The sequence below is a fragment of the uncultured Algibacter sp. genome (assembly GCF_947495925.1).
GTDB lineage: Bacteria > Bacteroidota > Bacteroidia > Flavobacteriales > Flavobacteriaceae > Algibacter_E.
Genome location: NZ_CANMAU010000002.1, coordinates 230,687 through 686,689, shown reverse-complemented (window position 1 = coordinate 686,689; position 456,003 = coordinate 230,687). Strand labels below are relative to the sequence as shown.

Sequence of the window (456,003 nt, the reverse complement as noted above, 5' to 3'; positions counted from 1 at the left end):
CCAGTGGTTGTTCCTGGTACAACTACACTTAAATCTAAATAGTTCGGATCCGTAGAATCACTTAACTCCGCAACCAAAGTATGAATCGTATAATCACCTGCGCTTGTAACATCAAATGATGGACTTCCTCCTGTCTGCTCTATAATTAAGGTTGGCCCTGAAGTTAGTACATAGGCAACCTCATAATTCGTAGGTACTGTTGGCGCTGTATCTTCTGTTGCACTTATTGTTACGCTACCCCCGGCTAATTGAACCGGTGTAACATCTGCCGCTAAAGTACCTGCGGCCGCTGTACATGACTCCACAACTATAGGTGCCCCTGTTACATCAAGTGATGCACATACACCGCTTGTAGTAATAAGATTGAGAATATCAGCACCCGTAGTTGTTCCTGGAATTACACCACTTAAATCCAAAAAATTAGGATCCAAAGGGTCATTAATCTCAGCAACCATAGCATGTATTGTATAATCACCAGCAGTAGTTATCTCAAACGATGGTGTTAAGCTTGCATCTTGAATTATTAAGGTTGGTCCAGAAGTTAACACATAGCCTATTTCATAATCCCCCGGCACCGTAGGTGTAGCGTTTTCCGTTGCACTAATAATTACGCTACCTCCAGCCAGTTGTACCGGAGTAATATTGGCAGTCAAAGTACCCGCATCAGCCGTGCACTGAGCGTTCAAATCATTTATACCCACTAAACCTAGACACGTGAATATTACTAAGACTATGGTTAGATTCAAAAAGCCATAATTTCTAAAAAAATAATTTTGTTTCATGATTTAATGTTGTTTAATTTTTATTTCATAAAGTTAAACAAAATAACAATATGAATAGTTAAAAAAAATAAAAAATTACCTAAGCATAAAAATAAGGTTGGATAAGAGGAATTTTACATACAGTACACACCTCTATTTCCTTCACTTGAAATTACCATTAAGCGTTTCTGACGGCAGTTCTCCAAAAAACTTTTTATAGTCTTTATATAATTGCCCCATATGCCAAAACCCGCTATCTCTTGCAATACTAGCAATAGAAGCCTTACTTTTTTGTTCATGCAACCGGACATGTAAATGATTGAGTTTCAAAAATTTCATATACGCTTTAGGTCCCATTCCAAATCTATTTCTAAAGGCATAAAGCAACGTTCTTTCACTAACACCCAAGTATAAAGCCAATCTTGTTACAGTGACAGGCTCTGTAATATTCTTCAAAATATATGCCTCCGCTTTTTTTAATAAATTTAAGCGTTTAACGCTGCTCACTTCATCATTACTAATTCTAAAATGGGTAATTAATTCCAAAAGCTTTAAGGTAAAAACTTCCAGATACGCATCGTTAGACTTTTCTTCGAGTTTTATTGAACGACGATTAATTTCTAATAAAATAGACGCCCTTAGCTCCTGCCAAAGCGGGTGCTCACCACTTAATAAACTAATAGTTTTTAAAACACTATAGCGAGCCAGATGGTTTTCACGTTTTGCTATCTTAAACAAATAGGCATCCGGAATTGAGATGGTCATTACCTCAAAACCTGCATCACTTACCGCATTTATTTCTGAACCTGGAGCATAAATTATTACCGAATTGAGATATACCTTAAAATTCCTCCAATATAGATTTACGGCATTCACAAATGCAAACGTCCATATCCCCTTTGGTGAAAACCCTTCTTGTTTTACTTTTCTATTAAACTTTCCATAACCTAACTGAAAATCTTGAGAAATAAACTGTTTCAAATCTACACTAAACACCCCTGGTTCTAATTGTAAAAATTGCAAATCCCATTGCCTTACGATATTAACAAAATGAAACAGTGTAATATCTGAAAACGAAAAAACAATTGGTTTAGATTCTTTTATCATTTGATAAAATTGCGGTTTTTTGATATAATTAAAAATATTTCACTTTAAATTTGTGAGAATCACTAACAATTAATCCAATCCCTCGAATTCAATGGACAAAAGGATTTAAAGACGGAATAACAATACCCATAGGCCTTGGTTATAATACTCAAACAGTACTCCTGGGAAAAACACCTGTAAAAATGAGACTTGAACCTCAATACAGTATTGTAAGACCAGGTAACTAAGGTAATGTCTGGAATGTTAGGTTACAAATCGCTCCAATTATTAAGAGTCCTTTTTTAAACTAAAAACGCCATAAATTATAATGAGAATAAATCTTCATTTCACAATTACATTTACACTATTAGTAATTTATAATATAAGTTATGGTCAAGACCATCATGAAGATGAACATCACAATTTTAAACATTTTAGAATTGCCGCGCTTCTAGGCCACGCCTTTAGTCCAGAGGCCAAAACAGAAACTTCTAGTTTCCTGCTCATTCCAACTTTAGGCTTAGACATTCAATATTGGTTTAATCACAAATGGGGTTTAGCCCTTAAAAACGATATTGAATTTGCCGAGTATCTGGTTGAAAACAAATCTGAAAATAGCGGACCCTTGATAGAAAGAAGTTACCCCTTCATTTTGGCTCTTCCTGTTTTGTTCAGTCCTTGGGACCGAACACACTTCACCTTTATTTTAGGGCCAGGAATAGAGTTTTCGCCACAAAAAAACTTTGTTGTTTTTAGAGTTGGTGCAGGCTCTGAATTTGAATTAGGTAATCATTGGGATTTTTCACCAGAACTTATATATGATTTAAAAGATGGACACATAAATGTACTTACCTTTGCATTGGGTGTTGGTAAACGATTTTAACCTTTTAACAATTAACTTATGACAACAAAACTACTTACATTAAGCTTACTCATTTTAGGGTCTTCAATACTAATAGCTCAAGACGATAAAAATGCAGAGCTTTCAGAAGAAGCCAAACTCGCTAAGGCCACGCAAAACCCACTAGCGGCTATGTATAGCCTTCCTTTTCAAAACAATACCACGTTTAATGTAGGTCCTGATGAGCGTGCACACAACGTATTAAATATACAACCTGTTATTCCCATGAGCTTAACAGAAGGCATCAACTTAATAAACAGAGTCATTATTCCTGTAATTACTCAACCCTATGGTAATAATGGTACAAGCTCGTCAACTGGTTTGGGAGATGTAAACTATACAGCATGGTTATCGCCCACAAAAGCATCTAAAATAACTTGGGGTATAGGACCTGCATTTCAAATTCCTACGGCATCCAAAGATATTTACGGTAGTGGTGAATTTGGTGTTGGCCCATCGGCTGTTGCACTTACGACCAAAGGGCAGTGGGTAGCTGGTTTTGTCATCAATAATATTTGGACCTTTGGAGATATTAAAGAGAATAAATTTTTATTTCAGTATTTTGTAAACTACAATCTTCCTAAAGCTTGGTATGTGGTATCTGCACCAATTTTGACTGCTAATTGGAACGCGGCAAGTAGTCAGCAGTGGATTGTTCCGTTTGGTGCCGGGGCGGGAAAAGTTTTTAAACTTGGTAAGCAACCTATTAATATTAATGCCCAAATATACAATAACGTAGTAAGACCTGATGGATGGGGAGACTGGCAGGCTAGAATTCAAGTACAATTACTGTTTCCTAAAAAATAAGATTACTGCAGATTAAAGCGCTCTTTTTTATATATTTACTAAGGACAACATCATTAAAATTAAATCCTATGAAAAAATCAATATTAATACTATTTATTCTATCCATTTTTATTGTTGGATGTGATGATACTGAAAAAAACAGGGAAGCAAATCTTGATTTAATTGAAAAATATGTGCAATCTGTTGAAGACTTAAATTATGATGTTATGGAGTCTATTTTAGATGAAGCCTACATAGGTTATGGACCGTCTATCAACGATTCAATAAATAAGAAAAATGCCGTAGTTAATTGGAAAAATAATGTTGAAAACTTGTATGAAAGTATAGAATACAAAAAAACTAGAAACGCTACAGTAGTAATAGACTCTGGTGAGAACGAAGGTGAATGGGTTTCAAATTGGGCGGAGTTGAATATTATTTATAAGAGTGATAAAAGTAATGTGACTATTTGGGCAAATACGGTCTATCAAATAAAGGATGGGAAAATCACCAAAAGTTACTCCTTTTACAATGAAGCAGATGCTTTAGAACAATTAGGCTACTCATTTTTTTAATAACTAAAACATCATTAAATGAAAAAAATAAATTTAATAGTATTAATGGCTTTAGTATTTTGTTGTATCCAGCAAACCAAAGCACAAAGTATCGCTAAAAGTTTAGGCATGTATATTTTTCCTAGCAATGACCAAGACCAAGCTACTCAGGATGCCGACGAAGCTGCTTGCTACAAATGGGCCATTCAACAAACAGACTATGACCCTTTAAATCCACCAACTGTAACTGCTGCCGAAGTAGACACATCTCCAGACGGAGCTGCTATAAAAGGTGCTGCTGTTGGAGCTGCTGGTGGCGCGGCCATTGGAGCCATTGCAGGTGATGCCGGTGACGGCGCAGCCATAGGGGCTATTATAGGTGGTGTAAGAGGGCGACGAGCTAAAAAAGCTAAAGATGCTCAGCAACAGCAAGCCAACAATAACGCGGCTGCAAATAAATCTAAAGAATTGGAGGATGATTACAAAAAAGCTTTTTCCGTTTGTATGGAAGGTAAAGGATACACTATAAAGTAAAAAACATGCATAGAAACTTAATAAAAGTAATATTAATATTTACCGTTTTGTTTTCCACAAACTTTAATAGTTATGGACAAAGCTCAGACCATGAAATTAATTTAATTCAAGAATTATTCGGATTGGAAAAAACAGAAATGCTCATCAATCTTTTGGGGGATGTTAATGACGAATTCTGGCCAATCTACAAGGACTACGAAAGCAAGCGTATGACCTTAGGGAAAGTTAGACTACAACTAATTGAAGATTATGCCAAGTCCTATGACACCCTTACAGATGATAAAATCAATGAATTACTTAAAGATACACAAACACAATCAAAAAATATTGAAAAACTAATTAATAAGTATACTACAAAAGTAAAAAAAGCATCTGGACCAAAAGTTGCTGCCCAGTTTTACCAGCTTGAAACCTATTTATTAGCTGCAGTAAGAGTTAAAATAATGGAGAGCATACCTTTAATAGGTGAATTAGATCCTGAATATTAGTCCCTTATCTTGGCGAAAAGCAAAAAAGCAAAATGATTTTCAGTAATTAATAATATTGAAACAATCTGAAACCTTTGGAATACTTGAGTGTTAAACCTTAAGATTATCAACTACGATACCCTTTATTGTTTTATTAAGAGCTTTCATTGAATTAAAACTTGTATGCTCCAAAACAATAACAACCAAATCGTCATCCAAGTATTTCGTAAGCCCCGTGCTAAAACCATTCCATCTACCATGATGATATATACTTTTTTGTTTATTAGTATCAATTCTAAACCCGAAACCATATGGTATTTCCTTTCCGTAAATAGTTTCCCCTTTTGAATACATAAGATTTAATGATTCTTTAGTCAGTAATCTTCCAGTATTCAACCCAATGGTCCATTTAAACAAATCCTCAATGGTGGTATATACGTTTTTATCTCCCACAATAGCATCATTTACCGTACTACCGATTTTTAGATGCCTGCTTCCTCTATATAGCCTATACCCTACTAATTGATTTTCTTTTATACTGTCATTTTCAAAACTGTATACATATGAATCATTCATTTGAAGCGGCTCAAAAATGTTACTTCTTACAAAAGTTGCAAAAGTGGAACCCGTAACTTTTTCCACGATTGAAGCCAAAACAAAATAACCTGTATTGGAATAATCGAATTTCTGACCTGGTCTGTAAAACCGCTGCACATTACTTGATTCAAGCAATGCCATCATTTCACTATTTCTAGGTGCCCAACTCTGATGCCATTTATGCTCTGCAAGCCAAAAATACTTCGGTAATCCACCGGTATGATTTAAAAGGTTTTGTATAGTCACATTTTCGTAAGGGAAGTCGGGAAAATAAGTATTGATAGTATCTGATAGCCTAATTTTTTCCCTTTCATGTAATAACATAATAGCAGCTGCGGTAAATTGTTTGCTTACTGAAGCTAGCTGAAACACAGATTCTTTAGTTAACGGAATTTTCTTTTGAAAATCAGCTAAACCAACTTGGTTATGGTATAATACCTTTTCATTTTTCGCAACTAATAATGCCCCATGAAAATCATGTCTTTTATTAATACGCTTCAACAAGGAATCCAATTTAAGACGTACTTTCTTTGTACTCGCTTCGGGATACCTCTCGATTAAAATTGGTGATTCTTCTTTAAGTTGATTTACATTTAAAGTTTTAGAAACTACTTCCTTTTCCTTTATTACTAAAGAATTAGAAACAAAGAAAAAAGCACATAAAGCAATAGTAAGGACAACTAATATTTCTTTAAAATACTTTTTCAAATGATATAGGGCAGACATGTTTGGGCCAAGGTAATAATCATTCTAATATATTCAAAATACCGCTCTTCAATAATTACATTTCATTCAAACTTTATGATTTTATTAAGACATTTTTTGTTTGTAGTAAAAATTAAACCTGAAACCTTGAGTTTTAGCAATCTTAATTTTAAAACAAACTCCTATTGAGTATACTCCCGTTAAAAAGAAAAGGTTTCAATTGCTTGAAACCTTTTCTTAATTGAACGTTTATTACTCTAAAAGTTTTTAAAACTCATCAATAACTAAGATCTTTAGGTAAAAATGAATTCTATAAATATTAATCCCATGAAGAGAGACCAATAATCTCTCCATTAGGTCCTACAAAAAATGTATATTTATCACGGGCGTAATTCTCATTTTCTAATGCATACCCTTCTTCTTTTAGTTTATCTCCAATCGTTTTAATATCGTTCACTTTTAACATAAAATGGTTATGATTGGTATTTCCAACTGGCCCAATTGTATGCATAAATTCTGGAGCTGTAACAGAAAGACCAATAGTTAAATCATCTGTCTTTAATTTCATTACCAACATTCCTTCAAGTCCAGGCCCATGAAGAACCTCTGCTTCAGATAATTTAAAACCAAGAATCTCGCGATATAACTTCATACTCCTCTCAAGGTCAAGAACATGCACACACAAATACCTTAAACCGGTTACCTTTGCCTGTTGTTTACTTTCCTTGTTCGCAACTACTGCATCTTCGCTCTGGGCAAAACTACTGATTGTACCTGCCATTAGAAATACGGCAATGAAGCTGCATTTCAAAATAAAATTGAATTTTTTGTTCATTTCTTTTTTGGTCTTACTTGTTTTAGTTTTCATATAATAATGTTGTTTCCACGAATCTAAAATATTTTATGTTTACTAGCGGTTGAAAATTCCTCAATAAAAACTGAACACACATAATAAAACAATCCAACTCATTATAAATCAACCTACTACTACCTAAATAAAAACTAGACATTTTATTTAAGCTGCTTACAAAAGCCAATGAAAAATGTATTATTTTGTAATATTACTTGAAACCGATTTTTAATTAAGCATATTTTATTTTTTGCTTGACTTAATCACCTTCAGATACTAGAAAATTACTATTGAATTTAAATAAAAATTCAAAGAAACCCTTTTTAAAACCAAAACATATTAATTATGAAATTTTACAAGATTATTTTACCCCTAATTCTTTTAGTTCTAATTTCTTGTTCTCAAACTAAAAATGAGAAAACACAAAATAATGATGAAGTATATAACTGGGAGGAGTTAATCGATTCCGATTTAAGCAATTGGGACAACTACCTAAGTTATAAACACCAACCTGGTTATGACGGTTCTGCACCAAAAGATGAACAAGGAAAAGTAATCCCTCCAATTGGCTTAAACAATACCTCATATAACGTTTTTACAACTTTTCAAGAAAACGGCAATACCATAATTAAGAACACTGGAGAATATTACGGTTGCTTAATTACTAAAAAAGAATACTCAAATTATCATTTTCAGCTAAAATACAAGTGGGGAGATAAAAAATGGGCTTATAGAAAAGATTTACTGAAAGACTCAGGAATCCTATACCACTCTGTTGGACCTATGGCAGTAGAATATTGGAGATCTTGGATGCTTTCTCAAGAATTTCAAATTATGGAGGGGCACACTGGTGATTTTTGGAGTCAGGCAAATTCGGCAATAGACATACGGGCCTATAAACCAGAATCTGTTTTAGATCCTTTGGCACATGAATCTCAGGATTTTATTACTTTAAGTATGGATAGCCCATATAGAAATTACTGCTTACGAAGTGGTAACTATGAGAATGCAGAAGATGAATGGAATACACTTGACCTATACTGTTTTGAAGACAAAAGTCTGCATATAGTAAACGGAGAAGTTGTTATGATTTTAAGAAACTCGAGATATATTGATGAAAACGGTAAAGACATTCCTCTTACAAAAGGGAAAATTCAACTGCAAAGTGAAGCTGCCGAAATATTTTTCAAAGATATCAAAATTCGAGAAATAGATTCGCTTACTCAAGAACAGCAAAAATTGTTTTAAATCTTAAAAGTCATAAAAATATCATTTAAATATAGTAATAGATTTAGTTTAGTTTGTTGTTGTTGTTTGAGGCATGGTTGACTTACGACTATGCCTCTTACTTTATTTACTTTATTTTCCCTTACATTATAAGACTGTGAGCTTCTTCTAGTCATATACAACCCAATAAATATTAATAAACCACTGTTGTTTATAATTAAAAAACGGTTTTAAAAAAGAAAGAATAAGACCATTTTTGTTCTTCCTCTAATAAACGAAAACATCGATAATAAAAGAGAAACACCTCTTTAGTTACACCAACAATTCTACGTTTTGGCGAATACAAACCTTAAATGTAAATTCTATTTAAATGGAAGCACCCATTCATTAATCCAATCAAAATTTTGCTATAACATTAAATGTATCAGCATAAGTCATTAATTATAAAATCTAAAGAATACCAAAAGAGGCAGTACCCTATTTCAGACACTGCCTCTCTCTTCTATTAACCAATTCAATTTTTAAGTTATTCTCCTTTGGCTCGGTGCTCCACCTTTCTTTTCGAGGTATAACTCATTATACTCTGGTAGTTCCAACTATTGTATACATGAGATAATCCCCATCGCAAAATTTCAGTAGGATCTTTTTCGTTATCTGCATCTCTATTAAGGCCTATAGCATGAGCAGTCACTCCAGGAATTACAGACATGATTTCAAAGTTTATTCCATCTGGAGCCCATTGGATAGTGTTTTTTTCCGGACCATCAGTTGTAATAAGAGCAGCAATACCACCATTATATGGCCATACACAAATTTCATGTCCACTATTACTAATAGGATTATATTTTGACTTAACATAAGGGCCTTCCGGCTTATCTGCTATGGCAACACCATGACGTATTTGTCTACCCCCAAAAGTGATTTTCTCACCCATTTGTTCTCCTTTATAGTAAAGATAAAATTTACCTTTATATGGGATTATACAAGGATCATGAACCTTATGACTATCAAAATCACCTTTCTTTTCAACGGCAAACCTATCTTGTTTATCTCCCTTCCAAATACCATTGTCGGCAGGCTTAAGTATAGGTTCTTTACTCTTTATCCAAGGCCCATCTGGTGAATTAGACCAAGCTAATCCAATTTGATTCTTTACCCGTACCGTATAAGGTGACTTCACAGTCTGGTAGCACAAATAATATTTGTCATCGTATTTCATTATTTCAACTGTAAAAACAGATCTATCATCATACTCTCCTTTCTCTCCTCTTCCAACAGCTAAACCTTCCTCTTTCCATGTTTCACCATCTTCTGATGTGGCATACCAAATATCGCAACGATCCCATGGGAATACTTTTTCATTTTCTACATCACCACCAAAACCTTGACAAACTCCAGTACTTTTAGAATACCATACATAGTATTTACCATTTTCTTTTATCATAGCACTAGGATCTCTACGCACAACACCTTCTTCATAAGCTAAATCACCTTTTAATGGTTTTAGATTATCAAATTCAATAAACCAATCATTACCCAAATCTGTTGGCCACTTAAGAGCTCTTTTTGAAGCCGCACTAAGGTAGTTCACATCTGTTATACCTAAGTGATCTATTTGTTCTTGACTAATCTCCGGAGACTCCGAAGTTTCAACATTACTAGATGAACTAACTTTGGTGTCAGAATTACACGAAACCAGAAACGCTACTAAGCATAGTTGCAAGAATATTTTCATTTTTAAAACCATTTTAATTATTATTTTTAATTTTTAATTTTTAATGAGAAGCAAAATCAACAGAATTCAGCCCTTCATATTTATTTGTTTAGCTCTTTTGCATAAATCTATTACTCATTAATAATTCGACAACACATAATATTTAATTTGTATCATATCTTAATGAATATTTCTTGATGAGTTATTTACCATTATTCTTTTCAAAACTCACTTCTTTGTTTTTATCAAAAATATTAACAAACTCCTAATCTTTTTCTTTTTAAATAAAAAACAAAACTTAAATTACCATATTCCAAATTATAACATTAATATATTAGCAAATATGAATTATTAACCGCAAAATACCTGATTTTAAAAATGAATAAAAACTGAACATTTTGAAAATCTTCCTATATTTCAATAGATCAGAACTAATCAAATATAATTTTGGTAATGTTTTAAATACTTTGTAGCTTGTTCAGTATTAAAATGTACGATGTCTAGTACAAAAGCTATTTAAACAAAATTTATAGGAAATGAAGAAGAGTTTTATTTTGCAAAAACTGTTTGAATCTATTATTTTATTAATGTGCCTGAATACCAATGCACAAGAACCTTATAGTACCAACAAATATATTGACAAAGCAGAACTACTAACAGCTAAAAATTTAGATAGTGCTATTTATTATCTAAAGAAAGGAATTGATCATTATACCAAAGAAAAAGACACAATAAACCTTATTAATAGTTTATGCCATCTTTCGGCATTGTATGATAACGTGCTAGATTACGGAAAATCGTACGATGGATATTGGAATGCTTTAATTCTTGCTGATTTATCAAACGATGATGTTTCAAAAGCCAGAATCTACCAAGAGTTGGGGTGGTTATATAATTCTTATAGAAGAGAAGAAGAATCTTTAAATTATTTCAACAGGTCCCTTAAACTCAAGAAAAAATTAGTTGAGCAAAAGAAAATAGGCATGGGGTATTTAGTAAGTAACTATTTTGCTTTGGTCAATTGCTATCGCGTAAATAATGATTTAATAATGACAAAAGTCTACCTAGATAGTTGTCAGATTTCTCTAAATAAAATAAATTCAAATGAAAAATCATATTACGTAGAATCGGAGAAAGCCTATTACAATGCGGTTGTTGGTGGGAATTACGATAAAGCCCTGAACGAATTAAGCGAAGCCAAGACTTTTTTTCAGAGGGAAAACCCATCATACTTAACCGTAATCTACTTTCTAATTGCAGAGGTTTATAAATTAAAAGGTAATGTAGAAGAAAGTGCCAAGCATTATAAAGAATCTCTTAGATTTTCAAAAATGTACAATCAACATTTGGGATATACACAATTTAATTATGAAAAATTATATGAACTATATTTTAATAAAGGTGACTACCAAGAGGCTCTTCATTATAAAAACAAGGCTCAAGAATTAAATGAAAAAATATTTGGAAGAAGGAGCAAGAATAACAAACATCTTTTTGAAATAAAAGACCGATATAGACTACAGAAAGAAAAGGAAAAAGCACTACTCAAGGAAGCACAAATTGAGAAACTAGAAGATCAAAAAAGAATTGGTTTTTTACAGAACATTTTAATGGCTGTGGTTTTAGTTTTTCTATTAATGTATGGCATTCTTTTTTTTAGAAACTTAAGAAGAAAACATAGGTTGGAAAAAGAAAAGACGAATGAAGTCATGAAACTTAAAAACAGAGAACTCACAGCTTCTGCATTACAATTAATCGAAAAAGAAGAATTTATAGTTAAACTTAAAGAAAGTATTTCTAAAAGTGATGGTGTAGATGAACGGGCAATCCATAGTATGATTAGTGGTTTTCAAAATTCTCCTGGTGGCAATTGGGAAGAATTTGAAGCCAGATTTACCTCTGTAAATCAAAATTTTTATAATAAAATTAGAAAGAAATATCCCGATTTAGGCCAAACAGATTTAAAACTATGCGCACTGGTTAAACTAGGTTTTTCTAGTAAAGAAATGGCGTCATTACTCGGCATCACGATTGAAAGCACCCATACATCCCGCTACAGATTAAGAAAAAAACTAAAACTACAAAAAGGAATGAATCTTGTAGACTTTATGGCAACGATATAAAAGACATTATCCCTTATACTGGTTTGTTTCTCAGATAATCACTTTAAGACTGTAGCCCTAATTATTTGATGGCGCTCCATGGTTGACACCCAATATTCAGCACTCATCTTCGGCATCAAACTCGATATTAGTGTCTTGATGTTTTAACTTTCAGTTAGTATTCCAGACACCAATAAATTATGCAATTAAAAAGAAAAATTCAATAATCTCTACTTGACTTTTTCCTTGATCAAATTTGCTCGCATTAGGACGTATCATATTCTTAAATATAAAGACGAAAAAAAGAGTCTGCCATAAAATAAGACAGACCCTTTTCAAATTAAACTCAAACTATATTTTTAAGGTCTAAACGGAAGTTCCGTAAGAGAAAAATCGTCTATATAAAACTTTAGTGTATCTGGATTATGTTCATTAAAACCTCTAAAAAGTAGACTTACACTATCTGAAAAAGAGGCTTTAAATATTTTACTTTGATAAACCCATTGCCCAGTAGTTGTAGTTGGACTAAAAATAGTAGGCACAAGCTCAAAAGCAAAAGAAGAAGCATAAAGTCTAATATCAGAAGCTTTAGTACTACCTGGAACATTAGCTACACCTTCCACAACATACATCCAATAACCTAACTCATAGGTTTTTCCTTTTTCATAAGGAATAGTTATTGGAGTTCCTTCATCATCTCCACGCTCAACAATCATTCCTCCAAAGGGTTCAAACTCCACATAAAGACTATTATCTCCAGTACGACTTAAATCTCGACTGACCTTTCTATTAAATTTATCCCAAGGACTACCCCAACCCAGTGGGTTCCAACTTTCGTCGGCAGTGAAATCCTCCATACTAGGATCAAAATCAATAGTAGCAAATATATCAATAACACTTCTATAATCGATTGGACCTCCACCTGCGTCAGTAATTGCGGTCGCGTCAACTAAATCGGCAGTCCTAAGGTTACCTGGAGTGTAACTTACAAATACTTCATCATCATAATATAGTTTTTCATTATCTAACTCAAGTAATATAATATTACCTTCATCTGGATCCAATGTAGCTCCTAAAATTAATGGATTAATAATATTGCCATCATTTTCTATTCTTACAGAAAAATCATCTGCATTTACAGTAGACTCATCCATTTCTCTACTAAATTCCAAAGCAACTTTGCCATCATCCTTTTCAGAAACACGCTCTAAAACAACAGGCTCGGTAGAAGGAATAACCTTTATAAGTCTTTTAAATGAAAGTGTGTCTCCATCTTCAGGTCGAAATCTTGTTGCAAGAAAATCTAAATCCCAAGTTCCCAACTTATTGAATCTCATATCTACTTCATTTTCATCTTCCTTGGTCGGAATTCTATCAGGTTTACCTCCTTCTGAAGTCCAAATAGCACTTTCTGGTTCACCAGTTGCCGTATAGGTAAGCCTAAGTGTTTTACTAGCAGTAACCTCATTTTCTGCATTATCAGCAAGGACTAACTCCGCTCCAGTAGTACCATCATCATTTAAATGATATATTTTTAAAACAGATTTAATCGAATCCAGAACTGTTACAACAATGGTCGTATCTAATTCTCGACCATTAATTGGCATAGTACTATCATCATTAGGGTAAACATTATCACTAAACGTTTGATTTAAGGTTACATTATACACCCCAGGCTTATAAAAAAATCCTTTGATGACATCTTTTGATGATGTATTACCATCTTCTCCCTGAATACTAGTGCTATTTTCTGGTAAAGTCCAAGTTCTAGAAACAACACCACGAGAAATATCACCAAAATCAATGTGTCCTGCAATAGCTATGGTGTTTTCATAATCCATTTCAGAAGTCACTATTATCCTGTGATTAGTATCAACTGTATCAACCGTCCGATCTTCTCCACAGCCAACAAAAAGTAATGTCGCTATAAAGAACATAGTTATATATTTAAAATTTTTCATAATAGTAATTTTTAATCGTTAAAAATCTCATTTGACTGTATTTCCGCACTTGGTATTGGGAAATAATTGTGTTGAGCAGGATCATAAACTTTAGCTGCTACAGCAAAATCTGGTCTTGCAAATCCTGGTATAATAAAATCTTGATCAGGACCACTGATTGAGTCAAAATTCGCCCGACGCCAAATTTCATCCTCATTGAGCTCATCAAAAACTTCTTTTACAATATCCCAACGCACTAAATCTTTCCATCTATGACCTTCAAAACAAAGTTCCAAAGCTCTCTCAACACGTTGTATATGGGTTAAAACCGTTTCTGAACTTGGAATGACTAAAGGATGATCTCCATGTATTTGCTTGCTAATATGGAATTGTGGAAACTTGCCATCGTTCATATCCATGTATTGTTGTAAAGTATAAACTCCTGCACGGCTTCTTACCATATCAACATACTCCATAGCTGTCATATAATCTCCACGATCATTAATAATAGCTTCGGCATACATTAATAAAACATCTGCATAGCGAATATGTCTAAAATTAATACCACCACGTCCGTTTGCTGGCTCTGCAGAAAGATGGTACCAGTTAGAATGTTTCTTAACATAAGCACTTTGGCCACCTCCCCATCCAGGAACAGCACCATATGGTTCACCATACCATAATCCTTCACCGTCAATGGGAGCAATTGATCCAAACATTCTTTTGGACTGAAGATTATCATCATTAACTGAATTATCAGGATCCACCTCATCATACACCATCATTTCATGTAGATTATAGGTTGGAATAACAGTATTAAATCCTCCTACCCCTAAACGTCCAATTTCCGTAGAAAGCGTTGTAGATTCTGAGCCTGTTTGAAATGGAGTATCATCAACTGGAAACCCCGAGTTTCCGGGATTAAGATCAAAAGAATAGTTTACCTCCAGAATAGACTCTTCATTAAATTCATTTTCATGCCAAAAATTATCAGTAATATCTCTTGTAAGGGCATAAACATCAGAATCAATAACTTCTTTAAATAAAGATGCAGCTTGATTCCATTCTTTATTATATAAATATACCTTACCTAACATAGTTGTAGCTGCTCCCCAAGTAGCTCTACCAATATCATTACCATCCCATGTCTGTGGTAAATTATCTTTTGCAAATTCTAAGTCCGGTATAATCATCGTGTTACTGATTTCTTCAATACTAGAAAAAGGCTTATTAAAATCTTCTCTGGATACTGCCACATCAGTATGAATCATTCCTCCACCATATGTGTGTGCCAATTGAAAATAAAAGAATGCTCTTAAAAACCGTGCTTGTCCTTCCATCAAGGCTTTTGCTTCATCAGAAACAATATCTTCATCAATATCTTCAAGATTTGAAATAACCTGGTTGGCTCTAAAAATGCCCACATAGAGTTCTTCCCATTTATCTACCACATGAATGATTCCATCATTAAACGCTAAATTTCTAAAAGCATACGGTCTATACCAAGGTTCTGTACCACCAATATCACCTAAAACAAATTCTTGTACTAATTCTGCACCGCTAATTGATCGATACTGCAAAGCACCATATACGGTTGCCAATGCAGCTTCGAATTGGTTTTCGGTTTTCCAAAAAGTATCTGGTGTGATAAAATTTGGATTTTGCTCATCTAAAAGTACACTTTCGTTACAGCCTGTAAAAACAAGAGCAAAAAGCAGTGTAAGCTTAATTAAATTATTATTTATTGTTTTCATAACTTTTTTTTTAGAAACTTAATTGAAGTCCAAGTAAAAACTGACGTGATACTGGGTAATTACCATTATCTATTCCTCTTGTAAATAGGCCATCTCCTCCAACTTCGGGATCGTAACCTGTATATTTAGTAAATGTCACCGGGTTTAATGAAGATAAATATACTCTAAATTTCTCTATTCCAGTGTCTTGCAACCCAGGGATAGTGTAACCAATAGAAAGCGTTCTAATTCTAAGGTAGGTACCATCTTCTAAAAAGTAAGTCGACGCTCCCCTATTATTGGTGTGTCCTTCTGTTTGCCTAAATACCGGAATATTAGAATCCGGATTTTGCGGTGTCCACTGAAAAGTTTGATCTAAGTGACGCCCTCTATTATAGGCTATATTCTTAGCTCCATTATACACTTCTGCCCCACTAGAATAATAAAGTTGAGTTGCTAAATCCCAATTTTTATATTCTAAATTCACATTCAAACCAGCCTCATATTCTGGAATACCAGAACCTGCATAGATTCTATCCTCGTCGTCAATATCACCATCATTATCGGTATCTTTATAACGCATATCCCCCACTTGTGGTGCAGTTACTGCCCCACTTGAAAAATCTAGCATATTATACTCTGCTAATTCTTCTTCGCTCTTAATAACACCGTCATGTTGGTATAAGAAGAAGGCTCCGGCCTCACGCCCTATTGCAAGAAATGTGGTCGCTTCTCTACTCACAAAACCATTTGCAAAACCTCTAGTAATACCATCTAATTCTGTTACCTCATTGTCGTTAGTTGTAAACGTTCCAGAAAGGCTATATTTAAAATCTTTACCAATTTGATTTCTATAACTCAATGCTATTTCAATACCCTGATTAACCATATTTCCAGCATTAACAGGAATAGAATTATAGCTATTTTCTGCAAATGGCTGATAAGTTCCTGTAGAAGGGGCTAAACGCTGGTCAATTAACATATCTTCTTTATCGTTGCGATAAAAATCTGCAACTAAGTTTAATTTGTTATTAAAGAGACCTAACTCAAAACCAATATTTCTTGATATAGTTGTTTCCCACTGAATGTCTGCATTAGTATATCTTCTTTGCGTTTGACCAAAAATAACTGCTTCATCGGGACCAAAAGGATAATTCACACCTGTTTCAATAATGGGAATAAATCTATAATCCCCAATACCATTAAATCCAGTTTCAGCCCAACTTCCTCGAATTTTCAAATTGCTAATAGCATCGACATCAAACCAATTTTCGTCACTTACATTCCATCCCCCAGAGAAACCATAAAAATCTGCATACCTGTTAGTTTCAGGAAATCTTGAAGAAGCATCCCTTCTATAACTAGCTGTTACTAAATACTTACCATCATAATTATATTGAATTCTTCCTAATTTTCCAGCAATGGTATTATTTGTATTTAGTCCTACTGGTTTTATTCCATTTGCCCCTGCAGATAATACTTGAACATCATTTGAAGCTATTTCGTCATACTCTACAGCTGTGGTTACTCTACGGTTTTTAAATCTTTCGTATGATGCCACCGCCAAAAAGTCGAAATTATGTTTTCCAAATGACTTTTTATAGTTTAAAATATGCTCGATCGTTTCTCTCTGAGAGAAATTGTAATCTTCTTGTAAGCGTGCATTCAAAGCAGACGCTGACTCATTTAGATCACCATTCCTATCTAAAGCTAAGTATTGAGGCTGAAAAAACTTTCTAAAGTATGTAAACTGATTACGCCCTAAATTAAGTTTATATTTAAAACCGTCAAAAAGTTCATATTCTAAATTAAGCGCAAGTCCATAACTATTGTTTTCTCTCTCATCAACATTATCTAATTGTCTAGAAAGAAAGCTATAAAAAACTTCATTTTCAACATTCAATATTACCGTGTCACCATTTGTTTCTATAGCACTAAATGGTGGACTATGAGGTAGCTGACCTACGGCATAATCATAAAAGTTCCATGGTTCCTGTGTTCTATTCTCATTAGTCATGTTCATAGAAGCAAACGCCTTAAACTTACCTTTAGTAAATTGCCCTGTAAGTCGATTCGTTAATCGATCAAAACCAGAGTCAATTATTACACCATCCTGTTTAAAATAGTTAGTATTAAAGTTAAAAGTTAAGTTTTCTGCACCTCCAGCAATATTGAGGGTAACATTCTGAATTAAAGCATTGTTATTTGTCACTTCATCAATAAAATCAGTATCCCAATCCAAGGCATTCGCATCTAGAAAAAATGTAATTGGCTCAGCTCCAGCAGCTTCAGCAGTTGTTTCTCTATTATACAAATGTTCATTAGTGTTCATTAAAGGTGTTCCAGAAGTAATATTTTGAATTCCAGAATAGGTTGAAAAATCTACCTGCATTTTACCTGCTTTACCTCTTTTAGTAGTAATTAAAATTACACCACCAGCAGCTCTTACCCCATAGACAGATGCCGAGGCTCCATCCTTTAATATATCCAAAGATTCAATCTGTTCTGGAGCAATATTTGGGTTACCCTCCTGTGGAATATTATCTACAACATACAGTGGTTCCCCTCCATTTATAGATACTAATCCACGAATTTGTATGTTCGCAGCCTCACCAGGACGCCCACTACCAGCCTGAACATTAACACCCGCAACTTTTCCCTGAATTGCGGCTCCGATATCAGAAACGGGCGCTTCAATCAGATCCTCAGCAACCACCTTAGCTACAGCACCAGTTACTTCCTTTTTCTTTTGTGTTCCATAACCTACGAGCACCACTTCGTTTAAAGTTTCCGCATCTTCAACCATAAATAGGTTTATGGTTTTGTTATTCGCAGAAACAACACGTCTTACATCTTTGAAACCCAAATATGAGAATAATAAAGTTTCCCCTACATTCGCAGAAATGGAATAATTTCCATCAAAATCAGTCACCGCTCCATTCTTAGTGCCTTCAACAATAATAGATACCCCTGCTAAAGGCATTTTTTGTTCATCCGTGACCGCACCCGAAATAGTTTCTTGAGCACCCACCCAACTTATTCCTAAGGTTAGGAATAAAAGCAAGGTGCTTGCCTTAATCAATTTTAGTTTTTGTCTTTTCATAATAATGAATTAGATAGTTAGCATTTAGCATCAATGATAATTTGATACTAAAACAAGTTTAAAATTTAGTTTTTATTAATTAATCTGCTATAAAACTATCAAATTAGAAATCATGATAACAAAGGGTCCGCTCAATAAAAACTAAACAAACATTTCTCCATTTGGCTACCTGAGCGCAAATCATCAAAAATATGAACTCCTATGGGCTTATTTTATGAACAAGCTTTTCTAATAAATAACTTTTAATATTTCAGTTTTATTTACCATAATACAGTTAAAGTTAATTTCCCAATATCTGAGTGTTTTAAGGTAGTTTAAAAGAATAATAGATGCATGAATAGTGTAATTTTGTCCATTAGAATAAGGGGGATGTTTAGTTTTTGTTCAGTAAACTTATTTTTAAAACAAAAGCACATATTTATTTTTTTATAGCTTGTCTATAACAACACTAAAACTTAGTTTAAAAAGTAGATAATTACAATAATCATCTAAAAAATTAAGATTATAAAGGAGAATAAGTATGATTTAAACTTAGATATAGGTGTGCATTTAGCCCAAGAAAGGTATTAAAGAAATCGACTAACTTCATGGAATAATAACAATTCCTTTGCGAAATAAAAGCTAAAGAATTTAACCATACGAGATATAAAAAGGAGATACTATCGGGGTAGATTTAGACCTTTTTAAAAATGTAATTTGAAAAATAAACTATATGAAATCTAATAATATAGTAAGAACTAGTAACTCTCCATTAGATTGATTTTAGAACTGGAGAGAAAGAAAGGAGAAATTTCTAAAACATTAACCTTAAAAAAAAATAAAAGTATTGTATTTGTATTAATCATCTTGAATAAAAAAAAGGGTTTCAATTTCTTGAAACCCTTATCTTCCTTAGTAGCGGGAACTGGACTCGAACCAGTGACCTTCGGGTTATGAGCTTAAAGGTATCAAGACAATAAACACTTCATTATCTAGTAAAACCTATGTTATTCAGTACTTTACATTTTAAACGATAGTATTTAAACACAATTAAAATCAAATTATTCTGTACTTATTCTGTACTTACTATTTTAATATTGATTATCTTTATATTCAAAGTTAAGTGATTATGGCGATTATTAAAATAGTACTTCGGAAAAATATGATTCGTAAAGATAAAACTATCCCTCTTGCGATTCGTATTAGTGAAAATTACAAGACAAATTATAAATGGCTTGGACAATATGTGCTAGAAAAAGATTGGGACAAAGATGCAGGAAGAGTAAAAAAAACACACCCAAACGCCAAGAAACTTAATAACTATCTTCTAAAAAAACTTACTGAAGCAAATGACGTTTACTATGATTCTAAAGACAAAATCACACCAAAGCAGGTCAAGTTAAAATTAAAAGGTGCTGGTGGTTCTAAATCATTTTTCAATGTTGCCTCAGATAGAATTAAAAGCAAATATGAACGTGATGTATTTTCAGTTGCAAAATCTGAATTATCAATTTTATACAACTTAGAAGAATTTTTAAACCATAATAACTCACAAGAAAAAAATGTAGTTATTAACGAAATTAAAGAACGTAGAAAGACACGAGTTAGTAAAGGAAGAAAAGGTGAGCATACTTTTATGGATTCTGTTGAACACTTTAAAAAGAATAAGTCCCTAAAGTTTCAAGATATAAATGAATCTTTTTTGGATAGGTATAAAGATTTTTGTGCGGTCTATCTTGAACAAAAAACACGTACCATAACTAATCAACTCATATTTATCCGTACTCTTTTTAATAAGGCTATTAAAAATGGTATAGTAGATTCCAAATTTTATCCTTTCGGTGGTGAAAAAGAAAAAATTCGGATTGGCTCCAGTCATAAGATAGGTCTGATTGTAAATGAGGTAGAGCAGATTGAACTTTTAGAATTAGAACCTGACACCTCAATATGGCACACTCAAAACGTATGGCTATTTACTTTTTACTTTGCTGGAATAAGAATTTCGGATGCGATAAAATTGAAATGGTCAGACTTTAAAGATGGTCGTTTGTTCTACGTAATGAATAAGAATGAAAAACCACTAAGCCTTAAAGTGTCCGAAAAGGCAGAGGCTATATTAGAATATTATAAAAAAGAGAAAGAAGATAACAATGGATTTATCTTCCCATTTCTAAAAGATGTAAATGAATCTGATACTGAAGATGTGTTTAGAAAAACTAGAAACGCGACTAAACTGCTTAATAAATATTTAAAGCGAATTGGTGAAATCTGTGAAATAGACAAAAACCTTTCTAACCATATTGCTCGACATAGTTTTGGAAATATCGCTGGTAATAAGATTCATCCTAGAATGCTTCAAAAACTATACAGACATAGCGATTTAAAAACGACTTTAATCTATCAAGCTAACTTTATCCATGAAGAGGCTGATGATGCTTTAGAGGAAGTAATTAACTTTTAAGTTATTTTAAAAGTTCTTCAGAATAATAAAAATTTGCCGGTAAGCCACCTGTATGCCAAAAAAGAACATTAGAGTTTTTTTCTATCTTATTATTTTTAAGATGATCTATCATCCCGTAAAAAGCTCTACCAGAATAAACAGGATCTAACAATACACCTTCACTTTGAGCCAATTGCTTTATGGCTATCTTTTCATTTTGAGTAATTACTCCATAACCAGGTTTATCGTAATCTCTAATAAGTGTTGCATCTTTAATTGAGTACGTTTTTTGGATATTCAATTCTTTTTGACCTTGATGTAATATTTTTAAAACTGCTTCATCAAGAGTTCCATCCTCTAACCCAATTTTGTCAATACTAATTGCCATAAGTTTAATATCTAATCCGTACAAATCAATACCAAGTCTTAATCCTGCTTGTGTACCTCCAGAGCTTGATGCGAAAAAAATGTAATCTATTTTTAAGTTCTCTTTTAAAAGTTGTTTCTTTAATTCTTTAACTGCATCGACAAAACCATAAGCTCCTAACAAATTTGATCCACCATAAGGAATTTCATAAACATTCTTTGTCTGTGCTTCTAAATCTTGTTTTAATTTGATTATATCCTCTCCTTTTCTATTATCTCCAGTAAAATGAATTTTAGCTCCTAATAAATGGGAAAGCAACAAATTACCATTGTAATTTTTAGGCTTGTTACCCCCTAACAACAAATGACATTCCAATCCAGCTTTAGAACAAGCTGCTGCCGTTTGTCGGCAATGATTAGATTGTTGTGCTCCAGCAGTAACGACCGTATCACAACCTTTGCTTAAAGCTTCATAAATAAAAAACTGAAGCTTTCTTACTTTGTTTCCGCCAGATGCCAAACCTGAGTTATCATCTCTTTTTATATACAAATTATAGTTTGGATAGACTTTAGATAAGTTATCCATTTTCTCCAAGGGCGTAGGGAAAAAACCTAGTTTATACTTGTTATTCAGCATTTTACGGTTTATAATTTTTAATTCACACTAAGATAAGCTATATTTAGTACTCTAGTAATTTTAAGCTAAAGTATTGTTGTACATGCCCCTGTATGTTTTACTTAATTCAAAAATATCGATTTGTTCCAGAATACACCTACGCTTCTTCTATGCATTGGGTAGTGCTTTTCTTGTGCATAACAATTGGAATCATTATTGTTTTCCAACTCTTTAATATTGGATTAGGTAAGCGTCAAAACATTCAATCCAAGTATCGTTATCTAATTTTAGCTGTTATTTTCCTATTGTATAATGTTTTAAATGGTTTGCTTCCTTATGATGATTTTCCTGGTCCAAGAATAATTCAATATGTAATTACATACACAATTTCTATTATAATGTGTTTATATCTGGTTTGGTATTTATATAAAGAATTTGATATAAAAACACCAAATCCTTTTTTCAAAATAAAGAATTTAACTATTATTCTTTCTTCATGTTTTATATTACTTTTCATTGTACCATACTATTTTACAAACTCCTTGAATTTTGCAAGAAGCTTATTCCTGATATTTCCAACTATACTTTCCTTAGTTTTTATTGTGTATTTCTTTCTAGTGATTAAAAAGAAAACTAAAAGAGAGCGATATTTCAAAATCCAAACCAATTTAGGCTTAAGTTCAATATTCTCTTTAGTTATGCTTCCCGCATTAACTTATTTTGGTGATTTTCAACCTATAACCCATTCAATAATGACATCCTCTTTCCTTTTTGTAACCATTATGGAAGTAAATAGTTATTTATATCGATTAAAGAACACCTATAAATTGGATCAAGATATTGCAGACTTATATGGTCTTACAAACAGAGAAAATGAAATTGTATTACAGATAATAAAAGGCTTCAGTTATAAAAAAATAGCCGAAAACATGTTTATATCCTACGGTACAGTTAGAAAACACGCCTCCAACATCTTTAACAAATCAAACTGTTCGAGCAGACAAGAACTTATTGATAAAGTGAATTAATAAACTAATCTCAATAGGATTTATGAATTGTGTATAAAGTTCACATAGCAAATACGCAAAATTTACACAGTTTATTGTGCTTCATTCATGAATTTCTAACCATCTTTATTAAACTAACCCAAAATCTACCAAACACTATTAAAAGTCAATAGATAATCTATTGGATACCGCGTGTATAACTAAACTTTTGTGATGGATTTTAACTTACGCAATACTATTTACACAAATGAACTTGAAAAAATTGAACAAAGTTCCTTATCCATCCTTGACACGTCTAGTCAAATCATCATCCTATCGCGCAATACATTAAATGATTTTAAAAAAGCTATTATTAAAACGGGGTTTGTTTCAGTTCCAAAGGAAGTAGAATTCTTCAAACATCAAAAACAAACCTCTTTAATTCAACTAATCTATTACACCGAAATACGTTCTTTTGAACTTCAGTTTCCAAAATCAAATGTTCAAGACCAAGAAAAAGCCTTAAGGAAAAAACTTCGAAAGCTTAATCGGTTCTATTTATACAATATTGATTTCAACCAATATGTTGAAGCTAAACTCCATCACTTTGATAAGGAATATTACACAAGAGGTCATTTAGACAGCTTCTTAATCTCATCATCAAAATTTTATTTTCAAGATCCAGATTTTAGTACGCCTCGCGATATGCTCTTAGGTAAGATTAGAGCCTACAAGCTTTTTATAAATTACTTAAAATTTAGACTTGATAAAATAAAGAATGGAAAATCTACTGATGAAGTTAATAAAACAAACCTAAAATGGACATCTTCTAAATCTGCATTGACAGAACTAATCTATGCACTTTATTATAATCGTGTAATCAATAATGGCAACGTCGATATAAAAGAAATAGCAACAGCTCTGCAAAAAGTATTACAATTTGACCTTGGGGATTTCTATAAAATATTCTCTGAAATCAAATCTCGAAAAATAAGCAGAACCAAGTTTCTGGATGATTTATCCAATGGTTTACTTCTTAAAATGGATAGCGCTGACGAATAAAAATATTCATTTTTTTAACCACATACGGTTGACCTCCTGCTTACATGTTTTTATTCCAATTATCTACTTTTTCTAATCAATAATTCACTCATAACAACATCAAAACACACCAAATAGCATCAAATTTAATAATGTTAAAATTTGACCGTACTCTGGTCTTACTTGTGATTAAAATCCATCAATACTATTCAAATTTGTAGAACGAAAGTCAAATCAGGTCAAGGGCTATCATTTTAATTGAAAGCAAAATGGTAGTTCTTTTCTAAAAATAGTTCTACTATGCCAGCAACAATTATTACTACAGATGATCTTAGAGATTTCAAACTTGAACTGCTCGACGATATCAAAAAACTTTTAAGTAAACAAGCGCAAGGTAAACTGAAGAAATATCTAAAATCCTCAGAACTTATGGACTTACTGCAAATTAGTCCTGGCACTTTACAGAATCTTCGAATTAAAGGAACACTTCCTTATACAAAGGTAGGTGGTATCATTTTTTATGATTCCGAAGAAATTCAGAAGGTTATGGATAATAATCGAGTTCATCATAAAACTGAATAAATATGTATGAATTATATAAAACATCTCAATGCTGTATTTCAAAAATTCTATGCAGACAAAAGGTTAAATACAACTCATGTAAGCTTATATATGGCTTTGTTTCAGTTTTGGAATTTAAACCGATTTCGAGAAGAATTTTACATAGACAGACAAGAAGTTATGGAACTCTCAAAAATTGGTTCGACAGCAACTTATCATCGTTGTTTAAAACAGATGGATTCATGGGATTATCTAAAATATTTCCCTTCACATAATCCATATAAAGGCAGTAAAATCAAGTTGTTCAATTTCGGTACAACCTCTGAACAAGTTGTGAATGAGTTTGAAACAAGTACTGAACAAGCATTGATACGTAATACAAACATTAATAAACAAATAGAAAACATAAATAAAACTAAGCTACCAAAAAATGAATTTGAAGTCATTGATTTTTTTAAAAAGAAAAAATGGCCAGATAATGAAGCCAAGAAATTCTACAACCACTATCAAGGCATTGGTTGGAAAATTGGTGGCAAAATAAAAATAGAAGATTGGCATGCTACTGCAAGTAATTGGATGCTTAAAGCCAATGAATTTGAAACTGCAGATGCAGTTCCTCAAAAAAAGGACAACCTGAGAACCAGTAAAAACAAAGATTATGGTCAACCCTTGTAAAATAGTCGAAGAACACAAAACGTATGACATTGGCACGTTTGATGGCAAAGAAGTGACGTACGATTTTGAAAAAATCTTAATTTACCTCGATGTCAAAGGAAAAATGCTCTTTGGTAACGGTTTTAAAATCTACGAAGAAGACCATCCAATCATTTTAAAACTCTGTCATTATTTCATAAAAGACAAAGCAAACTGCGAGAAAAACAAGATAGATCCAGATAAAGGTATTTTACTTTCCGGACCTGTAGGCTGTGGCAAAACAAGCTTAATGATTTTGCTTAAAAATATCGTTCCGTTACAAAAACCATACATCCTGATTCCTTCCAGAAATATTGTATTTGGTTTCAATCACATTGGCTACAAAACGATTGAAGATTATGGTTGTAGGCAGTTTTTCTGTTTTGATGATTTAGGTGTAGAACCTATTGGAAGACACTACGGAAAGGACTGTAACGTGATGGGCGAAATCTTACTCTCACGTCACGAACTTTTTATAAATCATCACATAAAAACACACGGAACTACAAACCTAAATGCAGAAGAATTGGAAGATTTATATGGCAATAGAGTCCGAAGTAGGATGCGAGAATTATTCAATCTCATAGCATTCGATCAAGATACTAACGATAAACGAAAGTAAAAATTTAGAAATTATGAAAATAGCAACTTTTAATGTTCAGAACTTATTTCACAGAGACAGAAGTCTACTAGAAAAACTAACCAAAAATCTAACCGCCGATTGGACAATTGAGCTTGACGAACTCATGCTTGAACCCTCTAAATCATTGATCCAGCAAGATCGTATTAGAGAACTATCATTTTTAATTGGTTTTGAAAAATCAAGTCCTCGTCCTTATGCTGTTTTGAGACGAAAAGCAGGTTTTCTCTTTATGAAAGGTCTTATCCATTCTATTGATAACAAAGCTGGTAATCTCACAGATTGGAACGGATGGATAAAACTACAAACCGTTCCTATTCATCCTAAATCAACACAACATAAAGCACAAGTTATCGCCAACGTAAATCCAGATATTTTACTTCTACAAGAAATCGAGGATAGGGCATCATTTGAAGACTTTAACCAGCTCATTCTACCAGAATTTGACTGCAAACCTTTTAACAACTCTTTTGTGATTCAAGGCAATGATATGGATAGTTTAGAAATGGGAATAGCATTGCGACAAGGCTATAATCTTGAAGCTGTTAGAACTCATAATATCAATGCAGCAACTAACGATGATGGCAAAAATCTTATTGAATATGAAATTAGCACACCATCAAAAGAAACCATTTGGCTATTAAATGCTTATTTAAAAAAGCCCACAAAGGACAGTAAACAATCGGATAGCATTCGAAAAAAACAAGTTTGCAAGATTGCTGAAGTTTACAATAAACTTATAGCTCAAGGCAAAACCCATATCATCATAGCAGGTACATTTAACGCGCCATCTTATTGTAATTCCCTATCGCCTTTAATTCAAGATACAGACCTAAAAGACATCACGAAACACCTGTCTTTTGAAGTGGATATCGATAAGGGAAATGATGGTACATACTTCAGATTGGGCGCTTTCAGAATGGGTGTTAACATAAAACAGAAAGATTACATGCTCTTCTCGCCTGCTCTATTTAATAAAATGAAGGATAGTGGCTTAAACCGCAAAGCGATGTGGCCAGAAAAGCATCCGCAATGGTCTATTTACAAATCTGTTTCTAATAGAAATGTCGCTGCTAGTGAGCATCCTTTGGTTTGGGGAAAGATTGATTTATAGCTTAGAAAAAAATTGAACAGAAATGTAATCTTTCTGTTTAATATTTGCACAATACTTTATTGTGTCCAATTTGTTTTCTAGATTTTAAATAATTTACTTTCTTGAGATAGTTTTAATACTTCATAAATGGAAATATTCATATCTGACGGAAGTTTATCCCTAAGAACTGGTGCTATATACTGACAATTTATTTCATTTATAATAGTAGTCATCAAATTCAAAATTTGATTTCCATGTACTGTTTCTATCTGGTCATGAATAATGAAATGTAGGGATTCAATATCAAGCGAATCAGCAAATTGAATATATGCTAAATCAAAAGCAGCAATTTGCCCTTTCTTTTTTCCCGTTCCCAAATTTCCACTAAGGCTTGTTATATTTAATTCATAGCCTTTTTCTGATTTATCAGAACTCATAACAAATTGTTCTCCGTATAATTTATTAGAAATTGATGAAAAATACTTATTGAATTCGGATATTCTCTCTTGTATTAAACCGTCTTTATCAGTAATTGATTTATCGATTTCATCCAAATCATCAGAAATTTCATCCAATTTACCCATCGATTTCTCCCATAACCTTTTCAATTCTTCGAGACTACCTTTTTTTTCATAAGCTATATTAAGGCTTGTAATTATTTCTTGTAATTCTGAAACTGCACCTGACTTTTTTAGCTTTGTAGTAAATTTTTCTTCGTTAATTAATAATTCTTGAAGCTCTCTCCTCTTGGATATTATTGATTCATTTAGTGAAGGAAGTTCTTCAGTTATGAAATTAATTTTTTCTGAAAGCATTGAATTATGAAAATTCAATGTTTCTTCAAACGACTTTTGGATTGAAGGATTTAAAATCTTAGCTTCTTCATATAAAAATTGAATCTGTGAGGCATCAATATTAGAATATTCTTTTTCAAGTTCGGATTTACTTTCTTCAATGAGCTCTTTCCTTATTTCTGTTTTACTTATGTCAGTTGAAATTTTATTGATTTGAGATTTTATAGTATTCAATGACGATAAATCATTATCATAATTTTCATTTATATTGAAATTCTCCTTGGTAATTTCCAATTCTGAAATTGAACGATTAACAACAGTTAAAGATTGTTTAATCTGAGATAGATTACTCTCTTTACGTAATCTTTTTTGTAAGTTCTCTTCAATTTTCTTTTGTGAAAGTAATCGTTGCTTTTTGTCTCCATCATCCAAATCGATACCTAACCAAAAAAGATATAATGGTTCGTACTCATCAGCAGTAGTGTTAAAATGCAATACTTTTACTGCATTAACAAGTCTGTTTTTTTCATCTCGAATATTTTTGGCGATAAGTTGTCTGAAAGTTGGTTTTAGTTTCTCCGAATGAAAAATTAATTTCTTTAATTCTTTTTTGAAATTTTCATCATTGAATGGCTCTCCATCAATTTCTTGAATTTTCTCTTTTCTAGCTAAAAAATTTCTACGTATTGTAATTTCTCTTGATTTAGGAACATCTAAATCTTCTTTTAGAACTAAAGTAATTATAATGTTGTTTCCTTTAAGAAAGGTTTCAATTACATTGTTTCCTTTGCTTTTAAATTCTTGATCTTGATAAATGTTTTTTCCTTTGCCGCCAAGACAAAAATCGATAAGCCTTATAACAGTTGTTTTCCCTACATTATTACCAGATTCTTGTTCATTATCTGAGTTAGTTTCATCTACAATTAAATTTATTCCTTTATGAAAAGGAATATCTCTAATGATATTTTTATCATTTTCTATTTTTAAAAGCTTTAGAAACATTTTTCTATTTTTCCTTTTTTGATGTCTACAATTCCATTTAGAAACAACCAATCTAAACTGAGAGTAAATATATTCATTGTAATTGGATGATTATCTCGAATTCCTCGATATACTTCTAAGAAATCGGAATTTTTATCTTCAGACCTTATCAGTTCATTAATAATTAACGAACCTATAAAATATAGTGAATGTTCTGGATTTATGTCTTTATTTAAAATCATTTAGGCTCCTCCAAAATTTTACATCTAACAAATGCATCAACAATAATAATTTTCATACCAACATTTACAGCTTCAAAAGGAATATCTTCTTTAGCATTTGGGCTTTTTTCATATAATTCCCATAAATATTTTTCGACAAGTTCAATTAAATTATCTGCATTTTTTCGAATGTTTTCAATACTAGTATCTATTCCAAGTAATTCTCCTTTGGCTTTTAAATATAATTTATTGATATTTTGTAAAAGCAATTCTTTTTTAAAAGAACCTTGCTTTTCAATTTCAGAGTAAATTTTATTCAATTTTCCATGATAAACTTTATACTCTTCAAGAATTGGTTTATGAACCACAACTTCATTATAAGTGATTTTTTTATCAGGGCTATAAATATTAGTTGAAGTCAGCATATCGGCATTTTCTATGTCTATTGAACTGATGTGATTAATAATCAAAGCTAAAGATGAAGGATATTTATTTAAAATATCTGTCGCACCAATTTTTTTCAAAACTTCTTTCTCATGGTCTTGTTTCATCTTTTTTAATGATAAAACCGTGTGTTTTGAAACATCATTAGTTGTAAGATGATGGTTAGCGCATAGCAAAATTAAATTTTCATAACTAGCTCTTTCTTTATCAGTCATATTTGGATCATATCTTTCTCCTCCTTTTTCTGCACCTGCAATATGACATATATTTGAAAGATTTGTATCGTTCTCTGGGTTTGTAAAAGTTATAGGGCAACCTGGAAATGCACATTGGTTACCTGATAAACTGAAAAGTCTAGTTCTTGTTAGTTGACTATAATTTCTTGGTCCTTTTCCCATTAAACAAATGTAAGTAATTCTTTAATTTTAATTTAAAAAATAGTGTAATAGATTGTTAGCTAACTATTTTTTAAAGCATTTAACACTCATGAATATTTTAAAGAATAACTATATCTATAATCTTTCCCTAAAGCATTAATTCTAATTTCATTTTTGGAATAAAATATTAAAAAACACAACTAAAATTTCTTTTAAACTCTTCATTATTGCAACCCCTAACTCCCTCATAACTCTAAAAATTCAATAATAGACTTAAACACAACCAAAGCAACAGCATTTTGAGATTCTTCTTTAGTTAAGTAGATAGCTTCATCCGTTTGGGATAAAAAACCAAGTTCTAAAAGTATTGTTGCATTACTATAGTCGTTATCTCGTAACACCTGAAAATTACCATATTTTATACCTCTGTCTTTAATACCAAGTAAATCTGCCAATCCTTTTTGTATGGTAAATCCTAGATACGCAGATTCTTCAGCTTGAACTTCACTTTTAGGATGAATGAAAACTTCTGTTCCTGATGCTGTTCTGTTTATGGCTTGGTTACAATGTATCGAAATAAATATATCAGCTTTTAGTTTTTTGGCTAGTTGTGTTCTATCGCCTAGAGATATTAATGTATCTGTATATCTAGTGAGAAATAACATTAGAGGGTCTTTAAATAAGGTATTATTGAGTACCACTATTTTAGAAGCAATACCCAAAGCAATATCTTTTTCCTTTATACCATTTCTGGTCGTTGCACCAGCATCTTTTCCGCCATGTCCAGGATCTATTACTACAATAGGATTTATTGTTTTGTCTTTACCATTCTGCGCATAAGATAGATTTAGAAAAACTAGGCAGAATAGTAAGACTATAATTTGATTTAATGTGCTCATAATAATCGTTTTAGATTACACAATATTCAAGAAATCAATCACTTCCTTAATAATCTTCAAAAGTTTAACACCAATTATCGTTAAAATTTAGAGATTTTCTTCCTTTATCTTCATTTCGTAATAGATTTCACAAAATAAAATTAGAAACTGCCTCGAAAGGCTAAACCAAATAATTATGAAAAAATCAATTTTTATCTTACTCACATTCTTGATGACATCAGCGTCAAGCTTTGCACAAATTGGTGGTATTGAAGATTCTGTAAATGATGTTTCAGATACCATTAGAACCATTTTCCCAATCATTCTAGGTGTTATCTTTCTTGTTGGATTCCTGTTTAATGCTGGTCATTTCTTTGGCGAGAACGCAGACCTTAAAAAAGGTATTACTCGTGTTTTAGTATTTGTTCTCATTGCTGGTGCTGTGGTAGGCATATTCACTTACTTAATAACTATCGTAGTGTAATGAAACGATACGAGGTTTATAAAAACATTAGGAAACGGGCAGTAATTTTTGGACTGCCCATTTCCCTGTTTGCATTAATGATGGTTTCTATTCTTGCGTCATTATTAATCATCATTTTCTCTTTCAGCTTTGTGATGATAATTGGCATACTCATTTTCAATGCAGCCTTATATGTTGCCTTGACACGCATAACCAACGATCCACAACTTTTTCAGATGGCAAAAGCTTTTCCGCAAATCATTAGTAACAAAAGAAATTCAGGTTTCGATTATGAAGAAGATTAATATTTCAGCATATCAACCCATTGTAGATATTCAAGACCATATAGTATTTGCCAACAATGGCAATGTGGTCTTATGCTATGAAGGGAATCTTCCAGAAATCTATTCCTTGTCCGAAAAGGATTTTGAGGATATGCATGGCGCATGGTTTCAAGCTTTGAAATCGCTGCCAATTGGAACTGTGGTTCACAAACAGGACATTTACCTTAAAAAGTCTTATGATTCAGAACAACTTCCGAACACCACTTTTTTGGAAAAAGCTACCTACGAGCATTTTAAAGGTCGTGGACACATAGAACATAAATGTTATCTATTCTTCATCTTAACCAAGAACAAAGCACTTAACAACCCCAAATATGTCAATCCCTTCAGAAAAATTCCAAAGGGTATTGTACAAAAATTAGATGATAATATTAAGAGTTTCGCTAACTCTGTAAACGATTCGGTTTCTTTTATAAATAATAGTAGAAAAATAGAATTTCTTCCACTAAAGGCAGAAGATATTCAGCAATTAACGAGTAGTTATTTCAATGGATTCAACGAGGGATTTGACACCGATATTTTATTGGAAAAGAAAAGCGTTAATATTGGCGAACACCATTTTGATGCGCTTGCCATTAACAGCGAACTATGCTTTGGCGAAAGCGTACAGAGTAGTAAAACCAATGAGAAATTCACTTCAGACGATTTTGTGTTTCATCAAGGGTTTATTGATGGTCTAGGACTTACACTTAATGAAAACCATATTGTTAACCAGATTCTTTATTTGGATGACAAACAGAAATGGCGCAAGCTGTTGGATAAGAAAATAGAGGAACTCAACAAAAGTTCAAATTTTGGTTCACAGAACAAAGTGGTACTTGGTAAAATTCAGCACATTTTGGACCAGATAAATGCAGATGATAATTCACGCATTATTCGTGGTCATTTAAACATTGTGTATTGGTCGAAAGATGTTAAAGAGCTGGACAAAATAACTTCTAAAATTAAGACTGAATTTAAGGAATTAGACATTATCCCTTACTATCCAAGAGGCGAAGAACGCAAAAATTATATATTGAATAGTTACTGCTGTTTTTCTTCCAATTTCTCAAACAATGATTTATATGTTACCGATTTAAAACATGCCCTTTGCCTGTTCATTAATAATACCAACTATAAATCAGATAAAACAGGAATCATCTTTAATGATAGAGAACATAACATTCCGGTATTAAAAGATGTTTGGGATGAAAAAAAGAAACGAATCAAAGCTAGAAACTTTGCCATTTTCGCACCAACAGGCGAAGGCAAATCGTTTTTGGCGAATAACATTTTACGCCAATATTTTGAAAGTGGTGTTCGCTTAGTTATTATTGATTTGGGTGGTTCTTACACCAAATTTGCCAAACTCTATCCTGAAAAATATACCGTATTACGATATGAAAGCGGAAAAAACTTAGGTATCAATCCTTTTTACATCAGCAATAAAAATGATCTGACACCAGAACGACTTGAAGATTTATCGGTATTTCTTTTTGAATTGTTTGCTTCAGATTTGAAAGTAACTAAAGCGCAATCTGTTTCCGTTAAAAAGATTCTGCGTCACTATTACAATAGCTCTTCAGAAAATCATTCATTGGAAGGCTATTATAATTTTATAGAAAGGAATCAGAAAGATCTTCTTACTACCCTTAAAATCCATCCCGACTACTTTAATGTTACGAGTTTTTTACACGTCATGTCTGAGTATGTTGGCGATGGTCTATATAGTTTTCTATTTGAAGTTAGCGAAGATCAAACCTATAAAATTGAGGATAAACGATTGATTGTTTTTGAACTAGACGAAGTAAAAGACAATAAGGAAATTTTGTCCGTAATGTTGAAGCTCATTAAGTCTGCTATTCAAAGAACCATTTGGAAAAATCGAGCTGAAAAAGGCATCATCCTATTCGATGAGTTTGCCAAACAACTGAAGTTTGAAAACGTACTAGAAAGTGTGGAATTCTATTATCAAGCCATTAGAAAACAAAATGGCGCAATTGGTATTATTCTACAATCCATTAATCAGCTTCCAAATAATTCAACATCAGCAAGCATCCTAGAAAATACTCAGGTTATTTATAGCTTAAATAATGAAAAAGGTTATGACGAACTCGTTAAAAGACTCAACCTATCTAGCCACGACTTAAACCAATTAAAATCCATTAAAAACAATCTTTCTGGTCCAAGAAAATATACCGAAATGTTTATAAAAATCGGAAAGGAAAGTAACATTTTCAGGCTCGAAGTACCGAAGGAAGTCTATGCGGCTTATTTAACCGATGGACAAGAAAACGAAGACATTATGAAGCTCTACGAAGCCCATCATGATATGCAAAAAGCAATAATTCAATTCACATCTAAAACGTAAAACAATGAAAACAAAAATCTTATTACTCACAATGGTATTACTGTTTAGCTTAAATATTAAAGCTCAAGGAATGCCCACTTATGACAATACCAATTTTATCAGTTTGGTAAAACAACTTATAGAATCTGGTAAACAGACAGCTCAAATGATTAAGTCTGTGAAATTTTTAAAGGATGCAAAAGAAGCCATAGAAAAAGTATCTAGTGTAGTGCAACAACTTAGAGCGGTTGAGGAAATTGCACAAAACAATCAACGTCTTATTCAGGTTATGCAAAATGACTTACAAGACATTTTGAATTCGCCATATATAAAACCTGAAGAAGTTACACGAATTGCAGAATCATTCGATGCCATAGTTCAAAACTCATTGGACACCGTCGAATTTATGGGTGAAATTTTATCCAGCGATAATCTTAAAATGACAGACGCCGAACGTGCAGAAGTACTAAAAGAAAAAGAACTGGAATCGAAGGAAATGGTTTCAAATATCAAGACAAAAACGAAACGTTACAAGGATATTATCTCCTTCAGAAAAATGCAGGATAAAGTCAATAATCGCGAAACAAACTATTAGAAATGACCGCAACCATCATCTTAGGAATTGGGCTAGAATATATCGACACGGTGTTTCAAACCATACAGAACAGCAGTTTCTCTCAATATACCATTGCAGGAATGAAAACGCTTGCTGTTTTGTTTTTTCTAGTCAACATTCTTAAAAAGTACAATGAAGGGATTGCGGATAAAGATGGTTATTCTTGGGGATTGAGTCCTGGTGAACTAGCAAAGAATTTTGCCGTGGTGTTATTGGTTATTTTTTCAACGCAGGTGTTAGGGTTTTTCGATGGTATTTTAGTTGCCATTGAAGGACAATATCGAGGGACTGCACCTGCGTTGCTACCATTGCAATTACAGGATTTACCGCTTGAAGAAGAGGTAGGCTTATTGGATGCTGCAAGTATGGCAATGACTTTACTTTATGAAGCTTTGGTAACACCACTTTATGGATTCAAGATATTAGCGTTTATGTTGAGTACCATCTTATGGATTCTTGACCTGTTTATCTACCCTCTATTTTTAGCAGAACGTTTCTTTCTTTTAGGAATTATGCAAGCATTTTTTCCATTGGTTATAAGTCTGGCTGTATTCGAAAAGTTCCGTTCACTTGCATACACATTTTTCAAACTATATGCAGCTGTCTATATGCTAGTGCCAGCTTTCTTTCTAGTCAATGTATTTGTAAATGCCATATATACTGAAATAAACACCAACTTCTGGACCAACTTGTTTGGTACCGATTTTGGCCAAGGATTCTTTGCGCCTGTTGTACAATTAGGTTCGGTAGGTTTTATAGTATTCCTGAAATTCAAGTTATACAAACGCGCCACATCCTTTACACTTAGATTGTTTACCAGCTAATTCAACTCACAATGAAAACACCTTATAAAAATATCTATAACGTCCTAAAGCTGAATCGATTTATCGTTTTGGCAGTAGTCGTTTGTGCATTGCTATCTAGTACTTTTTCAGTTTGGATGGCATTTAATACGAATAAAAACGCAATGAATAGTGCTTTTGCCATTAATACAGATGGAAGCATAATTCCGCTGAAGCTCGTTAACCAAAAAGAAAATTTTAAAGTTGAAGCTTTGGCACATTTAGAACTTTTTCATAATTACTTCTATAATATCGATGCAAGTAACTATGAAAAGAATCTGAAAAAGGCACTTTGGTTAGGTAATAGTTCCTTGGATAATCTATATCGCCAGAAAAAAGCGGATGGTGTCTATAATCGATTATTACAATATTCCTTAGTACAAAAAGTACTGAGCATCGAGTCGCAGATAACAGAAAATAATGGCACGTATGGTTTTACTTCAATTACCATTTTTGAAATCAATAGAGGTTCTATAATCGATACCTATGAATTGGTTTCCACCGGAAACCTAATTATGGTTGACCGAAACTTTCCCAATAATCCACACGGACTTTTAATTACCAATTATTTCGAAAACACTTTAAAAAAAATTAACGATGAAAGTAGAAAAGAATAAAATAGTATTTATAGCAGTATTGGCTATTGTGTTCATATTCCTAATTTCCTATTCCGTGATGGTAATGGGCGATGATGAAAATGAAAATGACAACCTTGAACAGACTTTAATACCAGATTTGGAAGAAAACCAAAAAGAGTATGATTCAAAATTAGATGCCCTTAATGATCTAAAAGAAGTGCGTGAAAACAACGCACCTAGTATCTATGATGAGAAATTAATTGATTCTATGGGCTATTACGATCCAGATCTACCTGAACGTGAAAGGAAACGTATTGTAGATAGTATTTATGATGCAGGTAAAATTCAATATTCTGATAAAAAATATCAAAACTTAGCACAAAAGAAAGTCGAAAAGAAACAACCTGTAGAAATTGATTCCTCAGAAATAATCAGAGAACTTGAAATTCAAGCTAAAGAATTGGGTCTGGAACATCAATTGTTTTTTGCAGCTGCACCAAAACCCAATGAATTTTCAATTATTGGTAATACGGATGCAACTATATATGCGGTTGTTGATGGCGACCAAATTGTAAAAGTGAATACTAGATTGAGAATGCGACTTACCAAAGCTGCAACAATCAACGGTAAACAAATGCCCAAGAACACATTTTTATTCGGGTTTATAAGCTTTCAGCCTAATCGCGCACTAATTGAAATTGAGAATATCAATCATCATCCCACAAAACTAAAAGCTTTCGATTTACAGGATGGTAGTGAAGGCATTTATGTGGAAAATAACTTTAGAGCTGAAGCCACAAATGAAGTTTTGGACGATGTTATAGGCGATATCAACATCCCTACTGTTCCTCAAGTAGGTGGAATCACAAAAGTACTTAGACGTAGTAATCGAAATGTAAAGGTTACTGTACTGAACAATTATAAACTTATTTTAAAACCTAAATTATGAAACCGTTACTATTTATATTAGCTATATTGATTTCTACTTTCGTGGAAGCACAAACAAGAATACTTGATACCATTTATGCAAATGACACTAAAAATGTTGCGCTCTTTTTTCCTGAGCCTATACGTCAAGGCCTAACAGGCTCAGAAAATTTTGTATTCACTTACAATCGTGAAAAAGAACAATATTTTGGCTTACTGCAAGCCAAACAAGGAAAAGAAAGTAATCTACTGGTAATCAATAGAAATGGTTCAATTTTTTCGTATATTGTAAGGTATAAAGCGCAGCTTTCAAAACTTAATTATTTTATCCCAATGACAAGTAGTATTGGGAATGAAAAACCAAAAGTTAAAGACTCTATTCAGTCTGAAACTTTTGAAAAAAGTATTGATAACAGCACATATTATTATCAAAAATTCTGCTCTTATCTTCTTGATAAAAGACAATATCTTGGAAGATATACAAGGCGAAATGATGGTATTATCATAAGGCTTGAAAATATTGTTTTTGATAAAGAAGAGCTCTACTTCGTTATTCAAATTAGGAATAATTCTACTTTGGATTACGATTTGAATTTCTTGAATCTTTCCATCGAAACTCGACAAAAAGGAAAAAAGAAATCTTTACAACGTTTGTATCAAGAGCCTATTTTTAAACATCATCTGCCTTCTAAAATTGTGGTAAATGAAATGGTAAGATTTATCTATGTTATGCCAAAATTTTCATTATCCAATGACCGAAGGGTCGTTTTAGAATTAAACGAGAAAGATGGCGAACGAAATATTGAAATGAAAATATCGAATAAATATATCAATAACCCAAATTAATAATATTATGAAAAGAATAGCCATTTACTCACTCGTATTCTTATTTATCTCCTGCGCTGGAACAACGGATTCAACTCCTGCATCAGTAGCAGAAATCGTCGCAGAAAGCTTTTATCAAGGTAAAGAAACCATGCTTAAAAAGCATACAACACCAGAAGGATATGCCACATTTTCCAACCTCCAAAAAATGTTTGCTAAACCTAAAGGCTCAGAATCTAATTTTAAACTTATAGACGAAGTTACTGAAGGCGATGTCGCTTGGGTTAAATACTCGACCTCTTATGATAAAACACCAGGAATTTTTAAATTAGTAAAACAAGATGGCACATGGAAAGTTACTGTGAGAGATCCAAAGGAAAAAGCGCCTTTTTAGCATTTTAACTACTTCGTGATAATTTGTATTTATTTATAGCACTAAGATCTATTCTATTTACCACATCAGTCAGGTAATCTAATTTTTCGAATATTTTCTTAATAGCCATTTGGTGTTCGGAACCAATTCTAAATTCGCCTGTAAAAAACTGAAGAAACTTCTCATCCACTATGCCGTTTCGATGGGCGTATAAATGTCTAATCTGTAAGATTTTTTCAATTTTATCTTGCTCATCTTTATTCAAAACCTTCAAATCGCTAATTTGTTTGGTGTCTTTTATGAAGCCTCTTACACTCCCTTTTTGAAGTTTACTTATTTTCTGTTTTGCCCAAAATTTCACAAAGTCCTGTAAGTCAGAACAATTAAGCACTTCTTCAATTGTAACAGTTTGTTGAGACTTCAAGGTTTCAGGATAGGCTAGAAAAATTTCATATAATAAATCTGAAAGATAGGTCTCAAAGTTATCTACAACTGAAGAAAACAAAATCCTGCTAAGAATTTTACCTTCTTGATTGGTTGTTGGGTTTTCAGGATTTTCAGGATATAAAATATCTCCTAAATCATCCACAATCTTTAAAATACTTTGATAGTGCTCTATAAAACTGATTTTAGCATATGTAGCATCGCTCTTGAGCTCTTCTAAATGAGAATTGATGAGCTTTATTTTTTCGTAACCACCCACATTAAAATTAACAGTAATAGGGTCTTCAAGGTATGTTCTACTTTCTTTCCGGATGTAAACTTTGCCCTCAACTGAAATAATCGAATCAGATTTATCAACTTTTATAGCATATATTTTTTTGTCTTCGATGCTTACATATTGATATTCAATATTTGGTTTAGGGGTTAATAAATCTAAAGCTTTATGAGTAATTGTGTTGGCGTGAAAATCCTCGCTTAAACCATTAATCTTTGAATCATCCGTAACACCTAAAATTAGAAACCCACCTTCTGTGTTAGCAAAAGAACATAATATTTGCGCTACATTTCTAGAAGGCGGTAGTACTGCCTTGTATTCTAAGGTCTGGCTCTCCGGTTGACCGACTAATTTTTTTATCTCTTCTATCCAATCCATAATTAAACTGGGATTTTATTAATACCTGTTGTTTTAAGAATGGTACCCAAAGTTAAATGTCTTGGATTGTCCCTACCATTATCAATCCACAGCTCTGCATTTGCATAATCGAGGGTGTCTTTCTCTGAAGAATAAAAAACTATTACCTGTCCATTATCTGAGGGTCTCATTACAATATGAACATCAACACCATTCTTTTTTATACCGCCCAAGACTGTTGTTGCCAATTCATCAATGTCAGTACAATCATAATCTGGGTGGCTTTTCAAATGCTCAATAATATTTTGTTTTGATCGCTCTATCAATTGTTGGGCATATAAAAACATATTGGCATTTGGTCTAGAGGTATGATTAAATAAAGCTGCCAGATCCTTATCTTTAAGTGCTTCTTCCAGTTCGTCCATAGAAGTCACACCTAAACCAGCTAAATCTTCTTGTGTAATTTCTGCCTTTGGATGATGTGTATTAGAACTTTCTAAAACTATTTTTAATTCTTCTAGGCTATTTACATTATAATCTCTTAAAAGAGTTGATAGTTGTTCAGCTTGATTGAACGTTTGCAGTAAATTAGGGTCATCTTCCAATGCCTTAGCTACTTTGGACAATTGCTCTAAATTCGTTTTGCTTCGCATTACTTTATAAAGACTCTCTTTATCCGAGATTGTATTCATAAAAAGTTGCGCCTTTTTTCGATACAATTCTGGCATAATTTCTTTAGCCTCTTTGTGATTAGTTTCAAACCATCCCGATAATAAGCTAATAGCCGAAATCATATTTTCTTCCGTATGTGACGGATTTTTTAAATAATCAGAAATCTCACTTGCTATATCTTTCTTTTCTTTAACTTGATAACTACCAAAACCGACTTTGGGATGTAAAAGCAGATTTTCCCAATCATTACCCAAAAGTATTAAAATAGAAATTAGCTCATCATCTTTAATCTTATCAATAAATACATTCTTTTTTAGTTGAAAAATCCCTTTTCTATTGGGTAGCATTTTTTTATTTTGAAAGTAAATGATATTAGTTTCTACCTCAAGTATAAATTTACATACTTCATTATACCATACAAAAGTTTCCGTTTGATCCCTGTCTAGGGTTTCACTCAGTTTTTGAATACTCTCTTGCTTTTCGATATCCTTTGCTAGTTCTTCATAATCGATTTTATGCCAATCCGACCAATATACTTCTACCCAATCTTGTATATGGCTTTCTTTACAAACAGCTTCATCATATAAATCGTAGGTGTATTTCCACAAGTTTTTCTGCACTTCTTTAGAATAATTTCTTGAAGGAAACCATACATCTTTAGGAAGCTTTTTTACCTTAGAATTACTTTCGAGTTCTATGATTGGTTTTTGTAACAAAAAGGTTCTTAAAGGCTCTTGAATATTTTCTGAATACCAATGTTCATCAAAATATTTTTCGTTGGTTTCGGGCATTTTAGAGTTTGCCATATTAAAGAGGTGATAGAAATTCTGAGATGACACCTTATCCATTAATGTTTTATAAAGTTCTATAGCTTCCTCTAGTAATGACTTGTTTTCCATTACCTCTGGATCTTCGCTTCCTTTAAGCCAAATTCCATCTCTTTCTATTTGGGGATTGAAGTAAAAACTATTTACAATGACAGGAAAATGAAAAGACTCTGTGCCTATTAGTGGAAAGTCACAAAATAATTTGGGAACGTTCTTGTGGCTTTTTATAATGAAAGCATCGTCCTTTTTTTCAACTTCTGCAGCAATAGTTACCTTCTCATTTGAGAAATTTAAAATATAGATTTGAGATATTGTTCCGTTACAATCCTTTTCAATCGTAAAAACAGATTCATCATTAGTAGATTCTGGATTACTAAACGATAAGGTTTCGTTTTTGACATTATCGATAATCTCAACTTTTTCAATATTTGTAATAAAGGTTAGCACAAATGGAATCAGCAACATAAATTCTTCCGTTCCAGCTCGCGCAATCTTCTTTTGCTCTGGTGTATTTAAGTGATATTTGAATGATGTATTATAGCAATTCAGTTCGTAATTATCTTGAATTTGAGTAGTTGAATTGTGGAACTCTTGCCAAGCATTTTCAATTTTAGGAACTAATTGAGATATCGAACTTCCTTCCCTATCAAGAGGAAACTGAAAACGATACAGCTCAAAATCATTGGTTTCAACAATTCCTTCTATATCTATTACTTTAGATAATAAATGTGTGGTTAAAAACCCTGTGCCAAAACGACCAGTTCTCGTAGTCTCTTCGCCTTCCTCAACTTCTTTAGATGATATTTGATTGATTAGACCTCTAATATCTTTCTCAGTAAAATGAATACCATTATGTCTGAAGACAACTTGATCTTCATCGAGTTCTATTTGAACCGATATTTTTCTGTCGGGATAATCAGCGATGCTGTCTTTGGCATTTTGCAAGAGTTCCCAAGCCCATCTTCCCTGATTATTTTCTACTGTCTTGTCTAGATTGTGTAGCCTCTTTTTTATTTTGTCGGCAATAGACCGGTTACCGTCTTCTTTTCTGCCTTCTTCAATTGATTCTATCATATTTTTATCAGTTCAAGCCTAATGAAATTTAGTTTTTGTATATATATTTCATAACCTCTTTTTTAAAATTACGTGCAAGCACTCTCGATAGCCAATCGATTATTTCGGTAATTGTTTTCTTGTGCTCAGGAATTATAGTCTTTTCAAGTTTGGTTTTCCACATTTCGAGAGAATCCATTATTTTGCTAAAAACAACTAATCTACTTGCTTCTTCAGATACACCTGGTACGATACTAGTAAAATGTAGTCCCCAAAAAATATAGATGTTTTCGTCTCTGGTATTTTTTGAAATTTCTAGAGCTTTATGCAATGATAATAAAACTGTATTTTCAAAAATGTTATTATAAAAAACTTCAGCCGCTTGAGTAGCTATTGCATTATCAATATTCCAGAGTGTTCCTATATATCCTCTCGCCCCGACACCTATAAATGAATCTGCAACGTCAGACCAAGACCAGCAAGTATTATTGAAGATTATTGGCGAATGCATAGCAGCAAGATAATGGAACATTGCTTGATAAATTGAATCTACACATTTTATATGACAAGAACCCGTAACATTAACTATTCTTGAACTTTCCTGATTTTTGGTTTCGCCTAATGATTGAAACATATCTGAAAAAACATAATTAGGAAAAGAGGCCTCTGTAAATTCCTTACTCCCCCAAGTAAGACCATCGAATTTACGAGGCAATCGCTTTGTCGCAGCAGGATTTGAATCTTCTATAGGATTCAACCCAAAACTGAAAACTTCATCGTACTCTACAGTATGTTCATCTCCGCCACTATCGATAAATTTTTCTATAATTCTGGTTCCTTCTACTTCGCCACCGTGACTGCACAAATGCAAGAGACTAAAGGGATAATGTTGTATGTGGTTATCTAAATTAAAATAAGTGGCTTCTTTATCTACAAGTGGTTTTACAAGTAGATTGTTTTTTGACAGCTTTTCTATAACAAATTCAGTTTCTTCATTATCAAAAGCTTTTGGGGAAAAAACAACCGCTGAATACGTTTCAGAATAAGACTCATAATATAAGCTATTGAAAATGAAAAAATCTGGATTAATCCGCAAGTGGACGTGAGAAATCGGTAAAATATTTTTTAAAATTAAAGAGTATGGAACCCCATCGGTAAAGAAAGTTGCAAATTCCCTCTTATTAAATTCAATATGCTCTATGTATGGAAAGATAGCCGCACTTAGATTATTAAAAGCGTTCGGTTTATCGTTCTTCAAATTTTCTATTAAATCTTTAATCTGGTAAGTATTCAACCTCTCAGTTTCAACTAACTCAACGTCTGATCCAATAGAATGACCGTACAAAATTCCAAATACACTAGAAACTTTATTGTTTTGCTCAATTACAACTAAGCCCGAAGAATTGTGGAATGAATGTGGCACGGTTACTGCATCTTCATCAATAGACAGATATAGGTTTTGTTTAAGAGCATAGTGTAAATGTTTAATTAGTTCAGATTCCTTACAAAGCAAGAAACCTTCTTTTGGAACAATACCATTTAAAAGCACATCCACATTGTCTTTATCATCAATATAAATAGTGTTGTAATCATTTAAGAATGTCAAATAGCTCAACTGTTTATCCGTAAGACCTGCAATAATAAGATATTCGCATCCACCCAAGCGCCGAATAGCATTTCTGACTTTGATATTAAATTTTCTTGCTCTAGATCTACTAAGTTGGTGCTCATCACGAATTTCTTTATCCAGCTCGTTTTCAAAATCCTCTGACGAAACAAAAGGAAATTCAAATGTTGGTATATAACCCTCAGATTGGTCAATGTAGCTAAAAATAAGAGCAGCTAAAGTTGCTTCATCCCTATTGATAATGCAGAAAAATTTCGAAGCTATTTTTGGCGGATAAGATTTCATTTAAAGAAATCAATATCGTCAATTTCTTAACATTTAAAAAATCCTAAACAAACAAATTTTTCGCTTCATCATAAATCCTATCAAAATTTGCTTGCAAATCTGCATCTGAATAGTCTTGTTGTTTCGTTGGTAATCGTTTTTCAATTTTTGGAAGTTTAAATTGTACTTTACTGTCCTTTCCATCAGCGAACGTAATAAATTCGCCTTCTTTCAGTCTAAAAAACACATCAGCTCTAATTTTAGCGACTTCGCGTTCGCCTGTTGTAATTCGTGTATCAAAATTAAGGTTATGACCTCGATTGACGCTAGTGGTTTCTTTCTTTACGATTTCAAAAAAACGTTCGTAATATTTCGCTGTGTCTGGATCGTTTACCTTTCCGAAGAATTGATAGGATAAATTACTTAAAATTGCTTTGCTTGCCTTGTCTCCATACATCATATCGTTTTGAATCTTGTCTTGCATCACGTAAATCGTAGCAATATCATAACTACGTAATGTGGCAGGAATTCTATGCATATTCAATAATCGAATCGTTGGCGCTTCTTCCATCAACAAAAACGAAGCATTTGAATTTCTAACACTCATTTGTTTTGTAATCGTATGAATAATGGTTGCTATGATAGGCGAATAAGCAGTCTCATATTTCGGATTATTGACTACTGAAATCGCTAAAGGTTTCTCCTGGCTATTTATATCTAGCGGAACATCATCTGCGGATAAGGTCATAAAAATACGTTGGGTACTTATTTTTTTGAGCGCATTGGCCAAAGTGCTTTTTACACCAGCCGTTTGTCTGTCCGAATCCTTACCACTAATAAAAGCATCAGCCATCGCTCTCGATGTTGTATTCTTACTCAAAAAAGCAATCAAACTGTCTGTGTCCAGAAATTGATAAATCGCTATTAAATGTGGTAATGTACACAAATGCGGATATGAAGTTCTCAGCATCCAGATCAAACCACCAATTAAACCTTCAGCTGCATCATTGAAGAATTTTGTTGTTCCAATACTTCCGGACTCTCTTTGTTCTAAAAGGTTTTCAATAAGTACTCTCGCTACTTCATTTACACTTTCTTCATTGGTCATATATCTTGGCGCAATAGGATTTACTCGATCATGAATATTATCAAATGAAATCACTTTAAAATCAATCTCATTTTTTTCAAATAAAGGAAACGCCATTTCTGTAATTTCGAAGTTCTTATAATCGTGAATCACACCAGAAAATTTATGTTTACTAAAATGCTGAAGAAAATTAAAAACGACACTTTCTGTTTTTCCACTTCCTGCAGAACCAATTATTGAAGCGCCTCTTTTGATGTTGTTAATTTTGAAACTTCCACGTTTTATTTTAAAATGAACTTGGTGTTTATTATTAGAATCCAAAACTTCATTCTCCTTCTGAAGAAAAACATACAGAACCGTATTGATAAGTAAAAGCGGACAACCAATATAAAGTAACTGTATGACCCTTTGCATTAAATAAGGACTCAAATTGAAAAGTAGTCCTAAACAAATCACAGTCAAAATTAGGTTTATAAAAAAGGCATATCGTGTCATTCTGAAGAGACTAGAGAATACTAAGCTCATTCCAAATAATAACCCAATCGTAAATGTGATTCCTTGTATTTCCATGCTATATGCCTATTGAACCTGATTTAATTGCCACGTCTACACCACGTTTTAAATATCTTATGGTTTTAAGTGCTAACTGCACTTGATTAGTTGGAATACTCGCAATAGGTACTCCAGATTTTGCTAGCATTTTGAATGCAATCGCTTTCTCACTAGCTGGCAATCCTAATAATGTTGTGAAGTAGAGCTTTGGATTTTTAATAAAATCTTTCTTCGATTTATAGGATTCTGCATAGTTGCGTTTATAGCCAAAAGTTTTATCAAACGTGCTTTCGGCTTTTGTAAAAAATGCATCTCTGTCGAATCCACGTTTTACAATTTTACCATGCATCTCAACTTCAGAAGCTTTGTGTTTAGATCCTGGCGATAAACTCACAGAATTTGATGCATCTTTTCGGCTAACGATAATATGGATATGACTTTGATTACCCTCTTTTTTCATGCCTTGAATAATCCGTTTTCCATTTTGTTGGTGTGGTGCTTCGGCTTCGAGTTTGATTATTTGGGATTTCATTTTATTTATATTTCCATCTAATTGATGATTCTCTATTTTCCGAATATCTGATTTTAGCTGAAGTATTTTTGTGGCAAAAGGTTGGTTTTCTTTTACTTGTTTATCTGTGCCTTTATACGTTCGTTGATACTCAATTTTTGCAAAATATTTTATGTCGTCAACGGTTATCGGTTTACCATTAATTTCACGATTGAAGGACGTTGCATAATCGTTCATTATGGCTCTGGTATATTTCTTTAAATCTTCAGAATTATTCTGTAATTTTCTCAGTTCATATTTACTTGGACTAACTGTAATTGAATAAAACTTCGGCTCTTTCTTTTTGAGTTTAGCCGTATTGCTATCGATTTCTTTTACAACTTCTTTGGCTTCAATTTCATCGCCATATTGATTAAAAAAATGTTCCACATCCTCTTGCTCCAAACCCTGATTTTCCTTCTCCAGATACTCAGCAAAATCCGCAGAACTTTGTGAATAATCTCCTCCTAATTTTTGAGCTGTAATTGTGATGTACATGATTTTATAATTGATTATTTGAATCTTTTTTTTTGACAGACTGAACTTTTATTTCTTTTATTTCTTTCGCTAAAATGAGTTTCTTTGGTTTTGGTTCGAATCCCATAAATAAGGATTCCAACATCGCAGTTGTAGGTTTGTCATGGTTCTTTTCTATGTCTTTTATTATAGCTATTACTGCATTAATTCGTTTCTTAATTTCACTTTCTAAAGTTTGCATATTTGGTCCCAAAGTTTCATTTGGGGAAATGCCATTATCTTCAAAAAAATCAAGCATCAACAAAAGTGTCATAGATTTTGAAAGTGACATTTTTTTACAAAAGTCATTAAATTTTTTAGCCACCGAAGTTTTAATACTTAGGCTTTCAAACCGTTCTTTTTCATATCCTTTATCCATTTTTCCGTGAAAAATTTGTTGTTTTTATTGGGCTGACAGCATTTTTCCGTGAAAAACGACGCTTAAAATTCAAAAATCAAAACAATCAACTGCTCTAAACCGCTGATTTTACTAGTGTTTTACAAAAATTAAAAACCGAAACATCGCGCTAGCGTGTTACCCTCTTGCTATTCCTTTTCGTCCAGCTCGCTGGACAAAAAAAATACCATTACATCCAAAAATGTAATGGCTTTTGCTGTAATACGAATTGAAATTCGATTTTTTAAGAGTGTTATTTTTGAAGTTTAAAAGTATCTTTAATGTATAGCTGTTTTTGTTGCAGAATATGAAATAACAGAACAAAAAAAGACCTTTAAAAAACTTAAAGGTCTTGGGCTAAAAATTTGATTTTAAATATTAAAAACATAGTCATAAGAATACAAATTTCTTAGAGCTTCTTCTTCCAAAAGTGTATCATATTCAATATGATGTTCTTCTGCGTATCGTTTCAAATCATTTCCAAATTTCTGTTCAACATCTTTTTTGGAAACCGAAACTAAACGTTGTTGAGTTTCGTTATCGAGGTTTGTGTAATTAAGATATACCATGACCAAAAAATTTAATATTCACTTGGAAGCATCAGCGTATTATTCACAAAAAATAATCGCAATTCATCCAAAGGAAAATCGGTTACATTATATCTATGCGTTTCAAAAATTTCATCATTTCCATCACTATAATTAATGATGGCTTCGCATTGCTTTTCAAACTGTTCCTTTTCAGAAAGTCGCTTAAAATCGATGGTAATAAAAGAACTTCTATTTGATAAACTTTTTGCAATTACTGATGCATCTGTAATCAACCAAAAGCATTCCGCTTCGTTGGCTAAATATTTCAATCCGTCAGTAAAACGAGTTCCAATTAATGGAATCTTAAAGAACATTTCTGTACCACAAAAATGTTGCAAATCGGCTTTTATTTTGTTAACTTTATCATTCATTGTAATTCTATTTAATAAGATTAATAATGAAAAAGAGAGCGCCACTTTTCGACAGGAACGCTCTCTTTTAATTTTCAATTATTCAGTAGCGTTATCTTCGCCTTTAATTCCCAAAAGCAGAATTTCATCAATTACCACTTCGGTAACATATCTCTTTTCTCCCTCTTTGGTTTCATAAGAGCGTGAGGTCAATTTCCCCTCCAGTGCTACCTCTTTTCCTTTGCCTACATATTTCTCTACGATTTCGGCAATCTTTCCCCATGCTACAATATTGTGCCATTGGGTGTTTGTCACTTTTTCGCCCTTAGAATCCTTATAAGATTCATTAGTTGCGATTGAAAATTTTGCAACTTTCTTTCCACTTTCAAGGTTTGTGATTTCCGGCTCGTTTCCTACGTTGCCAATTAACTGTACTTTGTTTCTTAGAGTACTCATAATTAAAAAATTTAAAGATTAATATTGACCTATCTGAACTATTCAGAAAGGCTTTGTTATTGATTTACTTATTATATCCAGAGCGTTTTCCTTTTTTTGTTTTTTTAACTTTTGTTCCGCTTCCTTTTTATTGATTTTGTAAGATTTCATAAGATTCATTTTAGATTTACTTCCCATAGAGCCGACGCTGTTACCTTCTTTTTGTTGCTTAGTGCTTTCGATATTCAGCTTTGTTTAGACATATAAAAAGTGCGAGGCACGAGCCTGGTTATGCTGTCGTTCAAAGCTGAATGTTGTTATTTTGCTGTCAAAAAAAGGTATGACGGTGTTGGATTACGGAATTGATTCTAAAGTCTTTGTGAAATACCTAATCATATGAAGTGGAACAAAATGCAAATACATTTTTCCTTATCGGGCGGACTTGATTCACACTTTTTACTAGGAATGAAGTGTTCCTTTCCAGCATAGCGGAAAGGGTTAACGTAATGAAAAGTCAAAAATGTGGATTATGTCCAAGACTTTGTTAATGAAGCTCTTTTTCTGGAATGTAGTTTTTACGGAATGGAAGGAAATGTGCTGAATGACTCAGGCAAAAATATATTGTCAAATATTACAGTACTTTCTAGGTAAGAGTAATCTTTATTTTTAAATTAGGTGATTCACTTAAATTCAATTAATATCGAGTCCGAAATACTAGACATAAATCAATTGTACGACCATCTTGTTCTTACTAAGGAAGAAGGTATGGTAATCTATATTTTAGATTCGAGGATAAAGCTAGGTAAGATTTCTAAATACTTTACTTATCGTGATATTGAGAAGTGCATTAATGAAAGTGCTAAAATAGAAGTTGGCTCTATACCTCAAACAGAAAAAATTGTTAGAAACTTACTTCATTTTTATATTGAAAGACCACCAAATGAAGAATTAAAATTTGCGCTTACCAACTATGCGAAAAAATTTATCGATTTAATCCATAAAAAACTTCATAGTCCGCTTAAACATTTTCCACTTAAGAAAACGTTTCAAAAATACGCAGATTTTAAATCTTCGACAATTGAAACTATAGCTGATTTTGAATTATGGTATGATTTACAATTTCATAATAACAGTAAACAAACCATTATTGACCACCTTGAAGCCTTAAAGGATGTTGTTAATTCATCCATTAGCCGTCTTAATGATTTATTGAAAAATGAATCAGAAGACCTTTTGACGATTACAAAAGAATTTACATTAATCTTTGATGAAATTGGGCTAAAGTCAGAGGAAATAAAATATACACTTCGCTTAGGAAATACTCTAAATATTGAAATTGAAAAAGTCGTTGACCTATTCTATAAAGAAATAGATGAGTTTAAGCATCCTGAAAATAGTATAGAACAAGAGAAATTTGAAAAGCTAAACGATGACTATAAAAAAGCATTACATATAAAAACAGAAGTAACCGATTTTTTCTATGATGTAGATTATCGATTAAAGCAATTGATGGATAAGTCATTATACGCTAATGGCCAATTAACAAATCTTCAAAACAGCTTTAGAAACCAATCAAGGATAAGAATAAATTTAAAAAAATTATTAAAATTTACGTTAGAGCAAGCATCGTATTCCAACAAACACATTATCACTTTGCCTAAATCATTTCCAATAAAATCAATACCTGTTGAGAGATTTAAATTTATAGAAGTACCATATTACCACACGTATGGAATTCAGAGAAATGAAATATTACCAGCTCATTACGACAATGAATATGCAAGGTCTGAAAGAGAAAAGGTAGAAAAAGACCTTTTTAGACAAGAGAATGCTGCAAAATTACTTAGAGAGTATAAAAGTATTCTCGAAGAAGAAAAAGAACTGAATTTTACAGAACATTTCTATAAAATCCTAGAAAGCGAAAATGATAGTGAAATAGCATTAAGCGTTGGTTTTGACCTCTTTCAATTTGCAAACAGAAATCCTCGATATCAAATAGAAATTACAAAGGATTTGCCAGAGGCATATTCTAAACAAAAAATATTAGTATGGAACATGAAAATAAACCAAATTCCTTAGAACATCCTTTTAAGTTTTTAGAAAATAATGATGTTAAAGAAAAATTCGCAAATCTTAACATAGAGCTTTTAAGTGGCAGACACATTCAAAAGGACTCAAATTATTATCTCTATCAGTTATTAAAAAAATATTTTGAAGAACTAAAGTATTACTATACTAATTTCTATGGTTTAGAATTAGAAAGAGACTATAAGGACGATATCACATTTTATTATCTCGATTTTACAGAAGATTCTAAGGGTGCTCTAAGCTCAACGAGAAGACATAAAGAATTATCAAGCTTACAGACAGTAATGGGCATAATGCTATTAAATATGTATTATGATAGGTACTTCGAAAATATTAAGGAAATAACATTTCAAGATATTAAAAAGGAAATTTTATCTGGTGAAAACAGTAACCATTTCAAAAAACTATGGTTTAAAGACATAAGAGATGAATATTCGCCCAACGAATGGAAGCGTGTGATTATCAATATTAAAAATACTATACGTGATTTCGAAAAATTAGGATGGGTAGAATCTATGGCTAAAGATGAGGGTGAAGACATTCACTTTAAGTTAAAAGAACCTATTTATCGTTTTCAAAAACTATATGAAAAAGAAATTATCCACATTGATGAATTCATAGAAAACTACTTATTACAGACAAATGATTAAATACCCGCGAATATATTCTTTTTCTACAGTTGGAATTATAATGCATTTCAACCAAGATTATTTATTACATCCAATAAGAACGGATTTTACAGGCAAAAATGGAATAGGAAAATCACTTATTGCCGACCTCTTCCAAATTCTTTTTATTTCAGATAAGAAAAAGATAGCATTTGGAACTGAAAGCTTTAAGAACAATACTCGATTACTTCATACACTTCCTTACAAAACTTCGGACGCTTATATTTTTATAAATATTGAAGTAGAAAAAGATAACTTTATCACTTTAGGCGTAAATATTCCTAATAAAAAAAGTAGACCGCTCAAATCATTTTGGGTTCTCAATAAAGCTCATGGTATTAATGATAATGATGACTTAAAAGATTTAAGCATTGCTAAAAATAAGATTCCTTTTTTTAAGGATTTTATTTATGATAACAGCATACCACCAATAGAGAAACTCGCAATTAAATTAAGGGATGAAAAGCAAATATATCTTAGAAGTTTTTCAGATAAGAATCAAAAAAATGAACTCTACACTTTCTTATTTGAAAATAGACTATTGCCAATCGACCTTTCCATAGAATCTAATCTTGACGCTTTCGCAAAAGTCATACAGTCATTCTCAAAGGCAAAAACTTTAGATACGGATAGTGACGATAGCTTAAAAAACTTTCTTTTTGAGGATAAAACAGATAATATAAAATATGAATATGAAAAACACAAAGCAGACCTAGAAAAACTAATTAATGATTACAAAGACCTTGAAGAATTAATTGCAGACATAGAAAACAAACAAGAACGTCTTACCAATTTAAGCTCTTTAAACAAACTTTATCTTGATTCTTTTAAAGAGCATCTTTTAGTAGAGTCCACACACATTGAAAATGAAATTTTAAAAAATAATAAGTCATTAAAGGATATTAATACTCAACTATTAGAAGAAAATCAACAGATAAAATCTTTGAACACAAATAACCCAAAAGTTAAAAAAGCAGCTCTAAAGGCTAAAAAAGGTTATGATAATCTGGATAAAACGATAAAACATATAAAAGAATACAGCACTTTTTACAATAAAGCGGAAGAACTAAAGTCTCAAATAAATGAATTAGAAAGCATCAATTTACCGGCAATCGAAAACGAGAAACCTATTTCTATTGACGACGTTGAATCTTATGAAATTAGTGAGATAAAACGTAGAATATCTCATTTTGCAGAAGTTTTTGAAAATTATAATTCAATCGAGAACATAGAATTAGCAATTACATTACAAAAAGAGATACTTGATAACCGAAAAAGTTTACTTAAGTCAACAAAGACAGACATCCGAGAATTACTGAATCTCCTCTCTAAAAACAAGAAAAATTCTCTATTTGCTCAACTTTTATCTCAACAGAGAATATTAACTAAAAGCCAAGAAATCATTCTTTTTGGAATCCTAAAAGATGTTCATTGGCAGAAACCAAAAGAAGTCATTGCAGGTATTAGGTATGTTGAAAGTTTGGAATTTTTGAATAAAAAATTCATTGAAAACGATTCTGAAAATAATGGTTATTGGTTTGACATGGGTGGAATAAAAAAGTTTGTTCCTTCAACTAACGACAAACAATTATTTAAGGATAAGGATAAACTTCAAAACGTTCTTTCCAGTCAAACTTCTAAGCTAAATAACCAAATTAGTAATATTAACAAAGAACTTTCGCAAATTGAAGCCTTTTATCGAGGCGAAAAATTTCAACAAGAATTAATAAATATTGACCAAAAATTAGACCCAAGACTTAATGATTTTTCTAAACTAAATGATTTAAAGCTTTCATTAGGATTGATTCAAAACCTAGAAATTAAAAAACAAAGTTTAAGCGCTCAAATATCTAAAGAAGACAAGCTATTAAAAAAAGTAGAATTAAAAATTAGTATCCCAATCGAAAAAAAGAATCTTTCTAATCAAATAGAAAGACTTCAAGAAGAGTTAAAGTCTATTGATACTAAAGAACGTGAACTAACTGCCAAATATAATTCTGACAAAAGTAAATTGGAAGAAAAATTACGGTTTCTACCAACACTAAAAAATCGCCCTCTAGATTTAGAAAAATCACTTACAGATTTAGAAAATCAACGAAAAAAGATTGAAACAGACTTTTCTACATATTTTCCAGATTTAGACATCAAGAATATGGATAAAGCAGAATACATAGGTATTGAAAGAAACCCGTTATATACTGAATTTCAATCTAACAAAACTAATTATATAGGTGACTATAAAGCAATTATAAGTTCATTTGAACAAATAAAAAACGACCTTGAAATAAACGAACAAATTACACAAGTAACATATAACTTTGAAATACTAGAGCGTGTCCTTTTAGGTCCAAAAATAAAATACTCGGCTAATATCTCAGAAGAGCTAAAACAACTCAATAGTAGTAGATTTAGAATGTTTGGTGCCATCCACGAAACGATGCTAAACATTTTTAAGCAAACCAAAGGAAAATTTGATGCATACCATGAAACCATAAAGGCCTTGAATAAATTTTTTAAAGGAAAGAAAATTAGTGGTAAATATTATTTTCAATTGGAATTTAACAAGCCTGCAGACTTTGATATTAACTGGATTAATGATTTACAAGCCACATCCCAGCAAGTACATAGTGCAGGCGAACTTCCTCTAGGTGAATCTGTAGAAAGTTTTGTCGAGAATTTTTTTATAAAAACCACAAGTTTTAATCAAAAAATAAAATTTTCCAATTTGCTAGACCCAAAAACGTATTTTGAGTTAAGAACAAAATTTACGGATGAGTTTGATAATGAAAAATCTGGTGGTAGTACTGGGGAAAGTTATGCTGCAATTGTACTACTAGGTATCGGTAGATTATCTGTAGTTTTAAATGCAGATTTACCAGGACTTAGATTCCTTATTTTGGAAGAAGTCTCAAATTTAGATAACTTGAATTTTAGTACTTTTCCAAATATTGCTGAAGAATTCGGCTATCAAATACTTACAATGACACCACGACCATTTGGTTCAGATACCGAACAAGGTTGGTATTTACATCATTTAATAGAAGGTGCTGGCGATAAAAATATTAACTATCCTATTCCTAACAGTTATTTTAAAACCAATGAAGGCAGGGAAGATTTGGAAATCTATCTAAAAGCACAATCAAATTAAAAATGAATTGGACTGTATTAAAATCTCTGCATCAACTTTTTTTAGACCGAAAAACTAAAGTTAAGCACTCTCTAAAAGAAGATTCATCCTTTCAATTGTTGGTATCTAATAAAGAAATTATGGAAGTGGGTAAAAACTATTTGCCTGGACTTCTTTTTGATTCGTATTATAAAAAACATCATTTAAATCAGTTTCCAATTTATTTTGATTTTTTAGAAACTCATAATCTTTTAACCAAACGATTTGAAGAAGAGGATATAAAGACTCTAATTGAATTACAATCAAAGAAGCAAAATAGTAATCTAATACCTAGTAGAGAACAACTAATTGAAGCACAAGAAACCGTTAGAGGGTTCTCAACAATGTTTTTTAAAAATGACAAGTACTTAGATAAAAAAGACTCGTTAATAAGAGCCATTAATCAAATACTTGATATTACACTTGTAGAGAATAAAGACCAACAGTATCTCTATATACTTCAATGTAAAAAACCAGAATTAATTGTTCTTTGCGAAAATTTAGACTTTTTGAGAAAAGATAAAATGCCTCGCGAAAATAATTATGAACTTTGGTATGCAGGCGGAAAAAATGTACCTAAGCTAAACTATACCGATAGAAGAGGTCTTCCTATATTCTATTCCGCCGATTGGGATATGGATGGATTAGAAATCTATGAATTAGCAAAAGGTATTATTCCAGAACTTAAACTTTTATTTCCAACTGCAATATCAAAAAGCATTATAGATACAGAACATACTAGTCATTGGAAAAATCCTGATAATCCAGAGGCGCTTTCAGGTTTAAGTCATCATTTGTATTCAGATGATTATAAAGCAAAGATTAAAGAACTCATAAAGACGAATCATTGGATTATTGAGGAATCTAATGACTTAAAAACAATGGTTCAAAACAGTTTCTCTTGAATATCCAAAATGCCATCAGATTTTGAAATTTTATTCTTTTTCATAATATCTTTGAGTGCCTTTCTTCGTTCATCATAAATCCATACTCGTAGGTTTTTTAAGAGTTCTTTTTCATAATCTGAAAGCTCTTTTGGTGCTATTTCAATCATAGCTTCTAGTTGGTCTTTACTTTTGTTCTGCATTGCATATTGAAGTCCTAACCATGTGTAAATATTTGCCCATTCTCTTTGCATAGGTGCTTCATATGTTCTGGGCATTATGTAAGCTAAAGTCTCTGTAAGCGATGCCATTTTCTCTTTTGTCATCGAGCAAATGATTCTTGATAGTTTTATTCTACCAAGTATGTCTTTTGGTATGGTGTCTTGCCATGCGGATTTAAAAACTATGATTGGACTAGAAAGGCAATCCATAAAATCGAAAACGAAATCACTCTTGTCCTTTTTAGTTGGTTTTACTACTTTTTCTTTTGCTAATATCGGCTTACATTCAAAACCGAAATCAAACTGAACTACTTTTAAATTTTCCATGATATGAGATTTTAAATTAAACGCTATCTAATAGTACTTGATAATTCGCAGGATGCTTGTCTCTGTAATAAGCTAAATGACTTTCTCCACTATCGACATCGTATTTTTCACTACTTACTCGATAATGCTCTCCTACTTCTTGTAATGACATGTTGGGTTTTTCGGATACGTGTTTCATAATTCTAAGATTTTTTGATTAAACAATATTTGAGCAATACCTAAACGGAAGCTAAAATCACAGCTCAAAAGGAAACGGAATAAATAAGCGTTGGATGATGCGTAGGCTTTATGCCGTAGTCTTTTGATGGGTGTATTTTACGAGTTTACCTTTGCGCTGATATTGATTGAATACTTTCTACTTACCCATTTTCATGAATATTATATAAAAAAAATAAGAGCCAGCACGAATGCTGACCCTTACTTCCAACAACAAAAGCTAATCGTTTAATTCCTGAATTTTCTTTTCAAGATTTCCTATTCTCTCTTTCAAACGTTCTTCACGCTTGTTTCTCTCTTCTGCGTATTCCTTTTCAATATTGGCAATTTTGGTTTTGTAATAGCCTTGCATCGCATTGTAGAATGAAATGTTCGTCAAGTTATTAACGTGATTACTTTCGCCAAAATTCACTTGTTTGGTAAGGATATACCGAATCAACTTATAGAATTTTTCCTTTTTGAAATTCTTTTTGAAATTCTCGACAGTTTCCACATCAGACATCTTTGAGGTATTGCCCAATAATTTTGAAAAGTGCTTTTGTCGACCTACATAATCCACATTATTTTCAAATAAGGTTAATGAGAAAGCCACCATTTCATCTGTTGAAAGTGCTTTCTTCTTTTCAATATAATCGGTTTGGCGAATCATCTGAACCATATCCTCAAACTGCTTGTTATGCTCAATGTGTCTTTTACGAATTTCTCTTTCGTTGATTTTTACAATTTGTTCTTCAGGTGTACAATCCGCCATTTTTCTATTGGCCATTGGTTCAGAATATGTAGAATTTTCAGTTTTTGAATCTTCTTTTATCTTCACAAAAACTACTTTGTGTACATACGTTTTTGGATGAAACATGATGCCATTTACAAATCCATTTTCCTTTGCAGAATTGTATGTTTCCAACTCTTCCTTGTAATTCTCAATCGCTTCTTCAAGTTCAGTTTTCAGCTCATCTTCAGAATAGTCGTAATGTTGGTATTCAGTCCGAATTGATTCTATTGTAGGCTCAATCGGCTCTTCAATTATTTCAACATCATCCAGAAGATAGACTTTCAATCCTTTTTTTTCCAATTGTGATAAAATGAGCTGATTATTGTCATCATCAGCCCAATACTTGCGAATTTCAGGAATCAATAGCACATTCTCTTTCTTCGATTTCTCAATCAAGTTCAAGAACGACTTACTTTTTTTCGTTTCATAACAAGCTGATTTTGTACACACCATTTTACCATCGCCAAACAAATTACCTTGATTCATTGCGTTGAACGGACATGTTGTACAGGCACCAACTTTGGTAATCAATTTTTTATCGACTACATCAAAAGGTGCTTTCTCTAAATCATAGGTCTTGTTTTTAATCATCTGATTAATTTGATGGATGCTAAAATTTTCGCCCATTGTTTCCAGCATCATTTGCTGTTCTTCTGGCTCGAAAAGTGCAACACCTACTCCTAATGAAATAGTCATTTCGCCATTACGAACAAATGTTTTAAAACCTTCAATTAGACCTGCTAATTTTAAACGTTGCCTTACAAAGTTTTCAGTTCTTCCCAACCGTTTTGATATCTCTGTTGGTGCATATTTGTCGCTTAGGTACGCGATTGCTTCAGCTTCTTCGGTTGGCTCAACATCTTGTCTTTGCAGATTTTCGATAATTTGAATTTCCAGAACATCATTATTAGCATATTCCCTTACGATACTCGGAATTGTCTTCCTCTTTGCCAATTTGCTTGCGCGATACCTACGCTCGCCCATTACGATGATGTAATCTTTTCCAGATTTTCGGACTGTTATAGGTTGCAGAACACCATGCTCTTCGATGCTTTCAGACAATTGCTTAAGAGCTTCCTCGTTAAAGGACTTTCTTGGTTGCATCGAGTCTGGAATAATCCTGCCGATACTTAGCTCTTGAACTTGAAGTCCATTGGCGCTTTGTGTCAATTTCTTCTTGACTTCATTTTTAACGGTGGCTGTTGCCTCTCCGTTTTTGCTTACAGTACTTGCTTTTGTTGTCATAATACTTAAATTTTAGATTAAACAATATTTTTGCAGAACCCAAACGGAAGACAAAATTTCTGCTCAAAAGGAAACGGAATAAATGAGTTGTGGACGAGGCGTTGGCTTTATGCCGTAGTCTTTTGATGATAATATTTTGCGAGTTTATCTTTGTACCGATATTGATATAGATATCTCTCCCTCTTTTAAGCGGACGCTATTTCAAAATTTTATATTGGGAATGTAGTGTTCCTGCTCCCAAAGTTTTGGGATTAGGCAGGATTAAGCGAAGTGGAAATCTAAAACTTTGGAATTGTGTCCAAGATCTCTGTTAGTGAAGCTCTTTTCTTGGAATGTAGAGCAACGAAATGTAGGGAAATGTGCTGAATGGCTTGTTAACTTTTAAATGCAGTACCTAACTCGGCATCATCTTTTTTTAATGCTTCACATGTATTATCTAGCAAAGTTTCTAACTCCTCCCATAAAAACTTCCTTAGAGTTGGAATTTCATTTTCATTTAAATGCTTTTGAATAGCTAGATGCAATTGGTATAAACATTCATAATCATCAGGATAGAACATCTTAACATTAGTATGCTTATACCTTTCTTTAATTTCGTTTCTAAATAATGTTAAAAACTGATTTGTATTTTTATTTAAAGCTTGAAATAGTACCTGACCGTCTAAATATGCTATGAAATCTTTGTTGAATTTTTTATCTTTAAAAAGCTCGTCTAGTTTTTCGTATTCCTCCTTTGTAAGTACTTCAATAAGTTGATTACTTTCCTCTTTTACTAACTCTTTATTAAGTGCAGTATGAAGTTCTATAATCTTATCCCTTATAGGCTGTACAATTGGATTGCTTACTTCAAAATGAATCATATTATCGTAAAACCTACGGTCTATTTCATTTTTTTTTGAAGCAATTTGAATACCTGTGAATAGCTTTTTTTCTATTTCATCATTTGTATAGTCTATTAGACCTTTTTCTGCAAAGAAATGATAGAAGCCAGATAATTGCTCATAAGAATACATACTATAAGCACCTTCTTCTAAATACTTTAATACATCTGCGGTATAGGTTGCAAACTCATCGTCTGTAAATTTCCTAAAATTATAACTCATAAGATTACTAAAAGCCTCTTGTTCCTTTGTCGGTTGTTCTGGTTTTCTTTTTTCTAATTCTTTAGAAAGCTTATCAACATTTAAATAACCTGATAGCACGTAAGTGTAAGCACTCTCATAGAAATGATAATCTTCTAATCTGTTACTTACATACTTTAGATAAAATGTTTCGGCATAAGTTTTTTCCTTTTCAGGCTCTTCTTTCTTGCCTAGAATATTAACTCTTAGTCTATCTGATTCTACTTCTTGATACCAGAAATAAGTAGTGTTACCTAATCCTTTGTAGTCATGGGATTCATTGGATTTTAAAAAGCCTCTTTTAAATTCAATAGAAAGAATAGCAGTTAAGAACAGTAATTCTTTTTTTAATTCATCTTCAATATCAATAACACATTTTAAAACATTTTGAAGGCTATCTAGGAAGAATGAAATAATCCTTATATTATCTTCTTTCTGCTCATCAAATATTCGGAATATGTAGTTTTCATTCTTTTTCAAAAACGATAAAAAAGCTTTATCGTTTTCATACTTATTAAAAAGTTGCGGGATTACACTTTTAAGTTCTGGCTTATAATTTAAGACTCGTCCTATAACTTTTTCTTTAATGCTGTAGTAATTTGTTTTTTGATTTTCATCTGTCTCAAAAATCTTGTCCTCATCAGCTAGAATTAAGCACTTAAGATTTTTGTGTTCTACAAAACCATTTATAAAACCTAGCAATTCTTTCATTGGTATTCTACAGCGTTCTAAATCATCGAAACAGATAAATTTCTTTGAGAAATCAAAATTATCTACACCAATACCTTGAAACAAATCAGATGGGTCAACCTTTATAAAAGCTTTACTAGCCGATTTTATAAGATTACCACTAATTGTTGCTAATGCTTTTAATGTTTTGTTTTGAGCTTTATCAAAATACGGTATAAGCTTAAAGAAAAGTTGTTTTTGTAACGCATCTATGGTTTTTATTCCATTAAGAGATATGTAGATGGTATCAAGATTCTTTTGTTGAATTAATGGTAATAATGTGTCTTTCCAGAAAAATGTTTTTCCTGTTCCCCAACCACCGTTAAGAAGTAAGGCATATTGTGTGTTTTGCGTTTCTATATACTCTACAACTATTGAAGCTATATTTTCGGAATTCATTTAAAAAAGATATTAGCTCTACAAGTTAAACAATAGTATAAGATTAATTTATAAAAATTAATCTTATACTATTTATAGCTTCAATTCTTTTAATCAACCCATTTCATGCGCTGTAATCTAACCGCATTCAATATTGCTAACAATGCAACACCAACATCTGCAAATACTGCCTCCCACATTGTTGCTAAACCACCTGCGCCTAAAATTAGAACAATCACTTTAACACCGAATGCGAGTATGATATTTTGCCACACAATCTTTCGGGTTGAACGACTAATTTTAATGGCTTTTACCACTTTTGAAGGTTGGTCGGTTTGAATAATAACATCTGCTGTTTCAATGGCGACATCGCTTCCTAAACCACCCATTGCAATACCAACATCACTTGCTGCTAAAACTGGTGCATCATTAATACCATCGCCTATAAAAGCAATCTTATTTTTAGGGTCTTGTTTTAAAATTTCAACTTCATTTAATTTATCTTCTGGTAACAAACCGCCTTTAGCAATTTTTATATTTAATTCGGAAGCTACTTTTTGGGTAATGGAATCCTTATCTCCAGAAAGCATCATTATATTTTTGACACCTACTTTATGCAATGCTATAATCGTTTCTTTTGCATCTTCTTTTAATTCATCTGCAATAACCACATAACCTGCAAATTTGTCATCAATAGCAACCAAAACAATCGATTCTACAATGGTTTCGGTTTCCTCTAAAACATTAATTTCATTCGCTGTCATTAGGGCTTTATTACCAACTAAAACAGTCTTACCATTTACGATACCTTTTAAACCTTTTCCTGCTATTTCAGATACTTTGGAAGCCTCATAATCTGCACCTTCATCTTTATATTCTAAAATGGCTTTAGCGATTGGATGTGTAGATTGTTCTTCCATAGCCATAAGGTATTTCATAAACTCTTTTTCATCCCAATTTATGGCTTTAATCTCCTTGATTTTAAAGACACCTTTTGTTACCGTTCCTGTTTTATCCATTACCAATGTGTTTATCTTGGTCATGGCATCTAAAAACGAAGCTCCTTTAAACAAAATTCCATTTTTTGAAGCTGCTCCCAAACCACCGAAATAACCCAATGGAATGGATATAACCAAAGCACAAGGACAGGATATAACCAAAAATATTAAGGCACGATACAACCAATCTCTAAACACATAATCATCTACAAAAAGGTAAGGAATGAAAGTAACACCTATAGCCAAGAACACAACAATGGGTGTGTAAATTCGAGCAAATTGTCTGATGAATAATTCTGTTTTTGATTTTCGCGCTGTGGCATTCTGTACCATATCGAGAATTCGAGCAATTGAACTATCCTTAAACTCTTTTGTGGTTTCGATTTCTATAACACCATCCATATTAATACTCCCTGCAAATACTTTTTCGCCTTTTGCAATCGTATCAGGCTTGCTTTCGCCTGTCAATGCCGCTGTATTAAATGAACCCTTTTCGGAAAGTAGAATACCGTCTAAAGGAATTTTTTCTCCCACACGGACTTGAACTTTTTCTCCAATTTCAACCGTCTCTGGACTTACAGAAATGTAATCATTATTCCGATATACTAAAGCTTCATTAGGGCGTACATCGAGCAATGCTTTAATATTACTTTTTGCTCGATTGACTGCTGCACTCTGAAATAATTCTCCAACCGCATAAAAAAGCATTACTGCCACACCTTCGGGATATTCGCCAATAATGAATGCTCCTATGGTAGCAATAGACATTAAAAGGAATTCGGTAAAAAAATCGCCACTTTTAATGCTTTTCCAGCCTTCCTTTATAACAGGAAATCCAACTGGAATATAAGCTATAACATACCAAAGAATACGAATCCAACCAGAAAAATGTGGAAATACTTCAAAATAATCAACAGTAATTCCAACTATCAACATTACGAAACTGAAAATAGCTGGTAAATAGGTTTCAATATTTGAAACTTTTTTAGGACTGCTATGGTTATGACCATCATCGTGACTATGTTGTCCATCAGAACCTGGCTTTAAATCTCTTAGATTAACTTTCTTTTTTTTCATCAAGTTTTGTTTTAGCAACAACTTTTGTTTTGTTGAATTGGTGGACAAGGAACTGTACCATAAGAGCAATACACACAACAATCTCCTTCTTTTGGTTTCATTACCGTTTTGCAATTATCACATTCATAGAAGAATTGACAAGCATTTGTTGGCATATCTTCTTCTTTTTTATGACCACAGTTTGGGCAAGTGATTACTGATTTTAATATAATTTTCATTAGTTTTCTATTTTGTCAGTTATTTTGTAACCAGTTGAAATTATTGCTTTCTCAATTTCCCTCTTATTGGTTTTAGTTTTGTCAAATTCAATAATTGCATTACCCTTTTTGTATGAAGTATTTGAGTTAATAATTCCGTTGAGTTTATTTACTTCATGATTTACGTGTTCTTCGCAACTCGCACAGGTCATTCCATCTATTTTATATTCTGTAATTTTGATGTTTGATTTATCAACTACTAGGACTTGCTTTTCTGTGTTTGGATAAAAAATACTTGAGTAATATGGAAACGCCAACATTATAATTGCGAATACTGTAATAATCCCTAGAAAGGTTTTTGATTGAATAAATTTTGGTTTTTCATCTGTTTCACATTCACAATCGATTTCTTTTTCTGGTTTCAGTTTTTGATACCAAGCAAAGACAAGTACTAATATTGTAAGTCCTATTAAATAAGGTCTAAATGGTTCTATCCAAGAAAAAGTTGAAGCTACACCACTTGTTCCTGCAATTAAAGCCAAAACAGGTGTGATACAACACAATGAAGCCGTAATTGCCGTTAGTAAACTAGTGATGACTAATTTGTTTTTCATAATTACTTTAATTATTTAATATTTATATCCAACGCCTTACTTTATTTACATACTCTAAATAATCATTACCAAACTCTCGTTCTAAAAATGCTTCTTCTAATCTAATTTGGGTATTTATACTTATAGTTGATAATGAAATTATCAATAGTGTAAAAGCATTTGGAATAACCAAAAACAATCCCATATTCGCAATCATAATTCCGAGAAAGATTGGGTTACGGGAAAATGAAAATAATCCTTTAGTTACAAGTTTCGTCTTATTCTTTTCATCAATTCCAATTCTCCACGAATTAGCCATATGTGATTGAGCAATCCAAACTATGATTAGAGAAATAATTAAAAATCCCCAACCAATTATGGATAAAATTTCATTTTCTATATACCAAAAAGGAAGTAAATATTTATACCATTCAATCTTAAAAGCGTAGATTCCAACAACAACTAATTCCATAAAAGTTATTACGGTAAATACCTTTCCATTAAAACCGTGAGCATCATCAGTTTTATTAAAGGTCAATGGATTAATGCCTGTTTTATTTTTTAATAAAATTGACCTGATTACAAATACAAATAGAAAGTAAATTATAAAGAAAATGAATAAAAGCATTGATTCCTATATTAATTATGATGATACAAAAATGCTATAAAAACCAATGCAATGGAAGTGCAATTATTACCCACTACACTTATCACATATACCTTTTACAACCAAGTTTACATTTTCTGAAACAAAACCATCAGGTACTTTTATTTGAGGTATTTTATGGTCTGTTAAGCAAATGGTTTCATTACAATTATTACAATGAAAGTGTAAATGCAAATCAGTTTTTATATCGCAATTACAACCTTGTTCACATAACGCATATTTTGTAATCCCAGTACCATCATCTATTTGATGCACAATCGCTTTTTCCTCAAAAGTTTTTATAGTTCTGTATAATGTAGTTCTATCTGCTTTTACAAACGCATTTTCTATGTCACTTAAAGTAACAGCTACCTCTTTTTCTGCAAGAAACTTATAAATTAACATACGCATTGCTGTAACACGAATGTTTCTCGACTCTAATACTTGTTCTATTGTTTCCATAATTAATGTTCGTGTTCTGCTTCTCCCTTTTTCATTTCAGCAATTAAATAATATGCATTATTATAAGCAAATTTCATGGTTTTATCTTGCTCTTCAGTAAATTGAACAGCAATCCAATCGCCATCTTTTGCCCCTAAAAGCACTTCAATAGGTTTAAAACTCCAATCTTCATTTTCTCTTTCCGCGGAAAAAACATAAAACCTATCGCCCTCTTTTATAATAGCACTTTCTGGTAATGCCTTAGTTTCTTTATTCTCAACTTGAATTTTACCTCTTATATACATCCCTGGAATTAGATTCCCTTTTTTGTTTTCAATTTCAGCGTGTACGTGAAGCGCTTTAGGATTATCTTCAAAAGTCTTACTTACCGAATAGATTTCAGCTGTAAGATCTTCTTCTGTATTGGACTGTAAATTGAAAATCACTTTTTGACCTTTCTTTACTTTATAAACGTCTTTTTCGAACACCATTAAATCTGCGTGAACGTGATGCGTGTTTACAATTTCAAAAAGTTCGGTTTGTGGCTCAACATATTGTCCTGTTTTAACTTCAACTTTTTGGACAAAGCCTTCTATTGGACTTCTTAATGATATACTTTGAGCAATTGTTCCATTTCGTATTGATGACGTGTTTATGTTTAATAGTCTCAATTGGGCTTCCAATCCGTTTACCATCGCTTTAGAGGCATCATATTCTGCTTCGGCTTTTTGAAAATTTGCACCAGAGCCAACTCCTGCATCATTTAATTTTTGTTGACGCTCGTAGTTCTTCTTTAAAAAATTACTGTTGCTAAAAGCATTCAAATAATCAGTCTGCATTTTTATAATATTAGGATGTGATAGATATGCAACCACTTGACCTTTTTTAACTTTATCGCCTTCAATAACTTTTATAGATACCACATTAGCACCAACTACAGAAGTTATTGCAGCTTCGTTTTGTGGTGGCACTTCCAATGTGCCATTCGCTTCTACATAACCGCTCATATTGCGCAATACCAAGGTGTCAGTTTTCATTTTTAAGGCGTCAAACTGTTGCTGTGAAAGCATCACTTCTTCTTCATCACTATGGGCTTCTTCAGCTTCTGGCTTTGCATCTTCATTGTGTTCATGACCATCGCCTTCTTTATGACTTTCTTTATTTCCACATGCAACAACTAAAAGTGAAACTGCAAGTAATGTTAAGATTATATATCGTGTGTTTTTCATTTTCTTATTTATTAAAATATTGTAGTTGAAATGTACTTTCTAAATAATTTATTAATGCTTCTTGAGCTTGTAATTCAGATTGGATAGCTTCTTTTATGAGTTGTGTAAATCCTGTATAATCTACCTCGCCTTCTCTATAGGCAAATAAAGCACCCACTTTTTGTTCTTTTACAAGTGGTAAAACCTCATTTTTATAGAAAAGCCAAGAGGTCTTCCATTTTTGATAATTCTCTTTTGATTGTAGAAACTTGGATTGTACTTCTTGTTTTTTAAACTGAATGTTCGTTTCGGCAATTTCCTTATCTATTTTTGCAGTTTTAACTTTTGCTTTATTTGTACCAGACAAAAAAGGAATAGAAACACCTGCTTGATACGTATAAAAACCTGAATTTCCATTTACATTTTGTAAACCACCTTGAAGATTTAACTTGGGTAAGTTATCTGCTTTGGCAGCTTTATATGTTGCTTCTGCTTCTGACACTTGTAATTGTGCTAGACCATATAAGGGATGTTCTTCTATGCTAAAAGTATCAACATCAATTTCATTGGTTATTTCAAAATCATTTGGAACCGTATAGAACGTATCAGAAACCAGCCATAGGTTTAACTGTTGTAATGCAATATTGTATTCACTTTTTGATTGCATAAATTTATTTTGAATCTGTAAGGCTTGATTTTTAGCTGCTGAATATTCTAACATAGAAATAGCTTCAACTTCATAATTTAATGCTACTGCTTTTTCAAAATTGGTATATATAGAATCTAATTCTTTGTATAATTTATAATTCCTTTTACTCTGCAAGGCATTTGCCCACGCCTTTTTCACTTCCAATTCTAAATCTAATTCTGAAAGCTGAAACGCCTTTTGAGCTAATTGAATGCGTTGTTCTTGCAATCGCTTTTTTGCAGAAATACCGAACACATCAATGTTACTTTGACCAATTCCAATAGTCGTATAAATACCATTTCCGTTATTAATTTCCTCGCCTCCAGTAAAAATTTGAGATGTACCAAAATCGTAAGCTGTACTTTTTAACTGTTCTTGTTTGCTAATTTCTAATTGCTTTTGTTTTAAAAGCGGAAAATTTTCTTTTGATAATTTAACCGCTTCATTCATTGAAATAATTGGTAACGTATCATTAACTTCTTGGGCGTTTCCTGTTATTGGCAACAAAAACATAAAAGCTACCATTACAGTAACTGTAATTACTTTTTTATTTGCTCTAAACTTGAATGATTTGCTTTCTACCCAATGATATAATATCGGCAACACGAACAATGTTAATAATGTAGAGGTTAGTAAACCACCAATTACAACCGTCGCTAAAGGTCTTTGTACTTCTGCACCAGCTGATGCTGAAATTGCCATAGGTAAGAAGCCTAAAACATCTGTAAAAGCAGTTAACATTATAGGTCTAATTCTTCGTTTTGTTCCTTCTATGATTCTATCTTTAAGATTGGTAACGCCTTCTTCTTTCAACTCATTCAGCCCGCTTATCATTACCAGACCGTTAAGAACAGCGACGCCAAACAAAACAATAAAACCTACACCTGCTGAAATACTAAATGGCATATCCCTTAACCACAATGCTACTACACCACCAATGGTTGCCATAGGAATCGCGATGTAAATCATTAAGGTTTGTGGCAACGATTTTAAAGCAAAATAAATAAGTACAAAAATGAGTAATAACGCAATTGGAACTACAGTTTGCAATCTGTTACTTGCACGTTCTAAGTTTTCAAATGCACCACCATACCTAATAAAATAGCCAGTTGGTAATTCAAGTTTAGCATCTAACTTTGATTTAATCTCGGTTACTAAAGATTTTACATCACGTCCTCTTACATTAATACCAACATAGGTCCTTCTGTTTGTATTATCCCTGCTTATTTGCATTGGGCCTGCTTTGTAACTTATATCTGCAACTTCACGAAGTGGAATTTGAGTACCAGACGGTAAATTGATATATAAATTTTGAACATCTGAAATATCCTTTCGGTTTTGAGAATTTAATCTTACCACTAAATCGAATCGCTTTTCGCCTTCAAAAATAATTCCTGCTGTACCACCTGCAAAAGCCGATTGAACGATTTGATTTAAAGTATTTATTTGCAGTCCGTATTGTGCTAATTTATTTCTATTGTAGGTAATGGTCATTTGTGGTAAGCCTGTTGTGGCTTCGGCTTTCATATCTCCAATACCTTCTGTCCCTGCAATAATTTGAGATATTTCTTCTGCTTTTTGAGACAGTACATTTATATCTTCTCCATAAAGTTTTATAGCAATGTCCTCTCTAACACCTTCTAGTAATTCGTTGAAGCGCATTTCGATAGGTTGTGTAAATTCATAGTTAACACCTGGAACGATTTCAACCGCTTCTTTCATCTTCTCTATCAATTCATCTTTTGTAATGGGTGTTGTCCATTCGCTTTTTGGCTTCAGAATTACAAAAACATCAGCCAAATCCATTGGCATTGGGTCTGTTGGAATTTCAGCAACACCAATTCGACTTACAATTTTTTCAACTTCTGGAAACTTTGCCTTTACAATTTGTTCAATTTTTGTAGTCGTTTCAATAGTTTCTTTAAGGGAACTACCTGGTTTTAAAATGGCGTGAAACGCAATATCTCCTTCATCAAGTTGTGGTATAAATTCGCCTCCCATTCTCGTAAACATAAAGACTGCAATACCAAATAAAACAACAGAAACACCAATTATTAGTTTACCTTTCTTTAAGGCTTTTTCTAACAACGGTTGATATTTACGTTCTACCCAATGCACAAATTTATCGCCATATGATTTTTTGTCGTTTTTTGGTGCTCTTAAAATCAAGGCAGACATCATTGGCACATAGGTCAAACAAAGCACCATGGCGCCAATCATTGCGAAAATGAATGTCAATGCCATTGGTTTAAACATTTTCCCTTCAATACCTTGTAAAGCCAGAATTGGAAGAAAAACAATAAGGATAATAAGCTGACCGAAAAACGCAGCATTCATCATTTTTTTTGAAGCATTTGAAGCCACCTTATCTCTTTCTTTTGCTGTAAGGCTCTTCTTTTTAAGTACTCGGGATGTAATGAGAAATACAGTACTTTCAACTATTATTACTGCTCCATCTACAATGATTCCAAAATCAATCGCACCCAAGCTCATTAGGTTTGCCCACACATCAAATACATTCATCAATATAAAAGCAAACAACAACGATAATGGGATAGTGGATGCTACTATTAAACCACCTCGCCAGTTTCCTAATAAAAAAATGAGTACAAATATTACAATTAAGGCGCCTTCAATAAGGTTTGTTGCTACAGTTAATGTAGTTTCTGCTATTAATTTACTTCGGTCTAATAAAGGTTCAATAATTACACCTTCTGGTAAAGACTTTTCTATTTGAGCCATGCGCTCTTTTACATTCTCGATAACATCGTTTGAATTAGCCCCTTTAAGCATCATTACCAAACCACCTACAACTTCGCCTTCGCCATCTTGTGTTAATGCGCCGTAACGTATAGCAGAGCCAAATTGCACTTTGGCAATGTCTCCAATAGTTATAGGAATATTATTTATATTTTTTACTGTAATTTTTTTAATATCATCCAAACTACGCACTAAGCCTTCGCCACGAATAAAATTGGCTTGATGGTTCTTTTCGATATATGCACCACCTGTATTTTGATTGTTGTTTTCCAATGCTTCAAAGACATCGGTAATTGTTAATCCGATTGCTCGCAACTCATTTGGATCGACAGCGACTTCATATTGCTTAATTTTTCCGCCAATAGCATTAACTTCAACAACACCCTCAACCATTGCCATTTGACGCTGTACTATCCAATCTTGCATGGTGCGCAAATCAGTAACCGAATATTTGTCCTTATATTCTGCTTTGACTTTAAGTGTGTATTGATATATTTCTCCAAGACCAGATGAAATAGGCCCCATTGAAGGTTCTCCGAATCCCTCGGGAATTTGTCCTTTAATGTCGTTGAGTTTTTCAGCGACTAATTGACGCGGCAGATAAGTTCCCATATCATCGTCAAAAACTATGGTAACAACTGATAAGCCAAAACGAGAAATGGAACGAATTTCTTCGACATTAGGTAGATTGCTCATTGCTACCTCTACTGGATAGGTTATGATTTGCTCGATATCTTCTGTTCCTAAATTTGGTGCTTGTGTAATGACTTGTACTTGGTTGTTGGTAATATCTGGAACAGCATCGATTGGTACTTGGGTCATGCTCCAAATACCTGCTCCAACAATGGTAAGCGTAAGCAAACCAATAATGAATTTGTTATTGATTGAAAAATCAATGATTTTATTAATCATAGAAAATGTATTAATTCAGTTGAACTTCTCGATATAATTCTAAAATAAAAATTAGAATTACTTGAAATGAAAAGAGCCATAATAGGCTTGAAATTGGATATAGTTATCCTTAAAAAAAACTGAATTAAGCCCTAGGTGGCTGTAAAATTGAAGTAGTAAAATCTTTTTCTGTACCGTTTAAGTAAAGAAAATCTTGAGTAGATATATAAGGAAAATTAAATTTTAAATCTGCAAATTGAAAATATGTTGCATTTATATGGCAACATTGGCAAATACAAAAAGGCGAACATAAATCTGAATCTTGGTGCTGATGGTCATTGTCCATACCTTGTGAAATCTCAGTTTGCACCTCATTATCAAGCGTAGCATTATCTTCGCAAGGTGCTAAATTAAGCGCGAAAATATAAATTGATAATATGAAGGCTAAAAATTTCATCGTAGCAAAGATATACATTATTTAATGCAATGATGTTGCAAATAACGTAGACATGTAACTTTTATAATAGAAGAGCCTTTAATTAATAAGGCTCTTCTATATTTATTATTAATGGTCATGGTCTGAATGATCCTCTTCATTTTTATCTCCTGATTGATTCATTACCATATCATGTTCATATTTACAACATCCTGGCAGATTACTATATGCTTCTTCGCTTCCTGTTACTTTTTCAGTATCATAACCTGATGCTGCAATTGCGTTATGGATTGCCATTGCATCTGTTTTAGTATCGTCAAAAGACACGTCAATTTTCTTTTTATCGACATCCCAATTTGCACTAGCAACACCTTCAACTTTGTTTACAGCTTTTTCTATGGTTTTTTTACACATTCCGCAATTACCTCTAACACCAAAAGATATGTCTGCCATAGCCATGTCTTTAGATACTTCCGTTTTTGTTTCTGTTGTTTCTTGCTTGGTTTCGTTTTTACAACTTGTTAAACCTATAGCCATTACTACAGCTAAACTTAAAATTACTTTTTTCATTGTTTTAAAAATTAATTGTTATTATTCTATTACTTGTTTTACTTCTCCACAGGTTAGCATCGCACCACCAAAATATGGGTTGATTACTTTTTCTTCCCTGCTCAACCAGTATGCACCATTGTTATCGTCTACCATCGGACAAAACTCAACAAAGACTTTTTCATTGATACCAAAAGTTTGAATTGTACTAATTAAATGTGATGAGAGGTGCTTAAAATGATTTCGTTGTGATTCAATATTTGATGTATTTGAAATTGATCTTGCCGATGCTTTTATTTCTTTTTCTAATGACATCCAATGACCATGAGCCTCTTTATCTTTTAATAGCTTCATATCAACCTTAGATAAATTGCCCAATAGTCTTTTTGATTCTGTCATTACGTTATTAGTATCATCTTTAACCAAAACGTCTTTTAATTTGATATAATCATTAAAAACTACTTTAATTTGATTCTGAAAGTCCTTAGAAACTTTTATCCTCTCATTCATATTAGAATGATTCTCGTTATTTGCTGAAGGATTTTTTTCCATTCCCAAATGTCCTTCATGACCAGTCATAACTTTACCACCTTTTTTATTCATCATTGATTTTTTACCTTGTAATTGCGCTGCTCCATCAACAGTAAACGTTCCATTTGTTACTATCTCATCGTCAATACTCAAACCCTCTAACACCTCATAATTATCGCCAATTTGATTACCTAATGTAATAATTCGCATTTCAAAAACAGGTTGAGTAGGGTCTGTTTTTATATAGACAACTGAACGTTCTCCTGTCCATAAAACAGCTGTAGATGGAATGGTCAATACGTGTTCGTTACTTGAAGTCATTCCTTTAACTTTTCCTTCAACAAACATTCCTGGCTTAAAAACGTTCTGTTTATTATTAAGTACAGCTCTTAATTTCACAGTTCTTGTTTTTGTATCTAAAACAGGATCTATAAAATCTACTTTAGCTTTAAATTCTTTATTAGAATAAGTATTGGTAGTGACTGAAATCTCTTGTCCTTTTTTAAATAAATCGATTTGATTTTCATACACATCAAAATTTGCCCAAACCGTGTTTAGATTAGCTATTTTGAGTAAAGGTTGACCTTGTTTGATATAATCCCCTTGTTCTACTAACTTTTCAGAAACTGTACCTGAAACCGTTGCATAAACAGGAAAGTTTTCTTTGACCTTACCAGAAGTTTCAATTTGATTTATTTGATTTTCAGAAAGCTTCCATAATTTTAATTTGTTGCGCACAGCTTTGTATAATGCAGGTTGTGATTCTTTTAATGAAACTGCTGTAATGAGCTCTTGTTGCGCTGCATACAATTCTGGCGAATAAATAGTTGCTAATAACTGTCCTTTTCTAACTTCTTCGCCTGTAAAACTCACATTTAGGCGCTCTATTCTTCCAGAAAAATAACTGACTTGAACTGCATTAGCTTCTTCATTCTCTACAATTTTCCCTGATAATTTAACTGTATTATCTTCTGTTTTACCTTTACCAACAATTGACGTTTGAATATTTGCCAATGCCATAGCATTTTCTGAAAGCTTGAATTGGTCTGCTAATAATCCTTCAGAACTACTTTCCGCAGGAATTAAATCCATACCGCAAATTGGACAATCGCCAGCCTCTGGTTGCATAATTTGTGGATGCATCGAGCACGTCCACATCTGGTTATTTTCTGTTACTGCGTCATGATTGTGTTCTGTTTCTTTAGCCAATGAATTGCCAAAAAGAAGCCATCCTAACAAAAGTCCAACTGCTAATATTCCGAAGTAAATTATATATTTTTTCATTTTCTATATTTTAATATTTCTTAATCTTAATGCATTCACTATTACTGACACCGAACTAAAACTCATGGCTAATGCAGCAATCATTGGCGAGAGTAAAATTCCGAAAAATGGGAACAAAACACCTGCTGCAATCGGCACACCTAATGTGTTATAGATAAGTGCAAAAAATAGATTCTGTTTAATGTTTTTCATTACAGCATCGCTTAAATTTCTGGCTTTTACAATACCGTGCAAATCGCCTTTTACCAAGGTTATCATAGCACTTTCTATAGCTACATCTGTTCCTGTACCCATTGCGACACCTACATCACTTTTAGCAAGTGCTGGTGCGTCATTAATACCATCGCCTGCCATAGCAACAACTTTTCCTTTTTCTTGTAGTTTCTCTACTTCCTTGAGTTTATCCTCAGGCAACATACTTGCTTTAAAATCTGTAAGATTTAATTCTGTTGCTACTGCTTGTGCTGTGTCGTGATTATCGCCTGTTAACATGATGACTTCAATACCTTTGTCTTGAAGTTCCTTAATGGCTTTAGCGCTAGTTTCCTTAATTTTATCGCCTATTACTACATAACCAGTAACCTTTTTATCTATCGATAAATAAGAAACTGTTTTCCCTTGTTTCTGATATACTTTAGCTTCTTCTTCCATCTGCAAGGTTATCTCTGCATTGGCATAACCCATCATCTTAGGATTTCCTAATACCACCTTTTTATTTTTAATAGTAGCTTCTACTCCTTTACCTGTAACTGCACTAAATGCTTCTGATTTTAAAATTTCTGCTTTTTGTTCTTTTCCATATTTAACGGTTGCTTCTGCCAATGGATGTTCGCTGTTTTTGTTCAATGAAACAATATATTCCAGAATGTCACTTTCGCTAAAATCAGCATCAAAAGAACCTACTGTTTCAACGGTTGGTTTTCCTTCGGTAATTGTTCCTGTCTTATCTACAATTAGCGTAGTAACCTTATCCATTTTTTCAAGTGCTTCAGCATTTTTAATTAATACACCATTTTGAGCACCTTTACCAACACCAACCATTACAGACATAGGTGTTGCCAATCCTAACGCGCAAGGGCAAGCAATTATTAATACCGCAATAGCATTCACAAAGGCATAAACGTAAACTGGTTCTGGTCCCCAAATTGCCCAAACCGCAAAGGTTAGTAAAGAGATAATGACCACGACAGGCACGAAATAACCTGATACTTTATCGGCTAAATTTTGAATTGGTGCACGACTTCTACTGGCATTGTTAACCATGTGGATGATTTGAGAGAGTAACGTATCACTCCCCACTTTTTCAGCTTTCATTAAAAAAGATTGGTTGCCGTTTATTGTTCCGCTACTTACTTTATCATTTACTGTTTTATTAACAGGAATTGGCTCTCCAGTAATCATTGACTCATCAATAGTTGTATCTCCTTCTGTTATCGAGCCATCCACAGGAATTTTATCGCCTGGTTTTACTTTTAGAATATCATTTAATTCAATAGCATCGATGGTAACTTCAACATCTTCGCCATCTACTACTTTTATAGCTTTATTGGGTGCTAGCTTTAACAATTCTTTTACTGCTGAATTGGTTTTACTATGCGCACGAGCTTCTAAAAGTTGACCTAAAAGCACTAATGTTAGGATAACGGTTGCTGCTTCAAAATAAACGTGTACTGCTCCAGATTCCGTTTTGAACTGACTTGGAAAAATGTCTGGAAAAAACATACCAAAAACACTAAATAACCAAGCAACACCAGCACCTATTCCAATAAGTGTAAACATATTAAGATTCCACGTTTTTATACTTTTATAGGCACGTTCAAAGAACATCCAAGTGGCATAAAATACAACTGGAATGGATAATACGAACTGAATCCAATTCCAATATTTTTGTTCCATGATGTCATACAATGGATTATTGGTTAGCATTTCGCTCATTGCCATTAAGAAAATTGGCAATGTGAATATTACTGCAATCTTAAACTTCTTTAATAACTTTTTATAGGTTTTCTCTTCTGCTGAACTATCTGCTTCCATTGATACTAAATCCATTCCGCATTTAGGACAAGCACCTGCTTCATCTTTTATTATTTCTGGATGCATAGGACACGTCCATTGCTCTGATGAAGTTGTGGATAGATTTTGTTCTTCGACCAAATCCATTCCGCATACAGGACAATCGCCTGATTTGTCATAAGTTTTTTCGCCTTCGCAATGCATAGGACAATAAAACGTACCTGTGCCTTTTCCTTTTGGCTGTTTTTCCTTTTCTACTTTTGTATGATGGTGCTCTCCTAATTTATGAATACTATAGTTTCCGCCATCATTCTTTAAAGCTTCTTGAAACCTTTCTATTGGAATATGAGATTCCATTTCGATAGTTGCTTCTGCTTTTTCTAAATCAACAGAAGCCTTTGAAACACCTTTCACTTTTGAAAGTGTTTCTTCTACGTGACTTCGACAACCGTTGCAAGTCATTCCGTGTATGTGATATGTATGTTTCATTGTTTTTGTTTTTCGTGCATTCCTGTTGTTAAGTCATAATTCCCATTTAAAAGTGGCGTAATTTCAAAATAAAAAGCTGTGGGTGCTTTATAATTTCCATAAGTACGAATGCCTTGCATATCGCATTGCATATTGTACAATCTTAATTTTCCGTTATTTTCTACGACTGTATAAAAATCCTGAGAAAACCATTTTAAAGTTGAGGATATTTCAGCAGGAATATCATTCAATAAATGATCATTAATTGGGAACTCCGTCAATGTTATTGGATTTTGTGATAGGTTATTGTACCTACCAATAAATAAACTATTATTAGTTTTAGCAACCCCATACCAACTAATACTTCCAATTTTAACTGGAACTGTTAATAGCGAATTATATTCAATTCCTTGTGAAGTTAGAACTTCATCAAACTTTTGATTTACATAAGATTTGATTCCTAAAGTTAATAACAGGTATAGAGAGCTAATAGCTAGCCCAAGCTTACTATATAGGGTTCTTGAGTCTTTATTCCTGAAGTATGTAAGGCCTAAAATTAAACCTAATAATAAAGGCAAAGTATAAAAAGGGTCAACTATGTTAACACTATCGAAGCTTACTCGATAATTGGAAAAAGGCAACAATAGCTGAGTACCATAGGTTGTAAATGCATCTAATAGCATATGTGTAAATAGAGCCAACCAACAAAAAATTAAAAGTCTTATATAAGAAATTTGCTTTGTCCACTTTAGTTTTGTTAATATAAAAGCTATTAAAATTGAGCCTATTAAACTAAACAAAATGGAATGACTGAAACCTCTGTGAATACTTATTCGTTCTACTGATGAATAAAATGAAAGCAAAACAATATCGAGATCTGGAATAGTAGCGATAATAGCACCAATTACTGCACCTTTATATCCTATTTTTCGACCAAGAATTACTTCGCCAATTGCTGCTCCTAATGCTGCTTGTGTTAAACTATCCATACTCTTATTTAATTAAATAATTAATAATTGTGGTTTGCACATAGTAGGTTTTAACAGACTCAATTTGGTTCATTTGAAACTTCAATTGCAATTCTTGTATGTCCAAAACGTCATTAAAATCAATCGTTCCTGTTTCGTAATTTTTAATAAGAATCTCTTCAGCATCTTTAGCTTGCTTTAAGTTCTTCGTTTGGGTTGCATAACTTATTCTTGCTGAAACCTTATCGTTTGCTGCTTTATCTAATAGTGTTTCTAATGTATTTGTGCGCTCTTGTTTTTGTGCCAAAATCTCTTGCTGTTGCAACTCATTTTGTTTGGTTTGGGATTTGTACTTATTATTGAATATGGGAATAGATAGGGACACCATTGGCATAATTATATCTTTTCCATTGTCGCTAAAATCCATGTTAGGACGTTTATCAACATTGATATAATCTAAACCGAAACCAATCATTGGACTATTTTCTTTTTGGTTTAATAATTCGGATTGCTCTACCGACTGATAGAGTTTATCGAATTTCAGTAGTTCTGGGTGTAATGCTAAACTTTTAGTATTCATTTCAAAATCTTCTGAAGGAATTATTAACTCATTAACTACAGAAACTCGTACACCTTTATCACGATTTAAAAGCTTATTAATAGTAGTTTGTTCAGCTAAAAATTGTTGAACCAAAACATCCAATAATTGTTGCATTTCATTTTGACGCATTTGTAATCGTAAAACATCTACCGCTGAAGCTTTCCCAACTTCAACCGATGTTAAAGCCAATGTTTCGTAAGTATTAAGTAGTTTAATATTCTCGCTTAAAACGTCTTGTTTTGCTTTATTAGCGTAAAGATTGTAATAGGATTGTGATACCGAAGCCATCAATTTTCTTTTGACAATAACAATATCTTCGTATTTAGCATCTGCCAAAGCGCTCACATAGTTTTCTCTTGCAGTTATATTCCCAAACCAAGGCAACATTTGTTTAGCTGATACTTTGAAGCGTTGCGCTCCTGTACGTGTTTCTGGTTCGCTTACGAAGTAACCCACTCCAAATTCGGTATTAGGTAATGTATTTACTTCATTCACTTTTTCGGAAGCAATGCTATACTGTAATTCAAACTTTTGAATTTCAGGATTGTTATTTAATGCTTCACTAATAAGTGTTTCTAATTCTTGTGCATTAGAAACACTAAAAGTTGATAAACCTATGAGTGTATAAATTATTCTTTTCATTTGTTTGCTCTTTTCAATTTAAACTCTTCTCTCCAGCTGTATAAAACTGGTACAATAAAGTAAGAGGTAATGTCTATAACCATTCCGCCAAATATTGGAATTGCCATAGGTATCATAATATCACTTCCTTTTCCTGTGGATGTCAATACTGGTAACAGCGCCAAAATGGTAGTTACAGTAGTCATTAAACACGGACGAATACGTTTTTCTGCTGCTTGCAAAGCGGAAGTTCTAATACTCTTTTTATCGGCAGGTTTTTCACGCTCAAAAGTTTGCGTGAGGTATGTTGCCATAACAACTCCATCATCTGTAGCAATTCCAAATAAAGCTATGAAACCAACCCAAACCGCTACACTTAGATTGATAGTTTTCATATTGAAAAGGTCTCGCATATTCTCTCCAAACAAACTGAAATTTAAAAACCAATCTTGACCGTACAGCCATATCATTATAAAACCACCTGCAAATGCAACCGTTATTCCTGTAAAAACCATTAGTGAAGTAGTAACAGATTTAAACTGGAAATACAGAATCAAGAAAATAATAGCAAGTGCTAATGGAACGACGACTGAAAGAGTTTTTTCTGCTCGTAACTGATTTTCATAAGTTCCTGTAAATTTATAGCTGATGCCCTTTGGAACAGTTAATTCTCCTGAATCTATTTTCTGTTGAAACAATGCTTGTGCATTTTCAACAACATCAACTTCTGCGAATCCATCTAATTTATCAAACAACACATAGCCTACTAAAAAGGTGTCTTCACTTTTAATGACTTGTGGACCTTGCTCATATCGAATAGTCGCCAACTCACTTAACGGAACAGGGCTGCCTTTTTCAACAGGAATATAAATTCCTTTAATATCTTTTGGATTACCACGCAGTTCTCTTGGATATCGCACTCTAACAGCATAGCGCTCTCTTCCTTCAACCGTTTGAGTTATGGCCATACCACCAATTGCTACTTTTAGCACACTTTGTACATCTTCTATAGACACACCATAACGTGCTATTTTTTCTCTATCAATATCAATAAGTAAATAAGGTTTCCCTACAATTCTATCTGCAAAAACAGCTTGCTCTTTTACACCTTCAGCTTGTTTTAAAAGACTTTCTAATTGCAACCCAAACGCTTCAATTTGTTTTAAATCTTGTCCTTTTACTTTAATTCCCATTGGCGCACGCATTCCTGTTTGAAGCATTACCAATCTGGTTTCTATGGGTTGTAATTTTGGTGCAGAAGTAACTCCTGGTAAATTGGTAACTCTGACGATTTCATTCCAAATATCATCAGGACTATTAATTTCTGGTCGCCAATTACGATAGAATTCGCCATCAACATCTTCGATAAGTTGAGTATGTTCAACGTTTGTAAAAACAACATTTTCCGAATTATTAGGATTGGCGATAAATGTTCCATCTTTCAACTCAAAAGCACCTTCGTCGTTTACTTTGTAACGTTGTATTTTCCCTTTTGAATTACGCATGTATTCAGATTTATACTGAATCATGTTTTCGTACATAGATAAAGGCGCAGGGTCTAATGCAGATTCTGTTCTACCAGATTTCCCTACTACGGTTTCAATTTCTGGAATGGTGGATACAGCCATATCTAATTGCTGAAGCACACGTTTATTTTCCTCAACACCTGAATGTGGTAATGAGGTTGGCATTAATAGAAAAGAGCCTTCGTTTAAAGATGGCATAAATTCTTTTCCTGTATTATTCATTATCCATCCTCCAGAAACAAGTACAGTTGCTGGAATAATTAAAAACAATAACTTGTTTGCTAAAGCCCAATTTAAAATTTGTCCATAATACCTTCTAAAAATTGAAAATATTCCTAAAATTCCGAAGCAAATAATAGCCACAAAAATTAAGTTTATTAGAATACTTCTGTCAAAGCCTAATGGTCGCCAATATTCGGCAAGTAAAAATATAATGGCAGTACATGAAATAATAATATTTACAAGATTGCTGTTTTTCTTATTTAGTTTACCCAAAACCCCAAGTAAACCTGTAATACTAAAAGCAACTAAAATAATCCCTAGCCAATATCCAGTAACCATAATTGCGATTCCAGCAATTATTAAAGCACCATTTATAATGTATTTAAATGAACTTTTAAGTGATGTTTTTCTGAATAAATAAGCTGCGAATGGTGGAATTAGAAACAAAGCAATAACCAAAGATGCTGATAATGCCATCGTTTTGGTAAATGCTAAAGGTCTAAACAATTTTCCTTCTGCACCAATCATTGTAAATACAGGCACAAAGCTGATAATTGTAGTTAATACCGCTGTTAAGATTGCTCCTGAAACTTCGGCAGTCGCATTATAAACTACTTCATTTGTAGTTAACGCTGTACCATCTTCTCGTAACCGTAATTTTTCATCATCGAGATGGCGAATCATATTCTCTGCGAGAATGACGCCTACATCTACCATAGTTCCAATAGCAATAGCAATACCAGAAAGTGCTACAATATTGGCATCCACGTTAAACAGTTTCATGGTAACAAATACCATTAATACTGCAACAGGCAACAATCCAGAAATTAAAATAGAAGCTCTTAAATTGAAAACCATAACAATAATAACCAAAATGGTAATTAATATTTCTAGTGTTAATGCTTCGTTTAGTGTGTCTAATGTTTCTTGAATAAGTTCGGTACGATCATAGAAAGGAACGACTGTTAATTGAGATGTTCGTCCATCAGCCAATACTTTTGTTGGTAATCCTCCTTTTAGTTCTTCAATTTGCGCTTTTACATTGTTAATGACTTCCATTGGATTAGCACCATATCGCGCCACTACAACACCACCAACAACTTCTGCACCTTCTTTATCTAATAAACCTCTTCGCGTTGCTGGACCTAATGATACTTTAGCAATGTCTTTAATCTTAATTGAAGTAAAATCTTCTGAAGTAACTACAGCATTTTCAATATCTTCAACAGATTTTACATAACCCAAACCGCGTACTAAATATTCAGCTTGATTGATTTCTAAAGTTTGCGCACCAATATCTTGATTACTACTTTTAACTGCTTTTACGATCTGGTTTAAGCCAATGTTATATTGACGCATCAGCTCTGGATTGACATCAACTTGGTACTCCTGAACATAACCACCAATGGAAGCTACTTCAGAAACACCGCTTGCAGTAGATAAAGCATATTTCACATAGTAATCTTGAATGCTACGCAGTTCGTGTAAATCCCAACCACCAGTAACATTTCCTTTTTCATCTCGACCTTCAAGAGTGTACCAAAATATTTGTCCTAAACCTGTGGCATCTGGTCCCAATGCAGGATTAACACCTTCGGGTAATAATCCACTTGGTAATGAATTGAGTTTTTCGAGGATTCGACTACGACTCCAATAGAATTCTATATCTTCTTCAAAAATGATATAGATGCTTGAAAACCCAAACATAGAAGAACTACGAATGGTTTTCACTCCTGGAATACCAAGTAAAGAAGTAGTTAAAGGATAAGTAATTTGGTCTTCTATATCTTGTGGCGAACGACCATCCCACTTTGTAAATACAATTTGTTGATTTTCTCCAATATCTGGAATGGCATCTACCGCTACGGGGTTGCTTGGTAAAAATCCTCTGTCCCAATTAAAAGGTGCGTTTACAGTTCCCCATCCAACAAAAAGGACGAGTAGCAGAACTGCTACGAGTTTATTTTCTATTAAAAATTTGATGCTTTTATTTAGCATTAGCTTTGATTATTAAACAGTTAGACATTGGCGTTAGGAAAACACCGAATACAGCAAATTATCCTTATGACATTATACAGTCATAGGATAAAACAGTCTATTGTTTAAAAATCAAATTAAATAGGTCTCGTCAATCTTGTAGAGTTGCCTTATGACGAGTGGTGGTTTGTATTCTTCAAAAGAAGATACATTATTATCTAAACCTTCAAAAAGGTTGATATATGTGTAAACAAATGAAGCAATGAATACTTGTTGCTCAAAAGAAATTTTGTCAACTTGCAATTGCAGTTCGTCTTGACCATCGACTACCAATTGTTCATCATTACAACAGTTCTTTTTTATAATAGAGCAACCTTCAGCTGATGGTTTTTCCATTTCCATTCCGCATCCTTCCGCTTTATTGAACATAGCAGTTTCAACCAAAGTATTTCCACAATAATGCATATTAAGCGTAAATGACATTGTAGAGAATAACACTACAAAAGCCATTGCCAAAGACATTATTTGATGGAATATTTGTTTCATACTGATTGCAAAGCTACGAAATTTTAACAACACCATGTTTTGTTTAACAGAAGTTTAGAGTTTATGCGTTATTACCATTTTCCCATTTTAGAAAGTACTTTTTTATATTTCAACATTTGTATATCATCTTTACAAAATGGATGCTCTAAAAGTTCTTTAAGTTTACCTATAAACTCTTTTGAAACAAACCCTTTTTTCTTTAGGATATCAAATAAAACAAGAGCTTGTTCTGCTCTGTATTTAGCTTTTTTTAAAAATTCTTCTCCATTTTCTGGATTTTCATAATGGTTTTGAATATCAAAATGCTTATCAATATCTCCTTTGTATGCTACTAATAAGTTTTCAGCATTTTGTTGTGTTACTCCATTTGTAGTAAACACATAGTCTCTGTCTTGAGTAAGTCTATTAATTCTTGTTTGACCATCTGCATAGTCATTAGGATGTATCTCTAAATAATGTGAACGATCCAAGGGTAATGTAATAACTGCTTTAGGATCATATAAACCTTGAAATTTATTTGTTTCAAAATGTCTAATTGAAACGGGATTATCAGACGTAATTATTGGTGCATCGGTGTCATTAATTTTAATCACATTTATTGTACAATCGTATTTGAACTTTACAAAATTCCCCCATTGTTCTAAATGATTTACTAAAAAAGCTGTTCTTGCACGTTCATTGTATTCTTTTTTAACTACTTCAATATCATCTATATGAAATTCCATTTTTTCTCCATACAAATTCATTTTAATAATACCTTCTTTATTTACTGTATGTGAAGCAGCATCAAATATTTGGTTATTAAAACTTTTTTGATGATTTAGAATCCGTGGTGTGCGGAAATATAATGATAGACATACATAAAGTATTTGGATTTTTTGCTCTTGCGTAACCGTCAGCAGCTTTTCGTCAATAAGCAACTTATATACTTTTGGAAACTCACTATCAACATTTTCAGCATAGTGTTTTTCTAAGGCATATTTTATTTCATCTGATTCAGCTGGTATTGTATAAATATTCTTTTCAAAACAAATATCTTTAGTGCTAATTTGCTCTAATAGCATATCATTATCCATTTTGTAAACATCCACAAAGTGATTTCTTTTTCTTCCTTCAACTGCAAAGTTCTTTAAATATGAACGTGGTATATAATGTTGTTTTATTGGATTTGACATTATTCTATTATTTTGCTGAGACTTCTTGCTTCATAAAAACACGCCAAGTTAAAGGAAAAGGTTGGCTTTTATAATGCCTGCTTGCAACGTGTGCTACAATATCGAAACTGTGCTTAAAAATTTTAAAATCCTTTTCTAATCCAAAGAGTTCCATTTCTGATACCATTTCTTTTTTGTATTCTTCAGCATCTTCATAAAGGGTCAAAGAATGTTTTAGGGTTCCTTCCCCATGACTATAATCTTGAACGCAAATTTTATCTTCCATTTCTTCAAGTGGAAACCAGATTTGCAAATTCAAATCAGCAAAAAGGTCGTTAATTATCTTACGAATAAACTGATATAAGTCTTCTTGATTTAAAATTAAAGCATACTCTGCCAAAATAGGTACTATCATAGAAGATTCAATTTCACAGTCTTCATCTCCATTATGGATATCTACAAGCTTGTCATAATTTTTTCTAAATAATGGAAAGAATTTTTCTATCCTATATCTGTCATCAAAACCCATAGTGATGGATGTTATCCATTTTTTTGCTGGATCAAAATTTCGAGTAAAACATAATAAGTTAAGTGCTAGTGCTATCTCCACACTATGCGAATCGTATTCTGGATATTTTGAAGGTGGATTATTCTCTATAAATAAACATAGTGCATTACTAATTGAGAGCGCACTATTATAATATTTTTGAGCTTCTTCCTTACGGTCCTCGCGATAATGAATTCTATATTCTTGTATTTCACTTAATCCAATGGTCGCTATTATTCCGATTTCTTCCCAAACATTAAGACTATATTCTAAACTATTTCTACTGTATTTATAGAGGCTATGCTCAGTTCTATAATGCATCGCAGCTTTGTTAAAGTAATTCACTCCGATTATTCTTCGTAGAAGATGAATTTTATAAAACTCTTGTCTCACAAAAGTCTTTTCCATATGTCCGCCTTGCTGAATAAATTGCCAAACGAGTATTAAACTTCTCTCGCTTGCAAAAATTGACGGTTTTAAGTTTTCGTTATCCTGAGACCATTTGTAAATTATATTTAAACACAACCTAACGAGTCTAAGTTTTTTCAATATCTGTCTCTTCTGCTTCGATTGTTTCTCTAAAATTTGACCAATCAGCACATAAAAATGTTGTAAATTATAATCAGGTAATTCTAAAAACACTAAGGATTTTCTTAATAAGGACTGATACTCCTGTGGAAATAATTTTTCCTTTACCAAATAATCGTCAAGCATTGCGCTTATTTCTCCTGTTCCCCAAAAATCATATTCAACTTTATCCGTAGTATTTAAATCTACATATTGCGTCCAATCAATTAATACATTTTGATTAATGACTCCATTTGTGCATACAATTATTTTAATAGGTAACTTTTTTAAGCGAGTTGTAAGTGATGTGGTTATATAAGTATCTTTTATTTGATTCAATGTAGAACGGATTGCGTTTACATCTCCATCCCAAGTTGTTCGGGTTAGATTACCTTGCTTTACTGCAAACAAAAACACTTTTTTTATTCCATCATCTGAATCTATACCCACAGCTGAAATATCCACACCAAATTGCCGACCTCTCATTGGTCTTGAAATGGTTGTAAATTTCATTCCAACTAAAAGATCAGTCAATAAGGTGTCTAACTCCTTATCCTCCTTTAATAGTTTTATATATTCGCTGAGTAAAAACCTCATTGTCGTCTTTTAAAATTTTGCCATAATAATCTTTCCTTTTTTTGACCAATAGGGTCTATAAATTCGCCTCTTGGCATTTCCCCTTTATGCGAAACAACTCCTGGTGTCATCCTTTCGGTATATTCCCCATTGTACTTTGTAAATGAAGATGCTCCAGCTCTGTAATGAAGATTCTTAAATAAACCACGTAGCGGTGAACTATTATCTTCAGTTTCCTTATACATCTTCCTGAATTTTTTATTCTGGATTTTGTCGTAATGCATTAGTCGTCCCTCAGATGGTGCAAATTCTTTCAGAACCTTTAGGTCTGAATAAGCTTTATATTTATTTTCGCCTTCCTCAATAATATCTTTAATTATTTTTTTAAGTTTTCTGCTGGCGGTTTTCTTTTTTAGGTTTAAAAATTCTATTGTAGAATAATAATTAAATATAAAATGGTCAATAAACAAATCTGCCAAAAAAGGGACCACCTCTTTATTATCTACTTTTTGTTCTAGTATTGAATATACTAATGATAATGAAGTGTCTTTATCATAGACGAAAGCCAAAATTTTATAGGTTATAAATTCGATATCATAATCAGAAAGATCTTTTAACACATCTTCAGAAAGTGTTAACCCTAAAAGATTTCTCATATATCTAGCACCATTCATTTCGAAAATGGCAATATGAAAATTAGGATTGTCTTTATTTAACCAGTTGGTGTAGAGCTTTTGAAAATCAGGATAAAAATCATCGCAAAGTGTATTTATTAAATGACTGAAGTATTCTATTTTTCTTGCATTTTCAAGACTCATATCTATCCAATCCGTAATAAAACCAACTACTATGCTTAAATTTGTTTTGGCTACATTTTCTAAGCGATATGCCAAGTGATTATAAGCACCTGCATGTTCAAGGTCTATGTGAAGTAATAATGGAAGATATTTTTCAAATAGTTTTATTTCCTTTTCTAAATTTAGATTATGGTCTAAAAAGTAAATGAGTTCTAGTTGAATGCCTATAGTTTTTACACTAGACAGTTTATCTATAATAGCATCAGCATTTTTTAAAACCTTTCTTTTATTTCTAGCTGTAAAGAAAATTGATGGCCACGACTCGGCTAATGATTCAGAATTTGCAATATCATTAAATTGTTTCTCAATCCAACTGATAAAGGCTTTTGGTGTTGCTTTATCTAACAAATCTATCTTGGCTATAGATTGTATGCCAATTCTGCTTAAACTTATCTCAGCATTTCTAATTAAGTTTTTGATTTTAGTAATTGCAAACTTTTGGTCCGATTTATATAAGCCAGAGATAATATCTGTTAGAGAATCGTACAAAAATAGATTCTGAGCTTCCAAAATCTTAGAATAAATTTCCTTACCAAAAGAGGCGTTACTTTTTGATTCATTCTCTAAGGCTATTCTAAGATCTCTATGAGCGTAATTATTTTCTAACTTTTTTAATAAAGCCGGTAATGCTTCAATAAATAGGCTTCTATCAACTTTACTAATATCCTTACAAAAATCCTTATACTCCTTCCACCAATTATCTGGCTCTTTGTTATTTAATAAGTCTTGTAGAAATTGCAAATGAAAAGAATTAAATTTTTGACTAAAGTTAAAAAAGTATAGAAGCGAATTAGAAAAATTGTAAGGTATTTTTAATATTAATTCGCAATTCTTCAATTTTCATAGAAAAATATAGTTTAAATTTTATTTCATATACTAAATGAAATCAAACTAAATCAAATACTATTTAGCAGAAGATAAACAGCTAAATTCTGTACTTATTCTGTACTATATGAAATAAAAAAGCCTTTCAATTTCTTGAAAGGCTTGGTTTTACTAGTAGCGGGAACTGGACTCGAACCAGTGACCTTCGGGTTATGAGCCCGACGAGCTACCTACTGCTCTATCCCGCGATATAAATCTAAAATAATTTACTTAGCTTTTAACTTTCGGTTCATAATGCCGACCAAATTATTTCGGACTGCAAATATACAATCCTTTTTAGCTTTCTACAAGCATTAAATGATAAAAAATCATTGCTCAATGCTATCTGCTTGAAAATCTAACAATTCAGAACTCTCAAAGGATACGGAAACTTGAATAGGATTACAACAAACCTCACAATCCTCAATATATTTTTGTTTTAAAATAGAATTATCAAGCAACATAGAAATGTGCTCCCAACAATATGGGCAAGTAAAAAAATGTTCTTTCATGATACTCAAAACTAAAAAAAGACCATCTTAAAGATGATCTTTTTTTTAAACTAACTCAAAAATTTACAAAACTATTCTTTTTCAATGTCCATTGTTGCAGCAGCTGTTTCTAAATTAACATTTCCAATAGGCAATGTACTTTCTCCAGAAACTGTTATATACTCGCTACTTAAATTATTATCGCTAACCATTAAAGTAGTTAGTTTAGTTAACATTACAAATTCTTGTGGTAAATAACCGGTTAATTGATTCGTTGATAAAAGCAGCTCTTCTAGATTTGATAATTGAGCTATTTCTGACGGAATCTCACCTTGAAGCTTATTATCCATTAGACTCAATTTCTCAAGATTTTTTAACGCACTAATTCCATTAGGAATAGTACCTGTTAAATAATTACTTCCTAATAAAAGTTCTCTTAACTCAGTTAATTCCATTAAACTTACAGGTATTTCTCCAGTTAATTTATTACTATATAATTTAAGTGACTCTAGATTTTTCAGTTTTCCATATTCAGATGGAATAGGACCTTCGAAACTATTCATAAATAACTCTAAATACCTTAACTCTGTTAAACTTTGTAAACTCGAAGGAAGTTCTCCTACCAATTTATTGAACCCTAAGTTGATTCTTTCCAAATAAATCAAGTTGCTTAACTCATTTGGTAATTCACCTTCAAGATTATTAAATTCAAGGTTTATTTCTACAACTTTATTATTCTCAATTATAACACCATGCCATTTACTCACTGGTTCTTTAATATCCCAAGACACATTCCAATAATCTCCGTGCGTTGAATTATAAAGGGCTACTAAAGCTTCTTTCTCTTTAGGTGAGATATCTGCAAAAACATGTGTAGTCACAAAAAAACATATTAAAATAAGTTTTAAGAATTTCATACTTTGGTTAATTTAAGGGATTATTTCTTACGAAATTAACCAAAATATAGATTATCAGTTATTTTATTCGACGAAAAGCGCTTTTTTTTAACACTTACAAGCCGTTAAACGATAAATCACTTAACCTACAACTACCAAACATAATATTATAAGCCTACATTCAGCAACTCTCCGCTTATTTGAAGCATTTCCAATTCTGCTATTTTAGCAAAGTATTTTGCCTTGTTTCTATTTATTTCAGCATTAAGAAGATTTATTTGCGCCAATCTAAATTCTACGAAACTCACTTGCCCTAATCTAAACTTTTCTTGAGTTCTATCAAAGTTATTCTGAGAAGTCTTAATATTGTTTTCTTGAAGATAATAGATTTCAAGACGGTTTTGGTAGTTACCCCAAGCATTATTAAAGTCGCGCTCTAAAGTAACCAATAACTCTTCTTTTCTAATCTCTTGAGCCTCCAAGTTAATTTTTGCATTTTTTACACGCGTAATGGTATTCCCGCCATCAAACAAGTTCCAGCTTAAATTTAAACCCCCAGAAATACCAGTATTTGTTGACGTCGCAACGAAAGAAGCAGCGTTATTATTGTTCCTATTCCACCCATAACTACCTACCAAACCAACAGAAGGTAAATAAGCAGATTTCTCTAATTTTACCCCGTAAGTATTTATATCGATACTTTTATCTATCTGAAGCAAATTCACGTTATTCGCAATAGTCTTTTCCAATAAGTCTGTTTTGTCATAGATATTATTAAAACTCACAAAGGTATCAACCTCAAAACTTTCTGGTAATACGTTTCCAAGGACTAAATTTAAATCGCGTTTAAAATTGCGTAGTTGTTGCTCTGTATTCAAAACCGTAATACTATCATTATTCACATCTACTTCGGCACTTAAAACTTCTAGCTTAGTATTCTGTCCGTAATCAAATTGATAACTTGCACGTTTTAACCTATCCTTAGACACTTCTAAAGTCTGGTTAAGCGATTTTACATTTTCTGTGAGTTCAGTCACATTATAATATACCGTAAATAACTGCAACATGGTCAATTCAATAGTCTCCCTTGCTTGCAATTCTGTTAATTGCTCTGCTTCTTGCAATTGCTTGTAATTATAGGACCTCCCTAAACCATCAAATAAAACATAATTTAAATCTACAGATGCATTATACCGAGAGCTTTCAGCTCCATTTAAAACAGTCACACGGCCATCTGCAAATTCTGCCTCTGTATTATCTCTATTATAAACAGCTCCAGCGTTTCCAGTAACGGTGGGTAAATACCCAGAATTCAAAACACTCGCATTATTCTTAGCAATTTCAACATCCGTATTTATCAGTTTAATACCATAGTTATTTTCTAATGCCAACGCTACTGCTTCTTTTGGGGTAAGGATCTCCTGTGCGAATAATGGAAACTGCACAATAAGAAGGCTAACAAATATGTAAAATTTAATTTTCATGCTCCTCTTTTTGTTCTTTAATGGCACGTTCAACTTCTTCTTTTGATATCTCACGACCCGTGGCAAGCCATTTGGTATTTTTCTTTATTCCATTACTAAAAGCTAAAAACAACGGTAAGACCAAAAGCGTTAATACAGTAGCATATGCAATACCAAAAGATATTGAAATAGCCATAGGTTTTAAAAACTGAGCCTGTCTACTTTTTTCGAGTAATAAGGGCGCTAATCCTGCTACTGTAGTTAAAGATGTTAAAAATATGGCTCGAAATCTAGATTTTCCAGCTTCCGAAAGCGCCATATCAAAATTCATCCCTTCCCTTAAATTTGAATTAAACTTACCAATGAGTACCAAGCCATCATTCACCATAATTCCAATTAATGCAATAATACCTAGTAAAGAAAGTATATTAACAGAAAAGCCTAATACCCAATGCCCCCATGCAACCGCAGTTAAACTAAATGGCACCAATAATAACAATAAAATAGGTTGACTATAACTTCTAAAAGTAAAAGCAATAGTAATATATATGAGTAAAAGAATTGGAATTCCGGCAGTTACTAAAGAACTTGAAAGTTTTGAAGCCTCTCTATTTTGACCTTCAAAAGAAGCTGAAATTGTGGGGTATCTAGACTGCATTTCCGGCATAATATTTCCCTTAATATTATCAAGTATATCCGTAGCACTTGTACTCGGGTCTTTTAAATCGGCAGACACTCTTATCTCTCTTTGTCCTATAAGATGATTTATAGCTACATCTCCTCGCTCAATTTTATATTGCGCAATATCTTTTAGTGAAACTCTTTCACCGGAAGGTGTTACAATACGCATGTCGTCCAAATCATTAATTGACTCCCTACTGGTTCTATCATAACGCACCCACACCTTTATTTCATCCTGTCCGCGTTGAAAACGTTGGGCTTGGACACCAAAAAAACCAGCCCTAACCTGATTCATAACAGACCTTAAATCTAGCCCCAAGAGATAGGCACTTTCTTTTAATTGTAACCTTATTTCTTTAATCCCTGCTGGATCATTATCCTCAACATCTTTTAATAATGGGTTAGACTGTAAAATATTCTTAAGTTCTAATTTAGCAGCTTTAAGCTCTTCTATATTATTTCCTAATAATGAAACAGATACAGGGCTTCCACCAAAATTACCACCTGATCCAAAAATTAATCGTTCAGTTCCAATTACAGGTCCTACAATTTCCCTTAACCTATTCGCTACCAGTCGAGAATTGATAGCATCTGGTCGTTCTTCCCCAGGAAGCATATTTATTCGCAATCTAGCACTAGAGGAACTGTTTAATGATAGTATTGTATTTTCAAAAAGTTCCTTCCCCGTTCCTTTTAGATATTTTTCTGTCAGCTCTTTATTAACTATATAAGACTTCTGTTCAATCATAGAGATTATAGAATCCGTTATCTTAACATTAGTTCCATTAGGCATATCAAGTTCTACAGAAACAGTATCACTAGCTATAGAAGGAAATAAGGTAACTCCAATAATTCCGCCACCAATTGCACCAAACGTAAGGACCAAAAATCCAATGAAAATTCCCAAGGCCAATAGCTTAAATTTTAAAACAAAATTCAATACAGGACTATAAATCTCATCCCTTAAATAAGCCATGAAACGATCTCCAAGCTTATTAATTCCCCTCATTTTAGCAAAAAATTGTTTTAGCTTCGATGGGTTTTCATCTTCAATTGGCTTTCGTAATGCTTTTGAATGTGCTAAATGTGCTGGTAAAATTATTAAAGCTTCAACTAATGATACTACTAGAGTTAAAATTACGATAACAGAAACTTCACTAAAAAATTCTCCTATTCTACTATCTAGAAACAAGAATAGTGAAAAGGCCAGTAACGTCGTAATAATAGCAGAAACCACTGGAGGAATTACTTCCATAGTACCATCAATAGCAGCCTGAATGGGTGTTTTTCCCTTTTCATAATGTTGATAGATATTTTCGGCAATAACAATGCCGTCGTCTACCAAAATACCTATTACAATGATCATCCCAAAAAGAGATAGTACATTAATAGTGACATCAAACTGCCCTGCAAAAATAAACATCCCTAAAAACGAGATTGGTAAACCAAAGGCCACCCAAAATGCCAATCGAGTATTTAAAAACAAGGATAAAAAGGTTAATACCAGTAGCATGCCTATAACGGCGTTTTCAGTTAATAGTTTTGTACGCTGATTTAGGGTAATTGATAAATCTCGAACCACATTAAGTTGAACATTATTATGGCTTTGATTATAACCTTCAATATAATCCTTAACCTTATCGGCCGACGAAATTAAATCTTCGTTATTGGTACTTGTAACCGTGATATCTACAGATAATTGCTCATTAAAATATGTAGCATTTGGAGTTTCAGAAAAACGATCTCGAATATTAGCAATATCTTTCAATCGAACCGTTTTACCTTCTGGTGTCGCTTTTATAATGATATTTGACAGCTCATCTCCATAGTACGATTTATTATTGGCTCTTATTAAATACTCTTCCACATCTGTCTTTATATTCCCCCCTGTAACCAAAATATTTGATGTACTAATAGCCTGAGCAACATCATTAAAGGTTATTTCATAAGCTAGCAAACTATTTTCATTAACCGCTATTTCAATTTCTTCTTCCGGATATCCAGAAACTTGAACTTGCGAAATTCCAGTAATAGCTCGTAAGTCATTTTCTATTTGTCGTCCAATTTGTTTTAATGTTGCTAGAGGTACATTTTTGCCACTTAAAGCAAAAGAGATTGTTTGCCTCACTTCTTCTCGTTTTGCAACAACTAAGGGCTCCATGCCTGTTGGATATGATGGCACACGGTCTACCGCATTTTTAACCTCCAATAACATGAAATCAATATTTTCACCCTTTTCAATTTCAACTGTAATCGTACCCCTGTTTTCTCTGGAAACTGAGGTTACCCTATCTAAGCCTCTTAAGCCTTTTAAATTATCTTCAATTTTAAGAACAACGCCTTCCTCAATCTCTTGCGGTGAAGCTCCAGGATAAGTAATATTTATGTTAATAATTTTTGAATCAACTAAAGGAAAAAACGAAGATTTTAATGAAATTATTCCAATAATACCAAAGGCTAGAAATGCTAATATAAAAACATTCACAGCAACATGGTATTTTATAAAATAAGCGATTAGTTTTCTCATTACTTTTTCGCTTTTTTACCCGTTGATTTAAAAGGCTTCACTAACATCCCCGCATAAGCGCCAGGAACTGCCTTTTTTAGAATTACAGTCCCATTTGGAACACCTTTTAAAACAACTTTTGTGTCTGAAAAATGAACAGGATTTACTGCAATTACATCCAAAATACTATCTCGAATTACAAAAACTTGTTTACTTTCTAAAAATAGATTCCTGTCAATTTCTATCGCATCTAACTCTTCCTTCGCATCTAATGTTGCTTCTAAATACATGCCTTCTTTTAATGCATCATCTTTAACCTCAATATAAGCCGTTATAGTTTGTGTAGCCGTATCAATACTACCATTTACCCTAGATACTTTTCCTTTATAGAATTCGGTACCATCTAAATTTTTAAGTTGTACGGATTCTCCAACTTTTAATAAACTCGCATACCCTTTACTTAAGGCTACTTCCATTTCATACACCAAGGGGTCAATAAATTCACCCAGTTTTTGTCCAGATCTTATCAACGAACCTTCTGTTACTAATGCTTGAGTAAGTATCCCAGAGAAAGGAGCTGCTATGGTGTATTTAGATAATCGTTGCTCTAAATTTTTAACATTATAATAGTTAGAAATTATACCTCTTCCTGTAATAAAATAATTTTCCTTATCCGAAGTCATTTCTGGAAGTTTGGGTGTAGTCTTACTTAAATCAAAATTATTCAGGTAGTTTTTCCACTTCTCGTATACATCAGGAAAATCCAACCTTAAATCAGGCATAATTGCAGCTAGTGTATTGTATAAATTACTTTTTGAAGATTGTACACTAGCATAATACTCTGAAGCATTAATTCTGATTAAAGCCTGACCCTTACTATATTTTTGTCCAGGTTTAAAAAGAATATTTGAAGGCTTAAATACTCCTTGAACTTCAGAAAACAATTCTACTCTGCGCTTTGCAACCAAATTACCGTTAGCAGGAATAACAATTTTTACAGTCCCATTTTTAACGGTATCAATAAAAACAGTTTTTACAACTTTTTCCTTTACTGGTTTTGGCTTATTTTTATTTGCTATAAGGGTATTTGCAACATAAAATGAAAGTGCAACGAATAGAATTCCAATAATGGAAAGTATAATTTTGCGCATGTTATTTCGTTTGATGGTCTGACTGCAAAATTAAACTATAGTTTAAACGTTAAACGTTAAAAAAAACCTAAAAGACTAGTTGTCTAATAACTCAATCTCCATTTGAATAGCCTCCCATTTCTCCATTAACCCTTCCAAATCTTTTTTCTTTTTTTGGTAGTTATCAAAAAAATTAGGTTTCGAAGTTGTTTCCTCATAATTCGCCTCAAGTTCCAAATCAATAGCTTTAATATCGCGCTCTAATTGATTGATTTTGGACTCGACATTACTGAGTTTGTTATTTAAAGATTTAATTTTCTTTTGATCTTCATAAGAGGTCTGCTTCTTAGCTTTAGGTGTTTCTTTAACAACCGTTCGTTTTTCAACTTCTCTTAAATTTTCGACTTTACGCTGTTCTAAATAATAATCAATATCTCCTAAATACTGTTTTAGCTTATGATCCTTAAACTCATAAACCATATTAGTTAAACCCTGCAAAAAATCACGGTCGTGCGACACTAATATTAATGTACCTTCAAAACGTTTTAAAGCCTCTTTCAATACATTCTTAGACTTAATATCTAAGTGATTGGTAGGTTCATCCATAATAAGAACATTGAACGGCTGCAACATTAACTTAGCCAATGCCAACCTGTTACGCTCACCTCCAGAAAGCACACGTACATACTTATCGACCTCATCACCTCTAAATAAAAACGAACCTAAAATATCTCTTACCTTACTTCGGTTTGTTTCGTTGGCTGCATCAATCATCGTATCATGGACGGTTTTATTTCCGTCAAGATACTCAGCTTGATTTTGGGCAAAGTAACCTATTTGCACATTATGCCCAAGCTTCATATCACCATCATACTTTATATCTCCAACAATAATTTTAGCTAAAGTCGATTTCCCCTGTCCATTCTGTCCTACAAAGGCTGTTTTACTATCACGTTCTATCTGTAAATCTACCTGCTTTAAAACTTGATTATCTCCATAATTTTTCGACACACATTCCGCTTCAACAACAACTTTACCCGGAGTAATAGATACTGGGAAATTAAGAGTCATAACACTATTATCATCTTCGTCAACCTCAATCCTATCAATTTTATCAAGTTTCTTAATTAAGGATTGGGCCATTGTAGCTTTAGATGCTTTAGCACGAAACTTTTCAATTAACTTTTCAGTCTGTTCAATTTGTTTTTGTTGATTTTTTTGAGATGCCAATTGCTGTGTTCTCAATTCTTCTCGCAAAACCAAATATTTCGAATACGGTTTGGGATAATCATAAATACGCCCTAAAGAAATTTCAATAGTCCTATTTGTTACATTATCCAAAAACATTTTATCGTGAGATACAATCGCAACTGCACCAGGATAATTCTTTAAAAATCCTTCTAACCAAATTATAGATTCTATATCTAAGTGGTTAGTAGGCTCATCCAGTAGTAGAACATCGTTATTTTGTAACAGCAACTTTGCCAACTCTATTCGCATACGCCATCCACCAGAAAAGGTATCGGTTAATTTATCGAAATCAGGGCGCTTAAATCCTAACCCCTGAAGTATCTTTTCAGTATCGCCTTGATAATTATAACCTCCCAAAATTTCGTACTGATGCTGCAATTCATTGATATCAATCATTAGCTGATGATAGCCTTCACTTTCATAATCTGTACGCTCAGCCATTTGTGTATTTACAGCTTCCATTTGAGCCTCTAAACTCTTTATTTCGGTAAATGCCTCATATGCTTCTTCAAGCACAGTTCTACCCAAAACAAAATCTATATCTTGCTTTAAAAACCCAATTTTAAGTTCTTTGTCAGCAGCTATTTGTCCTGTGTCAGGCTCCAATTCTTTTGACAAAATTTTAAGCATCGTAGATTTACCTGCTCCATTTTTACCAATTAAGCCTACCCTATCTCCATTTCCTAATTTGAAAGTAATGTCTTCAAATAGGTATTCTCCTTGAAATGAAATCGATAAATTATGAATGTTCATCATAGAAATGTAACTTTTGTCACAGCCCATTTAGTATTAAATGGTATTTTTGTACTGTAATTGCGCTTGCAAAAGTACATTAAATTATATGTTTAAAAAAGGCTCAAAATTGTATAGCATTTTAACTGGTAGTTGCCCAAAATGCCATGAAGAATCTATGTTTAAAAACAAAAATCCGTATGCCCTTGCTCAGGCTTTAGATATGCACAAAACTTGTTCTAACTGTGGTACAAAATACAAGATAGAACCTTCTTTCTTTTATGGATCTATGTATGTTAGTTATGCGGTGGGTATAGCTTTTGCTGTTGCAGCATTTGTAATTTCATTTTTTATTTTCAGCGCAAGTGTTAATACCGTTTTTATTAGTATAGTGGTTACATTAATTATCTGCATGCCCATTATTATGAGGTTGTCTCGCAATATTTGGATTAACTTTTTTATGAGTTACGACAAGTCTTTGGCTAAAAAATAAATTTATTTTAGGCGTTACCCACAGGGTCGGGCTTTCCGTTAAAAGTTTTGGTTCGATGCGCACCTCACCAAAAGCTACCACTACGATCCCTAACGCAAGACAACTAGGATGAAAATCTTGCTATATCAATAGCGGATTCTAATGCTTCGTTATTTTCAATAAAATTATATAGCTGTTTCGCCACGTAAGGACCTATCATGACTCCTCGAGTTCCTAAGCCATTAAGTACAAAGAGGTTTTTATGAACTTTATGTTGCCCAACCAAGGGGCGCCTATCTTTCACAGTAGGTCTAATTCCTGCTAGTTGATCAATTACTTCAAATGGGCAATGAATAAGTTTTTTAAGTTTATTTAAAAGTTCTTCTTTTGCATTTAAACTAATGCTATTACTTAAATCTTTCCACTCATAAGTAGCTCCCACAATATATTTATCATCACCTAAAGGAATTAAAAATACCCCTGCCTTTAAAACGAATTCAATTTTTAAATCTGGAGCATGAATAACTACTAATTCTCCTTTAGCTGGGTTAAGTGGCAAATCTTTAAAAAAAGGGTTTTGTTTTACACCACAACCCTCTGAAAACACCACATTTGTAGCATCTATACTACGATAGCTTACTTTATCATTTTTAAAAGACAATGCATCATAATCAAAAGGTCTTTCCTTTAAAGCTTCCTTTTTTATCAAATCTGATTTATAGGCTTCAATCATGGTTTTTACATCAATACGCCCTGTCTCTAAAACTTCCCCAAATCCATATGGCGCTTCTATATATGGGCTGTTATTTTTAATAATTCTTGTAGACAAAAATTCAGAAAGCAAAGGTTTATCTGATGCCGAAAACCAATCATTTTGTTCCTCTAAAGAAGCGAACTTTCTATAAACTGGAATTTTATAATCCAATTTCACATTAAGTTCTTTTTCAATATTTGCATACAGTGGTAATGCTAAACCTAGTTGTTCTTTACTCTTCCAAACTGACGTGAACCTTTTTAAAACCACAGGGTTATATAAACCACCAGCGACGGTTGAAGATTTTTGAGAAACATCATCAAATACCATAAAAGATTTATTATTAGCTTTCAAATATTCACAAAAACTAATACCTGCAATTCCAATTCCTACAACTATATAATCTACTTGTTTCATCTTTGACGAAGATACTCAGAATATGAATTTAGTTCAATAAACTGCATAAAAAAACGCCCACTAATATAGTGAGCGTTCTAAACTTATTTATTCTATGGCTTAATATGTCCACATATCAAGTTCAAAGTCTCTAATTTTATCTTTAATCCTTTCAGATTCTAACAACTGCATTAAAGCATTATCAGACACGTATTCTGAAATAGCTCTATCACCCTGAACATTTTCTTCTCTAAAAATATAGCCTTGAAAACGTCTTGCATTTAACAAATGATCGAAAGAAAAAGGCATTGAACTATTTTCATCGTTGAACGATTTAGCTTCATGCAATATTTCTCTGGCATCAGGAAACCAAACCCAAAATAAAGCAACTAAATCTGGCTCATCCTCATCAATAAAGTTAACATCAGGAGCAACCGGAGCAATTCCTAATAGCCTATACTTCATTTCTGATTGACGTTTATCAAAGTACCAAAGTCCTTTTACATGATATTCTTTTATATCAGCGGCAGAAATACTTCTTCTATTAATATACTCAGCAGATAATTCTTCACCTGCGTTTAACTGCTCGATACCAAGCTCAGTGGTATCGACCATAGTTAATGCAGACTCAATATCTTTAAGCGTTCTTTTCGTGGTAAAATAAGAATCATCATAAATGTTTTCTATCTCTCCATTTTTGATGTTTTTCATCAGTACATCATATAAAGAACGTCTATCACTACCAATGTTATTAGTATCAATTGGGTAATACAATGGGAAGTTAGCGCGCTCATCAAGAACAACTTTCTCCCAAACCATTTTAGAAAATAGAATATCTCTATCATCAACATATCCATATTCTAAAGGTTTATCATTATCTACCGCCTTTTGATCTGCAGTTCTCACACCAATCTCATCAGGGCTTTTTGCGTTCAAAATATTCGCCTGCGCAAAAACACTTGACACTGTAAAAACAGTTGTTACGGTTAATAAAAAACTTTTTAAATTCATCTTAGTCAATTTTACATTTTTAATCTAGGGCAACAATACAAGGCATTATTGCCCGTAGTTTTTAGTTTGTTAACTCAACAAAAATTGGTGATACTTTTTTAAGTATTACACTTACACCACTCGCTTTTGCTTCAACGTCATATATTTGTACACCAGAACCACGTTTTGCTTTAGCTAAAGCTTTTTGAGCTCTACTATCTAACTTGTTTCCTTTTACGTTTATTGTTGGTTGTCCTGGAACTTTAAACTTAAATCCAGTAACACGTAATGGTAATTCAAAATCAAAATCATCAAATTTAGCACCAATAGTAGAAATTTTAAGACTATTACGTTGCATTTTTAACGAACCGTCTTCACCTCGTACTGTACCTGTTGGCTTCGGTAAATCTTTAATTCTGAATTTTGCATTATCACTTACTTTTCCGCCATCAGGTAATGTACCTGTTACGTTAATGGTAACTTCTCTACCTTTAACTCTTGTAGCATCCATAACATAACTACTTCCTTTCGATCTAGATAAACCTTGTGCACTAGCGTTCACTTTATTATCTGGAATACCAGCAAACGAAATAGTCATTGGGTTTTTAACACCACGATATACTACGTTCATTTTATCTGCCGAAATCGTCGCTGCATTTGGTTTGGCAACAGTAGCAAAAGAAGAGTTTACAGGCACTTCAATTTCTTCACCATCTTGGGCAAAAATTAATTTACCTTCAATCTTATGTTCTCCTACACCACCTGTTCCTATTTTCAACTTCACCTTACCATCTTCAATAGAGTATTGACCTTCAGAAAGCTTTCTACCATCTAAAGTTAATTCTACTCTACTTGGTTTTGTAGAAGCATCTTTACGTCCTAACACAATTTGTCCATCAAACTGCTCACCATTAAAGTAAGCTGATTTTGAAGTTTCCATTAAAGTTGTATAGTTTGTCATTGACACCTCACTAGAAAGTGTTCCTGCTAACATATTAGATAAAACTTGAGATTCAGTCGTTTTAATATCTGCTTGAAGTTGTGTCATTTTAGTTAAAGACGCCACTAAAGGAAATCCTTTATAATGGTAGTCTAACCAATCCACTTTAACACCATCTCTGTTTTTTACTGGTTCAGTGTTAAATTTATCGTTAACTTCTTTTACAACAGACTCCATACCTTTTTCATCGGCTAAAATTTTAGCCACACCTTCTCTAAAGGTTTTCATATGGTTTAAAAATTCTTGACCATCTTCTTTAATTTTGTCTCCTTTAAAGAAATGCTCATCAAGGTAATCGCCTTTATCCATGATCTCATAATCTGTAGGATCATCAATTTTGGTTGTCATTTTACCTTTTAGCTCCTCTAAATAAGCATCAAAATCATGTGCTAAAGCATCAATCTGATCTGCTTTAGCTTTTAATGGTTTATACTTTTCTGGTTGATCTGCAGCTTTTACATCTAAACTTGCAACAAAACTAGCATTTCTAGATTCTGTAGCTTCGTTAGATTCTGTAAGCTTTTCGTTCATTAATCCGAAGGCCGAAAGCACTTCTTTTGACATATTTAAAGCTAACATCGCTATAAATATTAAATACATCAGATTAATCATTTTCTGTCGTGGTGATAAGTTTCCTCCTGCCATGATTTAATTAGGTTTTTTTGGTTAATTAATAGTAATTTGGGATTATTAACTCTCCTAATTATTTATTCATTGCAGATAACATACCTCCGTAAACACCATTTAATGATGATAAGTTAGATGCTAAAGATTCCATTTGCTCCTTTAACTTAGCAGCATTCTCCACAGATTCTTCGTTAACTTCTTGTTGTTTAGTAGCGTTATCCAACTGTACCTTATATAAACTGTTTAAAGATTCCATTTGAGCAGCAGCTAATGATAATTCCTCACCATATTTTTTAGATGCTTCAACAGAGTCAACGGTAGAAGACATGTTTTTAGCAGCTCCTTCGAAACCTCTAATACTTTCTCCTAAGCTTGAGATTAACTCGCCATCAATCTTAGCTTCTTTTAATAAGTTATCTAATTTTTGAGATAATAGACCTTGAGCATCTTCTTTCCCATCTTTTTTCGTGGATTGACCACCAGCTAATTCTGGATATACTAAAGACCAATCTAAATCTTCATCAACAGGTTCGAATGCTGATAATGCAAAAATAATTGCTTCGGTTACAAGACCAAGGGTTAACATTACGTTACCAGTTAAAGGTCCAATTTCGAAATGAATAATCTTGAATAGTGCACCAACAATTACAATTGCTGCTCCTAATCCGTATGCCATATTCATAAATTTCTTACTTGCTTTTGACTTTGCCATAATTTTCGATTTTTAATTTAAGTAGGTACTACTTAAGTAGGTTGATTAATAAATAATGTTTATTGCGATACACGTTAGCATATCTGGTTATTGATTTGGTTTAAAATTATTTCTTACCGTTACTGGTTACTTGTGTCCCCATGTAATCTTGAACGGTTCTGAAACCTATATAACTTCTTGCTGAATCAGCATACTCAAAATCTCTTGAACTTACTTGTAAAAAGTAGGCAACATCTTTCCATGAACCACCTCTTACAATTTTTCTTTGATTATCAGGGTCATTAACACTAGGGTTAATTGTTGATGTATGTTCATAAGATGCAGGATCATAAGATGCATTTACCCATTCTGCAACATTACCAGCCATATTATATAAATTATAATCATTTGGCTCATAAGATTTTGCTTCAACAGTATATAATGCTTGATCTGCAGCATAATCGCCTCTTACAGGTTTAAAGTTTGCCATAAAGCAACCTCTATCACTTTTTGTATAAGGACCTCCCCAAGGGTACGTTGCAGCTTGAAGACCTCCTCTTGCTGAATATTCCCACTCAGCTTCAGATGGTAATCTAAACGTGTTTACATTTGCCGCTCCTTTTTTCGATTTTTGATAAGTATTTTTCCAAAGTGTTCTCCACTCACAAAATGCTTTTGCTTGTTTCCATGTTACTCCTACCACAGGATAATCACTATAAGCATCATGCCAGAAATAATCGTTATGCATAGGTTCATTATAAGAGTATGCAAAATCTCTAATCCAAACGGTAGTATCTGGATATACTTCAATTTCCTCTTTTATAATTACGTCCTTACGTTTTACTCCTCTACTTCTTGCTGCCTCTTGGATATCCATATGGCTGTATTGGAATTTAAACTTAGTTACATCCCAAGTTCGTTGCCCATTATAAGACTCCTCTATTGGAAGATACATAGTATCCATAACTTCTGTATAATACTCGTCTGGATATTCTGAAGTATCGAAAAGTAAATCTACATCTTTATTTAATTTTCTTCCTTCATACATATCCGGACCAAGACCAGTATAGTTTTCAAACATATACTTTTCATAAACAGACATATTAACTGTATCTGCATCTTTAAATGCATACTCGCCAATACCTCCATCTTCGGGAGTCATGCCGACTTCATCAGCCAAAACAGCCAATTTCATTCTTACAATTGAGTCTCTTACCCAATTAACGAATTGACGGTATTCGCTATTTGTTATCTCTGTAGCGTCCATATAAAAGGCTCTTACAGTAACGGTCTTTGCGGGTGCATCATGAACTCCAGCCAGATCATCGTCGGCTTTACCCATAATAAATGCACCTCCAGGAATAAGTTCCATGCCAAAAGGCTTTTCAGGATGCCATTTTTTTCCTTGAACACCTACTAGTTCGCCCCTATCTTTAGAGCCACAACTTACAAGTATTGCTAATAATGCGGTTAATAGTATAAACTTCTTCATATCCATGATAAACTCGAGGTTAATTTATTTAGCTTCAATTACGAGAGCGTAAACATATTTATATATTTCCTAAAAAACAACTTTTTATCTAAAAAAATAACATTTCGTCGTAAAAAAACAGCATTTCACCGATGAAATTAACTGTTTAACTGTATTTACTTTTAAACACAATTCTTTTGAAACGCTTTATACCAGCGGTCTGGTATCATATTATTACATGCATCAAGGTAATCTTGGTGCATGCATGGTAATAACGTATGTCTTTTCAATTTATTATTGACTTCAGCTAAAAAAGGAATCTCAATCCACCATCGTCCTGTCTTATTGCTTTTGTAAAACACCAACTCTTGAGAATCCACCAAAGTGATAAACTTTTGATAGCTACTTTCATCAAGAAAGTCATCATCCTTAATTCTACAATTAACACCTTCAATAAAGTACCAAAGTACTTGAGCAATTAACATTGACGTCATTTCATCATCTTTTGAAGGCTTATACTCATAAACACCAAAAGAAGTCACTTTATTACTTATACCGGCATATCTTGCAATAGCACAAATTTCTTTTCCATCTAAACCATTAGGAGAATACCTTTGACCCAAACTTAATTCGGAACCTTTAACGGCATTTAAATCAATACTTACAATATTAGCATCGCGTAGTACGGGTTCAACTATAGTTATATCATTTGAAATTTGACCTAATCTATAGGACTCAAAATAAAGACTGTCCATTAAATCAATTTCTTCCTGGGAATTAAAATATGTTTGATACCCTATAGTAGCATAATTAAATAAGTTATAAGGCTCATCCAAGATAATCTTACCAACAAAACTATTATTTTTAATAGGTTTTGATGAATCTCCAAGATTAAATTGAGCATCTACATTCACTATATTTACCATGGGAATCAAGGAATCATATGCTCTGTAATTTGCATATGTTAAATCTTGTGAGCCACCCAAAATTATTGGAATTATTCGCTTAGCCACTAGGATTGAAATGGATTCTTTTAAAGCAAAATAAGTATCCTCAACACTCTCTCCTTTATTAATATCACCTAAATCGGCTACGGTTGTATTCCAGCTTCCAGGGAAAAGACTATAAAAAGACTTCCTAATTTCATTCAACTGAAATTCTTCACCTATATAATTAATATCATTTCTATTTTCAATAACACCAATAATAGCAAGATCAACACCATCTAAATCAGGAATACCATGTTGCGTAGAGTGAATTTTGAGTTTTCTTCCCAAAGCTTGAGAGGAAAGCAACTCATTATGAGCTAGCACTAAATCTGAAACTGGGGAGAGGAAATTAAAATTCATATTAATAGCAAAGTCAATCTACTTATCTCTAACTTGTTATGTTATTAAACAAATATCAAAAGAATAAATGATAATATCTAACGTGTTAATGCAAAAATAATATTACAAAAGTATTATATCAGTAATTTCCAATCGTAATTATTACGAATTCAAAATTTACAATAAATATTACTTCTTTTTAGCCGGGGCCTTTTTTTTCCTTGTTGTCTTTTTCTTAGGAGCATTAGCCTCTATAATTGCTTTTGCTTCTTCCAAAGTCATTTCAGATACATCAACAGTTTTTGGTAACTCTACTTTAATCTTACCTTTTAAAACATTATGTCTCCCCCAACGTGCTTTTTCAACACGAACACCTTCTTCTTCCCAATTATGAATAACTTTATCTATTTCTTTTTGAATTTTAATCTCTATTAATTCAACAATATCTTCATCAGACAAATTATCCCAATCGTACTTTTTATTCACGTTAATAAACATATTGTTCCATTTTATAAATGGCCCAAAACGCCCTTTACCTTTTTGTACTGGTAAATCTTTGTACATATATATAGGTGCATCTGCTTTTTGCTTTTCTTTTATCAAAACAATAGCTTCATCAAGCTCTACACTTAATGGGTCAACACCTTTTGGAAGCGAAACAAAGGCACTACCAAATTTTACGTAAGGTCCAAAACGTCCATTATTAACCTGAACCTCCTCACCTTCATATTCACCTAATGTTTTTGGAAGCTGAAATAAATCCATAGCTTCTTCATAGGTAATGGAATTTAATTGCTGGTCTGGACTTAAACTTGCAAATTGCGGTTTTTCTTCATCATCTACAGTACCTATTTGCACCATCGGACCAAACTTACCAAGCCTAACACTTACTTGCTTGCCGCTTTTAGGATCTGTTCCTAAAATTCTTTCTCCAGACTCGCGATCAGCATTCTCTTTTACATCTTCCACTACAGGGTGAAAACTTTTATAAAATGACTTCATCATTTTTTTCCAATCTTCATTACCCTCAGCAATCTCATCAAAATCTGCCTCAACCTTAGCAGTGAAATTATAATCCAAAATAGCATCAAAATGGTTTACCAAAAAATCGGTAACAATCATTCCAATATCGGTTGGCACTAGCTTACCTTTATCTGATCCCACTTTTTCTGAAAGTATATTGTCATTTACTTCACCAGCTTTTAAGGTTAGTTGCGAATATTTGCGTTCTTCACCCTCAACTGTGCCTTTTTCAATATAATTTCTGTTCTGAATAGTTGAAATGGTTGGCGCATATGTAGATGGTCTACCTATACCTAATTCTTCGAGCTTTTTAACCAATGAAGCTTCAGTATATCTTGCCGGCGGCCTTGTATAACGCTCCGTTGCTGTAATGTAATTATTAAGTAAAGTCTCGTTAGCTTTCATTGCAGGCAACATACCATCTTGCTCTACATCTTCATCATCCGTTCCTTCTAAATACACTTTCAAGAATCCATCAAAGGTAATCACCTCGCCATTTGCAGTAAAAGTTTCTTTGTGGGTTGATGCACTTATTTTCACATTGGTACGCTCCAATTCTGCTTCACTCATTTGAGAAGCAATGGCACGTTTCCAGATTAACTCATATAATCTAGCCTGATCTCTATCAATATCTACCGAGTGAGTCGCAAAATTTGTCGGACGTATAGCCTCATGTGCTTCTTGCGCCCCTTTCGCCTTTCCTTTATAATTTCTTGGTTTACTATATTTTGATCCGTAAGCATTATTAATTTCTTCTTCGGCCCCTTTTCTCGCTTCATCCGATAAATTTACACTATCTGTTCTCATGTATGTAATCAAACCAGCCTCATACAAACGCTGAGCCATAGTCATGGTTTTACTTACCGAGAAATATAATTTTCGTGATGCTTCTTGCTGTAAAGTTGACGTTGTAAAAGGTGCTGCGGGCGACTTTTTTGCAGGCTTTTTTTGTAAATCTGCAACTTTAAAATCTGCAGAAGCATTTTGTTCTAAAAACTTCTGAGCTTCTTCTTTAGACTTAAAATTCTTTGGTAGTTTGGCTTTAAATGTTTTTCCTTCTTCATTTGAAAATTCAGCATCTATTCTATATGACGCTACTGGAGCAAATCCTTGAATTTCTCTTTCCTTTTCTACAATTAAACGTACCGAAACAGATTGTACTCTACCTGCTGAAAGCCCTCCTTTTACTTTTCTCCAAAGTACCGGAGACAGCTCATATCCAACAATTCTATCAAGTACTCTTCGCGCTTGTTGGGCATCGACCAAATCATAATCTATACCTCGCGGATTTTCAATGGCTTTTTTAATTGCTGACTTTGTAATTTCATGAAAAACAATACGTTTCGTTTTATCCTTATCTAACTTTAATGCTTCAGATAAATGCCATGCAATAGCTTCTCCCTCCCGATCCTCATCACTAGCCAACCAAACCATTTCAGCTTTTTTCGCTAAATCTTTCAGTTTTTTTACAACCGCTTTTTTATCTTTTGAAACTTCATATTTTGGATTAAAATCACCATCAACATCAACACCCAATTCTTTAGAAGGTAAATCAGAAATATGTCCGAAACTAGATTCTACCTTAAAATCTTTACCTAAAAATTTTTCAATGGTCTTTGCCTTTGCTGGTGACTCCACGATCACTAAATTCTTCGCCATACTACTTTTTTTGAAGCTACAAATGTATATGAAAAAAAGTTTATCTGTAGCATTTTATGGATTATCTGATTATTATTTAAATAAAAAAGCCTGCCTTTAAGCAATTTAAAAGCAGGACTTTTCAATATTTAACACTTCATTCAGTTGAAGTTCCTATTTCATCTATTGGATTAGTTTCATTAAATCCTATTACATTTTTATAAATAAAATAAATAGGATGATAAACAAACGTTGCGGTAAACAACAAGCCTATTCCGCATAATAAATAGCCAACAATTTGTGATAATATTGAACTAACCACAATTAATCCAAACGCAATCAACCACTTTTTATTAGCCAATTTAAAACTCGATTTCACAATTTCACCAACAGTAAAGTCCGGATTGAACGCAAAAACTATAGATATAAAAGACAGCGGAACTATCATATATATCAAAGGAATGTAACACAATAGTGCCGATGGTATGGCAATTAAAATAGACACTAACATTAACATAAAAGATTTTCCCAAATATTTAGTTTTAACAAAATAGAAAAAATCTGATGTTGTTGTTACTTCATTATCATCCAACTTTTTCATGATTCTATAAAAACCAGCATTTAAGGCAAAAGAAAGCGCTCCTAAAACGAAAACCCCCACTAACACAAAAAGAATATAAAATATAGACATTCCAGCAAAAAAATTATCAAAAGCTTCATTTCCAGCATAACCGCCATCTTGTTGAGCTATTATTAATCCAATCATTGGAATGTATAAAACAATAATTAAAGGCAACATTATTATTAATGTAAACAAGAAAAGCAAAAAACCTTGTAACCAAGTTTTTTTAAACAACTCGATGGAATCGTTAAAAATAGCACCAAAATCAAGCTCTTTAGAACGCTCTATCTTATCTAATAAACTGTTAATTGTATTCATTTATTAATTAATTAAAATTTGAATCGCATAAATGTAAAGTTTTTTCACTGACCTTTAAAAATAATATCAAAGAAAAACCCTGCAAAATTGCAGGGTTAAGCTAAAGTATATATAAATGTAAAATTGAGTCCTACTTAATACTTATAACTTAATGAATCTTCTAGACCATCAATATTTAACAATAACTCTCCACTCTCATGAATTTGAAGAACCCTTAAGTCAAAAGAAATAGTTTTTTCAAACACAGCCAAACAAAGCTCTTCATTATTCAATTGAAATTTTAAAAAACGTTGTTCTGGTAATGATTCGGCAACTGCCTCAGAATCTACTAGTCTAAATCCCCAGGTATCGCCAGTGCACCCTGACGCTGCTATTTTTAAAAACAAACAATCGCCAACAATTTCAGCATCTACAAAATTAAAGTGATCAGATAGTAAACCATCATATTCATTTTTATCGACTACAACCTCATAACCACAACCAGATTTATCCATGTCTATGTCTTCGTCATCACAAGTCATATTCAAGAAACAAAAAAGAAATACAATATAGAAACTTGTTTTTTTTACAAATTCGAACATGATCAAAATAACTTTTTAAATTTATCTTTTAGATGCAAATTTAATTAATTGGTTGCGTGAGTTATACTGAATTACTAATTCAAATCGCACAAAATTCAAACTGCCACTTTGTCACAAAACACAAATAAATTGTATCTTTGCATGCTTATTGACCGATAGAGATATCGATACACTATGGAAAAAATAATAGACGAAAACAAACAAGGGGAATCTTTAATTATAGAACAAAAAGCAGGTAATAAACGTAAGCTTTTTATTGAAAGTTACGGCTGTGCCATGAATTTTAGCGACAGTGAAATTGTAGCTTCCATAATGGCTAATCAAGGTTTCAATACCACTCAAAAATTAGAAGAAGCTGATTTAGTATTGGTAAATACCTGTTCTATACGTGACAAAGCAGAACAAACTGTTCGTAAACGCCTTGAAAAATACAATGCCGTAAAACGCGACCATAACCCTAAAATGAAAGTTGGTGTTTTAGGCTGTATGGCAGAACGCCTAAAAACAAAATTTCTTGAAGAAGAAAAAATTGTTGATTTAGTTGTTGGTCCAGATGCTTATAAAGATTTACCGAATCTTTTAGCTGAAGTTGATGAAGGACGAGATGCTATTAACGTCATTCTTTCTAAAGAAGAAACTTATGGCGATATTTCTCCAGTGCGTTTAAACTCAAATGGTGTCACTGCTTTTGTTTCTATAACACGTGGCTGTGATAATATGTGTACATTTTGCGTAGTTCCTTTTACTAGAGGACGAGAACGGAGCAGAGATCCACAAAGTATTATTCAAGAAATTAACGATTTATGGAATAGAGGCTATAAAGACATCACCTTATTAGGACAGAATGTTGATAGTTATTTATGGTATGGTGGCGGGCTCAAAAAAGATTTTGAAAAAGCTAGTGATATGCAAAAAGCAACCTCTATTGACTTTTCAAAACTATTAGAACTTTGTGCAAAAGTACAACCCAAAATGCGCATTCGCTTTTCTACCTCCAACCCACAAGACTTAACCCTTGACGTTGTTGAAACTATGGCTAAGCATGACAATATCTGTAATCATATTCATCTACCTGTTCAAAGTGGAAGTAATCGTATTCTAAAAGCCATGAATCGTTTACACACACGTGAAGAATATTTTGAATTGATTGATAATATTCGCCGTATTATACCTAATTGCGCCATAAGTCAGGACATGATAGTTGGTTTTCCAACGGAAACTGAAGATGATTTTCAATACACCGTTTCGTTAATGGAATACGTAAAATATAACTTCGGCTATATGTTTACTTATTCTGAACGGCCAGGAACAATGGCAGGAAGAAATATGGAAGATGATGTTCCAGAAGAAACTAAAAAACGTAGACTGCAAGATATTGTTGATTTACAAAGAGCGCATAGCGAAATTAAAACTAAAGAATGGCTAAATACAACTGTTGAAGTTTTAATTGAAAAGGAATCAAAAAAATCAAATACGCAATGGTCTGGGCGTACACCGCAAAATATTGTTTGTGTCTTTCCTAAAGACCACTACAAAATAGGTAATTTCGTTAATGTTAAAGTTACAGATTGTACAAGTGCCACACTAATTGGTGAAGCCGTTGAATTATCAAAGAATAATTAAAAACTAATGTCAGAATTCAATTTTAACAATAAAACATTTTCGCTTTTAGAAAATTCTGAATTTGGAAAAGTGAATTCTGAAACAATATTTAAATATAAACAAGAAGGCAATGTGGTGACGGCTGATTATTATGGAGGAAGCGTCAAATATGGAAAAATAATTGCCTACTTAAGTAACAATACGCTCGATATGTTATACCAATGTATAACAACAGAACATGAATTAAAAGCAGGAAAGGCGGTTGCCGAAATTAATTTAACCGAAGACAACAAAATAAGGTTAAAGCTAAATTGGGAATGGCTGGGAGAGAAAAATGAAAATGGAATTTCTGAATATATTGAGAATTAAAAGTAAAGATTAATATGGAATCAGTTCAAGCTATAAAACAACGTTTTGGTATTATTGGAAATTCCTCATCACTAAATCGCGCTATTGAAAAAGCGATTCAAGTGGCACCAACAGACATCTCAGTTTTAGTAACTGGCGAAAGTGGTGTTGGTAAAGAAAGTATTCCTAAAATCATACATCAACTATCTCATAGAAAACACAACAAATATATTGCTGTTAACTGCGGAGCCATACCTGAAGGGACTATTGACAGTGAGTTATTTGGGCATGAAAAAGGTGCTTTTACAGGAGCTTCACAGACTCGTGCTGGATATTTTGAGGTAGCCGATGGCGGAACCATTTTTCTCGATGAAGTTGGAGAATTACCCTTAACAACTCAAGTTCGCTTATTACGTGTTTTAGAAAATGGTGAGTTTTTAAAAGTAGGATCCAGTAAAGTTCAAAAAACCAATGTACGCATTGTTGCTGCTACTAATGTAAATATGCATGAAGCTATTGAAAAAGAAAAGTTTCGTGAAGACTTATATTATAGGTTGAGCACTGTCGACATTAACTTACCTCCCCTTCGTGAGCGTCAAGAAGATATTCATTTATTGTTTAGAAAGTTTGCCAGCGATTTTGCTTTAAAATACAAAATGCCAACAGTAAAACTTACCGATAACGCCATACAAATATTACTAAAACACCGTTGGGGCGGAAACGTGCGCCAGTTAAGAAATATTGCCGAACAACTTTCGGTTTTAGAACAAAATAGAACAATTACAGCTGAAGTTTTAAGGGGTTATTTACCAGCAACTGCAAATACTAACCTACCTGCAATTATTAAAACCTCAAAATCTGAAAGTGATTTTAGTAGTGAACGTGAAATTCTATATAAAGTCCTTTTCGATATGAAAAGTGACCTAAATGACCTGAAAAAGCTCACAATGGAATTAATGAAGAATGATAATACTAAAGATGTTGAAAAAAATAATGAAAGCCTGATTCAAAAAATATATGGAAATGATGAGGATAAAGAGGTTGCCAATTATGAAGACCCTATACCCTCTAACGCAGAAGTATTATCTATTCCTGAACATACCATAGATCAAGAAGATATGACACCGTTGCAAGACAAATATCATTTTGCGGAAGAAATTGAAGAGGAAGAAACCTTATCGTTACATGACAAAGAATTAGAATTAATCAAAAAATCTCTTGAACGTCACCACGGAAAGCGTAAATTAGCAGCAGCAGAGTTAGGAATTAGTGAACGGACCTTATACCGAAAAATTAAACAATACGATCTATAAATTATCGTTTAATACGCACCTATTAATTCATGTTAAAAGGAATCACTTAAAAATGAAATACATAAAATCAACTTTAGTTTTAGCCCTTACCATGCTATTTTTAAGCTGTGGTCCTTATTCGTTTACAGGAGCTTCTATCCCGGCAGGCACTAAAACTTATCAAGTTAATCGATTTGAAAACGTGGCACCTCTTATTGAACCTGGTTTAGAGCGTGATTTCAAAATTGCTCTTGAAGATTTAATTCAAAATCAAACCAATTTAACCCTTGTTCCATCTGGTGGTGATTTAATTTATGAAGGAGAAATAGTAACCTATAGAATTTCGCCAACAACAGCAACGGCAGAACAAACGGCAGCACAAAACAGACTAACAATAGCAGTAAAAGTTAGATTTTACAATAAAAAAGATCAAGAAGATGATTTAGAGCAAACGTTCTCTTTTTTCTATGATTACCCTGGTACTAGCGAACTTATCGGTGCTCAAAAGACTACGGCAATTGAAGAAATTTTTGAACGATTAACCCAAGATGTTTTTAATGCCACTTTAGCAAAATGGTAACCATTTTTCAATGAATCAAACTGATTTTACACATATACTTCAAAATCCACATGCCATTTCACATGAGCAAACTGAGGGTATAAAATCAATCATTAAAAAATTCCCATATTTTCAATCGGCACGCGCTATTTATCTAAAAGGTTTAAAAGATCAAAGCAGTATAAATTATAATCAAGAGCTTAAAACAACTGCGGCATATACAGCAGACAGAAGTATTTTATTCGATTTCATAACATCAGAAGCTTTTGTTCAAAATAAAATTTCAGCAATTATAAAACAGAACGCAGAATACTTAAAGCAAATCAATGCTGATGTTGATGATGTTTCTGTTATTGAAAGTGTAAATTTTGATAATCGATTAAATCAACAAATTAAAGATACAGACGGTGTTTTAGACCCTGCTTTATTCCAGCCAAAAAACCCTCTTCCTGAAAAACACATTTCTTTTAGGTTAGATGAATCTGAAATAATTGAAAATGTTACCGAAGCCACCAAAACTCAAGTCGTATCTCCTGAAGACATGCTCAATTTAGGCAAACCGCTTGAGTTTGACAGAAGAGAATCGCATTCTTTTAATGAATGGCTAAAACTAACAAGGTATAAACCTATTAAAAGAGAGGAACCTAAGGAAAGTGGGGCAAGTTCAATCTTAGAAAAAGAAAAAAAGTTTGAGCTTATAGACAAGTTTATTTCATTAAATCCTAAGATTAGCCCTAAAAAGCCGCTCGTTCAAAAAGGGAATTTAGCAAAAGCGCAAATGATTCAGCCAGAATCATTGATGACAGAGACTTTGGCACGAATTTATGTGGAGCAAAAAAACTTCAAAAAGGCCATTCAATCATATAAGATTTTAAGTTTGAAATATCCAGAAAAAAGTGGTTTCTTTGCAAACCAAATTAAAGCAGTAGAACAATTACAAGAACAAAATAAAAAAGAATAATGAGTACGTTTACAATATTTTTAGTCCTTATAGTCGTTGTAGCATTTTTACTAATTGTAGTAATCATGGTACAAAATCCTAAAGGAGGTGGTTTATCATCTTCATTTGGAGGAGGTGGCACTCAACAATTAGGAGGTGTAAAAAAAACCACGGACTTTTTAGATAAAAGCACATGGACACTGGCCACTGTTTTGTTAGTTTTAATATTAGCATCTAACATTACTATCAACAGAGGAACAGGCAGTATTGATTCTAAAGCATTAGATCCTGATGCACAAACAACACAACCTCTACCTGAAGCATTGCCAAACGCAACTGATACGGCAGCACCTGTTACAAATGATGAAGGTGCCGATGCTGACACTTCAACTGGAGAGAAGTAAGATTATCAGAAAATAGAATACAAAAAGCCAGCTCAAGTAGTTGGCTTTTTTTGTTTCTGCAAGTTTGTCAGTCCAACAAAATTGGCACATTTTTAGCATAACGCTTAAGCGTTAAATAATAACTTAATAATTAAAAAATATAAATCAAAAATGGGATTAAACATTAAACCATTAGCAGATAGAGTTCTTATTGAACCTGCTGCCGCTGAAACCAAAACTGCTTCAGGAATTATTATTCCAGATAACGCTAAAGAAAAACCGCAAAAAGGAACTGTTGTAGCAGCTGGACCTGGAACTAAAGATGAGCCTATTACAGTTAAAGTAGGAGACTCTGTACTTTATGGAAAGTATGCCGGAACAGAACTAAAGCTTGAGGGTAACGATTATTTAATCATGCGTGAGAGTGATATTTTAGCAATAATCTAAAATTGCTCTCAGCTATTAGCCATCGGCTTTTAGCACCAACTAAAAATTAATATAAATACTTAGCCTATAGCAAACAGCTAAAGGCAAAAAGCAAAATTAAAAAAATGGCAAAAGATATAAAATTTGATATTGAAGCACGCGACGGATTAAAACGTGGTGTAGATGCATTGGCTAATGCAGTAAAAGTAACTTTAGGTCCTAAAGGACGTAATGTAATTATTAGTAAAAGTTTTGGAGCACCTCAAGTAACTAAAGATGGTGTTTCTGTGGCTAAAGAAATTGAGCTTGACAATGCACATGAAAACATGGGAGCTCAAATGGTAAAAGAAGTTGCTTCTAAAACTAATGATTTAGCGGGTGATGGTACGACTACCGCAACAGTTTTAGCGCAAGCTATCGTTAAAGAAGGTTTAAAAAATGTTGCTTCTGGTGCTAATCCAATGGATTTAAAACGCGGTATTGATAAAGCTGTTGAAGCTATTACTATAGACCTTGAAGATCAAACTCAAAAAGTGGGTAATTCTTCTGAAAAAATAAAACAAGTTGCTGCAATTTCTGCAAATAATGATGATACTATTGGCGAGTTAATTGCTCAAGCTTTTGGGAAAGTTGGTAAAGAAGGTGTTATTACTGTTGAAGAAGCTAAAGGTATGGAAACTTATGTTGACGTCGTTGAAGGTATGCAATTTGACAGAGGTTATTTATCTCCATACTTTGTAACTGACTCTGATAAAATGGTTGCAGATTTAGAAAACCCATACATTTTATTATTCGATAAAAAGATTTCTAACTTACAAGAAATTCTTCCAATACTAGAACCAGTTGCGCAATCGGGTCGTCCTTTGTTAATAATTGCTGAAGATGTAGACGGACAAGCACTAGCAACCTTAGTTGTAAACAAACTAAGAGGAGGATTAAAAATTGCTGCTGTTAAAGCTCCAGGTTTTGGTGACAGACGTAAAGCTATGTTAGAAGATATTGCTATCCTAACAGGAGGTACTGTTATTTCGGAAGAAAGAGGGTTTACCTTAGAAAACGCAGATTTATCTATGTTAGGTTCTGCGGAAACAGTTACTGTTGATAAAGACAATACCACTATTGTAAATGGTTCTGGTGATGCAGAAGCTATTAAAGCTAGAGTTAACCAAATTAAAGCTCAAATTGAAACAACGACTTCTGATTACGATAAAGAAAAGCTTCAAGAACGCCTAGCAAAATTAGCTGGTGGTGTTGCTGTACTTTATGTTGGTGCCGCTTCTGAGGTAGAAATGAAGGAGAAAAAAGATCGTGTTGATGATGCTTTACATGCTACCAGAGCTGCTGTAGAAGAAGGCATTGTTGCTGGTGGTGGTGTTGCTTTAGTAAGAGCAAAAGCTGTTCTAGCAAAAATAACTACAGACAACTTAGACGAAACTACGGGTGTTCAAATCGTGAACAAAGCTATTGAAGCTCCATTAAGAACCATTGTTGAAAATGCTGGAGGAGAAGGATCTGTAGTTATCAATAAAGTTTTAGAAGGCAAAAAGGACTTTGGTTATGATGCCAAATCTGAAGCATATGTAGACATGTTAAAAGCTGGTATTATTGATCCTAAAAAAGTAACTCGTATTGCTTTAGAAAATGCTGCTTCTGTGGCAGGTATGATCCTAACTACAGAGTGTGCTTTAATCGACATTAAAGAAGATGCTCCAGCTATGCCTCCAATGGGTGGTGGCGGAATGCCAGGAATGATGTAGTCGAGAGCCTCGACAGACAATTATAATAAAAAAACGCTTCAAATAAATTGAAGCGTTTTTTGTTTTGTACTTGTATGTATTTCAAAATAAGTCAATAAGATATGAGTCCTAATTTATTGTTTTTCTATCAAAACTACCCAATCTTTATTTAGATTTTGACCTGAAGAACGAATAGGTAAACCTAAACTACTTGTCTCACCTCCCCTAATAGTTTTTATTGTTCCCGTTTGCAAATCCCCTCCATAAACAGGATTATACCACATTACAATAAAATCTCCTTTAGTTTCACTTAAATCAATAGTATATGAATTTGTTTTAGGAATATAAACAACATAAACCTCATCTTTCTTTCGTAAACAATATCCTTCTTTGGCATTTATCAGCGTATGCTTTGGTTCCATTTCCCAATAAGGAATATATTTATTAAAAAAAGTTTTTGCATGATTCGTTATCTCCCAAAGATTATTTCTTTCCCTCCAATCTTCTGAAGTTAAATCATTATGAGGATGCTTCCCTCCAAAATACCATTCTACTCCAGCTGCCCCAGATAATAATGTTCCCCATAAAACATATTGTCTTAACGAATTATGTATAGTATCTTCAGAATCTAACAGAGCTCCAGTATGCCACAATCCTATTTCATCCATCGTTATAAGCCAATCATTCCCATTTTTTTTCGACTTTTTTCGCCACTTATCAACAATCAAACTAGCTTCCTTGCGCTCTGACTGTTGAAGTGATAAACCATCTAAATCTTTACAATCCAAAATATCATTTAGAATATCTTCCCTAAGAGGGTCTTCAGCATGAGTATGCAATACTACAGGGTGATTATAAGGATCTGTATCTTTTAAAAACTTTGCCATAGCTTTTCGTTGTTTATCATTTTGGCCTTTTGGAGACCAATATGCTGGTCCATTTTCCTCTCCCAAATTCCAAACAAGCCCAAGATGATGACCAAATCGAGCAATAAGCTCTCTTAAATACAATTGACGCATAGGTCCGGTATCACCACCATCAAGCAACGTTTCATTTTCAGTCTCTTGAATTACTAGGTGCATTAGCATTCCTTTTGATTCCATATGATCGAAAACTATATCCCATTGCTCTAATTTACTAACATCAAATCGCGTAAAATCATCTGGAGAAACATATGGCCACACATCTTTACCATCTCCTAAAATGTTCATGGTTATAAAATACGCCGCATTCATCCCTTTAGAAGATAAATAATTAATAGCTCCAATTAAAGCTTTCCCCTTACCTTTTTTCCAAGATGGATCTCCTGTTTTCCAATCATTGAGATGAGCTGCATAAGCATGAATAGAATCTGGTGCCACTGCCTCCCATTCTCTTGATTCCGCAACTATACGATAACTATCATCAAAATCTTTATAAGCCAATAAATTCTCTGGACTATTTGCTCCTACTTTCAACCAATAATTGTTAGTTCCTCGAAATTTAAAATATCCTGAACTTGCTTCTAATATACCTTTCCCTCTAAAATCGTCTCCTTCTTTATCTGAACGCACAACAATAAACCGCCCTTTTTTACTATTTATTAACTCACTTTTACCACTCGAGGGTTTTAGAGCTATACTATCGCCTTTATATAGGGAAGCGCTATAAGACCAATCCCCTAACTTATCGGGTTTAAATCTCACTTTCCATATATTCCCTTTTGAAGCACTAGTCTCGGCAGAATTACCATCTGCGGCATAAAACCCATAAACCTTTTGGCTAAATTCTTCATTATAAAACTCAACCTCTAACCTATAATTTAAAAATGGGTTATCCTTATCAGATTCTGATGTTTCTGGTCCTTCAATACCTAATGTAACAGTATGCCATTGCTTATGCACAAAAGTGGAATCTACGAATTCGGTGATTGAATTAGCAGCATGTTGTCTAGGTAGTTTTAGTCTCTCAATTGTGGTTAACTCAGGGCTTCCTCCCCTGTTAGCACAACCAGACGCTGTATATACATAGTCTTTAATTATTGCAAACCCCGTTCCATGTCTTCCTTGATTAAAGGATGGCCACTTGCTCCATGTATTTGTTTTTGAATTATAAGCTTCTACTTCATTATGTGCAGAAACCTGTTTCACACTCTCTCCTCCTCCAATAACAATATCATTATTCCACGTAAACACAAAACTACCAGCGCGTTCAGTTGGAATGGCCGTATTATTTTTAACTACTTCCCATTTATTATTTTGAAAATCATAAATATTTCCATGAGCAACTGTCAATTCCATATCTTGATCTGTTTTTTTTGATGTCGTTCTACCTCCAAAGGCATATAACTTATCATTAACTACTGCAGCTTGAAAATGATCACGAGCATTTGGCGCATTATCTAAAACAGTCCATTGGCCCGTTTTAGGGTCATATTCATCAAACCAAGGTTTATAGCCATTATTATGGCCATGTGTTATTCCCCCAACAACATATATTTTATTATTATAAACTACTACTCCTGCTCCTCCCCGTCTTCGATGTTTAGGTATAGAATGACTAAACACATATTCGTCCCGATCTGGGTAATAAATGATAACCTTATCCAAAGGTTCTTCGGTTGGCCATTTACCTGTCATCGCACCAACAATGTAAATAGCACTATCTAAAACTACTGGTTGAAAATGGTGAAGCTCAATAGGAGGCTTTGATTTTGACTTCCAAGTGCTAGAAATAACATCAAACTCTGAAGTTGGATGAATCCCACGGCCACCTAACAAATATAGTTTCGACCTATAAGAAACGAATCCCGCTTCGTGTCGCTTTATTGGTTCATTTTGGGTTGTTATAGTTTCCCATTTCCAATTTTCAAGAATATCATTTTTACAGCTTTGAAAAAAAAACGCTGTTATAAGTATTAGCATACATGTCCGCCAGAATCGTATCATAATATGGAGTATTTTAAAAATAATAAAGTAATTCATTTTTTATACGATAAAGCTACTGACAGAAACTTATTTTAGGTAGAACAAATGCTGCGGTCAATATAACGTTTTAATCAAAATGTAAACAAAGTTAGTATACAGCACAGGTTAAGGCGTTTTTATTTTACTAAAGTCTAGTGAATAAAAAAAACCGAAGTATCTATACTTCGGTTTTTTTTATTTCAATTTATAAACTTTCTATAATCAATTTATAAAAAATCATTTATATCAAAAGAACTTGCACTAGCTGCTTCTCCGCTGACCAATACAAATTTAACATTAATTGTACCTTCTTCTAAAATAGAAGAAAGAAACACCTTTCCGACTTCAATTGCCACCATTTCAACAAGAATTACTGTAGATAGTATAGGCTCTTCTTCTGTCCCCAGATTTTGTATATCTGAAAAAGGTAGCGCGAACCAAACCGTAGGATCTGCCGTTACATAAGCATAAACTAAACCATTATCAAAAATATCTTGCGTCAACTCAGGAACACTAAATTCATTTACACCAGGACTTAACGTTTGATTTTCTAATAGTACAGTTACGGCTCCACTTCCTTCTCCACTTTCTCCAGCGGGCCCTTGTTCTCCCTGCTCACCTTGAGGCCCCTGGGGTCCTTGTACACCTTGAGGTCCTTGTTCTCCAGGTGCACCGTCTTCAGCAGAACATGAAAAGGCAAGAACAACCACAAGAGCTAATAAAATATATTTCATTTTTGATAAAACTGTTTTCATAGGTAATTTTTTAAGTTATTACTTTACTAAGTGTTTTTGATATTTTTTTCCAATATCAAAAAACGAATTTAAACTTTTTTTTGCACAAAACCATTTAAAAACATCCAAACCAACATTATCGCTTGATTTTCAATATATTACCTTAAGGCTCATGATCTGCTTTTACCTCAAGATCTCTATATCTACAACATGGATGTACTGTTGCATAAGCTTCATCTGTAGCTTTCAAATCTTCAGTATCATGACCTGCAGCTAGCACTTTTGATTGAATGGTTTCAATAGTTGTTTTACGTTCATCATAAATTAATCTCAACTCATGCGTCTCAACATTCCATACTGCCGATTTTACTCCTTTCGTGTTCAAACTCGCTTTTTCAATTCTTGTTTTACACATTCCGCAAACTCCATCTACCTCTAGGCTAGCTTTTGCATTTTTGTTCTGTGCTATAGTTACCGAACCTATCAGTAACATGGTAATCATAATTATATTTTTCATTTCTTATTTATTTTAATTTAAATCTTAATCCAGCATAATACAAACTTCCAAAAATTGGACCATACACAAATGTGGTATCGAAATTAGGTCCAAACGGATCTTGACTTGATAAAATAGGATTAGACTGTCTAACATTTGTAATATTCTCACCTCCTAAATATACTTCAAATTTAGAAGTAAACACTTTTGTTATTTGCGCATTTAAGGTTGCCAATGTTGGTGTGTATTCTGGTAATTGATATTCAATGGGATTGCTTACTGTTGAAGAAAATCTTTGCTTACTCAACCAATTAAATGTTGCATCAAATTTCCATTGCCCTTGCTCACTAGCCAACCTTTTAGTTTCATAAGATACATTGGCAAATAAACGATGTTTTGGCACCAGTGGCTTATCTAGTTCACCAGAATTATACTGTGTTTTAACTTCATAATACTTATACGCCAAACGTAAATCGAATCCCTCTAAAGCACTATAATTCAATTCGGTTTGAAAACTGTTCGCGAAGCTTTTCCCTTTTAAATTATAAAAATTCACCTCTAAAGGATTTTCATAATCTACAACCACTTGGTTTTTAAAATCCGTTTTATAATAATCAATAGTAACATCTGCTTTTCTCCCAAATAGATTAAACCCTTGTAAAAAAGAAAGCCCGTAGTTCCAAGCTATTTCAGGATTTAACCCATATATATTCCCATTAGAATTTTGAATATTAATAGTTCTCGAAGTGGAAAACATTTGTTGATTTTCAGTAAAAATATTGGCACTACGTTTTCCTCTTCCAAAAGATGCTCTTAAAGCCGACTTTTCCCATGGTGTATACCGCGCATGAACTCTTGGAGTTATAAATGTTCCCAACAAATTATGGTTATCCATACGGATTCCTGCAGTTACATTTAACTTTTCTAGGTTATCGTAATTATATTCAAAAAAAGCGCCAACTGATGTTTCAGTTCTCTCATATTTTGGAGCTAAATTTTCCGCATCAATTAATTCATTATAATGATCATAAGTATAACTGATTCCTGTTTTTATTTTATGCCTCGAATCACTTATAATCGAATTATAAATTGCATTCGAGTATACACTATTATGTTCAATATTATACTGATTCAGTCCAAAATACGAATCTTGTCTATGATTGCTATAAGCCCCTTGTACACCTAAACTTTGATAAGGAACTTCTGGATTTACATAACCAAACTTTGCCGATACCTCATAACGCCTTGTATCAATCTCACTTCCCCATGCATTAGTTGTAAGTTTATCAGTTTCAGGATTAAAATTTAACTCCCCTGCCTGCTTTTCATCGTTTAAAAACTTGAGGTTAATAAAACTTACCAAACCCTTTTCTGCATTTGTGTATTGCCATCGATTCATAATATTAACTTGATTATACTTGGGCATATCAAGAAATCCATCATGATTAACATCATGTGTTTTATTATGGGTATTACCATGTAAATATAATCCTGTATCCCATTTACTGCTCACTTTTGTATTAATATGTGTATTCAGCTCCATGCGTTCACTTGAGGCTCCGTATATATTAAGGAACAGTTTATTATCTGTAGATGGCTTTACCAATTCCGCATTTATTTGTCCCGCAATGCTTTCATAACCATTAACAACACTACCTGCTCCTTTAGTTATTTGAATACTCTCCACCCATGTTCCGGGAATAAAACTTAAACCAAAAGCCTGAGAAGCTCCTCGAATAGATGGAATGTTTTCTGTAGCTATTAAAATATATGGGGTAGTAAGTCCTAACATTTTTATTTGACGTGTTCCGGTAACGGCATCAGCAAAATTCACATCAATTGACGGATTAGTTTCAAAGCTTTCAGACAAATTACAACACGCGGCCTTTAAAAGTTCATCACTACTAACTGTAAATGTATTAGTCGCTTTTAAATAAGATTTGGCTGTTGCCTGCCTCCTAGATTTAACGGTTACAGCATCCAAATTATCAGTAGGTTCCAACCAGTGACGAACTGTTTTTGGCTCAATAATCGTTATAGTATCAGTTTTAAAACCTACATAACTAATGACGAGTTTTTTATACTCTGGTTTATAAGAAAGTGCAAACCTGCCATCAATATCTGTGACCGCGCCCACATTACTATTTAGCCAATACACATTAGCTCCCGGTAATCCGATATTCTGATTCTCAGAATTAGCTTCCATAACCACACCTTCAATTTTATCTTGAGAAAATAAAAACGTGGGGAAAATTAATAGTGCCATGAGTATTTTTCTCATCTACCCAAATGTTTTAATTAACATGATAATGGCCATAAGTATCATGACGGTATTTTCAATAAAAGTAGCTTTTGTCATGGGAAGCTTTAATGCCGTTCCTAAGCATGCGCATGGAATAGTTTTTTTACCCAATAACGATTTTACCACACCTACTGTGGTTATGCCCAAAATAAAAAGAGTTATAACTAATGCTATTGAAACTTTAAAACGCATTAAAAACATTAATCCCAATACCACCTCAATAAATGGATAAACCCAAGCATAAATAGGGACTACCTGTGCAAGCGGGTCATACATTCTAAATGAATCTGGAAACCCTTTTAAATCTAACAGCTTAAAAAAGCTGAATACGATGTAGAACATCCCCATGAAATCGAACATAAAACTACTCGTGTTCCAGTTTTCATAATTGATTAATATTGAAGCTGAAATGATATATCCAAAGATTAAGAATAAAGGAAATAGCTGCCTCAGTTGACTTTTATGCTCTACATTATGACTTACTTGGTCTTGAAATATATTTTTTTCTGAAATAATATATTTATCCGATAAAACACTTTGTAAGTTTTTGTTCGAAATATGCGTTAACATTTCTATAACCGCTTCAGATTTCTCTAAACTTACTGAAGCACTTATAACTCCCGACATTTGATTTAATGCCTTTTCAACAGATGTTCTGCACCCATTACAGGTCATACCTGTAACTGTATATGTATGTTTCATTTTGAAATAAATTTGAATTAAAAAGAATTATTATCCGTTATTACGGAATCAAAAAAACTTAGTAAATCAAATAAGAAAAACTTGGTCTAAGACTTGAATATCAGAAACCAAATTAGGTGGAGAATAATCCTTGTGCGGAATAGTTTCTTTCGGTAAACTTTCAAAACCATTAATATAAGTGAATGTAAAAGCTACTATAAACTTATGGTCTTCAAAATCTAAATCATCAAAAGAGTTCACATTTAATTCATCTTGACCCTGTATCACATCAATTTCATCCTTGCAGCATGATTTTCCCAGTAATAATTCCTGAGCCTCCATACCACATTTTTCAGCTTCTACAAACATGGAAATATCCACTAAAACATCACCGCAAAAATGTTTTTCAATAGTAAAAGATACTGTTGAGAACAAGACAAGAATTGCCAGGACCGCCGAAAATAATTTATATGACATTTGTTTTATCACAGTACAAAAATACTAAAAATGACAATTTCAAAAGCATTTTATCAAATGTTTAACATTCAGCTCTTATACTTATGATAATAAAACGCGGGAATTAAAAGAATTAAAATTATAGGCTGAATCAAAAACCTACGCACATTAAAAAACAAATAATAATCTTCCTGTTTGGGGTTAATCACAAAATACATATAAGCCATCATGAGCAAAACAAATGCTAATAAATAGATCATTCCTGAGAATTTAACCACACTTCTATCCTTAAAAACCAAAAACAGAATGACCAACGAAATAATGGTGTTTAAGGCATATCGTAATACCGTTGAAAATATAAGTTTTGCTACTTCTCGTCTTGGACTATCTATGTACAAATAATCACTTTGAAAAAAAGTTAAATAAGGGTCGTAAAACAAAGTGTCTTCAAAAAATCTAATTAAAACCAAGCCTATGATTAAAACAGAAACTAATATGTAAGATAGCGCTCTAGACATTTTCTGATTTTAGTTTAGAAAATCTGTTTACCCAAAAAATCCAAAGTAAAAATACAAGTCCGTAAATAATCGCTGGAAAAATGACCGTATGTAAAATATTCTCATATTCTGGGTAATGATATAAACCCATTGATAATAGCACCATTCTCAATAAATTAACCGAATAAATTAAAACACTTCCTGAAATCACATAAAAAAATGTTGTTTTTAATTTTCCTGAAAACGCAACTATAAATGATACAAAAAGAATGATAACACTTAAGCCATTACACCCTTCAACAATACGTGCAATATACTTTTCATTCATAATAACTTTCATTGAAGGCTCGGCTTTATGTGCTAAAACTTCAGCTGTATAACCAAAAGTAGTTAATACATTTTGTGTTTGAACTGCTACTAAATTTGTAAAATAATCTGGGTAAAACTTAGAACCATTTGAATACTGCAGGTAAAATTTATAACCTACAGACAGTATCGCATACACCAATAAAAAAACAGAAATGAATCTTATAACTGCTTTATATTTCACAAAAAGTTCTTTCACTTTGTATTGTTAATTTTAATAAAACGGAATATCTAAATTACGCCTTTTTAAATACTTTTACCAAAACTTTGTATCAATGATTTTTGAAAAACTAAAAACACATGTAGAAACTATTGTTTCGAACGCAGAGAACTCAACAAACGAGAAACTTTTAAATATTTGCGAATTGTTAGAAAAACATATAGAATATTATAATTGGGTTGGTTTTTACTTTAGAAATGGAAATAAAGAAGAATTACTACTGGGACCATACGTTGGTGCTCCAACCGATCATACCGTTATCCCTTTTGGAAAAGGGATTTGCGGACAAGTAGCTGTTAGTAACGAAAACTTTGTGGTACCCGATGTTACTGCTCAAGACAATTACATTGCCTGCAGCATTGCGGTAAAAGCAGAAATTGTAGTACCCATTTTTGTAAATAATGAAAACGTTGGGCAGATAGATATAGACTCTAACACCTCAAACCCATTTAACAAAGACGACGAACACTTTTTAGAGTTTGTTAGTAAAAAAGTAAGTGAAATTATATAGTTGTTGACAACTTGAATGTTTAGTTAAAAAAACACCATACTTTTTGAAAAAATATGAGCTTATTTTCTAAAGGAAATAACTACTTTTGCATTTTACAAAAAATCACACTTAAATTTAACTAAAAAACAAATTGAACATCTCATTTCCATAACACTGAGAATTCAAATAAAACATTAAGAATGAGCAACGAAAAAACCATCAAATCAGCACTAATTTCAGTTTTTAGTAAAGACGGTTTAGAACCAATTGTAAAAGAATTAGACAAACAAGGTGTAACCATTTATTCTACTGGTGGAACCGAAAAATTCATAAATGATTTAGGTGTAAATGTTGTTCCTGTTGAAGATGTAACCTCTTACCCATCAATTCTTGGCGGTCGGGTAAAAACATTGCATCCAAAAGTATTTGGAGGTATTTTAAACAGGCAGAACCATGATGGAGATGTTGCTGAGTTAGCCGAATATGAAATTCCTCAAATTGATGTGGTCATTGTAGATTTATATCCATTTGAAAAAACTGTTGCTTCTGGAGCTAGTAATCAAGATATCATTGAAAAAATTGATATCGGTGGAATCTCTTTGATAAGAGCCGCAGCAAAAAACTATGCTGACGTAATTTGTGTATCGTCTGTTACTGATTATGCCGAATTTTTAGAATTGATTTCTGCAAATAACGGTACTATTTCAGAGGAGGACAGAAAGCGTTTTGCTGGAAAAGCATTTAACGTATCTTCCCATTACGATACTGCTATTTTTAATTACTTTAATCAAAACAACGAGGAAACAGTTCTGAAAATTAGCGATCAAAATGGAAAAACATTACGTTATGGTGAAAATCCACACCAAAAGGGCTTTTTCTTTGGAAATTTTGATGAATTATTTTCAAAACTTCATGGAAAAGAATTGAGCTACAACAACCTTTTAGATGTTGATGCTGCTGTAAATTTAATGTTAGAATTTAAAAATGACGCACCTACCTTCGCCATTTTAAAGCATAATAATGCTTGTGGCTTAGCGCAACGCGATACTTTACACCAAGCCTATGTAGACGCCTTAGCGGGCGATCCTGTTTCTGCTTTTGGTGGAGTTCTAATTAGTAATAAAGAAATTGATGTTACTACTGCAGAGGAGATTCATAAATTGTTCTGTGAGGTAGTCATTGCTCCTTCTTTTTCTGCTGAAGCTTTAGAAATATTGAAAGGAAAAAAGAACAGAATTTTATTGGTTATTCATGACATTGAAATGCCAAAAACCAATGTAAGAAGTTGTTTAAATGGAGTTCTTGTTCAAGATAGAAACAATATAACTGATAAAGCTACTGATTTAAAAACGGTAACAAACTTATCGCCAACTGATGCTCAAATAGAAGATCTGTTGTTTGCTTCAAAAATTTGTAAGCATACTAAGTCTAACACCATTGTATTGACAAAAAACAAACAATTATGTGCTAGCGGAACAGGGCAAACGAGTCGAGTTGATGCCTTACAACAAGCTATTCATAAAGCAGAGTCTTTTAATTTTGATTTAAATGGGGCGGCTATGGCCAGTGATGCGTTCTTCCCATTCCCAGATTGCGTTGAAATTGCAAAAAAAGCTGGAGTTTCTTCGGTAATTCAACCTGGAGGCTCAATCAAAGATCAACTAAGTATTGATTACTGTAATGAGAATAATTTAGCCATGGTAATGACTGGAACACGCCATTTTAAGCACTAAATAAAATCACATAAACATAAAAAGAGCACCTTAAGAAAGGTGCTCTTTTTTGTGTTGGGTCCTACTTTTTAGTTTTTTATCACCCTTTTTGTTGCTATATTCCCTGAAACCTTGTCAGTTATTCTTACAAAATAAGTCCCACTAACTAATCTATTCAAATCTATAGTATTATTTCTTGAAGATACTTGAGTTGTTAATACTTGCTTACCCAAAATATCAATAATTTGAATACCCAAATCAAGGTTTCGATTCCCCTGATAATTAATAGTAATCGAATTTTTTGATGGATTAGGATACACTTCAAAACTGAAGTTAGCCTCAAAACTGTCTAAACTTAAGGAATTACAATCTGTTCCCGTAAACCTTGTTACCGAAATTGGGTTCGATAAATCGAAACAACCTGATAAATCAAATACATTTGTGGCAGAATCTAATCCGATATCACCTGTATAGCGAACATACCAGATATCGCACACTCCTGATGGCGCTCCCTCTAAATTAAAAGGACCAGATGCCGGTGTACCCAATATATTATTCGTCGCGTTATCTGTAATAACATAAATACCATTTTCTCCATCTAAAACGCCTACGTCTACAAATTCTACCGCAATTAAATCATCTATGCCTTCTCCTACGCATATACTTGCTGTGGTATCTGTGGTTCCTTCTATTTGAATAGCTCCTGCATTTACACCTGATCGAGTTACCGAAATTGGATTTGACAAATCAAAACAACCTGATAAATCGGATACATTTGTTGCAGAATCTAATCCTATATCACCAGTATAACGCATATACCAGATATCGCAAACTCCTGATGGTGCTCCCTCCAAGTTAAAAGGACCTGATGCTGGTGTACCTAAAATATTATTCGTCGCGTTATCTGTAATAACATAAATACCATTTTCTCCATCTAAAACGCCTGCGTCTACAAATTCTACCGCAATTAAATTATCTGTACCTTCTCCGACACATATACTTGCTGTGGTATCTGTGGTTCCCTCGATTTGAATAGCTCCTGCATTTACACCTGATCGAGTTACCGAAATTGGATTTGACAAATCAAAACAACCTGATAAGTCAGATACATTTGTAGCAGAATCTAATCCTATATCACCAGTATAACGCATATACCAGATATCGCAAACTCCTGATGGTGCTCCCTCCAAGTTAAAAGTACCTGATGCTGGCGTACCTAAAATATTATTCGTCGCATTATCTGTAATAACATAAATGCCATTTTCTCCATCTAAAACGCCCGCGTCTACAAATTCTACCGCAATTAAATTATCTGTACCTTCTCCCACACATATACTTGCTGTGGTATCTGTGGTTCCCTCGATTTGAATAGCTCCTGCGTTTACATCGCATGCACTCCAACTTGCAGCTGATCCACCACTCATTGTATTATAAGGCGTATTACCTGAAACAAAATTATCGGCATTGTCCCATCTACCAGCATCAACAGCTTGCCCAACTCTAGCCTGATTTCCGGCACCCCATTGCACGTAGGCTATCAAATCGGCTGGTAAACTAGACCCAAAGTTAGAATTGCTAAATAAACTTAAACCATCCATGTCTTCGTCCATGACATAAGATAATTTAACACTTGCTCCACCTTCGAGCATTATACTTCCACTTACTGGAGCAAGTGATCCTACTTGAACATATGTACCTGGTCCCAAGCATAGTTGATAATCTGATAAACCAACTGTAGATACTCCTGGATTTGAAATTATAACCGTATTGGCTACCGGATCTACACTTGTAATTATTACATCTTGCGCAATAACTTGTGTAATTCCTCCTATTGTAAATAGGAGTACAAGGCATAAGCCTCGTAATTTTCTTCTAAGTAATCCTTTTTTCATCACAATTATTTTTAGTTATAAGAAATATTTTCATAAAACTACTAACTGACAAACAATTAAAATGTTAGCTAGCTAACATTTTAAAAAAATCATGTTCCCCAATAAGGTTTATACTTTTCAACAAAAAAATATCGACGAAAACTTTAAAAAAAAGAGAAATAATATATTTAGGATATTTTGAATCGTATATGATTCAAATATTTACCAACTTTTATTACTTTTACGGGATTCGTTTTTAAACCACATTAAACTATTATTACCACATGGGATTTTTTGACTTCCTTACCGAGGATATTGCGATAGATTTAGGTACTGCAAATACTCTTATTATTCATAATGACAAAGTTGTTGTTGATGCACCGTCTATTGTAGCTCGGAATCGGGTCACTAGTAAAATCATTGCTGTTGGTCAAGAGGCAAGTTTAATGCAAGGAAAAACACATGAAAACATCAAGACCATTCGCCCCCTAAAAGATGGCGTAATTGCAGATTTCGATGCTTCAGAGCAAATGATAAGTATGTTTATTAAAAACATTCCTGCCTTGAAGAAAAAGTTTTTCACGCCTGCTCTTCGTATGGTAATTTGCATTCCTTCTGGAATTACCGAGGTTGAGATGCGCGCTGTAAAAGAAAGTGCAGAACGTGTTAATGGTAAAGAAGTGTATCTTATTCATGAGCCTATGGCTGCTGCTATTGGTATTGGTGTAGACATTATGCAACCTAAAGGAAATATGGTTGTTGATATAGGAGGTGGTACAACTGAAATTGCCGTTATTGCCCTGGGAGGTATTGTTTGCGACAAGTCTGTTAAAATTGCGGGTGATGTCTTTACAAATGATATTGTATATTACATGCGCACACAGCACAACTTATATGTAGGTGAACGTACTGCTGAAAAAATAAAAATTCAAATTGGTGCTGCGACTGAAGATTTAGAATTACCTCCAGAAGATATGAGTGTTCAAGGACGTGATTTATTAACTGGAAAACCAAAACAAGTTTCAATATCTTATAGAGAAATTGCTAAAGCTTTAGATAAATCTATACTTCGTATTGAAGATGCTGTTATGGAAACCTTATCTCAAACACCACCAGAATTAGCTGCCGATATTTATAACACCGGAATCTATTTAGCCGGTGGAGGATCCATGCTTCGTGGTTTAGACAAACGTTTATCTCAAAAAACAGACTTACCTGTTTATATTGCTGAAGACCCCTTAAGAGCCGTTGTTAGAGGAACAGGTATTACCCTTAAAAATTTACCTAAATACAAAAGTGTATTGATAAAATAGAGACCCTATAATTCATGCAGCAGATTATTAATTTTATAATAAAGAACAAAAACTTTTTGTTGTTCTTTTTGCTGTTTGGTATTTCTCTTCTTTTTACCATTCAATCGCATTCGTATCATAAAAGTAAATTTATTAATTCAGCTAATTTTTTAACTGGAGGAATTTATAACTCTGTTAATAACATTAACAGCTACTTCAATTTAAAATCTCAAAACCAACTACTTTCAGAAGAAAACAAAAGATTACGTTCACTATTAATTAATAATGGATTTAAAACTGACTCCATTTTTACTGATAGTCTTATGTTTAATAAATCATATCGATTTTACACTTCAAATATTATAAAAAACAGCTATTCATTAAGCACAAACATTCTTACGATTAACAAAGGTAAGAACGATAGTATAAAACAAGATTTTGGAGTTATTTCATCTAAGGGTATCATTGGGATTATAGACAAAACCAGTAACAATTATGCTACGGTAATTTCTATTTTAAATACAACGAGCAAAATTAGTGCCCAACTAAAAAAAACCAATCATTTTGGAACTTTAACATGGAATGGAAAATCTCCAGAATTCGCTCAACTTATTGACATACCTAAAATTGCTCCTGTAAAAACTGGAGACACTATAATGACTTCAGGAAGGTCTTCCATATTTCCAAAGGGCGTTCCAGTAGGTATAGTTGAAAATTTCAAATTAGACCAGGCTGAAAACTACTATGAAATTAACCTGAAACTATTTAACGACATGACCAATATCGAGCATGTTTATATCATAGAAAACGTAAATACCTCAGAAATAAATAATTTATTTAATGAATAATATATTTTCTGTACATACTGTTCGTTTCATTACCTTAGTTATATGTCAGGTTTTAATACTAAACCATATTAACTTTATGGGTTACATAAACCCATATATTTACATTCTATTTATTGCTTTATTTCCTATTAAAAATAGTAGAATCACTCTCATTGTTTTAAGCTTTTTAATTGGTTTAACCATAGATTTATTTCTAGATACAGGAGGAATTCATGCAGGAGCTTCTGTATTTATTGCATACGCCCGACCTGTTATTTTAAAAACATCTTTTGGAACAATTTACGAGCACCAGTCTATTAAATTCAATACCGTTGATTTTGGCTCAAAACTAACATACTTTGCTTTATTGACAGTTGTTCATCATTTAGTTTTATTCTCTCTAGAAATTTTTAGTTTTTCAAAAATACTTTTGGTGCTTCAGAAAACGTTATTCTCTAGTATATTTACTATTTTATTGAGTGTTATTATAACTATTATTTTCAGCAGAAAATCTAAATGAGACAATTTTTACTTTTCATAACAATTATTGCTGTTGGTGTTTTGTTTATTTCAAGACTATTCTATCTGCAGGTGTATAATTCTAGTACGCATAATCTTTTTGAAGATAATGCGATTCGAAAAGTTTATGACTACCCCAAAAGAGGTTTTGTTTACGACAGAAATGGCGAACTACTTGTTGCCAATCAACCATCTTATGATGTGATGGTTATCCCTAGAGAAGTTGAACCATTAGATACACTGGAATTCTGTAGTCTACTAAAAATTGATAAAGAAAAATTTATCAAAACATATAATAAAGCAAGACGCTATTCTCCTCGATTACCATCTGTGTTTGTTTCTCATTTATCCAAAGAAGACTATGCGGTATTGCAAGAGAAGATGCGAAAGTTCAGGGGGTTTTATATCCAGAAACGCTCACTAAGGAATTATGAAACGACTATAGGCGCAAACGTTTTGGGTGATATTGGTGAAGTTAATAACCGCATAATTAAAAGGCGACCTTACTATAAAATGGGTGACCTTATCGGGAAACAAGGCGTTGAAGCGTCATATGAAAAAACCTTACGTGGCGTAAAAGGGATAAAATTTATTCAAAAAGATAGATTTAATAGAAATATTGGCCCTTATAAAAATGGGGAATTTGATACAATTCCTGAACAAGGTAAAGACATAACTATCACCATTGATGCTCAACTTCAGGCATACGGTGAATTACTCATGAAAAACAAAAGAGGTGGGGTTATAGCTATTGAACCATCTTCAGGTGAAATTTTGGCCATGGTCGCTGCTCCTACTTATGATCCTAATATTTTGGTGGGAAGAGATCGTTCTAAAAATTTTACAAAACTTTTCAATGACTCTATAGCAAAACCTTTGTTTAATAGAAGTTTACAGGGTGTTTATGAACCGGGCTCTCCATTTAAATTAATGAATGCCTTAATAGCACTTCAAGAAGGTGTTATGTCCCCAAATGAAACAGTTACATGCCATGGAGGTTATAGGTACGGAAATCGTATCATGAAATGTCATTGTAATTATGGTACGCGTAACGATATGATTGGTGGTATTCAGCGCTCGTGCAATGCCTATTTTGCCACAACCTATCGTAAAATTTTAGATAAAAACGGAAGTGCCTCAGATGGCATTAATACTTGGAGTAAACATGCCAGAAGTTTTGGTTTGGGGCAGTTTTTAAATAATGATTTATTTGTTGGACAAAAAGGAAGAATACCCGATAGAGACTATTACAAACATATTTATCCCAAAACCTTTTACTCTACCTATACCATTTCAAATGCTATTGGCCAAGGTGAGGTAGCAACAACCCCGATACAACTCGCAAACATGGCTGCCGGTATAGCAAATAGAGGCTATTATTATACTCCCCATATTATAAAACATATAGAAGGAGAAACTTTACCTGAACAATTTACCAAAGCAAAATACACCTCTATAGATAAAAGGCACTTTGAGCCCGTAATAGAAGGCATGTATCAGGTTTATAAAAAGGGTACCGCAGCATCGTTACAAGTTAAAGACATTGACATTTGTGGTAAAACAGGAACCGTAGAAAACTTCGTAAAAATTGATAGTGTAAAAACACAGCTAACAGACCATTCAATTTTCTTAGCTTTTGCACCAAAAGAAGATCCAAAAATTGCCATTGCCGTTTTTGTTGAAAATGGCTACTGGGGAAGTCGATTTGCTGGAAAAGTAGCTAGTTTAATGATTGAAAAACACATCAAAGGATACATTACAAGAACCGATTTAGAAGAGTGGCTTTTAAAACATAGTCTTGAAAATGAGTATGCTAAACCGTATTCTGGAGAGCCTTTCAGAATCAATGGAGGCACCACACTACAAATTGTTGAAGAAAAGGAATACTTTCAATTAAAAAAGAAACTAAAAACTATAAATAAACCAAAAAGTTAATGGTTAGGGATACTAACAGACATTTTAAATTCGATTGGATTACCATTATTCTTTTCTTTTTATTAGTTGGATTTGGGTATTTAAATATTTTATCGGCATCTCATACAGGAAATGATATAAGCTACTTCGACTTAACTCAGCCATTTGGTAAACAATTGATTTTCATATTTTTAACCTTTGGCCTCATTGTGCTATTACTGGCTATTGATGCTAAGTTTTATGAACGGTTTTCGAGTATTATCTATATTATAGCTATGCTCTCTTTGGTAGGCTTATTTGTTTTTGGAAAAAACGTAAATGGGGCTACTTCATGGTACGCTATAGGTGGTATGACGCTTCAACCAAGTGAGTTTGCTAAAATGGCAACTGCACTTGCCGTAGCAAAATATGTTAGTGATTTGAACACGAACATTAAATCATTTAAAGATCAAATACAAATATTCATTATCATAATCATACCTGCTATTTTGGTTTTATTACAAAATGACACAGGAAGCACACTGGTTTATGCATCTTTCTTCTTTGTATTATATCGTGAAGGTTTACCAAAATTCTATTTAGCCATTGGTGTTGCATTAATCCTTATATCTATTTTATCATTAAAGTTTGGAGCTATTATAACATCTATTATGGCTTTTATTTTTCTTTTAGCTTTTCATTTTTTGAGTAAAAAAAAGATAAGGATTTTTGAGTCAATTTTAATTTTCATAGCCGCAATCGCTATTTCATTTGGTGTTAAATTCTTTTACCAAAGCATTTTACAACCACACCAGAAAGATAGAATTAGCCTATGGCTCCGTTTAGAAAAAGACCCTGCTAAGCTTGAAAAAATGAAACAAACCTTTGCCTATAACCTAAACGAATCTGAAAAAGCTATTAGTTCGGGCGGAGTCACTGGTAGAGGCTTTATGAAAGGAGAAAGAACCACCGGGAAATTTGTACCCGAACAACATACCGATTATATTTTTAGTACTGTTGGTGAGGAATGGGGTTTTTTAGGAAGCTCTTTTGTGGTGATTATATTTGTCTTACTCTTATTGCGTATTTTACATTTAGCCGAATTGCAAAAATCCCAATTCAGTCGAGTTTATGGTTATGGTGTAGCCTCAATCATTTTCATTCACTTTTTTATTAATATTGGAATGGTTATGGGCATAATTCCTACTATAGGAATACCTCTCCCTTTGTTTAGTTATGGGGGGTCTGGATTATGGGCTTTTACTATTTTAATCTTTATTTTTATAAAATTGGATTCGAATAGAATTAATGAATGGTAAACCATAATGGTCTCTAATCATCTCACTCAAATGAAAAAAATTATTACTCTTTTTATTGGATGCATCCTAATTACTGGGTGTTCGAGTTCAAAAAGTGCTCTTGAAAAATCTTTTACTGCTGAAGAAACTACTCTAATCATGAATGCAGACGGTCTTAAACCCATGCGTGTTTATAAAATTGATAGTAAAAGTGACTCTTTGCTTTTACGAACCAAGAGTAATTACATCAAACCAAACCCAAAAGACCCGGTTTTACAAAGTTTTGTAAAGCGTTTATACGCAACAGTTAGAGACAGCATATCTATGGGGGTTGGCATTGCGGCTCCACAAGTTGGCATTTTAAAGAATATAATTTGGGTGCAACGTTTTGATAAAGAAGGTATGCCTTTTGAAGTATACCTAAATCCAAAAATCACTAAATACTCAGAAAAGACACAAACCGTTAAAGAAGGTTGCCTTTCTATACCCAACAGAAGCGCCACTTTGAGCAGTCGTTCTCTTATTATTTCTATAGAATATGACACGATGAAGGCAGAGCATAAAACTGAATCTATTGAAGGTTTCACCTCAGTTATTTTTCAACATGAAATAGATCATTTACATGGCATCTTATACCTTGATCATCTTCGAAAAGAAATAAATGATGTAAAAAAAAGTAAATAATTATTTTTTTAATTCTAATTTTTCAGCAAAATAATCACAGAAATCCTTCATAGTAGCACTCATTTTATCATCTTGAGTTGCTCTATGAAATGTATCACTCATAGCCACTAAGGTTTGATGAAAAAAGACTTTCATTTCATCAACTGGCATATCTTTGGTCCACAAATCTATACGAAGTGTTTCCTGCGTTTTAGCATCCCAAACAGCAAGCATCATAGCTTTGGCCTCTTCATTAGTTATACCACCGTCCTGAGCTGTCCAATGTAATTTTTCGGGCACACGATTATCGTCTAATTCTACATTAAGCTCTATTTTAGAAGTTATTTTATTTGCCATTATCTTCGGGGTTTAAATTTTGATTTATTGAATATCTCCATAGGATCTTTCGCAATCATATCTCTAAGGGACACATCATTATTATTCATGTATGCTCTAACAATTTGCCAACCTATGTATTGCCCTAAACGCCCTGGAGAACCGGTATCGATCTCCTCTAAATAAAATTTAGTAAATGGTGCCGGGTTTATAAATCTACTTGGCAACTTGGAATCTGTACTATATAAAAGTTCGTGTTCTACAAAATAACGCCAGATATAGTCTTCATTGGCTCGAGCCCAATCCAACTCAGATTCACTGTAACCTATACGTTCTGCCTCAGACTTAAACGGAATAACAACATCTTTAAAATAAAGTTGTTTTCCAAAATAAATCATCTCATCTAATAAAGACTTTCGTTTTGGCTGAAAAATCAATTTTTCAGAATATTTTGTAGCCAAATCAACTACAATCTGTTCTTTCTTTAAATCATTTCTTTGATACCTTGGAATAGCCCCATAAAACTCATGGTTGCTTCCCAAATAAGCATCTAATGCAATAACCGCAATGGTATCTGTAACAATAACCCTGTTTCTATAATCAACATCGTTTGTTACCGTAATGATTCGAGGTGACCTAAATTCAGAAAAATAATACTTTAAATGGTTAAATAAATCTTCTATTTCAAGTTCCACATCTTCAAAATCAGAAAAACTCTTATGCACTTCACCAAACAATTGTACCTGCAAAGTATCCGCTCTTTTATCTAACCAAAATGTATCAGAGTATTTTTCGGAAAACATAAAAGGGTAACTAGCCTTAAGACTAGAAAGACTCTCAGAAGATACTGTTGCAAACAATCTATCAAAGCGTTCAACTTCAATATCAGTATTAATTCTCGCTATCTCATCTTCTAACTTATCATCTTTATTGCAGGAAATAAGTGTTGAGAAAACAAAGAAGACAGGTAATACTAGTCTCATGAAAAACTTAGTCAACATAAATTTTTATAAATTAGACGTATGGGTTATTTTTGTTTGCAAAGGTACTATTCTTATAACAAAATTCATTCAAAAAATGCAAACAGAAAAAGTTATCAATCATATTGTAAATTGGTTAAAAGATTACGCCAATAATGCTGGTGTTAGCGGTTTTGTAATAGGGATATCAGGAGGTATTGATTCTGCGGTTACCTCTACTTTATGTGCAAAAACAGGGCTTAACGTATTATGCGTTGAAATGCCAATTCATCAAGCAGAAAGTCATGTAACAAGAGCTCAAGAGCACATTGCACAACTCAAGACTCAATTTAAAAATGTAAGTGATACGCGTACCGATTTAACACCCGTTTTTGAAGAATTTAAAACAGAAATATTTTTTGATGGGGATCAGAAAACAATAGATATGGCCTTAGCAAATACCAGGGCTCGCTTAAGAATGACAACCCTTTATTATTACGCTGGTTTATATGGTTTATTGGTAGCTGGCACAGGTAACAAAGTTGAAGATTTTGGTGTTGGTTTCTATACAAAATATGGTGATGGCGGTGTAGATTTAAGTCCAATAGCAGACTTACTAAAATCACAAGTATATCAATTAGGTGAAGCCTTAAAGGTACCAGAATCTATAATGATTGCGCAACCCAGCGATGGCCTTTTTGGTGACGCAAGAAGCGATGAAGATCAAATTGGAGCCTCTTATCCCGAACTAGAATGGGCTATGGCCATGGACGACCAAGGTAGTAGTCCCGAGGATTTCACAGGAAGAGAAGCTGAAGCATTTAAAATATATAAACGCTTTAATAATGCTAACAAGCATAAGATGATCCCTATACCAATTTGTGAAATTCCTAAGGAATTGATATAAAAATTGCAAAATATGTAAAAAAGTATTACTTTTACCGTTAGCTTATTCTCTCATGTGTAACCTACTCTTTTATTAGGTTCATAAAAAGCTTTAACTTATGATAAAATTATTAATAGCGGATAACCATCCGATCACAAGAAAAGGACTAGAAGTACTTTTCTCAGCCTCTCCTAACATTAAAATTGTTGGAAGTTTAGACGATGGCCAGGCCATCCTAGAATTTGTAAAGAAAAATCCAGTAGACATTATTTTGACTGAAGCTGATTTCCCGAAATTAAACGGGTTAACGCTTTTACGGTATTTAAAAAATGATTTTCCGGATATTAAAACCATTATTTTTAGTGGTCAACCTGAAGAAGTGTATGCCATAAACGCCATTAAAGCTGGTGCTGCAGGGTACATAAACAAATCGGTAAATGTTATTACCATTAATGAAGCTATATTAAAAGTAGCTGAAGGCGGTATTTATTTAAGTAATGATTTGACACAGCAATTAGCGTTTGGCTCAAGAGTAAATAAAGGAGGAACCTTTTACAAAAAACTATCTACAAGAGAAGCAGAAGTTTTAAAACTTCTTACTATAGGTAGAAAAAACAAAGAAATTTCAAAAGAGTTAGACATTAACGAAAAAACCGTTAGTACTTACAAAGCACGATTGATGCGTAAACTTAAAGTTACTAATTTGGTAGATTTGGTTAATCAAGCTAAGCTTTCACAACAATTATAGTACTCGATTTAATTTTCGAGACAATAACATTTTTAGACCCGAATAGTCTTTTACTTCTTCAAGTATATTTCTATTCGTGTCTATTTTGTTTTTAAGTGTTTCCTGTTGAAAGCCTTTTACTTTTTGATCTATTAAATAACACCGAAGGCTTAATATAGTTTCACTTACTAACTGCGCTACAGTAGTTAACTTCTCTTTCGGAAAAATATTCATTCTATTCCAATTATCCAGTGAATATCGCTCATCTTCCATTAAGATTGTAGTGATTTCATTGGCTGTATTTTGATCTACAGAATTAATAAATGTTTTAAGTTCAAATTCAACATCCTGATTTAACCGATCAATTATGGTGTAATAAAGACTTTTAAACTGTGGGTTGGTAAATTCCATTTCATCATCTTGCAAGTCCAAATAAATTTTTTCAAAAACTTTGGCTTGTTGAATAACAGGCTCCAAACCTAACTCCCCTTTATCATTTTCTTTTAAGACTAAATCTTCAAAGTCCTCAATCATATTTCCATATAACAGCAAAACTTCAATAATTTTACGTTCTAATACATACTGAACATCAACCTTTTTTACGGGCTCTTGATGTTTAATAACTTCAAAAGCTTTTTGCTCTGATTTAAACTTTTTACTTTCCTCTTGAGTCTCCTTTTTATTAATCTGGGCGAGGGTACTAAACAGCACCTCTTCGCTAATATCCATAATTCTGGAACACTCCTGAATATAGATTTCTCGTTTTATTCTATCCGGAATCTTAGAAATACTATTTACAATATCTCTAACAGTATCTGCTTTTTTTATAGGATCATTCTTAGATTCTTCAAACAAGATCGAAGCCTTAAATTGAATAAAATCTTTTGCGTTATCACTTAAATATGACGATAATTCTTCTAGTGTATTTTGTTTTGCAAAACTGTCCGGGTCTTCTCCTTCAGGAAAAGTACACACTTTTACATTCATACCTTGCTCCAAAATAAGGTCTATCCCTCTTAATGAAGCCCGCATACCCGCCGCATCTCCATCAAATAAAACGGTAATATTTTTAGTAAGCCTATTTATCAATCTAATTTGCTCAGAGGTTAAGGCAGTACCCGAAGAAGATACCACATTTTTTATACCCGTTTGATGAAATTGAATTACATCGGTATAGCCCTCAACTAAATAACAGTTATCCTCTTTAGCGATGCTCTGCTTAGCATGATAAATACCATACAATACTTTACTCTTATGGTAAATATCGCTCTCCGGTGAATTTACATATTTAGCTGCCTTTTTATCAGTAATTAGTATGCGCCCACCAAATCCAAGTACACGGCCACTCATACTTTTAATAGGAAACATAACCCGCCCTTTAAATCTATCAAAACGCTTGTCTCCTTTTACAATACTGAGTCCCGTTTTTTCTAAAAATTCAAGTTTATAACCCTGTTTTAAGGCTTCGTCTGTAAAGGCCTGCCAATCATTTAATGAATAACCTAATTGAAATGTTTTTATAGTATCTTCTGTAAACCCGCGTTCCTTAAAATACCCCAATCCAATAGATTTTCCTTGGTCTGTTTTATGCAATATTTTTTGAAAATATGTATTGGCAAATTCACTTACCAAGTATAAACTTTCACGTTCATTAGCCTTCTCCTTTTGCTCATCAGATTGAACCGTTTCTTCAATTTCAATGTTATACTTTTTAGCCAGATATTTTATTGCTTCCGGATACGTAAAATGTTCATGCTCCATTAAGAATGATACCGCTGTACCGCCTTTTCCCGTTGAAAAATCTTTCCAAATTTGCTTCACTGGAGACACCATGAAACTTGGCGACCGCTCATCACTAAAAGGGCTTAAACCTTTAAAATTACTTCCAGCCTTTTTCAACTGTACAAAATCACCAATAACCTCCTCTACTCTAGCGGTTTCAAAAACTCTATCTATGGACGATGCTGATATCAAACGACTTAATTAAAATATAAAAGTAATGCAATATATTACTTTTATCAATTGTGAATACTATTCCTGTAATACATAAATATCTAAATAATAATATGGATTTAAATAAATACGTAAGCTCAAATTCTTATTACTTTATTTTTAGTAAGTTAGTATGAAAATGAAATACTTATAACACCCATAATGAAAAACGTAAAATTTCCAACAGCCCAAACCATTTTATTCCTTATTGCAGGTTTTGTGACTATTTTAACTTGGCTAGTTCCTGCTGGAAAATACGATAATCTGGCTTACAATTCAAAAAGTAACACCTTCACAAAAGTCAGTCAAGAAAAAACAATAGAGTTACCTGCATCTCAAGAAACTTTAGAATCTTTAAATATTAAAATTCCCCTCGAAAAATTCACAAGCGGAGATATTTATAAGCCATCGGTATACCAAACACCTATCATGAGTTAAAAGCGAGGCCTCAAGGTTTTACAGATTTTGTTAAATCACCTATTAAAGGTATTATAGCTTCTGCTGATATTATTTTTTTAATTCTTATCATTGGAGGGTTAATAGGCATTATGAATCTTACTGGCGCCTTTGACGCTGGAATATCCTGGCTTGGAGCAGTTTTAAAAGGTAGAGAATTTATACTAATAATTTTAGTTACAACGCTTATTGCCGCAGGTGGAACTACTTTTGGTCTTGCTGAAGAAACGATGGCTTTCTTTCCTATTTTAATACCAGTTTTTCTGGCCGCTAAATATGATGCCATGGTTGGGTTAGCATGTGTTTTTCTAGGTTCCGCCATTGGGACCATGTGCTCAACAATAAATCCGTTTTCTACAATAATTGCTTCTGATGCAGCTGGTATCAATTGGACAACTGGCTTGACCAATAGAATTATTATGCTTTGCATATGTCTATTTATAACCATAATATACATTCTTCGTTATGCCAAACGTGTAAAAGCAGATCCAACCACATCATTGATTTATGATCAAAAAAATCAATTAGAACAACTCTTTGGTTTTAACAAAACAAATAACATTACCATTTTAACCCCTAAGCTTAAATTGATTATAGCCATTTTTACCGCTTGTTTTGTAATTATGATTGTAGGTGTTTCCTTTTTAGAATGGTGGTTTGTTGAAATGACCGCCGTTTTTCTTGTTGGATCTATACTAATAGGCTTGGTTGCTAAACTTAAGGAAAGTGTTTTTATAGACACCTTTGTTAAAGGTGCTGCAGATTTATTAGGCGTGGCCTTTATTGTTGGTATTGCTAGAGGGGTAACCATCCTTATGGAAGATGGGTTAATTAGCGATACACTTTTATATCATTCCAGCACCATAACTGAGGGGATGAACAAAGGTCTATTTACAAATATGATGCTCGTTATTTATAGTGGCCTATCTTTTTTCATGCCCTCATCATCGGGTATGGCAGTTTTAACCATGCCTATTATGTCTCCTTTAGCAGACACGGTAAACATAGGAAGAGAAACCATTGTTAGCACCTATCAATATGGCCCCGGTTTGTTCTACTTAATTAATCCAACTGGCTTAATATTGGCAGCCTTAGCCTTAGCCTTAGCCTTAGCCTTAGTAAGAATAGGCTTTAATAAATGGCTAAAATTTGTAATGCCTTTATTATTAATTTTGTTTCTAACCACCATGATTATGCTTACCATTTCGGTATACTAATCCATATCAAATCTAAGCCCTAAGGAGATGTTATTTTGATTGACTGGTTGATTTTTAAATATCGGATTTAAATCATATTTAAAATACAATGCAGCACCTCCTATAGCAATATAGGCACTGGGGCCATAAATTAGGTTAGATGTATTATAACCTCCTTTTAATTTGTCTTTAGCTCGATTTCCATTACTATCTCTATATTTTAGTTTCTGCATAGATTGGATATTAAACCCTCCATAGAAACCTATACCAAAATTAATTTGTCTTTTTGTTGAATACCTATAGTAACTATGTTTATCAATTCGTTTTGATGGACCAAACTCTAAATGCACTGGAAATACGAGATTGGTCATTCTAAATTTAATTACGCTGGCGGCATTTGGAAAAGGTTCCAAACTAATTACCCCATTATTATTAACTAAATATTGATTGTTCTTAATATTCAATTTGTTCCACTGAAAAGAAAATCCATATTTTAATCGTAAAAAATTAGAATTATTAAGTATTCTTGTTTTCCATGCATAACCAATTTCTACAAATCCAGATCCTCCCAATTTATAAGGAGAATCATCCAACTTCTCTCCTTCAATAATAGCGTTGTTAAACCCTATTGCGAATACTGGAAAGTTAGAAGTCCGTCTATCATACTTTTTAGGTTTGTCTTCACCCTTAGTTATTATCCCTAAAAAACCATCATCACCATCTTCATCACTAATTGTTATCTCAATTTGTTTTTTCTTTTTTTCACCATTTTCATTATACCCATCTTCATTTCGTTCCAATAATTCAATTTTATTATCAATTATGGCTATCCGATTTTCAATATTTAGAGCTCTTTTTTTGGCGGCTTCCTCTTTTTGAAATTGAGCTTGATCCTGGCTAATTTCTCCCTTTTCCAATTTTTCATTGATAGCCTCGACCTCCGATTTTAAAAACGCTTTTTCATCATCCTGCACTTGAGCTTTTAGCTTCTTAAGAGATTCAATTTTTTGTTTATTCATGTTTGGTATGGTGTCCTGCGCATTGATTAATTGCACAGAAAAGCTAAGTGTGAAAAGCACTAGACACAAAGTAATTTTTTGCATAACTGTTCGTTTTTTTGTCTTTTATTTAGAAGACGTTGATGAATTAATTTTGATTGAATTTTATTTATTGCGCTGAGCGATAGTCGTTTTTACGGAATTATAACTTGCCTTTAACGCGTGTAAAACTTTATTTCTAAAAGATTGATCCAGATCCTGTTCCACACTTTGGAGCAAGGCATTAGCATCCACAACTCCCTCAGTTTCCTGAGATAACCTGTTTAAGGCAATTTCTTTTTGAGCCTTAATAAGTAAGGCATCAATATCTTCTTCGCTAACGTTTACATTTTCTTCTTTCAATGATTGCACCTGCGCAACAACATCCTGTATTTTTTGCTCTTCAAAAGTTAACTTCTTTTCAGATAGTCCTGTTCTTTCACTATCCTTTTTCTTTTGGGGTGTTGTATTTTCTTTTTCTGTAAATTCTACTGCAATTTTATTCGAGTTATTACTGTTTAATTGTTCTTTAAATTCGGTTTCATCTAGACTATTATATTCATTAGAGATAACAACAGACTGATTATTAATTTCTTGTTCTGGGATATTATTCTGTTTAACATTCTCAACGTTATCTGGATTTAAATCTTCCATTGGCATTGCAACAACCTTTGGTAGCTCATCAATAACATCAGTATCATTGGTCTTAAATTGGGATACAAGAAGTAAAATACCAACTAAACTAGCAGCCAAACCAAACCACCAATAGTTTTTATTATTCGTATTTTCTGTTTCGTTATCTAAACGCCCAGATAGTTTATTCCACGCATCTTCTGAAGGTACTATAATCCTACTATCCAGCTTTTCTTTAACCCGTTTATCAAATTTATTTGATTCCATAACTTACCTTATTTATTTCTTCAATTTTTCGTTGAAGCATTTTCCTAGCTTTAAAAAGTTGTGATTTTGATGTCCCTTCAGAAATATTTAAAAGTTTCGAAATCTCATAATGTTTATACCCTTCAATAGCATACATTACAAATACCATTCTATAGCCTTCTGGCAAACCATCTATTAAATATTGAATTTCCGCAACATCCATTTCGTTTTTAATAACACTGGAAACCTGATGTTCAAATTCTATATCTTCAATGGCAAATTCTACACGCTTTTGTTGCCTTAAAAGGGAAATAGATTCCCTTACCATTATTTTTCTTATCCATCCTTCAAAACTGCCAACTCCTGTATAACTTTTTAAGTTTGAGAATACTTTAAAAAAACCATTAAGCATAGCTTCCTCTGCATGTTGTAAATCTTTAATATAGTATCTACAAACACTTAGCATTTTAGGTGCATGTTGATCATATAACATGCGCTGCGCTTCGCGATTTTGCTTGATCGCTTTTTTTATTAGTAGCGATTCGTTTTTATGAAGTTGAATAACTTTCAAAAATGATTTCATTTGGTTCTCTATTTATATAGACGTATAAATTCGAAAAAGGGTTGCCTAGTAAATATTTTTTTTAATAAAAAAACATCTTTACATACCCTAAACCATTCAAATACACTTATTTTTATTAAATTAATGTGTAAAAATATTTCTAACTATTAACATTTAAAATTATGAAATTATTAAAGAATCAGGTAATCCTTTTACTTACTGTTTTGCTTACGCTCAATTTTACTTATGCCCAAGAAAATGAGATCCCAACAAAAGAAAAAATTGCTTTTGTTGAGCTTATGGGTACCATAAAAGAAATTAATAAAGAAACACGCGAAATCACAGTTATTGGAGAAAAAGGAGAACTCCACACTTTTACTGCTGGCGAGGATGTAAAACGATTTGATGAAATTGAAGTTGGTGAAGTTATTACATTTGGTTTCTATAAATTTTTGAAAGCTGAATTTCGTAAACCAACGGATGAAGAAATTGCTGAACCATTAGTTGCTATAGCTGATGCCAAAGTAGCTGGTATGGAAATGGAGCCAGGTGCTGTAGTTGGCGCCATGGTTAAGGCTGTTGTTACTATTGAGGTAATAAACCTTACTTACATGTATGTAACTATAAAAGGTCCTCAAGGAAACTACACCACTATTGATGTTGAAGATGCCGAACTTATAAAAAAATTACATGTTGGACAGGTGGTGATTATGACCTACGGTGAAGCCATTGCTGTAAGCTTGACAAAAGTGGAAGACTAATAAAAGAAAGAAGCCTATCATTCTATTTTGAAGGATAGGCTTCTGTTTTATACGTTTAAATGATTAAGACTTACTATTTCTTTCTATCGATAACATAATTAACCATTAATTCCAAAGACGCTCTAAATTCAGATTCGGGATAATCCTTAAGCAAGATTAACGCCTCTTCTTGAAATTGCTTCATTTTTGAAATTGCATATTCAAGGCCTCCATTATCCTTTACAAAAGCAATAACTTCTTTTACACGTTTTGCATCCTTATTATGGTTTTTAACAGAATTAATAAGCCATTTCTTATCCTTTTTAGATGCATGATTTAGTGCATAAATTAACGGCAGTGTCATTTTTTGTTCTTTTATATCGATCCCTGTAGGCTTTCCTATTTGAGTATCGCCATAATCAAATAAATCATCTTTAATTTGAAACGCCATACCAATAAGCTCTCCGAAAAAACGCATCTTTTCTACATGTTGCGAATCTGGTTTTACCGAAGCCGCTCCCAAACTACAACACGCTGCTATTAATGTTGCCGTTTTTTGACGAATAATTTCATAATAGACATCTTCGGTAATATCGAGCTTCCTCGCTTTTTCAATTTGCAGTAATTCGCCCTCGCTCATTTCTCTAACAGCAATCGAAATAATTTTAAGTAAATCAAAGTCGTTGTTATCAATAGAAAGTAATAGGCCTTTTGATAAAAGGAAATCACCTATTAGAACCGCTATTTTATTCTTCCAAAGTGCATTAACTGAAAAAAAGCCACGTCTGCGATTACTATCATCAACGACATCGTCATGTACCAAAGTAGCCGTATGTATCAGTTCAATAACTGAAGCCCCTCTATAAGTACGGTCGCTAACCTCTCCATTTGATACCATTTTAGAAACCAGAAATACAAACATTGGGCGCATTTGCTTTCCCTTCCTATTTACTATATAGTGTGTAATTCTGTTTAAAAGTGCCACTTTACTCGACATGGAAAGTTGAAACTTTTGCTCAAAAAGTTCCATTTCATAGGCAATAGGCTGCTTTATTTGTTCTACTATTTTCAAATAAATAATTTTAACAGCATCAAATATAAGTTTTAGAAAATGATATTTCTAGCTTTTATTGGCTAATTGTCCACAGGCAGCATCGATATCTTTACCTCTACTTCGGCGTACGTTTACCACTATTCTATTTTTCTCTAAGGCGCTAATGTAGTTTTCTAAAGCCTCATTAGTTGCTTGCTGAAATTCACCATCATCAATTGGATTGTACTCAATAATATTAACCTTGCATGGCACGTATTTACAAAACTTAACAAAAGCATCAATATCCTTTTGAGTATCATTTATTCCTTTCCAAACCACATATTCGTAACTTATTTTACGTTCTGTTTTTGAATACCAATACTCCAAAGCTTCACGTAAATCATTTAACGGAAACGTTTTATTAAAAGGCATTATTGAGGTTCGCACCTCATCTACTGCCGAATGTAAGGACACTGCTAAATTAAATTTCACCTCGTCATCTGCCATTTTCTTAATCATTTTAGGCACTCCAGATGTTGAAACGGTTATGCGCTTTGGAGACATTCCTAAGCCTTCTTCGGAAGTGATTTTATCAATCGCCTTTATAACGTTATTATAGTTCATGAGCGGTTCTCCCATACCCATAAAAACAATATTACTTAACGGTCTGTTATGATACAATCTACTTTCATTATCAATAGCAACCACCTGATCATAAATTTCATCAGGATTTAAATTTCTCATACGTTTTAATCGTGCGGTGGCGCAAAACTTGCAATCTAAACTGCAACCTACTTGACTAGACACACATGCGGTGGTTCTTGTTGGTGTTGGAATGAGCACAGATTCCACTATTAATCCATCATGTAGGCGTACCGCATTTTTTATAGTACCATCATTACTACGCTGCATAGTATCAACCCTAATATGATTGATTACAAAATGATTTTCCAGAATTTGACGTGTATTCTTTGATATATTCGTCATATCCTCAAAATTATGAGCTCCCTTTTTCCATAACCACTCATACACTTGATTTCCACGAAATGCTTTATCGCCTTGTTTTACAAAGAATTCTCTTATTTGTTCCTTTGTAAATGCACGTATATCTTTTTTCTTAATATCCATTTGCATGCAAAAATAGTGAAAGGAATTTCTATTAACGCATTACGTTTGTTGAATTATAAAATGAAGCTTTAAATCCCATTAGGGGTAGAGGCTTTGTTGAAGCTCCTTTTGTGTTGTTGCACCTTAGCAACACATAAAAGCGACTGTCGAAACCCTGATCCTTGAGAAATACCTTTAACCCTAAATAAAATTTCGAGCATAAAAAAGCCTCTTTAAAAAGAGGCTTTTTGTTTATTTAATACTAATTACATTATATAATTAACATGGCATCTCCATAACTATAAAACTTGTAACCTTCTTTAATTGCTTCATCATAGGCACGCTTTATAAAATCATGCCCTGCAAATGCAGAAACCATCATTAATAATGTAGACTTTGGCGTATGAAAGTTAGTAATCATACAATTAGGAATGCTAAACTCGTATGGAGGAAAGATAAATTTATTTGTCCATCCGTCAAATTCATTAAGCATACCACTTGAAGACACTGCGCTTTCAGTAGCACGAACAGCTGTTGTCCCCACTGCGCATACGCGTCTTTTTTCATTAATCGCCTTATTAACTGTTGCTACTGCATCTGGACCAATGGTTAACTCTTCGCTATCCATTTTATGCTTAGACAAATCTTCAACCTCAACTGGATTAAAAGTACCTAAACCAACATGTAAGGTAACCTCAGCAAAATTAACGCCTTTTATCTCTAAACGTTTTAGCAAGTGTTTAGAAAAGTGAAGGCCTGCCGTTGGTGCAGCTACTGCTCCTTCATTTTTTGCAAAAATGGTTTGGTAGCGCGCTTCATCTTCTGGCTCAACATCTCTTTTGATATATTTTGGCAGCGGGGTTTCTCCTAATTCGTTTAATTTTAAACGAAACTCCCTATAAGATCCATCATATAAAAAACGTAACGTACGTCCTCTTGATGTGGTATTATCAATTACCTCTGCCACTAAAGTATCATCATCACCAAAATATAACTTATTACCAATTCTTATTTTACGAGCTGGATCAACTAAAACATCCCAAAGGCGTTGTTCTTCATTTAACTCTCTTAATAAAAACACCTCTATTCTTGCTCCTGTTTTTTCCTTATTACCATATAATCTAGCAGGGAATACTTTGGTGTTATTTAGAACTAAAACATCATCCTCATCAAAATAATCAATGACATCTTTAAACATCTTATGCTCAATGGTTTGCTCTTTACGATTCAAAACCATTAAACGCGATTCATCTCTATTTTCCGCAGGGTATTCTGCTAATAAATCTTCCGGTAATTCAAAGCCGAAGTGTGATAATTTCATATGTTATGTTTTACTTTTTTATAAGAAAGTCGCAAATATACAATCTAACCATAGGGGTTGTCAAGTAAATACGTGATTATTATTTAGTTATTTGAAAACCTAATGATTCTAAATCGTCGTAAAAAGTTGGGTATGATTTTGAAACAACCATTGCTTCTTCTATCACAATAGGAACTTTTAATGCTAATGGTGCAAATGCCATGGCCATTCTATGATCATGATATGTTGAAATAGCGACCATCTCCTTAATTGATTCTGAAGGCGATAAATGTAACGATTTATCTGTGATTTCAACATCTCCACCTAATTTTTCAATTTCAGTTTTTAACGCCACCAACCTATCTGTTTCTTTAATTTTTAGAGTATGAAGTCCTGTTAAATCGCAAGATAGGCCTAGCGCAAAACAAGTAACTGCAATGGTTTGAGCAATATCTGGAGCATTCTTCAAATCTAATGCCAAAGGCTCAAGCTTAATATCTACTTTCTTTAGTATCAATTGGTTTTTTCCAAAAATAGTAGATACTCCAAAGTGTTTATAAATCTCTACTAATGCAGAATCGCCTTGTAATGAGTTTTCCTTATAAGAAGATAAGGTTATTTCTGTACCAACTTCACTTAAGGCAACTATACTAAAATAATAAGAAGCCGAAGACCAATCAGATTCAACAGTTAAAGTTTTAGGGTCTAGAGTGTGCGTATTTGGTTTTACAGTAATAACATTATTAACAAATGAAGATTCCACTCCTATTTCATCAAGTAGACTTAAAGTCATTTTAATATAAGGTATAGATGTAATCTCTCCTTCCAATGTTAATTCCAGTCCGTTTTCTAATTTTGAAGCAATTAGTAGTAAAGCTGAAATATATTGACTACTTACATTAGCTTTTAATGACACTTTATTTTTAGTCAATTTTTTACCTATAATTTTAATAGGTGGATATCCTTCATTTTCTTCAAAACTAATTTCGGCGCCCAATTCCTGTAAAGCTTCTACTAAAATTTTAATAGGCCGTTCTTTCATGCGCTTAGAGCCTGTAAGAATAGTTTCTCTACCTTCTTGAATAGAAAAATAGGCCGTTAAAAAACGCATAGCAGTACCCGCATGATGAATATCAACAAGCGTTTTATCTGAATTTAAAGCTTTTGTCATTAAATTACTATCATCTGAGTTTGAAACATTTTTAAGTTTAAACTCAGGATATAAGGCTTGTAGTAACAATAAGCGATTAGACTCACTTTTTGAACCTGTGATTTGAACACTAGATACTTTAGCTATTTTCGATTTTTGAAGTGTAAAATGCATACTCTTTTAAATGCGGTTAAAGAAGTTGCAAATTTACTTTAATTTTTCATTATTATGGTGTCTATCATGGTCTCGTTTTCCTTTCTTATCCATTCTTTTATCGAATGCCTCTTGCAAGTCTACACCAGTTTGATTGGCTAAACACAAAACCACGAATAGTACATCGGCAAGTTCTTCGCCAAGATCTTTGTTTTTATCGCTTTCTTTTTCACTTTGCTCGCCGTAACGTCTTGCTATAATCCTTGCTACTTCGCCTACTTCCTCTGTAAGTTGAGCCATATTAGTAAGCTCATTAAAATAACGAACACCATGTTCTTTAATCCAGTTATCTACTTCTTTTTGTGCATTTTGTATGTTCATTTTATACTTTAGTTAAAACAATTTGTTCTGCCTCCTTTTCTACGAGTTGACTAAAATACATTTTTAAATCATCATAATACAGTGGGGAAATTATAGGACTATTTATTTTAGTCGAGATAAGTACTTGAATTTTACTCCCAATTCCTGAAACATTATACTTAAATGTTCCTAAATTATCAGGTAAAGCAAATACCCCTGACTCCGGCAGCTCCTCAATTTTATAACCTTCTGGAATATTAATATTGATTCTATATGCCGTTTCTGAAGGGTAGCCAAAGTCGACCGGATATTCTCTCCTATTAAGTTTAAAAGGGTTTTCGTCAACTTTAAAAAAGAAAAGGGGTGAAAAATACATTTTATCTCCAATAATATCAGCCTGACTTTCTTTCACGAACTTATATGATTCGATAACTGGTTTTGAGAGGTCATTCTCGTTCTTAACTTCAAAATCGGAGATTTCAATACCTTTGTACTTATTTTCTAATTGTTCTAAAAATTCATCCTTATTAGATTCATTATAATTTATGCGATACGACAATGCTTTATGGTTAGTTTTAAAATCTCGTAAAACACCGGTCAGCATGCCTTCGTCATCAATATCAACCATCATACTCACACTACTCATAGAAAGCTCTTTTGGGTATAAATCTAGCAACTGAGAATTCCCATGTTCGGTTATTACGCGCCCCTGCCAGTTCAGAACTCTATAGGGTAAAACATTGGCTGAACAATATTGACTTGTGGCATCTAATAAAAAACCTTGCCCATTTTCTTTTACATAAGTAATAACATAGTTATAGCCTTCTCTAGTTGGAAATAAAGGTATCCCATTTTGTCTAGTACTAACCAATACAGGGTATGCCTTCACCCCAGCATAATTTAACATAGCAGTTAACATTAAATTTATTTCTGCAACATTACCCACGTGGTCCTTATAGGCTTTTTTTACGCCGTCGTTCACGTAATACCCATAATATCCGTTCCATTTAATTTTAGATTTCACAAATTGATATATCATTCCAGCTCTTTTTATTGGGTCTGAAGTTGTACCAATAAGTGCATCAATATCATCTTTAAAATAACTCGTTTTATCCAGTTCGTCTCCAAAACTAGAACTTCTATAAATCGTTTTAATAACATCTTCCCAGGTAGTAGAATAATTCTTTGTAGCAGCATTTGGAAAACGAGTAAACGACAATTCATAATTTAGTGACGATCTATAATTATCAATACTGTTAACGTAAGGTTCTGCTTTTAATGCTGGAACATCAGACAAATTAAATTCATCTACATTCTTCTTAAAGTTTATATTAGAGTTGCTAAATTTAGTTTGAGCACCATAAACGCTAGAAGACCTCGTTTTATCAGTAAAAAGTATTTTCCCTGATTTTACACTTTTCTTAGGAGAAATAGGTATATACCCCTTAGTATTCACTTTAAAATTAAAATATTCTGGAGTCTCAAATATAGCTACCAACGTTTTAACAGGTATATCATGTTGAAAAACAAATTCGTCAACTTTAGTTATAAAAGGTGAGTTTATCTGATATTTGTACTCAATAATACTACCCGTCTTGACATTAGGCATTGTGAATTTTTTTTCATTTCGATACCTTGATAGTTCTGTCTTAAAAACACCATCCTTCTTCAGTTTATCTTCAGTAATTTTATCATTTTCTAAATTGTATGTGTAGCCTTTAAGTCCTACCAAGGATTCCTCATCGCTACCATCTTTATACAATCTAAGCGCTTTTGTCGCAAAGTCGAGACCTTCTTTGTCATAAATTTTAACACGATCATGCACCTCTGTAATCAACTGAAAACCTGTGGCTTGATTGTATTCGATATGAGTTCTTCTATATTTATACAAATAGCACGCATGAGCTGAACTATCAATAGAATTAAATGTTTCTTGTAATTCTTCTTTTGAAACATCGCCAAAATCATAGTCTTGGGCAGATACTGAAAGGGCAAAAGAAAGCCCCATTAAAAAAAATAGTTTTTTCATTATAATTAGTTTGGTTGGTTCTTTATTAATGCAATTTTCGAGTTATCATATCTGGCAACAGCCTTATGAAAATCTCTAAATTTTTTGTAATCCTCTTTAGGAAATTCACCATCCTTGACTACAAATTCTCTCTTATAAATTAGTGTGGACTCATCTTTAACAACAACTTCAGCTTTATAATGGCCAAATTTGTTTTCTATATTATAGTTTTTGGGCAGCGCTTCTAGCTTATAATTTGATGGTAGTTTAATTTCAACCTCATCTAAATCGGTAAACCCTCTTTTAACTTTTAACGAAAATTTTCTATTTCTGTACCTGTCTGGTATATGTTCATTTCTGTTGAATGCATTGACAGGGAGCAACATTCTATCCGCTACTATTTTAGAATAATTGGGGGCCTGAAAGCTAACTTCTTCCATAAATTCGATGGTTTCTTTATTGTTTTCAACGTGTATTTCATTTATTGAAATACTATTTATATAACCCCATTGATTTTTATAATGCTTATCTAACTCTCTTTCCGTTTCCGACTCTAAGGAGTACTTAGAATTATATTGAATCCCCTTAGATTTAAGCTTAACTTTTGCTTGTATATACCCTTCATTTGAAATATCATAACTGCCTTGTATATGTTGAACACTTTCTTCTGGTTCATATTTCTTAGTATGTACAATTTTCCCACCTTCTGGAGTAACGACTAATACATCACGATCGTCAGTAAAATTTCCAATAAAGCCGAAGGGTACTTTCTGATTTGTACACTCTAACCACACGTCTTCGTCTTCCATAGGGATATTAAGAATAGCATGATTCCCCATCATTGCAGCAAAATCTTTTTCAAAACTCCTTTGCGATTGTCCAGCATAAAGCACGACATAGTTTGACTTTACACCAACCGCTTTTAAGAGCGCCATGGTATAATTTGACAAAGCCTTACAATCTCCATAACCCAATCTATCAACTTCCGAAGTATTAAAAGGCTTCCATCCTCCAATTCCTACTTGAACACTAATGTAGCGCGTTTTATCTTGAACATATTGATAGATTTTTTTTGCTTTACCCAAATCTGTAGTTTCATTTTTTACTAATTCTTGCACTTTCAAAATTGTACTTTGTGGCAAGTCATCGGTACCCATTATTAAATCTTTATACATCCACTTTCCAAAGTCATTCCAATTTTCAGCAGTAGATTCAACACCTTCCAATGAAAACTGTGTTGCTGCAACTAAAACCATTGGTGAGATATCGAAAAAAGTAGGCCCATACATTTCCGACTCTAATGCTGCTAAATTTTTAACCTTATAACTAATCTCATTGGAATTCTTAGTTTTTTCTAAGTTAAACAATTCAAAGTTCTTCTCCTTAGTTCTTATTTCTAAATTTGGAGGATAGATAATAGAATAGGTGCTATTTTCGGCGCTAACATTATATCCATCTATAGGCCTAAATGGTCTAATAAAAGCTGTATTTTCATTCACAATTTCAGTTGTAAACTCAACAGTATACGGATAAGCAATTGGCGTATATTCTAGATATTTTACTCTAGAATCGGAGTACAATGTTCCTCCGCTAACAGCGCTCACATCCTTAAAATCGCTCTTCTTAATTTTTTTAATTTGAACACCTAAGGCATTATAAACAATTGCCTGTAGTTCCTTTATCTTAATATTATTATCATAATAAACATATGCATCTACAGCATCGTTGCCTTGTTTGTTTAACACGGTAATAATCCTTTTGTAAACCACATGCATCTCACTTGAAGATTTAAGCGATACTCGCATGTCATTCGAGCGAATAACTGCATTGGCATTTGCACTTAGGCTATCGGAGATTGTATAGCTAGTATATAGCTCTTGTTGTGTAAAAACTAGTAGACTGAATAAAAAGAAAAAAACATTAATAATATACCTTGAACGCATATGCCTCTGATTAATTTAGTTGTAAGGGAATAAATTTAAATTAAGACAAACATTTATCATATGAGAAAAATCATATTCTAAACATTGAAAGCTAATATAAACTTTTAATTAAAAATCTTACAAAAAACAACCAAAAACATAGAACTTTAATATACTTAAACTCGCTAAAAAGCACTTTTTCATCTCTTTTTGAAAAAATTGCTAATCACAAGTGGGGAAACTAAAATGTTTTTAATCTATTAAAAAAAGAGCAAAAACAGCTGCCAACAATAACCATTTCTAATTCTTACTATCAACAGCTTTTGAAAGTGTGAAGCCCAAGGATGACTAATACTTTTACACCTTATCTTTTGTATCAATAATAATAGTTACTGGGCCGTCATTTAGCAGATCTACTTTCATATCTGCCCCAAACTCTCCAGTTTGAATAGACTTTCCTAAGTCTACTTCTAACTGTTTTACGAAATTTTCATACAAAGGAATTGCCACGTCTGGTTTAGCTGCTTTGATATAACTTGGTCGGTTTCCTTTTTTTGTTGAAGCATGCAAAGTAAACTGACTTACAACAATAATATCGCCACTAGTATCCTTTAGAGATCTATTCATAACCCCTTTTGCATCGGCAAAAACCCGAAGATTTACTACTTTGTTTACGAGCCATTTTATATCTTCAGATTTATCTTCATTAACTATACCTAATAAAACTAATAGTCCGCTTTTAATTGATGCTACTTTTTTATTATTAATTGTAACACTAGCACTTGAGACTCTCTGTATAACAACTTTCATTCCTTCTCCCAGATATCGGTTCTGTAGTGCTCATCTTCTCCTTCAAGAATTTGAAGGTAACTTCTATATCGTGAAAACGCAATCTCGTCTGCATCTAAAGCTTTTTTTACAGCACATTTAGGCTCTTGAAGATGCAAACAATTATTAAACTTACAATCCTGTTTTAACCTAAAAATTTCGGGAAAATAATCCCCTACTTCCTCCCTATCCATATCTACAACACCAAAACCTTTTATTCCTGGTGTATCAATAATTTTTGCATTAAAACTTAAGTCAAACATTTCGGCAAAAGTAGTGGTATGTTGCCCTTGCATGTGTTGTATTGATATAGCTTTGGTTTTAATATTTAATGTAGGTTCTATGGTATTCACCAATGTTGATTTCCCAACTCCCGAATGACCAGCAAACATGCTCACTTTGTTATGCATTAAAGCTTTTACCTTGTCTATATTTTTTCCGGTTTTTGCAGAAACCCCTATACACTCATAACCTATTTGCCGGTAAACATGTGCTAAATACCTAACCTCGTCGAGGGTTTCCTCATCATAAGTATCACTCTTATTAAACAACAATACCGTTTTTATAGAATAAGCTTCGGCTGTAACTAAAAATCGATCAATAAAACTTGTTAAAGTAGGTGGATTATTAATGGTAATCATTAAAAAAACCTGATCTAAGTTTGCAGCTATAATGTGAGTTTGCTTAGATAAGTTTACAGATTTTCTAACAATATAATTTGCTCTGTCATGTATATTGTGAATAATCCCTGTTTCTTGATTGTTGCTGGTTTCTATTTCAAAATCTACAATGTCTCCAACAGCAATGGGATTGGTACTTTTAATACCTTTAATTCTGAACTTCCCTTTTATACGGCATTCGTAAGTATATCCAAGATCGGTTTTTACCGTATACCAACTTCCTGTAGATTTATATACTTTTCCTGTCATAATAGTTCTTCAAAAATAGCCATTTACCTTAAAACAAGGCTACGAAAGATTATTTTTTAATAGTTAAATCTAAAAAGAGTGATGAAGCTAAAATTTGGAATCATATTATATCTATATTTAAAGCTCAATTTAAAAATCAAAATCATGAAAAACCTTTTAATTTTATTTGCAATTTCTTTACTGACATTTGTTGAAGTTCAAGCTCAAGTTGAATACAAAGTAGTCACCAGTGTAGAATCTATTGTTCCCAATGGATTAGGCCGATCAAGAATAATTTCTGGAAACGAAGAAAAAAATTATAAAGATTATACGAGTACTCAAACAGAAGAAGATAACAAAAGAAATAAATCTGACAGAGGTTCTATAAGAGTTAAAGATTTTGACGAAACTAAACTTTTAAACTTCTTCAATATTGGTGGTATTCGTTTTCAAAATATTGCTGCAAACGATGCTGTAATCAGCTCGAAAATTAACACTATGATTGACGAAGGTTGGGAACTAGCCTTTATAACTAGTGCCGTGGAAAGTGATGCAGGAAAAGGAGATGGTAATGGTATTTTTATAACCCGCTATATTTTTAAAAGAAATAAGTAATATTGTTTACTGTTCTCAAATAAAAAAGCCTCCATATCAGGAGGCTTTTTTATTCAGTATCAATTAAGAAACAATGTTTATCCATTGATAATTTTTTCTTGATGATTAATCGATTCTTGGTGAACCGCTTTAAACATTCTTAAAATAAACTCTTCACTTAAACCATGTTGCTCTCCTTCCAGAACCATTTTACCCAAAATCTCATTCCAACGTTTAGATTGTAGAACAGCTACATTTTTAGATTTTTTAAGTTCTCCGATGCCATCAGAAGCCTTCATGCGCTTTCCTAATAAATCAATAATTTGATTATCAACAACGTCAATCTGAGCTCTTAAGTTATTCAAAGCATTATTATAATCCTCTTCTGCATTTGATTCTTTTTTAATCTTTAAATCTCGCATTATTTGCACTAAAGTAGATGGTGTTACTTGTTGCGCAGCATCACTCCATGCATTGTCTGGGTCATAATGTGTTTCGATCATTAAACCATCAAAATTAAGATCTAATGCCACCTGAGAAACATCAAAAATCATATCTCTTTTACCAGTAATATGCGATGGATCATTGATTAAAGGAATATCCGGGAATTTATTTTGGAATTCAATAGCCATCTGCCATTCTGGATTATTTCTATACTTCGTTTTTTCATAAGTAGAAAACCCTCTATGTATAGCTCCAATATTTTTAACACCCGATTTATAGATTCTTTCGATTCCACCTAACCATAAAGAAAGGTCTGGGTTGACTGGATTTTTAATTAAAACTGGTTTATCAGTTCCTTCCAAAGCATCGGCAATTTCTTGCATGATAAAAGGACTTACTGTAGAACGCGCACCAATCCATAGTAAATCCACATCATATTCTAGAGCCAATTTTACATGGGCAGCGTTTGCTACTTCAGTACAAACTTTCATTCCAGTTTCTTCCTTTACTTTTTGTAACCATTTTAAACCTAATGATCCAACACCTTCAAAATTACCTGGTCTAGTCCTTGGTTTCCAGATACCTGCTCTAAAATAGCTAACATCAGTATCTTTAAGCTCATGAGCTATTTTTAATACTTGCTCTTCAGTTTCAGCACTGCATGGCCCTGCAATAACCAACGGATGATCTAGGTTTAAATCATCTAACCAGCTTCTCATTTCTTTCTTGTTTTCCATAATTTTACTCTTAACTAATTCCTTTTAATATGTCTTTTATGTGATTTGTATTTTGCATCTCAGTATTAATGGCATCAAAATCATCTGCCTTCATCAATTCTTTAAACTGAGTTAAATTATTTATATATTCTTCCAAGGTTTCAATAACATTCGTTTTATTTTGTTTAAAAATAGGCGTCCACATCTCAGGCGAACTTTTAGCTAAACGTACTGTTGAAGCAAATCCACTTCCGGCCATATCAAAAATATCACGTTCATTTTTTTCTTTTTCAATAACCGTTTTACCAAGCATAAACGAACTAATATGCGATAAATGAGATACATAAGCAATATGTTTGTCATGTGCTTCTGGATTCATATATCTAATTCGCATTCCAATGTCTGTGAACAACTTTAAAGCTTTTTCCTGTAATTTGAATGTGGTTTTTTCTACTTCACATACTATATTAGTTTTACCAACAAACAAACCTTCAATGGCTGCCGTTGGTCCAGAATGTTCAGTCCCAGCAATAGGATGCATAGCTAAAAAATTCCTTCGCTTAGGGTGATTTTCAACCACTTTGCAAATATCGACTTTTGTTGACCCCGCGTCAACAACCAACCCCGAATCTGAAATTTTATCTAAAATGGTAGGCAATAGTTTAACAGTAGCATCCACTGGAATAGAAACTATAACTAAATCGGCTTCTGAGATATCATCTAAAGTTGCTTTTTCATTAATTAATCCCAATTCCAAAGCCTTATCTAGCGTTGATTCTTTTCGACTGATCCCATGAATTACAACATCTGGATTGTTTTTCTTGATATCAATACAAAGACTTCCACCTATTAATCCAACTCCTATTGCATATATATTCTTCATATTACTTTACTCTTGCAATGGCTTCTTCAATACTCTCGGTTGATGCACATAATGAAAACCTAATATAACCTTCTCCTTTAGTCCCAAAAATAGTACCTGGTGTTATGAAAATATGATTCTCTTTTAGTACTAAATCTATAAACTCTTCAGACTTTAAATATGCTGGTAATTTAGCCCAAACAAACATTCCTGTGGCATTTCTGTCATAAGTACAGTTTAAAGCATCTGCTAACTTCCAAACCAAATCCCTACGTTCTTTATATACATTATTTAATGTAGCAAACCACATATTAGAACATTTCAAAGCTTCAATAGCACCTTTCTGAATACCATAAAACATACCAGAATCCATATTACTCTTCACCTTTAAAATATTATTAATATGAACACTATCACCTATAACCATTCCTACTCGCCATCCAGCCATATTAAAGGTTTTACTTAAAGAATTAAGTTCTAAACAAACATCTTTAGCCCCATGAACACTTAAAATACTTTTAGGTGAATCATTTAAAATAAAACTATAAGGGTTATCATTTACTATTAAAATATTATGTCGTTTACCAAAAGCGACCAAATCTTCAAACAAGGTTCTTGAAGGTTGCGCTCCTGTTGGCATATGAGGATAATTAACCCACATGATCTTAACTTTACTTAAATCTGTTTTTTCTAAAGCATCAAAATCTGGTTGCCAGTTATTAGAAGCATCCAATTCATAAAGAACGCCTTTTGCTCCCACCAATTTGGTAACGGACTGATATGTTGGGTATCCTGGATTAGGAATAAGCACCTCATCACCTTCATTTAAATAAGCCATTGAAATGTGCATAATACCTTCTTTACTCCCCATTAAAGGCAAAATCTCAGTAATTGGGCTTAAATTCACAGAAAAATGCTCCTTATAAAACCTTGAAATACCATCTCTTAGTTCAGGAAGTCCTTGATAACTTTGGTATTTGTGCGCATTCGCATCTTTAAAACTTGCAGAAATGGCATCTAGTACCTTTTTTGGTGGCTGCAAATCAGGGCTCCCAATACCTAAGCTAATAATAGGTTTGCCACTGGCTACTAGTAAACCAACTTCTCTTAGTTTTTTAGAAAAGTAGTATTCCTCAACGGTCTGTAATCGGTTAGCTACTTCAATCATAATTTAGCATTTTTATATTCTCCTAATACTTTAAAATCATCGCCCATAATATCAATAACAGACTTGGCTTTTTCAAAATCGGCATACGCATCAAAAGTGACATCCACAAAAAAGGCGTACTTCCAAGGTGTCTCTACAATTGGCAGGGATTGAATTTTTGTTAAGTTCAATTTACAATCACTCATTACATTTAAAATAGTAGCTAGACTACCCCGTTTATGGTTAGCTTCAAACTTGATTGAGGCTTTATTAATTTCGTTTTGGTTTACTTCAGAATTGTTACGTTTTACAATTACAAATCGCGTTTCATTGTGCTTTATAGTTTGAATACTATGCGATAAAATATTAAGTTCAAATATTTCAGCTGCAGTAACACTTGCAATAGCCGCTATACCCTTTATTTGGTTTTTATGAATACGTTCTGCCACTTCAGCAGTATCTTTATCCTCCACCAATTTAATATGCGGGTGTTTTTTAAAAAACTCTTTACACTGCAAAAGTGCCATGGGATGTGAATACACTTCCTTAATATCATCAATACTTTGATTTGGTAGTGCCATTAAGTTGTGTTGAATATCTAAATAATGCTCACCAACTATATGCAAACCATATTTATCAATAAGTGCGTAATTAGGAATTATTGATCCTGCTATAGAGTTTTCTAAAGCCATAATTGCCGCATCACACTCCTTTGTTATTAGAGAATCAACAACTCTATCAAAAGTTAAACAGTCAATACAATCAACAGTGTTTTCGAAAAATTGCTGTGACACAATATGATGAAAAGATCCTTTTACTCCCTGTATGGCTACTGTTTTTATCAAAATTTAATTCTTTAATACTTTAGCTTCAAATACAAGCTATTCTCATTAATGGTTAAACAAAAAAAAGTCTCGATTTTCATCGAGACTTATAATGTTAATTTATGTTTTAAATTACACACACAACGTCTCGTTTCTTTTGCTAAAAAAGAAATAGTTGTTAAAATATGTATAATATACTGTCATTATCTTAATTGAGTGGCTAAAGTAAATAATTATTTAAGAAAATAAAACCTCTAAAAATCTTTTTTACACATTTACTAAAAGTTTTAAAGATTTTACAGCAAAACTTCGATTACATTATATAATCAATTATTTTTGAATAAATAATTTTAATTATGTCCATTGAAGTAGAAGGGGTTACAAAAATTTATGGCAATCAAAAAGCTTTAAATAATATTTCATTTAAGGTTGCGAAGCCGGAAATAGTTGGTTTTTTAGGACCAAATGGAGCTGGCAAGTCAACTATGATGAAAATTCTAACAACGTACCTCAATGCTTCTGAGGGCAAAGCCCATGTAAATGGATTTGACGTTATTACAAATGCAAATGCCGTTCAAAAAAGTGTTGGCTATTTACCAGAGCACAACCCTCAATATCTTGAACTATATGTTAAAGAGTATTTAGCATTCAATGCCAACATTTATAAAATCAAAAAGCAACGTATTGAGGAGGTTATTGAACTCACTGGTTTAGGTCCAGAATCTCATAAAAAAATTGGTCAACTATCAAAAGGATATAGACAGCGCGTTGGATTAGCCAACGCCTTATTGCACGACCCTGATGTATTAATTTTAGATGAACCTACTACTGGCCTTGACCCAAATCAACTTATAGATATTAGAAACCTCGTTAAATCCATAGGAAAGACTAAAACGGTTTTTCTCTCAACTCACATTATGCAAGAGGTAGAAGCCATGTGCGATCGGGTTATTATTATTAATAAAGGAGAAATTGTTGCCGATAAAAAACTAAAAGATTTAAGAGACGAAAAGGAACAAATTGTTATTGTTGAGTTTGATTACCGAGTTGAGGATGCCTTTTTATTAAAACTTCCAAAAGTTGATAAGGTTGTAAATACTCATGATTTCGTTTATGAAATCTCATTTAAAACATCAGATGATATGCGATCTCATGTTTTTGATTTTGCGCATGACAATCAACTAAAAATTCTTCAACTTAATCAAAAAAACACAAGCTTAGAAAGTTTATTTCGAGATCTAACTTCTAATTAATCTAAAGCATGAATACCACATAATTACTATTAAATAGTAAGTATGACAAAAGTCATCTACACAAATGCCATAACAGGTTAATTTTGCATTGAATTATTTAAAAACGCACTAAGATAGAGTATTTGAAAAATGTCAAAATCCTATCTTTGCATTACTATAACAATAAAAGATGAGTAAAGGAATTTATGTTGCTACAATTGAACCTAACAGTGGAAAATCTGTTGTTGTTCTAGGTTTAATGCGCATGTTACTGGGAAAAACTGCCAATGTAGGCTATTTCAGACCTATTATTGAAGACACTCAAGTTGGAGAAATGGACAACCATATAAACACTATGGTTTCCTATTTTGAAATTGATATCAACTATAAAAAAACTTATGCTTTTACTAGAAGTGAGGTTTTAGACTTATATAATAAAGGGAAATCGGGAGATGTTATTGATGAAATAATAAAGAGATATAAATATCTCGAGGAGCGCTTTGATTTTATTTTGGTTGAAGGCACCGATTTTTCTCATGAAAACTCAAGCTTGGAGTTAGACATCAATCTATTAATATCTAAAAATCTAGGTTTACCTGCTATCATTGTATCTCAAGGTGACAAAAAATCTTTACCTGAAATTGTTGAAAGTGTCCAACTAGCGCATGACACTTTTAAAGAAGAGGTTGATGTATTGTCGATCATGACAAATAAGATTGACCCTGAAGAAGTATCAACATTAAAGTCTCTTTTAAAATCTAGAATTAATAGTGGCACAGATATTACGGTTATTCCTAAAATTAAAAGTTTAGCTAGCCCAACAATTAAAGAGATTGTAAAAAAACTTAAAGGTTCCGTTCTTTTTGGAGAAGACATGGTAAATAATCAATCTGAAAATTTCAGTGTTGGAGCCATGCAACTTCGCAATTACCTTAATCATATTAAAGAAAATGCTTTAGTCATTACTCCTGGTGACAGAGCCGATATTATTCTTGGAGCATTGCAGGCTCATGCCTCGAAAAACTATCCAAAAATATCCGGTATCATTTTAACCGGAGGTTTAATTCCTGAAGACTCCATATTAAAATTAATTGAAGGACTTTCAAGTGTTGTTCCTATTATTAGTGTAAAAAGCGGAACGTTTTCTGTTACTAATGAAATTGGAAAAATCAAATCAAGAATTTATGCAGAGAATATCGAAAAGATTGAAACCTCAATTGCAACTTTCGAAAAGCACGTTGATACAGATAAACTTTCAAATGATTTAATCACCTTCCAGTCTGGTATATTCACACCAAGAATGTTTCAGTATAACTTATTACAACGTGCCTTAAAAGACAAAAAACATATTGTATTACCTGAAGGGTATGACGAGCGTGTTTTAAGAGCTGCCGCTAGATTAATTGATGCTCATGTTGTTGAATTAACCTTAATAGGTGAAAAAGAAAAAATTCAAGATCGCATTACTAAACATGACATCCCGCTAAACTTAAATGAGGTTAATGTTGTCTGGCCGCAAAACTCTGAGCATTTTGAAGATTACGCGCAGACCTTTTATGAGCTCAGAAAACATAAAAATGTAAACCTACAAATGGCTAAAGATGCTATGAACGATGTGTCCTATTTTGCAACCATGATGATTCATAAAGGGCATGCTGATGGCATGGTTTCAGGAGCTGTACATACAACACAACACACATTGCGTCCGGCATTGCAGTTTATAAAAACAAAACCGGGTGTTAATATTGTGTCTTCTGTTTTCTTTATGTGTTTGGAAGACCGTGTTTCTATTTTTGGAGACTGCGCTATTAATCCAAATCCGAATGCCGAACAATTAGCAGAAATTGCAATTTCATCGGCTAACACGGCGCAAAATTTTGGCGTTGAACCTAAAGTAGCTATGCTTTCTTATTCTTCTGGTGCTTCAGGAAAAGGAGAAGAAGTTGATAAGGTAAGAACGGCTACCGAAATTGCAAAGAAGTCTGCACCAAATCTTAAAATTGAAGGACCTATACAATACGACGCTGCTGTTGATATGCGTATTGGTAAAAGTAAATTGCCAGACTCTGAAGTTGCAGGTCAAGCTAGCGTTCTTATATTTCCAGATTTAAATACTGGAAATAACACCTATAAGGCTGTTCAGCGTGAAACTGGAGCATTAGCCATAGGTCCCATGCTACAAGGTTTAAATAAACCGGTTAACGATTTAAGTAGAGGCTGTACCGCCGATGATATTTACAGTACCGTAATAATAACTGCTATTCAAGCACAAGAATTTTAAACATGCAAGTACTCGTTTTAAACTCAGGAAGTTCATCTTTGAAATTCCAACTTTTTTCCATGCCAGAAAAAACCATATTATGTTCTGGTTTAATTGAACGCATTGGACTTGAAGATGGCAAGTTTAAATTTAAAACTGATAAAGATACTATTGAATTAGTAACCTCAATTCCAAATCATAAAGTTGGATTAGAATTACTTGCTAAACAGCTTTTAAACTCTGAAACTGGAATAATAAAATCGGCAGATGATATTGATGTTGTGGGACACAGAGTTGTGCATGGCGGAAAATATTTTAGTGACACCACTGAAATTACAGATGAAGTTAAAGAAAAAATACAAGCATTATCGTCATTAGCGCCTTTGCATAACCCAGCAAATTTAGAAGGGATTGAAGTTGCAGAAGCCATTTTCAAAAACGCGAAACAAGTTGCTGTTTTTGATACCGCTTTTCATCAATCTATTCCGGAAAGAGCTTACCGATATGCCATCCCAAAGGAGTTTTCAGAAAAACACAGTATTAGGTTATATGGATTCCATGGTACAAGTCACAAGTATGTTTCCGAAAAAGCTATTGAATTCTTAGGAAAAGAACAATCAAAAATCATCACCATTCACTTAGGTAATGGTTGTAGTATGACTGCTATTAAAGATGGAAAGAGTATCGATCACTCCCTTGGATTTTCGCCCGTTAGTGGTTTAATCATGGGAACACGTTCTGGTGATATTGACCCAGCAATCATTTTCTATCTAGCTGATAAATTTGACTATAGCTTATCTGAAATTAATAATCTTTTGCAAAAAAAAAGTGGTATGCTAGGATTAACGGGGCATAGCGATTTAAGAGACATTCAAGCTGAAGCTGAAAAAGGCAATAAAGATTGCCAATTAGCCTTAGAAATGAACACCTACCGTATTAAAAAATACATAGGAAGCTATACGGCTATTTTAAACGGTTTAGACGCCATTGTTTTTACAGCTGGAATAGGAGAAAACTCTAGTTTAATGCGTAAAATGGTCTGTGATAACTTAGATTATATTGGCATTGATTTAGATCAAGAGGCCAACAAATTAAGGTCTGATGACATTAGAGCTATTAATACAGAAAATTCCAAAGTAAAAGTTCTAGTCATACCAACCAATGAAGAATTGGAAATCGCGAAACAGTCAGTAGACTTATTTAAAAATTAAGTGCCCTTTATATATAGCTTCAACCTCAACGGTTGCAGGTTTATTAAGTGCAATAACATCCCCTGTCCCTAAAATTTTTCCCGTGATTTTTAATTGCGGATTAACAATAATATCATTTGAACTTCTATGACTCAACGAAACATTCTGAGCAACTAAATCGCTTGTATCAACGCGTGAGGAGCCAGCAGCTAAAGTGATTCGTAAATCATTAGTCTCACCCGAAATAACGGCATTTGATAAATTATTAAATACTACTGAAAGACTATTATTATCAAGTTCTAGATAAAAATTCCCACTATTAACGGTTCCTGACTCAGAGAAATCTTCGGATAATAATGTTAAATTCGGATAAGTTAACACGCCATCAGACTTCACATCATATTGGGTCATGCTTCTTATTTCTGAAATGCTTGGAGCAGTTACATATGCTTTGGTAACACCATAGGCTCTTGACAAATTACAACCATTATTATCCATTAAAATCAATTGATTACCAACAACCTCAACATGCACATCATTCATCAAATTCTTTCCCGTTTCAACAACTACTTTCTGAACACTTCCTTCTTTAACAACGAGTTCTATATCCCTATGTACTACTATTTTGGTAAAGTCTGCTAAAACAAATTCCTGTTGAACTATAGTTCCCGTAGTTTGGAAACAATCTCCTGCACTTTCACTATCGCAAGCAAAGAGGATAAATAAACCAAGTATGTAAATTATTTTTTTCAAATTAAATCTTCTAAATACTATTCTTCTTGAACATTACCATCTTTATCCATAGGTAAAAAAGGATTGAATGCAATCTCCCATAAATTTTCATCTGGATCAGCAATATAACTGCTATAACCACCCCAAAAAACTTCCTCCGGTCTCTTAACTATCTTAACACCTTTAGCTTCTAACGTTGTAATCATCTCATCAACTTCCTCTTTTGATCGTGTATTAAAAGCTAACGAAAACCCTTTAAAACCATCTCCATCTGGACTAACTGTTGCATCTTCCGCCAATTTATCTTTAGGGTATAAAGACAGTAAAATACCATTCAATTGAAAAAATACGATACCCTCATTGCTTGATTTCATTTTCTGCCAACCAAACTTTTCTTCATAAAATGCCGAAGCAACTTTTAAATCACTTACGCCTAGTCCAACAATCGTTAATCTTTGTTCCATAATCACTTCGTATTATAATCTCATACCTATTCCAAACTCAACAGCCTCCGCCTTTGCTCCATGAGATTTCAAAGTAAGCGCACCAAAAACCTTTTTTCCAAAATAGCGTTTTAAACCAATTCTCATATATGTTCGCCCTTCGAAATCAAACGGATAATACACATAATACCCTAACTGGGTTACTAATGAAGTTCTACTAATAAATAACTCATGACCGACAAAAACACCTACTCTTTTATAATCTTCATCGCCAGAAACGTTTTCTTCTGGGAACGATACACTTTTATAATGTATAAGTTCTTCTAGAAATTTTGAGAAAAACATGTCTGCACCAAGTTGAATGGCACTTTTATGACTTAAGCGTTTATCTGCATAAGCAGAGAAAACATAAAACGGAAATTGACCACTACCTACAACATCACTTTCATTAATTCCTGTTCTAAAAGCCAAATTATACTTTACAGGTTCAGTGAATTTTACTTTGCCGCCGTCCTTAATATTAGTTTGATATTCTGGTTCAGATTCATCCAAACTATAAATGACTCCCAAATTAAAAGTAATCGAATTAGTACTACTATTGGGGGCTTTAACATTCGCATTTGAATAGTGGATTAAAGACAGGCCTGTTTGTAAACCAAACTTATCAAAAATACGTTCCCTCTTATAATTTAGCATTAAATAGGTACTACTCATTAGTGCTGTACCGTAGGCGTTATTCCTAAAATTATCGCGTTTATCATAAGGATTGGTCGTTATTGCAAGACCTTGCCCTATTCTAAACATTAAATTACGCTTGAAAAAATAAAAGTTACAATGCGCATAAAGTCCATAATTATCTCCTAAAACCTCATTTTTAGTATCCTGAAATAGAAACGAAACACCTAAATCGGGATAATTATACCGCTGCTCCCAATCTTCAAACCCGAAGGTTTTCGTATTCCATCCAACAATAACACCTTCTGGATGACCTTGAATTAAATGAAGAATATCATTATTATGATTAGCTATATTTCCTGTGAAATAGTTAAGATCAAAATAAGATGCATTTTTTTTCTCTTGCGAAAAACCAATAACGCAGCAGAAACAAAACAAGCAGGAGTAATAAAATTTCATCGATGGTTTTATCAAACTCAAATGTAAGATAATTATTAAAACAATGCCTTAGCTATGGCATGCACATTATCACTTTTTCCCATGGAATAGTAATGTAATACAGGAACGCCAGCTTCTCTTAATTCTTTTGATTGTTGAATAGCAAACTCGACTCCAATCTGTCTCACTGCCTTATTATCCTGACACCCTTCTACAGCATCAATTAAATCTTGTGGTAAGTCAATTTTAAACACCTGAGGTAATAATTGTAAATGACGTTTTACAGCGATAGGTTTAATTCCAGGAATAATAGGAACTGTAATTCCCATCTTCCTTGCTTTTTCAACAAACTCAAAATACTTATTATTATCAAAAAACATTTGTGTTACTACATAATCTGCACCGGCATCAACCTTTGCTTTTAAACGCCTTAAATCGGTGATTAAAGATGGAGACTCCATGTGTTTTTCCGGATAACCGGCAACGCCAATACAAAAATCTGAATTGTGTTCAGCATCCACATCATCATGCAAATATTGCCCACGATTTAAGTTTGCAATTTGTCCTACTAAATCACTGGCAAATGCATTGCCACCTTTAACAGGTTTAAAATATGCCTCATCCTTCATCGAGTCACCCCGCAATGCCATCACATTATCCAAACCCAAATAATGGCAATCTACCAATACGTATTCTGTCTCTTCTTTAGTAAAACCTCCACACAATAAATGCGGAATCGCATCTACTTGATATTTATGCATAATTGATGCACAAATCCCAACAGTACCCGGACGCATACGTGTAATACGCTTATCTAAAAGCCCGTTACCTTTATCAATATACACATACTCTTCACGAGACGTGGTTACATCAATAAACGGGGGATTAAACTCCATTAACGGATCAATATTATTATATAAATCCTGAATATTTTTACCTTTTTTTGGTGGTATTACCTCAAACGAAAACAATGTTTTTCCGTTAGCATTTTTAATATGGTCTGTTACCTTCATATCTGTTTTTTAATTTCCGCGAAAGCAAAAATCTCATCAATATTAATTTTGTTTTTTTGGATTTACCCGCGTGGGAGCCTGCTTTCCCAAACAAGTCCTAGCTCGTGCCTCACTTTGGACTTTCCTCCAAAATCTCTAACGCAAACATAATACACTTATCTTAATGAAACGGCAGAAGTTTCATATTTATTCATCATCTCTTTAACATCTTTAAGCAATTCAATGGACGCTTCAATTTCAGCCTTTCGTATTGAAACACTTTCAATATTAAAACCAATCGGAATATTTTTTCCTGCACAGTAATCCAATAATTCTTTAGCTATGGTTTTACAAACGTCAATAGACTTCGTTAAAATATCCTCAGAGTGTTTTAAATCGTTCTTTAACCACTGCGGAATATCAATTCCTAACCACTCCATAAACTCCATAGTTTTTATAGAACCACATGGTGTTAACGTAAATATTATTGGTAGTAATTCTCTATGATTATCTAATGAACTATAGTAATAGTCTGAAAGGAAATTTTTAGTGTTATTGATATTATAGACACATTGCGAAATAAAAAAATGACAGCCTTTATCGATCTTACTAAAAAGACGCTGATGCTCATCATTTTTTTTATAATGTCGCTCAGGAATAGTCACACCTCCCAAGGTTATCGATGCATCTGCAATACGGTTTACACTATAAGCATCATTCAATGACAAACTCGACTTTTGTTTATTCGAAGGGGTACCAACAAAAACAGAAAAATTTATATCCTTAGAGTTTTCCTGTATCCAATTACTTAATTCTTGTTTAGAATACTTCCCTACACTTTTATATATAATCTTAGGCAGGTTTAAATCTTTCAAATAGTTAGCACTATAAACATCTGGACTTAGGGTTTCCATGAATGGAAAGGGGCGTGGGGAATCATTTCTAGAAGACTCATCCTGAATATCATACAAAACCAAACCATCTAATTCTAACCCACTAATACGCTCTATCTGCTTATTAGCAATTGTTTGAATTTTATTGATGTCTGCCTGTAACTTAGGAGGTGTTAACCCATAAAGTAAAATTCCGGAGTTTCTATTTCTAATTTTATCTTCTAACATTACTCTGCCAAAATGCGCTCTAATTCTTTAAAAGACTCTTCATATTCCCAATAAATCCATCTCCCATCGACATAATCTGTAAGTATATATTTTTCACTAATAGATTTTATTCTTGAAATTGGAACCAGTTTTTTTGAAAACGATTCAGAGTGCACATGCTGTAAAACCTCTTTATTCTTGTTATCATATCCATGCGATATAATATAGCTACCCAAAGTTAATTCTATAAATTTCATTTCTTCTATTGATCTGCAATATTTGAATGCAGCCACTTTCTAGCTTTATCCTTATTAATCCCTTTTCGTGTAGCGTAATCAGAAACTTGATCATCAGTAATTTTACCTAATCCAAAATATTTAGATTCCGGATTGGCAAAATAATAACCTGATACTGCAGCTGCCGGCCACATTGCTAAACTCTCGGTTAACGTAACACCAATTAGTTTTTCAACTTCTAGCAAATCCCAAATCGTTTCTTTTTCCAAATGATCAGGACACGCAGGATATCCCGGTGCTGGACGAATACCCTTATAACTTTCTTTAATTAAATCGTCGTTAGTCAAATCTTCATTAGAAATATATCCCCAATGTTTTGTTCTTATCTGTTTATGCAAGTATTCAGCAAAAGCTTCAGCAAATCTATCAGCAATAGCTTGCGCCATAATCCCATTATAATCATCATCCTTTGCTCTATAACTATCTGCTAATTCTTGCGCTCCAAAAATACCCACGCAAAAAGCCCCCATATAATCAGTTTTACCAGAATCTTTTGGTGCTACAAAATCTGCTAGTGCATGATTAGGAATCCCATCACGCTTTTTTAATTGTTGACGCAAGGTTCTAAATACCGCAATTTCCTCTCCTTTTTTCTGAATAGAAATATCATCCTCATTAATACTATTCGCTTCAAATAATCCAAAAACAGCTTTAGGTTTTAATAATTGTTTTGCAATTATTTGCTGGATCATCTCCTGAGCATCTTCATACAATTGAGTTGCCTGCTCTCCAACCACATCATCTGTTAAAATATTTGGATATTTACCATGTAAATCCCAACTTCTAAAAAATGGACTCCAATCAATAAATGGTAATAATTCTTTTAAACTTAATTGCTTTAAAATTTGAACTCCCAGTTCTTTAGGTTTTACAATTTCTAATGTGTCCCAATCTATTTTAAATTTTCGTTTTCGCGCTTCTTCAATTGAAATATATGATTTCTCCTTACCTCGTTTTAAAAACTTAGTACGGAATTCATCATAATCTGCTTTCATTTTAGCAACATACTCATGTGATGTTTTCTTATTCAGTAAATCACCAACTACCGTTACCGCTCTAGAAGCATCATTAACATGTACTACAGCATTTGTGTATTGCGTATCGATCTTAACTGCAGTATGTGCTTTTGATGTCGTTGCACCACCAATCAATAATGGTAACTCAAAATTCTGGCGTTGCATTTCTTTAGCCAAATACACCATTTCATCTAAAGAAGGCGTAATTAAACCCGATAATCCAATGGCATCAACACGTTCTGAAATAGCAGTTTCAATAATTTTTTCAGGCGGCACCATTACTCCTAAATCTACGATTTCATAGTTATTACAAGCTAACACAACGCTCACAATATTTTTACCAATATCGTGCACATCGCCTTTTACGGTTGCCATTAATATTTTACCAACAGGCTCTGATTTATCTGATTTTTCAGCTTCAATAAACGGGTTCAAATAGCCTACTGCCTTTTTCATTACACGTGCTGATTTCACCACTTGAGGCAAAAACATTTTCCCAGCACCAAACAAATCACCCACTACATTCATACCTGTCATTAAATTACCTTCAATAACTTCAATTGGTTTATCGGCTGCCTGTCTTGCTTCTTCTATATCTTCAATAATAAAAGCATCAAGTCCCTTTACTAAAGCATGTGTAATTCTATCTTGTAAGGAGTTTTCTCGCCAAGATAAATCCACAGTTTTTTCAGCTTTGGTTCCCTTTACTGTTTCTGCAAAATCTAATAAACGTTCTGTCGCATCATCACGCCTATCAAGAATCACATCTTCAATATGTTCTAATAAATCTTTCGGAATATCATCATAAACCTCCAGCATCGCAGGATTTACAATTCCCATATTCATACCCGCTTGAATGGCATAATATAAAAATACCGAGTGCATCGCTTCGCGAACTGTATTATTTCCTCTAAAAGAAAAGGATACATTACTGACGCCTCCACTAACAGAAACGTTTTCTAAATTTTGACGTACCCAACGTGTTGCTTCTATAAAATCAATGGCATTTTTGCGATGCTCTTCCATTCCTGTTGCAACGGGAAATATATTTAAGTCGAAAATAATATCTTCAGAAGGAAAGCCCACTTTATTCACTAGAACATTATAAGAACGTTCAGCAATTTCTATACGTCTTTCATATGTATCGGCTTGCCCTACTTCATCAAAAGCCATAACAATTACTGCAGCACCGTAAAGCTTAATTTTTTTTGCCTCGTTAATAAATTTCTCTTCGCCTTCCTTAAGTGAAATAGAATTCACAACACATTTTCCTTGAACCACTTGAAGCCCTGCCTCTATGATATCCCATTTTGAAGAGTCAATCATCATAGGCACACGACAAATATCTGGCTCTGCTGCAATCAAATTCAAGAAACGGACCATGGCCTCTTTTCCATCAATCAAACCATCATCCATATTAATATCGACAATTTGAGCACCACCATCCACTTGATGACGCGCAATATCTAGAGCTTCATCAAATTTTTCTTCTTTAATTAATCGAAGAAATTTTCGCGAACCTGCAACATTTGTACGTTCTCCAATATTAATAAAATTGCTGTTTTCGTTTAAAACCAAAGGTTCCAAACCAGATAATTTCATATATCTACTCTGGTTAATAGTTACTCGTTTTTGGTTATTAGCCTTACTCATCTCTTAATTCGTTAATAGTTACTTGTTTTCTTCGTTTTTTCACCTTACTCATCTCTTAACTTCTTATAATTATTTATAAATCCGTTAAGCAACTTTTTACAAGCTTCTATTTGTGATAAAATTTTATTTAATTTTTTATCTGAAATAAATTTCAGGTCGTTCGAAAGATACAACTGAGTTTCTAATTCATAAAGAGAACCTCTAGAAATATATAAAAAACGAATAATATCTTTAGGTGTCTGTCTTCCACACCCTTCTGCTATATTAGACGGAATTGAAACCGAACATTTTCTAATTTGATTTGAAATTCCGTGTAATTCTTCTTTAGGAAAATCATTAGTAATAACATACACAAGACTTACTAGTTTTCTAGCTTCGATCCAAACATCAAGTTCTATATATGACTTCATTTACTTTTTATTTTACTTCTTACCCAATAACCAGTAACAAATAACTACTAACCATTAAACATAATGCTCTACTGTTGGAAACGGTTCGTAAAAATGATGTAATAGTGCTTTCCACTCTTGATATTTTTTGGATTGCCTAAAACCTATTTCATGATCTTCAATCGTTTCCCAGTTTACTAATAATATATATTTATCGTTTTCTTCGATACACTTTTTCAATTGATGCGAGATATAACCTTTCATTGAAGAAATGATTAATTCTGCTTTTTTGAACGTATTTTCGAATTCAGCAGAAAGTCCTTCTTTTATATTTAATGTGGCTACTTCTAGAATCATTTTATTTCAAAATTAAGCTGAAACAAGTTCAGATTGACGTGGTTTATACTTAGCAGATATATCAGCAATAACTCTGATATGCTCTGGTGATGTCCCACAACAGCCACCTATAATGTTGATTAAATTCTTTTTTAAATACTCTTCAATTTGCTCTCCCATTTCCTCTGGTGTTTCATCATACTCTCCAAAAGCATTTGGTAAACCTGCATTTGGATGTGCCGAAATAGCAAAATCTGTTTTATTTGCTATCGCCTCTAAATGCGGTTGCAATAAATTAGCACCCAAAGCACAATTGAACCCAACAGACAGCAGTGGAATATGTGATACCGAAATTAAAAATGCCTCCGCAGTTTGTCCAGATAATGTTCTACCCGACGCATCTGTAATGGTTCCACTTAACATAATGGGCATATCAATTCCTCGCTCCTCTTTTACCTGCTCAATAGCAAATAAAGCTGCTTTCGCATTCAAAGTATCAAATACAGTCTCGACTAATAATAAATCAACTCCGCCATCAACCAAAGCTTCTACCTGCTGTTTGTAAGCGATTCTTAATTCTTCAAAAGTCACAGCACGATATCCAGGATCATTAACATCTGGAGACATACTTGCTGTTCTATTCGTAGGCCCTATTGAACCCGCTACAAAACGTGGTTTATGAGGCTCTTTAGCCGTAAACTCATCTGCAACCTCCTTGGCTATTTTTGCCGATTCATAATTAAGTTCATACACCAAATCTTCCATTTGGTAATCTGCCATAGCTATTGTTGTTCCTGAAAACGTATTAGTTTCAACAATATCAGCTCCTACTTCAAAGTACTTACCATGAATAGTCTTAATAGCTTCTGGTTGCGTAATAGACAACAAATCATTATTACCCTGCAACGGTGTTGGGTAATCTTTAAAGCGTTCTCCTCTAAAATCTTCTTCAGTGAATTTATAAGCTTGCAGCATGGTACCCATAGCACCATCTAAAATCAAAATTCGCTCCTTTAAAGCTTCTTGTATGTTTAACATTTCTTAACTCTTTAATTACCCCTATCAGGTATTATTCAAATAAAGTTGAAGACAAATACCTATCTCCTCTATCGCAAATAATTGCTACAATTACACCTTTTTCTATTTGCTCTGCTATTGTTAAGGCACAAAACACAGAACCACCACTACTCATTCCAGCAAAAACACCTTCTTCTTTAGCCAATTTAATAGTCGTTTCCTTAGCATCTTCTTCAGAAACATCTACTACTATATCAACTCGTTTTGGATCAAAAAACTTTGGTACATACTCAGGCGACCATTTTCTAATACCTGGAATTCTAGCTCCATCAGCAGGCTGTGCCCCTACAATGGTTACGTTTTTATTCTGCTCCTTCAAATAGGTTGATGTTCCAGTTATGGTTCCTGTTGTTCCCATGGCGGACACAAAATGCGTTATTTTTCCATTGGTTGCCTTCCATATTTCAGGACCAGTAGTTTTATAATGCGCTTTCCAGTTGTCATGATTTTCAAACTGATTTAAAAGCGTATAACCTTTTTCATCTCTTAACTTAAACGCTAAATCACGAGATCCTTCAATACCGACATCAGAAGGGGTCAAAATAACTTCTGCTCCATAAGCGCGCATGGTTTTTACACGCTCTTCGGTTGAATTCTCCGGCATAATTAACACCATATTCAAGCCTAAAAGTTTTGCAATAAAAGCAAGTGCAATACCTGTATTTCCACTTGTAGCCTCCACTAAAGTCCCTCCTTTTTTAATATCTCCGCGCTTTAATGCTTCATTAATCATATTGAACGCTGGTCGGTCTTTTACACTACCTCCGGGGTTATTCCCTTCTAATTTCAAAAACAGACGCACTCCTTTTTTGGAAATCAAATGTGTGACTTCAACCAAAGGAGTGTTTCCTATTTGACCAATAATACTATTCTCGAATTCCATTCTTTTTTGGTCTTATTTTAATTTCTGTTTGATAGGTTACTAATGAATTCTCTGGAACAGATTCCGTAATCCAAACATTAGCTCCAATAATACTATTTGCTCCTATAGATATATCGCCTCCTAAAATTGTGGCATTCGCATAAATGCAAACATTATCTTCAATGGTAGGGTGCCGTTTTGTAGATGCCAAATTCTTAGCCACAGATATACCTCCTAGAGTTACACCCTGATATATTTTAACATTTTTACCAATAATAGACGTTTCACCAATTACGATTCCTGTTCCATGGTCAATGTAAAACGACTCATCAATAGTCGCCCCAGGGTGAATATCAACACCTGTTATTCCATGAATATACTCACTCATCATCCTTGGTAAAATATAAACACCAAGTTCATGTAAAGCATTACTCAATCTATAAATTGATATGGCGTAAAAACCAGGATAAGCCATATAAATCTCAGCTAAAGAATGTGAAGCAGGGTCGTTTTTTTCAAATGCAATAGCATCTAAATCTAGCTTTCTTCTAATTTCAGGTAACTGTGCTTTGAAAGTATCCCAGAGCTCTTCTCCATTCTCTATTTCTAACTTTGACAATATCTTAAGAAAGGTCTTACCCAAATACTCACCATGAACTTCTTCTTGCTCGCAATCGAACAAGGAATAAAACAAACGCTTCGTGAATGTTTTAGCAGTATCTTTTAGGCAAACATTATAACTTTTCATTAGTTATCTTTTTTGTTTTTGAATTGATAAAAATAAAACTAATACCTGAATAATCTTATTTTACTAAATAATAAATCCCGCGGGTTTCAAAAGAAACTCGCGGGATAGTTTTATAATAAAAGCTATAATTTAATTTATAGCTTGAACAACCGCTTTTGGCGCTTCTTTACGTGTACCATCAAAACCATTTACACCAGAAACTGTCGTATACTTTAATACAAATTTCTTCCCTGGGTTTATGATTTTATAAGCTTCTTGACACATTATTGTAGCTTCGTGAAAACCACAAAGTATCAATTTTAGTTTACCAGGATAATAATTACCATCACCGATAGCGAAAATGCCAGGAATATTAGTTTGATAATCTAATGCGTTATTAACTTTTATAGCGTTTTTTTCAATTTCTAAGCCCCAATTTGCTATAGGTCCTAATTTAGGTGACAATCCAAATAAAGGAATAAAGTGATCTGTTTTTAAGGTAATAGGCTCTTCCCCTTTTTTTGTAACTTCTATAGCTTCAACCTTACCATCTCCAATAATATTAGTTACTTCTGCAGGTGTAATTAAATTAATTTTCCCAGCATCTTTTAGTTCTTGTACCTTTTCCACAGAGTCTAAATGTCCTCTAAACTCGTTACGTCTGTGAATAAGAGTAACACTTTTTGCTACATCTGCCAAAAAGATACTCCAGTCTAAAGCAGAATCTCCACCACCAGCAATAATCACATCTTTATCACGATATACTTCAGGTTCTTTAATGATGTATTCAACACCTTTATCTTCGTAATCTAACAGATTTTCAATTTGCGGTTTTCTAGGTTCAAAACTTCCCAAACCACTTGCTATTGCTACAACAGGCGCTTGATGCTTTGTACCTTTGTTTGTGGTAACTATAAAGGTTCCATCCTCTTGCTTTTCAACGGTATCAGCGCGTTCCCCTAGAGTAAATCCTGGTTCAAACTGCTTTCCTTGTTCTAACAAGTTTCTCGTTAAATCTCCTGCTAGGATTTCAGGAAAACCAGGAATATCATAAATAGGTTTTTTTGGATATAACTCTGAACATTGGCCACCTGGTTGTGGTAATGCGTCAATTAAATGACATTTTAGTTTTAATAAACCTGCTTCAAAAACGGTAAATAACCCTGTTGGTCCAGCTCCTATGATAAGTATATCAGTCTTAATCATTTTATGATTCTTTTTTTTCAATTAATCCTTTTGTGAATTCGTTTAGTGTTTCCACTTTTTCTTCGAAATCACCTTTTATTGTTTTTCTATATTCGTTTAAATTCTTAACTAAATCGTCTACGTTTTCAGGAATAACATCCTCAAAAAACTGACGTAAACGTTTAGCTGTTGTTGGCGATTTTCCATTAGTACTAATAGCCACTTTCACATTTCCTTTGGTTACAATACCTCCCATATAAAAATCACAATACGGTGGGTTATCTGCAACATTAACCAAAATGCTTCTTTTTCTACAATGTTTATGTACCTTCACATTAACTTTAGGTATATCGGTCGTAGCAACCACTATATGCTTTCCTTTTAAATATTTTTTCTTATAAGTATCTTCGACTAACGTTACATCTCCTTTTTTTGCCAAAGATACCGTACCATCGCGAAACATAGGCGACACCATTGTTACACAAGCATCTGGACTAGACTTTAATAAAAAAGTAAGTTTTTCTTCAGCTACGAAACCACCACCTATAATCAATACATTTAGGTTTTGAGTTTTTAAAAAAATAGGATACAGATTATTTCTTTCCATCATTTAATCCTGAGCTACTTCTTGATATATTGAGTCTAGCATTGCTCTTTGTTTCACAACATCCCCAATAACAATGATTGCTGGAGCTGCCAATTGTTTTTCGTTAACAATCTGTTGAATATCTCTAATATATCCAATCCCTACATTTTCATTATCTCGCGTACCATTTTGAATGATTGCCACAGGTGTATTTCTTTTGTTCTCTGCATAAAACACCTTAACGATTTCATGCAACTTATGCATACCCATCAGAATTACAACAGTAGCAGTAGATTTAGCTGCTAATGCCACATCATTGGAAAGTGCATGGTCTTTTGTAGTAGCCGTAATCACCCAAAAACTTTCTGAGGCTCCTCGTTTTGTTAGAGGAATGCCTTGGTAAGCAGGCACTGCCAGTGCAGACGAAATCCCTGGTACCACATAGGTTTGAATACCAAATTGCCTAACATAATCAATCTCTTCTGCCCCTCTTCCAAAAATAAATGGATCTCCACCTTTTAATCGCACAACATGCCCTTTCTCTTTGGCTTTAGTTACAATAAGCTCATTAATCTGCTCTTGTTGAAAAGCATAACATCCTTTACGTTTCCCCACAAAAATGAGCTCCACATTTTCAGAAGCATATTTTAGTAATGTTTCGTTTATAAGTGCATCATACAATATCACGTCTGCAGATTCAATAGCCTTAATTGCCTTAAGGGTAATTAAATCTTCATCACCTGGACCTGCTCCTACAACCGTTAATATTGGACTTTTCAAACTCATTCTTTTTTTAAGCTTATGCCAATTTACCTTGTTCTACTTCTCTAAATTCTCTAACTGCTGCTAAAAATGTTTCAGCGCTTGAAATATAGTTTAAAGCAAATTCTTTAGTTGGTGCATTTTTATTGATTTGATAAATCAATTCTGAAAACGAGGTTCCTAAACTAATTTTTCCACCTTCAACAAATAACTCATCAAACTGTTTAATAATCCCTGCATGCGTATTTGTCTTTTTGTTTTCAGCTAACAATAATGCTTTGGCCGAATTTACTAAAGACTGATATGCTAAATAAATAGCTCCTGAATACACTTCATCTTCAAAAGATTCCTTTGCATTTTCAATTTTCTCCTCACTTTCAAAAAATAACGTCGCAATTAAATCGATAACCACACCGGCACACTCCCCAATTCCTATCTCTTTTACGTATTTTTCTTCTTCTCCCCAATCGATAAAATCTTCTTGAGTTAAATTAGTAGCATCTTGTAAATCGTTTAAGAAATCGTAGAAATACTTCTCGCCTTTTTCCTGGTAATATGCCACAAACTCTTTCCCATTAGCATTTGTTTCAAAATCATTTAAGATTCTTCGTAATGCTTCAGGACCTCTTCTACTTGGTACTTTTACTACTTTATCTGCAAAAGTTGCATTTCCATCACCTTGATTTCCTCCACCTAATAATACTTGTAATGCCGGGGCTACTAATTTTTCTGGTGTACGAACAGTCATTCCTTGGAAACCAATATTTGCCATATTGTGTTGCCCACATGCATTCATACAACCACTAATTTTTATAACAAGATCTTCGTTTTTTAAATACTGTGGATATTCCGCTTTTATTACACGTTCTAACTCCTCTGCAATTCCTGTACTACTCGCTATACCTAAGTTACATGTATCTGTACCAGGGCATGCTGTAATATCGACAGCTTTATTATAACCTGCTTCTACAAATCCTAATTTTTCTAATTCCGTATAGAAAAATGGCACCAATTCTCTTTTTACAAAAGGAATCACAATATTTTGACGCAATGTTAAACGTACCTCACCTGCTCCATATTTATCAACTAAATCAGCTAATAAACGTGCTTTATCTGTGTAAAAATCACCTAATAACACTTTAATTCCTATAGCCACAAAACCATCTTGTTTTTGAGGAATTAAATTCGTTGATTTCCAAGTTTCAAATGCTTGTTGATTTTTAATTTCAACTGTTGGAATATCTTTAATCTCAACTGGCACTGAAGGCTCGTAACTATCAGCATCAATAGCAACGCTTTTAAATTCAATCGCTTTTTGTTCTTCTGCAATTAATTCTTTAAAAGCATCTAAACCGATGTCTTTTAATAAGAATTTCATTCTCGCCTTAGCGCGACTTTTACGCTCTCCATAACGGTCAAAAACTCTTAAAACACCTTCCATAATTGGAATGATTTTATCAGTTTCAACAAAATCAAACAATACATCTGCATGACGTGGTTGAGAACCTAATCCACCAGCGACCATTACTTTAAACCCACGAACACCATCTTTCACTTTAGCAATGTATCCTATATCATGTAAGTATGATAATCCTGTATCTTCATCCGTAGAAGAAAAAGATACTTTAAATTTACGTCCCATTTCTTGACAAATTGGGTTACGTAAAAAGAATTTATATAATGCATCTGCATATGGAGACACATCAAATGGTTCATCTACATCAATACCAGCTGTTTCAGAAGCAGTTACATTTCTTACCACATTACCACAAGCTTCGCGCACTGTAACATCGTCTTTCTCTAATTCTGCCCAAAGCTCAGGAGTCCTGTTTAAATCCACATAGTGAATTTGAATATCTTGACGTGTAGTAATATGCAAACGCCCTCGAGAATACTCATCTGACACTGCAGAAATTCGACGTAATTGATTACTTTTTAGTTTACCATAAGGTATTTTAATACGAATCATTTGAACGCCTTCTTGACGCTGACCGTAAACACCACGCGCTAAACGAAGGCTTCTAAATTTTTCTTCATCAATTTTACCATTATTAAATAGCTCAATCTTATTAGCTAATTCGATGATATCCTTTTCTACAATTGGATTTTCTATTTCTGTTCTAAAACTTTGCATTCCTCTGCTAACCTCCCAAAGGGAAGGAATTTTTTAGTTTAAATATGATTTATTATTAACAACCAAACCTTTTCAGTCTTTTACTGAATAAATCCAGCGCCTACCGTATTATTATTTTGAGCATCTATTAAAATAAATGACCCATTTGTTCTGTGGTTTTTAAACTGATCGTAAAAGATTGGTTTATTTAATTTAAAAGTAACTGATGCAATATCATTTACACCTAAACCTGTAACGTCTTTTTCTATACCAGAATAATCAGGATTTATTTTATGATTAATTCTATCCACCTTAGCCAATACTTTATTCACACCATGTTGAACTACATATTTAGTCCCTGGTGTAAGTTGATTAGCATCCATCCAACAAATGTTTGCAGTAAATTGCTTATCGATAGTAGGTAAATCGTTTTCTTTAACGATCATATCCCCACGACTTACATTAATATCATTTTCTAATGTGATGGTTACTGAAGAACGTCTTGATGCCGTTTCATACTTTTCGTCATAGAAATAAATATCTTTAATTTTAGACCTTGTTTTTGATGGCAATACGATAATATCGTCACCAACACTTAAATTACCTCCATATACTTTACCAGCATATCCTCTAAAATCATGAAAATCTTCTGTTTTAGGTCGTACAACATATTGTACTGGAAAACGTGGTGTACCTACATTAAAAATATCAGACTTGTCTAAATCTTCTAAATGTGGCAGTAAAGCTTCTCCTTTATACCAAGGCATCGCATCAGATTTATTTACAACATTATCTCCCTTTAATGCACTCACAGGAATGAATGTTATTTTTTGGTCTTGATAATCTCTTTTGCTCATCAATTCTTCAAAATCAGCCTTAATCTTATTATAAACCTCTTCTGAATAATCAACTAAATCCATTTTATTAATCGCTACAACGACATCCTTAATTCTAAGCAAATTATTGATAAAGAAATGACGATTAGTTTGCTCAATCACACCTTTTCTAGCATCAATTAAGATGATAGAAGCCTGCGATGTAGAAGCTCCTGTTACCATGTTACGTGTATATTCAACGTGACCTGGAGTATCTGCGATAATGTAGCTTTTCTTCTTTGTTGAAAAATAGATATGCGCCACATCAATAGTAATTCCCTGTTCTCTTTCTGCAACTAATCCATCTGTAGCTAAAGAAAAATCTAAGTAATCGTATCCACGTTGCTTACTTGTTTTCTCTATGGCTTCTAACTTATCGGTAGTTAAGGATTTTGTATCGTAAAGAATACGCCCTATTAACGTACTCTTTCCGTCATCTACACTTCCTGCTGTTGCTATTTTTAATACTTCCATTTTTTATTGGCTGTTGGCTTTTAGCTATTTGCTATTTGCCTATTAAATATTCATTTTTGTTTTTTGCTATTGGCTAATCACCAAAAGCTAAGAGCAAAATTTGCTTTCACAAATTTCTAAAAATACCCTTGCTGCTTACGTTTCTCCATGGCAGCCTCAGAACGTTTGTCGTCTATACGAGCACCACGTTCTGAAATAGTAGAATCTCTAATTTCTTCTACCACTTTAGAAATAGACACTGCGTCTGATAATACTGCTGCAGTACAACTCATATCTCCAACAGTTCTAAAACGAACCATTTTCTCTAACACTTCCTCATCTTCATCTCTATAAACAACCTCATCTTCAGCAGACCAAATCATACCATCTCTTAAAAAGACTTTACGCTTGTGTGCGAAATAAATCGAAGGAATTTCAATATCTTCTTTTTCTATGTAAGACCAAACATCTAATTCTGTCCAGTTTGAAATTGGGAATACACGAACATTTTGTCCTAATTCAATTTCGCCATTCAACATATCAAACAACTCCGGACGTTGGTTTTTCTCATCCCATTGCCCAAAATCATCACGTACTGAAAAAATACGCTCTTTAGCTCTTGCTTTTTCCTCATCACGACGTGCACCACCAATACAAGCATCAAATTTAAACTCTTCGATAGCATCTAAAAGTGTCGTTGTTTGCAATTGATTTCTACTTGCGTAACGTCCAGACTCTTCTTTTACCTTTCCTTGATCAATAGAATCTTGAACATTTCTAACGATTAACTCAAGTCCTAATTCTTTAACCAAACGATCTCTAAACTCAATAGTTTCAGGAAAGTTATGACCTGTATCAATATGCATTAACGGAAACGGAATTTTTGCTGGATAAAATGCTTTAACAGCCAATCTAACTAGCGTAATTGAATCTTTTCCTCCTGAAAATAACAACACTGGTTTTTCAAACTGCGCTGCTACTTCTCTCATGATATAAATCGCTTCGTTTTCAAGCGAGTTTATGTGTGATGTATCTTTGTTCATAATTTTATTTTTAAGCGTGTAATCCACACTCTCTATTTTCTAATGCTTTTGTTGGATCGAAATATTTGAATTCGTTTGGTAAGTTGTTTTCTTCTAAATACGTATCTAATTTTTCATCAGACCAAAAATAGAATGGACTCACTTTTAAAACGCCATCTTTACTTAAACTAAAAATACCAATGCTATTTCTGAATGCTGTTTGCCCTTGGCGCAAGTTTGTAAACCATACGTTTGGTTTATGCTCGTCCATAGCTCTTTTAAATGGCTCTAATTTCACCTGCTCTGTAAATAGAGCATGCTCTGGCGCATCAATACTTGGAATTCCCATAACCACATCCCTATGTGATGATGTTTGTTTTGGCACATATAGAGAAACATTCAAGTTTAAATCTTTAATAACTTGTTCTGCGTGTTTATATGTTTGTGGTGTATTATAGCCTGTATCGCACCAAACCACAGGAATGGTTGCTTCTACTTTGCTAACGGCATGCAAAATTGCTGCTTCATACGGTCTGAAGTTAGTGGTAACCACTGCCTCTCTATTAAGTTCGAAAGCCTTCTGTATAATTTCAGAAGGTAAAGCATCTTTATATGCTTCGTTTAATTCTTTTATTTGATCTTCTGTAAACATTGTTATATCGTTTATTTTCCCCATTTAATAACGTTCCACGCACGTTCATGAAAAAAGTATAAAATTAATTTAGTTACGAAATCCACTGAAGCTATAGAAGCTGCAAGAGATATCTCTCCAGTCAACACATAAGAAACTAATAGCGTATCCAAAGTCCCTACTATTCTCCAGCTTAATGCTTTAGCAACACTTCTAATTGGTTTTTCTCCAGCTGCATCCTCTTTATATGTTGACTTCTCTTTGCTTTTTAATAACATTTGCGCAATCATTTGTCGTTGTATTATATTAATCCTATCAATTTAATAGGGATTACAAAAGTAATACAATTTATTACATAAAAAAGGGATTTAACAACTTTTTAGAATAATGGAATATTTTTAGGAAATAAGAATGATAATCTTTCAAAAAACAGAAATATATTAAGGAATCTTAATTTAATTAGTGTCCGATAGATCAGCTAAAGTTGTATTTCTAAACACTTTAAGTGTATTATCGCGTACTTGAATCATAAGTTTATTAACACTACATTTATCTTCATCAGGGCAATCATCACACTTCTCATAAAAGTTTAGACTTACACAGGGCACCATCGCAATTGGGCCTTCAAGAACACGCATCACATCAGTCATTTTAATTTCTGAAGGTTCGTTTCTTAAATAATACCCTCCATGCTTTCCTTTTTTTGAACCTAAAATTCCAGATTTCCTTAATGTAAGAAGTATTCCTTCTAAAAATTTCTGAGGAATTTGTTCACTTTTTGCAATTTCGCCAACCTGAACAGGTGAATCCCCTTCACTTCTGGCAATATAAGTAAGGGCTTTTAACCCATATTTGGTTTTTTTGGAAAGCATGGAGCTAATATACTTAATTTAAAGCTTGTTCCAAATCTGCAATAATATCATCAATATGTTCCAAACCTAAAGAACAACGGACCATACCATCAGTAATTCCTGCCGCAGCTTTCACCTCAGGCTCTACCTTCGCATGTGTTGTACTTGCCGGGTGTGTTACAATAGTTCGAGTATCACCTAAATTAGCAGATAAGGAACACATTTTTATGGCATCGAAAAAAGCTTTTCCTCCTTCAACACCTCCTTCAACTTCAAAAGCAACAATATTACCACCCAACTTCATCTGTTTTTTTGCAATATCATATTTTGGGTGCGATTTTAAGAATGGATACTTTACCCATTTCACTTTTGGATGCGACTCCAAATAAGTCGCCAATTTCAAAGCATTTTCACAATGCTTTTCAACACGAATTGCTAAAGTTTCTAAAGACTTTGATAAAACCCATGCATTAAAAGGGCTCATTGCTGGACCTGTAAGTCTTGAAAATAAATAAATCTCACGAATCAATTCTTTTTTTCCAACAGTTACACCTCCTAAAACACGCCCTTGACCGTCCATTAACTTAGTAGCAGAATGAATTACTAAATCGGCACCATGTTTTATGGGATTCTGTAAATACGGAGTTGCAAAGCAATTATCAATTACCAACAACAAATTGTGCTTTTTGCAAATAGCACTCAAATAGTCTAAATCCAATACATCAACCCCAGGATTGGTAGGTGTTTCGGCATAAATAAACTTCGTGTTTGGTTTAATTAAGCTTTCTATATTTTCAACTTCGTTGATATTAAAATAAGAACACTCTATATTCCATTTTGGAAAATACTTTGTAAACAGTCCATGGGTTGCACCAAATACAGAGCTACAAGATACCACATGGTCGCCCGCATCCAACAAGGTTGCAAATGTTGAAAACACAGCAGCCATTCCTGTTGCAAAAGCAAAGCCTGCTTCGGCTCCTTCCATTAAACAAACTTTATCTACAAATTCGTTAGTATTAGGGTTACTGTATCTGCTATATAAATCGCGTTGTTTTTCTTCGGCAAACGATGCGCGCATTTCCTCTGCATCATCAAACACAAAACCTGATGTTAAGTATAGCGGTACTGAATGTTCAGAATACTGAGTCGTTCCACTCTGTGTTCTAATAGCCTCTGTTTCAAATTGTTTTTTATTCTCGCTCATTTATTTTGCTTTAGCAAATACTAAAGACTTCATTTAATTTATATGTTTAGATAGCCTTAATATATCCCCAAATACACCACGTGCCGTGACTTCTGCACCCGCTCCCGCACCCTGAATAACTATTGGTTGCTCTCCATAACTTTCTGTAAATATTTCAAAAATCGCATCAGAACCTTTTACATGTCCTAAAGTACTATCTTCAGGAATAGATACTAATTTCACTTCTAAATTCCCTTTGTCTTGCGATAAATCGCCAGACAAATCACCAACATATCGCAGTACATGACCTTCTTTTTGGTCGTCTTTTAATTTCTGATATTGTTCATCTAACACTTCCAATTGCGACAAGAAATCATCGACAGAAATATCACGATATGCCTCTGGAATTAAATTTAACACTTCAACATCTTCAAATTCATTTTGCAAGTCTAATTCTCTAGCTAGAATCAATAATTTTCTTGCCACATCATTTCCTGAAAAATCCTCACGAGGATCTGGTTCTGTAAATCCCTTATCCACCGTTTCTTGAATAATAGCACTAAAGGGTTTATCTTGAACCGAATAATTATTGAATAAATAACTTAAAGTCCCTGAAAAAACACCTCTAATTCGTGTAATATTTTCACCAGATTCATGCAATAATTTAATGGTGTCAATCAAAGGTAATCCCGCTCCAACCGTAGTTTCATATAAATACTGCTTGTTATTTTCTTCAAGTTGCCCTCGTAATTCTTTGTAAAAATCATGAGACACTGTATTGGCTACTTTGTTAGACGATACTAAATCGAATCCAGCTTCAATCAACGGAATATAATTCTGGTAAAACTCAGAACTTGCCGTATTATCTACCGCTATTAAATTTTCTAGATGATGATTTTCAGCATAAGTAATGATATCATCAATGGAACTATCATAAGAACTCGATTTGATAGCATCTTCCCAATTGGCTTCCGCACCATTTTTATCTAACAATAACTTTTTAGAGTTCGCAATAGCAAACACATTTAAATTAATGCCTTTGCGTTTTTCAATATCATCTTTAGATCTCAAAATCTGATTGATTAATGCGCCACCAACACCACCATGACCAAATATGGCAATATTTATCTTTTTAGAAATTCCAAAAACTTCACCATGAATGACATTCACCGCCTTGTGCAATTGCGATTTCTTAACCACTAAACTCACATTCTTTCCTGTAACCGTATTATTAAATAATAACGGCGTAATTTGATTTTTAATCAACGCATTAAATGGTTTGTGGAACGAACTCAACTCAATACCAACAATTGAAATGACAGCCACATCATCCACCACATCAATTTTATTGACATCTTGCGAATAGAAATCACTTTCAAATTCACGTTCTAAAGCAATAACCGCTTGAGTGGCTTGGTCTGCATCAATAATCAAGCCGATGCCTCTTTCTGAAGACCCTTGAGACACAATACTCACACTAATACCATATTTACTTAACGCTCCAAAAATTCTAGCATCAACACCAATTTTCCCGAGCAAACCGCGTCCTTCTAAATTCAATAACGCCACATTATCTAAAATGGATAATGAAGTTACTTCTTTTGTACTTGGTTTTGCAGTAATTAATGTGCCTTCATCATCTGCATTAAATGTATTTAAAATTCTTAAGTTGATATTTTTCTCAACCAACGGAATAATGGTTTTAGCGTGTAAAACCGATGTTCCAAAGTTCGCTAACTCATTAGCTTCACTAAACGATAGTTCTCGTATTTGTTTTGCATCGGGCACTAAACCAGGATCTGCAGTATAAATACCACTTACGTGTGTATAGTTTTGTAATTCTTCTGCATCTAAAAAATTGGCTAATAAAGAAGCGGTGTAATTACTACCATTCCTACCTAAAGTAGTCGTTTCATTCTTTAAATTTGAAGCGATAAAACCAGTTACCACATTCACCACATCCTTGTGTTTTCCAAAATAAGATTGCGTATTTTCTTTAGATAATTTTGACAAAGGTTGTGCATTCCCAAAAGCTTCATCCGTTTTTATCAACTCGCGAGCATCAGTAGCTTTAGCTTTGATACCGCGTTCGTTTAATATGGTAGAAATAAGCTTTACAGATAACAATTCGCCCTGCGCTAAAATATTATCCTTGGTCTTTTTACTATAATCTCTTAGCAAGCTAACACCTTCAAATAGCTTATCTAAAATTGAAAACTCTTCAGAAAAATCAATGCTTTTTAAGGGCTCTGCTTGATATGCTTTAAAAGCTTTTAAATCTTCTTGATAAGATTCTCCTTTTAGTGCTTTATTCAAAATAGTTTCTAAATCATCAGTAGCCGAACCTCTTGCCGAAACTACAACAGCAATTCTATCACCCGCTTCAACTTTATGTTTAATAATTGAAAGCACTGTTTCTAAGCCTTTTCCGTTGGCTAAAGATTTACCTCCAAATTTTAATACTTTCATTTGCTTTCTTTTAGAATGTGGCACAAAAATGCCTTCTACAATTTTTTCTAATTGGTCATACTCCATTAAAAAGGCATCGTGCCCATGTACCGAATGAATCTCATTATAAGTAACATTAGGATGTGTTAATGCCAATTGTTTGTGCGTTTCTCTATTTTCTTCTGCCGTAAAAAACAAATCGGAATCTACACCTACAATATGAATCTTAGCTTCAATGTTTTCAAGGACATTAAAATTACTGGCTCTACCTTTTGTAACATCAATACTTTTTAACAACTGATTCATCAATTTATAAGCCGATAATTGAAATCTTTCTTGCAATTTTTTACCGTGATGCAACAACCAACTCTCTACATTAAAAATCTCCAAATCATCATTTTTGGAACGTTGAAAACGTTCTTTAAAAGACTCTGGTGTTCTATAACACAACATGGCATGCATACGTGCATCATGCACAGGATGCTTAGAATTCAACAGAAACTGCTCCTGAATTTGACAATTGGCAATCAACCAATCGGTAGATTTCCAATCGGTCGCTACAACCACCAAGTGCTCAGTGAAATTAGGTTTCAACACAGCCATTTCCCATGCAATTCCGCCTCCTAAAGACCCACCGATTGTAGCAAATAATTTACCTGTATTTAAGACTTCAAGGCCTTGTAAAAACAATTTTGCAATATCTCTAGCTACAAAATCTTTGTAATTATCAATTACAAAACCATCAAAACCATTACCAGGAATGTTAAACGCTAAAACGCTGTATAATTTGGTATCAATAACTTTATCGTCACCAACCAAATCCTTCCACCAGCCGTTTTCCCCTGCAACTTCACTATTCCCTGTTAAAGCATGATTTACCAACACAATAGGTGCACTCCCCAAAGCTTTACCAAATACTTGGTAGCTTAACTTTATGTTAGGATTACTTACACCATTTTCTGTGGTATAAGTATTAATGATAATATGTTGTAACGGATGTTTCAATCTTAATTATATTTTAGCAAATGCTTGTTTTAAATCTGCTTTTAAATCTTCTAGGTCTTCAATACCTACAGATAATCTAATTAAATCTGTGGACACACCAGCCGATGCTTGTTCAGCTTCATCTAATTGCTGATGTGTTGTACTTGAAGGGTGAATTATTAATGATTTTGTATCCCCAATATTTGCTAATAAAGAAAATACTTGGGTTTCGTCTGCAATGATTTTTGCAGCATCAAAACCACCTTTATGACCAAAAGTTACAATACCACTTTGACCTTTTGGCAAGTATTTTTTAGCTAAACTGTTGTACTTGCTACTTTCTAAACCCGGATAATTTACCCAAACTACTTCATCTTGAGCTTCTAACCATTTTGCTAATTCCAACGCGTTTTCACTATGCTGTTTTATTCTTACCGGTAATGTTTCCAAACCTTGAATAATATTGAAAGCATTTGTTGGACTCATAGCACCACCAAAATCTCTTAAGCCTTCTAATATTAATTTAAAAGTATAAGATGCCGCACCTAAAGTTTCGTAATATTTTAAACCGTGGTAACCTGCAGATGGTTCCGTAAATTCTGGGAACTTACCATTAGCCCAATTAAAAGTTCCGGCGTCAATTATTGCACCACCTAAAGATGTGCCCTGACCACCAATATATTTGGTTAACGAGTGAATAACAATATTCGCTCCATGCTTAATTGGGTTTAACAATGCTGGAGTAGCTACCGTATTATCAACGATAAAAGGTACTTCGGCAGCTTTAGAATGTTCGGCAATGGCCTCTAAATCTAGAACGTCTAGTTTCGGATTCCCTAAAGATTCTACAAAGAAAGCTCTTGTGTTATCTTGAACCGCAGCTGCAAAATTATTAGGATTTGAAGCATCTACAAATGTTGTTGTAATACCCAACCTTGGCAAAGTTACACTTAGTAAATTATAAGTCCCACCATACAAACTACTTGATGCTACAATATGGTCTCCTGCTTTTAAAAGCGTTAATAAACCTGTTGCAATTGCAGCTGTTCCAGATGCAAAAACTACAGCACCAATACCTCCTTCAACAGAGGCTAAACGCTCTTGTAATATTTGATTTGTTGGGTTGTTTAAACGTGTGTAAATAAAACCTAGTTCTTGCAATGAAAACAGGTTTGCTGCATGATCTGAATCGTTAAACACATATGATGTAGTTTGATAAATTGGTACAGCTCGTGCTCCACCATTTGAAGTTACATCATGACCTGCGTGTAATGCGTTTGTTGCTAATTTTAAATCGCTCATTTTTCTAGTTTTTTTGAATTAATAAATTAAACCAAAAGCCAATATGCTACTTATGTAGCCTACTTAATAGAAAAATGCTATAAAGAGTTAATAAAATTACAAAAAGTAATTTCTTGGGGTTATCTATCCAAACTCTGATAAATGAATCTGAGTTTAAGTAGAATTTAGCACCTTCTTTAATAAGTTTAAAGGGTTGCTAAGGTTTCATTGGGTCTATCCCTCCACCTTTCTTGATAACATTTCAATAAGTGTTTGAACTTTGTGAATGCAAATATTCGTTCAGAAAAAGTTAATATCCAAATTTTTTAACGGAAATTTTACTTTTTATAGTAAAGTCATGAATTATACTTCATTTCATTAAACTTATTCTTAATAATAAGTCCGATGGGTTTATTTTGAATTTTAGATTCTAACCAAGAAATAATATCCAAATATAAAAAGGCTCTACTTTCATATGGATCGTTCTCAAACTCTTTTAATTTACTATGCAGTTTTTTAAATTCATTCTTAACCTCGTTAGGATAAATATCACCTAACCCACGTAAAAATTTAATAAACTCTTTTTGCACCTCATACAAATCCTCCATTTTAATTAAAAACTTGTAAGTACTTCTTATAAGCACATCTAAATTATAATCTAGGCCTGCTTCATAATGAGCCACAAGATTTAAAATTCTTGAAAAACACAACAAATCTTCTCGCATTTGAAGTGATTTATTACTGATAATTTTTTCTAAAAAGGAAATACACTTTTTATTATCGCCAGCACCAAAATACATACTTGCAATCTTGTAATAGAAAACCATAACATGGTGTTCATCAATACGATCTTTGTAATTTTTTAAACGCTCTAAAACATCATCAATTAAGGCTAAACCATCTTCAAAACTACCCTCTATAAAATGTAAGTTAAACTTATTATTAAAAATGTATAAGAATGCTAAACCGTCTATGTTATCATCAACAGGGAACCATTTTTCATGAGTTACTTGCTCAAATCTAGATAAAGCATATTTAAACTTTTCGTACTGCCGTAAATAGAAGAGAGCTTCTAATAAATAGTGATTACCCCTTAAAAAAAATACAGGATTTAGTACAATCATCTCATGATTTTTATAAAACAAATTCACCCATTTACTGGCGTATTTGTAACACGCTAAAAAATCTTGAGTTAAAAAACTATACCACAATTTAGCCTTGTACAACCAAAGTTTCTCTCTAAACCCTAAATCATTAATATCATATTTAGGCAATCTATCATGATAATATTCTGTAATTCGCTTTGTTTCGGCTTTATTTTTCACGTAACCAGTCTTCAAAAACTGCCCATAAAGCTGTAATGACAAATTAGAAAGTTTACTTGCCAAAACATTTTGCTGACTTAACTCCTTAGCTTGAACCGAGAGTTCATCAGCCCTATTATTTAGGCTTCTAGTAATATACTGCGACTCAATAACTTTCTCTAATTCAACAATCTCATAAGCCACGTTTTTTTCTTCATTCGAAATAGCCAGATTTTTAGCCTTATCTAGAATTTTAAGACTTTGCTTGTAAAGCCCTTTATGATATAAAATAGTTGCAAAATCTAGTTGTTCCCGTATTTGAACTCTAATATCCTGATGAGACGGATTTAATCTTAAACTAATCAAAATTTGTTTATAGAGGTGTGCTTTTAAATTAGATAATTGCTGCTTTTTCACAATTCCTTTTTTCAAAATTGTGGCCTCATCATAGGCTGATAGCTTATCCAAAATATTGAATAAGGTTAAAAACTTTGAATCCTCATTTACGCCAAGTCGTCCTACATAGAGTTTAAATTGCCTTTTTTCAGATTTAGACAGTGATTTTATTAAAACAAATAAATTATCTTTTTGCTCTCTTGTCATAGTTACAAAAACAATGTTAAAAAACTCATTTACAGTATTTTAATACTCCACAACATGAGTTAAACATCGTAGAAAATTAATAAGGAATTCCATTTTTACAAAACCAAAATATACATTCGTAGAACAATACGAAAATATATTTTAATAAATGTCTGATAATAGAGTCCAAATTTTTGATACAACACTAAGGGATGGTGAGCAAGTCCCTGGTTGTAAATTGAATACTGAACAGAAATTAATTATTGCGGAGCAGCTTGATAATTTAGGTGTTGACATTATTGAAGCTGGTTTCCCAGTGTCTAGCCCTGGTGATTTTAAATCAGTAGAAGAAATTTCCAAAATTGTAAAACATGCGACAGTTTGTGGTTTAACACGGTCTGTAGAAAATGATATAAAGGTTGCTGGCGAAGCATTAAAATATGCCAAAACAGCAAGAATCCACACAGGAATCGGGACTTCTGAATCTCATATAAAATTTAAATTTAAGTCAACACAAGAAGCCATAATCGAGCGTGCCGTAAAAGCCGTAAGCTATGCTAAAACCTTTGTGAACGATGTTGAATTTTATGCCGAGGATGCCGGAAGAACAGATAACGAATATTTGGCTCGCGTTTGTGAAGCGGTAATAAAAGCAGGTGCAACTGTTTTAAACATTCCAGACACCACAGGTTATTGCCTTCCGCATGAGTACGGAGCAAAAATCAAATACCTAAAAGAGCATGTTACAGGCATTGATAAAGCCATTTTATCATGTCACTGTCATAACGATTTAGGTTTAGCAACTGCCAATTCCATTGAAGGGGTTATTAATGGCGCACGACAAATTGAATGTACTATTAATGGTATTGGTGAACGTGCAGGGAATACTGCTTTAGAAGAAGTTGTTATGATTCTTAAGCAACATCCATATTTAGATTTAGACACTAGAATTCAAACAGAAATGCTTTACGGTATTAGCCAATTAGTTTCGGACAGTATGGGTATTTACACGCAGCCTAACAAAGCCATTGTTGGAGCTAACGCTTTTGCTCATAGTTCTGGAATTCATCAAGATGGGGTGATTAAAAATCGTGAAACTTACGAAATTATTGATCCTAAAGATGTTGGCGTTACAGAATCTGCTATTGTGTTAACAGCAAGAAGTGGTAGAGCAGCATTAGCTTACAGAGCAAAAAATATTGGATATGAATTGACTAAACTTCAATTAGATGAAATCTATACGAATTTTTTAGATTTTGCTGATCAGAAAAAAGAAGTTGATGATAACGATATCCACCAAATCATAGAAAAAAGTAAGGTTTACAAAGAGATAGTTTCCTCTTAATCGAAAATATTTCCATTAAAAGTGCAATTCCTTTTAATTTACAAATATTAATCATTAGAAGGAAAAAAATAGTTTTAAAATGAAATTAAATATTGCTGTTTTACCGGGCGATGGTATAGGACCAGAAGTTACAGCTCAAGCCGTTAAGGTTTTGAAAGCTATAGCTATGGAATTTAACCATATATTTACTTTCACCAAAGGATTGGTTGGTTCTGCAGCTATAGACAGAACAGAAAGTCCATTACCTCAAAACACTATTGATTTATGTAAACAAGCAGATGCGGTTTTATTTGGTGCCATTGGAAACCCTAAATATGATAATGACCCTGACGCCGTAATTCGTCCAGAACAAGGCCTTTTAGGTATTCGCAAAGAATTAGGTTTACATACCAATATACGACCAGTAATTGCCTATGAGGATATTCTTAACAAATCCTCTTTAAAAATCAAACAAATTAAAGACACCAATATTCTTATTTATAGAGAATTAACTGGAGGGATTTATTTTGGAAAACGCTTTTTAAGTGAAGACGGCAATACGGCTTCTGATGTTTGTGAGTATAACCGCTTTGAAATTGAGCGCATTGCGCATCAGGCATTCAAAGCCGCACAATCTAGAAAACATAAATTAACATTGGTAGACAAAGCTAATGTTTTGGAAAGCTCAAAACTTTGGAGACGTGTCGTTCAGGAAATTGCCTCGCAATATTCAGATGTGAAAGTGAATTATATGTACATTGACAATGCAGCCATGGAGCTTATAATCAGTCCTAGGCAGTTTGATGTAATTCTAACAGAAAACATGTTTGGCGACATCCTATCAGAAGAAGCCAGTGTTATTGTAGGATCAATTGGGTTATTGGCATCGGCCTCAACCGGCGATAAGCACGCCATGTTCGAACCCATTCATGGTGCATATACCAAAGCAGCTAATAAAGGCATTGCTAACCCTATTGCTTCTATTTTATCTGCAGCTATGTTATTGGACCATTTTGGTTTAGACGAAGAAGCAAACCGAGTAAGAGAAGGTGTTGATAAATCGCTTAATTTGCATATAACTACACCAGATTTAAATACAAAATACGACAATATAAGTACTACCAAGGTTGGCGATTTCATTGAAGATTTTATTCATAATCCAGATGAAACCAACCTTAACTTTACAAACATACATTTAGGACAATCCACTATTATTTAATTATTTGAGTTAGTCAGCAAACTATTAAACTAAACAGACTGGAAGTCCTTAAAGCGCATTGTAATAAATGCGCTTTTTTTATTTTTTTTTGCGCTACCACAAGGGTCGGGCTTTATGTTACAATCTTTTGCTCGTGCCTCACAAAAGGATTTCCACTGCAATCCCTAGCGCGAAATCCTACTAATAATAAACTTTGTTTAAAATTGGGTATTGTGCTTTATTTCAAACTGTTTAGGAATACCATCTTCAGATTCACCTAAATTCTGGCGCAAATCAATCTCAATTCCTCTAGAAATTGTTGAAATGGGTACATCATTGGCTGTACCTTCAAACGGATTCTCACCAGTTCTCCCAATACGTTCCATAGTATGAAAAATCCAAGCCACGATTACATAAAACGGAATGGCTAACCAAATAAAAAGATCACCTACTAACGGGCTATTTACAGTTACCTCGTTACCAATACTGGCAAATTGCGGTACTAAGGCAAAAGGTAATAAAAGCACAAAAATCCACATAAAAAAGTGATTCAGTGTTGCAAAATGCCTAGGATAAGGAAAGTTTTTAATCCGTTCACTTTTCCCTTGCAGCGTAAATAATTCTTGAATAACACCTTCTAATTCCAAAAAAGAAAATTCCCAAATTACCCCCGTTTCTTTTAAAGTTCTTAAATGATGTGATTGCAAATATAACATAGCTGTTTGTTTATTGCCTTTGCTCATTACATACTCATAATCACTATCAGATATATAAGGTTTTAAATCTGTATCAAGATCAGAGTCTAATTCTGGAGGACGCATATTCCATTCTTGATTTGTTTTATGACTCATGGTGGTCTCCCAAGGTTTAGGGGCCCGCATAGCATGGCGTAAAGCATTCATCCAAGCAATATGCCTATAGGTTAATACTTTTATTTCCTTTTTCAAGTCATCTTTACTCATTGCAGGCTTAGCATATTCATTGTTAACCATGTCTTGCACAAAAACTCCAAACGTCCTAGAGGTGTTCACAATACCTCCCCAAATTTTCCTAGCTTCCCAAATTCGTCCATAAGCCGCATTGTTTTGAAATCCTATTACAAATGCTACAGCGGTACCGATTAAAGCCAAAGGTGTCCATGGAATTTTTAACCAACTCAAATCAAAAAAATAATAAACAGCAACCCAAAATGTGATAATGAAAAAGAAAAGCATGGTTTCGAACCGAGTCCACAAAAACATCTCTTTCGTAGTATATGTTTTCTTAATATGCATATTCCAAATATAATAGTAAATGTTTTAAAAGACAACTTACCCATTTTAAAAAAGCCATAGACTAAACATTAATAAAGTGACAGGTATTTATAACACTTCTCTAATTTTCTTTTAATCGATTAAAAAGAATTGAAGTTTCCACATACTTTCTATGTTCTTTATCCGTTAACTTCTCTAACAGATCAAAGGAAGCAATATAACTTACTAAACTCCCATTTGAAGAAATAAATTTCCCATCAATAATAACAGAAACCTTACTATCATCTGCTACTAGTAAATTCGGATATTCAGATTTTAAAGACTCCCCTCCAGTCACATAAGTAACAATTTCCTTATTATCAGCAATCCCAGTTTCACCAATTAAATAAGCTCCAGCGCAATGACTTGCAATATAGTCTGTAGTTTTATTTTGTTTTTTCACAAATTCAACTAGTTTCTTGTCTGTAGTCTGATCAGAAGGCGTGTACGAACTTGGAACTACTAAAACCTTCAAATTAGGAACATTATTAATATTATAGTCTGGAGTTATTTTTAACCCATGGGCACTAGTATATGTTTTATTTTCCTTAGCAATTGTTATAACATTAAAAAGGGCTTTGTCTCTATAATCTTTATTCGAAAAAACATCTAATGGAGCAACTACTTCGTTTATTATTACACCCTCAAATATTAAAATCCCTATTGTTGGTAATTCTTCATTTATTTTCTTATCTATACTATGCATCTGTTCTGGTTTTTTAACTATAGTCTTATTTTTTATTTGTTTTGAGCAGTTAAAAACAGTAACCCCAATAACAAAAACAAAAAGTACTTTCTTCATCTTGGTTGTTTTGAAGCAAAAATACAAGTTGGACAGAAGATAAATCTTAATCTTAATTAAGAAATAAAATTATTTTTTAGATTTTATCTTACTAATAAATTCTGGAGACATCCCAAGATATGATGCTATCATATATTGAGGAACTCGTTGCGTAAATTCTGGATTTGCAGAAATGAAGGTTTCAAAAAGCTGTTCTCCAGATAAACTATAGATGTATTCAATTCTTTTCTGAATGGCCACATAAGTCTTTTCCATTATTTTTCGAAACAATCGTTCCGCATTAAGAACTTCTTCGCATAATGCATCAAAAGACTCCTCAGGTAGCTCATATAAACTTGTCTTTTCTATAGCTTGTATGTAAAGTTTTGAAGGAGTTTTATTAATTAAACTTTCATAATCAGTAATCCACCAATTATCAATTGCGAAATGAATAATTTGCTCATTTCCTTTATTATTAATATAATACAAACGTACGCATCCACTATTTACAAAATACCTTGATTTACAAACTTGCCCTTCATTAAGTAAAAAAGCTTTTCTACTTAATTCTTTGGGTTTCAAATACGAATTAAAAATATCAATCTCCTCATTTGAAATATCCACAAACCTCTTGATGTATGCAATTAAATCCGGATTCATATAAATAAAATTTTCACCGAAGCTTAGCTTCATTAGAATGCTCAAAAGGATTAAAAACAAAATCAACTCTTTATCCGATCGTACATATCGAAAAGCACCTGATTGTTTATAGTTATAAAACCAGTAACACTATCTAAATCTACAATAATAATTATAACCGCAGAAAAAGCCATAGAAAGCGCCAATACCATTGCCCAGTTAGAAGCCCCAGCTTTACCTAACAAATACCCCACTTCAAACATAGCTATAATAACAAGTAAAAAAAGAGCCGCCCAAATTAACGTGGGAATCTTATCAATTAAGCCCTTAGAAATTCGCTTGGTTTGAAAATCAAACATATCATTGACTGCGCTTATTAAAAGACCATTAACAACAGAGTTACTATCTTCTGTTTTCGTTAATTCCGTAATTAAAGACCATATATTGCTTTGAATAGCCTGAGACTTATTGATAATTTCTTTCACATCTTCAGGATGTGACACTAAGTATACCCTTATTCTGGTGTACTCTTCAAGTTCTTTCTGTATCTTTTCTCTAAACGGGTTGGCCACCAAACCCGCTCTCAACCACGTTGTTTCAATGGAATTAACCTCTTCTAATAAAAAATTCTTCCTCGCATCAAAACGAGAGGAACTCAAACTAAACGTAAATGCCAATATAAACGCAAGCAAACCTAATGTCGCGCCAACAAGAGTGTTTATTGCAGAATCATCCCCAATTCCATAATTTTTCTTTCTCCATTTCGCAAAAGACATACCACTTCGTATGGCTAAAACAATAAGTAAAACTACTAAAATGTAATTGAACCAGAGTGGTAGAAAATTCAAGATGAAACAACTTATCATGGTATGATTTTTTTGATTACAGTAAGAATACTACTGTTTATTCCAAATATAAATGATTTCGATAAATATCAGGCTAACTCAGATAAAGCTTTCAGTTATGCGGTACTCTGTAGCCAATTTTATAAACGATTAGTCCCTATCTCAGCGAAGCTACTCTTCCTACACCCATACTCCAGATAAAACTGTTTCTTAATGACTTAAGTTAGTGGTTTTATAAGCAAAAAAATTAAATCCTACAGGAATTGGTTCAACCCCATGAAAATTGAAATTAAAAAAGGGATTAATTAAAATACTTGATGAAGTTTTAGCCTTGACAAATTAAAAAACTACTAAACTTCAAGGTTGTTGTTGTTTTATTTCTGCGCAAACCCCAAAAGCATCTCAGACAGTTCTTTTGGAGCAGACCATTGCGCATTATGGTCGGCTGTCAATAGTAATACAGGCCAATTTTTATCTTTCGCCCTTTTTGCTTGTGATGCAAAACCATCTTTCTTCGGGTCTTTATCTTTTTCAACCGTTAAAATAAAAGTAGTTGACAGTTTTAATCGGTCAGGGTTTTTCAAAACAATTTTGTCTGTCCATGTTTTTAATGAATGTGGAACATCCATTGGTGGATTTGCATCTTCCCCTACCCATTGCGGAATTAAAAACCCTTCATCAACTTTAAGACCTTCTAAGGAACCACTAGTGAAAATAGACAATCCATTTTCACCATTTTCAGGTACTGCAGCATCCAAATATACTAACTGACTAATACGTTCAGGTATTTTATCAGCTACACCCGTAACTACCATTCCTCCATAACTATGCCCTACTAAAATAATATTATGCAAATCTTCAAAAAGAATAGTATTGACAATATCCATAATATGGGTATCCAATCCAACGGTATTAGACGCTAAATGGACACGTTCCCCTTGTCCTGTTAGTGTGGGACGATATACAGTGGCTTTTTTGCTAGTCATTAAAGAATCTACTTCTTTGAAGGCCCATCCTCCACCCCAAGTACCATGTACAATTACAAACACAGGTTTAGTTTCACTTTTTTGCGCATACAATTCCTGAAAAAATGCTGAACAAACAGTTAAAGTAAATGCAAAAAAAAGTATTCTAATCGGTCTCATAATCACTAAAGTTACTTGTTATAAAATCAAAAAGCAAGAACTACTCAGGAAACTTAGCACGAATCTTGTCCAAGCTTAAATTATGAATACTCCCAACATGCGTATGGTGTTTAGACGTATCTGGAACATAAGTGCCATCTTGAACTTGTCCTCCAATTTTTTGGTAGGCTTCTCTAAATGATTGCCCTTCTACAACTAGTGTATTGATATTATCCACAGTAAATAAGTACTTGTATTTATTGTCATGAATATCAACGTCTTTTACTATAATTTGTTGAATTGAGAAATTAAAAATGTCCAAGATGTCTTTTAACTCTTCAAAAGCCGCAATCATATTTTCTTTTAACAACTGAAAATCTCTATGGTAACCGCTTGGTAAATTGTTAGTAATTAAGACCATCTCGTTTTGTAACGCTTGAATCTTATTGCATTTCCCACGAATCAATTCAAAAACATCTGGATTCTTTTTATGAGGCATAATGCTACTTCCTGTAGTTAGTTCATCTGGAAAAGAAACAAATCCAAAGTTCTGACTCATATATAAGCAAGTATCCATTGCAAACCGTGCTAAAGTGTTTGCTAACCCACCCAGAGCAGCAGCAATAGTACGCTCGTTTTTACCACGCCCCATTTGTGCAGCAACTACATTATATTTTAATGTTGCAAATTCCATTTCTTTCGTGGTTAATTCGCGGTCAATTGGGAAAGAGCTTCCGTAACCAGCAGCAGAACCTAACGGATTTTGATCTACAGTTTTTATAGCTGCATCAAGAAGAAATACATCGTCAATCATTAATTCTGCATAGGCTGAAAACCACAAACCAAAAGACGATGGCATTGCAACTTGTAAATGCGTATATCCCGGTAAAACTTTATCTTTATGTGTGTCTGCTAAATCTAAAAGTGTATTAAAAAGCGTTCTTGTTTTCTCCTTTACAAGACCTAAATTTTCTTTATAATATAATTGACAAGCCACTAAAACTTGATCGTTTCTTGAACGAGCCGTATGGATTTTTTTTCCGACCTCTCCCAAACTTTTAGTAAGTTCAAATTCAATTTTAGAGTGCACATCTTCAAACTGGGCATCAATTACAAAAGTCCCTTCATCAATTTGAGTCTCTAAAATCTTTAAACCACTTAAAAGATCCACGAGCTCTTCAACCGTTATAATGCCAATTTTTTGAAGCATTTTGGCATGTGATCTTGAAGCTATCACATCATACTTTGCAATATGAATATCTATTTCTCTGTCGTTTCCAACGGTAAATTGTTCTATTTTCTTATCTATTGATATGCCTTTGTCCCAGAGTTTCATTTTTTACTAATGTTTATTTGTTTAGATGTTAATTCGCTTAAACGACTAACAAATCCACTGTTAAACTGTTTATACAATCACCCGATTCAACAGTTCCATATATATTTTTATACCTTCTTCTATTTCGTTCACATATATAAATTCATTTGCTGAATGTGAACGTGTACTATCACCAGGTCCTAATTTTAAACTCGGACAAGTTAATACCGCTTGATCTGATAATGTTGGTGAGCCGTAACTTGTCCTTCCCATAGCAAGACCAGCTTGTACCAAATCATGCTCCATTGGTATTGATGACGAATTTAGTCTTAAACTTCTTGGTGTAATACTTGCTACTGGTGCCTCACTTTGTAAAATATCTGCAATTTCTTTATTAGAATACGCATCATTTACGCGAACATCAATCACTAAATCTACATGACCTGGCACAACATTATGCTGTGACCCGCCATTAATTTGAGTAACCGTTAACTTTACATCACCTAAAGCTTCAGAACTTTTTTCGAACTTACAACTTTCAAACCATTGTAATGCTTCTATCGTATTATAAATAGAATTATTATCGTTAGGGTGTGCCGCATGACTTGGCGTGCCTTCTATAACGGCATCAAAAACCACTAAGCCCTTTTCGGCTACTGCCAAATTCATCAAAGTTGGCTCTCCAACTATAGCCACATCAACTTTTGGAATAATAGACAACATGCTATTTAGACCATTTGGCCCACTGCTTTCTTCTTCCGCGGAAGCAACAATAACTAAATTATATTTTAAATTTTCATAATTGTAATAATGCGTAAATGTTGCTATTAAAGACACCAAACAACCTCCTGCATCATTACTTCCCAAACCATACAGTTTCCCATCATCAACATCTGCCTTAAATGGATCTCTGGTATAAGCAGAATTAGGTTTTACCGTATCGTGGTGTGAATTTAAGAGTAATGTAGGCTTACCAGCTTCAAAATGTTTATTGACCGCCCAAATATTATTATTCGTTCTCTTAAAGTCAACATCATTTTTCTTAAACCAATCTTCAATATGCATAGCCGTGGCATCTTCTTCCGAAGAAAACGATTGTGTTTCGATGAGCTTTTTAAGTAAAGCTATAGCATCATTTGTTAATTGCTCTATCATAAATACAAGGTAGTAAACTTTTGATCTTTATTGCTAATTACTGAAGGATTACCTATAAATACTCTCGATACACCTTCTTCCAAAGCGTAATAACAATTTTCAAGTTTTGGAAGCATCCCGTCATGAAAAACACCATCATTTTTAAGCTCTTGGTAAGTCCCAGAATCCATAAAATCAATCACTGAATCATCATCATCAACTGACATGAGCACTCCATTTTTCTCAAAACAATAGAACAGTTCTACATGATACAGTTTTGAAAGCCCTATGGCCAATTCTGAAGCAATGGTATCTGCATTGGTATTAAACAATTGCCCTTTTTTATCATGTGTTATGGCGCAAAAAACTGGTGTAAAATCTGCAGAAACAAGTTTATTAATAGCATTATGATTCACCTTTTCTACGTCACCTACAAACCCAAAATCGATATCTTTTACGGGACGCTTATCAGATTTAATTGAATTAATATCAGCCCCTGTTAATCCAATAGCATCAATACCTAAACCTTGAAGTTTAGCTACAATATTCTTGTTAACTAAACCACCGTAAACCATTGTAATAACCTCTAAGGTATCAGCATCTGTAATACGTCTGCCATCTATCATGTTAGATTCAATCCCTAACTTAGAGGCAATATGAGTGGCACGTTTACCACCTCCATGAACTAAAATTTTTCTACCCTCAAGATTAGAAAAATGCTCTAAAAATGTTTCTAAGGCTTGCTTATTTTCAATAACGTTGCCCCCAATTTTTACGATTGATAGTTTTTCTTTAGCCATTTTCTAATATCTTTTTAAGCACCAACTGCGCTGCAAAAGTTCTATTGTTTGCTTGCTCAATAACTAATGAGCTATCAGTATCTAAAACAGCATCTTCAACAACTACATTACGTCTAACAGGTAAACAATGCATAAACTTAGCGTCACCTAATTTATCTTTAGTTATCATCCAGTTAGAATCGGTGTTAGTCACCTTTCCATAATCCTCATAAGAACTCCAATTTTTAGTGTAAACAAAATCAGCGTCTTTAAAAGCTTCATCTTGATTATGATAAATTGGCGTATCTCCAGTAATCTCTGGATTTAAATCATAGCCTTCTGGGTTAGCAATTACAAACTCTACATCCATTTTTTGCATAGCTTGTGTAAAACTGTTGGCTACAGCATGCGGTAAAGCTTTAATATGTGGCGCCCAACTTAGCACCACCTTAGGTTTTTTCACTTTTGAGTTTTCTGATATAGTAAGTGCATCGGTTAACCCCTGTAATGGGTGTCCTGTTGCGCTTTCCATATTTACTATGGGCACAGAAGCATATTTTTTAAAAGCATTTAATACCTGTTCGCTATTATCTTTTTCCTTATCTGTTAGCGTTGGAAACGCTCTAACAGCAATAATATCACAGTACTGAGATACTACAGCAGAAGCTTCTTTAATATGTTCTGCAGTGTTTCCATTCATTACCGTACCATCTCCAAACTCAATACCCCAAGCATCACCAGAAACATTCATCACAATAGGACTCATTCCTAAATTTAAAGCTGCTTTTTGTGTGCTTAATCGTGTACGTAAACTCGAATTAAAAAATAATAAACCTATCGTTTTATTTTTTCCTAATTCAATATGCTTTAAAGGGTCGCTTTTTAAAGCTTTCGCATCTTCAACCCAAGCATTGATATCATCAATATCATTTATGGACGTGTAATGTTTCATTCTAATTTATTTTCAATACCATTTGCTGATGGATAATTCCTGTTTTTTGTGATGGATACTTATCTCCATTGGCTACAAAATTAAACTTATTGTAAAATGCAACAGCAGTTTCTCTTGCACTTACTTTAATATTTATCACCTCTTTTTCTTTACTGTATTTTACTAATTCATTTAATATTTTAGCACCTACCCCTTGCTTTTGATGACTCCGCTTAATAGCCATTTGAGATATAATACTTGTTGAATTTTCTATATTCAATCTTCCCGTACCAATAACCTCATCTTGATCTAAACACACTAAATGAATGCCTTTTGATTCAAAACTATCTTGGATTAAATCTGAACTATTCATCATGTTTTTGAAAAACAATGCTTCTCTAATTTTTACAGCTTCTTTGTATAGAAGACCCGTTGTATTGACGTATTTTAATTTAAAAATAGACAACCTACTTTATTTTAGTAAATGCCACTTTATCTTTTAAAGCATTGATTAGAAAATTATCTTCCAAACCATTTACAATCCATGTTTCAATATGAGCATTTTTAGCTACTACTGCGGCTTCTATCTTCGATTCCATACCTCCACTACCATGTGATGATTTAGAATTTACAACCTGTGTTTTGAGAGCTTCTAAATCTTCAACCACTTTAATGGTTTCTAGTTTACCGTTTTCTATAGACGCTTTAGTATAAATCCCATTCGTATTAGTTGCAATTACAAACAAATCTACATCCAATAAAGATGCTGTTAATGCTCCCAGTTTATCGTTATCACCAAATTTAATCTCATCGGTTGCCACCGTATCATTTTCGTTAATAATTGGAATGTAGTTATTATTCACCAGCACATTAATTGTGTTCATGATATTCGTTCTACTATCTTCTTTTTCAAAATCTGAATACGACAATAAACATTGCGAACTCAACAATCCGTACTCTCTAAAAATCTCTTGATAAATACGAATTAAATGCGGCTGCCCAATAGATGCCAAAGCTTGTTTTACAAAAAGCTCTTTTCGCTGACTTTCTAACTTTACAAACTGTTTTGCAACAGCAATAGCACCAGAACTTACAATAATAAATTCGCAGGTATCTTGAAGTTTAGCAATCTGATTTGCCATATCTTCAATCTTACCTCTGGATATATTGTCGGTTTCCTTGGTTAGGGTATTCGATCCAACTTTTAGTAATATGCGCTTTTTTTTCATCCTGTTATTGACAACTACTCGTTCTTTTAAATGCCCATTATGGGTTTATCTTATTTGCCCATTTCCGTGAACATACCATTTATTAGTTACTAAATGCTGTAAGCCAATTGGTCCACGTTGATGTAATTTATCTGTACTAATAGCTAACTCACCACCTAAACCAAACTCAAATCCATCTGTAAAACGCGTTGATGCATTATGATATACAGCGCCACAATCTACTGCCATCATGAAATTATCAGCTGCAGCCTCTGCGGTTGTAACGATTGTTGCAGAATGCCCACCACTATATTTATTAATCATTTCAATTGCAGCTTGCGTATTCGCAATACTACCTATTACTATCTTATAATCTAAAAATTCTTTATACCAAACGGCATCACTTTCAATCTGTTTTACGCTATCTATATCACTAAAAGTTGCATCACCTAAAACTTCAACATTGTGCGCCTCTAAACGTGCTAATAAATCTGCAACAAACTGTTCTCTGTTTGGTAAATCACTATCAATAATAACCTTATCTACCGCATTACACCCAGACACTTTATTTGTTTTAGCGTTTACAACAATATCTAAAGCCATAGACAAATCTGCCTGCTTATGTACGTAAACAAAATTGTTCCCACGCCCACTAACAATAACAGGACATTTTGCGTTTAGCTTAACAAATTCAATTAAACGCTCTCCTCCTCGTGGTACGATTAAATCTAAAGTTTGCGTAGGGTTTTCTAAAAAAGCTTGAGTCTCAGTACGGTTATAATTTAAATACTCCACCCATTCTGTACTCACACCATTAATTTCTAAAGCTTTATGCCAAAGATTTACTATTGCTAAATTAGAGTTTAACGACTCCTTTCCGCCTTTAAGCAAAATTTTATTCCCTGATTTAAAAGCAATACCCCCTGCCTCGATAGTCACATCAGGACGTGATTCGTAAATAATCATTACAGTACCAAAAGACGCCGTACGATTGTATATTTGCATACCATTATCGTGTGTAAAGCGAAATCGTTCTACGCCCACAGGATCTTCTAATTCAGACAACTGACGTAATGATTCTACCATACCGTCAATTTTAGCATCATTCACTTTTAAACGATCACTCATGGCTAAATCACTATCATCATAACTATCCATGTCTATTTTATTAGCATCAAGGATAGTTTGTGCATGAGTCTTCACCAATTCCTTCATGGAATTTAGTACTGCGTTACGCTTATCTATACTTAGTATTTTGTTCATTCTCTTTTATCTTAATATTAGCTTTGTTATAGCCTCTTAAGTTTTAAACCGTTTCTTTTTCTTCGACCTCAGCCAACACCTCAATTAAAGCCTCAAAGAACTGGTTAATATGATCTTTTTTAACGGTTAACGATGGTAAAATTCTTAATAATTTCTTATTAGAAGCTCCACCAGTAAACATTTTATAATCGTAAATTAATTTTTTTCTTAGCTCTCCTACTTCAAAATCAAATTCTAAACCTAACATTAAACCACGACCCTTTATTTTTTTAATCTGCGGGATGGTTTTCGCTAGCTTCATAAAATAATCTGACATCACATTTACATTGTCAATCAAATCTTCTTCCTCAATAGTATTTAAAACTGCTAAACCAGCAGCACAAGCTAAATGGTTTCCGCCAAAAGTAGTACCTAACATCCCATATTTAGACTCAATACTTGGGTGAATTAAAATCCCTCCAATCGGGAAACCATTCCCCATACCTTTTGCTAAAGAAATAATATCTGGTGTTACATCATAATGCTGAAATGCAAAAAATTTACCAGAACGCCCATAACCACACTGTATTTCATCTGCAACAAACATCGTGTTGTTTGCCTTACACAGTTTATCTACTTCTTCAAAAAACTCTTTTGTTCCTTGATCTAAACCACCAACACCTTGAATAAATTCAACTATAACCGCGCAAACATCTCCTTTTTCAAGCTCCATTTTCACACCTTCAATATCATTTAAAGGCAAAATAGTCACCGCTTGTTGTGCATTAATTGGAGCAATAATAGTTGCATTATCGGTTGCTGCTACAGCAGCCGATGTTCGTCCGTGAAAGCCGTTACTAAAAGCAACAACACGTTTCTTTCCTGTTTTAAACGATGCTAATTTTAAAGCATTCTCGTTAGCCTCGGCACCAGAATTACATAAAAATAATTCATAGTCTTTACAACCCGATAAATCTTCTAATTTATCAGCCAGTTGTTTTTGTAACGGATTCTGAATCGCGTTAGAATAAAACCCTAAAGTTTCAACTTGGTTGGTAATTGCCTTCACATAATTAGGATGTGCATGTCCTATAGAAATTACCGCATGCCCTCCGTAAAGGTCTAAATATTCGGCACCCTTGTCATCGTAAACATAAATACCTTTCCCTGAAACAGGGGTTACATTATATAATGGATAAACGTCAAATAATGGCATTTTAACTCTTTTTTAATTGATTAACCTTTTCAAACGAAGTAACAATACCCTGAATTAAAGCCGAACTCAATCCTTGGTGTTCCATCTCGTTTAAACCTTCAATAGTACAACCACTTGGTGTCGTTACTCTATCAATTTCTTGTTCTGGATGTCTTCCAGATTCCTTAAGCAAACTCGCAGAACCAAAACATGTTTGTACTGCCAATTCGTGTGCCTCTTCCGCTTCAAACCCTAACTGAATAGCACCTTGAGTTGTAGCACGCACAAGGCGCATCCAAAACGCTATTCCACTAGCACAAATCACGGTGGCCGCTTGTACTAAATCCTCAGGAATCACCATAGTCGTTCCCAATTGGTTAAAAATCTCCTCAGCCAAAGGTACTTTATCCTGTCCTACCGCATTTGCCGCAATACAAGTCATCGATTTACCAATCGAAATTGCCGTATTTGGCATAATTCGAATAATTTTCTTATCAGCTCCTAAAATATTTTCAATTCTAACCGTATCCACACCTGCCGCAACAGACATTATAATGTGGTCCTTGGTGATTTTTGACTTCACACTTTCCAGAACCCCGTCAATATGTTTTGGTTGTAATGCAAAAAGAATAATATCTGAATGCTCTACCGCCAATTCATTATCGTTAGTCACAAAAACGTTGTCAATACTTTCAAAATTTTTAACTGCTTTCGTATTTCTATCACTTAAATATAATGATGTAAATGACTCATTTTTTATGAGCCCTTTTGCTATCGAGCTTCCTAAATTCCCAGTTCCTATTATGGCTATCTTCATAATTTCTATTTTATTCTATTTTGGCGTTACCCTAAAGGTCGCGCTTTACGTTCCAAGTCCTCGCTCCGGCGTCGCTGTGGGCTATCCACTGCAGTCGCTAACGCACCCACTCATAAACTTTAAAAATATGTCGCTTTCAATCCTAATCCGGTGGTTTCCTCTAAACCAAACATTAAATTCATATTCTGAATGGCCTGTCCAGAAGCCCCTTTCAATAAATTATCAATGGTACTTGTAATTAATAATTTACCATTATGCTTATGTAAATGCACCAAACACTTATTGGTATTTACTACCTGTTTCATATGTAAAAAATCGTCAGACACGAACGTAAATTTAGCGTCTTTATAAAACGACTTGTAAATATCTTTAGCATCTTCAACCGACCCTTCAAAATCAGTATAAATCGTTGCAAAAATCCCTCTCGAAAAATTACCTCTATTTGGCATAAAAATAATTTCAGAAGAAAAATCGGTTTGCAATTGATTTACCGACTGATTTATTTCTCCTAAATGCTGATGCGTAAACGGCTTGTAATACGAAAAGTTATTATCTCTCCACGTATAATGTGTTGTCGCAGATAATGATGTTCCTGCTCCCGTAGCCCCAGTAACTGCATTAATATGCACATCTTTGATAATTAAACTAGCGTCTGCCAATGGCAATAACCCTAATTGAATAGCTGTAGCAAAACATCCTGGATTTGCAATATAATTAGCATTTACAACGGCCTCTTTATTTAATTCTGGCAATCCGTAAACAAAGGTTTTACCTTCAAAAACCTTATCAGCTTCCAATCTAAAATCGTTTCCTAAATCAATAATTTTCGTGCTATCCGAAAACTTATTTGCAGACAAAAACTTAACCGAGTTACCATGACCTAAACATAAAAATAAAACGTCTACATCTGGATTTACTGTATCTGTAAACTTCAAATCTAAAGAACCCACTAAATCTTGATGCACCTTACTAATATTGTTACCTGCGTTAGATGTACTAAACACAAAATCAATCTCCGTTTCAGGATGATTAATTAATAATCTAATTAATTCACCAGCCGTGTAACCTGCCCCTCCTATGATTCCTACTTTTAAACTACTCATCTTTTTTGAAGTATAATTTTGTTATCTGTACAATCGTTTAATTGTTTACCTGTTGATATATTTTATTTTGATTCCCAATAATCTTGATGAATCCTTTAGCATCATCAGCTGTCCATGCTTTATTTTCTTCACCATAAGTACTAAACTTACTAGACATTAAATCATGATCTGAAACAATACCATCTAAAGAAAAATGATACGGTTTTAAGGTCACCACAACATTACCAGAAACCATTTTTTGAGAACTTTGTAAAAACGCTTCGGTATCTCTCATTACTGGATCTAAATATTGTCCTTCATGCAAATGCATCCCATAGAAACTAGATAAATATTCTTTGTGTTGCAACTGCCATTTAGTAAGCGTATGCTTCTCTAATAAGTGATGAGCTTTTACTGTAATTAAAGCAGCTGCAGCTTCAAAACCAACTCTTCCTTTTGTTCCAACAATAGTATCTCCAACATGAATATCTCTACCAATAGCATAAGCAGAAGCGATATCGTTTAACTTTTCAATGTTTACTTCTGGTGCATTTTCTTCTCCATTTAAAGCTACAAATTCACCATTCTTAAATGTTAATGCAACTTTTTCTTCACCTTCTTTTTCTAATTGAGAAGGATAGGCTTCGCTAGGTAAAGGTTTTTCAGACTCTAACGTTTCAACACCACCAACACTAGTTCCCCAAAGTCCTTTATTAACTGAGTATTTAGATTTTTCCCAAGGCATATCAATACCTTCAGATTTTAAATAATCTATTTCTTCTTGTCTTGTTAATTTTTGATCTCTAATTGGCGTAATAATTTTAATATCAGGTGCCAACGTTTGAAAAATCATATCAAAACGCACTTGATCATTTCCTGCTCCAGTACTACCATGTGCAATATACTCCGCATCAATACTTTTTGCGTATTCAATAATTTCAATAGCTTGAATAATACGCTCTGCACTAACAGAAAGTGGATAGGTACTATTTTTTAATACGTTTCCAAATATTAAATATTTGACTACTTTTTGATAAAAAGTTGCTACCGCATCAATATTCTTATAGGTTGAAACACCCATTTTATAGGCGTTACTTTCTATATGCTTAACTTCTTCAGTTGTAAATCCACCTGTATTTACGCTTACCGCATGCACATCATATTCTTTTGACAAACTTACCGCGCAATACGATGTATCTAATCCGCCACTATATGCTATTACTAATTTTTTCATTTGTTCTTTATACTATTTTATTTTTTGAGAATCTTGTTAAATTGTTTAATTTTTGATTCAAAATATACATTAACGTAGTACTTATACATATACTCGTCTCTTAATTTACCTATTTCTTCTAATGTTTCAACTAAAACTGGAGACAGCTCTTTTAAAGTAATGTGCGTCATTCCCAATAACTCGTTATTCTTATGAACCGTAGGTTCTTGAGCAATTGAAATCAGAAAATCTTTTCTAAATCTTTTTGTTAAACAATCCATTAAAAGCAACCCTAAGTTATGGTTTCTATATTTTTTATCAATCCATAATGAAGAACGCTCATAAACCGAATATTTCTGAATAGTATGCCTATGCGCAAATATATGCCCATAAATAACACCATCCTTCATTAAAAGAAAACATCCGTTTTTTAGTCTATCTAGCAACATTCCAACACTTGCATGATACATTGCAGGAAGGTTTTTAGTTCTTTCTGAAATAATCTGCAGCTGGGTTTTAGAAATTTCATGAGCAAAAACTATCTCTATTCCATTATCCTCACAAAAGGCTTTTGCTTTATCTACAACAGTATCTTTTTCTATGTTCAATATTGAATTCATGTTTCAATAATTACTAAACCAATCAAAACAGTATGAGGTTTAGAAAAGCTTTTTCAACTTTTAATTTATACTTAAAAAATAACGAAAAATAGAAAGTGAACCACTTTCTTAAACAGAATAGCCCCTTAGGGGCGAGTTTGAGGAAAGCGCACAACAGCCGTTCTAGTATTTGCTACTAAAACAAAAGAGATAAGAGATATGTTGTTTCCTGTTTCCACTGAATAACTACCTTAACTATTAACTCTAAATCGTCGGCGTGAGCCCCTTTCGTTAATATAAGCGGCAAAATTACAACTTATTATGAATTACACAACATTAAAAACAAATATCTTTTAAAGTTAATGCGGCGTATTTGCTTTTAAATTTCTCTAACCCAAATAATTCTGCAGCACACAAGACTACCAGAATCTTGCAACACAATAAAAGTTTACCATATACCACGTGACTTTGCTCTCCTATCCAAAAGGCTATACCGTAAATTTCAAAATTAAAGACAATAATATATTAATCAATTCCCTTTTTTCCTTCGGTGAACAACACGAGAAGAGTCTTAAAACACTATCTAATTCTTATATTCAAAAGCTCTAGAAGAAACTTCATCAGAAGAAGGAAAGTCATTTGGTAATTTAGTTTTCAATACACGACCTGTTGCAGCCCATTCAACACCTCTAATAAAAAGAGTTATAAATCCAACACACTCAAAAGAGGTTGAATCATGCCCCAATGTGGCATGAAAAACCCTGCCATCACCATAGTTTATAACCATAGCCACGGGCTCCTTTTGCTCTAATTTTGGATCTTTTAAACTAGAAACTGCTGTGGCCAAAACAGTTACATTTTTAGCAGGCCCTCTTAAATAAGCATAGCATTCATCCGAAGCATGCATCCATGAATCTGGCAAACCTTTAGTGATTGGGTGTGTTTTGTTGTATGTCGTTACCAAAAATGGTTCCCGCTTCCCATGTTTACCCGCAGAACCTGGTGAAAAATCTTTATGGGTGTGATTATTTTTATCTACATACAGATAAGGGCCATCTTTCTCAGTTCTTCCTCCCCAACCTCCAACAGCAATCATTTCATTATAGGCCATCCATTTTGGGAAACTATTGTCAGCGGCATGTATACTCACAAATCCACCTCCATTTTTTATATACGCTTCAAAATCAGCCTTAGTTTCATCGGGCCAAGGAGCAGCCTGCCAACCAAAATTAGAAATAACAACATCGTATCCTGAAAAATTTGGCATAAAGCCTTCATCCGTTTTAGGCGGACCATCAACCCCATCCTCAACATTAGCTAAAGAAAGCCAATCTTTAAACTTTTCACTTTTATTTAAAAACCTTGTTCGCGAAATATCTACTTTAAACAACCCAGTTTCTTCCAAGTATTGTTTCATCATTATGGTCGACTTAGGCCAAACCGTATGATTATTCTGTCCGTCTACGATAAGCACTTTAATCTTTCGCTTATTAATTGCCTGACTATTCAAACACATCAAAAAGGTATAGCCTAACAAAAATAACATTACTCTGTATTTCATAAAACGGTTTTTTTATTTCCACAAATCTTCTCCAAAAGACCAACCCGCTCTTACGGGCTCTTTGACATATTGATTAAGCTCAGGTCTATTTTTAACTTCCATATTTGCCGCATCATACTTTATGGTCCCTCCAAAACGCTGAGCCATAACACCAACTAATGCCATTTCTGTTAAACCTGCTGCATAATCAAAATTAGATCCTGGTTTTGTGTTATTTTTGATAGCATCCAACCACTCCTTGTGCGGTTGATTATGCCCTACTCTTGGAATCGTTTTTTCTGGAGCATTTTTAAGAAACTCTGTCCACTCTTCATCTGAAACTAATAACCGTGGTTTTTCTGGTCGAGCACCAGTCATCAGAGTTTTTTTAGAACCAATCATTAACATACCTCCATTAGACTTAAGTTCTTCAATACCCCATTCTGGTCTAATCTCAATATTTGGTTTCTTAAAACCCTCATGCCAAACTAATTTTATGGGCGGTTTATCTCCTCGTTTTTTAAAACTATAGGTTACGGTTGAAGAATCTGGCATAAAACTTTGATGATTAAAACTTTCTTTTGGTATTTCGGCTATAACTTTATGAGGCGCACCAAGATTTAAAGACCAATATGGTGCATCCATGGTATGACATGCCCAATCTCCTAATTGTCCTAAGCCAAAATCATAAAAACCACGCCATGATTTTGGTGCATATGCCGAATTAAATGGTCGATCTGCTACGGGTCCAAGCCATAAGTCCCAATTCAAATTCGAGGGAATATCTTGTTTTGGCGCTGGAAAACTCTCTGGTTTAGTAAAATAAAATCCAGGCTTAAATGTATTTACACCTCGCCATGCATGTACTTCTTTAACATCGCCTAAAACATCGGCATCATACCATTCCTTAATTAATCTAATTCCTTCTGTGGTATGCCCTTGATTACCCATCTGCGAGACAATACCATAATGATTAGCTGCCTTTTTAAGTGTTCTTAATTGCCAAATATTATGCGCTAAAGGCTTTTCAACGTAAACATGTTTCCCCAACTCCATGGCAATCATAGTAGCCAGAAAATGTGTGTGATCTGGTGTTGAAATAATTACAGCATCAATCTCCTTACCCATGCTATCGAACATCTTTCGGAAATCAACAAATTTTCTGGCATTTGGAAAATCAGCAGCTGCTTTCTGTAAAAAGAAATCATCTACATCACACAAAGCAACTATATTATTGGTTTTGGCAACAGCTTTCAAATTATTCCCTCCTTTATGCCCAACACCAATAGCTGCAATATTTAACTTGTTGTTAGGCGAAAAACTTAATAAACTTGGCAAGACCACCACACCAGTCGAAGCCAGAGTTGTCATATTCAAAAAAGACCGTCTTGACATGTTTGTTTTACTCATAGAAAAATACGTTTTTACTCGTTTAGTTCCCTAACCCAAATATTCCGATAACTCACTCGACTATTGTCTCCATGATCTTGAAGTCTTAATGATGCTTTCCCGTGCGCATCATTTTTAGGCCAACCTATATATTCCGTAGTACCTTGTATTTCAAAATGATCTTGAATCAACACACCGTTATGCAACACCGTAATGGTAGCCGATTTAGTTTTTTCTCCCTTATCATCAAACTCAGGAGCATGATAAATAATATCATACGTGTTCCATTCCCCAGAAGGCACAGATGCCTTAGCCAATGGAACAGACTGTTTATAAATTGAACCTACTTGTCCATTTACATAAGTAAGATTGTTATTATTATCTAAGACTTGTACTTCATAACGACCTTGTAAAAACACACCACTATTCCCCCTGTTCTGCCCATTTCTTTGCACTTCCTTAGGAGAACTCCATTCGATATGCAACTGTACGCTTCCAAATTTTTGTTTCGTATTAATATCTCCAGATTTATCTTTAACTGTCATGGAACCGTCATCATTTAACAACCATTCTACAGGTCTACTGTCTTTAGAATGTACCCAACTATTAAAATTAGCGCCATCAAACAATACAATAGCATCACTTGGCACACCATTTTGTCCCGTTGGATTTACAGTTGGAGGCACTGGCTCGTAAAATTCGGTTACCTCAGGTGTTGTAGGTTCTTTTTTAGGGAGGGGGTTCTGAGATTTCTCAAAAACTCCTTCTTTCGCAACTCTTTCACTCCTGTCTTCAAAAAAACTGCATGAACACATCAATAACACCAGTAACAAAGATAAAATACGATTTATCATAATCTTTTTAACTAAAAAAACTGCCAAGTTTTAGATATCTAACAGGACTAAAAATTCTATATCCCCAAAACACTCTTCAAAAATCCTTCATCAATATCATTACCAGCAAAATCATCAAAACTACTTGTTGCCGCTTCAATAATATGTTTTTTAATAAAAGGAGCTCCTTCTCTTGCTCCTTGTTCAGACGATTTTATGCAACACTCCCATTCCATAACTGCCCAAGCATCAATACCATATTTGGTCAGTTTTGAAAATATCCCGGTAAAATCTACTTGTCCGTCTCCTAAACTTCTAAATCTACCAGCACGATCTTTCCAATCAGAATAACCCCCATAAACGCCTTGGCGACCAGTTGGGTTAAACTCAGCATCCTTCACATGAAACGCTCTAATGCGCTCATGATAAATATCTATAAACGATAAATAATCCAACTGCTGTAATACATAATGACTCGGGTCGTACAAAATATTAGCACGATTATGATTTCCTGTAGCTTCCAAAAAACGTTCATAAGAAACCCCATCATGTAAATCTTCACCTGGATGAATTTCATAACATACATCTACACCTTGTTCATCAAAATGATTTAAAATGGGCAACCAACGCTTAGCTAATTCTTTAAATCCCATTTCCACCAATCCACTTGGGCGTTGCGGCCAAGGATACATGGTATGCCACATTAACGCTCCCGAAAATGTTGCATGTGCCTTCAACCCTAATCGTGCACTTGCAGTACCCGATTTTTTAACAAAATCTATCGCCCATTCCGTTCTGGCCTTAGGATTATTTCTAACATGCTCTGGCGCAAAACCATCAAACATAGTATCGTAAGCTGGATTTACAGCCACTAATTGCCCCTGTAAATGCGTCGATAATTCAGTAATCTCCAAGCCATACGAATTCACTTTCCCTTTCAATTCATCACAATACGTCTGACTCTCAGCAGCCTTTTCAACATCTATCAAACTCAATTCCCACGTTGGAATTTGAATCCCTTTATATCCTAAATCAGCCGCCCATTTACACATCCCATCTAAAGAATTAAATGGCGCTTCGCTTCCAGTAAATTGTGCTAAGAACACAGCTGGTCCTTTTATTGTTTTCATTCGTTAAATTTTATTATTTCAAAACAGGTTATATGTAATTAATTCTATTCTATAACTCTAACCAAACGTTACCTTTTTTATGAGACTCTACACATTTTTCAATAAATTTCATTCCTCTCACACCATCATTTATGTTTGGATATTCTCCGGCATCATAATCCAAACCTCTAATTGCCTTAGCTACCCCAAAATAAATATTTCCCATAGAATCAAATATACCCTCTGGATGTCCTGGAGGTAATTTTGTACCGTCTAAGGACACTTCTCCATTATATGCATGTCCTGGCTTTAAAATTTGTACTGGCTTATCATCTGTTAAATGATATAAAAAATTAGGGTTTTCTTGCTCCCAATTAAAACCGCCTTTAGTACCATATATTTTAACCGCAAGTCCGTTTTCTTCACCTGTTGCAATTTGACTTGAACGAATAACACCTTTAACATGTTTTGAAAAGCGAATTAGCACAGTACCATCTACATCTAATTGATTATCGTCGTAACGCGTATTAAGATCAGCCAAAACCGTCTTCACTTCTTGTCCTGTCAAATACTCTGCCATGTTAAATGCGTGTGTTCCTATATCACCGACACAACTACTTATCCCAGCTTTTTTGGGATCTAATCTCCAAATGGTTTTTCTTAACTCTTTATCTAATAGTATAGGATTTATCCAACCTTGGTAATATTGAATATCTACTTTATGAACTTCTCCAATGACTCCAGAATGAATCATCTCACGCATTTGTCTAACTATAGGATAACCAGTATATGTATAGGTTACAGCAAAAACAGTTTTAGACTTTTCAAGTGCAGCCTCAAGTATGTGAGCTTCATCTAAAGTAGTAGTTAATGGTTTTTCACATATTACATGAAATCCATTTTCAATGAGTTTTTTTGCCATTGGAAAATGCAAAAAATTTGGAGTCAAAACAGAAACTACCTGAATTCGCTCTTCTTTCGGAAGCCTTACCTCCTCCTTTACAAACGTATCAAAATCACTATATATCCTATCTGTTCTCATGCCTATTTCCTCAGCAAAACCTATATTTTCTTCAAAATTTGGATTAAACACGCCTCCAACAATTTCATATTGATCATGCATTGCAGAAGCTACTCTGTGCAATACGCCTATAAGAGAATCTCCACCTCCTCCTAAAACACCTAACTTAATTTTTTGTGCCATTTTTATTTATTTTTTTTCTATCAATCCTTTTTACTTGTACTTTATAAGTTAAACCCTATTAGCTTCTAATTTTTTGCGTTGTGTATATAAGATGCCAAAAAGAACAACTAACACCATTGGAAAAATAGCAATATTGCTCAACGTTTCTTGACCTGCTATCAATTCCGCTTGTTCGACAGAAGCTCCCGCATCCAATGCTGTTGATTTTGCTTTATCTAGCCAAGACCCTATTACAGGTTGCCAAATACTGGTTGCAAACATACCTGCACCCCCAACTAAAGACATCCCTAGAGCTCCTGTTTTCGGAATGTACTCACTCACAAAACCTATCATAGTTGGCCAGAAATAACATACACCAATAGCAAATAAAATAGCCGAAACATAAACCATTCCGCCAGTAGCGGTACTCATCATATAAATAGCTATTGCTGCTATTATAGCTGAACCCAATAATACTCCAGGAGGATTTAGCTTATGAATAACCGGACCTGCAAAGTAACGCCCAACAGCCATTAAACCAGTTACCATAGCTAGTATTAACATAGGACTAGCCCCCGTATTCCCAAGTATTTTTTCTACCCATTGTTGTGTTCCTAATTCTGTTGTTGCTGTTAATGTCATACAAATGGCTATAAAAATAAAAAGAGGAGACAACAAACTCTTTATATTCATTTTCGTATCTGATATAATATTTTCGTTTTTTGGAAAAGCTTGTCCAAAGAATAAGAACCCGTATAATAGTGTTGGAATCAACATGATTCCTATTTGTATTTGCCACCCCATATCCAAATCAGTCATAAACTTTGAAGCCAAAGCACCAATTACAATTCCACCTGGAAACCATACATGAAACTTATTTAACATGGTTGTTCTATTATCAGTATACATATTTGCTATTAACGGATTACAAGCAGCTTCTACAGAACCATTTGCAAAACCAATAAAAAATGTAGAAATAAGCAATGTCCAAAACCCACCCGCAAATATCGTTAAGAGCAATCCTAATAAATGAGAAACAAATGCTACCATCATTAATTTACGCGGGCCTACTGAATTATAAACTAATCCTCCAAAAATTGTAGCAATAGGAAAACCTAAAAAAGCCATACTGTTTACCCATCCCAACTCCGTATCAGATAATTGGAAATCCACACCTAATTGTCCCAATATTCCTGCACGTATTGCAAAAGTCATTGCTGTTACAATTAGCGAAATACATGCCGCCAAAAACAATCTGTTTTTATTAATATTCTCCATAATATGTTTTAATTATTTAAATTTAAGATAGTTGTTTTCCAACTTTAGTTAGTAAATCTCTCGTTGCTTTTATTCCTGCCGCTTCAGTCATACCATGACCTTCAAATTCAATACCTACAAAACCTTTGTAGCCGACATCTTTTACCATTTTCATCACTTTCAAGTAGTCTATCGTAGTTTCATTTCCTTCAACATCAAAATCATAAGATTTTGCACTTACCGCTTTTGCAAAAGGCAACAATTCTTTCATACCTTTATATTTATCATATGCTTCTAAACAATTGCGATCTTTATCCTTTTTGATACAAAAGTTCCCAAAGTCCGGTAGGGTTCCACAATTTTCATTTTTAATTTGAGAAAACACTTTAGTCATCCATTCCCCGTTTGACGAAAACCCTCCATGATTCTCAACTAAAACATTAATATTTGAACCTTTTGCAAATTCTGACAATTTAGTTAATGAATCTACACCAGCTTTAACAGCATCTGCTTTATCAATTCCTCCTGCAAGATTTACTCTAATAGCATGACAGCCTAAAAAATGCGCAGCTTCCACCCATTTAAAGTGGTTTTTAACAGCCTTTAATCGCTTCTTATTATCGACATCGGCCATATTTCCTTCTCCGTCAACCATGATTAATACATTTTGCTGACCTTCAGAATTTGCTCGCACATTCATCTCTTTTAAATATGCCATATCCTTAGCCTTATTTTTAAAAAAACCATTAACATATTCTATACCCTCACAACCAAAACTTCTGGCCTTTGCTGCAAAATCTAAATGATCCATAACACCACTTTGAAGAGAGCGATGAAAAGACCATTGTGCTAAAGAAATTTTGAAAAAAAACTCATTTGAAAACACATCTTCTTCTAATATTCGATTTTTTTCAAAACCGTTAAACGCGCATAAACCCAAAGCTGAAAAAGCCAAACTACTTTGAGACGCTTTTAAAATAAAATCTCTACGTTTCATATCTAGAATCTATTTGATTATGGAGATATGCGAAAATATTGAAATAAAAGGCATTCACTGTTTATTTTTATTCAGTGAAAAAAATTAAACAAATTTACACTCCAGGGTAAGCACAAATATTTTTACTCACATGAAACCTGCTACGATATTCATTTGGAGACGATTTTTCATGCTTTTTAAATACCGTAGAAAAATATTGACTTGTAGTAAACCCACACGTATACGCTACCTCGCTAATGGTTAATTTAGGATGCTCCAGAAGAATTTTTTTTGCCATTTCTAAACGCCGAATATTAAGATACCGCATGGGTGTTAAATTAGTCAATTGCTTACAATGATATGTAAAGCGGGTTAATCCAACTCCGGCAGATTGTGCCATTTTTTCAATTGTCCAATTCTCCGAAAGATTTTCTTCCAATTCTTTTAAAAAATACTGCACACTTCTTGAACTGTCAGTTAACGATTCATTTAAAACAATATTTTCAGTCTTCAACCCATCTAAAATTAATATCAATAAATAATTAATCAACAATCGAATCCGAGAAGCATTGCTACCATTTTCATCTGTATTTATAGCAATATTTATCCGTTTAAAACAGTCCCTAACTCGCTGTCCGGTTTTTAAAATAGATTTTTCATTATGCCTTAGCATTGTTGTTAATTGAGACAAATCATCTTTAGTCAAAGTAACCCAATCTGGCCAAACCCATTCTTGATGAGGTCGCCGAACCTCTAAATCAATAATAACCCAATAAAATTTACCCATCCCAATATTGGGATTTCCAACTTTATGAGCTTCCCAAGGCCTTGTAATTGTAAGATGATTTGGAGTAAGTTCTACTTCTTTACCCTCCTGTGAATAAGGCATCGTTCCTGATTCCAAAAAATGAAATTCAATACCTTCATTTCTGTGCCAATCCAAACCCCAATCTTGAGGCTCGCTAGCATCCCAGTAACCAATGCTATTCAAGCCCAATGTATTTTGATCTAATCGCTCGCCAGGATAGGTATGACGAGCTAAAGCTTTAAACTTCAATTTTTTTCTATACACTGCATCTATTAAAGGCAAACATGTATCTGCATGATACACAACCCCATCAGCCTCATATGGCTTTATTCCCTGTATATTTGTTTTCACTGAAATATTTTAAACACTTATAAGATGCAAAATAGCTATTTTTCCATTTAATAGAAAAAAAAACATTATTTTCTATTTTTTCAACAAAACTAAACATTAAATATTATCATATCCTTAATAGATATTTCACTTTTAAATGAATAATGACACTTTAACAGAATATCCTACAAAATATGATGCCATTGTAATTGGCACAGGTATTAGTGGTGGATGGGCAGCAAAAGAACTCTGCGAAAACGGGCTAAAAACTTTAGTACTAGAACGTGGAAGAATGGTAAAACATATTGAAGATTACCCAACCATGTACATGGATCCTTGGGATTTCAAACATCGGGAAAAGCAAAACCCTGATGATTTAAAAAATCAAAAAAGACAAAGCAGCCTTTGGAACGGTGCTCTAACAGGTCCTGCCTCCAAACACTGGTTTGTTGATGATTTAAAACACCCTTATAATGAAACAAAAAAGTTTTTATGGCTTCGAGGGTATCATGTAGGAGGGCGATCTATTATGTGGGGAAAACAGTCCTATAGATTAAGTGACTTAGATTTTGAAGCCAACAAAAAAGATGGGCATGGTGTTGATTGGCCAATACGCTATAAAGATATCGCTCCTTGGTACGACAAGGTTGAGGAATTTATAGGGGTCTCGGGTGAAAACCTAGGACTTCCTCAGTTACCAGACGGTAAGCTTTCTGATCCTATGGAATTAAACTGTGTAGAAAAAGATTTAAAAGAAAAACTACAAGGCAAGTTTGATGACAATCGCTTACTTACCATTGGTAGAGCAGCACATTTAACTGGTAATGCCATACATGAAGGACGATCAAACTGTCAGTACAGAAATAGATGTGTAAGAGGTTGCCCTTTTGGAGGATATTTTAGCAGCAACTCCTCAACGCTTCCAGCAGCCGAAAGAACTGGAAACATGCATTTAAGACCTAATTCTATTGCATACGAAATTGTTTACGACGATGCTTCGGGTTTAGCTACTGGTGTGAAAGTTATAGATTCAGAAACCAAAGAAAAAATATTTTTTAAAGCAGATATTATTTTTAATTGTGCCTCGGCCATAGCTTCTGCTGCTATTTTAATGCAATCGAAATCTGAACGATTTCCTAATGGTTTAGGTAACGATAGCGGTGAATTAGGACACAATGTAATGGATCATCACTACCAAGTAGGTGCTTCAGCAGAAGTTGAAGGATTTGATGACAAATATTATAAAGGCAACCGCCCGAATGGATTCTATATTCCTAGATTCAGAAACTTAGGAGATCATACTACCGAAGCAAAAGGTTTTATTCGTGGGTATGGTTATCAAGGGGGTGCAAGACGTGGCAATTGGAAATCTGCTGTAAAAGAATTAAGCTTCGGCAAAGATCTAAAAGAAAAAATACTCAAGCCAGGTACTTGGAGTATTGGCATGGGAGCCTTTGGCGAATGTTTACCTTATCATGAAAACAAGATTTCATTAAACTATGAGAAACTTGATGAATGGGGGTTACCAACTATTGACTTCGATGTTGAATACAAAGAGAATGAATTAAAAATGCGTGATGATATGATGAATCAAGCTATTACCATGTTAAAATCAGCAGGATATAAAAATGTGCAAGGCCATAAAGCAGAAGCTATTCCAGGAACAGGTATTCATGAAATGGGAACAGCGCGTATGGGACACGACCCAAAAACATCAGTACTCAACAAAAACAACCAAATACATACCGTGCCTAATGTTTATCTTACCGATGGAGCCTGTATGACCTCTTCTGCTTGCCAAAACCCTTCGCTTACCTACATGGCGCTTACGGCTAGAGCGGCAAATCACGCTGCAGAAATGTTTAAAAAGAATAAAAGCCTTTAAATTATGAATAGAAGAGATGCTTTAAAAAACTTAACTATGGGGCTAGGCTATACTGTAGCCACTCCCACAATAATGAATCTATTCGCATCGTGCAAAGCCGAGACAAATGATTGGACACCTTTATTCTTATCTGAAGATGAGAAACTAATGGTTACCAACTTAGTAGATATTATAATACCTCCTTCAGATACACCTGGAGCTTTAGATGTAAATATTCCGCAATTTTTAGATTTAATGTATCACGATATAGAAATAGTTTCAAATCAAGATACTTTCAAGGAAGGTGCTAAGCAATTCGCTAATAATTTTAAAAAATCATTAGGAAAGGAAGCCTCGGAAGGAACCCGTGAAGATTACGAAACTTTAGTTTCTAAGTATTTTAATCTTTCTGATAAAGATTCGGAGGAGATTTTAAAAAGTCAAAGAAAAAATAATGTAACTCCTGATGAACTAGAATCTTATAATCTTTATAAATTTTTGCTATCTGTGCGGTATTATACTATTTTCGGATATTGTACTTCTGAAAAAATTGGAGAAGAAGTGTTAGCATACGACCCTATCCCGGGGTCATATAATGGATGTGTATCTTTAAAAGAAATATCAAACAACCGAGCTTGGTCGTTATAAAACTATGAGAGAGACTTATGATGCTATAGTAATAGGAACTGGTATTACCGGTGGTTGGGCGGCTAAAGAACTTTGCGAAAACGGACTTAAAACATTAGTGCTAGAACGAGGTAGAATGGTAAAACATATTGAAGACTATCCTACTATGAATTTGGACCCTTGGGACATGAAACTAAGAGGGGAGGTTACGGAAAAAGAAAAATCAAGACAGTTTAAGCAAGCACGAACTGCCTATATAATGAAGGAACCGACGCACCACTGGTTTGTTGATGATATAGACCACCCTTATAACGAAAAGAAAAGTTTCAATTGGATGCGTGGTTATCATGTTGGTGGAAGATCAATAACTTGGGGAAAACAAAGTTATAGACTCAGTGATTTAGATTTTGAAGCCAATATGAAGGACGGTCACGGTGTTGATTGGCCTATAAGATATAAAGATATTGCTCCTTGGTATAGTTATGTTGAAAAATATATCGGTGTTAGTGGAGAGGCCTTGGGCTTACCCCAACTACCTGACAGTGTATTTGAACCTCCGATGGAGCTAAACTGTGTGGAAAAACATTTAAAAGAAGAAATGGCAAAAAACCACAACAGAGTTTTAACCATTGGGAGAGCAGCTCATATAACAGGCAATATTCCGCACGAAGGAAGAGCTAAATGTCAATTTAGAAATAGATGCAGCAGAGGATGTCCTTATGGTGGATATTTTAGCAGTAATGCATCTACATTACCCGCAGCAGAGCGAACAGGGAACATGACTCTAAGACCACATTCTATTGCCTATGAAATTATTTACGATGCAGACCTTAGGAAAGCAACAGGTGTCAAAATCATAGATTCTGAAACAAAGGAAAAACTTGAATTTAAGGCCGATATTATTTTTTGTTGTGCTTCCGCTATGGCATCGGCATCCATATTACTACAATCTAAGTCAGACAGGTTTCCTAATGGACTAGGTAATGACTCAGGAGAATTAGGTCATAATATCATGGACCATCATCTTGGGGCAGGAGCATCAGGGAAAATTGATGGTTTTGAAGATTTTTATTTTAAAGGTAGAAGACCAAATGGCATTTACATTCCAAGGTTTAGAAACCTAGGAGATAGTACCAGTAAAAACAAAAACTTCCTAAGAGGTTATGGCTACCAAGGTGGAGCAGGAAGAAAAGGCATTTATGAGCATGTTGCTGAATTAGGTTATGGAGCAGAATTTAAAGAAAAAATACTTGAACCCGGGCAATGGAGCATGGGACTTGGTGGCTTTGGAGAATGCTTACCATACCATGAGAATAAAATGACTCTTGACTATGATAAATTGGATCAGTGGGGGTTACCTACCATTACCTTTGACGCGGAATGGAAAGAAAATGAATATGCCATGCGAAAAGACATGACTATCCAAGCAGCTGATATGTTGGAAAAAGCAGGTTTTAAGGATGTTAACATATTTGATAATCCACAGGCCCCAGGTGTAGGAATTCATGAAATGGGTACCGCTAGAATGGGTAGAGATCCCAAAACATCTGTTTTAAACAAAAACAATCAAATTCATGATGTGCCAAATGTATATGTTACCGATGGTGCTTGCATGACTTCATCTGGTTGCCAAAACCCGTCTTTAACCTATATGGCATTAACTGCTAGAGCTGCGAATCATGCCGTAAAACATTTCAAAGCTTTAAAATAATGAATAGACGTAAAGCCTTAAAACAGTTAGGATTAACCATAGGGTATACAGCTATTGTTCCAAGCGCATTAAGTATATTACAAAGTTGTAAATCTGAGACGAAGGTGTGGCAACCTCTTTTCTTTACTCAAAATGAAGGCACTGTCATTAAGCAACTCGTTGATTTAATTCTACCAAAAACCAAGTCTACGCCTGGAGCCCTAGACGTAAATGTTCCCGAATTTATAGATGTTTATGCCTTCAAGGCATATAACTTGAAAAAGAAAGAAACTCTAAAAGAAGGGCTTTCGGCCATTATGAATGAATTAGGTGTATCTGAAAAAGAGGTAAATTCTATTAACCTTGATTCCTATGATAAATTATTGTCAAAATATTTAAGATGTGGCAAGGAAAAACAAAGACAATACACCAAAGGCAAAAACCAAATATTCATGACCTTAATGGACCTTAAAAACCAATCTGTTTGGGCATTCAAAACAAGCGAAGATATAGGGAAGCACGTATTAGCTTACGACCCAATTCCTGGAGTTCAAAAAGGATGCATTAGCGTTCAGGAAGCAACTAACGGTAAAGATTGGTCTCTGTAAATCTATTATATTAAAAAAAATAATTTCATATGAAAAACAAATTCATACTCATAACTCTAATACTTTGCGCCTTTATAGCTTTTTCTTGCAAAGAGAAAAAAGAAAACATTCAACCCAAAATAGTCAAAGAAAATTGGGTAAAATTATTCAATGGGACGAACTTAAATGATTGGATTGTAAAAATTAAAGGACATCCAGCAAGGGAAAATTTTAATAATACATTTATAGCTGAAGATGGTGTTTTAAAGGTAGATTATAGCAAATACAATGATACTTTTAATAATACGTTCGGTCATATTTATTACAAAAATCCATTTTCTAACTATAAATTCAGGATGAAATATAGGTTTACTGGAAATCAACTATCAGATGGTGCGGCATGGGCAAATAGAAATAGCGGTATCATGATTCATTGTGAGGATCCAAATAAAATAGGACTTGATCAAAACTTTCCTGTTTCTATTGAAGTACAGTTGTTAGGTGGCAATGGAACCGACGAACGTGCCACTGGTAATTTATGCACTCCAGGAACACATGTAGAAATTAATAAAATATTACAAACCGATCATTGCATTACCTCAAACTCTGCAACTTATCATGGAGATCAATGGGTAGATATTGAAATTGAGGTACACCATGATTCAATTATTAAACATTTTATTAATGGCAATGAAATAATGAGATATAACAAGCCTGTTTTTGGGGGCAAGGTAGATTTTAACGAAGCTTACTGGAAAGCAAAAGAAGGACAACCTGTTACAGGTGGCTATATTTCTTTACAAAGTGAAAGTCACCCTGTTGAGTTTAAAGACATTGAAATTTTAAAGCTTTAGCAGAAGAAGTAAATTGCGCCGAGACTAGTTAATAAAAAAGCACATATTTAAATATGTGCTTTTTTATTATTGAAAGAATGATAAATTATTCAACAATAAATTTCCCTTTCATTAATGCATAATGCCCTGGAAAACTACATAAAAAATCATAAGTCCCCTTTTCTGGAGCATCAAACTCAACGACCGCCGTTTCTCCTCCTCCTATTGTTTTAGTATACGCAATCACATCTTCAGTTCCTGTTGGAATATAACCATTGTCTTTCTCGGTAGCTGCCTTATTCCCAAATGCCATAATATCAACACCTTGTTTTAATAGCACAAAATTATGCCCCATAACATTTTTATCCATTTTTCCGATATGTTTTAAAGTCACTTTAACCTTTTGACCCGCCTTAACTTTAATCTCTTTCTTATTAAATTGCATCATATCGTTACTTGTAATAACAACATCATTAGGGTTACTCTTTACTTCCTTCGCAACTTCAGATTTCTTTTCATATGAAAAACCTTCACTTTTCTTTGCTTTTTTATCTCCACAACTAGAAGCAAAAACGACTAAACACGACAAAACTATTAACTTAAATACATTCATTTTTTCAAAAATTTATATGTAAAAATACTCAATAATGAATTATAAAATATAATCAGTACTAATGAAATTTGAAGTTTTCTGATTCAATAACTCTTCTAAAATAGCATTATTATAGTCATTCGCTTTTGAAGCGACAAAAGTTCTTATAGAAAATGAACGCAAAGCATCATGCACGCTTAAAGTTCCAAAGGCAGAATCTTTTCTTCCTGTAAACGGATACACGTCTGGTCCTCGTTGACATGAGCTGTTTAAATTTACACGACACACTAAATTCACCAAAGTATCAATTAATGGTGATAGCGTGTGTATGTTCTTACCAAACAGACTCACTTGCTGCCCGTAATTAGACTCGGCCATATCGTCAAGAGGCTCTTCAATATCCGAAAACGAAACAACAGGTATAACAGGACCAAATTGCTCTTCCTTAAATACCCGCATATCTTTTGTTACCGGATACAAAACTGCAGGGAAAATAAAATTATCATTAGTTTGCCCTCCTTTTTTGTTTAATATTTTAGCTCCTTTTTCTTTAGCATCATCAATTAGTTCCTGAATATAAGCAGGTTTATCTTCCTCTGGTAGCGGTGTTAATTTTACATCAGTCTCCCAAGGGTTTCCAAATTTAAGTTGATCTGCCTTGAACGCAAATCGTCTATTAAACTCCTCAACAACCGATTCATGAACATATAGCACCTTAAGCGCTGTACATCGTTGCCCATTAAAAGATAACGTTCCTGCAATACATTCTTCAACAGCCAAATCCAAATCCGCATCCGGTAAAACAATAGCAGGATTTTTAGCTTCTAATCCTAAAACCATCCTTAATCGATTTCCTTTAGGGTGCTGCGCTTGAAGTGCATTCGCAGATTTACTATTACCTATTAAAGCTAAAACGTCAATTTTTCCAGATTTCATAATGGGGGTAGCCAACACCCTTCCTCGACCATAAACAATATTTACTACGCCTTCGGGAAAACTACTTTGAAAAGCTTCCAATAATGGAGAGATTAATAAAACACCTAACTTCGCTGGTTTGAATATAACAGGATTCCCCATAATCAATGCAGGAATTAGCAAGGTAAATGTTTCATTTAAAGGATAATTATATGGTCCTAAGCATAAAACTACCCCGAGTGGACCTCTCCTAATATGAGCATAAACACCTGAGTTTTTCTCAAATTTAGCAGAATCTCTATCTATTTGCTTATACGCTTCAATGGTATCATAAATGTAATCTACCGTTCTATCGAATTCTTTTTCCGAGTCTGGTAAATTCTTACCTATTTCCCACATAAGTAGCTTTACAACTTCTTCACGCTTTGTCTTCATTTGCTCAACAAAGGTTTCCATACATGCAATTCTATCTCCAACTTTCATAGTAGGCCATAAACCTTTGCCATTGTCGTAGGCCAAAGTAGCAGAATCCAGAACCTCTAAAGCTTCCTTTTCCCCTAATTGCGGGATAGTTCCTAAAAGCGTTTGTTTGTATTCTAAAGTAGACGAAATTGTTGAAAAGACCTCGGCGGTATCTCCTTCCCAATTTCTCAGTTCTCCATTTACAAGGTATGTTTTTTGATGTAAAAGTGATTTAATTTGATAAGTTTCCGGAATTTCTACAAATGAATTTTTCATAAAACTATATAGTAATACTAAAATCAAACTTAATAGAATGATTTTAGTCTAATTAAATTATATCATCCAAATTAATTAAAATAACTATAATTTAGTAGAGGTATTGAAAATAAGTATCTGTATTTCAACGAAAACGATTTCGGCTAAACACTTCCCCAAAAGCCAAAAAATCAAACGAGAAACTGAAATAAATCAGGCTTATCATTCAAATAATCGCCATAAAAATTATGTGCCTTCATTCTTGTAATTAAGGGTTCTAAATCTGCAGCTGATTTCAACTCTACTCCCACAACAGCAGATCCATTCTCTCGATTGGTCTTTTTTGCATATTGAAAGTAAGTGATATCATCATTGTCACCTAAAATATCAACAACAAACTCTTTTAAAGCCCCTGAGCGCTGTGGAAAATTAACTATAAAATAGTGTTTTAAATTGGCATATAATAAGGCGCGTTCCTTTATTTCCGGGGTTCTAGTAATATCATTATTACTACCACTTATAACGCAAACAACATTTTTACCTTTAATCTCTTCGGCATAAAAATCCAAGGCAGAAATACTCAAAGCACCTGCTGGCTCAACAACGATAGCATCCTTATTATAAAGTTCTAAAATAGTTTCACATACTTTACCTTCAGGAACGGTTAACATTTTATTCAAATTCTGTTTGCAGATATCAAAATTCAAATCTCCAACACGCTTTACGGCAGCTCCATCAATAAATTTTTCAATAGTCCTTAATGTTGTATTTTTATTATTACTTAAAGAAACAGTCATGGATGGAGCACCCTCTGGCTCTACACCAATAATTTTGGTTTTTGGAGATAATGATTTAAATACTGTCGACAACCCCGCTGCCAGTCCACCCCCACCAACAGCTACAAATAAATAGTCTATTGAAACTTCAGAATCCTCCAAAATTTCTAATCCAATAGTAGCCTGTCCTTCGATAACCTTTTCATCATTGAAGGGATGAATAAAAGTTTTCCCCAGTTCTTCACATTCCAACATAGCTGCATGATAGGCATCATCAAATGTATCTCCTATAAGTTTTATTTCAATAAATTCTTCACCAAACATTTTAACTTGGTCTACTTTTTGATTTGGTGTAGGCGCTGGCATAAATATGGTGCCTTTTATTTTTAACAATTTACAAGATAACGCAACACCTTGAGCATGATTTCCGGCACTAGCACAAACCACACCATGGTTATATTCGGTAGAAGTAAGTGAACTTATTTTATTGTAAGCACCTCTTATTTTATAAGAACGAACCTGTTGTAAATCTTCACGCTTAAAAAAAATATTTGCCTCAAATAACTTAGAATACCGTAAACTTAGAGTTAAAGGGGTAATGGCAGATACTTTTTTAATTGTTTCAGCTGCCATTTTCACACTTTCAATAGTAGGAAAATAAGTTTGTTTTTCCTGATTCATTATTACTTTTTTAGAGATATTTCAATAATGCAAGTTACAGAATAAAAATATTTCTAAACCTATAGTATTATAAATATAGTAAAACCTAAAAAGGGTCTTTTTAAATCAAAAAACTAAATTCAAAAAGAGACTAAAGGCAGGTGAAATCAAATTTTAATAAAAATTTAAATACCATATCAAATTAATATTTAGCTTTAGGTTTTAAATTAATACAGATATGTTTAAAGGTCATTTTATAGCATTTTTTATAATTCTAACGATTCAGAATTTTAGTTTTTCTCAAGAATTACCTTTTGGGTTTCCAGATACTGACAGAACGAAAAAAATAATAAATCAAGACTGGAAATTTCAGTTAGGACATCCAGATTCTGATAATTACAAATCAGATTTAGATGACTCAAACTGGGAAACCGTAACTATTCCGCATACATTGAAACTAACCTCATTAACGCTTGATGGTTTAAATGATAAAAAAACGCAACTATTGTTTCACAGAACTGTAGGATGGTATAGAAAACATATAAGTGTTAGTGATTCTAATAAAAAAGTATTTTTAGAATTTGAAGGGGCACATCAAGTTACAGATTTATGGGTTAACGGGAAACATGTTGGACAATATGGGGTTGGCGGTTATACACCTTTCCATTTTGACATTACAAGCTATGTGGAACGAGGAAAAATCAATCAAGTAACTTTGCTTTGTGATAATAGAAGAAATGAAATTGTCCCACCCGATCCAGGACCTTTTGATTATGTAAAATTTAGCGGCCTATATCGCGATGTCTATTTGGTTGAAACAAATCCTATTCATGTTACATTCAATTGGGAAAGCTTAAATTCTGGTGTAAATATAACAATCCCTACTATTGATCCTGTCAATAAAAATGCGACTATCAATATTAAAACTTCAGTTAAAAACGAAGGGACTCAAACTCAAAACGTAAAATTGGCAACTCGAATTATCGACAAGGAAGGCATTGTCATTATGAAACTTATTGATAATAAGGAGATCCCTTCGGGAATAGAATATCAATTTAATCAAATAGGTAGTTTAGAAGATGATGTTAAATTTTGGGATATTGATAATCCGTATTTATATCGTATCAATAGTGTTATTATTGTGAATGATAAAAATATTGACTTTGTTGAAAACAAAATAGGCCTTCGAAAATTTGAGCTAGATCCTGAAAAAGGGTTCATATTGAATAATAAACCTATAGAACTTATTGGTTTTAACCGCCATCAACAATATCCTTATATTGGTGATGCGGTTCCAAATTCACTCCATTATAAAGACATGCTCCAATTCAAGGAATTTGGGTTCAATATTATGCGAACCGCACATTACCCTCAAGATGATGCCTTGATAGAGGCTTGCGATGAATTAGGAATTTTAGTTTATGAAGAAGCTCCAACATGGATTTCAATGTCGCAGAAAAACGAGTGGTGGGACAACTTAGAAAGATCAGCCAGAACTATGGTGCGTAATCACAGAAATCACCCTTCCATAGTTATGTGGGGAGCAGGGGTAAATCATCGGGGCTATGTTCCTAGGGTTCATAATACCATTAAACAAGAAGACCCAATTCGCTTAACCGCTTCGCAAGGTGCACGATGGACAGGTTGGCAAGCTTCGGGTTTAACCGATATTAATGCCAATATGCTATACGGTCCTTTTCTTTGGGATAGATCAGAACCAATCTTCGCCATGGAAGGAGGCAGAGGAGCCGCTGCAGTCGCTCCATATAAAAAAGACCCTATGATGACTGGCTTAATTTCATGGACAGCTCATGCCTATTATACATTTCATCCATCGCATGATAAAGCCACTAATAAAGTGGATAGAACAAGAAGCGGTATGATGACTATTTTCAGGTTTCCCAGACCGGAATTTGAATGGTATAAATCTGAATTGGTAAAAAAACCTTTTATTCATATTGAAGAAAACTGGAACCCTGAGACCAGTGATATTACTGTTTTTAGCAATGCTGACGAGGTTGAATTACTTTTAAACGGAGAACCAGTTGCTAAAAACAGACCTAGTCAAGATACTATTTATGATGGTTTAGAGCATCCGCCATTTCATTTTAAAAATACAACCTACGCCCCAGGCATATTAAAAGCAAAAGGCTACTTTAAAGACGGAAAACCTATTGAAACTCAAAAGCAAACACCCGGAAAACCTTATGCACTACAATTAAAATTGGACACTTTAGGCAGAGATTTTGTTGCTGACGGTAATGATATTTTAATGGCCTATGCCACGGTTGTAGATAAAAATGGAACACCCCTTTTCGATGCTAAAAATTTAGTTACTTTTTCGGTTAAAGGTGATGGCAGTGTTGTAGGTGATAGCGCTAATATAAACGCTAACCCTATGTTCACAGAACATGGTGTTGCGCCTGCACTAATTAGAGCTGGAAATACCTCAGAAACGATTACGGTTTTTGCTAAATCAAAAGGACTAAAATCAGCTAAAACCGAAGTTACTTTGGTGCCCAACAACTCTAATTACATCCAAAAAAACGCCAAACCAATCTATGATTTCGCTCGTGAACGTGTTGATATTGGCGCTTCAGACCAGTTAACACAATTTGGATGGGACTTTTGGAATGGTACAGATGAAGGTAATAATCTGTATCAGTTTAAAGCATTTACAAATGTAACGGCAACTTTAACTACTGGTTCTTCTAATGGAATTTATAGATGGCTTGGTGAAATGAATGTAATTGGCAAATATGGATTTGCTTATGCAGACGGTGTTATTGCCATAGATAAGGACGGGCTCAATTTAACTTTTAATAATTTACCTGAAGGCACTTATAAATTGAAAACATGGCATCATGCACCAAGAAGTAATTCAGATTCTATGGACCCAAATAAAGATAAACTAAAAGGATTGACTATTCATAAATTACCTTATAAACAGACTTTAAAAATTTCTTCAAAAGCGATGAGTCAAGATGAATCAGTTCAGGTTACAGCTGGAGAGCAAATGCAATGGGAATTACCAGGAATGGCAGAATTTATGTTTTCTTCGGATGGAAAAACTCCTGTAATCATTAATTTTAATGGCGAAGGCAATAAAGGTATTTGGTTAAATGCCTTTGAGTTAAGCAAATGGAAATAAGCTTCTAAATTCTAAAGAAAAAAAACGAAAAACGAAAAAGCCTGTCAAAACAATAAAGTTTGACAGGCTTTTAAGAATGTTTAGTTTAGTTGTACTCTTTTCTATCTATACGATTGGCTTCATTGCCGTCATAGAAGATCTTAAAAACTCACCAACTTTTTCAACCGGATGCTCTCTTAAAACTTTATTGATTTCAATTAATTTCGCGTTATCAACACCTTCACCATTATCTGTAGCATAAGCTTTCCCGATAACATCCGTTTTAATGTTTTTCATGAAATCCGTTAGTAAAGGCTTACAAGCATGATCAAATAAGTAACATCCGTACTCTGCAGTATCAGAAATTACAGAGTTCATTTCATATAATTTCTTTCTCGCAATGGTATTTGCAATTAAAGGCGTTTCATGTAAAGACTCATAATAAGCAGAAGCATCAATAATTCCTGAATCTGTCATAGCTTCAAAAGCTAATTCTACACCAGCTCTTACCATGGCAACCATTAACACACCATTATCGTAATACTCTTGCTCTGAGATTTCAACATCTCCAGCAGGTGTTTTTTCGAAGTTCGTCTCTGCAGTTGCTGCTCTCCATCCTAATAAATCTTTATCATCGTTAGCCCAATCTGCCATCATACCTGCAGAAAAACGGCCTTCAATAATATCATCCATATGCTTTTGGAATAACGGACGCATAATATCTTTTAATTCTTCTGATAATTCAAAAGCTTTAATTTTTGCTGGGTTAGACAAACGATCCATCATATTGGTTACACCACCATACTTAAGACCCTCTGTTACAGTTTCCCAACCATACTGAATTAATTTTGAAGCATAACCAGCATCAATACCTTCTTCAATCATTTTATCAAAACAAAGGATAGAACCTGTTTGTAATAATCCGCAAAGAATAGTTTGCTCACCCATTAAATCAGACTTCACCTCAGCAATAAAAGAAGATTCTAAAACTCCTGCTTTATCACCACCAGTTGCAACAGCATAAGCTTTTGCTTGTGCCCAACCTTTTCCTTCTGGATCATTTTCTTCGTGTACCGCTATTAATGTTGGCACACCAAAACCTCTTTTATACTCCTCACGAACCTCTGAACCTGGAGACTTAGGCGCCACCATAATTACAGTAAGATCTTCACGAATTTGCATTCCTTCTTCAACAATATTAAAACCGTGAGAATAAGATAACGTTGCACCTTTTTTCATTAAAGGCATAACCGCATTTACGGCGTTTGTATGTTGCTTATCTGGCGTTAAATTTAACACTAAATCTGCAGTTGGAATTAACTCTTGGTATGTACCAACGTTAAATCCGTTTTCGGTAGCATTAATGAATGACTGACGCTTTTCTGCAATTGCAGCGTCTCGTAAAGTATAAGAAATATCTAAACCAGAATCTCTCATATTCAGCCCTTGATTTAAACCTTGAGCACCGCATCCTACGATTACAATTTTCTTTCCTTTTAAAGCATTTACTCCGTCCGCAAACTCAGAAGCGTCCATAAATCTACACTTCGATAATTGATTTAATTTATCTCTTAAAGACAGTGTGTTAAAATAATTTCCCATTTTAATTTTATTAGTATTACTATTGATTGTCGAATGCTGAAAGCAATTCGGTTATTTTCATTTCATCTTTGGTTACTGCTATTCTACCAGAACGTACAAATTGCATGATACCAAATACATTTAAATCTCTTCTTAAAGATTCTATTTCATGTCTTCTACCTGATTTCTCAAGCACAAAAAACTCTTTATTTACAGTAACTATATTAGAGTCACTTTCCTTAATTATATTTTGAATTTGAGGCTCGTCAAATAATAAATCGGATTTTATTTTGAACATACATGATTCTGTGAAAATAGTTTCTTCATCTGTATGATAATAAGCTCTAATAGTTTCAACTTGCTTTTCAATTTGCTTAACTATTTTTATCGCGTTCGTTTCGGTCATGTTAACCACAATAACGAATCGATTTACACCATCAATTTCAGACCTTGATGTTGTTAAACTTTCTATATTTATATGTCTACGCTGAAAAATTGCTGAAATACGATTTAATAAACCGATGTTATTTTCGGTATAAATTGATATCGTAAATGTTTTTATATCTTCGTTCATCTTTTCTTCTTTTTTTAGCTTAAACGTACATCTGAAACTGACGCACCTGAAGGAATCATTGGAAACACATTATCTTCTTTCTCCACGCAAACTTCTAAGAAATAAGATTCTTTTGACTGAATCATTTCTTTTACAGCTTCGGCCAATTCTTCACGCTTAACTACTTTCCTAGCTTTTATATAATACCCTTCTGCAATAGCAACGAAATTCGGATTTGTCATTTCAGTAGACGCATAACGCTTATCGAAAAACAATTGTTGCCATTGACGTACCATACCTAAAAACTCATTATTTAGAACGACGATTTTCACTGCTGTTTTCTGTTGAAAAATGGTTCCTAATTCTTGAATATTCATTTGGTAGCCACCATCTCCAATAATTGCAACAACTTCTCGCTCTGGCGCTGCCATTTTTGCACCAATAGCAGCCGGAAGAGCAAATCCCATAGTACCTAAGCCTCCTGATGTAATATTACTTTTTGTAATATTAAAATCGGCATATCTACAGGCAATCATTTGATGCTGTCCCACATCTGAAACAATTGCTGCATTACCTTCGCTTTCAATATTAATTTGCTTTAATACCTCACCCATGGTCAATCCTTCCTTAGTAGGCGAAAGATCATTTTTAATTACTTTATCATATTCAATTGCATACAAATCTTTAAACTCTTGCAACCATGATTCATGCGAGTTTTTATTTAAGGCCTGCTCCAGCATACCTAAACTTTCTTTTGAATCTCCTAAAACGGCTACATCAGTTTTTACATTCTTATCTATCTCAGCAGGATCAATATCAAAATGAATAACTTTGGCTTGTTTAGCATAGGTATTCAAATCGCCCGTTACACGATCATCAAAACGCATACCTATAGCAATAAGAACATCGCATTCATTGGTCAACCTATTTGGTGCATAATTACCATGCATCCCTACCATTCCAATATTTAAGGGATGAGATGTTGGCAAAGCAGAAGCACCAAGAATAGTCCAAGCAGCAGGAATTCCCGCTTTTTCTATAATAGCTTTCAACTCTTGTTCAGCTTGACCTAAAATAACACCTTGACCCCAAACTATCATAGGTTTTTTCGCATTATTAATTAATTCTGCAGCGACATCAATAGACTCTTGACTTGTTTTAGGTACGGGTTTATAACTTCTTACACCTGTGCATTTCTCATATTTAAAATCGAATTCTGATACTTGAGCATCTTTGGTAATGTCAACTAATACTGGTCCTGGGCGTCCGCTTTTTGCAATGTAAAATGCCTTAGCCAAAGCCACAGGTATATCCTCTGCTTTAGTAACTTGACAATTCCATTTGGTAACTGGTGTAGAAATACCAACAATATCTGTTTCTTGAAAAGCATCGCTCCCTAATAAGTGTGAAAACACTTGCCCAGTAATGCAAACTAGTGGTGTTGAATCTATTTGTGCATCTGCAATTCCAGTAATTAAGTTAGTAGCTCCTGGACCTGAGGTTGCCATTGCAACTCCCACTTTTCCAGATATTCGTGCATAACCCTGAGCAGCATGCGCAGCACCTTGCTCGTGGCGTGTTAATACGTGATGAATTTGATCTTGAAATTTATATAATTCATCATAAACAGGCATAATAGCACCTCCTGGGTACCCATAAAGAACATCAACACCTTCAGCCATCAAACTTCTTACTATAGCTTCACTTCCAGTTATACGTTGTGTTTTTTCTGCCACTTCTTGTTTATTATTAATTGTTTGTGTTTTCATAGTTCTCAGTGTTTTGAGATTTCTGCTTTTGCAGAAATGAAAAAAATCTATGTTTATGCATCAGTAACACAGCCCTTTGAAGCAGATGCTACAGATTTTGCATATTTATATAATATTCCTTTTTTATGTTTTAAAGCTGGTTCTACCCATTGTGCTTTTCTTTTGGCTAATTCTTCATCAGAAAGTAAGACATCAATAGCGTTATCAACGGCACTAATTCTAATTTTATCTCCCGTTTTTAACAAGCCTATAGTCCCTCCTGATTGAGCCTCCGGTGTTATATGACCAACAACAAACCCGTGCGTACCTCCAGAAAAACGACCATCTGTAATTAGCGCAACCGATTTTCCTAAACCAGCACCCATGATTAGTGAGGTAGGTTTTAACATTTCTGGCATACCTGGTCCTCCTTTTGGTCCGACATACCTAATGACGACGACATCACCTTTTTCAACTTCTCCATTTGAAATACCAGTGTTTGCTGCTTGCTCACCATCATAAACCACAGCTTTACCTTCAAACAATAAGCCTTCATTACCCGAAATTTTTGCTACAGCACCTTCAGTCGCTAAGTTTCCATAAAGAATCTGTAAATTTCCTGATGGTTTTAAAGCTTTGTCCTTTGGATAAATAACTTGTTGGTCATCTTCAAAAGAAAGCGGTTCAACATCTGCTAAATTTTCTGCTAGTGTTTTTCCTGTTACTGTTAAACAATCTCCATATAAATAACCATTATCTAATAAATATTTCATAACCGCTGGAGTCCCACCAACACCATGAACATCTTCCATTAGATATTTTCCACTTGGTTTTAAATCTCCTATTAAAGGCGTTCTATCGCTTACTCGTTGAAAATCTTCTAAAGTAAAATCAATATCGGCAGCATGAGCAATAGCCAAGAAATGTAATACAGCATTAGTAGAGCCACCAAGCGCATTCACCACAGTAATGGCATTTTCAATAGATTTTTTAGATATAATATCTAAAGGTTTTAAATCTAATTCCAACAAATTCTTTATCGCTATTGCTGTTCTTTCACTTTCAGAAAGTTTATTAGGGTTTTCTGCGGGAATCGAAGAATTATAAGGTAAGGCAAACCCCATACACTCTATGGCCGAAGCCATAGTATTTGCGGTATACATTCCTCCACATGCGCCAGCCCCAGGAATTGATCTCTTAATAATTTCTTTATACTCATCTTCACCTATTTCTCCCGCAACCTTTTGCCCTAAAGCTTCAAAAGCTGAAACGATATTTAATTTTTTTCCTTTATAGTTACCCGACTTGATAGTACCACCATACATCATAATTGAAGGTCTATTTAGACGCAACATCGCAATTACTGCCCCAGGCATATTTTTATCACAACCAACAATTGAAACAAGAGCATCATAACTTTGAGCATTTACAACAGTTTCGATTGAATCTGCAATAATATCTCTTGAAGCCAAAGAATAATTCATTCCCGAAGTACCCATTGAAATTCCATCACTAACTCCTATTGTATTAAAACCTAAACCAACTAATCCTGCTATATTGCATTCAACCTTCACTTCATCTTTTAAACCATTTAAGTGCATATTACATGGATTACCGTCATATCCGGTACTTGCAATCCCCACTTGTGCCTTATTCATATCTTCATCTGAAAAACCAACTGCGTAAAGCATGGCCTGAGATGCTGGCTGAGATTCGTCCTGTGTTAGTCTTTTACTATGTTTGTTTAATTCTTTCATGTTTTTGTTGCAAATAGTTTTATGCTTGGTCTCATTTAACTTTAATATTCTAATAATTTTAAGATTTTTAACATAAACTCCTTAAAATAAGCTTCGAAAGTAATTTATTAACCTTTTAAACTATATTTTCTTTATTATTTCTAGTTAAATTCAGGACTACAAAAAACAATTCAAACCACTGATTTTAAGACATTTAAATCCATATTTTTATGATGTCCAAAACAAAAAAATAATGTGCAAAAAACGCCTTTTAATCCTGAAAGTCATTTTTAAATATATTTTAGAATAAAAATATTATTCCTCAATATGGTAATTCCATCACAATGACATTAACAAGACTGCTATTTAGAAAGTTTTTTTTCATTTAATTCGACAAATATTTACAAATTAAAACGAGCTAACTAGTTTTAATTTGTAAAAAAAAGAGCGTCATATTCTATATTTTATTTATTTTTGCGAACACAAATAATAGAGGAAAGATTTGACTGATTGCAACCTCTTTATACTAAAGTTAATTTAGTATAAAACAAAAATGCTAAAGGCAGTGTAAACTTCCTTCGACGTTATCGTCAAATCTTACCATAAAATTAAAAATATGGCTTATTTATTCACTTCAGAAAGTGTTTCTGAAGGACACCCAGACAAGGTAGCTGATCAAATTAGTGATGCTTTAATTGATAATTTTTTAGCCTTTGATGTCGACTCAAAAGTTGCTTGCGAAACTTTAGTAACAACCGGTCAAGTTGTACTTGCTGGAGAAGTAAAATCAAAAACGTATTTAGATGTCCAGAAAATCGCTAGAGACACTATTAACAAAATCGGCTATACAAAAGGCGAGTATATGTTTGATGGTAATTCTTGCGGTGTGTTTTCGGCAATTCACCCTCAATCTCCAGATATTAACCAAGGTGTAGATAGAGGAACTAAAGAAGAACAGGGGGCTGGAGACCAAGGTATGATGTTTGGTTATGCCACGAACGAAACTGAGAATTTCATGCCCTTAGCATTAGATTTATCACATCGTATTTTAATTGAATTGGCCGACTTAAGAAGAGAAGACAAGGATATCAAATATTTAAGACCAGACTCTAAAAGCCAAGTAACTATTGAATATAGCGATGATAACATCCCTCAGCGTATTGATGCTATTGTAGTTTCTACACAGCATGACGATTTTGATGAAGACGAAGCTATGTTGGCAAAAATTAGGAAAGATATTGTTGACATACTAATTCCAAGAGTCGTTTCAAAATTGCCTGAGAATCTTCAGAAACTCTTTAATAATAATATCACTTACCACATTAACCCCACAGGTAAATTTGTAATTGGAGGTCCGCATGGAGACACCGGTCTAACTGGACGAAAAATTATTGTTGACACTTATGGTGGAAAAGGTGCCCATGGTGGTGGCGCTTTTTCAGGTAAAGACCCTAGTAAGGTAGACAGAAGTGCTGCCTATGCAACGCGACATATAGCCAAAAACCTTGTAGCTGCAGGTGTAGCCGATGAAGTTTTAGTGCAGGTAAGTTATGCTATTGGTGTTGTTGAACCTATGGGGATTTTTATTGACACCTATGGAACTTGTGCGTTTAATATGACTGATGGAGAAATTGCAAAAAAAGTATCTGAAATTTTTGACATGCGACCTTTCTCCATTGAAGAACGACTAAAATTACGTTCTCCTATGTATAGTGAAACAGCTGCTTATGGCCATATGGGTAGACAACATAAAACAGTAAGAAAAACATTCTCGCAACCCAATGGCGAATCTAAAACACTTGATGTAGAACTATTTACTTGGGAGAAACTTGACTATGTTAATAAAGTAAAAGAAGTGTTTGGTCTATAGACTACTTCCTAAATAAATTTTCAAAGCCTTGTCATTTTTCTTCAAGGCTTTTTTTTTGCACAAAAATTAATCAACACTTCCAAAGTTCATAAATCAAAAACTGAATCCATTTCTTAAGAGGTTTTAAAAAAGAGTTTTCTACTCTACTTTAACTAGACAATTCATAATTCTATCCGAAATAAATCATTTCTTATAATTCTAAAAACTAGTTTTATAGTATTTTTAACCTTCAAACTAAGATTTGGCAAAACTTACTATTTTTTGCGATTCATTTGCATCAGCTGAAATAGAATGCCAATAAATAACTAAACTATTAGTCCTTATGAAAACCCCTGCAGGCTTCAAACGCTTACTCATTAAAATTGCTCCAATTTCTTTTATCGTATTAATCACCCTTATATCATGTAAGTCTAATACCCAAGTTGAGCCGAAATTAGAATTGAGTCGAGAAGTCGATTTTAATTTTGATTGGAAATTTAAACTACAAAAAGACACCTTAAAGCCTACCAATCTACCTTTAAAGGATGATGACTGGCGAGACATAAGACTACCCCATGATTGGAGTGTTGAAATGTCTTTTGATTCTATTTATGAAGGTGCAACTGGATATCTTCCTGGCGGAGTTGGTGTATACCAAAAACACTTCAAAACACCAGCCAATAAGGCTAACATGAGTACTTTCGTACTTTTTGACGGTGTATATAACAACGCTACGTTTTGGCTTAACGGAAAGTTATTAGGAGAAAACCCTTATGGCTATTCCCCTGTTTATTTTAACCTAACAGAGCATTTAAAAGAAGGGGCTGAGGACAATATTCTTACAGTACATGTTGACCATTCTAGATATTCTGATAGTCGTTGGTATACAGGAAGCGGTATTTATAGAAATGTAAAATTGATAACAGTAAATAAACTACACATTCCTATTTGGGGAACATATTTAACGACACCTGAAATTTCTGATGAAGCTGCTAAAATTCATCTAGAAGTCAAAGTAAACAATGAATTTTCGGAGAATCAAGCATTCACCTTATCTACAAAAATTTTAGATGGTACTGGAACTCAAGTTACTCAACATTCAGAAGAAGTCACACTAACTCCGACTGCAGAAAATACTTTTGTTCAAAATCTGGAAGTGTTGAATCCGAACCTTTGGAATACCGAAAACCCGAACCTTTACAAAGCTGTTACAACTATTTCTCAAAAAGGAGAAATTTTAGATGAATACGCGACACCTTTTGGAATTAGAAGTTTAGAATTCAATAGAGAATTTGGATTTAAACTAAATGGTCAGGTTACGGATGTAAAAGGTATTTGTATTCATCATGCAGCTGGCCTAGTAGGTGCTGCTGTTCCTAAAGATGTTTGGAGAAGACGTTTTGAAAAACTAAAAGCGTGTGGCGTTAACGCCATACGCACAGCCCACAATCCATACTCTAAAGAGTTTCTGGATTTATGCGACGAAATGGGCATACTTGTACAAAATGAATTTTTTGATGAATTCGATTATGCCAAAGACAAACGTAATAATTACCACGATCGCCATGATGATTATATTACTAGAGGATATGTTGAACATTTTAGAGAATGGAATAAAAGTGATTTAACACGAACTATGCTTCGCGATAGAAATCACCCTAGCGTATTTCAATGGAGCATAGGTAATGAAATTGAATGGACTTACCTGCACTATAGATTTGTAACTGGATTCTGGGAAAATCCAGATGAACCTCAAAATTCTGGGAAATATTGGGGCAGTGCTCCTATGTTTTCTGCCGAGGAAATGAAAGCACGTTATGACGCTAGTAAAAAAGGAGAATTCATCTTAGCTGAAACTGCAAAGAAATTAACTGAATGGACAAAAGAGCTTGACACCACGCGCCCTATAACGGCAAATTTTGTGGTACCTCAAACCAGTATGGTAAGTGGCTATGCTGATGCCGTAGAAATTGCTGGATTTAGTTATCGTAATAAAGATATTCCTTGGGCACTAAAACATTTTCCTAATAAGCAGATAACTATTAATGAAAACCCGGGAACATGGGATGATTGGAAACAAGTTTTAGAAAACCCAGGTGTGTTTAGCATTTTTATGTGGACTGGCATTGACTATATGGGAGAACGTCATGGTGATTGGCCTAATAAAAGTGGCTGGGGTGATTTGCTCGATTTAGCTGGTTTTAAATATCAAGGTTTTAATTATTTCAAAAGTATTTGGATAAACAAACCTCATATTTCCATTGGTACATTACCAATTGCAGAATCTGGATTTAAAGCTAAAGGAGTTTCTGGACAACAATTGCCAGAAAACTCAGGATCTTTTAATTGGAGAAATTCTAATATGCATTGGAATTATGAACCAGGAGAAATGGTCGTGGTTGAAGTATGTTCAAACCACACTATTGTAGAGCTATTACTTAACGGAAAAACCCTAGGAAGGAGAAGCATGTCTGAAAGCCCAGACCGATTATTCCGATGGACTATTCCTTTTGAAGCAGGTACTCTTACAGCAAAAGCTGGTTTTGATGGTCAAGAGGTTATTGCCGAATTACATACCACATCCAAACCGGTTGAGTTAAAATTCACTGCTGATGTGGAAACACTTAAAGCTGATGGTTATGATGTAGCCCATTTAGAAGTACAATTAGTAGACGAAAAAGGATATGCCGTTAAAACTGAAAACACAAATATTGAATTTATTGTTGAAGGTGATGCGAGATGGCTAGGTGTTGATAATGGCGCACGCGATAACTTACAGGACTTTCAATCTAAAAAAATTACTACATCAAAAGGAAGATGTTTAGGAATTATTCAATCGAATAAAACATCCTCAGGCATCATTAAAATAACTGCTAAGGCAAAAGGCTTTGCTGATAAAACAGTGAGTATCTCTATTAAATAAAAGATCATTTACCTATAACTGTAAAGACTTAAATAACAGATACAATTATAAAAATGGCAAATCAAAAATTAACAATCGTAGCTAGAATTTTAGCAAAGGAAGAAAAAAGAGAACTCGTAAAAACGGAATTACTCAAACTAATAGACATTACTAAAGCAGAAAAAGGATGCATAAATTATGATTTGCATCAGGACAATGAGAATGAAAACCTGTTTTTATTTTTTGAGAATTGGGAAAATAGGGACTTATGGCAAACACATATGGGCAATTCGCATTTAGCTGAATATTTGAAAGCAACTAATGGTGCCGTGAAAGAGTTTACATTAAATGAAATGACACATATAGGATAACAGTTAATATTACAACTTGGATTTCAAAAGGCCATGTAAATATTTACAAGGCCTTTTATTATTCCCATACTTTACTTTATAAAAAATAAGCTATCTTAGTTAAGCATCGAGTATTTTTATCGCTTTACTAGACTGCTTCTTAAATAGAAAAAAAGAGAAACCGCAAATTGATGAGTTATTATCATAAAAAAAATATTTCACTCTTTTTAATAATTCTAATCTATGGATGTTCAACGTCTAACAAGCAATTATTTGTCCAGGGCGTAAGTAAAACTCATCAATTAACCTCAAATCATACATGGTTATCTCACGAACATATTTTAGTCGATTTTATAGGCGCCGACAGTATACAGCCTACTACATGGAATCATGATACGATAATAAAAAAAATACTACCTTATCTTGAGGAAATTAAAGTGTTCGGTGTAAATTATTTTGTAGATGCCACACCAAACTATTTAGGAAGAGATGTATTGCTCCTAGAAAAAATCGCAAATAAGACTGGTTTAAGAATTATTACAAACACGGGACTATATGGTGCTCGAAACGATAAGTTTATTCCAAAATATGCAAAGAAAATGACCGCGCAAAACCTTGCCGAAATTTGGATAAACGAATATAAACATGGAATTGAAGGCACATCAATAAAACCCGGCTTCATAAAAATTGGTATTGATAACACAGAAAACTTAAGTGTTATGCATCAAAAGCTAGTAACAGCGGCAGCCATCACTCATTTAAAAACAGGACTAACCATAGCTTCTCATACTGGAAAAGCTACTGGATTATGGCCTCAACTAAATATTCTTGAAGCCATGAAAATTTCACCCGAGGCATTTATTTGGGTGCATGCCCAAGAAGAAAACGATAAAGACAACTACCTTAAAGCAGCAAAAAAAGGTTGCTGGATTAGCCTTGATGGATTAGGTTGGGAATTAGAAAAACATGTTGAAAAAATACTATTTGCAAAGGCAAATGGAATTTTAGACAGGATTTTAATTTCACATGATGCAGGTTGGTATGATCCACAAAAAAAAATACAAACTATAAAACCATATTCAGCAATATTTACCAGTCTGTATCCAAAACTAAAGTCTCATGGTTTTACTGATGAAGAATTTAACTTATTGACTTCAATCAACCCATCAAAAGCTTTCTCGATTAAAATTAAGAACTTATCTCAAGTCGAATAGAAAAATGCAATTACACTTAATCCTTCTTATAAAAAATTATCTTAAAACTGAAAACCAAAAGATCCTGTAACTCCAAATTTTCTAGCATTTGGATTTTCAATAGGGTTTAAGTAATTACCCCTAAAATTAAAATCAATTCTAAACACCTTAAATATATTACCTATACCAAAACTATACTCATAGTAAGGCGAAGCCGAGGGCGCTACATATTCCAATCCAGTGGCATTAAGATCTTTACTTTCTTGAGATATATCTCCTATTACAGTCCTAAACCCTGCAATAGCTCTTAAATTCCATTTTTTAATTACTGGTATTCTTGAAAAAATACGTCCGTTAAAATTATGTTCTATATGAACAGCTGAGTATGAATCGGTCACAAACTCATAAAAATCCATTTGAGAAAATGTATTATAAATAGACCAATAGCTTTGATTACCAGGAATAACACTTAACAACCCTAAAGGCAAAGCACCAAAGGTTTTACCTGTTTCAATGGTGGTATTCAACCTTCCAAAAGCGCCAATTTGCCAAGGCTGTAAATATCTAAACTGTATTTTTGTATAATCAAAGTCATTACCTAATCTACCTTTAATACCTCTAGAAACCTGAGCAAAAAGTTGTGCATAATCATCATTAGCATGTAAACGTTCAACACCGTATCCGGTCATTTTCCTTCCAGGAAAATAAGATAAAGACAAAGCCGTTTCATACTGTTTCGTTTCTGAAGATACACCTGTAGGTGAATTAGGATCAAAATAATCTAAACTAAAAGTTGGCGATGCCGATTTTAATGTTCGGTAGCTCCCTCCTAATTTTATAACTAAATTTTTAACAGGCTCAAGTTCAAATGCTAAGGTTGTGAGATTAATATCGGTAAGTTTATCGTTAGGCGCAGTTGTAAAAAGCCCTGATGACGCTAAATTTCTACCCAAAACATCTGTAGAATATGTTAAACTTGCCCCTATTTGCTCAATATCCCTTCGGTTACCACCAGACACTATTAACCTGTTCTTTTTATCAATTAGCCACTTTCCAGAAATACCATACTTAAATTTATCATCTCTAAAACCATAAGCTAAAAAGCCTTCAATTCGCCATATATCATTTTTTCCAAAGTAAGTTCTTGCACCTGTTCTTAAACGCCAGCCTTCAACCTCATTAAATCCAACAGTCGAGAAAATGGGACCATAATCTAATGGTAACGAATTAAACTCTATATATCCTGAAGTTAATATACTTCCTAAATTATATAATCTCTTAAACTTTTTTACCGTTTTTAGGGTATCTAACATTTTATAAACCCCTTCTTCATCTTTATTGAGTTCCTCTAAACGTTTCTCCTCCCAAAAAGCATCATCCCGGTCATAAACATCCTTGTCAAAATAATTAACCTCCTCTTCATAAAACTTTTTATCCTTCTCTATATCAAATTCATAATTATCAAATAGAGTGGTTCGCTTTCCGTAAATCCCTCGTGATTTCTCCTTTTTATTTAAAGCAAATTCAGACATCATATAATCACGCTTAATAAGAAAGAGCGAATCACTTAACACCTCAAATTCTTGCTCAATATAGATTTCTTTAACCCAATTAATATTTGCACTTTTTGAAGCTTGTAAGTTAATATCTTTAATGGCATAGGTTGTATCTGCAACCCAAAAATCGCCTTTAAAAGTGAGTTCGTTTTTTCGTCTGGGATAGTAAATAATATTAAAGCACCACTTATTATCAATAAAAGCGCTATCTGATAAAACATAATTATAAGTATTTATTCCTGTTTTTGATAAGGGACTCACAAAACTTTTATCGAAGAACTTGAGGTAATTATCATAAATATTGAAATCTGAATATAAATCGCCTACAAAGTCAATAATCACTTGATTATCACTAAACCCTGAGTTTTTATTCCCTTCTAAAACACTCTTTGTTTTATTCAAATTATTATCACCATAAACCGTTGAAACCGCTTCATTAATAAATATCGGTAAATACGTTTTCCCGGTAACTCTCGATGTGTCAACTTTATCAAAAACAAACTCCATGCCCCTAAACAATTTACTTTTCATAAGGGCACTATCGACGGTATTAAGGTCAAATTCTACTTTTTCGTATTTATTGTATTGGTACTGATTAAATGTCTTTAAGCCATTACGCCGTTTATGTTCCCATATTTTTCTCAGAATATCAATAGCTGGGTTATTCTTTTTAGGTTGTTTTCCAGAAATTATAACTACCTCATTTAGTTGAGAAGCCGCTTCCAAAAGTGTAAACTCTAAATTATAACTTACTTTTTTGGTTAATGGAATATATAAAGTTTGATATCCTATAAATGATACCGTTAAATTATCCCAATTTTCATCAGATTCTAAATAAAACCTTCCATCTTCATTGGTAATTGTACCTTGAGTAGACCCACTAAAAATCACATTAGCAAAAGACACAGGTTCTTTATCCGCGTCATACACGTAACCACTCACCTTGGTTTGTGCATATGAAGTATAAACTCCAATAAAAAATAGCGCTATAAGTAATCTATTGCTCATAATACAAAAAAACTTCACCAACAATTATGTTAATGAAGTTTATATAACGTAGAAAATATTCTTTTATTTATACATCACCTTTTTTACTGCCTTGATAACATCCTCGCTATTGGGCAACCACTCCTCTAATAAAACAGGCGAATATGGCGCAGGAGTATCAGCCGTATTTATTTTCACAACAGGAGCGTCTAAATAATCAAACGCTTCAGATTGCACTAAATATGTAATTTCAGTAGCTACATTCCCAAAAGGCCACGCTTCTTCTAAAACAACCAGCCTATTTGTTTTCTTTACAGACTCAACAATAGCTTTTCTATCCATAGGACGAACCGTTCTCAAATCAATAATCTCACAAGAAATACCTTCTTTTTCTAACTCATCTGCCGCCTTGTAAGCTTCTTTAATGATTTTCCCAAAAGATACTATGGTTACATCCGTACCTTCTCGTTTAATATCAGCAACGCCTATTGGAATTATGTATTCACCTTCTGGTACCTCTCCCTTATCTCCATACATTTGCTCACTTTCCATGAAAATAACAGGATCTTCATCACGGATAGAAGCTTTCAATAAACCTTTCGCATCATACGGATTTGAAGGCACAACTACTTTTAAACCTGGTGTATTAGCAAACCAATTTTCAAAAGCTTGAGAGTGCGTAGCTCCTAACTGACCGGCAGAAGCTGTAGGCCCACGAAACACAATAGGACATTTAAACTGCCCACCAGACATCTGTCTGATTTTGGCAGCATTATTAATAATTTGATCAATTCCTACTAAAGAGAAATTAAAGGTCATATACTCTACAATAGGTCTATTACCTGTCATGGTAGAACCAATAGCTATCCCAGCAAAACCAAGCTCAGCAATTGGCGTATCAATAACACGTTTAGGACCAAATTCATCTAACATTCCTTTTGATGCTTTATACGCACCATTATATTCTGCTACTTCCTCTCCCATTAAATATACGCTTTCATCTCTGCGCATTTCTTCACTCATAGCTTCGCAAATAGCTTCTCTAAATTGAATTGTCTTCATTAAAATTTATTTTAATTCGAATTGCAAAAATAGGAATATTTCACAACACTTTAGTTAAAAAATTAATCCTAATCATACAAAAAATGAGCTATTATTTTGAGGATATTAAAAATATATAATTCTAAAGAGAAAAAATATTTATTTCTAGTAATAACATGTTTCTTGAGTATTCCTATATTAGATCAACTTAACCAATACTGTATTTCTATTTCCAGATAAGTCTTGTTCAGGTTAAGTTTGGGCATTAAAAAAATAAATAAAATAAAATTTTCTGAATATTTACTATGCATGCATAGTAAATATTCAGAATAAAATAATTAACTTCGTAGCCACAAAAAAACAAGACATTTTAATAGATAGACAAATGAAGATATTAGTGTGTATAAGTCATGTGCCAGACACAACTTCGAAGATTAATTTTACTGAGGGTGACACCAAATTTGACACCAATGGCGTGCAGTTTGTTATTAACCCAAATGATGAATTTGGTTTAACACGCGCCATGTGGTTTAAGGAAAAACAAGGTGCTAATGTAACCGTAATAAATGTTGGCGGAGCAGATACTGAACCTACACTTAGGAAGGCATTAGCTATTGGTGCAGATGCTGCTATAAGAGTAAATATGGCTCCAACAGACGGGTTTTCTGTTGCTAAACAGCTGGCAAACGTTATAACCGATGGCGGATATGATTTAGTGATTGCAGGACGAGAATCTATTGATTATAATGGCGGTATGGTGCCAGGAATGATAGCTGGTTTAACGGATGCTAACTTTGTAAATAACTGTATTGGTCTTGAAATAGATGGCACGAATGCAAAAGTTACAAGAGAAATTGACGGTGGTAAAGAAACCGTTTCTACTTCCTTGCCGTTGGTTATTGGTGGGCAAAAAGGACTTGTTGAAGAAAGCGACCTACGCATACCTAATATGAGAGGGATAATGATGGCTAGGAAAAAACCTCTAACAGTAGTTGAACCCACAAGCACTGATGCGGAAACTAGTTCGATTTCCTTTGAAAAACCAGCACCAAAAGGAGCAGTTACTTTGGTTTCTGCAGATAATTTAGACGAATTAGTCAACTTGCTTCATAATGAAGCTAAAGTGATTTAGTCGTTAATTAAATCATCCCAAACTTGATTAGGGATCTTTTAAAAAGTAAAGAAAAGATTAATACGATTCCCGCTTTCATAGGAATTGAAAAAGATAAAATATATTATGTCAGTTTTAGTATATACAGAATCAGAACAAGGTAATCTTAAAAAATCGGCCTTAGAGGTGGCTTCTTATGCAAAAGCAGTAGCTGATCAATTAGGAACTACCGTTTCAGCCATTGCCATTAATGCAAGCAACACGGATATTTTAGGCAACTACGGAGTGGATAAAATTTTAAACGTTCAAAATACGGCATTAGATAGTTTTAACGCGAACGCTTATGCTGCTGTTCTTAAGCATGCAGCTGAAAAAGAAGCATCTCAAATTATTGTAGTGAGTTCGAGCACTGACAGTAAATATTTGGCACCACTTCTTGCGGTTGGCTTAAATGCTGGTTACGCTTCAAATGTGGTTGCAACCCCTACTAGCACGAACCCATTCACAGTTAAACGAAACGCTTTTACCAATAAAGCCTTTGAAATAACTCAAATTAATACTGAAGTGAAAATACTTGGTGTTTCAAATAATGCTTTCGGATTGGTTGAGACTAGTGGTAATACTTCAGCGGAAGACTTCTCCCCTTCAATTCCAGAATCTAATATTACGGTAGAGTCCGTTGATAAGGCTTCAGATAAAGTAACTATAGCTGATGCGGAAATAGTAGTTTCTGCAGGAAGAGGATTAAAAGGCCCTGAAAACTGGGGTATGATTGAAGAATTAGCAGATGTTTTAGGAGCAGCAACTGCATGTTCAAAACCGGTTTCAGATTTAGGTTGGAGACCACATGGTGAACATGTTGGTCAAACAGGAAAACCTGTAGCTTCAAATTTATATATTGCTATTGGTATTTCTGGCGCTATTCAGCATTTAGCAGGTGTTAGTGCTTCAAAAGTAAAAGTTGTTATTAATACAGATCCTGAAGCTCCATTTTTTAAAGCGGCCGATTATGGTGTAGTTGGCGATGCTTTTCAGGTTGTTCCTGAACTTATTGAAAAATTAAAAGCCTTTAAAACACAGCAATAAATAATTTTTTATAAATTGTGTAGTACTATAGAACTGCTTAATTTAGCATTTCATACCAAATTCTGCTTTGGCAGTTGGTAAAGTTCTAAATTAAGCAGTTCTTTACGTTTTTTATAATATGAGTTTAGTAAAATTAAATATTAAGGGTATATCCTATAGTCAAACCCAAAACGGCGCTTACGCATTAATTTTAAATGAAGAAGACGGAGACCGAAAACTTCCTATTGTTATTGGTGCCTTTGAGGCACAGTCTATAGCCATTGCCTTAGAAAAAGAAATTAGCCCTCCAAGACCATTAACACACGATTTATTTAAAAACTTTGCCGACAGATTTGATATCGTAGTTAAGCAGGTAATTATTCATAAGCTTGTTGATGGTGTATTTTATTCAAGTTTAATTTGTGAACGTGATAAAATTGAGGAGATTATTGATGCTAGAACCAGTGATGCCATAGCCTTAGCTTTACGTTTTCAAGCACCTATTTTTACTTATAAAAACATTCTTGATAAAGCTGGTATTTACTTAAAAGTTAACCCTAAGAAGGAAGATGAAGATCAGGAGAATGAAGATAGTATTTTGATGGATGAATTAGTTGCTAATGAGTTAGAACCTAATGAACCTCGTGAAAATCTTCAAGGAAAAACCATCGAAGAACTTCAAAAATTGCTAGAAGAAGCTGTTACAAATGAAGATTACGAAAAAGCAGCTCATATTAGAGATGAAATCTCAAAACGTGAGTAAATCCTACCATTAAATTATGAAAAAGCTGTTTTTGTTTTTTGCCTTTTTTTTGTATTTATCAACAACAATTAGAGCGCAAAACAACAAAAACGAAGCCATTTCCACAAACCCTATCCAAGAAACTACGCTAGTTGATTCAACAGAATTAACTTTTGATAAAGTTGTTGAAAAAACAAGCACCAATAATTCAGAGGTTACGACTTCAGAATCGGCAATGAATTCCATTATTCCAAATCAAGGATTCTCTATAAATAGTTTATGGCGTGGCATTTTGGGCATGGTGTCCTTAATTTTCATTTCTTTTCTTTTTAGCAGTAACCGAAAAGCAATTAATTGGAGGGTTGTTGCGCTTGGCATAGCATTTCAATTACTAATTGCCATAGGTGTTCTAAAAGTAGATTTTATTAAGAATGTTTTTGAATTTATCGGCTACGTTTTTGTTCAGGTTCTTAAGTTCACCAAGGCTGGCAGCAAATTTTTGTTTGAAGGTTTAGTGGTAGATATGGACACTTTTGGATTCATTTTTGCTTTCCAAGTATTACCTACTATCATATTCTTTTCAGCTCTTACCTCGGTATTATATTATTTAGGTGTTATTCAAATTGTGGTTAAAGGCTTTGGGTGGTTATTATCCAAACTCCTTAAAATATCTGGCGCTGAAAGTTTAAGTGTTGCTGGCAACATCTTTTTAGGACAAACAGAAGCCCCGCTTCTCATTAAAGCCTATTTAGAAAAAATGAATAAGTCCGAAATGCTTTTGGTTATGATTGGTGGTATGGCCACAGTCGCTGGTGCAGTTTTGGCTGCATACATTGGTTTTCTTGGCGGTGATGATCCTGTCTTGCGCTTATTTTATGCAAAACATCTATTAGCAGCATCAGTCATGGCAGCTCCTGGTGCCATTGTTATTTCTAAAATATTATATCCTCAAACAGAATCTATTGATACAGATGTGAAAGTTTCCCAAGATAAAATAGGTTCCAACTTTTTAGATGCCATTGCTAATGGCACAACAGAAGGCTTAAAACTGGCTGTAAATGTTGGAGCCATGCTTTTAGTTTTTGTTGCGTTTATCGCCATGTTTAATTTTGGGTTTGATAAGATTGGATATTTTTCTGGTCTTAACAATTGGATTATGGAAAACACTAGATATGAAAATTTATCTCTAGAGTTTATATTAGGTTATGTGTTTGCACCATTAATGTGGTTAATTGGTATAGCAAAAGAAGATATGACATTGATGGGCCAACTTTTAGGTATAAAATTAGCTGCCAGTGAGTTTATAGGCTATATACAACTAGCAGACTTAAAAAATGTAGCTAATGTAACACATTTTAAATATGAAAAATCTATTATCATGGCCACCTACATGCTTTGTGGATTTGCTAATTTCGCTTCAATAGGAATTCAAATTGGAGGCATAGGCTCGTTAGCTCCGGGGCAACGTAAAACCCTATCTAAATTCGGTATGAAAGCACTTTTAGGAGGCACTATTGCCTCTCTAATTTCGGCTACTATTGCTGGAATGATTATTGGTTAAGACATAGCAGAAATTTTGCTAGTTAAAAAAAACACTAATCTGGTTGCAATAGAACATCAAAAAACTAATTATCCTCGTTAATAACTTTTTGATATAATCATTATCTAAATCAAATGGATAAGCATCATTTTTTTTAATTTCGTTTTCGCAGAATTATTTTTACAATCTGTAATTTTCAACTAATTAAATAAAAGATTCCGTTCTTACCAGAGGAATAAGCCATATGCAGCAATACCACGACTTAGTAAAACACGTTTTAGAAAACGGCAACGAAAAAGGAGACAGAACTGGAACAGGTACAAAAAGCGTTTTCGGACACCAAATGCGATTTGATTTAAGCGAAGGTTTCCCAATGGTAACTACTAAAAAGTTACACCTTAAATCTATTATTTATGAATTGCTGTGGTTTTTAAAGGGAGATACTAACACAAAATATTTAACCGAAAATGGTGTACGTATTTGGAACGAATGGGCAGATGAAAATGGAGATTTAGGCCCTGTTTATGGATACCAATGGCGTAACTGGAATGGTGATGAAATTGACCAAATAAAAGAAGTCATTACTGCTTTAAAAAACAACCCGAATAGCAGAAGGATGTTAGTTTCTGCTTGGAATCCTTCGGTGTTGCCTGATACTTCAAAAAGTTTTAGTGAAAATGTAGCCAACGGTAAAGCGGCACTGCCTCCATGCCATGCATTTTTTCAGTTTTATGTAGCCGACGGAAAATTATCTTGTCAGTTATACCAACGTAGCGCAGATATCTTTTTAGGTGTGCCCTTTAATATTGCATCTTATGCTTTATTCACCATGATGATGGCTCAGGTTTGTGGTTACCAAGCTGGGGAATTTATTCATACATTTGGTGATGCTCACATTTATAGTAATCATTTTGAACAGCTAGAATTACAATTATCTCGAGATATTCGCCCGCTACCAAAAATGATTTTAAATCCTGAAATTAACGATATTTTCGATTTTGATTTTGAGGATTTTTCTTTGGTAGATTATAATCCGCATCCACATATTAAAGGTGCTGTAGCGGTTTAAACAACTTACAAACAGTTGTTTATATTTTGATTTGTCAGAAAATTTGTTGACATTGTTGGTGCCCTAAGGTAAATTGTTACTAAAACCAACCAATAAATGACAAAAACTTCGTCTAAAACCAGACGAATTCATTCCTTGGATTCGTTAAGGGCCATCATGATGCTTTTAGGGCTTGTAATTCATTCTGCAATTACCTATGGCATATTTGATTATAAAGTTTGGAATTTAACAGACCCAAACACTTCGCATCTTTCGAACGATTTTATAGTGGGGATTATTCACGCCTTTAGGATGCAAACATTTTTTGTTATAGCTGGTTTTTTTGGCGCGATGTTGTTTTATGAGCGAAAACCTTCGAAAATGATTAAAAACCGGGTAGAACGCATACTATATCCTTTTATAGTATTTGTGCTGTTACTTTGGCCTACTATTATATTTTCTTTTGGTTACACTAGAAACATTTTTGAGGGAAATAGCAATGCTTTGGCTGACACGCTAGCCCTTTTTTCCAATTTGGAGATATTAATCCCTAAAAGTACGTTCCACTTATGGTTTTTGTACTATTTAATTTTAATAACCTTTGCATCAGTAGTTTTAGGTTTTGTGTTTAAAAAACTGCCCAAAGTTTCAAATCATATTTCAAATGGGTTTAGTTGGACCATTAAAAGACCTTTATTTCGGATTTTAGTATTGGCAAGTGTATCGGCCATAGTCTACCTTATAATGGGCGCGTCTTACGTAGAAACATCAGTTTCATATGTTCCTGATCTTAACACTTTCATTTTTTATTTCACCTTTTATATCATTGGTTGGATATTATATAAATCCAAAGATCTATTACACGTATTTATGAGGCATGATTGGATTAATGTGCTGTTGGCTAGCATTCTATTTTTAGTCTATTTTTTTATGAGAAGTGTTCTTAACTATGAGGCAAAAATTGTTTTAAAGTCTGTGATGGTCTGGTTATATGTATTTGGCATTACGGGCTTGTTTATTCGCTACGCAAACAAACATTCATCTAAAATGCGATACATTTCAGATTCATCATATTGGGTGTACTTAGTTCATTTGACTTTAACAGCAGTCATTCCAAGTTTTATTACAGATTGGAATATACCATCAACTTTTAAAATGTTATTTGTATTAATTACATCTGCCATCATAAGTTTTGTAAGCTACCATTATTTGGTAAGGCCAACTTTTATAGGAAGGTTCTTAAATGGAAGAACATATTCAAGAAAATTATCTGATATTAAAAAAGCCGAAAAACTCAAAGACATACAACCTGTTCTAGACAAATAATACGCTTATACTCCATAATAAAAAAGCACCTTCATGATGAAGGTGCTTTTTTATTATATTTCCGTTTTTAAACTATAGGTTTAAAACACCATTTTCTGCACCAGCGTAATCATTCCAAGCGTAAGCATCTGCTTCAGTATCGTTAACGTAAACACCGTCAACAATATATTTAAACTCATACGAGTTTCCTGATTCTAAATCAACAGTTCCTTTAAAAGTTCCGTTCTTTAGTTTCTTTAAAACTGCTTTTTTCTCATTCCAGTCATTAAAAGATCCTACTACAGAAACTTTCTTTGCTTCTTCTGCAGGTAATGAAAATGTTACTTTACATACTGGTTTACTTTTCAAAAATTGTTTTTTAATAGCCATAATATAAATTTTTAGGTATTATCTATTTTAATGTGTTGTTCGGGGCAAATTTACGAACAATTTTAATCTGGAACCCATATAAACTCCCATAGAGTATAAGAATTATCAATTTGTTAATATCTGTTAACAAATAGTTATAGTACATAAAAAAATTGGCATAAATTTTATATTATCATCAATGATTATTTCATGCTTTCAACTGATTTTCAGAGGCTTTAAGTTCGAAAACGTTTTCGAAAACCTACTATTTTTATTGTTTTATGAATCATTATGACGTGAATAAAAAAAGTCTAACTTTACAGCCTATATTTTGATATTATGTTCGGCAGAAAAAAATCCACTACGCAAATAGATAAAGACCAATTAGAACTCCTTGAAAATGCTCAAAAACGTATTAAGCAAAAAAGAGGGCTGTATGTTCATTTCATATTATTTTTAATTGGAAGTGTTTTTTTAATACTTGCCAACACAGTTCTTGGAATTGGCAAAGAGTTTACTTTTTTGGGAAAAGAATGGTTTTTGTTTGCTATTCTTATTTGGTTATTCTTTTTAATTTATCATGTTTTTAATGTTTTTGTCACGAACAAATTCATGGGAAAAGCATGGGAGAAGAAGCAAATGGAAAAACTGGTGTCAAAGCAGCAGATTCGCATTGATAAAATTAAAGAAGGACTTATTAAGGAAGAAACCTTAATAGCTCAAAGCGATCTACAGCCTGAAACTACTAAAAAAACAAAAAACAAAAAATCGGTTTTAACCATTATTGTAGCTGCAGCAGAAAACAATACTATTGGAAAAGACAACAAGTTAATTTGGCACCTTAGTGATGATTTAAAACGTTTTAAATCCTTAACAAACGGGCATCACATTATAATGGGGCGTAAAACTTTTGAAAGTTTCCCAAAACCACTTCCTAATAGAACTCACGTGGTTATTACAAGGCAAACTGATTATAAAGCTCCAGATGGTGTAATTATTGTAAATAGTTTAGAAGATGCCATAGATGCCTGTAAAAATGATTCACAACCCTATATTATTGGAGGTGGTGAGATTTACAAACAAGCCATAGGCATTGCAGATAAAATTGAACTAACTAGAGTTCATGAAAATTTTGAAGGCGATGCCTTTTTCCCTGAAATTAATGAGTTAGCATGGAGGGAAATCTCAAATACGTTTCATGATAAAGATGAAAATCATGTGCTTTCATTCTCTTTCATTACTTATGAAAAGAAATAATATTTAATACATATGACTACTCAAAAAGGTACATTTTCTAGGTTTTATTTAAAATTTAAAAATGCACCCCTTTATAAAGGTAAATCATCAAAATCACATAAAGTCAGTTCCAACTATGCTGTATGGGGCTTATATAGTCTTATTTGCCTGTTGGTTTTGAACTCGTACAGCTATCTTATAGCTCAAACAACACAATCCTCTTCAGTTTGGATTGACCTTGATGAAGATGAATCGTATACGGCACGTCATGAATGCTCTTTTGTTCAGGCGGGCGACAAATTTGTTTTATTTGGAGGAAGGGAATCTGCTCAAAAATTAGATATTTATGATTTTAAGAGTAATTCTTGGAGCATTGCAAAAAACCAAGCCCCTAAAGAATTCAACCACTTCCAAGCTACTTTTTATAAAGGGTTCATTTGGGTTATTGGTGCATTTAAAACAAATAATTTCCCTCATGAAGTTCCCGAGGATAACATTTGGTTATACCACCCTCCAAATGACATTTGGATTAAAGGTCCTGAAATACCTGAAGATAGAAGACGAGGTGGATCTGGATTGATTATATATAAAGATAAGTTTTATATTATTGGAGGAAATACCAAAGGGCATAATGGCGGTTTTGTTAATTGGTTTGATGAATACGATCCTTATAAAAACACATGGATCATATTAGAAAATGCGTCCCAAGCTAGAGATCACTTCAGTGCTGCTGTAATTAATGATACGCTTTACGCCATGGGTGGAAGACAATCAGGAGGTTCAAATGGTGTTTTTGCTCCTTTAATAAGTACTGTTGACACTTACAATTTTATTACTAAAACATGGTCTACCCTTCCTCAGGATTTACCAACGCCAAGAGCAGCTCCAGGAATTGCCGTTTTTAAAAATCAAATATTTGTTATGGGTGGTGAAGGCGAAACTGATGGACCTGCATATAAAACTGTAGAATCGTATAATCCTATAAGTGGACAATGGACTAAAGAGTCCGACATGAATTACCCTAGGCATGGCACACAGGCTATTCAATCTGGAAACGGAATCTATATAGCAGCAGGTTCTCCAAAAAGAGGCGGCGGAAAACAACTTAATATGGAAGTTTACAACTCGCATTCAGCTAAAGGAAACCCAATTACCACCTCTATAATAAAATCTCCACAGGCGGTAGACATAAATATTGAGGATACGTCGTTTATTACTTCAAAAAATATTAACGGAAATAGCGCAAGTTTTATAAATAGTATAAAGATTACTGGTGAAAACGCTTATAGTTTCAAGTTAATTTCGAACTTAAATCATACCTTAATACATGCCAATAGCGAGTTTTTAATAAAAGTGAAACATCTTAATAAAAACAAAGGAGAAAAGGCATCACTAGAAATAAAATATAACGGTAATATTATAAATAGAATTCAACTTAAAAGTATTTAAGAAAACACCTTATACCATTCCCTTTCCTAAAATTCTGTAATTTCGCCATATGGTAAAAGAAATTCAACTTCGTATTACACTTAAAGAGGAAGAGCGTAGTGATATTTTAGTTTTAAAATCGGCTTTAAATCTTAAAATTAATAGAGAAGATATTACAGGAGTTAAAATCCTAAGGAAATCTATTGATGCCAGAAAACCCAAAATCATTTTAAACTACAAAGTTGCCGTTTATATCAATGAGAAACTGGCAAAAAACTCTGCATATAAATTCGATTATAAAGATGTCTCGAAGGGAAAACCCATTCACATTATAGGATTTGGTCCAGCTGGAATGTATGCTGCCTTACGATGTATTGAACTTGGATTTAAGCCCATTGTTTTAGAACGTGGTAAAAATGTTCAAGACAGACGTCGCGATTTAAAAGCAATCAATCAAGATCATTTTGTAAATGAAGATTCTAATTATTGCTTTGGAGAAGGTGGTGCAGGAACTTATAGCGATGGCAAGCTATACACTAGAAGTTTAAAACGTGGTGATGTAAGGCGTATTTTTGAAAACCTAGTTTATCACGGAGCGGCAGATCAAATTTTAATTGATGCTCATCCACATATTGGTACCAACAAACTACCTAAGGTCGTTCAAAACATAAGAGAAACCATATTAAAATATGGGGGCGAAGTCCATTTTGAAACCCGGGTTACTGATTTCAATATAAAAAACCGTAAAATTAGATCTATACAACTTCAAAATGGAAAAGAATTATCTGTTGATAAAGTTATATTGGCTACTGGCCATTCTGCGAGAGATATCTTTTACTTACTACATAAAAAAGAAGTTGCTTTAGAGGCCAAATCTTTTGCCATGGGCGTTCGGGTTGAGCACCCTCAGCATATTATTGATTCTATTCAATATCATTGTTCTGGACCTCGAAATGAATTATTGCCAGCGGCTTCTTATGGACTAGTACAGCAAATAAACAATCGCGGCGTTTACTCCTTTTGCATGTGTCCTGGTGGATTTATTGTTCCGGCTGCAACGGCTAATGGTGAAGTAGTTGTTAACGGCATGTCCCCTTCAAAACGAAACAATCTATACGCTAACTCGGGTATTGTTGTTGAAATTAATGCAGATACTGACTTACCCAAATACGAGCAGTTTGGTCCTTTAAAAGGTTTAGAATACCAAAAAAAATTAGAACGATTGGCATTCACCTCAGGCGGAAGAAGTCAAGTTGCACCCGCCCAACGGCTGACTGATTTTGTGGAAGGCAGATTGTCTAACAGCTTAAATAACACCTCTTATCAGCCGGGGTTAAAATCGGCTCCATTACACTCTTTACTTCCCAAATTTATTGGAGGAAGACTACGCAAAGGTTTTGATGCTTTTGGGAAAAAAATGAAAGGCTACTATACCGAAGAAGCCAATATTGTAGGTGTGGAATCTAGAACTTCATCTCCTGTGTCTATTCCAAGAAATGGAACCTTAGAACATACTCAAATATCAAACCTATACCCTTGTGGAGAAGGTGGTGGTTATGCAGGAGGAATTGTTTCTGCTGCCATGGATGGTGAACGTTGTGCAGAAGCGGCAACTAATACCTTATAAGTTGTATTTTTATTTCTATTTTTGCAGCACTAAAAAAACAACAAACATGAACGCATATATTTTTCCGGGACAAGGGGCTCAATTTTCAGGAATGGGTTTAGACCTATATGAAAACTCACAACTAGCTCAAGATTTATTTGAAAAGGCTAATGATATTTTAGAATTTAACATTACAGACACTATGTTTGAAGGATCTGCTGACGATCTAAAAGAAACTAAAGTAACTCAACCTGCTATTTTTTTACATTCAGTAATTTTAGCTAAAACTCTTGGTGATAGTTTTAAACCAGATATGGTAGCGGGTCATTCTCTTGGAGAATTTTCAGCTTTAGTTGCTAATGGAGCTTTAAATTTTGAAGATGGGTTAAAATTAGTTTCGCAACGGGCCTTAGCTATGCAAAAAGCCTGTGAATTACAACCTAGTACTATGGCTGCTGTTTTAGGATTGGAAGATGATATTGTCGAAAAAGTGTGTTCAATTACTGAAGGTATTGTTGTAGCCGCTAATTATAACTGCCCAGGACAACTAGTTATTTCAGGTGAAGTTGAAGCCATAAACAAAGCTTGCGAAACTTTAAAAGAAGAAGGTGCTCGTAGAGCATTAGTATTACCTGTTGGTGGAGCATTTCACTCACCACTAATGGAACCCGCCCGTGAAGAATTAGCAGCCGCTATCGAAAACACAAACTTTAGCAAACCTGACTGCCCTATTTATCAAAATGTAACCGCCAATGCTGTTATAGATGAATCCGAGATAAAGACGAACCTTATTTCTCAATTAACGGCTCCTGTGCGTTGGACACAGTCTGTACAACAAATGGTAGCGGATGGCGCAACGTTGTTTACTGAAGTAGGACCAGGAAAAGTGCTTCAAGGTTTAGTAAAGAAAATAAACAGACCTTCTGAAACAGTTTCTGCAACTTTTGAAGCCAATAGTTAAATGAAACTTACCAAAAGAAGTATCTATATTTTTTTGGTTATAATTTTAACCATTGCTATAGACCAGATTTCAAAAATCATTGTTAGAACGAATGTAGTAGGGAGAACAGAAGTCAGTCCTAGCGAACGTATTTCATTAATTAGTGATTATTTCATCTTAATGAATGTTGAAAATACCGGAGCATTCTTAGGGATGGGAAGCGACTTAAGTCCTACACTTAGAATTATTTTACTCCTCATACTTCCTGTAGTCGTTTTAGGCTTTGTACTTCGCCATATATTAAAGGACAAAACATTAGATAATTGGTCGTTGTTCGCTTTTTCAAGTATCATTGGGGGCGGCATTGCTAATGTTTACGACCGTATTGCATACGGCTCGGTCACTGACTTTCTATTTATAGATTTAGGAGGTGTATTCAAAACAGGAATATTTAACCTAGCCGATTTATCGGTAACCACAGGTATGATTATTCTGGTAATTGTGAGTTTTAGAAAAAAGAAAACAACTTAAAATAAAAAGGTTGCTAAAAATTTAGCAACCTTTTTATTTTCTATTAGTTGATAATACTAATCATTAGCTCTCACTTTCTGCTCCCATTTCCATGCAGAATCCATCGCCTCATCTAAAGTTAATTTAGTTTTCCAGCCTAACTCATCATTTGCCTTATTTGTATCAGCATAAGCTGAAATAATATCGCCTTCTCTTCTACCTACAATCTTGTAGTTTAATTTCTTTCCTGAAACTTTCTCAAAAGATTTAACGACTTCTAATACTGAACTTCCTTTTCCGGTTCCTAAGTTAAAAGTTTCGTAGTTCGCTTTATTCTTATTCCGTAACAAACGTCCTAAAGCTACAACATGTGCTTTAGCTAAGTCTACCACATGAATATAATCTCTAATACATGTCCCGTCTGGAGTTGGGTAATCATCTCCAAAAACTGATAATTCTTGACGTAATCCTATAGCTGTTTGCGTAATAAATGGCACTAAGTTTTGCGGCACTCCAATTGGTAATTCTCCAATTTCAACAGACTCGTGTGCGCCTATTGGATTAAAATAACGCAAAGCAATGGCTTTTAACGTTGGAACCACTTTACAAGTATCCTTTATAACCTCTTCACCTATTTGCTTTGTATTTCCATAAGGAGATTCAGCTTGTTTAACAGGTGCGTTTTCAGTAATTGGCAATTCATCAGCTTGCCCGTAAACGGTACAAGAAGAACTAAAAATGAATGCAGCAGACGGCAGCTTTTTTAATTCTTTGAGGATATAAACCAAAGTTCCTATATTATTTTCATAGTATAAAAGAGGTTCTTGCACACTCTCTCCTACCGCTTTGCTAGCCGCGAAATGAATAACACCTTTTACATCATTATGCTTTGCAAAAAACGCTTCGACACCTTCTTTATTCTTTAAGTCTAACTTTTCAAAAATCGGGGTTTTACCAGTTATCGCTGTGATTCCATCTAAAACCTTTTCAGAAGAATTTGACAGGTCGTCAATAATAACAACTTCGTACCCTTCATTTTGCAATTCTACAACGGTATGGGATCCTATAAATCCTAACCCGCCGGTAACTAATATTTTATCCATTTATAAAATTTATAATTGTTGATGTAATATAATCTATTTGCTCATCATCTAATTCCGTATGCATTGGTAATGAAATAACGTCTTTTACTAAAGTATTAGTAACTCCAAAATCATTTTCCTTATATCTCGAATCCAAATAAGCTTTTTGCCTATGCAATGGAATTGGATAATACACACCACAAGGTATTCCTTTTTCATTTAAATGTTTTGCCAAGGCATCCCTATTTGCACCCTGAACTCTTAAAGTATACTGATGAAATACATGACAATCACAGGTATCACAAACACCATCACATCCTCTAACTGTTTTAGGTGTAATAATACTATCTATATCCTTAAAAGCCGTATTGTATTTTCTTGCAGCAGTCTGTCTAGCCTTATTGTAGGCATCCAAAAAAGGTAATTTAGCATTTAAAACAGCTGCCTGAATACTATCAAGTCTAGAATTTACACCAACAACATCGTGATGGTAACGTTCATACATCCCATGATTAACAATGCCTCGGATGGTATGTGCTAATTGATCATCATTAGTAAAAATAGCTCCTCCATCTCCATAACAACCTAAGTTTTTAGATGGAAAAAAAGATGTTGCTCCTACATTACCAATCGTCCCTGCTTTAACTTTTGAACCATCTTTATAAGTGTAATCTGCACCTATAGCCTGAGCATTATCTTCAATTACAAATAAATTATGTTCATTAGCGATGTCCATAATAGCTTCTATATTTGCACATTGGCCAAATAAATGAACTGGTACAATGGCCTTTGTTTTAGGCGTAATAGCTTTTTTTACAGCTTCAATATTGATATTGAAATCATCCTCATTAACATCGACTAAAACTGGAGTTAATTGCAGTAATGCAATAACCTCAACTGTAGCCGCAAAAGTAAAATCTGCGGTAATTACTTCATCTCCGGGCTTTAACCCCAAACCCATCATAGCTATTTGAAGTGCATCGGTTCCATTAGCACAAGGGATAACATGTTTAACTCCTAAATAAGTTTCAAGGTTTTTCTGAAAATCATGAACTTTCGGACCGTTGATAAATGCTGTATTTTCAATTACTTCCTGGATTGAAGGGTTAACGACATCTTTTATATCGTTATACTGACCTTTGAGGTCAACCATTTGAATTTTCTTCATCTAAAACAATTATAACCTATTATAATTAAGAAATAACACAACTAATTTTTATCAATACCCGTTGTGAACGAATCGATTACAAAATTACAAAAATCATTAACGTTAACCAATGAAACATTCATGATTTAATCCCAACACTAGACGCAAACGATATAGGTTAGCCATCCTATGGACGCACTAAACAAATTAAAATTAAACTTGAAGTTATTTTAAAGAAATGTATTTTAGCATAAAGAAAATATTTTGAGATCTTTATATACTATTGGAATTCACCTTATTGCTTTTGTTCTTAAATGTGCAGCATTATTTAATGAAAAACTTAACAAAGGTGTTCAAGGCAGAAAACAGACGTTTAAATTATTAGAACAAGGCATTTCTGAAACCGATAAAACCATTTGGTTTCATTGTGCTTCATTAGGTGAATATGAGCAAGGACTTCCTGTTTTTACAGAACTGAGAAAATGTTATAGTAAACATAAAATTATACTCAGTTTTTTTTCACCTTCCGGGTATGAAATCCGTAAAAATTCGCCCATAGCAGATATTGTTATTTACTTACCAATGGACACGCAAAGTAACGCCAAACGCTTTTTGGACTTTGTAAGACCTGAACTAACCGTTTTCGTTAAATATGATATTTGGCCAAATTTTTTAAATGAATTAAAAAACAGACAATTAAAAGCTATTCTCATTTCTGCAGCTTTTAGAAAAAACCAACATTATTTCAAATTTTACGGTAGCCTTTTTAGAAGCGCTTTATTCTCTTTTGATCATATTTTTACACAAAACAAGGCTTCAAGAGAGCTTCTTAATTCCATAGGCTATCATGAGGTTACTATTTCTGGAGACACCCGTTTCGACCGGGTTACAAATCAGCTGAATATGAACAATTCATTAAGTTTCATCCATGAATTTATAGATGGTAAATTATGTATTGTAGCTGGAAGTACTTGGCCTGATGGAGAATCTTTATTTGTTGATTTTATAAACAACAATGCATCCAAAGATATAAAATACATTATCGCACCTCACAACGTAAAAATGTCTCGAATACATAACCTTCAAAAGGAACTAGCTGCAGAATCTATTTTGTTTTCTGAAAAAGAGAACAAACAACTTACTGATTATTCAGTTTTCATTGTTGACACTATAGGTCTTCTTTCAAAAATTTATAATTATGCAGATATTGCTTATGTTGGCGGTGGCATGGGAAACACTGGCCTACACAACTCTCTCGAGCCTGCAGTATTTGGTGTCCCTATAATAATAGGCCAAAATCACAAAGAATTCCCTGAAGCTCAAGCCATGATTGATAATGGCGGCATGTTTTCCATTTCCAACCACAAGCAATTCAATACTATTTTAAGTGAACTCATTACGGATGATAATAAACGAGTAGCTTGTGGCGCCAAAAATAAAGACTATGTTAAAAAGAATAAAGGAGCCGTAAGCCATATCATTAATTATCTTAACATCAATTAACTTTTTAAATCCCGCTAACTTATTCCGGAATAAAGTTCTTATCCTGTGCTAATATCCATTTATCTATCTCCGTTCCATCCTCACGCATTGAAAATGATACAATATATTCACCGGCCTCTTTAAAGTCTAAAGTTATGGTTTGAGGATAACCACAATGATTTTCTTCAACCCGTTGCGCAGAAGACCATGTCCATACATTTTTCCCCTCACACCACTGTATACGTGCACCACTCTCTGGCCATTCACCATTAACACCAACATGTAACCCATTATCTTCTGAACCTGTTGAAAACGCTTTTACCCATACATAATACTTTCCAGGAGTATTAATCCTCACTTTATATGATACAATACCTCCTGTACCCGAAATAGGGAAAAAATTTTCACCCACAATTAATTCATCATCATGAGTGATACGCGTATCTGGCAATGCTTCAATATATGCATTCCCACTAGCAGAATCTGAATGATCTTCAAGCTTTTTACCTGCTTTAGATGGCAACTTACTAGTTTTTGATTGTGTATACCAATCTCGTGGTGAATTATTATTAGTTTTAAATTGATAAGCCTCCGCTTCAACTTCTAAAAAACCATTATTTTCTACAAAAGGTGGTTTATCCTTAAGTACCTCCATTACTGATGCTATTTCATTAATAACAGCTCCTTCTGGAATAAAATCAATGCTAGTCCAACGTCCTCTCGACCAAGCGGTTTCATCATTTTCAGGGATTTTCCCATTAGTGACCGCTTTTGACTGAATCTCAAGAATATCATTTTTATGAATAGATACAATTCCTAAGTCATGATCTACACTCTCATAAGAAGCACTTGTTTCGGGATTAGTAACGGTACTAATTTCAGTTCCATTTATAAGAACTTTATAAACCGATTCGCCATCATTTTCAGTGATTGTTCTGAAAAATACATTATACGAACCACTTTCTCCTTTAAAAATCATTTTTGCATTTGCGAAAACATCTCGATAACTTTTATCTGCTGCATTTATTCCTAATGCTGCATTGGACACGTCTTTATAAAATAATGCCTTACTTGTCTTATCTATTTCGAAATGACTCAATGCTTTACAAATAACAAGCTCTCGTTCTTTAGAAGTTACAGTTGTTGCTACATTACTTTTTGTGGTAATTAGGGCAACCCAATCTCCGTTATTATCTGGCGGTGTTCCAACGGAAACAAAACCACCTCCTTTAATAGATTTAACGCTTCCATTTTGTAATTCTCCTCCTGTTCTTGGGTTATACCATTTAATAGAAAACTTGGAGCTCACCCCATATAAATTTAACTTAGTTTCTTTTACTTCTGGAAGATATACTACATAATTAACACCATTATTAGCAAAAACATAATCATCTAGATTATCTGTTAGGCCGTTTGCCGAATGCATTGTTGTAAAGGAAACATACTTTTGAAAAAACTGTAGTGCATATCTCGTTTGATCCCATAAAATATCTCTTGACCTCCAGTCTTCACATTTTAAATCGTTATGCGCAAATTTATAACCGAAATACCATTCCACACCTGCTCCTCCAGCCATTAAATTCCCCCATAAAACCTTTGCTCTTATATCATTATGTTCTGGATCATCTGCATCGGGTTTAGCACCGGTACCTGCTGGTCCAATTTCATCTTGACAAACCACCCAGCGTTGTCCTGCTTTTTTAGAATCATTAATGAACTTTAAAACCCTTTCATGTACTTCATGCGGATCATGCGTTTGCATTGATGGTCCATCCAAGTATTCGTACCCCAATAAAGGTTCTAAATATGTATCTTGATCATTACTATGAGCATGAGTATGAAGTACAACTAGGTTCTTATAAGGATCATGTGTTTTAATATACTTAGCCATAGCCTTTCTGTCTTTAGTAGTTTGTCCTTTTGGTGTCCAGCTTAATGGGCCATTTTCTTCACCTAAATTCCAAGTAATCCCTAAATGATGTGAAAACCTCGCTATTAATTCTCTGTAATACAACTTACGCTGCGTACCTAACTCTCCTATATCTAGTAGCAATTCATTTTCAGTTTCTTGAGTTACTATATGTAACATTAAGCCCAATTTGTCCATATGATCAAAAACAACCTCCCATTGATCAAGCTTGCTACAGTCAAAACGGTAACGTTCATTAACACTATTCCAAGGCCATACATCTTTACCATCTCCTTGAACATTCATGGTTAAAAAATATACCGAATTCATATCTTTAGAGCTTAAGTAATTTAATGCTCCAATAATATTTTTTCCTTTACCATTTTGCCATGTTGGATTTCCTGACTTCCAATCTTGTGCATGTGCTTCGTATTTATGTGAAGGAGGGGTTTGATCAAACTCATAATACCCCAAAAAGCTTTCAGGGCTGTCTGCGCCACCTTTTAAGAAATAATCTTTACTATCTTCAAATTGTAAATAACCTAAGTCGGTAACATTCAAGCGCCCTTTCCCTCTAAAATCTTCACCTAGTTTATCAGATTTATCAACAACGAATGTGCCTTTTAATCCATCAAACTGAGTCACCTCTCCCGCATCAACATTATCGTCAACGGCAATAGCATCACCTTTTCTAAAAGACACGTTATAAGACCATTCACCTACAGTATCTGGTCTAAACCTTACTTTCCAAATACTTCCGCTTGTTGCACTTGTTTCACTAGCATCTCCGTCGGCTGCGTAAAACCCGGGAACTACATAGGTCTTATCTCCATTTTTAAAAGTTACATTTAATCTGTAATTCAAAAAGGGATTGTTCTGATCATTCTCGCTAATATCATCTCCTTCAAAACTTAGGGTTACCTTGTGCCATTTTTTTAATTCGCCATCAATAATAACTTTTGATTCTTGAGAATGAGATGTACTCATAAGCAAGAAAAATAATCCGGTTAAAACAAATAGTTTTTTCATGTGGTATATGTTTATAATAATATTTTAGTTTATAATTAAGTTTTTACGACTTTGAAAAGTCATAAAATTACTGGTGCATTAATTTCTGCTGACTTATATACAGCTTCTTGAGCTTTTAAAGTTTTTAAATAATTGTCTCCACTAGTTTCAAAAGCATCACCTGAAATAAGCTTGTCTATAAAATCACGCTGGAAAATATAACAGCAATCTCCAGCAAAACCAACATCATTATGTATGTAATGATGGTTCTTTTCTGATTCTCCAAGTTTCTGAACTGTTATTTTTCCATCCGAATACAAACGAACTGATCCCTCAGACCCATCTATTAGATACTCGCCGAAGGTATAACGTTGCTTCTTAAAGTTGTTTTCATTAAATCGATTTGCGTCCCAAATTGCATGAGATTTGTTTTCAAAATTTAGAATCATCAAACCTGAATCTTCTCCTTTTATTACGGGGTTTAACCTTTTCAAAATAGCATACACACTTTCAACCTCACCCGCATGATACCTGAAAGTATCAATGAAATGAACCCCCGTTTCATAAATAAGCAATTTTTTATAGTCTCTGAAATAAGGTTGTCTTGATAAATATGCATCATCACCCCATCCATCGCCCATTCGGCTTCTAAAATTTAAACTGAATAAATCACCAATATCTCCTTCATTTATAATTTTTTTTATTTCTCTATGCCAAGGCTGGAACCTAAAATTTTCATGCACTACAAATCGGACTCCCTTTTTTGAAACATAATCAACAATCTTTTGAGATTCTTCAATTGTTGGTGCCAAGGGTTTTTGACAAATTATATCTACCCCATGATCAGCAGCAAACTTGCACATTTCAAAATGCGTTTCAGGTGGGGTAATAATATCTACAAAGTCTGGTTTTTCTTTTAAAATCATTTCTTTATAATCAGAATAATGATTTTTTATATTATAGGGCTCCATTATACTCTTTGCACGTTCTAAATTAGAATTACAAATTGCAGTAATTTCAACCTCAGGAATACGCGTCCATGCTTCATATTGAAACCTGCTAAAATATCCTGCACCTATGGCAACACCTTTTAATTTAGTTTTCATCATTAATCGCTTTTGTAGAATCCATAAATATCCAACACACAATTGCCACTAATCCTAGAAATGCTGCAACGTAAAAAAACGGATCATTTGAGCCTGTCCAAGCTTGTAAGTAAGGGAAAGCTAATGCCGTTGTAAAAGCTCCTAAATTCCCTGCCATATTCATCATACCTGATACTTTTCCAGAATTTTCTTTACCAATATCCATGCAAAACGACCAAGATGGACTTAAAGCCATATCGGCTCCAAAAATGGCAACTGACAAACAAAGTACAGCCCCTAGAGCAGTCTCCATATATAAACTTGACAGTATACCAATTACAACTAAACTAAATCCTATAATTGCAGGAATTTGTCTCGACAGCTTCCAGCGTCCAGTTTTATAAATAGTATCAACAGTATAGCCTGATACCCAGTTTCCAACCGCCCCTGCTAACAAAGGCAACATCGCATAAAAACCTGTTGTTACTAAGTTTAAGCTATACTTAGCTTTAATATAAGGAAATAGCCAAGTGAGCATAAAAAAGAAAATAAAATTACTCCCTATATATTGAATCATAGCTAAGATCACATTTTTAGACCCCAAAATCTTACTTAAAGGCAAAGTGACCTTTACACCTTCTTCTTGTTGGCGATTTTTAATAATATAATTTTTTTCCTCTTCTGAAATGCCAGGATGTTCTTCTGGCTTATTTCTAAATAAAAAATAAAACAATAGAGAACTAGCAATACCAACTGCTCCAAAAAAATAAAAAATAGCACGCCAACCCCAAGCATCAATTAAGTAAGCAACTAAGGGTAGGGCAAATGCCGCGCCTAATCTAGATCCTGAAAAATTAATCCCTTGAAAAATGCCGCGTTCTTTTAGCGGAACCCACGAATATGCTGCTCTTGAAATATTAGGAAAAGCTCCAGCTTCTCCAGCACCAAAAACGAATCTAAAAAATAGCATTGAAACATAGTTCCATGCTGCTCCTGTAAAGGCTGTGAAAATAGACCATAATACCATGATGGTTGTCATTACTTTTCTGACGCCATATTTATCACCAAGAGCGCCTCCAGGAACTTGAAATAAGGCGTAACCCAGCGCAAACGCGCTTAAAACCCATCCCATTTCAATATCAGTAAGATTTAAATCACCACTTATTGAATCTTTAGCAGATGAAATACAAACCCTATCTATATATAATAGTAGCGTAATTAAAAATGAACCTGCAAAAAATCCATATCGCCTTGTTGGTATTTTAGTAGCCATATAATGAAAGTTTTTTTATTATGTTTAAAAGTGAATTTTCGTTGCCTACATTTCCTGGAAACACGATATATAATAAGTTAGTAAACTTTGTTTCCTCTCCCATTTCCCAAACTGGAATTCCAGCCTCAATTTGCCCTATTACCTTAGAACGTTTCATACCTAAGCCCTTCAAAGCTAAATCATTTGAAGTTATACCTCCTTTTGCCAACAGATATTTCGGTCGTGAATTCATATTCTTCAATAGTGAGACAAGTGCATTTGATACTTGCGAAGCTATATTTATGTTTGATTTTGAATTTTTTCCCGTAACTAGTTTTCTACTTGTAAAAACAAGTACATCTTTTCCTTCAGAAATATGCTTATCAATGATCAACCCTAAACCTTCCATGTACATTTTAGATTGTTCTCCCAAAATTTTAGCTACATCAACTTCAACAATAGTTTCTTTATTAAAGTGTTCTAATGCGCGATTAAGTTGTATTGAAGATTTAGGAACATAAGAGCCTACAATTGTTAATCCTCCATTTTTATTCGCAATATCTACTATTTCTTCGGCATGTAAAACAGGCTTAGGTTTTAATCCAATGTAACTGGGAACAAAAGAACTTGATGTTCTATATACAATATTTTTACCCATTTTCTCTGCAAGAAGCAACGCATTAGTTACTTTATCCAGATCTTTATAATTGAGTGCATTTATAATGCAATACTCATCAGAATTAATATGATTAATTTGAACACTAAGCTCCGCGACATCTAAACTTCTAATAGCTTCAATACCAATAGAATGAATATCTACAGATTTTACTCTCCCTTTCGTTTTTTCCTCAATCCATGCTTTTAGATTAGCATTTTTATAGCCAAATGTATGATCCTGAGCAAATGGGGTTTCACTAACAGGAGTCAACTCATTTTGGTTTGAAATGTAATGCGTATCATTAATAGTAACACGACCTCCTTCAAACATTACAGGAATAAAAACAGTAATAGCGTTAGTTAAATGGATGTTAGATTTTATAATGTCTACCTCTGAAAAATGACCTCGTAATGTGGAATCACTCCTACTTATTATTGTAAATGCTCTATTTGTTGCCTGGGAAGCAAGTAATATGTTTCTTGAAATTTGAGAATACATTTGAGTAGACTCTATTTCGCTTAAACTTCTCGAGTTGGTTAATAAAAAAAACGTTGGTGTTTCTTTTTTAAATTCCTCAATTAATACCTCAATATCCCAGTTTGTTAAAAGTGGAATATCATAAACTGTTTGATTCCCTGTAGGATCATCATCAACAACAACACAAGTTCTATTTAGTTGACGAAACAATTCATGGTTTAAGCTCCTATAATCTGAAGTGCTTTCTTCAGGTAATTGCTCTATGATATCTGATAACGAAATGCTCATTAGTATTTTTCAATGGCGATTACACGTGCTGGTGCCCCATCTCCTTCCCCAATTTTAAGAGGCAGAGCAACAAGCTCTACACAATTAGATTGAAGTTTATCAAGGTTGGTAAGCCCTTCAATAATAACAACTCCTTTTAATAATATTCTATGAATATGTGTCACCTCTTCTATATTGTTAACATCAGCCACAGAAGGTGGTTCAACACCAAGCATTTTTACCTTATGCTCTAAACACCAATGCGCTAATTCCTCACTAATTCTTGGCAGCTCATCACGGTATTTTGGAGTATTTACATACTGCGCCCAAGATGTCCAAAAGATTAAACTATCTCCCGCAGTGAATTCCCTTTGAATATCCTGAGGTATATGATTCGAATTAATAAGTCCCTTGGAGCCTACATGTCGTACATCAATTAACCATGCCTTTCCAACAAAATCTGTAACCGGAATTTCATCAATAGTTTGATGACTTACATCAAAATGAATTGGTGCATCCATATGGGTGCCGCAGTGCGAATAAAAATTAAGCGTACTTGCATTCCAACCATCATTTTCAACAGTTTTACTAGCTTCCTTTGAGAAACCAGTAAAACTATCAGTATAAGTCAATGTAAGATCAACTATTGTAGCCATTAATTAAAGATTTCTAATTACGGCATCAGCAACATCGGAAGTTTTTGCACTACCGCCTAAATCAACAGTAAGCACACCTTCAGAGGTACTTTTATCAACCGCTGCCATAATGCTATCGGCCGCTTCTTTTTCTCCTAAATGCTCTAACATAATTGCTGCCGACCATATTTGTCCGTACGGATTTGCAATGTTTTCTCCAGCAATATCCGGTGCTGAACCATGAATAGGCTCAAACATAGATGGAAATTCTTTTTCAGGATTAATATTTCCACTTCCTCCAAGACCTAAACTTCCCATAACTGCTCCACCTAAGTCACTTAAAATATCTCCAAAAAGATTTGTAGTAAGTACTACATCAAAAATCTCTGGCTTCAAAACAAACATAGCCGTTGAGTTATCAATATACATTTGCTCATGCTTAACATCAGGATATTCTTGAGCAACCTCAGCAATTACTCGGTCCCAATACGATAAACTATTTATTAGCGTATTTGATTTCGTAATATGAGTCACTTTATTTCTTCTTTTTCGAGCCAATTTAAAAGCATAATGCGCTACACGCTCAATGCCCTTTCTTGTAAAAACACTAGTATCTATACCCATGCCGTTAGCCTCATCAGGCAAATATTGCCCTCCCATTTGAACAAATTCCCCTTCTGTGTTTTCTCTAACAATTACAAAATCAATATGCTTTTCTGTACGTAAAGGTCTAGTCACTCCTGGATACGTTCTTACTGGTCTGTAATTTACATATTGATTAAAAGAAGTTCTTACCTTAAACGTATAATCCTTAGCAGGAAGCGTATCATCAACAGCTGGCAAACCAACCGACCCAAAATATACTGCATCGAATTCTTTAAGCGATTCTAATCCATTATCTGGTAAAAATTTTCCATTCTTAAGATAATAACCAGCTCCCCAATCAAATGTTTTCGAGGTAATTTTAAAATCATGATTTTTTGCTACGGCTTCTAAGACTCTATACCCTTCTGGTACAATTTCATTTCCTATACCATCTCCTGGTACCACTGCGATATTGTAATTTTTCACTTTATTGTATTTATTGATTTAATAATAATATTCTTGATTTTTCTATATGTTCTCTTGCGAATTTCTCAGCGTTATCCGCATTGCCTTTCTCTATAGCATCTATAATTTTTGCATGTTCACCTAATGTTTCTTCGGGGGGTCTTAACAGGCCCCGGCTAATTACTTTTTCATGAATATTTCCAAAGAAATAAATCTTATCCAAAGGCAAATTACCCGTAAGTTTAATAAGTAAAGAGTGAAATTTCTCATCAGCTTTCGCATATACCTGCAAATCGATTTCTTTTTGAGAAAGAAAACAACTAAAACAATCTCTAAGCTCCTTAACCGCAGTTTTATCACTAGACAATGCCAGTAATCTCGCCGCCATACCTTCCAAAGCTTCCCGACACACATAAATGTCAAATATTTCCTTTTGACCTAAAGAGCGCACAAACATCCCTCGCCTAGGAATACTTTCAACTAAATACTCATTTTCGAGAGCTAACAAAGCTCTCATAAGCGGTGTACGACTCACTCCAAGCGCTTCCGCTATTTTCTCTTGAACTATTTTTTCTCCCTGTTTTAACTCACCACTAATAATCATTTCCTTGACTTTGAGGTAAACAGGTTCATTAAGGTTTTGATATTCAATCATAAACAGTATTTTGTATACAAAAAACAATTATACGATATTTTTCTTATTTATGAAGAATATCTAATAGTTATTTTGAAATCTAAACCTAAATAAACATTTTAAGAACAGCTCCAAATAATCCAGATGCATGATTACTTACGTATATAGAATGTTTTAATATTAAAATTTGTTTGATTTTAACAAAAACACTAATAACACTAAAAACATTAAACCATGAAAAAATTAGTATTGAGTACCGTAATTGTATTAGCGTTAAGTTTATCTTTTACATCATGTAGAGATTCGAAAAAAGCAGATTCAGTTGAAGAAGCTGTAGAAAACGTAAGTGATGCGGTTGAAAACGCAGCTGAAGCTACAGGTGATGCTATTGACAGTGCCGTTGAAGCAACTGGCGATGCCGCTGAAGCGACTGGTGATGCTATCGAAAATGCTGCCGAAGCTACAGGTGAAGCAGTAGAAAGTGCAGTAGATGCTACTGGCGAAGCTGCTGAAAATGCTACTGATGCAGTAAAAAAGGAAGCTGACAAAGTAAAGATAGAGCACTAAAAATTGTTCACATAATTTAAAAAAACCACCTAAATTAGGTGGTTTTTTTTCTAAGATTTTATACTTGCTACTCTTTTCATAATAACTCTTTAAAACGAAGAGACAATTTACATTCTTAAAAATTTACTTTTTTCTTGAAGAAGGAACAGGAAATTCCTCCAATAGTGTTCTTGTTCTGAATCTAAAATCATGTCTTTTGAATTCTGGATCATTCACATCAAGACTTAAATCGCAATCAAAACGAATAAGCATATTTTCATTGCTAACTCCCTGACCATGAGTTACACCACGATAGCTTGTACTCGTATGGGCTAAGCCCCAAGTTATACCTCGTCCATTACCATCATCTGCAAATGCATTCGGAATATATGGACCTACGGCAATAGGTGGAGCAACAACAAGTGATGCTATTTCGAAATTCACACCATCTGGAGCATATTGAATGGTATTTTTTTCAGGACCATTTATACTAACAAATGCTGCAACCCCGCCTTTAAAAGGAAATAAACCAGTTTCATGTCCAGAGTTTAAAACTGGATTAAGTGGGTGTTTTTCAAATGGACCAAGGGGGCTCTCTGATATAGCAACACCTTGTCCGATTCTGAAATGTCCAGTCCCATCATGTAAAATCATTTTGTAAGGCCCTCCTTTATAATAAATGTAAATTTTTCCATTGTAAACTAACGGATACGGATCATGTATTGCTCCCTCATCCCATTCACCCTTAGCTCCAAAATCGACCACGATTTTACCATGTGCTTTCCATGGCCCATCTGGAGAATCTGCTATAGAAACCGAAGCAGGAGCGCGATCTCCTTCTCCACTGTATGGCATTTTATTAAATGCTTGGTAATATAAATAGTATTTCCCTTTATATGCTAAGACATCAGGTGTAGAAACAGAGCGCCAGCCCAGCTCTCCTTTTGGTGGACGAGGAACAGCTACCCCTTCTTCCTTCCATTCGTAACCATCCTTACTTGTAGCATACCAAATCTCTGCTAAATCCCAATCAGCGGATGGAATAACATCGCTAGCTAAATGAGACCGATTTGAACCTGTAGGTGGAGATTTCGTTTCTCTTTTTGTATACCATACATAATATTTCCCATTAATAAGTAAAATTTTACTAGGATCTCTTCGTGAAACAGAAAGTCCCTTTGGAGAATTAAAACCACTCACTTCAGAATATCCAAAATTACTGAAGAGCTCATTTTCTCTATCTTCATAAATACCCCAATGATCATAAAGACGATGCATAGCAGTGCTAATTGAGCGATCTGTTGGTTTATCAACAGGGATAATTGCTGGAAAAACAGGAGGTTTTGAACTATTTGATTTCCCTTCTTCTTGGGAAAAGCATACTTGAGCAGAGATAATCCCGATTAGCAGTACTAATTTTAGTTTAGTGTGATTCATAATAATATATTTTCTTTAATTATTCCTTACTATTTATATTTATTGTTTTTATTTATCTTTTTACTGCAAGCCTACAGGTTTCAAACAAAAATATCTTGATTTTTTAGCTGCTATATAAATAAAACCATTACCTCCTTATCTTACACGTCTTAACTTACCCATACTTCTTAATAAGTTCTCTTCTTTTCCCACTTACTTCCTTCTAATGCGAATCTGTTCTAATATCGAAAACGAAATAATCACACTAATGAATTTTATTTCCAGTTTTTTATTCATCACTTGTAACAAATGTTATATTACCAAGTACCACATAAAATGCCAGGTAATGATGAGGCAAATCAAGGCTATTAACAGATATGATACCTAAAAGATCAAAACTCCTTTATTCCTGGTGTCGCTGCCTCCAAGGTCGTTTTAATTAGGCCCTATTCTCCCAAACTTCTAACATAGAAATTTATGACAACGAACAGAGTATGTAATTAGAGATAGCAATACTGATTATATGTTTTTTAAATAAAAATTCCATTTTAGCCCTACTCTTGGGCAGGTGAATTTATTTAGATCTATCATCTCTTTTTGAAGTATACTTCATAGCGCCCGTAAGTCGCATCCAAATCATAACATGAACATCCATTAGCTTCATTTTAATTAGGTTATTAAAACCTCTTTTTGAATCTGTTAATTTTCACTTCTAGGACATCTTCTATCTAAATCTAGATATCCAAATTCAAACATTTGAATCAAAGTGATTTTCGTATTAGAACATCTTTATGGAATAGGACTTGCATTCTTAACTACCTGATCTATTGGTATTGAAAACCTCTCTATAATTTGATTCATGTCATCATAGTATATGATAATATTAAATTAAAAGATAAAATTATATAATACTTATTGAATTTTTCGAGTAAAAAATGGTCAATTCAAGTAAACTTTACTCATTTTAATGAATGGAATTAGTATCGAGAATAAAATTTTCTATTTAAAGTTATTCAAACTGGCATTTAGTTTATCAAATAAATACACTGAAAGCCTTTTGCTAAAATTAGTTACAAAGTTATTTGCGAAGATTACGAAATCCTTGTTTCATAATCATTAAGAAGTTATAAAATGATAGTAATTAGTTAACACTGTTTACTATTCTGGGATAGTATTTACGTGCAAAAACTACCTATTCACATAAATAAAATAAGTTTAAAAAAAACATCCATTTGTCGTTTATAAACTAAAAAAGCCTAAGCAGGAAATCCTGCAAAGGCTTAGTACTGAAGACGGGACTTGAACCCGTACGTCCTAATGGACATTGGATTTTAAGTCCAACGTGTCTACCAATTCCACCACTTCAGCATCTTGGTATTTTTTCAAGAAAGTCTCAGAGCGAAAGACGGGATTTGAACCCGCGACCCCCACCTTGGCAAGGTGATGCTCTACCCCTGAGCTACTTTCGCAGTCTTTTAATGAACATACAACCTCTCGATTGCGGATGCAAATTTAAAATATTTCTAGGAATTCCAAAGGCTTTTATTAAAATAAATGAAAATATTTTTAAGCTTGTTTTTTCTTAACCAACATACGCTTAATTTCATTCAATTTCATAAGCGCTTCTACCGGGGTAAGCGTATCAATATCAGTATGTAATATTTCATCTTTGATATTCTCTAGTAATGGATCGTCAAGGTTGAAAAAACTCAATTGCAAATCATCACTAAGTGTTTTCACCTTATCTGTAAGCTCCTCACTTGAGTGCGACTTCTCCAATTTCTCTAATATCTTGTTTGCTCTTCGCAAAACTTGCTGTGGCATTCCAGCCATTTTAGCCACATGAATACCAAAACTATGTGCGCTTCCACCTTCAACCAGTTTTCTTAGAAACAAAACATTATCTTTTAACTCTTTTACAGATACATTAAAGTTTTTAATACGTCCGAAAGTTTCACTCATTTCATTTAACTCATGATAATGTGTTGCAAATAAAGTTTTAGGCTTTGAAGGATGCTCATGTAAATATTCGCTAATTGCCCAAGCTATTGAAATACCATCATATGTACTTGTGCCACGACCTATTTCATCAAGCAACACTAAACTTCGATCTGAAATATTATTCAAAATAGATGCTGTTTCATTCATTTCTACCATAAAAGTAGATTCTCCCATAGAAATATTATCACTTGCCCCTACTCTTGTGAATATTTTATCCACCAACCCTATTTTAGCTTCTGCTGCAGGTACAAAGCTCCCTATTTGAGCTAATAGAACAATCAATGCTGTTTGACGTAAAATTGCAGATTTACCAGACATATTAGGACCAGTAATCATAATAATTTGTTGATCTGTTCTGTCTAAAAACACATCATTAGCAATATAAGCTTCACCTATTGGCAATTGTTTTTCAATAACCGGATGACGACCATCTTTTATATCTAAATCAAAAGAGTCATCAATCTGTGGATAGCTATAATTATTATCGTTTGCTAATTGTGCAAATCCGCATAAACAATCTATTTGTCCAATTAAATAGGCATTTTGTTGTACCGCTTTAATGTACTGATTCATCCAAGCAACTAATTCAGAAAACAATTGTTGTTCTATAGCTAAAATACGCTCTTCAGCACCTAAAATTTTGGCTTCGTATTCTTTAAGCTCTTCGTTAATGTAACGTTCTGCATTAACTAAAGTTTGTTTACGTATCCATTCTTCAGGAACTTTATCTTTATGTGTATTTCTAACTTCTATATAATACCCAAAAACATTATTTGATGCTATTTTGAGCGATGTAATTCCAGTACGTTCGCTTTCTCGCTCTAGCATATTATCTAAATAATCTTTTCCAGATTTAGACAAACCTCTCAATTCATCTAATTCCGAAGAAAAACCAGTAGCTATACTATGGCCTTTCAATACATTTACTGGGGCATCTTCATTTAAAGTTTGCTTAATTTTTTCGCGAAGCACCTCACAACTCTGTAAATTATCACCAATAATTTGTAGAGATTCATTTTTAGAATTAGAAGCTAAGCTTTTTATTGGAACAATAGCTTCTAATGAATTTTTAAGTTGAATAACCTCTCGAGGATTTACTTTTCCTGTAGCCGTTTTAGAAATTAAACGCTCTAAATCGCCAATGTGTTTTATATGATTTTGAACCATTTGAAGTACCTCATCTTCTTTAGTTAAGAAACTCACTACTTCATGGCGCTGTTTTATTTTTTCGACGTTTTTAAGAGGTAATGCTAGCCAACGTTTTAACAACCTCCCACCCATAGGCGAAATGGTTTTATCAATCACATTTAAAAGTGTAATTGCATTATTATTGGTAGAATTATAAAGCTCTAAATTTCGGATAGTAAATTTATCCATCCACACATAATCATCTTCCGCAATTCTAGAAATTGAAGTGATATGTTGTAGTTTGTTATGCTGCGTTTCTCCCAAATAATGCAGAATAGAACCAGAAGCTATAATCCCTTCATATAAATCTTCAACTCCAAAACCTTTAAGCGTTTTTGTATTAAAATGTTTAGTTAAAGTTTCGTAAGCATAATCTGTTTGGTATACCCAATCTTCTAAATAAAACATATGGAAATCATGTCCAAAAGTCTCATTAAAAAGGGTGCGTTTCTGCTTAGACACTAAGACTTCACTCGGACTAAAATTTTGAAGTAACTTATCAATGTACTCCACATTTCCCTGTGATGTTAAAAATTCACCTGTAGAAATATCTAAAAATGAAATTCCAATATATTTTTTATCAAAATACACCGAACATAAAAAGTTGTTCAATTTTGAAACTAACACTTCGTCATTTAAAGCAACACCAGGAGTTACTAATTCTGTAACCCCTCGTTTCACAATGGTTTTAGTTTGTTTCGGGTCTTCTAATTGATCACAAATAGCAACACGCTCTCCTGCTTTTACCAATTTTGGTAAATAGGTATTTAATGAATGGTGCGGAAATCCTGCTAACTCTGTCTCACTCTCACTACCGGCACCACGCTTGGTTAATATTATGCCCAAAATACCCGCCGCCTTAACCGCATCACTCCCAAAGGTTTCATAGAAATCACCTACACGAAACAACAATAAAGCATCTGGATACTTTGCTTTAATGGCATTGTATTGTTTCATTAACGGGGTTTCTTTTTTTGCTTTTTTAGCCAATGGAAAAGTGGTTTTTAAGTGTTACTTTTGACAAAATTGTAGCATGCAATGTACTATTAATTTAATGTTTTTTTAAGTCGATTTTTCAGAAGTTATCTACAATTAAAGCGAGATTTCAACAATAAAACCATGCGTAAATTAAAAAATAGCGAATTAGACAGACTAAGTGTTGACGGATTTAAATCAGCAAAAAAAACACCCATTATCATTGTTTTAGATAATATTAGAAGCCTGAATAATATTGGCTCGGTATTTAGAACTAGTGACGCCTTTCTCATTGAAAAAATTTATCTCTGTGGTATTACTGCTAAACCACCACATAAAGACATTCATAAAACCGCACTGGGAAGCACCGAAACGGTTGACTGGGAGTATGCTGAAAACACGATGGACATCATCAAAAAACTTAAGACTGAAAGTGTAAAAGTATGCGCTATTGAGCAAGCAGAGAATGCCACTATGCTCGATCATTTTACTGTTGAAAAAAATAATACGTACGCATTAGTTTTTGGTAACGAGGTAAAAGGTGTTACGCAAGACGTGGTAGATGCTAGTGATTTGGTTCTGGAAATTCCTCAATTTGGTACGAAACATTCTTTGAACATTTCTGTAAGTTGTGGCATAGTAACTTGGGATGTATTTTGCAAACTTAAATCCGTTGGCTAGAAAAACAAAAAGACCTTGGCCTACAAAAGATGCCATGGAACAGATTTACGACAAGCACCTTTGGGGCGGCAGTGAATTTGATTTTTATTCTGGCGAAGGCTCTTACAACCCTGAAATAATTACCCCTTATTTAGATACGGTTGAGCATTTCTTAAAATCTTTCAATAATACATTAACTGTTTGCGACTTAGGCTGTGGTGACTTTAATGTAGGAAGTCATTTGGTAAAACACGTTCAAAAATATATGGCTATAGATATTGTTAAGCCCCTTATTCACAGAAACAAAAGCCGTTTTAAAAATGAAAACTTAAAGTTTTATTGTCTTGACATAGCAAAAGACGAACTTCCACCTGCAGATTGTGTTATTCTGCGCCAAGTATTACAACATTTATCAAATACTGAAATACAGCAAGTGGTTAAAAAAATAGCCAATTACAAATACATCATTCTAACTGAGCACCTCCCTTCTGGAAATTTCGTCCCTAATAAAGATATTATTTCAGGACAAGGTATTAGATTGAAAAAGCATAGTGGTGTTGACATTATGGAAGGCCCTTTTCACTTTAAAATTAAAAACAAAAAACTGCTTTGTGAATCTATTTTAGAAAATAATAAAGGATGTATTACAACAACCTTATATCAAATATTTTAAACCTCCTTTTGCAATTTAACTTGATTTTAAACTGTTTAAATTCTAACTTTGTGAGATAACCATTTTACCAAAAAAACCTAATCAATGAATAAGTCTAGCTCTTTGTTTATTTTACTTTTCAGTATATCGTTGATAAGTCTTGGCCAAAATGACTCTTTAGTTCTTAATAATGGCAATACTATTATAGGAGATTTAAAAAGCATGGATAAAGGCGTTTTAACTATAGAACCACCATACTCTGATTCTGATTTTAAAATTAAATGGGAAGACATTAAGGAAATGAAAGCCTTACAAAGATACTTAATTACGCTTTCTGACGGACAAAGAATAAACGGAAGCTTCAGCTCTGTTGGAGAGGGCAAAATTTTTATAGACAATGAAGATGGCGAGGACCTGACTGTTGACCAAAATGACATTGTTAATATAAATAGTGTAGACAGTAGTTTTTTGAGTCGACTCTCCGCTAATATTGACTTTGGATTTTCATTAACAAAAGCAAATAACCAGCAGCAGTTAAATGGGAATTTGAGAATGGGTTATTTGGCTGACAGATGGTCTCTTGAATTATACTATAACACCTTAATTACTACTCAAGATGGTGTTGATGACATACAAAGAAATGATGCAGGACTTGGTTTTCGATACTTTTTACCTGCAGATTGGAATCTTTCTGCAGACATAGACTTTCTATCAAATACAGAGCAATCTTTAGATTTACGCACCACTGCGAAAATGGGGGTTGGTAATTACATTAAACACACTAACTCATTATATTGGAATGTTTCAGGAGGGGTTGCATTGAATAATGAAACTTTTTCTCCTGTTTTTAATCCAGATGATGGCACAAGCACAACAGCTCCAAGCAGAAATTCTATGGAAGGGTATATAGGAACAGAATTAAACCTTTACGATATTGGTGATTTAAATCTTTTCACCAACCTTACGCTGTACCCCACAATTATTTCTGATCCATCTGTTGCCTCTGGTCGTTTTCGTACAGACTTTAGATTTGATGCAAAATATGATGATGTGTTTATAAAAGACTTTTACGTTAGAGCGGGTTATACATTGAACTATGACAACCGCCCTGCTGAAGCAGGAAAAGAGGTAGATTATATCTTCACTACTGGTTTTGGTTGGGAATGGTAAAAAGAATAAAGAGAGGTACTATCACATAAAATTAGAAGTTCAAATGTTATGATCTATTCCAAAGGTTGGGAATTGCACATTTGTATATTAGCAGATTTAACCATTAAAACAGATTCAAATCTTTGCGTAAGCAGCAACCTAAAAAATTTCAAAATCAAGAAGCCTTGGCCAACTAAGGATGTTATGAATCAAATTTATGATTTAAAGCTTTGGGGAGGTGAGTCTTTTGATTTTTACTCGGGAGAAGGCTCTCACAATTTAGATATTATAAACTCTTATCTAGAACAAGTCATTTTATTTTTAAGTTCTTTTAAAGAACCTTTAATTGTATGCGATTTAGGTTGTGGAGATTTCAATATTGGAAGACACCTCGTTAAATATGCCAAATCATATATTGCTATTGATATAATTGAAATACTTATTGATAGAAATAAAAAAAAATAATGAAAGAGGCTTAGAGTTTCAGTGTTTAGACATTTCAAAAGATGAACTTCCTAAAGGAGATTGTGTTATTTTACGACAAGTACTACACCACCTTTCTAATACCGAAATTCAAAATATTCTAACTAAACTCAAAAATTACAAGTACGTTATTCTAACAGAACACATTCCTTTAGGAACATTTATTCCAAATAAAGACATTATTTCTGGACAAGGTATTAGAATAAAAAAACAGAGCGGAATTTCTATTTTAGAGCCGCCCTTCAATTTCAAAATAAAAGAAGAGAAAACACTTCAAAAAAAGCTTCTAGAAAACAATAAAGGTCAGATTAATACAATATTATACAAAACGGTATAACTTTTTTAACTTTTAGCTTGGCGATCAGTCTATATTACAAGTTTTTTATACATTTATTGCTACTTACCAAACTAAATAATATGTCATTAAAAAACCTTCTTGTAGCCTTTACACTCTTTTCTTTCTTCATGGGGCATGCGCAAATTTCATTTATAAAATCAAGAGACCACATTAATCTTACAGACTGGAACTTCAAAAAAGGAAACGTATATAACGCTCAAAATTTAAATCCGAATTTAAGCGGCTGGAATTTGGTTAAAATTCCGCATACATACTCCATGGATGCCATTGAAGAAAACGGATATTATCGTGGCGTTGTTTGGTACCAAAACAAAACTACTATACCCAAGACAATGGCTGGAAAACAAATTTTTATTCGTTTTGAAGCTGTAGGTCACGAAGCTACCGTATATATAAACGGCAAAAAATTAGGACAGCATTCTGGTGGCTATTCCGCATTTTGTTTTAACATCACAGATTATGTAGCATTTGGCGAAGAAAACAATATTGCTGTAAAAGTTACAAACGAACCAAATTTTAAAAGAATACCTGTTACCGATAAACTTTTTAATATTTATGGAGGTATTTATAGACCAGTACAAATATTCGCAACTCCAGAAACTCATATTTCTCCTATACATTTTGCTTCATCCGGAGTGTTTATAAAACAAAAAAACATAAATAGTAATCTCGCGAAGCTAACTCTTGAAACCCATATAAAAGGCACTAAAAACCAGGAAGCTCAGCTAAAGTATATCGTTAAAGATAGAATGGGGGAAATAGTTCTTGAAAAAACAAAACCCATAAATTTCAAATCAGGTTCTGAAATTATTAAAGAGCCTTTCGAAATTCAATCGCCAATATTTTGGAATGGTCGTAAAAACCCACATATCTATACCATCGAAATTGAATTAAAAACAGAGAAAACCAAAGACAAAGTCATACAAAATTTCGGTATTAAATCGTACAGGATAGACCCTAAAAAAGGTTTCTATTTAAATGGAGAAATTTATGATTTGCATGGTGTAGCCATGCACCAAGAGTGGAAAAAATTTGGGCCTGCTCTTAAAGAAGATAATCACATAAAAGATATGGATCTTGTTGATGAAATTGGAGCAACCACATTACGTTTATCACATTATCAACATTCTGAAACCACTTATAATCTTGCTGATGAAAAAGGTATTTTAGTTTGGAGTGAAATTCCTTTTGTACACGATTATAGTGGACGTGAACTACCAAACGCCAAACAACAACTAAAAGAGTTAATCCTGCAAAATTATAATCACCCAAGCATTTTTGTTTGGGGCTTATGGAATGAAGTTCGTGCTTACCAAAGCCCTGACGAACCTTGCGTACAGCACACCAAAGAGCTAAACGAACTTGCTCATAGTCTGGATAAAACCCGTTTAACTATTTCGGCTAGTGATAGAGGAGTTAATTCCAATATGGGAGGTATCACAGATTTGCAAGCTTGGAACAAATATTTTGGTTGGTATACCGGAGAATATAAAGATTTAGCAAGGTGGTTAGATGAATCAAATCAAACAAAACCAGAAATAGGAATAAGTATAAGTGAATACGGAGCGGGAGGAAATATTTTTCAGCAAGATATTACCAATCTAGATAAACCTTTTGGAACGTTTTTTCCAGAGCAAGACCAAACGTACTGTCATGAAGTTTCTTGGAAAATAATAAAAGACCGTCCTTTTGTTTGGAGTTCATACATATGGAATATGTTCGATTTTTCCGTTGGAGACTGGAATCGTGGGGGGATTCCATTTACTAATCATAAAGGATTAATTACGTTTGATCGATCGACTAAAAAAGATGCTTTTTATTTTTATAAAGCTAATTGGTCAGACACACCAGTTTTATATATAGCCGAACGCAGACATACTAAGCGTAAAAATAACTTGGTAGATGTAAAAATCTATACAAATCAAGATAAAGTTACTCTTTATGTAAATGACAAAAAAATTGCTAAAAAGAAACTAACATCCACCATTCATATTCTCACTTTTGAAAATATCAAACTTGAAGAAGGAAAAAACATCATCAAAGTACATTCTGGTAAATCCATGACTGATGAGGTAGAATGGCAACTAAACTAATTTCAAACTTTAAGAAAAATGAGATCAATTTTACTTTTAATTCTAGTACTAGCTATTTACTCCTGTAACAGCAAATCTGAAGAGCAAACGCAATCTATAAATAATGAACCCCAAGATGCTTTTCCATTATTTCTTGAAAACCTTGATCCGAACAGAAAGTTAAGCAGTGCCATGGAACGCAGTTTTAAGCATTATGAGGCACCTCGTCTTTTAGATAACGAATTGTATTCGAACTTCAAATATACGGAACTTGAAGGCTTTGATTACAACGACGGTGATGGCACAATTACCCGCAGAGACCCTTCAAAAATTATTTTTGAAAATGGCAAATATTATGTGTGGTACACCTATCGAAACACACCAACTAAACCTATGGGATATGCTAAATGCAACGACACAATACCCTCTGCAGATTGGGATTTATGCGATATTTGGTACGCCACAAGTACCGATGGCTTTACATGGGAAGAACAAGGTGTGGCTATTCCAAAGCCTAAAAAACCAAATCCTGGTTGGCGATCCGTTTCAACAACAGATGTCTTGAAATGGAAAAACAAATATTATTTATATTATCAAGCGTTTAGCGCTCCAAGTGGAAAACCTTCTGATGGAGGCGGTAGTGATGTATGTCCTGTTGCTATGTCCTATGCAGATTCGCCAGATGGTCCCTGGACACCGTTAAATAAAGTAGTTATTGATTTTGGTAAAGAAAATGAATGGGATCATCGCGTAATACACGATCCCTACCCTTTAGTGCACGATGGAAAGATATATGTCTATTATAAATCCGGTATGGGCAAAAGAGATGCCAACAAAAAACATTGGGATGGATGGGGCGTTGCTATTGCCGAATCGCCTGAAGGTCCATATAAAAAACATCCCTTAAACCCAGTAATGAACTCTGGGCATGAAACTATTCTATTTCCTTTTAAAGAAGGCGTTGCCGCCATTGTAACCACTGATGGTATAGAACATTACACCATTCAATACGCAAAAGATTGGGTGAATTTTGAGATTGCCTCAGTAGGTAAAATGTTACCTGTAGCCGCAGGCCCATTTTCACCAGATGCTTTCACGGATTCGGGAGATGCAGACGGGATTTCTTGGGGACTTTCTCATTTTATAAATGCAGGAAATGATTGGGGTAAAATGTATACCAAATTAGCACGATTTGATTGTGATTTAAGTAGAAAAATAAATGACCCAAGCATGAAAAAATCTAATCTCCTATATCCTAATGATTTATATTTCAAATATGGATTAAACGAAGCCCAGCGTGAACGTATTGATAAAGAAAATCAATCTGTTTTGAATAATCAATAAATGGAGAAAGACTTAAGGTTACAGCATGCTTATTAACTTGTCAATTCATCGCTTTTTGCATGTTAAATTTGATGGTTTTCGTGCAGATATTAGATACCATGTCAAAACATGATGATATCTTTATGAAAAACTTCTACGTTAAGCAAACAATACCTTGAAATTAAGATAAGCATCCTGCTAAAGCAAGAAAAAAAGTCGATTATATCTTCATCGCTGGTTTTAGATGGAACAGGTAAATATGCTTTAATTATATTCATTTCATAAATTAAACCTGACTACTTTTTTGACTTATAAATAATTAACGAGATGGATTACACTTCTTTAAGCCATCCCATTTTACTAATTCAAAAAAAATATTTTAGGGTTTTTAATCCATAATTACCCTTTTTAATATAGAAACCTTAAAGAGACATAAAAATGAAAACAATAAGACTTTTGAAAGCAATAATGCTTTCAACGCTTATACTACTCATAGTCATACCATCTAATAAACTTCAAGCGCATGCAAGCAGTTTTAATATGACTATGAGCCAACCTAGTAGCTCAGAACCTTCAAAACACAATGCCTCAAGCTTAATTACCAGTGCTAATAAGGCATTAACTTATACCATAAAAGTGTCTAAAGAGAGTAAGGACAATAGATTATCCATGAACAATAAAGATGCTGCTCCATATTGGAAAGCACTAAAATCACTTAACTCAGAATTACACAAAACCGAACGTGGAGCTTTATTAAAAGATGAAACCTTTTTTACCGGTATGGCTGCTGCATTATCTTCAGTAGAAGAATTAAAGATTGTATACGAGATGATAAACGTTAAGGATGAAAAAATTCAAAAAGGTATTAACCAAACGTCAGAAACCATCAATCTTCTATACATGAATTATTCTAAAGAATCACAAGACAAAGATTCTAACAAACCACTTACCAGTGAAGAGCGGAAGCAATTAGAGAAATTAAAATCTAAGCAGAAAGAGTTACAGAGTAAACTTAATGAGATGGAAAAAAAGATGGGCAAGAATGCTAAAGGTATTAATGAATTACGTAAAAAATCCATAGAACTAGAGCGCGCTCAAAATAATAGAAATGACTACTTCTGGGCTATGCATACCTTTAACATGATGCACGGTTGGATGTGGGGATGACATTGGTATTGGGGACCTTGGGGAGGTTGGTGCCCAGGATTTTCTGTAATAATTATAGATAGCTATTATGACTATTATTCATTTTATTACGGCTATGATTGGGGCTATATGGATGCCGTTATTGACATGGATTATGCTCTAGATTATGAATTAGATCTTATAGAAATGGATTATTATAACGATTACATAGATAGTTATGATTACATAGCCCCTGAGTATAATGATGATTATGGTAGCTACGATAATTACAATATTCCTAAAACCAATGATTACGGCACTTTTGACGACCTAGGAGGAATGGATAGTTTTGATTATGGCGGTGGAGATTTTGACTATTCTGGTTGGTAAAAAACGTAAACAATAAACCCTCTAATGAAATTTCATTAGAGGGTTTATTAGTTTTATCCAAATCCGTAAACAGAGCCTACCTTTCAATAGACTTTAAACTTAATTCAGAATAAAAAAATTTAAAATTTTGGATTTACCTAAATCGAGAATTGCTAGTTATTCTTAACGTATAATCGAAACTTAAAACACACACATCTCGTTTAACACAGATAAATAATCCATTCTATTTTCGACAAAATCTTTATCTGAAATATCAATAATCTTCACATTAAAATCCTTCTGCGTTTTTAAAAAGTCTAAATATCCCGAGTTTATTCTCTCTAAATAATCATCGGTTATATTTTGCTCATAATCGCGTCCTCGTTTTTTAATATTTTGCTGCAAACTTTCGGTATTTTGATATAAATAAATATACAAATCAGGCTTTCGCAAATCCTTGAACATTAAATAGAATAATTTTCTATATAAACTAAACTCCTCATCATTCAATGTTATTTTAGAAAATATAAGCGATTTAAACACGTCATAATCACTAACAATAAATTCTTTAAATAAATCTAACTGAGATAAATCGTCACTAATTTGCTGGTATCTATCTGCTAAAAAAGACATTTCTAAAGGAAATGCATATCTTGAGGGATCTTCATAAAATTTAGGCAAAAAGGCATTATCAGTAAAACGTTCTAAAATTAATTTGGCATTAAAATCTTGCGCCATCAACATTGCTAAACTTGTTTTTCCTGCACCAATATTGCCTTCAATAGCAATGTAATTATATTTTGAAAAGTTATATGATTTCCTAGGGTTCTTCAACCAAATTTTAATGGGCTCAAGTATAGAATTATCTTCGCATTCTTCTAATAAAATAGCAACCTTTTTATTTAATGTTGGATGAATAATTTTTGTCCCTATATCATTAAGCGGTTGCAACACAAAACGTCTCTTTCCCATTTCGGGATGAGGCACCTTTAGCGTTTCGGTATCGATAATTTGATCTTCAGCAAAAATAATATCTAAGTCTATAACCCTAGCTTCATACCCTTTACCTTCAGAGCGTGTGCGCCCCATTTTAGTTTCAATTCTTAGCAGTTTTTGCAATACAGTTTCTGAATCTAAATAACTTTCTAAAACTAAACATGCATTAAAAAAATCGTCACTTTCAAAACCAAAAGCCGGTGATTTATACACCTTAGAAATTAGTTTAATGTTTCCAATTTCAACATGAATAGTATCTACAGCATCTTGAAGGTTTTTAAGTTTATCTCCTTTGTTGCTTCCTAAGGCTATATGATATGTCGTTGGTTTTTGCATAAAAAGCAAAATAACTAAAACAATTTTTAATCCATTATATTTACACAACCTATTTATTCACAATTATAAATGACATTAAAAGACAAACTTGCAGCCCAACGTATATACATCCTTTTAGGTGCTTTATTCATAACCTCGCTTGTTGTTTCAAACCTCATTTTTCAGAAATTCTTCTACTGGTACCCTTTTGATATTGAAATATTTGGTAGCAAACTTTTTGAGATTTCTGTTGGTATTTTACCCTACCCCATTACCTTTTTAATTACAGATTTAATTAGTGAAATTTACGGCAAGAAACGCGCTAATGATGTTGTTGTGACTGGTATTTTTGCTTCTTTATTCTCTCTTTTAATTATAAAAATGGGAAGTGTAGTTCCTGCAATCTCTTGGTCTTATGTAAAAGACGATACGTTTCAAACTGTATTTGGAAATTCTTCTATAGCCGTTTTTGCAAGTATGCTTACCTATCTATTCGCTCAATTTGTTGACATTCAAATATATCATTTCTGGAAACGCCTTACCAAAGGCAAACACCTCTGGTTGCGAAATAATTTCTCTACTTGGTTTTCTCAATTTGTAGACACCTTTACTATTGTGTTTCTTCTTTGTTCTTTTGGTATTATTGATTGGGTAAATTTTAAAGGTTTACTGATTAGTGGTTTTATTTTTAAAGTCCTTATTGCGGTTTTAGACACTCCTTTTTTATATCTAAGTGTTTATTTATTCAGGAAACGTTTCAATTTAAAGGTCAATGAAGAGATAGATTTTCTGGGAGCAGATTTAATCAAAAAATAGCGTTAAGGGATAAATTACATTAAACTTTTTCACTTCGTTCAACTAAAACATTATTCTGTACGTATATACTTATTAAACCATATTGTTGGTTTATTTTAAGTAAAATACGTGTGTACAAATTACAAATTAACCCCAATGAAGAAAGCATTTAAAATTATTGGAATTACCATACTTATTATCATCGCTCTTTTAATTGCCATCCCTTTTGCCTTTCAAGGTCAAATACAGGATATGGTAAAACGATTTATAAATCAAAACCTTAATGCGCAAGTAGAATTTAATGCTGTTAGCCTAAGTTTTATTCAAAGTTTCCCGCAAGCTCATGTAAACGTAAATGATTTGGTGATTACAAATTTTGAACCTTTTAAAGATGAGACTTTTGTTACTGTAAAAGACATTGACTTCACCATGTCTATAAAAGAATTATTTAAAAATGCGAGTGAAGACCCTATTGTAGTCAACGCTATTTATGTTAATGAAGCCCTATTAACCTTAAAAACAGACTCCTTTGGCAACAATAATTACGACATTACTAAAGAAGATTCTAATAACGCTTCCGCAGAAGAAGAAACCAGTAGTTTTTCTTTCAGCATTGAAGACTACCAAATAAAAAATAGTGCACTCACCTATATAGATGAAATTTCTGAGACTTTAATTCACATCTCAGAATTAAATCATGAAGGTCATGGCACATTTTCTGCTGAAACTTCAGAACTAAATACAACCAGTAATGCCAATGTGAGTTTCACTATAAACAGCACCAATTATTTAAATAATAATTCCATTAAAATCGATGCCTTAATAGGTCTAGACTTAGCAAACAGCAAATACACTTTTAAAGACAATAAAGGATTTATTAACGACCTACCACTTCATTTTGAAGGTTATGTTCAGCAAGTTGAAAATGGACAAGAGATTGATATTACTTTCGAAAACCCGGAATCTAACTTTAAAAACTTTTTGGCAATAATCCCAAAAACCTATTCTAAAAACATTGAAGATGTTGAAACCTCAGGAGATTTTAAAATTAAAGGAGTCATTAAAGGCTTAAGTTCAGATGAAACGATACCCAAGCTCGATATTCGCATCAGTTCAAATAATGCTTCCTTTAAATATCCTGATTTACCTAAACGCGTTGATCATATTAATATTAATACCATTATAAAAAACACAACTGGTCTGGTTGATGATACCTATATTGACATTAAAGCTCTTGACTTTAAAATTGATAATGATGTTTTTAAATCATCAACTACTTTAAAAAACATCACAAAAAATATGATGGTTAATGCGCATGTAGATGGTATTTTAAGTTTAGGCAACATTACTAAAGTATACCCTATTGAGTTGGAACATGATTTAAGTGGTATTTTAAAAGGCAAGTTAAATACCAGATTTGACATGGATGCTTTAGAAACAAATGCCTATGATCGCATAAAAAATGAAGGCTCAGTAAGCATTACAGATTTCATTTTCTCTTCTGAAGATATTGTAAACCCAATACATATTTCTCAAGCCAATATGACGTTTAATCCAGCAACCGTATCATTAAATACATTTAAAGCAAAAACTGGCAATAGCGATTTGGATGCGACCGGAAGTATAAATAATCTTCTTGGGTTTTTATTAAGTGATGGTACGCTTAAAGGTAATTTTAATGTCAATTCTAATAACTTCAAGGTAAGTGATTTTATGTCTGAAGAGGACTCATCAACTGAAAACAAAACCACAGGAGATTCAGAATCTCTTAAGATTCCATCATTTTTAGACTGCACTATAAACGCAAATGCCAAAGCGGTAGTTTATGATAATTTAAATCTAAAAGACTTAAAAGGAACGTTGTTTATAAAAAATCAAAAAGCCATACTTGAAAACATGACTTCAAGTATTTTTGATGGAGCTCTCTCAATATCTGGCGATGTTTCCACAAAAGAAAAAACCCCTACGTTTAATTTGAACCTTGGTGCGAAAAACTTGGATATTTCTAAATCCTTTAAAGGGTTAGAGCTCTTACAAAATTTAGCTCCAATTGCTAAGGTTCTCGATGGAAAATTAAATACAGACCTAAAACTATCGGGCAGTTTAGATAAAGACTTTTTACCTAATTTAAATTCTATGTCTGGTGATGCTTTAGCTGAATTGTTAGCAACTAGGATAAACAAAAATCAAGATGATTTAATAACTAAATTGGATGGCGCATTAGGCTTTGTTGATTTTGACAAGCTAGATTTAAAAGACCTAAAAGCGCATGTTGAATTTACAGATGGCCAAGTAGCCGTAAAACCTTTTAATTTCAAATATAAAGATATTGACATCGAAGTCTCTGGCGCCCATGGTTTTGATAAAACCATAAATTATAATGCCATTTTTAATGTTCCCGCCAAATATCTAGGTAGCGATGTCAATAGACTTATTGGAAGTATTAACGACTATGAAATAAACAACATATCTATTCCAGTAACTGCAAATATTGGTGGTAGCTATGCAAATCCTTCTATCAAATCTGATTTAAGTAGTGGCGTTAAAAATCTATCAAACCAACTTGTTGAAATTCAAAAGCAGAAATTACTAAATCAAGGAAAAGCTGAAGTAAATAATTTAATTAATGATGTTATTGGAGAAAATCAATCTAAAACCGATTCGATAAAAAAAGAGCAAAACAATACTGTTGAAAATGTTTTAAATGATATTATAAAGTCAGGTAAAACACCTAAAGACTCAGCCAAAACGGACCAAACAACAGAGGCTGTTAAAAATGTTTTAGGAGGTTTATTAGGCAAATCCAAAAAGGACACGGTAAATTAATAATACAAACAGTATCAATTGATTAAAAAATTTACTATTTATTAGGTTTTCTTAATAAAAATATTGAATTTTGCCATCCCTTTTAAAAGGATAGATTAAAAATAAAAAATAAAGTACCATATATATGTTAAAAATAATTGTAAAAGACGGCGAAAATATAGAACGCGCTTTAAAGCGTTACAAAAGAAAACACAGAAACATTAAAGTAATGCAAAATCTAAGAGATGGTCAGTTTTTCACTAAACCTTCTGTAAAAAGACGTCGTGAAGTTCAAAAAGCAGCATATATTCAAAATTTAAGAGATCAAGAGGATATATAAATTGACTCTTTCTAAATAATTTAAAATCCATTTACATCATGTTTGTAAATGGATTTTTTTGTTTTCGCCCACACCTTTACTTCATTTCTTTTAAAATATTAAAAACAAAACTGTAAGTTTTCGCGGTTTGTTTACACAAAACAAATGTGATTCTAATATACTTACTTATTGGGTTTTTAACCGCCACCATAAGCGCATTACCGCTAGGAGCTTCAAATATTGCGGTAATCAATACAACATTAAAGCAGAATGCTCAACAAGCCTTTAAAATTGCAATTACAGCTGGAATCGCAGAGGTTATACTGTCATACTATACACTTCATTTCAATAAAGTAATTAAAGATTTTTTTAATAACAACCTATGGGTACAAGTTTTACTGGTAGTCATCCTGTTTGTTGCGGGTAGTATCTTATTGCTTAAAAAACAATCTAGTGCTACTTCTAAAAAAAGAATAGTCACCAAATCAAAATATGCAACTGGGTTTTTATTAGGTATGATAAACCCTCCTGTTTTAATTTACTGGGTTATTGCTTATGGCGTTATAAATAGTAATGATTTTATGTTGTCCCTAAAATCATCATTCTCGACTTTGTTTTTATTCTTTTCAGGAGTCTATCTTGGGAAACTTTTAACCTTATATGCCTATAGTAAAGTCAGTCTCGTCATAAAAAGTAAAATTCAAAATATAAATAAGATCGTGAATAAAGTCACTGGTTTACTTTTAATATTCTTAAGCTTTATTCAAGCTTTGAAAATATACGTTTTCTAATCCATTGAGATATTAACCACCAAGCCCTCATTAGCTCGAATGTTAAAAACAGTTTGATCTTCGAAAATTAGATATTGCCCTTTAACACCAACCAATTTTCCTGAGTATTGTTGAGACTTTATAAGATTTAAGCTTTTTGGTTTTTCAGGATATTTATTTACTGGGAACTCTAAATGTGTTTCCGTATTATTATCAATGAAATAATCTTCAACTTCCTTAGGAATATATTGAGATAATCGATCTCTCCATTCAACTAAGTTTTCGTCTTCAATATCATTTTTAAGCATTTTCCTCCAATTGGTTTTGTCAGCCACATGCTCTTTTAAAGCAACTTCAGTGATTCCAGCTAAATACCTATTAGGTACCTCAACAATCTCAATAGCCTCATGAGCGCCTTGATCAATCCATCTTGTAGGTACTTGACTTTTTCTTGTTACACCAACCTTTACATTACTAGAATTAGCTAAGTATACAATATGTGCTTGTAACTGAGCTCTTTTTTCATACTCTAAATCACGATCTTCTTTACCCAAATGTGCAGTGCTCAATTCTGGCCTCATAATCCAATCTCCAGCCTTCGCTGTATCATAAAAACACTGCTTATCGAAACCCTGTCTGTAAATAGGTTTATCCAAACCACAGTTTAAACATTGATACTTAACAAACTTAATGGTGATATTTTTATCCAATAATTGGTTCATGTTTATAAAGTCATTTTCAAACACTAAATAGTACTGAATCGGACTAGAAAACTCGGTTGTCATTTTTGTTAAAACACCTTGGTAGGTCATGAAAAAAAGTATTATTTTTAAAATCTTAAAGATAAAATAAATATGCCAATACCTATAGTTAATTCAATTGCTTCTTGGTTTTTAAAAAAACGATTTCATCAAATTGAGTTGTTTTTAAAATACCCAAATGAAGTACAAAATGAATTACTATTAAGTTTAATTGGTATAGCAAAAGACACTGAAATTGGAAAAGAGCACGACTTCGCATCGATAAAGAACTACAGAACTTTTGCCGAACGTGTACCCATAAAAAACTATGATGGCTGGCAAGATGTTATTGAGCGTTCGCGACGCGGCGAGAGTAATTTATTTTGGCCCACTCCAATAAAGTGGTTTGCAAAATCTAGTGGTACAACAAGAGCCAAAAGCAAATTCATTCCTGTGAGTATGGAGTCTCTTGAAGATTGCCATTATGCAGCAAGTAAAGATTTGCTCTGCATGTATTTAAACAATAATGAAGATTCTCAATTGTTTACAGGTAAAAGCTTACGTCTAGGAGGCAGTAAAGAACTATACACGGAAAATGGGACTGTTTTTGGCGATTTATCTGCTATCTTAATTGATAACATGCCTTTTTGGGCAGAGTTTAGCAGTACCCCTAGCAGTAAGGTGTCTTTAATGAGTGATTGGGAGCATAAAATGCAAGCCATAGTTGATGAAACTATTAACGAGAATGTTACAAGTCTGGCGGGTGTCCCGTCCTGGATGTTAGTTTTACTTAATAATGTTTTAGAAACTACAGGAAAGCAAAATTTACATGAAGTCTGGCCAAACCTTGAAGTGTATTTTCATGGCGGGGTAAGTTTCACACCATATAAAGATCAGTACAAAAATATTCTTCATAATAAGGATTTTAAGTATTACGAGACTTATAATGCTTCAGAGGGTTTTTTTGCCATTCAAGACCGAAATGATTCTAATGAACTACTATTGATGCTTGATTATGGTATTTTTTATGAGTTTATTCCAATGAACATATATGCCACTGCAGAGGAAAAAGCAATCCCTCTAAGTGAAGTCAAATTAAACCAAAATTATGCTGTAATTATTACTACAAATGCAGGGTTATGGCGGTATAAGATTGGGGATACTGTAAGGTTTACATCATTAAACCCATACAGGATTAAAATATCAGGAAGAACAAAGCATCATATCAACGTGTTTGGAGAAGAACTTATTATTGAGAATGCCGAAAATGCGCTTAAAAAAGTATGCAAACGCACAAAATCAGAAATAGTAGATTTCACTGCTGCTCCTATTTTTATGGAAGGTAAAGAAAAAGGTGCTCATGAATGGTTGATTGAGTTTAAAACACCCCCAAAAGACATTAACTATTTTAACGAATTATTTGATAATGCCCTGAAATCATTAAACTCTGATTATGAAGCAAAACGCCACAATAATATCACACTTAACAAACCAAAAATTCATGTAGCTCGTTATCACCTGTTTTATGATTGGTTAAAACAAAATAATAAGTTAGGTGGCCAGCACAAAATCCCGAGACTTGCTAACACTCGCGAGTACATGGATGAATTGTTAAAACTTAACAATTAAATTTTAGTAAAAACCGTAAAAAACTAATAACTTGTCGAATTAAATGGCGATTAATCTATGAAATTCGATTAAAGCTTTTTATCAGTTCTATATTTATAGTCTTAATTCATTATAATCCCTCAATTAAATGAAAGCAATAGTATCTTTTTTCATTTGCCTTATTTGCAGCTTTAGCTATAGTCAAGGCACTTCGAATTCAAATTTTAATATAAATAAAAATCTTCACGATGGTCAAATTAATTCAAATATTGGATCTAATGGGTTTAGTTTTGAATTAATTGATGCTGGTATTAATACGAAGTATTCTGAAATTGGTTCAGATATATATAGAGATAAAATCATTTTAGTTTCTACAAAAAAAATTGGAGGAGTTGCTAAAATTGACCCAAATACGGGTGAAGCATTCAAAGAATTATTTCGTGCAGACATTAGTGCAAATGGATCGTTAAGCAGGCCTTTGTTATTCTCAAAAATCTTGAATTCTAACAATAGTGAGGATAATCTAACATTTTCTCCAGATCAACAGACCGTTTATTATACCAGAAGTAGCAAAGAGAATTCCCTCGAATTTAAACTTTATAAAGCCGAGTTACAAGAAAACACAATTGGAATATGGATTAACCATGCTTTAGTTAGCTTCAATGAACCTAACATTTCCATTGAAACACCTTTTGTAAATAAATCTGGCGATAAACTTTATTTTTCAGCTAATTTCCCTGATGCGATAGGCGGATACGATTTATATGTTTCAAATATTAATGCAGACGGCACATTAAGTGCGCCTAAAAACCTAGGAAACACCATAAATACAGTAAAAGACGAAAAGTACCCAGCACTTTCTCTAGACGGAAAGCATTTATTTTTCTCTTCAAAAGGACATGAAAATTTAGGCGGTTATGATGTGTTTAGAAGTAGAATATCAAAAAGTGGCTTTTCACCTGTTATTAACCTTGGTAATACCATAAACTCCTCATCGGACGAGATTGCATATTTTTTAGCTGGTAGAAACAAAGGCTATGTAACGTCGAATAGACAAGGAGGCAAGGGAGGTTATGACATCTATACAGCGACTAATGATGATGTAATTCAAATATTAAGTGGAAACATTACTGATAAGGAAACACAAATAAACCTACCCAATACTTTGGTTGTTTTGGAAGACATAGATGGAGAAGAAATAGCCAGAACAACAAGTAATGAACAAGGAGTATATAAATTTGATGTTGCACCTTATGAAAAATACATTTTAAAAACTAGTAAGGATGGCTTTAAAGATGAATCCTTTTCTTTTTTCTCAAATGTTGGCAATACAAGTGATTATGAAATGAATTTAGAGCTTGTTATAACTGAACCTGTGATTGCAGAAGTGAATGACAAATTACAAATCGTTTTAGAAAATATTTATTTTGACTTTAATAAATGGAATGTTAAGGAGGAATCCACCATATCATTAAACAAAATTGTAAAAGTACTTAAGGAAAATCTAGAAATGAAATTGATGATTAATGCCCATACAGATAATAAGGGTAGAGAGTCTTACAATTTAAACTTATCTAATAAACGCGCAGCATCCGCAGTTAAATATATTTTATCTAAAGGTATTTCTCAAGATAGATTACAATCAAAAGGATATGGTGAAACGCAACCATTGATAGATTGTAAATCGGATTGTTCTGACGATGATTTACAAGCAAATAGGCGAATTGAATTTGTAATTTTAGAATAACTTCAATTACTGAATAGAGTTAAACTCGTTTAAAAACAACCCAATTAAGTCTTTTAACGAGTATTTCATCTTATAATCTAAAACACATCAAAAACACTTTGCCTAGTAAGTTTATAAGTATATTTTTAAAAAGTTTTAAAACTTAAACACAAAAAAAATCTGTAAATATTTCTATTTCCCTCTTGAAATTTTACTTCAAATACTAATTAAAATATTCCATTATTAATTAATATCCATAAAAAAACCACACTTTTAGTGTGGTTTTTTTATTATAGTAAAAGAATATAAAAATGTTTTATGAAACCGCTTTAAGTTTTTTTATTGTTGTTTTAGACAATTTACCTTCAGCATAAGCTTTAGTTACGTTTAACTCTTTTTCATCACTACTTGGTAAATCGAACATCGCATCGGTTAAAATCTCTTCGCAAAGAGAACGTAATCCTCTTGCTCCTAGCTTATACTCAATAGCCTTATTAACAATAAAATCTAAAGCACCGTCAGTAATTTTAAATTCAATTTTATCCATATCAAACAATTTTTTGTATTGTTTGATAATTGCATTCTTAGGTTCTGTTAAAATAGCTCGTAAGGTATCGGCATCCAAAGGATTCATATAGGTTAGCACCGGCAAACGCCCTATGATTTCGGGAATCAAACCAAAATCTTTTAAATCTTTTGGAATAATGTATTGCAATAAGTGATCCTGATCTACAACATCATCTGACATGGAAGCACTATAACCGACTGCTTGCATGTTTAATCGCTTAGAAATCACACGCTCAATACCATCAAAAGCGCCGCCAGCTATGAATAAAATATTCTCAGTATTTACTTCTATGAACTTTTGATCAGGGTGTTTCCTACCTCCTTTTGGTGGAACATTAACAACCGTTCCTTCCAATAGTTTTAATAACGCCTGCTGTACCCCTTCACCTGAAACATCTCTTGTTATCGATGGATTATCACTTTTACGAGCAATCTTATCAATCTCATCAATAAAAACAATTCCCTTTTCAGCTTTCTCTAAGTTATAATCAGCAGCCTGTAAAAGTCTGGTTAAAATACTTTCAACATCTTCACCTACATAACCTGCCTCTGTCAACACCGTAGCATCAACAATAGCTAAAGGTACATTCAACATTTTAGCTATGGTTTTAGCCATTAAGGTTTTACCTGTACCTGTTTGACCAACCATCATGATATTACTCTTTTGAATATCGATATCGTCTGTAGTTGGTGTTTGCAACAATCTCTTATAGTGATTATATACGGCCACAGACATTACTTTTTTCGTAACATCTTGCCCTATAATATATTCATCAAGGAAAGCTTTTATTTGATGTGGTTTGCGAAGCTTTAATTCAGCCGACAAATCATTACTGTCATTTTGTTTTGACTCTTCCAGCACAATACCATGAGCCTGCTCAATACATCTATCGCATATATGCGCGTCTAAGCCTGCTATCAACAAGTTTGTCTCTGGCTTCTTTCTACCACAAAATGAACACTCTAATTCTTCTTTTGCCATTAATCTAATTCTATTTTGGTGTAAATTATTATAACTACTTCTGTTACAATCTTATAAAATTACAATTTTTTATTTAATTACGTGCTAATATCTCGTCAATCATACCGTATTCCTTGGCTTTATCCGCCTTCATCCAGTAATCTCTATCGCTATCTTCATATACTTTGTCGTAATCTTGTCCAGAGTGCTTACTAATAATTTTATAAAGTTCTTCTTTTAAAATCAATATTTCTCTTGCCGTAATTTCAATATCACTAGCCTGCCCTTGAGCACCACCCAATGGCTGATGAATCATAACTCGAGAATGTGTTAAACCACTACGTTTTCCTTTTTCTCCTGCACACAATAACACAGCACCCATTGACGCAGCCATACCAGTACAAATTGTCGCAACATCTGGTTTAATAAACTGCATGGTATCATAAATACCTAAACCTGCGTATACACTCCCTCCTGGAGAATTAATATAAATTTGAATATCTTTATTTGCGTCTGTACTTTCCAAGAACAATAACTGCGCCTGAACAATATTAGCAACTTGATCATTTATACCTGTTCCTAAAAAAATGATTCTATCCATCATTAAACGAGAAAACACGTCAAAAACAGCAATATTCATTTGGCGTTCCTCAATAATGTTTGGAGTAAGATTAGTAGGATACATACTACTTATAATTTTATTATAATATGTACTACTTATCCCTTGATCTTTTATCGCGAATTTTTCAAATTCTTTTGCGTAATCCATAATTTTAAAATTGATTTTTATTAAAATATTGACTTACAACAAGATATGTTTAAAGTCAAATTTATTAAGATTTTTACTGAATAAAAAAGCGCCTAAATCCAACGATTTAAGCGCTTAAATATAAGCATTTATTATTTACCTATTTATCACCATAAACTTCTTTAACAAAGTTTTCGTAACTTAATTCTTTAACTTTAATATTTGCTTTTTCTTTATAAACTTCTAAAAGTTTTTGGCTAACTAATTGTTCTGAAATTCTTCGAGCTTCATCTTGATTAGATAGTACGCGTGCTGCTATATCATCTAATTCTTTATCTGAAGGATTCATTTGACCAAACTGCGCCATCTGCCCTTTTATCATTTCCCTAGCATGATTCTTAATATCATCCATAGTCACTTGAACATCATTATCAGCAATTAGCTTACCTTCGATTAATTGGTAACGTAAACTTTTTTCTGATTTTTCATACTCTTCTTTTGCCGTATCAGCATCCATTTCTTTTTCGCCTGCAGTTTGCATCCATTTTGTTAAAAATTCAGCTGGCAAATCAAATTTTGTATTATCAACTAAATATTCAGTAACATCATTTAAAAACTTTTGATCTGCTTGTTGAACAAATTGCTTTTCGGCGTCTTCTTTGATTTTTGTTCTTAATTCTGTTACAGAACTAACTTTTTCCTGAGGGAAAAGTTTATCAAATAATTCTTGATCTAAATCTGCTAATTGGCGCTCATTAATTTCAGTAATTGTAAAATTCACTTCAACATCTAAACCGTGTACGGCATCATGATCTAGTTTTAAAGCATGCATTAAGTCATGCTCATCATCAAAAAGACCTTTAGTTTTCAAAGTAAGTACATCGCCCGCCTTAGCTCCAATAAATTGTTTTGCAGTAGACTTTCCTTTAAATTTATCTAAGGTTAAAGTTACAGTATTATCAATTTCTTTTTCTTCGTTAGTGTAAGCTCCTGTAATCTCACTGTCTTTAACAACAGTATCTTGAGATACTAATTTCCCGTATTGTTTTTGAATACGTTCAATTTGCTCATCAATCATTTTATCATCGGCAACAATGTTATACTTCGTAATTGCCTTTTTGCTTTTTAATTCTACATCAAATTCTGGAGCTAAACCTAATTCAAATTCAAAAGAAAACCCCTCAGCATCCCAATTAATATCATCTTGAGGCTTTGGTAAAGGTTGCCCAAGAACATCCAATTTTTCTTCAGTTAAATATTTATTTAAGGCATCTTGTAGTAATTTATTAACCTCATCAACCAATACAGCTTTACCATATTGCTTTTTAACCATACCCATTGGCACATGCCCTTTTCTAAAACCAGGAATGTTTGCCGTCTTTCTATAATCTGTTAAGATTTTTTCAACTTTATCACTGTAATCCTCTTTAACGATATCTACTTTTACTACAGCATTTAATGCGTCAACGTTTTCTCTTGTAATATTCATTTTCAACTTAATAAAACCCACAAAGGGCATTTAACAAAAGGTTTTTGAATCAAAATTGACCAAACCAAAATTGGGATGCAAAAATAATATATTTTTACATCCCAACAAAGTTTTTAATTGCTTGATTTTAAGCTACATTTTATCTTCTTTTAAAAGCGAATAAAGAATGGATTGAAGAATAGACAAAAGCACGCTAAACAGTATCGCTGTCCAAATGCTACTTACTGAAAATCCGTCAATTAAATTACCAGCTAATAAAATTATTAAAGCATTAATTATTAACAGAAATAAGCCCAATGTTAGGATCGTAATTGGTAAGGTAAAAATAACCAAAATTGGCTTCACAAATAGATTCAACAAGGCTAGAACTACTGACACTATAATTGCAGTGATATACCCATCAACGGTTACCCCTGGTAAAACATATGCCAAAATAAATACTGCTACGGCTGATAATAATAACTTGAGAATGAGTTTCATTTTATAATTTTTACTAAATGTACAAAATATTTCAACTTACAAACCCTATAACAGCATCAAAAAAATCTTTGGGGTTTTCGGCATGTAACCAGTGTCCTGCATTTGAAATAGCCACAATACCAGCTTTAGGAAATTGATTTGAGATAATGGTTTCATCATCCAAACCAATATACTCGGAACGGTCCCCTCTTAAAAATAACGTCGCTTTATCAAACTTTAAATAGCTTGGTAAAGATTCTCCAACCTCAGCAACTTCTCTTTTCAAAACTTCCAAATTTAATCTTAAGCCTAATTGCCCCTTCTCAACCCAATATAAATTTTTTAGCAAAAATTGTCGTGTCCCAAAATCTGAAACATAACTACTTAATACTTTATCGGCTTCTCCTCGCCCCTTGATCTTACTAAAATCTAGAGCACACAATCCATCAAGTATAGCATCATGATGTACAGGATAAAATCTGGGTGATATATCTGCAACTATTAATTTTGAAACAAGTTCTGGGTATTCAGCTGCGAATAACATAGCTGTTTTCCCTCCCATGGAATGCCCCAACAAAATTACATCTTCTAGCTCATATTCATCACAATACTGCTTCAAATCTTGAGCAAGTACTTCATAATTAAAAGCATCATCATGAAAACTTCTGCCATGATTTCGCTGATCTACCAAGTGTACCTGAAAACCCTTTTCGCTAAATTGATTCCCAAGTGTTTTCCAATTATCACTCATTCCCAAAAATCCATGTAAAATAACAAATGGCTTTCCTTCTCCTAGAATATTTGAATGTAGTAGCATTATTTTAATTTACGTAAATACATCTGAATAACGTTTTCAATACCCAAATACAGGCTTTCTGCAATTAAAGCATGTCCAATAGAAACCTCTAGAAGTCCTGAAACATTTTCTTTAAAAAACTGAATGTTTTCCAAAGACAAATCATGCCCAGCATTTACTCCAAGACCTAATTCGGTAGCTAACTTAGCACTTTCAGCAAACGGCTGTATGGCATTAGTATTTCCTAAGCCATATTGAAGCGCATAGGATTCCGTATATAACTCAATCCTATCTGTCCCTGTTTCTTTTGCCCCTTCTATTTGTTCCAAAACAGGGTCAACAAAAATAGAAGTTCTAATACCATTATTCTGAAACTCATTAATCACATCACTTAAAAAATCTTTATGCTTAATGGTATCCCAACCTGCATTACTAGTTAAAGCCTCAACGGCATCTGGAACCAAAGTCACTTGAGTGGGTTTTACCTCTAGCACCAACTTCATAAAAGAATCTACAGGATTACCCTCAATATTATATTCAGTATAAACTTCTGGCTTTAAATCTCTTGCATCCTGATACCTAATATGTCTTTCGTCCGGTCTAGGGTGAATTGTTACGCCCTCTGCCCCAAAGCGCTGTACATCTTTTGCAAACTGAACTACATTGGGAACATCCCCTCCTCTAGAATTTCTTAATGTAGCGATCTTATTGATATTAACACTTAGCTTTGTCATAAATTAGCTTTAAAACGCAAAAATACAAAGTACAACAAGCATACATACTTTTTTTTTGATTAATTTGCAGGCAACAAAAACATACTCTGGAATAAGTAAAAAATGGCTTTTCTGAAGATTTTTTGTAAAAAATGACGAAGGTAGCTAAACAATAAAAACATGAAGCTCTCAGATTTTATAATTAATGATATTAAACCTGTTAACAACAAAAGTAAAATCAAAGATTTACAAATGCTTTTTAATCAGTTAACATTTTCTCATGTTCCGGTTCAAGATGATAGCAAAACCTATTTAGGAAGTTTTTCTGAAACCGATGCGCATTGTTGCGAAAGCGATAAACTATTGAGCGACTACAGATATTCTTTTGAAGACTTTTTTGTTAGGGATACTACAATTTTATTAGATATCATAGAGGCTTTCGCCATCAATTCAACAAATATTATGCCGGTACTAAATGATCGAAATGAGTACTTAGGCTATTACGAATTAAATGATATTATACATTTATTAGGAGATTCTCCATTTTTTAGAGAAGCAGGAGGCGTTCTAATTGTTGAGAAAGGAATTAATGATTATTCTTTTAGCGAATTAAGCCAAATAGTAGAATCGAACGATGGCAAACTGCTGGGTGCATTTATATCAAAAATGAATACTGATTTAGTTCAAATCACGCTTAAAATTGGAAATTCAGGTCTAAATGATATCATTCAAACCTTTAGAAGGTATAGTTATAACATTGTTTCGGGACATGAAGAAGACGGGTATCTTGAAAACTTAAAAGAACGTTCAGATTATTTAAAAAAGTACTTAAACATTTAATATATGAAAGTTGCAGTTTTCGGACGATTTTATAACGAGCGAACAACATCTTCTGTTGAAAGGCTTTCTAATTATTTACTCGAAAAAAATATTGAGGTTTATATTGAAAATCATTTTTTTGATTTATTAAATACCGAATCTTCAAAAGAGAAAGATTTTAGTTCTTTTAAAACATTTGATACTTTAGATACATCATTTAATTTCCTTGTTAGTATTGGTGGAGACGGAACTATTTTAAGAGCTATCACTTTTGTAAAAGATATTGATATCCCAATTATTGGCATCAATACGGGACGTCTTGGTTTTTTAGCCACTATTCAAGTTGATGTTATTGAACATGCCTTACAAAATATAATTGATGGCAAGTATAAAATCTCTGAAAGAAGTCTATTAACCGTAGAAACGTTGCCAGAAAACAAAGATATCACCTCCTTAAGCTTTGCAATGAACGAAGTTGCAGTAAGCCGAAAAAATACCACTTCGATGATTACTGTTGAAACACATCTAGACGGTGAATATTTAACTTCCTATTGGAGTGATGGCTTAATCGTTTCAACGCCAACAGGCTCCACAGGCTACTCATTAAGTTGTGGCGGACCAGTAATAACACCAGGCACAAATAGCTTTGTTTTAACGCCAATCGCACCTCATAATTTAAGTGCAAGACCCCTAATTATACCGGATTCCACAGAGATACACTTAAGAGTTCGTGGAAGGGAAGAAAGTCACTTGGTTTCTTTAGATTCAAGGATAGCTACTCTTGAGAATGAAACGTTAATAAAGATCAAAAAAGCAGATTTTAAAATCAAAATGATTGACCTATTAAGTGAAAGCTTTTTAACCACACTTCGAAAAAAACTGCTTTGGGGTGAAGACAAACGGAACTAAACCTAAAACAATAATTCAAAAGAAAATCTGTTTAACACTCATACTATTGAGCTCAAATTATCACAAGCTCATCTTATTTATTATATTTGCAAACTTTTGAATATTTATGAGGCATTTAATCATATTGATAATAAGCATTTTAAGCATCAACCTAAACTATTCTCAAATTAACGAGATTGGTGTTTTTGTTGGCGGCAGTAATTTAATTGGAGACGTTGGAGCTACCAACTATATTTCCCCAAATGCACCTACCCTCGGGCTTTTATATAAATGGAACGCTAGCAAACGACATTCCTGGAGAGCATCTGTAATTTACTCCGACTTAAAAGCCTATGACTCAAAATCAGATGATCCAAGACGTCTAGAAAGGGACTATTCGTTTGATTCAAATTTATTTGAAATTTCCGCTGGACTGGAATTTACATTTATGGATTTTAATTTACATTCAGGTGAAAAAGTTTTTACACCTTATATATATTCAGGAATTAGCTCAGCAAGACATAATGATTTTTACTTTGTTAATGGGGTTCAAACTCCCGAAAACACTTCCAGTTGGTCTTTTGGGATTCCGATGGTTTTAGGTATTAAAGGGAGTTTTATTGAGGGCATTGTGTTAGGTATTGAAGTAGGAGCTCGTTACACATTCTCAGATAGTATTGATGGTAGTCTTCCTAAAAATGATAGTAATCAAGAGTTTAGATTTGGAAACGTCAACAATACAGATTGGTACGTGTTTTCAGGTTTGACACTAACCTATACCTTTGGGGAAAACCCTTGTTATTGCGTAGAATAAATGGATTTAAAAGCAAGCATACAAACAAAAAAACTACCTAGGCATATTGCCATCATAATGGATGGTAATGGCAGATGGGCAAAGCAAAAAGGCTATATACGTGCTGTAGGTCATGAAAATGGCACAAAATCTGTTCGTCAAATTGTTGAATCTTGTACTGAACTTGGTATAGAAAATTTAACACTCTACGCTTTTTCAACAGAGAACTGGAATAGGCCTAAACTTGAAGTTAAAACTTTAATGAAGCTTTTAGTCTCTTCACTAAAAAAAGAAATAAAAACACTTCAAGACAACAATATAAAACTTTCAGCAATTGGAGCCCTAGACACCTTGCCAAATAAAGTCCATAAGGAACTTTTTGAAGTCATAGAAAAAACAAAAAATAATTCTCGAATGACTTTAACATTAGCCTTAAGCTATGGTTCTAGAGAAGAAATAATAAACGTAGTTAAAGAAATTAGCAATAAAGTTAAAAATAATATAATTTCGCCCGAAAAAATTGATGAATCAATTATAAATGAGCATCTTTACACGCAAAATTTGCCAGACGTAGATTTACTTATTAGAACTAGTGGGGAACAACGGATAAGTAATTTTCTATTATGGCAAATTGCATATGCGGAATTATTTTTTACAAATGTACTGTGGCCCGATTTTGCGAAGGAGCATTTGTATGAAGCGATTATTGAATATCAAAAAAGAGAACGACGATTTGGGAAAACGAGTGAACAACTTAGTTAAAATTTTACCTTTTACCACATATATAAAGTACTGTTTTGCTATAATTCTTTTTATAAGCTGTTATCATATAGAGGCACAAGAATTAAAAGGAAAATATACTTTAGGTGAGATTTCTGTTGCGGGTAACACTTCCTTTAGCGAGCAAACTATTATAACCTACTCTGGGTTAAGCAAGGGGAAAGAGATTTCAATCCCTGGTGAAGAAATAAGCAATGCCATAAAAAAATTATGGAACTCTAAATTATTTAATGACATTGAAGTTTATGTTACTAAAGTAGAAGACGGCGTTGCTTTTTTGGAAATCAGGCTTTCAGATTTACCTCAGATTAATGAAGTTAAAGTTAATGGGGTAAAAAAAGGAGAACAAGAAAAAGTTATTAAAGAGAATGTCCTTAACAGAGGGGTCAAGGTTACTGAAAACTTAATTACAAACACCAAAAATTTCTTAGAAAAAAAGTATAAGAAAAAAGGTTTTGTGAACACTAAGGTTTATATTAATGCTATAGATGTTAAAGATTCCCTTGAAACTGCCAGAGTTAATTTATTGGTAAATATTGACCAAGGCAAAAAAGTAAAAATTAAAGATATTACATTTAATGGTAATGATGTTTTAGGTGATAAAAAACTTAGAAAAAGCATGAAAAGTACCAAAAAAATTAATCGACTTAGATTATGGAAACGTTCTAAGTTTATTGATTCAGCTTATCAGGCAGACTTAGGTCATGTTATTGACACCTATAAAGAAAATGGTTATAGAGATGCTAGAATTGTAGGTGATACTATGATTATTAATGATGACAAAACTATTTCCCTTGAAATTGATGTCAATGAAGGAGAACTCTATGAATTTGGGAATATCAGTTTCATTGGTAATACCGTATACAGTAACGAATACTTAAGCCGAATTTTACGCATCAACAAAGGAGATACATACAACGGAATTTTATTACAAAAGCGTATAGCCGACGCATCAAAACCAGATGCCTTTGATATTACGAATCAATATCAAAATAATGGTTATTTATTCTCAACTATAAACACTGTTGAAGTCAGTGCAGACAACAATGTTATTGACATTGAGGTTAGAATTTCGGAAGGAAAACCAGCTTACTTTAATAAGGTAAGTGTTATTGGTAATGATAAAACTAACGATCATGTAATATATAGAGAAATAAGAACACGTCCTGGTCAACTCTATAGTAAATCTAATGTTGTTCGTACGGTTAGGGAACTTGGTCAGTTAGGGTTTTTCGAAGCTCAAGAAATTTCACCTAACTTTATCAACCCTAATCCTAATGAGGGGACTATTGATATGGAATATTCTGTAAAAGAAACAGGTTCTAGTCAAATTGAGTTACAAGGTGGTTACGGTGGTGGTGGCTTTATTGGTACCTTGGGGCTTTCTTTTAATAATTTTTCTATTAAAGACATATTCAAAAAAGATGCCTATAAACCTATTCCTATGGGAGATGGTCAAAAGCTAGCATTGCGCTTGCAAGCCAGTAGATTTTACCAAACTTATAGTTTCTCGTTTTCTGAGCCATGGCTTGGTGGCAAACGTCCAGTACAATTTTCAGCCTCTTTATCACATACAAGGCAATTTTTATTCAATCCAGTTACCAGAAACGCAGATAAAAGTAGAAGTTTTAATATTACTGGTATTACTTTTGGTTTAGCTAAAAGACTGCAAGTTCCAGATGACTTCTTTACACTTTCCCAAGCTATAAGTTATCAACGTTATGATTTAAATAATTATAACACGGGGTTATTTACATTTGGAGATGGTTACTCAAACAATTTATCTTATACTGTTGGTTTAAGTAGAAACAACACAAGTGTCGATCCAATCTTTCCTACCGGTGGATCTAGTTTTTCTGCGAGTATAAAATTCTCGCCACCTTGGTCGTTACTTGATGGTGTTGACTATACTGCACTTAAGAATGAACGTGCCGAAAATGAAGCTATACAGCGTGATGTTAATAGTACACCTAAAGAAGTTGCAGATGCTACAGCTCGAATTTCTGAAATAGATCAAGAACGTTATAGATGGTTAGAATTCTATAAAATTAAATTTAAAGGTGAATGGTATACTGAAGTTGCAAAAAATTTAGTTTTAAGACCATTAGCTGAGTTCGGCTTTTTGGGAGCCTATAATAATGATAGAGGGGTAATTCCTTTTGAAAGATTCTTTCTTGGGGGTGATGGCCTTGGTAATTACAGTTTGGATGGACGCGAAGCCATTCAATTGCGAGGATACCCCAACCAATCTTTATCAAGTGTTGATGGAGGAACTATTTATAACAAATTTTCTTTAGAATTACGTTATCCAATAACCTTGAAATCTTCGGCAAAAATTTATGCTTTAGGATTTCTTGAGGCAGGATCCTCATTTGATAATTTTAAAGATTACAACCCTTTTGATTTAAATAGATCTGCTGGTGTAGGTCTGCGTATTTTTATGCCTGCTTTTGGATTATTAGGTATTGATTTTGGTTATGGATTTGATCCCCTTCCTGGTTTAATTACACCTAATGGGTGGGAAACACACTTCATAATTGGACAACAGTTTTAAACATTAAAATTATTTTGGCACGATATTTTCTATTAACACATTGATGATTTGCATGAGAATTAAAATTTTTAAGATTATATTTCGTTAATTTTGAAGATTAGGTTCAAAAAGGCAGAGATAAATCATCTGTCGCTTTTAGGATTTATTAAGTTATAAGTTATAAAATATTAAAACAGATGAAAAATAACGTTCTTTTTTTACTGACAGTAGTATTTTTGTCTTGCCTGTCGTCTCATGCTCAGCGTGGTGTAAGGATAGGATATATAGACACTGAATATATTTTAGAAAACGTACCGGAATATCAAGAAGCTACGGCTCAGTTAGATGAAAGAGCTCAAAAATGGAAAAATGAAATTCAAGCTAAATTGGCTAATGTTGAACAAAAGAGAAAAGATTTAAGTAACGAAAAGGCCTTATTAACTCAAGAATTAATTAACGAGCGCGAAGAAGATATTGATTTTGAAGAAAATGAAATATTAGATTATCAGCAAAAGCGGTTTGGCCCTAATGGCGACTTATTTATTCAAAAAAGGTCATTAATGCAGCCTATACAGGATCAAATTTTTTCGGCTGTACAAGACATTGCTAGTGGCAAAAAGTATGACTTTATTTTTGATAAATCATCAGATGCAGTTATGCTATTCTCTGCCAAACAATATGATTTGAGCGAACAAATTTTAAGAAGTATAAAAAGAACTTCAAAGCGAACGCAAGCGCAATCAAAGGCAGAAAAAAAGAAAGCAAAAAGTGAAGAATTGATTCCTGAAATAAACCATGAAAAGGAAGCGAGAGAACAGGCTTTAGAAGAGAAAAAAAATGAACGAGAAAGTGCCATTGAAAAAGCAAGACAAGAAAAGCTAGCTGCTCGTGAGGCAAAAGTAAAAGCATCTGAAGAAAGACGTAGAAAAATTTTAGAAGACCGGGAAAAAGCTAAACAGGCCAAACTAGATGCAAGAAGTGCGACAACAGAGGCAGCAGTATCAGAAAGCGTGAAAAGTGTTCAAAAAACCAATGACATAAAACCCGAAACTGAAGTCAAAACAAGAGAACAACTTATTGAAGAAAATAGACAGAAAAAACTAAAAGAACGAGAAGAAAGAAAAAAAGCTCTTGAAGAAAGAAAAAGAAAAATATTAGAAGATAGACAAAAGGCAAGAGATAGTATAAACGCTAGTAGAAAATAAATTTATAACACAATTAACACTTATTTAAAAATGAAACATTTAAAAACTCTATTATTAGCAACTGCATTATGTATGGTAACCGTTAGTTTTACGCAAGCACAAAGCAAAGTTGCACATATAAACACGCAAGAATTAATTGCCGCTATGCCTGAGGCTAAAGCCGCACAAACAGAAATTGAAACGTTAGGAAAAACGTATCAAACCGATATTCAAGCTTCTATTACAGAATACCAAAACACAGTAAAGCAGTATGAAGCAGAAGCGGCTACTAAAACCGATGAAGAAAATCAAAAAAGAGGTTTAGAATTACAAGAAAAACAACAACGTATTCAACAATTTAGACAAGATGCTCAGCAAGATATTGCTAAAAAAGAGGCAGAATTATTTAAACCTATTCAAGAAAAAGCAATGGCTGCTATAAATACTGTTGCTAAAGAAAAAGGATACCAATATGTACTTGATAGAGCTACTTTAATTGTTGCCGATGGTGATGATATCTTAGCCGATGTTAAAAAGAACTTAGGCATCTAAAAACTCTAGATTTTAAATAAATAATATGAAAGCTGTCTTTTAAAAGACAGCTTTTTTACTTTTGCTAAAGTATGAGTAAACAATCAATTGGTATTTTTGATTCAGGAGTGGGAGGTACTTCTATTTGGAAAGAGATTAAAGCGCTTTTACCGAACGAAAACTCCATTTACCTAGCAGATAGTAAAAACGCTCCGTACGGCCCCAAAGGGAAGGATACCATTATTGAACTTTCTAAAAAAAATACCGAATATTTACTGAGCAAAAACTGCAAACTCCTTATTGTAGCTTGCAATACCGCCACAACAAATGCTATAGATTATTTACGTGACACATATCCGGTCCCTTTTATTGGCATTGAACCAGCCATAAAACCAGCAGCCTTACAAACAAAAACAAATGCTGTTGGTATTTTAGCCACGAAGGGTACATTAAGTAGTGCCTTATTTTCAAAAACTTCAAATCTATTTGCAAGTCATATAAGGGTAGTTGAACAAAATGGCGATGGCATTGTTGAACTTATTGAAAACGGACAGTTGTATTCTGACGAAATGAAATCCCTATTATCCTTATATCTAAAACCCATGCTTAAGGCCAATATTGATTACTTAGTTTTAGGTTGCACGCACTACCCATATTTAATTCCTATACTAATCGAATTACTTCCAAAACATATTAAGATAATAGACTCTGGAGAAGCAGTTGCAAGACAAACGAAGTCTATTCTGAAAAAAAACAATCTTTTAAATACCGAAACTATAATTTCTAATAATTCATTTTATACGAATGGTAACCTAGAGATTCTGAATTCATTAATTGGAACAAACTACCCGATAGAATATCTAGATTTTTAAAAATGATATCACTCTTTGCGTTAAGGATTGTAGCGGCATCCTTTTTTGATTACTTACAATTACTCTTATTTGGACAATAATATTTAAAAGGAATCTACGCTCTTTCCCCTCGCTATGACCAAAAAAGATATAGCGAAAAGCCTGACCCTTGTGGTAACGCCTTTATTGAAAAATAAATTGGATAATATTAAACCTAACTACTCTTTAAACCAACTGGCATACTTTATATAAGCATCTGCAATGCGATTAATCTCGCCAGAAACAAGATCTTCATTCACATCTTTTACTTTTTTTGCTGGAACTCCGGCATATATACTTCCTGCCTCAACTATAGTGTTTTTAGTAAGCACCGCTCCGGCTGCAATAATGCTATTACTTTCTACGACACAACCGTCCATAATGATACTACCCATACCAATCAAAACATTATCTTGTATAGTACAACCGTGAACCAAAGCATTATGACCAATAGATACATTATTTCCAATAGTGGTAGGCGCTGTTTTATAAGTACCATGAATTACTGCTCCGTCTTGAATATTAACTTTATTCCCCATTTTTATGAAGTTAACATCGCCGCGAACAACAGCGCTAAACCAAATACTGCATTGGCTTCCCATGGTAACATCACCAACAATAGTTGCGTTTTCAGCTATAAAACAATCTTTTGATATTTGAGGAGATTTTCCTCTTACAGGCAATACTACTGGCATAATTTTGTTCTTTATTTAAAATATGATAACAAGTCGGATTTTCTTGAGGCCGAGACAATAATTTGCTTTCCATTACTAAGCAACACACTCCCCCCTTTACCCTTAAGATATTTTACCACTTCGTTCACATTCACAAGATAAGACTTATGGACTCTTGCAAAACTAGCATTGCTTAAGGCTTCTTCAAAATATTTTAAAGTTTTACTCACCAATTTCTTTTTATTATTATTGAGGTAAATCTCGGTATAATTATCATCTGCCTTACAATATAGTATATCTGAGGTGTTAATAATTTCAAAACCATCTAATTGAGGAATGGTTATTTTCCCCTCTATATTGTTTGTTTTTGGAATTAAAACTTGATCCTGAAGGGCATCCTCCTTTGTTTTAATTTCAGTAACGTAATCTACGGCCTTTATTAGCTCATCAATTGAAATAGGTTTCATTAAATAATAGCTAGCATGAGCGTTTAAAGCTTCCATAGCGTAATGATTATATGCCGTAACAAAAATGGTTTCAAAATCTATATCACCAACTTTGTCTAGCAAATCAAAAGCGTTGCCATAGGGCATTTCAACATCAAGAAACACTAAATCTAAATCATTATTTCTTATTAAAACCAAAGCTTCTTCAACATTGGATGCCTCCCCTGAAACATTTACATTAGGGCAGTATTTATTGAGATAGTTTTTTAAAATATCTCTACTTGTTTCTTCATCTTCAACTATAATCGCGTTTAGTTTCATTTAGTCTTTTTTGAGTGTTACAACAACCTGGGTACCAGTGTCAACTTCATCTTGAAAATCAGTAATTGCCACATCTACTTTGTCTTTATACATGTCGTTTAAAATAGAAACACGTTTTTTTATATTCCCCATTCCCTTTGAGTTTTGCCTCTGCTGATTTTCAGTTTTTAAAGCTTTTGAATTTGCTCTACCGATACCATCGTCAGAAATTGTAATTTTTATTTCGTCCTCTCCAGATTCCAAAATATCAATGCGCAATAAACCTTTTGTTTTTTTATATCTAAGCCCATGCCAAACCGCATTTTCAATATAAGGTTGCAATAACATGGGGGGAATAACAAACTCCTTAATTTTTATATTTTCATCAACCTGGATAGTATAATCAAATTTATCTTTAAACCTAAAATGTTCTAACTTGGTATACAATTGTAATAATTCAATTTCCTTTTCTAAAGGTATAAAGTCTTCTTCACTATTCTCAAGAACGGCACGCATTAGCAGAGAAAAATCAGTAAGATATTTGTTCGCCGTTCTTTCATCATTTAACGCTATAAAACTATTTACCGAGTTTAAAGCATTAAAAATGAAATGAGGATTCATCTGACTTCGAAGACTTTTTAATGCCAGTAAGTTATTTGCTAAACGCTGTTGTTTAATATATTTATACATTAAAAAAGCAACGATTAGCAATAATAAAACACCGCCAACTAGGGAATATATAATAAGTTTCTGCCTTTTAGATTGCTCCGCAGTTAATAGATATTTGCTTTCAGACAAGGCCCTATCTCCTTCTAAGCTTGAAATTCTATTTTGTTTACTTACAATATCTTTACTAAACCTTGATGCCTGAGAAATTTCTTGTTCCTTTATCGCATATAATTCATCTACCACCTCAACATAGTCTTGATAGGCCAAAAGTGCCTTATCAAACTGACCTGCATCGCGATACACTTCAGATAATTTTCTTGTTGCATCTTTTTGAACTAATAAGTCTTTTTTGCTGTCGGCCTCTTCAATACTTCTCTCTAAATAAGGAATCGCATTTACATAATCCTGCTGAGAAGCATATGCCCGACCAATTTTATAATTTTGCTTTTGCGGAGTAATACTGCTCTCATTATTGAAAACAGAGTCTGTTTCAATGTCTTCTATATCATTTAAAGCTTCCTTTCTCAATTCAATCTCATATGAAAAATCATTAACCTCACTCTTAAAATCGGCTACTTTTACTTTTTCTTCGACCGCTCTTTTTTTGTTTTGTGTATTGGCAAGTTGCATGGATTTTCTAAAATACACATCGGCATTTTCTAGTTCCCCATTAGCATTATAAGATTGAGCAATTTTAGAATTTAAATCTGTAATTTTTGGCGTAATTAGATGCTCCTTCGCAATATTCAATCCTTTCTGATAACTCTTTATCGCTTCTTGATAGTTTTTGATTAAAAGATAGACGTCTCCTTTACCTTCAAACAACTCTACCAACTGCCAATTTGATAGTTTACCCTTGTTTATACTTTGATAAGTATTTAAACTTTCTTGATAGCTCTTATTATTCTTATATGCTTTTGCAAGTTTAAATTGTAAGGCAACATCATTCGAATTTTGTAGACTTATTCGATAGTTTGACACCGCCAAATCATATTGCTTCCAGTAATCATAAACATCGCCTAAAATTTGATAGGCCTTAGCGTTTTCTTTTGTCGATTTACTTCTAGAAAGTGCATCTGCTATAAACTGGATACTCTTCTTCGCATCTTTATTTAAATAATACTTTGCAGAATCTATTTGAGTATTATAGTTTTCAGATTGGTCTATCCTTGAAAGTTTTTTTGATTTAGAGTATTCCAATTCCTCTTTGACTGTCGGCTCTACTTCCACCCTTATTTCATCATCATTTTTTACAGTATAGAACACAGTTTCAAAATCAATATGTCTTATTGTCAATTCATCCCCTATTCTGGCCTGAATTCTAAAGGATCCAAAAATGTCGGTTGTCGTATAATCGCCTCCTGTAATTTCAATATTTACATTTGGAATGGGCTCTCTAGTATCACTTTCAATAACTAACCCTTTAACGGTAAATTTAGGACCTTGATTTATTTGCGCAATATTGGTCTGTGCAAAAGCCCATATACTGCTTGAAGTAAATAATGAAACCCAGAAATATTTTAGTGCTTGCCGCATATCCTATTTTAAGATAGATAAACTTACGTACTTTACTTGGTTTATTAAAATAGCCATAGATCAAAAACTACACTTTTTACAAACGAAGCCACCCATTCACAAATTCATTTGAGCCATTCGCTCATTCAAAACTATTGCTGACTCATTCTATGTTTTTTAAGAATTAAGTTCATTCTAGTTTTACGGTGTTAATCAAAAAAATATAAAATCGTGAAAACATTATTTAAATCTATTTTCTTATGCACAGCAATAATTGTAGTTGCATCGTGCTATGCCAAAAGCAAAAAACAAAACATCTCTTATACTCAGTATTTTACAAACCATCCTGAGTTTAGCAAACAGTATATTAAAGTAGCCTTGTTGCTTGATACTAGCAATAGCATGGACGGATTAATTGATCAAGCAAAATCTCAACTCTGGGATATTGTTAATGAACTATCTTATGCAAAATGTGGAGACAAAAAACCTAACCTCGAAATTGCCCTATATGAATATGGGAATGACAGATTAAACGGCCGCGAAGGTTATATCCGGCAAGTTTTAGCTTTTAGTGATGACTTAGATGACATTTCAAAAGAACTATTCTCTTTAACTACTAATGGCGGTGAAGAATATTGTGGTCAAGCCATTCAAACCTCTTTAAACCAATTAGATTGGGGTAAAAATGCAGATGATTTGAAACTTATTTTTATAGCTGGGAACGAGCCCTTTACTCAAGGTAAAATAAACTATAAGAACGCATCAGCCAATGCACGAGAAAAAGATGTAACAATAAATACTATTTTTTGCGGAGATTACAATCAAGGCATCTCTACCCATTGGAAGGATGGTGCACAATTAACACAGGGAGATTATATGGCTATAAATCAAAACCGTACCACTGTTCATATAGCTTCTCCATATGACGACGATATATTACTTCTGAATAAAAAACTCAACAAAACCTATGTTATTTATGGCACCAAAGGCAGACAAAAACAAGCAATTCAAGCAGAGCAAGATAGCAATGCAAGTTCTTACAGCAAAGCTAATGCAGTTAAGCGCACCATCAGTAAAAGTTCTCACCTTTATAAGAATAAAACTTGGGATTTAGTTGATGCCATTGAAATGGACGAAGTTGACATCGAAGATGTTGAAGAAAATATGTTACCTGCTGAATTAAAAGGAAAAACTGAAGCTGAAATTAAAACCTTCGTAAATAATAAACGCGAAGAACGACATACTATTCAAAAGGAAATTCAAGAATTAAATGCTAAACGTAAAGATTACATTTTAAAACAGAAGAAAGAAAATAACAACGGATTAGAAAATGCCATGACCAAAGCCATTAAAGAACAAGCTAAAAAGAAAAAATACACGTGGCAATAACAAAACAAAAAGAGGTTCATTTTAGGAGCCTCTTTCTTTTTTTAATTTACTGCGGGACATTCACATTCAAAACGTTCTTTTCTACAACTAAAATTATAACCCAAAGTGAGTTGATGAAAGCCTCCATTAGTAAAAACAACTGAATTTGTTTGATGTGTATAATTATACGCAAACATAAAACTATTATAATTAACACCTAAAATAGGTGAAACCTGCTGCAGTTTCTGACTATTAATTGTTCCGTTATTAGTTAAATATTCAGCACCGTCTAAACTTTGTCTATAAGACACTCCCGCCCATATTTTACCAAAATCCATTTTTTTATAGGCCTTTCCATTTATATCAATGGTTGCCTCTTTAGTGGCATCTTTGTATTGAAACAAAATTGATGGTTCAAAACTCCATGTACTACCTAATTTGTTAAATACATAACCTGTTGAAAAAAGATATCTTCTTAAATTGCTCGTAATTTGAAGATCATTATTAACACCAGAATTATTTAACAAATTCTTTATTGTACCGTGTGCATAAAAATCAAGATAGTGATATGAAAACCCGAGATCCAAATTAAAATTGGTAGAACTTTGAACCACACCACTAATAATCGGATCGCCTATTGGTGCTCCATTTAAAAAAGAGGTTTCGTCTAATTGATATTGAATAAAACCTGCACTTAAACCAAAAGAAAGCATATTTAAATCAACCTCACTCCTAGAAAACAATAAATGATGTGCATAAGTGAAATACGCTCCAGTTTGAGAATGATAGCCGTTTTTATCGGTATATACAATACCACCAATAGCGGAAGGTGAATCACCCAGTCTTCCATTTACACTAAGCGTTAAAAGTTTTGGCGCATCCTCCTGTCCAAACCATTGCTGTCTTGCAGTCAACCTTATTTTAGCGCAGTTCGCAACCCCAGCCATAGAAGGATGAATCAAATAATAGTTATCTGTAAGATAATCTGAATAAATTGGTAAGCCTTCCTGCGATGAAGCTACATGACCAATTAATATCATCATGATAAAAACTATATAATTTTTAAATTTCATACAACTGGTTAAATTCGGATCGATTTGACATTAACGTTTAATACCCTAATATATTATAAGTAGATAAAAGAGATAAGCCCTTATATTTCTTTAACTTTTTTAGAATACAACAAAAACAAATATAAAGTTATCTTTTAGTACTTTTGTCAAAAATTAGCTAAAATGAACACTTTCAAGGTTTCAGCGCAAGAAACATCAAATAACAACATCGTAAAATTTGAAGTAAACCAATTTATAACCAAGCATCAAAGCTTTGAATTCAACAATATTGATGATGCAAAAGCATCACCATTAGCTCAACAATTATTTTATTTACCTTTTGTAAAAAAAGTATATCTTTCTAGTAATTTTGTTGCTGTTGAACGCTATAATATTGTAGAATGGAGCGATGTTCAAGATGAAGTATCCGAACAAATTGAAGCCTACTTAAATGATGGTGGCGTTGTTGTTGAAGAAACTGCCGCGCCCAAAAAAGTACCTGTTACGGTTTATGCTGAGAGTACACCAAACCCATCGGTAATGAAATTTGTAGCGAACAAAAAAATTGTAACTGCCCTTTTTGAATTTACCTCTATTGATGATGCAAAATTATCTCCCTTAGCTACCGAGTTATTTCATTTCCCATTTGTAAAAAGTATATTTATTGATGAAAATTATGTGTCTATTACTAAATATGATATTGCAGAGTGGGAAGACATAACCATTGAATTAAGAGAATATATTAAAAATTATATCGAGCAAGGAAAAGATATAATGTTAGCTAACGCAGCAGAAACGTTAAAAAAATCTTCTCAGCAATTAGATAGTCATTTTGATACTCTGGATGACACCTCTAAAGAGATTATAAATATTCTAGAAGAATATGTAAAACCAGCTGTTGCAAGTGATGGAGGAAACATACAGTTTATTTCTTATGATGCCGACACCAAAAATGTTAGTGTTATGCTTCAGGGAGCTTGTAGTGGTTGTCCCTCTTCAACCTACACGCTAAAAAGCGGCATTGAAAACATGCTAAAGGAAATGTTACCAGGAAAAATTGAAATGGTCGAAGCAATAAATGGTTAGTTAACCCTTTCTAAAAGATTTTTAAACAATAACGAAAAGCGTTCAAGTTAATGAGCGCTTTTTTTATCCCTAAATTTCGCTAAATTTGATTTATGAAATATTTTAAAGTAGTTGTATTATTTCTTTTATTCATTGGATGTAAGGATCAAAATTCAGAGCCATCTGAACATGAACACACAAATAATCTCATTCATGAAACTAGTCCATATTTGTTGCAGCATGCGCACAACCCTGTAGATTGGAATGCATGGAATGAAAAAACTTTAGCTAAGGCTAAAGCTGAAAAAAAGCTTATTCTTGTTAGTATTGGATATTCAGCATGCCACTGGTGTCATGTAATGGAGCACGAGTGTTTTGAAGATAGTTTGGTTGCCCAGGTCATGAATAAAAATTTTATCAACATTAAAGTTGACCGCGAGGAAAGACCAGATGTTGATCAGGCATATATGAGTGCTGTACAGCTTATGAATAATGGCTCTGGAGGTTGGCCTTTAAATGCAATTACTTTACCCGATGGACGTCCTGTATGGGGAGCCGGAACATTTATACCTAAAAAACAATGGATAAGTGTTTTAAATCAAATATCTAAGCTCTATATAGAAGACCCCGATAAACTCTTTAAACAAGCTGATAACGTTGAACGGGGCGTTAAGTCGATGGGAATAATTTCATTAAATACTGATGAACCCGTTTTTGACAACGGCTATATTGATAAATCTGTTAAAAATTGGTCTGAAAAGTTTGATCATGATTTTGGTGGTTTAAGCCCAGAACCAAAATTTATGATGCCTAATAATTATCACTTTTTACTCAGATATGCCTATCAAACCAATAACAAAAAACTAATGAACCATGTTAATAAGACACTCAAAAAAATGGCGTATGGAGGTGTTTTTGATCAATTAGGCGGAGGTTTTTCAAGATATTCCGTAGATTCTAAATGGCATGTTCCTCATTTTGAAAAAATGCTGTACGATAATGGTCAATTAGCTAGTTTGTATGCAGATGCATATCTCATAACAAAAAATGATTTGTACAAAAACATTGTTGAAGAAACACTAAACTATATTAAAAACGAAATGACAACTGAAGAAGGTGCCTTTTATTCTTCTTTAGATGCAGACAGCATGACTTCTGAAGGAGAACTTGAGGAAGGTGCTTTTTATATTTGGAAGAAAGACTCACTTAAGCATATTTTAAAAAGCGATTTTGATCTATTCTCCGATTATTATAATATTAATGATTATGGGTTATGGGAACATGATAATTATGTCCTAATTAGAAAAGATGATGATAAAGATATCATTGAAAAATATAGCTTGTCTCAGGAAACCTTAATTGAAAAGAAAAACAACTGGAAAGAGATACTGCTAAAAGAGCGAAAAAAAAGAGCAAAACCCCGATTAGATGATAAGACTTTGACATCTTGGAATGGTTTGATGCTTAAAGGTTATGTTGATGCCTATCGCGTACTTCAAAATCAAACCTATCTAGATACAGCTTTAAAAAATGCAAACTTTATTATTAATAATATGTTGCGCAAAGATGGGGGCTTAAACCACACGTTTAAAAATAGAGAAAGTAAGATTAACGGGTATTTAGAGGACTATGCTACCACTATTGATGCCTTTATAGCACTTTACGAAAATACCTTAGATGAGAAATGGCTCACCATCGCCAGAGATTTGGTAGAATATGTTTTTAATCATTTCTATGATAAAAATAGTAATATGTTTTTTTACACCTCTAATGAAGATAGTTCCTTGGTTGTAAGAAATATAGAATATTATGATAAAGTAATTCCTTCTGGCAACTCAATAATGGCAAAAAACTTATTTAAACTAGCTCATTTTTTTGACAATGAAGAGTTTCGAACAACGGCTATTACAATGCTAAACAACGTAAAACCAGAAATGCAAGACTATCCGTCAAGTTACTCGAATTGGTTTGATTTAATGTTAAATTATGCGCAACCCTACTACGAAGTTGTGATTGTGGGTAAAGAAGCTAAATCTAAAATTACTGACTTAAACAAAACCTACGTACCAAATAAACTGATAGCCGGAAGTCTTTCAGACAATAGCTTACCTTTATTAGTAAATAGATACAACCCGCAAGAAACCTTAATTTATGTATGTGTAAATAAAGCTTGTAAATTACCTGTCTCTGAGGTTGAAAAGGCTATTTCATTAATTAAATAATAACTAGAGCCTTATTAACGCTACTTTGTTATACTATGCATTTAGTCGCACTATAGCTTAACGAACCTCTAAAAATATCGCAGTAAAGAAGATCTTGTCAAGTTTAAATACAGTTAAATATGCCATATGATGGTGTTGGATGCTTAATTTGTAAGCACTAAAAAAAGACTAAACCAAATAACAATGAAAGCCTCAAATTTAGTTATTCTAATACTGTTAATTTATTCCTCTTCTAAATCCGCTTTTGCGCAAAACATTGAAATAGATGTTAACCTAAACATTGAACACTCTGTAGACGGCATTTCTGACTTTAGTAGAGAACGCCATATTAATGTCCACTCAACTCCAACAGAGAATGATTGGATTGGTGAAGAAGATAAATTACACTATTTAATTCAAGACTTGGATGTTTATTTTGGAAGAGACAATGGCTCATCTACTTGGAAATTTAAATTAACACCTCAGGATGCATCAAGACCTGCTAAAGCAGACTTAGATTGGATGGTAACCGAAGGAAATAGACTAAAAACACTTTATGAAACCGAAAGGTTAGCCCATCAATACAAAAACAAAGGACATATGATAATGGGTACAAACCCTCACCCCTTATATCCAACTTTAAGCTGGAATGGAGATGGTGTTACCGATACAGGTTGGCAACCATATGACGTGGACACTTCTGCTGAATGGGTTGTGCAATACCTAGATAAGTATTTTGCTCAAAATAATGGGGATTCAGGAGAGCCTTTACCAACTTACTGGGAAGTTGTTAATGAAATTGATATGTTAATGATGACGGGGGTAATGACGTGTACCAGTCAGGAGAAAATTTGGGAGTACCATAACCTCGTTGCCGAAGGTATAAAACAACGCTTAGGGTCTAAGGCCCCAAAAATTGGTGGAATGACCTGGGGTTTACATGACTTTTATAAACCCGATGGAATTTCAAGATATGATCAAAATTATTTAGATCAATATTTAGAGGGCGACGGTATAGCAATATGGCACAATATGATGGACACAGAGGTTGTTTCAACCAAAAATTCGCCATGGTATCAGTGGGATGTTATGTGGCAAGGTTTTATTGATGCAGCTGGGAGTAATATGGATTTTTACGGCATTCATGTTTATGATTGGCCTAAATGGGAATCTCCAAACGGAAGTTATTCTTTTAGAACTGGCGGACATACTGAAGCCATGTTGGACATTTTGGAATGGTATGACATTTATAAATTGGGAACAAAAAAAGATATTGTACTTTCAGAGTACGGAGCAGTTACGGGGTACCAACAAAACAAACCAAATATAGATCCCAAACGAAGAGATTGGGAAAACTTAAAACCTTTTAATTCCATGTTGATGCAGTTTTTAGAAAGACCATCTCATGTTGTGCATACCGTACCTTTCACCCCTATTAAAGCAGAATGGGGTGATTGGAAAGACGGGCAGGGTAATGTTACAAACAGATACCCGTATACTTTGATGGATAAAGATTCTGGTGGTAATTGGCAATGGTCTGAATTTATTAAATTCTATGAATTATGGTCTGATGTTAATGGAACTAGAGTAGATACAAAATCTAGCAATATAGATATTCAGGTTGATTCATATATTGATGGTAATCATGTGTACCTGATTTTAAACAATTTAACAAGAACCGAACAAACGTTAAATTTAAATCTATATGATGACCATTCAAGTGTTTTAGAAAACGTTCATCTTAAGCATCTCTATTTAGATGAAGGTAGAGGAATCGCTGGTGAGCCCGTGTTGACCGATCAGATGTTATCAACTGCACCAGGGTCAATTACAATTGGAGCTGAGGCAACCATCATTTTAGACTATAAATATCAAACACCTATACCTATTGATCAAACATCAGTTGAGACAAAGTTTATGGGAGAAAGACTAGGAACAGGAACTAATGCCATTGGAGGAGAAATGTTTAGAGTTAACGCCAATTCTGGTAGTTATTCTATGAATATTAACAATATTGTTGTTCCATCTATTGGAGAAGCAGTACTTCGATTAAGCGGTAAATTTTGGGTAAGTCATATGTATCCTAGTTCTGTTAAAGTTAATGGAAATAGCATTACCATTGATAATAACTGGCGAGGCGTTGAAGAGGACAATGGGAGCAATGTCTTTTTTGGTGTCATGGAAATACCAATTCCAATTGAACATCTAGAAACAAATAACACTTTTGAAATAACAATGCCAAACTCGGCAGAATATGCCACATCAATGCTGCAGATTTGGGGTTTCAGTAAAAAACCGTCTCGTTTTGATGATTCTACAACACAAATTGAGTTACAGGATATAGCTTTGGGAGGTGACATATCTTTAATGGAAGGTTTAACAGAATCCCTTACAATTACATTTACTCCAGAAAATGCTACAGACAAAAATATTACATGGACCTCAAGTAATGATGCCGCTGCAAGCGTAGATGAATTTGGGATTGTTACAGCTCACGCTGAGGGAAGCACTACAATAACGGCAACAAGTGCAGATGGAAACCATAGCGATAATATAACGGTAACAGTAACTCCTTTTTCAGCTATAGCTGTTGCAAACATTTCTATATTAGAAGGTAATACTATAGAAATCCCGTATTATATTACCACTCAACTAACTTCTTCAATTACTCCTTTAAATGCTACAGAGCAAAATGTTGTTTGGTCTTCATCCGATCCAAACATCGTAGAAGTCGGAGCTAATACTGGAAAAATTACAGGAAAAGTTATTTTTGGAAACGCAACTATTACAGCTTCTTTAACAGATCCAAATAATGGGAATACCATACACAATGCCTCTATTGAGGTTAACGTGGCACCAAATGGCGTTTTTGTTGAAACTACTGGTGTTTCTTTAAATCCTCAATCGAAAACTTTAACCTTAAACAATGAACAATTTCAACTACAAGCATCAATTTTACCTAACGACGCCACAATAAACACCTATTCTTGGTCTTCAGACAATACGGATGTTGCAACCGTAAATAATTTTGGAATCGTTTCGGCAATATCAGACGGAACAGCGATAATAACAGTAACAACCGACAGAGGCTCATATACTGCCAATTCAGAAATTACCGTTGCTACAATACCCACAGGTAACACTTTAATAATTGAAGCTGAAAATTTTATTGATACTGATGGGACATTTAACGATGGCCATGTACCTTTAGGTGTTAATAAATCAAGTGTTGGTGTAAATTGGGTTAATTCTGGAGACTGGATTACATATACATTTGATGTATCTAAAACAGCTGAATACGAAATAATTTATTTTATTTCTACTATATCTGATAATGCAGAAATTAGCAGTTACATAGATAACACCCTAGTATCAAAAGATCAAGTTTTAAATAATGGTGCGTGGGATTCCTATATTCCGCTAAAAGCACAAAACACCATTCAATTAACATCAGGGACTCATGCTTTAAGAATTGAAGCCTCAGGAACAAATCCATGGCAATGGAATTTAGAACGCATAGAATTGAGAGAAGTTGAGGGATTAAGTATGAATAGCAATGTACTACTAAAAACGGCAAAACTTATTCCTAATCCAGCTAGTGAAGAAGTATCAATATTTGCTAATATAAATGATAGTTTTAATATAACTATTTATGACTTAAGAGGTAGTTTAATAAAAGACATTGCTATTAACGGCCTTCCTACAACTCTTTCTGTTGATAATCTTCCTGAAGGTGTGTATTTTATAAAAGTATATAATCAGAAATCTCAAAAGATTTTTAAACTGGTTAAAGCCTCAAAACTTTAAAAAATATCGTTTTATTCATTTGATCAATGAAGGAACAATGGACCTAACAAAGAAACAAACATGAATACACTAGCAATTTGTTTAATACTTTTCGTTGCACTTTTACATTTCTATTTCTTAGTTTTAGAAATGTTTTTATGGACTTCTCCTAAGGGCATCAAAACATTCGGATTAAAGTCCAAACAGTTTGCAGAGGACACCAAGGTATTAGCTGCAAACCAAGGTCTGTATAATGGCTTTTTATCTGCTGGACTTGTTTTTGCTATTATGGCAAATGATATAAGAATTGCTATTTTCTTTTTAACATGTGTGGCTTTAGCTGGAATCTATGGGGCTTACACCACGAAGAAGATAAAATTGTTTTATATTCAATCTGTTCCTGCTCTTGCAGCTTTAGTAAGTCTCTTATTGTAAAAATTAATCATTTTTTTACATCTAAAAGAACGAAACACCTTAAATAGTCTTAATTTTGTATTACTAGTATTACTAATTAATTTAAAAAACATGAATTTAGAAAGTATTGACACAGAAAAATGGATTGAGCTAGCCGCCGATTATGGCCTTAAGATTATTGGAGCGATTCTTATTTGGGTAATTGGAGGTTGGATTATCAAAAAACTTTTAAAAACCACAAAAAAAGTAATGGCCAAAGGTGGCTATGATGAGAGTCTTCAAAAGTTTTTATTAAACCTTTTGGGCTGGGGTCTTAAAATTGTACTCATAATAGTTGTTCTTGGTACTGTAGGTGTTGAAACCACTTCATTTGCCGCAATAATAGCAGCTGCTGGTTTAGCTATTGGTTTAGCGCTTCAAGGTTCATTAGGGAATTTTGCTGGAGGTGTATTAATAATGATATTCAAACCTTTCAAAATAGGAGATTTAATAGAAGCTCAAGGAGAAATAGGTGTTGTTAAAGAAATAGAAATTTTTACCACCAAGTTAACAGGTCTTTCTAATAGAGAGATTATTATTCCAAATGGATCGTTATCTAACGGAAATATCATTAACTACACCACTGAAGGGACGCGTCGTGTTGACTTAGTTATAGGTGTAAGCTATGATGCTGATATCAAGAAAACCAAAGAGGTTTTAATGGATGTTTTAACATCGCATCCTCAGGTATTAAAAGAGCCAGCTCCCTCTGTAAATGTTTCTGAACTTGCAGATAGTTCGGTAAACTTTGCTGTAAGACCATGGAGTACGGCTGATGACTATTGGGATGTTTATTTCGGTATTACCGAAAACGTAAAAGAAGCTCTTGATAAAGCGGGCATAGAAATTCCTTACCCACATCAAGTTGAAATACATAAAAATGCCTAAGCTTTTTTAGGCTTTAAAGCTATAAAGTCTTTTAAATAATATGGTTCAAAATAAGCGACATCTTCGGTGTCGCTTTTTTGATATTTTGTAAAAGCCAAATTACTCATTTCATTAGCTGAGGGTAGTTTACCATCAATAAATACCGCATTTGGGTGCTCTATAAGTGCTTTTGTTTTTTCAACACCATTCCCAATAAAATATACTTTCCCTTTTTCAAGATATTCAGAAAATGAGGCTTCATCTAAAATTTGAGCTTGTGTATTTCTTATTTGACTGTGATTAGCATCAAATATTGCAGAATATACTTCCATTCTTCTGGCATCTAGCATGGCTACGATACAACCTTCTTTTATTGTGACTTGCCAAGCCAGTGCTTGTAAGGTGGCCACCGAAATTAATGGCTTGTCCATAGCAAAGCACAATCCTTTGGCAGCAGAAACACCAATGCGAAGTCCTGTGTAAGAACCTGGACCTTTACTTATGGCAATTGCACTTAAATCAACAGAACTTATATGAGCTTCTTTTAAAACAGATTCGATATAAACATGAAGCCTTTCTGCATGAGAATAACTTTTATCATTATCTTCTTTTATCATAATGGTTTCACCATTATCGGATAGCGAAACAGAACAATTAGTAGTTGCAGTCTCAATATTAAGAATATATGTGCTCAATTTAATCTGTTAATGATTTTCCGAGGTAAAAGTCTAAAACTTTTGTCTTAAACACAAAATTATATTTTGAATTAATTAAACTAGATTCCGCATTAATTAACCTATTTCGAACTTGTTCAAATTCGAAAGCATTCATTACACCAAGATTATAGCTTTCTTGCGCATTCTTGAAAGATTCGTTTTGAGCATCAAGAGACAATTTAGAAGACTCAAATTGATTAAATGCAGCCTTGGCATCTGCGTAAGCCTGTTCTATATTTGTTCTTAAATCTTGTTTTTCTTGTTCTAAAGCAAAAGCAATACGCTCATTGTTAATTTTTGCACGAGTCACATTGGCTTTTGTCTGCATTCTATTAAAAATCGGAACGTTTAAGTTAAATCCAAAATTGTAACCTAAATTATCATTAAGTTGCTTTCCAAAACCGTTAGGAATTAAAATGATATTAGGAGGATTATCAGGATCAATTATTGGCCTAACATCATCTTGCCCTTGTTGATGTTGATAGGATGTGAACATACCAGCTCCAAAACTCAATGTTGGATAATAAGCACTTTTAGCAATATCAATACCTAACTCTGAATCTTCAATATTTAATTCTGCCTGCTTAATTTCTGGCCTACTAGTCAAAGCAAAATTATAAATATCATCAGCACTTTTATGTTCTAGCAACACTGCTGGTAACTTCATTTCCATGTCTTGAACATCAAACCCGCGGTGAGAAATTTGCATCAGTTGTGCTAGACTCAATAACGCTAAGTCTACATTATTTTTCACATTGGTCAATTGTTCTTGATCGCTTGCCAATTGAGCATTAACATCAAATAAATCGGCCTTTGGTCTTACCCCAGAATCAACCAGCTCCTTAATCTGCTCTTGACGCTTTTTAGTGACTTGAATTTGATCTTCTGCTACTTTTAAGTTTTCCTTATTAAGCAAAACACTTAAGTACTGGTTTACCACATTCAATGAGATATTATCTTTTAAAATAGATAATTGTAATTTACTGGATTCAATTCCTAATTTCGCCTGCCTATAAACACTTGTGTTTTGAAATCCATTAAACAAAACAACACCAGTATTTAATCCAAAGGTATTTCCTCGTGAATCCGTAGAAATTCGTCGTTGATCTTGATTAATAAACGACCCAAAATTAAAATTTTGTGTTGCCGACCCAGATAAGTTAGGTAAAAAATTACCTTTTGCTGTTATCAAGTTTTCATCGGCTGTATTAACGTCTAGTGCCGTTTGTTTAACACGAATATTATTTTCTAAGGTATAATCTACACACTCTTTTAAAGACCACACTTTTGTTTCTTGAGCTATCCCTATTAGGGATATGAACAGCATAAATAATAAAGTGACTATACTACTCTTCTTCTTTCTCATCCTCATTATCTTTTGATGCTTTATTCCATACTTTAATTTTATCTCCCTCTTCCACACCTTCTGTTATTTCAACATTTATGCCATCAGAAAGCCCAAGCTCTACATCTTTTTTATTGAATTTATTGTCCTCACCCATAATTTCTACAAACGGTTTTTCTGTAATTCTGTTATATTGAAGTAAAGCTTCTCTAATAGCCAAAATACTATCCTTATTATCCAAATCTATCTCGGCATTAGCGCTGTACCCCGCTCTTATATTTCTTAAGGAATCAATTTTCACATCTGCCTTAATAGTAAATTGTACGGCACCGTTTTCTTCAATACCTTTAGGCGCAACAAAGGTTAATTTTGCTGGAAACTCTCTATCTTGAATAGCTCCTAAAATAACTTTTATCTCTTTCCCTTCGCTTACTTTACCTACTTCGGCCTCATCTAACTTTCCTTCAAATATCATAAAGCTCATGTTTGCTATGGTAGCAATAGTTGTTCCTGCATTAAAATTATTACTCTGAATCACTTGATCTCCTTCACGTACAGGAATTTCTAATATTGTTCCAGAAATTTGAGCTACAATATTAGTATTAGCAGAGCTTCCTCCTGAGATAGATCCTTTTTTGATAATCTGATAATCATTTTGAGCTTGTGTAAAAGACTCTTTAGCTTGAAAATAAGATAACTCACTATTTTCAAAATCTTGTTTTGATATCACACCTTTATCAAAAAGTGCCTTATTTCTATTATATAATGTTTTAGAATTTTCAAACGACAATTTTGCAGTTGCTATTCTACTTTTAGCGCTCACTAAATTTTGTTCATTAGGAACTACTCTAATATTAGCTATTAAGTCACCTTTCTCCACGACATCTCCTTCCTCTACTAAAATCTTGTCCACAATTCCGGAAATTTGAGGCTTAAGCTCAATTTCTTCTTCTGGGTTTAACTTTCCTGTTGCGACTGCTTTCGTATTTATAGAAGTATAAAAGGGTTCTTCTACTTTATAATCTACAATACTTTTGGAATTTGCATCTTTAAAATACTTTAACACAAAAGCAAGTAGTACAATAACTACTAAGACTAAAATAATTTTTACTGTTTTGTTCATTTTATTTTGATTGTTTATTCTTCTCTTAATGCTTCAATAGGTTTGACACTTGTTGCTTTAAAAGCAGGTATTAGCCCTATTAAAGTTCCTAAAACTATTAATATAACCATGGCTACAAAAACCACGGCAATTGATACAGATGCGTTTACAATAGCGGCATCATCTCCTTGACCGAAAAAGTGATCTAGAGCAATTAAAATCCAACCTCCGGTAATGATACCAAAAAGTCCAGCTAATAATGTTATGAATACTGCTTCAATAACTATTTGACGTTTTATTTCAAATGGTGTAGCCCCTAAAGCTCTTCTCAAACCTATTTCTTTTGTGCGCTCTTTAACCGTAATGAGTAAAATATTCCCAATGGCAAAAACCCCTGCAAATAGGGTTGCAATGCCTACAAACCAAGTAAGAAACTGCATACCCGTTAAGAAGCCCGTCATTTTTGCAAATTCCTTACCTAAATTAAAGCTACCAAATGCTCTCCTGTCTTCAGGATGAATATTATTTATATTCTTCAATAACAATTTAGCATCCTCTTCAATTTGTTTGATATCAAATTCCGGTTTGCCAGTAATCATCATCCATCCTATTTGATCGCCCCTATTATAAACTTGTTGAAATGTTGTAAATGGCACATGAATATCTGTACTGGGCCCCATATTTACATTCCCGTTTTCAAATAATCCTACAACTTTAAAATTGATGTCATCAATCTCTATATATTGGTCAATAACCTCCTCATCTTTTTTGAATAATTGCTCATAAGTTCCCTTTGAAATAACGGCTACTTTTTTTCGATTATCAATATCACTTTGATTAATAAAACGCCCATGAATTAATTTCTTCTTCTGTAGTTCATCTAATAGCGGATAATCGCCTGCTGTTTGGAAACGCCCTGAAAGGAAATTTCTTGTAACCGCCTTACCTTGTTGACTTCTTGGAAGTACAAATTCAATACCTTCAACATTTTCTTCAATTTTTTTAGCATCTGTTAATGATAAAACTACGCGTCTTCCTTCCTGAAAACCTTTAAACGGCTTACCTGTATTTTGTCCCCAAACAAATACACTATTGGTGGCAAAACTTCCAAATAACCTATTAAACGAATTCTCTAACCCTCTAGCTGAACCTAACAGACCAATAAGCAAAAGTATACCCCACCATACACCAACCATAGTGAGTATAGACCTAAGTTTATTTTTACTTAAGCTATCGAATACTTCTTGCCATGTATCTCTATCTAATAAAAATCTCAGCATAATTAATCGTTTCTTAGTGCTACAATTGGTTTTATTTTTGAAGCCTTTTTAGCTGGTAAATACCCTGCAAGACCTCCTGCAATAATTAGTGTTAAAGTTGCGCCTATTACTAAACTATTATTAACACCAGGGTCTTTAATAAAATAAACTTCTAAACTAGGCCCTATGTATTCCAACACGCCAACACCTACCAATAACCCAATGTACCCCGCAATAGCGGTTATAATAATAGATTCTATTAAAATAATAGATACAATAGATCTTGGTGATGCTCCTAATGCCTTTCGAATGCCAATTTCCTTTGTTCGTTCCTTAACAATAAAAATCATGATATTACTTATACCAACTATTCCTGCTATTAAAGTCCCAAAACCAATAACCAGGATAATAATGGTTAAGCTAAAAGTCATGACATCTACTTGTTTAGTACCCTGTGCCATATTAAACATCCGTATTGCACGCTGATCACTTCTGGCCACATCAAACTTCTCTTTTAAACTTTTCTTCATTGAATTTCCAAATGCCAAAGCTTGATCTGAATTCATTTCAGGGTTATAAGTTAAATGCATTAAATCAACATAGTCATTATTACCATATATAGATTGTGTTGTAGATATAGGCATGTAGATAATCTTCTCTTCATTGTCTCCTTCATCATCGGTAAACACACCCACAATTTTATAAGAGATGCCGCTTAAATTTATATACTTCCCAATAGGGTTTACTTTATAAAACAACTCATTTTCAACAACGCGACCTATTACAACAACCTTAGTTTTCTTATCGATATCATTCTGATTAATATAACGGCCGTCTTTAATCACATTGTTTTCAATAAACATATACTCTGGATATACACCTCTCACCTCATAACTATTTTTTTCGCCACGAAAAGATGCACTTACGTTTTTGTTTACTTTTGAAGTAAAGTATTGAATTTTATCGCCGTATTTATCAATTAAAAAATCGCGATCTTCATTTTTAAACTGAATTTTTCTGCCCGCCTGAAGTCCTTTATGAGCTTGAGAAGTTCTTCCTGCAAATATGACTATGGAATTATTTGCATCTGTACCAAAAGCTTCTTTGAAAGTATTTTTTAAACCATTCGCAATTCCAAAAAGAATAGTAAACAACAAAATAGCAAAGGTTACAGTAAAACCAGAAAGCAAACTTCGCGTTCTGTTTTTATTAATACTTTGAAATATTTCGCGCCAAAGATCTAGATCAAACATATTGCTCGGCTCTCACTTGATTGACTTTCTTATCTTCCATAATAACACCATCTCTTAACCTAACGATGCGCTTGCACATATTAGCAATATCTTCTTCATGTGTTACCATTAATATGGTTTTACCTTCATCATTAAGAGACTGAATAAAATTCATAATATCATAAGATGTTTTAGTATCCAGAGCTCCTGTTGGCTCATCTGCCAAGAGCAATTTGGGGTTTGCAGCCAAGGCTCTTGCAATAGCTACACGCTGCTTTTGACCTCCAGAAAGCTCTTTAGGCAAGTGCTCTGCCCAATTAGCTAGTCCTACTTTTTCTAAGTGAAATAGCGCTTTTTTTTGTCGTTCCTTACGCTTCATACCTTGATAGTACAAAGGCAATGCAACATTTTCAAGTGCATTTTTGTAGTTAATCAAATTAAAGGATTGAAAAATAAACCCTAAGAATTTGTTTCGGTATACAGCCGCTTTTTTTTCCGTTAGATTTTTTATTGGTAATTCATCAAGAATATACTCGCCAGAGTCTGCTTCGTCGAGCATGCCAATAATATTCAATAAAGTTGACTTTCCTGACCCCGAAGATCCCATTATAGCAACCATCTCTCCAGATTCTACCTCAAGATCTATACCTTTTAAAACATGTAAACTGGAATCACCTATTGCATAGGATTTATGAAGCTGATGGATCTTCAACATAACTTTGAATGATTTTGTTTATGCTAATCATTTTGTAGTAAGACTAACAAGACAAAGAAATGTTACAAAAAGGTAGAAAAAAATTATTTATTACTTTTTTAACGTATTGTATTTACGGTAAATAAAGTATCCTAAGCCCCCAACCAGTAAATATGGAATTGCCATGAGGTAAACAATACCATCATTAATACCTTCAGCTGCTGTTTGTCCTTCTTCACTTTCTAAAACAGCACGACACATAGCACACTGGGCATTTGTTTTAAAAAAAAACAAAATAGAAACGAGTAGAAAAACAATTTTGCGATTCATTTTATACGTAATAAGGTGAAATCATGATATAAACAACAACACCAGTGACGGCTACATAAAACCAAAGCGGAAATGTTATACGTGCTATTTTTTTATGTCTTTCTATGTTATTTGTTATACCTCTGACGTATGTAATGAGCACGAATGGAATAACAATTATTGACATTAAAATATGCGTCAATAAAATAAAGTAATAAAAATATTTAACAGCTCCTTCGCCTCCAAACTTTGTAGAATCACTAGTCATGTGATAAGCAACATACATCGCTAAAAACATAACAGATAACGCAATAGCAAAACTCATTAAACGCTTATGAAGTGTAACCTTCTGCTTTTGAATAGCCATAAACGCCAACACCAAAACCAAGGCTGTTAGCGCATTTATTGATGCATAAATTGGTGGTAGAAATGTTAAAGGCTCTACATTTGGTATTTTAACACCAAATAAAACAGCTACTATAACTGGTATTAGAATAGACAAAACAACAATTAATTTGTTGTATTTTTTTTCGTTTAAAACATGTTCTGAATTACTCATTAAGCAACTTTTTAATATCTTCTTTCAAGGCACTTATTTCTTCTTTGGCCCCATCTTCATCAACTTTTTCTTCTTCAGAAATAATTCCTCTGTAATAAATTATAGGATTTCCAAAGCTATCTTTTCTTGAACGTAAAAAGCCATTTTTATCAATCAAAGCAAAGTTCCCTGAATGTTCGAAGCCACCAGCAGCCGTTTCTTCTTCTGCTGTATATAAATTAAAACCTTGATTAGACAATTGGTAAATAAGGTCTTTATCCCCTGTCATTAAATGCCAATTGGGGTTTATTATTCCATATTTCTCAGCATAAGACTTAAGTACGTCTTGGGTATCATAATCGGGATTAATAGTGAATGAGGCCACTCCAAAATCTTCAAAACCTTCGAACGTATTTTGTATTTGAATCAAGTTTTTATTCATTCTAGGACAAATAGTTGGGCACGTTGTAAAAAAGAATTCTACGACATAAACTTTGCCTTCATAATCTTTATTCGTAATCGTTTTGCCATTATGATCTGTAAACGAAAAGGCTGGTACTTTTTTTGCTTCTCCATTTGTTTCAATAAATGCCAAATTAGACAATGTTGATTTATTTTCATTGGCAAAATCACTTCTACTTTCATTTCTAATAATGTCTTTATTAGAAATTCTATCTACAATTCTTGGAATAAATATTATTCCGAAAACAAGCACTATGAAAGCAATACCTATATATGAGTAATTTGTTTTTTTCATCACATCAATTTTTAACTTCTCCTGTTAAATCGTCTGCTCTTCTTGTATCAGAATTAAATTCTCCTTTTCTTTTCTGTCTATATTCAGTAAACAAAATGCGCAAATCATCACTCATCTTATTCTTTATTTCTGCAACTTCAATACAATTGTAAGCATTCAAACCGTAAGTAGCTTTATTTTTTTCAAGCTCTCTATCGGTTCTATCGTCAAGTCTTCCTCTTTGCTTTAAATCTTTATCTACCACGAATACATATTCTGAAGATAAATCGCTTGCCAGATCTGATTCACTCTTTAAACTAAAATATATGCGTTTAACATCAGATGGTTCTCCAAATACAAAATGCCAAAATCTTAAATCTTCGTAAGAGCTTATTTCAGACTTTAATTGCTTAACAGCTTCTTCTGTACCCTTTGGCATTAAAATAACAATTTGGAAACGTTTAAAACCTTTAAACTTATCATAAACCAACTCTTTTAAGTTAAGAGCAGTTGTCGTTTTATTCTTTGGCGTATTCCCCAAAAACCCAAGAACAGTTATATAATCTCTGAGAACAATCTTTTCTTCAGAATTGGAATTGAAATTCTCTAAATCTGAGACAGATTCATTTACAATATCCAGTGGTGTATAATTATGAGTTGCAGGATACAAAAACAATAAAAAGGTTACAGGAAGAAAAAATAAAATTCCCAAAACCACATATCGGCTTATTTTTTTATAATCCATTAACTAATACCGTTACTGTTGTTGAATAAAACTTTGCAAAAATAAAAAAAGGCGGTTTAAAAACCGCCTCTATATCTTAATTTAACTAAAATGATTTAGTTAAAAGTCTCTCTTTATATAACCTTCATCATATACCCTAAATACATATCCTCCTTCTTGTAATAGGATAAATATTAAATACAATATCAAAAAGATAGCTGTCCATACCACAGCACGTCGTAATCCCTTCGTTTCATCACGCATGTGCATGAAATCCCAAGTAATGTAATACGCTTTTACTATTGTTAATATAATGAAAATCCAGTTTAAGGCCTTCATACCTAAAACTTTTCCCATCAACATTTCTGGTTTAATAATACCTAATGCAACCTCTATAATGGTTACAAAAGTTAAGAATGCTAAAACACCCCAGATTTTTTGCGTATTCGACTTAAATTTCCAAAGCCCTCTAAATATTTCTAATTTATGCTCGTGTGCCATTTTATAATCTATTATGAATTAAACTAAGTAGAAGAATGTAAATACAAATACCCAAACTAAATCTACAAAGTGCCAATATAATCCCACTTTTTCAACCATTTCGTAACTTCCTCTGCGTTCATAAGTTCCTAATACCACATTAAAGAAAATGATAATATTAATCACTACCCCTGAAAATACGTGAAATCCGTGAAATCCTGTAATAAAGAAAAAGAAGTCTGCAAATAATGGTGAACCATATTCGTTTACATGAAGATTTGCTCCTTCAACAACCAACTTACCGTTATCCTTAATTTGTTTTAAAGATTCGGCTCTAGATAGAACTGTTTTTTCTCCTTCTGCGGTTAATGTCTGTGTTCTTACTAAAACATTTTCATGAGCCTCCAAACCATGAAGCACTTCTTCAACAGTATAAGTTGGTAATGTTCCTTCAGAAACAAACCATAAACCACTTTTATCTTCATGTTGTGTTCTCTCTGCGTGTGTATCAACAGCAACAAAATCTCTAAGAGCTACACGATGACCATCTGTATCAACAAACTGTAAAATGTTCCCACCTTTAGTTTGCACTGCACCGTAATCTCCTTTAATAAACGTGTTCCACTCCCAAGCTTGAGAGCCAACAAATATTAAACCACCTAAGATGGTTAAAAACATATATATGGTAACTTTTGATTTATTTAAATGATGTCCTGCATCTACAGCTAAAACCATAGTTACAGAAGACATAATAAGTACAAATGTCATAAAAGCCACATAGTACATTGGAGCATCTACACCGTGTAAAAATGGAAAGTGCGTAAACACCTCATCTGCAATGGGCCATGCATCAATAAATTTAAATCTTGAAAATCCGTAAGCTGCTAAAAACCCAGAAAAAGTTAAAGCATCGGAAACAATGAAAAACCACATCATCATTTTACCGTAACTTGCTTGTAAAGGTTGATTACCTCCACCCCAAGTTTTGCCTTCTGCTACTGCTGTACTCATATATAATGGTTGTTATTTAAAAGTTGCACAAAAATAATCATTTTATTTATCTGACGAAATATACACCTGTAAATTTTAACCTATGATAAATGTCAGTTTTACTATAGTTTACGGGTAAATACTCATATATTTTCAATACCAATAAAGGTATATTATCGAACAAAATAAAGAAACAAGAAGAGGTAAACCCAAAGTATATCAATAAAATGCCAAAACGTAGCTGCCAATTCAAAGCCAAGCATATTGTTGGAGGTATACTTCTGTTTAAAATGATTATAAATTACTACTAAAAGACAAATCAAACCAACAACAACGTGCAAAATATGTACAATAGCAATTAGATATATGTACGACATAGTTACATTACTGGTAGGGCCTGTAAAATTATATCCTAAATCAATGATTTGTTGAAAACCTAAAAACTGATTATATACAAACACAAGGCCAAGAGCAAAAGTTAAAATCAACCATAACATAGTTGCTTTACTACGTCTTGCCTTTAACGCTCTTTTAGCTAGTAAGAATGTTATACTACTTATAATTATAACAACTGTACTCATTATAAAAGCATTTGGCAGCTGAAAATCTTTTAACCAATCTGGTCTTGAACTACTCACTACAAAAGCACTAGTCCATCCTGCAAAGGACATCACTAAAGAAATAATACCAAACCAAAGCATCATCTTTTTTGCTCTACTATTCTTTTCTTCCGCGGTTCCTTGAGTTAAATCCATGATTATTGTATAAATTTATCTATAACGTAAACAATTTGCACCAATGTAATATATAATACACTAATTAACATGAGTTGTCTAGCTGCTTTTGTAGTCATTTCTCTAAAAAGCCTTACCGCATAGTGCAACATCCCTAATCCTAAACAAAAAACAATAATGGCCGCAATTATTGACAACTGTAACTTTCCGGTAAATCCAAATACTGGAATAACTGATACAATTACAGTCCAAATAGTATACATTATAGTTTGTACCGCCGTTCCCTTATCTTGTTTGCCCGTTGGCAACATAAAAAAGCCTCCTTTTTTATAATCGTCGAATAAAAACCAACCAATAGCCCAAAAATGAGGAAACTGCCAAAAGAATTGTAACGCAAACAAGGTTCCTGGTTCAATACCAAAATCATCTGTTGCCGCAACCCAACCCAACATAAACGGAATAGCTCCTGGAATAGCTCCAACAAAAACCGCCAATGGTGTTTTTGTTTTTAAAGGCGTATACACACAGGTATATAAGAAAATTGAAATAGCACCAAACATAGCCGTTTGCTTGTTGATGGTATATAAAATAACAATCCCAGAAAGTGTAAAAATAGTTGCAATTATAAATGCTGTATTGACAGACATACGTCCTGATGGAATAGGGCGATTTTTTGTCCTGTCCATTAAAGCATCTAAATCTCTCTCAATAATTTGATTGAACGCATTTGAAGCTCCTACCATGAAATAACCACCCAGAGCCAATAATACCAAAACCTTAATATCAATAACTTCAACACCTAACAGGTAACCCGCAAGTGATGAAAACACCACACTTAAGGACAAACGCATTTTAGTGATTTCTTTAAAATCTGAAATCACTGAAGGTACTGCTAATGAAGACTTTGAATTACTCAAGGTTAAAAATACCCTAACGGCTTTTTGATTGCGAGTGCAAAGATACTCTATAAAAGCATTTTAGCAATAGGTTTAAGGCTAAAAAAAGTCAGGGCAATACTCTATTTAAAAATCAAAATACCAATTAAAGAGATCATTTCTTATTCCGAAACTAATCCAAGTGGTACTGTTTTTAAACGTTGCAGCGGTATTCGCTTCTGGGTTAAAATCCCTATAAGTAAAATCAGCAAAAATTTTCATATTTGACGCTGGGTTAACTAAATAACCAGCCTGTAAGTTCCCATTAAAAATCGTTGTCTTTAAACCTTGTCCCACTTCAACACCCGTGTCAAAAGGTCTATCATTATAGTCTCTATAGATATCTCCACCATAACTAAAATTATCAGTACCATCATTAAAATCGAAACCTTTGACCCCATATATAAGCTTTGCATTTGCAAACCATCGTTTATAATAATACTGTCCTATTAAAATAGTTTCATGAAAATTACCTCCCCAAGAATGTGCTTTAGATTCATTGGAATGCGCATAATTCAAGACAATCGTATTATGTGAATAAGTATATGGTCGTATTCTATTATATTCCAATTGAAGCATCAAATTGTCTACTTTAAAAGCATTATAATACTTAGCACCTAACTGGTATGCATATTTATTTTTCCAGCTTTTTTCTCCTCCTGAAATATCCGCAGTCGAGAATTCATCTAAAACAAATTGACCATAAAAGTAAACGTTGTCATTCCATTTATACTTTCCTGTTAACCCTAAAATAGCATTTCCTGCTCCTGATCCATTTTGAAATTCAATAGCTCGGTAAAAGATTATGGGATTCAAATAACTAATATCAAAACCTCTATTATTCGAATTTTCCCAAATTACAGATTCAAACAGACCAATATTTACCCTTTTTGACACGTTCCAACTTAAATAATGATTAGCAATATATTTCGTTAGGAAAGCTTTATCCTGCTCAACCTCAGGTCTTACATCTTTTAACCACATCCAAGTATTGGTATATTTCATCTTCCAAAAGTTCGTATTTATCTTAAAAAACGGATGAGGACTAGCTATATCACTCAAAACTAAAGATCGATAACCATCTCCAATAAAGGATTTTCCTTGCCCAAATTGAAAGTTAAAATATTTTGACGGCGTATATGAGAGATAAGCTTCGGCTACTGGGTAATCATAAGCGTCTTCTCCAAACCGTTTAGCAATTCCCCGTCCAGGAATAATGGCTGGATCAGAACCAAAAGCCTTTAAACTCTCAGCATATCTATTCACGTAATCTGCAAATCGCCCTTGGCTTTCAAAAAAGGCGGTATAAAAACTGAATTTTTTCCCTAAACCACCTTGAATCATAATTCCCCTTGTATTATTATAAGTGGTACTAAAATCGGCATCTGCATCTTTACCACCTTGCAAATCAAATAGAGGGTCAATAGTAAACCAATAATCTTTTGCTTGGTATTGCACTAAATGTTCGTTCCACAATTTTCGTCCACCCCAAGATTTTTTTTCTTTTTTTAACACATCCTTTTCAGCTGAGAAATCGTAGTATTGAACTACTTCAGAATACATAAATGGCTTAGAACCTGTATGACTATTAGTGCCAACTAGATTCATTGACCTGTCAAATTTAGCATATTCATTATGAACAAATGGAATATTCAATTGGCTAGTATATTCTGCATTGTCATATACCTTTCTTTGAGCAATAACACTATCAAATTCTCGAGTAGCTTGCTCTTCTAATTCTGTTTTTTTATTAACTTGAGCTAGATCTTGAGTAACCGCAGATTGATTCTCTAATGGAATTTTTATAGGGATTGAATACTGTTTAAATGTTTTTCTAGTATTATAACTAGCGGGTTGTACTTTCGGTAATTCTGAAAACACACGAACAGCTTCATCTTTTAATTCAGGATAAATAGCATCGGTATAAATAACTCTAAATTGTCCAAGAGTATCTACTTCAAAAAGCACGACAACCTCTCCTTTATAATTTTCATCATATACCTTTTGAGGTACTTGGAAATTATTATAAATAAAATCGAATACATTTTTATCAAAACATGCTTGTAAAGAATCTATAGCAACACCCTTACAATCTTCAAAAACCGGAGGCTTTTCAGGTAAAAATTTATTCTGTGAAAACCCAAAATATTGAGTAAAAAGTAGGAGAAATACAATGAATTGCTTCATGTTTGTGGCGACGATTTGATTTTGGGACGAAAGATACTATATTTTTTTAGATTCCTTAATTTACAGAAGATTCTGAAACGCTATTTACAACGAAATACTCGAGAAATTAAAAGCTAGCAAAAAACCGTTTCACATGTAGTGAAAACGGTTTTTCGTTTTGATAATACAGTGCATTCAATTTATTGTACCTGAAATATAATAGGTAAGTTATAAATAACACCTACATTTTTATCACGCTGCCTACCCGGAGTCATTTGCGGAATAAAGTTGATAACTCGCACAGCCTCTTCATCAAGCTTAGGGTGTGGAGACCTTGTAATAATATCGGTAACATGCCCTGCTTTATTAATCTTAAACTGTACATCTATTTTTTGCCGGCCTATTAAACCATAGGTGTCAGCAATATCTCCTCCTTCAAATTTTCTCTGAATGAGTTTTGAAATCTTTTCAGACATACATTTTTTCCTAGCCTTATTATCTTTAGATTTTTCACACCCTGGATATACAGGCACAATTTCAACAATATGAATTGGCACATCAGCCTCATCGGTAACACTAGGGAGATCTGGCAGAACATCTGGATGCAAAGGAGGGGTGTCATCAAATGTAGGTTCAGAGGTTCGCTTTTTAATAGGGTTTTCAGGTATGTCATCGTCTATAATTTCAAGCGCAGTGCTTTTCTTAATCATTTTCTTTAGCTTAACATCCTCTATTACGGGTTTCTCTTCCTTTACAAAAGGGATATCAACATACTCAGGCTCACCCAAATCAAGAGGAGGATCCACAGATGTATTATCTGTTTCAAATTTCATTTCTAGAAGCCCGAATGCTGCCAATAAACATACAACCAAGCCTATTTGAAAATAAAGGGTTGAGTTTTTTTGTAAATTTGCCTCATGCTTCTTTGATTTTTTCACGATTTTCTCATTTTGCCGAATGAGATCGTGAGTTTTCTTTTGATTACTCATAATTATAGATTTAATGTTAATATTTATGGTAAAGTCACAAGAAGCATACCAAAAAGAAATCCCGTTACATTGCTGTAACGGGATTTTATATTTTGGAACTCAGTATAAACTAAGCATTCTTTAAAGCATATTATTTAATCTTGAACTTGGAAAATAATTGGTAAAGAATACGGAACGTTTACTGGCTTACCACGTTGCTTACCTGGTTTCATTTTTGGCAATAACCCAATAACACGAGCTGCTTCTTTTTCTAAACCTGGGTGAGGTGCTCTAGCACGAATGCCTGTTATAGAACCTGTTTTATCGATTTTAAAAATAACGTTAATACGTTGTCTTCCTGATAAACCTAAATCACTCGCCAACTCCGTATTAAACTTTTTATTTACAAACTGAGATATCTTTTTAGACATACAGTCTCTTTTTGCTTGGTTGTTACCTTTTTCACATCCTGGAAAGATTGGCACATTTTCAATTACAGAGAATGGCACATCAATATCCTCCTCAACTTCATCAACCTCAATTTCTTCAACTTCAACGATTTCAGTTTCTTGATCTACCTCAGTCGACTCAATAACCGTTTCTTCAACCTCTTCTTCATCTTCTACAATCTCAATTACCTCAGGCGCAGCAGGAGGTGGTGGTGGTGGTGGTGGCGTTTGAATCTGTTCTGTTAATGGAATATCCTCTTCTAATTCTTCATCCATACTTACCATACCTATATCGATATCCGACTTATCGTATGTTTTAAAGTTAATGGCATAATTTGTAAGGAAAAGCATAAGCGCTAAACCAATGGCAAAGTAAAGTGAACTATTACGTCCAACATTTGCTTTCGGATTTTTTTTAGGTTCCATAATTTAAATCGTTTATCAAGATTGCTAAAATAACTATTTATTTATCAAAAAAACAAGTGTTCAGACGTTTTTAACGTGTAAACTTTTTTTAAAAAACAATATTATAGATGCTAACAATGCTCCTAGACTGTTTGCTAAAATATCGTAAATATCTAAAGCTCGAGATTCTGTCAATGTATCTTGTAATACTTCAATAAGTATACCAAAAAGTATTGAAGAACAAACTGCAATTAACATCGCTCGTTTTTTTTTCCAATTAAATGTTATTGAAAACGCGGCAAACCAAAAAATAGTCAGCAGAGCATATGCTAAAAAATGAAATATCTTATCAGCAAAAGAAATACCCGTATCTGGCAGATTATTAAGGGTTATCAAGCTTACTGTTGCAAGCGCAATTGTATACCCAACTGCCAAAACAAGTGCTATTTTTTTAAGCACCGATAAGGGTTTTATAATCGGCATCAGACATTAAGCCTTCAACTTGAGAAAGATCAGAACATTTAATTTTGATCATCCATCCGGCACCATAAGGGTCTGTATTCACACTTTCTGGTTCATCCTCCAAAGCTTCATTAAACTCAATAATTTCACCCGATAATGGCAAAAATAAATCTGATACTGTTTTTACGGCTTCAACCGTTCCGAAAACCTCATCAGCCTCTAAAGTTTCATCAAGTGTTTCTACCTCAACATAAACAATATCTCCTAATTCGCTCTGAGCAAAATCTGTAATACCAACTGTTGCAACATCTCCGTCCATCTTAACCCACTCGTGGTCTTTTGTGTATTTTAGTTCTGAAGGTAAATTCATTATAATTAATTTAAATATGTTTATTCAACAAATGTATTTATTCAATTTATAAATTCAAATAGATTATTTACTAATTCCCGAAATTATACCTGATTGTGAAACCAGACCTAATTGTTGTTTGAGGAAATGCCGTTGAAATCGCATAATCTGAGAACGTATAATCAAAATAGAAAATACCCGTTAAATTTCTACTAAAAGCGTAATCTGCCGTGTATTTAAGCCCCCAAATAGTTTGACCAGAGGTAATTTGGTTATTATCCAAATCTAGATACCTAATAATGGTTTTATTGTCTCTAACCGAAATATCTGCCTTCATATTTAAATCACTAACAATTCGTTTTGAAGGTCCAGCTAATTTTGAACGAATTCTTAAATCTTTAATTCTATAACCAAGTCCAATAATATACTCATTACCTTTTACTTCGGTTACTAAATTATTATCTAAACTTAGAGATAACAAGCGATCTTTCTTAATTTCAGTAAGTATTCTTACGGAGTTTTTCATCTCAAAGTCAAGCCTCATTAACGGGCTAAACATTTCAGTCAAGTTAACATTACTATATAAAACCTCATTTTTATAATTTCCAGATTGGTCTTTAGAACCCTCGGGCTGACTATTATAAGGTACTCCCGGAATTGGGTTCTCTCCGTCTTGTAAATTTAAATTAGTCGTAAATTGATTAATAGTATAAACCGAACGATACCCATGTGTTAGAGAAAAACGTTTGAAATTCTTTTTAAACCAAGCGAACTTCATAAAACCAGTATACTTCAAGTCCCAGTTAGGAATTGGTACATCTCTAAACGCTCTGGTTGTAATTTTATCGGCACTTTTACCCTGATATGCTGCTAAAAAAGAGGGTAAGAGTACTTTCTGGTTGTTTTTTCCAAAACCTTTAGGATATCCCTCTTCGTCCCTTTCAAAGCTATCATTACCATAAAAATCTCTAGCTAACCTATTCGCTATCGTCAACCTGTTAGTTCTAAAGTCATCAAAAGCTTGAGAATTCACCTCATCACTTTTTTGGAATGCTGTTTTAATTAGCAAGGTAGAAATATTGAAATTACCAAAGGTATTTGGAGTAAGCTGAATATATTCTAACTCGTCTCCTGAACCATCAACTCTAAAGTTTTCAGAATAATTCTCTAAATACCCTCTGTTAGCCACAATATCAATTTTCAAATCTCGCGTAGGTTGTAAACTAGCAGACATATCTATCTGTCTGGTATTGGTTCTCGTATATTGTTGATTAAACTGTGGAAATTCAGTTAACCAACCACGTCTGGCCGCTTCATATCTCACATCGGCCTGACCTCCAAATGTAAAACCGAGAGAAGGTTTTAAGGTACCTACAAAACCGGGAGTTTGTAGATAACCTGGTAAAAATGTACCATTATTTTCCGAATAATTAACTTGAATTCGTTTAACAGAAGTTAAAATATCAATCCCTGTATTTAAAATTTTGGTCCCTGTTTGGCTTTTAGACTTAGGTTTTGACTTACCCTCCCCATCAGGATTTCCTCCTGGAGGACCAGCAGCACCTGCAGTGCTCCTGCTTCTTGCTCTACTGATAGGTTTTTTTGTTAAACCTATATATCTATATAAACGATTCATATCTAAAGACGTATTTAGATTATGAACATTCGAGTTCTGTACAGTATGACCCAAATCATACGACCTTCCATCCAACTCAATATCTCCATACAAATCAGATCCTTTTTGCCATAAAAATGTACCTGTATATTGATATGTCGCATCTATAAAGCTAAATGTTGGTATTTTATTAAGCGGAATTTGATAGGTTAACCCAAAGTTTTGAGTTTGTCTATTCGGGTCCCCAAAATCCATAAGTCCATCCCAAATATCAAGAGTATTATCTTGTTCTCCTGCAATCAAATCATTATCAACAAAATAATTTCTAACAATATTACTATTAGCCGCCGTAAAATTTAATTGTAACGACCTGGTTAAATTATAATTTATTGCGTATTCGAAATCGAAGGTATAATTTCTTCTGAATAATTCTTCAATGGCTATATTATCTCCTGTTAAATCAACTTCTCTAAACTTTTGCCTATTAAACTGCCTATTCAGGTTTGAGTTTATCGTGAAGCTAGCAGGCATTAAATTTAAATTGAAATCTTTTAATATTTTCCAATACCTATTCATGAATATAGAATCATTTTTAGCAAATGGCTCGACCTCAACAGGATTAAAATTATGAGCATAATTAGCTCCTAAGCGTAATCTTTTATCTTCGGAATTTTCAATTTCAAAATCTCGATGTTCCACCTTGTTATAAGAGTAATTTAAAGTAAAATTCTCTACATCATAAAAACGCGGTTTCTTATCGGTAGTTCGTATTTTCCTAACCCCAATAAAATTAATACTTTGTCGCTTTGTATAATCTTCAGACTGTTCTTTAATAGCATCCTTTTCTTGTTGAGAATCGGCAGCTTCTATTCTGGAATCTAAGGTTAAATCTTTATAGAACTGATCGTACTTTGGAGTGATAAGTTCTTCGCCTTGCCCGTAATTAAATGGCAATTGGATACCCCATTTTTTCGGTAAAAGCTGACCTACATTTACATTAGTTACTACGTTGTATTGCTGAACATCTTCTAAAGCCCGTTGACTTGGTCCTTGCTCCAGAGAGCCAAACCCTGAAGTACTCTGACTTCCTGTTGCACTAATATTTGCAAAATCTGCAATATTAGTATCCATGCTCACTACAGCAGCCCAACCGCCTTCGTTATCCAATTCGGATAAACGCAGTTCATTAAACCATGTTTCCGTACAAAGTATTTTTCCCGAAGCATTTTTAACACCCATTATAAGTGTTCGCACATCTCCATAATTAGGGTTACCCTTTATAGCCACACGATGCTGCCCCAGTACATATCCAGAGAAAGGATCGGTAACTTTAATTACCTCACCATTTATAACATCATAAAACGTAGGTGCCTCGTTGCCTAGAGACATGTCTGAAATCCCTTCTGCCTTAATTTTTCCAAGAATTTCAATAGGCAAATTAATTTCATTTTCAACAGGCCACAGTCCTTCTCTAGTCGTAGATTCAGACACCTTTAATGGCAATTCAATTTGATAAAAATTGTCTGTTAAATCATTTCCAATTCTCACGAAACCAACTAAATCTTTATCATCAAGATTTCCAGAAACAAGGTCTTGATCCTCCACATGCATAAACATGCGCATGCGTTTATACTGACGCATATCAAGGCTTACATTTTTGAAAACTCCTCTGGAATCTTTAGGCTCTATATCGCAGACTTTCACAACCAAAGACTGCTCATTTTGACGCACCACCGTATTATTGTTAAACAATTGTTCTGGTTCAATTCCAGGAGGGCTTTGATATTGACCTTCATTTTCTAAAGTTCCTATAACCCCAACTGTAAACTCCGTATTATCATCAAAAGGTGGCGCCTCACTATCAAGGGGTACGGTTAAACGCCTCCAATCACTTCTAACCAAATCCAATGTTCCAAAACGGAACACAGTAGGTTCGCTAAATTCTTTTAAATACATTCTTGTAAACCTAACCGATCTTAAATCAGATATACCTCCAATCGCCTTTGCGTGATCTCCTTGTACTGGAACACGAAACTGATACCATCTCACATTTAACTGATCACCATTAGGCACTTCACGAGGACGCTCCTTATAATCTCTTAAAAATTGCTTTAAGGGATTACTATCTGGCATATTTTCAAAATCAGCAACGCTAGTTGGTAAATTTTGTCTATTAACATCCAATTCATATTCAAAATAACTATCAATAGTATTCATGGTGTTATCTCGATTCAAATCCTCAACATCTGGCTGGGTATTAGACCCTCTATCTGTATTTGAAAAGGAATCTGGCGTATTACCTTGAACTCCATTATACTTTCTATAACGTTCAAAAATGCCACCTTCTGTATTTAAGAAATACGTATAATTATCATTTGCCGGATCCTCACCAAACTCAGCTCCAAAAACATTAGCTTCATCTTGATCATCATAACCATCATAACCCACATCTTGATTCGTACGTTCTTCTCCTGTAGAATCAAAAGCATAAACTAAAGATTGATTTTGAGGCGTTACCGAACCCCAAGCCGTTGGCTGCAGTAAAGAAATATCACCATCTTTAGGTAAGCCATTTTCATAAAGTTTTTTACCATCTTTAATAATATCTTCTGAAATGTTTCCAAGATTGAAAACAAGCTTACCTCCCGGATTAGTGGGGTCTTCTTGGAATGGATCTTGTAACCAAAAATCTATATATTCAACATTCTGTTGCTCAAAATCTGTTGATGTTAGTTGCCTCGTAATACCTGCCCAACTATCCTGAGGGTTACTAATTATGCCACTAGTGGTTGCAGGATCAAAATTATATGGTCCACGTTCATCTGGGTAATACGCCAAATCCAAAGTAAAAAGCACAGAATTTTGCCCTTGGACTAAATCTCTATTTGGAAACAACTCGTTAATAAAAACACGGCTATTGTATAAACCGGAAATATCTTCGTCTGAAATATCATCTGGACGCTGACTACTATAAAATATAGGATCAATAGAATACCAGTTTAGCATACCTCTTTGATATCCATTCTGAATACCATTTTCGTCCTCATTCGGATTACTAGGTACGTTTAAACCTAAAGGCCTACTTGATAAAAACCAAGATTGTTGCGATTTTAAATCGATTCCATTTTGAGAGCCTTCAAAATCATCAATATATGAAGTCGCCTCTCCATTTAAGTCTGTTCCTTTAGGTGCTCCTGGAGCTAAATAGGCGAACTCACCCCGTATTGATAAGTTAGACTCAACATCGGTATCAATATTAGGTAATTTATTAACTAATCTTGTTAAAAAAGGCACTTTGGTTGCATAATTACCATTAAATCCAAAAATAGAATTGTTTATAGATTCTGTTCCGTAGTTGGCTTTTTGAGTAACTGGTCTTTCATTTAAATTTAAAAAAGTAGCCCCTAACAAAAAGTTATCATTGAATTTATGCTCTACATTTAACCCCGTAAAACGTCTGGTTTGTTGACCAAATACGGCGTTGTTTTCTGTAGATACTTCAATAGGTGTATTTGATGCCTTTAAAGCTTCATCAAGGATTTGAACACGTCCTAACTGATAATTTACGGTATAATCAATACCTTCCACTAATACACGTCCTCCTGCTGTAACTCTAACAGATCCTCTTGGCACATTAAATGAACCTATTGGAATTCCATCTCCTCCACTAGCTTTATAACGACCTTTTAACTTGAATTTATTTTTTTCTGATTCGTCTAAAGCAGCAGTTTTTGTACTCTTATATAGCACATCATAAACATACTTTGCCTGATCATCATTATAAGAAAGATTATCATCATAATTACCACCACCGAGTTTATTAAATAGATATTCACCAAAAGGTTCTGCGCTGGTAAATACTATTTTTCCATTTTGAGGTATTACGGTTATTCCTGGAACAAAATCAAAAAAACCATCTCCCCTAGTTTGAGGGTCATTGTTATAATTCAATTTATCTAAATTGAATACTCTCAATAATGGTACATTTTGAATTAAATCCTTTTCATCTGTATTCGGGCCAACAGGATTACCATTAATATCTACATCAAAATCAGCACCTACTGGTTTTATAAAATTTAAGGGTGATGCTTCATTATAAAATATGTTAAGTTTAAAATCTTCCTGACTTAAATTATAAGCTCCAGTATCGTAAATATTTTTCATCATCAAGTCCCATACTGGCAAATCAACATTAGTAACACTACTCTTTAGCATTTTCAGGATTAAATTTGAATTCACAACCGATATCACATCACCGTCTGGATTAGTTTCAACATCTGTTGCCTCAACACCATCATTTGCAAATTCACCAACTTGATAAACTTTACCTCCAACAGTATATTGAAATGCCACAGCCAATAACTCATCATTGTTTAATCTCTGATTTAACGAAATATAACCTAACTCTGTGTTTAAATTATATTCTTGACCAACATTAAGTTTTCTCGCATTTTCCATTTTCCCATAATCAAAACCTTCATTCACATTAGGCACTAAAATCCCAGCTTGAACTGTAGCTATATCTCTTATAGCTTCTGTAAGTTGTGACTCAGCCCCACCAATATTAGTAGGGTCAAAATCATTATTACCATTATCTGGAAGAGAATTTGCTCCAACATTAACAAAATTTGGTGGTGGCGTTTGTAAGCCTATTTTGTCAGATTCTCCTAAATCTTGAAGTGCTACGATATTTCTAACATTTTCGGTTCTATTACTCCTATTCGTTACCCAAACTTCAAGTCTTGTAATTTGTAGCCCCTTGTTGTTTAAAAAAGGATAATTCTTTAAAGCTTCATCATAATTATCTCTAAAGTATTGCGCTAAAAAGAAGTGTCTATTCTCATCATAATCTCGAATAAAAAAATCAAATTCCTCTACAGTTCCACCACCTTGCGCTATAACTGTGTTAGATTGCGATTTCTGCTCAGAGAATACACCAGTAACCGTTGTTTTGCCAAATTGAAGTTGCGCCTTCACACCAAATAAACTCTGCGCTCCAGTAATTAATGAACTATTAAGCGGCATGCTTACATTACCAACCTCTATTTTCTGAATAATATCATCTTCAGTAGGTGTATACTCTAATTTAATAAGATTCTGAAAATCAAAAGTAGATTGTGTGTCGTAATTTGCATTTATCTGAAGCCTTGTTCCAACTTTACCTTGTAAACTTAGGCTGATGCGTTGATCAAAATCAAAAGTAAAATTACTTCTATTTCTTGGAGAAAATGCCGGATTATCTTGCCTTGAATACAAAACACCTAAATCCATCTCTACAGATCCTTGCGGAATCACTTCTATGGTGTTGCCTCCAAAAATTGATTCAAATAAACCAGACTGTACATAAAATTCAGGTAATAAATTTTTCCTTGCATCTTCAGCTCCTTCCTTTTTTCCATCAAAAGCATCAATTTTTTCCTTGTAATAGTTTCTTTGGTTCTCTTGAGCTACCAAAGCGTAATATTCCTTAGGGGATAAAATAACCGGATAATTGATATTAAACCCACCTATTCGCTCTGTGTAAATATATCGATCTGTAATAGGATCGTAGGTATATTTAGATTCTATACTATTTGGATTTGGTGTTTTTAATCGTCCTATGTTATATCCTGTTTTAACCGAATCTTGAGGTGTTTGTTGAGACCAAACTCCCATTGAGTAACATAAAACAAATGCTAATAGACCTAAACGTTTAATCGATTTATAAATTTTAAGGTTAGTTAAGTTCAAAATATATTATAAATTTTTTAAAGCCTGCTTAATAATGGTTTCTACATCAGCATCTGGTTGAGCTATTATAATTTTATCTACCACACGCTCTGCTTGTTTTTTAACAAAACCAAGGACTTCTAAAGCAGATAACGCTTCATCTTTATTGGTATTGCCTTTAGAAACCGAAACCTCATCGAGATCATAAATTTTTAATATTTTATCTTTCAAATCAATAATAACGCGTTGAGCCGTTTTTGCCCCAATGCCCTTTATTGACTGTATTAATGCTACATCACCTGATGCTATACCTTCTCTAACTTGTTTTGGTGTTAAAGACGACAACATAGTGCGCGCGATGCTAGAACCAATACCACTAACCGATATTAACAATCTAAAAATATCACGCTCGGCTATTGACGAAAATCCATAAAGCGTATGAGAATCTTCTTTTACCTGAAGATGCGTGAATAATTTTAATTGTTCGTGATCAGGAATTTGGGAAAACGTATGCAAAGAAATGTTAAGCATATATCCTACTCCATTGCAATCAATAACAACATGGGTTGGGTTTTTTTCAATAAGTTTTCCTTGAATGTGCGTTATCATGAACTGTTATTCGTTAACCGACCAAATGTAATAAAATTATTTGCATTCCATTTACTTACTTTTCAGCATTTTCTAATTCAATTTTTTCTTTGTGCTGAGCATCAATTACAGCAATTGCGGTCATGTTTACAATCTCATCTACACTTGCCCCTAACTGCAGAATATGAACAGGTTTTTTCATACCCAACATAATTGGCCCGATAGAATCTGCTTCATGCAATTCTTTAAGCAGTTTATACGTAATATTGGCAGAATCTAAATTTGGAAAAACTAGTGCATTTACCTTTTTACCAACTAGTTTTGAAAAAGGAAATCTTTCTCGCAACATCTCGTCATTTAAGGCAAAATCAGTTTGTAATTCCCCATCAACAATCAAATCGGGATAATGACGATGTAAATATGCAACCGCGTCTCTTACTTTTGATGCTTTTTCATTACCTGAAGAACCAAAATTTGAATAGGATATCATCGCCATTACAGGGTTCATTCCAAACATTTTTATGACTTGTGATGTCATTTGAGCAATTTTTGCTAATGTTTTAGCATCTGGATCTACATTTATAGACGTATCACTCAAAAACATAGGACCACGTTTAGTCATCATAATATTAGTGGTGGCCGCTCTACTTACTCCATCGGCTAATCCAATAAGCTCTAACATAGGTTTTAACACGGTCGGATAGTTACGTGAATAACCAGAAATTAAACCATCTGCATCCCCTTCATTAACCATCATTGCTGCAAAATAATTACGTTCACGCATTAATTTTTGAGCAGAATAGAATGTAACACCTCGTCGTTTTCGTTGTTGCCAGTATACTTCAGCATAACGATTTTTACAATCGTTTTCATCTTCTGTTTTAGGGTCTCTAATATCTATGTCTCCTTCAAACTCTATCTCTGCCATCAGCGCCTCAATCGTTTCTTTTCTCCCTAATAGAATTGGAATAGCAATACCTTCTTCATATACAATTTGGGCCGCTTTGAGAACATCTAATTGATCTGCCTCGGCAAATACGATACGTTTTGGTTGTAATTTAGCCCTATTAAACAACAGTCTAACCAACTTATTATCAGAACCTAAACGTTCTAACAACACATCTTTATATTTACCCCAATCGCTAATTGGTTTTTTAGCAACACCACTCTCCATAGCTGCTTTTGCAACTGCTGGAGGCACCTCGGCAATCAATCTAGGGTCAAATGGTTTTGGAATAATATAATCTTTACCAAAAGTAAGTCGGGTTTCACCGTATGCTACATTTACTTGTTCTGGAACCGGTTCTTTCGCTAATTTTGCTAAAGATTTAACCGCCGCCATTTTCATCTCCTCGTTAATTATAGTGGCTCTCACATCTAATGCGCCTCTAAAGATAAAAGGGAACCCTAAAACATTATTAACCTGATTAGGATGGTCACTTCTACCCGTAGCCATAATAATATCCTTTCGGGTCGCAATCGCTAGGTCATATTTAATTTCTGGATCTGGGTTAGCCATTGCAAATACTATTGGATTTTTTGCCATGGCCAAAAGCATTTCTGGAGAAACAATATTTGCTTTAGAAAGTCCAATAAAAACATCTGCTTCCTTCATGGCTTCATCCAAAGTATCTATTTTTCTGTGCGTAGCGAACTCCGATTTTTCATTTGTTAAGTTTTCTCTATCATCCCTTATCACGCCTTTACTATCCAGCATGACCATATTTTCACGCTTGGCTCCGCAGGCTTGGTATAATCTAGAACAAGAAATAGCTGCGGCACCAGCACCACTTATTACAATTCTAACTTCATCCATTTTCTTTTCAGCAAGCTCAACAGCATTCAATAAAGCTGCTGCCGAAATAATTGCTGTTCCGTGCTGATCGTCATGCATTACGGGAATATCCAATTCTTCCTTGAGGCGTCTTTCTATTTCAAAAGCTTCAGGCGCTTTAATATCTTCAAGGTTTATACCTCCAAAAGTGGGTGCAATGTTTTTAACAGTTTCAATAAATGCATCTACATTTTCAGTATCCACTTCAATATCAAAAACATCAATATCTGCAAAAATCTTAAACAGCAAACCTTTACCCTCCATCACAGGTTTTGATGCTTCAGGACCTATATTTCCAAGGCCTAAAACCGCCGTACCATTCGAAATTACAGCGACCAGATTCCCTTTAGCTGTATATCTGTAAACTGAATCATTATCTTTTTCAATCTCTAAACAAGGCGCGGCAACACCCGGAGAATAAGCCAAAGACAAATCTCTTTGACTTGCGTATTTTTTAGTTGGAACAACTTTTATTTTGCCAGGAGTTGGTTTCGCGTGATATATAAGGGCCTCTCTTCGTTTACTTTCTTCGCTCATATGGATTATATTTTGAAACTAACAAATATAACAATCCTAACAAGGAAACTCTTATTCTTTTATGAAATTGATGTTTCTTTTTAGTCCGGAATATTTAGTACGTTTTACTGCGGAATTCTTAAATACTTTTCTAAAGGTATCTTCTGTAATTTCTATCCAGTCTTTTTTTGACATGGACAAGAGTTCTGGGTGAGGATTAAAAAGTGGTTCATTATGTGGTTTAGAAAATCGATTCCATGGACAAACATCCTGACAGACATCGCAACCAAACATCCAATCATCAAACTTTCCTTTAAATTCTATAGGTATGTTTTCTTTTAATTCAATAGTAAAATAAGAAATACACTTGCTACCGTCAACCACGTAAGGTTCGGTGATAGCTTGTGTAGGACAGGCATCAATACAAGCGGTACAGGTCCCACAATGATCAGTAACTGGCGTATCATAATCCAGCTCTAAATCAATAATAAGTTCAGCGATAAAATAAAAGGAGCCTACTTGTTGAGTTATGAGATTGGAATGCTTTCCTATCCAACCTAAACCAGATTTCGCAGCCCAAGCTTTATCTAGCACAGGTGCAGAATCTACAAAAGCTCGTCCTTGAACTTCTCCAATTTGTTCTTCAATAAAGTTAAGAAGGGACTTGAGCTTGTTTTTTATAACAAAATGATAATCATTGCCATATGCATATTTGGACAGCTTAAAACTATTATCATTTTGGATTTCCGTAGGGAAATAATTCAAAAGTAGAGAAATTACGCTTCTTGATCCTTCCACTAGTTTTGTTGGATCTAAACGCTTATCAAAATGATTTTCCATGTAGTGCATTTCACCATGCATATTGGCATTTAACCACTTTTCTAACCGAGGTGCTTCTTCTTCTAAAAACTGCGCTTTACTTATACCACAAGATAAAAAACCGAGACGTTTAGCTTCGGTTTTAATGAGTTGTGTATATTCATATTTAGCATTCATAATTTTAGGAATCTTGACTGGTTCTGAATGAGAAGATATTCTAAAATAATCCGCCTTGAACCGATCCTTTTGTTCTTCCTAAATGTTTATAGGCTTGTTCTGTTACTTCCCTACCACGTGGTGTACGCATAATAAAACCTTGCTGGATTAAAAAGGGCTCGTAAACCTCCTCTATGGTTTCTGGACTTTCACTTACTGCTGTAGCAATCGTAGTAATACCAACAGGTCCTCCCTTAAATTTATCAATGATGGTGGATAAAATTTTATTATCCATTTCATCTAATCCATGAGCATCAACATTTAAAGCTTCTAAAGCGTATTTAGCAATTTTAATATCAATACTGCCATTCCCTTTTATTTGTGCAAAATCTCTAACCCTACGCAATAAAGCATTAGCTATACGAGGTGTCCCGCGGCTTCTTCCCGCTATTTCTATTGCTGCTTCCATAGATATTGGAACGTCTAAAATAGTTGCACTACGCTGAATAATGGTTGTTAATAAATCGGTTTTATAATATTGAAGTCGACTCTGAATACCAAAACGAGCACGCATTGGAGATGTTAATAATCCGGAGCGCGTTGTTGCCCCAACCAGAGTAAATGGGTTTAAATTAATTTGAACTGTCCTCGCATTTGGCCCAGTTTCTATCATAATATCAATTTTATAATCTTCCATAGCAGAATACAAATACTCCTCTACTATTGGGCTTAATCGATGTATTTCATCAATAAATAATACATCACGTTCATCAAGATTAGTCAATAAGCCAGCCAAATCTCCTGGCTTATCCAAAACAGGTCCAGAAGTTACTTTAATACCAACATTTAACTCATTTGCTAAAATATGGGCTAGTGTTGTTTTACCTAAACCTGGAGGACCATGAAACAAAGTATGATCTAACGCTTCTGTTCTTAAGTTGGCAGCTTGAACGAATATTTGGAGGTTTTCCAATACTTGATCTTGACCCGTGAAATCATCGAATGAAAGTGGTCTTAACTTTCTTTCTACATCAATTTCATCAGGAGAAAAATTATCGTTTGTTGGGTCAAGGTTTTCGTTCATATCAATGCCCTGTTTAAACAGGAATGATTTATTTTTAAAAAAGGTATTATGAAATTATTTTCCCGTATGCACAGGAACGACTATTAGCAAATATAATAAAAAGCCTTTCCAAAATTGGAAAGGCTTTCTCTAATTAAACTGGTTATGATTCACTTTAATTTATAATTGTGAATTCACAACGCCTATTTATATCATATTCAGCTTCGGTACAATCGCTATCTTCCTCTATACAATCATTTAACGGTTGCATTTCTCCGTAACCAATACTTATTAATCGTTTTCTATCAATTCCTTGGCTAACTAAGTATTCTAAAGTAGAGGCTGCACGGCGTTTTGATAAATCTAAATTATATTGGTCTGTTCCCAACGCATCGGTATGCGCAGACACTTCAATCTCCATAAATGGGTATTTTTTCATTAAGTCCACCAACACATCTAGCGTTTTAGCCGCCTTTTCTTTAATATCTGATTTGTCAAAATCAAAATAAATTTTATCCAATCTAACCCGTACTTCGCCATCTTCACTCTCTTCAATATTTTCTTCAGCATCAGAATAAGCTTCTAAAGATAATTCAATGTTATGCTGAGATTTTCCTTGGCTATTTGTTGAAAACTCAACATCTTGAGGGATGTAAGCTCTACGCGTCCCTCTAATCTTATATCTTTTGTTATATTGGATTTTAAAAATATAATACGCATCGTCTCCTACAATAGTATCCTGTATCACTTGATTAGATTCGTCAAATAAGGTTACCAAAGTCCCGCCCATATATTCACCAGTATGCATATCCTTGGTAAAACCTTCAACCTGATAAACGGAAAGTTCATTTTCTTCTCTAGTGAAGCTGTATATTCTATCGACACCACTCCTGTTTGAAGACACATTCCCTTTCTCTTCTCGCTCCAATACAGTATAGGCGAAGTCATCAAAATTACTATTAACAGGAGTTCCTAAATTAATAGGTTTACTAACCTCATCATTTATTATAATACTTCTAAAAACATCTAACCCACCATAACCTAAATGTCCGTTTGAAGAAAAATAAAGAATATTAAATTCACTAATAAACGGAAATTGTTCTCTATGTATTGTATTTACTTTAGGTCCTAAGTTTTCAGGTTCACCGTAGAAATCACCATTAATAGTAACCCTATATAGATCAAAACTACCTAAGGAACCAGGCATATCACTAGCAAAATAGAGCGTCTTCTCATCTTTATCTAAAGCGGGATGTTGAACGCTATAAGATTCGGATGAAAATGGAAGTTCAACAATATTTGCCCAAACACCATCAACCAATTCTGCCTTATAAATACTCACTTGAGCTATTTTACTTCTATCTGCTTTTGTTCTTTCGACAATTTTTGTTCTATTAAAATACATGGTTTTGCCATCTTTGGTAAAAATGGCATTACTTTCATGATTATCTGTATTGATCTCATCTGAAAGCGATTCAATATTTTCAAGTTTATTTTCCTCCGATAAAGTGGCTTTATATAGATCTAAATATGGTAATTCATTCCAAGCGTATAATAAACTGTCTTTATTTTTCGCAGAAGCAAACACCACGTTATCTTTTTCTAAATAAGACAAACCAAAATAACTATCAGCATAATCACACTCTATTTCTTCAAGTTTAAATATTTGAGGGGTTGAACTTGCCAAAGAATCCATAAATGCTATCGTATTTATTTCTTTTTGAAAATATTTACTTAAATATTTATCAGCTTCTTTATATTCTTTATTTCCTTTTAGGGACTGGGCATACTTAAATTGGAATTCTCTATCGATACCAGATTCTGGAAATTTTTCAAACAATTCCTTGTAACTATTTAATGCCTGTGCAAAATCTCCGTTATAATAATAACAATCACCTAAATTTTCAAGTACTTCTTGTGTACGTTTTTTGGTCTCATATATTTTAGCCGCCTCAACATAAGCTTTTATATCAAAAAGTTTGTTGGCCCTTTTCAGGTTGCCATTTTGAGCAAAAGACATACTAATGGCTAATAAAAAGCTGACGTGTAGATAAAAATTCTTTTTCATGTCTTTTTATTTAAATGCTAAAAGAATCGTGGTGAGCGATCATATCCTCCTTCTAATTTAAAAAAGTCAATATCCCAAAGGATAAATATTTCATGAGATCCTGAATTGAATTCGCTAAGGTTGGTGATGGAATAATCATAAGCATAACCAATTCTTATTTCTGGCGTCACCCTAAAATTAACCAAGGCACTAACAGCATCATCTAATCTATATGCCAATCCTGCTTCAATCTTTTCATTAAACAGTACATTTGCCGTGATATCTATAGCTAATGGCGCTCCTGTTACCGCCTTTGCCATAAATGCCGGTTTAAACTTGATGTTCCGGCTCATATCAAACACATATCCTCCAGTAAAGAAATAATGCACATTCTCTGTACCTGTAGCACTAACTCCATTTTCGGTTTCCAGATGCTTTCTAGACAATATATTTGGTGCTGATAAACCCAAATAAAAATTATTTTTAAAAAAGAAAGCTCCAAAACCTAAATTTGGAAATGTTTGACCAACATTATCATTAAAGGCTACATCTGTAGTCCTATCTCCCGACTGTAAAACAAAACCATCAAAATTAGCATTATAAAAACTGACTCCTGCTTTGGCTCCAAAAGACAATTTACTATCTAAGCCCACAGGGATTACATAGGCAAAATCGGCAAAAATATTATTCTCATTAACAACATCACCAATATTATCATTCGTAAATGATATCCCCACCTCAATTCGTTCATTTAAGGGTTTATGAGCAAAAAAACTAGCTGTTCTTGGCGCACCTTCCAGACCAACCCATTGGGATCTGTACAAACCTCCTAAATTTAAAACATCCAATTCACCAGTAGCATAAGCAGGGTTTATTACGCTCATGTTGTACATATATTGTGTAAACTGCGGGTCTTGCTGCGCAAAACTACCTATAGACCACAGCAGTACTCCTAACAATGCTATAGTTCTATAATACACAATTAATTGTTTCATTTCTTTTATTTTTTACAATCTCTGAATTATCTACTTAAATAAATACGTCCTTGTTCTGGTGCATTTTCGCCATCGTTAAAATTAAATATATAGAAATACACCCCTACTGGTAAGTCTCCATCAGAAATGGATCTCGATTGGTTTGAAGTTCCATCAAACCTAGGTGTATCAGCTCCTCCCTTGTACACAATATTTCCGTAGCGATTGTAAATTTCCATCATAAAATCAGGATACAGTATACTCAAGAAGTCTATATCTAATGTATCGTTAACCCCATCTCCATTTGGAGAAAAACCATCAGGGATTTTTGGTTTTTCGCATGCTGTAACATCAGGAGTAACAGATAAACGGACACTACTTTCGCACCCTGAAGTCGCATCAGTTAACGCCGCATAATACGTGGTATTTGTTAAAGTGGAAGTACTATCATATGCCGTTCCTCCCGTTTCTGCATCATACCATACAACGTTATCTGTTTCTTTGTCAAATTCATAGATATTTAAAGATAAATCGTTAATTGTTGGTCCGTCACTTATACAATAATCAGCATTAGAATCCTTTAACGTAGGCGTTGGTGCATCATTAATTATAACATCTACTTGAATTGCTACTGAAGACTCACAGCCTGTACTATTTGTTTGTGTGGCAAAATAGTCTTCCTCATCAACTAAACTATCTGAATCTAATAATGGTAGCGATAATTCGGCATCTTCATACCAATTTACGGTTCCTGTTGAACTAATACTACTCGCCAAATCTGCAACTGTAGGATTATCTATTAAACAATACTCCGGACTAGGGTTTAAAACAACTACGGCAGGTGTATCATTAATGACTACTATTATTTCTGCCGCATCTTCAGGAGAACAAGGTGCTACAGATGTTACCGTATAAGTATATGTACCTTGTGAATCAATTGCTGGATCAAAAATGCCTGTCCCGCTAGCTAGTGATGGCAACCATGTGCCTCCAGATTGCGCTGTACTTCCTAATAAATCAAACAAATCAGTTGGGGCATCAACCACACAAATAGTTAACGTATTGTCCGATCCAGCATCTGGTGCTTGAGTTACTGTTACAATAACTTCACTTGTAAATGTTCCACATGAATTTACCAATGAATAAACATATGTCCCTGAAGGATCTATAGATGGATCAAAAAGTCCTGTACCACTTGCTAGAGTTGGAGACCAAGTACCACCTATATCTGCAGGTCCTATAAGTGAAAATAAATCTGTAGAATCACCATCACTACAAATATCCAAAGTATTATTGGTTCCAGCATTCAAGGGTTCTTCAATATCTAATGTAATGGTAGTCTCTGTATCAATACAGGGTAAAGAAGCTGTAACCATATATGTAAATTGATAACTTCCTGGAGCTACGCCGGTGGCATCAAAAACATTTCCGGTTAATACTCCAATACCATCATTATTTAGCCATGTTCCTCCCGAATCCTGTGAGCCATCCAATGCATTAAATAAATCTACATTGCTGTCATTATCGCAAGCGGAAAAAGGCATGGCTATTCCAGAATTTGGAGATTGATAAATAGTAGTTGTTACACCAATTCTTACAGAAGACTCACAACCCGTAGCGGTGTCTGTTTGAACCGCAAAATATGTTTCTCCATTGATTAGTGGCGTCCCACTATCCAAAAGGCTTCCTCCGGTTAAGTCGTCGTACCAGTTAATCCCTGTTCCTGAAGCATTTAACTCTAAAACAGTAGCCGAATCACAGAATTCCTGATCTGAAGCAGCTACTGGAGGCACGATATCATTAATAATAATGCTTACTGTAACATCTGCATCATCACAGCTTCCAATAGCATCAACATTATATGTGAAATTAGACGTTCCAATTGGTAAATCATTTAAGCTTACGCTACTTCCTGATAATGTCCCAGTAACATCATCATCATTCCATGCACCAGTTAAATCTGCTCCCGTTAACAAGTCGAACAAATCAAGTGTCTGACCTATAGTTAACACAGATTTACAGTATTCTGCAGGCCCGTTTGGGGTTCCAGATTCAGGTGCATCATCAATTGTTACAACCACCGTCGAACTGTTCGCACATCCATCAGAAGCAGTTATTGTATACGTATAATTATATGAACCACTATCTAGAATAGTCAAATCCACATTACTACCCGTTAAGGCTCCTGAAGCATTATCATCCTGCCATATACCACCTGGATCAGCACCACTCAATTGCCCAGTCAGGTCTAAAGGTGAGTTTGCAACAACATCATTTTCGCAAAATACTGCAGGCATAGGCGTTCCTGTATTTGGTAAAGCAATAATACTAATCTGAACAGTAACTAACTCATCAATACAGCTTCCAATGGGGGTTACCTCATAAGTATAATTATATGTTCCAAGCGTTAACACAGATAAATCGACTAAGTTTGAAGTTATTGCTCCAGAATTGTCAACTCCAATATACCACGTACCTGGTTGATCTGCGCCAGTTAGCATATCAAATAGGTCATAATTTACTGGGGCTAAACCTAAACAAAAATCTGCAGGGGGATTTGCTACTCCCGAATCTTGACCTTCTTCAATGTTTATGGTAATTATTTCAGTATCGCTACAACTGCCATCACCAACTGTATAATTAAAACTGTATGGGCTTCCCAAAAACGTAAACCCAGTAATATTTAGTAGGTTTGAAATAGGATTATTACTTGCATCCCTCCACACCCCAGAGTTATTACTTTGAGTACCATCAAGAGCCATAAACAAATCGAAAGGAGAATTTGAAATTAAATTGTTCTCACAAAAGGTCTGATTAATGGCATTACCGGCACTTGGGTCAGACAATATATCTACTTGAATAGTAGTTGATTCTTCACCACATACATTAGGGCTCAGGTTTTGAGTATATGTGTAAAAATATGTTCCTTCGGTTAATGTACTCAAGTCAACCGGAGATGTAACCACAGGATCTGTACTTAATGTTCCCGCCGTCCATTGTCCTCCAGAATCCTGTCCCGTTAATTGTGCAGACAAATCGAATGAGGTAGGCAAACTTGCAACACAAAAAGTACTAGGACTTAGACTTATTGGTGTTCCTGAGGATAAAGGTTCATAGATAGTAATTGTTATATCAGATGTAAGATCAGGGCAAGTTCCATTTGCAGGGACTGTGTAGACAAACACATAAGTTCCTGCTGTTAAAGCAGAAATATTAACAGTTCCCAGGTGATCAGATGATACCGCTATGGGGCCAGTCCAAGTTCCAGTATTATCTTTTGGGTTTCCCAATTGATCAAATAGATTAAAATCAACATCAGGAAGTTTACTTTCACAGAAACTAAGCGTATTGGACACTCCCGATTCTTCACTATTAATAGTTACTTCTACAGGAACTGGATTACTCGTACAAAATATATCATCAATTTGTAAATAATAGGTTTCTCCATTAACCAATGGATCTGTGGGGAGTAATTGATTAATAGGATTTCCATTACTATCTAATCGTTCATACCAAAAAAAGTCTGATGCTACATTAGGATCTAAATCAGCTACAGTAGGATTTGAACCTGAACAAAATAACTGATTTGGATCTGGTGTTGGGTCTGCTGGTGTTGGAGACACACCTATCTGTCCCCTTTGAATTTGACTTTCACAATTGCCTGTATCTATAAATACGGTATAATAAGTAGAAAATCCAATGGGTACAACATCAGTAGGACTTACTGGGCTTGTTAATCCTATATCCGTATAAATCTCAACCGAACCCCCTACAGGAATAAATGTTTGAAGTACGTCATCAATATAAGTTTGAAACGTAGCATTTTCTTTACTACAATATAATTTATCAGGAAGAGTTCCTGAACCATCAACAACAAAATCAACAAATAAAGACGTTCTTGTACCACAACTACCCGTGCTATCTCCCGCATAATATGTCCCCTCAAACACTAGTTCATTAGGAGCAAAGGCAGTGCCTCCTGTTGCCACATTATACCACGCAATGCCATTTCCAGCATCAGTAACAAAAGTATTTAAATCATTGAATGTATATCCTGCTCCACCAATACATATACTAGGGTTTGGATTATCAACCGTAGGGCATTGTGCGAAAACATTAAGGCTTATACCAAAAAGCAAAAAAGTAAAAAGTGCATTACAAAATACAAAACTCGATAAAAAGCTAGTTTTCATAATCATAGGTTTAGGATTTGGCATAAAAATTTGAGTATATCTCAGAGTCAAACCGATACTCCACGCAATTTAACAGATTTTTTTGATGTTTTGTCGGATTTTTAATATTTTTTTTTATCATGCAATACAATTACCATAAAACGCAAAAAAGCTCACTTTAAAAAGTGAGCTTTTTTTTAAATATAAACTATGTTGTAATCTAGTGTTGCAACTCTTCTTCTCCTTCTTTTAAAGGCACTATTTGTGGCACAAAATCAACATCATGACCAGGTTTACTATAGTCGTAAGCCCATCTGTGTACATGAGGAATTTCTCCAGGCCAGTTTCCATGAATATGCTCAACCGGCGTTGTCCACTCTAAAGTTGTTGACTTCCATGGGTTTTGTACTGCCTTTTTCCCATAGAAAATACTAATAAAGAAATTGTATAAATATACGATTTGCACAACTCCACCAATTAATGCAAATATGGTAATTATCACATTTACATTAGCTAAGTCATCAAATAATGGAAAATTAGAGTTTGTATAATATCTACGAGGTAAACCTGCCATTCCAATAAAGTGCATTGGGAAAAACACACCATAAGCGCAAACCGCGGTTAACCAAAAATGGATATATCCTAGGTTTTTATTTAACATACGACCAAACATTTTTGGGAACCAATGATAAATACCAGCAAACATACCATAAAGAGCAGATATACCCATTACCAAGTGGAAGTGAGCTACCACAAAATATGTATCATGTACGTTAATATCTAAAGCAGAATCACCAAGAATAATCCCTGTTAAACCACCGGTAATAAATGTTGAAACAAATCCAATTGAAAACAACATAGCTGGATTCATCTGAAGGTTACCCTTCCAGAGTGTTGTTATCCAGTTAAAGGCTTTTACTGCTGATGGTATAGCAATTAATAATGTTGTGAAAGTAAATACAGATCCCAGAAAAGGATTCATTCCTGAAATAAACATATGGTGACCCCATACAATTGTAGATAAGAATGCAATAGCCAATATAGAAGCAATCATTGCGCGATAACCAAATATAGGTTTACGCGAATTTGAAGCCATAATTTCAGAAACTAGACCCATTGCAGGTAATATTACAATATATACCTCTGGGTGCCCCAGGAACCAAAATAAGTGTTCAAACAATACCGGAGATCCACCTTGGTAATGTAAGACTTCACCTTGAATAAATATATCTGATAAGAAGAATGATGTTCCAAAACTTCTATCCATAATTAATAACAATGCCGCAGATAATAATACCGGGAATGAGATAACACCGATAATAGCTGTTACAAAGAATGCCCAAATAGTTAAAGGTAATCTAGTCATTGACATACCTTTAGTACGTAAATTGATTACTGTAACAATATAGTTAAGAGAACCCAATAATGATGATGCAATGAAAATAGCCATTGATACTAACCATAGTGTCATCCCCATACCAGAACCACCTTGTGCCATTGGTAACGCACTTAAAGGTGGATAAATAGTCCATCCAGCTGCTGCAGGACCTGCTTCTACAAATAACGAAATAACCATGATTACACTTGATAAAAAGAATAACCAATATGATATCATATTTAAGAAACCTGATGCCATATCACGTGCACCAATTTGTAATGGGATTAATAAATTACTAAACGTACCACTTAAACCAGCTGTTAGCACAAAGAACACCATTATAGTCCCGTGAATTGTAACTAATGCTAAGTATATATCAGCGTCCATAACACCATCTGGCGCCCATTTTCCAAGTAGCGCTTCAAATAATACGTTTGGTTCTTCTGGCCATGCAATCTGCATACGAAACATCATAGACATTAAAACACCTATAACACCCATAATCGTACCTGTAACGAGGTACTGCTTTGCAATCATTTTATGGTCTTGACTAAATATATATTTAGTTACAAACGTTTCTTTATGATGATGTCCGTGGTCGTCGTCGTGAGCGTGAGTATCTGCGTGTGCTGACATAATCTTATATCGTTTTTTCTTTTTATTAGTTAATTAGAGAGTTTTTGAATTCTTTTTGCTCTTTTATCCAAGCATCGTATTCTTCTTGAGTTTCAACTACAATTTTCATTTGCATGTTGTAGTGCGATTTACCACAAATTTTATTACATAATAACAAGTAATCAAATTCATAACGCTCTAGAGGTTCTTCTCCTTTAGCTACTAATGGTTTACTATTTTCAACTCTAATTTTATTAATTCTTGTAACTTTCTCCTGCATTTCAGGTGTTAAACGCATATCTGCTGTTGTAACTGTTGGCGTAAATCCGAATTGTGTAATCATACCAGGCACACAGTTCATTTGTGCTCTAAAGTGAGGCATATATGCTGAATGTAATACATCTTGAGATCGCATTTTAAACAACACTGGTTTTCCCACAGGTAAATGCAATTCAGTAGTAATAACATCATCCTGTGCATTAGGATCTGCTTCATCTAAACCAAGAATATTAGCACGATCAATATCAATTAAACGTACGTTAGCCTTACCTAATGTATTATCTGCACCCGCATATCTTGCTTTCCAGTTAAACTGTTGCGCATATAATTCCACTACAATAGGGTCATCACTCTCGTCAACACCCATAATGTTAATCCAAGTATTTAATCCATAAATAATCAATCCAGCTAATACAATAACAGGAATGATGGTCCAGATAGCTTCTAGCTTATTATTATCAGCAAAGAACAATGCCTTCTTTCCTTTCTCCCCTTTATATTTAAAAGCGAAATAGTGCAATAAGAATTGCGTAACCGTTTGCACAAAAAAGATGATAACCATTGAAATTACCATCAAGTTGTCAACTGTAGGACCATGTTCTGATGCCGAATTAGACATTAAAGGTAAATCACCCCATTTAACCAAACATACAATGGTTATTACATAGATGAATGCTAAAAAGCCCATCATTAAATAACCGTTCATGGTATTATCTTTATCAGTAGCAACACCAGAAGTATCACTTCCGCCTTTAGCTTGTGCTAAATCAAAAATCTTAACCATTTGCCAAATGGCAATTAAAATAAATACTAAAACTATAATTGTTAATAAAGCAGTCATTGGTATCGTTCGTCTTTATTTATATCTAATTAATAATGAAATTCTTCACTTTCTTTTCTGAAAGGGTAACCTTTAACCAGTAACGGTGCTTTTGATAGTGCAGTAAACACCACAAATATGAATAACCCTGCGAAAAGTAAAACAGAACTTATTTCTGGAATGCCAATAAACCATCTGTCTCCGACAGTAGCCGGCATAATCATGTTGAATATATCTATATAATGTCCAAATAAGATGACTAAACCTGCCATTACTACAAACCAAGGAATACGTTTATAATCTGCATTCATAAGCATTAATATAGGGAACACAAAGTTCATTACTACCATACCTAAAAAGGGTAATTTATAATCTTGGAAACGTGTTACAAAATATGTTACTTCTTCTGGAATGTTTGAATACCAAATAAGCATGAATTGAGAAAACCATAAGTATGTCCAGAAAATACTAAAAGCAAACATAAACTTAGCCACATCATGCAAATGGTTTTCATTTACAAATTCTAACTGACCTTTAGATTTTAAGTATAATGTTATTAAAGCGATTACTGTAATTCCACTAACAAACATACTAGCAAATACATACCATCCAAATAATGTTGAAAACCAGTGTGGATCAACACTCATAATCCAATCCCAAGACATCATAGATTCTGTATAAATAAAGAATACTAAGAATGCTGCTGAAATACGGAATGACTTTTTAAAGTTACTTTTATCTTCAGCAGTATCTTGAGCAATAGAGAATTTTCTAGAAAAGTGACGATATAAACTCCATCCTGCAATAAAAATTAAACCTCTAATGGCAAAGCCACCAATATTTAACCATCCGGCTTTACCCTGAATTAATTTATCATGAGCAACCACATCTGGGTCCATCCAAACAAATAAGTTATAGTGACCAATCGTACCAGATGCCACTGCAATAGCCAACACAATAAGTGCTCCTGGCAATAAATAAGCGGTAATACCTTCCATCACTCTAAAAAGAACAGGCGACCATCCCGCTTGTGATGCAATTTGAATTGCGTAGAACGCTAAAACCCCTAAAGCAATCATCATAAAGAAAAATGCCGCTACATATAATGCCGACCAAGGTCGGTTAGCTATTTGGTGTTGCACATGCTCAATGTGCTTCGCGTGTTCATCTACTTCAGCATGGGCAGAATCTCCATGGCTTTCACCATGAGAATCAACTGCTGCATGTGCACCATGACTTGCTTCAGCATGATCTGCTTCTTCACCATGTCCTCCACCGTGATGTGATTCTTCTGCAAGTAAGTGCTCAACTTCTTCAAAAGATTTATGAGATGTCATAAAACCATATCCAACACCTAATGCTCCTAAAATCATTAGAATGAAAGAAAATGTCTTTAATTTATTTGAAAATGTATACATATCTATAATAATCTTATCAATCTTACTTTTCTAAATCTGCTTTCAACTTTAATACATAAGAAACCACTTGCCAACGTTCTTCCTCGTTCAACTGGTTTGCATATGATCCCATAGCGTTTTTTCCGTAGTATATTGTATGATAAATACTCCCTTCTGTAATCGCTCTTCCCGCATCATCATAACTAGGAATACCTAATATTTTCTCACGTTTAACTAAGTTTCCTTGTCCATTACCTTTATTACCATGGCAAATTCCGCAGTAAATATCATATAACTCTTTACCTCTATTTAAATCAACAGCCGCAGAATCTAAAGGACTCATTAAAGTTGTTTTAGCTAAGTCATATCCTTCAGTCGTATTCTCAATATCAAAAGGAACGAACCCTCTAGCTATAGAACCTTCTGCAGGTAATTGAGCCTCTACCCCATTAGGAAATGCCGCTTCACCATATGTTTCATATCCAGCAGACTCATACATGTTTGGCATGAATTGATAGTTAGGAGCTGTACTCTTATTACAAGATACGGCTACAAAAACTACTGCTATTACTAATATTTTAATTAAGCTTTTCATATTATTTATTAATGGGCTTTATCAACTAAATTAACTTCAACTGCTCCAGTTTCCTTAAGCAAACTCTCTAATTCATTTTCATTTCCGTGAACTGCAATTTCCATTAAGAAATGATCATCTGTTGTTCTTGGATCAGGATTTTCAGCATTTTTAAAAGGCCACATTCTACTACGTAAGTAAAACGTTATTACCATTAAGTGAGCTGCGAAAAACACAGTAAGCTCAAACATAATTGGTACAAATGCTGGCATATTTTCTAAATAACTAAAACTTGGTTTACCACCAATGTTTTGCGGCCAATCTTCAATCATGATAAAATTCATCATTACAATGGCAACTGTTAAACCTATAAGCCCATAAATAAATGCTGTAATTGCAATTCGTGTAGGCTCTAGTCCCATAGCTTTGTCTAGCCCGTGAACTGGAAAAGGTGTATAAATCTCTTCTATATGATGCTTTTCTGCCTTTACCTTTTTAACGGCCGACATTAAAATATCATCATCTGTATAAATAGCGTGAATTACTTTTGAAGCTTCCATATGCTACTTTTAGTTTATTAATTTTTTAGCTTGTCCTGACCAGTCATCACGTTCTGCCCTTCCTGGGAAAGAACCTGTAATCTCGTCTAACAAATCATATTCTCTTTTTGTCATCTTACTAACCTGTACATAAGTAAATATGCCAATGCTATTAAGTACTTCTTCCATTTTCGGACCAATACCATTAATAACTTGTAAGTCATCTGCAGTTTGGGCTGTAGCATCAAACTTTCCAATGCCTTCAAATAACTTATTTATTTTCTCTGTATGATCGACTAATGGTTCTTCACTTAAAGTTCTTTTTGAAACCTTTAGGTTAGACGTTCTTTCATCGGCACCAGTACCTACTAAACTATCTCCAGCTTCTCTTATTTTTTTGTAACGTTCTCCAGACGATTTCAAAATAGTTTTAACCTCTGCCTGAGCAATTACTGGGAATGTTCTTGAATATAATAAGAATAACACAAAGAAGAATCCTATTGTTCCAATGAAAATTCCAATATCAACAAATGTAGGAGAGAACATTGTCCATGATGATGGTAAGTAATCACGATGTAACGATGTTACAATAATTACAAAACGCTCAAACCACATTCCTATGTTCACGACAATGGAGATAAAGAAAGAGAACATGATACTTGTTCTAAGTTTTTTAAACCACATAAATTGTGGAGAGAACACGTTACAAGTCATCATTGCCCAATATGCCCACCAGTAAGGTCCTGTGGCTCTGTTTAAGAATGCATATTGCTCATACTCTACACCAGAATACCATGCAATAAACAACTCCGTAATGTATGCCACACCAACTATAGAACCTGTAATCATAATTACAATGTTCATTAATTCGATGTGTTGTACTGTAATATAATCCTCAAGATTACACACTTTTCTCATGATAATAAGCAGAGTATTTACCATAGCAAATCCAGAGAATACCGCACCAGCAACAAAGTATGGTGGGAATATAGTGGTATGCCAACCGGGAATAACCGATGTGGCGAAATCAAACGATACAATAGTATGTACAGAAAGTACTAATGGCGTTGCTAAACCAGCAAGAACCAATGATACTTCTTCAAAACGTTGCCAATCTTTAGCTCTACCGGACCATCCAAAACTTAATAAAGCATATATTTTCTTTTGAAAAGGTTTAACAGCTCTATCTCTAAGCATAGCAAAATCTGGTAATAAACCTGTCCACCAGAAAACTAGTGATACCGATAAATACGTTGAAATTGCAAACACATCCCAAAGTAATGGTGAGTTAAAGTTTACCCATAACGAACCAAATTGATTTGGAATTGGTAACACCCAATATCCTAACCATGGACGACCCATGTGAATAATTGGAAATAGACCTGCTTGTACAACAGAGAAAATGGTCATTGCTTCTGCAGAACGGTTAATTGCCATTCTCCATTTTTGACGGAATAATAAAAGTACTGCAGAAATAAGCGTACCTGCGTGACCAATACCAACCCACCAAACGAAGTTAGTAATATCCCAAGCCCAACCAACGGTCTTGTTTAAACCCCAAGTTCCTATACCTGTAGATATTGTGTATAAAATACATCCGATTCCCCAAAGGAAAGCCACAAGTGAAATACCAAATACTATCCACCATTGTTTATTTGCTTTTCCTTCTACAGGTTTAGCCACATCCACAGTTACGTCGTGGTATGATTTTTCGCCTGTAACTAAAGGTCTTCTAATAGGTGCTTCGTAATGAGACGCCATAATTATATAATTGATTCTTTAATTAGATTTATGCTTCAGTTGTATTTCTCACTTTTGTTTGGTACTGCACATTAGGCTTTGTTCCTACATGCTCCAATAAGTGATACATACGATTATCTTCTAAAAGTTTTGCAACTTTACTGTCTTTATCATTGATATCTCCAAAACTCATTGCACCACTACTACATGCAGCAGAACAAGCTGTTTGGAATTCACCATCCTTAATTTGACGACCATCACGTTTGGCATCAAGAATAGTTTTCTGTGTCATTTGAATACACATAGAACATTTTTCCATCACACCACGAGAACGCACAACAACATCTGGATTTAATACCATACGACCTAAATCATCATTCATATGATAATCAAACTCGTCATTACCATTGTATAAGAACCAGTTGAAACGACGCACTTTATACGGACAGTTGTTTGCACAATATCTTGTACCTACACAACGGTTATATGCCATATGGTTTTGACCTTGGCGACCATGAGACGTTGCAGCCACAGGACAAACCGTTTCGCAAGGTGCGTGGTTACAATGCTGACACATTACTGGTTGGAATGCTACTTGAGGATTCTCAGAAGCATTTTCCATTTCACCAAACTCACTTAATGAGCTTCCTAAACCAGAAATATTTTCCTTTTTATCATTATCACCTTCAAACGATTCCTCAGATGAATAATATCTATCAATACGCAACCAGTGCATATCGCGGCTACGACGTACTTCTGTTTTACCAACTACAGGTACATTGTTTTCAGCATGACAGGCAATAACGCAAGCCCCACATCCTGTACAAGCATTCAAATCAATAGATAAGTTAAAATGATGTCCAATTGAACGATCAAATTCATCCCATAAATCAACTTCTGGAGATGTTACTGGCGTTTCCTTATGATTTAAAGAAACAACAGGCACAGCATTCCAGTGCCTTTTATCTTTGGTATTAAAAATCTCTAAAGTTGTTTCCTTAATGATATCTCCACGTCCCATTAATGTATTATGAAGCTGAACTGAAGCAAACTCATGCTCTCCAGCTGCTGGTTCGATAGTTACATTTTGAACGTTATTAAAATTCTGGTATAATGCATATGCATTAGCACCAGTTTGCATCTCTTCTTTTAATCCAGCAGTTCTACCATAACCTAAAGCTAGTCCAACAGAACCTTTTGCTTGCCCTGGTTGAATCATTACCGGAGCAGTTATAGTAACACCATTTACAGTAACATTTGCATAACTACCGTTTAATGCACCGTTTGCAACATGCGTATTTGTTAAACCAATCTTAGCAGCATCAGCCTTTGAAACCGTTAAGTAGTTATCCCAAGATACTCTTGTTATTGGATCTGGAAATTCTTGTAACCATGGGTTATTGGCTTGTTGACCATCTCCCATACCTACTTTTGTATATAATGTTAACTCTAATCCTTGTGGTTTTGCAGATGATGCTAAAGCTTGAGCATAACTTCCTCCTGTAAGTGATGATGCATTTTCGTTATTACTTGACTTTACAGTAGAATGTGTAGTCTTAGTAATATATTCATCTTTATCCTCTTCTTTTAACTTTAAATCTACAGCAGTATTATGAATGACGCCTCCTACCCATGTTCTGTCTTTCTTAGCTTTTAATTCTCTTGAAGTTGTTGATGTAACACCTTCTAGCTCATCGATGTCATCAGATTCAGCAGTAGCACTCGAAAAGAAACCATCATGCAAAGCTTGGTTATAAGATGCGCCATTAAGAATATCTTCATTCCAAATTAACTTGATGTAATCACTATAAGACTGATCATTGTTAGTCCAAGTCAATAAAGCGTCTTGAAATTGTTTTGTATCAAATAAAGGACGAATAGTAGGTTGTATTAAACTATAATGTCCTGTTTTAATTTCAACATCACCCCATGATTCTAAATAATGTGGCGCTGCAGCAATATATTGTGTTTGTATAGACGTTTCATCTTCTTTCATTGAAAACGCAACCGATAATTGTGTTTTCTTTAAGCCCTCTGCAAAATCAGCCGCATTAGCTAAAGTATATAATGGATTTACACCACTCATAATGATAGCTCCAACTTTACCTGCTTTCATATCAGCAACTAGTTGAGAAACATCGCTATCAATACCTTGCCTTGTTTTAATTGAAACTTGACTGTTAAATGCCTTACTCGCTAAATATTCGTTAAGCTCTAAAGCAACCGTTTGTGCATTTACATCTTGAATACCTGTAACAACAACTCCTTTGCTTCCAGCTTTCTTCAATTGAGACGCAGCGCTTTTTACAGCAGCTTCAACAGATTCAGGTAAACCACTAACAGAAACATTGTTTCCTGTCACCAAACTATACAATTTAGCTAAAGCTAATTTTTGTTGTGAAGGTGTTAAAGGCACACGCTTGTCTGCATTTGCACCAGTAAGAGACATATTAGACTCAAACTGAATGTGGCGAGACATTTTACCATGATCAGGCACTCTGTTTTTAGAATATCCTGAATCAAAACCTCCGCCTTGCCAGTCTCCTAAGAAATCAGCACCTATAGACACAATAGTCATAGCCTCTGAAAAATCGTAATCAGCTAATCCTCTTTTGTTATATTTATTTTGAAAAGCTTCAATTGCAGCAGATTCAGAAACAGCATCATAAACTACATGGTTTACATTTCCGTATTCTTCTTTAAAATCTGCTATTAGGTTTCTTGTTGAAGGGCTTGCATAAGTCTGTGTTAATAACACAATAGATTTATCGGATCCTTTTAAACCATTTAAAGCTTTAGTTGTTTCAGTATTAAAATCGCTCCAAGAAATTGAAGAACCATCTTTTTTTGGCCCTTGAACTCGTAAGCTATCATACAAACCTAAAACTGAAGCATTGACTCTAGCATTAGCACTTCCATTAGTACTAGCCAAATTGTTGTTTTCAATTTTAATTGGACGACCTTCACGCGTTTTAACTAAAACACTAGCAAAATCAAAACCATTTGCAATCGTAGTTGCATAATAGTTAGCAACACCAGGAACAATCTCGGTTGGTTGCACTACGTAAGGAATTGATTTTTTAACAGGTCCTTCACAAGCTGCTAAAGAAGCTGCCGCTGTACTAAACCCTACATATTTTAAGAAATCGCGACGTGTTGTAGCAGTATTCTCTAATGTTTCTTTATCACCTAAAAACTCATCAGTTGGAATTTCTGTTACAAACTCGTTTTGTTTTAGCGTCTCAACAATAGAGCTATTTTCGTTTAGCTCCTCAACACTTTTCCAGTATTTCTTGTTTGATGACATATTATATAATTGAATTACTTCTTAATTAATTTTATTGCTTCCGCTTTCCGCAGAAAAGAAACTACTTTACTAGTAGTGACATTTACCACATTCCAGTCCACCCATTTGAGCAGCTGTTAAATTATCAACACCGTACTTTTTAGATAACTCTTCGTGAATTTTCTCGTAGTAAGCATTGTCTTTAACATTAACATCTGTCTCTCTGTGACAGTTAATACACCAACCCATGGTTAATGGTGCATGCTGATACATGATTTCCATTTCTTCAACTGGCCCATGACATGTTTGACATTCAACACCAGCAACAGTTACGTGTTGTGAGTGATTGAAATATGCAAAGTCAGGTAAGTTATGAATACGAACCCACTTTACCGGCTGAGATTCTCCTGTATACTTTTGATCGGCATCGTCCCATCCTGCAGCAGCATATAATTTCTTAATCTCTCCATCATAGAATTCTTTAGAATACTCAGCAGATGTTTCTCCGTTGTATTCATAAATTGATTTATGACAGTTCATACACACATTCAAAGAAGGGATACCAGATGTTTTACTAACTCTAGCAGAAGAGTGGCAGTATTTACAATCTATCCCATTATCACCAGCGTGTATTTTGTGTGAGAAATGAATTGGTTGCACAGGTTGATATCCTTGATCCACTCCTATTTGTGATAAATAACCATAAACAAAATAAGCACTGGATAATAAAAAGAAAATAGCGACAACAATCATTAAGAATTGATTTTGCACAAATGCTTTCCAAAGTGGCTTTCTTCCAGTTTCAACTTCTAAATCGATATTTTGAGCGGAAGCAAAACGACGTAATGTTTTGTTGACTAAATATAATCCTGCGGCCAATAGTATAAACAAAATAGCTAACGCACCCAAAATAAGTTCATTTGAAATTCCTCCAGAATCTTCAGAAGCCTGAGTTCCTCCTGCCACTGCCGCTGGTGCAGCAGACGCTTTCTTTTCTTCAGCAGTATATGCTAAAATATTATTTAAGTCGTCGTCCGAAAGTTGCGGAAATGCCGTCATCGCAGCACCACCAAACTCGTTATAGACTTTGTTTGCGTAAGCATCGCCAGACTTAATCATTCCAGAACTGTTACGAATCCAGGCGTAGATCCAATCTCTATCTAACCCTTGATCATCAGACAAACGTGTCTCCACATTACGTAAAGCAGGACCTGTCATCTTCTTATCTAATTGATGGCAAGCTGCGCAATTGGCATTAAATAAAGATTTTCCTTTTGCTGGATCTCCTTCCTGAGCAGAAAGCGAGGTTGTAAACGCTACTAATACTATTAAGCCTAAACTAAAAAAGCTTCTGCTTAATCTTCGGTGAATCACCTTTCTCATATTGTTGGTTAAATTAACTTCTTAACTTTGGTATGACTTTTGTCAGTTGTTAACTGAAAAAAATCATAGTTATAAAATCTCAGGCAAAAGTAATATTTAAAGTCGATTCTCGAAATTTTAAAGAAACGTTAATATATAATTTAGAGGGATTCTAAATAATAAAATAGCCTGCAAATAAGTTTAATACTTATACATTTGCATAAATATAATTAAAATATGATATCAACTAATTTTAGGACAGCAATATTTACTGTTATATGTTTTTCTTTAGTATCAACATCTATTGCTGCTCAAGAGGGGCAGGTTACTATAAATCAAGATAAAAGCATAAGTACTTTATTGGAGCTTAAAAAAGAAATGAATAAAAATGAAAACGATTCTGATCGTTACAAAATTCAAATATATTCAGGCGGAAGAACACAAGCAAAAGATGCTCAAAACGACTTCTCAAAACTTTTTACAGATTGGAAACCAACTATGCAGTTCGAGGCTCCTAATTTTAAAATTTGGGCTGGCAATTTTAGAACACGCATAGAGGCTGATAGAGCTTTGAAGCGTATAAAAAAAGAATTCCCTAGCGCCTTTATTTTTAAACCAAAAAAGGAAAGATCATAACTAATCGAGTTGTATAAATAAAAAAAGCAACCTCAATGAGGTTGCTTTTTTTATTTATACAACTGAAATACTATTTCAATTTCTTCTTAACTTCTACCTCATGGAAGGCTTCAACAATATCTCCTTCTTTAATATCGTTATAATTCTTAATTTGCATACCACAGTCGTAACCTTTGGTTACTTCCTTAGCATCATCTTTAAATCGTTTTAATGATGCTAATTCTCCTGTGTAAACAACTACTCCATCGCGAATTAATCGAATACCAGAACTTCTTAGAATTTTACCGTTTGTTACCATACAACCTGCAATACTACCAACTTTAGACACTTTAAAGATTTCTCTAATTTCTGCAGTACCAGTAATCTCTTCTTTAAGCTCTGGAGACAACATTCCTTCCATAGCATCTTTAAGATCATTAATTGCATCGTAAATAATAGAATATGTTCTAATATCAATTTCCTCCTTATCAGCAATCATTCTTGCATTTCCAACAGGACGCACATTAAATCCAACGATGATGGCATCAGAAGCCGAAGCTAATAACACATCACTTTCAGTAATCGCTCCAACACCTTTATGCAAAATATTCACTTGAATTTCTTCAGTAGATAATTTCTGGAATGAATCTGTTAATGCTTCCACAGAACCATCAACATCACCTTTTAGAATAATATTTAGTTCTTGGAAATCACCAAGTGCAATACGACGTCCAATTTCATCAAGTGTTATATGACGCTGTGTTCTTACAGATTGTTCACGCTGCAATTGCGCACGTTTTGAAGCAATTTGTTTTGCTTCACGCTCATCTTCAAATACATTAAATTTATCACCCGCTTGAGGTGCACCGTCCAATCCTAAAATTGAAACTGGCGTTGATGGGCCTGCAGCTTCCACGTCATTTCCTCTTTCATCGTGCATAGCTTTTACTTTACCACTATGCTGCCCTGCTAAAACATAATCTCCAACTTTAAGCGTACCAGCCTGCACTAAGATTGTAGACACATAACCACGTCCTTTATCTAAAAATGCCTCGACTACTGTTCCAACAGCAGGTTTAGCTGGATTAGCCTTAAGCTCTAATAATTCAGCTTCAAGCAATACTTTTTCTAGTAATTCTTTAACACCAGTACCCATTTTTGCCGAAATATCATGGGATTGCACTTTACCTCCCCAATCTTCAACCAATAAGTTCATATTCGCAAGACCTTCTTTGATTTTTTCAGGATTAGCCGCTGGTAAATCAATTTTATTGATTGCAAATACTATGGGCACTCCAGCTGCTTGCGCATGCGAAATAGCCTCTTTAGTTTGCGGCATGATATCATCATCTGCCGCAGCTACAACAATAGCAATATCTGTTACTTGAGCACCACGAGCACGCATTGCCGTAAAGGCCTCGTGACCAGGGGTGTCTAAGAATGCTATTTTCTGACCATTTTCCAATTCAACTCCATAAGCTCCAATATGCTGTGTAATTCCACCAGATTCCCCAGCAATTACATTCTCCTCACGGATATAATCCAGAAGTGATGTTTTACCATGATCTACGTGACCCATAACCGTAACAATTGGCGCACGCGGTTTTAAGTCTTCTTCCTTATCAACAATCTCTTCAATAGACTCTTCAATATCGGCAGTTACAAACTCTACTTTGTATCCAAACTCTTCAGCAACAATAGATAATGTTTCAGCATCTAAACGCTGATTCATGGTTACCATCATACCAAGAGACATACAAGCCGAAATAATTTGAGTAACACTTACATCCATCATAGTAGCCATTTCACTAGCCGTAACAAACTCTGTTACCTTAATGATCTTGCTTTCCGCTGCTTCAATTTGTTGATCGATTTCAGTTTGTTCTCTGTGTTGATCTCTTTTATCTCTTCTATACTTAGCGCCTTTACCTTTGTTAGATTTTCCTTGAAGTTTTTCAAGTGTTTCTCTAACTTGTTTTTTCACATCTTCTTCAGAAGGTTCCTCTTTTACAACATTGCGTCTTCCTTGACCAGGCTTTCCTTTGAAACGATCATTACCTCTTCCTCCTGGCCTGTTTTGACCTCCAGAATTTGGTGCCCCTGCTTTGCTAATACGACGACGCTTTTTCTTAGTTGCATCACCTGGCTTAACGTCTGGTTTTTTATCTTCCTTCTTTTTCTTTGGTTTGTTAAATTGAGATAAATCAATTTTATCACCAGAAATTTTGGGTCCAGTAAGTTTTTTATACTGTGTTTTTACTTTCTCATCAGGAATAACGTTTCCTTCCTCGTCTGTAATAGTTGCTTGTTCCTCAGATGGAGCTTCTTGAGCAGGAACTTCCTTTTTAGGAGCTTCTTCTTTCTTTTTTGCTACTGGTTTCAGCTCAACTTTAGGCGCTTTCGCCTTAATTACTTCTTCCTTAACAGGCTCGGCAACAACCTCCTCTTTAACTGGCTCTTCTTTTTTCTCAACAACAGGCGTCTCTTCTTCTTTCTTCTTAGGATCTAAATCAATTTTTCCAACTTGCTTAGGTCCAGAAAGTGCTTTTGAAGCTTTAACAACCTCTTCTTCTTTAGCTTTTATGGCTTCTTGAGCTTTCTGCTTAGCTTCCAATTCTCGCTCACGTTTAATACGTAAGTCTTCCTTTTCTTTAAGCTTAGCTTCACTTACCTCTTGCGACTTCATTTTCTTATTAGCATCTGTCTCAAACTCATCTGAAAGCAAATTATATGTTGCCTCAGAAATTTTTGTAGTCGGACGCTTCTCTATCTCAACACCTTTAGAATCCAAAAATTCTACGGCACGATCTAAAGAAATGTTCAGCTCGCGTAATACTTTATTTAATCTAATTGTTTCAGCCATAAATCGCCTTTAATAATACTCAAATATATACATTATACCTTTTCAGGCATAACCATAGTGCAAATCTGCACTTTTATTTACTATTCTTCAAATTCTTCTTTAAGAATTCTAATTACATCATTGATGGTTTCTTCTTCTAAATCCGTTCTTTTAACCAAGTCGTTAACCTCTTGTTCAAGAATACTTTTAGCCGTATCTAAACCAGCTTTACTAAACTCTTCAATGATCCATCCTTCTATTTCATCAGAGAATTCTCTTAATTCAACATCTTCCTCTGCACCTTCTCTAAATACATCAATCTCATAACCCGTTAATTGGCCAGCCAATCTAATATTATGACCTCCTCTACCAATTGCTTTACTTACTTCTTCTGGTTTCAAAATAACCTCAGCACGCTTAGCTTCTTCATCTAATTTTATTGAAGTTACTCTTGCTGGACTTAATGCCCTAGTAATAAATAATTGCAAGTTGTTAGTATAGTTAATAACATCAATATTTTCATTACCTAATTCACGTACAATACCATGAATTCTGGACCCTTTCATTCCGACACAAGCACCAACTGGGTCAATTCTATCATCATAAGAATCAACAGCAACTTTTGCTTTTTCACCAGGTATTCTTACTACATTTTTAATAGTAATTAAACCATCAAAAACCTCTGGAATTTCTTGTTCGAATAATTTCTCTAAAAACACTGGAGAGCTTCTGGACATGATGATAGTTGGTTTTGCTCCTTTAAGCTCAACACTATCAATTACTCCTCTAACATTATCTCCTTTACGGAAGAAATCAGATGGTATTTGCCTATCTTTTGGCAATACAATTTCATTTCCTTCGTCATCCAATAAAATAACTGCTCTGTGGCGAATGTGGTGCACCTCAGCCGTATATATTTCTCCAACTAAATCTTTAAATTGCTTATAGATAATCGTGTTATCGTGTTCATGAATTTTAGAAATCAAATTTTGGCGTAATGCTAAAATTGCACGTCTACCTAAATCAATAAGCTTCACTTCTTCAGATACATCTTCCCCAACTTCAAAATCTGGTTCAATTTTTTGAGCCTCAGATAATGAAATTTCTTGGTTTGGTTCTTCAACCTCTCCATCAGCAACAACAATTCTATTTCTCCATATTTCTAAATCGCCTTTATCAGGATTTACAATAATATCAAAATTATCGTCATCCCCAAATTTCTTCTTCAGGGCGCTTCTAAATACGTCTTCTAAAATTGCCATTAACGTTACTCTGTCAATTAGCTTATCGTCTTTGAATTCTGAAAATGATTCAATTAACGCGACATTCTCCATAACTCTTTAAATTAAAATTTAATCATAACTTTTGCTTCTACAATATTTTCATAAGGAATATTAGCTTCCTTTTTTACAGTTACTTTACCCTTACCAACTGGTTTAGGTTCTCTAACTTTCCACTCTAATTTGATGTTATCATCTGTGGCTTCAGTAAGTGTTCCTTCAATTTCTTCAGAACTTGTTCTTACTTTAAGTGTTCTTTTAAGGTTCTTTTGATACTGACGCTTATGCACCATTGGGGCAGCTGCTCCTGCCGACATAACTTCTAAAGAAAAATCTTCTTCTTCCCTATCTAAATTATGCTCAATCGCTCTGCTTATAAACATACAATCTTCAACCAAAACACCATTATCACCATCAATTATAACCTTGATATGATTTTCTGGATTGATCGAAAAATCAATTAGAAACAAGTCTGAACGCTCAGTAAGCGCAGTTTCAAGCAATTCCGTAACTTTGGTTTTAAACATTTTTTAGTATAAAAAGAGGGGACTTTCCGTCCCCTCATAATCTTAATTTCGTCTTTCAACGGTGCAAATATATACTTTTTTATTGATTTCTAAAGGATTATTTCATAAATTTAGGTATAACTAACCTCTCTAAACATGCGAAAAATACTTGTACCAACTGATTTTTCTGATCAAGCGGAAAATGCTTTAAAGGTCGCAGCTCAATTAGCCAGAAAGCATAAATCTGAAATTTACCTATTACATATTTTAGAGATTCCACTTCATAAAGTAGACCCCTTAAACTCTTATAGCGATTTGCCTGAGGCCGTTTTTTTTATGAAACTAGCACATCAAAAGTTTGAAAAACTTAAAAACAGAGTATATCTAAAGGATATTGTTGTGCATGAAACTGTTGATTTTCATGAAATATTTAAAGGTATTTTTCATGTGAGTAGAAAACATGAGATTGATTTGATAATTATGGGGTCCAACGGGTCTAGCGGATTAACAGAAATGCTTATTGGAAGTAATACTGAAAAAGTAGTACGCACCTCAGAAAAACCTGTATTGGTAGTTAAAAAAGAACATACATCCTTTAAAGTTAAAGACTTTGTTTTTGCTTCCGATTTTAAAAAGGAAAGCATTCCTTCTTACAAAAAAGCTATAAGTTTTGCAGAAATGCTTAACGCTAAGATCCACTTACTCATGGTGAACACACCCAACAAATTCATCACTACAGCAAGCTCAAATAGACGCATGAATACATTTATTGAAGCATCTAAATTTTCAAACTACACGCTTAATATTTACAACGATGCCAACATTGAAAAAGGTATTATGAATTTTTCGCAATCTATAAACGCCCAATTAATTGGCATGAGCACGCATGGCAGACAAGGCATTTCTCATTTCTTTAATGGTAGTATTAGTGAAGATTTAGTAAATCATGCCAAACGCCCCGTAATTACCTTTAAAATATGAATGAAAAAAGGGCAACAATTTCTTGAAACCCCCTTTTATTGATTAATAGCATCTTTAAGACACTAACTTTTTGAAAAAGTCACATAAAACAAAAAATCCGATTCATCCGAATGAGATTTTGAATTTATTACATCACTATTTACAATTTAACAAAGCGCTTTACACCATGTTCTAATGTTTTAATAATGTATATGCCTGAAGTAAGTTCAGATACATTCAGGGATTCTTTGCTTTGAAACTTTTTTATCTCTTGCCCATTTACATTGTAAATAGCTCCAGAAAGTGTTTTATTAAATTTCAAACTACTGTTAATTACTGGATTAGGATAAATTCTGAAATCATTCTTTGCAACCTCTTTACTAATACTTAATACAGTATCGTCTATTTGAATAATAGCCATTGAACCACTAACCTCGTAGCCCACTAATAACAAATCTTTTGAATTTGGACTATTGGCTGCTGGGACAAATTTAATAATCTCTGGTGCAACATCTCCGGATGCTCTATTTCCTTTATAATAGGTAATAAATTCAACATCATTAGGGTCTGTTATATCGTACATTAAAATAGAACTTTGTCTTTCTAAAGCTATAAAAGCAAACGTTTTACCTTCTATTGTTCCAATAGCAATAGCTTCTGGCTCACCGCCTTTATCATCAGATCTATCATCTAACTCTCCTTCATCTTCGTTAAATGAAGCAGGTTCTTCTGATGCTATTTTTTGACCAAACTGATCTGCACTATCAAAGACTAAGTTTCCATACTCATCGAATATAGAGAACGACCTTGCTCCATAAGAGTAAATTTGCTCAATCTCACCATCGTTATTATAATCGCCTGTAGCAGTAGTCGTTTTTAAGCGCCCTAAATCTTCATCTGTTTGAAGCGTTGCTGCATCTGGATAGTATGATGCATTTAATGTTAAATCTTTAACGCGTTCTTCCTCAGAATACCCATCATAATCTCTAGCGTCACCTTCATTTGCCGTTACAATATAATTTACGCCATTAACACTATATGAAGATACCGCATCTGGCATAAACATACCTAATGTAGGATGTTGTGTAATATTAATAGCATCATCTCTATTAGAGGCATCAAAACCATAATCATTGGCAAAAGCAATAATTCCGAGTACACTATTATCTGTAATTCCTGCTCCAGCTAAGCCAAAGTCATTATCATTTATTACTGCAATTTCATTATTTGGGAATAGCGCAATACCTTCCGCTTTATCTGACCCCTGGTAACCAACAGATGGCAAGTTCAGCACTTTCGTTTTATGAACCACTAAAATACCTTCTGCTGCTATTTCGTCTGCGGTCAATGCTTCTAATTCCTTTCCGCCATAGTTTCCATTGCCTAGAATATTTGTTGCGTAATTAATATCAATTTCGAAAATATACTTTTTCCCTGTTGCCACAGTAGGGCCTTCAGAATCTCGCTCAATAACCAAGAATTTTCCATTTCCAGTATAAACAGCATCTCCCATTTTATCAACTCTAGATGAGGCGTAACCCGCATCTCGGTTTCTTTCTAATAAATATACATATTCACTTACAGGAACGCCAGTATCTGCATTAACCCCTAAAATTCTAATGACATCTGAATTATTTTTGGTGGCGCTAGATGGATTATACAACGGCGACTGTATAAAGGCATAGATGATATGATTTACTTCGTCGTAAGCAATCGCTTCAAAACCTCTATTCGCTCTTCGTTTAGAATAGACTTCTGGTAATGTTTCAGCGCCGTAAGCTCCAACAGCCTGAGGTGTTGTTCCTAATAATGAGGTTCCAGAAGGCACATAACGCTCAATGAGTTGTCCATTAGCTTCAAACTTATACAATGCCGGCCTGTACTCATCGCACATCCAAAATTTACCGTCCTTATCAATTAAAACACCTTCAAAATCTCCTCCATAGGCATCATAATCCAACTCATGATATTCTTCTGAAGCTCCATCAACATAATCGGCTTGGGTATAGGCCGTGGCCTCATCCGTGTATGTCACAGGAACCTCATCAAAACCGGGGATATTACCTTTTCCCGTAATAGGTGTAGTTCCATCCTTTCTGGTCAATAAAATTTGATCATCTAAAGTAATATTGCCTGTATTCTTATTTAAAGTAAATTTTGCTATTCTACCTTGGTAATTAGGCAATTTAAATGGTCTCAAGTTTTGAGAAGAAGCGGGGAGAACTTCAGCTTTAGCAACCGCAGCATCGTTTGGCCCTCTATCTGGCACGGCATAGAACACATAATTTGTAGCCGTAGAGTTTACAGCATCATAATACAATCCAGAAAAGCCACCCAATGCCACAGCATCTTGACCTCCATCGTAAACTGGAGTTCCTAATGATGGCCATGCGGATACCAAATCATTAACAACATAACTGGTAACTGAAGGCGTACCTAACAAATGGTTTTTATAACCAAGAGGTAGAATATCTAATACAGTATTATTACTTAAATCTACGACCACCAAAGCATTGTTTTCTTGACAGTTTACATAAGCTTTTGAGCCATCTTCCACTACGGTTATAAATTCTGGCTCTAAATCTTGTGATACGGTAGCCGCGCCATTATTCCCAAATATTCTAACGCCTTTATTTCGAAGACTTGCTTTTTTATCATCATAAGCATTAAAATTTATAGTGGCTACTGTTGCTGAAGCGACACCAGGACTTAAATCAATTATAGATATTGTTCCTTCAGGATCATTGGTGTAGTCATCAGAAGGCTCACCTTCATTCGCTACTAACAGTTTCATACCATCAGGAGTAAATGTTAACATATCTGGCAAAGCACCAGCGGTAATTTCATTTACATAAACACCATCTAAATCGAAAAACACAACTTTTCCAGGATTTTGTTTAGGATCTGCTTCTACGGCCACAGCAACAATACTCCCGTTTACTGCGATAGAATTAGGTCCAGCGCCATAAGTTGATAAGTCTACGTTTTTTACTAATACTGGTGTAGATGGGTCACTAATATCTACTATAGTAAAACTATTGTTTGCAGAATTGGTAAAGAAAGCTTGCTGATTGATAACATCATAGGCTACAGTTTCAGCTGAACCTTCAGTATTGGTCTCATAATTAGATAAAAACTGCAAAGGGTTTTGAGCCTGAACAGTAGTAAAACATAATGCTAGTACACTAGCAAAAAAAGTAATTTTTTTCATTCTTTTTTGATTCGATTAATTAATCCTCAAATGAATGAATTATAAAAAAACCCAATATTACTTTAAAATTATTTTGATGTAAAGTATGATGCGATAGTATTAAATTAACACAACCTCAAGTTTAACAATATTAAATTAATATTAAGACCACATAATAAAACGACTAATAGACAAAAAATAATTTTCCAAAAGTTAAACTTCTGTTTAAAGAATGATGCACATCTCAATATAATAGTACATTTACTAAAAAGACGATTCTACGGCGTGTTTAAAAGCATTTTAATATCAAATTTCACAAACTTATCGCGAACTACAGAAGATAACTATCTTGAACATTCTGTGCCGTTAGAAATTATTCATCTGCTTTCTAAGCATAAAAGCTTAAGAATTATATCTCCCCAATCCAAAGAACTCTTAAAAAGTGAATTTGGAAAAAATGTGGTTGTAGACTTTTACTTAGAAGGTTCTTTTTTAAGAACTAAAACTAATATTCGATTTAATCTTCAGCTTATTGATGCGCAAAACGCCAAATGCTTACTATCGATAAAGGTAGAAGCGGATAACGATAACATTTTTGAATTAATTGATGCTATTGCTTTAAAAATTGTTCAGTATTTAAAATTTGAATTTACAACGAATAAAGGTCATTTAAAAATAGACTCGAAAGCGTATGAGCACTATCTTAAAGGGATACGATATTGGAATTTATGGGACGAAAAAAATGTGAAAAGTGCGATAACACATTTTAAAGAAGTAATTAAAATTGAACCCAAATTTTCTTTAGTTTATGTGAGACTGTCTCAATGTTATTCTTTGTTAGCCGCAATTATAACTAAAGATAATTTCGAACATTACAACGCCGCAAAAACAGCAGCGCTTAAAGCTATTGCTTTGGATAACTCGTCTATTGAAGCTCACCTATCTCTGGCATTAATTAAACTAGTAAATGATGTTGATATTTTAAGTGCTTACTATTCTTTTGAAAGCGCTTTTTCAATTAACAATTCGCACGCAAAAGCACATCATTACTATGCTTATTACCTTATCACTATTGGTAAGTATCAAAAAGCCATTGAAGCATTAGAATTTGCATTAAAAGAAGATCCTTTTAATTTACAGGCAAATAGCACTTACGGTTTTGCGCTTTTACTTAGTAATAAATATGACGAAGCAGAGCAACATTTAAAAAAAACGCTTTCTACTCACCCAGATTCTGAAGTAACTTACGACGCCCTTATTTGGACTTATATTTTGAGCAAACAGTACGAAAAAGCTAGAAAAATGGTAGAAAACAGCAAAATGACTTTACTATTCTCTCCTGCCCTTGAAATTATTATTTATAATCTTTTAGAAGACTTTGATAACTTAAAACTGTGGAAAAACAAATTTGATACCTTAATAAAAAATGATACCGACGGGAATTACAATAAAGATGCATCAATTATTTATTTCGCTTTGGGCGACATACAAAATAGCGTAAAACATTTTGAAGCATTTTATAAAACTAAAATGGGGTTTATTAGAGCTTTATCACACCCCGCTTGGAAAACTTTTAGAGAAAGCGATAAGTTTTACATTTATAAAAAAAGATTAAAACTATTAAGACCCCAAATGCTGCCTTCCAAGCTTACCGAAAACAGGGATGATGTTATTGTAATTCACTCTACTACTTCTGAAATATTTGCAGTTGCCTCAAAGCAGTTACTTTTTATCGAATCTCAGGGCGTTTATTGTAAGATTGTGTTTTTAAATGAAGCAAAAAAAATTAAGGAAAGGGTAATACGCACATCGCTAACTAAAATAATGCGGGATACTTTCTATATTTATTTTTTTAGATGTCATAATTCGTATATCGTCAATACAAAAATCAATTATTTAATTTCCGGAAACCGTAAAAACTCCAAACTTGGTTTAAAAGATTATCTTATTGAAATTCCTGTATCCAGAAACAAAACATCAGATATTTTCGAGTTATTCCCACGCTTAAAATAACTATATTCATTCCTATTCATAACTATTTTTTCCTAATCACAACACATATTTCTTCATCTCTCACCACACTAATATTTTTGATGTAACAATTAAAAAAAGAGAGGAAAATGCATCAATTAAAATTAATCTTACTATCAATGTCTATTCTTTTTGCAACCAATATAAAGGCACAAAACGCAATGGAAAAAAGTCATCAAATGAAAAACATAAAAAAAATGACATCAAGCAAACAACATCAAATTACTCTTAAAAAAGGAGAACTGTTTCTAGTAATATCATCAATCACAAAACCAGGAGCACAAGAAGCAATGAATGCATATTTTCAAAAAGTATTTCCAATAGCCTCAAAAAATGGTTTTAAACCCTTGGCAAATTTGACCATAGATAAAGTAGTTGCTGGAAGTTATAGACCAAATAATTTTTTCGGACTTTATAAGTGGCCAAACCAAAAAGCTTCTGAAGCTTTTTTAAAAGAATTGCCAAATTCTGAACTGAAGCCGATGCGCTTAAAAGTATGGGACGAATTAAAACAACCAGGTATTATAATAGAGCAAGAAACCACCTTAACTTTTAATGAAGGAAAAGTTTATGAAATCACTATGCTTTGGGATAAGAAAAAAATTAAAAACAAAAAAATAGAAAAACATAAAGGTAAAATCCTATTCAGTGCAACCGTAAGTGGATATGAAGATTTAACATCTGGCAATGCCCCTCAGCACATTGCTATAATAGAATGGAATTCTGAGGCAGAAGCAAAAAAATACAAATATCATGAATATGGAAGCTTAGATAATGAAGAAGCCTTTTATACACATATTCAAATTCCTGAAAAGTAAGACTAACTCATTATAATACGCATTGTTAAAGCGTAAGTTATTCATGACTTGCGCTTTTTTTAGCTTATAAAATAGTAAGCAAGAACCAGATACTATATTAATGCTACTACGATAATCCTACAAATACCCTAACACTATTGAGAAACCCGCATTTTAAGGGTAAACCTTCGAGTTCTCATTATTATCTATACCTTAAAAGAGTCTGTATATTCAAAGCAAAAATCCTAACCGAAAAAACGATTAGGATTTAAATTACTGTTGGCCTACTAGGGCTCGAACCTAGACTCTTTGGTACCAAAAACCAACGTGTTGCCAGTTACACCATAGGCCATTCTTGTAACGAGGTGGCAAATTTAATATAAAAAAATCTTTGCGCAAACCTTTTTTAGAAATAATTACCAATTCGTAACGTTTTATTTAAAGTCTCTGTATCATACTTTCAACCCAATTTGCCTAAACGGTTTAACCAAAAATGACCAAGCATGCTTTTATGTTAAGACAAACTAAATAGTTACACCTTGTTACATATTTATTATTAAATTCGCCTCAGCAAAACTAATAAAGATATACATGGCACATTTTGACTATAAAAAATGGAATACCATTTTAGGTTGGTTCTCCTTTTTAATAGCGCTTACAACCTACAGTTTAACCGTTGAACCTACAGTAAGCTTTTGGGATGCTGGTGAATATATATTAACCTCAGCCAAATTGCAGGTAGGACACCCTCCTGGAGCACCTTTATTTCAAATGATGGGAGCATTCTTTTCTATGTTTGCTTTCGAACCTTCGCAAGTTGGCTTTATGATGAACATGATGAGTGCGGTTGCGAGTGCATTCACTATTTTATTTATGTTCTGGACCATTACTATACTACTTAATAAACTTGTGGTAAAAGATGAAATACTTTCTAAAAGTAAGGCTATGGCTATTTTAGGAAGTGGTTTAGTAGGAAGTTTAACATTTACCTTTACAGATTCATTTTGGTTTAATGCAGTTGAAACTGAAGTATACGCAATGGCTACTTTAATTATGTCTGCCTTATTCTGGCTAGGTCTACGCTGGGAACAAGATATGGATAACCCAAGAGGTAACCGGTGGCTTATTTTAATTGCCTTTATTATTGGGCTTTCTTTTGGAGTTCACTTTATGGGATTACTAACTATTCCAGCTATTGGACTGCTCTACTACTTTAAAAACTATAAAAAAATTACTATTAAAAACTTTATTATCGCCAATGCTTTATCTGTAGGGGTTTTATTATTTGTTTTTAAGCTTTTAGCTCCTAATCTTCTAAAGATTTTTAGTGTATTTGAGATATTTTTTGTGAATACTATAGGACTTCCGTTTAACTCGGGATCTGTTATTGCTGGAATTGCATTAGTTGCTCTAATATTTTATGCTTTAAAATATACACGACAAAAAAACTATGTGCATTTAAACACCGGTATTCTTTGTGTTACTTTTATTATTATAGGGTTTTCAACATGGCTCATGCTCCCTATTCGTGCCAATGCAAATGTTGTTATAAATGAAAACAATCCTTCGAGTGCACGAGAACTTTTAGCTTACTACAATTTAGAGCAGTACCCGGAAACACATTTGTTTTTTGGCCCTCAATTTACAGATCAGTATGCTTATTTAGACGACAACAACCCTTATATTGATGATAAACCGAAATATGAAAAAGATGAAGAAAAAGGAGAATATGTAGTTGTAAATGATTTTAAAAACGCGAAACAAAATTACAATTCAAAACACGCCTCTTTACTGCCACGTATGTGGAGCACAGAACATGCTGAAAATTATATGATGTTCTCTGGTTTCTTAGACTTTAAGCTAAAGCCAGATTATCAAATGGAAAATGAATTGCGAACTGCAGTTTCTAATTTCAAAAATGAAGTAGCTAGAGGCGGCATTGATTACGAAGATTATAACAACTTTTTAAAAAAATTTAAAGACTACATTGAAATTGAAAAACCATCACTAGCAAGTAATATAATGTACATGTTCGAATATCAATTGGGCTATATGTACTGGCGTTATTTTATGTGGAATTTTTCTGGCAGGCAAGATGATATTCAAGGACGGTATGACAATCATGGAAATTGGATTACAGGTATAAAACCGATTGACGAATGGCACCTTGGACTCTCTCAAGACAATTTACCTAGCGATGTGGTAAACAATAAAGCAAGAAATACATACTATCTACTACCATTAATTCTGGGACTTATTGGCTTTTTCTTTCTTTTCAATAAAGACAAAAACAGATTTTGGGTTATGCTCGTTTTTTTCTTATTCACAGGAATTGCTATTCAAGTGTATACTAACGTGCGACCTTTTGAACCAAGAGAACGCGATTACTCCGTAGTCGGTTCATTTTACGTATTTGCTTTATGGATTGGATTTGGTGTTTACGCTATTTACGATACCCTTAAAAAATACCTCCCAGAAAAATTAGCTGCTCCAATTATTACTGTGGCTTGCTTATTATTAGTACCAACAATCATGGCTGCCAATAATTGGGATGACCATGACAGATCTGATAAATATACTGCCCGAGCTATGGCTAAAATGTACTTAGACTCTTGTGCTAAAAACGCCATTTTGTTTACAATTGGTGATAATGACACCTTTGCGCTTTGGTACGCTCAAGAGATTGAAGGCTATAGAACAGATGTACGCGTAGTAAACACAAGCTTGTTTCAAACCGATTGGTATATTGACCAAATGAAACGTAAAGCTTATGAGAGTGATCCTATACCTTCTCAATTAACACACGATTTATATAAATACGGCACCAACGACTACATTATTATCCAACCCGTAATACCTGACACAATTAGTGTTAAGAAGTTCCTTAATTTTGTTGCAAGTGATAAGCCTAGAACAAAGTACAAATACGTATTACAAAAGCAAGGTGTAGATATGACAAAAGTTAGAAGTCAAGATGCCAACGCTACCTATATGCCTACACGAAATTTGCGACTACCAGTTAACAAGGAAAACGCTTTAAATTCTGGTATAGTGAAACCTGAGGATGCTGATAAAATTGTACCTTTTATTGATATTGAGGTTACTGGAGGCGCCTTGTATAAGAATAGACTTTTAATGCTAGATATTGTTGCCAATAATGAATGGAAACGACCTATCTATTTTACCGGAGGAAGTTTTGGGGATGACGACTATATTTGGATGAAAGACTACCTTCAATTAGATGGTATGTGTTATAAACTTGTTCCTATTAAAACTCCTGTTGATAGAGCAAACCCTTTTGATATGGGACGTGTTGATAGCGATTTAATGTATGATAAAGTTAAGAGTTGGGATTGGGGTAATAGTGGAAGTCCAGATATCTATCATGATGTTGAAACGCGCAAAAACTCAATTACTTATAGAGGTAACCTAGCGCGCTTATCAGAACAATTAATAAATGAAGATAAACTAGATAAGGCTGAGGAAATAGCTGATGTTGCCATGCTTAACATGCCTGTTGAATATTTTGGATACTATACGCTTTTAGAACCATATATTACGACCTATTATGAAGTTGGAAATAAGGAAAAAGCTCAGCGTTTATTTAAAGACGTTGCTAATAAATATCAAGAAAACTTAACTTATTATAGCAATTTAAAAATTGACGACCAAGAACGCCTGTTCGAAGATATTTATACGGACATACAACGATACAAAGGCTTAATAGATGTTTTGGTTAGATATGATATTGAGTTTGCTGAAACCGAAGGTGATATATTCAACAACCACTTAAGATCTTTTAAACATTTCTATGGTGACGAACCCGAAGAAACTCGTGTACAACCCGATTTAGATATCCCAACGGATGCGGGATTACAATTAGAAAGTGATTCTTCAAATTAAAAATTAGGATTAAGGCATGACCTTAACACCAATAAAAACACCTATTGTTGCAAAAAAAATGTTCCCAAATTATATTTGGGACATTGCAACAAAAGAGAAAGTTATTTATTTAACTTTTGATGATGGGCCAACTCCTAAAATTACAAATTGGACTTTAGACGTTTTAAAAGAATACAACGCTAAAGCGACCTTTTTTTGTATAGGAGATAATATTGAAAAACACCCCGATATTTTCCAGAACACCTTAGCTGCTGGTCATGCTATTGGTAATCACACACAAAACCATATAAAAGGTTGGAAAACCAAAGCTAAAGATTATTTAAACAATATTGCTGAAGGCAAAGCCACTATTGATAATCAAACACAAAACTTAGAAAGCACTAAATTATTCAGACCGCCATATGGCCAAATAACACCTAAACAAGGCAAGCATCTTATAGCCTTAGGCTATAAGATTGTTATGTGGGATGTGTTGTCTTTTGATTGGGAAGCATCTATTAATAAAGAAACCTGCCTAAATAATGTTTTAACAAAAGCATCTAAGGGCAGTATTATTGTGTTTCATGATAGCGTAAAAGCTTCAAAAAACCTGCAATACGCACTACCAAAAGTATTGAAACATTTTAGCCGTAAAGGATACCGTTTTAAATCGTTAAATTCTTCTATTTAATAAAGTAAGACTTTTGCTATAAAGAACAAGGTGTTTATTAAAGGGCCTTAAAAAACACCACTACAGCAAGGTCGACCAATTCTGAAAATAAATTCTGGGTAAAGAAAATATCAAAAAAATTTAAATGTAATCCTGAATAATACCAATAAGCGTGTTGGCATCTTGCTCACCACTTTGGCGCCATTTCATCTCACCTCCCTTATAAATAATTAAAGTTGGAAGTGTTTTTACTCGTAAAGCTTCGGCCAATTCTTGATTTTTTTCAACATCAATTTTTATCACTTTAGCCTTGTCTCCTAGAGCAGCTGCAACATCTCTTAAAACCAAATGCATCTGCTCCGATTGATCATTCCATTCTGTATAGAAATCTAACAATACTGGAATTTCAACATCTATAAGTTCCCCAAATTTTGACATACTTTATTGTTTATTAATCAAGTACACTTATACAAACCTACACTTTTTTTTGATATAATAATTTAAGCCCAGGCTATATCTGTACTTAGGCAATGTACCTCTATAAAAATAAGCATTTTCTTCATAACTGCAAGGTATAATGCTAATTATGAATTTACTATACCTTTCTTCAGTTCTATAACCGTAATTTCTGGCCATATCCCTACACGCCCAGGAAATGCCAAATAGCCAAACCCCCTATTTACATTTATGTACTGCCCCATCTCTTTATAAATACCTGCCCAATACTTATAACGCCATTTTACAGGGCTCCATTTAAACCACCCTGGAATCTCAATACCAAATTGCATCCCATGTGTATGCCCGCTTAGCGTTAAGTGGTAATGGTAATCATCTTGAATAACTTCTTTTTCCCAATGAGACGGATCATGACTCATCAATATTTTAAAATCATTTGCTTCAATATTCTGAGCTGCTTTTTTTAAGTCACCTGCTTTTTTAAATCCTCCAGCGCCCCAATTTTCAACACCAACTAGTGCTATACGTTCGCCGTTTTTTTCTATAAATTTACTCTCATTCAATAACAAATTAAACCCGATTTCTTTTTGTAGGCTTTTCAAATCCTCCAAGTTTTGATGCTTAGCATCTTCAGATTCCCAATTCACATAATCGCCATAATCATGATTACCGAGCACAGAATACAAACCATCTTTGGCTTTTAATTTATTAAACACCTCTTTATACGGCACTAACTCTTCTACTTTATTGTTTACAATATCTCCTGTGAATAAAATCACATCACTTTGTTGTTCGTTTATTAAATCTACAGCATATTTTACCTTATCCATATTATCAAAACTCCCAGAATGAATATCGCTAATCTGGGTCAACTTATAGCTATCAAAAGCTTCGGGCAAATCTTCAAAACTCAAAGTATATTTTAAAACTTTGTAATTGTACTTCCCTTTATAAATGCCATAAATAATTGATGCTAACGGGATAGCAGCAATACCTAAAGCTATCTTACTAATAAACTGTCTTCTAGACGCAAAATAGTTACCTTTAGCTACACTACCTTCGGTAAAATATCTGTAAATAGCTTGCGGAACTCTAAACACGTCTTCAGCAAACATAACACCTAATAAAATCATCTTTGGGACCAGAAGCGCGATGAAAAACCCAAAAGCATAGGCATGACCATGAGAAAACCCATCACTTCTATCAAAACCGTAATAACTATAAATAAAATTACCGATAACCAAGAAGGTAATTAACCAGTATATAATTTGAAGCCAATTGTTTTTTGTTACAGTTTTGAATGCTTGAAACGCATAAAAATCCATAACTAGAAAAACCCCAATAAAAATTACCCAACGTAACATATTTCTTTTTTTAACCAAATATAATGGTATTCTATTCCAATAACTGATTACTAATTTTTATTTAACTAATTGTTAAGAATACGTCTGCTTGATTTTCAAAATCCAATTAAGCATTGATTCCTTTTTACGATTTAGTTTTTGTAGATTTGGTTTTCTATCAAAACACTTAAAATGTCAGATCAAAAACGCCTTTTTTTAGTTGATGCCTACGCCTTAATTTTTCGAGGATATTATGCTTTTATAAAAAACCCGCGAATTAATTCAAAAGGAGAAGACACTTCTGCCATAATGGGGTTTATGAACTCGTTATTAGACGTTATAAAACGTGAGCGCCCAGATCATTTAGCAGTGTGTTTTGATAAAGGAGGAAGTTCCGATCGTGTTGAAATGTACGAAGCATACAAAGCCAACAGAGATGAAACTCCTGAAGGCATAAAAACTGCTGTCCCATATATTTATGAGATTTTGAAAGCCATGCATATTCCTATTATGGTAAAGGAGGGTTATGAAGCTGATGATGTTATAGGGACCCTTTCTAAACAAGCTGAAAAAGCAGGTTATAAAACCTTTATGGTAACACCAGATAAGGATTTTGCACAATTGGTTTCCGAAAATATTTTTATGTACCGCCCTGTTTTTGGTGGTGGTTATGAAACTTGGGGCATTCCTGAAGTTCAGAAAAAGTTTGAGGTTACTGACCCATTACAAGTAATTGATTACTTAGGTATGATGGGAGATGCTAGTGATAACATCCCCGGTTTACCAGGAGTTGGAGATAAAACAGCCAAAAAGTTTTTAGCACAATTTGGCAGTATGGAAGGTTTACTAGCCAATACTGATCAGCTTAAAGGTAAAATGAAAGAGAAAGTTGAGGCTAATGGTGAATTAGGATTGCTATCTAAAAAACTAGCAACTATTATGCTTGATGTTCCTGTGGAATTTAATGCTAAAGACTTTGAATTAGATCAACCTGATATTGAAAAAGTAAAAGAGATATTTCAAAATCTAGAGTTTAGACGTTTAACGGATAATTTTATAAAAACCTTTTCTGTTGAAACGCCCAAAACAAATAAAACCACTAAAACTTCAGAAGAAACGGAATCAAAACCAACGCCTAAAGAAACTAAATCTGCTGGTGCTGGTCAATTTTCATTATTTGGAGCAGATCCTTCTAATGAAGCTGAAGTTGTTTCTGAACACAGAAGAAAAACTGCCGAAACCACATCTCATTTTTACCAAAGTATAGCACCTGGTATGGCAACTAAGTTGTTTATTAAAAATTTGATGAATCAATCTTCTGTTTGTTTTGATACTGAAACTACTGGACTAAACCCACTAACAGCAGAACTGGTTGGTATTGCTTTTTCTTGGGAAGTTGGCAAAGGGTTTTACATGCCTTTTCCAGAGAATAAAAATGAAACTCAGGAACTAATCGAGCAATTGCGTCCATTTTTTGAAAGCGAAGCTATCGAGAAAGTTGGTCAAAATTTAAAATACGATATTAAAGTTTTAGCAAAATATAATGTAGATGTAAGAGGCAAATTGTTTGATACCATGCTAGCACATTATCTGATTAATCCAGATATGCGCCATAATATGGATGTTTTGGCAGAGACTTATTTAAATTATACGCCTATTTCTATAACAGAATTGATTGGTAAAAAAGGAAAGAATCAATTATCAATGCGAGAGGTTCCTTTAGAAAAACAGACAGAATATGCTGTTGAAGATGCCGATATTACATTGCAGTTAAAAGAACATTTTCAAAAGGAATTAGGAGAAGCTAATACCCAAAAACTGTTTAATGACATTGAAGTTCCGTTACTACGTGTTTTAGCGGCCATGGAATTAGAAGGCATTAATTTAGATAAAGATTTTTTAAATAATTTATCAGAGGAATTAAACACAGATATTGTAAACCTTGAAAAACGTATTTATGATGCAGCTGGCGAAGAATTCAATATTGCATCACCAAAACAATTAGGTGTTATTTTGTTTGAAAAATTAAAATTGGTTGATAAACCTAAAAAAACCAAAACAGGACAATATAAAACTGGAGAAGATATTCTAAGCTACTTAGCCAAAGATCATGAAATTGTTCAGAATATTTTAGACTTTAGAGGTTTATCAAAATTAAAAAGTACTTATGTTGATGCACTTCCAACTCAGGTTGAAGAAGCAACAGGACGAGTTCATACGGACTATATGCAAACCGTGGCTGCCACAGGGCGTTTAAGTAGCAACAATCCTAATTTACAGAACATCCCAATTAGAACGGAACGTGGACGACAAGTTAGAAAAGCGTTTATTCCACGTGATGAAAGCTACACCTTATTAGCTGCCGATTATTCACAAATAGAACTCCGCATTATTGCCGCATTAAGTGAAGAAGAAACGATGATTTCAGCATTTAAAAATGGGGAAGACATTCATGCATCTACCGCTTCAAAAGTATTTGATGTCTCTATCGAAGATGTAACACGAGAACAGCGTAGTAATGCAAAAACCGTAAACTTTGGTATTGTCTATGGTGTTTCTGCTTTTGGATTAAGCAACCAAACGGATTTATCTAGAGGAGAAGCCAAAGAATTAATTGACACTTATTACGCTACATACCCTAAATTACGAGCTTACATGAGTGAACAAGTAGATTTTGCTCGTGATAATGGCTACGTGCAAACTGTTTTAGGCCGTCGCCGTTATTTAAAAGATATTAATTCTAGAAATGCAGTGGTTCGCGGTGCCGCAGAACGCAATGCTGTAAACGCACCTATACAGGGAAGTGCTGCAGACATTATTAAAATAGCCATGATTAATATTTACAACAAGCTTCAAGAAGGTCATTATAAAACCAAAATGCTTTTACAAGTGCATGATGAATTGGTTTTTGATGTGCATAAATCTGAAATTGAGTCTATAAAAACTTTGGTGAAAACAGAAATGGAAAATGCTTATAAATTAGAAGTGCCTTTAGATGTTGATTTTGACATGGGTGATAATTGGCTAGAAGCACATTAAACCTACCTCTTCTTCTTACTCCTAAACTTAGCCTTCTTTTTGCGTTGATTAAAAGGCACCGCATCATCAAAAGTATGTTTTGGTTTCCCAGGTTTATTTTTACGCCATTTCTCTTCTTTCTTAGGAAGCAATACCTCTAACAAATCTTGACGCCCAAGTTTATTCAAAGTATTTTTTATCCATGCCTTATTTTCATCCTTATACCAAAAGAAAAAACGGTGTTGTTCATCTTTCTCTTTACGCGTTTTAGGTGTATTCACTTTTTTAAGTGTGTATGGATGGTAGCCACTATAATATATTACGGTTGCCACCGTCATAGGCGTTGGTGTAAAACCTTGCACTTGCTCTAACTGAAAGCCCATATCTTTAGTTTCAGCAGCAAGATTAGCCATATCTTCGGCTTCACAAGCTGGATGATTCGAAATAAAATAAGGAATCAACTGTAACTTTAGTCCCTTCTTAATATTGATTTTATCAAAACGCTCTTTAAACTTATGGAAGTAACTAAAAGAGGGTTTACGCATCAATTTCAAAACAGGATCACTAGTATGTTCTGGAGCAACTTTTAAACGCCCCGAAACGTGCTTAGTCATCACTTCTTCAGTGTAATCATCTAGCTCCTTCGGGTCTGCATTCTTATTAAATTCTGGCACCAACATATCATGCCTGATACCGCTACCAATAAATGATTTCTTAATTTTAGGATGACTATCAACAGCCTGATATAATTCAGTTAATGGTTTATGAGATGTATCAAGATTACTACAAATTACAGGTGAAATACAAGAAGGTGCAACACATTTATCACATATAGACTGTACTTTGCCTTTCATTTTGTACATATTAGCACTAGGCCCACCGATATCAGACAAATATCCTTTAAAATCTGGCATATTTGCAACTGTATCAACTTCGCGTAATACAGATTCTTGGCTACGGGATGCGATAAACTTTCCTTGATGTGCCGAAATGGTACAAAAACTACAACCACCAAAACACCCTCGGTGGATGTTAATCGAAAACTTAATCATTTCATAAGCTGGAATAGGTCCACGCTTATTATACTTCGGGTGTGGGAAACGCGTATATGGTAATTCAAAAGAGGCGTCAATTTCATCCTCAGTCATTGTTGGAAAAGGCGGGTTAATCATCAAAGTCTTATCCCCTACTTTTTGGAAAATTCTTCGTGCTGCTAATTTATTACTTTCCTGTTCTATGGTTTTAAAATTAGATGCATATGCTTTTTTATCCTTTAAACATCGTTCATGCGACACAATTTCAACATCCTCCCAATTACTATTCTTAGGTACTTTAGCATCAGCATCTAACAGTATAGCGGTCTGTTTAATGGTTGTAATGCTACTAAAGGGTACCCCTTTCTGCAACAAACGCACAACCTCGCGCAAAGGTTGCTCGCCCATTCCATACACTAGCATATCTGCCTTAGAGCTCTCTAAAATACTCGGCATGAGTTTATCACTCCAGTAATCGTAATGCGTTACACGACGCAAAGATGCCTCAATACCTCCTATTAAAACGGGCACATCAGGCCACTTATCTTTTAAAATTTTCGAATAAACTGTGGTTGCATAATCTGGTCTAAATCCTATATCTCCATTTGGCGTATAGGCATCCTTATCACGGCGCTTTTTGTTTGCATTGTAATTGCTAATCATGGGGTCCATACAACCACCTGTAACTCCAAAGAATAATTTTGGAGCACCTAGTTTTACAAAATCTTGAAGATTATCATTTACATTAGGTTGCGGCACAAGAGCAACTCGCAAGCCATAACTTTCTAAAATACGACCAATAACGGCAGGCCCAAACGATGGGTGGTCTACATAAGCATCACCGCTAAACAAAATCACGTCTAGTTCATCCCAACCACGTATTTTCACTTCTTTGTTAGTAGTTGGTAACCAATCTGATAATTTTAACTCCTGCATAGCGCTGCAAAAATAGGGAAAATTAGCCGCTTCCTCATTATAGACCCATATTTGGGTTAGGCTTTACAAGCCTCATATGGTTTTAGGTCTATCAATAATTAGTAAAATTTCATCATTTTTAACTAGTTTTGCTACTTGATTTTCAACAATGAGTATTATTTCAAAAAACATCCAGAATGCTGCAACACTTTTAAAGGCAGATAAACTGGTAGCAATTCCAACCGAAACCGTCTACGGTCTTGCAGGAAACATTTATAGTGAAACTGCTATTAAACGTATTTTTGAAACCAAAAAACGACCTCTTTTCAACCCTCTTATTGTTCATATCCCATCCATAGAAAGCTTAGAAGACATTGTAAGTTATGTCCCTGAAAAAGCAAGTCTACTGGCCGAAGCATTTTGGCCAGGATCCATGACCTTAGTCCTAAAAAAACATGCCAATATTCCAGATTTAATCACCGCCGGAAAAGATACCGTTGCTGTTCGTGTACCAAACCACCCGCTAACATTAGAACTTTTACAAACATTACCTTTTCCTCTAGCAGCGCCAAGCGCTAACCCCTTTGGAAGCATTAGTCCAACCAAACCAGAACATGTAGAACGCTATTTTAAGGATGCTATTGGTCAAGTTCTCGATGGTGGGCCTTGTGCTAACGGCATAGAGTCAACTATAATTGGATTTGAAAACAACGAACCTGTCATCTACCGTTTAGGTGCACTTGCCCTTGAAGATATTGAAGCTGTAGTTGGTAAAGTAAGTATAAAAAACAAAAAAGAAGTAAGTCCAGATGCTCCAGGTATGTTAGAACGTCATTACGCTCCATCGACTCGAACATTCCTGACTGACAATGTTTCTGAAGAGGTCAAAAAACACCTTGGCAAACATATTGGTGTTCTTGTTTTTAAATCAGAGGTTAACAGCAATGCTGTTGCGACTCAAATCATTTTATCTCAAGAGGGTGATATGGCCGAAGCTGCTTCGAAACTCTATGACGCCATGCACGATTTAGATCATCAAAACTTAGATGTTATTATAGCTGAACGTTTTCCTGATTACGGTTTAGGCAAATCTATTAATGACAGGCTGCAACGTGCTACGTTCTGAAAAAAGTTCAGTAACTTTTCATACAATCAACTTGTTAAACAAAATACACCTCAACGCTTATAAGTATTAGCAAATTGTGATTAATTCATTTTTAGTCTTTTGCGCATAATCCATGCCCAAAACCACATATTTTGTTTTAGTTTATTATTAATCTTTTAAACAAGGTTATCTAATATTTAAATATTTAAATATTTAAATAAAAGTAATATGCACGCATAGAGCCTTTGTAAAAAATTCGTACTTTAATTTATTATTAACAATTGTTAATTTCTTATCACAAAAGACCATAAATTATTAATTAAATGAAAATAAAAACATTCATTGCTTTTGCTACAGCAGCTGTAGTATTAAGTTGCAATCAAAAAACCAAAGAAGAAACGCAGGCCACAACGGCCTCAGAACCTGTTAATCTAGAAGATTTTACTTCAATGCAAATGACAGGCATCGAACAAATATCTGTTGATGTTGATTTAGATGCTGCCGTTAATCGACTATCAAAAGCTGTAACTTTTAAAACAATATCTAACCAAGACCGAGATGATTTTGACACCAAAGCTTTTGAGGGGTATCATAAATTTTTAGAGCAATCCTACCCGTTGGTGCATAAAACGCTCAAAAAAGAACTGCACGGAGACCCTAGACCATACAGTTTACTATATACTTGGGAAGGAAAAGATCCAAGTTTAGAGCCCGCATTATTTTATGCTCATCAGGATGTTGTTCCCGTACCAGAAGAATCTAGAGACGAATGGAAGGAAGACCCTTTTGCAGGCACCGTAAAAGATGGTTACATCTGGGGACGTGGTGTTTTAGATGATAAAAATCAGATTCATGCTATTTTGGAGGCTGCCGAAATGAAAATAAAAGAAGGCTGGCAACCAGCTCGTACGCTTTATTTTGTATTTGGTCAAGATGAAGAAGTAGGTGGTTCAGAAGGTGCCAAGAAAATCGCTGATGTTTTAGAACAACGTGGTATAGAACGATTTGCTTATGTTATGGACGAATCGGCTCCATTAACTCCTGGTATTTTCCCTGGAATTAAAGACAATACGGCATTAATTGGTATTGCTCAAAAAGGATTTATTAGTTTAGAATTGGCTATTCATGGTATTGGTGGACACTCTGCAATGCCTCCTGAAGAATCTAACATCGGTATTTTAGCAGAAGCCATTACCAAATTAGAAGCAGCACCATTTCCTTACAAAATACACCCTGCAGTGCGTTCACAATACCGTTATATGGGACCCGAATTAGATGAAGAACTAAAGCCTCTTTATGCCGCAGTAGCCTTTGGCAAGGATGATGAACTAACAGACCCAGAGAAAAAATTTATTGAGGCCATGGCCGGCAATGAAGTGACTAGAGCCATGCTGCATACCACAATAGCTACAACCATGTTTAATGCTGGTATTAAAGATAATGTACTGCCACCATCAGCAACTGCTGTGGTAAACTTCAGACCTATGCCAGGAGATACTCCAGAGGTGCTTATTGAACATATAAAAGCTGCTATTCAAGATGACCGCATTGAAATCAGAGACATTTCAGCTTCTACGCCTGCCACCAATATAGCCGAGGTAGGTAATCCTGCTTATAATATGCTTGAAAAAACCATTCGTCAAATCTATGGTAATGATTTAATTGTATCACCTTTCTTTGTGGTGGGTGGTTCAGATTCTAAACACTTTCAAGCACGTGATTTTGCACCAGATGTGTATACCATTACAGCCATTCAATTAGAAAACACCGAAGAATTTAAAGGATTTCATGGCGTAAATGAGCGTATTTTGGTTAATGAATATGCAAAATCTATTGGCTTCTTTTACACCATATTTGATAATCTAGAAGAACTTAAGAAATAAAAAAACGCATCTTGAAAAATTATAAATATTCCTTTATACTTTTTATTTGGCTTTTACCTGCAGCAATACATGCGCAGGTAAAGGCTTCTAAAGATTCTACTCAAAATCAATTAGTCATTCCTGATAAGGACGTTAAAGAAGACATCTTAAAAACAGCCGCAGAAAACTTGGTCAATGAAGAGTTTCCAGGTTCCTGGCCCATGTTTGGAACTGATTTAAGAATGAAACTTGGTGGCTATGTAAAGGCTGATTTTATATATGATTTTGATGGAACTACCGATAAAAGTCAATTCTTAATGTCTACCATTCCAGTAAGAGGTGAACCAGAATATGACAATGAAGGCTATGTTGCCTTTACAGCCAAAGAAACGCGTTTTCATATAGATTTAAGACGCTTTGCTGAAGATAAAATTCCTTTACAGCTATTTATTGAAGGTGATTTTTTTTCAGATGGGAATCGATTTAGGTTGAGGCATGCTTATATCACAGCGGGCGATTTTATTATAGGTCAAACCTGGACTACCCTGTCTTTTCTAGAATCCATGGCCTTTATGATCGACTTTGCTGCAGGTGATGCCTTATTTGGAGGGCGATCTGTACAAATAAGATACCAGAAACAAGTATCTGAAAAAATAAAAATTGCTGCGGCGCTAGAATCTTTAGATTTCTTAGGAATTGAAAATCCCAATAATTTTGAAGGACAAGCTAACGTAAAGTTACCCTTAGTGGCGCTCAGAATGGACTACAAATGGAAAACTGGGATTTTATGGACTGGTGCCAGCCTAGCTGAATTGCGATGGGATGGTGGTACTACAGGGCCATCGGATCAGACAACCCAATGGGCATTGGTTGTTGCAGGCAGACAGTATATTGGCGAAAATAATTACTTCACCTTCAACTTTAATTATGGCAATGCCTATGGAGAAAATATTATAGCCTTTGCTGGCAGTAATGGCAATGCCGTTCTTAATGCCGATGGCAAATTAGATCCAATGTTAGCCAAATCTGCGTTATTAGGTTTTATGCATAGATGGAGCCCAAAACTGGAATCTAATTTTAATTATGCTTATGGATGGTTAGATTCTCCCGATTCAAGAGCTCCCTTCTCCTTAAAACGAGGAGGAGTAGGACATGCCAACCTTATTTACCAGTTTGACAAAAATTTCTCCATTGGTGCCGAATATATGTGGGGAGAACAACGCACCACCAACGATGCTTATGGTGCTGCCCATAGAATACAAACCATGGCAAAATTTGAGTTTTAATTTGAAAAATTATAATACATCCTTTTTAACATGAAAACAAACTATCTACTTTCACTTGTCGTTTTATTATTTATAACGTATTCGGTTAATGCCCAAGATGTCAAACCAGGAATAAGCGCTTCCGACTTAGCTAAGGAATTGGCAAACCCTAATGCCACTTTAGGGCAAATGCTATTCCCGATAGATTTTATAGATTATAATGGTGATGTTGATGGTGCCAACGCCCAAAATGCTACGGTCCTTAATTTTCAACCTTCATTACCTATACCAATTTCGGAAGGTATCAATTTATATGTGAGACCATTGATCCCTATATATACTTCCCAACCAACTACTACTGCATCTGGATTTAAACAAGAATCAGGTTTTGGCAATATTAGTGCCGATGTGGCTATTGGAAAAACTTGGCCTTCAAAATGGATTACCTTAGCCGGAGTATTTGGAGGATTTAAGACCGCGTCGAACAAGACCCTTAGAGCAAAGCAAACCACGCTAGGTCCAGAAGTAATGGTAGCTAAACTAACCAGTTTTGGAGCTGTGGGTATAATTATTACCCACGCCTGGGGCATTGGAAGCACAGACGATTCCGACCCTGAATCCAGTGCTATTTTAGCGGATGACTTTTGGCTAACCTCTGATGGTTCATCGAGCACCAGTATTACTGCAGGGCAATATTTTTACACCATAAACCTTGAAAAGGGTTGGCAGATTACGGCCTCTCCAACTTATGCCTACAATCATAATGCATCTAGTGGTAATAAGTTAACACTACCTATAGGAACAGGAATTCAGAAAGTTTTAAAATTTGGAAAACTCCCTGTTAGAATTGGTGGTCAGTATTGGTATTATGTGGCTACTCCAGACGCTTTTGGCCCACAACATCAGTTTAGAATTACCATTGCTCCAGTTGTTCCTTTACCTTGGTAGCGTGTTGCAAATCGAATGTTTAAGCTGCTAAATTAGACTTTAACAAATAAGAAATCTTGTATTCCTAATATGCTATTTTTATAGTGAATTTAAAAACACCTTGAACATTAAAAAAATTTCATAAAACAACACGCTGACAGAAAATACAAAGGACTAATTTAATGCTCAAACAAATTGAGAATATCTATTGAAACAAGATATTTCGTGACCTAAATAAATGATCATAAATAAAACCTCTGTGACCTTTGTTTAATTTTAAACTTTAAATAGCCGGTATAGCCCTAAAGTTGTCATATCATAATATCTTAAAACTTATCAAAATAATCACTTAGACCTCGTACAAAATAAACTCACTTCACTATTTGGTAATCAAATATATAATCGTAAATTTGCAAACTCTTTTTTAAGAGAGGAATGTTTAATAATTAAAAATCATTAGTGTGGACACATTAAGCTACAAAACGATTTCAGCAAACAAAGCTACTGTAAATAAGGAGTGGGTTTTGGTTGATGCTGAAGGTCAAGCGCTTGGTCGTTTAGCTTCTAAAGTTGCAAAACTTTTAAGAGGTAAGCACAAGCCAAACTTCACACCTCATGTTGATTGCGGAGATAATGTTATTATTATCAATGCTGAAAAAATCACGTTATCTGGTAACAAATGGACTGAGAAATCATACATTCGTCACACCGGATACCCAGGGGGTCAAAAAAGTTTAACTGCTACAGAATTGTACGGAAAAGATCCTGCAAGAGTAGTAGAAAAATCAGTTAAAGGAATGTTACCTAAAAATAAATTAGGGGCAAATTTATTCCGTAACCTAACCGTTGTTGTTGGTACAGAGCATGCACATGCAGCTCAAAAGCCAAAAACAATAAATCTAGAAGAATTTAAATAACATGGAAGTAATTCACAAAATTGGCCGTAGAAAAACGGCTGTTGCGCGCGCTTATGTTGCTCCAGGAAAAGGTAACATTACAATTAATAAAAAAGACTTAGCTAATTATTTTACTACAGCTACTTTACAGTACAAAGTAAAACAACCATTAGTTTTGACTAACAATGACGCCAACTTTGATATTACAGTTAATGTATATGGAGGTGGTATTACTGGACAAGCTGAAGCTGTTCGTTTAGCAATTTCTCGTGCAATGTGCGAAGTTGATGCTGAAAACAGATTAACGCTTAAACCAGAAGGTTTATTAACAAGAGACCCAAGAATGGTTGAACGTAAGAAATTCGGTCAGAAGAAAGCTCGTAAGAAATTTCAATTCTCGAAACGTTAATATCCTGGACTTGGTTCAGGATCTGGTTATCAGATTCCTTTATCATTTTCAAAACAAAATAATAAATTTAAAACAGTTATTGTTGTCCTAGTTCAAAAGACAGGATTTAGTTTAGCATCTAAATGAAGCCATAAGCTTTAAAGCCAAAGGGAACATTGCTAATTCAACAGAACGTAAACTATTACAAAATGGCAGTAGAAGTAAAAGAATTACTTGAAGCAGGTGTACACTTCGGACACCTTACACGTAAGTGGGATCCAAACATGGCTCCTTACGTATATATGGAGCGTAACGGTATCCATATTATAAACCTTTACAAAACAGCGGCTAAAATTGATGAAGCTGGAGCAGCACTTGCAAAAATTGCAGCTTCTGGACGTAAAATTTTATTCGTTGCAACAAAAAAACAAGCAAAAGATATAGTTGCTGAAAAAGCTGGCGAAATTAACATGCCTTACATCACTGAAAGATGGCCAGGTGGTATGTTAACTAACTTTGTTACTATTAGAAAAGCGGTTAAAAAAATGGCTTCTATTGATAGAATGAAGAAAGACGGTACGTTCATGACATTATCTAAAAAAGAACGTTTACAAGTTGATCGTTTAAGAGCTAAGTTGGAAAAAAACTTAGGTTCTATAAGTGATATGACACGTTTACCAGGTGCTTTATTTGTTGTAGATATTAAGCGTGAGCACATCGCGATTAAAGAAGCTCAAAAATTAAACATTCCAATTTTTGCTATGGTTGATACTAATTCTGACCCACGTCAGGTTGATTATGTTATCCCTGCAAATGATGATGCTTCTAAATCGATAGATAAAATCTTAACGCATGTAACATCTGCAGTATCTGAAGGATTAGCAGAACGCAAAGCGGAAAAAGAAGCTTCAGCTGTGGCTAAAGAAGCTCCTAAAACGGAAGCAAAAGCAGAAGCTGTAGTTGAAAAAGCTGCTCCTAAAGCTAAAGCTGCTCCAGCACCTAAAGCAATTGCTGAAGAAGAAGAATAAATAATATTAACACAATAAAATTAAGTCGTTTAGTTCTTTTCTTTTTTGAAAATATATTGAACGACTTTTTTAAATTACAATAACTATGAGTACTACAGTAAAAGTAACAGCTGCTGAAGTTAATAAATTGAGACAAGCAACTGGTGCAGGTATGATGGACTGCAAAAAAGCTTTAGTTGAAGCTGAAGGAGACTTCGATAAAGCTATTGAGGTATTGCGCAAAAAAGGACAAAAAGTAGCAGAAAAAAGAGCTGACAGAGATTCTTCTGAGGGAGCTGCTGTTTCTAAAATTAATGCAGACCAGACTGCTGGTGTTGCTATTGTTTTAGGTTGTGAAACTGACTTTGTTGGTAAAAACGAAAACTTTTTAGCCTTGGCAAATCAATTTGCTGAAATTGCTTTAAACTTCGATAATAAAGAAGCCTTTTTAGCTGCTGATTTTGGTGGTATGTCTGTTGCTGAAAAATTAGTTGAGCAAACTGGCGTAGTTGGTGAGAAATTAGAAATAAACGCTTTTGAGAAATTAGAAGCTCCTTATGTTGGTTCTTACGTTCACATTAACAAAATTGCCGCTTTAGTTGGTTTAACTGCTAAGGTTGATAACGCTGATGTTTTAGTGAAAGATGTTGCTATGCAAGTAGCATCTATGGGTGCAACTTCCTTATCTTATAAAGATTTTGATCCTGCATACATTGCATCTGAAACTGAAGCTAGAATTGCTGTTATTGAAAAAGATAATATTGAATTAGGTCGTTTAGGTAAAACTCTTAAAAATGTACCTAGCTATATTTCTATGGCACAATTAACTCCTGAAGTTTTAGCTCAAGCTGAAGAAGCTGCTAAAGCGGAATTAGCTGCCGAAGGTAAGCCAGAAAAAATCTGGGATAGAATTTTACCAGGAAAAATGGAACGCTTTATTTCTGATAACACCACTTTAGATCAAGAACAATGTCTATTAGACCAAAAGTTCATTAAAGATGAGAAGAAAACTGTTTCTGAATACGTTTCTTCTTTTGGAGATGTTGAAATCGCTGGTTTCAAACGTGCATCAGTAGGATAACAAATTTCTGTGTAAACAGAATCTTAACCATATAAAAGCCACTATTCTTTTTAGAGTTGTGGCTTTTTTAGCTTACAATACCCATATTTTGATAAATTGTACTTCAATAAACACCAAAAATTTATGTAGTTTTGCACAACCTAGATTGTCGTATAAACGACAATCTCATCAAATACTTATGAAATACAAAAGAATACTCCTCAAACTATCAGGTGAAGCCTTAATGGGAACACGTCAATACGGTATAGATCCAGACCGTTTAGCAGAATACGCTCAAGATATCAAAACCATAACCGATAAAGGTATAGAAGTCGCCATTGTTATTGGCGGCGGAAATATTTTTAGAGGTCTTGCAGGGGCCAGTAAGGGTATGGATCGTGTTCAAGGCGACCATATGGGCATGCTAGCAACCGTAATTAACGGGTTGGCTTTACAAGGTGCTCTAGAAGATGCAGACATTCCAACACGATTACAAACTGCAATAAAAATTAATGAGGTTGCAGAACCATTTATAAGAAGAAAGGCTATGCGCCATTTAGAAAAAGGACGTGTAGTTATTTTTGGTGGTGGCACTGGAAATCCTTATTTTACAACAGATTCGGCAGCAGTATTACGTGCTATTGAAATTGAAGCTGATGTTATTTTAAAAGGTACGCGAGTAGATGGTATTTATAATGCAGATCCTGAAAAAGATACTACAGCAGTGAAATTTAATAGTATATCTTTTGACGACGTTTTAAGAAAAGGTCTAAAAGTTATGGATACAACAGCCTTCACATTAAGTCAAGAAAACAAATTACCAATTATTGTTTTTGATATGAATAAGAAAGGAAATCTTCTTAAGGTAGTCTCAGGAGAAAATATTGGAACCGTAGTAAACGTATAATACTTGACCTAGTTTTTGAACAAGCCTATATAATTTGAAAAACATATAAGACCATGAACGAAGACATACTATTTATATTAGATACCGCAAAGGAATCAATGGACAACGCAATTGCCCACCTTAAAAAACAATTTCAAAATATTAGAGCTGGAAAAGCAAGTCCAGCCATGTTAGGAAGCGTTATGGTTGATTATTATGGCACACAAACACCTTTAAGCCAGGTCGCTAATGTTAATACGCCCGACGGTAGAACGATTACCGTTCAACCCTGGGAAAAAAGTATGCTTCAAGAAATAGAGCGTGGTATTGCTTATGCTAACCTTGGGTTTAACCCAATGAATAACGGTGAAACCATTATTATTAATGTACCACCTTTAACAGAAGAACGCCGTAAAGATTTAGCAAAACAAGCTAAAGCGGAAGCAGAAGACGCTAAAGTAAGTATTAGAACAGCGCGTAAAGACGCTATGAACGATATTAAAAAAAATGATGATATTTCTGAGGACTTAAAGAAAAATGCCGAAATAGACATACAACAAATAACAGACAATCATGTTAAAAAAGTGGATGAGCATTTCGATAATAAAGAAAAAGAAATCATGACAGTATAAAAAAAAGCGACTTTAAAGTCGCTTTTTTTTGCACCAAATCTTACCTATTACATTCAAAAAAAAATATTTCACTCATTTTCCTATTTTATCTTAACCTTAAGTTTATATTTAACGGCTCATTATGAGGTATTATGGTGGTTTTTTCTACCTTTGCGCATCTTTAATTTAAGGCATGATTAAACTTTTTACCAAAGACTTTTGGGATGTAACTGCAAGAATAATTTTAAGAAATAAAATTATAATTCTTGTTGCTATTACAATTGCCACTTTTCTTTTAAGTCAAAAATGGGAGAACATGCGCCTTTCAAATAATGAGGCAAATTTATTACCTGATGATCATGAAGTAAATATTGCTTATAACAACTTTTTAAAAACCTTTGGAGAAGAAGGTAATCTCATAGTCTTAGGTGTAAAAGATAGCACCTTATTTTCTATTGAAAAACTTAACGCTTGGAATAAACTATCAGAAAAGTTTAAGAAATTTAATGCCGTTGAAACTGTTATTTCAATAAAAGACCTCCAAAAACTTATAAAAGACACTAAAAATGAGCGATTTAAACTTGAACCGTTTATCAAGGATTCTATTAAATCTATAGCTCAAATAGAATCCCTGCAAAGTGAGTTGTTCGAAAAATACCCATTCTATGATAATTTCTTATTCAATAAAGAAACCAAAACTATTCGAACGGCCATCTATTTAAAAAAAGATATCGTAAACACGCCGATTAGAAAAGAATTCGTAAACGACATATTTATACCCTTAATTAATGATTTTGAAGAAGACACTAACTTAGATGTTAGAATCTCTGGAATGCCCTATATCAGGACACTTAACGCTCAAAACATTGTAGATGAAATTGGCTTGTTTGTTTTTGCTGCTCTACTCGTTACATCCCTTATATTCTTTTTCTTTTTTAGGTCTTTTAGAGCGACATTAATATCTCTAATTGTGGTTTGTATTGGTGTGATGTGGACACTTGGTATTATCGGAGCCTTGAATTACGAAATCACAGTACTCACAGCACTTATACCTCCATTAATTATAGTCATCGGGATCCCTAACTGTATTTTTTTAATAAATAAATATCAGCATGAAGTTAAACTTCATGGGAATAAAGTAAAATCGCTTCAACGTGTTATAACAAAAGTTGGTAATGCCACTTTAATGACCAATGTTACCACAGCTTCTGGTTTTGCAACTTTTATTTTAACAGAAAGTAAACTTTTAAAGGAATTTGGAGTTGTTGCCTCATTAAGCATATTAGCTATTTTTATTTTATGTCTACTCATCATTCCAATAATATATACCTTTCTACCATTTCCAAAGAACCGCCATTTAGAGCACCTTAACAAGCGTTGGATTGGAGGCTTTGTTAATTGGATGGAGCACATGGTAAGACAAAGGCGCATTACCATTTATGTTACAGCCGTTATTCTTCTTACAGTAAGTATTATTGGTATTTATCAAATTAAAATTTCAGGAAGTTTAATTGAAGATATGCCGCAGGAATCTGATTTCGTTCATGATATCCGGTTTTTTGAAGATGAATTTAATGGTATCATGCCATTAGAGATTATGGTTGATACTAAAAGAAAAAAAGGTGTCATGAAGCTCTCAACTTTGAAACGCATGGATGCCCTTGAAGATTTAATCATTGAAATCCCTGAATTATCAAAGCCCGTTTCGGTAGTGGGACTTGTTAAATATTCAAAACAAGCCTACTATAACGGTAAAACAAAATACTATCAGCTACCAACTTCACAAGAGAATAGCTTTATTCTGTCCTATGCTAAAAATTCATCCTCTAATGTCGATTTACTGAAGAATTTTGTTGATAGTACTGGGCAATATGCTCGTATTACAACCTTTATGAAAGATATAGGCACGGATAAAATGGAAGGAATTGAAGAAGACTTACAAAATAAAATAGACAAAGTTTTTCCGAAAGAAAAATACGATGTCACCATGACTGGAAAAGCCTTTTTATTTCAGAAGGGGACGAAGTATTTGGTTAAAAATTTAGCTATTTCTTTATCATTAGCCATTCTTTTAATCGCCTTATTTATGGCATACTTATTTAGGTCTGCTCGAATGATAATTATTTCGCTTATACCTAACCTTTTACCATTGCTAATTACAGCAGGTTTAATGGGATATTTAGGAGTTCCAATAAAACCATCTACCATATTAGTATTTAGTATTGCTTTCGGGATTTCAGTAGATGACACCATTCATTTTCTTGCCAAATACAGACAAGAGTTACAAGCAAATAAATGGAAAATTAAAGTATCTGTTTACGGTGCTTTGCGTGAAACTGGTGTAAGTATGTTCTATACCTCCATTGTATTATTCTTTGGGTTTTCAGTATTTACTATTTCTAGCTTTGGAGGCACTGTGGCCTTGGGGGCACTAGTTTCTGCTACGCTTTTATTTGCTATGCTATCAAACCTATTACTCCTTCCCTCTCTACTCTTATCTCTTGAGCGTAATATTGCTAATAAAGAAGTGCTTCGAAAACCTTCAATCAATATTATCCCAGAAGAAGATAATGAGCAAAAATTTGATAAAGACTCACATAACGAATAAAGATTACAGATTTAAACATTATTATGTCAATTTCAACAAAATTCTTATTAATTTTTGATTTTATATTTTTAATTTTAAGGATTGAAACTACTATATTTACATTTCAAAACTAGAATATATGCAGGCAAGAACGGTTTTAGAACTATTAACGCAAGATATTGTTATACCAGAAGTAGAACTAAAAGGTTGGGTTAGAACGTTTAGAGCCAATAGATTTATTGCCTTAAATGATGGTTCTACTATTAATAATATACAATGCGTTGTTGATTTCGAGAATTTCGACGAATCGCTTTTGAAACGGATTACTACGGGCGCAGCTATTTCTGTAAAAGGTGAATTGGTGGAAAGTCAAGGAAAGGGTCAGAATGTTGAAATACAAGTGAGTGAATTTGAAATTTTGGGAGACTCAGACCCTGAGACCTACCCTATTCAACCTAAAAAACACTCTTTTGAATTTCTTAGAGAAAATGCACATTTAAGAACTAGAACAAATACTTTTAGTGCTGTAATGCGTTTACGTTCTTCATTGTCTTTTGCAATTCACAAATATTTCAATGAAAACGGGTTTTATTATATGCATGCTCCTATAATTACTGGAAGCGATGCTGAAGGTGCTGGTGAAATGTTTAAAGTTACAAGCCTTGATTCCAAAAACCCGCCAAAAGATGACAAGGGAGAAATAGATTATTCTCAAGATTTCTTTGGCAAAGAAACAAATCTTACCGTATCAGGACAATTAGAAGCAGAAACATACGCCATGTCACTTGGTAAAGTTTATACATTTGGGCCTACTTTTAGGGCTGAAAACTCCAATACTTCAAGGCATTTGGCCGAATTCTGGATGATTGAGCCTGAAGTTGCTTTTTTGGACTTGGCTGGGAATATGGATTTGGCTGAAGACTTCATGAAATCGGTTATCAAACATATACTAGAACATAATCGTGAAGATTTAGAATTTCTTGACAAACGTTTACAAGATGAGGATAAACGAAAACCTCAGGCAGAACGTAATGATATGACTTTAATTGAGAAATTAAATTTCGTAACAGACAATCATTTTAAGCGTGTTAGCTATACTGAAGCCATTGATATTTTAAGAAACTGTAAGCCTAACAAGAAGAAGAAATTCAAGTACTTAATTGATGAATGGGGTACAGATTTGCAAAGTGAACATGAGCGATTCCTTGTAGAAAAACATTTTAAATGTCCTGTTATATTATTTGATTATCCGGCAAACATTAAAGCCTTTTACATGCGTTTAAATGATGATGGCAAAACTGTACGCGCCATGGATATTTTATTCCCCGGTATAGGTGAGATAGTTGGTGGTGCACAACGCGAAGAACGTTTAGATATCCTAAAAGAAAGAATGGCTGCTGTAAATATTCCAGAAGAGGAGCTCTGGTGGTACCTGGATTTGCGTAAATTTGGCACAGCCGTTCACTCTGGTTTTGGATTAGGTTTTGAACGTTTAGTCATGTTCGCCACCGGTATGAGTAATATTAGGGACGTTATTCCTTTTCCTAGAACACCGCAAAATGCAGATTTTTAATAATTTACACTACCAAAAGTTATTATTTAATTTATTTGGTTTGTTTCTGCCTAAAATTTATGCTACTTTAACTCAAAAAATTAAAGTTGAAGACTGCATTACCTTTTGACCTTAAGATAAAAGAATTACCAGATCAGCCTCCTGCTTTTTGGTCCTATTTAAAAGTCGGGCGACTCCTCTATTATTCCCTTTTTCTATTTGTTTTAGAATCATGGTTTTATTGGATAAAACTTAAAGCTGCCTATTTTGAATCTTCAACTTGGGTTATTATTTTTTGGTTTGCTTGTTTCCTGTTTTCGTTTGTACATATTTTTCTTGTTATTATGGACGGATGGTCTCGATATCAAAATTATAAAAGAGCAAAAGACCAATTTTATATCTATGGTTTTACTAAAAGAATCTCAAATTTATATATAGGCTCGAAATGCCAGCGCATTGCAGCTTTAATCGCCGCTCAAGAATTAGGCATTGAACATCTAGTAAAGGATTATTACTACTCAAAAGGTATCAGGTGGTATCATTATGTCCCTTATTTTATGATTAAAGACCCCCTTTTCTTATTTAAAAAATACTTCTGGAAACGTTCTTTTCTTGAAAAAAGTTATGAACCCAAATTTGATTTCAGAAAAATTCAATTGCAGTTAAGTTTATGATACTATCTGGTCATAACCTATCTAAATCCTATAAATCACTAAAGGCTTTAAACAACGTCTCTATTTCATGTAAAAAAGGAGAAATAATTGGTATAGTTGGAGCCAATGGTTCTGGAAAGTCTACACTTTTTAAAATTCTTTTAGGCGTATTGAAACCAGATACAGGAACGGTATCAATCAATTCAAAAAAAACAAAACCTATTGGTGGCATTATAGAAAAACCTGCTTTATACGAATATCTGAATGCTTATGAAAACATAAAAGTTTTTGGTGGAATTCAAGGCTTAAAAATTACTAACGAATTTGTAATTAATAGTCTAAAAAAAGTTGGACTGCCTACAAAACGCAAGGATCCTGTTAAGAATTACTCAATGGGTATGAAGCAGCGGTTAGGTATTGCCATAGCGCTACTTAATAATCCAGAATGCCTAATTTTAGACGAGCCATTTTCAGGGCTTGACCCAATGGGTATTTCATCATTAAACGCCTTGATAAAAACACTTGCTGAAGAGCAAAAATTGAGTGTTCTAATCTCCTCTCATATCTTAGGGGAGTTAAACAAAATATGTACGGGATTAACGGTGATAAAAAACGGGGAAATTATTAAAACCGGAGCCACAAAAGATATTATTAACCAAAGCACCATAGCCTATAATATTTCGGCCGAAAATATTTCTTCGTCATTAATATTAAAAAATTACAATTCTTCTATTAGCAATAATATAGCAACAGTTGATGTGCCTTTTGAAGATGTTTCTGAACTATTATATAAACTTCAGGAAGAAAATATAAATATTACCTCTTGTACTCCAGAAGTTGATATGAATAAATTGTTTGAAAGTTAATCGCTATGAAAAATTTAATCTTAGCTGAAGTATACAAACTCTTCAAACAAGGAAAAACTTATTATGCGCTAGGAGCGATTTTCTTGATTGAAATTATTATTCTTTTTAGTGCCTACTCTCAAGGTCAAGGTATTTTAGATATGGTTTTAGATAATTTAAAACAATCTTTTCATTTTGAAGGTAATTTATTAAACGGAAATCTACTTAGCTACCTAATATTAAACACTTTATGGTTTCACTTACCTTTAATCTTAATTGTTCTTATTTCAGGGAATTTAACTTCAGAATATAAGGATAAAACATTGCTAAGCGTTATGCTACAGCCTGTTTCTAAATGGAAATTCATTTTAAGTAAATATATTGTTGCCATTGTGTTTACCTTTTTAATTGTGCTGTTTTTAGCTTTAACAACCTTTATATTGGCCTACTCCTTTTTTGGCTATGGTGACCTTATAGTATACTTAGATGGCCTTAACTTTTTTGAATCTTCAGATGCCTTTAAACGCATTCTATGGGCATTCTCTTTTGGCGCAATTTCTATGATTTTCTTTTCGGTAGTGAGTTTAACCTTAGCCATCATTTTAGAAGAATCAACTAAAACATGGATTACAGGAGCCTTTTTTTTAATAGTTTCCAACCTATTGATAAAAGTGAATTTTAAGAACTATTTCCTAGACAATTGGTTATATGTGAAACTTAACGACACTTGGCAGTATTTTTTTCATTTTAGCATACCATGGAACAAAATATATGTAAACACCTTCATACTTAGCTTATATATTATTTTAACAGTAATTATCGGTATAATAATTTTCACTAAAAAAGATGTTGGCAAATGACAATTAGATTATTAATATGCTTCTATTTCTATGGAATTTGTTTTTTAAATGCTCAAAATATAGATAAAGATATTTTGAAGATTCAGCAGCGTATGGATACCATTGAGAGTTTTTCTGCTCATGTTAAACTTGAGGTCGATATTAGTTTTGTAAATATCCCCGTAAAACATGCTCGAATTGAATATGCTAAAAATGAAGAAACTAAAGTGTTTTCAGAAGACTTTGTTTTAGTACCAAAAAAGGGCTTAGATGTTTCATTATACCATTTATTTAAAAACCCATTTATTACTGTAGACAGAGGTTCGGAAATAAGAAATAACAAACCCTACAAAGCTTTAAATATTATCCCGACCAATAAAAAAACTGATTTTTCAATAGCTACTGTGCTGATTGACACATCAACAAATCGCATCATAGAATATGAGGTAAACACGAAGAAGGATGGAAGTTATGTTGTGGTAATGAACTACAATGACGGTAAAGACCTATTGCCTTCAGACATTGAAGTTCAATTTGAAATTGAGCGGGTCAGAATACCTTTAAAATATATGGGTAAAGATGCCCAAATTGATAAGGATACCTATAAATCTGATGAACCTAAAACCGGTAAAATTTATCTATACTTTAATTATACTAAAATCATATATTAGTCTTTAGTAATATTCAATAAAAGGATTCAAACACATCTGCTTATTAAGGTAATTTATTTATTTTTGATGTAGCAACAAGATTAATATGCTTAAACAACATTTACAATTTAAATTATCTCAAAAACTGTCTCCGCAGCAAATTCAATTGATGAAATTGATACAACTGCCAACACAAGCTTTTGAGCAACGTTTAAAACAAGAGTTGGAAGAAAACCCTGCTTTAGAAGGCGGTAAAGAAGATAATCAAAATGACTTAGATGCAGATTTTGATAATACAAATGATGATTTAAATGACAACGAATCTATTGAAGCCGATGACATTAATGTTGATGAATATTTAAGCGATGATGAAATTCCTGACTATAGGACGCATACTAATAATTACAGTGCTGATGACGATGAGAAAAGTATGCCATATGCGGCAGGAACATCGTTTACACAGCATTTAATTAATCAATTAAATACTTATAGATTATCAGACGAAGAACGTGATATAGCTGAATTTTTGGTTGGGAGCGTTGATGAAAGTGGGTATATAAGAAGAGAGATTTGTGATATTATGGATGATCTGGCATTCACTCAAAACGTATACACTACTGAAGATCATATAAAAAAAGTTTTGAAAATTGTTCATCAATTAGACCCTGCTGGTGTTGGAGCAAGAAATTTACAGGAATGTTTGAGTATTCAATTACATAGAAAACAAAAAACTCAAGATACCGAATTGGCCATTACCATAATCGATAAAGCCTTTGATCAATTCACAAAAAAACACTACAAAAAGCTCCTTCAAAAATTTGATATTTCAGAAGAACAATTAAAAGATGCCATTTCAGAGATTGAGCATCTTAATCCAAAACCTGGAGGCTCTTATGCTGGAAATAATAGAATCGCAGAACATGTTGTTCCCGACTTTGCAATTAAAATTGTAGATGGTGAATTAGAATTAACCCTAAATGGAAGAAATGCGCCTGCCCTTCACGTTTCAAGGGAGTACAACAATATGCTAAAAGGCTATAAAGATTCGAAAGATAAGTCTAAATCTCAAAAAGATGCTGTAATTTTTATTAAGCAAAAGTTGGACGCTGCAAAATGGTTTATTGAGGCTATTAAACAACGCCAACAGACTTTATTTGTAACTATGAGTGCTATTATGCATTATCAGAAAGAATATTTCCTTTCAGGCGATGAGCGTAACTTAAAACCTATGATTCTTAAAGATATTGCGGATGAAATAAATATGGACGTTTCAACAGTTTCCAGAGTTGCAAATAGTAAATATGTTGATACGCCATACGGCACCAAATTGATAAAGGAATTCTTTTCAGAGTCCATGAAAAATGATCAGGGTGAAGACGTTTCAACTAGAGAGATTAAAAAGATTTTAGAAACCGTTGTTGAAGAAGAAGATAAGAAAAAGCCGTTAACAGACGAAACTCTTGCTTCTATTTTAAAAGAAAAGGGCTACCCAATAGCAAGACGTACAGTGGCCAAATATAGAGAACAACTTGATATACCAGTAGCTCGTTTACGTAAAAAAATATAATGGATAGATTATTAAAGAGTATCTCTTATATTTTTCACCCTATTATTATGCCATTATTGGGTGTGATTTTCTACTTTTCTAAATCACCTCGTTATATTGCACCAGAAGTTATTCAAGCTAAAGTTATAGTGCTTTTCATTCTCACTATTCTACTTCCCATTCTATTATATTTTCTTTTGAAAATTTTAGGAAAAGTGAACTCCATTCACTTAAATTCAACCAAAGAACGCATATATCCGCTTATTCTAAGTTGTTTAGTTACACTCGTAGTTACTCAACGTATACTTACGCCTACTCAAGCCATAGAATTGTATTTTTTCTATATGGGTATTCTTCTTTCAACAATGACATGCTTAATACTAGCTATTTTAAAGTTTAAAGCTAGCATACATATGATGGGAGTCTCCGGAGTATTTATGTTCTTTATTGCTTTGAGTATTCACTTTAGTATTAACTTAAGTGGTACACTAGCGTTAATGGCATTAGTCTTAGGTGCCGTCGCGACCTCAAGATTACATGTTAAAGCTCATGACTCAAAAGAGCTTGCCATTGGATTGTTTATAGGTATTATTCCTCAACTAATTCTCATTCCTTATTGGCTATAACATATAAAACATGAGTCCTAATTTGATCGCATTCATATCAATAGGGCTATTATTAAGCGTAGCATTGCCTGATAAAATAGAATTTAGTCCATAATATACATATAAGTTCCATGTGCTATAACCAGCACTAAGTGTTAATCCGTATTGAAAATCGTTAAAATCATCATTTCCGTAATGCTTAATATCACCCAACTCACCTTTATACTTGGAGACATGTGATACGACATAACCTACCTTAAATCCAGCATAGATTCGCCAGAAACCATAATCGGAAGGTGTAGATGTTCGCCACCTAAACTGAACAGGAACCTCTATAACATGAGTATTAATCTTATTCTTGGAATAGCTCCTTGAATCTTCTAATAAGGTATAAACAAATTTGCCATTATCATCTCTACTCATTAATATGTTCTGATTATAACCATTTGATGAATAGCCTAGGCCTATGCCAAATGCTTTATTTCGAGCCTTGTTTATTGGCATATCTCTTATAAACCCCAAATGCACACCAAAAGAGAATCCGTTCTGTGTAACTCCTATGGGTTTTTTACCAAGCAGATTATAAGTGATACCTAGATAGAATTGATCTTCCCTATAAAGTGAATCCACTTGCTTTTCCTCCACCTCCTGTGCGAAGCATAATGGTAAGCAAAACAAAAAACATCCAATAAAAAACAAATATCTCATTAAATAGAATAATATAGTTTAGCCATAACTACTAAACCATAAATGTATAACTAAATTTATAAAAAATAATAAGGCGTTTTGAATAATCAAAACGCCTTATCTATAAAATTAAGAAAGTAAATATTAATCTCTTCCAAATACACTACCCTTTTTAGTAGTATAATTGATTTTAAGTGCATTAACTTTACGCAGTTCCTGTTTAATATCTCCTATTAATCCCATATTTGCCTCACTATCTACTTTTAAGGCGGTAGTTAAAAACGGAATTAATTCTTCTCTTTTCGAAGCACGCTCTGCTGCAATAAAAGCTGCTATATCTCTAACGCCAGCAAAGTCATCATTAAGTTGAATTCTGGCTTCAGTACCAAAACTTTTATAATTAGCACTTGGTTTACCTGCATAAATATACATAACCAAATCCTTTTTATCTAACTTCTCAACCTGATCTGCAAAAGGCAAATTATTATCAATTTTTAATGTGTTTTGCCTCATTACCGTAGCCACCATAAAAAAGAATAATAACATAAATACGATATCTGGTAAAGATGCTGTATTAACAGCGGGCATATCGCCACTTTTTTTCTTTTTAAATTTAGACATGTTTATATAATGTTAAATTATTTATTGTACTTCTGAAAGTTTTTGAGGATAATCAAGCTTTATTTGATCAATCTTTTCCTTTAACTTTTCTTTATTTCCAGGCCAATTCACATCTTTATAATTCGCTTCCATATCAGAAAATGAATTCCCATATAAAGCCTGTGCTCTATCATCTCTTAACTCATTATATGCTGCAACCAATTCGTTCTGCACAGCTATATACATTTTATAAGATGTTTCACGTTCGTTCTTTAAAGAAATAATGGCTTTATCCGGATTATCAGATGACGCAGGATCTTTCTTGCCTTTACAGTAATCACATGATCTATCCCCTCCATTATCAAGAAACTCAACCGCTGCTTTTCTTAGATCCTTCAACTCCATGATCTCATCTTCAACTAGCAACTGATCTTTACCATTTAATAACACAGTAAAAATATTTTTTTGCTTGATGATAACATCTTCATCAGACTCTTCCATAGGAGGAAGTTTCCGGTTTATACCAGAATCTGTCTCAATAGTTGTAGTTACTAAGAAGAATATTAATAGTAAGAAAGCGATATCGGCCATGGAGCCTGCATTTACTTCTGGTGCTGCTCTTTTTGCCATAATTTATTTATTAAGAATATTTTTCACTCCGCCTAATAACATTGAACCTATAGCCACTATAGCTAATACGTAAAACGCATATAATCCAGCTCCCACAACTTTAGATGTTCCTTCATCTACATCTAATCCTTTATCTGTAAAAGGTGTTAAATCTAAATCCGTTCCTGAAGAAATAGCATAAGATATAAAGATAATTGCCGCAAAAGCGCCAACAGTTACCAATGTCTTTTTAATATTCCCAGCAAATAAGCCTTTAATAACAAATATGACAACCAAGGCAAGTACTATACCTAGCACAGCATATGTTACATAGAGCATATTCCCGCTCATACTTTGAGCTGTATCGTCATCACCAGCCATAATAGTCAGTGCGAAAATAGCACCAAGAATGGCGAGCGCGAAAGCTACTATTTTTAAAATTTTATGTAAACCCATAATTTTTATTTTTTAAATTATTATTTCTTGTTTCTAATCAATAGATCCATTAACGTTATAGAAGCATCTTCCATGTTGTTAACAATACTATCAATCTTAGCAATAATATAATTGTAAAAAATTTGAAGAATAATGGCTACTACTAAACCAAATACAGTTGTTAAAAGTGCTACTTTAATACCACCTGCAACAAGAGAAGGTTGCATGTCACCAGCAGCTTCAATCTTATCAAAAGCTTGAATCATACCTATTACCGTACCCATGAAACCAAGCATTGGTGCTAATGCAATAAATAATGAAATCCAAGAAACGTTTTTCTCTAGCTGTCCCATTTGAACACCTCCATAAGCAACAACAGCTTTTTCTGCTGCTTCAATACCTTCATCTGTTCTATCTAAACCTTGATAGTATATAGAAGCAATCGGTCCTTTTGTGTTTCTACAAACTTCCTTAGCAGCTTCAACACCTCCAGAAGACAAAGCATCCTCAACGTCTTGTGTTAACTTCTTAGTATTTGTAGTAGATAAGTTTAAAAAGATAATTCTTTCTATAGCAATTGCTAAACCTAGAATTAAACATAACAGTACAATACCCATAAATCCGGCACCCCCTTCAATAAATCTCTTTTTTAATTCTTGATGAAATCCAAGTTCTTCAGCAGCCGCTTCTTCTTGTGTCATACTTGCTACAGTAGTTACAGCTGTAGTCGTGTTTGCAATTGTAGTTGCATTAGCAGTTCCAAATACCATCATTCCTGTAATGGCAAGGATAGAAAATAATCTTTTCATGTTCTAGATCTTAATTTTATTAGTTAAAGTGTTAAAGATATAAAAAAAAAGCAATTAAACTATAAAAAATAACAGCAGAGAGGAAGGGATTCGAACCCTCGATACCCTTTTGAGGTATACACACTTTCCAGGCGTGCGCCTTCGACCACTCGGCCACCTCTCTTTATTTTTAATTCATTTATTACTGGGGTTCAAATAACAAAAAAATCTTTGAACCCTAAAATTTTCAGGGTTAATTTTAATAGAATACCAAAATACCAAAAGTATATTCCATCATTATTAATCAATATTCTACAGACTTAAACACATCTCTCAAAAAGTTAATCATTTATAAATGAGTAACAAACAAGAAAACCTAAACTCTATTTATCCTTTTTAACATGATACCTCATAAATAAAATTAATTTCTTGTCTTAATCTTTTTACTAACTTTAATCTATTAAAAAGCTATTTTAATGCTAAACCAATACAAAATCAAAACCTTATTTAAAATAGATAAGTGTCTCAAATCTCTTTCATTTTTGTTAATCTGCGGATGCTTTCAATCCTATTCGCAGATTGCTTACGACGAAGTAACTAACAAAAATGTTTCTATTGGATCTTATGGACGTGTTGGCGTAGATTGGTCTTTTGACGATGGCAGAACTATAGGGAGACGTTTAAACCTAAATAATATGGGAAGCATTGGCGGAAGGATGGAAGAACAGGATTACCTAGAAATAGCCCCGTCATTCCATTTTACACCAAGCGAAGGTGATGAAACACGAATTAATGCACAAGTGCGTTTTTCAATGTACTCTAATAGCTTGACTACCTTCGCTAATAGCTCCACATCTAGTTTAGGGGGACTAACTATAGCTATTCCCGAAATGTTTGTTCAAGCCAGAAATATAGGTGGTAAAGATTTAAATGTTTGGATTGGCGCAAGATTATATCGTGGACCTGACGCTCATATAGCCGATCATTTTTATTTTAACGACCACTCTGGGCAAGGTTTTGGAATTGAATATAAGAAAACGCGATACACGCAACTCTTTGTCTCTTCCACAGATACCACATCTACCGTTCCACCATATTTTTACCTAAATATAAAAACTGGTACGCCTAGTACTGCGCTAAGGCAACGTATGGTACATATTTTAGAACACGACATTGATATTAATGATTCTAATAAAGTTACCATTATGGGAGAATTCCACAATATGCCAGATGGTGATTTTGACGTAGAGGTTGATAGTATTGAACAACGTGTTAATTTTCCATCAGACAAAGGTTTCGTCATAGGTACTAGATGGCATAAGGCTTTAAAAAAAATGAAATCGGGCTCTTTTAATGATTTTACCATTAGATATGGCACTGGAATAGCAAATGGTGGTGATGGAGGGCTCTCTAGGACCTGGTTAACCTATGGCGCACCAGATTTAGAAACATTGAGTTTTAAAAAAGCTTATTCACTCGCTATTGTAAACCATACCGTTCTCAACTTATCAGATAAAAACAGCTTAAACCCTTACCTTATAATTACATCAAGTAAAGGTGCGGCAAACACAAACCATATAGGCGAAACATATTTTGGTAAAGAAGTTTTTAACCGAAAGCTAGACTTTACCATTGGGGCTCGTGACGAAATATATTTTTCAGATATTTTTCATTTAGCAACAGAATTACATTATTCTCAAAGAAAAGATGGTGCAAACCCAACAGCCAGTGTTACAAAACTAAGTATTGTCCCTATTTATGTGCCAACAGGAAAAAAAGATGTATGGGCGCGCCCTCACCTCAGGTTTGTTTGTAGCATAGCAAAATATAATGACTACGCTAAAGAATCCTTATACTCGCCATATTTAGAATTTACAGGTCCTAAATCTTGGGGAACCTACTTTGGAGTAAAAGCAGAATGGTGGATTTGGAACTAACAGGTAAAATTATATCATTTCGCCTCTTAATGATGTTTCATATTTAGTTCGGAAAGTATTTTGTGACATATTTTGCCCTAATAAGTACATTAATTTAGCCACTGCCGCTTCAGTAGTCATATCCTTTCCCGATATAACACCCAACTCTTTTAGCTTGCTACTCGTTTCGTACTGCCCCATCATGACGCGCCCCCCTAGACACTGAGTTATATTAATAACATGAATTCCTTTCAAAATATTTTCTTTCAAAATATTTAAAAACCAGTCTTCTGTGGTACAATTTCCAGAACCAAAAGTCTCAATAATAACACCTTTTAAATTTGATGCACTAAAAACACTTTCTAATACATGTTTTGTAATTCCAGGAAACAACCGTATGATGGCAATATTATCGTCTAAATCCTTTTGTACTTTTAAATTTTGGTTAGGCTTTACCTCAAGTAAATTCTGATTATTAATTTTTAAATGAACCCCAGATTCTGCTAATTCAGGATAATTAAATGATGCAAACGCTTGAAAATGTTCCGCATTTAATTTAGTTGTTCTATTCGCTCGATACAACTTATATTCAAAATAAAGGCAAACTTCCTTAATAATAGACTCTCCCTTATCTTGAAGTGAAGCCACTTGAATAGATGTGATTAAATTCTCCTTGGCATCTGTCCTTAAGTCTCCAATTGGCAACTGCGATCCAGTAAAAACAACAGGTTTTGCCAAATCTTCTAACATAAAACTTAAAGCAGAGGCGGTATAACTCATTGTGTCGCTACCATGAAGTACCACAAAACCATCAAACTTATTATAATTTTCTTCAATTAGCTCTGCAATTTGAATCCAATTATTAGGGTTCATATTACTTGAATCAATTGGGTCTTTAAAAGATACGGTATCAATATCGCAATCTATTAACTTCAGTTCGGGGATTTTCTCTAATAAAGTCTTAAAATCGAAAGCCTTTAAAGCTCCCGATTTAAAATCTTTAATCATCCCAATAGTTCCGCCAGTGTAAATTAATAATATGTTTACCTTTGATGTATCCATGATTTATACTTTAAAAACATCTTTTGAATTTTGAGTCGTAACCTCAGCAATGGATTCAACACTCTGGTCATATAACTCAGATAACTTATCTAACACCTTTAATATGTATAAGCTTTCATTTCTTTTACCCCTATAAGGCACTGGAGCCAAATATGGCGAATCTGTTTCTAGAACAATATGTTTCAAATCTATTTGACACAAAAATTGATCTATTTTTCCATTCTTAAATGTAGCCACACCTCCTATTCCAAGCTTCATATTATATGAAATTGCTTTATGAGCTTGTTCTAAATTACCTGTAAAGCAATGAAAAATACCATACAGATCCTCTCCCTTCTCCCCTTCAAGAACTTCAAATATCTCGTCAAATGCTTCTCGGCAATGAATAACAATTGGTAATTGAAGCTTTTTTGCTAGTTGAATTTGATACTTAAAGGCTTTTTTTTGAATTTCAATGGTCGATTTATCCCAATATAAATCAATTCCAATTTCACCCACAGCGTAAAACTTATGAGTATTAAGCATTTCTTCTACATGGGCCAGTTCTTCTAAATAGTTTTCTTTAACGTGTGTTGGATGTAAACCCATCATTAAAAACATATTATTAGGATAACTTTTCTCTAGTTCCAACATGGATTGAGTATAAGTAGAATCAATCGCTGGAATAAAGAATCTTGAAACTCCTTCATCCAAAGCTCTTTTTATCATAACTTCTCTATCTTCTTCAAAAGCCTCACTGTATAAATGTGTATGTGTATCTGTAATTATCAATTCAAAAATATTTAAATCCAACCCAAATTCTATTTGGTAAAAATAATTGTTTTTACATGATTATATTTGTTCAAAATCAATAAGATGGAAAACCTTCAAGAATTTCTGCACCACAAAGGTTACACAAAAGTTAAACTACACCTTACAAAAACAAACCATTTCGAAATAAAAGCGACTATTAACGGTAAAAAAGGATTATTTATATTGGATACAGGGGCCTCAAGTTCTTGCGTAGGATTTGAGGGTATTGAAACCTTTAAATTAAAAGCTGAAGATTCTCTAATCAAAGCCGCCGGAGCCGGAGCTACAGACATGGACACTAAAATGGCTAAAAAAAACAAAGTGAAAATTGGAAAATGGTCTAGTAATAAAATTGTTTTGGTTTTATTCAATTTAACTCATGTAAATACAGCCTTAATAAATCATAATTCAAAACCAGTTGATGGTATAATAGGAGCAGATATATTAAAAAAGTCAAAAGCCATCATTGATTATGAAAAGAAATATCTATATTTAAAGTTATAACAAAACTCTCTCTAAGTTTTAATGAACACATCTATTGTCATTGCTGATGACCATCCACTAATGCTACGTGGTCTGACCGATTTTTTAAAATCTAAAGGGTTTAACATTTTAGGAAGTGCCTCAGACGGAAATTCAGCTTATAATCTTATTATAAAACTAAAGCCAGAAATTGCTATTCTGGATATTAGAATGCCCCATAAAACAGGGTTAGAGATTGCTGAAGCTTGCAAAAATAATAGTTTAAACACCAAAATTATTCTTATAACATTTGACAAAGAAGAAGAACTTTATGACAAGGCTAAAGCATTCCATGTTTATGGGTATATTTTAAAAGAGTTCGCCATAGAAGAAATTGAAACCTGTATTGAAAGTGTTGTAAACGGAACGCCTTATTTTAGTAAGGAAATCGCATCTTATCTTAATGCAAGCGATCTATCTAAAAAACCTGAAACCCTAAACTTACTGACTAAATCTGAATTGAGAATAGCAAAGCTAATCTCTCTAAACAAAACAAGTCAAGAAATTGCTAATGAATTATCTATATCGGTAAGAACAGTTGATAAACATCGCAGTAACATGGTGCATAAGTTAAATTTAGATAACAAACCTACTTCACTATCAATTTGGGCCAACACTAATAAATCTTACTTATAAAATATACGTAGAAGTGCGTATTTTTTTTTAAGGTTTTCAAACCTATCTTTACAGTGCTATTAATTAGTTCTTAGGGAGAATTATTGAAGGCTCTAAACCCAAAAGGTTTGGAGCTTTCTTCGTTTATTAAACCTTTTCTATCAATAAAATACGTAGAAGTGCGTATTTTTTTTTACCTCAATACGTTTTAAATTTACAGTGCTATTAATTCTTTTGAGAGAGAATTTTTTTACTACACTCTGTACTGCAATGGTACAGAGTGTTTAAACAAAAATTACAAAACATTATGCTGAAACCCTTAAACATGGAAAAGCAGAATAATATTCTTGATAAGTGTTGTGTTGTAGGGCTAACTATTATAGTTATTGCTGTCATATCAATAAACCTTTTATTGCTCTTTATTTAGTTGGTTAATAAAAAATCCTACTAAAAAAGGTGTTGCACTTAAACGTACAACACCTTTTTATTTTCTATTATAAAAATACTTATTAAAGCTCTAAAGCTTTTTTAATATCATTATTCATTAAAAATTCAACAGGATTCTCTAAAGCTTCTTTAACAGCAACTAGGAACCCTACACTTTCTTTTCCATCTATAATTCTATGATCATAAGAAAGTGCAACATACATAATCGGTCTTATTTCAACATTTCCGTTTATTGCTACTGGACGCTCTACAATATTATGCATTCCTAAAATCCCACTTTGCGGTGGATTAATAATTGGCGTTGACAACATACTACCAAACACTCCTCCATTTGTAATGGTAAATGTCCCACCTGTCATTTCATCAATTGTAATCTGTCCGTCTCTGGCACGCAGTGCCAAACGTTTTACTTCAGATTCAACACCTCTAAAACTTAAGTTTTCAGCATTTCTTATTACTGGAACCATAAGTCCTTTTGGCCCCGACACAGCTATACTTATATCATAAAAATCGTAAGACAGCATTTCCTTGCCATCGATCATTGAATTAACCGCAGGATACATTTTTAATGCTCTTACAATAGCCAAAGTAAAGAAACTCATAAATCCTAAACCTACACCGTGTTTCGCTTTAAACGTTTCCTTATATTCAGAACGCAATGCAAAAATAGGAGACATATCGACCTCATTAAATGTGGTTAACATCGCCGTTGTATTTTTAGCTTCTACTAAACGTTCTGCTACTTTTCTGCGAAGCATAGACATTTTACTTCTTGAAGTCCCTCTGTTCCCTCCAGTAGGCGTACCCATAGATGGCACTGCTTTAACAGCATCTTCCTTAGTTACCCTTCCATCCTTACCAGTACCAGATACTGAAGCCGCATCCATTCCTTTTTCAGCCAAAATCTTTTTAGCTGCAGGACTAGCACTTCCAGTAGCATAAGTTTTTGCCTCTGTAGCAGGTGTTTTTGGAGTTTCCGCTTTAGGTGCTTCCTCCTTTTTCTCTTCTTTTGGAACCGCTTCTCCATCAGGTTTTGCTGCACTAGTATCAATAAGACACACTACAGCGCCAACTTCAACCGCATCTCCTTCTTCGGCCTTAAGAGTAATTGTTCCACTCACCTCTGCAGGCAATTCAAGTGTCGCTTTATCACTGTCAACCTCAGCAATAGCTTGGTCCTTTTCAACGTAATCTCCGTCTTCAACTAACCACGTAGCTATTTCAACTTCTGTAATAGATTCCCCCGGAGAAGGAACTTTCATTTCTAAAATCATTGTTTATAATTTTACTGGTATCTAAATTCTATATTTTTATTCTAAATCAAAAACGGCATTTATAACACGCCTTTGTCTTGCTTTATCTCTTGTACTTGATCCCGGCGCGGGTACGGAACTGTATGGCCTTGAACAAACTTCTAATTTAACCAAATCCATGCGTTGTACCATATAACTCCATGCCCCCATATTTTTAGGTTCTTCCTGAGCCCAAACATATTTTTCAACGTGCTTGTACTTATTTATAACCTCTTGTAATTTAGAGTCATGTAGTGGAAATAATTGTTCTATTCTCACCAATGCTACATCGTCTTTATTTAAAGTTTCTCGTTCTGCTAACAACTCATAGTAAAACTTACCTGTGCAAAACACTAGTTTTTTAACGTTATCAGGAGCAATAGTATCATCAAGTACTTCCTGAAAAGTTCCTATTGCCAATTCATCCAGAGAAGACACTGCTTTTGGATGACGTAACAAACTTTTTGGAGTTAAAACCACTAATGGTTTTCTAAAATCGCGTTTCATTTGACGACGCAATAAATGGTAGAAGTTAGCCGGTGTTGTACAATCTGCAACAATCATATTATCGTTACCACATAATTGTAAATAGCGCTCCATTCTTGCTGATGAATGCTCTGACCCTTGACCTTCATAACCATGAGGCAACAAGACCACAATACCGTTTTGCGATTTCCATTTATCTTCAGCTGCCGACAAATACTGATCGAAAATAATTTGGGCTCCATTACTAAAATCACCAAACTGAGCTTCCCAAATGGTTAATGTATTAGGATTAGCCATAGCATAACCATAATCAAAACCTAGTACACCATATTCAGATAAAAATGAATTATAAATATCCATTTTACCTTTATTCTCAGGATTCGTATTTAATAGATTAATACGTTCTTCTGATATTTCATCACGCAAAATAGCATGCCTATGACTAAACGTACCGCGTTCAACATCTTGTCCTGAAATACGAACATTATAGCCTTCTTCCATTAAACTTCCATAGGCCAAAGTTTCTGCCATGCCCCAATCTAAAGTATCGGTTTCAAATACCATTTTAGTCCTACCCAAGAGTATTCTTTCCGCTTTGCGCAAAAATTTAACACCTTCAGGAACTGTTGAAACTACTCGCGAAATATTTTCCAATTTTTCTTTAGCATAGGTGGTATCCTGACCTTCAAGCATAGCATCTATACCCTTACGATCAAAACCAGTCCAGCGCTCCTGCATAAACTCTCTAACTTTTGAAGACTCTGCTTGTTTAGAAATCGAGTATTCTCTTTCAAGTGTATTTTTAAATTCCCCAACGATCTGCTCTGAGTAACTTTGATCAATGGTATTTTCAGCAATCAGCTTATCAGCATAAATCTTAAACGGATTTTTGTGCTTTGAAATATTTTTATAAAGTTTTGGTTGGGTAAATCTAGGTTCGTCACCTTCATTATGTCCATATTTTCTATAGCCCAACAAATCAATATATACATCTTTCTTATAACGCATTCTATATTCTAATGCCATTTCAACGGCATGAACTACAGCCTCAGCATCATCCGAATTAACATGTAAAACTGGAGACAAAGTCACTTTTGCTACATCTGTACAATAGGTACTTGAACGTGCATCAAGATAATTGGTTGTAAAACCAATTTGATTATTCACCACAATATGAATGGTACCTCCTGTTTTGTAACCATTTAATTGACTCATCTGTCCAACCTCATAAGCTACACCTTGACCTGCAATAGCTGCATCACCATGAACTATAATAGGAATAATTTTAGAATCATCACCACCATAATCACTATCAATCTTAGCACGTGTAATCCCTTCGGCTACAGGAGCTACTGTTTCTAGGTGTGACGGATTAGGCACTAAATTCATCTTGATATTTTTACCATTTTGATACGTTTTATCAAGTGTTAAGCCTAAGTGATATTTAACATCGCCATCAATACTTTCATCTTCAAAATCTTTACCATCAAACTCACTAAAAAGTTCATTCAAAGGCTTTCTAAAAATATTAACCAAAGTACTTAACCTCCCACGGTGTGCCATTCCTAACACGCACTCTTTAACACCATACTTCTCAACAGAATAAAAAAGAACGTTACTAATAGCAGGAATTAAAGATTCTCCCCCTTCTAAAGAAAAACGCTTCTGCCCTACATATTTAGTCTGTAAAAAATTCTCAAACGTAACGGCTTGATTTAATTTTGAAAGGATGTATTTTTTAGTATCCGCCGAGTAATTCGGTTGATTATCATTTCTATTTAATTGCGATTGCCACCAAGAAATCACTTCTGGATTCCTTAAATACATATACTCAACTCCTATTGAACTACAATAAATACGCTCCAGATGGCTTATAATTTCACGTAAAGTTTTTGGACCTACACCTAAAACTTCACCTGCATTAAAAACGGTATCTAAATCGTTTTCAGAAAGGTCGAAATTACTAATTTCTAAAGTCGGTGTATAGGTACGTCGTTCTCTTACTGGGTTCGTATTAGTAAATAAATGTCCGCGTATTCTATATCCATCAATTAGCCTTACAACATTAAACTCTTTTTGAACATGTTCTGGTATTTGAGTAGATACCCCTTCAATAATTTCACCATCCATTCCGTAGTTCTCACTTCCAAAATCGTAGCCTTGAAAAAAGGCTCTCCAACTTGGTTCAACGGCATCTGGATTTTGCAAATATTGATCATACATATCAGCAAAATATACTGTATGTGCTGTATTTAAAAATGAAAATTTATCCATTGCTTGTTTTAATCCCGCGTAGGGTCTTCAAAATATTTCTCAAAAATACAACTTTTACCAAAATTAGATGTTTCTTTGACTATATTTATAGGTGCTAATCTGCATTTAACACATATACTCAAAAAGGTGTTAAATTTTTAACAATATCTCATTATGTCTAATTTATTTCTTTCTATTAATAAAAAAATCGGTTTTGTTTTATTGGTTCTTTTAATTTTCTCCCAAATGGCATCAGGCCAAAATCAAAAAAGTGATTTTTGGAGTCATATGCGCTACGGTGGAGGGATTGGTTTAAATTTTGGAGATGGTTTTTTTAGTGGGACTTTAGCACCAAGTGCTATTTATCAGTTTGATCAACAATTCGCTCTGGGCTTAGGTCTTAATTTTACATACAACAGTCAAAAAAACGCGTACGAATCGACTGTTTTAGGTGCTAGCATCATAAGCTTATATAATGTAATTCCTCAAATACAAATCTCCGCAGAGTTTGAGCAACTTAACATTGATAGAAATTATGATACTCGCTTGGGCTTAATGAATGAAAACTACTGGTTGCCTGCATTGTATCTTGGAGCTGGATATAGAAGCGGTAATGTATCTGTAGGGATAAGATATGATGTTCTGTACGACGAAAATAGAAGTATATATGTCGATCCTTGGGCGCCCTTTGTAAGGTTCTATTTCTAAGTTTATAGCGGTAAAAAGGCTGTTCCTTTTCTAACAGAAAGCGCTAAATCTACTATACTGTTTTCGTTTAAGACTTTTAAAATATTTTGTCTTGAAGGCCCTAGGATAGCATGTAATGGACAAGGCTTGTCTTCATTACAACTTTCTAAGCTTAACATACAATTTGTTAGTTTTTTTTCACCATCAATAATATCCAAAATCCTAATAACTTTCTCATTATTGTTATGTTCATTCATAAAAAAACCTCCTTTTGGACCTCTTGTGGAAGAAACAACGCCCTCCTTTACCAATTCTTGCAATAATTTGGCAATATAAGCCTGTGGAACATTAATTGGATTTGATATATCCTTAACCATTACTTTTCGAGATTCACTAGAGTGCAAAGACAAATATAAAACTGCCTTTATAGCATATTTGGAAGAGTTTGAGAACATTTTATAAAAGTATAAAACTAAAAACAAATCTAAAAAAGATGTTTATAGCCCAAAATGATTTTTATCATATTATTTTGACTACTAAGACATTAGTTTTGTTTGATTAAACACACTCTTGTGAAAACGTTACTGAAATTTTTATTTATAACAGTATTTGCTCTAATTGTTAGCTGTGGAGGTAAAGGAACTAATAAGAAAGAAAGTTTCTCGTACAACAAGAAAACAACTACTAAGAATAAAGCATCCACTACAGAAGCGAGGTTACCTGCATCAAAAATAGTCGACCTTAGCAATAAGGGCGTTGGTCCCATTACTTTCATTTCACTAGATACTGCTATAGACCAGACCATGGCTGCACACGGGGCAGATGTATTTAAAAAAATGTGCACCGCTTGCCATAGACCTAATAAGAAATTTATTGGCCCGTCAACAACTGGAATATTGGAACGCAGGTCTCCTGAATGGGTAATGAATATGATTTTAAAGCCTGAAGAAATGGTACAAAAAGACCCTCTTGCAAAAGCATTATTAACAGAATTTAACGGTTCACCTATGGCCAATCAAAACCTATCTGAAGAAGATGCAAGAGCTATTTTAGAATACTTTAGAACTCTTAAATAACCTGTCCCTAACAATTATCATGTTTTGTATTCAGTGCAATACATATTTTTGACATATAAAAAAGATAAAAACATCTTTTTAATTTTAAACTTAATATATGAATACTATAGAAAATAAAACAGTTGCCGAAGTTGTAGCCGAAAATATTAAAACGGCTCATGTTTTTAAAAAACACGGCATAGACTTTTGCTGTGGGGGCGGTGTTACCATTGAAAAAGCCTGTGAAAAAAAACAGCTTGATTACCAAAAAATAAAATCTGAATTAGTACAAGTTGATAGTGCTCCAAAAGCGTATGATTATAATTCATGGAATCTTGATTTCTTAATTGATCATATAATCAATATTCATCACACCTATGTGGAAGAATCCATCCCATTAATTCTTCAATATTCTAACAGAGTTGCACATGTGCATGGTCACCATTATTCTGAAGTTGTACAAATCAACAAACTCTTTATAGAAGTTGCAAATGAATTATCGGCGCACTTAAAAAAGGAAGAACTTATTCTGTTCCCATATATTAAAAAACTACTTCAACTACAAAAGGAAAAAACAAGACCATCAACACCATCCTTTGGTACGGTTAACAATCCTATTCAAATGATGGAAACGGAACACGAATCTGCAGGCGATACTTTTAAAATTATAGCTCAACTTACCAACAATTACACACCACCAGAAGGTGCTTGTAACACCTTTAAAGCCTTGTACGCCAAACTTGATGAATTTGAGCAAGATTTACATCAACATATACATTTAGAAAATAACATCTTACACCCGAAAGCTATTCAGTTAGAGAAAACTTTTCAGTAGTAATAGGTAATAGTATTAAAAAAAAGGTTTGGTTTAGGAATGTTTATTCTTGAACCAAACTTTTTGCCATTCACGTTTCAAAATTAAAAAAGACACATTTTCAGACAGTTTTAAAACATCATCCCCGTCTAATGCTTTAACCTGACTTTCAGAAACATCAATAATATAAAGCAAGTTAAGATATTCTGTAAACTTCTCTTGAATCAATTTAAAAACAGTTTCATGAAGAATTAGTTTTAAGCTTGAAGGTAAAACATCTTCATGAAAATCCAAATCGATATTAGCCAATTGAAAATCCTTATTCAATTGAAAGATTAGTTTTTTATATAAGTCTAATTTATTTGCTTCGGCAATTAAAGTATCAAAAGTATTTGGTAATTGCATTACACTGTTCTATTCATTAAGCTAGAACCAAAAGCCCTAAGTAATTCCTTTTTATCGTCTGTAATATTCAAAGGTTCTAAAACCGCAAAGGCTTTATTAGTATATTCTTGAATAGCCTCCTTTGTTGCTTTTGCCGACCCCGATGTCTCAAAATACTGTTTGGCAGTTTGTATTTTAGTATTTACATCTTCAGGATTTGACGAAAATAAAGCTATCAATGCTTCCTGGTCACTTTCGTTTGAAAACTCTAGTGCTTTTAAATACAAATAGGTTTTCTTGTTTTCAATAATATCACCTCCTACTTGTTTTCCAAAGGTTTTAGGGTCTCCAAAAGCATCCAAATAATCATCTTGTAGTTGGAAAGCAATACCTAAATTTTTACCGAATTCGTAAATGTTATTTTGATCTGTAATAGACGCCTTTGCAACTATCGCTCCCATTTGCATTGCAGCACCAACTAAAACAGCTGTTTTGTATTCAATCATCTTTAAATACTCATCAATTGTAACGTCATTTCTAGTTTCAAAATCCACGTCATATTGTTGCCCCTCGCAAACCTCAAGTGCCGTTTTACTAAACAATCTAGCCAAAGCTTGAAAGGTAGTTGCTTCATAATTTTCAAAGAGTTGATATGCCATAATTAGCATCGCATCTCCAGATAAAATTCCGGTATTTACATCCCATTTTTCATGAACTGTGGTCTCTCCACGTCTTAAGGGCGCATCATCCATAATGTCATCATGAACAAGTGAAAAATTATGAAAAACCTCAACACTTAAAGCTGCATTTAAGGCCTTTTCATAACGTCCATTAAAAACATCAGCGGTCATTAAGGTTAAAACAGGTCGTAACCGCTTACCTCCTAAGCCTAGAATATAGGTTATGGGTTCGTATAAATTTTGAGGTTCTTTTTCTGTAGTATAGTTCTCTAAAAACTGAACAAACTGATGTTGGTATTTTTCAATTGAAAGCATCGAACAAAAATAATGTAAATCCTCATATTTTTTAGAGTGAAATTAAATTTAGTGTTAAGAAAACATTAAAACTTAGGAAACTTTTTAGGTTTTTAAAGTTTCCTGTTGTAGATTTGCCCCCAATTATGAGAGAAAAGATTTTAATTGGCGCAACAGAATTATTCTTAAACCTTGGTTTTAAAAGTGTTACTATGGATGATATTGCTAACAACCTAGGCATATCAAAAAAGACCATTTATTTACACTTTGACAATAAGACCAAATTGGTAGAAGCTACGACTATGTATCTATTTGGATGCATTTCTGAAGGTATTAATCAAATATGTGCTTTAGAAAAAAATCCCATTGAAGAAATTTATAGCATCAAGCAGTTTATCATGGAACACTTGAAAGATGAGAAGTCTTCGCCTCAATATCAATTGCAAAAATATTACCCTAAAATATGTAATACACTAAAGGGAAAACAATTTGAGGTCATGCAGACTTGTGTTATTAATAACCTTAATAGAGGTATTAAGCAAGAACTTTACAGAAAGGAAATAGATGTTCATTTTATTTCAAGAATTTACTTCAGTATTATGCTTGCTATAAAGGATAAAGACTTATTTCCAGAGAAACAGTTTTCAATGCATATGCTATTGAGCAACTATTTAGAATATCACCTTAGAGGTATTTGCACCCCTAAGGGCTTAGAAACATTAAACAAATTTATAACATCAAATCAATCATAAAATGAAAATCAAACTAATACTATGTTTTAGTTTACTATCTGTTTTCTCGGGCTTTTCCCAAGAAAAACCCCAAGAGACAAAACAAAGCTTCACCTTACAAGAAGCTATTGACTATGCCATAGAAAACAATAGAAATGCCAAAAACGCTTCTAGAGATGTAGAAGCCGCTTATAAACAAAAGTGGGAAACTATCGCTATTGGACTACCACAATTAAATGGGCAAATAGATTACCAAAACAACTTAAAACAACAAGTTAATGTAATACCAAGTGATTTTGAAGATCCAGATTCACCTTTAGTCCCTGTAGTTTTTGGAGCTAAACAAAACCTTTCAGCTTCTGCATCTTTAAGCCAGCTCATATTTGATGGTTCATATATTGTAGGTCTTCAGTCTGCAAAAGTATTTTTAGAGATATCTAAGAATGCTAAAGAAAAGACGGATCTTGAGGTTCGAAAAGGTACTATAAACGCCTATGGCAATGTACTTTTAAGTGAAGAAACAGTGGCTATTCTAAAGGAAAATAGAGCAACCCTTCAAAAGAATCTTGACGAGACTACCAAAATTTTCGAAAATGGCTTAGAAGAAGAAGAAAGTGTTGAACAATTAAAAATTACGCTTGCTGATATTGAAAGTGCTTTAAACCGAAGCGAACGGGTTAGAGAAGTCTCTTTGCAAATGTTGAACATGACAATGGGACTAGACATTAAACACCCTACAACATTATTGGATAACCTAGAAACCTTAACAGCTAGAAACGTAAATTTAGGATTGATAAGTGATCCTTTTACTGTTGAAGACAATATAGACTACCAAATTGCTGAGAATGATAAAACATCTAAAGAATTATTAATTAAGCTAGCCAAAAGTGATGCTATGCCTTCTATAAATGCTTTTTTTAATGGCGGGTACAATTCCTTTGGTGATGATTTTACATTTTTCGACAAAGGACAAGACTACTTTGGTTTTGCCGTTTTTGGTGTTGGAATGAATATTCCCATTTTTAGTTCTGGTGGACGAAGTGCTGCCACACAACGTGCTAAAATTGATTACGCAAAAGCCTCGGACGATTTAATTGAAACCGAGCAGCGTATTAAGCTAGATATTGCTACAGCTCAGAGTGATTATCAATACTCCATTGAAGATTATTCCAATAAGAAAGAAAGTTTAGATTTAGCTGAGCGCATTGAAGCTAAAAATCAAACCAAATTCTTCGAAGGTATTGCCTCAAGTTTTGAATTGAGACAAGCACAAATACAACTATACACGGCACAGCAAGAATTCCTTCAAGCCATGCTAGACGTTATTACCAAGAAAGCAACTTTAGAAACGTTATTAAACCGCATCAATCAATAAACTACTCTATCAAAAACAAACACAATGAAAACGATATACACCTTATTATTTGCTACTGTTCTTTTAAGTTCATGTGGTTCTGAAAGTAAAAAGTCTGTTGAAGACATATTAGCTTCTGATGATTTAGAACTAATCAGAAAAAAGAAAAGCGAATTAGATGCCAGTGCTCAAGAAATTGCAGCACAATTAAAACAATTAGAAAAGAAAATAAAGGTATTGAATCCACAAGCAAAAGTGCCTTTAATTACCACTTTTAAAGCTAAAGCAGCTGTTTTTAATCATTTTACCGAACTGCAAGGAAGTGTAAGCACAAAACAAAACTTGGTTATTTATCCGGAGTTTTCTGGGGTACTAACTCATGTGTATGTGAAAGAAGGTCAAAAAGTAAATAAAGGGCAACTTTTAGCAAAAATTGATGATGGTGGATTAAGTCAACAACTGTCTCAATTAAAAATTCAAACGGAGTTAGCAAAAACAACCTTCGAGCGTCAAGACCGTTTATGGAAACAAAAAATTGGTAGTGAAATACAATATCTACAAGCCAAAGCAACTTACGAAGCGCAATTGCAAGCTACCAATCAATTAACACAGCAGGTGGGAAAAACAGAAGTAAGAGCGCCCTTTTCTGGAACTATTGATGATGTCATTACAGAACAAGGAAGCGTTGTAGCTCCCGGGCAATCTCAATTGTTTAGAATCGTTAACCTCAACAATATGTATATTGAAACTGATGTTCCGGAACGTTACGTTTCAGATATTACTAAAGGTAAAGAGGTAAAAGTATATTTCCCGGTTTTGGGTCGAGAATTAGACACGAAGGTACGTCAGGCAGGGAATTTTATAAACCCCGCAAACCGAACATTTAAAGTTGAAGTTGCCATTCCTAATCACGACAAGTCTATTAAACCTAACCTTACTGCTAGACTTAAAATCAATGATTATTCAAACGAAAATACCATATTAATTCCTCAGAGTATTATTTCAGAAAATGCTTTAGGACAGCAGTACGTATATACCATTGTCGATAAAGCGAATAATAAAGCAAAAGCAAAGCGTGTCATTATTAAAACAGGTAAAACACAAGGCGATTTTATTGAAGTGTTATCTGGTATTGAAAATGGAGAAGAGATTATTGAAGAAGGTGCTAGAAGTGTGAAAGAAGGACAAGAAGTAAAAATTCTTGTAATTGAAGAAGCTAAATAAAACTAAAGACTACCCGAACAATGACTAAAGATAAAAAGAAGCAAAAAGTAAACAAGGAATTTGGTTTATCCTCTTGGGCTATCAATAACAAAACAACCATGTATGTTTTGATTGCTTTGATATTATTCCTTGGAGCTGGCGCATATTTTAGTATGCCCAGAGAAAACTTCCCTGAAATAAAAGAAACCAAAATTTACATCAGTTCTGTTTACCCTGGTAATACCGCTGAAGATATTGAGAAACTGATAACTGACCCTATTGAGGATAAATTAAAAACTGTGAGTAATGTGGTTGAAATCACCTCTACCTCACAAGAAGATTATTCTATTGTAATTGTAGAGTTTGACGAAAATATTTCGGTTGAAGCTGCAAAACAAAAGGTAAAAGATGAAGTAGATTCTGAAACTTCTGGTGAAGACTGGCCCACGTTTAATGGGGCTAAGGTAGAACCTAATGTTTTTGATTTAAGCATGTCTGAGGAAATCCCTATCCTAAACATTAATATTTCAGGAGATTACCCCGTAGATAAGCTCAAAGAATATGGTGAATACCTTGAAGACGAAATAGAAAGCTTACAAGAGATTAAGCAGGTAGATATCCGTGGTGCTCAAGAAAAAGAAGTTGAAGTCGCAGTCGACATATACACGATGATGGCTGCACAAGTTAGTTTTGACGATGTTATTAATACCATTAGTAGAGAGAACATGACCATGTCTGCGGGTAACTTAATTACCAGTGGCCAAAGACGAACCATAAGAATACTTGGTGAAATTGAAGACCCAAAAGAGTTAGAGAACTTTGTAGTTAAGTCGGAACGTAATAACCCCATTTATTTAAGAGATATTGCTAAAGTAACTTTTAAAGATGAAGACCGTACAACTTACGCTAGGGAGTTTGGACACCCTGTTGTTATGTTGGATGTTAAAAAACGTGCTGGAAAAAACATGGTGGCTGCCGCAGAACAAATTCAGGTTATTGTAGACAATGCTATTGAAAACGTATTCCCTCCAGATTTGGAAGTAACTGTTGCTAACGATCAGTCATCAAAAACTATTGGTCAAGTGGATGATTTGGTTAACAATATTATTTTCGGAATCATTCTAGTAGTAACCGTATTGATGTTTTTCTTAGGGTTTAAGAACGCCCTGTTTGTTGGGTTCGCAATTCCTATGTCCATGTTTATGTCGCTCATGATATTAAACTATCTAGGATACACCATGAATACCATGATTTTATTCGGACTTATTATGGGTCTGGGTATGTTGGTTGATAACGGCATTGTAGTTGTTGAAAATGTGTACCGATTGATGTCTGAAGGAATGACCCGGGTTGAAGCAGCCAAAAAAGGTATTGGAGAAATTGCATTTCCTATTATTATCTCTACAGCAACAACCGTAGCAGCATTTATCCCTCTAGGGTTATGGCCTGGGGTTATGGGGCAGTTCATGATATATTTTCCAATTACACTATCGGTGGTATTAGGATCATCCTTATTCGTTGCCATTTTCTTTAATTCTGTAATGGTTTCTCAGTTTATGACAACTGAAGACAAGGATATGCCCTTAAAACAAATTATAAAAATATCGGCTATTGTTGGTGGTATTGGTTTACTTATTTTAGTTGCAGGTGGTAGCTACAGAGGCTTAGGTACTTTAATGATTGTTACGGTTGGCTTATTATGGATGTATAGACTGTTTTTAAGAAAATGGGCAAACGGATTCCAAAACAATATACTACCTAGATGGGAGCGTTTTTATGAGAGAACATTACGCTTTGCCTTAAGTGGAAAAATGCCTCAAGTTATATCCATAGGTACGGTAATTCTATTATTTGTTGCTTTTATGGGGTTTGGAGCTTCTGTTGGAAGTCAACGTACTAAAGTTGAGTTTTTTCCAGACAACACACCTAATCAAATTATTGTTTATATAGAATATCCTGAAGGGACTGATATTAAAAAAACAAATGCCATCACTAAAGATATTGAGCAACGCGTTTATAAGATTATAAATGAAGAATCTTATATGCATGGTGATTTTAATTTCTTAACAGAAAGTGCAGTATCGCAAGTTGGGGAAGGTGCAGGTAATCCACAAACAGACGGTGGTTCAGCGGCAGAAATGCCACATCGTGGAAAAATTACTGCGACCATGCGAGAATATAAATTTAGAGATGGTGCAGACAGTAATATTTTACTCAAAAAAGTTCAAGAAGATTTAAAAGATGTGTATCCTGGGGTGGCTATTTCGGTTGAAAAAGATGCTGTTGGTCCTCCTGCCGGATATCCTATAAATGTTGAATTAGAAGGTGAAAATTATTCCGAATTAATTGCTACTGCCGAATTGATGCGTGATTTTATCAACTCAAAGAATATTCAAGGTATTGATGAGTTAAAAATTGACGTAAACAAATCGAAACCATCAATGCAAGTAGAGGTTGACAGAAAAAAAGCTGGAGAACTCGGTGTAACATCAGGTCAAGTAGGTCAGCAATTACGTAATGCCATTTTTGGAGCTAAAGCGGGCATCTATAAGGAAGACGGTGAAGATTACGATATTTATGTTCGATTTAATGAAGAAACTAGATACAATACGAGCGCCATATTCAATCAGAAAATCACGTTTAGAGATATGGCCAGTGGACAAATTAAAGAAGTCCCTGTATCTGCTGTAGCTAAGCAAAATAACTCTTCTGGTTTTAGCGCAATTAAGCACAAAGATGTAAAGCGTGTAGTAACTTTATATTCTGCACTCGCTCCAGGGTATACAGATGCAGGAGCAATAGTTTCACAGATTCAAAATGAAATGCAAAGTTTTACTCAAAAACCAGACGCTGTTAAGATTGATTATACCGGTCAAATAGAAGAACAAAATAAACAAATGGCCTTCTTAATGGGTGCTTTTTTCACTGGTTTAGGTTTAATTTTCTTTATCCTAATATTCCAATTCAACTCAGTTTCAAAACCTGGAATCATTATGTTAGCTATCTTTTTAAGTTTAATTGGTGTATTTGGTGGTATTGTTGCTACAGGTAGTTCATTTGTAATCATGATGACTATGATGGGTATCATTTCATTAGCCGGAATTGTGGTAAATAATGGTGTGGTTCTTTTAGATTACACGCAGCTTCTTATAGACCGTAAGAAGGTAGAACATGATGTAGAGGATGACCAATATATAGAAAACAATGAGTTACTAGAAGCTATTGTAAAAGGAGGAAAAGCACGTTTACGTCCTGTACTTTTAACGGCTATAACAACCATTTTAGGTTTAATACCATTGGCCACAGGTTTAAACATTAACTTTTTTACATTGTTCAGTGAGTTTAACCCACATATTTACATGGGTGGTGATAATGTGATTTTTTGGGGGCCACTAGCTTGGACTGTTATTTACGGACTTTTTATAGCAACCTTTTTAACCCTAATAGTTGTGCCTATTTTATTTTACTTGGTAACAAAATTTAAAATGTGGTTATACAAAGATCGTGTAGCTGTTTATGATGATAAAATAGCCTCATAAAAAACATTCCTATTTTGATTAATTGTTTTTGACTAACTCGATTAATAGCGAAAAAGCTTCAATTTAATTATTGAAGCTTTTTCATTTATATAATCATTTAACTTATGTAAATTTGCACCTCAATTTTACATCTATGTACAGGAGTCATAATTGCGGCGAATTAAGAGCTGCACATATTAATACAGAGGCAACTCTAGCCGGTTGGGTTCAAAAATCTAGAGATAAAGGTTTTATTGTTTGGGTAGATTTGCGAGACCGTTACGGTATTACGCAATTGGTTTTTGATGAAGAACGTACTTCTAAAGAATTAATTGAACAAGCGCAAAAGTTAGGCAGAGAATTTGTTGTTCAAGTAAAAGGTAAAGTAATTGAACGCGCTTCAAAAAATCCAAATATTCCAACAGGAGATATTGAAATTTTAGTTTCAGAATTAAATATTCTTAACGAAGCGGAATTACCTCCATTTACTATTGAGGATAAAACTGACGGTGGTGAAGATTTAAGAATGAAATATCGCTATTTAGATATTCGCCGTAATCCCGTAAAAGAAAGTCTTATTTTTAGACATAAAGTCACTCAAGAAGTGAGAAATTATCTGTCTAACGATGGTTTTATTGAAGTTGAAACACCTTATTTAATAAAATCTACTCCAGAGGGTGCTCGTGATTTTGTTGTTCCATCAAGAATGAATGAAGGGCAGTTTTATGCGCTACCTCAATCACCCCAAACTTTTAAGCAATTGCTTATGGTTGGAGGCATGGATAAATATTTCCAAATTGTAAAATGTTTTAGAGACGAAGATTTACGTGCAGATAGACAACCAGAATTCACTCAAATTGATTGTGAAATGGCGTTCATCGAGCAAGAAGACATACTAAACGCTTTTGAAGGCTTAACACGTCATTTACTAAAAGAAGTAAATGGTGTTGAAGTCGACAAATTTCCAAGAATTCAGTACAACGATGCCATCCGTTTATACGGAAATGACAAACCAGATATTAGATTTGGAATGGAGTTTGGAGAACTTAATGAGGTTGCACAACACAAAGATTTTGATGTTTTTAACAATGCTGAATTAGTTGTTGGAATTGCTGTTCCAGGAGGTAATAGTTATACGCGAAAAGAAATTGACAAACTAATTTCTTGGATAAAACGTCCTCAAGTTGGGGCTTTAGGCATGGTTTATTCACGTTGCAACGATGACGGAACTTATAAATCTTCAGTAGATAAATTCTACGACCAAGAAGATTTGGCAAAATGGGCGGAAGTTACAGGAGCAAAACCTGGAGATTTAGTTTGTGTGCTTTCAGGTGATAAAAACAAAGTACGTGCACAACTAAGTGCTTTACGTATGGAACTAGCAGAACGTTTAGGCTTACGTAAACCTGATGAATTTGCACCGTTATGGGTTCTAGATTTTCCTCTATTAGAATGGGATGAAGACACAGAACGTTACCACGCCATGCACCACCCTTTTACATCTCCAAAGGCAGGTCAACTGGAATTACTAAAAACAGATCCAGGATCAGTGAAAGCCAATGCTTACGATTTAGTATTAAATGGTAATGAAATTGGTGGTGGTTCTATAAGAATTCATGATAAAGAAACACAATCTTTAATGTTTGACTATTTAGGGTTTACCCCTGAAGAAGCAAAAGCACAGTTTGGTTTCCTAATGGATGCTTTCCAATATGGCGCTCCTCCTCATGGTGGTTTAGCTTTTGGACTGGATAGACTAGTTGCCATTTTAGGCGGACAAGAAACTATTAGAGATTTTATAGCCTTCCCTAAAAACAATTCGGGACGAGATGTGATGATAGATGCTCCTGCTCCGATTGATAATGAACAATTAAATGAATTAAGTCTAAAACTTAATTTAAAAAATGAATAACTAAACTAACTTCAAATGATTAAACAAAGTATCCGAATCGTTTTTATAATGTTTGCTATGGTTCAAACTTTAACTGCTCAGACTTTTGCAGGAAAAGTTAAAGATCAGCAAGGAAAGGTTGTATCTAATGTCCAAATATATGTTGTAGAAGATGATACATATACTCAAACTAATTCTGAAGGCCACTGGACTTATTCATCATCTGAAGAAAAGATTAAAACATTCATTTTTCATAAAGACGGTTATACATATGAACAAATAAATGGACAAACACCATCAACAAAAATTCATACTACACTCAGAAAATCGCAAAAAAGTCTAGCCTCATTACGTGAAGAGGGTTACTTAAAAAACGGGTGCAATACTGTAAATATTCCAGATGACCCAAAATGGAATATTGATTTTGAAATAACAACCCTAAAAGGAGATTTGGCACCAGATAAAAAGTATACAAGACGAGACCCAAGTGCTGTAATTAAGGTTGATGATTTATATTACGTATGGTATTCTTACAGCCTTACTTTTGACAAAACTAAAACAGCTCCTTGGGATTTTAATGATCTATACTATGCAACTTCTACAGATGGCATTACTTGGGAAGAAAAAGGAATAGCTGTTGGAAGAGGAGAAGCAGGTAGTTATGATGCACGCTCAGTATTTACGACTGAAGTACTTGTTGATAATGGCAAATACTACTTGGTTTATCAAGCAGCAGCTGACCAAGAAGGAGTATTTGGAAGAAACACTGTGGGTATGGCCTGGGCAGAAACACCTAATGGGCCATGGACTAAACTTGACACTCCAGTATTAACCCCTACGTATACTAAAAACTTGGTTTTTGATAATAAATCGGCTCACGACCCATGCATAATTTCTTATGATGATAAATTTTATTTGTATTACAAAGGCGAATGTGGATGCATGGATACTGAAGATTGTGTTACATGGTGTAACCCTTTATGTGGAATGAGAAAACAGGTAAAATGGGGTGTTGCTATTGCTAATTCACCAACAGGACCATATGTTAAATCGGAATTCAACCCAATAACAAACACAGGGCATGAAGTAATGGTTTGGCCTTATGCCGATGGTGTTGCAATTCTTCAACATCAAGACGGACCAGAAGCACTATCCATACAATACTCTGATGACGGGGTCAATTTCAATATCAAAGGTAAAGTAACTGGTTTTCCTGAGGCGGCAGGTTTGTACAGAACAGAAAAATCAGACACAGACCCTCACGCAGGGGTATCATGGGGAATGGGGCATAAATTAATGTGGAATGCAGGACCAAAAGGTTGGATGTATATATATCGTTTTGACAAAAAACTAAAGTAGAATCGTAAAAGATTCTTTTCTACTACTTAGTACTGCAAACACGTAAAAGATTTAACCGTAAGCATAAAGCAGATAGTTTATTTTAAATAATATCGAGTAAATCGGAAATTAAATTTAGAGGTTTTAGCCATAATTCAGTTCCATATTGATGATTAAAAACATAAAAAAGAGCTACGGTTAAAACTTAATTAAAATCGTAGATATAAAACCCCACCATTTTGGGATATTTTCTTAATTTTAAACATGCCTTTTACTACTAAAAGCCTATTACGTAAATTTCTAATCTGGAAATACAAGCATATTTCTGAACGTCAGTTTATTTATATACTTAGTATTTTAGTTGGTTTTTTAGCAGGTATGGGCACGGTAGTTCTCAAAAACCTTACCTATTACATCAGGCACTTTTTTAGTTTATATATCTTTCACGACTATCAAAGCACACTATACTTTATTCTTCCTATTATAGGTCTACTGCTTGTTTATATTATTAAACAAACTTGGTTAAAGAAACATATTGGACATGGTATTTCATCCACCCTATACGCCATTTCCAAACTAAACGGTATCATTCCAAGATATAATATCTATGCCGCACTAATAACAGCACCACTTACTGCTGGTTTTGGTGGATCGGTAGGACTGCAAGGTCCCGCTGTAAGCGTTGGTTCAGCCTTAGGATCGAATGCTGCACGATTGTTTCATATGAACGTAAAAACGAGAATGCTCTTAATAGGATGCGCTGCTGCAGGTGCTATGGCGTCTATGTTTAAAGCCCCTATTGCTGCTATTATTTTTGCGGTTGAAATATTTAGTTTAGATATTGCATTTACCTCACTTGTACCCTTGCTACTCGCCTCCGTTTCGGCAGTTGTGACCTCATATCTTTTTTCTGGTACAGATGTATTATTAAGGTTTGAATTGACTGATAAATTTGAAGTTAACGACATCGCTTTTTACGCATTGCTTGGTCTAGTAACTGCATTTGCATCAGTATATTTTTCAAAAGTATTTTTTGCCATTACTAATTTTTTCAAACAATTTGAAAGTAGAGCGAAACGACTTCTTATTGGAGGCTTAGCCATTGGTACCATGCTTTATGTTATCCCACCTCTTTACGGTGAAGGTTATGGTATTATGAATAACCTCTTAAAAGGAGATCACTTAGCTGCTATTGGCAGCACTCCTTTTAACATGGAACTTTCAAATATTTGGGTCGTTATTGGTTTACTATTAGGGATTGCCGTTTTTAAAGCCATTGCGATGACTACTACCTTTGGAGCAGGAGGTGTAGGTGGTGTATTTATTCCAACCTTAGTTATGGGAAGCGCCATTGGTAATGCTTTTGCAAAAATAATCAATAACATGGGGCTTGATTTTCATGTTTCAGAATCTAATTTTACACTAATAGGAATGACAGGTTTAATGGCAGGTGTATTACACGCACCACTTACTGCTATTTTCTTAATTGCTGAAATAACGGGTGGATATGAATTATTTGTACCACTAATGATTGTTTCTGCCATATCATTTGCTGTTACTAAATATTACATTTCGCATTCTATATACACCTTAAAACTAGCTGAACGTGGTGAGTTAATGACTCACGATAAAGATCAAAACGTGCTTATGGTTTTAGATATTGATAAGGTTATAGAAACTAATTTCATCATATTGAAACCAGAAATGTTACTTGGAGACATTCTTACCAAGGCCGTTGCCAAATCATCAAGAAACCATTTCCCTGTAGTTAATGACGACCATGAATTTCTTGGAGTAATTCGGTTAGATGATATACGGCATATGATGTTTGATGCCGACCTCTATGACAAGGTAAAAGCCTCTAGCCTAATGCATGCCGATCATGGCATTATAAATTATGATGATGATTCTATGAACGATATCATGAATAGATTTAAAACAAGTGGCGCATGGAATTTACCAGTGGTAAAAGGCGGTAAATATTATGGATATATTTCAAAATCAAAACTCCTCACAGCATACAGGCAACAACTCATAAACTTCACTAAATAGTCATCTTAAATCTTACATGAAATACCTTATTACTACGTTAACTATTGCCGCATTCACAAGTATCATTTTAGGTTTTACCTTAGACGTCACCTATTCAGAAAAGCTTATAGGCTTCGGTGTTACTGGGTTATTTTTAGTTGTTTTCCCTCTGTTCTCATACCACCATTGGAAAGGAAAAGATCCAAAAGATTACATGCTAACCAAGGAGAATTTAGATAAAATGAGGGATAGTCAAAAAGAAAAGAAACATTAAACTTTTCAGTATCAATGGCATGATAGTAACATGTAAATTGCAGAATTACAACAATTAATTCAAATTACGTTTTCCAGCAAAAAAACGTTTCAACAAAGACGCTCCTTCTTCTTCTAAAATACCACCTAACATTTCTGTTTTGGGATGTAACTTGGTTTTTAAATTAATACAACCACGTTCTAAATCTCTAGCACCATAAACAATTTTAGAAACTTGACTCCAATATAAAGCGCCTGCACACATTTGACATGGCTCCAAAGTAACATAAAGTGTACATCCTTTTAAATATTTACCACCAAGAAAATTAGCTGCTGCAGTAATAGCTTGCATTTCGGCATGTGCTGTCACATCATTTAATGTTTCAGTCAAGTTATGCCCTCTTGCTATAACTTTACCATCTATAACAATAACCGCCCCCACAGGAATTTCACCTTTTTCATAAGCCACTTCAGCTTCTTGAAGCGCTCTTTTCATAAAGTAGATATCATCAAAAGGTTCTATCATGATAGCAAAAATACAATTTCATTCTTGTACTTTTGTCTTGTGCAAAAAAGTATATTAGAAAATATTAACTTGCCTCAAGATCTTCGCCTTTTAAATTCTGAAGACCTACCTCATCTTGCAAAAGAATTACGTGAATTTATAATTAATATAGTCGCTACCAAAGAAGGTCATTTAGGTGCAAGTCTTGGTGTTGTAGAACTTACCATTGCATTACATTATGTTTTTAATACGCCTGAAGACCTATTAATTTGGGATGTTGGCCATCAGGCTTATGGGCATAAAATATTAACAGGAAGAAAAGACGTTTTTCATACTAATAGACAGTTAGGCGGCATAAGTGGTTTTCCAAAACGTAGTGAAAGTGAATTTGACACTTTTGGCGTGGGGCATTCATCTACTTCTATTTCAGCAGCTTTAGGTATGGCGATTGCCTCTAGATTAAAAGGAGAAAATAAGCATCATATTGCTGTAATTGGCGATGCATCTATTGCTAGCGGAATGGCATTTGAAGGCCTGAATCATGCTGGTGTTACTGATGCCAATCTTCTAGTTATTTTAAACGACAACGCTATTGGTATTGACCCAAGTGTTGGAGCGCTTAAACAATATTTAACCAACGTTAAAAAGGGCACCCAAAAGCGTAACAATATAATTGAAGCTTTAAATTTTGATTATTCTGGCCCTATTGATGGGCATGATTTGAACAAAATGATTTCTGAGTTGGAGCGCTTAAAAACTCTTAAGGGTCCAAAATTATTGCATATTGTCACCACTAAAGGTAAAGGATTAAAACAGGCTGAAGCCGACCAAGTGAAGTATCACGCTCCAGGAAAATTTAATTCGGTTACTGGAGAACTTGTTGCTAAATCGACCTCTAAATTACCTCCAAAATACCAAGATGTTTTTGGACATACTATAGTAGAACTTGCCAAACAAAATGAAAAAATTATTGGTATTACCCCTGCAATGCCTACAGGAAGTTCTCTTAAATACATGATGGATGAAATTCCTGAACGGGCTTTTGATGTTGGAATTGCCGAGCAACACGCCGTAACCTTAGCGGCAGGTATGGCCACCCAAGGGTTGATACCGTTTTGTAATATCTATTCCACGTTCTTACAACGGGCTTTTGATCAAATTATTCATGATGTTGCCTTACAAAACCTGCCTGTTATTTTTTGTTTAGACCGTGCGGGTTTAGTAGGTGAAGATGGTGCAACACACCACGGCGTTTTTGATATCTCTTATTTAAATTGTATCCCTAACCTAATTATTTTTGCGCCACGAAACGAAATGGAATTGCGAAATATCATGTATACCGCACAATTAGGCTTAGACGGACCTATTGCAATTCGTTATCCTCGTGGAAGAGGTGCTATTTTAAATTGGAAACGGCCTTTTACCAAAATAGAAATTGGCAAAGCCGCACAATTAAAAAAAGGGAAACAACTAGCGGTTTTGAGTATTGGTACTATTGCCAAAAATGTAACTGAAGCTATTGCTAACTTAGAGGTTTCTCATTACGATATGCGTTTTGTAAAACCTTTGGATGAAACATTATTACATTCTATTTTTAAAACTCACGATACCATTATAACCATTGAAGACAATGTGATTAAAAGTGGTTTTGGTTCTGCCATTTTAGAATTTTCTGCCACACATAATTATAAAAACTCAATTAAAGTTTTAGGAATTCCCGATGGATTTATAGAACATGGTAGCATTAATGAGTTGCAGCAAATAATCGGTATAGATCCAATTAGCCTACAGCAATTTATCAATAACCTTCTTTAAATCTTTATTTATACTATAGTCTCTAACAAGTTACAAATTGCAACGCTTCACTTGCAATATTTAAAAAGTAACACCTTCTATTTTCTTAAAATTCTGAATGGCTTTACTATCGCTTAACAAGGATACGTAATGGCAAACTGCCAGTAAACGTTCGTATAAGGTATCGCTTTTAAAATTGATAGTTTCAGGTAAACGCTTAAGAATAAGTTTATCATAGTTTGAAGCAGTGCCGTTAAAACTGTGGTTTACTGCGGCGGTGTATACGCTGAGTAGTTTATTGATAATTTGGTAGCCTGCTATTTCCTTATCGACCACTTCTTCCGACTGGTAGATATTTTCGATACTTATTTTAATAATATCGTTTATTTGAGCTTCAAATTTACTTTTATCTAGTAATGCACAATCAAAGGTGCCATTTAAAATAGCTTCTTCATGAGTCATGAAAATATTCACAGCATCATTGATTAAAGCGCCAATTGCTAAGGCACGGAGGTAACCTACCCGGTCTTCTTTATTGCTTAGTGCGTAATAATTCTCTGGAATAATATTATCGCGAATAACTTTTGAAAGGAATTCTAGGGCATATTCTTCTTGAATAAGACCAAGATTAATGCCGTCTTCAAAATCGATAATAGTGTAGCAAATGTCGTCTGCTGCTTCTACTAAATATGCTAATGGATGGCGGTCGTAACTAAGAGCTTTATTACTTCGTTTACTTAGGCCTAATTCATTTGCTACATCTTGAAAGGCTTCTTTTTCACTTTGGAAAAACCCATATTTTTTATCAACGATATGGTTTGTGGGTTTCTTTGGCAGGGACTCTTTTGGATATTTTGTAAAAGCACCAAGTGTGGCGTAGCTTAAACGAAGCCCGCCTTCTCGTCCTGCTCTGCTTTGGGTTAAAATTTTAAATCCGTTCGCATTGCCCTCAAAATCACATAGGTCTTGATATTCTTTATCGGTTAATTGAGATTGATATTGTTTCCCTATTCCCGACTTAAAAAACTCTCCAATTGATTTTTCCCCTGAGTGACCAAATGGCGGATTCCCAATATCATGCGCTAAAGCTGCTGTAGCTACAATAGCGCCAAAATCATTAGCCTGATAACCATGAATGCTCTGTAAATGCGGGTGTTTTTTAAGTAACTTCTGCCCCACTTGTCGCCCCAAAGATCGCCCAACTACACTAACTTCTAAACTGTGCGTTAAACGTGTATGCACAAAATCGGTTTTTGATAAGGGTATAACTTGAGTTTTATCTTGCAGACTTCTAAATTCAGATGAAAAAATAATACGATCATAATCTACCTCGAAGCCTAGTCGCGTTTCGTCTTGTTCTTTTCTTAGTCTTTTATTAGTATCGCCGTAGCGCTTTAAAGAGAGGAGTTGTTCCCAGATCATGGTTAAATTTTAAACTGAGGCAAGATAACAAAGAATTTGTTTGAAAACACATGTTCGTTTTCAAATATATTTTCAGTCATAATCTTCACTTATTTCCGATGAAACGCATTAAAAAAGGGTGACAAACAATATTAAGTCAGAATCACAATCACAGTCTTTATTTGTTAACATTAAGGTAACATTTTAATTATGTATGTTTAAACTTTAAGTAACATTCTAGTCATGTTTATACGTTTAATTTGCATTTCATTAAAGAAATAGCAAATGAAAGGTTTTATATATACGATACTCTTTTTAATAACAGCAACTACCTTTGCACAAGAATCAGGTACCATTAATGGTCAATTGTTAGATATAGAGTCTAACAACGCGCCGTTATTATATGGTAGGATTCTAATTAAAGAAACCGGGTCTAAGGTTTTGTCGGATGAGAACGGATTATTTAAATTCGGAAATTTAGAAGAGGGCACTTATACTTTAGTGGGAAGTTTTACTGGTTATGAAACTCAAGAAATAAAAATTGAAGTCACTTCAAATACTTCAACAACTATTACTTTTAATCTTGCAGCGAGTACGATATCATTAGATGATTTAATGACGACTATTGCAAGTACTGATTAGAAAAAACTTCAACCAATCGAGAACCTTCTAAAAAAGGATTTCAAAATATAATTTAAAGCGATTTTTATTTAATAAAAATCGCTTATTTGTTTACAGTCATTACTACTAGTTTAACGTTACGTTAAAATTACTTCCTGTTTTAAAATAAAACAAAATTCAAATACATCACTATATGCAAATCAAAGTGTTATGATTTTAATGTTAAATTAACGTAACCAAATAAAGCATTATTTTTCTAATTACATAACGTTTAGCTAACGCTTTTGTTACTGTTCTTTAACCCATAGGTAACGATGTGTTCACAATATCTTGGTTTCTTTGCGGCTAGAAATCATAGATAAAAAAATGAAAAAAATCACATTTCTGTTTATACTTTTAACAACAGTATTTACTTACGCCCAAAATACGGGCTCTGTAGTTGGAAAACTTACAGATAAGGAATATAACAATGAACCGTTAGCCTTCGCTAATGTATTAATAAAAGGAACGACTACTGGAACCACTTCAGACTTTGATGGTTTATACGCCTTCAATGATTTGGAAGTCGGAGACTATACCTTGGTATATAGCTTTGTTGGCTATGAAACTCAAGAAATTGTTGTAACCATTGTAGCAGGAAAAGTAACCGAAGTTAATGTACCAATGGGAGCCAGTGCAGCTTCTTTGGATGAGGTAGTTATCACAACCACTACAAAAAGAGAAAGTGAAACCGCTTTATTATTAGAACAAAAAAAGGCGGTTGTAATAAAAGAAAGTATTGGAGCAGCAAGACTATCCAAAATTGGTGTTTCAGATGCAGCAGCAGCAACTACCAAAATTTCAGGGGTTACGCAGAGTGAAGGTTCTGGAGAGATCTATATTAGAGGTCTAGGAGATAGATATTTATCTACAACTATGAATGGGCTTCCTATTCCTTCAGATGACGTTGATAATAAAAATATTAATCTTGATTTATTTTCAACACAAATGATAGAAAACGTTGGTATTAGCAAAACCTATAATACAGACGGATATGCTGATCAAACTTCAGGAAACGTTGATATCTCCTCTAAAATATATTCTAAAAAAGAATTTTCAGCACGTCTTCGTTCGGGTTATAACACCAATGTTTTAGGAATGGATGGTGATTTTAAAAGAAGTATTGCCTCTGAGGATGTGACTTTCGGTTTCCATAAAAAACAATATGCTACGGTCGATTTAATAACAAGACAACCTTGGGATCCATTAACGCAAAGCAACACAGCTAACTACAGCTTAGCTTTAGGTGGTGGCTATAAATTTCAGTTATTTGGAAAAGACCTGTCATTTTATGTTGCAGGATCACATTCAAAATCGTTTGAATATAGAGAAGGTATTTTTAGAACCTTTAGATCTAACGTCCTAGATAACGGATTCCCACGTTTTTTCGATGCCGAAAAAATAGTTAATACCCCTAGCGTTGAAGAATATATTACTAATACGCGTTCTACTGGATACATCAACTTAGGTTATAAAATTAACAATGATAATAGAATTAAAATTAGTAGTTTATCTGTTAATAGAAGTGAGGATAATGTTTATGAGCAAGGTAGAGATGGAAGAGGGTATGTCTTTGATCAAGATCCAAAAGAAACGGAGGCTTTTGTAAGAGACCAGAACTTTAAACAAACTATTTTACTTGTTAATCAAATTAATGGAACGCACCAAATTAATGAGAATAACAGACTTGAATGGTCTGGTGGTTACAACTATGTTTTAGCAGAAGAGCCTAACAGAGTAAGAAACGAAGCTAATATTTATTTTGAGGACAACGAGGAAGCCCAATATGCGCACGTTGGTGACTTTCAACAAAGAAAATCAAGCCAGAAAATTGAAGATAGAGAATTCAATGGTTTGATAAAAGATCAAATAGATTTTGGGCAATTAGACGAAGATGATAATAGAAATTATCGCCTTAATGTTGGTGCAAATTATCGTAAAAAGGAAAGGGTATTTAGCTCTCAATTTATCGGGGTGAGAGCGAGAGATTTTCGTGCACCGAGTATAGATGATTTTTCAGATACGTTCACAGAAGAAAACTTTGAAAACGGCTTGGTTTTAAGGGAACCTGATCCAGACAGGTATGATGCAGATTTCACAGCAATGGGTGGATATGCCAACGTAGACTTTGGCCTTAATAAGCGATTTTCTGGTAATTTAGGTGTTAGATATGAAAGAGATGAAATAAATGTACTTTGGGATGTAGCTAACTTTGTTGGTCGTGTGGGTTCTGTTAAAAAAGAATATAACGAGTTTTATCCTAGCGCAAATCTTAAATATGCATTAACAGACAAACACTTTTTACGTTTTGCTTCAAGTTTAACGCAAGTACTTCCAGAGTTTAAAGAATTATCTCCGTTTGAATACGTATCACCTACTGGCCGTGTAACAAAAGGTGATCCCAACCTTGAAAAGTCCGATGTTTTTAATGTTGATTTAAAATGGGAATTCTTCCCTAAAGCAGGAGAATTATTGTCTGCAACAACATTTTATAAGCAAATTAAAAATCCAATCAACTTAGCTTTAGCAAGAGGGTCTGCTGGTATTTTTCAATACAGAAATACTGGAGAACAAGCCGATGTTTTTGGAGTTGAAATCGAAACACGCTTAAATTTAATCGAAAATGAAGAAGAAGAATCTATTCTTGATTTTAATGTGAACCTAACTAAAATGTGGTTTAACCAAGATTTATTAGAAGAATTCCAATATAAAAACCTGACTGAATCTGAATTACAAGGTGCTTCAGATTTAATAATTAACGGATCTTTAAGCTACAACAACCAATCGGAAAGACCATTCATAGCTACAATTACAGGCAACTATGCTTCTGATAAAATATTTGCATTAGGTGCCCCTGAAGATTTTGCGAGCAGTGATGTACTTTATAACGATGAAATCATAGAAAAAGGATTTGTTACTTTAGATTTAGTATTGAGCAAACAATTAACAGACAGATTGCTTTTAAAATTTATAGGCAGAAACCTGTTAAATCCTGATATACAACAAACTCAAAAAGTACAAAGTCTTGTTGATGGTACAGAAACAGATGAGCTTGTGAGTTCATATAAAAGTGGAAGCGTGCTAAGTTTAAGTTTGAAATACGCATTCTAAGAAGTATTCATATAATTCCAAATAATAATCTAAGCCCAAGAAAACTCTATTCTTGGGCTTTTTTTATGACGATTTAAAACGTAAACCTTATCCTTAAAAGCTTTAATTCGCTTGTTAACCTTTTAGTAACAATAACCCTTATATTTCCAAATAAACGTAACCTACGTTTAATATTCTCTTAAAGATGAAGCAAAGGAAAATCTTGTTCTTTGCAGGAGAATTAAATGTTCAAAAACAATAAAATTAAAAATGAAAAAACTAACTGTAAAATTATTTGGTTTAGTTGCTGTGATAGCAGCAATGAATCTAACAAGTTGTAGTTCTGATGATCCAGCTCCAATTGTTCCTGGAGAAGATCAAGTAATTATTGACTTAGAAGCTGGCACTATGAAAGGGACTTTAGAAGAAGATTATACCCTTGATGCCTCAGTAAACTATAACCTAACAGGACAATTTATAATTGCCGAAGGTGCTACTTTAAATATTCCTGCCGGAACAAAAATTCTTGCTGATGAAGGAGGTACTGATGTTTATCTTGCTGTTTTAAAAGGTGGAAAAATTAATATTAATGGTACTGCATCTAATCCAGTAATCATGTCTTCTTTAAATGGAGAGCCTGGTGATTGGGGTGGCTTAACTATTTGTGGAAATGCTACAACTACTGCCGGTGTAGATGCTACTGCTGAAGTTGGTGGTTTTATTTATGGTGGTACTGATGATACTGATAACTCTGGTAGCATTAGATACTTACAAATTAATGGAACAGGAGCTCAGATTAACTCAGAATCTCAATACAATGGGGTGTCTTTTTATGCAGTTGGATCTGATACATTTGTAGATAACATTGCAGTTATTAATGGTGATGATGACGGTGTAGAGTTTTTTGGTGGAACAGTTTCTGTATCTAACTTGTACTTAGAAAACAGTAGTGATGATGCTATTGATTGGACAGAAGGCTGGAATGGAACAGTAACAAACGCTTATATCTCTCATACTGTTGCTGGTTTCTCCACAGCTTTTGAGGGAGATAAAGATAATGGTAACCCTAAATTCGTAAATATCACTTCTGTTTCTACAGTAGGTGGAACAGCTTTACAGTTCAAAAAACAATCTGGTGGGACAATCACTAACTTATCTCTAAGTGGATACGATGTTGATTTAGACATGAAAGATGGTGGAGATACTGCTAATATTATCTTTAATGACGGGTTAGTGCCTGTTGCTATCACTGATCCAACAGACCCTGAAACTGAAGGCAAATATTTTTATGCCCTTAATGCTCCTGTAGTTCCTACGGTTGATATAGCTGATTTTGATTGGGTAAGTTCTGATTTATCTTTTGAAACTAGCATGCTTCAAGGTGCCGTTACTGGAACTGTAACTTTAGATGCTTCTGTTGACTATTTATTGAATTCATCTTATATTGTTCAAGATGGTGGTAAGTTAATAATTCCTGCTGGAACTAAAATTACTGCCAGAGATGGTGGTACTGGTGTTTACATCGCGGTATTAAAAGGTGGTGAAATTGATATTCAAGGTACTTCAACTAACCCTGTTGTAATTGCTTCGGCTTCTGCTAGTCCTGGAGACTGGGGTGGTTTAACCATTTGCGGAGACGCTACAACTACTGCTGGTGTTGATGCTACTGCTGAAGTTGGTGGTTTTATTTACGGTGGTACCAATGATACTGACAATTCAGGATCAATTAAATATTTAGTTTTAAAAGGTACTGGAGCTCAAATTAATTCTGAGTCTCAATACAATGGATTATCATTATATGCTGTAGGTTCTGAAACAGAAATAGATTATGTTTCTGTAATTAATGGTGATGATGACGGGGTTGAGTTCTTTGGCGGAACGGTTTCTGCATCTAACTTATACTTAGAAAATAACTCTGATGATTCAATTGATTGGACTGAAGGATGGAACGGTACAGTAAGCAATGCTTATATTTCTCATACCGTACCCGGATTCTCTACTGTTTTTGAAGGTGATAAGGACAATGGAAACCCTAAATTCAACAACATCACTGCGATATCTACAGTAGAAGGTATTGCTTTACAGTTTAAAAAGCAATCTGGTGGAACTATAACTGGACTTCATTTAGATGGATATGGTGTAGATTTAGATATGAAAGATGGTGGTGATTTAGCAAACGTGCAAATAAATGGAGCTACTGCTGATGCAACTTTACTTTCTGGAGAGACTACTAAATACGAGCTTAACTCTGGTAAAGATGCTGCCCCTTTAGACATCTCAGGATGGGCTTGGAAAGACGCGAGCCTTTAGAATGATATATTGAAATACAATAAAAAAGCATCCCAATGGGATGCTTTTTTATTGTATTTCAAATGACATAGGCTTTACAGCGATGCCACATTATTAGCATAATCTACGACCTTCTTTTCACCATCAATCCAGTGAATCCATTTGCCGACTTTTTTTCCATTATCATAATTTGCAGAAACGATTTTATTGCCTTCTGTGTCAAAACTTAACCAAACGCCTTGTAATTTACCATCTGCTGTGTAAGAACCTGTTTGACTTACAACACCATTGTCATGATAATAAACAACATCTATTAAATTAGTGTCTGGGTTATGTTTTAATTCTCTCTTTTGTTGAGCAAAAGAAACCACAGCAATTAAAAAAGCAAAAATTAATAAAACTGATTTCTTCATAATTATGGGTGTTTTAACATTATAAAACAAATATACATATTAGTTAACTTTCAAACAACATTTAGATAACATTAAATTAACATTGGAATCATAATCATCTGATTTTTAATTTCTTAAAATTAAAGATTTAACATTGAAATATTAATAATTAGTTAATATTAAGATTACATTCACCTTAAACTAAACCGCGACATTTGTAATGTCTTAAGACAAACAATTAGTATTTCATATAATCTATTAGTTTTTGTCGACTACATTATCATGATTTCTAATCAAGACTGCCTTTGGCCGAGGCAGTCTTTTAGATTCTCCATATTTAACATTAAGGAAACATTAGCTTAAAATTATTATTAGTTCTTTGCAGCGACAAAAACTAATAACATAATGAATACTAAAACTGCCCTTCTTGGGATGTTTTTACTTGCCATGATTACTACTCAAGGGCAAGAGATTAAATCGGGTAAATTTGGCAAAGGCCTTCTAAACATTAAAGGGAAAGACAGTTCTTTTACTATGAAAGTGGGATTTAGGTTTCAACTTTTAGGAGTGGCTAATTTTAACGAAAGTGGCGAAACTAATACTAATTTTTTGGTAAGACGTTCTAGGTTAAAATTTGACGGCTTTGTTCTAAATCCTAAACTAAGGTACAAATTTGAACTTGGCCTTTCTAACAGAGATATCTCAGGACTCTCGGTATACAATAGGAACACCCCTAGATATATTATGGATGCCCAAATTAAATGGAATTTCTACAGAAATTTTGAACTATGGGTAGGACAAGGAAAACTACCAGGAAATAGAGAACGTGTAGTATCTTCTGGAGATCTTCAATTAGTGAATAGATCCTTATTAAATGCCAACTTTAACATTGACAGAGATATAGGGTTTCAATTAAGACATCACTTCAACCTAACAGATTCATTTATTGTAAGAGAAATCTTCTCTCTAAGTCAGGGTGAGGGAAGAAATCAAACTGTGGGTAATTTAGGAGGCCTTCAATACACAGGTAGATTAGAGTTATTACCTTTTGGAAACTTTGCAAGTAAGGGAGATTACAAAGGATCTGACCTAAAACGAGAGCAAAAACCAAAATTATCTATTGGAGCTACTTATGACCATAATAATAATGCGGTAAGAGCTAGAAGCAATCTTGGTGCCTACAT

374 protein-coding genes, 5 tRNA genes, 2 pseudogenes and 1 riboswitch (1 of these 382 running past the window's edge) are annotated in these 456,003 nt (G+C 33.8%); of the genes and pseudogenes, 149 read left to right on the top strand and 232 right to left on the bottom strand.

Translation table 11 applies throughout. The annotated features are described in order from the left end of the window. Nucleotides 1–782 (bottom strand): hypothetical protein (locus tag Q0857_RS06255; protein ID WP_298533108.1); only part of this gene is annotated, 782 nt, incomplete at its 3' end. Nucleotides 783–923: 141 nt separating this feature from the next. Further along, on the bottom strand, nt 924–1,868 hold the full coding sequence (locus Q0857_RS06250) for a helix-turn-helix domain-containing protein (protein WP_298533106.1): 945 nt from the start codon (nt 1,866–1,868) through the stop codon (nt 924–926). A gap of 307 nt (nt 1,869–2,175) precedes the next feature. Here Q0857_RS06250 and Q0857_RS06245 point away from each other — a divergent pair, with 307 nt between their 5' ends. The 5 genes from Q0857_RS06245 to Q0857_RS06225 all read left to right on the top strand — a co-directional run bounded on the left by Q0857_RS06245 (nt 2,176) and on the right by Q0857_RS06225 (nt 5,110). Further along, entirely contained in the window at nt 2,176–2,730 is a 555-nt protein-coding gene (locus tag Q0857_RS06245) for a hypothetical protein (RefSeq protein WP_298533105.1), read from the top strand. An 18-nt stretch (nt 2,731–2,748) separates the two neighbouring features. Beyond that, complete coding sequence (locus tag Q0857_RS06240) at nt 2,749–3,555, top strand: hypothetical protein (RefSeq protein WP_298533104.1); 807 nt, start codon at nt 2,749–2,751, stop codon at nt 3,553–3,555. Nucleotides 3,556–3,623: 68 nt separating this feature from the next. Then, complete coding sequence (locus Q0857_RS06235; RefSeq protein ID WP_298533103.1) at nt 3,624–4,109, top strand: hypothetical protein; 486 nt, start codon at nt 3,624–3,626, stop codon at nt 4,107–4,109. A gap of 18 nt (nt 4,110–4,127) precedes the next feature. After that, nucleotides 4,128–4,622 carry a glycine zipper family protein gene (locus Q0857_RS06230; RefSeq protein WP_298533102.1) on the top strand — a complete coding sequence of 165 codons (495 nt, stop codon included), beginning with the start codon at nt 4,128–4,130 and terminating at the stop codon, nt 4,620–4,622. A 5-nt stretch (nt 4,623–4,627) separates the two neighbouring features. Then, on the top strand, nt 4,628–5,110 hold the full coding sequence (locus Q0857_RS06225; RefSeq protein WP_298533101.1) for a hypothetical protein: 483 nt from the start codon (nt 4,628–4,630) through the stop codon (nt 5,108–5,110). A 90-nt stretch (nt 5,111–5,200) separates the two neighbouring features. On the opposite strand, the gene Q0857_RS06220 is transcribed toward Q0857_RS06225, so the two are convergent. Both Q0857_RS06220 and Q0857_RS06215 read right to left on the bottom strand, forming a co-directional pair. After that, nucleotides 5,201–6,412 carry a serine hydrolase gene (locus Q0857_RS06220; RefSeq protein WP_298533100.1) on the bottom strand — a complete coding sequence of 404 codons (1,212 nt, stop codon included), beginning with the start codon at nt 6,410–6,412 and terminating at the stop codon, nt 5,201–5,203. Between the two features lie 298 nt (nt 6,413–6,710). After that, nucleotides 6,711–7,172 carry a VOC family protein gene (locus Q0857_RS06215; RefSeq protein WP_298533099.1) on the bottom strand — a complete coding sequence of 154 codons (462 nt, stop codon included), beginning with the start codon at nt 7,170–7,172 and terminating at the stop codon, nt 6,711–6,713. Between the two features lie 414 nt (nt 7,173–7,586). Here Q0857_RS06215 and Q0857_RS06210 point away from each other — a divergent pair, with 414 nt between their 5' ends. Further along, nucleotides 7,587–8,489: a DUF1080 domain-containing protein gene (locus tag Q0857_RS06210; protein ID WP_298533098.1), complete on the top strand. Its 903-nt coding sequence runs from the start codon at nt 7,587–7,589 to the stop codon at nt 8,487–8,489. Between the two features lie 505 nt (nt 8,490–8,994). On the opposite strand, the gene Q0857_RS06205 is transcribed toward Q0857_RS06210, so the two are convergent. Further along, nucleotides 8,995–10,203 carry a family 43 glycosylhydrolase gene (locus Q0857_RS06205; RefSeq protein WP_298533097.1) on the bottom strand — a complete coding sequence of 403 codons (1,209 nt, stop codon included), beginning with the start codon at nt 10,201–10,203 and terminating at the stop codon, nt 8,995–8,997. A 515-nt stretch (nt 10,204–10,718) separates the two neighbouring features. Here Q0857_RS06205 and Q0857_RS06200 point away from each other — a divergent pair. Continuing rightward, entirely contained in the window at nt 10,719–12,305 is a 1,587-nt protein-coding gene (locus Q0857_RS06200; protein WP_298533096.1) for a hypothetical protein, read from the top strand. A 338-nt stretch (nt 12,306–12,643) separates the two neighbouring features. Here the strand turns inward: Q0857_RS06200 and Q0857_RS06195 are convergent, their stop codons facing one another. Genes Q0857_RS06195 through Q0857_RS06185 form a run of 3 tightly spaced genes read right to left on the bottom strand, consistent with a single transcriptional unit; the run spans nt 12,644 to nt 19,060 of the window. Then, nucleotides 12,644–14,245, bottom strand: coding sequence for a hypothetical protein (locus Q0857_RS06195; RefSeq protein WP_298533095.1), 1,602 nt, complete (start codon nt 14,243–14,245; stop codon nt 12,644–12,646). An 11-nt stretch (nt 14,246–14,256) separates the two neighbouring features. Further along, nucleotides 14,257–15,978, bottom strand: coding sequence for a RagB/SusD family nutrient uptake outer membrane protein (locus tag Q0857_RS06190; protein WP_298533094.1), 1,722 nt, complete (start codon nt 15,976–15,978; stop codon nt 14,257–14,259). 10 nt (nt 15,979–15,988) lie between these two features. Then, complete coding sequence (locus Q0857_RS06185) at nt 15,989–19,060, bottom strand: TonB-dependent receptor (protein WP_298533093.1); 3,072 nt, start codon at nt 19,058–19,060, stop codon at nt 15,989–15,991. A 1,108-nt stretch (nt 19,061–20,168) separates the two neighbouring features. On the opposite strand from Q0857_RS06185, the gene Q0857_RS06180 reads away from it, so the two are divergent. Beyond that, nucleotides 20,169–21,500: a tyrosine-type recombinase/integrase gene (locus tag Q0857_RS06180; RefSeq protein ID WP_298533092.1), complete on the top strand. Its 1,332-nt coding sequence runs from the start codon at nt 20,169–20,171 to the stop codon at nt 21,498–21,500. A 1-nt stretch (nt 21,501) separates the two neighbouring features. Here Q0857_RS06180 and Q0857_RS06175 read toward each other — a convergent pair whose 3' ends face one another. After that, nucleotides 21,502–22,482: a D-cysteine desulfhydrase family protein gene (locus tag Q0857_RS06175; RefSeq protein ID WP_298533090.1), complete on the bottom strand. Its 981-nt coding sequence runs from the start codon at nt 22,480–22,482 to the stop codon at nt 21,502–21,504. A 92-nt stretch (nt 22,483–22,574) separates the two neighbouring features. Here Q0857_RS06175 and Q0857_RS06170 point away from each other — a divergent pair, with 92 nt between their 5' ends. From Q0857_RS06170 to Q0857_RS06145, 6 genes are all read left to right on the top strand, one after another. Then, entirely contained in the window at nt 22,575–23,489 is a 915-nt protein-coding gene (locus tag Q0857_RS06170; protein WP_298533088.1) for a helix-turn-helix transcriptional regulator, read from the top strand. Between the two features lie 192 nt (nt 23,490–23,681). Continuing rightward, entirely contained in the window at nt 23,682–24,509 is an 828-nt protein-coding gene (locus tag Q0857_RS06165; protein ID WP_298533087.1) for an RteC domain-containing protein, read from the top strand. Nucleotides 24,510–24,788: 279 nt separating this feature from the next. After that, nucleotides 24,789–25,070, top strand: coding sequence for a helix-turn-helix domain-containing protein (locus Q0857_RS06160; protein ID WP_028283588.1), 282 nt, complete (start codon nt 24,789–24,791; stop codon nt 25,068–25,070). 6 nt (nt 25,071–25,076) lie between these two features. Continuing rightward, nucleotides 25,077–25,724, top strand: a complete 648-nt coding sequence (locus Q0857_RS06155) for a hypothetical protein (protein WP_298533084.1) — start codon at nt 25,077–25,079, stop codon at nt 25,722–25,724. Next, the gene (locus tag Q0857_RS06150) at nt 25,708–26,364 is read left to right on the top strand and encodes an ATPase (protein WP_298533083.1); all 657 of its coding nucleotides are present in this window, start codon (nt 25,708–25,710) and stop codon (nt 26,362–26,364) included. Before Q0857_RS06155 ends, Q0857_RS06150 begins: the two co-directional genes overlap by 17 nt. 13 nt (nt 26,365–26,377) lie before the next feature. After that, nucleotides 26,378–27,496: a hypothetical protein gene (locus tag Q0857_RS06145; protein ID WP_298533081.1), complete on the top strand. Its 1,119-nt coding sequence runs from the start codon at nt 26,378–26,380 to the stop codon at nt 27,494–27,496. Nucleotides 27,497–27,573: 77 nt separating this feature from the next. On the opposite strand, the gene Q0857_RS06140 is transcribed toward Q0857_RS06145, so the two are convergent. The 4 genes from Q0857_RS06140 to Q0857_RS06130 all read right to left on the bottom strand — a co-directional run bounded on the left by Q0857_RS06140 (nt 27,574) and on the right by Q0857_RS06130 (nt 31,191). Then, a complete protein-coding gene (locus tag Q0857_RS06140; protein ID WP_298533080.1) occupies nt 27,574–29,271 on the bottom strand; it encodes a DUF2326 domain-containing protein in 1,698 nt (565 codons plus the stop codon). Then, complete coding sequence (locus tag Q0857_RS16930) at nt 29,262–29,492, bottom strand: ABC-three component system middle component 6 (protein ID WP_367278075.1); 231 nt, start codon at nt 29,490–29,492, stop codon at nt 29,262–29,264. Before Q0857_RS16930 ends, Q0857_RS06140 begins: the two co-directional genes overlap by 10 nt. Further along, nucleotides 29,489–30,313, bottom strand: coding sequence for an ABC-three component system protein (locus Q0857_RS06135; protein WP_298533079.1), 825 nt, complete (start codon nt 30,311–30,313; stop codon nt 29,489–29,491). Before Q0857_RS06135 ends, Q0857_RS16930 begins: the two co-directional genes overlap by 4 nt. A 224-nt stretch (nt 30,314–30,537) precedes the next feature. Further along, nucleotides 30,538–31,191: an N-acetylmuramoyl-L-alanine amidase gene (locus tag Q0857_RS06130; RefSeq protein ID WP_298533078.1), complete on the bottom strand. Its 654-nt coding sequence runs from the start codon at nt 31,189–31,191 to the stop codon at nt 30,538–30,540. A gap of 175 nt (nt 31,192–31,366) precedes the next feature. Here Q0857_RS06130 and Q0857_RS06125 point away from each other — a divergent pair, with 175 nt between their 5' ends. The 9 genes from Q0857_RS06125 to Q0857_RS06085 are packed head-to-tail and all read left to right on the top strand — an operon-like array spanning nt 31,367 to nt 38,488. After that, nucleotides 31,367–31,654: a hypothetical protein gene (locus Q0857_RS06125; RefSeq protein ID WP_069831856.1), complete on the top strand. Its 288-nt coding sequence runs from the start codon at nt 31,367–31,369 to the stop codon at nt 31,652–31,654. Further along, on the top strand, nt 31,654–31,938 hold the full coding sequence (locus Q0857_RS06120) for a hypothetical protein (protein ID WP_298533076.1): 285 nt from the start codon (nt 31,654–31,656) through the stop codon (nt 31,936–31,938). Before Q0857_RS06125 ends, Q0857_RS06120 begins: the two co-directional genes overlap by 1 nt. Then, complete coding sequence (locus Q0857_RS06115) at nt 31,925–34,327, top strand: TraG family conjugative transposon ATPase (protein WP_298533075.1); 2,403 nt, start codon at nt 31,925–31,927, stop codon at nt 34,325–34,327. Before Q0857_RS06120 ends, Q0857_RS06115 begins: the two co-directional genes overlap by 14 nt. Before the next feature lie 4 nt (nt 34,328–34,331). After that, nucleotides 34,332–34,901: a conjugal transfer protein gene (locus Q0857_RS06110; RefSeq protein WP_298533074.1), complete on the top strand. Its 570-nt coding sequence runs from the start codon at nt 34,332–34,334 to the stop codon at nt 34,899–34,901. 2 nt (nt 34,902–34,903) lie between these two features. Continuing rightward, entirely contained in the window at nt 34,904–35,746 is an 843-nt protein-coding gene (locus tag Q0857_RS06105) for a hypothetical protein (RefSeq protein ID WP_133968887.1), read from the top strand. An 11-nt stretch (nt 35,747–35,757) separates the two neighbouring features. Further along, nucleotides 35,758–36,381, top strand: coding sequence for a conjugal transfer protein TraK (locus Q0857_RS06100; protein WP_298533071.1), 624 nt, complete (start codon nt 35,758–35,760; stop codon nt 36,379–36,381). Then, nucleotides 36,362–37,291, top strand: a complete 930-nt coding sequence (gene traM / locus Q0857_RS06095; RefSeq protein ID WP_298533070.1) for a conjugative transposon protein TraM — start codon at nt 36,362–36,364, stop codon at nt 37,289–37,291. Before Q0857_RS06100 ends, traM begins: the two co-directional genes overlap by 20 nt. Further along, complete coding sequence (locus tag Q0857_RS06090) at nt 37,288–38,115, top strand: DUF4138 domain-containing protein (RefSeq protein WP_298533069.1); 828 nt, start codon at nt 37,288–37,290, stop codon at nt 38,113–38,115. Before traM ends, Q0857_RS06090 begins: the two co-directional genes overlap by 4 nt. 7 nt (nt 38,116–38,122) lie before the next feature. Next, entirely contained in the window at nt 38,123–38,488 is a 366-nt protein-coding gene (locus Q0857_RS06085) for a hypothetical protein (protein WP_298533068.1), read from the top strand. 4 nt (nt 38,489–38,492) lie between these two features. On the opposite strand, the gene Q0857_RS06080 is transcribed toward Q0857_RS06085, so the two are convergent. From Q0857_RS06080 to Q0857_RS06040, 9 genes are all read right to left on the bottom strand, one after another. Next, nucleotides 38,493–39,563, bottom strand: a complete 1,071-nt coding sequence (locus Q0857_RS06080) for a helix-turn-helix domain-containing protein (RefSeq protein WP_298533067.1) — start codon at nt 39,561–39,563, stop codon at nt 38,493–38,495. A 2-nt stretch (nt 39,564–39,565) separates the two neighbouring features. Further along, entirely contained in the window at nt 39,566–42,115 is a 2,550-nt protein-coding gene (locus Q0857_RS06075; RefSeq protein WP_298533066.1) for a hypothetical protein, read from the bottom strand. A gap of 28 nt (nt 42,116–42,143) precedes the next feature. Continuing rightward, nucleotides 42,144–44,006 carry a hypothetical protein gene (locus Q0857_RS06070; protein WP_298533065.1) on the bottom strand — a complete coding sequence of 621 codons (1,863 nt, stop codon included), beginning with the start codon at nt 44,004–44,006 and terminating at the stop codon, nt 42,144–42,146. Between the two features lie 43 nt (nt 44,007–44,049). Further along, on the bottom strand, nt 44,050–45,642 hold the full coding sequence (locus Q0857_RS06065; RefSeq protein ID WP_298533064.1) for a type IV secretory system conjugative DNA transfer family protein: 1,593 nt from the start codon (nt 45,640–45,642) through the stop codon (nt 44,050–44,052). A 1-nt stretch (nt 45,643) separates the two neighbouring features. Next, nucleotides 45,644–46,672 carry a MobB family relaxase gene (gene mobB / locus Q0857_RS06060; RefSeq protein WP_298533063.1) on the bottom strand — a complete coding sequence of 343 codons (1,029 nt, stop codon included), beginning with the start codon at nt 46,670–46,672 and terminating at the stop codon, nt 45,644–45,646. A gap of 4 nt (nt 46,673–46,676) precedes the next feature. Beyond that, entirely contained in the window at nt 46,677–47,069 is a 393-nt protein-coding gene (locus Q0857_RS06055; RefSeq protein WP_298533061.1) for a BfmA/BtgA family mobilization protein, read from the bottom strand. Between the two features lie 389 nt (nt 47,070–47,458). Further along, complete coding sequence (locus Q0857_RS06050) at nt 47,459–47,656, bottom strand: hypothetical protein (RefSeq protein WP_298533060.1); 198 nt, start codon at nt 47,654–47,656, stop codon at nt 47,459–47,461. A gap of 11 nt (nt 47,657–47,667) precedes the next feature. Continuing rightward, nucleotides 47,668–48,048, bottom strand: coding sequence for a DUF6876 family protein (locus Q0857_RS06045; protein WP_298533058.1), 381 nt, complete (start codon nt 48,046–48,048; stop codon nt 47,668–47,670). Nucleotides 48,049–48,126: 78 nt separating this feature from the next. Then, nucleotides 48,127–48,483 carry a single-stranded DNA-binding protein gene (locus Q0857_RS06040; protein ID WP_069831868.1) on the bottom strand — a complete coding sequence of 119 codons (357 nt, stop codon included), beginning with the start codon at nt 48,481–48,483 and terminating at the stop codon, nt 48,127–48,129. Between the two features lie 654 nt (nt 48,484–49,137). On the opposite strand from Q0857_RS06040, the gene Q0857_RS06035 reads away from it, so the two are divergent. Genes Q0857_RS06035 through Q0857_RS06020 form a run of 4 tightly spaced genes read left to right on the top strand, consistent with a single transcriptional unit; the run spans nt 49,138 to nt 55,289 of the window. Beyond that, nucleotides 49,138–50,541: a hypothetical protein gene (locus Q0857_RS06035; protein WP_298533056.1), complete on the top strand. Its 1,404-nt coding sequence runs from the start codon at nt 49,138–49,140 to the stop codon at nt 50,539–50,541. Beyond that, on the top strand, nt 50,511–51,200 hold the full coding sequence (locus Q0857_RS06030) for a chromosome partition protein MukE (RefSeq protein WP_298533054.1): 690 nt from the start codon (nt 50,511–50,513) through the stop codon (nt 51,198–51,200). The genes Q0857_RS06035 and Q0857_RS06030 overlap by 31 nt, the downstream gene beginning before the upstream one ends. Then, a complete protein-coding gene (locus Q0857_RS06025) occupies nt 51,193–54,366 on the top strand; it encodes a hypothetical protein (RefSeq protein WP_298533053.1) in 3,174 nt (1,057 codons plus the stop codon). Before Q0857_RS06030 ends, Q0857_RS06025 begins: the two co-directional genes overlap by 8 nt. Before the next feature lie 2 nt (nt 54,367–54,368). Then, nucleotides 54,369–55,289, top strand: coding sequence for a hypothetical protein (locus Q0857_RS06020; protein WP_298533052.1), 921 nt, complete (start codon nt 54,369–54,371; stop codon nt 55,287–55,289). On the opposite strand, the gene Q0857_RS06015 is transcribed toward Q0857_RS06020, so the two are convergent. The 29 genes from Q0857_RS06015 to Q0857_RS05875 form a co-directional block, all read right to left on the bottom strand. Further along, the gene (locus tag Q0857_RS06015; protein ID WP_298533051.1) at nt 55,271–55,816 is read right to left on the bottom strand and encodes a hypothetical protein; all 546 of its coding nucleotides are present in this window, start codon (nt 55,814–55,816) and stop codon (nt 55,271–55,273) included. The genes Q0857_RS06020 and Q0857_RS06015 overlap by 19 nt on opposite strands. A 16-nt stretch (nt 55,817–55,832) precedes the next feature. Next, on the bottom strand, nt 55,833–55,994 hold the full coding sequence (locus Q0857_RS06010; RefSeq protein WP_216066781.1) for a hypothetical protein: 162 nt from the start codon (nt 55,992–55,994) through the stop codon (nt 55,833–55,835). Between the two features lie 258 nt (nt 55,995–56,252). Further along, nucleotides 56,253–58,049 (bottom strand): ParB/RepB/Spo0J family partition protein, encoded by a 1,797-nt coding sequence (locus tag Q0857_RS06005; RefSeq protein WP_298533050.1) that lies wholly within the window; start codon nt 58,047–58,049, stop codon nt 56,253–56,255. 374 nt (nt 58,050–58,423) lie between these two features. Further along, complete coding sequence (locus tag Q0857_RS06000) at nt 58,424–60,298, bottom strand: P-loop NTPase fold protein (protein WP_216066779.1); 1,875 nt, start codon at nt 60,296–60,298, stop codon at nt 58,424–58,426. Nucleotides 60,299–60,387: 89 nt separating this feature from the next. Further along, nucleotides 60,388–62,352, bottom strand: coding sequence for a heavy metal translocating P-type ATPase (locus tag Q0857_RS05995; RefSeq protein ID WP_298533048.1), 1,965 nt, complete (start codon nt 62,350–62,352; stop codon nt 60,388–60,390). Between the two features lie 11 nt (nt 62,353–62,363). Continuing rightward, nucleotides 62,364–62,570 carry a GDCCVxC domain-containing (seleno)protein gene (locus tag Q0857_RS05990; RefSeq protein WP_034043606.1) on the bottom strand — a complete coding sequence of 69 codons (207 nt, stop codon included), beginning with the start codon at nt 62,568–62,570 and terminating at the stop codon, nt 62,364–62,366. After that, entirely contained in the window at nt 62,570–63,163 is a 594-nt protein-coding gene (gene merTP / locus Q0857_RS05985; RefSeq protein ID WP_216066777.1) for a mercuric transport protein MerTP, read from the bottom strand. Before merTP ends, Q0857_RS05990 begins: the two co-directional genes overlap by 1 nt. Before the next feature lie 22 nt (nt 63,164–63,185). Then, nucleotides 63,186–63,680 carry an isoprenylcysteine carboxylmethyltransferase family protein gene (locus tag Q0857_RS05980; protein WP_298533044.1) on the bottom strand — a complete coding sequence of 165 codons (495 nt, stop codon included), beginning with the start codon at nt 63,678–63,680 and terminating at the stop codon, nt 63,186–63,188. Nucleotides 63,681–63,836: 156 nt separating this feature from the next. Continuing rightward, the gene (locus tag Q0857_RS05975) at nt 63,837–64,250 is read right to left on the bottom strand and encodes a Fur family transcriptional regulator (protein WP_216066775.1); all 414 of its coding nucleotides are present in this window, start codon (nt 64,248–64,250) and stop codon (nt 63,837–63,839) included. 2 nt (nt 64,251–64,252) lie between these two features. Beyond that, a complete protein-coding gene (locus tag Q0857_RS05970) occupies nt 64,253–65,458 on the bottom strand; it encodes an efflux RND transporter periplasmic adaptor subunit (RefSeq protein WP_298533042.1) in 1,206 nt (401 codons plus the stop codon). Nucleotides 65,459–65,462: 4 nt separating this feature from the next. Beyond that, on the bottom strand, nt 65,463–69,797 hold the full coding sequence (locus tag Q0857_RS05965) for a CusA/CzcA family heavy metal efflux RND transporter (RefSeq protein ID WP_216066773.1): 4,335 nt from the start codon (nt 69,795–69,797) through the stop codon (nt 65,463–65,465). A 124-nt stretch (nt 69,798–69,921) separates the two neighbouring features. Next, nucleotides 69,922–70,233: a DUF6660 family protein gene (locus Q0857_RS05960; RefSeq protein WP_147677779.1), complete on the bottom strand. Its 312-nt coding sequence runs from the start codon at nt 70,231–70,233 to the stop codon at nt 69,922–69,924. Nucleotides 70,234–70,341: 108 nt separating this feature from the next. Then, nucleotides 70,342–70,782, bottom strand: coding sequence for a heavy-metal-associated domain-containing protein (locus Q0857_RS05955; protein WP_298533039.1), 441 nt, complete (start codon nt 70,780–70,782; stop codon nt 70,342–70,344). Between the two features lie 21 nt (nt 70,783–70,803). Then, on the bottom strand, nt 70,804–72,576 hold the full coding sequence (locus Q0857_RS05950; RefSeq protein WP_216066771.1) for an efflux RND transporter periplasmic adaptor subunit: 1,773 nt from the start codon (nt 72,574–72,576) through the stop codon (nt 70,804–70,806). Nucleotides 72,577–72,579: 3 nt separating this feature from the next. Further along, nucleotides 72,580–75,078: a heavy metal translocating P-type ATPase gene (locus tag Q0857_RS05945; protein WP_298533037.1), complete on the bottom strand. Its 2,499-nt coding sequence runs from the start codon at nt 75,076–75,078 to the stop codon at nt 72,580–72,582. Next, complete coding sequence (locus Q0857_RS05940; RefSeq protein WP_216066769.1) at nt 75,075–76,046, bottom strand: metal-dependent hydrolase; 972 nt, start codon at nt 76,044–76,046, stop codon at nt 75,075–75,077. Before Q0857_RS05940 ends, Q0857_RS05945 begins: the two co-directional genes overlap by 4 nt. Before the next feature lie 4 nt (nt 76,047–76,050). Next, nucleotides 76,051–77,268: a TolC family protein gene (locus tag Q0857_RS05935; protein ID WP_216066768.1), complete on the bottom strand. Its 1,218-nt coding sequence runs from the start codon at nt 77,266–77,268 to the stop codon at nt 76,051–76,053. Further along, on the bottom strand, nt 77,265–80,993 hold the full coding sequence (locus Q0857_RS05930) for an efflux RND transporter permease subunit (RefSeq protein ID WP_298533034.1): 3,729 nt from the start codon (nt 80,991–80,993) through the stop codon (nt 77,265–77,267). Before Q0857_RS05930 ends, Q0857_RS05935 begins: the two co-directional genes overlap by 4 nt. Before the next feature lie 111 nt (nt 80,994–81,104). Further along, nucleotides 81,105–81,518, bottom strand: a complete 414-nt coding sequence (locus Q0857_RS05925; protein ID WP_216066766.1) for a hypothetical protein — start codon at nt 81,516–81,518, stop codon at nt 81,105–81,107. Nucleotides 81,519–81,589: 71 nt separating this feature from the next. Beyond that, nucleotides 81,590–82,693 (bottom strand): DUF4238 domain-containing protein, encoded by a 1,104-nt coding sequence (locus Q0857_RS05920; protein ID WP_298533030.1) that lies wholly within the window; start codon nt 82,691–82,693, stop codon nt 81,590–81,592. A 7-nt stretch (nt 82,694–82,700) separates the two neighbouring features. Next, a complete protein-coding gene (locus tag Q0857_RS05915) occupies nt 82,701–84,383 on the bottom strand; it encodes a hypothetical protein (protein ID WP_298533028.1) in 1,683 nt (560 codons plus the stop codon). After that, nucleotides 84,380–85,960, bottom strand: coding sequence for a hypothetical protein (locus Q0857_RS05910; RefSeq protein WP_298533027.1), 1,581 nt, complete (start codon nt 85,958–85,960; stop codon nt 84,380–84,382). Before Q0857_RS05910 ends, Q0857_RS05915 begins: the two co-directional genes overlap by 4 nt. 259 nt (nt 85,961–86,219) lie before the next feature. Further along, nucleotides 86,220–86,292: transfer RNA gene (locus Q0857_RS05905), tRNA-Met, on the bottom strand. Nucleotides 86,293–86,412: 120 nt separating this feature from the next. Beyond that, nucleotides 86,413–86,595 (bottom strand): CPXCG motif-containing cysteine-rich protein, encoded by a 183-nt coding sequence (locus Q0857_RS05900; protein WP_298533026.1) that lies wholly within the window; start codon nt 86,593–86,595, stop codon nt 86,413–86,415. Between the two features lie 71 nt (nt 86,596–86,666). Continuing rightward, entirely contained in the window at nt 86,667–87,491 is an 825-nt protein-coding gene (locus Q0857_RS05895; RefSeq protein WP_298533023.1) for a Two component regulator three Y domain protein, read from the bottom strand. A 146-nt stretch (nt 87,492–87,637) separates the two neighbouring features. Beyond that, nucleotides 87,638–88,954 (bottom strand): TolC family protein, encoded by a 1,317-nt coding sequence (locus Q0857_RS05890; RefSeq protein ID WP_298533022.1) that lies wholly within the window; start codon nt 88,952–88,954, stop codon nt 87,638–87,640. After that, nucleotides 88,944–92,141, bottom strand: a complete 3,198-nt coding sequence (locus Q0857_RS05885) for an efflux RND transporter permease subunit (protein ID WP_298533021.1) — start codon at nt 92,139–92,141, stop codon at nt 88,944–88,946. Before Q0857_RS05885 ends, Q0857_RS05890 begins: the two co-directional genes overlap by 11 nt. Continuing rightward, nucleotides 92,141–93,271, bottom strand: a complete 1,131-nt coding sequence (locus tag Q0857_RS05880; RefSeq protein WP_298533019.1) for an HlyD family efflux transporter periplasmic adaptor subunit — start codon at nt 93,269–93,271, stop codon at nt 92,141–92,143. The genes Q0857_RS05885 and Q0857_RS05880 overlap by 1 nt, the downstream gene beginning before the upstream one ends. A 75-nt stretch (nt 93,272–93,346) precedes the next feature. After that, entirely contained in the window at nt 93,347–95,257 is a 1,911-nt protein-coding gene (locus Q0857_RS05875; protein WP_298533017.1) for an ABC-F family ATP-binding cassette domain-containing protein, read from the bottom strand. Nucleotides 95,258–95,342: 85 nt separating this feature from the next. Between Q0857_RS05875 and Q0857_RS05870 the strand changes: the two genes are divergently transcribed. Then, entirely contained in the window at nt 95,343–95,726 is a 384-nt protein-coding gene (locus Q0857_RS05870; protein WP_298533016.1) for a DUF983 domain-containing protein, read from the top strand. 103 nt (nt 95,727–95,829) lie between these two features. Here Q0857_RS05870 and Q0857_RS05865 read toward each other — a convergent pair whose 3' ends face one another. From Q0857_RS05865 to Q0857_RS05825, 9 genes are all read right to left on the bottom strand, one after another. Then, nucleotides 95,830–96,876, bottom strand: a complete 1,047-nt coding sequence (locus Q0857_RS05865) for an FAD-binding oxidoreductase (RefSeq protein WP_298533015.1) — start codon at nt 96,874–96,876, stop codon at nt 95,830–95,832. 99 nt (nt 96,877–96,975) lie between these two features. Beyond that, a complete protein-coding gene (gldN, locus tag Q0857_RS05860; RefSeq protein WP_298533014.1) occupies nt 96,976–97,866 on the bottom strand; it encodes a gliding motility protein GldN in 891 nt (296 codons plus the stop codon). Nucleotides 97,867–97,927: 61 nt separating this feature from the next. Beyond that, nucleotides 97,928–99,490, bottom strand: a complete 1,563-nt coding sequence (gene gldM / locus Q0857_RS05855) for a gliding motility protein GldM (RefSeq protein WP_298533013.1) — start codon at nt 99,488–99,490, stop codon at nt 97,928–97,930. Between the two features lie 58 nt (nt 99,491–99,548). After that, nucleotides 99,549–100,184, bottom strand: a complete 636-nt coding sequence (gene gldL / locus Q0857_RS05850) for a gliding motility protein GldL (RefSeq protein WP_298533012.1) — start codon at nt 100,182–100,184, stop codon at nt 99,549–99,551. A gap of 106 nt (nt 100,185–100,290) precedes the next feature. Beyond that, nucleotides 100,291–101,655 carry a gliding motility lipoprotein GldK gene (gene gldK / locus Q0857_RS05845; protein WP_298533010.1) on the bottom strand — a complete coding sequence of 455 codons (1,365 nt, stop codon included), beginning with the start codon at nt 101,653–101,655 and terminating at the stop codon, nt 100,291–100,293. 161 nt (nt 101,656–101,816) lie between these two features. Beyond that, entirely contained in the window at nt 101,817–102,983 is a 1,167-nt protein-coding gene (locus tag Q0857_RS05840) for a formimidoylglutamase (RefSeq protein WP_298533008.1), read from the bottom strand. Between the two features lie 168 nt (nt 102,984–103,151). Further along, on the bottom strand, nt 103,152–105,644 hold the full coding sequence (topA, locus tag Q0857_RS05835) for a type I DNA topoisomerase (RefSeq protein ID WP_298533006.1): 2,493 nt from the start codon (nt 105,642–105,644) through the stop codon (nt 103,152–103,154). Nucleotides 105,645–105,780: 136 nt separating this feature from the next. Continuing rightward, the gene (locus Q0857_RS05830; protein ID WP_298533005.1) at nt 105,781–106,563 is read right to left on the bottom strand and encodes a hypothetical protein; all 783 of its coding nucleotides are present in this window, start codon (nt 106,561–106,563) and stop codon (nt 105,781–105,783) included. A gap of 134 nt (nt 106,564–106,697) precedes the next feature. Next, nucleotides 106,698–107,144: a hypothetical protein gene (locus Q0857_RS05825; RefSeq protein ID WP_298533003.1), complete on the bottom strand. Its 447-nt coding sequence runs from the start codon at nt 107,142–107,144 to the stop codon at nt 106,698–106,700. A gap of 174 nt (nt 107,145–107,318) precedes the next feature. Here Q0857_RS05825 and miaB point away from each other — a divergent pair, with 174 nt between their 5' ends. From miaB to groL, 8 genes are all read left to right on the top strand, one after another. Continuing rightward, nucleotides 107,319–108,767 (top strand): tRNA (N6-isopentenyl adenosine(37)-C2)-methylthiotransferase MiaB, encoded by a 1,449-nt coding sequence (gene miaB / locus Q0857_RS05820; protein ID WP_298533001.1) that lies wholly within the window; start codon nt 107,319–107,321, stop codon nt 108,765–108,767. A gap of 6 nt (nt 108,768–108,773) precedes the next feature. Continuing rightward, nucleotides 108,774–109,115 carry a hypothetical protein gene (locus Q0857_RS05815; protein ID WP_298533000.1) on the top strand — a complete coding sequence of 114 codons (342 nt, stop codon included), beginning with the start codon at nt 108,774–108,776 and terminating at the stop codon, nt 109,113–109,115. A 14-nt stretch (nt 109,116–109,129) separates the two neighbouring features. Continuing rightward, the gene (locus Q0857_RS05810; RefSeq protein ID WP_298532999.1) at nt 109,130–110,407 is read left to right on the top strand and encodes a sigma 54-interacting transcriptional regulator; all 1,278 of its coding nucleotides are present in this window, start codon (nt 109,130–109,132) and stop codon (nt 110,405–110,407) included. Nucleotides 110,408–110,459: 52 nt separating this feature from the next. Further along, entirely contained in the window at nt 110,460–110,966 is a 507-nt protein-coding gene (lptE, locus tag Q0857_RS05805) for an LptE family protein (RefSeq protein ID WP_298532997.1), read from the top strand. Between the two features lie 10 nt (nt 110,967–110,976). Beyond that, the gene (locus Q0857_RS05800; RefSeq protein ID WP_298532996.1) at nt 110,977–111,906 is read left to right on the top strand and encodes a hypothetical protein; all 930 of its coding nucleotides are present in this window, start codon (nt 110,977–110,979) and stop codon (nt 111,904–111,906) included. Beyond that, complete coding sequence (secG, locus tag Q0857_RS05795; RefSeq protein WP_298532995.1) at nt 111,906–112,289, top strand: preprotein translocase subunit SecG; 384 nt, start codon at nt 111,906–111,908, stop codon at nt 112,287–112,289. Before Q0857_RS05800 ends, secG begins: the two co-directional genes overlap by 1 nt. 150 nt (nt 112,290–112,439) lie before the next feature. Then, a complete protein-coding gene (gene groES / locus Q0857_RS05790; RefSeq protein ID WP_298532994.1) occupies nt 112,440–112,715 on the top strand; it encodes a co-chaperone GroES in 276 nt (91 codons plus the stop codon). Between the two features lie 104 nt (nt 112,716–112,819). Beyond that, on the top strand, nt 112,820–114,451 hold the full coding sequence (groL, locus tag Q0857_RS05785) for a chaperonin GroEL (RefSeq protein ID WP_298532993.1): 1,632 nt from the start codon (nt 112,820–112,822) through the stop codon (nt 114,449–114,451). A gap of 113 nt (nt 114,452–114,564) precedes the next feature. Here the strand turns inward: groL and Q0857_RS05780 are convergent, their stop codons facing one another. From Q0857_RS05780 to xrtF, 8 genes are all read right to left on the bottom strand, one after another. Further along, entirely contained in the window at nt 114,565–117,357 is a 2,793-nt protein-coding gene (locus Q0857_RS05780) for a DUF5060 domain-containing protein (RefSeq protein ID WP_298532991.1), read from the bottom strand. A gap of 245 nt (nt 117,358–117,602) precedes the next feature. Then, nucleotides 117,603–118,130 (bottom strand): hypothetical protein, encoded by a 528-nt coding sequence (locus Q0857_RS05775; protein WP_298532990.1) that lies wholly within the window; start codon nt 118,128–118,130, stop codon nt 117,603–117,605. A 142-nt stretch (nt 118,131–118,272) separates the two neighbouring features. Further along, on the bottom strand, nt 118,273–118,626 hold the full coding sequence (locus Q0857_RS05770; protein ID WP_298532989.1) for a heavy-metal-associated domain-containing protein: 354 nt from the start codon (nt 118,624–118,626) through the stop codon (nt 118,273–118,275). Between the two features lie 7 nt (nt 118,627–118,633). Then, complete coding sequence (locus tag Q0857_RS05765; RefSeq protein WP_298532988.1) at nt 118,634–120,886, bottom strand: TonB-dependent receptor; 2,253 nt, start codon at nt 120,884–120,886, stop codon at nt 118,634–118,636. Then, the gene (locus Q0857_RS05760) at nt 120,887–121,609 is read right to left on the bottom strand and encodes a MauE/DoxX family redox-associated membrane protein (protein ID WP_298532986.1); all 723 of its coding nucleotides are present in this window, start codon (nt 121,607–121,609) and stop codon (nt 120,887–120,889) included. A 66-nt stretch (nt 121,610–121,675) separates the two neighbouring features. Then, complete coding sequence (locus Q0857_RS05755; RefSeq protein WP_298532985.1) at nt 121,676–122,065, bottom strand: hypothetical protein; 390 nt, start codon at nt 122,063–122,065, stop codon at nt 121,676–121,678. Nucleotides 122,066–122,133: 68 nt separating this feature from the next. After that, a complete protein-coding gene (locus tag Q0857_RS05750) occupies nt 122,134–122,562 on the bottom strand; it encodes an exosortase F system-associated protein (protein WP_298532983.1) in 429 nt (142 codons plus the stop codon). Next, nucleotides 122,555–123,106 (bottom strand): exosortase family protein XrtF, encoded by a 552-nt coding sequence (gene xrtF / locus Q0857_RS05745; protein ID WP_298532981.1) that lies wholly within the window; start codon nt 123,104–123,106, stop codon nt 122,555–122,557. The genes Q0857_RS05750 and xrtF overlap by 8 nt, the downstream gene beginning before the upstream one ends. 76 nt (nt 123,107–123,182) lie before the next feature. Between xrtF and Q0857_RS05740 the strand changes: the two genes are divergently transcribed. Both Q0857_RS05740 and purH read left to right on the top strand, forming a co-directional pair. Further along, nucleotides 123,183–123,638 carry a GAF domain-containing protein gene (locus Q0857_RS05740; RefSeq protein WP_298532979.1) on the top strand — a complete coding sequence of 152 codons (456 nt, stop codon included), beginning with the start codon at nt 123,183–123,185 and terminating at the stop codon, nt 123,636–123,638. A 179-nt stretch (nt 123,639–123,817) separates the two neighbouring features. Next, on the top strand, nt 123,818–125,350 hold the full coding sequence (gene purH / locus Q0857_RS05735; RefSeq protein ID WP_298532978.1) for a bifunctional phosphoribosylaminoimidazolecarboxamide formyltransferase/IMP cyclohydrolase: 1,533 nt from the start codon (nt 123,818–123,820) through the stop codon (nt 125,348–125,350). 68 nt (nt 125,351–125,418) lie between these two features. Here purH and Q0857_RS05730 read toward each other — a convergent pair whose 3' ends face one another. Next, a complete protein-coding gene (locus tag Q0857_RS05730; RefSeq protein ID WP_298532977.1) occupies nt 125,419–127,221 on the bottom strand; it encodes a T9SS type A sorting domain-containing protein in 1,803 nt (600 codons plus the stop codon). Between the two features lie 263 nt (nt 127,222–127,484). On the opposite strand from Q0857_RS05730, the gene Q0857_RS05725 reads away from it, so the two are divergent. Genes Q0857_RS05725 through def form a run of 6 tightly spaced genes read left to right on the top strand, consistent with a single transcriptional unit; the run spans nt 127,485 to nt 133,713 of the window. Then, nucleotides 127,485–128,513 (top strand): rod shape-determining protein, encoded by a 1,029-nt coding sequence (locus tag Q0857_RS05725; protein WP_189359432.1) that lies wholly within the window; start codon nt 127,485–127,487, stop codon nt 128,511–128,513. Nucleotides 128,514–128,527: 14 nt separating this feature from the next. Then, entirely contained in the window at nt 128,528–129,340 is an 813-nt protein-coding gene (mreC, locus tag Q0857_RS05720; protein WP_298532974.1) for a rod shape-determining protein MreC, read from the top strand. Beyond that, on the top strand, nt 129,333–129,839 hold the full coding sequence (locus tag Q0857_RS05715; RefSeq protein ID WP_298532973.1) for a rod shape-determining protein MreD: 507 nt from the start codon (nt 129,333–129,335) through the stop codon (nt 129,837–129,839). The genes mreC and Q0857_RS05715 overlap by 8 nt, the downstream gene beginning before the upstream one ends. After that, complete coding sequence (gene mrdA / locus Q0857_RS05710) at nt 129,836–131,773, top strand: penicillin-binding protein 2 (protein WP_298532972.1); 1,938 nt, start codon at nt 129,836–129,838, stop codon at nt 131,771–131,773. Before Q0857_RS05715 ends, mrdA begins: the two co-directional genes overlap by 4 nt. Beyond that, nucleotides 131,773–133,050, top strand: coding sequence for a rod shape-determining protein RodA (rodA, locus tag Q0857_RS05705; RefSeq protein ID WP_298532970.1), 1,278 nt, complete (start codon nt 131,773–131,775; stop codon nt 133,048–133,050). The genes mrdA and rodA overlap by 1 nt, the downstream gene beginning before the upstream one ends. 30 nt (nt 133,051–133,080) lie before the next feature. After that, nucleotides 133,081–133,713 carry a peptide deformylase gene (gene def / locus Q0857_RS05700; RefSeq protein WP_298532969.1) on the top strand — a complete coding sequence of 211 codons (633 nt, stop codon included), beginning with the start codon at nt 133,081–133,083 and terminating at the stop codon, nt 133,711–133,713. On the opposite strand, the gene gldC is transcribed toward def, so the two are convergent. Then, a complete protein-coding gene (gene gldC, locus Q0857_RS05695) occupies nt 133,714–134,049 on the bottom strand; it encodes a gliding motility protein GldC (RefSeq protein WP_298532968.1) in 336 nt (111 codons plus the stop codon). Next, nucleotides 134,049–135,011, bottom strand: a complete 963-nt coding sequence (gene gldB / locus Q0857_RS05690) for a gliding motility lipoprotein GldB (protein ID WP_298532967.1) — start codon at nt 135,009–135,011, stop codon at nt 134,049–134,051. The genes gldC and gldB overlap by 1 nt, the downstream gene beginning before the upstream one ends. Nucleotides 135,012–135,105: 94 nt before the next feature. Here gldB and nadE point away from each other — a divergent pair, with 94 nt between their 5' ends. Together nadE and Q0857_RS05680 are read left to right on the top strand one after the other, a co-directional pair. Then, nucleotides 135,106–135,894, top strand: a complete 789-nt coding sequence (nadE, locus tag Q0857_RS05685) for an NAD(+) synthase (protein WP_298532966.1) — start codon at nt 135,106–135,108, stop codon at nt 135,892–135,894. A gap of 97 nt (nt 135,895–135,991) precedes the next feature. Further along, entirely contained in the window at nt 135,992–136,621 is a 630-nt protein-coding gene (locus tag Q0857_RS05680) for a response regulator transcription factor (RefSeq protein WP_298532965.1), read from the top strand. Here Q0857_RS05680 and dnaG read toward each other — a convergent pair. Beyond that, the gene (gene dnaG / locus Q0857_RS05675; RefSeq protein ID WP_298532964.1) at nt 136,616–138,574 is read right to left on the bottom strand and encodes a DNA primase; all 1,959 of its coding nucleotides are present in this window, start codon (nt 138,572–138,574) and stop codon (nt 136,616–136,618) included. The genes Q0857_RS05680 and dnaG overlap by 6 nt on opposite strands. 180 nt (nt 138,575–138,754) lie before the next feature. Here dnaG and Q0857_RS05670 point away from each other — a divergent pair. Beyond that, a pseudogene (locus tag Q0857_RS05670) lies at nt 138,755–140,265 on the top strand (YfcC family protein). On the opposite strand, the gene Q0857_RS05665 reads toward Q0857_RS05670, so the two are convergent. From Q0857_RS05665 to Q0857_RS05655, 3 genes are all read right to left on the bottom strand, one after another. Beyond that, on the bottom strand, nt 140,262–141,263 hold the full coding sequence (locus tag Q0857_RS05665) for a hypothetical protein (RefSeq protein ID WP_298532962.1): 1,002 nt from the start codon (nt 141,261–141,263) through the stop codon (nt 140,262–140,264). The pseudogene Q0857_RS05670 and the gene Q0857_RS05665 sit on opposite strands and share 4 nt — an antisense overlap. A gap of 144 nt (nt 141,264–141,407) precedes the next feature. Beyond that, nucleotides 141,408–142,181 (bottom strand): hypothetical protein, encoded by a 774-nt coding sequence (locus Q0857_RS05660; protein ID WP_298532961.1) that lies wholly within the window; start codon nt 142,179–142,181, stop codon nt 141,408–141,410. Further along, a complete protein-coding gene (locus Q0857_RS05655; RefSeq protein ID WP_298532960.1) occupies nt 142,168–142,743 on the bottom strand; it encodes an RNA polymerase sigma factor in 576 nt (191 codons plus the stop codon). Before Q0857_RS05655 ends, Q0857_RS05660 begins: the two co-directional genes overlap by 14 nt. A gap of 161 nt (nt 142,744–142,904) precedes the next feature. Here Q0857_RS05655 and Q0857_RS05650 point away from each other — a divergent pair, with 161 nt between their 5' ends. After that, the gene (locus Q0857_RS05650; protein WP_298532958.1) at nt 142,905–143,483 is read left to right on the top strand and encodes a hypothetical protein; all 579 of its coding nucleotides are present in this window, start codon (nt 142,905–142,907) and stop codon (nt 143,481–143,483) included. 73 nt (nt 143,484–143,556) lie between these two features. Here Q0857_RS05650 and Q0857_RS05645 read toward each other — a convergent pair whose 3' ends face one another. The 9 genes from Q0857_RS05645 to rsgA form a co-directional block, all read right to left on the bottom strand. Further along, the gene (locus Q0857_RS05645; protein WP_298532957.1) at nt 143,557–144,534 is read right to left on the bottom strand and encodes a polyprenyl synthetase family protein; all 978 of its coding nucleotides are present in this window, start codon (nt 144,532–144,534) and stop codon (nt 143,557–143,559) included. A 48-nt stretch (nt 144,535–144,582) separates the two neighbouring features. After that, nucleotides 144,583–145,623 (bottom strand): 23S rRNA (adenine(2503)-C(2))-methyltransferase RlmN, encoded by a 1,041-nt coding sequence (gene rlmN, locus Q0857_RS05640; protein WP_298532956.1) that lies wholly within the window; start codon nt 145,621–145,623, stop codon nt 144,583–144,585. 250 nt (nt 145,624–145,873) lie between these two features. Further along, nucleotides 145,874–146,923 (bottom strand): tRNA preQ1(34) S-adenosylmethionine ribosyltransferase-isomerase QueA, encoded by a 1,050-nt coding sequence (queA, locus tag Q0857_RS05635; RefSeq protein WP_298532955.1) that lies wholly within the window; start codon nt 146,921–146,923, stop codon nt 145,874–145,876. 79 nt (nt 146,924–147,002) lie between these two features. Next, nucleotides 147,003–148,226 carry a 3-phosphoshikimate 1-carboxyvinyltransferase gene (locus Q0857_RS05630; RefSeq protein WP_298532954.1) on the bottom strand — a complete coding sequence of 408 codons (1,224 nt, stop codon included), beginning with the start codon at nt 148,224–148,226 and terminating at the stop codon, nt 147,003–147,005. Between the two features lie 33 nt (nt 148,227–148,259). Then, the gene (locus Q0857_RS05625; RefSeq protein ID WP_298532953.1) at nt 148,260–148,586 is read right to left on the bottom strand and encodes a nucleotide pyrophosphohydrolase; all 327 of its coding nucleotides are present in this window, start codon (nt 148,584–148,586) and stop codon (nt 148,260–148,262) included. A 1-nt stretch (nt 148,587) separates the two neighbouring features. Then, on the bottom strand, nt 148,588–150,594 hold the full coding sequence (locus Q0857_RS05620; RefSeq protein WP_298532952.1) for a DUF3857 domain-containing protein: 2,007 nt from the start codon (nt 150,592–150,594) through the stop codon (nt 148,588–148,590). Nucleotides 150,595–150,599: 5 nt separating this feature from the next. Beyond that, on the bottom strand, nt 150,600–152,516 hold the full coding sequence (locus tag Q0857_RS05615) for a DUF3857 domain-containing transglutaminase family protein (RefSeq protein WP_298532951.1): 1,917 nt from the start codon (nt 152,514–152,516) through the stop codon (nt 150,600–150,602). Between the two features lie 336 nt (nt 152,517–152,852). After that, nucleotides 152,853–153,305 (bottom strand): D-aminoacyl-tRNA deacylase, encoded by a 453-nt coding sequence (dtd, locus tag Q0857_RS05610; protein WP_298532949.1) that lies wholly within the window; start codon nt 153,303–153,305, stop codon nt 152,853–152,855. Then, entirely contained in the window at nt 153,302–154,252 is a 951-nt protein-coding gene (gene rsgA, locus Q0857_RS05605) for a ribosome small subunit-dependent GTPase A (protein ID WP_298532948.1), read from the bottom strand. Before rsgA ends, dtd begins: the two co-directional genes overlap by 4 nt. A gap of 144 nt (nt 154,253–154,396) precedes the next feature. Here rsgA and Q0857_RS05600 point away from each other — a divergent pair, with 144 nt between their 5' ends. Then, a complete protein-coding gene (locus Q0857_RS05600; RefSeq protein ID WP_298532947.1) occupies nt 154,397–154,846 on the top strand; it encodes a hypothetical protein in 450 nt (149 codons plus the stop codon). 77 nt (nt 154,847–154,923) lie between these two features. Here the strand turns inward: Q0857_RS05600 and Q0857_RS05595 are convergent, their stop codons facing one another. The 4 genes from Q0857_RS05595 to Q0857_RS05580 are packed head-to-tail and all read right to left on the bottom strand — an operon-like array spanning nt 154,924 to nt 158,839. Next, the gene (locus Q0857_RS05595) at nt 154,924–156,006 is read right to left on the bottom strand and encodes a bifunctional 3-deoxy-7-phosphoheptulonate synthase/chorismate mutase type II (RefSeq protein ID WP_298532945.1); all 1,083 of its coding nucleotides are present in this window, start codon (nt 156,004–156,006) and stop codon (nt 154,924–154,926) included. Nucleotides 156,007–156,016: 10 nt separating this feature from the next. Beyond that, a complete protein-coding gene (locus Q0857_RS05590) occupies nt 156,017–156,868 on the bottom strand; it encodes a prephenate dehydrogenase (protein WP_298532943.1) in 852 nt (283 codons plus the stop codon). 1 nt (nt 156,869) lies between these two features. Then, nucleotides 156,870–158,015 (bottom strand): aminotransferase class I/II-fold pyridoxal phosphate-dependent enzyme, encoded by a 1,146-nt coding sequence (locus Q0857_RS05585; RefSeq protein ID WP_298532942.1) that lies wholly within the window; start codon nt 158,013–158,015, stop codon nt 156,870–156,872. Further along, entirely contained in the window at nt 158,012–158,839 is an 828-nt protein-coding gene (locus Q0857_RS05580; protein WP_298532940.1) for a prephenate dehydratase, read from the bottom strand. The genes Q0857_RS05585 and Q0857_RS05580 overlap by 4 nt, the downstream gene beginning before the upstream one ends. Nucleotides 158,840–159,174: 335 nt before the next feature. Between Q0857_RS05580 and gldA the strand changes: the two genes are divergently transcribed. The 3 genes from gldA (at nt 159,175) to Q0857_RS05565 (ending at nt 163,521) form a co-directional block, all read left to right on the top strand. Beyond that, nucleotides 159,175–160,071, top strand: coding sequence for a gliding motility-associated ABC transporter ATP-binding subunit GldA (gene gldA / locus Q0857_RS05575; protein ID WP_298532938.1), 897 nt, complete (start codon nt 159,175–159,177; stop codon nt 160,069–160,071). A gap of 169 nt (nt 160,072–160,240) precedes the next feature. Beyond that, the gene (gene pta, locus Q0857_RS05570; protein WP_298532936.1) at nt 160,241–162,331 is read left to right on the top strand and encodes a phosphate acetyltransferase; all 2,091 of its coding nucleotides are present in this window, start codon (nt 160,241–160,243) and stop codon (nt 162,329–162,331) included. 2 nt (nt 162,332–162,333) lie between these two features. Further along, nucleotides 162,334–163,521, top strand: coding sequence for an acetate/propionate family kinase (locus Q0857_RS05565; RefSeq protein ID WP_298532935.1), 1,188 nt, complete (start codon nt 162,334–162,336; stop codon nt 163,519–163,521). Here Q0857_RS05565 and Q0857_RS05560 read toward each other — a convergent pair. The 25 genes from Q0857_RS05560 to Q0857_RS05440 form a co-directional block, all read right to left on the bottom strand. Beyond that, the gene (locus Q0857_RS05560; protein WP_298532933.1) at nt 163,507–164,253 is read right to left on the bottom strand and encodes a head GIN domain-containing protein; all 747 of its coding nucleotides are present in this window, start codon (nt 164,251–164,253) and stop codon (nt 163,507–163,509) included. The two genes, Q0857_RS05565 and Q0857_RS05560, sit on opposite strands and share 15 nt — an antisense overlap. Before the next feature lie 17 nt (nt 164,254–164,270). After that, entirely contained in the window at nt 164,271–164,696 is a 426-nt protein-coding gene (locus tag Q0857_RS05555; protein ID WP_298532932.1) for a VOC family protein, read from the bottom strand. 12 nt (nt 164,697–164,708) lie between these two features. Further along, on the bottom strand, nt 164,709–165,809 hold the full coding sequence (locus Q0857_RS05550; RefSeq protein ID WP_298532931.1) for an acyloxyacyl hydrolase: 1,101 nt from the start codon (nt 165,807–165,809) through the stop codon (nt 164,709–164,711). 35 nt (nt 165,810–165,844) lie between these two features. Beyond that, complete coding sequence (gene metF, locus Q0857_RS05545) at nt 165,845–166,801, bottom strand: methylenetetrahydrofolate reductase [NAD(P)H] (RefSeq protein ID WP_298532929.1); 957 nt, start codon at nt 166,799–166,801, stop codon at nt 165,845–165,847. Nucleotides 166,802–166,956: 155 nt separating this feature from the next. Then, nucleotides 166,957–167,901 carry a methylenetetrahydrofolate reductase gene (locus Q0857_RS05540; RefSeq protein ID WP_298532928.1) on the bottom strand — a complete coding sequence of 315 codons (945 nt, stop codon included), beginning with the start codon at nt 167,899–167,901 and terminating at the stop codon, nt 166,957–166,959. After that, nucleotides 167,901–168,137, bottom strand: a complete 237-nt coding sequence (locus Q0857_RS05535; protein ID WP_298532926.1) for a hypothetical protein — start codon at nt 168,135–168,137, stop codon at nt 167,901–167,903. The genes Q0857_RS05540 and Q0857_RS05535 overlap by 1 nt, the downstream gene beginning before the upstream one ends. Before the next feature lie 5 nt (nt 168,138–168,142). Next, the gene (gene metH / locus Q0857_RS05530; RefSeq protein ID WP_298532925.1) at nt 168,143–170,845 is read right to left on the bottom strand and encodes a methionine synthase; all 2,703 of its coding nucleotides are present in this window, start codon (nt 170,843–170,845) and stop codon (nt 168,143–168,145) included. A 44-nt stretch (nt 170,846–170,889) separates the two neighbouring features. Continuing rightward, entirely contained in the window at nt 170,890–171,255 is a 366-nt protein-coding gene (locus tag Q0857_RS05525; protein ID WP_298532924.1) for a four helix bundle protein, read from the bottom strand. Nucleotides 171,256–171,309: 54 nt separating this feature from the next. Continuing rightward, nucleotides 171,310–171,591, bottom strand: a complete 282-nt coding sequence (locus tag Q0857_RS05520) for an antibiotic biosynthesis monooxygenase (protein WP_298532923.1) — start codon at nt 171,589–171,591, stop codon at nt 171,310–171,312. A 12-nt stretch (nt 171,592–171,603) separates the two neighbouring features. After that, on the bottom strand, nt 171,604–172,608 hold the full coding sequence (locus tag Q0857_RS05515; protein WP_298532922.1) for a homocysteine S-methyltransferase family protein: 1,005 nt from the start codon (nt 172,606–172,608) through the stop codon (nt 171,604–171,606). Between the two features lie 31 nt (nt 172,609–172,639). After that, nucleotides 172,640–173,530, bottom strand: coding sequence for a cysteine synthase CysM (gene cysM, locus Q0857_RS05510; RefSeq protein ID WP_298532921.1), 891 nt, complete (start codon nt 173,528–173,530; stop codon nt 172,640–172,642). Continuing rightward, nucleotides 173,514–174,257 carry a serine O-acetyltransferase EpsC gene (epsC, locus tag Q0857_RS05505; protein ID WP_298532920.1) on the bottom strand — a complete coding sequence of 248 codons (744 nt, stop codon included), beginning with the start codon at nt 174,255–174,257 and terminating at the stop codon, nt 173,514–173,516. The genes cysM and epsC overlap by 17 nt, the downstream gene beginning before the upstream one ends. 129 nt (nt 174,258–174,386) lie before the next feature. Continuing rightward, nucleotides 174,387–175,442 carry an NAD(P)/FAD-dependent oxidoreductase gene (locus tag Q0857_RS05500; protein ID WP_298532919.1) on the bottom strand — a complete coding sequence of 352 codons (1,056 nt, stop codon included), beginning with the start codon at nt 175,440–175,442 and terminating at the stop codon, nt 174,387–174,389. A 1-nt stretch (nt 175,443) separates the two neighbouring features. Beyond that, nucleotides 175,444–176,028, bottom strand: a complete 585-nt coding sequence (locus tag Q0857_RS05495; protein ID WP_298533121.1) for a bifunctional precorrin-2 dehydrogenase/sirohydrochlorin ferrochelatase — start codon at nt 176,026–176,028, stop codon at nt 175,444–175,446. A 3-nt stretch (nt 176,029–176,031) separates the two neighbouring features. Beyond that, nucleotides 176,032–176,793 (bottom strand): uroporphyrinogen-III C-methyltransferase, encoded by a 762-nt coding sequence (cobA, locus tag Q0857_RS05490; RefSeq protein ID WP_298532917.1) that lies wholly within the window; start codon nt 176,791–176,793, stop codon nt 176,032–176,034. Between the two features lie 13 nt (nt 176,794–176,806). Beyond that, nucleotides 176,807–178,903 carry a HEPN domain-containing protein gene (locus Q0857_RS05485; protein ID WP_298532915.1) on the bottom strand — a complete coding sequence of 699 codons (2,097 nt, stop codon included), beginning with the start codon at nt 178,901–178,903 and terminating at the stop codon, nt 176,807–176,809. 80 nt (nt 178,904–178,983) lie between these two features. After that, a complete protein-coding gene (locus Q0857_RS05480; RefSeq protein ID WP_298532914.1) occupies nt 178,984–180,231 on the bottom strand; it encodes a GTP-binding protein in 1,248 nt (415 codons plus the stop codon). Between the two features lie 116 nt (nt 180,232–180,347). Continuing rightward, a complete protein-coding gene (gene cysD / locus Q0857_RS05475) occupies nt 180,348–181,253 on the bottom strand; it encodes a sulfate adenylyltransferase subunit CysD (protein ID WP_298532913.1) in 906 nt (301 codons plus the stop codon). A 10-nt stretch (nt 181,254–181,263) separates the two neighbouring features. After that, complete coding sequence (locus Q0857_RS05470; RefSeq protein WP_298532912.1) at nt 181,264–181,884, bottom strand: phosphoadenosine phosphosulfate reductase family protein; 621 nt, start codon at nt 181,882–181,884, stop codon at nt 181,264–181,266. A gap of 11 nt (nt 181,885–181,895) precedes the next feature. Beyond that, a complete protein-coding gene (locus Q0857_RS05465; RefSeq protein WP_298532910.1) occupies nt 181,896–182,153 on the bottom strand; it encodes a DUF2061 domain-containing protein in 258 nt (85 codons plus the stop codon). A 165-nt stretch (nt 182,154–182,318) separates the two neighbouring features. Next, nucleotides 182,319–182,735: an Rrf2 family transcriptional regulator gene (locus Q0857_RS05460; protein WP_298532909.1), complete on the bottom strand. Its 417-nt coding sequence runs from the start codon at nt 182,733–182,735 to the stop codon at nt 182,319–182,321. A 13-nt stretch (nt 182,736–182,748) separates the two neighbouring features. Continuing rightward, nucleotides 182,749–183,921, bottom strand: a complete 1,173-nt coding sequence (locus Q0857_RS05455; RefSeq protein ID WP_298532907.1) for an aminotransferase class I/II-fold pyridoxal phosphate-dependent enzyme — start codon at nt 183,919–183,921, stop codon at nt 182,749–182,751. A gap of 33 nt (nt 183,922–183,954) precedes the next feature. Next, nucleotides 183,955–187,353 carry a bifunctional aspartate kinase/homoserine dehydrogenase I gene (gene thrA / locus Q0857_RS05450; protein ID WP_298532905.1) on the bottom strand — a complete coding sequence of 1,133 codons (3,399 nt, stop codon included), beginning with the start codon at nt 187,351–187,353 and terminating at the stop codon, nt 183,955–183,957. Nucleotides 187,354–187,359: 6 nt separating this feature from the next. Beyond that, the gene (locus tag Q0857_RS05445) at nt 187,360–188,634 is read right to left on the bottom strand and encodes an O-acetylhomoserine aminocarboxypropyltransferase/cysteine synthase family protein (RefSeq protein ID WP_298532903.1); all 1,275 of its coding nucleotides are present in this window, start codon (nt 188,632–188,634) and stop codon (nt 187,360–187,362) included. Nucleotides 188,635–188,750: 116 nt separating this feature from the next. Beyond that, nucleotides 188,751–188,874, bottom strand: a riboswitch (SAM riboswitch). A gap of 95 nt (nt 188,875–188,969) precedes the next feature. Then, a complete protein-coding gene (locus tag Q0857_RS05440) occupies nt 188,970–190,520 on the bottom strand; it encodes a hypothetical protein (RefSeq protein WP_298532901.1) in 1,551 nt (516 codons plus the stop codon). Nucleotides 190,521–190,668: 148 nt separating this feature from the next. Here Q0857_RS05440 and Q0857_RS05435 point away from each other — a divergent pair, with 148 nt between their 5' ends. Both Q0857_RS05435 and leuB read left to right on the top strand, forming a co-directional pair. Further along, a complete protein-coding gene (locus Q0857_RS05435; RefSeq protein ID WP_298532899.1) occupies nt 190,669–191,844 on the top strand; it encodes a 2-isopropylmalate synthase in 1,176 nt (391 codons plus the stop codon). Nucleotides 191,845–191,923: 79 nt separating this feature from the next. Beyond that, the gene (gene leuB / locus Q0857_RS05430) at nt 191,924–193,042 is read left to right on the top strand and encodes a 3-isopropylmalate dehydrogenase (RefSeq protein ID WP_298532898.1); all 1,119 of its coding nucleotides are present in this window, start codon (nt 191,924–191,926) and stop codon (nt 193,040–193,042) included. A 197-nt stretch (nt 193,043–193,239) separates the two neighbouring features. Here the strand turns inward: leuB and Q0857_RS05425 are convergent, their stop codons facing one another. The 25 genes from Q0857_RS05425 to Q0857_RS05305 form a co-directional block, all read right to left on the bottom strand. Next, nucleotides 193,240–194,235: a bestrophin family protein gene (locus Q0857_RS05425; RefSeq protein ID WP_298532896.1), complete on the bottom strand. Its 996-nt coding sequence runs from the start codon at nt 194,233–194,235 to the stop codon at nt 193,240–193,242. A 160-nt stretch (nt 194,236–194,395) separates the two neighbouring features. Beyond that, on the bottom strand, nt 194,396–195,115 hold the full coding sequence (locus Q0857_RS05420; RefSeq protein WP_298532894.1) for a DJ-1/PfpI family protein: 720 nt from the start codon (nt 195,113–195,115) through the stop codon (nt 194,396–194,398). A 69-nt stretch (nt 195,116–195,184) separates the two neighbouring features. After that, nucleotides 195,185–195,754, bottom strand: coding sequence for a Crp/Fnr family transcriptional regulator (locus tag Q0857_RS05415; protein ID WP_298532892.1), 570 nt, complete (start codon nt 195,752–195,754; stop codon nt 195,185–195,187). 62 nt (nt 195,755–195,816) lie between these two features. Next, a complete protein-coding gene (locus Q0857_RS05410) occupies nt 195,817–196,599 on the bottom strand; it encodes a hypothetical protein (RefSeq protein WP_298532891.1) in 783 nt (260 codons plus the stop codon). Between the two features lie 353 nt (nt 196,600–196,952). Next, entirely contained in the window at nt 196,953–197,723 is a 771-nt protein-coding gene (locus Q0857_RS05405; protein ID WP_298532890.1) for an alpha/beta fold hydrolase, read from the bottom strand. Nucleotides 197,724–197,763: 40 nt separating this feature from the next. Then, complete coding sequence (gene argH, locus Q0857_RS05400; RefSeq protein WP_298532888.1) at nt 197,764–199,038, bottom strand: argininosuccinate lyase; 1,275 nt, start codon at nt 199,036–199,038, stop codon at nt 197,764–197,766. A gap of 69 nt (nt 199,039–199,107) precedes the next feature. Beyond that, nucleotides 199,108–200,172: a M20 family metallo-hydrolase gene (locus Q0857_RS05395; RefSeq protein WP_298532887.1), complete on the bottom strand. Its 1,065-nt coding sequence runs from the start codon at nt 200,170–200,172 to the stop codon at nt 199,108–199,110. Beyond that, nucleotides 200,169–200,951, bottom strand: coding sequence for an acetylglutamate kinase (argB, locus tag Q0857_RS05390; RefSeq protein ID WP_298532886.1), 783 nt, complete (start codon nt 200,949–200,951; stop codon nt 200,169–200,171). Before argB ends, Q0857_RS05395 begins: the two co-directional genes overlap by 4 nt. Further along, a complete protein-coding gene (locus Q0857_RS05385; RefSeq protein ID WP_298532884.1) occupies nt 200,944–201,882 on the bottom strand; it encodes an N-acetylornithine carbamoyltransferase in 939 nt (312 codons plus the stop codon). Before Q0857_RS05385 ends, argB begins: the two co-directional genes overlap by 8 nt. Nucleotide 201,883: 1 nt before the next feature. After that, the gene (locus tag Q0857_RS05380; protein ID WP_298532883.1) at nt 201,884–202,327 is read right to left on the bottom strand and encodes a GNAT family N-acetyltransferase; all 444 of its coding nucleotides are present in this window, start codon (nt 202,325–202,327) and stop codon (nt 201,884–201,886) included. Between the two features lies 1 nt (nt 202,328). After that, entirely contained in the window at nt 202,329–203,090 is a 762-nt protein-coding gene (gene proB, locus Q0857_RS05375; protein ID WP_298532882.1) for a glutamate 5-kinase, read from the bottom strand. A gap of 45 nt (nt 203,091–203,135) precedes the next feature. Continuing rightward, nucleotides 203,136–204,332: a glutamate-5-semialdehyde dehydrogenase gene (locus tag Q0857_RS05370; protein WP_298532880.1), complete on the bottom strand. Its 1,197-nt coding sequence runs from the start codon at nt 204,330–204,332 to the stop codon at nt 203,136–203,138. A 43-nt stretch (nt 204,333–204,375) separates the two neighbouring features. Beyond that, nucleotides 204,376–205,527 carry an aminotransferase class III-fold pyridoxal phosphate-dependent enzyme gene (locus tag Q0857_RS05365; RefSeq protein ID WP_298532878.1) on the bottom strand — a complete coding sequence of 384 codons (1,152 nt, stop codon included), beginning with the start codon at nt 205,525–205,527 and terminating at the stop codon, nt 204,376–204,378. Nucleotide 205,528: 1 nt separating this feature from the next. Continuing rightward, the gene (proC, locus tag Q0857_RS05360; protein WP_298532877.1) at nt 205,529–206,323 is read right to left on the bottom strand and encodes a pyrroline-5-carboxylate reductase; all 795 of its coding nucleotides are present in this window, start codon (nt 206,321–206,323) and stop codon (nt 205,529–205,531) included. A gap of 119 nt (nt 206,324–206,442) precedes the next feature. After that, nucleotides 206,443–207,426 carry an N-acetyl-gamma-glutamyl-phosphate reductase gene (gene argC, locus Q0857_RS05355; protein ID WP_298532876.1) on the bottom strand — a complete coding sequence of 328 codons (984 nt, stop codon included), beginning with the start codon at nt 207,424–207,426 and terminating at the stop codon, nt 206,443–206,445. Nucleotides 207,427–207,463: 37 nt separating this feature from the next. Beyond that, nucleotides 207,464–208,639, bottom strand: a complete 1,176-nt coding sequence (locus Q0857_RS05350; RefSeq protein WP_298532875.1) for an argininosuccinate synthase domain-containing protein — start codon at nt 208,637–208,639, stop codon at nt 207,464–207,466. A 17-nt stretch (nt 208,640–208,656) separates the two neighbouring features. Then, nucleotides 208,657–209,238, bottom strand: coding sequence for a GNAT family N-acetyltransferase (locus Q0857_RS05345; RefSeq protein ID WP_298532874.1), 582 nt, complete (start codon nt 209,236–209,238; stop codon nt 208,657–208,659). A gap of 562 nt (nt 209,239–209,800) precedes the next feature. Next, nucleotides 209,801–210,778: a ThuA domain-containing protein gene (locus tag Q0857_RS05340; protein WP_298532873.1), complete on the bottom strand. Its 978-nt coding sequence runs from the start codon at nt 210,776–210,778 to the stop codon at nt 209,801–209,803. Between the two features lie 12 nt (nt 210,779–210,790). After that, entirely contained in the window at nt 210,791–212,167 is a 1,377-nt protein-coding gene (locus Q0857_RS05335) for a Gfo/Idh/MocA family oxidoreductase (RefSeq protein WP_298532872.1), read from the bottom strand. A 14-nt stretch (nt 212,168–212,181) separates the two neighbouring features. Beyond that, nucleotides 212,182–213,000, bottom strand: coding sequence for a DUF1080 domain-containing protein (locus Q0857_RS05330; protein WP_298532871.1), 819 nt, complete (start codon nt 212,998–213,000; stop codon nt 212,182–212,184). A 56-nt stretch (nt 213,001–213,056) separates the two neighbouring features. Then, nucleotides 213,057–214,109 (bottom strand): sugar phosphate isomerase/epimerase, encoded by a 1,053-nt coding sequence (locus Q0857_RS05325; RefSeq protein ID WP_298532870.1) that lies wholly within the window; start codon nt 214,107–214,109, stop codon nt 213,057–213,059. A 49-nt stretch (nt 214,110–214,158) separates the two neighbouring features. Then, nucleotides 214,159–215,292 carry a Gfo/Idh/MocA family oxidoreductase gene (locus tag Q0857_RS05320; protein WP_298532869.1) on the bottom strand — a complete coding sequence of 378 codons (1,134 nt, stop codon included), beginning with the start codon at nt 215,290–215,292 and terminating at the stop codon, nt 214,159–214,161. 48 nt (nt 215,293–215,340) lie between these two features. Beyond that, a complete protein-coding gene (locus tag Q0857_RS05315; RefSeq protein ID WP_298532868.1) occupies nt 215,341–216,549 on the bottom strand; it encodes a sugar MFS transporter in 1,209 nt (402 codons plus the stop codon). A 22-nt stretch (nt 216,550–216,571) separates the two neighbouring features. Beyond that, nucleotides 216,572–217,525 (bottom strand): TIM barrel protein, encoded by a 954-nt coding sequence (locus Q0857_RS05310; protein WP_298532867.1) that lies wholly within the window; start codon nt 217,523–217,525, stop codon nt 216,572–216,574. Nucleotides 217,526–217,619: 94 nt separating this feature from the next. After that, nucleotides 217,620–218,663: an AraC family transcriptional regulator gene (locus tag Q0857_RS05305; protein ID WP_298532866.1), complete on the bottom strand. Its 1,044-nt coding sequence runs from the start codon at nt 218,661–218,663 to the stop codon at nt 217,620–217,622. 136 nt (nt 218,664–218,799) lie between these two features. Here Q0857_RS05305 and Q0857_RS05300 point away from each other — a divergent pair, with 136 nt between their 5' ends. Genes Q0857_RS05300 through Q0857_RS05280 form a run of 5 tightly spaced genes read left to right on the top strand, consistent with a single transcriptional unit; the run spans nt 218,800 to nt 224,264 of the window. After that, entirely contained in the window at nt 218,800–220,527 is a 1,728-nt protein-coding gene (locus Q0857_RS05300) for a GMC oxidoreductase (protein WP_298532865.1), read from the top strand. Nucleotides 220,528–220,530: 3 nt separating this feature from the next. Further along, on the top strand, nt 220,531–221,154 hold the full coding sequence (locus Q0857_RS05295) for a gluconate 2-dehydrogenase subunit 3 family protein (RefSeq protein ID WP_298532864.1): 624 nt from the start codon (nt 220,531–220,533) through the stop codon (nt 221,152–221,154). A gap of 4 nt (nt 221,155–221,158) precedes the next feature. Continuing rightward, entirely contained in the window at nt 221,159–222,844 is a 1,686-nt protein-coding gene (locus Q0857_RS05290; protein WP_298532863.1) for a GMC oxidoreductase, read from the top strand. Then, complete coding sequence (locus Q0857_RS05285) at nt 222,844–223,431, top strand: gluconate 2-dehydrogenase subunit 3 family protein (protein WP_298532862.1); 588 nt, start codon at nt 222,844–222,846, stop codon at nt 223,429–223,431. The genes Q0857_RS05290 and Q0857_RS05285 overlap by 1 nt, the downstream gene beginning before the upstream one ends. A gap of 29 nt (nt 223,432–223,460) precedes the next feature. Further along, complete coding sequence (locus Q0857_RS05280) at nt 223,461–224,264, top strand: DUF1080 domain-containing protein (protein WP_298532861.1); 804 nt, start codon at nt 223,461–223,463, stop codon at nt 224,262–224,264. A gap of 85 nt (nt 224,265–224,349) precedes the next feature. Here the strand turns inward: Q0857_RS05280 and azu are convergent, their stop codons facing one another. The 3 genes from azu to ilvA all read right to left on the bottom strand — a co-directional run bounded on the left by azu (nt 224,350) and on the right by ilvA (nt 227,924). Continuing rightward, entirely contained in the window at nt 224,350–224,856 is a 507-nt protein-coding gene (gene azu, locus Q0857_RS05275) for an azurin (RefSeq protein WP_298532860.1), read from the bottom strand. Nucleotides 224,857–224,895: 39 nt separating this feature from the next. Further along, a complete protein-coding gene (locus Q0857_RS05270; RefSeq protein WP_298532859.1) occupies nt 224,896–226,488 on the bottom strand; it encodes an NADP-dependent glyceraldehyde-3-phosphate dehydrogenase in 1,593 nt (530 codons plus the stop codon). 170 nt (nt 226,489–226,658) lie between these two features. Beyond that, nucleotides 226,659–227,924, bottom strand: coding sequence for a threonine ammonia-lyase IlvA (gene ilvA / locus Q0857_RS05265; RefSeq protein WP_298532858.1), 1,266 nt, complete (start codon nt 227,922–227,924; stop codon nt 226,659–226,661). Between the two features lie 217 nt (nt 227,925–228,141). On the opposite strand from ilvA, the gene Q0857_RS05260 reads away from it, so the two are divergent. After that, entirely contained in the window at nt 228,142–231,054 is a 2,913-nt protein-coding gene (locus Q0857_RS05260; RefSeq protein ID WP_298532857.1) for a glycoside hydrolase family 2 TIM barrel-domain containing protein, read from the top strand. Between the two features lie 105 nt (nt 231,055–231,159). Here Q0857_RS05260 and ilvC read toward each other — a convergent pair whose 3' ends face one another. Genes ilvC through ilvD form a run of 4 tightly spaced genes read right to left on the bottom strand, consistent with a single transcriptional unit; the run spans nt 231,160 to nt 236,672 of the window. Then, on the bottom strand, nt 231,160–232,635 hold the full coding sequence (gene ilvC, locus Q0857_RS05255; RefSeq protein WP_298532856.1) for a ketol-acid reductoisomerase: 1,476 nt from the start codon (nt 232,633–232,635) through the stop codon (nt 231,160–231,162). 19 nt (nt 232,636–232,654) lie between these two features. Further along, nucleotides 232,655–233,188 carry an acetolactate synthase small subunit gene (ilvN, locus tag Q0857_RS05250; RefSeq protein ID WP_298532855.1) on the bottom strand — a complete coding sequence of 178 codons (534 nt, stop codon included), beginning with the start codon at nt 233,186–233,188 and terminating at the stop codon, nt 232,655–232,657. Between the two features lie 14 nt (nt 233,189–233,202). After that, entirely contained in the window at nt 233,203–234,936 is a 1,734-nt protein-coding gene (gene ilvB, locus Q0857_RS05245; protein ID WP_298532854.1) for a biosynthetic-type acetolactate synthase large subunit, read from the bottom strand. A gap of 53 nt (nt 234,937–234,989) precedes the next feature. Continuing rightward, complete coding sequence (gene ilvD, locus Q0857_RS05240; protein WP_298532853.1) at nt 234,990–236,672, bottom strand: dihydroxy-acid dehydratase; 1,683 nt, start codon at nt 236,670–236,672, stop codon at nt 234,990–234,992. A gap of 595 nt (nt 236,673–237,267) precedes the next feature. On the opposite strand from ilvD, the gene metK reads away from it, so the two are divergent. The 4 genes from metK to Q0857_RS05220 all read left to right on the top strand — a co-directional run bounded on the left by metK (nt 237,268) and on the right by Q0857_RS05220 (nt 242,966). After that, nucleotides 237,268–238,521 (top strand): methionine adenosyltransferase, encoded by a 1,254-nt coding sequence (gene metK, locus Q0857_RS05235; protein ID WP_298532852.1) that lies wholly within the window; start codon nt 237,268–237,270, stop codon nt 238,519–238,521. A gap of 322 nt (nt 238,522–238,843) precedes the next feature. After that, the gene (locus Q0857_RS05230) at nt 238,844–241,423 is read left to right on the top strand and encodes a glycoside hydrolase family 2 TIM barrel-domain containing protein (RefSeq protein ID WP_298532851.1); all 2,580 of its coding nucleotides are present in this window, start codon (nt 238,844–238,846) and stop codon (nt 241,421–241,423) included. Between the two features lie 53 nt (nt 241,424–241,476). Continuing rightward, entirely contained in the window at nt 241,477–241,773 is a 297-nt protein-coding gene (locus Q0857_RS05225; protein WP_298532850.1) for a putative quinol monooxygenase, read from the top strand. Between the two features lie 170 nt (nt 241,774–241,943). Beyond that, a complete protein-coding gene (locus tag Q0857_RS05220; protein WP_298532849.1) occupies nt 241,944–242,966 on the top strand; it encodes a phosphotriesterase in 1,023 nt (340 codons plus the stop codon). A gap of 41 nt (nt 242,967–243,007) precedes the next feature. Here Q0857_RS05220 and Q0857_RS05215 read toward each other — a convergent pair whose 3' ends face one another. Further along, nucleotides 243,008–245,509 (bottom strand): DUF5686 and carboxypeptidase-like regulatory domain-containing protein, encoded by a 2,502-nt coding sequence (locus tag Q0857_RS05215; protein ID WP_298532848.1) that lies wholly within the window; start codon nt 245,507–245,509, stop codon nt 243,008–243,010. A gap of 63 nt (nt 245,510–245,572) precedes the next feature. Beyond that, on the bottom strand, nt 245,573–246,550 hold the full coding sequence (locus Q0857_RS05210; RefSeq protein WP_298532847.1) for a pyruvate dehydrogenase complex E1 component subunit beta: 978 nt from the start codon (nt 246,548–246,550) through the stop codon (nt 245,573–245,575). 364 nt (nt 246,551–246,914) lie between these two features. Here Q0857_RS05210 and Q0857_RS05205 point away from each other — a divergent pair, with 364 nt between their 5' ends. The 6 genes from Q0857_RS05205 to Q0857_RS05180 all read left to right on the top strand — a co-directional run bounded on the left by Q0857_RS05205 (nt 246,915) and on the right by Q0857_RS05180 (nt 253,361). Next, nucleotides 246,915–247,661 carry an electron transfer flavoprotein subunit beta/FixA family protein gene (locus Q0857_RS05205; RefSeq protein ID WP_298532846.1) on the top strand — a complete coding sequence of 249 codons (747 nt, stop codon included), beginning with the start codon at nt 246,915–246,917 and terminating at the stop codon, nt 247,659–247,661. 105 nt (nt 247,662–247,766) lie between these two features. Continuing rightward, the gene (locus Q0857_RS05200) at nt 247,767–248,726 is read left to right on the top strand and encodes an electron transfer flavoprotein subunit alpha/FixB family protein (protein ID WP_298532845.1); all 960 of its coding nucleotides are present in this window, start codon (nt 247,767–247,769) and stop codon (nt 248,724–248,726) included. Between the two features lie 118 nt (nt 248,727–248,844). Then, complete coding sequence (locus tag Q0857_RS05195; RefSeq protein WP_298532844.1) at nt 248,845–249,468, top strand: bifunctional nuclease family protein; 624 nt, start codon at nt 248,845–248,847, stop codon at nt 249,466–249,468. Between the two features lie 16 nt (nt 249,469–249,484). Then, a complete protein-coding gene (locus Q0857_RS05190; protein ID WP_298532843.1) occupies nt 249,485–251,008 on the top strand; it encodes a nucleoside transporter C-terminal domain-containing protein in 1,524 nt (507 codons plus the stop codon). Nucleotides 251,009–251,231: 223 nt separating this feature from the next. Then, nucleotides 251,232–252,056, top strand: coding sequence for a thymidylate synthase (locus Q0857_RS05185; RefSeq protein ID WP_298532842.1), 825 nt, complete (start codon nt 251,232–251,234; stop codon nt 252,054–252,056). Between the two features lie 96 nt (nt 252,057–252,152). Beyond that, nucleotides 252,153–253,361 (top strand): acyltransferase family protein, encoded by a 1,209-nt coding sequence (locus Q0857_RS05180; protein ID WP_298532841.1) that lies wholly within the window; start codon nt 252,153–252,155, stop codon nt 253,359–253,361. A 72-nt stretch (nt 253,362–253,433) separates the two neighbouring features. Here Q0857_RS05180 and Q0857_RS05175 read toward each other — a convergent pair whose 3' ends face one another. Next, on the bottom strand, nt 253,434–253,730 hold the full coding sequence (locus tag Q0857_RS05175; protein WP_298532840.1) for an isoamylase early set domain-containing protein: 297 nt from the start codon (nt 253,728–253,730) through the stop codon (nt 253,434–253,436). Between the two features lie 318 nt (nt 253,731–254,048). On the opposite strand from Q0857_RS05175, the gene Q0857_RS05170 reads away from it, so the two are divergent. The 5 genes from Q0857_RS05170 to lspA are packed head-to-tail and all read left to right on the top strand — an operon-like array spanning nt 254,049 to nt 259,450. Further along, the gene (locus tag Q0857_RS05170) at nt 254,049–254,966 is read left to right on the top strand and encodes a dihydrofolate reductase (protein WP_298532839.1); all 918 of its coding nucleotides are present in this window, start codon (nt 254,049–254,051) and stop codon (nt 254,964–254,966) included. Nucleotides 254,967–254,978: 12 nt separating this feature from the next. Further along, a complete protein-coding gene (locus Q0857_RS05165; protein WP_298532838.1) occupies nt 254,979–256,394 on the top strand; it encodes a hypothetical protein in 1,416 nt (471 codons plus the stop codon). Between the two features lie 49 nt (nt 256,395–256,443). Next, entirely contained in the window at nt 256,444–258,000 is a 1,557-nt protein-coding gene (locus tag Q0857_RS05160) for an NAD(P)/FAD-dependent oxidoreductase (RefSeq protein WP_298532837.1), read from the top strand. A gap of 46 nt (nt 258,001–258,046) precedes the next feature. Then, nucleotides 258,047–258,940: an ACP S-malonyltransferase gene (fabD, locus tag Q0857_RS05155; protein WP_298532836.1), complete on the top strand. Its 894-nt coding sequence runs from the start codon at nt 258,047–258,049 to the stop codon at nt 258,938–258,940. Next, nucleotides 258,941–259,450 (top strand): signal peptidase II, encoded by a 510-nt coding sequence (gene lspA / locus Q0857_RS05150; RefSeq protein WP_298532835.1) that lies wholly within the window; start codon nt 258,941–258,943, stop codon nt 259,448–259,450. 56 nt (nt 259,451–259,506) lie between these two features. Here the strand turns inward: lspA and galE are convergent, their stop codons facing one another. Then, nucleotides 259,507–260,532 carry a UDP-glucose 4-epimerase GalE gene (galE, locus tag Q0857_RS05145; protein ID WP_298532834.1) on the bottom strand — a complete coding sequence of 342 codons (1,026 nt, stop codon included), beginning with the start codon at nt 260,530–260,532 and terminating at the stop codon, nt 259,507–259,509. Continuing rightward, nucleotides 260,525–261,679: a DegT/DnrJ/EryC1/StrS aminotransferase family protein gene (locus Q0857_RS05140; RefSeq protein ID WP_298532833.1), complete on the bottom strand. Its 1,155-nt coding sequence runs from the start codon at nt 261,677–261,679 to the stop codon at nt 260,525–260,527. The genes galE and Q0857_RS05140 overlap by 8 nt, the downstream gene beginning before the upstream one ends. A 243-nt stretch (nt 261,680–261,922) precedes the next feature. On the opposite strand from Q0857_RS05140, the gene Q0857_RS05135 reads away from it, so the two are divergent. Continuing rightward, nucleotides 261,923–263,161 (top strand): glycosyltransferase N-terminal domain-containing protein, encoded by a 1,239-nt coding sequence (locus tag Q0857_RS05135; RefSeq protein WP_298532832.1) that lies wholly within the window; start codon nt 261,923–261,925, stop codon nt 263,159–263,161. A gap of 19 nt (nt 263,162–263,180) precedes the next feature. Here Q0857_RS05135 and Q0857_RS05130 read toward each other — a convergent pair whose 3' ends face one another. Genes Q0857_RS05130 through Q0857_RS05100 form a run of 7 tightly spaced genes read right to left on the bottom strand, consistent with a single transcriptional unit; the run spans nt 263,181 to nt 272,136 of the window. Further along, the gene (locus tag Q0857_RS05130; protein WP_298532831.1) at nt 263,181–266,078 is read right to left on the bottom strand and encodes a DUF5060 domain-containing protein; all 2,898 of its coding nucleotides are present in this window, start codon (nt 266,076–266,078) and stop codon (nt 263,181–263,183) included. Between the two features lie 59 nt (nt 266,079–266,137). Beyond that, complete coding sequence (locus Q0857_RS05125) at nt 266,138–267,166, bottom strand: Gfo/Idh/MocA family oxidoreductase (RefSeq protein WP_298532830.1); 1,029 nt, start codon at nt 267,164–267,166, stop codon at nt 266,138–266,140. Beyond that, nucleotides 267,153–268,415: an MFS transporter gene (locus Q0857_RS05120; protein ID WP_298532829.1), complete on the bottom strand. Its 1,263-nt coding sequence runs from the start codon at nt 268,413–268,415 to the stop codon at nt 267,153–267,155. The genes Q0857_RS05125 and Q0857_RS05120 overlap by 14 nt, the downstream gene beginning before the upstream one ends. Next, nucleotides 268,405–269,817: a four-carbon acid sugar kinase family protein gene (locus Q0857_RS05115; RefSeq protein ID WP_298532828.1), complete on the bottom strand. Its 1,413-nt coding sequence runs from the start codon at nt 269,815–269,817 to the stop codon at nt 268,405–268,407. Before Q0857_RS05115 ends, Q0857_RS05120 begins: the two co-directional genes overlap by 11 nt. After that, on the bottom strand, nt 269,817–270,452 hold the full coding sequence (locus Q0857_RS05110; RefSeq protein WP_298532827.1) for a cyclase family protein: 636 nt from the start codon (nt 270,450–270,452) through the stop codon (nt 269,817–269,819). The genes Q0857_RS05115 and Q0857_RS05110 overlap by 1 nt, the downstream gene beginning before the upstream one ends. 3 nt (nt 270,453–270,455) lie before the next feature. Beyond that, the gene (locus Q0857_RS05105; protein ID WP_298532826.1) at nt 270,456–271,502 is read right to left on the bottom strand and encodes a tartrate dehydrogenase; all 1,047 of its coding nucleotides are present in this window, start codon (nt 271,500–271,502) and stop codon (nt 270,456–270,458) included. Between the two features lie 10 nt (nt 271,503–271,512). Continuing rightward, entirely contained in the window at nt 271,513–272,136 is a 624-nt protein-coding gene (locus Q0857_RS05100) for a GntR family transcriptional regulator (protein WP_298532825.1), read from the bottom strand. Between the two features lie 213 nt (nt 272,137–272,349). Here Q0857_RS05100 and Q0857_RS05095 point away from each other — a divergent pair, with 213 nt between their 5' ends. Continuing rightward, nucleotides 272,350–272,682, top strand: coding sequence for a hypothetical protein (locus Q0857_RS05095; protein WP_298532824.1), 333 nt, complete (start codon nt 272,350–272,352; stop codon nt 272,680–272,682). Between the two features lie 123 nt (nt 272,683–272,805). On the opposite strand, the gene Q0857_RS05090 is transcribed toward Q0857_RS05095, so the two are convergent. The 4 genes from Q0857_RS05090 to mutS form a co-directional block, all read right to left on the bottom strand. Further along, complete coding sequence (locus Q0857_RS05090) at nt 272,806–274,098, bottom strand: family 43 glycosylhydrolase (protein WP_298532823.1); 1,293 nt, start codon at nt 274,096–274,098, stop codon at nt 272,806–272,808. Nucleotides 274,099–275,361: 1,263 nt separating this feature from the next. Continuing rightward, nucleotides 275,362–275,445: transfer RNA gene (locus Q0857_RS05085), tRNA-Leu, on the bottom strand. A 29-nt stretch (nt 275,446–275,474) separates the two neighbouring features. Continuing rightward, nucleotides 275,475–275,546: transfer RNA gene (locus Q0857_RS05080), tRNA-Gly, on the bottom strand. A 97-nt stretch (nt 275,547–275,643) separates the two neighbouring features. Further along, nucleotides 275,644–278,256, bottom strand: a complete 2,613-nt coding sequence (gene mutS, locus Q0857_RS05075) for a DNA mismatch repair protein MutS (RefSeq protein ID WP_298532822.1) — start codon at nt 278,254–278,256, stop codon at nt 275,644–275,646. A gap of 129 nt (nt 278,257–278,385) precedes the next feature. Here mutS and Q0857_RS05070 point away from each other — a divergent pair, with 129 nt between their 5' ends. The 8 genes and pseudogenes from Q0857_RS05070 to Q0857_RS05035 all read left to right on the top strand — a co-directional run bounded on the left by Q0857_RS05070 (nt 278,386) and on the right by Q0857_RS05035 (nt 286,453). Further along, nucleotides 278,386–278,922 carry an RNA methyltransferase gene (locus tag Q0857_RS05070; protein ID WP_298532821.1) on the top strand — a complete coding sequence of 179 codons (537 nt, stop codon included), beginning with the start codon at nt 278,386–278,388 and terminating at the stop codon, nt 278,920–278,922. After that, the gene (locus Q0857_RS05065) at nt 278,915–279,574 is read left to right on the top strand and encodes a class I SAM-dependent methyltransferase (RefSeq protein ID WP_298532820.1); all 660 of its coding nucleotides are present in this window, start codon (nt 278,915–278,917) and stop codon (nt 279,572–279,574) included. Before Q0857_RS05070 ends, Q0857_RS05065 begins: the two co-directional genes overlap by 8 nt. A gap of 84 nt (nt 279,575–279,658) precedes the next feature. Continuing rightward, nucleotides 279,659–280,723: a DUF481 domain-containing protein gene (locus tag Q0857_RS05060; protein WP_298532819.1), complete on the top strand. Its 1,065-nt coding sequence runs from the start codon at nt 279,659–279,661 to the stop codon at nt 280,721–280,723. Nucleotides 280,724–280,906: 183 nt separating this feature from the next. After that, nucleotides 280,907–281,522, top strand: a pseudogene (locus tag Q0857_RS05055) (methyltransferase domain-containing protein). Between the two features lie 80 nt (nt 281,523–281,602). Then, nucleotides 281,603–283,636 (top strand): glycoside hydrolase family 2 TIM barrel-domain containing protein, encoded by a 2,034-nt coding sequence (locus tag Q0857_RS05050; RefSeq protein ID WP_298532818.1) that lies wholly within the window; start codon nt 281,603–281,605, stop codon nt 283,634–283,636. Between the two features lie 18 nt (nt 283,637–283,654). Then, on the top strand, nt 283,655–284,959 hold the full coding sequence (locus tag Q0857_RS05045; protein ID WP_298532817.1) for a glycoside hydrolase: 1,305 nt from the start codon (nt 283,655–283,657) through the stop codon (nt 284,957–284,959). 417 nt (nt 284,960–285,376) lie between these two features. Further along, nucleotides 285,377–286,105: a hypothetical protein gene (locus Q0857_RS05040; protein ID WP_298532816.1), complete on the top strand. Its 729-nt coding sequence runs from the start codon at nt 285,377–285,379 to the stop codon at nt 286,103–286,105. A 108-nt stretch (nt 286,106–286,213) separates the two neighbouring features. Then, nucleotides 286,214–286,453, top strand: a complete 240-nt coding sequence (locus tag Q0857_RS05035; protein ID WP_298532815.1) for a hypothetical protein — start codon at nt 286,214–286,216, stop codon at nt 286,451–286,453. Between the two features lie 180 nt (nt 286,454–286,633). On the opposite strand, the gene folK is transcribed toward Q0857_RS05035, so the two are convergent. Beyond that, nucleotides 286,634–287,764 carry a 2-amino-4-hydroxy-6-hydroxymethyldihydropteridine diphosphokinase gene (gene folK / locus Q0857_RS05030; RefSeq protein ID WP_298532814.1) on the bottom strand — a complete coding sequence of 377 codons (1,131 nt, stop codon included), beginning with the start codon at nt 287,762–287,764 and terminating at the stop codon, nt 286,634–286,636. 69 nt (nt 287,765–287,833) lie between these two features. On the opposite strand from folK, the gene Q0857_RS05025 reads away from it, so the two are divergent. The 4 genes from Q0857_RS05025 (at nt 287,834) to Q0857_RS05010 (ending at nt 292,453) form a co-directional block, all read left to right on the top strand. Then, on the top strand, nt 287,834–288,559 hold the full coding sequence (locus Q0857_RS05025; RefSeq protein WP_298532813.1) for a queuosine precursor transporter: 726 nt from the start codon (nt 287,834–287,836) through the stop codon (nt 288,557–288,559). Between the two features lie 135 nt (nt 288,560–288,694). After that, entirely contained in the window at nt 288,695–291,364 is a 2,670-nt protein-coding gene (locus Q0857_RS05020) for an AsmA-like C-terminal region-containing protein (protein WP_298532812.1), read from the top strand. A 124-nt stretch (nt 291,365–291,488) separates the two neighbouring features. Continuing rightward, complete coding sequence (rpsU, locus tag Q0857_RS05015) at nt 291,489–291,683, top strand: 30S ribosomal protein S21 (RefSeq protein ID WP_019387676.1); 195 nt, start codon at nt 291,489–291,491, stop codon at nt 291,681–291,683. A gap of 146 nt (nt 291,684–291,829) precedes the next feature. Continuing rightward, nucleotides 291,830–292,453: a hypothetical protein gene (locus tag Q0857_RS05010; protein WP_298532811.1), complete on the top strand. Its 624-nt coding sequence runs from the start codon at nt 291,830–291,832 to the stop codon at nt 292,451–292,453. Here Q0857_RS05010 and Q0857_RS05005 read toward each other — a convergent pair. Continuing rightward, entirely contained in the window at nt 292,450–293,244 is a 795-nt protein-coding gene (locus Q0857_RS05005) for a DUF2797 domain-containing protein (protein WP_298532810.1), read from the bottom strand. The two genes, Q0857_RS05010 and Q0857_RS05005, sit on opposite strands and share 4 nt — an antisense overlap. A 42-nt stretch (nt 293,245–293,286) precedes the next feature. Between Q0857_RS05005 and Q0857_RS05000 the strand changes: the two genes are divergently transcribed. Together Q0857_RS05000 and Q0857_RS04995 are read left to right on the top strand one after the other, a co-directional pair. Beyond that, on the top strand, nt 293,287–294,801 hold the full coding sequence (locus tag Q0857_RS05000) for a GH3 auxin-responsive promoter family protein (protein WP_298532808.1): 1,515 nt from the start codon (nt 293,287–293,289) through the stop codon (nt 294,799–294,801). Nucleotides 294,802–294,928: 127 nt separating this feature from the next. Continuing rightward, nucleotides 294,929–296,527: an OmpA family protein gene (locus tag Q0857_RS04995; RefSeq protein WP_298532806.1), complete on the top strand. Its 1,599-nt coding sequence runs from the start codon at nt 294,929–294,931 to the stop codon at nt 296,525–296,527. A gap of 295 nt (nt 296,528–296,822) precedes the next feature. Here Q0857_RS04995 and clpX read toward each other — a convergent pair whose 3' ends face one another. From clpX to Q0857_RS04965, 6 genes are all read right to left on the bottom strand, one after another. After that, nucleotides 296,823–298,055: an ATP-dependent Clp protease ATP-binding subunit ClpX gene (clpX, locus tag Q0857_RS04990; protein WP_298532804.1), complete on the bottom strand. Its 1,233-nt coding sequence runs from the start codon at nt 298,053–298,055 to the stop codon at nt 296,823–296,825. Nucleotides 298,056–298,128: 73 nt separating this feature from the next. Beyond that, nucleotides 298,129–298,803 (bottom strand): ATP-dependent Clp endopeptidase proteolytic subunit ClpP, encoded by a 675-nt coding sequence (clpP, locus tag Q0857_RS04985; protein WP_298532802.1) that lies wholly within the window; start codon nt 298,801–298,803, stop codon nt 298,129–298,131. Between the two features lie 139 nt (nt 298,804–298,942). Then, nucleotides 298,943–300,271, bottom strand: a complete 1,329-nt coding sequence (tig, locus tag Q0857_RS04980; protein ID WP_298532800.1) for a trigger factor — start codon at nt 300,269–300,271, stop codon at nt 298,943–298,945. Between the two features lie 132 nt (nt 300,272–300,403). Beyond that, on the bottom strand, nt 300,404–300,751 hold the full coding sequence (locus Q0857_RS04975; RefSeq protein WP_298532799.1) for a phage holin family protein: 348 nt from the start codon (nt 300,749–300,751) through the stop codon (nt 300,404–300,406). A gap of 31 nt (nt 300,752–300,782) precedes the next feature. Further along, nucleotides 300,783–301,547, bottom strand: coding sequence for an alpha/beta fold hydrolase (locus Q0857_RS04970; RefSeq protein WP_298532797.1), 765 nt, complete (start codon nt 301,545–301,547; stop codon nt 300,783–300,785). Continuing rightward, nucleotides 301,547–302,260 (bottom strand): pyridoxine 5'-phosphate synthase, encoded by a 714-nt coding sequence (locus tag Q0857_RS04965; protein WP_298532795.1) that lies wholly within the window; start codon nt 302,258–302,260, stop codon nt 301,547–301,549. The genes Q0857_RS04970 and Q0857_RS04965 overlap by 1 nt, the downstream gene beginning before the upstream one ends. Before the next feature lie 159 nt (nt 302,261–302,419). Here Q0857_RS04965 and Q0857_RS04960 point away from each other — a divergent pair, with 159 nt between their 5' ends. The 8 genes from Q0857_RS04960 to murI all read left to right on the top strand — a co-directional run bounded on the left by Q0857_RS04960 (nt 302,420) and on the right by murI (nt 310,639). Continuing rightward, complete coding sequence (locus Q0857_RS04960; protein ID WP_298532794.1) at nt 302,420–303,079, top strand: acetoin utilization protein acuB; 660 nt, start codon at nt 302,420–302,422, stop codon at nt 303,077–303,079. Nucleotides 303,080–303,082: 3 nt separating this feature from the next. After that, the gene (locus tag Q0857_RS04955) at nt 303,083–303,967 is read left to right on the top strand and encodes an NAD kinase (RefSeq protein ID WP_298532792.1); all 885 of its coding nucleotides are present in this window, start codon (nt 303,083–303,085) and stop codon (nt 303,965–303,967) included. Between the two features lie 106 nt (nt 303,968–304,073). Beyond that, nucleotides 304,074–304,760, top strand: coding sequence for a DUF6089 family protein (locus Q0857_RS04950; RefSeq protein WP_298532791.1), 687 nt, complete (start codon nt 304,074–304,076; stop codon nt 304,758–304,760). Further along, nucleotides 304,761–305,501, top strand: a complete 741-nt coding sequence (locus tag Q0857_RS04945; protein ID WP_298532789.1) for an isoprenyl transferase — start codon at nt 304,761–304,763, stop codon at nt 305,499–305,501. Then, complete coding sequence (locus Q0857_RS04940) at nt 305,434–308,073, top strand: POTRA domain-containing protein (protein ID WP_298532787.1); 2,640 nt, start codon at nt 305,434–305,436, stop codon at nt 308,071–308,073. The genes Q0857_RS04945 and Q0857_RS04940 overlap by 68 nt, the downstream gene beginning before the upstream one ends. A gap of 176 nt (nt 308,074–308,249) precedes the next feature. Beyond that, nucleotides 308,250–309,257: an OmpH family outer membrane protein gene (locus Q0857_RS04935; protein ID WP_298532785.1), complete on the top strand. Its 1,008-nt coding sequence runs from the start codon at nt 308,250–308,252 to the stop codon at nt 309,255–309,257. A 30-nt stretch (nt 309,258–309,287) separates the two neighbouring features. Further along, on the top strand, nt 309,288–309,788 hold the full coding sequence (locus tag Q0857_RS04930) for an OmpH family outer membrane protein (protein ID WP_298532783.1): 501 nt from the start codon (nt 309,288–309,290) through the stop codon (nt 309,786–309,788). 71 nt (nt 309,789–309,859) lie between these two features. Beyond that, entirely contained in the window at nt 309,860–310,639 is a 780-nt protein-coding gene (gene murI, locus Q0857_RS04925; RefSeq protein WP_298532781.1) for a glutamate racemase, read from the top strand. Nucleotides 310,640–310,836: 197 nt separating this feature from the next. On the opposite strand, the gene Q0857_RS04920 is transcribed toward murI, so the two are convergent. Genes Q0857_RS04920 through Q0857_RS04910 form a run of 3 tightly spaced genes read right to left on the bottom strand, consistent with a single transcriptional unit; the run spans nt 310,837 to nt 314,282 of the window. Further along, nucleotides 310,837–311,352 carry a gamma carbonic anhydrase family protein gene (locus Q0857_RS04920; RefSeq protein ID WP_298532780.1) on the bottom strand — a complete coding sequence of 172 codons (516 nt, stop codon included), beginning with the start codon at nt 311,350–311,352 and terminating at the stop codon, nt 310,837–310,839. A gap of 11 nt (nt 311,353–311,363) precedes the next feature. Continuing rightward, nucleotides 311,364–312,098 (bottom strand): LytTR family DNA-binding domain-containing protein, encoded by a 735-nt coding sequence (locus Q0857_RS04915; RefSeq protein ID WP_298532778.1) that lies wholly within the window; start codon nt 312,096–312,098, stop codon nt 311,364–311,366. Further along, entirely contained in the window at nt 312,099–314,282 is a 2,184-nt protein-coding gene (locus Q0857_RS04910; RefSeq protein ID WP_298532776.1) for a histidine kinase, read from the bottom strand. It lies immediately after the preceding gene. 210 nt (nt 314,283–314,492) lie between these two features. On the opposite strand from Q0857_RS04910, the gene Q0857_RS04905 reads away from it, so the two are divergent. Further along, the gene (locus Q0857_RS04905) at nt 314,493–315,650 is read left to right on the top strand and encodes a vWA domain-containing protein (protein ID WP_298532775.1); all 1,158 of its coding nucleotides are present in this window, start codon (nt 314,493–314,495) and stop codon (nt 315,648–315,650) included. A gap of 41 nt (nt 315,651–315,691) precedes the next feature. Here Q0857_RS04905 and Q0857_RS04900 read toward each other — a convergent pair whose 3' ends face one another. Further along, nucleotides 315,692–316,702 (bottom strand): type IX secretion system membrane protein PorP/SprF, encoded by a 1,011-nt coding sequence (locus Q0857_RS04900; RefSeq protein WP_298532773.1) that lies wholly within the window; start codon nt 316,700–316,702, stop codon nt 315,692–315,694. 162 nt (nt 316,703–316,864) lie between these two features. Between Q0857_RS04900 and Q0857_RS04895 the strand changes: the two genes are divergently transcribed. The 5 genes from Q0857_RS04895 to Q0857_RS04875 all read left to right on the top strand — a co-directional run bounded on the left by Q0857_RS04895 (nt 316,865) and on the right by Q0857_RS04875 (nt 325,074). After that, nucleotides 316,865–317,767 carry a NifU family protein gene (locus Q0857_RS04895; protein ID WP_298532771.1) on the top strand — a complete coding sequence of 301 codons (903 nt, stop codon included), beginning with the start codon at nt 316,865–316,867 and terminating at the stop codon, nt 317,765–317,767. A gap of 92 nt (nt 317,768–317,859) precedes the next feature. After that, the gene (locus Q0857_RS04890; RefSeq protein ID WP_298532769.1) at nt 317,860–319,968 is read left to right on the top strand and encodes a thioredoxin domain-containing protein; all 2,109 of its coding nucleotides are present in this window, start codon (nt 317,860–317,862) and stop codon (nt 319,966–319,968) included. Between the two features lie 183 nt (nt 319,969–320,151). Further along, nucleotides 320,152–323,754: an Ig-like domain-containing protein gene (locus Q0857_RS04885; RefSeq protein WP_298532767.1), complete on the top strand. Its 3,603-nt coding sequence runs from the start codon at nt 320,152–320,154 to the stop codon at nt 323,752–323,754. Between the two features lie 60 nt (nt 323,755–323,814). Further along, nucleotides 323,815–324,168 (top strand): DUF1304 domain-containing protein, encoded by a 354-nt coding sequence (locus tag Q0857_RS04880; protein WP_298532765.1) that lies wholly within the window; start codon nt 323,815–323,817, stop codon nt 324,166–324,168. A gap of 90 nt (nt 324,169–324,258) precedes the next feature. Next, entirely contained in the window at nt 324,259–325,074 is an 816-nt protein-coding gene (locus Q0857_RS04875) for a mechanosensitive ion channel domain-containing protein (RefSeq protein ID WP_298532763.1), read from the top strand. Here the strand turns inward: Q0857_RS04875 and tsaB are convergent. The 35 genes from tsaB to Q0857_RS04700 all read right to left on the bottom strand — a co-directional run bounded on the left by tsaB (nt 325,071) and on the right by Q0857_RS04700 (nt 373,150). Further along, on the bottom strand, nt 325,071–325,748 hold the full coding sequence (gene tsaB, locus Q0857_RS04870) for a tRNA (adenosine(37)-N6)-threonylcarbamoyltransferase complex dimerization subunit type 1 TsaB (RefSeq protein WP_298532761.1): 678 nt from the start codon (nt 325,746–325,748) through the stop codon (nt 325,071–325,073). The genes Q0857_RS04875 and tsaB overlap by 4 nt on opposite strands. Nucleotide 325,749: 1 nt before the next feature. After that, entirely contained in the window at nt 325,750–327,135 is a 1,386-nt protein-coding gene (locus Q0857_RS04865) for a TolC family protein (RefSeq protein WP_298532759.1), read from the bottom strand. Next, nucleotides 327,116–328,237, bottom strand: a complete 1,122-nt coding sequence (locus Q0857_RS04860) for an efflux RND transporter periplasmic adaptor subunit (protein ID WP_298532757.1) — start codon at nt 328,235–328,237, stop codon at nt 327,116–327,118. The genes Q0857_RS04865 and Q0857_RS04860 overlap by 20 nt, the downstream gene beginning before the upstream one ends. Nucleotides 328,238–328,251: 14 nt before the next feature. Beyond that, nucleotides 328,252–329,496 carry an ABC transporter permease gene (locus tag Q0857_RS04855; RefSeq protein ID WP_298532755.1) on the bottom strand — a complete coding sequence of 415 codons (1,245 nt, stop codon included), beginning with the start codon at nt 329,494–329,496 and terminating at the stop codon, nt 328,252–328,254. 2 nt (nt 329,497–329,498) lie between these two features. Then, nucleotides 329,499–330,728 (bottom strand): ABC transporter permease, encoded by a 1,230-nt coding sequence (locus Q0857_RS04850; protein ID WP_298532753.1) that lies wholly within the window; start codon nt 330,726–330,728, stop codon nt 329,499–329,501. Further along, entirely contained in the window at nt 330,721–331,422 is a 702-nt protein-coding gene (locus Q0857_RS04845) for an ABC transporter ATP-binding protein (protein ID WP_298532751.1), read from the bottom strand. Before Q0857_RS04845 ends, Q0857_RS04850 begins: the two co-directional genes overlap by 8 nt. A gap of 90 nt (nt 331,423–331,512) precedes the next feature. Further along, entirely contained in the window at nt 331,513–331,731 is a 219-nt protein-coding gene (locus Q0857_RS04840; RefSeq protein WP_298532749.1) for a hypothetical protein, read from the bottom strand. A gap of 1 nt (nt 331,732) precedes the next feature. Further along, nucleotides 331,733–332,269 (bottom strand): DUF420 domain-containing protein, encoded by a 537-nt coding sequence (locus Q0857_RS04835; protein ID WP_298532747.1) that lies wholly within the window; start codon nt 332,267–332,269, stop codon nt 331,733–331,735. Then, the gene (locus Q0857_RS04830; RefSeq protein WP_298532745.1) at nt 332,262–333,005 is read right to left on the bottom strand and encodes an SCO family protein; all 744 of its coding nucleotides are present in this window, start codon (nt 333,003–333,005) and stop codon (nt 332,262–332,264) included. Before Q0857_RS04830 ends, Q0857_RS04835 begins: the two co-directional genes overlap by 8 nt. Nucleotides 333,006–333,009: 4 nt before the next feature. Then, complete coding sequence (locus tag Q0857_RS04825; RefSeq protein WP_298532743.1) at nt 333,010–333,729, bottom strand: hypothetical protein; 720 nt, start codon at nt 333,727–333,729, stop codon at nt 333,010–333,012. Between the two features lie 99 nt (nt 333,730–333,828). Continuing rightward, complete coding sequence (locus Q0857_RS04820) at nt 333,829–334,209, bottom strand: cytochrome C oxidase subunit IV family protein (protein ID WP_298532741.1); 381 nt, start codon at nt 334,207–334,209, stop codon at nt 333,829–333,831. 18 nt (nt 334,210–334,227) lie between these two features. Then, complete coding sequence (locus tag Q0857_RS04815; protein ID WP_298532739.1) at nt 334,228–335,199, bottom strand: cytochrome c oxidase subunit 3; 972 nt, start codon at nt 335,197–335,199, stop codon at nt 334,228–334,230. Nucleotides 335,200–335,351: 152 nt separating this feature from the next. After that, nucleotides 335,352–335,933 (bottom strand): heme-copper oxidase subunit III, encoded by a 582-nt coding sequence (locus tag Q0857_RS04810; protein ID WP_298532737.1) that lies wholly within the window; start codon nt 335,931–335,933, stop codon nt 335,352–335,354. Between the two features lie 2 nt (nt 335,934–335,935). Then, on the bottom strand, nt 335,936–336,829 hold the full coding sequence (cyoE, locus tag Q0857_RS04805; RefSeq protein ID WP_298532735.1) for a heme o synthase: 894 nt from the start codon (nt 336,827–336,829) through the stop codon (nt 335,936–335,938). A 105-nt stretch (nt 336,830–336,934) separates the two neighbouring features. Next, the gene (locus Q0857_RS04800; protein ID WP_298532733.1) at nt 336,935–339,034 is read right to left on the bottom strand and encodes a gliding motility protein RemB; all 2,100 of its coding nucleotides are present in this window, start codon (nt 339,032–339,034) and stop codon (nt 336,935–336,937) included. A gap of 179 nt (nt 339,035–339,213) precedes the next feature. Continuing rightward, nucleotides 339,214–340,002, bottom strand: coding sequence for an energy transducer TonB (locus Q0857_RS04795; protein WP_298532731.1), 789 nt, complete (start codon nt 340,000–340,002; stop codon nt 339,214–339,216). A 134-nt stretch (nt 340,003–340,136) separates the two neighbouring features. Next, entirely contained in the window at nt 340,137–340,856 is a 720-nt protein-coding gene (locus Q0857_RS04790; RefSeq protein ID WP_298532729.1) for an energy transducer TonB, read from the bottom strand. A 60-nt stretch (nt 340,857–340,916) separates the two neighbouring features. Beyond that, nucleotides 340,917–341,294, bottom strand: coding sequence for a VanZ family protein (locus tag Q0857_RS04785; RefSeq protein WP_298532727.1), 378 nt, complete (start codon nt 341,292–341,294; stop codon nt 340,917–340,919). Further along, nucleotides 341,287–341,667 carry a glycine cleavage system protein GcvH gene (gcvH, locus tag Q0857_RS04780; RefSeq protein WP_298532725.1) on the bottom strand — a complete coding sequence of 127 codons (381 nt, stop codon included), beginning with the start codon at nt 341,665–341,667 and terminating at the stop codon, nt 341,287–341,289. The genes Q0857_RS04785 and gcvH overlap by 8 nt, the downstream gene beginning before the upstream one ends. A 70-nt stretch (nt 341,668–341,737) precedes the next feature. Then, nucleotides 341,738–348,991 carry a cell surface protein SprA gene (gene sprA / locus Q0857_RS04775; protein ID WP_298532723.1) on the bottom strand — a complete coding sequence of 2,418 codons (7,254 nt, stop codon included), beginning with the start codon at nt 348,989–348,991 and terminating at the stop codon, nt 341,738–341,740. Nucleotides 348,992–348,997: 6 nt separating this feature from the next. After that, entirely contained in the window at nt 348,998–349,579 is a 582-nt protein-coding gene (gene ruvA, locus Q0857_RS04770; RefSeq protein ID WP_298532721.1) for a Holliday junction branch migration protein RuvA, read from the bottom strand. Between the two features lie 55 nt (nt 349,580–349,634). After that, a complete protein-coding gene (locus Q0857_RS04765; RefSeq protein ID WP_298532719.1) occupies nt 349,635–351,929 on the bottom strand; it encodes an NADP-dependent malic enzyme in 2,295 nt (764 codons plus the stop codon). A gap of 51 nt (nt 351,930–351,980) precedes the next feature. Continuing rightward, complete coding sequence (gene queG / locus Q0857_RS04760) at nt 351,981–352,904, bottom strand: tRNA epoxyqueuosine(34) reductase QueG (RefSeq protein WP_298532716.1); 924 nt, start codon at nt 352,902–352,904, stop codon at nt 351,981–351,983. Nucleotides 352,905–352,944: 40 nt separating this feature from the next. Further along, nucleotides 352,945–353,967 carry a Holliday junction branch migration DNA helicase RuvB gene (gene ruvB, locus Q0857_RS04755; RefSeq protein ID WP_298532715.1) on the bottom strand — a complete coding sequence of 341 codons (1,023 nt, stop codon included), beginning with the start codon at nt 353,965–353,967 and terminating at the stop codon, nt 352,945–352,947. Between the two features lie 154 nt (nt 353,968–354,121). Beyond that, nucleotides 354,122–356,014 carry an OmpA family protein gene (locus Q0857_RS04750; protein WP_298532713.1) on the bottom strand — a complete coding sequence of 631 codons (1,893 nt, stop codon included), beginning with the start codon at nt 356,012–356,014 and terminating at the stop codon, nt 354,122–354,124. Nucleotides 356,015–356,031: 17 nt separating this feature from the next. Continuing rightward, on the bottom strand, nt 356,032–356,988 hold the full coding sequence (locus Q0857_RS04745) for a type IX secretion system membrane protein PorP/SprF (RefSeq protein ID WP_298532711.1): 957 nt from the start codon (nt 356,986–356,988) through the stop codon (nt 356,032–356,034). A gap of 26 nt (nt 356,989–357,014) precedes the next feature. Then, nucleotides 357,015–361,160 (bottom strand): gliding motility-associated C-terminal domain-containing protein, encoded by a 4,146-nt coding sequence (locus Q0857_RS04740; protein ID WP_298532709.1) that lies wholly within the window; start codon nt 361,158–361,160, stop codon nt 357,015–357,017. A gap of 199 nt (nt 361,161–361,359) precedes the next feature. Next, nucleotides 361,360–363,153: a cbb3-type cytochrome c oxidase subunit I gene (locus Q0857_RS04735; RefSeq protein ID WP_298532707.1), complete on the bottom strand. Its 1,794-nt coding sequence runs from the start codon at nt 363,151–363,153 to the stop codon at nt 361,360–361,362. Between the two features lie 25 nt (nt 363,154–363,178). Beyond that, the gene (locus Q0857_RS04730) at nt 363,179–364,252 is read right to left on the bottom strand and encodes a cytochrome c oxidase subunit II (RefSeq protein WP_298532705.1); all 1,074 of its coding nucleotides are present in this window, start codon (nt 364,250–364,252) and stop codon (nt 363,179–363,181) included. A gap of 29 nt (nt 364,253–364,281) precedes the next feature. Next, nucleotides 364,282–365,649, bottom strand: coding sequence for a quinol:cytochrome C oxidoreductase (locus Q0857_RS04725; protein WP_298532704.1), 1,368 nt, complete (start codon nt 365,647–365,649; stop codon nt 364,282–364,284). Nucleotides 365,650–365,671: 22 nt separating this feature from the next. Then, nucleotides 365,672–366,223, bottom strand: a complete 552-nt coding sequence (locus tag Q0857_RS04720; protein ID WP_298532702.1) for a cytochrome c — start codon at nt 366,221–366,223, stop codon at nt 365,672–365,674. 8 nt (nt 366,224–366,231) lie between these two features. Continuing rightward, entirely contained in the window at nt 366,232–366,762 is a 531-nt protein-coding gene (locus Q0857_RS04715) for a DUF3341 domain-containing protein (protein WP_298532700.1), read from the bottom strand. A 9-nt stretch (nt 366,763–366,771) separates the two neighbouring features. Continuing rightward, nucleotides 366,772–368,502, bottom strand: a complete 1,731-nt coding sequence (gene nrfD, locus Q0857_RS04710) for an NrfD/PsrC family molybdoenzyme membrane anchor subunit (protein ID WP_298532698.1) — start codon at nt 368,500–368,502, stop codon at nt 366,772–366,774. A 28-nt stretch (nt 368,503–368,530) separates the two neighbouring features. Beyond that, complete coding sequence (locus tag Q0857_RS04705) at nt 368,531–371,788, bottom strand: TAT-variant-translocated molybdopterin oxidoreductase (RefSeq protein ID WP_298532696.1); 3,258 nt, start codon at nt 371,786–371,788, stop codon at nt 368,531–368,533. 69 nt (nt 371,789–371,857) lie between these two features. Beyond that, the gene (locus tag Q0857_RS04700) at nt 371,858–373,150 is read right to left on the bottom strand and encodes a c-type cytochrome (RefSeq protein ID WP_298532694.1); all 1,293 of its coding nucleotides are present in this window, start codon (nt 373,148–373,150) and stop codon (nt 371,858–371,860) included. A gap of 216 nt (nt 373,151–373,366) precedes the next feature. Between Q0857_RS04700 and Q0857_RS04695 the strand changes: the two genes are divergently transcribed. Next, complete coding sequence (locus tag Q0857_RS04695) at nt 373,367–373,765, top strand: SPOR domain-containing protein (protein WP_298532692.1); 399 nt, start codon at nt 373,367–373,369, stop codon at nt 373,763–373,765. Between the two features lie 70 nt (nt 373,766–373,835). On the opposite strand, the gene infB is transcribed toward Q0857_RS04695, so the two are convergent. The 3 genes from infB to rimP form a co-directional block, all read right to left on the bottom strand. Next, nucleotides 373,836–376,607 (bottom strand): translation initiation factor IF-2, encoded by a 2,772-nt coding sequence (gene infB, locus Q0857_RS04690; RefSeq protein ID WP_298532690.1) that lies wholly within the window; start codon nt 376,605–376,607, stop codon nt 373,836–373,838. Between the two features lie 80 nt (nt 376,608–376,687). Continuing rightward, nucleotides 376,688–377,920 (bottom strand): transcription termination factor NusA, encoded by a 1,233-nt coding sequence (nusA, locus tag Q0857_RS04685; RefSeq protein ID WP_298532688.1) that lies wholly within the window; start codon nt 377,918–377,920, stop codon nt 376,688–376,690. Between the two features lie 11 nt (nt 377,921–377,931). After that, the gene (rimP, locus tag Q0857_RS04680) at nt 377,932–378,393 is read right to left on the bottom strand and encodes a ribosome assembly cofactor RimP (protein WP_298532686.1); all 462 of its coding nucleotides are present in this window, start codon (nt 378,391–378,393) and stop codon (nt 377,932–377,934) included. Nucleotides 378,394–378,528: 135 nt separating this feature from the next. On the opposite strand from rimP, the gene Q0857_RS04675 reads away from it, so the two are divergent. Next, nucleotides 378,529–379,353: a universal stress protein gene (locus Q0857_RS04675; RefSeq protein ID WP_298532684.1), complete on the top strand. Its 825-nt coding sequence runs from the start codon at nt 378,529–378,531 to the stop codon at nt 379,351–379,353. A 139-nt stretch (nt 379,354–379,492) separates the two neighbouring features. Here Q0857_RS04675 and Q0857_RS04670 read toward each other — a convergent pair whose 3' ends face one another. Continuing rightward, on the bottom strand, nt 379,493–382,543 hold the full coding sequence (locus tag Q0857_RS04670; RefSeq protein WP_298532682.1) for an esterase-like activity of phytase family protein: 3,051 nt from the start codon (nt 382,541–382,543) through the stop codon (nt 379,493–379,495). 264 nt (nt 382,544–382,807) lie between these two features. Here Q0857_RS04670 and Q0857_RS04665 point away from each other — a divergent pair, with 264 nt between their 5' ends. Together Q0857_RS04665 and Q0857_RS04660 are read left to right on the top strand one after the other, a co-directional pair. After that, nucleotides 382,808–384,535, top strand: a complete 1,728-nt coding sequence (locus tag Q0857_RS04665) for a tetratricopeptide repeat protein (protein ID WP_298532680.1) — start codon at nt 382,808–382,810, stop codon at nt 384,533–384,535. 197 nt (nt 384,536–384,732) lie between these two features. Next, nucleotides 384,733–385,371 (top strand): hypothetical protein, encoded by a 639-nt coding sequence (locus Q0857_RS04660; RefSeq protein ID WP_298532678.1) that lies wholly within the window; start codon nt 384,733–384,735, stop codon nt 385,369–385,371. 258 nt (nt 385,372–385,629) lie between these two features. Here Q0857_RS04660 and Q0857_RS04655 read toward each other — a convergent pair. Then, nucleotides 385,630–385,702, bottom strand: a tRNA-Gln gene (locus Q0857_RS04655). 239 nt (nt 385,703–385,941) lie between these two features. Between Q0857_RS04655 and Q0857_RS04650 the strand changes: the two genes are divergently transcribed. Both Q0857_RS04650 and Q0857_RS04645 read left to right on the top strand, forming a co-directional pair. Continuing rightward, nucleotides 385,942–389,253: a DUF2723 domain-containing protein gene (locus tag Q0857_RS04650; protein WP_298532676.1), complete on the top strand. Its 3,312-nt coding sequence runs from the start codon at nt 385,942–385,944 to the stop codon at nt 389,251–389,253. 16 nt (nt 389,254–389,269) lie between these two features. Beyond that, nucleotides 389,270–389,923, top strand: a complete 654-nt coding sequence (locus Q0857_RS04645) for a polysaccharide deacetylase family protein (protein WP_298532674.1) — start codon at nt 389,270–389,272, stop codon at nt 389,921–389,923. A gap of 120 nt (nt 389,924–390,043) precedes the next feature. On the opposite strand, the gene Q0857_RS04640 is transcribed toward Q0857_RS04645, so the two are convergent. Next, the gene (locus Q0857_RS04640) at nt 390,044–390,340 is read right to left on the bottom strand and encodes a co-chaperone YbbN (RefSeq protein WP_298532672.1); all 297 of its coding nucleotides are present in this window, start codon (nt 390,338–390,340) and stop codon (nt 390,044–390,046) included. A 146-nt stretch (nt 390,341–390,486) separates the two neighbouring features. Continuing rightward, nucleotides 390,487–391,722, bottom strand: coding sequence for a metallophosphoesterase (locus Q0857_RS04635; RefSeq protein WP_298532671.1), 1,236 nt, complete (start codon nt 391,720–391,722; stop codon nt 390,487–390,489). Between the two features lie 171 nt (nt 391,723–391,893). Between Q0857_RS04635 and polA the strand changes: the two genes are divergently transcribed. Then, a complete protein-coding gene (gene polA / locus Q0857_RS04630) occupies nt 391,894–394,740 on the top strand; it encodes a DNA polymerase I (RefSeq protein WP_298532669.1) in 2,847 nt (948 codons plus the stop codon). A 2-nt stretch (nt 394,741–394,742) separates the two neighbouring features. Here the strand turns inward: polA and Q0857_RS04625 are convergent, their stop codons facing one another. Beyond that, a complete protein-coding gene (locus tag Q0857_RS04625) occupies nt 394,743–396,689 on the bottom strand; it encodes a YgiQ family radical SAM protein (protein WP_298532667.1) in 1,947 nt (648 codons plus the stop codon). A 148-nt stretch (nt 396,690–396,837) separates the two neighbouring features. On the opposite strand from Q0857_RS04625, the gene Q0857_RS04620 reads away from it, so the two are divergent. From Q0857_RS04620 to Q0857_RS04535, 18 genes are all read left to right on the top strand, one after another. Continuing rightward, nucleotides 396,838–397,794: an L-threonylcarbamoyladenylate synthase gene (locus tag Q0857_RS04620; protein ID WP_298532665.1), complete on the top strand. Its 957-nt coding sequence runs from the start codon at nt 396,838–396,840 to the stop codon at nt 397,792–397,794. Between the two features lie 302 nt (nt 397,795–398,096). Then, nucleotides 398,097–399,656: a M20 family peptidase gene (locus tag Q0857_RS04615; protein WP_298532664.1), complete on the top strand. Its 1,560-nt coding sequence runs from the start codon at nt 398,097–398,099 to the stop codon at nt 399,654–399,656. 11 nt (nt 399,657–399,667) lie between these two features. Beyond that, nucleotides 399,668–400,921 (top strand): DcaP family trimeric outer membrane transporter, encoded by a 1,254-nt coding sequence (locus Q0857_RS04610; protein WP_298532662.1) that lies wholly within the window; start codon nt 399,668–399,670, stop codon nt 400,919–400,921. 30 nt (nt 400,922–400,951) lie between these two features. Further along, on the top strand, nt 400,952–401,848 hold the full coding sequence (locus tag Q0857_RS04605; RefSeq protein WP_298532661.1) for a hypothetical protein: 897 nt from the start codon (nt 400,952–400,954) through the stop codon (nt 401,846–401,848). Nucleotides 401,849–402,288: 440 nt separating this feature from the next. Further along, a complete protein-coding gene (rplM, locus tag Q0857_RS04600; protein WP_298532659.1) occupies nt 402,289–402,744 on the top strand; it encodes a 50S ribosomal protein L13 in 456 nt (151 codons plus the stop codon). A 1-nt stretch (nt 402,745) separates the two neighbouring features. Next, nucleotides 402,746–403,132: a 30S ribosomal protein S9 gene (rpsI, locus tag Q0857_RS04595; RefSeq protein WP_282122869.1), complete on the top strand. Its 387-nt coding sequence runs from the start codon at nt 402,746–402,748 to the stop codon at nt 403,130–403,132. A gap of 188 nt (nt 403,133–403,320) precedes the next feature. Beyond that, nucleotides 403,321–404,139, top strand: a complete 819-nt coding sequence (gene rpsB, locus Q0857_RS04590; RefSeq protein WP_298532657.1) for a 30S ribosomal protein S2 — start codon at nt 403,321–403,323, stop codon at nt 404,137–404,139. Nucleotides 404,140–404,224: 85 nt separating this feature from the next. Beyond that, entirely contained in the window at nt 404,225–405,199 is a 975-nt protein-coding gene (gene tsf, locus Q0857_RS04585) for a translation elongation factor Ts (RefSeq protein ID WP_298532655.1), read from the top strand. A 178-nt stretch (nt 405,200–405,377) separates the two neighbouring features. Further along, the gene (pyrH, locus tag Q0857_RS04580) at nt 405,378–406,085 is read left to right on the top strand and encodes a UMP kinase (protein ID WP_298532653.1); all 708 of its coding nucleotides are present in this window, start codon (nt 405,378–405,380) and stop codon (nt 406,083–406,085) included. Between the two features lie 53 nt (nt 406,086–406,138). After that, nucleotides 406,139–406,696 carry a ribosome recycling factor gene (gene frr / locus Q0857_RS04575; RefSeq protein WP_298532651.1) on the top strand — a complete coding sequence of 186 codons (558 nt, stop codon included), beginning with the start codon at nt 406,139–406,141 and terminating at the stop codon, nt 406,694–406,696. A 172-nt stretch (nt 406,697–406,868) separates the two neighbouring features. After that, nucleotides 406,869–409,283, top strand: a complete 2,415-nt coding sequence (locus Q0857_RS04570; RefSeq protein WP_298532632.1) for an efflux RND transporter permease subunit — start codon at nt 406,869–406,871, stop codon at nt 409,281–409,283. 118 nt (nt 409,284–409,401) lie between these two features. Next, nucleotides 409,402–410,835, top strand: coding sequence for an asparagine--tRNA ligase (gene asnS, locus Q0857_RS04565; protein ID WP_298532630.1), 1,434 nt, complete (start codon nt 409,402–409,404; stop codon nt 410,833–410,835). Between the two features lie 86 nt (nt 410,836–410,921). After that, nucleotides 410,922–411,488: a hypothetical protein gene (locus tag Q0857_RS04560; protein WP_298532628.1), complete on the top strand. Its 567-nt coding sequence runs from the start codon at nt 410,922–410,924 to the stop codon at nt 411,486–411,488. Then, on the top strand, nt 411,485–412,333 hold the full coding sequence (locus Q0857_RS04555; protein ID WP_298532626.1) for an ABC transporter ATP-binding protein: 849 nt from the start codon (nt 411,485–411,487) through the stop codon (nt 412,331–412,333). Before Q0857_RS04560 ends, Q0857_RS04555 begins: the two co-directional genes overlap by 4 nt. A gap of 5 nt (nt 412,334–412,338) precedes the next feature. Next, nucleotides 412,339–413,172: an ABC transporter permease gene (locus Q0857_RS04550; protein WP_298532625.1), complete on the top strand. Its 834-nt coding sequence runs from the start codon at nt 412,339–412,341 to the stop codon at nt 413,170–413,172. Continuing rightward, nucleotides 413,169–413,822 carry a hypothetical protein gene (locus Q0857_RS04545; RefSeq protein ID WP_298532623.1) on the top strand — a complete coding sequence of 218 codons (654 nt, stop codon included), beginning with the start codon at nt 413,169–413,171 and terminating at the stop codon, nt 413,820–413,822. Before Q0857_RS04550 ends, Q0857_RS04545 begins: the two co-directional genes overlap by 4 nt. 85 nt (nt 413,823–413,907) lie before the next feature. Then, a complete protein-coding gene (rpoN, locus tag Q0857_RS04540) occupies nt 413,908–415,368 on the top strand; it encodes an RNA polymerase factor sigma-54 (protein ID WP_298532622.1) in 1,461 nt (486 codons plus the stop codon). Beyond that, complete coding sequence (locus Q0857_RS04535; protein ID WP_298532619.1) at nt 415,368–415,973, top strand: hypothetical protein; 606 nt, start codon at nt 415,368–415,370, stop codon at nt 415,971–415,973. Before rpoN ends, Q0857_RS04535 begins: the two co-directional genes overlap by 1 nt. Here the strand turns inward: Q0857_RS04535 and Q0857_RS04530 are convergent. From Q0857_RS04530 to Q0857_RS04505, 6 genes are all read right to left on the bottom strand, one after another. Next, nucleotides 415,968–416,660 carry a porin family protein gene (locus tag Q0857_RS04530; RefSeq protein ID WP_298532617.1) on the bottom strand — a complete coding sequence of 231 codons (693 nt, stop codon included), beginning with the start codon at nt 416,658–416,660 and terminating at the stop codon, nt 415,968–415,970. The genes Q0857_RS04535 and Q0857_RS04530 overlap by 6 nt on opposite strands. A gap of 123 nt (nt 416,661–416,783) precedes the next feature. Further along, nucleotides 416,784–417,260 carry a biopolymer transporter ExbD gene (locus tag Q0857_RS04525; RefSeq protein WP_298532616.1) on the bottom strand — a complete coding sequence of 159 codons (477 nt, stop codon included), beginning with the start codon at nt 417,258–417,260 and terminating at the stop codon, nt 416,784–416,786. Between the two features lie 21 nt (nt 417,261–417,281). Continuing rightward, nucleotides 417,282–417,869 carry a biopolymer transporter ExbD gene (locus Q0857_RS04520; RefSeq protein ID WP_298532614.1) on the bottom strand — a complete coding sequence of 196 codons (588 nt, stop codon included), beginning with the start codon at nt 417,867–417,869 and terminating at the stop codon, nt 417,282–417,284. A gap of 3 nt (nt 417,870–417,872) precedes the next feature. Beyond that, the gene (locus tag Q0857_RS04515; RefSeq protein WP_298532613.1) at nt 417,873–418,304 is read right to left on the bottom strand and encodes a hypothetical protein; all 432 of its coding nucleotides are present in this window, start codon (nt 418,302–418,304) and stop codon (nt 417,873–417,875) included. A gap of 20 nt (nt 418,305–418,324) precedes the next feature. Further along, nucleotides 418,325–419,092 (bottom strand): MotA/TolQ/ExbB proton channel family protein, encoded by a 768-nt coding sequence (locus Q0857_RS04510; protein ID WP_298532612.1) that lies wholly within the window; start codon nt 419,090–419,092, stop codon nt 418,325–418,327. Nucleotides 419,093–419,167: 75 nt separating this feature from the next. Further along, nucleotides 419,168–419,255: transfer RNA gene (locus Q0857_RS04505), tRNA-Ser, on the bottom strand. A 292-nt stretch (nt 419,256–419,547) separates the two neighbouring features. On the opposite strand from Q0857_RS04505, the gene Q0857_RS04500 reads away from it, so the two are divergent. Next, nucleotides 419,548–421,008, top strand: a complete 1,461-nt coding sequence (locus Q0857_RS04500; protein WP_298532610.1) for a carbohydrate porin — start codon at nt 419,548–419,550, stop codon at nt 421,006–421,008. A gap of 9 nt (nt 421,009–421,017) precedes the next feature. On the opposite strand, the gene Q0857_RS04495 is transcribed toward Q0857_RS04500, so the two are convergent. Continuing rightward, nucleotides 421,018–422,049, bottom strand: coding sequence for an asparaginase (locus tag Q0857_RS04495; protein ID WP_298532608.1), 1,032 nt, complete (start codon nt 422,047–422,049; stop codon nt 421,018–421,020). A 3-nt stretch (nt 422,050–422,052) separates the two neighbouring features. Then, the gene (locus tag Q0857_RS04490; RefSeq protein ID WP_298533119.1) at nt 422,053–422,820 is read right to left on the bottom strand and encodes a TatD family hydrolase; all 768 of its coding nucleotides are present in this window, start codon (nt 422,818–422,820) and stop codon (nt 422,053–422,055) included. A gap of 84 nt (nt 422,821–422,904) precedes the next feature. Between Q0857_RS04490 and Q0857_RS04485 the strand changes: the two genes are divergently transcribed. Further along, nucleotides 422,905–423,345, top strand: coding sequence for a retropepsin-like aspartic protease (locus Q0857_RS04485; RefSeq protein WP_298532606.1), 441 nt, complete (start codon nt 422,905–422,907; stop codon nt 423,343–423,345). 21 nt (nt 423,346–423,366) lie between these two features. Then, nucleotides 423,367–423,999: a response regulator transcription factor gene (locus Q0857_RS04480; RefSeq protein WP_298532604.1), complete on the top strand. Its 633-nt coding sequence runs from the start codon at nt 423,367–423,369 to the stop codon at nt 423,997–423,999. Between the two features lie 488 nt (nt 424,000–424,487). On the opposite strand, the gene odhB is transcribed toward Q0857_RS04480, so the two are convergent. Next, the gene (gene odhB / locus Q0857_RS04475) at nt 424,488–425,699 is read right to left on the bottom strand and encodes a 2-oxoglutarate dehydrogenase complex dihydrolipoyllysine-residue succinyltransferase (RefSeq protein WP_298532602.1); all 1,212 of its coding nucleotides are present in this window, start codon (nt 425,697–425,699) and stop codon (nt 424,488–424,490) included. Nucleotides 425,700–425,735: 36 nt separating this feature from the next. Further along, on the bottom strand, nt 425,736–428,477 hold the full coding sequence (locus tag Q0857_RS04470; RefSeq protein ID WP_298532600.1) for a 2-oxoglutarate dehydrogenase E1 component: 2,742 nt from the start codon (nt 428,475–428,477) through the stop codon (nt 425,736–425,738). A 225-nt stretch (nt 428,478–428,702) separates the two neighbouring features. Here Q0857_RS04470 and Q0857_RS04465 point away from each other — a divergent pair, with 225 nt between their 5' ends. Continuing rightward, nucleotides 428,703–429,164, top strand: coding sequence for an alpha-ketoglutarate decarboxylase (locus Q0857_RS04465; protein ID WP_298532598.1), 462 nt, complete (start codon nt 428,703–428,705; stop codon nt 429,162–429,164). A gap of 2 nt (nt 429,165–429,166) precedes the next feature. Here Q0857_RS04465 and Q0857_RS04460 read toward each other — a convergent pair whose 3' ends face one another. After that, the gene (locus Q0857_RS04460; RefSeq protein ID WP_298532596.1) at nt 429,167–429,598 is read right to left on the bottom strand and encodes an Rrf2 family transcriptional regulator; all 432 of its coding nucleotides are present in this window, start codon (nt 429,596–429,598) and stop codon (nt 429,167–429,169) included. 117 nt (nt 429,599–429,715) lie between these two features. Here Q0857_RS04460 and Q0857_RS04455 point away from each other — a divergent pair, with 117 nt between their 5' ends. Beyond that, nucleotides 429,716–430,219, top strand: coding sequence for a c-type cytochrome (locus Q0857_RS04455; RefSeq protein WP_298532594.1), 504 nt, complete (start codon nt 429,716–429,718; stop codon nt 430,217–430,219). 97 nt (nt 430,220–430,316) lie between these two features. Further along, nucleotides 430,317–431,033, top strand: coding sequence for an iron-sulfur cluster repair di-iron protein (ric, locus tag Q0857_RS04450; RefSeq protein WP_298532592.1), 717 nt, complete (start codon nt 430,317–430,319; stop codon nt 431,031–431,033). A 33-nt stretch (nt 431,034–431,066) separates the two neighbouring features. Here ric and Q0857_RS04445 read toward each other — a convergent pair whose 3' ends face one another. Both Q0857_RS04445 and Q0857_RS04440 read right to left on the bottom strand, forming a co-directional pair. Next, nucleotides 431,067–431,417, bottom strand: a complete 351-nt coding sequence (locus Q0857_RS04445; RefSeq protein ID WP_298532590.1) for a hypothetical protein — start codon at nt 431,415–431,417, stop codon at nt 431,067–431,069. Beyond that, nucleotides 431,417–432,391, bottom strand: coding sequence for a polyprenyl synthetase family protein (locus Q0857_RS04440; protein WP_298532588.1), 975 nt, complete (start codon nt 432,389–432,391; stop codon nt 431,417–431,419). The genes Q0857_RS04445 and Q0857_RS04440 overlap by 1 nt, the downstream gene beginning before the upstream one ends. Nucleotides 432,392–432,516: 125 nt before the next feature. Between Q0857_RS04440 and Q0857_RS04435 the strand changes: the two genes are divergently transcribed. From Q0857_RS04435 to Q0857_RS04400, 8 genes are all read left to right on the top strand, one after another. Further along, nucleotides 432,517–433,122 (top strand): TetR/AcrR family transcriptional regulator, encoded by a 606-nt coding sequence (locus Q0857_RS04435; RefSeq protein ID WP_298532586.1) that lies wholly within the window; start codon nt 432,517–432,519, stop codon nt 433,120–433,122. A 1-nt stretch (nt 433,123) separates the two neighbouring features. After that, nucleotides 433,124–434,476: a TolC family protein gene (locus Q0857_RS04430; protein ID WP_298532584.1), complete on the top strand. Its 1,353-nt coding sequence runs from the start codon at nt 433,124–433,126 to the stop codon at nt 434,474–434,476. A 24-nt stretch (nt 434,477–434,500) separates the two neighbouring features. Beyond that, nucleotides 434,501–435,679 carry an efflux RND transporter periplasmic adaptor subunit gene (locus Q0857_RS04425; protein WP_298532582.1) on the top strand — a complete coding sequence of 393 codons (1,179 nt, stop codon included), beginning with the start codon at nt 434,501–434,503 and terminating at the stop codon, nt 435,677–435,679. 20 nt (nt 435,680–435,699) lie between these two features. Beyond that, on the top strand, nt 435,700–439,197 hold the full coding sequence (locus tag Q0857_RS04420; protein ID WP_298532580.1) for an efflux RND transporter permease subunit: 3,498 nt from the start codon (nt 435,700–435,702) through the stop codon (nt 439,195–439,197). A 133-nt stretch (nt 439,198–439,330) separates the two neighbouring features. Next, nucleotides 439,331–441,088: an aspartate--tRNA ligase gene (gene aspS, locus Q0857_RS04415; protein ID WP_298532578.1), complete on the top strand. Its 1,758-nt coding sequence runs from the start codon at nt 439,331–439,333 to the stop codon at nt 441,086–441,088. Nucleotides 441,089–441,103: 15 nt separating this feature from the next. Next, the gene (locus tag Q0857_RS04410; protein WP_298532576.1) at nt 441,104–442,426 is read left to right on the top strand and encodes a family 43 glycosylhydrolase; all 1,323 of its coding nucleotides are present in this window, start codon (nt 441,104–441,106) and stop codon (nt 442,424–442,426) included. Nucleotides 442,427–442,669: 243 nt separating this feature from the next. Continuing rightward, entirely contained in the window at nt 442,670–444,457 is a 1,788-nt protein-coding gene (locus Q0857_RS04405) for a chloride channel protein (RefSeq protein ID WP_298532574.1), read from the top strand. Nucleotides 444,458–444,473: 16 nt separating this feature from the next. Beyond that, nucleotides 444,474–444,710, top strand: coding sequence for a hypothetical protein (locus Q0857_RS04400; RefSeq protein ID WP_298532573.1), 237 nt, complete (start codon nt 444,474–444,476; stop codon nt 444,708–444,710). A gap of 54 nt (nt 444,711–444,764) precedes the next feature. Here the strand turns inward: Q0857_RS04400 and Q0857_RS04395 are convergent, their stop codons facing one another. Then, on the bottom strand, nt 444,765–445,214 hold the full coding sequence (locus tag Q0857_RS04395; protein ID WP_298532571.1) for a nucleoside deaminase: 450 nt from the start codon (nt 445,212–445,214) through the stop codon (nt 444,765–444,767). Nucleotides 445,215–445,253: 39 nt separating this feature from the next. Here Q0857_RS04395 and dxs point away from each other — a divergent pair, with 39 nt between their 5' ends. Then, nucleotides 445,254–447,008, top strand: coding sequence for a 1-deoxy-D-xylulose-5-phosphate synthase (dxs, locus tag Q0857_RS04390; RefSeq protein ID WP_298532569.1), 1,755 nt, complete (start codon nt 445,254–445,256; stop codon nt 447,006–447,008). Between the two features lie 60 nt (nt 447,009–447,068). On the opposite strand, the gene dgt is transcribed toward dxs, so the two are convergent. Further along, nucleotides 447,069–448,409 carry a dGTP triphosphohydrolase gene (gene dgt / locus Q0857_RS04385; protein WP_298532567.1) on the bottom strand — a complete coding sequence of 447 codons (1,341 nt, stop codon included), beginning with the start codon at nt 448,407–448,409 and terminating at the stop codon, nt 447,069–447,071. Nucleotides 448,410–448,673: 264 nt separating this feature from the next. Between dgt and Q0857_RS04380 the strand changes: the two genes are divergently transcribed. The 3 genes from Q0857_RS04380 to Q0857_RS04370 all read left to right on the top strand — a co-directional run bounded on the left by Q0857_RS04380 (nt 448,674) and on the right by Q0857_RS04370 (nt 454,448). After that, nucleotides 448,674–449,030 carry a carboxypeptidase-like regulatory domain-containing protein gene (locus Q0857_RS04380; RefSeq protein ID WP_298532565.1) on the top strand — a complete coding sequence of 119 codons (357 nt, stop codon included), beginning with the start codon at nt 448,674–448,676 and terminating at the stop codon, nt 449,028–449,030. Between the two features lie 345 nt (nt 449,031–449,375). Next, on the top strand, nt 449,376–452,159 hold the full coding sequence (locus Q0857_RS04375) for a TonB-dependent receptor (RefSeq protein ID WP_298532563.1): 2,784 nt from the start codon (nt 449,376–449,378) through the stop codon (nt 452,157–452,159). A gap of 249 nt (nt 452,160–452,408) precedes the next feature. After that, nucleotides 452,409–454,448 carry a hypothetical protein gene (locus Q0857_RS04370; RefSeq protein WP_298532560.1) on the top strand — a complete coding sequence of 680 codons (2,040 nt, stop codon included), beginning with the start codon at nt 452,409–452,411 and terminating at the stop codon, nt 454,446–454,448. Nucleotides 454,449–454,522: 74 nt separating this feature from the next. Here the strand turns inward: Q0857_RS04370 and Q0857_RS04365 are convergent, their stop codons facing one another. Continuing rightward, nucleotides 454,523–454,840, bottom strand: coding sequence for a nicotinic acid mononucleotide adenyltransferase (locus tag Q0857_RS04365; protein ID WP_298532558.1), 318 nt, complete (start codon nt 454,838–454,840; stop codon nt 454,523–454,525). A 384-nt stretch (nt 454,841–455,224) separates the two neighbouring features. On the opposite strand from Q0857_RS04365, the gene Q0857_RS04360 reads away from it, so the two are divergent. Beyond that, nucleotides 455,225–456,003 carry the 5' portion of a porin gene (locus Q0857_RS04360; protein ID WP_298532556.1) on the top strand. The gene runs 424 nt beyond the window's last position, so 779 of the gene's 1,203 nt are visible here — the first part of the coding sequence; its start codon is at nt 455,225–455,227; the stop codon falls past the right edge of the window.

Coding starts and splice junctions, on each gene's coding strand:
- Q0857_RS04995 (WP_298532806.1), top strand. CDS start 294,929: ATGAAAGCAATAGTATCTTTTTTCATTTGCCTTATTTGCAGCTTTAGC.
- Q0857_RS05210 (WP_298532847.1), bottom strand. CDS start 246,550: ATGAAGACAATTCAATTTAGAGAAGCTATTTGCGAAGCTATGAGTGAA.
- ruvB (WP_298532715.1), bottom strand. CDS start 353,967: ATGAACGAAAACCTTGACCCAACAAACGATAATTTTTCTCCTGATGAA.
- Q0857_RS06195 (WP_298533095.1), bottom strand. CDS start 14,245: ATGAAAAATTTTAAATATATAACTATGTTCTTTATAGCGACATTACTT.
- mobB (WP_298533063.1), bottom strand. CDS start 46,672: ATGTACATCACAATTACAGCTCAAAAATTAGGAGGAGATTATTCACAA.
- Q0857_RS06250 (WP_298533106.1), bottom strand. CDS start 1,868: ATGATAAAAGAATCTAAACCAATTGTTTTTTCGTTTTCAGATATTACA.
- rsgA (WP_298532948.1), bottom strand. CDS start 154,252: ATGACAGGAAAAGTATATAAATCTACAGGAAGTTGGTATACGGTAAAA.
- Q0857_RS05815 (WP_298533000.1), top strand. CDS start 108,774: ATGTCAGAATTCAATTTTAACAATAAAACATTTTCGCTTTTAGAAAAT.
- clpX (WP_298532804.1), bottom strand. CDS start 298,055: ATGGCAAAAGAAGAATTAGAGTGTTCATTTTGTGGTAGAAAGAAGCCA.
- Q0857_RS06145 (WP_298533081.1), top strand. CDS start 26,378: ATGAAAATAGCAACTTTTAATGTTCAGAACTTATTTCACAGAGACAGA.
- Q0857_RS04370 (WP_298532560.1), top strand. CDS start 452,409: ATGAAAAAACTAACTGTAAAATTATTTGGTTTAGTTGCTGTGATAGCA.
- Q0857_RS04695 (WP_298532692.1), top strand. CDS start 373,367: ATGATATCAACTAATTTTAGGACAGCAATATTTACTGTTATATGTTTT.
- gldM (WP_298533013.1), bottom strand. CDS start 99,490: ATGGCAGGAGGAAACTTATCACCACGACAGAAAATGATTAATCTGATG.
- Q0857_RS05195 (WP_298532844.1), top strand. CDS start 248,845: ATGAGTTTAGTAAAATTAAATATTAAGGGTATATCCTATAGTCAAACC.
- rpsU (WP_019387676.1), top strand. CDS start 291,489: ATGTTAAAAATAATTGTAAAAGACGGCGAAAATATAGAACGCGCTTTA.
- Q0857_RS04900 (WP_298532773.1), bottom strand. CDS start 316,702: ATGAAATTTAAAAATTATATAGTTTTTATCATGATGATATTAATTGGT.
- rlmN (WP_298532956.1), bottom strand. CDS start 145,623: ATGGATATTAAGAAAAAAGATATACGTGCATTTACAAAGGAACAAATA.
- queA (WP_298532955.1), bottom strand. CDS start 146,923: ATGAAATTATCACACTTCGGCTTTGAATTACCGGAAGATTTATTAGCA.
- Q0857_RS05960 (WP_147677779.1), bottom strand. CDS start 70,233: ATGAAATTTTTAGCCTTCATATTATCAATTTATATTTTCGCGCTTAAT.
- Q0857_RS05950 (WP_216066771.1), bottom strand. CDS start 72,576: ATGAAAAAATATATAATTTACTTCGGAATATTAGCAGTTGGACTTTTG.
- folK (WP_298532814.1), bottom strand. CDS start 287,764: ATGCAAAAACCAACGACATATCATATAGCCTTAGGAAGCAACAAAGGA.
- Q0857_RS04835 (WP_298532747.1), bottom strand. CDS start 332,269: ATGAGTAATTCAGAACATGTTTTAAACGAAAAAAAATACAACAAATTA.
- Q0857_RS06130 (WP_298533078.1), bottom strand. CDS start 31,191: ATGAGCACATTAAATCAAATTATAGTCTTACTATTCTGCCTAGTTTTT.
- Q0857_RS04520 (WP_298532614.1), bottom strand. CDS start 417,869: ATGGCAAAAAGAGCAGCACCAGAAGTAAATGCAGGCTCCATGGCCGAT.
- Q0857_RS05350 (WP_298532875.1), bottom strand. CDS start 208,639: ATGAAAAAATTAGTAATAGCATATAGTGGCGGATTAGATACATCGTAT.
- leuB (WP_298532898.1), top strand. CDS start 191,924: ATGAAATTAAATATTGCTGTTTTACCGGGCGATGGTATAGGACCAGAA.
- gldL (WP_298533012.1), bottom strand. CDS start 100,184: ATGGCAAAGTCAAAAGCAAGTAAGAAATTTATGAATATGGCATACGGA.
- ilvA (WP_298532858.1), bottom strand. CDS start 227,924: ATGAATCAGGAAAAACAAACTTATTTTCCTACTATTGAAAGTGTGAAA.
- Q0857_RS05930 (WP_298533034.1), bottom strand. CDS start 80,993: ATGCTAAATAAAAGCATCAAATTTTTAATAGAAAATAAACTCGTAGCA.
- Q0857_RS05775 (WP_298532990.1), bottom strand. CDS start 118,130: ATGAAAACAGTTTTATCAAAAATGAAATATATTTTATTAGCTCTTGTG.
- Q0857_RS05650 (WP_298532958.1), top strand. CDS start 142,905: ATGAAATTATTAAAGAATCAGGTAATCCTTTTACTTACTGTTTTGCTT.
- Q0857_RS05410 (WP_298532891.1), bottom strand. CDS start 196,599: ATGATAAGTTGTTTCATCTTGAATTTTCTACCACTCTGGTTCAATTAC.
- Q0857_RS04750 (WP_298532713.1), bottom strand. CDS start 356,014: ATGAAAAAGAATTTTTATCTACACGTCAGCTTTTTATTAGCCATTAGT.
- metF (WP_298532929.1), bottom strand. CDS start 166,801: ATGAAGGTAACAGACCATATTAAAAATGCTAACGGAAAAACATTGTTT.
- Q0857_RS05165 (WP_298532838.1), top strand. CDS start 254,979: ATGACTACTCAAAAAGGTACATTTTCTAGGTTTTATTTAAAATTTAAA.
- Q0857_RS05925 (WP_216066766.1), bottom strand. CDS start 81,518: ATGAAACAAATATTCCATCAAATAATGTCTTTGGCAATGGCTTTTGTA.
- gldK (WP_298533010.1), bottom strand. CDS start 101,655: ATGAAGAAGTTTATACTATTAACCGCATTATTAGCAATACTTGTAAGT.
- Q0857_RS05825 (WP_298533003.1), bottom strand. CDS start 107,144: ATGTTCGAATTTGTAAAAAAAACAAGTTTCTATATTGTATTTCTTTTT.
- Q0857_RS05995 (WP_298533048.1), bottom strand. CDS start 62,352: ATGAAAAAAAAGAAAGTTAATCTAAGAGATTTAAAGCCAGGTTCTGAT.
- Q0857_RS04365 (WP_298532558.1), bottom strand. CDS start 454,840: ATGAAGAAATCAGTTTTATTAATTTTTGCTTTTTTAATTGCTGTGGTT.
- nusA (WP_298532688.1), bottom strand. CDS start 377,920: ATGGAGAATGTCGCGTTAATTGAATCATTTTCAGAATTCAAAGACGAT.
- Q0857_RS05765 (WP_298532988.1), bottom strand. CDS start 120,886: ATGAGAAAAATACTCATGGCACTATTAATTTTCCCCACGTTTTTATTT.
- rpsB (WP_298532657.1), top strand. CDS start 403,321: ATGGCAGTAGAAGTAAAAGAATTACTTGAAGCAGGTGTACACTTCGGA.
- dgt (WP_298532567.1), bottom strand. CDS start 448,409: ATGATCTGGGAACAACTCCTCTCTTTAAAGCGCTACGGCGATACTAAT.
- Q0857_RS05185 (WP_298532842.1), top strand. CDS start 251,232: ATGCAGCAATACCACGACTTAGTAAAACACGTTTTAGAAAACGGCAAC.
- Q0857_RS04480 (WP_298532604.1), top strand. CDS start 423,367: ATGAACACATCTATTGTCATTGCTGATGACCATCCACTAATGCTACGT.
- Q0857_RS05005 (WP_298532810.1), bottom strand. CDS start 293,244: ATGACCTACCAAGGTGTTTTAACAAAAATGACAACCGAGTTTTCTAGT.
- metH (WP_298532925.1), bottom strand. CDS start 170,845: ATGAGTAAGGCTAATAACCAAAAACGAGTAACTATTAACCAGAGTAGA.
- Q0857_RS05600 (WP_298532947.1), top strand. CDS start 154,397: ATGAAAAACCTTTTAATTTTATTTGCAATTTCTTTACTGACATTTGTT.
- Q0857_RS04650 (WP_298532676.1), top strand. CDS start 385,942: ATGGCACATTTTGACTATAAAAAATGGAATACCATTTTAGGTTGGTTC.
- gldB (WP_298532967.1), bottom strand. CDS start 135,011: ATGAGACTAGTATTACCTGTCTTCTTTGTTTTCTCAACACTTATTTCC.
- Q0857_RS05295 (WP_298532864.1), top strand. CDS start 220,531: ATGAATAGAAGAGATGCTTTAAAAAACTTAACTATGGGGCTAGGCTAT.
- Q0857_RS05760 (WP_298532986.1), bottom strand. CDS start 121,609: ATGAAACATACATATACAGTTACAGGTATGACCTGTAATGGGTGCAGA.
- Q0857_RS05885 (WP_298533021.1), bottom strand. CDS start 92,141: ATGAGAAAACTAATCGCTTATTTTATAAAATACCATGTTGCTGTGAAT.
- ilvC (WP_298532856.1), bottom strand. CDS start 232,635: ATGGGAAATTATTTTAACACACTGTCTTTAAGAGATAAATTAAATCAA.
- Q0857_RS05460 (WP_298532909.1), bottom strand. CDS start 182,735: ATGCTTTCCAAAAAAACCAAATATGGGTTAAAAGCCCTTACTTATATT.
- Q0857_RS06245 (WP_298533105.1), top strand. CDS start 2,176: ATGAGAATAAATCTTCATTTCACAATTACATTTACACTATTAGTAATT.
- Q0857_RS06025 (WP_298533053.1), top strand. CDS start 51,193: ATGATTAAATACCCGCGAATATATTCTTTTTCTACAGTTGGAATTATA.
- Q0857_RS05495 (WP_298533121.1), bottom strand. CDS start 176,028: ATGGAAAGAAATAATCTGTATCCTATTTTTTTAAAAACTCAAAACCTA.
- pyrH (WP_298532653.1), top strand. CDS start 405,378: ATGAAATACAAAAGAATACTCCTCAAACTATCAGGTGAAGCCTTAATG.
- Q0857_RS04815 (WP_298532739.1), bottom strand. CDS start 335,199: ATGAGTACAGCAGTAGCAGAAGGCAAAACTTGGGGTGGAGGTAATCAA.
- Q0857_RS05120 (WP_298532829.1), bottom strand. CDS start 268,415: ATGGCTACTAAAATACCAACAAGGCGATATGGATTTTTTGCAGGTTCA.
- Q0857_RS05260 (WP_298532857.1), top strand. CDS start 228,142: ATGTTTAAAGGTCATTTTATAGCATTTTTTATAATTCTAACGATTCAG.
- Q0857_RS05160 (WP_298532837.1), top strand. CDS start 256,444: ATGGTAAAAGAAATTCAACTTCGTATTACACTTAAAGAGGAAGAGCGT.
- Q0857_RS05340 (WP_298532873.1), bottom strand. CDS start 210,778: ATGAAATACAGAGTAATGTTATTTTTGTTAGGCTATACCTTTTTGATG.
- Q0857_RS04725 (WP_298532704.1), bottom strand. CDS start 365,649: ATGTATACATTTTCAAATAAATTAAAGACATTTTCTTTCATTCTAATG.
- Q0857_RS04460 (WP_298532596.1), bottom strand. CDS start 429,598: ATGTTCTCAAACTCTTCCAAATATGCTATAAAGGCAGTTTTATATTTG.
- Q0857_RS05300 (WP_298532865.1), top strand. CDS start 218,800: ATGAATAATGACACTTTAACAGAATATCCTACAAAATATGATGCCATT.
- Q0857_RS05465 (WP_298532910.1), bottom strand. CDS start 182,153: ATGATTGCGCAAATGTTATTAAAAAGCAAAGAGAAGTCAACATATAAA.
- Q0857_RS04545 (WP_298532623.1), top strand. CDS start 413,169: ATGACAATTAGATTATTAATATGCTTCTATTTCTATGGAATTTGTTTT.
- groL (WP_298532993.1), top strand. CDS start 112,820: ATGGCAAAAGATATAAAATTTGATATTGAAGCACGCGACGGATTAAAA.
- gldA (WP_298532938.1), top strand. CDS start 159,175: ATGTCCATTGAAGTAGAAGGGGTTACAAAAATTTATGGCAATCAAAAA.
- Q0857_RS06180 (WP_298533092.1), top strand. CDS start 20,169: ATGGCGATTATTAAAATAGTACTTCGGAAAAATATGATTCGTAAAGAT.
- Q0857_RS05935 (WP_216066768.1), bottom strand. CDS start 77,268: ATGAAAAGAATAATTTATACACTCATAGGTTTATCAACTTTTAGTGTT.
- Q0857_RS04930 (WP_298532783.1), top strand. CDS start 309,288: ATGAAACATTTAAAAACTCTATTATTAGCAACTGCATTATGTATGGTA.
- clpP (WP_298532802.1), bottom strand. CDS start 298,803: ATGGATTACGCAAAAGAATTTGAAAAATTCGCGATAAAAGATCAAGGG.
- Q0857_RS05740 (WP_298532979.1), top strand. CDS start 123,183: ATGATTTTTGAAAAACTAAAAACACATGTAGAAACTATTGTTTCGAAC.
- Q0857_RS04715 (WP_298532700.1), bottom strand. CDS start 366,762: ATGGAAGCTTCAAAAGTAATTCACGCTATTTATACAGATGATGATATT.
- frr (WP_298532651.1), top strand. CDS start 406,139: ATGAACGAAGACATACTATTTATATTAGATACCGCAAAGGAATCAATG.
- Q0857_RS04400 (WP_298532573.1), top strand. CDS start 444,474: ATGAAATACCTTATTACTACGTTAACTATTGCCGCATTCACAAGTATC.
- ilvN (WP_298532855.1), bottom strand. CDS start 233,188: ATGAACGAAGATATAAAAACATTTACGATATCAATTTATACCGAAAAT.
- Q0857_RS05365 (WP_298532878.1), bottom strand. CDS start 205,527: ATGCCATTATTTGACGTTTATCCATTATATAATGTAACCCCTGTTTCA.
- odhB (WP_298532602.1), bottom strand. CDS start 425,699: ATGATTTTAGAAATGAAAGTTCCTTCTCCGGGGGAATCTATTACAGAA.
- cysD (WP_298532913.1), bottom strand. CDS start 181,253: ATGAACAAAGATACATCACACATAAACTCGCTTGAAAACGAAGCGATT.
- Q0857_RS06200 (WP_298533096.1), top strand. CDS start 10,719: ATGAAGAAGAGTTTTATTTTGCAAAAACTGTTTGAATCTATTATTTTA.
- Q0857_RS05870 (WP_298533016.1), top strand. CDS start 95,343: ATGTTTAAAAAAGGCTCAAAATTGTATAGCATTTTAACTGGTAGTTGC.
- Q0857_RS06170 (WP_298533088.1), top strand. CDS start 22,575: ATGTTTTACTTAATTCAAAAATATCGATTTGTTCCAGAATACACCTAC.
- Q0857_RS05590 (WP_298532943.1), bottom strand. CDS start 156,868: ATGAAGAATATATATGCAATAGGAGTTGGATTAATAGGTGGAAGTCTT.
- Q0857_RS04790 (WP_298532729.1), bottom strand. CDS start 340,856: ATGGAACCTAAAAAAAATCCGAAAGCAAATGTTGGACGTAATAGTTCA.
- Q0857_RS05420 (WP_298532894.1), bottom strand. CDS start 195,115: ATGAAGAAAGTACTTTTTGTTTTTGTTATTGGGGTTACTGTTTTTAAC.
- Q0857_RS04845 (WP_298532751.1), bottom strand. CDS start 331,422: ATGTTGAAGATCCATCAGCTTCATAAATCCTATGCAATAGGTGATTCC.
- Q0857_RS04910 (WP_298532776.1), bottom strand. CDS start 314,282: ATGCGGCAAGCACTAAAATATTTCTGGGTTTCATTATTTACTTCAAGC.
- Q0857_RS05485 (WP_298532915.1), bottom strand. CDS start 178,903: ATGCAAAGTTTTAGAACAGAAATAGAAAATCCAATTGTAGAAAAGGAT.
- Q0857_RS05810 (WP_298532999.1), top strand. CDS start 109,130: ATGGAATCAGTTCAAGCTATAAAACAACGTTTTGGTATTATTGGAAAT.
- Q0857_RS05435 (WP_298532899.1), top strand. CDS start 190,669: ATGTCTGATAATAGAGTCCAAATTTTTGATACAACACTAAGGGATGGT.
- Q0857_RS04470 (WP_298532600.1), bottom strand. CDS start 428,477: ATGGATAAATTTTCATTTTTAAATACAGCACATACAGTATATTTTGCT.
- Q0857_RS04535 (WP_298532619.1), top strand. CDS start 415,368: ATGGATAGATTATTAAAGAGTATCTCTTATATTTTTCACCCTATTATT.
- nadE (WP_298532966.1), top strand. CDS start 135,106: ATGCAAACAGAAAAAGTTATCAATCATATTGTAAATTGGTTAAAAGAT.
- Q0857_RS04430 (WP_298532584.1), top strand. CDS start 433,124: ATGAAAATCAAACTAATACTATGTTTTAGTTTACTATCTGTTTTCTCG.
- lspA (WP_298532835.1), top strand. CDS start 258,941: ATGAAACTTACCAAAAGAAGTATCTATATTTTTTTGGTTATAATTTTA.
- ric (WP_298532592.1), top strand. CDS start 430,317: ATGAATACTATAGAAAATAAAACAGTTGCCGAAGTTGTAGCCGAAAAT.
- Q0857_RS04740 (WP_298532709.1), bottom strand. CDS start 361,160: ATGAAAACTAGCTTTTTATCGAGTTTTGTATTTTGTAATGCACTTTTT.
- Q0857_RS06015 (WP_298533051.1), bottom strand. CDS start 55,816: ATGGAAAATTTAAAAGTAGTTCAGTTTGATTTCGGTTTTGAATGTAAG.
- Q0857_RS05140 (WP_298532833.1), bottom strand. CDS start 261,679: ATGAAGAAAATTCAAATGGTTGACCTCAAAGGTCAGTATAACGATATA.
- Q0857_RS05540 (WP_298532928.1), bottom strand. CDS start 167,901: ATGTTAGAAGATAAAATTAGAAATAGAAACTCCGGAATTTTACTTTAT.
- Q0857_RS05335 (WP_298532872.1), bottom strand. CDS start 212,167: ATGAGTAAAACAAACATGTCAAGACGGTCTTTTTTGAATATGACAACT.
- Q0857_RS06000 (WP_216066779.1), bottom strand. CDS start 60,298: ATGAATTCCGAAAATATAGCTTCAATAGTTGTAGAGTATATAGAAACG.
- Q0857_RS04420 (WP_298532580.1), top strand. CDS start 435,700: ATGACTAAAGATAAAAAGAAGCAAAAAGTAAACAAGGAATTTGGTTTA.
- Q0857_RS06240 (WP_298533104.1), top strand. CDS start 2,749: ATGACAACAAAACTACTTACATTAAGCTTACTCATTTTAGGGTCTTCA.
- rpoN (WP_298532622.1), top strand. CDS start 413,908: ATGCTTAAACAACATTTACAATTTAAATTATCTCAAAAACTGTCTCCG.
- Q0857_RS04825 (WP_298532743.1), bottom strand. CDS start 333,729: ATGGATTATAAAAAAATAAGCCGATATGTGGTTTTGGGAATTTTATTT.
- Q0857_RS06020 (WP_298533052.1), top strand. CDS start 54,369: ATGAATTGGACTGTATTAAAATCTCTGCATCAACTTTTTTTAGACCGA.
- Q0857_RS04625 (WP_298532667.1), bottom strand. CDS start 396,689: ATGCAGGAGTTAAAATTATCAGATTGGTTACCAACTACTAACAAAGAA.
- rimP (WP_298532686.1), bottom strand. CDS start 378,393: ATGTTTAAAACCAAAGTTACGGAATTGCTTGAAACTGCGCTTACTGAG.
- Q0857_RS05970 (WP_298533042.1), bottom strand. CDS start 65,458: ATGAAAAACACACGATATATAATCTTAACATTACTTGCAGTTTCACTT.
- Q0857_RS04745 (WP_298532711.1), bottom strand. CDS start 356,988: ATGAAACAATTAATTGTGTATTATAGAACTATAGCATTGTTAGGAGTA.
- Q0857_RS06050 (WP_298533060.1), bottom strand. CDS start 47,656: ATGGTATATCTTAATTACACAAACCTCGATAACGAAACTCAACAACGT.
- Q0857_RS04955 (WP_298532792.1), top strand. CDS start 303,083: ATGAAAGTTGCAGTTTTCGGACGATTTTATAACGAGCGAACAACATCT.
- Q0857_RS05525 (WP_298532924.1), bottom strand. CDS start 171,255: ATGAAGTCATATATAGAACTTGATGTTTGGATCGAAGCTAGAAAACTA.
- Q0857_RS05385 (WP_298532884.1), bottom strand. CDS start 201,882: ATGAAACATTACACGTCCATAAATGATATTGATGATATCAATGCTTGG.
- Q0857_RS06160 (WP_028283588.1), top strand. CDS start 24,789: ATGCCAGCAACAATTATTACTACAGATGATCTTAGAGATTTCAAACTT.
- Q0857_RS05405 (WP_298532890.1), bottom strand. CDS start 197,723: ATGAGACCGATTAGAATACTTTTTTTTGCATTTACTTTAACTGTTTGT.
- pta (WP_298532936.1), top strand. CDS start 160,241: ATGAGTAAAGGAATTTATGTTGCTACAATTGAACCTAACAGTGGAAAA.
- asnS (WP_298532630.1), top strand. CDS start 409,402: ATGCAGGCAAGAACGGTTTTAGAACTATTAACGCAAGATATTGTTATA.
- Q0857_RS05595 (WP_298532945.1), bottom strand. CDS start 156,006: ATGGAAAACAAGAAAGAAATGAGAAGCTGGTTAGATGATTTAAACCTA.
- Q0857_RS04920 (WP_298532780.1), bottom strand. CDS start 311,352: ATGCCAGTAGTATTGCCTGTAAGAGGAAAATCTCCTCAAATATCAAAA.
- Q0857_RS05660 (WP_298532961.1), bottom strand. CDS start 142,181: ATGGAATCAAATAAATTTGATAAACGGGTTAAAGAAAAGCTGGATAGT.
- Q0857_RS05865 (WP_298533015.1), bottom strand. CDS start 96,876: ATGAAACAAGTAGATTATATAGTTGTAGGAATTGGAATTGCAGGTATT.
- Q0857_RS06190 (WP_298533094.1), bottom strand. CDS start 15,978: ATGAAAACAATAAATAATAATTTAATTAAGCTTACACTGCTTTTTGCT.
- Q0857_RS05215 (WP_298532848.1), bottom strand. CDS start 245,509: ATGAGCAATAGATTACTTATAGCGCTATTTTTTATTGGAGTTTATACT.
- Q0857_RS04975 (WP_298532799.1), bottom strand. CDS start 300,751: ATGAAACTCATTCTCAAGTTATTATTATCAGCCGTAGCAGTATTTATT.
- fabD (WP_298532836.1), top strand. CDS start 258,047: ATGAACGCATATATTTTTCCGGGACAAGGGGCTCAATTTTCAGGAATG.
- Q0857_RS04645 (WP_298532674.1), top strand. CDS start 389,270: ATGACCTTAACACCAATAAAAACACCTATTGTTGCAAAAAAAATGTTC.
- Q0857_RS04850 (WP_298532753.1), bottom strand. CDS start 330,728: ATGTTTGATCTAGATCTTTGGCGCGAAATATTTCAAAGTATTAATAAA.
- Q0857_RS06105 (WP_133968887.1), top strand. CDS start 34,904: ATGACCGCAACCATCATCTTAGGAATTGGGCTAGAATATATCGACACG.
- Q0857_RS05915 (WP_298533028.1), bottom strand. CDS start 84,383: ATGAGGTTTTTACTCAGCGAATATATAAAACTATTAAAGGAGGATAAG.
- Q0857_RS05290 (WP_298532863.1), top strand. CDS start 221,159: ATGAGAGAGACTTATGATGCTATAGTAATAGGAACTGGTATTACCGGT.
- Q0857_RS04875 (WP_298532763.1), top strand. CDS start 324,259: ATGAATTTAGAAAGTATTGACACAGAAAAATGGATTGAGCTAGCCGCC.
- ruvA (WP_298532721.1), bottom strand. CDS start 349,579: ATGATAACGCACATTCAAGGAAAACTTATTGAAAAAAACCCAACCCAT.
- Q0857_RS04730 (WP_298532705.1), bottom strand. CDS start 364,252: ATGACTGCTTTATTAACAATTATAGTTTTAGTATTTATTTTAATTGCC.
- Q0857_RS06055 (WP_298533061.1), bottom strand. CDS start 47,069: ATGGATAAAGGATATGAAAAAGAACGGTTTGAAAGCCTAAGTATTAAA.
- Q0857_RS05780 (WP_298532991.1), bottom strand. CDS start 117,357: ATGATACGATTCTGGCGGACATGTATGCTAATACTTATAACAGCGTTT.
- Q0857_RS05315 (WP_298532868.1), bottom strand. CDS start 216,549: ATGGAGAATATTAATAAAAACAGATTGTTTTTGGCGGCATGTATTTCG.
- Q0857_RS05945 (WP_298533037.1), bottom strand. CDS start 75,078: ATGAAACATACATATCACATACACGGAATGACTTGCAACGGTTGTCGA.
- Q0857_RS05020 (WP_298532812.1), top strand. CDS start 288,695: ATGAAGAAAGCATTTAAAATTATTGGAATTACCATACTTATTATCATC.
- gldN (WP_298533014.1), bottom strand. CDS start 97,866: ATGAATTTAAAAAGTTTTTTATTAACCGTAACAACTGTTTTTACAGTG.
- Q0857_RS04660 (WP_298532678.1), top strand. CDS start 384,733: ATGAAAAACATAAAAAAAATGACATCAAGCAAACAACATCAAATTACT.
- Q0857_RS05125 (WP_298532830.1), bottom strand. CDS start 267,166: ATGATGAAAACTAAATTAAAAGGTGTTGCCATAGGTGCAGGATATTTT.
- Q0857_RS05955 (WP_298533039.1), bottom strand. CDS start 70,782: ATGAAAAAAGTAATTTTAAGTTTAGCTGTAGTAATGGCTATAGGTTTA.
- Q0857_RS04495 (WP_298532608.1), bottom strand. CDS start 422,049: ATGGATACATCAAAGGTAAACATATTATTAATTTACACTGGCGGAACT.
- secG (WP_298532995.1), top strand. CDS start 111,906: ATGAGTACGTTTACAATATTTTTAGTCCTTATAGTCGTTGTAGCATTT.
- Q0857_RS04670 (WP_298532682.1), bottom strand. CDS start 382,543: ATGAAAAAAATTACTTTTTTTGCTAGTGTACTAGCATTATGTTTTACT.
- merTP (WP_216066777.1), bottom strand. CDS start 63,163: ATGAAAAACAAATTAGTCATCACTAGTTTACTAACGGCAATTACGGCT.
- topA (WP_298533006.1), bottom strand. CDS start 105,644: ATGGCGAAGAATTTAGTGATCGTGGAGTCACCAGCAAAGGCAAAGACC.
- Q0857_RS04530 (WP_298532617.1), bottom strand. CDS start 416,660: ATGAGATATTTGTTTTTTATTGGATGTTTTTTGTTTTGCTTACCATTA.
- Q0857_RS06220 (WP_298533100.1), bottom strand. CDS start 6,412: ATGTCTGCCCTATATCATTTGAAAAAGTATTTTAAAGAAATATTAGTT.
- Q0857_RS04405 (WP_298532574.1), top strand. CDS start 442,670: ATGCCTTTTACTACTAAAAGCCTATTACGTAAATTTCTAATCTGGAAA.
- proC (WP_298532877.1), bottom strand. CDS start 206,323: ATGAAGATAGCCATAATAGGAACTGGGAATTTAGGAAGCTCGATAGCA.
- Q0857_RS05830 (WP_298533005.1), bottom strand. CDS start 106,563: ATGAATACAATTAACAGTTTATTAGATAAGATAGAGCGTTCTAAAGAG.
- Q0857_RS05440 (WP_298532901.1), bottom strand. CDS start 190,520: ATGACAAGAGAGCAAAAAGATAATTTATTTGTTTTAATAAAATCACTG.
- lptE (WP_298532997.1), top strand. CDS start 110,460: ATGAAATACATAAAATCAACTTTAGTTTTAGCCCTTACCATGCTATTT.
- Q0857_RS04810 (WP_298532737.1), bottom strand. CDS start 335,933: ATGGATTTAACTCAAGGAACCGCGGAAGAAAAGAATAGTAGAGCAAAA.
- Q0857_RS05025 (WP_298532813.1), top strand. CDS start 287,834: ATGACATTAAAAGACAAACTTGCAGCCCAACGTATATACATCCTTTTA.
- Q0857_RS06115 (WP_298533075.1), top strand. CDS start 31,925: ATGAAGAAGATTAATATTTCAGCATATCAACCCATTGTAGATATTCAA.
- purH (WP_298532978.1), top strand. CDS start 123,818: ATGAGCAACGAAAAAACCATCAAATCAGCACTAATTTCAGTTTTTAGT.
- Q0857_RS04705 (WP_298532696.1), bottom strand. CDS start 371,788: ATGTCATCAAACAAGAAATACTGGAAAAGTGTTGAGGAGCTAAACGAA.
- Q0857_RS05040 (WP_298532816.1), top strand. CDS start 285,377: ATGAAAACAATAAGACTTTTGAAAGCAATAATGCTTTCAACGCTTATA.
- Q0857_RS05515 (WP_298532922.1), bottom strand. CDS start 172,608: ATGTTAAACATACAAGAAGCTTTAAAGGAGCGAATTTTGATTTTAGAT.
- murI (WP_298532781.1), top strand. CDS start 309,860: ATGAGTAAACAATCAATTGGTATTTTTGATTCAGGAGTGGGAGGTACT.
- rodA (WP_298532970.1), top strand. CDS start 131,773: ATGGTTAGGGATACTAACAGACATTTTAAATTCGATTGGATTACCATT.
- Q0857_RS04880 (WP_298532765.1), top strand. CDS start 323,815: ATGAATACACTAGCAATTTGTTTAATACTTTTCGTTGCACTTTTACAT.
- Q0857_RS05110 (WP_298532827.1), bottom strand. CDS start 270,452: ATGGCTACAATAGTTGATCTTACATTGACTTATACTGATAGTTTTACT.
- Q0857_RS04915 (WP_298532778.1), bottom strand. CDS start 312,098: ATGAAACTAAACGCGATTATAGTTGAAGATGAAGAAACAAGTAGAGAT.
- Q0857_RS04640 (WP_298532672.1), bottom strand. CDS start 390,340: ATGTCAAAATTTGGGGAACTTATAGATGTTGAAATTCCAGTATTGTTA.
- Q0857_RS04800 (WP_298532733.1), bottom strand. CDS start 339,034: ATGAAGCAATTCATTGTATTTCTCCTACTTTTTACTCAATATTTTGGG.
- Q0857_RS06090 (WP_298533069.1), top strand. CDS start 37,288: ATGAAACCGTTACTATTTATATTAGCTATATTGATTTCTACTTTCGTG.
- Q0857_RS05895 (WP_298533023.1), bottom strand. CDS start 87,491: ATGAAATTCTTAAAACTTATTTTAATATGTTTTTTTGTGACTACACAT.
- Q0857_RS06010 (WP_216066781.1), bottom strand. CDS start 55,994: ATGAAACACGTATCCGAAAAACCCAACATGTCATTACAAGAAGTAGGA.
- Q0857_RS06070 (WP_298533065.1), bottom strand. CDS start 44,006: ATGAAATCTTATCCGCCAAAAATAGCTTCGAAATTTTTCTGCATTATC.
- Q0857_RS05285 (WP_298532862.1), top strand. CDS start 222,844: ATGAATAGACGTAAAGCCTTAAAACAGTTAGGATTAACCATAGGGTAT.
- Q0857_RS06120 (WP_298533076.1), top strand. CDS start 31,654: ATGAAACGATACGAGGTTTATAAAAACATTAGGAAACGGGCAGTAATT.
- Q0857_RS04700 (WP_298532694.1), bottom strand. CDS start 373,150: ATGAGAAAGGTGATTCACCGAAGATTAAGCAGAAGCTTTTTTAGTTTA.
- Q0857_RS05620 (WP_298532952.1), bottom strand. CDS start 150,594: ATGAAAAAACTATTTTTTTTAATGGGGCTTTCTTTTGCCCTTTCAGTA.
- Q0857_RS04860 (WP_298532757.1), bottom strand. CDS start 328,237: ATGAACAAAACAGTAAAAATTATTTTAGTCTTAGTAGTTATTGTACTA.
- Q0857_RS04765 (WP_298532719.1), bottom strand. CDS start 351,929: ATGAGCGAAGAAAGTAAACGAAGAGAGGCCCTTATATATCACGCGAAA.
- Q0857_RS04720 (WP_298532702.1), bottom strand. CDS start 366,223: ATGAAAAGCTTAATTAAAATATTAGTAATAGCAGTAGTTTTTGTAGCC.
- Q0857_RS05100 (WP_298532825.1), bottom strand. CDS start 272,136: ATGATTGAATATCAAAACCTTAATGAACCTGTTTACCTCAAAGTCAAG.
- Q0857_RS04830 (WP_298532745.1), bottom strand. CDS start 333,005: ATGAAAAAAACAAATTACTCATATATAGGTATTGCTTTCATAGTGCTT.
- Q0857_RS06165 (WP_298533087.1), top strand. CDS start 23,682: ATGGATTTTAACTTACGCAATACTATTTACACAAATGAACTTGAAAAA.
- Q0857_RS04395 (WP_298532571.1), bottom strand. CDS start 445,214: ATGATAGAACCTTTTGATGATATCTACTTTATGAAAAGAGCGCTTCAA.
- Q0857_RS04550 (WP_298532625.1), top strand. CDS start 412,339: ATGAAAAATTTAATCTTAGCTGAAGTATACAAACTCTTCAAACAAGGA.
- Q0857_RS05550 (WP_298532931.1), bottom strand. CDS start 165,809: ATGAAATTTTATTACTCCTGCTTGTTTTGTTTCTGCTGCGTTATTGGT.
- Q0857_RS05730 (WP_298532977.1), bottom strand. CDS start 127,221: ATGAAAAAAGGATTACTTAGAAGAAAATTACGAGGCTTATGCCTTGTA.
- Q0857_RS04795 (WP_298532731.1), bottom strand. CDS start 340,002: ATGAGTAATCAAAAGAAAACTCACGATCTCATTCGGCAAAATGAGAAA.
- Q0857_RS05345 (WP_298532874.1), bottom strand. CDS start 209,238: ATGAATTCAATATTGAACATAGAAAAAGATACTGTTGTAGATAAAGCA.
- Q0857_RS04865 (WP_298532759.1), bottom strand. CDS start 327,135: ATGAGAAAGAAGAAGAGTAGTATAGTCACTTTATTATTTATGCTGTTC.
- Q0857_RS05050 (WP_298532818.1), top strand. CDS start 281,603: ATGTCATTAAAAAACCTTCTTGTAGCCTTTACACTCTTTTCTTTCTTC.
- Q0857_RS06135 (WP_298533079.1), bottom strand. CDS start 30,313: ATGGGAAAAGGACCAAGAAATTATAGTCAACTAACAAGAACTAGACTT.
- metK (WP_298532852.1), top strand. CDS start 237,268: ATGGCTTATTTATTCACTTCAGAAAGTGTTTCTGAAGGACACCCAGAC.
- Q0857_RS05220 (WP_298532849.1), top strand. CDS start 241,944: ATGAGTTATTATCATAAAAAAAATATTTCACTCTTTTTAATAATTCTA.
- Q0857_RS06100 (WP_298533071.1), top strand. CDS start 35,758: ATGAAAACACCTTATAAAAATATCTATAACGTCCTAAAGCTGAATCGA.
- Q0857_RS05455 (WP_298532907.1), bottom strand. CDS start 183,921: ATGAGCGAGAATAAAAAACAATTTGAAACAGAGGCTATTAGAACACAG.
- Q0857_RS05655 (WP_298532960.1), bottom strand. CDS start 142,743: ATGAAATCATTTTTGAAAGTTATTCAACTTCATAAAAACGAATCGCTA.
- Q0857_RS05225 (WP_298532850.1), top strand. CDS start 241,477: ATGGCAAATCAAAAATTAACAATCGTAGCTAGAATTTTAGCAAAGGAA.
- Q0857_RS04555 (WP_298532626.1), top strand. CDS start 411,485: ATGATACTATCTGGTCATAACCTATCTAAATCCTATAAATCACTAAAG.
- Q0857_RS05095 (WP_298532824.1), top strand. CDS start 272,350: ATGAAAAAATTAGTATTGAGTACCGTAATTGTATTAGCGTTAAGTTTA.
- Q0857_RS05070 (WP_298532821.1), top strand. CDS start 278,386: ATGCGTAAATTAAAAAATAGCGAATTAGACAGACTAAGTGTTGACGGA.
- Q0857_RS05325 (WP_298532870.1), bottom strand. CDS start 214,109: ATGAAAACAATAAAAGGACCAGCTGTGTTCTTAGCACAATTTACTGGA.
- Q0857_RS06080 (WP_298533067.1), bottom strand. CDS start 39,563: ATGGATTGGATAGAAGAGATAAAAAAATTAGTCGGTCAACCGGAGAGC.
- Q0857_RS04935 (WP_298532785.1), top strand. CDS start 308,250: ATGAAAAATAACGTTCTTTTTTTACTGACAGTAGTATTTTTGTCTTGC.
- cobA (WP_298532917.1), bottom strand. CDS start 176,793: ATGAGTTTGAAAAGTCCAATATTAACGGTTGTAGGAGCAGGTCCAGGT.
- Q0857_RS05975 (WP_216066775.1), bottom strand. CDS start 64,250: ATGGAAACAATAGAACAAGTATTAGAGTCGAGAAACATTCGTGTTACA.
- Q0857_RS05280 (WP_298532861.1), top strand. CDS start 223,461: ATGAAAAACAAATTCATACTCATAACTCTAATACTTTGCGCCTTTATA.
- argC (WP_298532876.1), bottom strand. CDS start 207,426: ATGAGTAGTTTAAAAGTAGGAATCATAGGAGGGGCAGGTTACACGGCT.
- mreC (WP_298532974.1), top strand. CDS start 128,528: ATGCAGCAGATTATTAATTTTATAATAAAGAACAAAAACTTTTTGTTG.
- Q0857_RS05200 (WP_298532845.1), top strand. CDS start 247,767: ATGTCAGTTTTAGTATATACAGAATCAGAACAAGGTAATCTTAAAAAA.
- Q0857_RS05190 (WP_298532843.1), top strand. CDS start 249,485: ATGAAAAAGCTGTTTTTGTTTTTTGCCTTTTTTTTGTATTTATCAACA.
- Q0857_RS06125 (WP_069831856.1), top strand. CDS start 31,367: ATGAAAAAATCAATTTTTATCTTACTCACATTCTTGATGACATCAGCG.
- Q0857_RS04855 (WP_298532755.1), bottom strand. CDS start 329,496: ATGCTGAGATTTTTATTAGATAGAGATACATGGCAAGAAGTATTCGAT.
- Q0857_RS16930 (WP_367278075.1), bottom strand. CDS start 29,492: ATGATTTTAAATAAAGACATAAATCCAGAACATTCACTATATTTTATA.
- Q0857_RS04960 (WP_298532794.1), top strand. CDS start 302,420: ATGAAGCTCTCAGATTTTATAATTAATGATATTAAACCTGTTAACAAC.
- Q0857_RS05900 (WP_298533026.1), bottom strand. CDS start 86,595: ATGAAAGAACATTTTTTTACTTGCCCATATTGTTGGGAGCACATTTCT.
- Q0857_RS04945 (WP_298532789.1), top strand. CDS start 304,761: ATGGATTTAAAAGCAAGCATACAAACAAAAAAACTACCTAGGCATATT.
- Q0857_RS06030 (WP_298533054.1), top strand. CDS start 50,511: ATGGAACATGAAAATAAACCAAATTCCTTAGAACATCCTTTTAAGTTT.
- cysM (WP_298532921.1), bottom strand. CDS start 173,530: ATGGAATTCGAGAATAGTATTATTGGTCAAATAGGAAACACTCCTTTG.
- Q0857_RS04410 (WP_298532576.1), top strand. CDS start 441,104: ATGATTAAACAAAGTATCCGAATCGTTTTTATAATGTTTGCTATGGTT.
- Q0857_RS05940 (WP_216066769.1), bottom strand. CDS start 76,046: ATGGATAGTTTAACACAAGCAGCATTAGGAGCAGCAATTGGCGAAGTA.
- Q0857_RS05060 (WP_298532819.1), top strand. CDS start 279,659: ATGAATAAGTCTAGCTCTTTGTTTATTTTACTTTTCAGTATATCGTTG.
- Q0857_RS05625 (WP_298532953.1), bottom strand. CDS start 148,586: ATGAACATACAAAATGCACAAAAAGAAGTAGATAACTGGATTAAAGAA.
- gcvH (WP_298532725.1), bottom strand. CDS start 341,667: ATGAATTTACCTTCAGAACTAAAATACACAAAAGACCACGAGTGGGTT.
- polA (WP_298532669.1), top strand. CDS start 391,894: ATGTCAGATCAAAAACGCCTTTTTTTAGTTGATGCCTACGCCTTAATT.
- Q0857_RS05770 (WP_298532989.1), bottom strand. CDS start 118,626: ATGAAAAATATAATTATGATTACCATGTTACTGATAGGTTCGGTAACT.
- Q0857_RS04435 (WP_298532586.1), top strand. CDS start 432,517: ATGAGAGAAAAGATTTTAATTGGCGCAACAGAATTATTCTTAAACCTT.
- Q0857_RS04500 (WP_298532610.1), top strand. CDS start 419,548: ATGCTAAACCAATACAAAATCAAAACCTTATTTAAAATAGATAAGTGT.
- Q0857_RS04510 (WP_298532612.1), bottom strand. CDS start 419,092: ATGAAAAGATTATTTTCTATCCTTGCCATTACAGGAATGATGGTATTT.
- Q0857_RS04445 (WP_298532590.1), bottom strand. CDS start 431,417: ATGCAATTACCAAATACTTTTGATACTTTAATTGCCGAAGCAAATAAA.
- Q0857_RS06215 (WP_298533099.1), bottom strand. CDS start 7,172: ATGGCAGGTACAATCAGTAGTTTTGCCCAGAGCGAAGATGCAGTAGTT.
- Q0857_RS04380 (WP_298532565.1), top strand. CDS start 448,674: ATGAAAGGTTTTATATATACGATACTCTTTTTAATAACAGCAACTACC.
- Q0857_RS05665 (WP_298532962.1), bottom strand. CDS start 141,263: ATGAATAAACAAAAAATTGAATCTCTTAAGAAGCTAAAAGCTCAAGTG.
- Q0857_RS05800 (WP_298532996.1), top strand. CDS start 110,977: ATGAATCAAACTGATTTTACACATATACTTCAAAATCCACATGCCATT.
- miaB (WP_298533001.1), top strand. CDS start 107,319: ATGGAAAAAATAATAGACGAAAACAAACAAGGGGAATCTTTAATTATA.
- Q0857_RS06225 (WP_298533101.1), top strand. CDS start 4,628: ATGCATAGAAACTTAATAAAAGTAATATTAATATTTACCGTTTTGTTT.
- Q0857_RS06230 (WP_298533102.1), top strand. CDS start 4,128: ATGAAAAAAATAAATTTAATAGTATTAATGGCTTTAGTATTTTGTTGT.
- Q0857_RS05630 (WP_298532954.1), bottom strand. CDS start 148,226: ATGCATTTTACACTTCAAAAATCGAAAATAGCTAAAGTATCTAGTGTT.
- Q0857_RS04465 (WP_298532598.1), top strand. CDS start 428,703: ATGGCATCAGGCCAAAATCAAAAAAGTGATTTTTGGAGTCATATGCGC.
- Q0857_RS04485 (WP_298532606.1), top strand. CDS start 422,905: ATGGAAAACCTTCAAGAATTTCTGCACCACAAAGGTTACACAAAAGTT.
- Q0857_RS05415 (WP_298532892.1), bottom strand. CDS start 195,754: ATGAATCCGGATTTAATTGCATACATCAAGAGGTTTGTGGATATTTCA.
- Q0857_RS05480 (WP_298532914.1), bottom strand. CDS start 180,231: ATGGAAGTATTAAAAATAGCAACAGCAGGAAGTGTAGATGACGGAAAG.
- Q0857_RS05470 (WP_298532912.1), bottom strand. CDS start 181,884: ATGTTTACAGAAGATCAAATAAAAGAATTAAACGAAGCATATAAAGAT.
- Q0857_RS05170 (WP_298532839.1), top strand. CDS start 254,049: ATGTTCGGCAGAAAAAAATCCACTACGCAAATAGATAAAGACCAATTA.
- Q0857_RS05565 (WP_298532935.1), top strand. CDS start 162,334: ATGCAAGTACTCGTTTTAAACTCAGGAAGTTCATCTTTGAAATTCCAA.
- Q0857_RS04940 (WP_298532787.1), top strand. CDS start 305,434: ATGAAGCGATTATTGAATATCAAAAAAGAGAACGACGATTTGGGAAAA.
- Q0857_RS04620 (WP_298532665.1), top strand. CDS start 396,838: ATGAGTATTATTTCAAAAAACATCCAGAATGCTGCAACACTTTTAAAG.
- Q0857_RS04525 (WP_298532616.1), bottom strand. CDS start 417,260: ATGTCTAAATTTAAAAAGAAAAAAAGTGGCGATATGCCCGCTGTTAAT.
- Q0857_RS05370 (WP_298532880.1), bottom strand. CDS start 204,332: ATGAACAAAATACTAAGTATAGATAAGCGTAACGCAGTACTAAATTCC.
- Q0857_RS04820 (WP_298532741.1), bottom strand. CDS start 334,209: ATGGCACACGAGCATAAATTAGAAATATTTAGAGGGCTTTGGAAATTT.
- Q0857_RS05715 (WP_298532973.1), top strand. CDS start 129,333: ATGAATAATATATTTTCTGTACATACTGTTCGTTTCATTACCTTAGTT.
- Q0857_RS05555 (WP_298532932.1), bottom strand. CDS start 164,696: ATGGAACAAAGATTAACGATTGTTGGACTAGGCGTAAGTGATTTAAAA.
- Q0857_RS05500 (WP_298532919.1), bottom strand. CDS start 175,442: ATGATTAAGACTGATATACTTATCATAGGAGCTGGACCAACAGGGTTA.
- epsC (WP_298532920.1), bottom strand. CDS start 174,257: ATGAAAAGTTATAATGTTTGCCTAAAAGATACTGCTAAAACATTCACG.
- Q0857_RS06085 (WP_298533068.1), top strand. CDS start 38,123: ATGAAAAGAATAGCCATTTACTCACTCGTATTCTTATTTATCTCCTGC.
- Q0857_RS04515 (WP_298532613.1), bottom strand. CDS start 418,304: ATGGGTTTACATAAAATTTTAAAAATAGTAGCTTTCGCGCTCGCCATT.
- Q0857_RS05880 (WP_298533019.1), bottom strand. CDS start 93,271: ATGCGCAAAATTATACTTTCCATTATTGGAATTCTATTCGTTGCACTT.
- ilvD (WP_298532853.1), bottom strand. CDS start 236,672: ATGAAAGAATTAAACAAACATAGTAAAAGACTAACACAGGACGAATCT.
- Q0857_RS05425 (WP_298532896.1), bottom strand. CDS start 194,235: ATGCTTTTCTTTTTCATTATCACATTTTGGGTTGCTGTTTATTATTTT.
- gldC (WP_298532968.1), bottom strand. CDS start 134,049: ATGGCAAATAAAATAACTTCTAAAATAGAGCTTAATGTAGAATTAGAC.
- groES (WP_298532994.1), top strand. CDS start 112,440: ATGGGATTAAACATTAAACCATTAGCAGATAGAGTTCTTATTGAACCT.
- traM (WP_298533070.1), top strand. CDS start 36,362: ATGAAAGTAGAAAAGAATAAAATAGTATTTATAGCAGTATTGGCTATT.
- dtd (WP_298532949.1), bottom strand. CDS start 153,305: ATGAAAGTTGTTATACAGAGAGTCTCAAGTGCTAGTGTTACAATTAAT.
- Q0857_RS05755 (WP_298532985.1), bottom strand. CDS start 122,065: ATGTCATATAAATTATTTTCGGCGGTCCTGGCAATTCTTGTCTTGTTC.
- aspS (WP_298532578.1), top strand. CDS start 439,331: ATGTACAGGAGTCATAATTGCGGCGAATTAAGAGCTGCACATATTAAT.
- Q0857_RS04735 (WP_298532707.1), bottom strand. CDS start 363,153: ATGTCAGCACACGCAGATACTCACGCTCACGACGACGACCACGGACAT.
- argH (WP_298532888.1), bottom strand. CDS start 199,038: ATGAAACTCTGGGACAAAGGCATATCAATAGATAAGAAAATAGAACAA.
- Q0857_RS06065 (WP_298533064.1), bottom strand. CDS start 45,642: ATGGAAATACAAGGAATCACATTTACGATTGGGTTATTATTTGGAATG.
- galE (WP_298532834.1), bottom strand. CDS start 260,532: ATGGATAAAATATTAGTTACCGGCGGGTTAGGATTTATAGGATCCCAT.
- Q0857_RS05115 (WP_298532828.1), bottom strand. CDS start 269,817: ATGAGCATTTCGTTATCAGATATCATAGAGCAATTACCTGAAGAAAGC.
- Q0857_RS04570 (WP_298532632.1), top strand. CDS start 406,869: ATGATTAAACTTTTTACCAAAGACTTTTGGGATGTAACTGCAAGAATA.
- Q0857_RS06175 (WP_298533090.1), bottom strand. CDS start 22,482: ATGCTGAATAACAAGTATAAACTAGGTTTTTTCCCTACGCCCTTGGAG.
- Q0857_RS05535 (WP_298532926.1), bottom strand. CDS start 168,137: ATGAAATTTATAGAATTAACTTTGGGTAGCTATATTATATCGCATGGA.
- Q0857_RS06235 (WP_298533103.1), top strand. CDS start 3,624: ATGAAAAAATCAATATTAATACTATTTATTCTATCCATTTTTATTGTT.
- Q0857_RS05320 (WP_298532869.1), bottom strand. CDS start 215,292: ATGGCACAAAAAATTAAGTTAGGTGTTTTAGGAGGAGGTGGAGATTCT.
- Q0857_RS05130 (WP_298532831.1), bottom strand. CDS start 266,078: ATGAAAAAACTATTTGTTTTAACCGGATTATTTTTCTTGCTTATGAGT.
- Q0857_RS06205 (WP_298533097.1), bottom strand. CDS start 10,203: ATGAAAATATTCTTGCAACTATGCTTAGTAGCGTTTCTGGTTTCGTGT.
- Q0857_RS05270 (WP_298532859.1), bottom strand. CDS start 226,488: ATGAAAAATTCATTTGTAGAAATTCCGGAAACTTATCAAATTAAATCA.
- def (WP_298532969.1), top strand. CDS start 133,081: ATGAAAAAAATTATTACTCTTTTTATTGGATGCATCCTAATTACTGGG.
- Q0857_RS04885 (WP_298532767.1), top strand. CDS start 320,152: ATGAAAGCCTCAAATTTAGTTATTCTAATACTGTTAATTTATTCCTCT.
- Q0857_RS04895 (WP_298532771.1), top strand. CDS start 316,865: ATGAACACTTTCAAGGTTTCAGCGCAAGAAACATCAAATAACAACATC.
- Q0857_RS05750 (WP_298532983.1), bottom strand. CDS start 122,562: ATGTCTAGAGCGCTATCTTACATATTAGTTTCTGTTTTAATCATAGGC.
- Q0857_RS05520 (WP_298532923.1), bottom strand. CDS start 171,591: ATGATTCTAGAAGTAGCCACATTAAATATAAAAGAAGGACTTTCTGCT.
- Q0857_RS06110 (WP_298533074.1), top strand. CDS start 34,332: ATGAAAACAAAAATCTTATTACTCACAATGGTATTACTGTTTAGCTTA.
- Q0857_RS06075 (WP_298533066.1), bottom strand. CDS start 42,115: ATGATAGAATCAATTGAAGAAGGCAGAAAAGAAGACGGTAACCGGTCT.
- Q0857_RS05230 (WP_298532851.1), top strand. CDS start 238,844: ATGAAAACCCCTGCAGGCTTCAAACGCTTACTCATTAAAATTGCTCCA.
- Q0857_RS05680 (WP_298532965.1), top strand. CDS start 135,992: ATGATAAAATTATTAATAGCGGATAACCATCCGATCACAAGAAAAGGA.
- Q0857_RS06045 (WP_298533058.1), bottom strand. CDS start 48,048: ATGAATGATAAAGTTAACAAAATAAAAGCCGATTTGCAACATTTTTGT.
- Q0857_RS05890 (WP_298533022.1), bottom strand. CDS start 88,954: ATGAAAATTAAATTTTACATATTTGTTAGCCTTCTTATTGTGCAGTTT.
- Q0857_RS06155 (WP_298533084.1), top strand. CDS start 25,077: ATGAATTATATAAAACATCTCAATGCTGTATTTCAAAAATTCTATGCA.
- Q0857_RS05445 (WP_298532903.1), bottom strand. CDS start 188,634: ATGAGCGATTTAAAATTAGCAACAAACGCATTACACGCAGGTCATGAT.
- Q0857_RS05000 (WP_298532808.1), top strand. CDS start 293,287: ATGCCAATACCTATAGTTAATTCAATTGCTTCTTGGTTTTTAAAAAAA.
- Q0857_RS04950 (WP_298532791.1), top strand. CDS start 304,074: ATGAGGCATTTAATCATATTGATAATAAGCATTTTAAGCATCAACCTA.
- Q0857_RS06210 (WP_298533098.1), top strand. CDS start 7,587: ATGAAATTTTACAAGATTATTTTACCCCTAATTCTTTTAGTTCTAATT.
- Q0857_RS05965 (WP_216066773.1), bottom strand. CDS start 69,797: ATGATTAATAAAATCATTGATTTTTCAATCAATAACAAATTCATTATT.
- queG (WP_298532716.1), bottom strand. CDS start 352,904: ATGAATGCTAAATATGAATATACACAACTCATTAAAACCGAAGCTAAA.
- Q0857_RS04970 (WP_298532797.1), bottom strand. CDS start 301,547: ATGCTACTACATTCAAATATTCTAGGAGAAGGAAAGCCATTTGTTATT.
- tig (WP_298532800.1), bottom strand. CDS start 300,271: ATGAATATTACAAGAGAAAACGTTGACGCATTAAATGCTGTAGTAAAA.
- Q0857_RS04965 (WP_298532795.1), bottom strand. CDS start 302,260: ATGACAAAGCTAAGTGTTAATATCAATAAGATCGCTACATTAAGAAAT.
- Q0857_RS05175 (WP_298532840.1), bottom strand. CDS start 253,730: ATGGCTATTAAAAAACAATTTTTGAAAAGTAAACCAGTATGTAAAGTA.
- rpsI (WP_282122869.1), top strand. CDS start 402,746: ATGGAAGTAATTCACAAAATTGGCCGTAGAAAAACGGCTGTTGCGCGC.
- Q0857_RS06005 (WP_298533050.1), bottom strand. CDS start 58,049: ATGACAACAAAAGCAAGTACTGTAAGCAAAAACGGAGAGGCAACAGCC.
- Q0857_RS06040 (WP_069831868.1), bottom strand. CDS start 48,483: ATGAGTACTCTAAGAAACAAAGTACAGTTAATTGGCAACGTAGGAAAC.
- Q0857_RS05840 (WP_298533008.1), bottom strand. CDS start 102,983: ATGAATTTTAATTTCCTCTCCCCAGTTTCAGATTTAGTGCTAGCTCAT.
- argB (WP_298532886.1), bottom strand. CDS start 200,951: ATGGCTAAAGAAAAACTATCAATCGTAAAAATTGGGGGCAACGTTATT.
- nrfD (WP_298532698.1), bottom strand. CDS start 368,502: ATGGCGTCTCATTACGAAGCACCTATTAGAAGACCTTTAGTTACAGGC.
- Q0857_RS05035 (WP_298532815.1), top strand. CDS start 286,214: ATGGATGCCGTTATTGACATGGATTATGCTCTAGATTATGAATTAGAT.
- Q0857_RS04615 (WP_298532664.1), top strand. CDS start 398,097: ATGAAAATAAAAACATTCATTGCTTTTGCTACAGCAGCTGTAGTATTA.
- Q0857_RS04375 (WP_298532563.1), top strand. CDS start 449,376: ATGAAAAAAATCACATTTCTGTTTATACTTTTAACAACAGTATTTACT.
- proB (WP_298532882.1), bottom strand. CDS start 203,090: ATGAAAAAAAAGCGCATATTACTAAAAGTTGGATCGAATACCCTAACC.
- Q0857_RS05310 (WP_298532867.1), bottom strand. CDS start 217,525: ATGAAACGTAGAGATTTTATTTTAAAAGCGTCTCAAAGTAGTTTGGCT.
- Q0857_RS05395 (WP_298532887.1), bottom strand. CDS start 200,172: ATGATAGAGCAATTAACAAATGATGCTATAGCTTTACTTAAAAAGCTC.
- infB (WP_298532690.1), bottom strand. CDS start 376,607: ATGGCTGAAACAATTAGATTAAATAAAGTATTACGCGAGCTGAACATT.
- Q0857_RS04425 (WP_298532582.1), top strand. CDS start 434,501: ATGAAAACGATATACACCTTATTATTTGCTACTGTTCTTTTAAGTTCA.
- Q0857_RS05585 (WP_298532942.1), bottom strand. CDS start 158,015: ATGATTGAAGTAGCTAACCGATTACAGACCGTTGAGGAATACTACTTT.
- Q0857_RS04635 (WP_298532671.1), bottom strand. CDS start 391,722: ATGTTACGTTGGGTAATTTTTATTGGGGTTTTTCTAGTTATGGATTTT.
- Q0857_RS05045 (WP_298532817.1), top strand. CDS start 283,655: ATGAGATCAATTTTACTTTTAATTCTAGTACTAGCTATTTACTCCTGT.
- ilvB (WP_298532854.1), bottom strand. CDS start 234,936: ATGAAAACACAAACAATTAATAATAAACAAGAAGTGGCAGAAAAAACA.
- Q0857_RS05090 (WP_298532823.1), bottom strand. CDS start 274,098: ATGAATCACACTAAACTAAAATTAGTACTGCTAATCGGGATTATCTCT.
- Q0857_RS04675 (WP_298532684.1), top strand. CDS start 378,529: ATGCGAAAAATACTTGTACCAACTGATTTTTCTGATCAAGCGGAAAAT.
- Q0857_RS04890 (WP_298532769.1), top strand. CDS start 317,860: ATGAAATATTTTAAAGTAGTTGTATTATTTCTTTTATTCATTGGATGT.
- Q0857_RS05725 (WP_189359432.1), top strand. CDS start 127,485: ATGGGATTTTTTGACTTCCTTACCGAGGATATTGCGATAGATTTAGGT.
- Q0857_RS05205 (WP_298532846.1), top strand. CDS start 246,915: ATGAAGATATTAGTGTGTATAAGTCATGTGCCAGACACAACTTCGAAG.
- Q0857_RS05330 (WP_298532871.1), bottom strand. CDS start 213,000: ATGATAAATCGTATTTTATCTTTGTTACTGGTGTTATTGATGTGTTCA.
- Q0857_RS05615 (WP_298532951.1), bottom strand. CDS start 152,516: ATGCGTTCAAGGTATATTATTAATGTTTTTTTCTTTTTATTCAGTCTA.
- Q0857_RS06185 (WP_298533093.1), bottom strand. CDS start 19,060: ATGAAAAGACAAAAACTAAAATTGATTAAGGCAAGCACCTTGCTTTTA.
- Q0857_RS06150 (WP_298533083.1), top strand. CDS start 25,708: ATGGTCAACCCTTGTAAAATAGTCGAAGAACACAAAACGTATGACATT.
- Q0857_RS04440 (WP_298532588.1), bottom strand. CDS start 432,391: ATGCTTTCAATTGAAAAATACCAACATCAGTTTGTTCAGTTTTTAGAG.
- tsf (WP_298532655.1), top strand. CDS start 404,225: ATGAGTACTACAGTAAAAGTAACAGCTGCTGAAGTTAATAAATTGAGA.
- azu (WP_298532860.1), bottom strand. CDS start 224,856: ATGAATGTATTTAAGTTAATAGTTTTGTCGTGTTTAGTCGTTTTTGCT.
- Q0857_RS05990 (WP_034043606.1), bottom strand. CDS start 62,570: ATGAAAATTATATTAAAATCAGTAATCACTTGCCCAAACTGTGGTCAT.
- Q0857_RS05920 (WP_298533030.1), bottom strand. CDS start 82,693: ATGTCAAATCCAATAAAACAACATTATATACCACGTTCATATTTAAAG.
- Q0857_RS05875 (WP_298533017.1), bottom strand. CDS start 95,257: ATGATGAACATTCATAATTTATCGATTTCATTTCAAGGAGAATACCTA.
- Q0857_RS05180 (WP_298532841.1), top strand. CDS start 252,153: ATGACAAAAACTTCGTCTAAAACCAGACGAATTCATTCCTTGGATTCG.
- mrdA (WP_298532972.1), top strand. CDS start 129,836: ATGAGACAATTTTTACTTTTCATAACAATTATTGCTGTTGGTGTTTTG.
- Q0857_RS06140 (WP_298533080.1), bottom strand. CDS start 29,271: ATGTTTCTAAAGCTTTTAAAAATAGAAAATGATAAAAATATCATTAGA.
- Q0857_RS04605 (WP_298532661.1), top strand. CDS start 400,952: ATGAAAACAAACTATCTACTTTCACTTGTCGTTTTATTATTTATAACG.
- Q0857_RS04840 (WP_298532749.1), bottom strand. CDS start 331,731: ATGAATCGCAAAATTGTTTTTCTACTCGTTTCTATTTTGTTTTTTTTT.